Origin of the sequence: Rothia aeria (assembly GCF_016726365.1) — a bacterium.
Lineage (GTDB): Bacteria > Actinomycetota > Actinomycetes > Actinomycetales > Micrococcaceae > Rothia > Rothia aeria.
The window spans coordinates 2,076,176-2,537,548 of the sequence record NZ_CP068102.1 but is presented as its reverse complement, the minus strand read 5'-3'; the positions used below and the strand labels follow the sequence as shown (position 1 = coordinate 2,537,548).

General features: G+C 57.9%; 407 protein-coding genes, 8 tRNA genes, 1 other RNA gene and 1 pseudogene (2 of these 417 only partly in view). 150 read left to right on the top strand and 267 right to left on the bottom strand.

Annotation, left to right across the window (positions count from 1 at the left end; translation table 11 throughout):
- A protein-coding gene (smc, locus tag I6I94_RS11125; RefSeq protein ID WP_128087876.1) for a chromosome segregation protein SMC crosses the window boundary here: on the bottom strand, positions 1-2,858 show its 5' portion. 721 nt of this gene lie to the left of the window's left edge; the window shows 2,858 of its 3,579 coding nt (coding positions 1-2,858); it begins with the start codon at positions 2,856-2,858; its stop codon lies off the left edge, out of view.
- 300 nt (positions 2,859-3,158) lie between these two features.
- On the opposite strand from smc, the gene I6I94_RS11120 reads away from it, so the two are divergent.
- From I6I94_RS11120 to I6I94_RS11110, 3 genes are all read left to right on the top strand, one after another.
- Complete coding sequence (locus I6I94_RS11120; protein ID WP_128087877.1) at positions 3,159-4,220, top strand: 3-oxoacyl-ACP synthase III; 1,062 nt, start codon at positions 3,159-3,161, stop codon at positions 4,218-4,220.
- 118 nt (positions 4,221-4,338) lie between these two features.
- The gene (locus I6I94_RS11115) at positions 4,339-7,209 is read left to right on the top strand and encodes an alpha/beta fold hydrolase (RefSeq protein ID WP_201620715.1); all 2,871 of its coding nucleotides are present in this window, start codon (positions 4,339-4,341) and stop codon (positions 7,207-7,209) included.
- A gap of 131 nt (positions 7,210-7,340) precedes the next feature.
- Positions 7,341-8,477 carry an NAD-dependent epimerase/dehydratase family protein gene (locus I6I94_RS11110; protein WP_128088213.1) on the top strand — a complete coding sequence of 379 codons (1,137 nt, stop codon included), beginning with the start codon at positions 7,341-7,343 and terminating at the stop codon, positions 8,475-8,477.
- A gap of 7 nt (positions 8,478-8,484) precedes the next feature.
- Here I6I94_RS11110 and mutM read toward each other — a convergent pair whose 3' ends face one another.
- The 10 genes from mutM to I6I94_RS11060 form a co-directional block, all read right to left on the bottom strand.
- Positions 8,485-9,468, bottom strand: coding sequence for a bifunctional DNA-formamidopyrimidine glycosylase/DNA-(apurinic or apyrimidinic site) lyase (mutM, locus tag I6I94_RS11105; RefSeq protein WP_128087878.1), 984 nt, complete (start codon positions 9,466-9,468; stop codon positions 8,485-8,487).
- 54 nt (positions 9,469-9,522) lie between these two features.
- On the bottom strand, positions 9,523-10,215 hold the full coding sequence (rnc, locus tag I6I94_RS11100) for a ribonuclease III (RefSeq protein ID WP_006887990.1): 693 nt from the start codon (positions 10,213-10,215) through the stop codon (positions 9,523-9,525).
- A 17-nt stretch (positions 10,216-10,232) separates the two neighbouring features.
- Positions 10,233-10,436 (bottom strand): 50S ribosomal protein L32, encoded by a 204-nt coding sequence (gene rpmF, locus I6I94_RS11095; RefSeq protein ID WP_006887962.1) that lies wholly within the window; start codon positions 10,434-10,436, stop codon positions 10,233-10,235.
- 30 nt (positions 10,437-10,466) lie between these two features.
- Complete coding sequence (locus I6I94_RS11090) at positions 10,467-10,970, bottom strand: YceD family protein (RefSeq protein ID WP_023134707.1); 504 nt, start codon at positions 10,968-10,970, stop codon at positions 10,467-10,469.
- 259 nt (positions 10,971-11,229) lie between these two features.
- Entirely contained in the window at positions 11,230-11,709 is a 480-nt protein-coding gene (coaD, locus tag I6I94_RS11085) for a pantetheine-phosphate adenylyltransferase (protein ID WP_023134706.1), read from the bottom strand.
- A complete protein-coding gene (rsmD, locus tag I6I94_RS11080) occupies positions 11,710-12,333 on the bottom strand; it encodes a 16S rRNA (guanine(966)-N(2))-methyltransferase RsmD (protein WP_201620714.1) in 624 nt (207 codons plus the stop codon).
- Positions 12,334-12,374: 41 nt separating this feature from the next.
- Entirely contained in the window at positions 12,375-15,797 is a 3,423-nt protein-coding gene (locus I6I94_RS11075) for an ATP-dependent DNA helicase RecG (protein WP_201620713.1), read from the bottom strand.
- A 206-nt stretch (positions 15,798-16,003) separates the two neighbouring features.
- Positions 16,004-17,146, bottom strand: a complete 1,143-nt coding sequence (locus I6I94_RS11070) for a DAK2 domain-containing protein (protein WP_128087880.1) — start codon at positions 17,144-17,146, stop codon at positions 16,004-16,006.
- 97 nt (positions 17,147-17,243) lie between these two features.
- Positions 17,244-18,443, bottom strand: a complete 1,200-nt coding sequence (locus I6I94_RS11065) for a thiamine-phosphate kinase (protein ID WP_128087881.1) — start codon at positions 18,441-18,443, stop codon at positions 17,244-17,246.
- A gap of 17 nt (positions 18,444-18,460) precedes the next feature.
- A complete protein-coding gene (locus I6I94_RS11060) occupies positions 18,461-20,185 on the bottom strand; it encodes a hypothetical protein (RefSeq protein ID WP_172425628.1) in 1,725 nt (574 codons plus the stop codon).
- A 431-nt stretch (positions 20,186-20,616) separates the two neighbouring features.
- Here I6I94_RS11060 and I6I94_RS11055 point away from each other — a divergent pair, with 431 nt between their 5' ends.
- Positions 20,617-21,102, top strand: a complete 486-nt coding sequence (locus I6I94_RS11055) for a DUF3515 domain-containing protein (RefSeq protein ID WP_236588874.1) — start codon at positions 20,617-20,619, stop codon at positions 21,100-21,102.
- A 317-nt stretch (positions 21,103-21,419) separates the two neighbouring features.
- On the opposite strand, the gene I6I94_RS11495 is transcribed toward I6I94_RS11055, so the two are convergent.
- From I6I94_RS11495 to leuC, 8 genes are all read right to left on the bottom strand, one after another.
- Complete coding sequence (locus I6I94_RS11495; RefSeq protein WP_236588873.1) at positions 21,420-24,128, bottom strand: S-layer homology domain-containing protein; 2,709 nt, start codon at positions 24,126-24,128, stop codon at positions 21,420-21,422.
- Positions 24,129-24,476: 348 nt separating this feature from the next.
- Positions 24,477-25,589, bottom strand: a complete 1,113-nt coding sequence (locus I6I94_RS11045) for a D-alanine--D-alanine ligase family protein (protein ID WP_128087883.1) — start codon at positions 25,587-25,589, stop codon at positions 24,477-24,479.
- Between the two features lie 114 nt (positions 25,590-25,703).
- Positions 25,704-26,285: a hypothetical protein gene (locus I6I94_RS11040; protein WP_128087884.1), complete on the bottom strand. Its 582-nt coding sequence runs from the start codon at positions 26,283-26,285 to the stop codon at positions 25,704-25,706.
- Between the two features lie 9 nt (positions 26,286-26,294).
- The gene (locus tag I6I94_RS11035; RefSeq protein WP_037235181.1) at positions 26,295-27,380 is read right to left on the bottom strand and encodes an NAD(P)H-dependent glycerol-3-phosphate dehydrogenase; all 1,086 of its coding nucleotides are present in this window, start codon (positions 27,378-27,380) and stop codon (positions 26,295-26,297) included.
- A gap of 13 nt (positions 27,381-27,393) precedes the next feature.
- On the bottom strand, positions 27,394-28,248 hold the full coding sequence (locus tag I6I94_RS11030; RefSeq protein WP_037235180.1) for a lysophospholipid acyltransferase family protein: 855 nt from the start codon (positions 28,246-28,248) through the stop codon (positions 27,394-27,396).
- A complete protein-coding gene (gene murA, locus I6I94_RS11025) occupies positions 28,249-29,679 on the bottom strand; it encodes a UDP-N-acetylglucosamine 1-carboxyvinyltransferase (protein WP_128087885.1) in 1,431 nt (476 codons plus the stop codon).
- 368 nt (positions 29,680-30,047) lie between these two features.
- Complete coding sequence (leuD, locus tag I6I94_RS11020; protein ID WP_128087886.1) at positions 30,048-30,635, bottom strand: 3-isopropylmalate dehydratase small subunit; 588 nt, start codon at positions 30,633-30,635, stop codon at positions 30,048-30,050.
- Between the two features lie 10 nt (positions 30,636-30,645).
- On the bottom strand, positions 30,646-32,085 hold the full coding sequence (gene leuC, locus I6I94_RS11015) for a 3-isopropylmalate dehydratase large subunit (protein ID WP_201620711.1): 1,440 nt from the start codon (positions 32,083-32,085) through the stop codon (positions 30,646-30,648).
- A 103-nt stretch (positions 32,086-32,188) separates the two neighbouring features.
- On the opposite strand from leuC, the gene I6I94_RS11010 reads away from it, so the two are divergent.
- Positions 32,189-33,049: an IclR family transcriptional regulator gene (locus I6I94_RS11010; protein WP_080727453.1), complete on the top strand. Its 861-nt coding sequence runs from the start codon at positions 32,189-32,191 to the stop codon at positions 33,047-33,049.
- Positions 33,050-33,115: 66 nt separating this feature from the next.
- Here I6I94_RS11010 and I6I94_RS11005 read toward each other — a convergent pair whose 3' ends face one another.
- Both I6I94_RS11005 and I6I94_RS11000 read right to left on the bottom strand, forming a co-directional pair.
- Positions 33,116-34,945, bottom strand: a complete 1,830-nt coding sequence (locus I6I94_RS11005; protein WP_201620710.1) for a GTPase — start codon at positions 34,943-34,945, stop codon at positions 33,116-33,118.
- A gap of 1 nt (position 34,946) precedes the next feature.
- Entirely contained in the window at positions 34,947-36,722 is a 1,776-nt protein-coding gene (locus I6I94_RS11000) for a dynamin family protein (RefSeq protein ID WP_201620709.1), read from the bottom strand.
- A gap of 166 nt (positions 36,723-36,888) precedes the next feature.
- Between I6I94_RS11000 and I6I94_RS10995 the strand changes: the two genes are divergently transcribed.
- From I6I94_RS10995 to I6I94_RS10930, 14 genes are all read left to right on the top strand, one after another.
- Positions 36,889-37,668 (top strand): DUF6318 family protein, encoded by a 780-nt coding sequence (locus I6I94_RS10995; protein WP_172425681.1) that lies wholly within the window; start codon positions 36,889-36,891, stop codon positions 37,666-37,668.
- A 159-nt stretch (positions 37,669-37,827) separates the two neighbouring features.
- Positions 37,828-38,637: a DUF6318 family protein gene (locus I6I94_RS10990; RefSeq protein WP_128087889.1), complete on the top strand. Its 810-nt coding sequence runs from the start codon at positions 37,828-37,830 to the stop codon at positions 38,635-38,637.
- A 287-nt stretch (positions 38,638-38,924) separates the two neighbouring features.
- Positions 38,925-39,668, top strand: a complete 744-nt coding sequence (locus I6I94_RS10985) for a DUF6318 family protein (RefSeq protein WP_201620708.1) — start codon at positions 38,925-38,927, stop codon at positions 39,666-39,668.
- A 133-nt stretch (positions 39,669-39,801) separates the two neighbouring features.
- Positions 39,802-40,680: a DUF6318 family protein gene (locus I6I94_RS10980; protein WP_201620707.1), complete on the top strand. Its 879-nt coding sequence runs from the start codon at positions 39,802-39,804 to the stop codon at positions 40,678-40,680.
- A gap of 57 nt (positions 40,681-40,737) precedes the next feature.
- Complete coding sequence (locus tag I6I94_RS10975) at positions 40,738-41,505, top strand: DUF6318 family protein (RefSeq protein ID WP_201620706.1); 768 nt, start codon at positions 40,738-40,740, stop codon at positions 41,503-41,505.
- Between the two features lie 98 nt (positions 41,506-41,603).
- A complete protein-coding gene (locus I6I94_RS10970) occupies positions 41,604-42,206 on the top strand; it encodes a DUF6318 family protein (RefSeq protein ID WP_126500172.1) in 603 nt (200 codons plus the stop codon).
- 130 nt (positions 42,207-42,336) lie between these two features.
- Positions 42,337-43,131 (top strand): DUF6318 family protein, encoded by a 795-nt coding sequence (locus I6I94_RS10965; protein ID WP_201620705.1) that lies wholly within the window; start codon positions 42,337-42,339, stop codon positions 43,129-43,131.
- Between the two features lie 175 nt (positions 43,132-43,306).
- The gene (locus tag I6I94_RS10960) at positions 43,307-43,996 is read left to right on the top strand and encodes a DUF6318 family protein (RefSeq protein WP_201620704.1); all 690 of its coding nucleotides are present in this window, start codon (positions 43,307-43,309) and stop codon (positions 43,994-43,996) included.
- Positions 43,997-44,117: 121 nt separating this feature from the next.
- Positions 44,118-44,768, top strand: coding sequence for a DUF6318 family protein (locus tag I6I94_RS10955; RefSeq protein WP_201620703.1), 651 nt, complete (start codon positions 44,118-44,120; stop codon positions 44,766-44,768).
- Between the two features lie 105 nt (positions 44,769-44,873).
- Positions 44,874-45,512, top strand: coding sequence for a DUF6318 family protein (locus I6I94_RS10950; RefSeq protein ID WP_201620702.1), 639 nt, complete (start codon positions 44,874-44,876; stop codon positions 45,510-45,512).
- Between the two features lie 135 nt (positions 45,513-45,647).
- Entirely contained in the window at positions 45,648-46,583 is a 936-nt protein-coding gene (cysK, locus tag I6I94_RS10945; protein ID WP_126500175.1) for a cysteine synthase A, read from the top strand.
- A 217-nt stretch (positions 46,584-46,800) separates the two neighbouring features.
- Positions 46,801-47,385 carry a serine O-acetyltransferase EpsC gene (gene epsC, locus I6I94_RS10940; protein WP_006887821.1) on the top strand — a complete coding sequence of 195 codons (585 nt, stop codon included), beginning with the start codon at positions 46,801-46,803 and terminating at the stop codon, positions 47,383-47,385.
- A 252-nt stretch (positions 47,386-47,637) separates the two neighbouring features.
- Entirely contained in the window at positions 47,638-48,690 is a 1,053-nt protein-coding gene (locus I6I94_RS10935; protein WP_201620701.1) for a hypothetical protein, read from the top strand.
- A gap of 350 nt (positions 48,691-49,040) precedes the next feature.
- Positions 49,041-49,784: a DUF6318 family protein gene (locus I6I94_RS10930; protein ID WP_201620700.1), complete on the top strand. Its 744-nt coding sequence runs from the start codon at positions 49,041-49,043 to the stop codon at positions 49,782-49,784.
- Positions 49,785-49,926: 142 nt separating this feature from the next.
- Here I6I94_RS10930 and gndA read toward each other — a convergent pair whose 3' ends face one another.
- Entirely contained in the window at positions 49,927-51,408 is a 1,482-nt protein-coding gene (gene gndA / locus I6I94_RS10925; protein ID WP_201620699.1) for an NADP-dependent phosphogluconate dehydrogenase, read from the bottom strand.
- 172 nt (positions 51,409-51,580) lie between these two features.
- A tRNA-Val gene (locus tag I6I94_RS10920) sits at positions 51,581-51,653 on the bottom strand.
- 457 nt (positions 51,654-52,110) lie between these two features.
- Between I6I94_RS10920 and aceE the strand changes: the two genes are divergently transcribed.
- From aceE to I6I94_RS10905, 3 genes are all read left to right on the top strand, one after another.
- Entirely contained in the window at positions 52,111-54,849 is a 2,739-nt protein-coding gene (aceE, locus tag I6I94_RS10915) for a pyruvate dehydrogenase (acetyl-transferring), homodimeric type (protein WP_037235140.1), read from the top strand.
- A 249-nt stretch (positions 54,850-55,098) separates the two neighbouring features.
- A complete protein-coding gene (locus I6I94_RS10910) occupies positions 55,099-56,952 on the top strand; it encodes an AAA family ATPase (RefSeq protein ID WP_201620698.1) in 1,854 nt (617 codons plus the stop codon).
- Entirely contained in the window at positions 56,953-58,479 is a 1,527-nt protein-coding gene (locus I6I94_RS10905; RefSeq protein WP_201620697.1) for a 5-methylcytosine restriction system specificity protein McrC, read from the top strand.
- A gap of 161 nt (positions 58,480-58,640) precedes the next feature.
- On the opposite strand, the gene I6I94_RS10900 is transcribed toward I6I94_RS10905, so the two are convergent.
- The 25 genes from I6I94_RS10900 to I6I94_RS10780 all read right to left on the bottom strand — a co-directional run bounded on the left by I6I94_RS10900 (position 58,641) and on the right by I6I94_RS10780 (position 87,771).
- Entirely contained in the window at positions 58,641-58,814 is a 174-nt protein-coding gene (locus tag I6I94_RS10900) for a hypothetical protein (RefSeq protein ID WP_172425684.1), read from the bottom strand.
- A gap of 11 nt (positions 58,815-58,825) precedes the next feature.
- Positions 58,826-63,082, bottom strand: a complete 4,257-nt coding sequence (locus I6I94_RS10895; RefSeq protein ID WP_201620696.1) for a non-ribosomal peptide synthetase — start codon at positions 63,080-63,082, stop codon at positions 58,826-58,828.
- Positions 63,083-63,140: 58 nt separating this feature from the next.
- Positions 63,141-63,368, bottom strand: coding sequence for a phosphopantetheine-binding protein (locus I6I94_RS10890; protein WP_126500182.1), 228 nt, complete (start codon positions 63,366-63,368; stop codon positions 63,141-63,143).
- A gap of 186 nt (positions 63,369-63,554) precedes the next feature.
- A complete protein-coding gene (locus I6I94_RS10885) occupies positions 63,555-65,264 on the bottom strand; it encodes a (2,3-dihydroxybenzoyl)adenylate synthase (protein ID WP_201620695.1) in 1,710 nt (569 codons plus the stop codon).
- Positions 65,265-65,290: 26 nt separating this feature from the next.
- Positions 65,291-66,592, bottom strand: coding sequence for an enterochelin esterase domain-containing protein (locus I6I94_RS10880; RefSeq protein WP_201620694.1), 1,302 nt, complete (start codon positions 66,590-66,592; stop codon positions 65,291-65,293).
- 12 nt (positions 66,593-66,604) lie between these two features.
- Complete coding sequence (locus tag I6I94_RS10875) at positions 66,605-67,441, bottom strand: ABC transporter ATP-binding protein (protein WP_037235336.1); 837 nt, start codon at positions 67,439-67,441, stop codon at positions 66,605-66,607.
- 14 nt (positions 67,442-67,455) lie between these two features.
- On the bottom strand, positions 67,456-68,565 hold the full coding sequence (locus I6I94_RS10870) for a FecCD family ABC transporter permease (protein ID WP_006888694.1): 1,110 nt from the start codon (positions 68,563-68,565) through the stop codon (positions 67,456-67,458).
- A complete protein-coding gene (locus I6I94_RS10865; RefSeq protein ID WP_006888690.1) occupies positions 68,565-69,617 on the bottom strand; it encodes a FecCD family ABC transporter permease in 1,053 nt (350 codons plus the stop codon). The genes I6I94_RS10870 and I6I94_RS10865 overlap by 1 nt, the downstream gene beginning before the upstream one ends.
- A gap of 198 nt (positions 69,618-69,815) precedes the next feature.
- Positions 69,816-70,922 (bottom strand): hypothetical protein, encoded by a 1,107-nt coding sequence (locus I6I94_RS10860; protein ID WP_006888691.1) that lies wholly within the window; start codon positions 70,920-70,922, stop codon positions 69,816-69,818.
- Positions 70,923-71,035: 113 nt separating this feature from the next.
- Complete coding sequence (locus I6I94_RS10855) at positions 71,036-73,660, bottom strand: Cyclin D1-binding domain-containing protein (RefSeq protein ID WP_201620693.1); 2,625 nt, start codon at positions 73,658-73,660, stop codon at positions 71,036-71,038.
- A 142-nt stretch (positions 73,661-73,802) separates the two neighbouring features.
- Positions 73,803-74,846 (bottom strand): ABC transporter substrate-binding protein, encoded by a 1,044-nt coding sequence (locus I6I94_RS10850; protein ID WP_128087906.1) that lies wholly within the window; start codon positions 74,844-74,846, stop codon positions 73,803-73,805.
- A 247-nt stretch (positions 74,847-75,093) separates the two neighbouring features.
- Positions 75,094-75,783: a ribulose-phosphate 3-epimerase gene (rpe, locus tag I6I94_RS10845; RefSeq protein ID WP_128087907.1), complete on the bottom strand. Its 690-nt coding sequence runs from the start codon at positions 75,781-75,783 to the stop codon at positions 75,094-75,096.
- 35 nt (positions 75,784-75,818) lie between these two features.
- On the bottom strand, positions 75,819-77,582 hold the full coding sequence (locus I6I94_RS10840; protein ID WP_201620692.1) for an RsmB/NOP family class I SAM-dependent RNA methyltransferase: 1,764 nt from the start codon (positions 77,580-77,582) through the stop codon (positions 75,819-75,821).
- Positions 77,579-78,508 (bottom strand): methionyl-tRNA formyltransferase, encoded by a 930-nt coding sequence (gene fmt, locus I6I94_RS10835; protein WP_126500189.1) that lies wholly within the window; start codon positions 78,506-78,508, stop codon positions 77,579-77,581. The genes I6I94_RS10840 and fmt overlap by 4 nt, the downstream gene beginning before the upstream one ends.
- A gap of 7 nt (positions 78,509-78,515) precedes the next feature.
- The gene (def, locus tag I6I94_RS10830) at positions 78,516-79,094 is read right to left on the bottom strand and encodes a peptide deformylase (RefSeq protein ID WP_006887508.1); all 579 of its coding nucleotides are present in this window, start codon (positions 79,092-79,094) and stop codon (positions 78,516-78,518) included.
- Between the two features lie 74 nt (positions 79,095-79,168).
- Positions 79,169-80,044 (bottom strand): hypothetical protein, encoded by an 876-nt coding sequence (locus I6I94_RS10825; protein WP_037235120.1) that lies wholly within the window; start codon positions 80,042-80,044, stop codon positions 79,169-79,171.
- A 412-nt stretch (positions 80,045-80,456) separates the two neighbouring features.
- A tRNA-Val gene (locus I6I94_RS10820) sits at positions 80,457-80,528 on the bottom strand.
- 224 nt (positions 80,529-80,752) lie between these two features.
- A tRNA-Glu gene (locus I6I94_RS10815) sits at positions 80,753-80,825 on the bottom strand.
- 26 nt (positions 80,826-80,851) lie between these two features.
- Positions 80,852-80,923: transfer RNA gene (locus tag I6I94_RS10810), tRNA-Gln, on the bottom strand.
- 282 nt (positions 80,924-81,205) lie between these two features.
- Positions 81,206-83,593: an S-layer homology domain-containing protein gene (locus I6I94_RS11490; protein ID WP_236588872.1), complete on the bottom strand. Its 2,388-nt coding sequence runs from the start codon at positions 83,591-83,593 to the stop codon at positions 81,206-81,208.
- A 486-nt stretch (positions 83,594-84,079) separates the two neighbouring features.
- Positions 84,080-84,151 (bottom strand) — tRNA-Val (locus I6I94_RS10800).
- 21 nt (positions 84,152-84,172) lie between these two features.
- Positions 84,173-84,243 (bottom strand) — tRNA-Cys (locus I6I94_RS10795).
- A gap of 48 nt (positions 84,244-84,291) precedes the next feature.
- Positions 84,292-84,364: transfer RNA gene (locus I6I94_RS10790), tRNA-Gly, on the bottom strand.
- Between the two features lie 302 nt (positions 84,365-84,666).
- Positions 84,667-85,719 (bottom strand): cell division protein ZapE, encoded by a 1,053-nt coding sequence (gene zapE, locus I6I94_RS10785; protein WP_128087908.1) that lies wholly within the window; start codon positions 85,717-85,719, stop codon positions 84,667-84,669.
- A 240-nt stretch (positions 85,720-85,959) separates the two neighbouring features.
- Positions 85,960-87,771: a cytochrome c biogenesis protein DipZ gene (locus tag I6I94_RS10780; protein WP_201620691.1), complete on the bottom strand. Its 1,812-nt coding sequence runs from the start codon at positions 87,769-87,771 to the stop codon at positions 85,960-85,962.
- A gap of 358 nt (positions 87,772-88,129) precedes the next feature.
- Between I6I94_RS10780 and I6I94_RS10775 the strand changes: the two genes are divergently transcribed.
- The 8 genes from I6I94_RS10775 (at position 88,130) to I6I94_RS10740 (ending at position 93,786) form a co-directional block, all read left to right on the top strand.
- Positions 88,130-88,507 (top strand): hypothetical protein, encoded by a 378-nt coding sequence (locus I6I94_RS10775; RefSeq protein WP_037286166.1) that lies wholly within the window; start codon positions 88,130-88,132, stop codon positions 88,505-88,507.
- A 121-nt stretch (positions 88,508-88,628) separates the two neighbouring features.
- A complete protein-coding gene (locus I6I94_RS10770; RefSeq protein WP_231375404.1) occupies positions 88,629-89,252 on the top strand; it encodes a sigma-70 family RNA polymerase sigma factor in 624 nt (207 codons plus the stop codon).
- Entirely contained in the window at positions 89,242-90,153 is a 912-nt protein-coding gene (locus I6I94_RS10765) for an anti-sigma factor (protein ID WP_201620690.1), read from the top strand. Before I6I94_RS10770 ends, I6I94_RS10765 begins: the two co-directional genes overlap by 11 nt.
- 89 nt (positions 90,154-90,242) lie before the next feature.
- Positions 90,243-90,743 (top strand): Cys-tRNA(Pro) deacylase, encoded by a 501-nt coding sequence (ybaK, locus tag I6I94_RS10760; protein ID WP_006887562.1) that lies wholly within the window; start codon positions 90,243-90,245, stop codon positions 90,741-90,743.
- On the top strand, positions 90,724-91,278 hold the full coding sequence (locus tag I6I94_RS10755; RefSeq protein ID WP_128087910.1) for a GNAT family N-acetyltransferase: 555 nt from the start codon (positions 90,724-90,726) through the stop codon (positions 91,276-91,278). Before ybaK ends, I6I94_RS10755 begins: the two co-directional genes overlap by 20 nt.
- 38 nt (positions 91,279-91,316) lie before the next feature.
- On the top strand, positions 91,317-91,742 hold the full coding sequence (gene msrB / locus I6I94_RS10750; RefSeq protein WP_126500195.1) for a peptide-methionine (R)-S-oxide reductase MsrB: 426 nt from the start codon (positions 91,317-91,319) through the stop codon (positions 91,740-91,742).
- Positions 91,743-91,877: 135 nt separating this feature from the next.
- The gene (locus tag I6I94_RS10745) at positions 91,878-93,161 is read left to right on the top strand and encodes an HRDC domain-containing protein (protein ID WP_236588871.1); all 1,284 of its coding nucleotides are present in this window, start codon (positions 91,878-91,880) and stop codon (positions 93,159-93,161) included.
- Positions 93,162-93,276: 115 nt separating this feature from the next.
- Complete coding sequence (locus I6I94_RS10740; protein ID WP_100209253.1) at positions 93,277-93,786, top strand: Rieske (2Fe-2S) protein; 510 nt, start codon at positions 93,277-93,279, stop codon at positions 93,784-93,786.
- A 136-nt stretch (positions 93,787-93,922) separates the two neighbouring features.
- Here the strand turns inward: I6I94_RS10740 and dxs are convergent, their stop codons facing one another.
- The 3 genes from dxs to I6I94_RS10725 all read right to left on the bottom strand — a co-directional run bounded on the left by dxs (position 93,923) and on the right by I6I94_RS10725 (position 99,904).
- Positions 93,923-95,935, bottom strand: coding sequence for a 1-deoxy-D-xylulose-5-phosphate synthase (gene dxs / locus I6I94_RS10735; protein ID WP_023133969.1), 2,013 nt, complete (start codon positions 95,933-95,935; stop codon positions 93,923-93,925).
- Positions 95,936-96,102: 167 nt separating this feature from the next.
- Positions 96,103-97,722, bottom strand: coding sequence for a class I SAM-dependent RNA methyltransferase (locus I6I94_RS10730; RefSeq protein WP_201620689.1), 1,620 nt, complete (start codon positions 97,720-97,722; stop codon positions 96,103-96,105).
- A gap of 121 nt (positions 97,723-97,843) precedes the next feature.
- On the bottom strand, positions 97,844-99,904 hold the full coding sequence (locus I6I94_RS10725) for an APC family permease (protein WP_236588870.1): 2,061 nt from the start codon (positions 99,902-99,904) through the stop codon (positions 97,844-97,846).
- Between the two features lie 204 nt (positions 99,905-100,108).
- Here I6I94_RS10725 and I6I94_RS10720 point away from each other — a divergent pair, with 204 nt between their 5' ends.
- Together I6I94_RS10720 and I6I94_RS10715 are read left to right on the top strand one after the other, a co-directional pair.
- A complete protein-coding gene (locus I6I94_RS10720; protein ID WP_037288156.1) occupies positions 100,109-100,867 on the top strand; it encodes a potassium channel family protein in 759 nt (252 codons plus the stop codon).
- Positions 100,868-100,885: 18 nt separating this feature from the next.
- On the top strand, positions 100,886-101,539 hold the full coding sequence (locus tag I6I94_RS10715; RefSeq protein WP_006887553.1) for a potassium channel family protein: 654 nt from the start codon (positions 100,886-100,888) through the stop codon (positions 101,537-101,539).
- A 161-nt stretch (positions 101,540-101,700) separates the two neighbouring features.
- On the opposite strand, the gene I6I94_RS10710 is transcribed toward I6I94_RS10715, so the two are convergent.
- The 5 genes from I6I94_RS10710 to dut form a co-directional block, all read right to left on the bottom strand.
- The gene (locus I6I94_RS10710) at positions 101,701-103,716 is read right to left on the bottom strand and encodes a hypothetical protein (protein ID WP_201620688.1); all 2,016 of its coding nucleotides are present in this window, start codon (positions 103,714-103,716) and stop codon (positions 101,701-101,703) included.
- A gap of 113 nt (positions 103,717-103,829) precedes the next feature.
- Positions 103,830-104,564, bottom strand: a complete 735-nt coding sequence (locus I6I94_RS10705; protein ID WP_006887561.1) for a DUF3159 domain-containing protein — start codon at positions 104,562-104,564, stop codon at positions 103,830-103,832.
- The gene (locus I6I94_RS10700) at positions 104,545-105,078 is read right to left on the bottom strand and encodes an OB-fold nucleic acid binding domain-containing protein (RefSeq protein ID WP_201620687.1); all 534 of its coding nucleotides are present in this window, start codon (positions 105,076-105,078) and stop codon (positions 104,545-104,547) included. The genes I6I94_RS10705 and I6I94_RS10700 overlap by 20 nt, the downstream gene beginning before the upstream one ends.
- Positions 105,078-105,944, bottom strand: coding sequence for a DUF3710 domain-containing protein (locus tag I6I94_RS10695; RefSeq protein WP_037235092.1), 867 nt, complete (start codon positions 105,942-105,944; stop codon positions 105,078-105,080). Before I6I94_RS10695 ends, I6I94_RS10700 begins: the two co-directional genes overlap by 1 nt.
- A gap of 93 nt (positions 105,945-106,037) precedes the next feature.
- Positions 106,038-106,484, bottom strand: a complete 447-nt coding sequence (dut, locus tag I6I94_RS10690) for a dUTP diphosphatase (protein ID WP_006887550.1) — start codon at positions 106,482-106,484, stop codon at positions 106,038-106,040.
- 208 nt (positions 106,485-106,692) lie between these two features.
- Between dut and I6I94_RS10685 the strand changes: the two genes are divergently transcribed.
- Entirely contained in the window at positions 106,693-107,160 is a 468-nt protein-coding gene (locus I6I94_RS10685; protein ID WP_201620686.1) for a DUF3093 domain-containing protein, read from the top strand.
- A gap of 95 nt (positions 107,161-107,255) precedes the next feature.
- On the opposite strand, the gene I6I94_RS10680 is transcribed toward I6I94_RS10685, so the two are convergent.
- A complete protein-coding gene (locus tag I6I94_RS10680; protein ID WP_006887546.1) occupies positions 107,256-107,555 on the bottom strand; it encodes a DUF4193 domain-containing protein in 300 nt (99 codons plus the stop codon).
- Positions 107,556-107,890: 335 nt separating this feature from the next.
- Between I6I94_RS10680 and sepH the strand changes: the two genes are divergently transcribed.
- Positions 107,891-109,462 (top strand): septation protein SepH, encoded by a 1,572-nt coding sequence (sepH, locus tag I6I94_RS11485; protein WP_236588869.1) that lies wholly within the window; start codon positions 107,891-107,893, stop codon positions 109,460-109,462.
- Between the two features lie 206 nt (positions 109,463-109,668).
- Here sepH and I6I94_RS10670 read toward each other — a convergent pair whose 3' ends face one another.
- The gene (locus I6I94_RS10670) at positions 109,669-110,910 is read right to left on the bottom strand and encodes an alkaline phosphatase family protein (RefSeq protein ID WP_128087914.1); all 1,242 of its coding nucleotides are present in this window, start codon (positions 110,908-110,910) and stop codon (positions 109,669-109,671) included.
- Positions 110,911-110,953: 43 nt separating this feature from the next.
- On the bottom strand, positions 110,954-111,547 hold the full coding sequence (locus tag I6I94_RS10665; protein ID WP_006887552.1) for a DUF5998 family protein: 594 nt from the start codon (positions 111,545-111,547) through the stop codon (positions 110,954-110,956).
- Positions 111,548-111,862: 315 nt separating this feature from the next.
- Between I6I94_RS10665 and I6I94_RS10660 the strand changes: the two genes are divergently transcribed.
- The 7 genes from I6I94_RS10660 (at position 111,863) to I6I94_RS10630 (ending at position 120,086) form a co-directional block, all read left to right on the top strand.
- A complete protein-coding gene (locus I6I94_RS10660) occupies positions 111,863-114,391 on the top strand; it encodes a DNA gyrase/topoisomerase IV subunit A (RefSeq protein WP_201620685.1) in 2,529 nt (842 codons plus the stop codon).
- Between the two features lie 152 nt (positions 114,392-114,543).
- Positions 114,544-115,593 (top strand): tetratricopeptide repeat protein, encoded by a 1,050-nt coding sequence (locus I6I94_RS10655; RefSeq protein ID WP_037235079.1) that lies wholly within the window; start codon positions 114,544-114,546, stop codon positions 115,591-115,593.
- A 117-nt stretch (positions 115,594-115,710) separates the two neighbouring features.
- The gene (locus tag I6I94_RS10650; protein WP_080727450.1) at positions 115,711-116,436 is read left to right on the top strand and encodes a tetratricopeptide repeat protein; all 726 of its coding nucleotides are present in this window, start codon (positions 115,711-115,713) and stop codon (positions 116,434-116,436) included.
- 111 nt (positions 116,437-116,547) lie between these two features.
- Entirely contained in the window at positions 116,548-118,128 is a 1,581-nt protein-coding gene (locus I6I94_RS10645; protein WP_236588868.1) for a tetratricopeptide repeat protein, read from the top strand.
- A 205-nt stretch (positions 118,129-118,333) separates the two neighbouring features.
- Positions 118,334-118,855: a GNAT family N-acetyltransferase gene (locus tag I6I94_RS10640; protein ID WP_128087915.1), complete on the top strand. Its 522-nt coding sequence runs from the start codon at positions 118,334-118,336 to the stop codon at positions 118,853-118,855.
- A 33-nt stretch (positions 118,856-118,888) separates the two neighbouring features.
- Positions 118,889-119,248 carry an immunity 22 family protein gene (locus I6I94_RS10635; protein ID WP_128087916.1) on the top strand — a complete coding sequence of 120 codons (360 nt, stop codon included), beginning with the start codon at positions 118,889-118,891 and terminating at the stop codon, positions 119,246-119,248.
- Between the two features lie 232 nt (positions 119,249-119,480).
- Positions 119,481-120,086, top strand: a complete 606-nt coding sequence (locus I6I94_RS10630; RefSeq protein WP_006887392.1) for a tetratricopeptide repeat protein — start codon at positions 119,481-119,483, stop codon at positions 120,084-120,086.
- A 67-nt stretch (positions 120,087-120,153) separates the two neighbouring features.
- Here the strand turns inward: I6I94_RS10630 and I6I94_RS10625 are convergent, their stop codons facing one another.
- On the bottom strand, positions 120,154-120,531 hold the full coding sequence (locus I6I94_RS10625) for a nuclear transport factor 2 family protein (protein ID WP_128087917.1): 378 nt from the start codon (positions 120,529-120,531) through the stop codon (positions 120,154-120,156).
- 208 nt (positions 120,532-120,739) lie between these two features.
- Here I6I94_RS10625 and I6I94_RS10620 point away from each other — a divergent pair, with 208 nt between their 5' ends.
- Positions 120,740-121,210, top strand: coding sequence for a GNAT family N-acetyltransferase (locus tag I6I94_RS10620; protein ID WP_201620684.1), 471 nt, complete (start codon positions 120,740-120,742; stop codon positions 121,208-121,210).
- A gap of 116 nt (positions 121,211-121,326) precedes the next feature.
- Here I6I94_RS10620 and cydC read toward each other — a convergent pair whose 3' ends face one another.
- The 4 genes from cydC to I6I94_RS10600 all read right to left on the bottom strand — a co-directional run bounded on the left by cydC (position 121,327) and on the right by I6I94_RS10600 (position 130,618).
- Positions 121,327-125,106 carry a thiol reductant ABC exporter subunit CydC gene (gene cydC / locus I6I94_RS10615; protein ID WP_201620683.1) on the bottom strand — a complete coding sequence of 1,260 codons (3,780 nt, stop codon included), beginning with the start codon at positions 125,104-125,106 and terminating at the stop codon, positions 121,327-121,329.
- A 307-nt stretch (positions 125,107-125,413) separates the two neighbouring features.
- The gene (cydB, locus tag I6I94_RS10610; RefSeq protein WP_128087919.1) at positions 125,414-126,496 is read right to left on the bottom strand and encodes a cytochrome d ubiquinol oxidase subunit II; all 1,083 of its coding nucleotides are present in this window, start codon (positions 126,494-126,496) and stop codon (positions 125,414-125,416) included.
- Positions 126,497-126,523: 27 nt separating this feature from the next.
- Entirely contained in the window at positions 126,524-128,098 is a 1,575-nt protein-coding gene (locus I6I94_RS10605) for a cytochrome ubiquinol oxidase subunit I (RefSeq protein ID WP_128087920.1), read from the bottom strand.
- A gap of 417 nt (positions 128,099-128,515) precedes the next feature.
- Positions 128,516-130,618, bottom strand: a complete 2,103-nt coding sequence (locus I6I94_RS10600) for a DNA gyrase/topoisomerase IV subunit B (RefSeq protein ID WP_037286314.1) — start codon at positions 130,616-130,618, stop codon at positions 128,516-128,518.
- A 295-nt stretch (positions 130,619-130,913) separates the two neighbouring features.
- Between I6I94_RS10600 and I6I94_RS10595 the strand changes: the two genes are divergently transcribed.
- Positions 130,914-131,123: a DUF7455 domain-containing protein gene (locus I6I94_RS10595; RefSeq protein WP_037235017.1), complete on the top strand. Its 210-nt coding sequence runs from the start codon at positions 130,914-130,916 to the stop codon at positions 131,121-131,123.
- Positions 131,124-131,228: 105 nt separating this feature from the next.
- On the opposite strand, the gene I6I94_RS10590 is transcribed toward I6I94_RS10595, so the two are convergent.
- From I6I94_RS10590 to I6I94_RS10565, 6 genes are all read right to left on the bottom strand, one after another.
- Complete coding sequence (locus I6I94_RS10590; RefSeq protein ID WP_128087921.1) at positions 131,229-132,128, bottom strand: YwqG family protein; 900 nt, start codon at positions 132,126-132,128, stop codon at positions 131,229-131,231.
- 161 nt (positions 132,129-132,289) lie between these two features.
- The gene (locus tag I6I94_RS10585; RefSeq protein WP_236588867.1) at positions 132,290-133,114 is read right to left on the bottom strand and encodes a YwqG family protein; all 825 of its coding nucleotides are present in this window, start codon (positions 133,112-133,114) and stop codon (positions 132,290-132,292) included.
- Between the two features lie 110 nt (positions 133,115-133,224).
- Entirely contained in the window at positions 133,225-134,103 is an 879-nt protein-coding gene (locus tag I6I94_RS10580) for a YwqG family protein (RefSeq protein ID WP_128087923.1), read from the bottom strand.
- A 194-nt stretch (positions 134,104-134,297) separates the two neighbouring features.
- Complete coding sequence (locus I6I94_RS10575) at positions 134,298-135,161, bottom strand: YwqG family protein (RefSeq protein ID WP_128087924.1); 864 nt, start codon at positions 135,159-135,161, stop codon at positions 134,298-134,300.
- A 57-nt stretch (positions 135,162-135,218) separates the two neighbouring features.
- The gene (locus I6I94_RS10570) at positions 135,219-136,103 is read right to left on the bottom strand and encodes a YwqG family protein (RefSeq protein WP_201620682.1); all 885 of its coding nucleotides are present in this window, start codon (positions 136,101-136,103) and stop codon (positions 135,219-135,221) included.
- 12 nt (positions 136,104-136,115) lie between these two features.
- A complete protein-coding gene (locus tag I6I94_RS10565) occupies positions 136,116-136,967 on the bottom strand; it encodes a YwqG family protein (protein ID WP_128087925.1) in 852 nt (283 codons plus the stop codon).
- A 217-nt stretch (positions 136,968-137,184) separates the two neighbouring features.
- Here I6I94_RS10565 and I6I94_RS10560 point away from each other — a divergent pair, with 217 nt between their 5' ends.
- Positions 137,185-137,538 carry a hypothetical protein gene (locus tag I6I94_RS10560; protein WP_037286186.1) on the top strand — a complete coding sequence of 118 codons (354 nt, stop codon included), beginning with the start codon at positions 137,185-137,187 and terminating at the stop codon, positions 137,536-137,538.
- A 145-nt stretch (positions 137,539-137,683) separates the two neighbouring features.
- On the opposite strand, the gene I6I94_RS10555 is transcribed toward I6I94_RS10560, so the two are convergent.
- From I6I94_RS10555 to I6I94_RS10545, 3 genes are all read right to left on the bottom strand, one after another.
- Positions 137,684-139,159 (bottom strand): RNA polymerase sigma factor, encoded by a 1,476-nt coding sequence (locus I6I94_RS10555; protein WP_126500236.1) that lies wholly within the window; start codon positions 139,157-139,159, stop codon positions 137,684-137,686.
- Positions 139,160-139,450: 291 nt separating this feature from the next.
- Positions 139,451-141,028 carry a hypothetical protein gene (locus tag I6I94_RS10550; protein WP_201620681.1) on the bottom strand — a complete coding sequence of 526 codons (1,578 nt, stop codon included), beginning with the start codon at positions 141,026-141,028 and terminating at the stop codon, positions 139,451-139,453.
- A gap of 162 nt (positions 141,029-141,190) precedes the next feature.
- Positions 141,191-142,099 carry a proteasome assembly chaperone family protein gene (locus tag I6I94_RS10545; RefSeq protein WP_006887388.1) on the bottom strand — a complete coding sequence of 303 codons (909 nt, stop codon included), beginning with the start codon at positions 142,097-142,099 and terminating at the stop codon, positions 141,191-141,193.
- A 368-nt stretch (positions 142,100-142,467) separates the two neighbouring features.
- On the opposite strand from I6I94_RS10545, the gene I6I94_RS10540 reads away from it, so the two are divergent.
- From I6I94_RS10540 to I6I94_RS10525, 4 genes are all read left to right on the top strand, one after another.
- A complete protein-coding gene (locus I6I94_RS10540; RefSeq protein ID WP_126853251.1) occupies positions 142,468-143,973 on the top strand; it encodes a leucyl aminopeptidase in 1,506 nt (501 codons plus the stop codon).
- Between the two features lie 354 nt (positions 143,974-144,327).
- The gene (gene lpdA, locus I6I94_RS10535) at positions 144,328-145,710 is read left to right on the top strand and encodes a dihydrolipoyl dehydrogenase (protein ID WP_094757733.1); all 1,383 of its coding nucleotides are present in this window, start codon (positions 144,328-144,330) and stop codon (positions 145,708-145,710) included.
- Positions 145,711-145,862: 152 nt separating this feature from the next.
- On the top strand, positions 145,863-147,539 hold the full coding sequence (gene sucB / locus I6I94_RS10530) for a 2-oxoglutarate dehydrogenase, E2 component, dihydrolipoamide succinyltransferase (protein ID WP_094757732.1): 1,677 nt from the start codon (positions 145,863-145,865) through the stop codon (positions 147,537-147,539).
- Between the two features lie 213 nt (positions 147,540-147,752).
- Positions 147,753-148,100 carry a hypothetical protein gene (locus I6I94_RS10525; RefSeq protein WP_037234981.1) on the top strand — a complete coding sequence of 116 codons (348 nt, stop codon included), beginning with the start codon at positions 147,753-147,755 and terminating at the stop codon, positions 148,098-148,100.
- A gap of 103 nt (positions 148,101-148,203) precedes the next feature.
- Here I6I94_RS10525 and I6I94_RS10520 read toward each other — a convergent pair whose 3' ends face one another.
- Positions 148,204-149,568: a serine/threonine-protein kinase gene (locus tag I6I94_RS10520; protein ID WP_201620680.1), complete on the bottom strand. Its 1,365-nt coding sequence runs from the start codon at positions 149,566-149,568 to the stop codon at positions 148,204-148,206.
- A gap of 224 nt (positions 149,569-149,792) precedes the next feature.
- On the opposite strand from I6I94_RS10520, the gene lipB reads away from it, so the two are divergent.
- The 3 genes from lipB to I6I94_RS10505 all read left to right on the top strand — a co-directional run bounded on the left by lipB (position 149,793) and on the right by I6I94_RS10505 (position 152,493).
- Positions 149,793-150,479: a lipoyl(octanoyl) transferase LipB gene (lipB, locus tag I6I94_RS10515; RefSeq protein WP_201620679.1), complete on the top strand. Its 687-nt coding sequence runs from the start codon at positions 149,793-149,795 to the stop codon at positions 150,477-150,479.
- Positions 150,480-150,612: 133 nt separating this feature from the next.
- Positions 150,613-151,620, top strand: a complete 1,008-nt coding sequence (lipA, locus tag I6I94_RS10510) for a lipoyl synthase (RefSeq protein ID WP_094757729.1) — start codon at positions 150,613-150,615, stop codon at positions 151,618-151,620.
- Positions 151,621-151,782: 162 nt separating this feature from the next.
- Positions 151,783-152,493 carry a DUF4191 domain-containing protein gene (locus tag I6I94_RS10505; protein WP_006887396.1) on the top strand — a complete coding sequence of 237 codons (711 nt, stop codon included), beginning with the start codon at positions 151,783-151,785 and terminating at the stop codon, positions 152,491-152,493.
- A 73-nt stretch (positions 152,494-152,566) separates the two neighbouring features.
- On the opposite strand, the gene I6I94_RS10500 is transcribed toward I6I94_RS10505, so the two are convergent.
- Positions 152,567-153,010, bottom strand: a complete 444-nt coding sequence (locus I6I94_RS10500; RefSeq protein ID WP_232018529.1) for an RDD family protein — start codon at positions 153,008-153,010, stop codon at positions 152,567-152,569.
- 202 nt (positions 153,011-153,212) lie between these two features.
- On the opposite strand from I6I94_RS10500, the gene glnA reads away from it, so the two are divergent.
- The 3 genes from glnA to I6I94_RS10485 all read left to right on the top strand — a co-directional run bounded on the left by glnA (position 153,213) and on the right by I6I94_RS10485 (position 156,342).
- On the top strand, positions 153,213-154,637 hold the full coding sequence (gene glnA / locus I6I94_RS10495; protein WP_037234971.1) for a type I glutamate--ammonia ligase: 1,425 nt from the start codon (positions 153,213-153,215) through the stop codon (positions 154,635-154,637).
- Between the two features lie 243 nt (positions 154,638-154,880).
- The gene (locus I6I94_RS10490; RefSeq protein WP_128087931.1) at positions 154,881-155,747 is read left to right on the top strand and encodes a GRP family sugar transporter; all 867 of its coding nucleotides are present in this window, start codon (positions 154,881-154,883) and stop codon (positions 155,745-155,747) included.
- 118 nt (positions 155,748-155,865) lie between these two features.
- The gene (locus I6I94_RS10485) at positions 155,866-156,342 is read left to right on the top strand and encodes a GNAT family N-acetyltransferase (protein WP_006887394.1); all 477 of its coding nucleotides are present in this window, start codon (positions 155,866-155,868) and stop codon (positions 156,340-156,342) included.
- Positions 156,343-156,396: 54 nt separating this feature from the next.
- On the opposite strand, the gene I6I94_RS10480 is transcribed toward I6I94_RS10485, so the two are convergent.
- Positions 156,397-156,849: a PH domain-containing protein gene (locus I6I94_RS10480; RefSeq protein ID WP_306823291.1), complete on the bottom strand. Its 453-nt coding sequence runs from the start codon at positions 156,847-156,849 to the stop codon at positions 156,397-156,399.
- Positions 156,850-156,991: 142 nt separating this feature from the next.
- Here I6I94_RS10480 and budA point away from each other — a divergent pair, with 142 nt between their 5' ends.
- On the top strand, positions 156,992-157,741 hold the full coding sequence (budA, locus tag I6I94_RS10475; protein ID WP_128087932.1) for an acetolactate decarboxylase: 750 nt from the start codon (positions 156,992-156,994) through the stop codon (positions 157,739-157,741).
- 91 nt (positions 157,742-157,832) lie between these two features.
- Here the strand turns inward: budA and I6I94_RS10470 are convergent, their stop codons facing one another.
- Positions 157,833-158,261 carry an HIT family protein gene (locus I6I94_RS10470; RefSeq protein ID WP_128088218.1) on the bottom strand — a complete coding sequence of 143 codons (429 nt, stop codon included), beginning with the start codon at positions 158,259-158,261 and terminating at the stop codon, positions 157,833-157,835.
- Positions 158,262-158,313: 52 nt separating this feature from the next.
- Positions 158,314-158,973 (bottom strand): MBL fold metallo-hydrolase, encoded by a 660-nt coding sequence (locus I6I94_RS10465; RefSeq protein WP_128087933.1) that lies wholly within the window; start codon positions 158,971-158,973, stop codon positions 158,314-158,316.
- Between the two features lie 247 nt (positions 158,974-159,220).
- Between I6I94_RS10465 and I6I94_RS10460 the strand changes: the two genes are divergently transcribed.
- Positions 159,221-159,688, top strand: a complete 468-nt coding sequence (locus I6I94_RS10460; protein WP_006887361.1) for a Fur family transcriptional regulator — start codon at positions 159,221-159,223, stop codon at positions 159,686-159,688.
- Between the two features lie 71 nt (positions 159,689-159,759).
- On the opposite strand, the gene I6I94_RS10455 is transcribed toward I6I94_RS10460, so the two are convergent.
- The 5 genes from I6I94_RS10455 to I6I94_RS10435 all read right to left on the bottom strand — a co-directional run bounded on the left by I6I94_RS10455 (position 159,760) and on the right by I6I94_RS10435 (position 165,213).
- A complete protein-coding gene (locus I6I94_RS10455) occupies positions 159,760-160,695 on the bottom strand; it encodes a metal ABC transporter permease (protein WP_128087934.1) in 936 nt (311 codons plus the stop codon).
- Positions 160,692-161,627, bottom strand: a complete 936-nt coding sequence (locus I6I94_RS10450; protein WP_201620678.1) for a metal ABC transporter ATP-binding protein — start codon at positions 161,625-161,627, stop codon at positions 160,692-160,694. Before I6I94_RS10450 ends, I6I94_RS10455 begins: the two co-directional genes overlap by 4 nt.
- Positions 161,628-162,626 carry a metal ABC transporter substrate-binding protein gene (locus I6I94_RS10445; protein WP_094757723.1) on the bottom strand — a complete coding sequence of 333 codons (999 nt, stop codon included), beginning with the start codon at positions 162,624-162,626 and terminating at the stop codon, positions 161,628-161,630.
- Positions 162,627-162,763: 137 nt separating this feature from the next.
- On the bottom strand, positions 162,764-163,846 hold the full coding sequence (locus I6I94_RS10440; protein WP_037234948.1) for a hemolysin family protein: 1,083 nt from the start codon (positions 163,844-163,846) through the stop codon (positions 162,764-162,766).
- Complete coding sequence (locus tag I6I94_RS10435) at positions 163,843-165,213, bottom strand: hemolysin family protein (protein ID WP_201620677.1); 1,371 nt, start codon at positions 165,211-165,213, stop codon at positions 163,843-163,845. Before I6I94_RS10435 ends, I6I94_RS10440 begins: the two co-directional genes overlap by 4 nt.
- A gap of 477 nt (positions 165,214-165,690) precedes the next feature.
- On the opposite strand from I6I94_RS10435, the gene I6I94_RS10430 reads away from it, so the two are divergent.
- The 8 genes from I6I94_RS10430 to I6I94_RS10400 all read left to right on the top strand — a co-directional run bounded on the left by I6I94_RS10430 (position 165,691) and on the right by I6I94_RS10400 (position 175,242).
- Positions 165,691-169,407: a multifunctional oxoglutarate decarboxylase/oxoglutarate dehydrogenase thiamine pyrophosphate-binding subunit/dihydrolipoyllysine-residue succinyltransferase subunit gene (locus tag I6I94_RS10430; protein WP_201620676.1), complete on the top strand. Its 3,717-nt coding sequence runs from the start codon at positions 165,691-165,693 to the stop codon at positions 169,405-169,407.
- A gap of 261 nt (positions 169,408-169,668) precedes the next feature.
- The gene (locus I6I94_RS10425) at positions 169,669-170,268 is read left to right on the top strand and encodes a GDSL-type esterase/lipase family protein (RefSeq protein ID WP_006887587.1); all 600 of its coding nucleotides are present in this window, start codon (positions 169,669-169,671) and stop codon (positions 170,266-170,268) included.
- A 207-nt stretch (positions 170,269-170,475) separates the two neighbouring features.
- Positions 170,476-170,550, top strand: a complete 75-nt coding sequence (locus I6I94_RS11620; RefSeq protein ID WP_371518435.1) for a 50S ribosomal protein bL37 — start codon at positions 170,476-170,478, stop codon at positions 170,548-170,550.
- Positions 170,551-170,738: 188 nt separating this feature from the next.
- Complete coding sequence (locus tag I6I94_RS10420) at positions 170,739-171,368, top strand: sigma-70 family RNA polymerase sigma factor (protein ID WP_051344421.1); 630 nt, start codon at positions 170,739-170,741, stop codon at positions 171,366-171,368.
- A gap of 34 nt (positions 171,369-171,402) precedes the next feature.
- A complete protein-coding gene (gene rsrA / locus I6I94_RS10415) occupies positions 171,403-171,663 on the top strand; it encodes a mycothiol system anti-sigma-R factor (protein WP_128087935.1) in 261 nt (86 codons plus the stop codon).
- Positions 171,664-171,791: 128 nt separating this feature from the next.
- Positions 171,792-173,219, top strand: a complete 1,428-nt coding sequence (gene aroA, locus I6I94_RS10410; RefSeq protein ID WP_236588866.1) for a 3-phosphoshikimate 1-carboxyvinyltransferase — start codon at positions 171,792-171,794, stop codon at positions 173,217-173,219.
- Positions 173,219-174,346 (top strand): ribosome small subunit-dependent GTPase A, encoded by a 1,128-nt coding sequence (gene rsgA, locus I6I94_RS10405; protein WP_128087936.1) that lies wholly within the window; start codon positions 173,219-173,221, stop codon positions 174,344-174,346. Before aroA ends, rsgA begins: the two co-directional genes overlap by 1 nt.
- Before the next feature lie 74 nt (positions 174,347-174,420).
- A complete protein-coding gene (locus I6I94_RS10400) occupies positions 174,421-175,242 on the top strand; it encodes an inositol monophosphatase family protein (RefSeq protein WP_023134019.1) in 822 nt (273 codons plus the stop codon).
- An 85-nt stretch (positions 175,243-175,327) separates the two neighbouring features.
- Here the strand turns inward: I6I94_RS10400 and I6I94_RS10395 are convergent, their stop codons facing one another.
- The 6 genes from I6I94_RS10395 to prfB form a co-directional block, all read right to left on the bottom strand.
- The gene (locus I6I94_RS10395; RefSeq protein ID WP_094757719.1) at positions 175,328-175,897 is read right to left on the bottom strand and encodes a hypothetical protein; all 570 of its coding nucleotides are present in this window, start codon (positions 175,895-175,897) and stop codon (positions 175,328-175,330) included.
- A gap of 235 nt (positions 175,898-176,132) precedes the next feature.
- Positions 176,133-176,506, bottom strand: a transfer-messenger RNA (tmRNA) gene (gene ssrA, locus I6I94_RS10390).
- A gap of 210 nt (positions 176,507-176,716) precedes the next feature.
- Positions 176,717-177,334, bottom strand: coding sequence for a DUF4190 domain-containing protein (locus I6I94_RS10385; protein WP_094757718.1), 618 nt, complete (start codon positions 177,332-177,334; stop codon positions 176,717-176,719).
- Positions 177,335-177,888: 554 nt separating this feature from the next.
- Positions 177,889-178,332, bottom strand: coding sequence for a DUF4190 domain-containing protein (locus I6I94_RS10380; protein WP_094757717.1), 444 nt, complete (start codon positions 178,330-178,332; stop codon positions 177,889-177,891).
- 145 nt (positions 178,333-178,477) lie between these two features.
- Positions 178,478-178,972 (bottom strand): SsrA-binding protein SmpB, encoded by a 495-nt coding sequence (gene smpB / locus I6I94_RS10375; protein WP_037235281.1) that lies wholly within the window; start codon positions 178,970-178,972, stop codon positions 178,478-178,480.
- A 49-nt stretch (positions 178,973-179,021) separates the two neighbouring features.
- Positions 179,022-180,149, bottom strand: a complete 1,128-nt coding sequence (prfB, locus tag I6I94_RS10370; RefSeq protein WP_126500255.1) for a peptide chain release factor 2 — start codon at positions 180,147-180,149, stop codon at positions 179,022-179,024.
- Between the two features lie 357 nt (positions 180,150-180,506).
- On the opposite strand from prfB, the gene I6I94_RS10365 reads away from it, so the two are divergent.
- The 4 genes from I6I94_RS10365 (at position 180,507) to I6I94_RS10350 (ending at position 183,726) form a co-directional block, all read left to right on the top strand.
- On the top strand, positions 180,507-181,265 hold the full coding sequence (locus I6I94_RS10365; RefSeq protein WP_233129244.1) for a DUF6318 family protein: 759 nt from the start codon (positions 180,507-180,509) through the stop codon (positions 181,263-181,265).
- Between the two features lie 3 nt (positions 181,266-181,268).
- Positions 181,269-181,952: a hypothetical protein gene (locus tag I6I94_RS10360; protein WP_143536338.1), complete on the top strand. Its 684-nt coding sequence runs from the start codon at positions 181,269-181,271 to the stop codon at positions 181,950-181,952.
- Positions 181,953-182,114: 162 nt separating this feature from the next.
- Positions 182,115-182,885: a DUF6318 family protein gene (locus tag I6I94_RS10355; RefSeq protein ID WP_094757713.1), complete on the top strand. Its 771-nt coding sequence runs from the start codon at positions 182,115-182,117 to the stop codon at positions 182,883-182,885.
- A 67-nt stretch (positions 182,886-182,952) separates the two neighbouring features.
- A complete protein-coding gene (locus I6I94_RS10350) occupies positions 182,953-183,726 on the top strand; it encodes a DUF6318 family protein (RefSeq protein WP_128087940.1) in 774 nt (257 codons plus the stop codon).
- A gap of 227 nt (positions 183,727-183,953) precedes the next feature.
- Here I6I94_RS10350 and I6I94_RS10345 read toward each other — a convergent pair whose 3' ends face one another.
- The 10 genes from I6I94_RS10345 to glf form a co-directional block, all read right to left on the bottom strand.
- Positions 183,954-184,469 (bottom strand): pilus assembly protein TadE, encoded by a 516-nt coding sequence (locus I6I94_RS10345; protein ID WP_236588865.1) that lies wholly within the window; start codon positions 184,467-184,469, stop codon positions 183,954-183,956.
- Complete coding sequence (locus I6I94_RS10340) at positions 184,438-184,857, bottom strand: TadE/TadG family type IV pilus assembly protein (RefSeq protein ID WP_006889178.1); 420 nt, start codon at positions 184,855-184,857, stop codon at positions 184,438-184,440. Before I6I94_RS10340 ends, I6I94_RS10345 begins: the two co-directional genes overlap by 32 nt.
- A gap of 27 nt (positions 184,858-184,884) precedes the next feature.
- Positions 184,885-185,121, bottom strand: coding sequence for a hypothetical protein (locus I6I94_RS10335; RefSeq protein ID WP_006889161.1), 237 nt, complete (start codon positions 185,119-185,121; stop codon positions 184,885-184,887).
- A 60-nt stretch (positions 185,122-185,181) separates the two neighbouring features.
- Positions 185,182-186,117 (bottom strand): type II secretion system F family protein, encoded by a 936-nt coding sequence (locus I6I94_RS10330; RefSeq protein WP_128087943.1) that lies wholly within the window; start codon positions 186,115-186,117, stop codon positions 185,182-185,184.
- Positions 186,114-186,968, bottom strand: a complete 855-nt coding sequence (locus I6I94_RS10325; protein ID WP_128087944.1) for a type II secretion system F family protein — start codon at positions 186,966-186,968, stop codon at positions 186,114-186,116. Before I6I94_RS10325 ends, I6I94_RS10330 begins: the two co-directional genes overlap by 4 nt.
- A gap of 2 nt (positions 186,969-186,970) precedes the next feature.
- Positions 186,971-188,260 (bottom strand): CpaF family protein, encoded by a 1,290-nt coding sequence (locus I6I94_RS10320; RefSeq protein WP_236588864.1) that lies wholly within the window; start codon positions 188,258-188,260, stop codon positions 186,971-186,973.
- 203 nt (positions 188,261-188,463) lie between these two features.
- Positions 188,464-189,231: an ABC transporter ATP-binding protein gene (locus I6I94_RS10315; RefSeq protein WP_094757708.1), complete on the bottom strand. Its 768-nt coding sequence runs from the start codon at positions 189,229-189,231 to the stop codon at positions 188,464-188,466.
- 7 nt (positions 189,232-189,238) lie between these two features.
- A complete protein-coding gene (locus I6I94_RS10310; protein ID WP_037235268.1) occupies positions 189,239-190,120 on the bottom strand; it encodes an ABC transporter permease in 882 nt (293 codons plus the stop codon).
- Entirely contained in the window at positions 190,120-192,132 is a 2,013-nt protein-coding gene (locus I6I94_RS10305) for a glycosyltransferase (protein ID WP_201620674.1), read from the bottom strand. The genes I6I94_RS10310 and I6I94_RS10305 overlap by 1 nt, the downstream gene beginning before the upstream one ends.
- A complete protein-coding gene (gene glf, locus I6I94_RS10300) occupies positions 192,132-193,319 on the bottom strand; it encodes a UDP-galactopyranose mutase (RefSeq protein WP_006889160.1) in 1,188 nt (395 codons plus the stop codon). The genes I6I94_RS10305 and glf overlap by 1 nt, the downstream gene beginning before the upstream one ends.
- A 381-nt stretch (positions 193,320-193,700) precedes the next feature.
- Between glf and I6I94_RS10295 the strand changes: the two genes are divergently transcribed.
- Positions 193,701-197,846 (top strand): FtsK/SpoIIIE domain-containing protein, encoded by a 4,146-nt coding sequence (locus tag I6I94_RS10295; protein WP_201620673.1) that lies wholly within the window; start codon positions 193,701-193,703, stop codon positions 197,844-197,846.
- On the opposite strand, the gene I6I94_RS10290 is transcribed toward I6I94_RS10295, so the two are convergent.
- Positions 197,815-198,306, bottom strand: a complete 492-nt coding sequence (locus I6I94_RS10290) for a hypothetical protein (RefSeq protein WP_006889163.1) — start codon at positions 198,304-198,306, stop codon at positions 197,815-197,817. The genes I6I94_RS10295 and I6I94_RS10290 overlap by 32 nt on opposite strands.
- A gap of 356 nt (positions 198,307-198,662) precedes the next feature.
- On the opposite strand from I6I94_RS10290, the gene I6I94_RS10285 reads away from it, so the two are divergent.
- A complete protein-coding gene (locus tag I6I94_RS10285; protein ID WP_006889167.1) occupies positions 198,663-198,911 on the top strand; it encodes a WhiB family transcriptional regulator in 249 nt (82 codons plus the stop codon).
- A 121-nt stretch (positions 198,912-199,032) separates the two neighbouring features.
- Here the strand turns inward: I6I94_RS10285 and I6I94_RS10280 are convergent, their stop codons facing one another.
- From I6I94_RS10280 to I6I94_RS10270, 3 genes are all read right to left on the bottom strand, one after another.
- A complete protein-coding gene (locus I6I94_RS10280; RefSeq protein ID WP_006889139.1) occupies positions 199,033-200,598 on the bottom strand; it encodes a sensor histidine kinase in 1,566 nt (521 codons plus the stop codon).
- An 84-nt stretch (positions 200,599-200,682) separates the two neighbouring features.
- On the bottom strand, positions 200,683-203,058 hold the full coding sequence (locus I6I94_RS10275) for an AAA family ATPase (protein ID WP_128087948.1): 2,376 nt from the start codon (positions 203,056-203,058) through the stop codon (positions 200,683-200,685).
- A complete protein-coding gene (locus I6I94_RS10270) occupies positions 203,059-203,826 on the bottom strand; it encodes an SAF domain-containing protein (RefSeq protein ID WP_006889172.1) in 768 nt (255 codons plus the stop codon). It abuts the gene before it with no gap.
- Positions 203,827-204,182: 356 nt separating this feature from the next.
- On the opposite strand from I6I94_RS10270, the gene I6I94_RS10265 reads away from it, so the two are divergent.
- Complete coding sequence (locus tag I6I94_RS10265; RefSeq protein ID WP_006889133.1) at positions 204,183-204,419, top strand: helix-turn-helix domain-containing protein; 237 nt, start codon at positions 204,183-204,185, stop codon at positions 204,417-204,419.
- Between the two features lie 4 nt (positions 204,420-204,423).
- Here I6I94_RS10265 and I6I94_RS10260 read toward each other — a convergent pair whose 3' ends face one another.
- Complete coding sequence (locus I6I94_RS10260; protein WP_128087949.1) at positions 204,424-204,987, bottom strand: histidine kinase; 564 nt, start codon at positions 204,985-204,987, stop codon at positions 204,424-204,426.
- Positions 204,988-205,999: 1,012 nt separating this feature from the next.
- Here I6I94_RS10260 and I6I94_RS10255 point away from each other — a divergent pair.
- Positions 206,000-206,662, top strand: coding sequence for an Rv3235 family protein (locus I6I94_RS10255; protein ID WP_201620672.1), 663 nt, complete (start codon positions 206,000-206,002; stop codon positions 206,660-206,662).
- Between the two features lie 70 nt (positions 206,663-206,732).
- Here the strand turns inward: I6I94_RS10255 and secA are convergent, their stop codons facing one another.
- The 10 genes from secA to I6I94_RS10205 form a co-directional block, all read right to left on the bottom strand.
- Positions 206,733-209,345, bottom strand: coding sequence for a preprotein translocase subunit SecA (gene secA / locus I6I94_RS10250; RefSeq protein ID WP_128087951.1), 2,613 nt, complete (start codon positions 209,343-209,345; stop codon positions 206,733-206,735).
- A 228-nt stretch (positions 209,346-209,573) separates the two neighbouring features.
- Positions 209,574-210,212: a ribosome hibernation-promoting factor, HPF/YfiA family gene (gene hpf, locus I6I94_RS10245; protein WP_006889156.1), complete on the bottom strand. Its 639-nt coding sequence runs from the start codon at positions 210,210-210,212 to the stop codon at positions 209,574-209,576.
- Positions 210,213-210,385: 173 nt separating this feature from the next.
- A complete protein-coding gene (locus I6I94_RS10240) occupies positions 210,386-211,087 on the bottom strand; it encodes a ComF family protein (protein ID WP_201620671.1) in 702 nt (233 codons plus the stop codon).
- 192 nt (positions 211,088-211,279) lie between these two features.
- The gene (locus I6I94_RS10235) at positions 211,280-213,004 is read right to left on the bottom strand and encodes an LpqB family beta-propeller domain-containing protein (protein WP_201620670.1); all 1,725 of its coding nucleotides are present in this window, start codon (positions 213,002-213,004) and stop codon (positions 211,280-211,282) included.
- A gap of 17 nt (positions 213,005-213,021) precedes the next feature.
- The gene (gene mtrB / locus I6I94_RS10230) at positions 213,022-214,797 is read right to left on the bottom strand and encodes an MtrAB system histidine kinase MtrB (RefSeq protein WP_128087953.1); all 1,776 of its coding nucleotides are present in this window, start codon (positions 214,795-214,797) and stop codon (positions 213,022-213,024) included.
- A 2-nt stretch (positions 214,798-214,799) separates the two neighbouring features.
- The gene (mtrA, locus tag I6I94_RS10225) at positions 214,800-215,498 is read right to left on the bottom strand and encodes an MtrAB system response regulator MtrA (RefSeq protein ID WP_269471249.1); all 699 of its coding nucleotides are present in this window, start codon (positions 215,496-215,498) and stop codon (positions 214,800-214,802) included.
- A gap of 158 nt (positions 215,499-215,656) precedes the next feature.
- Complete coding sequence (locus tag I6I94_RS10220) at positions 215,657-216,925, bottom strand: uroporphyrinogen decarboxylase/cobalamine-independent methonine synthase family protein (RefSeq protein ID WP_236588863.1); 1,269 nt, start codon at positions 216,923-216,925, stop codon at positions 215,657-215,659.
- Positions 216,925-217,299, bottom strand: a complete 375-nt coding sequence (locus I6I94_RS10215) for a chorismate mutase (protein WP_006889175.1) — start codon at positions 217,297-217,299, stop codon at positions 216,925-216,927. The genes I6I94_RS10220 and I6I94_RS10215 overlap by 1 nt, the downstream gene beginning before the upstream one ends.
- Before the next feature lie 27 nt (positions 217,300-217,326).
- Complete coding sequence (gene mnmA, locus I6I94_RS10210; protein ID WP_128087954.1) at positions 217,327-218,526, bottom strand: tRNA 2-thiouridine(34) synthase MnmA; 1,200 nt, start codon at positions 218,524-218,526, stop codon at positions 217,327-217,329.
- A 159-nt stretch (positions 218,527-218,685) separates the two neighbouring features.
- Positions 218,686-219,918: a cysteine desulfurase family protein gene (locus tag I6I94_RS10205; protein ID WP_126853189.1), complete on the bottom strand. Its 1,233-nt coding sequence runs from the start codon at positions 219,916-219,918 to the stop codon at positions 218,686-218,688.
- A 118-nt stretch (positions 219,919-220,036) separates the two neighbouring features.
- Here I6I94_RS10205 and I6I94_RS10200 point away from each other — a divergent pair, with 118 nt between their 5' ends.
- On the top strand, positions 220,037-220,504 hold the full coding sequence (locus tag I6I94_RS10200; RefSeq protein WP_037286354.1) for a tRNA (cytidine(34)-2'-O)-methyltransferase: 468 nt from the start codon (positions 220,037-220,039) through the stop codon (positions 220,502-220,504).
- Positions 220,505-220,573: 69 nt separating this feature from the next.
- Here the strand turns inward: I6I94_RS10200 and I6I94_RS10195 are convergent, their stop codons facing one another.
- The 3 genes from I6I94_RS10195 to I6I94_RS10185 form a co-directional block, all read right to left on the bottom strand.
- Positions 220,574-221,578, bottom strand: coding sequence for an electron transfer flavoprotein subunit alpha/FixB family protein (locus tag I6I94_RS10195; protein WP_128087955.1), 1,005 nt, complete (start codon positions 221,576-221,578; stop codon positions 220,574-220,576).
- A gap of 18 nt (positions 221,579-221,596) precedes the next feature.
- On the bottom strand, positions 221,597-222,418 hold the full coding sequence (locus tag I6I94_RS10190) for an electron transfer flavoprotein subunit beta/FixA family protein (RefSeq protein ID WP_128087956.1): 822 nt from the start codon (positions 222,416-222,418) through the stop codon (positions 221,597-221,599).
- A 216-nt stretch (positions 222,419-222,634) separates the two neighbouring features.
- Positions 222,635-223,990, bottom strand: a complete 1,356-nt coding sequence (locus I6I94_RS10185) for a S1C family serine protease (protein WP_236588862.1) — start codon at positions 223,988-223,990, stop codon at positions 222,635-222,637.
- Between the two features lie 355 nt (positions 223,991-224,345).
- Between I6I94_RS10185 and I6I94_RS10180 the strand changes: the two genes are divergently transcribed.
- The 3 genes from I6I94_RS10180 to I6I94_RS10170 all read left to right on the top strand — a co-directional run bounded on the left by I6I94_RS10180 (position 224,346) and on the right by I6I94_RS10170 (position 228,458).
- Entirely contained in the window at positions 224,346-225,185 is an 840-nt protein-coding gene (locus I6I94_RS10180; RefSeq protein WP_128087957.1) for a hypothetical protein, read from the top strand.
- A 282-nt stretch (positions 225,186-225,467) separates the two neighbouring features.
- Positions 225,468-227,552 (top strand): TPM domain-containing protein, encoded by a 2,085-nt coding sequence (locus I6I94_RS10175; protein ID WP_236588861.1) that lies wholly within the window; start codon positions 225,468-225,470, stop codon positions 227,550-227,552.
- Between the two features lie 171 nt (positions 227,553-227,723).
- The gene (locus I6I94_RS10170) at positions 227,724-228,458 is read left to right on the top strand and encodes a PspA/IM30 family protein (protein WP_023134061.1); all 735 of its coding nucleotides are present in this window, start codon (positions 227,724-227,726) and stop codon (positions 228,456-228,458) included.
- Between the two features lie 151 nt (positions 228,459-228,609).
- Here the strand turns inward: I6I94_RS10170 and I6I94_RS10165 are convergent, their stop codons facing one another.
- From I6I94_RS10165 to I6I94_RS10140, 6 genes are all read right to left on the bottom strand, one after another.
- On the bottom strand, positions 228,610-229,965 hold the full coding sequence (locus tag I6I94_RS10165; RefSeq protein WP_006889204.1) for an S-layer homology domain-containing protein: 1,356 nt from the start codon (positions 229,963-229,965) through the stop codon (positions 228,610-228,612).
- Positions 229,966-230,217: 252 nt separating this feature from the next.
- Positions 230,218-230,586 (bottom strand): hypothetical protein, encoded by a 369-nt coding sequence (locus I6I94_RS10160; protein WP_128087958.1) that lies wholly within the window; start codon positions 230,584-230,586, stop codon positions 230,218-230,220.
- Positions 230,587-230,635: 49 nt separating this feature from the next.
- Complete coding sequence (locus I6I94_RS10155) at positions 230,636-230,875, bottom strand: hypothetical protein (protein WP_197702305.1); 240 nt, start codon at positions 230,873-230,875, stop codon at positions 230,636-230,638.
- A gap of 206 nt (positions 230,876-231,081) precedes the next feature.
- Positions 231,082-231,155, bottom strand: a tRNA-Met gene (locus tag I6I94_RS10150).
- 174 nt (positions 231,156-231,329) lie between these two features.
- Positions 231,330-234,467, bottom strand: a complete 3,138-nt coding sequence (locus I6I94_RS10145; RefSeq protein WP_201620669.1) for a UPF0182 family membrane protein — start codon at positions 234,465-234,467, stop codon at positions 231,330-231,332.
- Between the two features lie 93 nt (positions 234,468-234,560).
- A complete protein-coding gene (locus tag I6I94_RS10140; protein WP_174232401.1) occupies positions 234,561-235,661 on the bottom strand; it encodes a YlbL family protein in 1,101 nt (366 codons plus the stop codon).
- Positions 235,662-236,018: 357 nt separating this feature from the next.
- On the opposite strand from I6I94_RS10140, the gene I6I94_RS10135 reads away from it, so the two are divergent.
- Positions 236,019-237,425 carry a zinc-dependent metalloprotease gene (locus tag I6I94_RS10135; protein ID WP_037286219.1) on the top strand — a complete coding sequence of 469 codons (1,407 nt, stop codon included), beginning with the start codon at positions 236,019-236,021 and terminating at the stop codon, positions 237,423-237,425.
- Positions 237,426-237,605: 180 nt separating this feature from the next.
- Here the strand turns inward: I6I94_RS10135 and I6I94_RS10130 are convergent, their stop codons facing one another.
- Together I6I94_RS10130 and I6I94_RS10125 are read right to left on the bottom strand one after the other, a co-directional pair.
- Positions 237,606-238,208 carry a M48 metallopeptidase family protein gene (locus I6I94_RS10130; RefSeq protein WP_201620668.1) on the bottom strand — a complete coding sequence of 201 codons (603 nt, stop codon included), beginning with the start codon at positions 238,206-238,208 and terminating at the stop codon, positions 237,606-237,608.
- 37 nt (positions 238,209-238,245) lie between these two features.
- Positions 238,246-240,243, bottom strand: coding sequence for an ATP-dependent helicase (locus I6I94_RS10125; RefSeq protein WP_236588860.1), 1,998 nt, complete (start codon positions 240,241-240,243; stop codon positions 238,246-238,248).
- A gap of 251 nt (positions 240,244-240,494) precedes the next feature.
- On the opposite strand from I6I94_RS10125, the gene I6I94_RS10120 reads away from it, so the two are divergent.
- Entirely contained in the window at positions 240,495-241,475 is a 981-nt protein-coding gene (locus I6I94_RS10120) for a phosphotransferase (protein ID WP_128087959.1), read from the top strand.
- 30 nt (positions 241,476-241,505) lie between these two features.
- Here the strand turns inward: I6I94_RS10120 and I6I94_RS10115 are convergent, their stop codons facing one another.
- Together I6I94_RS10115 and I6I94_RS10110 are read right to left on the bottom strand one after the other, a co-directional pair.
- Entirely contained in the window at positions 241,506-245,879 is a 4,374-nt protein-coding gene (locus I6I94_RS10115; RefSeq protein WP_201620667.1) for an ATP-dependent helicase, read from the bottom strand.
- 31 nt (positions 245,880-245,910) lie between these two features.
- The gene (locus I6I94_RS10110) at positions 245,911-249,438 is read right to left on the bottom strand and encodes a UrvD/REP family ATP-dependent DNA helicase (RefSeq protein ID WP_201620666.1); all 3,528 of its coding nucleotides are present in this window, start codon (positions 249,436-249,438) and stop codon (positions 245,911-245,913) included.
- Positions 249,439-249,538: 100 nt separating this feature from the next.
- Here I6I94_RS10110 and I6I94_RS10105 point away from each other — a divergent pair, with 100 nt between their 5' ends.
- Together I6I94_RS10105 and I6I94_RS10100 are read left to right on the top strand one after the other, a co-directional pair.
- Positions 249,539-250,234, top strand: coding sequence for an exonuclease domain-containing protein (locus tag I6I94_RS10105; RefSeq protein WP_023134073.1), 696 nt, complete (start codon positions 249,539-249,541; stop codon positions 250,232-250,234).
- A gap of 159 nt (positions 250,235-250,393) precedes the next feature.
- Entirely contained in the window at positions 250,394-251,755 is a 1,362-nt protein-coding gene (locus I6I94_RS10100; RefSeq protein WP_126500280.1) for a threonine/serine exporter family protein, read from the top strand.
- Between the two features lie 89 nt (positions 251,756-251,844).
- On the opposite strand, the gene I6I94_RS10095 is transcribed toward I6I94_RS10100, so the two are convergent.
- From I6I94_RS10095 to I6I94_RS10085, 3 genes are all read right to left on the bottom strand, one after another.
- Complete coding sequence (locus I6I94_RS10095) at positions 251,845-252,177, bottom strand: hypothetical protein (RefSeq protein ID WP_128087961.1); 333 nt, start codon at positions 252,175-252,177, stop codon at positions 251,845-251,847.
- 105 nt (positions 252,178-252,282) lie between these two features.
- The gene (locus I6I94_RS10090; RefSeq protein WP_201620665.1) at positions 252,283-252,726 is read right to left on the bottom strand and encodes a hypothetical protein; all 444 of its coding nucleotides are present in this window, start codon (positions 252,724-252,726) and stop codon (positions 252,283-252,285) included.
- Positions 252,727-252,731: 5 nt separating this feature from the next.
- Positions 252,732-253,328 (bottom strand): SMI1/KNR4 family protein, encoded by a 597-nt coding sequence (locus I6I94_RS10085; protein WP_232018535.1) that lies wholly within the window; start codon positions 253,326-253,328, stop codon positions 252,732-252,734.
- A gap of 260 nt (positions 253,329-253,588) precedes the next feature.
- Here I6I94_RS10085 and I6I94_RS10080 point away from each other — a divergent pair, with 260 nt between their 5' ends.
- Positions 253,589-253,867, top strand: a complete 279-nt coding sequence (locus tag I6I94_RS10080; RefSeq protein WP_128087962.1) for a hypothetical protein — start codon at positions 253,589-253,591, stop codon at positions 253,865-253,867.
- Positions 253,868-254,072: 205 nt separating this feature from the next.
- Here I6I94_RS10080 and I6I94_RS10075 read toward each other — a convergent pair whose 3' ends face one another.
- The gene (locus I6I94_RS10075) at positions 254,073-254,498 is read right to left on the bottom strand and encodes a hypothetical protein (RefSeq protein ID WP_126853156.1); all 426 of its coding nucleotides are present in this window, start codon (positions 254,496-254,498) and stop codon (positions 254,073-254,075) included.
- Positions 254,499-254,646: 148 nt separating this feature from the next.
- Here I6I94_RS10075 and I6I94_RS10070 point away from each other — a divergent pair, with 148 nt between their 5' ends.
- A complete protein-coding gene (locus I6I94_RS10070; protein ID WP_201620664.1) occupies positions 254,647-255,279 on the top strand; it encodes a hypothetical protein in 633 nt (210 codons plus the stop codon).
- A 92-nt stretch (positions 255,280-255,371) separates the two neighbouring features.
- On the opposite strand, the gene I6I94_RS10065 is transcribed toward I6I94_RS10070, so the two are convergent.
- From I6I94_RS10065 to I6I94_RS10050, 4 genes are all read right to left on the bottom strand, one after another.
- A complete protein-coding gene (locus tag I6I94_RS10065; protein WP_201620663.1) occupies positions 255,372-256,088 on the bottom strand; it encodes a hypothetical protein in 717 nt (238 codons plus the stop codon).
- A 73-nt stretch (positions 256,089-256,161) separates the two neighbouring features.
- The gene (locus tag I6I94_RS10060; RefSeq protein WP_128087966.1) at positions 256,162-256,851 is read right to left on the bottom strand and encodes a hypothetical protein; all 690 of its coding nucleotides are present in this window, start codon (positions 256,849-256,851) and stop codon (positions 256,162-256,164) included.
- Positions 256,852-256,921: 70 nt separating this feature from the next.
- Positions 256,922-257,608: a hypothetical protein gene (locus tag I6I94_RS10055; RefSeq protein ID WP_128087967.1), complete on the bottom strand. Its 687-nt coding sequence runs from the start codon at positions 257,606-257,608 to the stop codon at positions 256,922-256,924.
- A 143-nt stretch (positions 257,609-257,751) separates the two neighbouring features.
- The gene (locus I6I94_RS10050) at positions 257,752-257,970 is read right to left on the bottom strand and encodes a hypothetical protein (RefSeq protein WP_236588859.1); all 219 of its coding nucleotides are present in this window, start codon (positions 257,968-257,970) and stop codon (positions 257,752-257,754) included.
- 155 nt (positions 257,971-258,125) lie between these two features.
- Here I6I94_RS10050 and I6I94_RS10045 point away from each other — a divergent pair, with 155 nt between their 5' ends.
- The 4 genes from I6I94_RS10045 (at position 258,126) to I6I94_RS11615 (ending at position 262,104) form a co-directional block, all read left to right on the top strand.
- Positions 258,126-258,674 carry a cation:proton antiporter gene (locus I6I94_RS10045; protein ID WP_128087968.1) on the top strand — a complete coding sequence of 183 codons (549 nt, stop codon included), beginning with the start codon at positions 258,126-258,128 and terminating at the stop codon, positions 258,672-258,674.
- 111 nt (positions 258,675-258,785) lie between these two features.
- On the top strand, positions 258,786-260,135 hold the full coding sequence (gene hemL, locus I6I94_RS10040; protein ID WP_128087969.1) for a glutamate-1-semialdehyde 2,1-aminomutase: 1,350 nt from the start codon (positions 258,786-258,788) through the stop codon (positions 260,133-260,135).
- A 98-nt stretch (positions 260,136-260,233) separates the two neighbouring features.
- Positions 260,234-261,235 (top strand): hypothetical protein, encoded by a 1,002-nt coding sequence (locus I6I94_RS10035; protein ID WP_201620662.1) that lies wholly within the window; start codon positions 260,234-260,236, stop codon positions 261,233-261,235.
- 506 nt (positions 261,236-261,741) lie between these two features.
- On the top strand, positions 261,742-262,104 hold the full coding sequence (locus I6I94_RS11615; RefSeq protein WP_371518383.1) for a hypothetical protein: 363 nt from the start codon (positions 261,742-261,744) through the stop codon (positions 262,102-262,104).
- A 13-nt stretch (positions 262,105-262,117) separates the two neighbouring features.
- On the opposite strand, the gene hemB is transcribed toward I6I94_RS11615, so the two are convergent.
- From hemB to hemE, 8 genes are all read right to left on the bottom strand, one after another.
- A complete protein-coding gene (hemB, locus tag I6I94_RS10025) occupies positions 262,118-263,113 on the bottom strand; it encodes a porphobilinogen synthase (protein ID WP_128087972.1) in 996 nt (331 codons plus the stop codon).
- A 47-nt stretch (positions 263,114-263,160) separates the two neighbouring features.
- Entirely contained in the window at positions 263,161-263,676 is a 516-nt protein-coding gene (locus tag I6I94_RS10020; RefSeq protein ID WP_128087973.1) for an SMI1/KNR4 family protein, read from the bottom strand.
- Entirely contained in the window at positions 263,669-264,499 is an 831-nt protein-coding gene (locus tag I6I94_RS10015; protein ID WP_128087974.1) for a uroporphyrinogen-III synthase, read from the bottom strand. The genes I6I94_RS10020 and I6I94_RS10015 overlap by 8 nt, the downstream gene beginning before the upstream one ends.
- Positions 264,499-265,602 (bottom strand): hydroxymethylbilane synthase, encoded by a 1,104-nt coding sequence (locus I6I94_RS10010; RefSeq protein WP_128087975.1) that lies wholly within the window; start codon positions 265,600-265,602, stop codon positions 264,499-264,501. The genes I6I94_RS10015 and I6I94_RS10010 overlap by 1 nt, the downstream gene beginning before the upstream one ends.
- Before the next feature lie 112 nt (positions 265,603-265,714).
- Positions 265,715-267,115, bottom strand: a complete 1,401-nt coding sequence (locus I6I94_RS10005; protein ID WP_236588857.1) for a ferrochelatase — start codon at positions 267,113-267,115, stop codon at positions 265,715-265,717.
- Entirely contained in the window at positions 267,112-267,948 is an 837-nt protein-coding gene (gene hemQ, locus I6I94_RS10000) for a hydrogen peroxide-dependent heme synthase (protein ID WP_128087976.1), read from the bottom strand. The genes I6I94_RS10005 and hemQ overlap by 4 nt, the downstream gene beginning before the upstream one ends.
- A 125-nt stretch (positions 267,949-268,073) precedes the next feature.
- On the bottom strand, positions 268,074-269,573 hold the full coding sequence (gene hemG, locus I6I94_RS09995) for a protoporphyrinogen oxidase (protein WP_128087977.1): 1,500 nt from the start codon (positions 269,571-269,573) through the stop codon (positions 268,074-268,076).
- Positions 269,574-269,622: 49 nt separating this feature from the next.
- On the bottom strand, positions 269,623-270,774 hold the full coding sequence (hemE, locus tag I6I94_RS09990; RefSeq protein ID WP_128087978.1) for a uroporphyrinogen decarboxylase: 1,152 nt from the start codon (positions 270,772-270,774) through the stop codon (positions 269,623-269,625).
- Between the two features lie 274 nt (positions 270,775-271,048).
- Here hemE and I6I94_RS09985 point away from each other — a divergent pair, with 274 nt between their 5' ends.
- The 4 genes from I6I94_RS09985 to I6I94_RS09970 all read left to right on the top strand — a co-directional run bounded on the left by I6I94_RS09985 (position 271,049) and on the right by I6I94_RS09970 (position 275,894).
- On the top strand, positions 271,049-272,296 hold the full coding sequence (locus I6I94_RS09985) for a glutamyl-tRNA reductase (RefSeq protein WP_201620661.1): 1,248 nt from the start codon (positions 271,049-271,051) through the stop codon (positions 272,294-272,296).
- A 198-nt stretch (positions 272,297-272,494) separates the two neighbouring features.
- Positions 272,495-272,722, top strand: a complete 228-nt coding sequence (locus I6I94_RS09980) for a DUF3107 domain-containing protein (RefSeq protein WP_128087979.1) — start codon at positions 272,495-272,497, stop codon at positions 272,720-272,722.
- A 345-nt stretch (positions 272,723-273,067) separates the two neighbouring features.
- Entirely contained in the window at positions 273,068-274,678 is a 1,611-nt protein-coding gene (locus I6I94_RS09975) for a DEAD/DEAH box helicase (RefSeq protein WP_128087980.1), read from the top strand.
- Positions 274,679-274,685: 7 nt separating this feature from the next.
- Positions 274,686-275,894 carry a DNA-methyltransferase gene (locus tag I6I94_RS09970; protein WP_037232318.1) on the top strand — a complete coding sequence of 403 codons (1,209 nt, stop codon included), beginning with the start codon at positions 274,686-274,688 and terminating at the stop codon, positions 275,892-275,894.
- 148 nt (positions 275,895-276,042) lie between these two features.
- Here I6I94_RS09970 and I6I94_RS09965 read toward each other — a convergent pair whose 3' ends face one another.
- Positions 276,043-276,909 carry a PHP domain-containing protein gene (locus tag I6I94_RS09965; RefSeq protein WP_128087981.1) on the bottom strand — a complete coding sequence of 289 codons (867 nt, stop codon included), beginning with the start codon at positions 276,907-276,909 and terminating at the stop codon, positions 276,043-276,045.
- Between the two features lie 108 nt (positions 276,910-277,017).
- Between I6I94_RS09965 and I6I94_RS09960 the strand changes: the two genes are divergently transcribed.
- Positions 277,018-278,547, top strand: coding sequence for an aminopeptidase P family protein (locus I6I94_RS09960; protein WP_128087982.1), 1,530 nt, complete (start codon positions 277,018-277,020; stop codon positions 278,545-278,547).
- Between the two features lie 98 nt (positions 278,548-278,645).
- On the opposite strand, the gene I6I94_RS09955 is transcribed toward I6I94_RS09960, so the two are convergent.
- On the bottom strand, positions 278,646-279,560 hold the full coding sequence (locus tag I6I94_RS09955) for a hypothetical protein (protein WP_201620660.1): 915 nt from the start codon (positions 279,558-279,560) through the stop codon (positions 278,646-278,648).
- 171 nt (positions 279,561-279,731) lie between these two features.
- On the opposite strand from I6I94_RS09955, the gene I6I94_RS09950 reads away from it, so the two are divergent.
- The 3 genes from I6I94_RS09950 (at position 279,732) to I6I94_RS09940 (ending at position 283,310) form a co-directional block, all read left to right on the top strand.
- Positions 279,732-281,063: a magnesium transporter MgtE N-terminal domain-containing protein gene (locus I6I94_RS09950; protein ID WP_006889208.1), complete on the top strand. Its 1,332-nt coding sequence runs from the start codon at positions 279,732-279,734 to the stop codon at positions 281,061-281,063.
- Positions 281,056-281,838: a DUF1003 domain-containing protein gene (locus tag I6I94_RS09945; protein WP_201620659.1), complete on the top strand. Its 783-nt coding sequence runs from the start codon at positions 281,056-281,058 to the stop codon at positions 281,836-281,838. The genes I6I94_RS09950 and I6I94_RS09945 overlap by 8 nt, the downstream gene beginning before the upstream one ends.
- A gap of 254 nt (positions 281,839-282,092) precedes the next feature.
- Positions 282,093-283,310 (top strand): P-loop NTPase, encoded by a 1,218-nt coding sequence (locus tag I6I94_RS09940; protein ID WP_201620658.1) that lies wholly within the window; start codon positions 282,093-282,095, stop codon positions 283,308-283,310.
- Positions 283,311-283,388: 78 nt separating this feature from the next.
- Here I6I94_RS09940 and I6I94_RS09935 read toward each other — a convergent pair whose 3' ends face one another.
- From I6I94_RS09935 to dapE, 4 genes are all read right to left on the bottom strand, one after another.
- Positions 283,389-283,760 (bottom strand): Sec-independent protein translocase family protein, encoded by a 372-nt coding sequence (locus I6I94_RS09935; RefSeq protein WP_037234899.1) that lies wholly within the window; start codon positions 283,758-283,760, stop codon positions 283,389-283,391.
- A gap of 147 nt (positions 283,761-283,907) precedes the next feature.
- On the bottom strand, positions 283,908-285,212 hold the full coding sequence (locus tag I6I94_RS09930) for a hypothetical protein (protein ID WP_172425692.1): 1,305 nt from the start codon (positions 285,210-285,212) through the stop codon (positions 283,908-283,910).
- Positions 285,213-285,216: 4 nt separating this feature from the next.
- Positions 285,217-285,978: a hypothetical protein gene (locus I6I94_RS09925; RefSeq protein WP_128087984.1), complete on the bottom strand. Its 762-nt coding sequence runs from the start codon at positions 285,976-285,978 to the stop codon at positions 285,217-285,219.
- Positions 285,979-286,105: 127 nt separating this feature from the next.
- Complete coding sequence (gene dapE / locus I6I94_RS09920) at positions 286,106-287,236, bottom strand: succinyl-diaminopimelate desuccinylase (protein ID WP_128088224.1); 1,131 nt, start codon at positions 287,234-287,236, stop codon at positions 286,106-286,108.
- A 285-nt stretch (positions 287,237-287,521) separates the two neighbouring features.
- Between dapE and dapD the strand changes: the two genes are divergently transcribed.
- The 6 genes from dapD to I6I94_RS09890 all read left to right on the top strand — a co-directional run bounded on the left by dapD (position 287,522) and on the right by I6I94_RS09890 (position 293,439).
- Positions 287,522-288,496 (top strand): 2,3,4,5-tetrahydropyridine-2,6-dicarboxylate N-succinyltransferase, encoded by a 975-nt coding sequence (dapD, locus tag I6I94_RS09915; RefSeq protein WP_128087985.1) that lies wholly within the window; start codon positions 287,522-287,524, stop codon positions 288,494-288,496.
- Between the two features lie 175 nt (positions 288,497-288,671).
- Positions 288,672-289,688 (top strand): UDP-glucose 4-epimerase GalE, encoded by a 1,017-nt coding sequence (gene galE, locus I6I94_RS09910; protein WP_037234826.1) that lies wholly within the window; start codon positions 288,672-288,674, stop codon positions 289,686-289,688.
- A gap of 512 nt (positions 289,689-290,200) precedes the next feature.
- On the top strand, positions 290,201-290,944 hold the full coding sequence (locus I6I94_RS09905) for an amino acid ABC transporter ATP-binding protein (protein ID WP_006887474.1): 744 nt from the start codon (positions 290,201-290,203) through the stop codon (positions 290,942-290,944).
- Positions 290,945-290,953: 9 nt separating this feature from the next.
- On the top strand, positions 290,954-291,802 hold the full coding sequence (locus I6I94_RS09900; RefSeq protein ID WP_006887469.1) for a glutamate ABC transporter substrate-binding protein: 849 nt from the start codon (positions 290,954-290,956) through the stop codon (positions 291,800-291,802).
- Between the two features lie 21 nt (positions 291,803-291,823).
- Positions 291,824-292,507, top strand: coding sequence for an amino acid ABC transporter permease (locus I6I94_RS09895; RefSeq protein ID WP_037234821.1), 684 nt, complete (start codon positions 291,824-291,826; stop codon positions 292,505-292,507).
- Positions 292,504-293,439: an amino acid ABC transporter permease gene (locus I6I94_RS09890; RefSeq protein ID WP_094757655.1), complete on the top strand. Its 936-nt coding sequence runs from the start codon at positions 292,504-292,506 to the stop codon at positions 293,437-293,439. The genes I6I94_RS09895 and I6I94_RS09890 overlap by 4 nt, the downstream gene beginning before the upstream one ends.
- A 160-nt stretch (positions 293,440-293,599) precedes the next feature.
- Here I6I94_RS09890 and dapC read toward each other — a convergent pair whose 3' ends face one another.
- From dapC to typA, 4 genes are all read right to left on the bottom strand, one after another.
- The gene (dapC, locus tag I6I94_RS09885; RefSeq protein ID WP_128087986.1) at positions 293,600-294,757 is read right to left on the bottom strand and encodes a succinyldiaminopimelate transaminase; all 1,158 of its coding nucleotides are present in this window, start codon (positions 294,755-294,757) and stop codon (positions 293,600-293,602) included.
- A gap of 223 nt (positions 294,758-294,980) precedes the next feature.
- Positions 294,981-295,301 carry a ferredoxin gene (fdxA, locus tag I6I94_RS09880; protein WP_004005129.1) on the bottom strand — a complete coding sequence of 107 codons (321 nt, stop codon included), beginning with the start codon at positions 295,299-295,301 and terminating at the stop codon, positions 294,981-294,983.
- Positions 295,302-295,642: 341 nt separating this feature from the next.
- Positions 295,643-297,010: a PIG-L family deacetylase gene (locus tag I6I94_RS09875; RefSeq protein ID WP_128087987.1), complete on the bottom strand. Its 1,368-nt coding sequence runs from the start codon at positions 297,008-297,010 to the stop codon at positions 295,643-295,645.
- Positions 297,011-297,153: 143 nt separating this feature from the next.
- A complete protein-coding gene (typA, locus tag I6I94_RS09870) occupies positions 297,154-299,064 on the bottom strand; it encodes a translational GTPase TypA (RefSeq protein ID WP_006887470.1) in 1,911 nt (636 codons plus the stop codon).
- A gap of 436 nt (positions 299,065-299,500) precedes the next feature.
- Between typA and I6I94_RS09865 the strand changes: the two genes are divergently transcribed.
- Positions 299,501-299,719: a hypothetical protein gene (locus tag I6I94_RS09865; RefSeq protein ID WP_201620657.1), complete on the top strand. Its 219-nt coding sequence runs from the start codon at positions 299,501-299,503 to the stop codon at positions 299,717-299,719.
- A 323-nt stretch (positions 299,720-300,042) separates the two neighbouring features.
- On the opposite strand, the gene I6I94_RS09860 is transcribed toward I6I94_RS09865, so the two are convergent.
- Positions 300,043-300,963, bottom strand: coding sequence for an NUDIX domain-containing protein (locus I6I94_RS09860; protein WP_128087989.1), 921 nt, complete (start codon positions 300,961-300,963; stop codon positions 300,043-300,045).
- Positions 300,964-301,169: 206 nt separating this feature from the next.
- Here I6I94_RS09860 and pgi point away from each other — a divergent pair, with 206 nt between their 5' ends.
- Positions 301,170-302,840 (top strand): glucose-6-phosphate isomerase, encoded by a 1,671-nt coding sequence (gene pgi / locus I6I94_RS09855; protein WP_201620656.1) that lies wholly within the window; start codon positions 301,170-301,172, stop codon positions 302,838-302,840.
- Positions 302,841-302,952: 112 nt separating this feature from the next.
- Here the strand turns inward: pgi and I6I94_RS09850 are convergent, their stop codons facing one another.
- Positions 302,953-303,627: a pyroglutamyl-peptidase I gene (locus I6I94_RS09850; protein ID WP_128087990.1), complete on the bottom strand. Its 675-nt coding sequence runs from the start codon at positions 303,625-303,627 to the stop codon at positions 302,953-302,955.
- A gap of 36 nt (positions 303,628-303,663) precedes the next feature.
- Here I6I94_RS09850 and I6I94_RS09845 point away from each other — a divergent pair, with 36 nt between their 5' ends.
- Complete coding sequence (locus I6I94_RS09845; RefSeq protein ID WP_128087991.1) at positions 303,664-304,083, top strand: hypothetical protein; 420 nt, start codon at positions 303,664-303,666, stop codon at positions 304,081-304,083.
- A gap of 89 nt (positions 304,084-304,172) precedes the next feature.
- On the opposite strand, the gene I6I94_RS09840 is transcribed toward I6I94_RS09845, so the two are convergent.
- Positions 304,173-304,736, bottom strand: coding sequence for an LOG family protein (locus I6I94_RS09840; RefSeq protein WP_201620655.1), 564 nt, complete (start codon positions 304,734-304,736; stop codon positions 304,173-304,175).
- 172 nt (positions 304,737-304,908) lie between these two features.
- Complete coding sequence (locus tag I6I94_RS09835) at positions 304,909-305,388, bottom strand: NUDIX hydrolase (RefSeq protein ID WP_094757645.1); 480 nt, start codon at positions 305,386-305,388, stop codon at positions 304,909-304,911.
- Between the two features lie 242 nt (positions 305,389-305,630).
- On the opposite strand from I6I94_RS09835, the gene I6I94_RS09830 reads away from it, so the two are divergent.
- Positions 305,631-306,368 carry a DUF6318 family protein gene (locus tag I6I94_RS09830; RefSeq protein ID WP_128087993.1) on the top strand — a complete coding sequence of 246 codons (738 nt, stop codon included), beginning with the start codon at positions 305,631-305,633 and terminating at the stop codon, positions 306,366-306,368.
- A 156-nt stretch (positions 306,369-306,524) separates the two neighbouring features.
- On the opposite strand, the gene I6I94_RS09825 is transcribed toward I6I94_RS09830, so the two are convergent.
- From I6I94_RS09825 to I6I94_RS09815, 3 genes are all read right to left on the bottom strand, one after another.
- Positions 306,525-306,917: a DUF488 domain-containing protein gene (locus tag I6I94_RS09825; RefSeq protein ID WP_128087994.1), complete on the bottom strand. Its 393-nt coding sequence runs from the start codon at positions 306,915-306,917 to the stop codon at positions 306,525-306,527.
- A 227-nt stretch (positions 306,918-307,144) separates the two neighbouring features.
- Positions 307,145-307,393 carry a hypothetical protein gene (locus tag I6I94_RS09820; RefSeq protein ID WP_128087995.1) on the bottom strand — a complete coding sequence of 83 codons (249 nt, stop codon included), beginning with the start codon at positions 307,391-307,393 and terminating at the stop codon, positions 307,145-307,147.
- A 301-nt stretch (positions 307,394-307,694) separates the two neighbouring features.
- On the bottom strand, positions 307,695-309,188 hold the full coding sequence (locus tag I6I94_RS09815) for an amino acid permease (RefSeq protein WP_201620654.1): 1,494 nt from the start codon (positions 309,186-309,188) through the stop codon (positions 307,695-307,697).
- Between the two features lie 263 nt (positions 309,189-309,451).
- On the opposite strand from I6I94_RS09815, the gene I6I94_RS09810 reads away from it, so the two are divergent.
- Genes I6I94_RS09810 through I6I94_RS09800 form a run of 3 tightly spaced genes read left to right on the top strand, consistent with a single transcriptional unit; the run spans position 309,452 to position 311,618 of the window.
- Positions 309,452-310,327, top strand: a complete 876-nt coding sequence (locus tag I6I94_RS09810) for an AzlC family ABC transporter permease (protein ID WP_128087997.1) — start codon at positions 309,452-309,454, stop codon at positions 310,325-310,327.
- On the top strand, positions 310,320-310,658 hold the full coding sequence (locus I6I94_RS09805; protein ID WP_004005150.1) for a branched-chain amino acid transporter permease: 339 nt from the start codon (positions 310,320-310,322) through the stop codon (positions 310,656-310,658). Before I6I94_RS09810 ends, I6I94_RS09805 begins: the two co-directional genes overlap by 8 nt.
- A 9-nt stretch (positions 310,659-310,667) precedes the next feature.
- Complete coding sequence (locus tag I6I94_RS09800; RefSeq protein ID WP_128087998.1) at positions 310,668-311,618, top strand: AzlC family ABC transporter permease; 951 nt, start codon at positions 310,668-310,670, stop codon at positions 311,616-311,618.
- Between the two features lie 78 nt (positions 311,619-311,696).
- Here the strand turns inward: I6I94_RS09800 and tpx are convergent, their stop codons facing one another.
- On the bottom strand, positions 311,697-312,197 hold the full coding sequence (gene tpx / locus I6I94_RS09795; protein ID WP_128087999.1) for a thiol peroxidase: 501 nt from the start codon (positions 312,195-312,197) through the stop codon (positions 311,697-311,699).
- Positions 312,198-312,592: 395 nt separating this feature from the next.
- Here tpx and I6I94_RS09790 point away from each other — a divergent pair, with 395 nt between their 5' ends.
- Together I6I94_RS09790 and I6I94_RS09785 are read left to right on the top strand one after the other, a co-directional pair.
- Positions 312,593-313,333: a hypothetical protein gene (locus I6I94_RS09790; RefSeq protein ID WP_128088000.1), complete on the top strand. Its 741-nt coding sequence runs from the start codon at positions 312,593-312,595 to the stop codon at positions 313,331-313,333.
- 80 nt (positions 313,334-313,413) lie between these two features.
- The gene (locus I6I94_RS09785; RefSeq protein ID WP_128088001.1) at positions 313,414-314,103 is read left to right on the top strand and encodes an LppP/LprE family lipoprotein; all 690 of its coding nucleotides are present in this window, start codon (positions 313,414-313,416) and stop codon (positions 314,101-314,103) included.
- Between the two features lie 94 nt (positions 314,104-314,197).
- Here the strand turns inward: I6I94_RS09785 and I6I94_RS11535 are convergent, their stop codons facing one another.
- Entirely contained in the window at positions 314,198-314,323 is a 126-nt protein-coding gene (locus I6I94_RS11535) for a hypothetical protein (protein WP_255406301.1), read from the bottom strand.
- 104 nt (positions 314,324-314,427) lie between these two features.
- Between I6I94_RS11535 and I6I94_RS09780 the strand changes: the two genes are divergently transcribed.
- From I6I94_RS09780 to I6I94_RS09765, 4 genes are all read left to right on the top strand, one after another.
- Positions 314,428-314,835, top strand: a complete 408-nt coding sequence (locus tag I6I94_RS09780) for a DoxX family protein (protein WP_128088002.1) — start codon at positions 314,428-314,430, stop codon at positions 314,833-314,835.
- Between the two features lie 79 nt (positions 314,836-314,914).
- Positions 314,915-315,595: a class I SAM-dependent methyltransferase gene (locus I6I94_RS09775; protein WP_128088003.1), complete on the top strand. Its 681-nt coding sequence runs from the start codon at positions 314,915-314,917 to the stop codon at positions 315,593-315,595.
- A 270-nt stretch (positions 315,596-315,865) separates the two neighbouring features.
- Positions 315,866-316,615: a class I SAM-dependent methyltransferase gene (locus I6I94_RS09770; RefSeq protein WP_128088004.1), complete on the top strand. Its 750-nt coding sequence runs from the start codon at positions 315,866-315,868 to the stop codon at positions 316,613-316,615.
- Between the two features lie 10 nt (positions 316,616-316,625).
- Positions 316,626-317,060 (top strand): hypothetical protein, encoded by a 435-nt coding sequence (locus I6I94_RS09765; RefSeq protein WP_128088005.1) that lies wholly within the window; start codon positions 316,626-316,628, stop codon positions 317,058-317,060.
- Positions 317,061-317,204: 144 nt separating this feature from the next.
- On the opposite strand, the gene I6I94_RS09760 is transcribed toward I6I94_RS09765, so the two are convergent.
- Both I6I94_RS09760 and I6I94_RS09755 read right to left on the bottom strand, forming a co-directional pair.
- Positions 317,205-318,431 carry a hypothetical protein gene (locus I6I94_RS09760; RefSeq protein ID WP_006887448.1) on the bottom strand — a complete coding sequence of 409 codons (1,227 nt, stop codon included), beginning with the start codon at positions 318,429-318,431 and terminating at the stop codon, positions 317,205-317,207.
- A 261-nt stretch (positions 318,432-318,692) separates the two neighbouring features.
- A complete protein-coding gene (locus I6I94_RS09755; protein WP_128088006.1) occupies positions 318,693-319,853 on the bottom strand; it encodes a hypothetical protein in 1,161 nt (386 codons plus the stop codon).
- Positions 319,854-320,107: 254 nt separating this feature from the next.
- On the opposite strand from I6I94_RS09755, the gene I6I94_RS09750 reads away from it, so the two are divergent.
- Both I6I94_RS09750 and I6I94_RS09745 read left to right on the top strand, forming a co-directional pair.
- Positions 320,108-320,935, top strand: a complete 828-nt coding sequence (locus I6I94_RS09750) for a class I SAM-dependent methyltransferase (RefSeq protein WP_128088007.1) — start codon at positions 320,108-320,110, stop codon at positions 320,933-320,935.
- Positions 320,932-321,564, top strand: coding sequence for a DJ-1/PfpI family protein (locus I6I94_RS09745; protein ID WP_128088008.1), 633 nt, complete (start codon positions 320,932-320,934; stop codon positions 321,562-321,564). The genes I6I94_RS09750 and I6I94_RS09745 overlap by 4 nt, the downstream gene beginning before the upstream one ends.
- Here the strand turns inward: I6I94_RS09745 and I6I94_RS09740 are convergent.
- The gene (locus I6I94_RS09740; protein ID WP_128088009.1) at positions 321,561-322,163 is read right to left on the bottom strand and encodes a TetR/AcrR family transcriptional regulator; all 603 of its coding nucleotides are present in this window, start codon (positions 322,161-322,163) and stop codon (positions 321,561-321,563) included. The two genes, I6I94_RS09745 and I6I94_RS09740, sit on opposite strands and share 4 nt — an antisense overlap.
- A 96-nt stretch (positions 322,164-322,259) precedes the next feature.
- On the opposite strand from I6I94_RS09740, the gene I6I94_RS09735 reads away from it, so the two are divergent.
- Both I6I94_RS09735 and I6I94_RS09730 read left to right on the top strand, forming a co-directional pair.
- Positions 322,260-322,625, top strand: a complete 366-nt coding sequence (locus I6I94_RS09735) for a nuclear transport factor 2 family protein (RefSeq protein ID WP_006887446.1) — start codon at positions 322,260-322,262, stop codon at positions 322,623-322,625.
- A 315-nt stretch (positions 322,626-322,940) separates the two neighbouring features.
- Positions 322,941-323,900, top strand: a complete 960-nt coding sequence (locus tag I6I94_RS09730; protein ID WP_006887442.1) for an NAD(P)-dependent alcohol dehydrogenase — start codon at positions 322,941-322,943, stop codon at positions 323,898-323,900.
- Between the two features lie 155 nt (positions 323,901-324,055).
- On the opposite strand, the gene I6I94_RS09725 is transcribed toward I6I94_RS09730, so the two are convergent.
- Positions 324,056-325,516: a homing endonuclease associated repeat-containing protein gene (locus tag I6I94_RS09725; protein WP_006887450.1), complete on the bottom strand. Its 1,461-nt coding sequence runs from the start codon at positions 325,514-325,516 to the stop codon at positions 324,056-324,058.
- A gap of 140 nt (positions 325,517-325,656) precedes the next feature.
- On the opposite strand from I6I94_RS09725, the gene I6I94_RS09720 reads away from it, so the two are divergent.
- The 6 genes from I6I94_RS09720 (at position 325,657) to I6I94_RS09695 (ending at position 328,670) form a co-directional block, all read left to right on the top strand.
- Positions 325,657-325,845 (top strand): hypothetical protein, encoded by a 189-nt coding sequence (locus tag I6I94_RS09720; RefSeq protein ID WP_006887479.1) that lies wholly within the window; start codon positions 325,657-325,659, stop codon positions 325,843-325,845.
- A gap of 64 nt (positions 325,846-325,909) precedes the next feature.
- Positions 325,910-326,203: a type II toxin-antitoxin system TacA family antitoxin gene (locus I6I94_RS09715; RefSeq protein WP_006887487.1), complete on the top strand. Its 294-nt coding sequence runs from the start codon at positions 325,910-325,912 to the stop codon at positions 326,201-326,203.
- Complete coding sequence (locus I6I94_RS09710; RefSeq protein ID WP_006887455.1) at positions 326,203-326,700, top strand: GNAT family N-acetyltransferase; 498 nt, start codon at positions 326,203-326,205, stop codon at positions 326,698-326,700. Before I6I94_RS09715 ends, I6I94_RS09710 begins: the two co-directional genes overlap by 1 nt.
- Positions 326,701-326,910: 210 nt before the next feature.
- Complete coding sequence (locus tag I6I94_RS09705; RefSeq protein ID WP_039954902.1) at positions 326,911-327,450, top strand: PadR family transcriptional regulator; 540 nt, start codon at positions 326,911-326,913, stop codon at positions 327,448-327,450.
- Between the two features lie 2 nt (positions 327,451-327,452).
- Positions 327,453-328,229, top strand: coding sequence for an alpha/beta fold hydrolase (locus I6I94_RS09700; RefSeq protein WP_006887464.1), 777 nt, complete (start codon positions 327,453-327,455; stop codon positions 328,227-328,229).
- Between the two features lie 195 nt (positions 328,230-328,424).
- Positions 328,425-328,670: a GlsB/YeaQ/YmgE family stress response membrane protein gene (locus tag I6I94_RS09695; protein WP_006887449.1), complete on the top strand. Its 246-nt coding sequence runs from the start codon at positions 328,425-328,427 to the stop codon at positions 328,668-328,670.
- Between the two features lie 135 nt (positions 328,671-328,805).
- Here I6I94_RS09695 and I6I94_RS09690 read toward each other — a convergent pair whose 3' ends face one another.
- The 6 genes from I6I94_RS09690 to I6I94_RS09665 all read right to left on the bottom strand — a co-directional run bounded on the left by I6I94_RS09690 (position 328,806) and on the right by I6I94_RS09665 (position 332,137).
- Positions 328,806-329,174 carry a type II toxin-antitoxin system VapC family toxin gene (locus I6I94_RS09690; protein WP_006887462.1) on the bottom strand — a complete coding sequence of 123 codons (369 nt, stop codon included), beginning with the start codon at positions 329,172-329,174 and terminating at the stop codon, positions 328,806-328,808.
- Entirely contained in the window at positions 329,171-329,368 is a 198-nt protein-coding gene (locus tag I6I94_RS09685; protein ID WP_006887478.1) for a type II toxin-antitoxin system VapB family antitoxin, read from the bottom strand. Before I6I94_RS09685 ends, I6I94_RS09690 begins: the two co-directional genes overlap by 4 nt.
- 66 nt (positions 329,369-329,434) lie before the next feature.
- Positions 329,435-330,169, bottom strand: a complete 735-nt coding sequence (locus tag I6I94_RS09680; RefSeq protein ID WP_006887454.1) for a class I SAM-dependent methyltransferase — start codon at positions 330,167-330,169, stop codon at positions 329,435-329,437.
- Positions 330,166-330,627: a DUF2867 domain-containing protein gene (locus I6I94_RS09675; RefSeq protein WP_051121994.1), complete on the bottom strand. Its 462-nt coding sequence runs from the start codon at positions 330,625-330,627 to the stop codon at positions 330,166-330,168. The genes I6I94_RS09680 and I6I94_RS09675 overlap by 4 nt, the downstream gene beginning before the upstream one ends.
- Positions 330,628-330,736: 109 nt before the next feature.
- On the bottom strand, positions 330,737-330,964 hold the full coding sequence (locus I6I94_RS09670; RefSeq protein ID WP_128088010.1) for a YdeI/OmpD-associated family protein: 228 nt from the start codon (positions 330,962-330,964) through the stop codon (positions 330,737-330,739).
- Positions 330,965-331,267: 303 nt separating this feature from the next.
- Positions 331,268-332,137 carry a protein RtoA (Ratio-A) gene (locus I6I94_RS09665; RefSeq protein ID WP_236588856.1) on the bottom strand — a complete coding sequence of 290 codons (870 nt, stop codon included), beginning with the start codon at positions 332,135-332,137 and terminating at the stop codon, positions 331,268-331,270.
- 314 nt (positions 332,138-332,451) lie between these two features.
- Between I6I94_RS09665 and I6I94_RS09660 the strand changes: the two genes are divergently transcribed.
- Positions 332,452-332,664 carry a TOBE domain-containing protein gene (locus tag I6I94_RS09660; protein ID WP_037234731.1) on the top strand — a complete coding sequence of 71 codons (213 nt, stop codon included), beginning with the start codon at positions 332,452-332,454 and terminating at the stop codon, positions 332,662-332,664.
- 113 nt (positions 332,665-332,777) lie between these two features.
- On the opposite strand, the gene I6I94_RS09655 is transcribed toward I6I94_RS09660, so the two are convergent.
- Entirely contained in the window at positions 332,778-333,185 is a 408-nt protein-coding gene (locus I6I94_RS09655) for a type 1 glutamine amidotransferase family protein (protein WP_197702306.1), read from the bottom strand.
- A gap of 40 nt (positions 333,186-333,225) precedes the next feature.
- Here I6I94_RS09655 and I6I94_RS09650 point away from each other — a divergent pair, with 40 nt between their 5' ends.
- Both I6I94_RS09650 and I6I94_RS09645 read left to right on the top strand, forming a co-directional pair.
- The gene (locus I6I94_RS09650; protein ID WP_172425694.1) at positions 333,226-333,966 is read left to right on the top strand and encodes a hypothetical protein; all 741 of its coding nucleotides are present in this window, start codon (positions 333,226-333,228) and stop codon (positions 333,964-333,966) included.
- A 17-nt stretch (positions 333,967-333,983) separates the two neighbouring features.
- A complete protein-coding gene (locus I6I94_RS09645; RefSeq protein WP_172425695.1) occupies positions 333,984-334,136 on the top strand; it encodes a hypothetical protein in 153 nt (50 codons plus the stop codon).
- Positions 334,137-334,218: 82 nt separating this feature from the next.
- Here I6I94_RS09645 and I6I94_RS09640 read toward each other — a convergent pair whose 3' ends face one another.
- From I6I94_RS09640 to ychF, 7 genes and pseudogenes are all read right to left on the bottom strand, one after another.
- The gene (locus I6I94_RS09640) at positions 334,219-334,434 is read right to left on the bottom strand and encodes a helix-turn-helix domain-containing protein (RefSeq protein ID WP_128088012.1); all 216 of its coding nucleotides are present in this window, start codon (positions 334,432-334,434) and stop codon (positions 334,219-334,221) included.
- Positions 334,431-335,492: a restriction endonuclease subunit S gene (locus tag I6I94_RS09635; RefSeq protein ID WP_128088013.1), complete on the bottom strand. Its 1,062-nt coding sequence runs from the start codon at positions 335,490-335,492 to the stop codon at positions 334,431-334,433. Before I6I94_RS09635 ends, I6I94_RS09640 begins: the two co-directional genes overlap by 4 nt.
- Positions 335,489-337,483 (bottom strand): HsdM family class I SAM-dependent methyltransferase, encoded by a 1,995-nt coding sequence (locus I6I94_RS09630; RefSeq protein ID WP_128088014.1) that lies wholly within the window; start codon positions 337,481-337,483, stop codon positions 335,489-335,491. The genes I6I94_RS09635 and I6I94_RS09630 overlap by 4 nt, the downstream gene beginning before the upstream one ends.
- A gap of 153 nt (positions 337,484-337,636) precedes the next feature.
- Positions 337,637-338,098 (bottom strand): annotated as a pseudogene (locus I6I94_RS11480) (antirestriction protein ArdA).
- Between the two features lie 85 nt (positions 338,099-338,183).
- Complete coding sequence (locus tag I6I94_RS09615) at positions 338,184-338,645, bottom strand: hypothetical protein (RefSeq protein WP_128088015.1); 462 nt, start codon at positions 338,643-338,645, stop codon at positions 338,184-338,186.
- 685 nt (positions 338,646-339,330) lie between these two features.
- Entirely contained in the window at positions 339,331-340,800 is a 1,470-nt protein-coding gene (locus I6I94_RS09610; RefSeq protein ID WP_128088016.1) for a recombinase family protein, read from the bottom strand.
- 111 nt (positions 340,801-340,911) lie between these two features.
- Positions 340,912-341,997, bottom strand: coding sequence for a redox-regulated ATPase YchF (gene ychF, locus I6I94_RS09605; protein WP_094757619.1), 1,086 nt, complete (start codon positions 341,995-341,997; stop codon positions 340,912-340,914).
- 377 nt (positions 341,998-342,374) lie between these two features.
- Here ychF and I6I94_RS09600 point away from each other — a divergent pair, with 377 nt between their 5' ends.
- The 4 genes from I6I94_RS09600 to I6I94_RS09585 all read left to right on the top strand — a co-directional run bounded on the left by I6I94_RS09600 (position 342,375) and on the right by I6I94_RS09585 (position 346,023).
- A complete protein-coding gene (locus I6I94_RS09600) occupies positions 342,375-343,289 on the top strand; it encodes an ABC transporter ATP-binding protein (protein ID WP_094757618.1) in 915 nt (304 codons plus the stop codon).
- A gap of 1 nt (position 343,290) precedes the next feature.
- Positions 343,291-344,052 (top strand): ABC transporter permease, encoded by a 762-nt coding sequence (locus I6I94_RS09595; RefSeq protein ID WP_023134159.1) that lies wholly within the window; start codon positions 343,291-343,293, stop codon positions 344,050-344,052.
- A 113-nt stretch (positions 344,053-344,165) separates the two neighbouring features.
- Positions 344,166-345,398 (top strand): sensor histidine kinase, encoded by a 1,233-nt coding sequence (locus I6I94_RS09590; protein ID WP_128088017.1) that lies wholly within the window; start codon positions 344,166-344,168, stop codon positions 345,396-345,398.
- Positions 345,391-346,023 carry a response regulator transcription factor gene (locus I6I94_RS09585; RefSeq protein WP_023134161.1) on the top strand — a complete coding sequence of 211 codons (633 nt, stop codon included), beginning with the start codon at positions 345,391-345,393 and terminating at the stop codon, positions 346,021-346,023. Before I6I94_RS09590 ends, I6I94_RS09585 begins: the two co-directional genes overlap by 8 nt.
- On the opposite strand, the gene I6I94_RS09580 is transcribed toward I6I94_RS09585, so the two are convergent.
- The 4 genes from I6I94_RS09580 to I6I94_RS09565 form a co-directional block, all read right to left on the bottom strand.
- Positions 346,018-346,644 (bottom strand): response regulator transcription factor, encoded by a 627-nt coding sequence (locus I6I94_RS09580; protein WP_128088018.1) that lies wholly within the window; start codon positions 346,642-346,644, stop codon positions 346,018-346,020. The two genes, I6I94_RS09585 and I6I94_RS09580, sit on opposite strands and share 6 nt — an antisense overlap.
- A gap of 2 nt (positions 346,645-346,646) precedes the next feature.
- Positions 346,647-347,963, bottom strand: a complete 1,317-nt coding sequence (locus tag I6I94_RS09575; protein WP_201620653.1) for a sensor histidine kinase — start codon at positions 347,961-347,963, stop codon at positions 346,647-346,649.
- Between the two features lie 275 nt (positions 347,964-348,238).
- Entirely contained in the window at positions 348,239-349,324 is a 1,086-nt protein-coding gene (locus I6I94_RS09570) for a 4-hydroxy-3-methylbut-2-enyl diphosphate reductase (protein WP_128088019.1), read from the bottom strand.
- Positions 349,325-349,351: 27 nt separating this feature from the next.
- A complete protein-coding gene (locus I6I94_RS09565) occupies positions 349,352-350,848 on the bottom strand; it encodes a hypothetical protein (RefSeq protein WP_201620652.1) in 1,497 nt (498 codons plus the stop codon).
- Between the two features lie 112 nt (positions 350,849-350,960).
- On the opposite strand from I6I94_RS09565, the gene xseA reads away from it, so the two are divergent.
- Positions 350,961-352,256: an exodeoxyribonuclease VII large subunit gene (gene xseA / locus I6I94_RS09560; protein WP_128088022.1), complete on the top strand. Its 1,296-nt coding sequence runs from the start codon at positions 350,961-350,963 to the stop codon at positions 352,254-352,256.
- Positions 352,257-352,380: 124 nt separating this feature from the next.
- On the top strand, positions 352,381-352,650 hold the full coding sequence (locus I6I94_RS09555; protein WP_126500356.1) for an exodeoxyribonuclease VII small subunit: 270 nt from the start codon (positions 352,381-352,383) through the stop codon (positions 352,648-352,650).
- A gap of 97 nt (positions 352,651-352,747) precedes the next feature.
- Here I6I94_RS09555 and I6I94_RS09550 read toward each other — a convergent pair whose 3' ends face one another.
- The 5 genes from I6I94_RS09550 to I6I94_RS09530 all read right to left on the bottom strand — a co-directional run bounded on the left by I6I94_RS09550 (position 352,748) and on the right by I6I94_RS09530 (position 357,218).
- Positions 352,748-353,971 (bottom strand): pyridoxal phosphate-dependent aminotransferase, encoded by a 1,224-nt coding sequence (locus tag I6I94_RS09550; RefSeq protein WP_094757610.1) that lies wholly within the window; start codon positions 353,969-353,971, stop codon positions 352,748-352,750.
- Between the two features lie 2 nt (positions 353,972-353,973).
- Positions 353,974-355,071: a glycine betaine ABC transporter substrate-binding protein gene (locus I6I94_RS09545; RefSeq protein ID WP_037234696.1), complete on the bottom strand. Its 1,098-nt coding sequence runs from the start codon at positions 355,069-355,071 to the stop codon at positions 353,974-353,976.
- Positions 355,068-355,574, bottom strand: coding sequence for an NUDIX hydrolase (locus tag I6I94_RS09540; protein ID WP_172425696.1), 507 nt, complete (start codon positions 355,572-355,574; stop codon positions 355,068-355,070). Before I6I94_RS09540 ends, I6I94_RS09545 begins: the two co-directional genes overlap by 4 nt.
- An 83-nt stretch (positions 355,575-355,657) precedes the next feature.
- Entirely contained in the window at positions 355,658-356,707 is a 1,050-nt protein-coding gene (locus I6I94_RS09535) for a LysR substrate-binding domain-containing protein (RefSeq protein ID WP_128088024.1), read from the bottom strand.
- 37 nt (positions 356,708-356,744) lie between these two features.
- Positions 356,745-357,218, bottom strand: a complete 474-nt coding sequence (locus tag I6I94_RS09530; protein ID WP_006888771.1) for a DedA family protein — start codon at positions 357,216-357,218, stop codon at positions 356,745-356,747.
- 506 nt (positions 357,219-357,724) lie between these two features.
- Between I6I94_RS09530 and I6I94_RS09525 the strand changes: the two genes are divergently transcribed.
- Positions 357,725-358,429, top strand: coding sequence for a DUF6318 family protein (locus tag I6I94_RS09525; RefSeq protein WP_201620651.1), 705 nt, complete (start codon positions 357,725-357,727; stop codon positions 358,427-358,429).
- Positions 358,430-358,671: 242 nt separating this feature from the next.
- On the opposite strand, the gene I6I94_RS09520 is transcribed toward I6I94_RS09525, so the two are convergent.
- The 3 genes from I6I94_RS09520 to galU form a co-directional block, all read right to left on the bottom strand.
- Entirely contained in the window at positions 358,672-359,385 is a 714-nt protein-coding gene (locus I6I94_RS09520; RefSeq protein WP_201620650.1) for a DUF6318 family protein, read from the bottom strand.
- 239 nt (positions 359,386-359,624) lie between these two features.
- Positions 359,625-362,099, bottom strand: coding sequence for a phage holin family protein (locus I6I94_RS09515; protein ID WP_201620649.1), 2,475 nt, complete (start codon positions 362,097-362,099; stop codon positions 359,625-359,627).
- 228 nt (positions 362,100-362,327) lie between these two features.
- On the bottom strand, positions 362,328-363,230 hold the full coding sequence (gene galU / locus I6I94_RS09510) for a UTP--glucose-1-phosphate uridylyltransferase GalU (RefSeq protein ID WP_094757603.1): 903 nt from the start codon (positions 363,228-363,230) through the stop codon (positions 362,328-362,330).
- Between the two features lie 179 nt (positions 363,231-363,409).
- Here galU and I6I94_RS09505 point away from each other — a divergent pair, with 179 nt between their 5' ends.
- On the top strand, positions 363,410-364,057 hold the full coding sequence (locus I6I94_RS09505) for a 5-formyltetrahydrofolate cyclo-ligase (RefSeq protein WP_201620648.1): 648 nt from the start codon (positions 363,410-363,412) through the stop codon (positions 364,055-364,057).
- A gap of 91 nt (positions 364,058-364,148) precedes the next feature.
- On the top strand, positions 364,149-364,379 hold the full coding sequence (locus tag I6I94_RS09500; RefSeq protein ID WP_128088026.1) for an FmdB family zinc ribbon protein: 231 nt from the start codon (positions 364,149-364,151) through the stop codon (positions 364,377-364,379).
- Between the two features lie 154 nt (positions 364,380-364,533).
- Here the strand turns inward: I6I94_RS09500 and I6I94_RS09495 are convergent, their stop codons facing one another.
- The 5 genes from I6I94_RS09495 to I6I94_RS09475 all read right to left on the bottom strand — a co-directional run bounded on the left by I6I94_RS09495 (position 364,534) and on the right by I6I94_RS09475 (position 371,921).
- Positions 364,534-364,824, bottom strand: coding sequence for an ATP-binding protein (locus I6I94_RS09495; protein ID WP_128088027.1), 291 nt, complete (start codon positions 364,822-364,824; stop codon positions 364,534-364,536).
- Positions 364,821-368,690 (bottom strand): DEAD/DEAH box helicase, encoded by a 3,870-nt coding sequence (locus I6I94_RS09490; RefSeq protein ID WP_201620647.1) that lies wholly within the window; start codon positions 368,688-368,690, stop codon positions 364,821-364,823. The genes I6I94_RS09495 and I6I94_RS09490 overlap by 4 nt, the downstream gene beginning before the upstream one ends.
- A 189-nt stretch (positions 368,691-368,879) precedes the next feature.
- Positions 368,880-369,335: a hypothetical protein gene (locus I6I94_RS09485; protein ID WP_037234671.1), complete on the bottom strand. Its 456-nt coding sequence runs from the start codon at positions 369,333-369,335 to the stop codon at positions 368,880-368,882.
- Between the two features lie 21 nt (positions 369,336-369,356).
- Positions 369,357-370,181: a MurR/RpiR family transcriptional regulator gene (locus I6I94_RS09480; protein WP_126500365.1), complete on the bottom strand. Its 825-nt coding sequence runs from the start codon at positions 370,179-370,181 to the stop codon at positions 369,357-369,359.
- A gap of 108 nt (positions 370,182-370,289) precedes the next feature.
- Complete coding sequence (locus tag I6I94_RS09475) at positions 370,290-371,921, bottom strand: alpha-glucoside-specific PTS transporter subunit IIBC (protein WP_126853020.1); 1,632 nt, start codon at positions 371,919-371,921, stop codon at positions 370,290-370,292.
- Positions 371,922-372,226: 305 nt separating this feature from the next.
- Here I6I94_RS09475 and I6I94_RS09470 point away from each other — a divergent pair, with 305 nt between their 5' ends.
- The 3 genes from I6I94_RS09470 to I6I94_RS09460 all read left to right on the top strand — a co-directional run bounded on the left by I6I94_RS09470 (position 372,227) and on the right by I6I94_RS09460 (position 376,975).
- Positions 372,227-373,120, top strand: a complete 894-nt coding sequence (locus tag I6I94_RS09470; protein ID WP_128088028.1) for an endonuclease/exonuclease/phosphatase family protein — start codon at positions 372,227-372,229, stop codon at positions 373,118-373,120.
- Between the two features lie 83 nt (positions 373,121-373,203).
- Positions 373,204-375,009, top strand: a complete 1,806-nt coding sequence (locus I6I94_RS09465) for a glycoside hydrolase family 13 protein (RefSeq protein WP_201620646.1) — start codon at positions 373,204-373,206, stop codon at positions 375,007-375,009.
- Between the two features lie 130 nt (positions 375,010-375,139).
- On the top strand, positions 375,140-376,975 hold the full coding sequence (locus I6I94_RS09460) for a glycoside hydrolase family 13 protein (protein WP_201621006.1): 1,836 nt from the start codon (positions 375,140-375,142) through the stop codon (positions 376,973-376,975).
- Between the two features lie 214 nt (positions 376,976-377,189).
- On the opposite strand, the gene I6I94_RS09455 is transcribed toward I6I94_RS09460, so the two are convergent.
- The 7 genes from I6I94_RS09455 to I6I94_RS09425 form a co-directional block, all read right to left on the bottom strand.
- Positions 377,190-378,035, bottom strand: coding sequence for an alpha/beta fold hydrolase (locus I6I94_RS09455; RefSeq protein WP_128088029.1), 846 nt, complete (start codon positions 378,033-378,035; stop codon positions 377,190-377,192).
- A 155-nt stretch (positions 378,036-378,190) separates the two neighbouring features.
- A complete protein-coding gene (locus I6I94_RS09450) occupies positions 378,191-378,661 on the bottom strand; it encodes a methyltransferase family protein (protein WP_048751895.1) in 471 nt (156 codons plus the stop codon).
- Between the two features lie 37 nt (positions 378,662-378,698).
- Positions 378,699-379,403 (bottom strand): aspartate/glutamate racemase family protein, encoded by a 705-nt coding sequence (locus I6I94_RS09445; protein WP_128088030.1) that lies wholly within the window; start codon positions 379,401-379,403, stop codon positions 378,699-378,701.
- A gap of 192 nt (positions 379,404-379,595) precedes the next feature.
- Entirely contained in the window at positions 379,596-380,117 is a 522-nt protein-coding gene (locus I6I94_RS09440) for a hypothetical protein (protein WP_037234656.1), read from the bottom strand.
- A gap of 513 nt (positions 380,118-380,630) precedes the next feature.
- The gene (locus I6I94_RS09435; protein ID WP_201620645.1) at positions 380,631-381,107 is read right to left on the bottom strand and encodes a DUF4303 domain-containing protein; all 477 of its coding nucleotides are present in this window, start codon (positions 381,105-381,107) and stop codon (positions 380,631-380,633) included.
- Positions 381,108-381,252: 145 nt separating this feature from the next.
- Positions 381,253-381,606 (bottom strand): hypothetical protein, encoded by a 354-nt coding sequence (locus I6I94_RS09430; RefSeq protein ID WP_126853001.1) that lies wholly within the window; start codon positions 381,604-381,606, stop codon positions 381,253-381,255.
- 35 nt (positions 381,607-381,641) lie between these two features.
- Entirely contained in the window at positions 381,642-382,073 is a 432-nt protein-coding gene (locus I6I94_RS09425) for a MarR family winged helix-turn-helix transcriptional regulator (protein ID WP_126852999.1), read from the bottom strand.
- 337 nt (positions 382,074-382,410) lie between these two features.
- On the opposite strand from I6I94_RS09425, the gene I6I94_RS09420 reads away from it, so the two are divergent.
- Complete coding sequence (locus tag I6I94_RS09420) at positions 382,411-383,100, top strand: hypothetical protein (protein ID WP_201620644.1); 690 nt, start codon at positions 382,411-382,413, stop codon at positions 383,098-383,100.
- Entirely contained in the window at positions 383,097-383,819 is a 723-nt protein-coding gene (locus I6I94_RS09415) for a uracil phosphoribosyltransferase (protein ID WP_128088034.1), read from the top strand. Before I6I94_RS09420 ends, I6I94_RS09415 begins: the two co-directional genes overlap by 4 nt.
- Before the next feature lie 471 nt (positions 383,820-384,290).
- On the opposite strand, the gene guaA is transcribed toward I6I94_RS09415, so the two are convergent.
- The 6 genes from guaA to I6I94_RS09385 all read right to left on the bottom strand — a co-directional run bounded on the left by guaA (position 384,291) and on the right by I6I94_RS09385 (position 389,705).
- Positions 384,291-385,883 carry a glutamine-hydrolyzing GMP synthase gene (gene guaA / locus I6I94_RS09410; RefSeq protein WP_201620643.1) on the bottom strand — a complete coding sequence of 531 codons (1,593 nt, stop codon included), beginning with the start codon at positions 385,881-385,883 and terminating at the stop codon, positions 384,291-384,293.
- A gap of 136 nt (positions 385,884-386,019) precedes the next feature.
- Entirely contained in the window at positions 386,020-386,625 is a 606-nt protein-coding gene (locus tag I6I94_RS09405; RefSeq protein ID WP_126500379.1) for a DUF3817 domain-containing protein, read from the bottom strand.
- 58 nt (positions 386,626-386,683) lie between these two features.
- Complete coding sequence (locus tag I6I94_RS09400; RefSeq protein WP_128088035.1) at positions 386,684-387,658, bottom strand: SURF1 family protein; 975 nt, start codon at positions 387,656-387,658, stop codon at positions 386,684-386,686.
- 179 nt (positions 387,659-387,837) lie between these two features.
- Positions 387,838-388,374 (bottom strand): DUF6301 family protein, encoded by a 537-nt coding sequence (locus tag I6I94_RS09395; protein ID WP_128088226.1) that lies wholly within the window; start codon positions 388,372-388,374, stop codon positions 387,838-387,840.
- A 112-nt stretch (positions 388,375-388,486) separates the two neighbouring features.
- Positions 388,487-389,128: an SMI1/KNR4 family protein gene (locus tag I6I94_RS09390; protein WP_126852990.1), complete on the bottom strand. Its 642-nt coding sequence runs from the start codon at positions 389,126-389,128 to the stop codon at positions 388,487-388,489.
- Between the two features lie 151 nt (positions 389,129-389,279).
- Positions 389,280-389,705: a hypothetical protein gene (locus I6I94_RS09385; RefSeq protein ID WP_128088036.1), complete on the bottom strand. Its 426-nt coding sequence runs from the start codon at positions 389,703-389,705 to the stop codon at positions 389,280-389,282.
- 275 nt (positions 389,706-389,980) lie between these two features.
- Between I6I94_RS09385 and I6I94_RS09380 the strand changes: the two genes are divergently transcribed.
- Positions 389,981-391,876, top strand: a complete 1,896-nt coding sequence (locus I6I94_RS09380) for a YncE family protein (protein ID WP_128088037.1) — start codon at positions 389,981-389,983, stop codon at positions 391,874-391,876.
- A 179-nt stretch (positions 391,877-392,055) separates the two neighbouring features.
- On the opposite strand, the gene I6I94_RS09375 is transcribed toward I6I94_RS09380, so the two are convergent.
- From I6I94_RS09375 to groES, 4 genes are all read right to left on the bottom strand, one after another.
- The gene (locus I6I94_RS09375; RefSeq protein WP_094757579.1) at positions 392,056-393,186 is read right to left on the bottom strand and encodes a GuaB3 family IMP dehydrogenase-related protein; all 1,131 of its coding nucleotides are present in this window, start codon (positions 393,184-393,186) and stop codon (positions 392,056-392,058) included.
- A gap of 104 nt (positions 393,187-393,290) precedes the next feature.
- Positions 393,291-394,808 carry an IMP dehydrogenase gene (gene guaB / locus I6I94_RS09370; protein WP_006888789.1) on the bottom strand — a complete coding sequence of 506 codons (1,518 nt, stop codon included), beginning with the start codon at positions 394,806-394,808 and terminating at the stop codon, positions 393,291-393,293.
- Positions 394,809-395,007: 199 nt separating this feature from the next.
- Positions 395,008-396,597: a chaperonin GroEL gene (groL, locus tag I6I94_RS09365; RefSeq protein ID WP_128088038.1), complete on the bottom strand. Its 1,590-nt coding sequence runs from the start codon at positions 396,595-396,597 to the stop codon at positions 395,008-395,010.
- Between the two features lie 119 nt (positions 396,598-396,716).
- The gene (gene groES / locus I6I94_RS09360) at positions 396,717-397,004 is read right to left on the bottom strand and encodes a co-chaperone GroES (RefSeq protein ID WP_006888719.1); all 288 of its coding nucleotides are present in this window, start codon (positions 397,002-397,004) and stop codon (positions 396,717-396,719) included.
- 249 nt (positions 397,005-397,253) lie between these two features.
- Between groES and I6I94_RS09355 the strand changes: the two genes are divergently transcribed.
- Positions 397,254-398,642: a class I SAM-dependent methyltransferase gene (locus I6I94_RS09355; RefSeq protein WP_236588855.1), complete on the top strand. Its 1,389-nt coding sequence runs from the start codon at positions 397,254-397,256 to the stop codon at positions 398,640-398,642.
- A 301-nt stretch (positions 398,643-398,943) separates the two neighbouring features.
- Positions 398,944-400,092, top strand: a complete 1,149-nt coding sequence (locus tag I6I94_RS09350; RefSeq protein ID WP_128088039.1) for a glutamate--cysteine ligase — start codon at positions 398,944-398,946, stop codon at positions 400,090-400,092.
- A 128-nt stretch (positions 400,093-400,220) separates the two neighbouring features.
- On the opposite strand, the gene I6I94_RS09345 is transcribed toward I6I94_RS09350, so the two are convergent.
- The 6 genes from I6I94_RS09345 to alr form a co-directional block, all read right to left on the bottom strand.
- Positions 400,221-401,789 (bottom strand): cutinase family protein, encoded by a 1,569-nt coding sequence (locus tag I6I94_RS09345; protein WP_201620642.1) that lies wholly within the window; start codon positions 401,787-401,789, stop codon positions 400,221-400,223.
- Positions 401,790-402,023: 234 nt separating this feature from the next.
- A complete protein-coding gene (gene tsaD, locus I6I94_RS09340) occupies positions 402,024-403,124 on the bottom strand; it encodes a tRNA (adenosine(37)-N6)-threonylcarbamoyltransferase complex transferase subunit TsaD (RefSeq protein WP_037234610.1) in 1,101 nt (366 codons plus the stop codon).
- Positions 403,121-403,714, bottom strand: a complete 594-nt coding sequence (rimI, locus tag I6I94_RS09335) for a ribosomal protein S18-alanine N-acetyltransferase (RefSeq protein WP_037234608.1) — start codon at positions 403,712-403,714, stop codon at positions 403,121-403,123. The genes tsaD and rimI overlap by 4 nt, the downstream gene beginning before the upstream one ends.
- Positions 403,714-404,574, bottom strand: coding sequence for a tRNA (adenosine(37)-N6)-threonylcarbamoyltransferase complex dimerization subunit type 1 TsaB (gene tsaB / locus I6I94_RS09330; protein WP_037234604.1), 861 nt, complete (start codon positions 404,572-404,574; stop codon positions 403,714-403,716). Before tsaB ends, rimI begins: the two co-directional genes overlap by 1 nt.
- 89 nt (positions 404,575-404,663) lie before the next feature.
- On the bottom strand, positions 404,664-405,257 hold the full coding sequence (tsaE, locus tag I6I94_RS09325; RefSeq protein ID WP_037234601.1) for a tRNA (adenosine(37)-N6)-threonylcarbamoyltransferase complex ATPase subunit type 1 TsaE: 594 nt from the start codon (positions 405,255-405,257) through the stop codon (positions 404,664-404,666).
- Positions 405,257-406,573 carry an alanine racemase gene (gene alr / locus I6I94_RS09320; RefSeq protein ID WP_037234598.1) on the bottom strand — a complete coding sequence of 439 codons (1,317 nt, stop codon included), beginning with the start codon at positions 406,571-406,573 and terminating at the stop codon, positions 405,257-405,259. Before alr ends, tsaE begins: the two co-directional genes overlap by 1 nt.
- A gap of 270 nt (positions 406,574-406,843) precedes the next feature.
- On the opposite strand from alr, the gene I6I94_RS09315 reads away from it, so the two are divergent.
- From I6I94_RS09315 to I6I94_RS09305, 3 genes are all read left to right on the top strand, one after another.
- Positions 406,844-408,124, top strand: a complete 1,281-nt coding sequence (locus I6I94_RS09315) for a glycosyltransferase (RefSeq protein WP_201620641.1) — start codon at positions 406,844-406,846, stop codon at positions 408,122-408,124.
- 54 nt (positions 408,125-408,178) lie between these two features.
- Positions 408,179-408,967, top strand: coding sequence for a phosphatase (locus tag I6I94_RS09310; RefSeq protein WP_128088043.1), 789 nt, complete (start codon positions 408,179-408,181; stop codon positions 408,965-408,967).
- Between the two features lie 486 nt (positions 408,968-409,453).
- A complete protein-coding gene (locus tag I6I94_RS09305; protein ID WP_236588854.1) occupies positions 409,454-410,914 on the top strand; it encodes a sugar transferase in 1,461 nt (486 codons plus the stop codon).
- Positions 410,915-411,018: 104 nt separating this feature from the next.
- On the opposite strand, the gene I6I94_RS09300 is transcribed toward I6I94_RS09305, so the two are convergent.
- From I6I94_RS09300 to glmS, 3 genes are all read right to left on the bottom strand, one after another.
- Positions 411,019-412,599 (bottom strand): bifunctional ADP-dependent NAD(P)H-hydrate dehydratase/NAD(P)H-hydrate epimerase, encoded by a 1,581-nt coding sequence (locus I6I94_RS09300; RefSeq protein ID WP_201620640.1) that lies wholly within the window; start codon positions 412,597-412,599, stop codon positions 411,019-411,021.
- A gap of 33 nt (positions 412,600-412,632) precedes the next feature.
- Entirely contained in the window at positions 412,633-413,076 is a 444-nt protein-coding gene (locus tag I6I94_RS09295) for a holo-ACP synthase (protein ID WP_006888734.1), read from the bottom strand.
- A gap of 235 nt (positions 413,077-413,311) precedes the next feature.
- The gene (glmS, locus tag I6I94_RS09290) at positions 413,312-415,195 is read right to left on the bottom strand and encodes a glutamine--fructose-6-phosphate transaminase (isomerizing) (RefSeq protein ID WP_126852958.1); all 1,884 of its coding nucleotides are present in this window, start codon (positions 415,193-415,195) and stop codon (positions 413,312-413,314) included.
- A 191-nt stretch (positions 415,196-415,386) separates the two neighbouring features.
- On the opposite strand from glmS, the gene coaA reads away from it, so the two are divergent.
- From coaA to mscL, 3 genes are all read left to right on the top strand, one after another.
- Entirely contained in the window at positions 415,387-416,343 is a 957-nt protein-coding gene (gene coaA, locus I6I94_RS09285) for a type I pantothenate kinase (protein WP_128088044.1), read from the top strand.
- A 43-nt stretch (positions 416,344-416,386) separates the two neighbouring features.
- Positions 416,387-417,184 (top strand): M15 family metallopeptidase, encoded by a 798-nt coding sequence (locus I6I94_RS09280; RefSeq protein WP_126852956.1) that lies wholly within the window; start codon positions 416,387-416,389, stop codon positions 417,182-417,184.
- A gap of 252 nt (positions 417,185-417,436) precedes the next feature.
- The gene (gene mscL, locus I6I94_RS09275; RefSeq protein WP_126852954.1) at positions 417,437-417,805 is read left to right on the top strand and encodes a large conductance mechanosensitive channel protein MscL; all 369 of its coding nucleotides are present in this window, start codon (positions 417,437-417,439) and stop codon (positions 417,803-417,805) included.
- Positions 417,806-417,968: 163 nt separating this feature from the next.
- Here the strand turns inward: mscL and glmM are convergent, their stop codons facing one another.
- The 37 genes from glmM to rpsJ all read right to left on the bottom strand — a co-directional run bounded on the left by glmM (position 417,969) and on the right by rpsJ (position 446,523).
- Complete coding sequence (gene glmM, locus I6I94_RS09270; protein ID WP_126926244.1) at positions 417,969-419,330, bottom strand: phosphoglucosamine mutase; 1,362 nt, start codon at positions 419,328-419,330, stop codon at positions 417,969-417,971.
- A 326-nt stretch (positions 419,331-419,656) separates the two neighbouring features.
- Positions 419,657-420,736, bottom strand: coding sequence for a polyphosphate kinase 2 (gene ppk2, locus I6I94_RS09265; protein ID WP_037234584.1), 1,080 nt, complete (start codon positions 420,734-420,736; stop codon positions 419,657-419,659).
- A gap of 358 nt (positions 420,737-421,094) precedes the next feature.
- Positions 421,095-421,592: a 30S ribosomal protein S9 gene (gene rpsI / locus I6I94_RS09260; RefSeq protein ID WP_006888782.1), complete on the bottom strand. Its 498-nt coding sequence runs from the start codon at positions 421,590-421,592 to the stop codon at positions 421,095-421,097.
- 32 nt (positions 421,593-421,624) lie between these two features.
- Positions 421,625-422,068 (bottom strand): 50S ribosomal protein L13, encoded by a 444-nt coding sequence (gene rplM, locus I6I94_RS09255; protein WP_006888736.1) that lies wholly within the window; start codon positions 422,066-422,068, stop codon positions 421,625-421,627.
- Between the two features lie 293 nt (positions 422,069-422,361).
- Positions 422,362-423,462, bottom strand: coding sequence for a tRNA pseudouridine(38-40) synthase TruA (truA, locus tag I6I94_RS09250; RefSeq protein WP_201621005.1), 1,101 nt, complete (start codon positions 423,460-423,462; stop codon positions 422,362-422,364).
- 134 nt (positions 423,463-423,596) lie between these two features.
- Positions 423,597-424,289, bottom strand: coding sequence for a 50S ribosomal protein L17, sunset domain variant (gene rplQ / locus I6I94_RS09245; RefSeq protein WP_037286295.1), 693 nt, complete (start codon positions 424,287-424,289; stop codon positions 423,597-423,599).
- Between the two features lie 115 nt (positions 424,290-424,404).
- A complete protein-coding gene (locus I6I94_RS09240) occupies positions 424,405-425,397 on the bottom strand; it encodes a DNA-directed RNA polymerase subunit alpha (protein ID WP_037234581.1) in 993 nt (330 codons plus the stop codon).
- A gap of 144 nt (positions 425,398-425,541) precedes the next feature.
- Positions 425,542-425,946: a 30S ribosomal protein S11 gene (gene rpsK, locus I6I94_RS09235; protein ID WP_006888779.1), complete on the bottom strand. Its 405-nt coding sequence runs from the start codon at positions 425,944-425,946 to the stop codon at positions 425,542-425,544.
- Between the two features lie 68 nt (positions 425,947-426,014).
- Positions 426,015-426,383, bottom strand: a complete 369-nt coding sequence (gene rpsM / locus I6I94_RS09230) for a 30S ribosomal protein S13 (RefSeq protein WP_005505026.1) — start codon at positions 426,381-426,383, stop codon at positions 426,015-426,017.
- A 167-nt stretch (positions 426,384-426,550) separates the two neighbouring features.
- Positions 426,551-426,664, bottom strand: a complete 114-nt coding sequence (rpmJ, locus tag I6I94_RS09225) for a 50S ribosomal protein L36 (protein WP_004005257.1) — start codon at positions 426,662-426,664, stop codon at positions 426,551-426,553.
- 120 nt (positions 426,665-426,784) lie between these two features.
- Positions 426,785-427,006: a translation initiation factor IF-1 gene (gene infA / locus I6I94_RS09220; RefSeq protein WP_006888715.1), complete on the bottom strand. Its 222-nt coding sequence runs from the start codon at positions 427,004-427,006 to the stop codon at positions 426,785-426,787.
- Between the two features lie 211 nt (positions 427,007-427,217).
- Positions 427,218-428,447, bottom strand: coding sequence for a 23S rRNA (adenine(2503)-C(2))-methyltransferase RlmN (gene rlmN / locus I6I94_RS09215; protein WP_126926241.1), 1,230 nt, complete (start codon positions 428,445-428,447; stop codon positions 427,218-427,220).
- 137 nt (positions 428,448-428,584) lie between these two features.
- On the bottom strand, positions 428,585-429,424 hold the full coding sequence (map, locus tag I6I94_RS09210; RefSeq protein WP_037234577.1) for a type I methionyl aminopeptidase: 840 nt from the start codon (positions 429,422-429,424) through the stop codon (positions 428,585-428,587).
- 106 nt (positions 429,425-429,530) lie between these two features.
- The gene (locus tag I6I94_RS09205; protein WP_037234574.1) at positions 429,531-430,094 is read right to left on the bottom strand and encodes an adenylate kinase; all 564 of its coding nucleotides are present in this window, start codon (positions 430,092-430,094) and stop codon (positions 429,531-429,533) included.
- Positions 430,091-431,398 carry a preprotein translocase subunit SecY gene (secY, locus tag I6I94_RS09200; RefSeq protein ID WP_006888706.1) on the bottom strand — a complete coding sequence of 436 codons (1,308 nt, stop codon included), beginning with the start codon at positions 431,396-431,398 and terminating at the stop codon, positions 430,091-430,093. Before secY ends, I6I94_RS09205 begins: the two co-directional genes overlap by 4 nt.
- A gap of 241 nt (positions 431,399-431,639) precedes the next feature.
- Positions 431,640-432,086, bottom strand: coding sequence for a 50S ribosomal protein L15 (gene rplO / locus I6I94_RS09195; RefSeq protein WP_094757558.1), 447 nt, complete (start codon positions 432,084-432,086; stop codon positions 431,640-431,642).
- Position 432,087: 1 nt separating this feature from the next.
- Positions 432,088-432,294, bottom strand: a complete 207-nt coding sequence (rpmD, locus tag I6I94_RS09190; protein WP_004005265.1) for a 50S ribosomal protein L30 — start codon at positions 432,292-432,294, stop codon at positions 432,088-432,090.
- On the bottom strand, positions 432,294-432,968 hold the full coding sequence (rpsE, locus tag I6I94_RS09185) for a 30S ribosomal protein S5 (RefSeq protein WP_006888721.1): 675 nt from the start codon (positions 432,966-432,968) through the stop codon (positions 432,294-432,296). The genes rpmD and rpsE overlap by 1 nt, the downstream gene beginning before the upstream one ends.
- Positions 432,968-433,330, bottom strand: a complete 363-nt coding sequence (gene rplR, locus I6I94_RS09180; protein WP_037234572.1) for a 50S ribosomal protein L18 — start codon at positions 433,328-433,330, stop codon at positions 432,968-432,970. Before rplR ends, rpsE begins: the two co-directional genes overlap by 1 nt.
- A gap of 2 nt (positions 433,331-433,332) precedes the next feature.
- On the bottom strand, positions 433,333-433,869 hold the full coding sequence (rplF, locus tag I6I94_RS09175; protein WP_094757557.1) for a 50S ribosomal protein L6: 537 nt from the start codon (positions 433,867-433,869) through the stop codon (positions 433,333-433,335).
- A 24-nt stretch (positions 433,870-433,893) separates the two neighbouring features.
- On the bottom strand, positions 433,894-434,292 hold the full coding sequence (gene rpsH, locus I6I94_RS09170; RefSeq protein ID WP_006888793.1) for a 30S ribosomal protein S8: 399 nt from the start codon (positions 434,290-434,292) through the stop codon (positions 433,894-433,896).
- A 72-nt stretch (positions 434,293-434,364) separates the two neighbouring features.
- A complete protein-coding gene (rplE, locus tag I6I94_RS09165) occupies positions 434,365-434,925 on the bottom strand; it encodes a 50S ribosomal protein L5 (protein ID WP_006888718.1) in 561 nt (186 codons plus the stop codon).
- Positions 434,925-435,260, bottom strand: coding sequence for a 50S ribosomal protein L24 (rplX, locus tag I6I94_RS09160; RefSeq protein ID WP_006888716.1), 336 nt, complete (start codon positions 435,258-435,260; stop codon positions 434,925-434,927). Before rplX ends, rplE begins: the two co-directional genes overlap by 1 nt.
- Before the next feature lie 3 nt (positions 435,261-435,263).
- Positions 435,264-435,635: a 50S ribosomal protein L14 gene (gene rplN / locus I6I94_RS09155; protein WP_006888745.1), complete on the bottom strand. Its 372-nt coding sequence runs from the start codon at positions 435,633-435,635 to the stop codon at positions 435,264-435,266.
- A gap of 372 nt (positions 435,636-436,007) precedes the next feature.
- Positions 436,008-437,630, bottom strand: coding sequence for a YncE family protein (locus tag I6I94_RS09150; RefSeq protein WP_128088046.1), 1,623 nt, complete (start codon positions 437,628-437,630; stop codon positions 436,008-436,010).
- Positions 437,631-437,780: 150 nt separating this feature from the next.
- Positions 437,781-440,972, bottom strand: a complete 3,192-nt coding sequence (locus I6I94_RS09145) for a proline-rich domain-containing protein (RefSeq protein ID WP_201620639.1) — start codon at positions 440,970-440,972, stop codon at positions 437,781-437,783.
- 314 nt (positions 440,973-441,286) lie between these two features.
- Positions 441,287-441,559, bottom strand: coding sequence for a 30S ribosomal protein S17 (rpsQ, locus tag I6I94_RS09140; protein WP_037234069.1), 273 nt, complete (start codon positions 441,557-441,559; stop codon positions 441,287-441,289).
- Positions 441,556-441,795 (bottom strand): 50S ribosomal protein L29, encoded by a 240-nt coding sequence (gene rpmC / locus I6I94_RS09135; protein ID WP_006887703.1) that lies wholly within the window; start codon positions 441,793-441,795, stop codon positions 441,556-441,558. Before rpmC ends, rpsQ begins: the two co-directional genes overlap by 4 nt.
- Positions 441,796-441,800: 5 nt before the next feature.
- Positions 441,801-442,217, bottom strand: a complete 417-nt coding sequence (gene rplP, locus I6I94_RS09130; RefSeq protein ID WP_006887759.1) for a 50S ribosomal protein L16 — start codon at positions 442,215-442,217, stop codon at positions 441,801-441,803.
- Positions 442,218-443,015: a 30S ribosomal protein S3 gene (gene rpsC / locus I6I94_RS09125; RefSeq protein ID WP_006887779.1), complete on the bottom strand. Its 798-nt coding sequence runs from the start codon at positions 443,013-443,015 to the stop codon at positions 442,218-442,220. It lies immediately after the preceding gene.
- On the bottom strand, positions 443,016-443,381 hold the full coding sequence (gene rplV, locus I6I94_RS09120) for a 50S ribosomal protein L22 (protein ID WP_006887795.1): 366 nt from the start codon (positions 443,379-443,381) through the stop codon (positions 443,016-443,018).
- 60 nt (positions 443,382-443,441) lie between these two features.
- Positions 443,442-443,723 (bottom strand): 30S ribosomal protein S19, encoded by a 282-nt coding sequence (gene rpsS / locus I6I94_RS09115; RefSeq protein ID WP_004005282.1) that lies wholly within the window; start codon positions 443,721-443,723, stop codon positions 443,442-443,444.
- 12 nt (positions 443,724-443,735) lie between these two features.
- Positions 443,736-444,572 carry a 50S ribosomal protein L2 gene (rplB, locus tag I6I94_RS09110; protein WP_006887702.1) on the bottom strand — a complete coding sequence of 279 codons (837 nt, stop codon included), beginning with the start codon at positions 444,570-444,572 and terminating at the stop codon, positions 443,736-443,738.
- A gap of 42 nt (positions 444,573-444,614) precedes the next feature.
- Positions 444,615-444,920, bottom strand: a complete 306-nt coding sequence (gene rplW / locus I6I94_RS09105) for a 50S ribosomal protein L23 (RefSeq protein WP_006887768.1) — start codon at positions 444,918-444,920, stop codon at positions 444,615-444,617.
- A complete protein-coding gene (gene rplD / locus I6I94_RS09100; RefSeq protein ID WP_037234081.1) occupies positions 444,920-445,537 on the bottom strand; it encodes a 50S ribosomal protein L4 in 618 nt (205 codons plus the stop codon). The genes rplW and rplD overlap by 1 nt, the downstream gene beginning before the upstream one ends.
- Positions 445,538-445,543: 6 nt before the next feature.
- Positions 445,544-446,200 (bottom strand): 50S ribosomal protein L3, encoded by a 657-nt coding sequence (gene rplC, locus I6I94_RS09095; RefSeq protein WP_006887725.1) that lies wholly within the window; start codon positions 446,198-446,200, stop codon positions 445,544-445,546.
- A 14-nt stretch (positions 446,201-446,214) separates the two neighbouring features.
- Positions 446,215-446,523 carry a 30S ribosomal protein S10 gene (rpsJ, locus tag I6I94_RS09090; RefSeq protein WP_004005287.1) on the bottom strand — a complete coding sequence of 103 codons (309 nt, stop codon included), beginning with the start codon at positions 446,521-446,523 and terminating at the stop codon, positions 446,215-446,217.
- A 655-nt stretch (positions 446,524-447,178) separates the two neighbouring features.
- On the opposite strand from rpsJ, the gene I6I94_RS09085 reads away from it, so the two are divergent.
- Positions 447,179-450,640 carry a hypothetical protein gene (locus I6I94_RS09085; protein ID WP_201620638.1) on the top strand — a complete coding sequence of 1,154 codons (3,462 nt, stop codon included), beginning with the start codon at positions 447,179-447,181 and terminating at the stop codon, positions 450,638-450,640.
- 104 nt (positions 450,641-450,744) lie between these two features.
- Here I6I94_RS09085 and I6I94_RS09080 read toward each other — a convergent pair whose 3' ends face one another.
- The 7 genes from I6I94_RS09080 to rpoB form a co-directional block, all read right to left on the bottom strand.
- Complete coding sequence (locus I6I94_RS09080) at positions 450,745-451,875, bottom strand: glycosyltransferase (RefSeq protein WP_201620637.1); 1,131 nt, start codon at positions 451,873-451,875, stop codon at positions 450,745-450,747.
- 211 nt (positions 451,876-452,086) lie between these two features.
- Positions 452,087-453,277 carry an elongation factor Tu gene (gene tuf, locus I6I94_RS09075; RefSeq protein ID WP_006887686.1) on the bottom strand — a complete coding sequence of 397 codons (1,191 nt, stop codon included), beginning with the start codon at positions 453,275-453,277 and terminating at the stop codon, positions 452,087-452,089.
- Positions 453,278-453,482: 205 nt separating this feature from the next.
- Positions 453,483-455,597, bottom strand: a complete 2,115-nt coding sequence (gene fusA / locus I6I94_RS09070; protein WP_201620636.1) for an elongation factor G — start codon at positions 455,595-455,597, stop codon at positions 453,483-453,485.
- 66 nt (positions 455,598-455,663) lie between these two features.
- A complete protein-coding gene (gene rpsG, locus I6I94_RS09065; RefSeq protein ID WP_006887788.1) occupies positions 455,664-456,134 on the bottom strand; it encodes a 30S ribosomal protein S7 in 471 nt (156 codons plus the stop codon).
- Positions 456,134-456,508, bottom strand: coding sequence for a 30S ribosomal protein S12 (gene rpsL, locus I6I94_RS09060; protein ID WP_005504939.1), 375 nt, complete (start codon positions 456,506-456,508; stop codon positions 456,134-456,136). Before rpsL ends, rpsG begins: the two co-directional genes overlap by 1 nt.
- Positions 456,509-457,110: 602 nt before the next feature.
- A complete protein-coding gene (locus I6I94_RS09055; protein WP_128088053.1) occupies positions 457,111-461,013 on the bottom strand; it encodes a DNA-directed RNA polymerase subunit beta' in 3,903 nt (1,300 codons plus the stop codon).
- A 91-nt stretch (positions 461,014-461,104) separates the two neighbouring features.
- Positions 461,105-461,373, bottom strand: the end of a protein-coding gene (gene rpoB / locus I6I94_RS09050) for a DNA-directed RNA polymerase subunit beta (RefSeq protein ID WP_006887789.1). Its footprint extends 3,238 nt past the window's final position; 269 of the gene's 3,507 nt are visible here — the last part of the coding sequence; the start codon falls outside the window, past its right edge; its stop codon occupies positions 461,105-461,107.

The window sequence follows — 461,373 nt, the reverse complement described above, 5'->3', positions numbered from 1 at the left end:
AGGCTGGTGAGCAGCTGGGCTCGTTCGGACAGGTTCTCGCGGCGGGTTTCGATGCGCGCAATGTCGGTTTCGCTTCGGGCGGCGAGGGTGAGGGCTGCGGCGCGGGCGGTTTCAAGCTCTTGCTGTTCGGCACGGTTTTTGGTGCGCTGGGCCGTTATTTTTTCGATTTCGCCGGTGGTGTCGGCAATATGTTGGCGCAGCTTTGCTATTTCGTGTTCAAGAGCGTGGGCGAGGGCGAGGGCACGGGCGTGTGTGCCCTGGGCGCGCTGTGCCAAGCGCTGGGTGTGAGCAGCCGCAGCGTGGGCGTTCTGCCGGGTGCTGATGGCGCGCTGGTGCAGGTCTTGAGCGCGGGTGAGGGCTGTTTGTGCTGCTGCGTATTCCGCTTCGATGCGCACCATAACGGAGTGGGCTTCTTGGCGGGTTTTTTCTGCTTGCGTGTGGGCATCACGCGCAGCAGCCAGCTCGGCCTCTAGGGCCTGTTGTGTGGTGGGCGGGTGCGTTTGCGCCGCCTCTGCGGGGTGCTGCTGCGCGGTTTCGTGGGCGTCAAGTTCGGCTCGGGCATGGGCGTAGGTTTCGTTCGCTAGGCGTGCTGCTGTGTGGGCGGTTTCGAGTCGTTCTTGGGCGCGGCGCAGTTCCGCATCCATGCTTTCACCACGAACAGTAATGCGTTCTTGCGCGGTTTGGGCGGCGCTCAGTGCGGCACGCGCCTGCCCCAGGGTTTTGGCGGTATCCCGTTCAGTGGTGAGTGTTTCGGCGAGCTTTTTCTCTGCGGCTGCGAGTTTCTGGGCGGCGTGCTGGGCTAGACGGGCGGTAGCCTCGGCGTGCTCTTGCGCTGTGCGGGCGGCGGCAGCCAGTTCGAGGGCGCTGGCCCCCGCATCGGGGTGCAGCTCAGCGTGGCGCGAGTACACGATACCGTGCGTATCTATTGCTAGGCGGGCCCCCGCTTTAAGTGCTGCGCGGGCGTGGTGTGCGGTGGGAGCACAGTAGACTCCCGCAAGCTGTTCGTCGAGTGCCGCTTTCAGGGCCTGGGTTTCTGCTTTCCGCAGCGGTTTGGGGCCGGTACCGGCGGGGTCTTCAGCGCGTATGGTGATGATGTTGTGTGCAGCATGGGCTTTTACGGTTGGCGGCATCACGGGTTCGGGGTGCTTTTCAGGAGCACTGTTTGGTGAGCCCGCGGGGAGGATGCGTGAGATGCTGGCTGTTCTGGGGGCGTTCAGTGCGGCGGTTGCCAGCTGCGCCAGGGCGGAGGCGGCGGCTTTTTCCCAGCCTGGTTCGATGGTGATAACGTCCAGAACACGCAGCAGGTTATCGGCTGCGGGGCTTGACGCCCCCTGTGATTCCTCCTGGTTCAGGTGGGTGCCGAGAGCTTCACGCAGGGTAGCGGCGCGCTCGCGGGCACCTGCTGCTTCTTGGGCGGTGCGGGCGGCTTCTTCCCGAGCGGCGTTGCGTTTTTCTTCTGCGCTCATGCGCTCTTGACGGATCTTCGTAAGACGCTGCTCGTGGGCGTCATGTTCGGCCTCGGCGGCAGCGTGGGCGGCCTCAGCTTCGGCGCGTTGACCGGCGATTCCGGCTGCTTCTGCGGTGAGCTGTTCTACCTCTGCCCTGCGGTTTGTTTCCTCATCGTTGGCCCGCTCGTACCCGGCGCGTGCCACGGCGGCGGCTTCGGTGAGTTCGGCACGGCGCTGGCGCTCTTGCTGGGCTGCGGCGGCGTGGGCGGTGAGCTTCCGCTCGATACTCTGCACCTGGGCGCGCGCCGACTCGGCGACCTTGGCAGCCTGTTGAAGTGCTTCGCGGGCTTGTTCGAGGGCTGCGGTGCTTTGGGTCAGCGCCTGCTCGTCGGCCTCCATGCGCTCTGCTGCCCTGTTGACTTCGGCGTCGTAACCGGTCATATCTGCGTTTTGCTGCCCGGTTTTTGCGCGTTCGGCAGCCACGGAGGCGGTGGCGTGCGTGCGGGTGAGCAGCTGGTTCAGGTGCGAAAGCTGCTCGGCGTGAGCCGCCTGGGTGGCACGTAAAGATTCAAGGTGCGTATCATGTTCCAGGCCGTCGGCGTGGGCTTGTGACCACTGCTGCTGCAGCTGCTCGGCGTGTTCGGCGGCTGCGGCGCCCCGCTCACGCTCAGTGTCTAATAAGCCATCAAGGGCGTGGGCTTGGCGGGCAATCAGCAGCGCGTTGAGCTCACGGATACGCGCCTGCAGTTCGCGTGCTGCCGCGGCAGATTCGGCCTGCTCCCCCAGCGGTTTAAGCTGGCTCTGCAGCTCGGCTGCCAGGTCGTTGAGCCGGGTGAGGTTCGCGCTCATCGCCTCAAGTTTACGTGCTGTTTTATCTTGACGGCGGCGGTATTTGAGGATTCCGGCGGCTTCTTCGATCACCTCGCGGCGTTCAGCGGCGGAGGCGTGCAGAATCTTATCCAGCTGCCCTTGGCCGATCAGCACGTGCATCTCAGGCCCCAGGCCCGCCTCAGACAGCAGGTCTTGCACATCAGTCAGCCGGGCCGGGGAACCATTAATCTCGTATTCACTGCCGCCGGCGCGGAACATGGTGCGGGAAATTTCGACCTCTGCTGAGGGGATCGTCAGCGCCCCGTCTGAGTTGTCGATGCGCAGGCTCACCTTTGCCCGCCCCAGTGCTGATTTACCGCCCTGTTCAGCCCCGGCCCCAGCGAAAATAACGTCCTGCATGGACCCGCCGCGCAGGCTTTTAGCGCCTTGTTCTCCCATGACCCAGGCGAGCGCATCCACAATATTTGATTTGCCTGAACCGTTCGGACCCACCACCGCGTTAATGCCGGGGGTGAACTCGAACGTGGTGGCGGAGGCGAAGGATTTGAAACCGCGCAGGGTGAGCGAATGCAGGTGCACGGGGAGTATCCTTCCGGTAGTGGTTTTCGGCCCAGCCGTGATTTTCAGCTACCTATAAGGTTAACGTATCAGGATTTGGCGGGCCCGGCGGCTATACTTGGGGCGTAGGGTTACAGGCCTACGCCCGCAGTGAACGGGTGGCGCTTATTACTCTTGCTGACGGGTTTTATATGCCCGCCCTAATAACTGATACGGGCCTCGGTAGGGTAAATTTTAAGTAACCAACACTGAGGCGGGGAGCGCACAAGCTCCCCTTCTTTCGTGAACGAAATAGTACTGTCCAAAACATACGAAGGCATTATGTCTGCACAAAACGCTGCTTCGCCCGGATCAGAGGCGAACTCCGATATCCGCCACCGCAACGCGGCGCTACTTTCGATTGAGAACGAGCTACCGCCCTTGGTGGTTTCGAGCGACTACTTTGATGAGCAGCTGGCAGACACCTACAAGCGGTTGCGCATGCCCAAGGGCCTGCTGGAGCGGCTGGCTGGCATTAGTGAACGGCGCGGCTGGGCGCAGGGGCAGACCTTTGAGGACGGCGCGGTTGCCGCCGCTGAGAAGGCGATCTCCTCCGCCGGTATTGACAGGAACCGCATCGGTTTAATGATTAACGCCTCGGTGACGCGCGATAATTTTGAACCCGCCGTCTCGGTGGGTGTTCACGACCGCCTTAACCTGCCGCGGCACGCTTTGAACTTCGATATTACAAACGCCTGCCTGGGGTTTGTGAACGCCATGACGGTGGCAGCGACCATGATCGACTCGGGCGCTATCGAGTACGCCCTGGTTGTGGCCGGTGAGGACCCTTCCCCCTGGCACCGTACCGCCTTGCGCATCCTAAACCAGCCCAATACTTCCCGCGATGATGTGCTCGCGCAGTTCGCCACCCTCACCCTCGGCTCGGGTGCGGCAGCAGCCGTAATAGGCCGGGCGGATGAGCACCCCAACGGGCACCGTATTGTGGGCTCTGTGTCGCGGGCAGGTACGGAGCACCGTGATTTGTGCATCGGCGGCGAAGCCGACCAGGGAATGAATACCGATGCTGCCGGGCTGCTGGAGCACGGCTTGGAGCTGGTGGCGCAGGCGTGGGAGCAGGCGCATCAGGACGGCTGGGACTGGGGCAGCATGACCTCCTATGTGACCCACCAGGTTTCGAACGCCCACACGAACGCCATTATTGAGGCGGTCGGTATTGAGCGGGAACGTATTCCGTTGACTTTCCCCCGCTGGGGTAATGTGGCGGCGGCGGCGCTGCCGATGACCCTGGCCGAGTACGCACCCACCTACGCTAAGGGTGACCGGATCCTGTGTATGGGTGTGGGTTCGGGGCTTAACACAGCGCTCATGGAAATCACCTGGTAACCATATGATGTACCGCGGGGAGCCTCGGCAGTGAGGCTCCCCGACACGCACCACCGCAACCCACCCACATAGCAAAATCACCGGTTATACAGCGTAAAGAGAGCAAGGACACGGTTCTATGCGCCACCTGAACTTCCCCAAAACCCAGCCAACGTACAACCCTCAAGAGTGGACGGGCGTTGACCCCCGCTACTCGCACAGGCTTGAGGTGCCCACCACCGCCCCCATTGAGGCCCGCGCCAACCAGGCGCAGGCACGCCGCTGGCACTACCTGGACAACCTGCCGGTGCTTCAGCAGCAGGGGCTTGAATCGATCGGTACGGTGCTGTGCGTGCACGGAAACCCCACCTGGTCGTACCTGTGGCGCACCGTGCTTGACGCCGGGGTGAACACCGAAAACCCGTGGCGCGTGGTGGCGGTGGATCAGATCGATATGGGCTACTCCGAACGCACCCACCTCGATTTGGAGGGTGAGAGGCGTTCCCTTGAAGACCGTATCGCGGATTTGGGTGATTTTACGCGCGAAACCGGGCTGGATGAGACCAAACAGCCGCTAGTAATCCTGGCGCATGACTGGGGCGGGCTGGTGTCTTTAGGCTGGGCCCTTGAGCACAAGAGCATCCTCTCAGGGGTGATGCTCACAAACACCGCTGTTTACCACGACGGTATTGAACGTATACCTGCGCCGCTGCGGCTCGCCCTGAGCGTTCATGAGCTGGGCACAAAAGACTCCACCGCGTTCCTTGACGTGACCCTGGGGCTGGCACAAAACCGGGGGCGCCTGCCGGATCCAGGCACCCCGGGCGCTGCTGAAGCCGCGTTGGCTGGCCCCACCGTGCACCAGCCGCGTGCCCTGTATCCGTATAAGCTTGACGAAGGTATCCGGCGCACCTACCGCGCCCCCTACGCGCATCCGGCATGGCGTGAGGGTATCCGCAACTTTGTGGGTGATATCCCCACAGGTGCCGACATTCCGTCCTACGAACATATGGTGCGTATCGCCGAAGGTATTCGTGAGCTGAAGGTCCCCGCGTTCTTCCAGTGGGGCACTAAAGACCCCGTATTTCAGCGCCGTTACCTTTTTGACCTGATGCGCCGCATGCCGCAGGCAAAAGTACACCGCTATGAGAAAGCCTCACATCTTCTGGCGGAAGATTACGATATTGCCACCCCCATCTTCAGCTGGCTGGGGCAGAACTTCGGGGTGCTCGCCGAGGGTACCCTCCAGGAGCCGGTTAACGCTGAGGCGGCGCACCGCAAAGCCCGGCAAGAACTTGACCATCTCCACCGTGGCGATACCCCCCATAACACCGGATTCCGGCCCATACTAGCGGCGCTCACCGAACGCGCCCGAGACACTTCCCTGGCTGTGGTCGATATGGACACCAAAGGCGACGGCACCCAGGTGGCGGTTCAGCTCACCTGGGAGCAGCTGGCTGATAGGGTAGATGCTGCAGCTGCTCAGCTTCACGAGCTGGGGGTGCGCCCCGGTGACCGCGTGAACCTCATGGTTCCGCCCGGGTCCCGCCTCACCACCCTTATCTACGCCTGTTTGAAACTGGGTGCGGTTATTGTGGTGGCTGACACCGGGCTGGGTTTGAAGGGCCTCACCCGTGCGCTCAAGGGCGCTAACCCGCAGTTCATTGTGGGTATTCCTGCTGCGCTCGCTGCTGCCCGCTCGCTGCTGTGGCCGGGTCAGCGTATCTCAGTTGAGCCGTTAAACGCTTTCCAGGAACGTCTGCTCGGTGTGAGCGGCTCTGTATTCGCAGTGGCGCAGAAGAATCAGACCGGCACCGTAGAGTTCCCTGCCCCCGCCCCGGATGCGGATGCGGCGGTGCTCTACACCTCCGGTTCGACTGGCCCAGCCAAGGGCGTGGTGTACACGCAGCGGCAGCTGGCAGGGATGCGTGATGCGATCGCTCATACGTACGGTTTCGAGGAAGGGTCAGCCCTGGTGGCGGGTTTCGCCCCGTTCGCGCTTCTTGGCCCGGCCCTGGGGGCCACCAGCGTGACCCCCAAAATGGATGTGACCAAGCCGAAAACCTTGACGGCGACCGCGTTGGCCTCAGCAGCTGAAGCCATTGACGCCTCCACGGTGTTCGCCTCACCGGCGGCACTGGTGAACGTGGTGGCTACCGCGAAGGAGCTGACCGAGCCGCAGCGTTCCGCCCTGGCGAAGGTCACCACTGTGCTCTCAGCAGGGGCGCCGATTCCCGTTCCTCTGCTGCAGGTGCTCTCCCAGCTGGTGCCTAACGCCTCCCTGCACACCCCGTATGGGATGACTGAGGGGCTGCCCGTAACCGATGTTTCGTTTGAGATGATTCAGCAGGCGATTTCTGAGGGTGCCCCGAACTCTCAGGGTGATGTCCTTGACCCGTTCGCCAAAGACGGGGTATGTGTGGGCTACCCCGTGTACGGTGCGGCAGTAGCAATCGCCGCGTTGCAGGACGACGGGACTCCCGCGACTGAGACCACCCGCAAGCCCGGTGTCACCGGCGAAATTCTTGTCTCGGCGCCGCATGTGAAAGACCGCTACGACACCCTGTGGGTTACTGAAGAAGAGTCAATCTCTACCCCCGGCTGGCACCACACCGGTGATGTTGGGCATCTGGACGCTTCCGGCCGTTTGTGGGTTGAGGGGCGGCTGGCGCATGTGCTTCTCACCGCTCAGGGTGTGCTCACCCCGGTGGCTGCTGAGCAGTCCGCAGAAACTCTAGATGAGGTGCGCCGTGCCGCGCTGGTGGCGGTGGGCCCGGACGGTGCCGCCGCCGCGGTACTGGTGATTGAGGCCACCGACCGTGCGCTCAAGCAGGGGCAGGCACCCCTTGCCCTGAGCCGTGCAGTGCGGGAACGGGTGAAGGAAGACACGGGTATTGAGCTGGCGGCTGTGCTGGTAGTACGTGAGCACCCCACGGACATTCGCCATAACTCTAAAATTGACCGAACCGCCTTGAGCACGTGGGCTCAGAAGGTACTTGCCGGAGCGTAATATAGCGCATTTATGCGCTACATTCTGGTGCCTGCATACCCCCTTCAAACCTTCTCCTATCCTGTGTCTGTGCCCTGCGTACACACCATAAATACACCACCATAGTGATACATAATCTTTCGGAGGCGATGATGACTAACCCCGCTCCCCTGGCGGCACGCTACACCGACCCATCTCCCCGTTCGCTACGGCCCGTTGAAGAATCAGATTTTGCCCCGAGCAACGCAGAGCGTGTGCTGCTGACCGGTGCCAGCGGCATGCTGGGCCGCGAGTCTGCGCTGGCCCTATTGCGTGCCGGGTACACTGTGCGGGTGTTTCAACGCTCAGATTCGGGAATAGCCGCCCTGCTGCCGGATACTATTCGTCCCAGGTTCGAGCAGGTGCGGGGTTCCCTCACCAACCGGCAAGCCATTGAGCAGGCGCTGACAGGTGTGAACGGTATTGTGCACGCAGCCGCGAAAGTATCGGTCTCCGGTGACTGGCGCGACTATGAACGGGTAAATATTGAGGGAACCAAGAGTCTGCTGGATGCTGCGGTTGAGCATGCGATCCCCAAATTTCTGTATATTTCCTCCCCGTCGGTAGCGCACGCCGGAGCAGCGCTTGTAGGTGCAGGGAACGGGGATGCCTCCCCCGAACACGCGCGCGGCAACTATGCCAGGTCAAAGGCGGTGGCGGAGAAAGCGGTGCTGCAGATGAACGGTACGGCGCTATCCACCGGGGAGCATCTGTGCACCGGTGCCCTGCGCCCACACCTGATCTGGGGCCCGGGAGACACGCAGCTGGTGGAACGCATCCTGGAGAGGGCCCGTGCGGGGCGGCTGCCGCTTCTATCCGGTGGGACTGGGCTGATCGACACCCTGTACATTGATAACGCCGCCGACGCAGTGGTGCACGGTTACGAACGGTTGGAGGCGCTTGCCGGGCGGGCTGTAGTGGTCACCAATGGGCAGCCGCGCACAGTTGCCGAGCTCATGAGCGGCTTCTGCACTGCTGTGGGCGTTCCCGCACCGCGTTTTTCGGTACCGGCACCGGTGGCTGTGGTGGCCGGGCGCCTGATTGAGAAGGTGTGGGCTTTACTGCCTCATTCGGTGACCGCCGGTGATGAGCCTCCCATGACGGGGTTCCTAGCGGAGCAGCTGTCAACGGCGCACTGGTTTGATCAGCGAAACACCCGTGAACTGCTGGGGTGGGAACCGGCCGTATCAATTGAAGAAGGATATGAGCGGCTACGCCTGTTTTACGGGGATAAGTACTCTCAGCCGTAAAGGTTCATTACGTCCGGTCAAGCCCGCGCGGGGTACGTTGGCAGTGGGGGCACCGGTATGAGGAGCGGTTCATAAACGGTTCACGCACGATAATGCTGGTGCGTCCCTCATCCAGGCAGCGGCGGCACGGCTCACCGGCGCGCCCGTAGGCGTTCAGCGACCGATCAAAATAGCCGGACTGCCCGTTGACGTTCACATACAGGGCATCGAAGCTGGTACCCCCGACGCGGAGCGCTTCAGTAAGTACCTGCTGCACAGCGGCGAATAGTTCCCGGGTCTGTGCGGCGCTAAGCGTGCGGGATGGTTTGGCGTAGTGAATCCTGGCCCGCCACAGCGCCTCATCTGCATAAATATTCCCGATACCGGATACCACGGACTGATCTAGCAGCAGGCGTTTAATGCCGCTGGCGGTGCGGAGCATCTTCGCCCGTATCAGCGACAGATCAAAATACGGGTCTACAGGGTCACGCCCAATATGCTGTACGGCCTGCGGCACCAAAAACTCTTCCGGTATTTCTTCTGCCCCGGACAGCGAAGCACTCACAGGAATGTCAGACACTACATCCGAGAGGAACATGCCGCCAAAGATACGCTGATCAACAAACCGTAATTCGGTGGTTTGACCGGTACTCTCGCCATCGGCAGGTTCAAGTTCAAGGACGATTTTGAGGTGCTTCTCGGGTGCAAAATCTGGGGTTTTTACCAGCAGCTGCCCGCTCATTCCCAGGTGTATGACCAGCGCATACGGCAGTAGCTCGCCGGAGGCGCATCCGCCCCTGCCGGTGGCTGCGAGCGTGAGCCACATGTATTTGCCGCGCCGATACACCCCGTGAATGCGGGTTCCTTCCAGGCGGGCGGCAAAATCTGCTGTGCCCGGTACATGGCGGCGAGTAGAACGTGCATCCAGAATACGCACACGCTCAATGACCCGGCCCGCGGCGTGGGTCTGAACACCCTCACGGACGGTCTCAACCTCGGGAAGTTCAGGCACTGTGCCCTCCTTACTGCCTCATATGAACCGCAAACAGGCACCGTCAGCCCGGGGTCACAGCAGCACCCGGTAGGCTGCCTCGGCCGCCAGGCGTTCCGCTTCTTTCTTGCTGGTGCCTTCACCGGTTCCGGCGACTTGCCCGGCAACCACGGCTTTGGCCGTGTAGTGGCGTGCGTGGTCTGGCCCTTCGCCGCTCACCTCATACCGGACCTCGCCCCAGGCCCTGGAAGCCACCAGCTCCTGCAGATCGGTCTTCCAGTCACGCCCGGAATTCAGCACGGCCTCATCATCCAATAGCGGCGCAATTAAGCGCAGCACAAGCTCCCGGGCGGCTTCCCTGCCAAGGGTCATGTAGGTTGCACCGAAAATAGCTTCCATCGTATCGGCAAGGATTGAGTCTTTATCGGCACCGCCGGTCAGCCGCTCCCCCTTGCCCAAACGGATATGCGGCCCCAGCCTCAGCTCACGGGCAACTTTTGCCAGCGCCACGGTGGACACCACCACGTGATGCCGTTTCACCAGTTCCCCTTCCGGCATATCCGGGTAGCGGCGAAACACCTCCTCTGCGATAGCGAGCGAAAGCACCGAATCTCCCAGAAATTCCAGGCGCTCATTATGGGCGACTCCGGGATTCTCAAAAGCATAGGAACGGTGCGTTAGGGAGCGCAGAAACGTCTCGGCGTCAATAGTGACGCCGAGACGTTTCTGCAACTCCCTAGCGTCAGATGCACTAGGAACGTTATTCATTGGTAGCCAACTGTAATTTATGCGTCGGCGACCTTGCGGCCCTTGTACTCCAGGAACAGGGCGTTACCCGCAGCATCGGTGACAACCTTAGCCCGGTGCGGCAGGCTGTAGGTCACACGACCGTTCTCGATGGTCTTTACCAGCGGGGGCACAGAGGCCTTCCACTGGGAACGGCGTGCGCGGGTGTTAGCGCGGGACATTTTGCGCTTGGGAACAGCCACAGCTATCTCACAATCTCTAGTAATAACAATTTAGTTTTCGGTACCCGTGCCAAGCAGCCCCTGCAGGGCCGACCAGCGCGGGTCTAACGCCTCGTGATGATGCCCTGGGTTCTCCTCCAGGCGCGCTCCGCACTCGGAGCACAGACCCTGGCATGTTTCCCTGCATACGGGCTGGAACGGCAGCTGAAGGATCACTGCGTCCCGCAGTGCCGGTTCGAGGTCAAGCGTTTCTCCCTCAACGGCGTACTGCTCATCCACTTCGTCTTCGGGGCCGCCCTCAGGGGCCTTCTCGAACACGAAAAGCTCTTGAATGTCGGCCGACATTTCATAATCAATCGGATCCAGACACAGGCTACACTCGCCGTGTACATCCACAACGGCGTCGCCGGTAACTAGAATACCATCTACCACAGACTCTAACCGAACGTTCATATCAATATCGGTACCCTCAGGAACGCCAATAAGCGCATTTCCTAAATCAGCTGGTGCGGGAACAACCTCGGCAAATGTTTCCGAAGTGCCCGGGCGATGCATCAGGTTAGTCACCGAGAGCACCAGCTCAGACGAGTCTTTACGTGAAATGACGTATCTCCTTATGAAATGTATAAACCAAAATCTCAGTCTATAGCGTGCGCAAGCACAATGCAAGATAACACACTGTTTATGAGACCTTAACCATACGATCTCGGGCGTGTCTAGGCGTTTAGACCATCCCGCAAGCGCACCTCAACAGAATGAACCCACCCCGGATCGCTGTCATTATGCCTCTTGCGGGTCCATTACCACAGGTATATTAATGCCGCTGCACAAGAGCGTGGGCTACTACCTGCGGAACAAACGGGCGCACATCCCCTCCTAACGAGGCAACCTCACGAATAATCGTGGATGATACCCCACCGTAGCGGTCTTCTCCCGCCAAGAAAACGGTCTCTACCTTCGATAAACGCCGGTTCATACTCGCCATCGGGGCCTCATACCCATAATCCGTGCCCGAGCGCAGACCCTTCACTAAGGCGCTGGCGCCACGTTGAGCCGCGTACTCCGCCAAGAGCACCCCGGTTGGGATAATCTCAACGCCCACCCCTTCAATACCAAGTTCCGCTAAAGAATCCGTGACCAGCCGCACGCGTTCCTGAAGGCTAAAAAGGTACTTCTTCGAATGGTTATGGGCAACACCCACCACTACCTCATCGAAAAGCGAAGCGGCACGCGCAATAATCTCAAGGTGCCCATTATGAACAGGATCAAATGACCCGGGGCAAATCACCAGCATCTAGTTCTCCTTCTCAGCTATACCCAGCACAGGCTCTGCACTCAGCTCTGCGGCATCTGGTTCAAGATAATACACTGCCGTCTCCCCGTGATTCTTGGCTGCAAACCGGCGCACGCTCTTGGGCCATACCGGCTCACTATCACGTGCGGAACGCTCCACCACCACAATGGCGCCCTCGGCGAGGTGAGGGGCGATCTGCTGCAGATCCTCCACCACCTGCTCATTCGGCAGCGCATACGGAGGGTCCACGAACACAATATCCCACACGTCTAAAGCCCCCGACAGGTAGGTGCGCGCGCTTGAATGCCGCACCTTCACCTGCGGGTTCAGCCCACTCACAGAGCACGCCCGCACCACCGCATCCACGTTGCGCTGTATGGTTCGCACCGCCTTCGGGTACTTATCGACAATCTCAACAGAGGCGGCACCCCGCGACGCGGCTTCACAGCCTAACGCCCCCGAGCCGCCATACACATCAAGCACACGCGCACCCTCAAGCACCCCGTAGCTTTCCAGCTTAGAAAATAGTGACTCTTTCACCCTGTCGGTCGTCGGGCGAGTAGTATCACCCGGCACAGAGGCAAGGCGTAAGCCGCCCGCAGCCCCCGCAATAATGCGGCTCATCTTCCCTTCAGTCCCTTCCCTCACCGGTGCGGCAGATGCATCTATCCCCTGCCTAAAAACGCCTCGCGGTCAGCATCCAAGGCGCGGTCAATAGTACGCGCCAGATTCGGGTGCTTTGCCAGCGTCGGATCATCTGCCACAATACCCCGTGCATCTTCACGGGCGCGCTCAATAATTTTCGCATCTGTAAGCGCACGCAGGAATTTTAATGTGCTTTTACGTCCCGACTGTGCGGCCCCCAGAATATCGCCTTCACGCCGCTGCTGCAGGTCGATGCGGGACAGTTCAAAACCGTCCGTAGTGCCCGCCACCGCGTCAAGGCGTTCACGAGAAATACCGTCTGCTTCCTGACGGGTCACCAGCAGGCAGGTGCCTGCCGCCCCGCCGCGCCCCACACGGCCGCGCAGCTGATGCAGCCCCGAAATACCAAAGCGGTCGGCATCCATAATAATCATGAGCGTAGCATTTGGCACGTTCACGCCCACCTCAATGACGGTGGTGCTAATAAGAAGGTCAATCTCTGCCCGCTCAAATGCAGTCATCACGCGGGTTTTCTCGGCAGCGTCCATCCGCCCGTGCAGGGTACCGATGCGCACTCCCGAAAGCGCCGGGACATCTTGCAGGTAGGCGTTCATGGCTGTGACCGATGTCAACCTGATCTTTCCATCCGAGCTTTTAGCTTCTTCACGCCCGCCATCGCCAAATAGCTGCACCCCTTCTTCGGTGTCATCACCGTCCTCACCGATTTTGGGCACCACCACATACACCTGGTGTCCAGCGTCAATCTCCTCCCGAGCTCGGCTCCACAGGCGGGAAGCCCACCCCGGTTTTTCAGCTAAGGGAACTACATGCGTAGAAATCTTCTGCCGCCCGGCAGGCAGCTGGTCCAATACCGACACATCCAAATCACCGAAAACGGTCATCGCCACGGTACGCGGTATGGGGGTGGCTGTCATCACCAGCCGATGCGGCAATTCCCCGTGGGGACCGCGCAGGCCATCACGCTGTTCCACACCGAAACGGTGCTGCTCATCCACCACCACTAAACCTAGATCGTTGAACTCGACTCCTTCAGAAAGCAGCGCATGCGTACCAATCACAATCTGGGCGGTACCGTCTGCAAGTTCGGCCAGTACCTTTTTTTTACGTTTAGCAGACATGGAGGCCGTTAAAAGCCGTACCCGAACCTGAGGCCCGTCACCGGTGTGATCCGTGGCCGTATCGGGGGTATCAATGCCGGGGATTGTTCCGGTATCAGCCATAGCCCCTAAAACATCAAGTACAGACCGCAGATGCTGTTCAGCCAGCACCTCGGTAGGGGCCAGCATGGCAGATTGTCCGCCGGTATCAGCTACCTGAAGCATGGCCCGCAGGGCCACCACGGTTTTACCGGAACCAACATCACCCTGTAATAGGCGGTTCATTGGCGAAGAACCGCCAAGATCGGCGGCGATCTGCTCCCCCACAGCCTGCTGTCCGGCGGTGAGCTGATAGGGAAGAACCTCCAGCAGGCGATCCGCCAGCCCGCCCGGTACAGCAGCACGGGCAACAGTGCTGTGAGCAGCACGGGCAGCCTGCAGCCTGGCCAACGCAACCTGAAGTACGAACGCCTCACGGTAACGCATCTGCTGCTGCGCTGCGTACTGGGTGGCTTCACTATCCGGTGTGTGCAAAGCACGGTAGGTCCACTCCAGCGAAGGAATTTTACGGGCACGCCGTAGTTTGAACGGCACGGGGTCTTCCAGTTCTTTCAACGGCACAGCTTCTAAGAGCTGGGTAATGTAGGAAGCAATCCGGTCGGTAGGCAGTTTCGCCGGGGCACGGTACACGGGAATAGGGGCACCCGCTTTCTCTTGGGCGGCATCCACCGCCTCATCACTCTCGGAAAGCACCGCATAGTGCGGGTTTGTGAGGGTGTATTCACCACGATAGGTACCGACTTTACCCGAGAACATCACGTGGTCGCCTTCGTGGATATCACGTGCGGCGGTCCATGCATTAAAGAACGAGAGTTTCATCGTTGACCCTACGGGTGAGGAACCCGCAGGAACACCAAAAAGACTTTGAGACTGCCCGTAAGAATCCGCGTACCCCGAGTATGAGGCACCGTTGGCGGCAAGCCCCGCCACACGCGGGTTGGTGCCCCCGTACGACAGGCGGCTGGGCTGATGCGCCCGTCCGTTTACGGCGGCATAACGCCCTGTGGCTCCGCCCGGCTCGCCGCCAGCGAGAGTATCGGTAATAGTGACCTCAGTAATACGCCCTCGGCGTGCCGCCATGGTACGAGTACTCACATTCAGCACCCGAGCAATAATTGTGACTTCCTGCCCCTCGACCAGCTCGGCAAACGAGCTGAGTTCACCGCGCGGTAAGTATTTACGGGGGAAATACTCCAGCAGTTCCCCCACTGTCCCCAGCCCCAAATGGGTTTTTACGGCCCGCACGGCCGAGTCAGGAAGGTAATTTTTTAAGGGTGCGTTCTCAATGCGGTCTTCGGTGTTATAGCGGTTGAGGGCACGTTTTTTCGCCTGCCCGTTTTCTGTATTTTTATTCCCCTTAATGGTTTTCTGTGCTTCTGCGGTCGGGGTACCAACGGGCGTATTCCCGGATGTCTTCCTCTTCGTTTCACTTGCGGCGGGTTTACGTTTTGCGGTGGCGGCTCCTTGCTCCGCCGCCCGAGAATCAGCCTGCTGCTCTTTTCCCCGGACCCGCCGGGCAGCGGTATCGGGGACACCTGAACTGCCGGATTGGCGGGCGGCTACGGGCTTCTCCCCGCCCTTCTGCTTATTATTCTTTTGCCTCGCCCGTGTCTTTACTGCCTTCGCTTGTGGTGCGGGGGCCACCGGGTTCCTCTCAGCATGTTGCGGGCGAGCCTCTAAAGCAATATCCACCAGTTCGTACAGTTCCGCCGGATCCATTGCCCCAGCGGCTTCTCCTAAAGATTTTGTGAGTGAGGCAAGAGCCGCTTGATACTGTGGCGAGCGGCGGCGTTCTACTGTTTCTTGGAGCGCCGCTAAAGTAGTTTCATGGCGCGCGTATGCGGCTAAATCCTGCACGGTCAACAGCGGGTTATGAGCTACTTCGGCATCTGCGAGCACACCCTCAGGTACATCCCCCGCAGCATGGTGGTTAGCGTCTGGCTCTGTGATTTGTTGGGGGCGAGTGGTTTTACTCCCCCTACGGGTGCCCTTTGTGTGGTGCGCGGCTTCCTGTTGCGTCTCGGTCTCCTGCTGAACAGATGACTTCCCCCGACTCGCATTTTTATTCGACTTGTCCCCGCGTGTTGAGGCCGCTGCGCCGTCAGCATGGGTATCTTTACGCTGAGCGGCAGCATTGCGTGGGCGCGAAGGTTTACGGGCGAACTCCCCCCAGAGCGCACCCGAATCAAGCCCGTCAAACAGGCTGGGCGCAGACGTCGAAGGTTTCGGGGAGGCACCTTCACCGGTGCCGTGCCCTGCGTTCATCGCCTGCCCTCCCCTCAGCTTGCACACACTCTCTCATACAGTCGCAGGCCAGGGCCTTCCCCACCCCACGTTTACCTGGCACGCACCGCGTCATACCGGCATCGTGCGCATTATTAGATTAATTGTACGGTAAATAACACCATATTAGTACATATATTCAGGTGCGGCGTGCCTCTGAACCGCGAACACACGTATTCTCACACCGCTCAATCTGCGGCACACGCACTATCAGCAGGCCCCTCACGCAAAGACGACACCCGCTCCTCACGCAGCATACCGTGCCGGGCAATTGCTGCGCGAGCATCATCAAGCGAAAACACGTGCACATGCAGGCTCCACATCCCCGCAGAAACATCCAACGGGGTTAACAATAGCGAATCGCCCAGCTGCTCAAGTTCCGATCGTATCTGCGCCACCGCCACAGGGTCAGCATCCACCGTACCCATCAGCTCCCACTCGGGAACTCGCGCGCTCGCAGCAGTGCTATCTCCGCGTCGTTCCTGAAGGTGACGTGAAGGCATAGCGGGCGGCACCAGCATACGCTCAATCTGGGCATCGTCCAACCTGCTGGTACGCCACCGCGAGTTCGTGTGCACCACCGTCAGGTAAAACCCAAGGGCACCCGCATCCACCGTCCCCTTCAGCTCCGGGGCGGGCGGATACTCTGCGGTTCCTTCCAACGCCCGCAGCACGCTAGTGCGCCGGTACTCTGAGCGATTCAGCATATCCTGCAGTTCACTACCGGGCCGGTAGTGGAACCGATAGTCCGCCACTGCGAGCATTACTGCCCCCATAGTGCTGCGCATGAGCGAGGCATCGGGCACGCTCTGACGCACCCGTTGCGCCGCAGCGCTGAGAGCAAACGCCTCACGATAAGAGCTCTCACGTATCTCTGCGGCAGGTGCTTCCTCATACTGTTGGTGTAACGCCGAGAACACGGGAATCTGCGCTACCTCCGACTCGTCCATATCCTCGGTGAGGTGTCCCGGTAAACCCCAGTAGCTCCGTACCGCTTCCAAAGCCCAGGTACACAGCAGGGTGCCCGAGTTGCCCCTAGCTGACCGGTAAGCCTGCATAATAGCCCGCTCATATAACTGGCCTATCCGCAGATTAAGTGCCGCCGCATCCGCTGGTTTGGGTTCTTTCTGCAGCACCTCATATTCTGCGTCGAATGCTTCTTTGAGGGCGGTGAGCGTTACGGTCAGATTTGACCCGGTGTCCTTATCCGGTACGGGGAACGCATTCAGGCTATTCAACCCGTCACGGTACTTCCGGGCTTGTGCGCACGCTGCGTCTACCCAACCGATACCGAACGTAAACTCGGTTTTAGGCGCGTTATCACCTAACACAAACACTCCTTACACGCTGAGGCACCTCACTCCATTCTAAGCCCCGGCCCCGCAGCCATGTTTAGGCCCTCCCTCGGCACGTTTAGATGCGCTCGCGTTAGAGGGGCTGATAGTGTTCCCAACCGCGTGCTTGTGCCTGCCGCTGACCCAGCAGCACCCGCGGCTGCTGCCCTTCGGGAACCAGGCACGACCCCAGAGCCACAAACCCCTCCGGTAATAGTGCCCCGGAAGGGAAACATGCCAGCAGTCCGTGGTCTTCTCCCCCACCAAGTACGCACTCCTGTGCCAAGCTCACGTAACTGTCTGCGTCCTCATTGCGCGGCTGCCCGTGCAGGATTGCCTGTGCCAGCGGTACCAGGGGCTTGGACAGGGCCTCAATAGCCTCTGCTGATAAGGAAATATCTACCGCAGAAGCACATGCTATACGCTCTGCATCTTTAAGAAGTCCATCAGAAACATCAAGCATGGCAGTAGCCCCCGCCCGTGCGGCGAGCACACCGGCGGGTACGGGCGAGGTGGGCCGCAGCTGGGCTGTTAGGGCGCGCTGTACCACCTTGTCATCGCAGCGCGGGTGCTTACCCGTTGTTTGTTTGGCCATAATGTCCGCAAGGTACGGGTTGTGGGATTGGAGCAGAAGCCGTAAACCGGCATCAGCCCACCCCACCTGTCCAGCAAAAGCAACGGTGTCTCCTGCTTGAGCGCCCGAACGCAGCACCGGTTTGGGAGTATCCGGGTGCATCCTCCCCATCGCGGTGATACTCACCGTAATATCGTTGGAGGTTCCCAGATCGCCACCGCTGACAGTACACGAATGTGCCCCACAGGCTACGATACTGTCGGTGATCCCCCGGGCGAAGTCCTCCACCCACCCGTAGGTGGTGTGGGCAGGCATGCTCAATGAGACAACAAGGGTTACCGGTTCTGCTCCCATAGCCGCAATATCTGCAAGGTTCTGGGTGGCCGCTTTATACCCCACCTCGTACCCTCCGCTAGATATCCCGGCGGGCCACGGGTCCAGAAAATCTTTGCCCTCCACCAGGGTATCGGTGGTGAGCACCGTGGGGGTGGGGCTACCGGCGAAAACCGCGCAATCATCACCGGGACCCACCAGCAAAGGATCCTCAGCGCCCTGTTGGTGCTGATGGTCTTTTACAGCAGCATTATGGTTCTCAATAATGGGCAAAAAAGCACGCAAAATACGGGATTCTCCCAGGGCGGCAGCGGTAGCATCCCGCAAAGGATGTTCCTGCCGTTGGGAAGAATCCCGTATTGTGCGCGCGTTTTTTTGAAGGCTCACGTAAGTATAATGCCCGTCTACCGTACGCGGTAGAAGTGACGGATAGCGAAACCAATAATGGCGATAGCTAACAGGCTAAAGACGACCAGCGGGATCGCACCATAGGGGCCTGAGTTATTGCTGTTATCAACAGCCGCCTGGTTATTGGAGCTTGACGAGTTCGACTTTGAGGGCTGCTGACTTGACGGCTCAGCCGAAGTGCTGCCGCTGCTGGATGAACGCGAAGTGTTCGAAGGAGTCGAACCAGTGGGCCGGGAATCAGCCGTTCCCGTCACGCTCGGAGTCAACCGCAGGCCACCGTTCTCTCCCTGAGACAGGTACCCGGCCACCCAGTCAGCCGCACCGGGGATAGCCTCCTGGGAACCACTATTAGCCCCGATGCGCCCCAAGGTGGTAACGCCGTTCGGCAGCAGCTCACCGCGAGGGTCCTCGGTCGGAGTGTTAGGCGCAGGCGCGGGGCTGGGGCTGGGCGCTGGCGCAGGAGTCGGCTCCGGCGCAGGCGCGGGTGCAGGAACAGGGACCGGCTCAGCGGTTGGTGCCGGGACAGGAACCGGTGTCGGCTCCACGACAGGAGGCGTCGGCACGGGAGTAACCGTCGGGTCCGGAACCGGAGTAGGATCCACCGGCGGAGTCGGCACAGGATCCGTCGGTGCTGGCTCTGGAGTGGGTGTCGGGTCCGGCGTAGGCGTCGGGTCAGGTGTTGGGGTGGGATCCGGAGTCGGAGTCGGCACCTCAGGGGCCGGGGTGGGTTCCGGCGTGGGCTCCTCAGGTGTAGGCGTAGGGGTAGGATCCTGAGTCGGCTCTGGAGTGGGTGTCGGGTCAGGTGTTGGGGTGGGATCCGGCGTAGGCGTAGGGGCAGGATCCTGAGTCGGCTCTGGCGCGGGAGTTTCCGGGCTAGGCGTGGGAACCTCAGGTGTGGGTGTCGGCTCCGGGGTTGGAGTGGGCTCAGGCGTTGGCGTAGGAGCCGGAGTCTGAGTGGGCTCAGGCGTTGGCGTAGGAGCCGGAGTCTGGTTCTGCTCAGGGCTCGGAGTCGGTACCTCAGGGGTAGGGGTGGGGTCCGGCGTAGGGGTAGGCGTCGGCTGCTGAGGGGCAGGTGTCGGTGTAGGAGCCGGGGTCGGGTTCTGCTGAGCAGGCGCAGGAGTCTGATCCTGTGCCGGAGCAGGGGTTACCTGCTGGTCATTACCACCCTGATTATTACCGTCCTGAGCGGGGGCAGGGGTCGGGGTAGCATTCTGGGCAGGCTGCTGCGGTGCAGGGGTTGCCTGCTGATCCGGTGTAGGAGTCGGAGTATTATTAACCGCTGCACCAGTATCGTTAGCCGCCGCACCCGTAGCGGCAGGCTGCGGGGTTGGAGTTACCTGCGGGGTGGGAGTAGGCGTTGCCTGCTGAGCTGCTTCAGGCGTGGGGGTAGCATTATTAGCCGCGGGGGTGTTCTTCGCGGGGGTTGCCTGCGCGTTCGGCGTGGCATCTGCAACGGGCTGCTCACCGGTCTGTGCAACCGCAGGTTGGGCAGGGGCAAAGGATGGCGGGGCCTGAACCTCCTCCATACCGGCATTCACATTATTAGGAGTTCCGGTGGCATTATCAGTTGGTGCTTGAGTGAGAGCGACTGCGGGGTGCACAGGCTGCGGGGTGTGCACTAGTGCAGCCCCGGGCAGAGACACAGCGGCAGGGAGTCCCCCGACCGTCAGTAAGGCGGTCGCTACACCAGCTGATACCACCTTGTGGTTTTTATTTCCCAAAAGGTCATCCTTATATGTTTTTGAGTGAACATGAATGTGCCCCAAAAGTAAGGGTGCTTCTAAATATTAGCGAATATTCCCAGGAATTTCTTCCCGTAACAAGCTTTATAACAAAATCATAACAGGTAAGTTTAACCACTCAAACATTAAGGCATAGCTTCAGGTTCATGTTCTCATAAAATATTTCCTGCAGCTTCCCTGCCCTTCAACCTTCTCCACACAGCCTAGTCAATACCCGATAATACGGTAGAATGAAGGGTGTGAAACAGCTATCTCAGCCCGCACGCACACACCGCCTCCTTCGCGCCCTCAGCAGGTCTTTTACTGCATGTGGGTGCATATTTTTTCTGAGTGGCTGTGGCGCCGGGACAGTCAGTCTAGAGCCCGCGCCGGATGCCGCGAACCCGGTGTGCGCATACGCACTAGTGGCAATGCCAGAGACCCTCACCGGATTCCCCCAGCGGGAAACCACGGCACAAGCCACCACGGCTTGGGGAGATCCCGCAACAATTGTTCTCAAGTGCGGCGTGTCGGTCTCCGAACCTGTCTCGGATCCCTGTGTTGAGGTAAACGGTATTGACTGGATTCTGCGCCCCCAAGATGCTGAATCAGACCCTGCGAAAGCTGCCAGTGCCACCGCTAGCTCACATAATACGGCGCCAGCAAACAGCGCCTCCCCCGCAGCTTCTCAAAAGGCTGGCACGAGCACCCCAGCCCCGGTAAGGACCTCCAATGTTCAGCGGTCGGGCGGAGTGTGGACAGCTACCACCTACGGCCGTACCCCGGCTATTGAGGTGACGTTCGATGCTGACAAGGTACCTTCATCTACTCTACTGACCAGCCTGAGTTCAGCGGTGAAGCAGATTCCCGCTCAAAAGAAATGCACCAACCTCAACGAAGTCCCCGGCGGCCATTAATGCATATAAATCCGTTTTTTGTCTAACAGTATGCACAACCCACCGGTATACTCGACAGCTTTAACTTTCCTTAAACCTACCGGCTATCGAATTATAGCTCCCCCGCGCTATTACGCCTTTATAGCGGAATTTATAGCATTATTTAAGCAGTCGTGATGGGGCTTATACACCCGGCTTGAGGTTCGCCATCATATTTTATTTCTCCATCGCATATAACTGAATACTTATTTATATATAGGGTATAAAAACACCCAATCTGCTGGTTTTATTCAACAGATTGGGTATTTTAGAGGCAGCCTCTTCGCTAGCTATTAGCGTTACTTCTTTACGATAGCGCTATAGCGGTGAATGAACGCGGCCATTGCATCACGGTGAATAGGCTCACCCGGACGGTAAGTGCCGTCAGACCAGCCTTTCGTAATACCCTGCTGCTTCAGCCAAGTAATCTCCTGATAGAAAGCATCACCATTCTGCACATCGTTAAACGGTGAGTTCACCGGAGCCGTATACCCCGGAGCACCAGCATAACGGTAGAAGAACGCCGCCATCGCATCACGATTCACCGGATCATGCGGACGGAACGTACCATCCCAATAACCAGTAGTAATACCCCTCTGATGCATCCACACAATCTCCTTATAGAACGGGAACGACGGATCCACATCCTTAAACGGAGACTCCTTCGGCAAAGTAACCTCGGGAGAACCAGCCATACGGTAGAAATACGCAGCCATCGCAGCACGCTCAACATTCTGACCAGGACGGAACGTACCATCCGGGTAACCGGTAGTGATGTTCTGAGAACCCAACCACTGAATCTCAGCGTAGAATGCCGTATCCTGGTTCACGTCCTTGTAGAGAGGAGTATTAGGAATCGGCTTAACGTCGGGCTTCTGATCCGCAGGCTTGACGGTCAGCGGGGTTTCCGCATGCATCCCGGCCTCAGCCGAGACGGTGGCAGCTACAGCCACGTATTTCTTGGAGGCGTCCAGTTTGCTACCGGGAATGTTCAGCGTCACTGAGAAACGACCATCGTTAACGTCAGAAGCGTTGATAAGCTTCTCATCCACAATCGACTCACCCATGGGTTTGCCCGAAGCGTCAGCCTCGTACACCCCTACACGCACACCCTTTGAGGTGATGTGACCGTAGAAGCCGCTGCCGTTTACCTGCAGCTCGTTATTGTCAGCTGCCGTATCAAGCTCGGTCTTGGACGCCTGAATCTTGGGGTCCGCCTGCTTCGTGGGAGTGGTGGGGGTGCCCTTGGGGTAGGTGACCTCGTTCGTGGACTTGGTGGGGGTTACCTGAGCGGTCTCTGCGGGGGCGCAGGTGTCCTTATCCTGGTTACCGCCAGCAGCCTCAACGTTTACGTCCAAGGTGAGCGAGCGGATAGGATCCTTACGGTTGCCTGAACCAGTCAGCAGGGTAATGCTGTGCTTGGAACCAGCGGTCCACTGCTCCGGTACTGAAATGGTGGCCGAGAAGTTGCCATCAGCATCAGCATCCACAAAGATGTGTCCCTTACCCTCAACGGGGGTAGCACCGCCATCGAACTTCACGGCAATCTTGGAAGGTCCGCCTTCCTTATCTTTGAATGCCTTACCGGTGATGGTCAGTTTGCCTTTCTCCTGTACAACCTTCTGCACAGAAGCGGTAGCACCGTCATCAGCGGCGGCGGTAACCTGTTCACCCTGGTCCGGTTTAGCGGCGGGTTTCTCGGTCACGGTGGTGTTAATCTTCACCAGTGAATTCGCGTTAATTGGGCTCTCTGCACCGTCCTTGCCCTTGGGCTCGGTTGTGGATTCGCGGTACTGCCCAGTCTTCGGGTCAATGGTGTAGTCCGTCTTAATACCCTCAGCATAGGCATCACGCGTAACAGCATAAGCGGTACCCTCGGGGGTGACCAGCACATCGTTAGCGCCGTTCTTACCGGCATTCACCTCAGCAGATACGGTACCGGTGCGGGCGTCAATGACACCCACCTTGCCGGTGGCGAAATCGGTGGCGTACACCAGGTCGTTTTTCTCATCGGCGGTAATGGACAGGGTCTGCTTACCGAACTGGATGCTCTTCTTGTACTCACCAGTGTTCAAGTCATAGACGGTTACCCCGGCGTTGCCTTTAGATACACCGCTCTGGCGATCCATCTCACCCTGGGAGGAGACATAAATCTCCTGCAGGGACTTATCAATGGTCACATCCGAGGGGCGCAGAGCTGCACTATCCACGTCCTTGTGCAGGGTGATAGTCTTCTCGTTCTCCAATGTGCCGGTGTTAATCACATTCAACGTGCCAGCGCCCATAGCCGGGACATAAAGCTTACCGCCGGATGAATCAAGTTCCATGTTCATGGCGATGTCCTCTTCACCGTTATTGGTGAACGCAATCTTCTTGATAACCTCGTGGGTCTTCAGGTCGAAGACGGTCACGCCGCCGGAACCCGAGACAAAGGCCCGGCCTGAGGCGGCATCAACCTTAACTTCGCGCGGATGCTTCACAGCACCCTCAGAAGGGTTAGCCTCGTTATAGCTGCTCCACACCAGCTGCTTGGTGTTAATGTCATACACAGAAACGGCGTCACTACGAGTCTGAGTCACCCAGATAGTGCCATTAGCCTCGTCCACTGCGATACCGTAAGGAGCTGCCACCTGCTTACCGGTGGGGGCGTTAGCGCCGCGCGGGGTGAAATCCACGGTGGAGGGCTGAAGCACCTGGGTGAGGCTGGGGCCTGCGGCGTTTTCATGCCACACACCAATACCGCCGGTCAAAATCGGGGGGCGGCCATTAGCGAACGTGGTGTACAGGTTGCCGTTCGAATACGCCAGCTGATATTCACCGGGAAGGCCCTGGTAGCTGGTTGCGGTAGCGGCAACGTGGCGGCAAGAATCGTTGTTCTCAGCTGCTGCTGCAGGAGGATTCTCAGCCGCGAACGATGCGGGAACAGCCGCGAAAGAAGCAGCGACGATAGAGACGGCGCCTGCAGATGCCAGAAGTTTATGCATAGGGCTCTTGTGAGAATAAGTCATTGTTCATCCTCAATGATATGTAATGTGAGTAATTCCCCTTTTCCAACCACGGAGAAGAGTTCAGAACCGGCTATTAGACACACATAGTGTTTAGCCTAGACTTATCAGCCGGTGTCTCCATGCTACCACTCAGGCAAGGCTAACCCAATGAAAATGAGATATTTGACACTGTGGCTCATCCCATATCTGTCATTATATGCGTTAGTGGGGCGCGGGCTTCGCCGCTACGGAAACCAGCGCCCCACAACAAAAGCAATGCAGCTGCCCCCTATTGCTTCGGTATACAACACCTTAAAGCGGGGCGTGTGCAATAAACGCTGTAGCGCATCATGTGAAGTTTTTCGCTCACTACCGCAGGCCTACTGGGCGTTCCAGCGCCAGCATCAGCAACTCATCAATAAGATCCTTGTACTCGATCCCGGTTTTCTCCCACATGGTCTTATACATCGAGATCGGCGTGAACCCAGGCATGGTGTTCACCTCGTTAACGATCAGGCGAGCATCGGGGGTGTAAAAGAAATCAGCTCGGGAGATACCTTCGCCATCCAGCGCCAAGAATGCCTTGACCGCCAGCTGACGCATACGCTCCAGATCCTCGGGGGGTAGGTTAGCGGGGCAGCGGGTCACAGCGGTAGTCTTCGACACATATTTGGCCTCAAAATCGTAGAAGCCTCCCTGCTCCCCCTGCATCTCAATCTCGCCGGGGTATGATGCGCGGGGCATATCGCCATTATGACCATCCAAAATACCGCACTCAATCTCGCGGCCCACAATACCGGCCTCAATCACCACTTTCGGATCATACACGCGCGCCTGCTCAATTGCAGGCACCAGCTGCTCAGCTGTGTCTACCTTCGTGATGCCGAACGACGAACCTGCACGAGCAGGCTTGACAAACATTGGGTAACCCAGCCGGGCCACACGTTCCAGCGCCCCGTCACGGTCATGGCGCCACTGGCGGTCTGTGACCACCTCATACGGGCCAACTTCCAGCCCGGCATCAGCAAACGCAACCTTCATAAAGTGTTTATCCATACCCACGGCAGAGGCGGTCACCCCGCACCCCACATAGGGCAGGTTCGCCATTTCAAGCAGGCCCTGAACTGTGCCGTCTTCACCAAAAGGCCCGTGCAGGAGCGGGAACACAACATTAATGGCGGGGCCAAACTCAAGGTGCCCCGCCGAGTCTACAAGATGCAGCCGGGAATCCCCCGCGCCCAACGGCAAAAACACCTGCTGTGCGCTGCCGGTGAACTCTGCCATATCCGATCCTGCGGTGAGCTTCTCCAATTCTTGAGCATCCGTCAGGTACCAGCGGCCGTCCTTGGTAATGCCCACAGGTACCACCTCGTATTTGGCGGTATCTATCGCGCCAAGCACCCCCACGGCGGTAATCAGCGAAATAGAGTGCTCCGAAGAACGCCCACCACACAATAGAGCCACGGTAATTTTATCGGTCATTGTTTCTCCCGGTTCGTTTCGGGGCGTACCCGCCCCACTTACAGCCCATTGTATCGTCTCTTACGGGCCTTTCTGACACTAGTACCCAAGCTGCGGTAACCGCAGATACCGGGGTCATGGCGCACGGTGAATACGCAGCACAGGCCCATCAAATAGGGCGGTAATCAGCTGATGCATGTGCTCATCGTCGGTGGTGAGAGTGGCGGTGCGGGGGCGCCTGGGGTGAGTTTTTACCGGTTCCATCACACCTGTACCCGCCAGATGACGAGCGGTAATAGTTAGCACCGCCACACGTTCACGCCGCGTTGGAAACTCAGTGTGCAGTATCTGCTGCAGATGCTCAGACACGTTCATGGTGTCCTCGGCAGAACCTGCGGCTGCGAGCACTATAGCGGTTTGAGGCAGCAGGTATGCCCATCGGCGGAATGCCATGACCCCCGTCATCTCCTCGGGGCACGAATCAGCCTGTTCGTCCCAGGGAACCACCACAATATCGGCGCTCTCAAGAGCCTCGTATATATCGGTGGTGTAAGTCACCGGAAGCTGGTGCGTGGTTTCTCCCGTATCGGCGGGTTCCCACAGGTATACCGGGCGATCACACTCGGTCTTGTGAGCTACCGACCCTGTAGCTGCAGCACACAGCGCCCCATACCCTGCGGAGCCCAACACGGCGATGGTTACCGAGCTCAGGTTCATTGCGCGCTCTTAATGCCCTTCATGTTTAAGGGAACGCCCCAGCAGCAGCGGCGCTAGCTGCTCCACGCTAATACGCCCGGTCAGCACCGCAACCACGGCCTCCACAATGGGCATCTCCACACCGTGGCGGCGCGCCAACTGCGCCAATACCGGAGCCGATTTAATGGACTCAGCGGTCTGGCTCATATGCTCCCCCAGCCGGTCCGGGGTAACCCCCTCAGCCAGCAGACGGCCCGCCGTGTGGTTCCGTGATAGCGGTGAGGAGCAGGTGGCAATCAGATCGCCCATACCAGCCAGGCCGCTCATTGTGGCAGGCTCACCGCCAAGAGCCACCGCCAAACGGGTGGTTTCAGCAAGGCCACGTGTCATCACAGATGCTTTTGAGTTATCGCCATAGTTGCGGCCTTCGCACATACCAACGCACAGGGCAATCACATTCTTAACCAGCCCCCCAATTTCAGTGCCTACCACATCCGTATTGGTGTAGGGCCTGAAATAGCTGCACGCACAAGATTTAGCGACAATCTCAGCGACCGGTAAAGTTCGGGCCGCAATCACCGAAGCGGTAGGTTCCTCCCCCATAATTTCGGTGGCTAAATTGGGGCCAGATAGCACGCACACGCGGTGCGGAATATGCCCGATCGCCCGGATATCAACGCCGCGCATTGCCAGCGCCTCCTCCAGTTCCTCGGTAATCACCTGCGACATGCGCATCCCAGTGCCGGTCTCCAGGCCCTTTGCCAGGGATACCAAAAACGCGTGGGGCTCAATAAAACGCGCGAAAAGTTGCAGCTGCGACCTGAGAACCTGGGCAGGGAGGGCAAGCACCACAATATCCGCCCCGGTGAGGCCCTCACGCGCATCTGCAGTGAACAGCAGGTTATCGGGCAGTTTCATGCCCGGGAAATAGCGTGCGTTCTCACGGGTCTGAGTGCACCGCTCCATCGTGCTGGCCTCTCGCCCGATGAGCACCACCTGCGCCCCGGTATTGTTCTCCCGCGCCGAATCAGCCGCGATCTTTGCGAAAGCAGTGCCCCAGCTACCGGCACCCAATATCGCGATCTTACGCACCTGCCGCTGTTCACTCTTCTGCACGCTCTACCACCTTCTAGTTTTCGTCAGGTTCCCCAAGAGTACCGGTCACGCCCGTGGTCTCCCCCGGAAGTTCACGGCGTTTCGTCTTGGGATTCCACCGTCCCTTGGGGGCCTGTTCCCCGCGGATGTGCGCCAGCAAAGCGGTGATTTCATCCATCATCGCCTCGGTGACAATATTAAGCTCGGTGCGGGTACGTTTGGCCTGCGGCGACGGGTCATCTACCAGGGCCGCTATATTCATTGGCTGCCCAATTTTAACGTGCACCGTTTTACGTGGCCACAGAGAAACTTTGCGTTTCTCCTTCTTCTTGCCGTCGGGGCCGTCTACATACTCGTAGCTGAGAATCTGCTCGTCTCCCCAGTGCGCCACCGGTATAACGGGTGCGCCGGTGGCTAAAGCCAACCGAGCTGCGCCAGTACGCGCCTGCATCGGCCAGGTATCAGGGTCATGCGTGGTGGTGCCTTCCGGGAAAATCACCACGGCACCTCCTGCTTCCACCACAGACCTGGCGGTAATGAGTGACTTTCGGGCATCAACAGACCCGCGAATCACCGGAATATGCGCCATTTTACACATGAGCCATCCGAGCACCGGGGCCCGAAACAAAGAATCTTTCGCCAGAAAACGCGGTAGAGCGCCGCTAATAAACGGCGCGTAGGCCACGGTAATGGGGTCCACCTCTGTGGTGTGGTTAGCCACCACAATGTACCCGCCCTTCTGCGGCAGGTTCTCACGCCCCTCAATCTTTATGCTGGCGATGGCGTGGTAGGTGGGGCGGACCATGGTGCCCAGCACCCTAAACAGCCGATCGCCGCTGGTGCTGGGGGCGATTGTCGGCAGCGCTTTCTTTCCCTGCTGACCGCTCATTTAGTCCTGAACCTCAACGGTCTCAGGGGTGGGCACATCAATTTTGGCATCGGGCTTGGGAGCCTCGCTGGCCTTGCGTTCAAGCACCTCAAAGGTGGCGCCTAGATCCTTGAGTTTCTGCTCGAAGTTCTCATAGCCGCGTGCAATCACCTCAACACCGCTCACTTCGGAGGTTCCTTTAGCCGCCAGTGCCGCAATGACATGGGAGAAACCGCCGCGCAAATCGGGCACCTGGAAGTTGTCGGCCATCAGAGCGGTGGGACCGTTAATAATGGCGGAATGGCCGAAGCTCTTGCCGTAGAACCGGCACGAAACGTTACCGATGCAATCACGCAGCACCACAATATCGGCACCCATCTGCTTGAGCGGGTTAATGAAACCAAAACGGTTCTCGTACACGGTCTCGTGCACAATGGAGGTACCCTTCGCCTGGGTGAGCGCCACCACGAGCGGCTGCTGCCAGTCGGTCATGAACCCGGGGTGCACGTCCGTTTCAAACACCACCGGCTTCAGCTCACCACCGGGGTGAGTGAAGCGGATCCCCTTATCTTTCCCGTGATCAATGACTTCGTAACGTCCCCCTGCCTTACGGAAAACATTAAGAAACGCCGTCATATCCTGCTGGTCAGCACCGCGCACAAAAATATCGCCGCCGGTAGCGAGCGCCGCTGACGCCCAGGACGCTGCCTCATTGCGGTCCGGCAGCGCAGTGTGGTCGTAGCCGGTGAGCTCATCCACGCCTTCAATGACGATGGTGCGGTTATCGTTAACGAAAATAATGGCACCCATCTTCTGCAGTACGGCGATGAGATCAATGATTTCGGGCTCAATCGCGGCGTTCTTCAGTACGGTTTTGCCCTGTGCGCGCACTGCGGTGAGGAGCACCTGCTCGGTGGCACCCACTGAGGGGTAAGTTAGTTCAATGTCAGTGCCTTTGAGCCCGTCTTCGGGCACCTCCAGGGTGATGCCGCTCGCATCGTCTTTGGTAACATTGGCGCCGAACTTACGGAGTGCGTTGAGGTGATAGTCGATGGGTCGGTCACCGATTTTGCAGCCGCCCAGGTTGGGGATGCGCGCGGTTTTAATGGTGTGCAGCAGCGGGCCAACCATGAGGATGGGGATACGTGAGTTACCACCGAAGAGCTGGATATCTTTCGCGTTGCGTTCGGCGGTCTGGGAGTTGTGGTCGGGGGTGAGGGTGAGCACGCCGGTTTCGCGGTCGTAATCAACTTTCGCGCCGTGCAGCTCGGCGAGGATAGTTACGACTTCTACATCGCTAAGGTCTGGGACGTTACGCAGCACTGAGGGGGTGCTGCCGAGCAGGGCAGCAACCATTGCTTTGGGCACCAGGTTTTTGGCGCCGCGAACCGTCACCTGGCCCTTGAGCGGGGTTCCGCCGTCAATGCGAAGCTTGCTGATATTAAGGGTCATGGTGATTGTCCTTATAGTAATCGGCCGCCGGTGTCAGCGGTATAACTGGGCACGTGCGTACTCGGTAAATGCACGCAACAAGACATCATTATTCTACGGCCTGTACCGGGTAGCTCCAAACATGTTCACCCTGTGCAGCGGCGGTGAGAGGCTGCGCACGGTGAGGGCCATTCTGAGGCGGTACTGCATCGCGGGGAGCATCTAAGGGTGGGAGCTTAAATACCCGAAATACGAAGTTGTGATTGAAGTTTTTTAAACTGTTGCATACAGCTTAAAAATTATCTGCATCTCGCGATTAGGGTTCCTCGCAGCAGCTACTTCACGTCCTTCGCCGCTAAATATAAGGAGGCAAGGCAACGGGTGTTGGGTTACTGGGTTCGGGGCATCCAGGCGGGCCTGCGTGCCTCGTACGCTTTGATTGCCTCAATATTTTGCAGGGTCAGGCCAATATCGTCGAGACCTTCCATGAGGCGCCAACACACATAGTCGTCTAGCTGGAAGGGAACCGTCAGCGCCCCCACTGCAACGGTTTTTTCTTTGAGGTTTACGGTGATTTCAGTTCCTGGCTCATCCTCAATAGCTTTCCAGATGAGTTCAATATCGTCTTGGGCAACTTGGGCGGTGACCAGCCCCTGTTTACCCGCGTTACCCCGGAAAATATCGCCGAATCGTGCCGAGATAACCACCCTAAACCCGTAGTCTTTGAGGGCCCACACGGCGTGCTCACGGGACGAGCCGGTCCCAAAATCAGGCCCGACCACCAGCACGGAGCCGTGACGGTAAGGCTCTGTGTTGAGGATGAATTCGGGGTCTTTACGCCAGTTGGCGAAGAGAGCATCGTCGAAGCCGGTTTTGGTGACGCGTTTGAGGTACACGGCTGGGAGGATCTGGTCGGTGTCCACGTTTGAGGTGCGCAGGGGAACGCCAATTCCGGTGTGCTCAATAATCGGTTCCACGGTGTTCTCCTTAGGCCGCTGCAGGCTGGTAGTCAGACAAATCAGATGGGGAGGAAAGGGTTCCGCGCACCGCCGTGGCGGCGGCGACTAGGGGTGAGACAAGGTGGGTACGTCCGCCTTTGCCTTGCCGCCCCTCAAAATTGCGGTTTGAGGTGGAGGCGCACCGCTCCCCCGGGGCCAGCTGGTCGGGGTTCATTCCCAGGCACATGGAGCATCCGGCAAACCGCCAGTCTGCGCCAAAATCTTTAAAAACCTTATCGAGGCCTTCTTCTTCGGCTTGTGCGCGGACTTTCTGCGAGCCGGGAACGACCATCATCCGCACCCCCGGGGCCATGGTACGGCCGCGAATAATATTGGCGGCGGCCCGCAGATCTTCAATACGTGAGTTGGTGCAGGAGCCTAAGAAAACCACGTCTACCGGGATGTCCTTCATTGGAGTTCCGGCGGTGAGGTTCATGTACTCTAAGGCACGGGCGGCGGCGGCTTTTTCGTTCTCGTCCTCAAAGTCATCGGGGGACGGCACGGCCTGGCTCAGGGGAATACCCTGTCCCGGGTTAGTGCCCCAGGTGACGAAAGGCTCCAGCTCATCCGCATTAATGTAGATTTCTTGATCGAAGACGGCCCCCTCATCGGTGGGCAGGGTCTTCCAGTAGGCCACCGCCTCATCCCAGTCCTGCCCCGTGGGTGCATGTGGTCGTCCTTTGACGTACTCAAAGGTGGTTTCGTCGGGCGCAACCATGCCGGCACGGGCACCTGCCTCAATCGACATATTGCAGATGGTCATGCGCCCTTCCATCGACAGAGAATGGATGGCCGAGCCACGGTATTCAAGTACGTAGCCTTGACCGCCCCCGGTTCCGATCTGGGCAATCACGGCCAGAATAATGTCCTTAGCAGTCACCCCCGGTTTGAGGGTGCCTTCAACGTTAATGGCCATGGTTTTAAAACGCGCCAACGGCAGGGTTTGGGTGGCCATCACGTGCTCAACCTCAGAGGTGCCAATACCAAAGGCCAGCGCTCCGAAAGCACCGTGGGTTGAGGTGTGCGAATCGCCGCACACCACGGTCAGCCCGGGCATGGTCAGCCCCAGCTGCGGGCCAACCACATGCACAATTCCCTGTTCTTTATCTCCAAGGGGGTGGATTCGCATCCCAAATTCAGCGGCGTTACGGCGCAGAGTCTCAATCTGAGTACGTGAGGTGATATCCGCAATAGTTGAAAAGATATTCTCGGTGGGGGTGTTGTGGTCCTCGGTGGCAATTGTCAGATCCAGCCTGCGCAGGGGCCTGTTCTCAATGCGCAGCCCTTCAAACGCCTGGGGTGAGGTGACTTCGTGGACGAGATGCAGGTCGATGTACAGCAAATCGGGTTTGCCGTTTTCGCCGGGTACCACCACGTGGCTGTCCCACACTTTTTCCGCGAGAGTTCGCGGACCGGGGTGAGTCACCATTTTTCCTCCTATTGGTGTTTGGGGTGTACTCATCATGATTTTGTTTTGATGGGGAGTCTACACAGTACAACGTATCTTCCACATTCTGAGATACACTGAAAGTATGACCGTATCCGCACACAATCACACATCATCTTCATCTCGTAAACCTACCGGGTCTCATCATGCCACCAGGAGTGTTCCTCCGGTCACGGCGCCGCTTAAGGCGCCGCAGACGCTCAGGGACGATCAGCGGGTGGTTGAGGTTGAGCCGGTCAGCTCCTCCGGCGTGGGTGTGCTTGACAAAGCCACCCTCATTCTAGACTGCCTTGAGGCGGGGCCGGTAACTCTTGGACAGTTGGTGAACGCCACGGGCCTTGCCCGGCCCACCGCACACCGTCTCGCTGTTGCACTCACCCACCATCGTCTTGTGGCGCGGGATGTGCAGGGGCGTTTTATGCTGGGGCCGCGTCTGTCGGAGCTTGCTTCCGCCACCGCCGAAGACCAGCTGCTGGCTGCCGCCGCACCGGTACTTGATAAGTTACGGCACGCCACCAACGAGTCGGCACAGATTTACCGCCGTCAGGGTGACTGGCGTGTCTGCGTGGCCTCTGCGGAACGCCCCGTGGGTATGCGCGAAACCATTCCCGTGGGTACCCAGCTTTCAATGAAAGCTGGCTCGGCAGCGCAGGTTCTTCTGGCTTGGGAAGACCAAGGCCGCATTATTGAGGGGCTGCGCAATGCGCATTTTAGCGCCGCAATGCTCGCCTCGGTGCGGCGTATTGGCTGGGCGCAGTCCGTGGGTGAGCGCGAGCGCGGTACCGCATCGGTATCGGCCCCGGTGTACTCCCCCACTGGGAAGGTTATCGCTGCAGTTTCGATCGCTGGCTCTATTGACCGTATGAGCCGCCAGCCCGGGCGCATGTACGCCGAGGCCGTTCTTGAGGCCGCCGCCGCGCTCACCGCAGCGTTACGAGCCAGCTAGCACGCGGCGACGCAGACCACCAACCCGGCACGCCCCGGTTCGGAGTATTCTCCGTACCGCGTGATGCTACCGCAGGTGGTTACGGTAAGTTTCCAGGCGCATTATTTCGTTCTCGACGGGGTGCACAACCTGCTCGTTGAGAGCGGCCTCAAGGCCCCGGGTGAGGGCGCGCTGTATCCTTTGACGGTATATTCGCGCGCCCATGGCGGTAAGCGCCCGCCCTGCCCCCGCAGCCACAATCCCCAATAGCACCCCTAAGAGCAGCAGCAGAGTAGGCACCGGCACGGGTGAGCCGTCCGGTGTGGGCGGTGGCGGAAGCGGCACCTGAAAGTATGCTGCTGCCGCCATGCCGGTGAGCCACAGTACCCCCGCTAGGGCGCTCAGCAACGCCACCCACTGCACACTATTCAGGAGCGCCCACCACCACTGACGCCGGTCCGTGCGGTAGTCAACACCCGCTATAGCGCGTTCAAATGCGGCAGGCAGCTGCTGTTCGTGTTCTAGGGCGGCGTTACGAATGCTGCTGTTCCAGGGCTCTTCAATACCGTGTGCGGTTTCGGCGCCAAATGCACGTACCGAGTTCGCCACGGATGCCCGCTGCGCTGGGCTCAGCGGGGGTAATGACGAGGCCACCAGGTGCGCGGGAGCCGCTGAAGGCTGCCCCGGTTCCGCATCAAACAGCTCATTAACGGCGGTGTCCTGTCGCGTATCAGAGCCGTCCGCGTACCCCAGGTGCAGGCGCTTCAGCGGGTCGGGCCGGAATTTAGCAACCCAGCGGGTCGCTATCCACCCGGTGCGCGCCCCGGCACGGCGCTTGTAGGAGCTAACCGCTGCATCCAGCACGGTACCCGCGCCGCTGGCTGTGAAACATGAGGCGGTGAGTGTATCCACCGACTCTTCGCTAATAGAGGCCTCCACCGGGCCGCCGTTACGGTCTGAAAGCTCACCGTGGATAGCATCCAGGTCGGCAGTAACCCGCTGCAAAGCGGCACTTTTCGCGGCAGCCACCTGCCCCAGTAACGATTTGAGGGAGTCCAGCCCGGCACCTGTGCGGGCTGAAACCGCGATCGGCTCAGCCAGCAGGTGGTGGCTAATACCGTCCTGAACCAGCAGCTGCCGCAGGGAGTCCAGTACCTGGGGAAGGTCGTGTGCATCCAGCAGATCTGACTGGTTAAGTACGCACAGCATCGTGCCGCCGTGTGCGGCTAGGGGCTCGATAAACTCGTGGTGCAGCACCGCATCCGCGTATTTCTGCGGATCTACCACCCATACGAGCACATCCACATACCCCACCATGCGTTCTACCAGTTCACGGTTATCGCGGCGTACCGAGTCGAAATCGGGTAGGTCCAGCAGGATTAGCCCGCCGGAGCGGGTGTGGGTCTGCCCTTTACCAACCATGGTGCGGATGCGGTTCCACAGCCCGGGGGCGGGCACCCTAGTCTCATTCAGGGCGGCGCTGGGTGTCTCAGGCACCAGCATTTCAGGTGCTATAGGTGCTTCGGCTGGGTCTTCCAGCGGGTACACCCGTTCAGAGACTCCAAGCCAGTCAAGGACCTCTTCGCTGCCTTCCCTACCCCATACGGCGGCCTGCGCGGCGACCGTGGTGGGGCGGGCATGGGCGGCACGGGCAAGTTTTTGGCCCGCCACAGCGTTAAAAAGGGAAGATTTACCGCTGCCAGTCGCCCCGAAAAACCCCACGATAGTGTGCTCGGCTGAGAGGCTAAGACGCTCACGGGCACGGCTGATGGTCGTGGCGCTACGCTCTATAAGGGTTGTTTCGATACGCCCACGGCCTGCCTCAAGCGCGGCGTTGAGCGAGTCTGCACGCTCTGTGAGTGTGCCGCCTCGCTGGCGGGCCATGGTGGTGCTCGAAGGAACGAGTTCGTCGCTCATGCTACCCCCTTATTTCTTTGCTGGCGGGGCTGCCGTCCACGGCTAGTTCATGACCAATACGGTGTGTCTGCTGTGCGGCCTCAAGAACCTGGGCTGGCTCAGGCCCCGCATTAACGGTATTGAGGGAATCGGTGAACCGCTGCCGGTGTACATCCAGCAGGTTTTGCATCCGCTCGATGAGGTCGATGCGGGCACGCTGGGCCATCCGGCGGGCAGCGTCCTCACCGAATACCGACTCCAGAAGCTTAGATCCCACCACGCCGGAGCCGCCTGCGATGCCGATTTCCAGCCCGGTCAGCCCACCGGTTGCGGAAAACACAGCGACCATCAGTAGCACGGCGGCAGCGTTAACACCCAGCGAGAGCACGCGTGCACGCTGGCGTTTACCGGCGCCTTCGGCGCGGATTGTCTCAAGGATTCCCTGCTGCCAGGCACGGATCTGCTCCGCAACCTGCGTCTCGAATGTGCTCTGCTCGGTCTGCACCTGTTCGGCAGTGACGCCCGCATCATGTTCCTCAAGAAGAAGCGCACCCGGGCGTTCTGATCCCCACGAGCGCCGCACCTGTTCGGCGGCACGGGCGGCAGCGTCCACGGCCACTGCGTGCAGCCCGTGCTCTAACGCCTGTTCCACTTTTGCGGCTTGGGCGGGGGTGCCCCGCATGATCCCGACTAGCCGGTCCCGCAGGCGCCCGATTCCAGATTCTAGTGAGCGGAAGAACTCTCCGGTGCCCACAAAATCTTGCCAGCGCATCAGCACCTCACCGCGCAGTAGCGTACCGTCGGAGGCTGCCTCACGGATGTTCTCCAATGCGGTGTCGTAGGCGTCATCCACTGCGGTGCTGAGCCGGGTGAGCGTCTCGTGCTGGGATTTTTGTTCTGCGGCAATAACCTGCAGGTCTTCGCCCAGCCCGTTAATAGCGCCGCTGAGGGTACGGCGGGCGATTGCCGCGCGTGCCGGTGCGTCTGCCCCCAGCTGCTCTAGCCAGTTCCGCACTTGGCCTATGGCAGCGGGCGGCAGCAGGCCGCGGTTATCGCGCTTCTGCTCGGGGATGCTTACCAGCAGTGCCGGGGTGATCCCAGCTTCACTGAGCATATGTTGCAGGTCTTCTTCTATTTCGTGTTCGGCGCCTTCTGGTACTCGGTTGAGCACCACCGCCACCGTAATGTTGCGTTCGGCCGCCCGGTGCAGTAATTCCCACGGCACGGCGTCCGCATATCGGTTAGCGGTGGTCACAAAAAGCCACAGGTCGGCGGCAGAGAGCAAATCTTTAGCTAACCGCCGGTTCTGCTCAGAGACGGAGTCAATATCTGGGGCATCAATAAGAGCGATGCCGGGCGGTACCGTCTGGGTCTGTAGTGTCACCAGCACATCGGCTTCAGTGTGTGCGTCAGCTCCCGGCACTGTTTCTCCCGCGGCAACGCTATGATGCCTCATGCTCGGCAGGTAGTGCTCGGATCCCAGGTAGGGTGCATCTTCGGAGCGATGCAGCAGAACAGGCTGGCGGGTGGTGGGGCGGATGGCCCCGGCACGGGTGAGGGGCTCGCCAAGGAGCGAATTCACCAGCGTGGATTTACCGGCACCAGTGGAGCCGCCCACAACCACGGTGAGTGGAGCATCCAGGCTGCCAGCACGCGGCAGAATATAGTCATCAAGTTGTTTATTGGCCGCACGAATACGTTCACGGGCTAAGTCCGCGTTGAGGGTTTCTAGGGGAACATCACAGTGGGCGAGTAGTTCGCGCACACGCATAAGGTGCGTATAATCGGTGTGTTGCACGCAAACAGTTTATCCTGATTTGTGTGTGTAATGATACTCCGACTGGTTCAGGCACCTTCCCAATATGCGTGTGCGGGGTGCCTTCTGCTACGGTAGTAAGTGCTAGCCGCGAGTGTTTATGGCCCGATTAGCTGGCCGCATCACCGATAAGGATGGGACCCCATAAATGCACCATAGTTTTGCTCGTCGCGCGCTCCTGACGCAGACTGCCATCGTAGGAGCTGGCTCCCTTTTGAGTGCGTGCGCGGGTTCTTCTATTTCTACCGCGAATAAACGTCCTGCTGCCGCTTCTTCGGCGGCGCCTTCACCAGTTGCAGCTTCTCCCCAGGTGGACTCTGCCTCAGGCTCGCAGGTGCGCGGTCCGGTGGTTCTGCCAGCCCAGTACTATGAGACAGCAAATGGGCCGTTTGAGGCTGGCACATTGGAGCACGGCCCCCAGAATGTGGCTAAGCCTAAAGAACCTGAAAATATGCGTGAGCTTTCTGAACAGGGCATTCTAAGCTTCCTGCAGTACTGGTGCGCGGCGCAGAACTACATGTACCTTACCGGTGATATTTCTCTCTTTGAGGCTTTGCCAGGCAACGATAAATACAGCACAAATATCGGTATTTATTCGAAGCTTTACTCTCGTGATGAGGGGTGGGTTGTGTGTGATACTGAACGCCCCACCGGCATTACTCTCAATACTGACAGGCCCGTACGGATCGGCTCTTCAGAGGTATTCCGCTGGGAGTCCATGTACACGGTCGATAATAAAGCTCACCTGTACCTGCTCAAGGCACAACGTAACGTGTCTTTTACTGACATGTACGGTACAACCCGCCGGGCGGATGTATTCGTCAAATACGGTGACAACGGTTGGCAGATGATGGATGATGCGGAAGTTTCGGCGGCGAAGGAGTCGCTGGCCCCCTCAGCATCCGCTGCGTCCCCGTCTTCCCGGTAGCAGCCGCATAATGAGCACCGCCGCTGACACCACCCCTTCCCGGGGCAGCTGGATGTGAGTAACAGCTCTAGAACTGGCGACGTATTCGTTTGTGGTTTTACCCTGCACCGCATAGGCTTTGTATACAAGTTGCGGTGTTCTTAGAAGGGATAGTCCACCATGATTCGATCTGCTGTTGCCTCACGCCGTATTTTTTTGGTTGGAGCAGCCTCTTCGCTGGGTGCTGCGGCGCTCTCCGCCTGCGGCTCTAGTTCTTCTTCCCGCACCGCAGGCAATGCAGGTGTACCGGCAGGCGGTTCCAGTGTTCAAGCCACCACCGCGGATACCCGGGAGAACCTCTCCGGGGAGCTGCTGTGGCAGCATTACAGATCCGCTGGCCCTCAGCCTTCAGCCGGGTCAACGGCGGCACCTACCGGCAACCCTGCATCGCTGCAGTCGAAAGCCACAGATGTTCCCGTACCCACCGAGTACGACTATATGCGTGATGAGGACACCTCGGGACTAAGATTCACGTTCGCTTACTATATTGCGGCACTCAATTATGCGCGAGCTACAGGCGATATGAAACCAGCATTGAAGGTGGTGCATCCGCAGAACCAGCCCGCTATTGCACAGTTGCAGGGGTATGAGCAGTTGTACATGAGTACGACGCAGTGGATTGTGGGTGGTTCGTGGACAGTCTCCCTCACCGAGAAACAACCGGATGAGAAGGGCTATAAGTACGCTTGGGCCTGCTCAGTGAAGCAAGAGAGCGGTGTGCTGGTTAATGCTGCCGCTAACACGAATACTGTCCTGCCCACGGAGGAAGCCCGCGCAATGCGTACACTGTACGGTATGTGGGAGGGTGAACAGTGGTGGATTATTTCAGCTGAGCAGTACGATCCGTCAGCCAGTCCCCGACGCACAGCCCTGCCCCAGGTGACTCCCACGGTTCCTGCGAAAGTTGTGACCGTTCCTGCCTCTCGCTAGACCCACAATAGTGTGCGTCTGCTCTAGGGCCGGTAGCGTATAACCCATAATGTGCCTCAGGTGCGGTGGACTATAAACTATGTGATGTTCCAGATATATTTTTGAACGTATCCCCCGGGTTTTACAATCCCGGGAACACCTTGTGTGCATCAGCGCAGGTTGGGGTAAAACAGCGTGAGACAAGCGTCTGCGTAGTCACCGGTTTGCGGCCTCAAGATGATGGGGGTGGGCACGCTAGAGTAGGTATAGAATAATGAGGATTATTCCCGTTGAAAGGAGCCGTCGCTATGTCCCGAGCTGCACTCACCCGTAGAACTGCAATAGCTGCTGCGGGGCTGACGTCGGTGGGAGTGGGAGGCGCTTTCCTGCTGGATACGATTAACTCCACCTCAGCTAACGAGCAGCGGCCGCAGGCAGGTTCGCAGTCCCTCACCCCCGCGCCCACACAGTCGCCGGGGTACCGGGGAGACGTGAAATTCACCTCATACTCTGGGGATGTGGAGGCTGTGGTTCTTGGGAATGACAATGCGAAAGCCAAGAATGTGCCCGCCCCGCAGGAGCCTCACGGCATGACCGAACCAAATGTTGAGGGGCTGTATAACTTCATTGGGTTCTGGGTTGCTGCGCATAATTACCTGTTATTAACCGGTGATGCTTCAGCGCTCAATAAGGTCACTGACGCCCAGTCGCAGGAGGACGCGAAGGAGCTGGGGGAACTGTACGCGAAGGGTGCATGGCTGCGTAGCTCCACGGCACACCCGTTTACCCTGTCGTTGGATACTGAGCAACCGACAAAAGGCGAGAGCGAGAACACCTACATCTGGAAGTGCACACCGGGGTTTGACCCGCAGGCCCGGATGGTGGGGGCCGCAAACACTATTTACGAAGATTTTAAATCTAATTTCGCGGTCGATACCGATCCGCTGTTTGTAGTGTATGACCAGGGTTCGTGGCACATGACGTACGACTTGCTGCCCGAGACACGCGGTAAGGTTCCAGAGGCTGCCGCTGGCACCACTGCCCCGGCATAACCTTCACACGAGCCTGCCTGATATTGGTTCCCAGGATTTTCGCCGTAAGCTATAAGGTGGCGCACCCCCACAGGCAGATGTGCGGGCGGTATAGTTGATGTATCTCAACCTCGCCGAGTGAAAGATTGGGTATATGACTTCCGACTTGACGCGCCGCACAGCTTTAGGTTTTTTCACCGTAGCCGGTATAGCTGCTGTCTCAGGGTGTTCCAATTCTATTTTTTCTTCTACTTCCGTTAAGACGCACACCCCTTCCTCGAGTGATTCTTCCGAGCCTGCGACAACGAGTTCCGAGGCCTCCCCCAGCTCCTCTTCGGCCTCGTCTACCTCGGCTTCTCCCTCATCATCATCTTCATCTTCGTCGAGTAGTTCTGACTATTCTTCCGAAGCCAAGATTGATAAATATGACACATCAGCGGGCAACTTTGAGGCAGCCACCAAGGAACACCCGGCAAGAAACGTGCCTAAACCGGTTAAGCCCGAGAAGATGAGCGAAAACTCAACCGAGGGTCTGAAAGCGGCGTTAGGGTACCTTTCGGCAGCTTTGAAATACTACTATTTGACCGGGGAAACCGAGTTTTTGCGTGAGGTACGTCTGCCAGAGAACACATTGTCGGAGTATGAAAGCAAAGGTGCGGTCATCCGGGAGAAACGAAGCTGGTACGGTTCTCCCGAAGTGAAGATTTACCTCAATAGCCCCGAGCCGACAAAAAGCGGCGATAAGTATATGTGGCCGTTTACCGCTAAGACGGATCAGGGGCCTTTCATTGTGAAAGATGGTGAGTACAGGTCACTATCTTCATACAGCCGGTATGGTGAATCACGCCAAATGGCTGTGGGTACATACGAGGGCGGGCACTGGACGATCATATGGCATTCGCGTAGTTCCAGCAGCTCTTCGCCAACCCGCAGCCCGTCGTCGAGCAGCAGCTCCTCGTCTTCCTCTAGCAGCCCATCACCGTCCGAAAGTTCTTCCTCTTCCTCATCATCGGGTGGCGGCAACTTCATCTAATTGTTTCTAGGTGTCCCCACACCTTCCGCCCCTCACGGTCGGTTCAGGCCGGAAAGGATGGCTGCGTTGGCCTCTTCCATTACTCGCCGCACGGTTTTGGGCATGTTTTCGGTCGCTAGTGTTCTTTTTACCAGCGGGTGCTCCGGCGCTATAGTGTCGGCGCCCGCCAAGCCAGCCCTAGCGGAGAACCCCTCGGCGGCCGAGAGCACCACACCTGAGAGTGATGAGACGGCGGCGCCAAGCGCCTCCCCCACGTCTGCTGCTAAGGACTACAGCGGGGAGGCGAAACTTGAAAAATATGATACGTCGGCGGGCACCTACGAGCCAGCAACTAAAGAGCATCCCGCCAAGAACGTACCAAAGCCGGTGGTTCCGGAGCATATGTATGAAGATTCGGTGGCGGGGATGCACGCCACAATTGCCTACTACGCCGCGTGCCTAACCTACCTCAATATCACCGGAGACCCCTCACCCATACGCGCCCTCAAATGGCCGAATGAGAGCTATAAAAGTTTCGAGAAAATGGGGGCAGAAACTAAAAACGGTACGCTCTGGTACGCAAACCCAAGTTTCAAGATTGTGCTCATTACCCCGCAGCCCACTCAGGAAGGCTCACAGTACCGCTGGCCGTTGCGCATCGTTAACGATCTGGGCTCTTTCGCGGTAAAAGACGGAAAATATACGGAGCTTTCGCCTCAAGACCAGCATTACGATAAAGAGGTTGTTGGCCTTGTCAATTACCAGCAGGGGCGCTGGGAATTCCGGTGGGAAGGCGATGAAGATGACGACCCTTCACCGTCGGCAAGCCCGCGCGCGTCCCAATAATACATAACCATTACGGTGGGCTTTGTCGCCCTCATATTTTGTGCGTAAACTATCATTGCATTTGTTTTAGGGTTCTATAAATCTGTGAAAGGACAACGATGTTTCCTGCCGTGACGCGCCGCTTTGCGTTGGGATTAGCTGGCGTAGGCGGCGTGGCTGCTGCGCTCACCTCGTGCGGCGCGGGAGCAGATTACAAAGGCGAAGCGAAACTTGATAGATACGACACCTCCGCTGGCCCCTATGAGCCAGCAACTCAGGAGCATCCCTCGAAGAACGTGCCAGTTCCTATCAAACCCGATAATATGGGCGAGAATTCCGTGGCAGGGCTTCATGCAACAATCTGTTACTTCGCGGCTTCTTTGCAGTACATGATGAACACGGGTGATTCCCAGCATCTGAAAGACATCAGATTTGACCGGGAAGATCTGAAAAGCTACACCGATGTCGCGGAGCTTTTTGACGATAAAACCTGGTTGAGTGAGGTCACGGTAACTATTGAACTCACCACTTCCGCCCCAATCAGGAACACTGATGGCTACCAGTGGCCCGCCAAGCTCACCATGAAACAGGGTGATTTTGCGCTGATCCGCGGCAAAGTCTCGCAGGTTCCGCAGAACCGTAAACTGGTGCAATCCGAGGGTGATATTACGGGCCGCTATGTTGAGGGGTCCTGGAATCTGAGCACACCAAAGAAACGCTAGGATCGGAGCTCAGCCCGAGCGTGGCGCCCTGCGTCAATCATGCTTCAGGGTATGCTATTCTCTATCACGACACGATAGCAATCACCGAAATATTCACTCGCAAACCAAAATTTTGAAAGGTATAGCTCTCATGTCATCCCCCTTGACCCGGCGCACTGCACTTAGTGTCATTGGTCTCAGCAGCGCAGCTTTTTTGGCTGCGTGCAGTTCTGAGTCGCAGCAGACCACTACCACCGCCTCTGCACCGTCTCCTTCTGAGCCTTCCTCAAGTACATTTGAGGTTCAGAGCGCATCTCCCCGCGCATCCCGTACCGCAACTGCCAGTGCCTCTGCGACGCCTTCAGCGTCTCCCTCCGAGTCTGCCACCGCCACCCCCTCAGCTTCTCCCACCGTTGAGGAGAAAAAGGACTTTAGTGGTGAAGCGAAGATTGATAAATACGACAAGCCCGGCGAATATATGGCTGCCACCGAGGAACACCCGGCGCAGAATGTCCCGGTCCCAGTTCAGCCTGAGTCCATGAAAAAAGATAATGCAGCCGGGTTTGCGGGCGCATTGGCCTGGTTTGGGGCAGCGGTGGATTATCTGCTGCAGACTGGCGATATGCAGTACGTTAATACGGTAACCCTCAATACTGAGGCAAAGAACGTACTGCAAGGCTACGCGGAGAGTACGAAGAAAAGCGAGGCCGATAAGATCTGGTATGCGAAGCCGTCCGCCTCGTTAATTATTACCGCCCCGCAGCCGGTGTATGCTGGCGGTTCGTGGAACTGGCAGGTGAAGCTGAACATTGACGTGGGCGAGAAGATTTACCGTAAGGGTACGCTGCAGGATACGCCCGCCGATAAACGCCATATCTACATGTCTGGTGAGGCTGTAGGCACCTATATGAACGGTATTTGGGATCTGAATATGGATATTAACTAGGTTCGTTCATTCTCTTCCCGGCAGGGTTTCCTGATGTGTGTGCCCCGCCGGGAAGGGTTCGCCTAATCCGCTGGGGCACTGATGTTTCAGTAGATGAAAGTGGCTTGCATATCCCCAACTTTTGAGTGGGTAAAAGCTATAATCATGCTAGCTACTTCAACTGAAAGGCGTCCCGATGTCTGCTTCCGTGTCTCGTCGTTTTTTATTTACTGGCGCAGTTGGGGGTGCCTCCATCCTGTTTTTAAGCGCTTGCAGCTCCGGGGCGTCTGTGGTGGCCGCAGAGCGCACAGATTACAGCGGTGAGGTATCGTTCGACAGTTTCCGCCGCGAAGGTGAATATACGGCACCTACCCGCACTGAGCCCGCTAAGAATGCTCCCGTACCAACACTTCCACACAACGTTAATGAGCACACAGTGGCGGGCCTATATTCCACCATTGGTTTTATAGCTGCGAGTGTTACATATGCCTACCAAACCGGTGATACGGGCCGGAATCTGCTTGATGGCGAATATCATAAACGCCTTGATACGGGTTCACAGTCTTCTAGTGACTCTAGCGATTCTAGTGATTCTAGCGATTACAAGATATGGTCTGAGGCTCCCGATATCAGGTTTACGTTGAAGGATCCTATGCCAACGCGTGAGGGCGATACGTACTCGTGGCCAGCCATAATGACGGCGAAACTGGGGAGCTTCCTGGTATCTGCCGGGCGTGCACGGGAGATACCAGCTGAAAGGCGGGAACAAAAATACGAAGGCACCATAAAAGCGAGGTACAGTGATGGCGTGTGGCGTCTCAATCTCGACGAGTTACTCAGCGACGATACAAACAGCAGGTCTTCGGGCGGGTCAAAAACTATCTAAGGTCTACGGTGCTGCAGGGTTGGTTATTGGGGCCTAGCCCCCGTCTTTTGGGGTTTCGGTGCGGCCTCTTATAATGTTTGAGGTATCTCAACTTCGTGTGTTCAAAGGATCCCTGATCACCGTGCCTACTTCCATGAATCGACGGTCTTTGTTTGCCCTAGCCGGTTGCGGCGGCGCTCTGCTCCTTGCGGGGTGCAGCACCAGCAATATGTGGCTTGATCGGCAATATGATTACAGCGGAGAACTGAAGTTCGACAGCTACCGTCAGAATGGCGACTACCGGGAAGCAACCCGATCTGAACCCGCCCAGAACGTGCCGGTTCCGGTGCTTCCTGCCCATGCGGATGAACGCTCAGTGGCTGGGCTGTACAGCACTATTGGCTATATTTTTGCTTTCACAGAGTACATTATTGAAAGCAGAAACACAGGCGAAGCGCAACCCTATATGGAACGATACAAGGGCCTTACCCAAGAGGAGCTGGATCGGATGATCGGCAGCGGCAATAGCTGGTTCTCAAAGGTTCGGTACCACTGCACCATACACACCCCGCACCCCCAAAAGAAGGAAGAGGATGTGTATGAGTGGCCAATGGAGTATTTCATTAAATTCGGTGATTTTGAGGTTATCTCCGGGAAAGTACGCGAGACCCCAGCCAGCGCTACTAATAGTGTTACCAGGTCAGGCCCGTTAAAAGCGCGGTATGAGGATCATAAATGGGTGATTGATTTTTCGGAGTTTACCGCCAACACCAACACGTCTTCGGGTGTGTAATTAACGTATTTTTCAGTATGTGTCGCACGTTTGCGCAAGAAGCTGCGGGGTATATAGTTATATCATCAGTGTCGTAAGTAGAGAGGTTCCCTCATTCCTTCTTCCGTGACTCGCCGCACTGCCTTCGGTGTATTTGGTATAGCTGGCATTAGTTTACTGAGCGCGTGTTCCGCTCAAAGCTCCTATAAAGGGAAAATTAACTTTAACTCCTACAAGGGCATAGCCGCCGCCCTGTACAAACCCGGTACAGAGCAGGATCCTCCCGCTAATATTCCGGAGCCGGTGGCCCCCGCCGGGATTCACGAACGTACAGCCGAAGGGTTGTACAAATTTATCGGCTTTCGCGCAGCCTACTATAACTACCTCGTGTTTAAAGGCTTTACGTCTCCGTGGACTGAGGCAGGGTATACGGATTCCTCCTCCCCCAGCAACAGTACGTATCGTGATATTAGTGATAGGTGGCTCATTAGCGACACTTACGCTCCGCTGACGGTATCCATCATGGACGACATGCCGTTTGAAGGGCCCAAAGACAATACCTATGTGTGGACTATAAAGTTTGAAACGGACTCTGCCGCCCGCCTGTACGACAAAACAAGCCACCAATCCGTAAACTTTAACAGTCTCAACGGTACCGACACAGAAAATAAAGGGTATTTTGAATACGCCAACGGCAAGTGGAAGATACTTAGCAGCAGCTCCCTGCCATCCAGCTGGTCTCCCGGGAAAACAGCTTCTTTCTAATCCGCGTATCTGAAGACCCACTTTATCTGTACCCCCGTGCCTCTGTTACGAACTGTGACAGCCAGCGTTACACCGGCACCTTATGGGGGTAGAGTTACTGACGAAGAAATAAAATCAAACAAAGGAATTAGATTCATGGCGCAAATCGTTAACAGCATCGTCGATGCTATCGGCCAGACTCCGCTTGTCCGTTTGAACCGACTCTCCGAGGGTCTGCCCGGCAATATTGCGGTCAAACTTGAATTCTACAACCCCGCTGGTTCTGTAAAGGATCGCATTGGCCGCGCCATTATTGACGCTGCTGAGGAAGCTGGTGCATTGAAGCCCGGCGGCACCATTGTTGAGGGCACCTCCGGTAACACTGGCATTGCCCTAGCGATGGTGGGGGCAGCACGCGGCTACAACGTTATTCTGACCATGCCCGAGACCATGTCAGCCGAACGTCGTGTCCTACTGCGTGCGTACGGTGCGAAAATTGTGCTCACCCCCGGTACCGATGGTATGAAGGGTGCCGTGGAGAAGGCTAAAGAGATTGTTGAGAGCACCGATAACGCGGTTCTCGCGTCCCAGTTCTCAAACGAGGCTAACCCCGCAATCCATTACAAGACCACCGGCCCCGAAATTTGGGACGCTACCGACGGCAAGATTGATATTTTTGTCTCTGGTATTGGTACCGGCGGCACCATCTCCGGTGCGGGTAAGTATCTGAAGGAGAAAAACCCGAACCTGAAGATCGTGGCCGTTGAGCCTCAGGATTCTCCGCTGCTTTCCGAGGGGCGCGTTGGCCCGCACAAGATTCAGGGGCTGGGGGCGAATTTCGTGCCTGATACTCTCAACCGTGATATTTATGATGCAGTTATCGCCGTTAGCGGCGAAGATGCCATCCGCACCTCTCGTGCATTGGCTACCGAAGAAGGTATCCTGGGCGGTATCTCCTCGGGTGCAGCGGTGTATGCGGCTGTTGAGGAAGCCAAGAAGTCTGAGAATAAAGACAAACTGATTGTCGCCGTTGTCCCCGATTTCGGTGAGCGTTACATTTCCACCGTCCTGTACGAGGATATTCGCGGCTAAACGTCCACTGCAAACGCCCCACTACCCCGGTGCGCGGGGTGCGGTGGGGCGTTCTTGCGTGTTAAGGTGCACGGGAATTTCCGGGCAGCTCACGATGTTTTACCACTGTGGTTCCCGCATAAGTGTTCGCTGTTCTCTCCGCTCAGGTTTCCCTAGCGTGAAAACAGTCCCTGATGTTGGTACCTTTGGATGAACGCACAGTAAAAGAAGGATGACCATGGGATTCATCGCCCGTTTGCGTGAAGACATTGCAAACGTTCGCCAACACGACCCGGCCGCGCGCGGCACGGTCGAAATTATACTCAATTATTCGGGGATGCACGCCATCTGGTCGCACCGACTGAGCCACAGACTGTGGCAGCGGGATACAACGAAGGCCCTGGCGCGTTCAATATCACAGTTCACCCGTTTTCTGACGGGCGTTGAAATTCACCCCGGAGCTACAATCGGGCGCCGGTTTTTTATTGACCATGGCATGGGCATTGTGATTGGTGAAACCACCGAAATAGGTGACGACGTGATGCTCTATCACGGGGTGACCTTAGGCGGCCGCTCCTTAGAGAAAGTGAAACGCCACCCTACGATCGGTGACCGCGTGACGATTGGGGCGGGCGCTAAAGTACTCGGTCCGGTACAGATCGGTGCTGACAGCGCTATTGGCGCGAATGCGGTGGTGGTAAACGATCACCCGCACGATTCGATTATTACAGGTATCCCGGCAAAATCGCGCCCGCGCACCCCAGAGAAGAAGAAACCGCTGGTGGATGCTGTGGAGTATATAGACCCGGCCATGTGGATCTAGCAGTATCTGTTTCCTTCACCAGCCACACGGCGCATTGAAAATACTGCCGCCTCGTTTTAAAACCAGGCGGCAGTAATTCCTAGGCGCACTGACCTTTGCCTGTTCACCACCATCTACCAGCCGGAGCTAAACGTAGAAGATCCATAATTCCGGAGAGCCTGGGGCACCGCATACAGCATTTGTTCAAAGATTCGCGGTAGCATGGGAAGGTCAGTGTTCCTCGCGTGAACCACCATCCTATGAGGAGAATCAATGTCTCAGTTCCCACCTACAGAAGGCCCTGATGGAGCGAACAATAATAGTGGCGCAGATCAGGCCGGAACACAGGGGTACCCGGATACGTCAGGGGCTACCAATCACGGGCCCCAATCGGCTCCCCTGAACGGACCGGATGGTAACCAACAGTATGGGGACGAAACGCTCCCTATGGATCCTTCAGCCGTGCGGCAGGCAGCCCAGTATAACGGTTACAACTCCGGGAACCTGAACGGGCAGGGATACAACACCGGCAATTTGAATGGCCAAGGGTATAACACTGGGAACCTTGGCGGCTACGGATACAACACCGGGAATCTGAACGGTCAAGGGTATAACACTGGGAATCTTGGCTACGGCCAAGGCCCCTATCAACAGGGGTACCCAAGCGGCCCTATTCCGCCCTATAACGGTGCTGTACCTGGCGGCCCATACGGCAGGAATTACGGCGACCTCTATGAGGAGGAAGATCGCCCCCGTCCCGTGTGGCCGTGGATGGTGGGGTTCTTGTGCGGTGCTGGCGTAATCGCCCTCGTAGTGGTACTCGTAGTGACTATCACAACGCGTAATAATGAACCGAATAATATTGCTGGTGGAGCGACTTCTTCCTCCGCCTCGCCGTCGTCGTCTTCAGCGTCTTCTTCTTCGAGTTCCCCCTCGCCGTCAGCGTCATCGTCTTCGCCGCATTCCTACACCTCCACCCCATCCGCATCACGCTCTGCTTCTGCTACGCCTTCTATTGACCGGGCTACAACAAAGGTGAAGGTTGATGTTGAGGTCAAGGCTAACGGTAAAGCCCGAGTCTCTTACGGCCCGTACAGTTCCACCAGTACCGAGAACATTTCGAGCGACTGGCGTAAGGAAGGCATCGAGACTACTCTCAAGGACAGTTATACCCTTAATGCTTCCGGCTCGTACGGTGACGGTGGGGCCACTAAGGTTAGCTGCAAAATCACTGTTAACGGGGAAACCGTCTCAGAGAACCAAGCCAGCGGTACCTACTCCACGGTTTCGTGTCACATCCCTTACAGCTACGTGCCCAAGCAATAATTAACGCAGCAGCCGACACACAAACACTCACGCTACAGGCCCCGGTATCTTTAGATGACACCGGGGCCTTGTGTGCTCTCAGTAACCCGCAGGTTCACCCTGCACAGTTTCTGATGCTTACAGAAGGGCCTTTCGCAATATTAAAACATCAAAATGTACGTCGAATAATCAAAATAACCCTGAATAAGGTTACTATAGACTTATGTACTATATTCTTCCGGGAACACCTTTGAGTACATACATATGCTTTTTAGCATTATGACACTACAGTTAGTAGTTTTTAAGAGCGAACTATGAACTTACCTGTAATATCAGAATAAACTACCAAAGACTAGCAGAAAGGTAGAAACATGTCTTTGTCCGTAACCCGCAGAGGCGCGGTTGCCCTCCTGGGCTTAGGTTCCGCATCCCTACTGGCAGCCTGCAGCCAGAGCAGTACGTCCACATCCGGCAGCTCATCATCAGCTTCAGAGACATCATCCTCGCAAACCAGTTCAGCTTCCGCTAATGCATCAACAGAAGCCACCGGGCAGAAATACGATGCGGGTTCCAAAAACTACAAAGGGGTAGTTCCTCTAGTTGACCATTATGAGAATAAAACCTACGAGCCAGGTAATGAAGAGCATCCACCCCGGAACGCGCCTAAGCCTCTCAAACCTGAGAATATGAATGAGGACTCACTTGAAGGAGCGTACGCAACGCTCCGATATCAGGCATCGGTTTTTGATTACATCACTAAAACAGGTGACCTTGAACCACTTAAAGAGATGGAAGCCGCCAAGCCTGATATTGAATACATGCAGAGCTTTGAGACTTTCTATCAGAATATGGAATCATCAAAAACGTGGTTCTTTGATCGCAAGTTTGAGATGGACATTCTTGCCGACCCCATCGTATCCTCCTCTAAGATTACGTGGCGGTGCACCGAGACTTTTCTTAACGGCACCAAAGCAATTATTCGGGGTGAGTACCACGACGATCTCCCCGAAAAATACCAGTGGACGCGGCTGACCGGGTACGTTACCACCGAATACGTTAACGGACGCTGGGCTGTAACGCCTTATGTATCCGGCGGAGGTACCGGCGGGCACTAAATACAACGTGCCCTCAGCCTCAGGGCACACCTTCTGCACACACTGATGCGGTGCGGGTATCTTCACCGTCTGGCCTAAAACCAGATACACGAAGACGCCCGCACCGCATAGTTATACAACCAGGGCAGCCCCTGGTGCAGTATTAGTGCACGTGAATGTCGGCGGCGTTCACCTCAGAACGGTCACCACTCCACATAGTGTGGAAGGCCCCTTCTTCGTCCACACGCCCGTAAGTGTGCGCGCCAAAGAAATCACGCTGCCCCTGAATTACGGCCGCAGGCAGGCGGTCACGGCGCAGGCCGTCATAATACGACAGGGCCGAAGAGAACACCGGTACCGGAACCCCAAGAGCGGTGGCTTTACCCACTACCCGGCGCCACGACGGGACCAGCTCATCCATCAAAGACTTGAACTGGGGTGCCAAAAGCATATTTGCCGGACGCTCACCGGAGTAGGCAGCCATAATATCGCCCAGCAGCTCGGCGCGGATGATGCACCCGGCACGCCACAGCGAAGCAATCACATCAAGCTTCAAATCCCAACCGTACTCGTCCCCCGCACGGGCAATCATATCCATGCCCTGCGCGTAAGCAACCAGTTTCGAGGCCAACAGGGCACGGCGCACATCCTCAACAAATTCAGGATCCCCAGCACCGACACCGGTGGTCGCGATCAGGCCCGCAGGAAGCTGCTGCTGAGCCTGCTCACGGGCAACCGGATCAGATGATGAAAGCGCGCGGGCAAACACCGACTCTGCAATGGCAGAGACCGGGGCTCCCAAATCAAGGCCAGCCTGCACCGTCCAGCGGCCGGTTCCTTTCTGACCAGCCTGATCCAGGATCACGTCCACCAGAGGCTTACCGGTTTTAGCATCCACCTGGGCCAGCACCTCAGAGGTAATCTCAATCAGGTACGAATTGAGCTCGGTTTCGTTCCACGTCTTAAAAATCTGTGCTTGCTCCGCTGGTTCCAGCCCGGCGATAGAACGCAGAATATCGTACGCTTCCCCGATCACCTGCATATCGGCGTACTCAATACCGTTGTGAACCATTTTCACGAAGTGCCCCGCGCCATCGGTGGCAATCCACGCGCAGCATGGTGAACCGTCCTGGGGCGCCTTTGCCGAAATCTTCTCCAGCATAGGGCCTACATGATGATACGACTGGGCAGATCCGCCCGGCATAATAGAGGGACCCCACAGTGCGCCCTCCTCACCACCGGAGACACCCACGCCCACAAAGTGCAGGCCCTTCTGCGCCAGCTCACGCTCGCGGCGGATCGTGTCTGGGAAATGCGAGTTACCGCCGTCAATAACAATATCGCCCTCATCCAGCAGGGGTGTTAGCTGCTCAATCACGGCATCAACCGGAGCACCAGCTTTCACCATTACCAAGATACGCCGCGGCGACTCCAATGAGTCAACCAGCTGCTGCAGTGATTCGGTACGAATAAATTCACCATCTTGCCCGTGCTCGGCAAGAAGCGCGTCGGTTTTCTCGACGGAACGGTTATGCAGCGCCACAGTGTAGCCGTTGCGGGCCAAGTTACGGGCCAGGTTCGCGCCCATCACTGCCAGGCCGGTTACACCAATTTGCGCCTTTTTACTCTCGATATTTTCAGTCATGTATATAAGGGTACGCTGATTTATACACAGATGCGGTGCGCGGATCGCCAATTATGCGCACGGGTGAGCGGCCCGCTGCTATCTCGGTAGACCACCACAGCGAATGTACCAATGTCCCCAGGGACAATAACGAAAAGGCCCCGTCCTTAGACGGGGCCGCATCGATAAATTGTGGGTCCTACCGGGATCGAACCGATGACATCCACGGTGTAAACGTGGCGCTCTACCAGCTGAGCTAAAGACCCATTGTGCTCACCAAACCGGCGAACAAGGTAATACTATACGGGGTCTTTGCAGGGAGCGCAAACCCGTTGAGGGTGTTATACATCTCAGTGCTTTGGGACGGCGCGGGTGAAGAAAATTACACGGCACAGTACAGCCCGCTGCCCTTCACCTCAAAAACCCAAAGTAATACCGCAAAACCCAACACAGAACCACCATGCAGCGTAAAATCTGCACGGTACAGGCAAAAATATCTTTGGCTTTTCTCCTGCAAATCCGCAGGTACCCAACCCACCCGCTGACAGCAGTCCCCAAAAAATCCTTCACAACAGCAAAACCAGGGTCAAATAAGGACTAAAATAGTAGAGAAAGAAGTGCGCCGACCACCACGTTCGGCCCACTTGCCTGCTAGGGGTGTCACCCGCGGAGAATCGCCGTCGTAACACCTTCACAACTGAACACAAGAGAGGTTGGATTAGTTTGGGTAACGCAAAACCGAACGAACACGCCCTGAGCACTCTTCTCGACGGACTGAAAGACGTCGATACTGAAGAAACCCAGGAGTGGGCCGAGTCCCTTGAGGACCTTATTAAAACTCACGGCACCGAACGTGCCGAATACATCCTGCGCTCGCTTCTGCAGGAAGCTGGCAAGAAGGGTGTAGAGGTACCCACCATTGTCAATACCGACTACATTAACACTATCCCCGCCGACCAGCAGCCTGCTTACCCCGGTGATGAGGAACTTGAGCGTCAATACCGCGCTTGGATCCGCTGGAACGCAGCCATTATGGTGCAGCGTGCACAGAAGAAAGGCATCGGCGTTGGCGGGCACATCTCCACCTACGCGGGTATCGCCGACCTGTACGAGATGGGCCTGAACCACTTCTTCCGCGGCCGCAACCACCCCGGCGGCGGCGACCAGGTCTTCTTCCAAGGCCACTCCTCCCCCGGCGTGTACTCCCGCGCATTTGTTGAGGGTAAGCTCACCGCTGAGCAGATGGATGGTTTCCGTCAGGAAAAAACAAAAGGCGCGAACGGAATCCCCTCATACCCGCACCCACGTTGCATGCCTGATTTCTGGCAGTTCCCGACCGTTTCGATGGGTCTGGGCCCGCTGAATGCCATCCATCAGGCATCCTTTAACCGCTACCTGCACAACCACAAGATTAAGGACACCTCCCAGCAGCACGTGTGGGCGTTCCTTGGCGACGGCGAAATGGACGAACCGGAATCGCGTGGTGCACTGCAGCTGGCAGCCAACGAAAAGCTCGACAACCTGACCTTCGTCGTGAACTGCAACCTGCAGCGCCTCGATGGCCCCGTTCGCGGTAACGGTAAAATTGTTCAGGAGCTTGAGGCATTCTTCCGCGGTGCAGGCTGGCACGTCATTAAGGTGCTGTGGGGCTCCGACTACGACGCCCTGCTTCAGAAGGATAAGAGCGGCAAGCTCATCCAGCTGATGAATGAGACTCTCGACGGTGACTACCAGACCTTCCGCGGCGAAGACGGCGGGTACATTCGCGAGCACTTCTTCGGCAAGTACCCCGAAACCAAGGAACTGGTTGCAGACCTGAGCGACGAGCAGATCTTCAACCTGCGACTTGGCGGGCACGACGACAAGAAACTCTACGCCGCCTACAAGGAGGCGCTGGAAACCAAGGGTCGCCCCACCGTCATCCTGGCTCAGTCCATTAAGGGTGCTGAGCTGGGCCCCTTCTTCGAGGCACGCAACTCAACCCACCAGATTAAGAAGTTCACCATGGAAGCCCTCAAAGGCTTCCGTGACCACCTGAACATCCCCATCTCGGATGAGGAGCTGGAGAAGGACCTCTACAACCCGCCGTACTATGTGCCTTCGGCAGACCACCCGGCCCTGCAGTATATGCACAAGCGCCGTGAGGAGCTGGGCGGGTACATTCCGCACCGCCCGAACACTCAGCCCGAAATCACCCTGCCGGATGATAAAGCATACGCCGGTGCTAAGAAGGGCTCCGGTAAGCAGGAAGCCGCCACCACCATGGCGTTCGTGCGCCTGATGAAGGACCTGATGCGCGTGAAAGGCTTCGGCCACCGCATCGTACCCATCACCCCGGACGAGGCACGCACCTTCGGTATGGACGCGTTCTTCCCCTCCGCTAAGCTGTACAACCCCAACGGCCAGAACTATGTGCCGGTGGATCACCAGCTCATGCTCTCCTACACAGAGTCGCCTGAGGGTCAGATCCTTCACGTGGGTATTAACGAGGCGGGCGCAACCGCAGCGTTCACCGCTGTTGGTTCGTCCTTCGACACCCACGGTGAGCCCATGATCCCGATCTACATCTTCTACTCGATGTTCGGGTTCCAGCGCACCGGCGACGCCTTCTGGGCTGCTGCTGACCAGATGGTACGCGGCTTCGTGATCGGCGCAACCGCAGGGCGCACCACGCTCTCCGGTGAGGGCCTGCAGCATATGGACGGCCACTCGCCCATCCTGGCAAGCACCAACCCTGCGTTCAAGATCTACGACCCGGCGTACGGCTACGAGATTGCGCACATTGTGAAGCGCGGTATTGAGCAGATGTACGGCAACCTCGACGAAGATCACGACGTCATGTACTACCTGACCGTGTACAACGAGCCGATCCACCAGCCCGCAGAACCCGAAAATGTGGACGTGGAAGGCATCGTCAAGGGCATCTACAAGGTGCAGGACTCCCCGCTGGCTTCCGGCCCGAAGGCCCAGCTGCTGGCATCCGGTGTTGCTGTACCGTGGGCTATCGAAGCGCAGAAGCTCCTGGCCGAAGACTGGGGCGTATCCGCCGATGTCTGGTCCGTAACCTCCTGGACCGAGCTGCGCCGCGATGGTGTGGCTGCCGAAGAAGAAGCCCTGCTGAACCCCGGCCAGCCCGCTCGCGTGCCCTACGTGACGCAGAAGCTCGCCGGTGCGAACGGCCCGATCATCGCATCGACCGACTACACCTCGGATGTGCCCGATCAGATCCGCCAGTTCGTGCCGAACGACTTTGCAACCCTCGGCGCTGACGGCTTCGGCTTCGCCGACACCCGCCCGGGTGCCCGCCGGTTCTTCCACATCGACGCACAGTCGATGGTGGTGCGCACCCTGCAGATGCTCGCCAAGAACGGTGAAGTACCTGCCGACGCCGCAGCCCAGGCATTCGCAAAGTACGACCTGACGAACGTCAACGCCGTTCAGAGCGCAAACAACGACGACTAGTCTAATGCGCCACACGGGCACCACCCGGTGACCGTTTCGGGGGCTTCGCTTCCTCACCCATGGTGAGGGCGCGAAGCCCCCGAATCTATGGCCGCGCACGGCATATCATGCGCCATTACCACCCACAAGAAACCGCCTATAGGGTTCATCCTCAGGGTTAGCCGTTCCCCGTGATACCCCCACAAAATGGTAAAAATGGGTGGGCATATTTGCGATAATAAGAAAGGCAGAAAAATAACTAGGAGAGCCATGTCCGACACCACCTACACTTCACAGGCGACCACAGCGCCGTCATCCGGTGCGGGGATGTCTCACGCCTACAACCTGTCAAAAGCGGTGCACCAGCTGCAGACCCAGCTTCAAGGCAAATGGCCCACAGGACACTCAGTTTTCCACCCCAGGTTCACCCCGCTCAGAGAGCTCAGGGACAAACTGCACATCACCGACCCGAACGGTGTACCCACCTACTGCGACCCCGAGAATATTAGCCTTAAATCCCTCGAAGACGGCATTATGATGCACTGCATCATCCTCGATAAAACCAAAGGGCTGCTCGCTATCACCGAAGACAACGGCGACCCCAAACCCTACCGGGGAAAATACGTCACGAACTACATTAACTATGTGTTCAGGTACCTCTCCATCGACACGAAAGTGAATATTAGCGAGATGGACGGGTACCCCAACATTAACACCAAAAACGCGAAAAACCGGTCGCTGCTGGATATCCTAGACTTCCTGTACGAACACCAAGACAGCATAGTGCACGCCCTCAGCTTTAACCCGCTGGACGATTTACAAATATGCTTCTTCCCCATCCTGCACCCCGGGTTCAATTTCCCCCGGGACACTCCCCAGCAAATCCTGGACTGGTACACCACATCCTCATACAAGATAGGGCTTTTCAGCTCGCCCCTCGAAAACAAAAACATGGGAATCATCAAAAAACTCAACGACTACTCAAACGTCATTGCCGAAGGCGTTGCCGGCTGCGGCAAGTCCCACATGCTTGAAAGTCTGAAAGACACCACCATCAACGGCGGTTACGGACCCGAAAACGTGACCACCGTGGTGTTCCACCCCTCCACCTCGTACGAAGAGTTCGTGAGCGGGTTACGGCCCAACTTCGCTTACGGCACCGAGACCCCGGACTTCATCTCCCATGAGGGGATCTTCCTGCAAGCCTGCGCCAAGGCGGTGCGACTAGCCCGCAGCTACGCCGCCCACCGTGCCCGCACCGGGGCAGACACCTCCCTGGGGCAGGACCCCACCCACCGGGAAGCCCCAGCCCACCTGCTCTTTATCGACGAGATCAACCGCGCCAACACCTCCCGTGTCTTCGGCGACCTCATGCTCGTTCTTGAAAAGTCCAAACGCCACAACTACGCCACCGACACCAACGGCGACTGGCAAAACCATATGCACGGGGCGCTCGTGGCAAACTACGACCGGGAAGATTCCTCCAGCAGCGCCCAGCCCGTCACCATCCCCCCGCATGTAACCTACGCAACCCTGCAAACCCCCGTGTTTGTGCCGCGCATTCGCGACGACGGCACCCAAGACTGGTCACGCGGGCGCAGCTACAGCCGCCTCGTAGTGCCCGACAACCTGCACATCCTCGGCACCATGAACTCCACCGACCGGTCCGTAGGAACCATCGACCTAGCACTGCGGCGCCGCTTCCACTGGCACGAGATGGAACCCATGCGCAAAGACGACCTGAAAGAAGCCCTCACCGCCGCAGGCCGGGACCTTGAGGCAGACCCCGAGCTATCGCTGCTGATCGACGCCTACGACAGGCTCAATACCTCCCTCAAAAACGAGGTGGGGCCCGACGCCCGGCTAGGCCACGCCTACTTCTTTGAGCCCAAAGCCAGCGCACCAGAAATTGCCGATGCGCTACTCACCCAGCTCGCAGAAGTCGCCGCGACCTTCAACATTAAAGAAACCCCGCACACCAACCCGGACTTCCCCCGTAAACTTGCCGGAATAAGCGACCTGTGCGGCCGGTACGTGGAATACGTGGGCCACGGACTGGGCAGGCGCCCCCACATTGGCGGCACCTGGAACCCGATCATGGCGCGACTATACGAGGCCGCATAAGTGGGCGAATACTGCTATTTCCAGGCGGGAGTCGCCGGACAACGCGCCGGGGTAACCGTCGTAACACTCGGCGATAACGGACATATCCGCACCCCCGAGACAGTGCGCACCCTCGCCGTTCACGTACTCCCCAAAATCTGGTCACCCAACGGGCGGCGCAACATTATTGAGCCGCTGCCCGCCGACCGGCCGCACCCCACGCACCTGCTCGATGAAACCGGCTGCCTGCACGTATACCTGTACGAGCGGGAAATCCTGAAGCTACCCACCGACTGGCAGCAGCCCTTCAGTGCCGTCGTAGGCTCAGGCAACGAACCCGCCGAAAGCAACCGCCGGGAAGACACTCCCTACGTTGACCTGTGGAACGCCCCCGCGTGGGAGCCGCACACCCGCGACGCAGATTTCACCATCGGACGGGTCATCCGCCCCGGCAGCGACGAAGAATTCACCCCCGTGCGGCAGTTTTGGCGCATCCTCGAACACTACCACCAGGCACCGGTTGAGGACGCCACCTCCCGCACCGTACCGCCGCAGGGCCTGGGCATTTTCTCGCGCATCGACTGGCTACAAGAGCCGACATACCGCAAATTCCTGAACCTGTGCAAAAACGCGCTGGAACACCGCCGCCCACGGTTCGAATCAGAAACCGACGAGCTGGGGTTCGTGCGGGGCCGCATGGTGCTCGATAAACTCATCGACCGGCAAGCCACCCACCGCACCGGGGTGGTGTGCGAATTCGACTCACTCACCACAGACATTCACCTGTGGCAGGTGATCCGCGCCGGGCTGCAGCGGGTAGCGATGCAGGCGAAAGACGCCCAGCTGCGCCAGCAAGCTCTCGGCTACGAAGCGACCCTGCGCGATGTGAGTGTACACAACGCCCAAACCTTGCTGAATGAGCGGCTCTCCCCCACGTTCATGGCGCGCATCCCCGATGAGCAGGCGCTCGCCTACCGGTATGCGCGGGCAATTATTGCCCAGCAGTTCGGGTTCGGGTTCGATACCGACCCGTATGAGGCCGGGGTAATCGCCAACATTAAATACGACACCTCTATTCTGTGGGAGACAATGCTGGAAAAAGCCCTCCTGCAGGCGCTCCCCGCAGGCATGTACACGCTCAATACCCTGCCGAAGTTCAGCTACATTCGCAGGCCCGCCACCAACAGTGCCGTGCTGAAACGCCCCGCCGAGATCCGCCCCGGGTTCGTGGTACGCACCGCCGACACCGGTGCGCCGGTATGTGTGCTTGAGGCGAACTATGACCCGATACCGCGCAGCTTTGAGCACGTGCGGGAACGCGATTTTAACCGGATTCTGCAATACGCGTACCGGGTGGGGTGCCACGCCCACCTGCTGTTCCCCGACACGAGGGTGCACAACGGTCCGGTTGATATTGTGTACACTGGCTCCCCCACCGGTGAGGATTTTCACCTGGGGATTTATGGGGTGCAGTTCCCCGACCCTATTGACTCCTCCATCACCCTGGATGTGAGCCATATTGTGCATGGGATTCTGCAGAATAGCTGATTAACTATTTTTCATTTGTCGGCGCCTTATTCACGGTAATTTAGCGATAAAGGCGGCGCATCATTAATAGCCGAGACGAGCTGCCCCAGACTATTGGCAGCTAAAGAGCGCAGCGGGCACTGCCAGTCACAGTTCCCAATCACATACACCATGAACCCGCCCTACCCGGCACCAGCGGAATACCAGCCCACATCCAGCAGGTACTTCCCGTCACCGTACGAAACCTGCAATAAGTCCTCAACAAGGTCCAGCTCCTCGGCGGGTATTTGCGGATCTTCCAGCGCCCACAAAAGGTTATCGTAGGTGATAACGCCGCCCCTGAAATCTACCGGCATGACTGCGCCACCTACTCTGCTGGCCCCGAACCGAACGCCTCGGCAACGATCTGCGGGATATACGCCGGGTTCACCATATCCGGGTGGGTTCCGTCAACCCGCACCACACGCAAAGAACCCGCGTGGTTTTCCCACCCGTGAGCATCCAGATACGGCTGATCCTCATGGGGCACCGAGAACATCGTCACCGCACCCGAAAAGTCCAGTTGCTGTGCCCCGCGCATGAGCGCAGCCGAGGCGCGCATCGACTCCAAGCACACGCCCAGCTTATCCTCCGGCAGGTGCCCCATCGCCGAACCAGCCTGCCGTAGCCGCCTCAAAGTACCGGGAAGATCCAGCACCTCACCGGGGGCAGCCTCCGGCAGGCCACCCATCCGCAGCAAGGCACGGAAGCTTTCCTGCTCATCCGGGGCGGGAACGCCCTGCCACTGCTCGGCGGGGTACGCATCCAGCAACACTGTGCGTTCCACGGCGATACCGGCGTCCTCCGCCAATGCGGCAACCTCTACAGCGGCCGTACCGCCCACCGACCAGCCCATGAGCTCAATACGCGCGGGTAGGTCAGCGTCCCGCAAGGTCTGGCGGATGCGCCCCAAATACTCCTGAGCAAGCTCACGTAACGTGCTGGGGAACTTTGCGTGCGGGTCAGAAAACGCGGACGCCTGCACGGCGTACACCGGCTGGTTCGCGGGCAGATGCGCCAGGTACCCGGCGTAGCACCAGCCCAGCCCGCCCGCCGGGGGCAGCACAAACAGCGGCGCGGGGGTATCGGGGGTCAGTTCTGTGTCGACGGCACGCAGCGGCAGCACAGGGGCAAATTCCAGCCCCGCATCCTGCTCCAATGCCCGGGTGAGACCCTCAACCGTGGGATTCGCAAACAGGGCACCGATGCTCACAGACAATCCCAGCTGCTCGCCAATAGCGGCAATAACCTCAAGCGCCGCCAGCGAATGGCCCCCGGCTGCGAAAAAATCTTCGGTGGTGCCGAACCGTTCCCGCCCCAGCACACGCGCGAAAATAGTGCACAATTGCTGCTCCAGCAGCCCGTGCGGGCCGCGCGCATCGGCAGCGGCCGTAGCGAACCTGAACTGAGCCAGCTGTTTACGATCCGCCTTACCGGAGGCGCTCACCGGCAGCGTCTCCATCGTGTGCCAGAGGGAAGGAACCATGTAGTCGGGCAGGTTCCGCTCGCAGGCTTGACGCGCGTCAGCAATAATCTCTTCACGCTGTTCCGTGCTGAGGGCGCCTACCTCAAGGAACGCTGCGAGCGCGGGCTCCCGCAGCCCTGTGTACAGCAGCGCCACCGCCCCGGTGACTGAGTGAAGCGAAGTGAGTACCGTCTCAATATCGCCAAGTTCGAGGCGCTGCCCGCGCAGTTTCACCTGGTTATCGGAGCGCCCGCGGTACACGATCACTCCGCGCGGCGGCTTATCGTCTGTGGCCCCCGGCAGTATCTCCCAGGCGGCAAGGTCACCGGTGCGGTACACCCTCATGCCGCTGGGGGCGTCCTGCCCGAATGCGGAGGCGGTGGCCTGCGGGTTATTCACATACCCCTGGGCTAGCTGCACACCTGAGAGGTACAGTTCGCCGGTAATGCCCGGCGGTACGGGCCGTCCCGCCCTATCTAGAATATGCGTTCCTGTGTTCCACACGGGCTCCCCGATGGGGATGATTTCCCGTTCTGGGTCTTCGGCGGTATCCCAGAACGTGACGTCAACCGCGGCCTCGGTGGGGCCGTACAGGTTCAACGGGTACGCCCCAAGCACCCGGTGCGCGCCGAGCACCTGGTCTTTCTGCAGGGCTTCACCGGAGCAGACGAGGTAGCGTAAACGCCGTTCGGTTTCTTGGGGTCCGAACCCGGCGCTTTTCAGAACACGCCGGGCGGTCGGTGACGTAATAAACGCGGCGAGCATGGTCGGCACGAAGTGCACGCACGTGATGTCCTGCTCGGCGGTCACGCGTGCTAAATATTCGGGGTCGCGGTGCCCTTCGGGGGCGGCGATAACGACCGCTGCGCCTTCCTGAAGCGGCCAGTACAGTTCCCACACGTGCACATCAAACGAGATGGGGGTTTTGTGGAGTACCCGGTCACCGGGGGCGACCGGGATTTTTGACTGCTGCCAGCGCAACCTATTGTCGATGGCGCGGTGGCTGACGGCCACGCCTTTGGGCCTGCCGGTTGAGCCTGAGGTGAAAAGAATATAGGCGGTGTCGTCAAGCTCCGTCTCGTGTCCGGGCAGAATAGCGGATGCTGGTGCGGCGTCCGCAGGGAGCGGGTGCTGCGCGGTCGGGGTGAGGGCGGTGAAGGGCAGCTGCGGCAGGTTCGTGAACCGTTCTGGGTTTTCCGGGGACAGTTCGGCGGGGGCGAGCAGGCCCAGCCCGGGGCCGTTGAGCAGGGCGGAGCATCCTGCGTCGGTGAGCATGTGACCAACCCGTTCTGCGGGCAGTTCGGGCAGGATCGGCACGTAGATGGCCCCCGCATAGAGTGCCGCGTAAAGCGCAATATACTGCTCGATACCCCGGTTGAATCGTAGGCCGACGGCGGTTCCGGGGCGTACCCCTGCTGCCACGAGGGAGGCAGCGAGCGCACGGGCGCGCGCATCAAGCTGCGCGTAGGTGAGGGTTAGGTTGAATTCGTGCGCGTGCGGGGATTCAGGGGTGAGGGTGTACCGTTCCCCCGGTGCGGTCGCGATGAGGGCGGGTTCGTTGGGGTGTGCGGCTACAGCGTCGGTGAACCGCTGCAGCAGGGTTTTGTATTCGATGTGGTGCCCGGTGCTGTTGAAAGCGTTAATGGTCTCCAGTTCTGCGGGTAGGGCTGTGGTGATCGTCTCAAGCGGCAGCTCGTTGGTGGCTGCTGTGGCCCAGTTCTCTAGCCAGGCGCCCATATGCCGCGCGTGTGCCTGCACCTGTTCCATGGTGTACAGGTTAGGGTTGGCGTCTAGCTCCAGGTAGATGGGGTTGCCGCGCCCTGGCATGCCGCGCAGGGTGACGGTCATGTCGGCGACCGGGCCCGCGCTCACATTGTGGATGCGCGCCACGGGCGCGGGGGCACCGGGCAGTTCGTCGGTGCCAGGTGTTGGTACGCCGAGGGTGAGCACCGCATCGAACGGGACAATATTAATCTGCGCCCCAAAGAGGCGGGAGTCGTTGCGTGCTGCGGCCCGTTCCAAGTCTTCTTGACGTGCCAGGGGGTGCTGGGTGTTGCGGGCGAATTGGTCTTTGACGGAGCTCAGGGCCGCTGCGATGGGCCCAAGGGAAGGCACCTGCACGGGCAGCACGTTCACGGCGGTGGTTCCGGTGTTTGCACTGGTTTTGCCGAGGGCTCGGGTTGGTTCGGGCAGGGTGGGGCCGAACATGCGGTTCATTTGGGGGATGCCGAACGCGGCCGTATCGTACCCGCCAATACGCCCCAGGTACGCGCCGATGGCTGCGGTTGCGGCGACCGGCCAGGACGCCCCATATTTTTTGGCCGCCGCCAGCATGTTCTGCTGTACCGTGCGCGGGATAGGCAGTGAGGCCCGTAACGCGCGGGGGGCGGGCGCGGCGGTGCGCGCAGCTAGGGAGGTGTCGGGCTGTTCGAGCGCGGTGGCCCCTTCCCCGGCGGTCCAGTATTCGTAGTCGCTGGCGCGGGCGGGTTCAGCCGCGTTATCGGCGGCGATAAGTTCGGCCAGCGAGGCACGGCTGACGGGTGGAACCGGGTGCCCGCTGCTGAGCGCACGGTAGATACTGGCGATGCGGGAAAGCCCGTTGAATGCCGCGAACCCGTCGGCCACTACGTGGTGGAAGCTGTGGTACACCCACAGCCTGTCGGCGTAGAAGGCGACACGGGAACGAACGGTAATACCGGCATCCGGGTTGAGGGGTTCGGCGATGAGGGATGACGCCCAGGCGCGCACCATGGCTGGTACCGGTTCGCTGTCCGGTTCTTCCTCATGAGGGTTCTCTGGTACGGGCAGCAGCTCAATGTTTTCCAGAAACTCAATGTTTTCCAGAAATTTGTCGAGACCCAGCACCTGCTGTTCGGCGCGTCCCGCGTGCAGGCGGGTGCGCACCCGGAACCCTTCGTTTTCCTCGTAGAGGTGCCGCAGGGCTTGCCGCAGCGTGTCACGGTTGGTGCCGACGGGGCATTCGAGCAGCTCTGCCGTGTTATAACAGGGGTTGGTGGGGTCAATTGCGGCGGCAAGGTAGATGCCGCGCGCGTTCACGCTCAACGGTAGCCAGGGCGTCGTATCCGGGGTGCTGGCGGGTGCAGGCTCGGTGGTGCTCATGGCGGACTGGCCTTTCGTGCAGCAGAACTACATGTGGTTTTATATTGCTTGTGGTGTATTAGGCGATGCGGCTGGTAAGGAATTCAACAGTGGGGTTTTCCACCAGTTCGGTAAATTCCACAGCAATCCCCTCAGCGGCGAGATCATCGAGCAGGGCGAAGGCCCCCATGGAATCAAACCCGAGCGAGAACAGGTCGGTGGTGGGCTCGGCGAACGCGGTGTTCAGCGAGTCTTCTTCACGAATGTACTTGGCCAGTAGCGGGCGCAGGGTTGCTTCAGCGCTCATGGCGTAACTCCTTAAATAGTGTTTATCTGATGCGTTTCTATACGGTTTTAGGTGCGGCGTCAAGGGTACAAGCCTGCCGCCACCTGGCGGGAGGGGAGGCATAGGGCGCATGATGACCCGCCCCCCATGCCAGCAGCCGCTCCTGTGCTCACGGCGGTGCCCCCGCCCGGGAACACCAACACACAACTATTCTGTGAGCATCTCTACCAGACGGGCACGCAGCTCACGGCGGGAAATTTTACCCACATTCGTGGTGGGCAGCTCTTTGAGCACCTCCACCCGCTCCGGGATTTTAAAGGCGGCCAGCTTCTTCTGCGTAAAATACTCGTGCATCGTACGGCGCGGGTTCTGCCCCAGCGATGCGCCTTCCTGGGGTACAAGCACCAGGCAGACACGCTCCCCCACCGCCTCATCCGGCAGCCCCAAAGCCACGGCGTCCAGCACATCGGGGTGGGCTAAGGCGAGCGCCTCAATCTCATCTACCGCAATTTTTTCGCCGTTACGGTTAATCTGGTCTTTTGCGCGGCCCACTACCTCAAGGTACTTCCCGTCCACCAGGCGCACCAGGTCGCCGGTGCGGTAGTAGCCTTCATCAGTAAAACTGTAGGTGTTGGCGTTTTCTTCCCTGTAGTAGCCGCGGATCGTGTACGGCCCGCGGGTCAGCAGGTGCCCAGCCTCACCGGGTGCAACGGGCTGGTCGTTATCATCAACAATCAGAATTTCGTCATCGTCGCTAATGGGCCGCCCCTGCGTATGTAACCGGATGCGCGGACTATCCCCGGCACGGGTGTAGTTCACCAGCCCCTCAGCCATGCCGAAAACCTGCTGCACCTGCACACCAAGCACAGATTCGATCTTGCCCGCTACCGTGGCGGCAAGCTTAGCGCCGCCCACCTGAAGAACGCTCAGCGACGGCAGCTGCACACCACGTTTCTCGGCCGATGCCACCCACGCCTGCGCGAGCGGAGGCACCAAAGCGGTAAACGTAACCCCCTCATTCTCAATGAGCGCGAACGCAGTCTGCGGGCTGGGGTCTGCGGCAAACACCATTTTCGCCTGAACACACATCGCCCCCAGAATACCGGGTGAACTCATGGTGAAGTTATGCGCCGCCGGAAGCGCCACCAGCATGGTGGTGTTGCAGGTGAGGTTGCAAATATCCGCCGAACCGCGCACCGAATACAGGTAGGCGGCGTGAGTACGCGGAATCAGCTTCGACACCCCGGTGGTGCCGCCGGAAAGCTGTAAAAACGCCACCTGCTCGCTTGCACGCGGACTATCAGTATTTTGGATAACCGCCGGGACGAACGGCTCGGCGAGCTGCTCGTCGCTAAGCGGCACCAACGGCTCAGCCGCATCAATACCCACGGGCGGTTTCAGCCCTTCAGCCTGCAGCTGTTCGGACACGTCCTGGTGCAGCGCAGTAAAATCTGTGCCCGGGGTGCGGGACGAATACACGTGCGCGGCCGCATCCGCACGGGCCGCAAAATGCGTCAGCTCACTGGTGCGGTGCTGCGGCAAACAAAATACCGGCAGTGCCCCAGCCCAGAAAATACCCATCAGGTAGATGAGATACTCGGCAGTATTGCCCAGCTGCAGCAGCACACGGTCGCCCGGCTGCACCCCGGCGGCGGCGATACGTGCCGCAGCGGCGCGGCCGGCAGCCTCCAGCTCAGCGTACGAGTAACGAACCTGCTGCGGCTTACCGTCCTGCAGGTGCGCGTGAGAAAGCGCCACCAGGGCCGGGAAATGCGGTTTAGCCCGGCACGCATCCAGCAAAAACTCGGGGATGGTCTGATCAATCCAGTACCCGGCCTGGCGGTATCGGGCGGCGAACTCCTCAGGGATCAGCGGGGTTACCCCCAGATCGCTACGTTCTAGAGTCTGCTTGGTCATCTGTGATACGTTCTCCTTGGTCGAGGCTACTTCGCCGTTAAAATACGCTCCAAAGCGGGCACAATCGCCCCGCGCCAGCAGGCATAATCATGCCCGCCGTTGAACACCGTGTAGTTCAGGTGCATGTCCACACCTTTTAGCTCCTGCACCAGCCGCTGATGCGGGGGCACCAGCACCCACTCCTGCTCCCCCACCTCAACCTCAAGATGCAAATGGCGCAGACGGTGCAGCTCATCGGCTGAACGCAGCTGCTCCAGCCGGTCGAAAACCTGCGGCTGCCACAGCGACGCGGACTGCGCGATTGCCGCCCCGAACGCCTCCGGCCTGGAAATAACCGCCAGCAGAGAGGACAACCCGCCCAATGACTGCCCATTAATAATAATGTTCTCGGCAGGGGTGCGAATATTGTGGAATTTGGCCAGGTGCGGCAGCGCCTCATCCACAATATAGTCGGCGATTGGGTGCTCGCCGTTTAGTTCCTGCCAGCGGCGCTCACGGCCGCCGGAATGCAGGAAAAACACGTGGAACGGCGGGATACGACCGGCACGGTACGCGCGGTTAAGCGTGTGCTCCATACCGTGGTTAAACCACACTTCACCGTCGAACAGGATGAACAGGGGGTCCTCCGGGGCCGGGTTGCCGACTTTACCCACCACATACATGTGCCCGTCAGGGGTTTTGAGCCAGCGCGGGGCTGGCAGCGTATCAAGCTCCTGCTGGCTCAGCAGAAACTCGTGTACCGGGGCGTCTTTCAGCTCCACCACGCCCATGCACCGGCCGATACGGTTACACACGGTTTTAGGGTTGAACGGGTCACCCTCGCCAGCGTCAAGAGCGGCCCGCAGCATGACCTGGTCGCTCTCGCTCAGCCACACCGGGCGTTCCCCCGGTAGTGCAGGCACGAAACTATATGAGGCGCGCCAGTTAGTGGCCATCTGAAAGCTCAGCTGCCACCAATCTGTGCCTTCGATACGTTCCATGAGCGAAAGCGGCAGGTTTTTCTCATCAGTCAGACGGTTCACGAAAATAAGCACCTGCTGCGCCTCAGCGTGCCGGTACAGGAACGTGACGATGCGCTCGCCCTCATTCACGGTACCGTCCGGGTTATGCACCTGCTCAATGAGGGGGGTTCCTTCCCCAACGACCTCCAGGATGCGCGCATTGAGCTCGGCAGCGTTGATGGCTTGGTCAATGAGTGTGCTGATGAGAGGGCTGCTGACGCGGGGGGCGGGTGTGGGGCGCGGAGTTTTCGGCGGCACCGGTCGATCCATGATCGACGGTTTCATGGTCTGAACTGTGTCACACGGCGGGTTGTCTAGGTTACCCATGAGGGAGCCTCCTCAGTTACCTTCGCGGGCGGCGGCAATGGCGTCTGCCGCAATCGAGATGTTCTGCTGCTCAGTGGGGATCACGAGAGGGGTGCCCGTGCAAGGGTCATCAATGATAACGGCCTCCAAATCAAAAACCTCCCGGATCAGCCCAGATGTGACAATTTTCTTAGGATTACCTTGCGCAATGATTTGCCCACGCTTCATTAATACCACATGTGTGGCATAACGGAAGGCAAGGTTAAGATCATGAAGCACCACCGCCACTGTGCGGCCTTGCCTGTGCAGCTTTTTCGTGAGGTTAAGCACCTCAATCTGGTGGGTAATATCAAGGTAGGTGGTCGGCTCATCCAGCAGGATCAGCGGGGTCTGCTGCGCCAACGTCATGGCGATCCACACACGCTGCCGCTGCCCACCCGAAAGCGCCTCAATGGGCCGTTCAGACAGCTCCAGCACATTCGCCGCCTCCATCGCCTCAATACAGGCTGCCTCATCTTGAGCAGACCAGGAGCGTAAAAGCGACTGGTGCGGGTAGCGTCCGCGCGCCACTACATCCGCCACGGTAACCCCTGACGGGGCTTCCGGGGTCTGCGGCAGCATTGAGAGGATCCGCGCAATAGCACGCGATTTCAGCCCTGAGAGAGGCTGCCCGTCAAGATGCACCTGCCCACCTTTAAACGGGATAACACGTGAGAGGGTTTTGAGCAGGGTGGATTTGCCGCAGGCATTCGGGCCGAGGATAACAGTCAGTTCCCCCTCAAGCACACTGAAATCAACGCCGTCGAGCACTTTATGCTCGCCGTAGCCCACCACTAAGCCGGATCCCTGCAAACGGGCGGTGCTGTTCATAGTCTGTGCGCTCACTAGCTCTTTTTCCTCTCAAGATAAATCAAGTACATCAGGTACAGCCCACCGATAGCGCCGGTGACCACACCCACCTGCATACCGCCTGGGATGGCGTACCGCCCAATCAGGTCCGAGCCAAACACCAGCAGCGCCCCCATGAGCGCAGAACTGGTGAACCCCACCCCGGTTGTTTTGGTGAGGGTCTTGGCAATATGCGGGGCGGCCAGCGCCACGAACGCGACCGGGCCGGTGGTGGCGGTCGCCAAAGAAACCAGCAGCACACCAATAAACAGGGCTGCCACACGGTAACGGTTCACGCTCACCCCAAGACCGGCAGCCACATTATCCCCAAACCGGATGGCACCCAGCGGGCGCGTCACAAGCAGCAAAGCTGGCACCACAAGCGCCATTGCGATCATGAGAGCAAAGCTGCGTTCCCACACAATATCGTTAAGAGAACCGGCCAGCCACGAGGCGGCGGTCTGCGCTTGGGTGAGGGAGGCACGCACCACCAGCAAAGAATTGAGGGCAGCCAGGGTGGAGCCCACCCCAATACCCACCAGCACCAGCCGGAAACCGCGCAGCCCCGTATGCCGGGTCATGAGCCACACCAGCAGGGAGGTCGCTAAACCACCGATGACGGCTCCGGCGGCAACCTCAACAGGGCCGGAGTTAAAAACAATAATTTGAAGAAGCGCACCCGTGGCGGCACCATTGGTGAAACCGATAATATCGGGCGAGCCGAGAGTATTACCGGAAATCACCTGAAAAATAGCGCCCGATAGACCCAGTGCGGCACCCACCAGCAGCGCCGCAACAATACGCGCAGCCCGCAGGGGGACGAAAATGCGGGACGACCGGGTTCCGCCCCCTAAGAGCGTGTCAATCACCTGGAAGGCGCTGTATTCACGATCACCCTGCATGAGTGCCCAAATACTCAGGCAGAAAATCACAGCAACAAGCACAGAGTTCAGAATCACCACACGCCACGGGATTTGCGCAGCAATAGGCCCACGCAGGGTTACCACAGCTTTCCCGCCGAGGCTGCGGCTGCGGTTGCGGCGTTTTGTTGGGGCCTGCTGCGAATCAGCGGATTTCACAATATTGATAGTGGGCGGGGTGGCCATTAGAGCGCCTCCACCTTCCGCCGGGTCATGAGGAACAGGAACACCGGTGCACCCGCGAGGGTAGCCACAATCCCCACCTGGGTTTCGTGTTCATGCTGAAGAACGCGGGCAAGCACATCAGTGCCCAAAAGCCACACCGGCCCCAGAAGTGCTGAACCTATATTCACCCAGCGCACGTCGTTTCCGAGCAGGGCGCGCACCACGAACGGCACCGCCAAGCCCACGAACGAGATGGGCCCGATGGCGGCCGTTGCGGCACCGGCGAGAACCGTCACCGCCAGCAGGGTCAGGTTCTGGGTGGTCTGTACACTCACCCCCAGAGAAATGGCAGCGTCCTCCCCCATGCTCAGGGCGTTAATAGCCGGGGCTACGAAAAACGCCAGCAGCACACCGGCGGCGATCACCGGGCCGATTGCTGCAGCGATTGCCACCCCACGCCCTTCCAGGGAGCCGGCCACCCACAGGCGGAACTCGTTGTAGGCGTCCTGGTTAATGAGAATAAGGCCCTGGGTGAAAGAGCCCAAAGCTGCAGAGATTGCCACACCGGCGAGGGCGAGTTTGACGATGGAGCCGTCTTTACCGCGCCCTAAAACATACACTGCTGCTGCCGCAATAGCAGCACCGATAACAGCGACTACCATATACTGCCAGATGCCCATCACGCCACCGATGAACACCGAAAGAACCACCGCCACCGCAGCGCCCGCATTGACACCCATGAGGCCGGGTTCGGCCAGCGGGTTACGGGTGAGAGACTGCATGAGCGAGCCTGCCACCGCTAGCGCCGCGCCGCAGGTGATCCCCACAATAGTGCGGGGAATACGCTGCTCAAAAACGATAATACTGGTCTGGGGTGATGCCGTGCCGTTGAAGGCGTCAAGAACCGCTTGAAGGGAGATAGAGTTGTTGGAACCGAAAAGGAGCGAGGCGATAATGCTCGCCCCCAGCAGAGCCGCGAAGACGATGAGCCAGGTGATCCGTTGAGCGGTTTTAGCACCGTGGCCGCTGAGCGCGGTTGTTGGGACTTCGGCTCGCTGAGTGGTAGTGCTCAACGAGACTCCTTGGGAATAGTATTGGTGTGGCTTGTGATGAGTAAAACCTGCAGCACCCGAAAATGGTTCTCACACCGCCCTTTGAGTGGCGTATGCAGTGTACGTTTCGGGCGTTGTTCGCAGGTCTTGTGAGATGAGCGCACGCGCCGCAGGGCTGGTATACCGGGGTGCCGTGCGGCGCGTGCGTGTCTTGAGGGGTTACGCCTTACGGCGTACGATCACGATAATGGCTGCCGCAATAGCTGCTGCGGCCAGTACGATCGTACCAATCCACGGGAACTCAGAACCGTAGGTGACGGTCGTGTTCGTGGTTTCGTTCTTGGCCTGCGCCTTATCGGAGGAGTTCGACTGCTTGTTCACCCCGGAAGCATTCGCCTTGGCGGTAGCCTTCTTCTGGGTGGTACCGTTCGAAGACTTCTGCTTCTTCTCACCGTTGGTGGTGGTACCGTCCTCAGTGTTTGAGGTATCGGCGTCACCTTCGGTTTCGGAGTCGCCGCCATTTTCGGAGTTCAGGCGGTCGTACTCTTCCTTGGTGATTTTGTTGCCGTCGGCATCCACGTACTCGGTTTCTCCGCTGTCAGCAGTCCCGCCGCCGTTAGCGGAGGTGCCGCCGCCGGAGGTACCCCCGCCGCTGTTATTGGATGAGCCGCCATCACCGGAAGCCCCACCACCGTTATTGGATGAGCCGCCGCCGCCATTATTATTGGAGGCACCACCGCCACCAGATTTATTGCCGCCGCTGCGGGACCCGCCGTTTGAGCGTGATCCACCGCCGTTGTTATTGGAGGAACCAGAGTCTGAGGATGAGCCGCCGGAGTTGCCTCCACCGCTCTTGTTTCCGCCGTCGCTACCGCCGGTGACAGTGAAGACCGGACTCTTATTACTAAACGGCTGGGTGCCTAGAGAATCACCTTTAGAGTTCTTCTTCGAACCAGCAGCCAAGAAACGCAGGGTGTGCTGGCCATTTTCCAGGTCGCTGGGCAGCACGAACGAGCCCGATACGTTGCCGTTACCATCGCTCTTCTGCTGGTGCACCACGCAGGCGCCCTGGGGCGCATCGGCGGGGCAGGCATCACCGTCATCAATCTTGACAGACACCATAGTGTTCTGGGGGAACCCGCTGAGGTTAAACGAGATCACACCGCCGGACTTTACCGTGGGGCTCACGGTGGAACTGGTTCCGGGGGTGTTGCCGCTGGCGCCGCCGGGGGGCAGTGCATATGCGGTACCTACGCTCAGCCCCAGGCTGAGGGTGGCAGCAGCGCATACGGTAGCGGCCTTACTAAAAGGTGTAGAGAAACGCACGGTAGTCCTCTCGTAACAATACTAAATCTTGGGGGCGCCCCTGTGGCCCTGTGGCAGCGGGGCGGGGCACCAGAAACGGTGTGTTATAGACCCCCTATGAATGGTCAGGAAATCTAGTCGCTGTTCTTTTTCTTGAAAGTCAGCGCCAAGGCAAGCAGCACAATACCGGCCAGGGACATCAACAGGTTATTGGCGTTATTGGCAAACCACTTGGCGAAACCGGTCAGTTCGGTGCCGTTCACCCGGTGCTCGACCTTAGCCTGGGGGCTGCCGCCCTGCGATGCGGTATCGTTGCCGTTGTTGTCGTTGGCGGCCTTTGCCTGCACCGTCTTCTTGGCGGCGTTCTTCACCGGGCCCGTTGACTTTGACTTCCCATTAGCTGAAGTTGCTTTGCGGGCAGAGGCTGCCTTTGACTTAGCGTTAGCAACCACCACGCTCCGGGTGCCCGAAGTAAACGGTGCAATGGAGGCGGGACTGGTGCCAATGTTGCTGGAGACATACCCAACCCCCGCGTTTTGGTAAGGTGCCGGAGCGGTGGATACGGATACCGCATTGCCGCTGCTATCCCATGCCTGCCCGTCTTCATCAATCGTTACGTCAGGCTCAGCCGAATCGTAGGAAGACTGGTCAGCAGGCGATACGCTGCCACGCCCTGATGTACCACCACCACTGGGGGTGCTCTCGGTTGCTTCGGCAACGTGCAGCGGGGCCCAGCCAAGAACCTTACCGTTCTCCCCCTGGTTACCGCTCTGCACCACTATGCGGTAGTCTGCGGCGGGCAGCTCCCCACTCATGGTGTAGCTGACGGTGCGGTTCTGATCCAGCTGCACCCACTTAGAAGCCCGAGCCAGCTGCGCTGAATCACCCAGGTAGGGGGTAACCTTCACCCAGGTGCCCGGTTCAGCTTCGGGAACCTTCACGGTCAGCTGCTTGCCGTTGTGTTCAACGCTCACGCCGTGGCGGTCGCCTTCACCCAACTGGCTGGCGGGTACCGATGCAGGGTCGGCCCCGGGCTTGTAGTCGCCAATCACGAACTTGGTATTCACACCACCATCGCCTTCGGGGCCGCCGTAGGTGCCGTGACGGTCGCCCTTACGGAGGCTGCCGGTAAGCAGGCGCAGAGTGTGTTCACCACTGGTGACCTTCGCGAGCTCTTCCCCGCTCAGGCCGGTATTTTCAGCGGTGGGCAGGTCAATGTAGGTGTCGATATTACCGGTCTTCGCATCGGGCTCTACGATCGCCCAGATGGTGCGGTTCGAGTTCACCTTAGTGGCATCATTGTGTGAGACGGAGCCGTCATCAATCTTCAAGCCGATCTTTGAGACGCGCTTATCGTCAGGGTTGCACCAGCCGCTACCGGTAATGTGCAGCTTACCGCCGGGCTCCACGGTCGGGTTCTCGATCTTCAGCTTGGGGCTGAAGTCCCCGCCTTCAGGGGAGCACACATCTGTGTTCTCGGGTTCCTTGTATTCTGCGGCAGCCTGACCGTTCACGGGAATGGTCTTGGAGGTTGCCGCGCGCTGAGTGTCGTTCGGGGCGTTACGGCCGCTCTGTGCGGTAATGCTCAGGTAGTCGCCTGTCTTACCGGTTTGCAGCTGCTCGGGAACGTCGATCTCAATATCGAAGGTGCCGTCAGGGTTCAGCGCGTAAAGCCCCTGGGCGGGGTTTGCTTTGCCGGCATCGGGAATCAGCAGAGCCCACGTGGTGGAGTCAGCGCTCTTACCATTATCCCGCAGGTACTGATCAATGGCACCATGACCACCGGCGCGCGAGTACTGGGCGGGCTTGCCATCCTTCAGGTAGTTCAGCTTCAGCGCCACGGTGGAGCCGCCCTTGCCCTCGGCGTTCGTCCAGCCGCTGCCTTTAATACGTAGCTTCGAGCCCTTACCGGTGGTGTAGGGCTTAACGTACATTACGCCCGCACTACCCTGCCCGGTTGCGGGGGCATCAAGCTTGACCCAGTTGGACGTATCATTCTCATCCGCGGGCTGCTGAGGCTGCACCTGGGCCTGGTCATTGTCCTTGGACGGCTGCCGTGTCTGGTTATCGCTCTGCGGGGTCTGTGGCCTTGCCTTAGGCTGCTGGGGCTGTCGCTGTTCCGTCGCTGCGGGCTGCTGCGGTGCGGGGGTCTGCTGGGGCTCTGCTTTGGTGTCGCCTACTGTCACCTCCAACTCAGCAGAACGCACCACATCAACCTTCTTACCCCCACCATCAACCTTCAAAGACCCCGACAAAAAGGTTACGGTATGCTTCGAACCAACACCCCAATCCGAACCCTTCACATTCGAATTATCAGCCGAAGGAAACGGAATCCGAGCCACAAAATTACCCGCATCATCCGCCTCAACAACAGCAACAACACCACGCGAACCATGCTCCTTACCACCATACGAAACCTGACCACGAGGCACCACAGCACCCCCATCAAGCTTCACAGCAGCAACAGACCCACCCCCATTCTTATCCTTCCACCCAGAACCAGACACCACAATCTCCTGCCCCACCTGAACAACCTTCACACCAGAAACCGACGCACCATCATCAGCCGTTACAGTCTGCTGGTCGGTATCGGTGTTATTGGCCTGCTGGGTGGCGGCCTGGGGGCTTTGCTGAGCAGCGGGGGTTACTTCCCCACCGGTGGCATCCGGTGCAGCAAAAGCTGCAGAGGGCGCCACTAAAGCGCTGGCGAGAGCAACAACTGCGCCGTAAGTAACAGCGTAACGAGTGTGCCGAGTCATGCGATTGTTCCGTTTCTTCATGTGGATTAGTGGTTGGTGGCGGCTGGGGACCGCCTCATATAGTTATGGTGTGCGATGCTGTTTGTGTCCGAAAGAATACCGGAAGTTGGGTGCTTCAACGGGATCTTTTCTCTCGGGAAGTCTAGCCCAGCAGGTCCTTCTTGACGTCTTCAATAATTCCCTGCATGAGAAGCGGACCACCGGTTGAGGTCCACTTGGAGCCGTCCACGAGTTTTACGTGATTCTCCTTATATGCTTTCAGCTCGGTAAAGCCGGAAGTTTCTTTCGCCTTCTTGAGCGCTTCTTCAGCGCCTTCAAGGCCCGCATTGCCCTGAGCTTCGGGGTTTTGCTGGCTTGCGCCACCCAACGTGCCTAAGAACATGTAGTCGGCGTCAATATTTGCCAGGTTCTCCAGAGACACCGGGTCGGAGTGTCCCTGCCCCTTACGGTCCTGTGCGGGCGGGCGTTTTAGGCCCAAATCTTCAAGAACCTGCCCAGCAGGCAGCTCCTTGAGGATCAGGGCGGGCCCGTTACCAGCCCAACGCACAATGGAGAAGGTCTTATCCCCGTACTTGGGGGCGAGTTCCTCCTTGGTTTTTGCGGCTAAAGCCTCATAGTTTTTAATGAACTCCTCGCCCTTATCTTTGAGATTCAGGGCATCAGCAACATTACGGAAGTTAAAATGCCAGTCACCGCCGGCATATCCGCAGTACACCACCGGGGCAATTTTTGTCAGAGTGCTGTAGGCATCAGAACGCTTATCCACACCGGTGTAATCGACAAGGATCAGATCCGGCTCCAGCGCATCGATTTTCTCGTAATTTACCTGTGCCACGGTACCAATCAGCGGAACATCTTTCGCTTTCTCTTTGAGGTAGTTCGGCACAGTTGACTGCCCACGCCCTGACACAGTACCTACGGGGTTGATTCCCAGGGCTAGGGCCGCATCCAAAGTAGGCTCAGAGAGAGTAACCACACGCTGAGGTTTAACGGGGATGTTGATCTCTTCCTCATCAACATCCTGTACTTTGCGGGTTTCCCCACTTCCTCCGGAGGTGCTTGAGGAGGTGGATTCACCGCTGCATGCAGCGAGTGTGAAGGCCGCACCAGATGCCAGTGCCAAGCCCATGAAGTTCCGGCGATTAATGATCGACTCGCCAGAAACTTCGTTTTTCTCGAAAGACATAGCTCTCCCTAATTACTACTAAACTCCACCTAACCTTACCGCTATCTTAGCTTTACTTCAAGGAAACGAAAATTACGACTCACCGCAAGAAAGATGGCTGTACTTCCCTGTTTTTACAGGGAAGTACAGCCATCTTCACATATTTTTTACGGTTATGATGACACTATGTCCCTAAAAAATATGTGTGATGTTCATATAGTCCGCAAATATTTTTAGGTAAAACATTTATTAAGCATCACAATGGTTACTACCCGCACCCACAGGCACCCCATGTTTTAGCGTATGCGCGGGTTGCCGCCTCACGAAGCGACGCGATCGCCTGCTGCGGGTCCTGCGCCCCGTACACCGAGCTGCCCGCCACAAAACATGTAGCCCCTGCCTCTGCCGCCCGCACAATGCTCTCCCGCGTCACTCCCCCGTCAACCTGCACAACCACCGGAGTCCCAGAACCGGCAACGGCTTCGGCGGCACGGCGGATCTTCGGCAGCGTCACGTCCAGAAAAGCCTGCCCGCCAAACCCGGGTTCTACCGTCATCACCAGCAGCATATCCAGCTCAGAGAGCATATCCAGGTAGGGCTCCACGGGGGTAGCAGGGCGCAACGCCATACCTGCTGCAGCGCCCAGCTCCCGCAACGTGCGGGCCAGTTTAATGGGGGCCGTTGCGGCTTCGGCGTGAAAAGTCACCGATTCGCACCCCACCTGCGCATACTGCGGAGCCCACCGGTCAGGATCCTCAATCATCAAATGCACATCGAACGGCACCGGGGAAACCTCACGCAGACGCTTCACCACAGGAAGCCCCCATGTAAGGTTGGGAACAAAATGGTTATCCATCACATCAATATGCGCCGCATCCGCGGTTGAAATGTTCTCCAGCTCAGCCTGCAAATTTGCGAAATCGGCCGACAAGATTGAGGGGTTAATATGAATCCCCACTGTGTGAACCTCCTCGTGTGGTGCCCGTCCCTTTGTTATTTTTTACGGAACAACGCCAAAAACATGGCGTCGGTGCCGTGCACATGCGGCCACAGTTGTGCCGTACTTGATGCAGCATCAGTCACGGCTGGCGCACCCCGCTTCACGTGTATCTCAGGCTGGGTTCCGGGGTCTTTCTCCCCCGCCAGCACGCTCCTAGGCGAGCCGTCATCCCCCGGTTCACCACTGCCTGATTCTTGCAGAGCCACCGCCTGCAGGGCGGTGCGCGCATCCAGCAGGTGAACTTTCCCGCTTTCCAGAGCTTCAGCCACAATATTCTGGGTTTCGGCGGCGTGCGGTGAACACGTCACATACGCAATCACACCGCCGGGGCGGGTCACCTCAATCGCCGCATCCAGCAGCTGCCCCTGCAGCGGCAGCAGATCCGCAATATCGCGCGGAGTCTTACGCCAGCGGGCCTCCGGGCGGCGCCGTAACGCACCCAAACCTGAGCAGGGCGCATCCACCATAACACGGTCAAACAGGGTGTCCGGCCCTATGCTATCCGGTAATTTAGCGGCTTCACGGGCGAGGGTTGCGGTGATGCTCCTGCCGTCGCCAGTGAGTACCGTATACGTTTCTTCGGGGAGCGGGCGCATGGACTGCTCAACCAGCTTCGCGCGGTGCGGCGCTGATTCATTCGCCACCAGGTGAGCCCCCCGTTGGGCACCAAGAGCTCCCAGAAGGGCCGCCTTACCGCCGGGACCTGCGCACATGTCAAGCCAGGCGCGGTCACTGCCTTCAATAGGTACGGCGGTCAAGGCACGGGCCACCAGTTGGGACCCCACATCTTGAGCCCGCACGGTGCCTTCTCTCACGCTTTCTAGACGCGCCAAGTCGCCAGCAGAGTACAGGGCTGAGCCCTCAACGAGTTCCCCGGGGACCGCACCGTTTTCCTCTGCCTCACGCAAGTCTCCCACCCCCGGCAGTGCCACCAGGTTCACCACGGGTGAGACATTATTAGCCTCCAGCAGTGCACGGATCTCTTGAGGGTCACGCCCGTGCGCGGCAAGCGCCTGACGCATGGCACGCACAATCCACGCCGGGTGCGAGGTTGCAAAGCCCATCCGCTCCGTCTCGTCCTTTGACTCGGCTTCAATGAGCTCAAACCACTCATCGGCGGTGCGCTCACTCACCCGGCGAAGCACGGCATTAATGAACCCGGATGGGCCCGAGCCGATTCGCTCACGCGCCAGCGAAACACTCTGATTCAGGGCTGCGTGGGCGGGCACCCGCATCTTAAGCAGTTGGTGTGCGCCCATCCGCAGAATAATGAGGGTGGTGGTGCCGATCTTATGGAGGGGCCGGTCGGCGCAGCGCGCTAAAACAGCGTCATAGGTGCCCTGGTTGCGTAAGGTACCGTAGGTAAGTTCAGTAGCGAGCCCGGCGTCGCGGTGGTCAAGCCGGTACGCGCGAATAGTTTTGGGAAGCACCAGGTTCGCGTAAGCGTCAGATTCGGCAACGGCACGTAACACCTCGAAGGCTACCAGCCGGGCGGGGTCTGCGGTACGGCTACGCTGTGATGGGGCGCTGGCGGAGAAGCTGCGCTGTGACAGGCTGCGGCGGTTACGCTCATGCCCTTTCCGGTTGCGTTCAGTGGCGCCGCCTCCGCCACGTTTCTGCCCACCACCGGTGGGTTTGGTGCGGGAGGTGCGGCGCTGTTCACTGGTGCGGCCATCAAATCGCCCGCCGCGAGCCGTTCCTTTTGCGGCGGGGCGGCGGGGCGGATGCTGGCCGTCGTTATTGTGCTGTTCGCTCATGCCAAAACCACTTTCCCTTCGGCGAGGTCGCTGCCTACCCCGCGCGCCCAGGCGGGCGCATCCATAACCTTTTTCCCGGCGGGCTGCACACGCACCAGCTGCAGCTCCCCCGCCCCGGTGCCAACATACACCTTTTTGCCCCGTAACTGTATCTGCCCGGGGGCAAGCTCAGTTTCGTGCGAGCCGCGCTGCAAGGCGGCGATTTTGAAGCGGTTGCCCGCAAGTTCGCACCAGGCACCGGGCTCTGGGGTGACGCCCCGGAACGTCGCAAGCACCCGTTCGGCGGGTTCGTTAAAGTCTAGGCGCCCGTCAGCGATACTCATCTTATGGGCGTAGCTTGCCTGACCGGTTTGGGGGGTTCCGGTCTGTCCCTCAGCAATGCGCGCGAATGTGCGCAGCAGCAGCTCCCCTCCGGTTTCTGCCAGACGGTTCAGGATGCTCCCTGCCGTGTCTTCATCGCCGACCGGGGTCGAGTCACGTTCAAAAACTGACCCGGTGTCCAGCCCCTCTTCAATGAGGAAAGTGTTCGAATAGATAGTGGTTTCCCCCGCCATCAGGGCACGCTGCACGGGGGCTGCGCCGCGGTATGCGGGCAGCGCCGAGAAATGCAGGTTCACCCACCCGTGGGGCAGCAGCTTAAGTGCTTCTTGAGGCAGTAACGCCCCGTAGGCGACAACGGCGGCGGCATCCGCCCCGAGGGACGCAATAGCGTGGGCGGTCTGCGCAGACCACTGGGAGGCTTTAATTACCGGAATTCCCAGCTGTTCGGCTCGTTGGGCTACGGCAGATGCGCTCAGGATCCGTTTACGCCCCACGGGTGCGTCTTCTCGGGTGAGCACCCCCACCACCTCTACTTCTTCGGAGGCAACTAGAGCGTTGAGGGGGGCCACTGCTATTTCTGGGGTGCCAGCGTACAAGATTTTCATGGCTCTCCTACTTCCCGAGGCTTCCGGCGGCGCCGAAACTGCCGAATGCACCGCTCACCCTGGTGGCGCGTTCGGCCGTAGTTTTACCGGCGACAGCGGCGTATTTCCCGGCGCGGATAGTGCGCATCACCCGTTTACGGTCATCTCCGGTGAGTTTGTCGATGAATAGGGTGCCGTGAAGGTGGTCTGTTTCATGCTGAAGCATGCGCGCGAACAGTCCTTCCCCCTCAAGTTCTAGGGGGTTACCGTGCCGGTCTACTCCGCGTACACGCGCCCAATTTTTGCGGGGTGTCTCGGATTTAATGCCTGGTACGGAGAGGCACCCTTCACCGCCTTCTTGGGTTTCCTCACCGGTTTCTAGCACCGGGTTAATAATGTACCCTTCACGGTCATCAATGCCGCCGTAGGTGAAGATTTGCTTGTCTATGCCAACCTGCGGCCCGGCTAAACCCACTCCTTCGACGTCGTACATGGTCTCTAGCATATTGTCGATAAGTGCTGCTAATTCTTTGTCGAATACTGTGATGGGCTGGCATTCGCTCCGTAGCACAGGGTCGCCTACGGTGCGGATACTCAGGATTGTCATGGGTGCCTCCTTTAGGCGGTGTGCCCGCGCACGATGTGTCGCTGTCTGTGGGTGTTAGAACCGGCGGGTTTATATTATGCGGCGTTGTGATGCGGTTGTGCTTTGGGTGCGGGTGGAGGGATAACGGGCATGAGGGCGGCGTCGTCGAATTCGTTGACGTCGCGGTTGTATTCCCATACTCGGCGAAGCGCACAGAATTTCCGCCAGTTTTTTTCGAGGATGCGCGGGTTTGCCTGGTGCGGCACCACCTGGGTTTCACCAAGGGCCACGCCCATGAGGATGGGGGCGTCTCCGTACTGCCAGGGTTCCCATTCTCCGGTGTCTGGGTCTATGAGGGCTTCTTCGGCTTTGAGTCCGGCAACAAGCTGCATCACGACTTTTGCGTCTAGGGGTTTTACCCTGCCTTTGCGGTCGGTGCCTTTGGTTTTGTAGTCGATAATGCAGGTGCGTCCGGCGATTTCGGCGACGAGGTCGAGGGTCCCCGCGTAGCCCACGGTATCGTTCCAGATGGTTATTTCGGCGGCGAGGGGCTTGGGGCGGAAGGCGTCCCACCATTCGTCGAACCGGTCTGCGTAGGCTTGTTCTCCGTTGCGGATGAGGTGTTCGCGGCAGGTTTCAACGTCGTGGGGTTTGCCCATGGCGCGTAAGGCAATGTTTTCGGCGTAGTTGTGTACCCTGTCGCCGCGTTCTGCTGCGGCATCCCGGTAGCGTTCAGAGGCGGCTGAGGCGTCTTTAATAATGGCGAATTTGAGGCCTTGGGAGCCTGAGGCCCGGTAGGTACGGTGATCTTCAAGGGCGGCTTTGGCGGCCATGTAACTGTGCCAGCCGCTGAGGTCTGTGGCGTGCTGCCCAATAACGGTGGTAATGGAGGGGACGAGCAGTTCACCTCCGCGGATGCGGGAGTACATGCGGCCGTGGTCGGTCGCAGTTGCCAGTTGTGGCGCTGTCACTGATGGTACCTACTATCCCCCGCCGGTGCGGGCCGAAAGATTTTCTTCGGTTTCAAGTCTACTAGATTGGGCTCAGGCACCCTAGCAGGTGGGGTACCGTGCGAGTTCTCGGGGGCTGGGTTATTCATCCTTTTGCGGTCATATTGCTGGTTATGTCCAGAGATTTAGCTAGAAAACAGCGGCTTCAGGTTCTCCGGTGACAATACAAAAAATCCCCGGATCTAACATCCGAGGATTCTATACTTGTGCGCGATACTGGGTTCGAACCAGCGAGGGGAAGAATTTTCCGAGCGCGCGAGGCACCAATAAATCTTTCCCTCGCCGAGGGCGTCAGCCCGAGGAGGTCACTGGTTCGCCCCCCGGGTACACAAAAAATCCCCGGATCTAACATCCGAGGATTCCTAAACATTTGTGCGCGATACTGGGTTCGAACCAGTGACCTCTTCGGTGTGAACGAAGCGCGCTACCACTGCGCCAATCGCGCTCACAGGTAAATACTCTACCGCCGCCGAGGGTCTTCGTCAAATTTGTTGGGCGGTTTTTGGGGTTAGTTTCCTTTCCCGGCAGGTGGGGTTGAGCATTTATCTTTCAGCGGGGGCTGCCGGAGGGGAATGCAGGGTTTGCATCAGCATTGTGGTGGCTTGCGGATATGCCGCGGCAATAGAAAATCCCCGGTTCTTTGGAACCGAGGATTCTTTGTTTCTAGCGTGACCCCAACCGGATTTGAACCGGTGTTGCCGCCGTGAGAGGGCGGAGTACTAGGCCGCTATACGATGGGGCCGAAACACCCGAAGTAGTGGGTGTTCGCTGGGGTACCAGGACTCGAACCTAGAATGACGGTACCAGAAACCGTTGTGTTGCCAATTACACCATACCCCATTACTCTATTGAGTTATTGTTGCTTGTCTGTAATGCTGTATCACCGCAACGGATAATAACTATACCGAGTTATTTTCGGGCGTGCAACTTCGCATTAGTAGACGTGCATCACAGCCACTCACGGTGCCTTACCCCTGCCGTTTCAAGGCCAAGCTCTCCCCTTCTGCATGCCGATTCCGCGCAACGGCGGGGTGGGCGCTCCCATTAATTCCGGGTTTGCGTCCACCCCGCCCGTGAGAGGGTAGAACGGTGTGAAGTTACCGTTTCACCTGTTTACGCCTCTTAATGTGCGGGCACAGTCTGCACGTGATCGAACTTCTTCATGTAGCGTGCAATGAATGCGGCCATAGCATCACGGTCGATAGCCTGTCCGGGACGGAAGGTGCCGTCGGGCCAGCCGGTGGTGATACCCTGTTCCTCAAGCCACGCAATTTCCTTGGCAAAGGGGTTATCCTGCACGTCGCTGAACTTGGCCGGGTTGGCGTTCGTGTACTCGGGCGATCCAGCAGCGCGGTAGAAGAAGGCAGCCATGGCGTCACGGTTCACGGTCTCGTTGGGGCGGAAAGTGCCGTCGCTCCAGCCGGTGGTAATGCCGGTGGACTGCAACCAAGCGATCTCCTTGTAGAAGGGATCGGTGGTCTTTACGTCCTTGAAGGGAGACTCTGCCGGTGCTTCGTAGCGGGGCGAGCCTGCCAGACGGTAGAGGTAAGCAGCCATTGCACCGCGCTCAATCTTATCGCCGGGACGGTAGGTGCCGTCGGACCAGCCGGTGGTGATCCCCTTCTCGGCGATGAAGTTAATCTCTGCCTTGAATGGGTTGGAGTCGATGTCTTTGAAGTTTACCTTAGCCAGGGACTTGTCCGGGTCGGTGGGGGTGACCGGCGGGTAGCCTTCGAACTTTGCCTGGCGGGGGGTGATCTTTGCGACCTCAGTCTTGGCGTCTGCTGCGTTATCGGCCTTCGGGGCGTCTGCTGCGGGGGCGGCAGCCGCTTCGCCTACTGTCACCTCCAACTCAGCAGAACGCACCACATCAACCTTCTTACCCCCACCATCAACCTTCAAAGACCCCGACAAAAACGTCACAGTATGCTTCGAACCAACACCCCAATCCGAACCCTTCACATTCGAATTATCAGCCGAAGGAAACGGAATCCGAGCCACAAAATTACCCGCATCATCCGCCTCAACAACAGCAACAACACCACGCGAACCATACTCCTTACCACCATACGAAACCTGACCACGAGGCACCACAGCACCCCCATCAAGCTTCACAGCAGCAACAGACCCACCCCCATTCTTATCCTTCCACCCAGAACCAGACACCACAATCTCCTGCCCCACCCGAGCAACCTTCACACCAGACAGCGACGCACCATCATCAGCCGTCACAGTCTGAGTCTCAGGAGCAGGGGTAGGTTTGGGGTCGGGCTTGGGTGCTTCGCCTTCGGTGGTGCTGACCTTCACCTTGGTGATGGAGTCAACGGACTGGGTGGAGTTAGTGTAGTCGCCGGTTGCACGGTCTACGGCGTAGGGTACGGTTGCTTCAGCTACGTAGCCGTCCTTATTAGCGACGTAAACTTCGCCCTCGGCGCCGATGGTGATGTCGTTAGCACCCTTGGCGCCGGCCTGAACCTCACCAATAACCTGGGAGGAGCGGGTGTCGATCACACCAACCTTACCGGTCTTAAAGTCGGTAACGTACACAAGGTCGCGCTCGTCGTCATTGACCATGGCCAGGGCCTGCTCACCGAAGGGGATGCTCTTCTTGTACTCGCCAGTGTTCAGGTCGTACACGGTCACACCGGAGTTGGCGCCATCCAGCCCCTGGGACGAGACGTACAGTTCGTTAGTGCTGTGGTCTACTACAGAGTCGGAGGGGCGCACTTCTTTGCCGGCAACATCGGCGTGCACCTTGTATTCTTTCTCGACACTGAAGCTCTTGAGGTCAATGATCTTCACGGTGTCAGAGGAGCGAACCGGCACGTACATCTTGTCGCCATCAATGTTCATGTTCATCGGCGAGACACGACCGGAAGCATCGGGGTCGATGCGCAGCTTTTTGACCTCGTGGGTTTTCAGATCGATGGATGAGATGTAGTAGCGGCCGGTCACATATGCCTTACCGGTCGCGTGGTCAATCTTCACATCGCGGGGGTGCTCGATTTCAGCTTCGGTGCCCTCATAACCGGGGGTGTAGTTGGTCCACAGCAGTTTGAGGGTGTTCTGGTCGTACACTGAGACGGAGTCGTTGCGGGTATTGGTTACCCACACGGTATTGTTTACGTCATCTACGGTGATACCGAATGCTGCAAGAGAGCTGTAACCTGCCTCGTAACCGGTGCCGCTACGGGTAACGGGCAGCCCTGCTACTGCCTCAACTTTCATGCTGGTTGCGTCAAGACGGGCCAGGGTTGAGGCACCCATGGTACGGTCTGAGCCTGCTACGAAGACTTTGTTGTTGTTCTTGGAGTGAGCGATCTGGTACTGACCTGCGATACCCTGGATCTGCTTTGCCAGAGTCTTTTCAGTATCGATTTTCTGCGCCGAGTTCTCGGCTGCGAATGAGGCGGGCATCGTAAAGGATGCGCCGATCATAGAGAGCGACAGTGCGCCAATGGTGATTCCCTTGAGAGTCTTTCCCTGCGTTAGGTTAAAGAGAGGAGCCATGTATATTCCTTTGTATGTGCGACGGGGTGAAAGCCCGCCGGTTCTGACTTAGGATAGATAACCCTAAGATGATACAGAGTCAATAATTACCTTTTCAGGGGCAAAAAGCAACAGACCAGGGTGGCTCAGAACGATATTTTACAGACACCCTGTCTGCATATTGTTATATTTTTTCACTCCCCTGTTTTTATTCTCGCTCAGCGCTCCCGGACTCCTAAGATTTTCCTGGGTTCTAGCAACCTGCTGGGTGGGAATCCTCGACAGATATCTATTTTTATAATTCTGTAGCATTTTAAAAAACTTTAACGACATACTGTCACTTTGTGCGCGATACTGGGATCGAACCAGCGAGGGGAAGAATTTTCCGAGCGCGCGAGGCACCAATAAATCTTTCCCTCGCCGAGGGCACCAGCCCGAGGAGGTCACTGGTTCGCCCCCTGGGACACAAAAAATCCCCGGATCTAACATCCGAGGATTCCATACTTGTGCGCGATACTGGGATCGAACCAGTGACCTCTTCCGTGTCAGGGAAGCGCGCTACCGCTGCGCCAATCGCGCTCAACATTATGATGTTGTGCGAGGTGAGGACGGGATTCGAACCCGCGTACACGGCTTTGCAGGCCGCTGCCTAACCACTCGACCACCTCACCGTATATCTCTCTGTGAGAGATGGGGTTCCGAACTCTAGGAGTCCTACGAGCGGTTGACGAGACTTGAACTCGCGACATCCACCTTGGCAAGGTGGTGCTCTACCAACTGAGCTACAACCGCGTATCAGCTACCTTTTGAGGTTTTCGCACGAGGTTTGACCCCCGGTCGTTCTGACAGATAAAAACTATACGCGGTTTTTGGGTTCTTGCCAAATCATTGGCTGTTATCCGCGCGTTCCTTGATTTTGCGGGCTAGAACTAGTTTTTCGGGCGGATGTAACACCGAATACATCAAGAATTTTGGGAGTGTACCCGCTCACATTTCACCGGTTTATGTGTTGGAAACACCCGAACATACCCCTCAGGTACCCGCCCTATTGCGGGCGGACGCTGAGGGGTGTATCGGGGAGGGCGGGAAAGGGCTTATTGTTCGGTTTCGCCAAGCAGACCTTCACGGGCGAGCGCCGTTAGACGGGAGACGGCACGGAAGTATTTCTTCTGGTACCCGCCAGCGAGCATTTCGGGGGTGAACACCTGGTCGAAGGGCACCCCTGATGAGACGATCGGCAGGTCTTTGTCGTAGAGGCGGTCAGCGAGCACCACGAAACGTAAGGCCACCGCTTGTTCGGTAATGGGCTGCACGTTGCGCCAGGCTATGCCTTCTAAACCGTCAATGAGCTGGCGGTAGCGGGAGGGGTGTACTTTCGCCAGGTGCGCTACGAGGTCGGTGAAGTTATCAACGGCAACGGATTTGCTGCCGAAGACTTCCTCCGTTTTCGCGTCAAGTTCCGCATCGGTGACGGGCTCGGGGGCGGCGGGAAGCCCGCGGTGGCGGAAGTCTTCACCGTCCACACGGTGTACCTCAAACTGCTGTGAGAGCACCTGGATTTCGCGTTTGAAGTCTTCGGCGGCGAAGCGCCCTTCACCGAGGGCACCGGGGAGGGTGTTGGAGGTTGCGACGAGTTTAACGCCCGCATCGGCGAGTTCGCGCATCAGGCGGGACATGAGCACGGTGTCACCGGGGTCGTCAAGCTCAAATTCGTCAATGCACACCAGCTTGTAGCTGCTGAGTGCCTCCACGGTTTTGCGGAAGGTGAGGGCACCAACCAGGTTGGTGTATTCGACGAAGGTGCCGAAGGCTTTGGGGCCGTCAACGTAGTGCCACAGGGAGGCTAGAAGGTGGGTTTTACCAACACCGAACCCGCCGTCGAGGTAGAGTCCGGCTTTGGTGGTGTCTTTTTTCTTACCTCCGAAGAGTTTGCCGAAGAACCCGCCGGTTCCTCCCCCTTTATTAATTTTGTCGCCGAAAGTTTTGAGTTTTTGTACTGCTTCGGCTTGGGAGGGCTGGTTGGGGTCAGGAATGTAGCTGTCGAATGACACTTCACCGAACCGCTCGGAGGGGCGGAAACCCGCGAGTAGCTCGTCGGCAGAGACGTGGGGGGTACGGTCGGTAAGGTGTTCGTAGGTGACGGGCACGATATAACTTTCTGAGTGACATCTATGTTACTTGTCTTAAGTTTAGTACGGATGCGCGGGGCCTACGGCTGCCCGGTGCTCAGAGCTCTTTCCCCTCTGGGTGCAGCGGCCGGAAAACCGCGGTAAAACCCGGGACTATGCGTTGTACGTGGTTTTAGTCATGTGCAGTCTAAAACCTTGAAAACACAGTCCCGGGTTTAGTTTTAGGGGTGAGCCCACCTAAGGTTTCGGGGTGTAGATTTATGAGAAGGTGAGCGAGTACAGCTGCACTCCCGGCGAGACTTTGAGTTCAATAATCCCGCTGCTTTGCTCATCGCCACGCACAATGTGGTGAGCATTAGGAGCGCCGTCAACGTGGATCTTTTCCGTTGTGCCGTTGCGCCGCACTTCAATGGTGCCGCTGCCACCGGCAACAACCTGCACCCCGTGGGCACGATAGTTAATCCGCAAAGTGCCGTCGCTTCCTTGAGGCTCAATACGTTCGGGGGTTATGGCCCACGTACCGTTGAGGTCGAAGTGATCAATGTCTAGACGGTCTGCCGGTTTGAAGGTTTGGGTTCCGCTGGAGTAGTTTCCATGTCCTGCGAAGTACATTGCACGTTTAGCCCCCAGGTATGTTTCTGGGGTTCGGGCATCGTGCGTGTTCTGTGTTTGTTCTTGCGCATCGTCCTTGTGAATGGGGTCTGGAAGCTGCACTTGTGGGTTTGCGGCTTTGAGAAGTTCGCGCACCTGCGCTTCAGTCACCTTGTGCCCGCCTTCACCATAGTGAACAGCACGAAGTTTGCCTTCGCTATCGATGAGGTAGTGCGCGGGCCAGTAGCGGTTGCTGTAAGCACGCCAAATGGCATAGTCGTTGTCTTGAACTACCGGGTATTTAATACCCAGGTTCTCAATACCCGCCTGGACATTCTTAGCTTCGTGCTCGAACGCATATTCCGGTGTGTGTACTCCCACTATCTCCAGACCATAATCACGGTACTTGGCGTAGAGTTCATTCAGATGCGGTGCAGTCCTCTGGCAGTTAATGCACGAGTAGGCCCAGAAATCAACGAGTGTGACTTTTCCGCGCAGGTTGGTGAGAGTTGGCTGATTCTTGGTGTTGAAGTTACCCGTGCCGCCCGTTAGTTCCGGGGCAGAGCCGCAGTCCTGCAATTTTTCTTCGTCGGGTCGGCATGTGCTGATCGCCCCACCGGCGGAGGAGGAAATAATATTGTTCTGCGTACCTTGACTAATGGCCTGCTCGATCCCTTCCGTATAGTTCGGGATTGCGCGCTGCAGCTGAGCGGGAACGTTGAATATCAGCCCGATCGACAGGGCGATTAAAAGTATGCCCGAGGCGGTGCGTACTCCGCGCTGGTGGGTGCGGAACGTCTTAACCCGTTCGGCGATGCTTCGCCCCGCAAGAGCAAAGATCAGCAGCGGGATGGCTGTTCCAAGAGCAAAAGATAGGGTGAGTGCTACGGTTTCGATGCCAATGTTTCCGGTTGCGCCCGCAAGGGTAATAGCTGCAAGAACCGGGCCCGCGCAGGGCACATAGACGAGGCCGAGCGCAAGCCCCATGAGGAAGCCGCCGCGTGTGGTGCTGCGTTTCGCTCCGAGTTGTGAGAATTTCGCGAAGGGTTTTTCGAGCAGGCGCTCCAGCGGGGGTATAAACATACTCAACCCAACAATAATGAGGAAGGTTATACCTAAAATCCTCAGCGTGTCCTGCGGCAGGTGCAGGGCAGCAAGAATAACCGAACCGAGCAGGGTAAAGAGGCTGAAGCTCAGAACAAGCCCGCCCACAACCTGGTAGGGGCGCCAGCGTGATGCGGTGCGCTGTGTGGGTGCTGAAGTTGTGTTTGTCAGGACCGCGCTTCTGCGTGAGAACAGGGCTTGCACATTGTTCGCGGAGTCTTTTACCGTGTCTGTTTGCCCATTGTCAACGGATGCGGTGCGCGCCGAATCGGCACCGCCGGTGACAAGAATAACGGGCAGGATAGGCAGGATGCAGGGTGAGATTCCGGTAATAAGACCACCGAGTATGCCAAGGATGATGAGTGATAACAGCATAGTTATTTTCCTCTTGGATTGCTCATACGGGGCGATGCTGCCCCGCGTGTTGTCATGGTTATATTCGGAACAGACTGCGGTTTCGGTTTGGTTGGAATTATTTTTATGGCGGCCCCTGCACACTTGGCAGCGTTTTCATATGCTCTCTTACTGCGCAATACTACAGCCCATGAAATTTCTCTGGGGTTGTTCACGAATGGCTGCACACGCATCGTTTAAAAAATTTTTGAGGTTTTGCAATCCGAACGGGCTGTATGCTCCGAATACTTTGTGAGTCCGGTTCAGGATTCTGAATATTTCGCAATGGCATGGGTGCACCTGTGGGCTGCCCGTGCTGGTATAAGATTTGGAGTTATGTATGTCCGCTATTCTTCGCACTGTGTCTTTCGCTGCTGCTTCTGTGGCTCTAGTTGCTGGTGTTTCTGCATGTTCTTCTAACGCATCCAATCAGAACTCATCGCCGAGCGCATCGTCGAGTTCTTCTGCGTCATCCGCTCCCTCTTCTTCTGCCATGATGAGTTCAGACGCAATGATGTCTCCCTCGGCCATGCCGAGCCAGTCTGCCATGTCTGGGGACAAGATGGATGGCGACCACGGCAAGATGGGCGGCGATAAAATGCAGGGAGATCATGACGAGAAGAAACATGATGATCATAAGATGGACGGCGATAAAGGAGGCAAGATGGAGAGCAAAGACGCCATGATGTCTCCTTCGGCCTCGGCCATGTCGAAATAGTATTTTGCCGGTATGCTGCTTTACACCCTGGAATATTTTCTGGGGTGTAAAACATACCTAAGCTTTATTTTCTATAGATAGAATAATCAAATGTCACTATTGAGGGTGATATGATATGGTTATGACTTTTTTGGATCGTCGGGTGACTTCGGCGTATCAAGAAGCTCAGAAAACCGCCCAAATCCCTCAGGAATATCAGCGCTTAGCTGCATTGATGGAGTGCGCTGCCGCAGGGAACGAGCACTGTTTTGAAGCTCTATACGATGCACTTGTGCCGCGTCTGTACGCGCTTATTAACCGCATTCTTCATAACCGAACGCATGCGGAAGAAGTCACCCAAGAAGTTTTTCTCGAAATATGGCAAAAAGCGCCTTTATACCGTGCAGAACGCGGTGCTGTATTGTCGTGGGCTGCAACTATTGCTCACCGCCGTGCGGTTGACCGGGTACGCTCCGTTGCGGCCTCCGCAGAACGTGATTTCACACGTGGCCTTGAGGAGTATCGGGAATCGTATCATCACGTTGATGACGCACTAGCTGCTTTTATGGATACCGAGGAGGTTCATCATGCCCTATCGGGTATTCCACGTGAACAAGCTCAGCTGCTCACCATGGCATATTTTGGCGGTAAATCGCAGCGTGAGATCTCCGATGAAACGGGTATTCCTCTAGGAACTGTCAAAACCCGTATGCGCGCCGGCATGCAGAAACTACGTGAACGATTGGAGGGCACCCGTGAACGCTAAAGACTATCCCGAAGATTTTCCCGATAAACTCGACTATGCTCTCCACACGCTTTCGCCAACGCAACACGCAGCATTTGAATCGTGGGCTTCCAAACAGGAACGCGAAGACGCTGAGGCTGATGCTGCGGCTCTCTCCGAGGTTTTCGGCACTTCGCTCACCCCGCTTGAGCCGTCCGTTGAGCTTAAAGCCCGTGTGATGGCGCAGGTTGCGCATACCGAGCAACTCCAGCCAGCCCACGAGATAGGCACAGATGATGAGCTTACCGAGCATACGAACGATTCTGCCGAAAACCAAAGTTCCTCTGCCTCAGATCCTGCGGACGACATTGAAACTACCGCAGGCCCAGAGGATTCCGCCTATGCACGGGCTAAACGGTGGTGGTTCGGGGCTCAGGGGGCACTCTCTCCGTCTCGCCTGACGGCTGCGGCGAGTATTATTATTGCCGCTAGCCTGGGTGTGTGGGGCTTCGCACAGCATCAGCAATTGGAGCGTACCTCTCAGGAGCTTCAAGCCGCGAGGGCGTCTTCTTCGGCAGCTGCGCATCCCGGTGACCAGTCGATCGTCGAGCAAATCAGTACGGCGCCTGACCTTTCAATGGCTCAGGGGAAAGTTAACGGCATGCCGGTATCGGTTATGTACTCCCCATCCCACAATATGGCGGGTGTTTCAACAACAAATCTGCCTGCGCTGCCTGAAGGGAAGGTCTATAAACTCTGGCTGTACGATGCTCAAGGCACTATTGTGGGGTCGGGAACCCTCAATTCTGCTGGCCGTGGTGCCGGGGTCACAACCATGACAGAGCATGACCTGAGTAGGGTCACCGACTTTGGTATATCGATTGAAGATGAATCGGCTCATTCCCCTAGTCAGAAACCCGCCATGCTGGAAAATGTTGTGTAGGAGAACGCTTGCAGGCACCCCAACCCTATGCAGGTGGAAGTAATACGTGCCTTAGAGGTCGGCCCTCTCGTTTTCGTAGAATAGTCCCTATGGCTAAGAAGAATAAAGGCGGCAAGAAAGGCGCATCCACCGCTGCGGTTGCGCTCTTGAAGGAAACTGAAACTCCTTTTGAGATCCGCGAGTACGAGCATGCGGAGGGAGAAACTTCCTTTGGGTTGGAGGCCGCACAGAAACTTGGTGCTGACCCCGAGCAGGTGTTTAAAACGCTTCTGATTGTGCACGACAAAGATTTCGCGGTGGCGGTAGTTCCGGTGAGCGGGCAGCTGAATCTGAAAGCGGCGGCGCACGCCCTTGGCTGGAAGAGCGCCTCCATGTGCGACCCGAAGATTGCCGAGCGCCGCACCGGGTATGTGGTGGGCGGTATTTCGCCATTAGGGCAGAAAACTCCTTCCCCCACGCTCTTAGATGCGAGCGCCGAACAGTATCGGACCATTATGGTCTCTGGCGGTAAACGCGGGCTAGATATTGAACTCTCCCCCGCCGACCTGCTCAAACTCACCGGCGGCAACTATGCGCCTCTTCGCGCCTGAGCCGCCGTGTCTTGAGCTGCGGGTCCCCACTGCGGAGGACGCCACCGAATGGTATGCGCTGTTCAGGGATACGCGCGTCATGGAGTATTTGGGGCGGCCCGCAGATTCACTCGCCCACTATGAGGATATGGTGGTGCGAGCTCGCGCCGACTATGAGCGGGAAGGGTTCTGCCTCTACACGGTGCTGGCTGATGGTGAGGTGGCTGGTTTCACCGGGGCGCACCGGTGGGTGAACGATTGGGGCCCGACCGGGCAGATTGAGCTGGCCTGGCGGCTTGGGTGCGCCTTCTGGGGTGAGGGCATCGCCACCCGTGCCGCCCGGCAGGTGATGGGTGAGCTTGCCGATGCTAGGCATCAGCAAGTATATGCCGTTATTCACACCCACAACCGGGCATCAGCGGCAGTGGCCCAACGTTTAGGGATGCACCAGCGCAGCAGCTATGAGGCACAGGTGAACGGCCTGGCCCTGCCCGTCACCGAATGGGTCACGAACCTGTACCGCCCGGGAACAAAACCTGAGCCGGAACCGTTATAACGACGACAGCTCATACGAGAAGATTTGAAGGAGCAGCAGTGGGAAACTCACTACCGGGCACCGGGAAGATTGAGAAAAACTGGCGTGAAATCCTCACCCCTGAGGAGTATGCGGTGCTGCGTGAAGGCGGCACCGAACGAGCCTTCACCGGCGAATACTGGGACACGAAAACCGAGGGTGTCTATTCGTGCCGAGCCTGCGGCACCGAGCTTTTCCGCTCTGCTGAGAAGTTTGAGTCGCACTGCGGCTGGCCCTCTTTCTTCGCCCCGCTTGCAGAAGAACGTGTGCGGTATCTGGAAGATACTACGTTCGGGATGCGCCGGGTAGAGGTGCGTTGTGCCGCCTGCGATTCGCATTTGGGCCACGTGTTTGAAGGTGAAGGGTACGGCACCCCCACCGACCTGCGGTACTGCATTAACTCGGTGTGCCTGAGCCTTGAACCCGCCGCCGGCAACACCCCATAGGTTATGCAGTACAACACACTCACCGCTGCCGTCAGGGGCAGCACCCGGTGGGTAGAATAAAGTGAACGCCCGTTTCGGTGCGGCCGCTACCCCTTGTGGGCATACCGCACACCCCAGCAAAGGATGCCGCATCACATGAACCCCAGTTCTACAGAGCCGTCTCACTCCCCCGTCTCAGACGATACGCTCGGGGAGCTACGGGGGTTCGTGGTGCCTGAGGTGGTTCCCCTTGACTCTCCTTCCGTGCCTATTCCGCCCGTTATTGACACCGAAAGGGCATTACACCGAGCAGCTGATGAGTTGGCGGGCGCATCGGGGCCAGTCGCAGTTGATACGGAACGTGCACAAGGCATCCGCTATGGCAGACGCGCATTTTTGGTGCAGCTCAAACGCGACAATAAGATCTACCTCATTGACCCGGAGGCATTCAAGGATTTACGCATCATTAACGATGCGCTCACCGATGCGGAATGGGTGATTCACGCCGCGATCCAGGATTTCCCCAGCCTAGATATGCTGGGGATGCGCCCTAAACACCTGTTCGATACTGAGCTGGGTGCGCGCCTTGCGGGTATGGAGCGCGTGAACCTAGGTGCCGTAGTCGAGGAGCTGCTGGGGTACCGGCTGGCGAAAAAACATTCAAAGGAAGACTGGTCTACCCGGCCCCTACCGAAAAACTGGCTGAACTACGCCAGCCTGGATGTGGATGTGCTCATTGATCTGCGGGACGCCGTGGAGGAACTCTTAGATTCGCAGGGTAAGCTCGGTATTGCCCGGGAAGAGTTTGCGCACCTGTGCCTCATGCCCGCGTTTGATGAGCAGCAGTACCGTGCCGAGAGGTGGCGCAAGACGAAGGGCCGCAACGAGCTGCGTTCGGTGCGGCAGCTCACGGCGCTGCGGAACCTGTGGTTCGAGCGGGATAAGCTGGCGCAGAAAAAAGACATTGATTCCAAACGGCTGCTGAGTGATGCGGCGCTAGTGGCGGCAGCAAAAACCATGCCGCACACGGTGCCGGGCATCCTGGAAATCCCGGGGTTTCAGACGCGCCTGCTGAAACGAGAAGCCCCGCGGTGGGTGCGTGCCATCACCGATGCTGCCCGCGATCACGACCCGGTGCCCTACTCCACCCCCTCAAGCGCCCCTCCCCCATTAAAAGCGTGGGAGACGAAACGCCCCGAATCTTTAGCAATATTCACTGAGGTGCGTGAGGTCATTAACGCACTGTCGGAGCGGCTGGATATCCCGGCGCAGAACATTATTAACACAGAGTACGCGCGGCGCCTATGTTGGGAACCTCCTGAGCCGTACTCTCAGGATGCGCTGGCTGCTGCGCTCTACGAGTGCGGCGCACGCCAATGGCAGGTGCAGCTCTTAGCACCCCAAATGCACCAGATTTTCGTGGCACACCTGGAGAAGTAACCGCTGTGGAACCCAAATTATGGGGCGCACCCGTTTTGGGGATATGGTGGTGCTAAGGGCGATTAACCTATTGACCCGCGCCCGCGCATACACACTCGAAGGAAATAACGTGACCATGAGCGACACCACAGAATCGTGCGGCTGCTCGCGCACCACCCAGCAGACCGCCGGAACCGCCCTGAACGAAGGCACTATCTCCCGCCGGAACGCACTTATTGCGGGGGTAGCCGGAGGCACCGGTGCAGTGGCACTAAGCGCATGCGGTGAAGGAGGCTCCTCCCGGGGCTCAGGAAACAACAATAGCAGTGCGGGCGGACAAGGCCCGAGCGAGCCCACAGATATGGGGGCCGCCGCCGATGTGCCCGCCGGTAAAGCAGCGAAACTAACCGCCGGTAAAGTCACAGCTATTGTGTCCCAGCCGCAAGAAGGCACGTTTAAAGCATTCAGCTCAACGTGCACACACCAAGGCTGCCAGGTGAACGTGCAGGGCGGGGCGAAAATCGTGTGCCCCTGCCACAATTCACAGTTTTCCCTCTCCGACGGGGCAGCCCAAGGCGGGCCCGCCGAAAAACCGCTGGAATCATACAAGGTAGAGGTAAAAAACGGGCGTATCTGGGTGGGATGAGCCCAGCTGGGTACAGTTTCAAGACCTATGCTGCGCCGTCATTCCGTTGTAACTATGCTCTGGATGACTCCGCAGCAACCAAGCACAGCCCTGAAAGGCGCAGCGTGCTTACACCCTGTTTCAACTGCTTCTGCCGTTAGTGGGTGTGCCGCGGCTTCTGGCCTTCTTCACGAGCGAACGGCACCTTATCACCAGCCAGTTGGGCGAGCACATCGGCTGCGATGGTTTCGGCGCTCAGGCCGGTCTCCTCAAGGATTTCTTCGCGGGAGGCGTGCGGGATGAACTCTGCCGGCAGCCCCAGCTCGCTCAGGGCCGTGTCTACCCCGGCGGCGCGCATTTCTTGGCGGATGCGGGCACCTACCCCGCCGGAACGTACCCCGTCCTCAATGGTGACCACGATGCGGTGGTCTCGGGTCAGCTCCACCACGGAGGCCGGTACGGGCATCACCCAGCGCGGATCCACCACGGTAGAATGCACCCGGTGCGTCTCAAGAATCTGGGATACTTCAAGGGCCACGCGCACCATGGCGCCCACTGCCACGAACAGCACGTCACGCTGACCGGTCTGCGGGTGTGCCGCACCGGTGCGCACCAGCACGTCCACGCCGTCTTCACGGCGTTCCAGGGCGGGGATGTCCTCCCCCACGGAGCCTTTGGGGTAGCGGATTACGGTGGGGGCATCGTCAATGGCGACCGCCTCACGCAGGGCCTCGCGCAGGGTCGCGGCATCACGCGGTGCCGCCATGTACAGCCCGGGGATGAACTGCAGGAGCGCCAGGTCCCACATGCCGTGGTGGCTTGCCCCGTCCGGGCCGGTAATACCCGAGCGGTCAAGCACCAGTGTCACCCCGGCCTTGTGCAGGGCAACGTCCATGAGCAGCTGGTCGAAGCCACGGTTCAGGAACGTCGCGTAAAGCGCCACCACCGGGTGCATCCCCCCGTAGGCGAGCCCCGCGCTCATGGCCACCGCGTGCTGCTCGGCAATACCCACATCGATCACGCGCTCGGGATGTGCCTGGGCGAACTCGCGCAGCCCCACGGGGATGAGCATCGCCCCGGTAATACCCACAATATCTTCACGCTCATCGGCGATCTGTTTAATTTCGCGTCCGAAGACGCTGGTCCACGACTCTTTGGTGCTCTTTGAGACTTCTTTGCCGGTGAGCGGGTCAATGGGGCCCACGGCATGGAACTGGTCGTCTTCGTTTGCGCGCGCCGGGGCGTAGCCGTGCCCTTTCTCGGTGATGGCGTGCACAATCACGGGCCCACCGTAGTTCTTCGCAGCGCTCAGGGCGGTCTCAACCGCTTCCTGGTCGTGCCCGTCGATAGGGCCCACATATTTCATGCCCAAATCTTCGAAGATACCGCCGGGGACCACCACATCTTTAATACCGGCCTTCATGCCGTGCAGGCCCCGGTAAATCATCTGCCCGAACGAGCCGCCGCGCTGCAGCTTCTCACGCATAGCGTTCAGAGCCCTGTCGTACCGGCGGTCCAGGCGCATCTTATCCACCTGCTGCTGCACGTTATATTTCAGTGCTGAAAGCTGGTTGGCGAACCCGCCAATAGTTGGGGCGTAAGAGCGGCCATTATCGTTCACCACAATCACAACTTTGCGGGTGCGGTCGGCGGCGATATTATTCACAGCCTCCCAAGCCATACCGCCGGTGAGTGCGCCGTCACCAATAAGCACCACCGTGTACCGGTCGTTCTGCCCGTTCAACTTATGCGCACGCGAAATACCGTCAGCCCATGAGATGGATGAAGAGGCGTGCGACGACTCGATAATGTCATGCACCGACTCGCCGCGGTCCGGGTACCCTGAAAGCCCGCCTTTCTGCCGCAGGCTCTCAAAGTTATGCCGCCCGGTCACCAGCTTATGCACATACGACTGGTGCCCGGTGTCGAACAGGATATTATCGTGCGGCGAATCAAACACGCGGTGAATGCCTAAGGTCAGCTCAACCACGCCCAGGTTCGGCCCCAAATGGCCGCCGGTGACCGCCACATGGTTCACCAGGAACTCCCGGATCTCCCCCGCCAGCTCACGTAGCTGCTCATAGGTGAGGGGTCGCAGATCTTTGGGGTCGTGAATGCCGTGTAGCATCTCGGGCTTGGCGTTCTCACCCGGTACAGTCTTTTCGGGCATACACACTCCTTTTGACTACTGCGACTGTTGCAGTTCTCTCCATCCGGTACGTTTCCGGCTTCCTTAGGCGAAAAACTCGGGTACCGGTCTCTTCGATTCTACCCGGTGCGGACCTCAAACCTCGACTCTACGCGCCCGGTGCACCCCACCGGTTACCGAATCTCGCATTAGCGGATGCGGCGCGGTTTAATACGTGCCGGAGCCCGGTAGAACAGGGCCGCCGCCTCCACATGGTGGGTGTTGGGGTACATGTCGTAGCCGCGTACCTGCACCAAATCCCAGCCGAGTTCACGCAGGATCGCGGTGTCCCGCCCCAGCGCCGCAGGGTCGCACGCCACGTAGAGGATACGCCCCGGTGACAGCTTATTCAGCCGTTCCAAAGTTTTCTTGCCCGCGCCTTCACGGGAAGGGTCAAGTACCACGGCGTCAATATGGGGCAGCTCGTCCAGTTCAAGAGCCGTTTTCAGATCCAGGAGGGTGCGCGCCACATCCCCGTGGATCACCTCAATACGGGTGCCTTTGGCCGATTCGCTGCGGGCCGCGCCGTCGGGGGCGAAATTGGCGCGCGCATCCCGGTGCGTCACCGGTGAGCCCTCAACACTGACCACGGTGCCGCGCTCGCCCACCGCATCGGCAAGAGCGGCAGTAAACAGGCCCGCGCCAGCGTACAAATCAAGAGTGCATTCGCCTTCAGCCGGCCGCAGCATCGTCAGCATAGTTCCCACCAGTGCTGACGGGGCGCAGCGGTGCACCTGCCAGAACCCGCCAGCAGAGACCTGGTAACTGAACCGGCGGGCGCCGAAAGTAACGTCCTCGGTCACGGATTTCAGGCCGCCGCCCAGAAGCACATCCCCCTGACGTACCCTGCGGTAGGGGCTGCGCAGGCTGGGGCGCACCCCGTACTCCGGTTTAGCGTTTGACCGGTTCTCGGGTGTGAAAAATAACGAAATTTTGCGTTTCGCCAAGTCCCCCCACAGCTTCTCAGCCTGCCGGTAAATGGGCTGGGACACCTCGCTGGCCGTAAAACGCGGGTCTACGGTGAGCTGAATGAGGATACGGCCCCGCGAAGAAAGCGCCGCATCTACCTGCCGGATACCGTGTAAATCTAGTTCGTGCAGGTTCAGCTGCCGCAGCTCGCGCGCCGCTAACGGGAAGTCGATCACGGGTACGGCCCGTGAACTCTGGTGCGGGTACATGCCGATACGCCAGCCGGAGGGGGTTTTCACCACGGTGTACCGCACCCGCGAGCGCCACGACAGGTCCCCTTCGGTGAGGTCTTTGGTGGGCATTGGCTCGACGGTCAGACTGGTAATGAGAGGCGAGTCGGGCGATATGCCGCCCAAGCGGATCAGCTGGGTGCGTAGCGTATCTGTTTTGTATGCGCGCTGTGTGGCGGGGTCAATATGGCCGTATTCCATGCCGCCCAGCAGCTCTTTCACACCGGTTGCAGCGGCCCGTTCTTCATCGGTGAGCAGGGAGTTGCCCTGCACCCAGGGGTGTTCTCGTCGCGCTGGTGATGGGGTGTCTATTGCCACGGCGTCCGCGAAATAGTAGCGGTTTTTAGGGCCGATGTCGGTGATGCGGGCCTGCACGGTCTCTCCCGTGAGGGCGTGCCGCACGAACACTACGCCTTTTTCGCTGCGGGCCACGAAGGCGCCGCCGTGTGCGGGTGATTCACAGGTGAGGCGCACCAAGTCTCCGATGGCATAACCGCTTACCGGCTCGGTGCCGCGGCTAGGTGCGGTGTTTGTGGGCACACGCGTCGAGGTGCTGTCGAGCTGACGCACGCATCGTCTCCTAACATACTGTAGTAATTGTGAAGTATTTTACACCCGGCGCGGGGCACTAACCGTTCAACCCTCCCACAGACGGGGTAAAAATTCAATATTTTTATCGCCAATCCCACGCTTAGGTAGCGCCTGTTTTTCCCCGGTACAGGGCGGGACGGTGCACCCGGTGGGTGGGTGGTTCTTCGCTGCTGGGAGGCTGTGCGGGTGCGTTCATTTCCCCCGGCTGGGTCTCGGCGGCGTGGAGAGCCCACGGTACGGTGGCGGTTGCCACTCCCGGTTCGTGCAGCAGCGCTTTTTTGAGCCTGCGCACGGTGCGGCGGTGCAGTATCTCTTGCCACCAGTGCGCCACCACGAACTCGGGCAGGTACACCACCACCACGTCGCGCGGGGATTTTTTGCGTTTCCGCCGCACATAGTCCAGCACCGAGGACACCGTGTCCCGGTACGGTGAGTCGATCACCGATAGCTGCACCGGGATGTGCAGCATATCCCAGCGTTCTTTCACGGTGGCCAGCAGCTGACGGTCGTTATTGACGGTCAGCGCCTCTATGGTGGAGGGGCGCGCGGCCCGGGCGTAGGCTAACGCCCTGAGGGCGGGCTGGCGTACCCGCTCAATATAGACCACGGCGTGCACGCGTGAGGGTAGGGCTGCGGCGTCGGCGGCCGCCTCCTGATCCAGCGGTATTTCGGTTAGTTTATCCACGCGGGCGTAGTGCCTGCGGGTCATGAGCATCACCTCGGACAGAAGCAGAATGAATGTGAGCGACAGCCAGGCCCCAGCCAAGAATTTGGTGCCCACCACGGTTACCAGCACCAGGGCGGTGACCACCACCCCGACTGCGCTGACAGTGATGTCGCGGGCGAGTTTGCGCCGCGCCGACGGTTTTAGGGTAATGCGTAGTTTACGCAGACGGAACCGTACCACCGCCACCTGGGTGAGCAGCATTGAGGTGCACATGCCCACCACGTACAGCTGGATGAGGGCGAACACATCGGCTGCGAACAGCACCGTGAAAAGTACCGAGATCACCCCGAGCAGGATCACGCCGTTACTGTACAGCCCGGTGGAGTCCACGCTCCGAAGCCGGTGCGGCAGATAGTGCCGGTCGGCGATTGCTGAGGCCCCAATGGGGAACCCGATAAACGCAGTCAGTGAGGCGATCACCAGCACGGACACTGTTGCTAAGGCCAGCAGTGTGGGGATGAGGTCGTTCCCGTATACGGCGAACGCCACCTGGTACAGGGCCGGTTTCTGGTGTATTGGCTGGTTGGGGCTGCTCGGGTCTGCGCTCAAGTACCGGTTGGGGTTTTGCACCAGCTGCACCCCACTCTGCCGCGCCAAATAGAGGATGCTCACCAGCAGAACCCCGGTGATGACGATCATCAGCATGAGTGTCAGTGCCGCATTGCGTTGCTTGGGTGCTTTGAAGAACCGCACCGAGTTGGAGATAGTTGAAACCCCCGAAAGTGCCACCGCCCCGGCCGAGAAGGACCGGGAGAGCAGCAGCACCAGGAACACCCCGTCAAGGCTTGCGTGCGGGGTTTCGGGGGTGAGCGTGTACCCGGCGGATTCGGCGCGTGCTAAGGTTCCGGTGAATGCCTGCAGCAGCCCGTACACCAGGGTGATCCCTAAAAGGGCCAGAAAAATGTAGAGCGGCCAGTGGGCTAACCGGCCCATCAGCTGCACCCCGCGCAGGCACACCACGCTCAGAACCACAATCAGGGTGACTGCAATACCAGCCCGGAAGCCCTGCAGCTGCGGGAAAAGCGCGGTAATAAACGTTGCCGCCGAAGACATTGACACCGCTACCGTGAGCACATAGTCCAGCAGCACGGAGGCGCCCAGCACCACGGCCGGGCGGCGGCCCAGTTTGCGGCGTACCAGGGCGAAATCGCCCTCAGCTGCGACCTGCCGGATGTTATACCGGTAGGTTCCCACGATCACGAGCCCCACCACGGCGATGGCGAACCCCACCCACGGCGAGTAGGTGAGTGCACCGGCCCCGGCCACGGCAAGGATAAGAATCACCTCATCGGCGGCGTAGGCCACCGACGAAATCCCGTCAGAACCCAGCAAGGGCAGGGCGTAGCGCTTCGGTAGCGACGTGGCCGCCAACTGCCGAGAATCCACCGGCCCACCGGTGAGCGCGCGACGCATCCTACCCCAACGATTGTTCACGGTTTAAGGCTATCCCGCCCGCCTCTAAAGCTCAATTTATGCGGTGCCCCTTGTTTTCCCGGCTGCGGTCCCGTCATAGGGCAGGGGGTCAGGCGCCGCCCCCGCGGGGAGCTGTACACTCTTAACTATGAGCGAGCCTGACGGTTTGAGGGGGTCACATCATTCCCCGCCGCGCACAGTAACCGGCTCAACCCTAGGAGAACTATGCCGCACTTTGTGATTATGGGCGCCGGGCGAGTTGGCGTCATGCTCGCCCGAACCCTCGAAGCGTCCGGGCACACCGTGGCCGTGATTGACCAGGATATCCGCGCATTCCAGCCGCTGCGGAAGAACTTTGGCGGTAAGCTCGTCACCGGCGTGGGTTTTGATAAAGAGACGCTGGAACGCGCCGGGATAGAGGGCGCCTACGCCTTTGCCGCCGTATCCTCAGGGGATAATTCCAATGTGATTGCCGCCCGTGTGGCGCGTGAGACGTTCAAGGTGAAGAACGTGGTTGCCCGCGTGTACGACCCGAACCGGGCGGAGTTCTTTCAGCGCATGGGCATCCCCACTGTTGCGGCGGTGCGCTGGTCAACCGACCAGGTGCTGCGCCGTATCCTGCCCGAGCAGGCGATCCGGGGTGACTACCGGGAGGCATCTGGGCGTCTGATTCTCACCGAATTGCCGCTTCATGAGGAGTGGGCCGGGCACGCACTGGTCGATATTGAGGCTGCTACGGGTGCGCGCATCGCCTACATCACCCGGTTCGGCGAGGGGATGCTCCCCCGGCCCGATACGAGCTACCAGCAGGGTGATACTGTGCACGCCATGGTGCGCACCGATGAGGCGACCGAGATCGCCCGTATCCTCTCCCAGGCGCCTAAGGATACTGAGGGTGAACGCCACGACCCGCGGGACGCATGGGCTGGGGCTTTCGCCGCCGAGCCAGCCGCCGTGAAAAGCGATAACCCGCACACCAACTAGCCGGATAAGGGACACCACGTGAAAGTACTAATTGTTGGGGCAGGCTCGGTGGGCGCCTCTATCGCCCGGGAGCTGCACGCCAGCGGCCACGAAATCACCATTATCGATTCAAAGCCTGAGACGAAAAAACGCGCCAACTTGCCGCAAGTGCAGTGGTTTATTGGGGATGCCTGTGAGCTGTCGGTGCTGAAGCTGGCCGTACCCGAAGAGAGCGAAGTGGTGGTGGCCGCCACCGGTGACGACAAGGCAAACCTGATGGTTTCACTCCTGTGCCGCAGCGAGTACGGGGTGCCGCGCACCGTGGCGCGCGTGAATAACCCCCGCAATGAGTGGCTTTTTGACGAGTCGTGGGGTGTGGATGTGGCGGTCTCCACCCCGCGCCTGATGACCGCCCTTGTGGAGGAGGCTGTTGAAGTGGGCGATGTGGTGCGCCTGCTGACCCTGCAGGCTGGCGGGGCCACCCTGGTGGAGTACACGGTGCCGGAGGATCACCCGGTGATCGGGTACCGGGTGGATCATGTGCAGTGGCCTACGGATACGGTACTCACCGCTATCTTGCGGGACGGTGCGCCGATCGCCCCGTCGGCTGATGTTGTTCTTGAGGGCTCAGACGAGCTGTTTTTCATTACCACTATCGCTGGTGAAGACCAGATCCGCGCGCTTTTCGCCTAGTGGATAACCGGGTCGGGTACCGTGCCGACTACCCCCGGTGAGACAAGAAACGGCGGGATGCGCCCCATCCTTCTGGGGAGCATCCCGCCGTTAGCGTGGCAAGAGGTACGGCCCGCGAATCCGGTGCCGATACTGCGGCACGGAAATACTCGAAGGGGCGTTTAGTCTCCCCCGCCGCCGCCTCCACCGTCTGAACCGCCGAAATCTCCCCCGCCGCTGCTGTCGCATCCTGAGAAGTCGGAGCCACCCATATCGCAGTTCTCCCAGCCGCCGAAGTCTCCGCTAACGTCCCAGTCGATATCCGCCCCGTAGGCGTCACCCGCGCGGGTGTTATGCGGCCAGTACCAGCAGACGGCGGGAAGCTCGCTCGACTCTGCACGGTCGGCACGCATATTTTCCAGCAGCTGTTCCCGTACCGCGTGCACCCCGTCGAATGCGTAGGCCGACCCGGCGAGGGCGGCCGCGTAGAAGGCGCTCATTGAGGGCTCCGCCGTGGCACGATTGCCTTCGGCAAGCTCGGGGAACTGCTTCAGGCAGGCTGACCGTATTTTCTCGCTGAGTGCTTTCGCTTCGGCGAGCACCCGCGGAGGCACCCCGGTTGGTTCGTCCGCGTCCGCAGGCTCGTCATTGACCACACTGAAAAGGTGCGCAAGCCGGGCGGTGTCAATATTCTGCAGCTCGGTGAGGCCGCCAGCGGCGTACACTACCGATTCTGCCAGCGCACGACGGGTGCGGGTGGCAGCGATCTGCGCGCTTAACCGGCGGATATTGTTCTCCGTGCGGCGGCTGAGGTTATCCGGGGCGGTGATTCCTGTCGTGTTCACCCACTCGTGCAGGTTCGCCAAAAACAGTGCATCGTGCCCGGTTTCGGAGCGTGCCTCAAGCACAGAGTTCAGTGCCTCTTCGCGGTGACGCGCGTATTTGGCGTAAAACCGGTTTCCGGTTGTCTCAACGTAGTCGTGCAGGTGCGGCACAATAGCCAGTGCCGCTTTCACATAAGCCACCACCTCAAGGGAAGCCTCGTACTCGCGGTGGAATTTGCTCAGCACCCGGGTCAGGTTCGTGGCCGCTACCAGCCGCTCCAACGCCTGCGGGTACAGCTCATACATTTGTTTCAGCGCCGGCTGCGCAATAACCGGGCGGGTGTTTGGGCACAGCGACAGCATATGCCCCGTATTATTGAGCCCGTCTGTCAGCAGCGCCTCCAGGGTGCGGGTAAAACCGGCAAGCGCACCCACCAGCTGCTTATTGCCTTCCCGGCGGGCGTGCAGAAGCACCGGGTTTAACGCCCGCACGGTTTCACGCGCCTGCGCCTGCGCCTGCTCAAGACTGTTGTGTAACGCCTGCACGTGCGGGTGCAGTACCGTCCCGCGTGCCGCGTCCACAAGCGGGTTGTGCCACTGCCCCATCCCCCATGCGGGAGAACCTACGCTGGTGAGCACAACATATGAGTTTGCCATTGCCTGGGCGCGCTCTTGCAGGTACGCCTGTGACCCGGGCTCGTGCCTGTCCATGCTGTCGCACCGCTGGTAGGCGCGCTCCACCAGCTGCTGCAGACGCTCCACCCGTTCGGTGGTCTCCTCCGTGATGGGTTCCCTTACCGCTTCGACTGTGAGCCGGTTCTGCACGGTACGCATCGCCCGGTCTGCGCACCACACATACGAGTACGCCCTCTCACGCCCCTGCTCAGCGTTGAGTTTGTGCAGCGGGGCGTCCAGGTACGCGACCGCGGTGCGGGGGCTTACCCCGAAGAAGTCACGGGAATGCGGTGCAACGGTGGGGGTTCGCAGCTGCCCCAGCACCCAGTACCGCACCGGGTAGTACGGCAGGAACGTAACAATGGGAGCGATGAGGAATACATACACGAGCGGGGCGCCCAGCCGCACGGCGGTGGTAGCGAACCCATCCGGCGCTTCCCAGGGGCGGAATAGTTCTAACACCAGTAGCCCGTAGACTGCTACCAGCACTGTACGCGCCGCTCTGTTGAGCGGGTGCCAGTATACGCGCCGCACAGCTTTAAACGCCCACAGGCGGTTTACGACAGGCGCCAGCAGCCCAAGAATAACCGTCAGCCACGCACCCTGGTGAAAAACGGACGAGCCAGGCAGTAAAAAGCACATGCCCAGAAGGGCTAAAGCCACAACAGCATATACATAGTAACGAATATTTTTTCTCATGGTTGGGTTTCTCGCCGCATACGACCCATCCCCTACCGGACGGTACCGCACCACTGGTATCGTCCGGCACGAGCCGGGCCGCACACGATTCTCTATTATCGGTTTTTATAAGGTTATGAGTCTTGAACGGCGCGGTTTTCCTCAGGGGCAGACACACGCCACGCCACCCACAAAGTCAGCGCGTACAGCGGAACACCCATCACCAGACGAGTAACCCCCAGCGCCTCGGTCGCACCCGCAAAGTATAGCGGCAATTGCACCACTAAGCGTAACCCCAGCAGCGCAACAAAAATCCACGTTGCAAGAATATACGACTTCAAGCGTGCTGGCTTCTCACGCCAGCGCACACCCTCGTCCCGGATAAACCCGAACAGCAGCCCAAACAACGGCCACCGCAGCGCAATTGAAATGAGCGAAGCAAGCAGATACCCGCCACTTACGAAGAACCCGGGAACATAAAAAGCATTAGCGTCCCCAGTGGAATGGGCCGACCAGGCACAAACAGCCACACCCACCACGCCCGAAAGCGCCGGAACCAGCTTAGAACGCTGCACCAAACGGGCCACCGTAAACACCCCGGAGGTCACCAGGGAGGCGATGAGGGCATAGGTGAGCTGTTTCGTCACCACAAAAACAACCAGAAACAGAGTCGCCGGAAGTAACGACTCCACCACCCCGCGCCAGCCACCCAGCGCGTGCAGCACATCCACATCACCGTTGGCGGTACGGCGCAGTTTACCGCCTATGCTCGCACTGAACGAGCTCCCCACAGATTCCCCCGTAGAACCCGTCCTCTCACGCCCGGCGGAGGTGTTGTGCGGGCCCGGTTCACGTTCCGTAGCGGGCATTTTTTGTCCTTTCCGTCAGCAGTAGTTGCGGCACGATCTCATAGCGCGGGTTATAGATACGCGGGTCCCCCGGGTACTGGCTGAGCATCCCCGAGCAGCGCAATAGTGAACCGGCCAGCACCCCCGGCACTGAGCGCTGCCCGTGCCAGATGAGGCTCACCCGGCTGCCCGGCTCAAACGGCGGGGTGCGCGCAAACGCCGCCAATTCCGATGTCTCGGTGGGCGCTTTGGCACCCAGTGGGCCGCTGACCGCTTTTGAGGCGGGCGTGTTTGAGGAGTCGTCAATGTCCTCACCGGGTGGTTCAACAACCAGCGGAATCCCCAGAACAGCCAGAGGGCTCACCCGCTGCAGCAGCCGTGATTTAGCGACCACCAGCTCAGCCCGATACACGGGTTTGGCATCCAGCGGCGGAATCCACACCTGGTCGATCCTGCCCGCTAAACGCACGCGAAAACGCTCGGGGTACCCAACCGGAGGCTGAGACCCCGAGCGGTCAGAAAGCACCCGAACCATTAGCCGATTTCAGTGATCTCAGGGCCACGGCGTGGAAGCGGACGCAGCTTGCTCTTATCGTCCTGCTCTTCTGGTTCGTCCTCGTCATCGGCGGTGGCAATATCCTGCGCGGGCACCACCAGCGGCAGCAGCTCACGCGGCGGGCGGGGCTCATCGCCGCGATCAACGATCACGGAGCGGAACACCTCATCAATAGCCTCGGCGGCTTCCTCATTATCGAGCACAGCCTCACCGGAGATCACACCGCGCAAGAACCAGCGGGGACCGTCCACGCCCACGAACCTGGCCACACGCTCACCACGTTTGCCGTCTTCGGTTACGGCGGGCAGGCGGGTGAGCATCTCCACACCAAACACGCCCTCATACATCTCGACGGTACCGCCCTGCGAAGCCACGGATTCGGCCAGCTCTTCACGAATATCGTCCCAGATACCGCTCGACCGGGGCGCCGCAAACGCCTGAATCTGAATGGTGGCACCCTTACGGATACAGGTCGCGGCAATCACAACACCGCTTGCCTCTTCCACCTCTAGGCGCAGGCGCATCCCATCAAGCAGCTTAATGTACACGGAGCCAAGGTTAGCGTAGTCTTCGGTGTCTTCCACCTCGTCCATATCGAGCGGGCCCTCGGTACGGTCATAGACGATGACTTTCAGGGATTCGTCCTCAACGTATGCGGGGACGGGATCGGCCTTATCTTCCTCTTCCGTATCGTACTCGTCTTCGTCGATACCTTCGGTGTCCTCAGCCTCGTCATAGTCATCGTAGTCGTCGTACTCGTCATACTCGTCGTAGTCATCGTACTCGTCATACTCTTCGACGTCGTATTCTTCTTCGGCACGTTTTTTCTTGCTGAAACCAAACACTTAGTTATCCCTCACTGTATACGTACTACTCAATATCTTACGCGTAGAGTGCCTGTTACGGCGTTCAAGCGCGCCGCACGCGCGTGCCGTGCGCTACTTCAGTCCGCTGGATCCAAACCCGCTGACGCCGCGTTCGGTCTCATCCAGTTCTGCAACAACCACGAAGTTCGCCTGCTCGTAGCGCTGAATAACCAGCTGGGCAATACGGTCGCCGCGTTTAATCTGGAAAGGCTTAGTAGGGTCGGTATTGAGCAGGGTCACCATAATCTCGCCGCGGTACCCGGAATCCACCGTACCGGGGGCGTTCACAATGGTGATGCCGTGTTTAACGGCCAGCCCGGAGCGCGGATGCACCAAACCCACGTACCCCTCAGGCAGGGCGAGGGCGAGGCCGGTGGGCACGAGGGCTCTCTCACCGGGGTTCAGGGTGAAGTCTACGCGCGAGCGCAGATCGGCGCCCGCATCGCCCGGTTTGGTGTAGGCGGGGGCGGGCAACTCGGGGTCGAGCATTTTGATCTGAACGTTAATGGGGTTAATCATGCTCTTCACTCTACCCAAGCGGAGGCAAAAAATCATGTGGGAACCCGGCTGCTGCCCGCCTCTAAAGCGGCGGTTGAAGGCCTCCGGGTAAGGGTCACGATGGGGTTCGTTACAATGAGTGTGGTAACTCGTTCGCCTATTGTAACTGGTTGCGGCACGCACACACTGTTCCCCTTCGCGCCCAACCGGCTTCTTGAAGGGATGTTCTGTGACTTCTTCACCCGCCGCATCGTCCAAACCGCTGTACCGTGAGCGTCTAGCTCCGGGGGTGGGCACGTGGCTTCTGGTGCTCGTGACCGGGGGCGCATCCTACCTGGTGGGGGCGCCGATCAGTATCCCTGTGGGCGTGATTGCGGGGGCTGTGGTATCTGCTGTGTTGGGTTGGCTGCTGTATGCCTCATCACCGGTGATTGAGGTTTCCGCCGAGTGGGTGCGGGTTGGCCGTGCCCGCATTGAGCGGGAGTATATTGGCCGGGTGCAGGCGTTTCGGGGTGATGATGCACGCCGCGCCGCTGGGCCGGAGCTGGACGGGCGCGCCTACATGTGTTTCCGCCCGTGGGTTACCCCTAAGGTTCGGCTGCAGATTACTGACCCGGCGGATCCTACACCGTACTGGCTGGCTTCTTCACGGCACCCGGAGAAGCTGGTGCAGCTGCTTGATACAGCTGAGGATTAGGGCTGTTCCGCTGGTACGGACGGGCGGTATTGGGTATGGATAAGGGCAGGTTCCCGTGTGGAGTCCTGCCCTTGTCGCGTAGTGTGGTTGGTGTTTTAGCCTTCGCACTCCACGCAGTACACCAGCCCGTCCTCTTCTCGTGCAATCTGAGAGCGGTGGCGCACCAAAAAGCAGGATGCGCAGGTGAACTCGTCGTCCTGTGCGGGTAGGACAACAACGTTCAGTTCCTCATTAGAGAGGTCCGCACCGGGCAGCTCGAAGCTTTCGGCAGCGGTGTTTTCGTCCTCATCGACCGCACCGGATTGCATCTCCGAGCGGCGGGCGTTCAGCTCCTCATAGGACTCCTCGTTTTGCTCGTCGTCCTGCTTGCGAGGTGCATCGTAATCAGTTGCCAAACTTTCACGCTCCGTCTTGATTGGTGGGGCAGGGTGTGTGCGCCCACGTGTGGTCTTTGAGTGTCTTAACTTCGTTGTGGGTTGTTTATTCCACAACATGCCAGGTATTTTTCACCATGTACCCCCGGTTTGTCTAATTGAGGCCCCGGAAATTACTCTCTGCGCGTCATTTTTTGTGTGCAAAGGCTGTATTTCGGGGGTATTTGGGCCTATTTTTTTGTGGGTTTCGGTGGGATATACTACATGTTTTAGGGTTGGCAAGGTAATCTGGTAGATAGTTTGCGTTCTTACGGCGCGGGTGCGGGGTGCATCTGAGCCGCATACAGGAGGTTTCCATGCTTGAATTGCGCCTAGTGGGTGTCCACGATGATGGCGAGAACCTGGTGCTTGAATCTGCCGACGGCACCCGGTTTGCGCTGCCCATCGATATGAACCTGCGCACAAGCATCACGAAGGCTCGCCGTATTCAGCCGGCGCGGGGCCTGGGGACGAAGGGCAGCTTTGGGCCTCGTGATATTCAGACGAGGTTCCGTCAGGGCGCCAGTGTTGAAGAGATCGCGGAGGAGTCCGGTTGGGAGCCGGAGCGGGTGCGCCGCTACGAGTGGCCGATTGTGGCCGAGCGGGCGCATATTATCCGCGCAGCGCAGGGCGTGAAGGTTGGGCGCCGCAGCTCAGCTTCAGGTTTGGCGCAGATTCCCGTGACTCTTGCCTCGCGTATCGCGGATGTGACGGCCGCGCACGGCTTCGCGGAGGCCGCGCAGGACTGGTCTACCCGGCAGAAGGATAACGGGCAGTGGAGCATTGAAGTTGATTTTGCGTTAACACCCCGGGACCGCGAAGAGCTTCCCGCGCGGGTTATGTTCCCGGCGCGGTGGGTGTACAACCCGGCTAATCAGAGCCTGTACGCCTCAAATGAGGCCGCCTATTTCTTAATGGGCAACGCCGAGGACGAAGTGTATGACACGAAGAAACAAGAGGAAGAACCTCAGCCGAGTTCGCAGCCTAAAGCACCGTCCAGCACCGGTTCGGGGGCCTCTTCTGTGGCGGATGTGCCGGTTGCGGTGGCTACCGGTGTCGCCCCAGTTGATGCCTCCCGCGTGAGCTCCTCCACGATCAAGGGCACCAGCCCGGATGAGCGTAAACTCAACGAGCTTCTGGAGCGCGCCCGCAGCGTGTCACGTCCCGGCCCGACCACCCAGCAGCTGCGGGTGGTGGCCCAGCCTTCTACTGTGACCGTGACTGAGGACTCCGACTCCGCCAATAACACTACCGACTCTTCGCGGCACCGTGAACAGGTGCGCGCACAGGGCGCAGCCTCGCAGGGTGCTGCACACCGGGGGGTTTCTTCACCCCAGGATTCTGCGGATGAAAGCCCGCAGGAGCCGGTTGATGACCGGGATGTGGCTAGTTTCTCGGCAGGTGACGGATCGTTCTATGGCCGCCGCGCCGGGCGGGAGACCTCCTCCCCCGAGCGGGGCACCGCAGGGACTACCCCCGAGCCGCGCGAAGAACGCCGGTTCGGTGGCCAGGAAAACCGCAGGCCCAGCATCGGAGGCACCTTCGGCGCACCCCGCCGTGAAAGCGCAGGCAGCACCGAGAACGCAGGTGCCACGGAGGGTACGGGCGTGCGTGAGCGTGCCGAGCACGGGCTGAGCCGGTCATCCCGGCCCGCAGCACCGGCCGGGGCTGAGAGGGAGTCCTTCTCGACCCAGGCGCAGCAGCGTCCCGCACAGGCCGAAACCACCCGGGCGGATACCGCCACGGTCCCCACCGAGGGCACCTCCACCGAGTCCAAGCCCGAACCCGCCGAGACGAAACGGCACGAGAAGCCGAAATCATCAGGCCGTAATAAGCAGCGGATGAGCGTACCCGCCTGGGACGAAATTATTTTTGGCGGGCGCAAGTAGCCCACCATACTGCCCGCCCCGGCCATCCCCAGCCCACGGGGCGAAGGATTTTGGACGGAACAAGCCATTACAGGGCCACATAGCGGTTAAGAAATAAGAAAATAGAGCACCAACGGGAGAAGCCCCGGGTGCTCATTTTCTTGAGTGAACCACACAACACGCTACACACCGGCACACCCATCATGTGTGCAGCTGTGTGCGTGGGGTTATGCGGTGGGCAGGTACAGCAGCGGGATGCGCCGCTCAGCATCAGTGAGCGAACCGTGCTGCCCCACCATTTTCAGTGACTGTTCCTTATAGTGCCGCATATCGTAGAGGGCTATATTGTCGCGGGCGCAGACTAGGATATCGCCGATGCGCTCGCGGGCGGCCTCGCTCACGGTGGGGCCCATGTAGCCGCGTGTGTAGAGGTCGCGTGAGTCCAGCACCCACGCCCGCTCACCCCAGGCTGTTGCCCAGCGGCGCGCGGTTTCGGTGCGGGCGGCCTCGCTCGTATCGTGCAGGTACAGCTGTACCGCGCGCGGCTCCCCGGCGGTGAGCGCCACATTGTTGAGGAGTTCGGTGTCGTGGGAGTAGTCGATGCGTTCCTGCTCGGGGATGTTCACCATGCCGTGGTCTGCGGTGAGGAATATGCCCGCCCAGGCGGGTGCCCGCTGAGCCAGCCGACGCAGCGCCAAGTTGAGCTCTTCAAGCTGCTCAAGCCACGTGTCGCTGCCAGCCCCGTGGCGGTGCCCGGCCTGGTCAAGCTCACCCCAGTACAGGTAGACGAGGGTGGGGGTGCGGGAGGCCAGCAGTTCGGTGGCGTAGGTGATGCGCGCATCGTACCCGGTGGCACCCACGAATTCGCCGCCGCGCAGCCCGGCCTCGGTGAGCCCGCTGCCCCGGTATTTATCGAGTGAGATGGTAACAACCCGTGTTTGGGTGCTGTAGCGTTCAAAGACTGTGGGCAGCGGCTGCCAGGTGTGCGGGTCCACGGTTTTATCCCACCCGGAGAGGTGGTTCATGGTGGTGCCGGTGGCGGGGTTACGCACCTCGTACCCGGCGATCCCGTGGGCGCCCGGTGCGCTGGCGGTACCGAAGCTAGTGAGGGATGCAGCGGTGGTGGTGGGGAAAGCAGCGTCCAGCGGCCCCAGGGACACGGTTTTCTTCAGGTAGGGGGCGTAGGATCCGTAGGTTTGAAGCAGCTGCTCGCCGAGCCCGTCAACCATGACCACGCAAATATTGCGGAAACCGTTCGGGTCTGCCCCGGCTTCGCGCAACCTTTTGGCCAGTGCCAGCGGGTCGCGGCTGGTGTTCCCAAGCGGGTGCGCCGGATGCTCTAGGGAGGACTGCGCCAGCAGTGAGGCTGCTGACTCAAATACGTCGGCTACGCTATTGCTCCCGTAGGCTGGCGGCGGCGGTACGGGTGTGCCAGCCGCGTCGTTGTATGCTGTACCGCTTACGCTCATAGGTTCTCCTGCTTTGGGGGCTCTGTGGCGAGTTGGGGGTGGGCTATTTGGTGTCTGAGTGCATGTGTGCCCTGTGCAGGGCGCGGGCGAAGTACCGGGCCTGTTTCACGGCGTCGGGGCCGTCTGCGGTGGCTGAGACGCGCACCGCAATATCCTCTAGAGAGGCGGATCCGGTGTACCCGTGGTCGGCGGTGCAGGTGGGGTCGGGGCAGGTGGCGGGTGCGGCGTCAATGCGCAGCGAACCGGTCCATGCCACCTGGAATGAGACTTCTGTGGGGCTCATCCCGGGCCGGTAGATTTGCGGCTGGTCGTACCCGTAGCTGATGGTTACGGCCCGCAGGGCGCTGAGTTTCACGGCTTCCACGCTCACGTGGGCGACGGTTCCTTGGGCGTCTTCTTCAAGGTGGGAGTCGTCGAGGTGGGCCAGCACCAACTGGGAGCCGCACAGCACCATGACGGTAATATGTCGGTGCAGGTCGTTGCGGCTGAAGTGGGTTTCGTGCTGCACAAAGTGCGCATCTGGTTCCAGCCCCGCGAGGGCGTCATCGACCACTTCAAGCACCAGCTCCGGGTAGAACCCGGCGTGTTTAATGTCTGCTGCCAGTTTTTCGCGTGGACTTTCGTCCATATACGCCATTCGTGCACCTCATTAGTATGGGTTGAGTGTTGCCGGGTGCCCCTGCGGTACCGGGCAGCCGGGCCGGGTCTGCCGGTCGCGAGTGAGAACACCGCTACGTAATAGCGTAGTGGGTTGGGGCGGGCATTGCTACTTAACGCGGCCGGGGTACCGGTTTTTGTGGGGCACAGTACCCTGTGGGTGTGCCGGTGAATCGCCGGTGACCGGCTGCCGTGCCCGCGCGGGGTGTGCACGGTAGAATAGAGTTCCGAATGAGTGTTGCGTCTGCTGCGCACCATCTTTTGCCCGCCTTCTACGAGCTTTACGAGGATACACATGGCACGCCGTAGCAAGTCAGCTGTTGAGGACTACCCGGTAGATATTGTTGAGAACATCGTCGATATTGATGTTTCTGCCGAGATGGAGTCCAGCTTCTTGGAGTACTCGTACTCGGTGATCTATTCGCGTGCCCTGCCGGATGCGCGGGACGGTTTAAAGCCGGTGCAGCGGCGCATCCTGTACATGATGCAGCAGATGGGGCTGCGCCCGGATAAGGGGCACGTGAAGAGCGCCCGCGTGACCGGTGAGGTGATGGGTAAGCTACACCCGCACGGTGACGCCGCGATTTACGACGCGATGGTGCGGTTGGCGCAGCCTTTTGCGATGCGCCTGCCGCTGGTGGACGGGCACGGTAACTTCGGTTCGCTCGATGACGGCCCGGCGGCGGCCCGTTACACCGAGGTACGCATGGACCCGTCGGCGACGGCACTGACCGCTGACCTGGATGAGGACGTGGTCGATTTTGTGCCGAACTACGATAACCAGTTTATGCAGCCGAGCGTGCTGCCGGCGGCTTTCCCGAACCTGCTGGTGAACGGTACGACGGGTATTGCGGTGGGTATGGCCACGAACATGGCGCCGCATAACCTGCGTGAGGTGATTGCGGGCACCCGGCACCTGATTGCTAACCCGGATGCCACGCTGAAAGACATTATGAAGCTCATCCCGGGGCCGGATCTGCCCAGCGGCGGCACGATCGTTGGTTTAGGCGGTATCCGTGACGCCTATGAAGGTGGGCGCGGCACGTTCAAGACTCGTGCGAAGGTCTCGATTGAGCAGGTGAGCGCCCGCAAGCAGGGCATTGTGGTGACGGAACTGCCGTACATGGTGGGCCCGGAGAAGGTTATTGAGAAGATTAAGGACGGCGTTAATTCTAAGAAGCTGACCGGTATCTCTGATGTGGTCGATTTGACGGACCGGCAGCAGGGTATGCGCCTGGTGATTGAGGTGAAGAACGGGTTTAACCCGCAGGCGGTGCTGGCGGCCCTGTATAAGCACACGCCGCTGGAGGATTCGTTCGGCATTAATAATGTGGCGCTAGTGGATGGCCAGCCGCAGACCCTTGGGCTGCTTGGTTTGCTGCATGTGTACATTAATCACCGGTTGTCGGTGGTGCGCCGCCGCACCGAGTTCCGGCTGGGCAAGCGCCGTGACCGGCTGCACCTGGTGGAGGGCCTGCTGATCGCCATCGTCGATATTGACGAGGTGATTCAGATTATCCGCTCTTCGGATGAGACCGCGCAGGCGCGTGAGCGGCTCATGAAAGTTTTTGACCTGACGCAGGTTCAGGCGAACCATATTCTTGAGCTGCGCCTGCGCCAGCTGACGAAGTACTCCCGTATTGAGCTTGAGGCTGAGCGGGATAAGCTGGCTGAGGAGATCGCTGAGCTGGAGCGGATTTTAGGGTCGGATATGGCGCTGCGTGAGCTGGTCTCTGATGAGCTTGCTGAGGTGGCCGAGAAGTACGGCACTGACCGCCGCACGGTGCTGAAGTCGAAGGATGATATGCAGTCGGCGATTGAGGCTGTCTCGGCGGGGGCGTCGAAGGCGAAGAAGAGCCTGGGGCTGGCGCTTGAGATTGCGGATGAGCCGTGCTGGGTGGTGCTTTCAGCTTCGGGCATGGTGGGCCGCACCCCCGGTAAGCCGATGCGTGAGGCACTGTCTGACCCGGGTAAACGCCTGAAGCATGACGTGTTCACCTCTGTTGTTCCGGCGACGGCGCGCGGTGAGATTGGCGCGGTGACCTCGACGGGGCGGATGGTGCGCCTGTCGGTGATGGATGTGGTGGTGCTTGAGGAGTCTGCGGGCGCACCGGTGCTGAACTCGGGGGTGAAGGTCTCTGAGGTGGTGTCCCTGGCGAAGGGCGAGAAGCTGGTGGGCCTGGTGCCGCTGAATGAGGTGCTGGCGTTGGCGACGGCGAACGGCGTGATTAAGCGTGTGAACCCGGAGTACCCGCTGAATCAGGCGGAGTGGGACGTTATTAAGCTGAAACCGAAGGACACGGTGGTTGCTGCGGCTGCGTGCGCCTCGGACGATAACGCCCTGACGCTGGTGACGCAGGATGCGAAGCTGCTGACCTTCGACGCGGCGAAGGTGCGCCCGCAGGGCCGCGGCGGCGGCGGTATCGCCGGTATTAAGTTGGGCGCGCAGGATGCGGTGATTGCTTTGGGTGTGACGGCGCCGGGAACCACCGCAGAGGTGGTGACGGTGACCGACGGTAAGGATGGTTTGGCTTCGGTGAAGGTCACTCCCCTGGCGGAGTACCCGCAGAAGGGCCGGGCGACCGGCGGGGTGCGGGCGCACCGGTTCCTCACGGGCGAGTCGAAGCTGGCGCTGGCGTGGGTTGGTGTTGGCCCGGCGAAGGCTGGTACGCAGGGTGGCGTGGCGCGTTCCTTGCCGACGGAGTACGGTTCACGTGACGGCTCGGGGGTGACTCTCACCCAGACGATTGGTACGGTCGGCCCTAACTATGCGGCACTGACCGCGCAGTCTGCGGTCTCCCCCGACGGGGAGAAGCTGTTCTAGCTCCCTCTGGTTGGGTTGCTGCTATTTTTCTTTCGGTGTGGCAGGTAGCAGTGTTGCCTCTGTGCAAGTTGAGGCATCACTGCTACCTTTTAATGTGAAGTTTTAGGTGAGACCTAGGATTTTTCCAGCTATTGCATCAAGGAGAAACAGGCATGACCGAACCGAATAAGCCCTTGGACCAGATGACCGCGCAAGAGCGGCTTGACCTTGGTGTAGAGTGCCTTGACGCGGGCAGGCTGAATGACGCCGTTCATATCCTTGCTACGGTTTCAGCAGGTGAAAATCCTGGGGCGTACTCTTGGGCGCAGTACTTTCTAGGTGACGTCTACGAGGATGCGGAGAATCTTCGTGAAGCGATAACCGCCTACAACAATGTCCATCGCCACGATAACCCTGTAGCCTACGCTTCGGCGCAGAACAGTATAGGTATTCTCTATAAGAACATGGGGCGGCTTGATGATGCTGTTGCCGCGTTTAGCCGTGTTGTTCGTGAAGACAACCCGGAATCCTATGCGTGGGCGCAGAACAACCTTGGCACCGTCTATCAAACCATGAGGCGGCTTGATGATGCCGCCACCGCGTTCAGGAATGTGCAGCTCAGCAACAGCCCCGAAGCGTACACTAACGCACAGTTCAACCTTGGCAACACCTATAAGCTTATGGGCAAGACAGATGATGCCCTTCAAAGCTGGGGAGGCGTGCTTCGCGAAGTAGACGCAGAAACCTACGCCCAGGCACAGTTCAACATTGGTTCTACGTGCAAGAATCAAGGGCGGATAGATGAGGCGATCGCAGCGTGGGGAAGGGTGCGCCATGACGACAACCCCTCAGTTTATGCCCGGGCGCAGCTGAGCCTGGGCCTCACCTATGCCCCGCTAGGGCAGCTTGATGAGGCGATCGCCGTGTGGCGTAATGTGCGCCGGGAGGACAACCCCGAAGCGTACGCCGCAGCACAAAACAACCTGGGCAGCGCGTACGAAGACAAAGAGCTATATGACGATTCTTTTGCCGCCCGGAACAGGGTTCTGCGCAGCGACAGCCCTTACATATATGCTGTGGCACAGCTCAACATGGGCATCGCCCACTATAACAACGGGTCTCTTGATGAGGCAGTGACCGCATGGAACCGCGTTCTCGAAGAAGATGACCCGCAATCCTACGCCGAAGCACAACGTAACCTTGCTCTGGTGAATAAACACTAGCAGCCCACAGTGTTGCTCCTGCACGGCCGGAAGCAGCACTGCTACTTTTAATGTGAAGTTTTAGGTGAGACCTAAGGCTTTGAACTTTTCTAACCACTGCGTCAAGGAGAAACAGGCGTGACCGAACCGAATAAGCCCCTAGAGCAGACGACCGCGCAAGAGCGGCTTGACCTTGGAATATCCTATTTCAAAGAGGGCAAACTTGATGAGGCTATCACTGTTCTAAAAACGATTTCAACCAGTGAAGACCCCACTATTTATGCGCTATCACAACGCCTCCTAGGTGATATTTACGGGTGCATGGGTAAGTTGAATGAAGCCACCGCCGCATGGTCAAAGGTTCGGTGTGAGGACAACCCTGAAACCTACGCATGGGCGCAGTTCAGCCTTGGCAACACCTATAAAATCATAGGCAAACTGGGCGAGGATATTGCAGCATGGTCCAATATTCGCCGTGAGCACAGCTGCGAAGCGTATGCGGTAGCGCAGTATAGTCTCGGCAATACCCATAAGACTATGGATCAGCTGGATGACGCTATCGCTGCTTGGTCGAACATCCGCCGCGACGACGACCCCGAAGCCTACGCATGGGCACAGTTAAGTCTCGGCGACGCCTATAGAACTATGGATCAGTCAGATAATGCTATCGCTGCTTGGTCGAGCATCCGCCGCGATGATGATCCTAACGCCTATGCGTGGGCGCAGTCTAGACTCGGGTTCGCTTACCAAACCCAAAACAAATTGGATGAAGCTATCACAGCCTGGTCAAATATCCGCCGCGAAGATGAGCCTGAACTTTACGCCGAAGCACAACGTAACCTTGCTCTGGTGAATAAACACTAGCTGCCCACAGTGTTGTTCCTGCGCAGACGAGGGGCAACGCTACTACCTTTTAATGTGAAGTTTTAGGTGAGACCTAGGATTTTCTAGCTATCGCATCAAGGAGAAACAGGCGTGACCGAACCGAATAAGCCCCTAGAGCAGATGACCGTTCAAGAGCGGTTTGACCTCGGAAGAAGCTACTACAATGAGGGTAAATTTGATGAAGCTATCAAAATATGGTCAAACATTAGCCACGATGACGACCCCGGAACCTATGCACAGGCACAACTCGGCCTCGGAGCTGCCTACTGCACCCAGATCGACCTGGTTCAGGCCGTCGAAGCCTGGTCAAACATTAGCCACGATGACGACCCCGAAGCCTACGCACGGGCACAGTTCAACCTCGGACTCGTCTACGCCCAGAGCAAGCTGGAACAGGCCATCAAAAACTGGTCAAGCATCACCCGAGACGATGACCCCAAAGCCTATGTCGAAGCCCAGCTCTGCCTCGGGGAGGTTTACTCACTAGATAAAGAAAAAGAGGAACAAGCACACAAAGCGTACAATAATGTGTGTGACTTCTCCTACTATAAGTCTGAACGCGGGTTCAAGATTCTTAAGTGCCCTGTGGTAGTGAGGAAGAATCTTCATAACCTAGCTAAAAATACAGACGAAGTCCTAAAATCTCTCCAGATAATCCCAGAATTTGAATCGAAGGTTGCACACTATAGTCGACCATCAACAGCTTTTTCCCTATTTGGAGACGAGAAAAACAATAGGAATCCGTCAAATTTCCGACTCAGTACCATTCGTGGAGTTAACGACCCAACGGAAGGACTGATTCTAAGGGACTATTGGGAGCAACAAGGTATCTCGGAAACTATACATACAAACGACACCGCAACCTTCATTAGCTGTTTCACCTTTAACCACGACAGCCTTAACCAGTTTCGCCTTTACGGAAAAGAGAATGGTCAGGAAGCAACAGGCGTTAGTTTAGTATTCAACAAAGAGTTTTTTAGCGACCAGTCAGATGACCTAAAGTTTATAGCTGGTCCCTCAACAGACCCATCTAGCAAATCGGAGCAGATTAAGCTCAATGACACTGGGAAACCGGAGAGTGACAATAAGAAACAATTAATAGCAAAGTCAGCACTCTACAGATGCATTTACTTGGATCCCGAAACCGGGTATTGGACTCTGGCTCAACGTAATAAATCCACTTTCTATCGCGAAAATAAGGATAAAGATACGGCTGAAAATAATTGGGAAACATATTCTGAAAAAATTTCAGAAATAGAAAAATCTTTTAAAGATTCTTTATTTGATAATAACGATTCTGTCTTATCTAAACTTAAATCCATCTTCAAATATCCTAATACATACGGCATAGAAGAAAAACAGAAAATTCTCGAAACTGTTCGGTTTATTCTTCTCCCCCTGCAATACCTCGTCAAACATATTGCCTTCCGGGAGGAACAGGAATGCCGCATTATGTATATTACTCAGTTCCGTGATGAGAAGATTCACAGCGACCGTAAAGAACAGAAAATGTACGTCGAGTATGAGGAGCCTGTACTGCCACATATCGATAAGATCTGGCTCTCCCCTGGTGCAACGAAGGACCAAGATTTCTTCCGCATCCTGCTCGATCAAGGTAGTGGTAAAAGCAAGGTTCGTATCTCCCAGAACCCGTTTAGGAATAAAGAATAAATCGTTCGCCCTCCACTCAGCAGGGCAGCTCCCCTGTTTGCTTTTCCTGCCGTCTGGGTGGGAACGTAGAATCATCTCGCCACCACATTGAAAGGGACATTATGAGCACCATTATCCGCCCGGCAGGGCGTGAGGAAAGCGCCAGTCTACGAATGTTCATACGCGAACTCGCGAAGCTGGCTGACCTACGAACGGAGTATTACCAGTGAGCGTTAGCCTCAGAGAGCTCACCGTCGCCGATGCTGCGGTGCTGCGTAATATTAGTATCGCAACGTTCACCGAAACCTTCGCAGACTCAAACAGCGCGGCTGATATGGCGCTCTATATCGCGCAGCGTTTCTCCGAGGACCAGCTCGCCCAGGAGCTCGCCAACCCAGAGTCGTTCTTCTACACCGCAGAGGTGCAGGGGCAGACGGTGGGCTACCTCAAACTCAACACGGGCGGCGCCCAAACCGAACCGCAGCAGGAGAACGCCCTAGAGATTGAGCGCATCTACGTGCTGGGCACCCACCACGGCCACGGCGTGGGGCAGGCCCTCTACCAGCACGCCCTCACCGTCGCAAACCAGCGGGCGGCAAGCTACATTTGGCTGGGGGTGTGGGAGCACAACCACCGGGCGTTACGGTTCTACCAGAAGAACGGGTTCACCGCCTTCGGGCAGCACATTTTCCATCTTGGTGATGACGAGCAAACAGACATTCTCATGAAACACGACCTCAACCGCTAGAAACACGCAGGAAAACAACAACGAAGGGACGCCGTGAACAACAGTGTCGCCATCTGGGTCGGCAGGTTCGACTCCGATCAGGAACTACAAGACTACCTCGACATTGATTACACCGCCGAGCAAGACAACAGCGAATACATGGCCTCAGAATTCGCGGAAGCCTTCAAAATATTCCACCACGACGAAGACTTCCGGGAAGCCTACCGCACCGAGGTCGAACCGGTAAGCTGGGCTGGGCTGGCCGAACCGCTCTCATACGCTGAAGGGTTCGCCCACACCGTCCCCAATATTACTGACCGCAACAACTCCATTATTGCCCTCTACAACTACACCTACCCGGGCACCGTGCACGGCACAGAAAACGTGGTGTTCGTGGGTAACTACACCTACTAGCGCCCCGCCCACTCCCCCACTGTTAAGGCGCTACGTACCGGGCGAACGGTTTCGGCTATAGTGTTATGCTGCCGTCTTTACACAACCACCAGAACCGTGCACTACGCCCAGGGTGCAGGGGTTCCTCACGGCAGGGTATGTTCACGTATAGTTAAGGAAATTAGTTCTTGCCCTGGGCGCACAGTACCGGCAAGACAGGTACCAACAGACTACTGGCTCAGGAAGGGAACTCATGGCCGAACAGCCCGATGCGGGTACGCAACGCTACGCCCAAGAACAGGTGAACCTCGGGGCGGAACACTACAGGCAGGGCCGCTTCGCAGAAGCCGCCGCCGCATGGGGCGCCGTGCCTGAGAGCGTACCCGACCAGTACGCGGTGGCGCAGGTGGACTTAGGCATCATGTACGGCAGCACCGGCGACGCCGCACAAGCCATTGCGGCGTGGCAGAAAGTGCCCCAGAGCGAAATCCAGGCGTACGCGGTGGCGCAGTACAATATCGGCTCCGTGTACGAGGGGCAAGAGAAAGACGAGGCGGCGCTGGCGGCCTACGGCAATATCCCCGAAGCCGACACGATGCACTACGCCATGGGGCAGTTTAACAGTGCGGTGCTGCTGCACATGCACGGCAATTTCCGTGCCGCCCTGGGGGTCTACCAGAACGTGCCTGAGAGCGTGCCCGACCAGTACGCCCGTGCGCAGCTGAACCTGGGTGTGCTGTACCAGCAGATGGGCCTGGACGATAAAGCCCGCGAATCGTGGAACCGGGTGCCAGCGGACTACCCCGACCTGTACGAGGTGGCCCAGTCATACCTGAACGACGAAGACGAAGACTCCTAAAACCCGTGGGTGCTACGGTGAGGCGCAGGCCCGCCGTGGCACCCGCTGTTTAAGGCGGGTGTTTTGCCTAGCCGCCCAGAACCGCCACGATTTCTTGAACGATCTGCCAGTTTTCGCTGCGCTTCTTCCAGGTGATGGTGAACAGGAAATCCTGTTCCTGCGCGCCCTGGCTCATCCTGCGTTTGAGCACAATAGTGCCGGTTTCGCCGTCAGAATCGGCAAAAAGGATAGTGTGCGCAGTGTTCAGGGGCGCGGCGCCGTTGTCTTTGAGGGCTTGAAAGAAATCGATATTGTCCTGTTTTGAGAGAATCTGCACCGTATTATCCGGCAGGATCCGCACAAATTTCAGGTCATCGGCGTACACCCGCCGCAGAAAATCAATATCGTAGCTGGTGCCGCGCGCAATCAGCTCCTCGGTGAGCGCTTTCATCGTCTCGTCAATCATGATGCCCTCCATCATCTGAGGTGGAAATACGTACAAGCTCAGCCTAGCATCTGAAAGCTCCATCCCGTCATATTCATCAGGTATACTCGTGCTATGACTGTTTAGTTATTGTCTTATGACGATCCGTTCCAGGTATCCATGTCACACCCCGTAGTGTGAACACGGCTATTTTTAGCACCCATAAAACATAATTCTTAAGGAAACAGTCATGACTATCCCCTGGCCCCCTGCAGCTCAAACCGCTCATAACCCTCAAGCGGTGGCACGTATCCTCAAGACCCTGCCTGAATGGTTTGGACGTGAAGAGTCCAATGCCGAATACATACATGCTGCTGAACGACTGGAAACGTGGACGGTAACCCATCCAGAAACCCACGAAGTTGTGGGTATCATGCTGATCGCCCAGCACTACCCGGTTGAGGCAGAAATTCATTTGCTGGCAGTAGATGCCGCCTTTCACGGATACGGAATTGGCACTTCCCTAATAAATGCATTTGAAAAGGAGGCACGTAACCGCGGTATCAGGCTGATACAGGTCAAGACGCTTGGGGAATCTTTTCTCAACGAACCGTACCAACGCACCCGCAATTTCTATCAAGCTGTAGGGTTTTTGCCCCTTGAAGAGACGAACCTGTGGGGCGAAGATACTCCCTGTCTGATAATGGTAAAAGCAATCTGACTGGCTTGACCGTATATAGAGCGCAGCCTTCATTCTGCCCAAAGCCTACGCTTCTCAAGACAGCTAGAACGGGTTCTAATATTTTCCTGCGCCCTCTCACAACGTCATGTATAGACCTATTCCAAGGTAACAACCATATCGCAGCGGGCAATGTCTTCGGGGCGGTGCGAGACCAATACCGTCGCCGTACCGCCAGCGCGGGTTGCCGTATCCAGATCAGCCATAAGCGCCGCAGCTGATTCGGCGTCCAGATGCGCGGTCGGCTCATCCAGCAGAAGCACCGGAGATTCCACAAGCAGGGCACGAGCCACCGCAAGACGCTGCCGCTGCCCGCCCGAAAGGAACCCGCCGCCAGCACCCACCCGGGTGCGTAACCCCTCAGGGAGCGTATCGTACCACTGCCCCAGCCCCACCCGACGCAGCACAGCCACCATCTGCTGCTGGGTGGGACGCTGCGAACGGTCACGGGCCAGCAGCAGGTTACCCTCAAGGGTGGACTCAAAAATATGCGCCGCCTGCGGGCACCACGCCGCATAGCCGCGCACCCGCTCAGCATCCAACGCCTGCCCGTGCGCGCGAACCTGCCCAGACTCCAGCGGCAAAAACCCCAGCAGACTCGCTAAAACAGTGCTCTTACCCGAACCCGACGGCCCGGTAACACCAGTCCACTCCCCCGCACGCGCGCTCACGGTAAGGCCCTCAAAGACGGGGGCCTCCATACCGGGCCAACGTGCGGCGGCGTTCGCAAGCTCCAGGGCGGGCCCCCGCCCAGACGCAGGGGCGAGCACCAGGGAGTGGGCACGGTTAGCGGCTTCCTCGTCGTCTGTGAGGTCAGGGATATCCGCCTCAGCCGCCACATCGGGGGCGATCCGGGCCACCAGACGCGCAAAAGCGGGCCACGAACGCACCGCCTCAAGATGCCCCACGGTGCTCTCAATCATGCCGGTGCACATGAGCACCACAATCGCCGACTCCGGCGCCCCCACCGTGCCCGACACCGCCAGCGGGTACGCAATGACCGCGCACCACAGCGCCACACCAAACCAGGCCACAACAGCCAAGGCACGCCCCGCACCCTGCGCATACGCCCCCCGGGTCAGTGCCCGCAGGTTCCGCGCGTCCACCCGTGCGGCGGCGGCAACCGCCGTCTGCGACACCCCGTTAGCGCGCGCATCCTCTGCGGCACCAAGCAGGCTGGTGCTCAACCGCATCAGCTGCGCGGTCGATGCGCGCGACGCCCCCTCAGCGCGGGCGTCCGCACGCAGCACCACCCACGGGGCCAGCACAGTTGTGATAAACGCCGCGAGCGCCACCGGCCCCAGCGCCTGCGGCAGAATCACCCAGGTGCTCACTAGTGCCACGGCCATCACCAGCATGTGCGCGGCGGGTGGCAGAATCACGCGCGGTATGCCGTCGCGCAGCTCATCGATGCCGCCAATGAGCCGCTCCAGCAGGGCGTCGCCGCGCAGCAGGGCGCGCACACTGCCGATATTGCGGTACGCCCCCGCCCATGCGCGCAGGCGCAGGGTGTTAGCGGCGGCAAGTACCCGCGAGTGGGTGAGCAGACGCTCAGCGTAGCGTGCGGTGGCGCGCCCCAGCCCGAAGAACCGCACACCCACGATGGCGACCATCAGGTACATCATGGCGGGGCCTTCGGCGGCGCGCACAATCAGCCACCCGGAGAGGGCGGTGAGGGCGACGGCCGCGAGTGAGGTTGCTGCCGCCATCATGATGGGCCCGACGGCTTTGAGCACACCTATTTTCGTGAGCCCACGCAAGGTTTTGAGGGTCGCAAAAACACCGGGGGCAGTGCCGAGCTCTGCGGGGCTGCTGGGCAGGACCGCTTTTGTTGTTGTCTTCAGTGTGTGCGCCTGCGCTGGTGGTGCGGACGCGGGGATTGGGGCGGGCGCCGGGTTTGTTTTAAGCGCCCAACGGTAACCGCCGCCGGGGTGCGCGTCTGCCCGCAGCCAGAGGGCGCAGTGCTCGGCCAGTTCCCCCTCGTGGGTGACGATGAGCACGTTCGCGCCGCGTGCCGCCAGCGCCCCTAAGGCGCGGGTCACCAGATGTGCGGCGTGTGCATCCAGGTGTGCGGTGGGTTCATCCACGAGCACGCTCAGGCGGGGCTGCTGGCGGGCGGAGGCTTCATCACGGTGGTGCTCATCGGCGGCTGCGGCCCGGTATAGGGCGTCGGCGCGGGCGAGGGTGCGGGCGATCGCTAACCGGCGGGCCTGGCCCGCACTGAGCGACTCGGGAGCCTGTTCGGCGAGGGTTTCAAGGCCCAGCTCAGCCAGATAGCCGGTAAGAAGCACCGTGTCGGAGAGGGCAAATTCGGTGTCTGCCGCGAGTAGCTGCGCGGCGTACTCCTGCTCGCTCTTAGAGGCGCTGAAGGCGTAGATGGCCATCTCCAGCAGTACCGTGGGCGCGGCGAACTGCGGTGACTGCGCGATCATCAGGGTGTGCCCCACCCCGTCAACGGCACCGCCCACATGCACGGGCTCTGATGCGCCGGTGGGTACCAGGCCCTCACGCACCGCCCCGGACAGCACGCCGAGCAGGGTTGATTTGCCGCATCCTGAGGGTCCTGTAATCCCCAGGATGGTGCCCGCTCCCCCGCGTTCTTGGCTACTGGGCAGGGTGAAGCTGAGGTTGCTGATTACTGTGCCGCGGCCGGGGTAGGCGACGGTCAGTTTCTCAACCGTCAGGCCTTTACCGTTCTGCTCGTTACTGTGCGGTGCCTCGTGGGTGGTGTCCGCTGGCTGGGGTGCATCAATAATGTTCTGGGCGGCCCGCAGCGCGGCTACCCCGTCTTCTGACTGGTGGTAGGCGGCGCCAACATCCCGCAGCGGCTGGTAGCATTCGGGGGCGAGCAGCAGCACCAGGATGGCGGTGTCTAGCCCCATCTGCCCGTTTACCAGGCGCACGCCAATGAGCACAGCCACCAGGGCCACAGAGATGGTGGTGATGAGTTCCAGCGCGAGGGATGACATGAAGGCACTGCGCAGGGTGTGCATGGTGCGGGCACGGTATTTCTCGCCGATCGCCGCTAACGCACGGGTCTGGGCGCGTTCCCGCCCTAACCCGATGAGCACCGGCAGCCCGCGCACCAGTTCAAGAATATGGTCTGAGAGGCGGTGCAGTTCGGATTGTGCGGCGGCGGTGTCTTCACGCGTGGTTTTGCCGATGAGCACCATGAAGAGCGGGATGAGCGGCAGGGTGCAGGCCACGGTGATGGCGCTTATGGGGTCTAAAAGCAGCAGAACAACCCACAGGGTGGCGGGCACTGCGGCGGAGCTGACGAATGCGGTGAGGGTTTTGGTGTAGTAGTTATCGAGTGCGTCCAGCCCGCGTGAGATGAGCACGGCGGTGGCGCCGGTGCCTTCGGGGGTGTCGGCCCCGCCGGTTGCGAGCACCCGCTGCAGCAGTTGCCGCCGGATACTTGATTTCGCCCCGGATGCGGCTTTCTGGGCGCTGAGGGTGAGCAGGTATTCGAATCCGGCGCGGGCCAGGAGGGCCAGCACCCCGCTGATAATGAGCGTAATGGTGATGCCGTCCCCGCCGCCGAGAAGCCACCCGAGCGTGCCGTCAAGTTTGGCTTGGGAGTCCCCGGCGAATTCGATGAGCGCCCGGTACTCTTCGGGGGTTGAGGTGTGTTTGCGGCGTTCGTGTTCGGCGGCGAGCGCAGCGAACCCGGCGTGTGCGGCCCGGGCTATGGCGGATGCGAGGGCTGCGCTGAAGATGACGGTGGCGAGGGTGTGCGCCATGGTGAGCACGGCGAATACGCCCAGGTTTTTGCGGGCGTTAGGCCCTAGGGGCGGGCGTTTGTTGTCGCGCTTAGTGGCTGCCCCGTTCGAGGGTGGTGCGGTGCGTGTGGTGTTTTTAGTTGAGTGTGTGCTCACCGTTGGGCTCTCTTCTTGTTCCCCGGGTTGTTGGCCCTTGCGGGCTGTCTCATACACCCCATATTTTAGGGAACATTCCGGGAGGTTTCACCCGTTGGGGTGCGTAGGTATTTATGACCCGCCGCTCACCACCTGGCTGTCTTATGCACGGGGTGTAGCTGGGTGGTGTCGGTGGTGCTGCCAGGCTGTTGCAGCAGGTGATCGGACTGTTATTGGTGCCCTTATGGCCACGCCCCCGCATCGTGGCTTTGGGCCTATGATGCGGGGGCGTGTTTGTCAGCTGCTAAGGGGCCGGTTTCGCTGGCTTCTATTCCGCCGCTACTTTATTGGGCAGTTTTGTCAGGTCGGTGGCGTCGTGTGCAGCTGGGATGTGTTCAACGCGCAGGCGTTTGCGGAACACCCAGTACGTCCAGCCCTGGTACACCAGAATAACGGGCAGGCCCATGAGCCCGACCACGCTCATCACACCCAGGGTGTATTCGGAGCTGGAGGCGTTCGCAATGGTGAGCGAGTGAGAGGCGTCCAGGGTGGAGGGCAGCACGTTCGGGTACAGTGCGGTGAAGATAGCCAGTGCACCGAACGCTATGAATAGGCTCAGCCCCGCGAATGCACGGCCTTCGCGTCCTGCTTTAGCGCTCAACCAGCCCAGGGCCACGGCCACAACCGCCAGTATCGTGCACAGCCATGACACTCCGTTGCCGGTGGTGAATTGCATGTACAGCACCCACCCGGTAATTGGCAGCAGGGCGATCGGCAGCAGGCGCACTAGGGCTGCGCGGGCACGGTGCCGGATTTCCCCGTCGGTTTTGAGTGCCACGAATGCGAGCCCCTGCATGAGGGAGAACCCTACCAGTGACAGCCCGCCCAGCAGTACGGGCCAGCTTGCCCAGGCGAAGGCGCCGCCCACGCGGTCGCCGTTGCTGTTAATAGGCAGCCCGATTGAGGTGAGCGCCAGCAGCGCCCCCATCAGCAGGGCGATGAAGAACGAGGATACTGAGATGGCGGTGTTCCACCCGTTAATCCAGCGTTCGTCGTTTTTCTTGCCGCGGTATTCGATGGCGACCGCACGGAAAATCAGTGCCAGCAGCGCCAGCGTCAGCGGAACGTACAGTGCCGAGAACAGGGACGCGTACCATAGCGGGAATGCGGCGAATGTTGCCGCGCCGCCGGTGACCACCCACACTTCGTTGCCGTCCCAGACGGGGCCGATAGTGTTCAGCAGCAGGCGGCGTTCCTGCTCGCTCTTGGCGAAGAAACGGCTCATGAGCATCCCCACGCCCAAATCGAAGCTGTCAAGGATGAGGTAGCCGATCCAGAACACGCCAACCACCACGAACCAGATGGTTGGTAGTGTCGGCTGGCCCGCGAAAATATTAAAGTCGAAGTTCATGATGTTGAGTCCTTCAATCCTTGGCGCCTAGTAGGCGAACTCCAGCACGTCCCGTTGTGCGGCGCCGTCTTTGTCGGCGTCGTCATGGTGGGATTGCACGAGTTCGGGCATTGCGGCCACCACACCGGATTTCACATATTTAACCAGTAGGTAGATTTCGACTACCATCAGGATGCCGTATACCGCCCCGAGGGAGATCAGGGAGAACAGGATCTCTTCGCCTGAAACACCGGGTGAGACGGCGGCGGCGGTGAACATCATGACGGCGGGGTCACCCTCAGGGTTGGGTGCCACCACGAACGGCTGGCGGCCCATTTCGGTGAAGATCCACCCCAGGGCGTTGCCGAAGAACGGGGCGAGAATACCCAGGATTGCGAGGTTCTTCAACCATTTAGCTTCTGGGACGGTGCCGGTTCCTTTCTTGCGGGTCACCCACAGTACGTACACGTATGAGAGGGCGCCGATACCGCCGAAGGTGATCATGCCGCGGAACCCGTAGTAGGTGACTTCCATGAGCGGCAGGTACTGGATTTCTTGGCCTGCACGCTCACCGTAGAGGGGGTTGTTGGCCAGGTGCGTGCCGTACTTTTCTTTGTATTCGGGCAGCAGGGTGTTCACGCCTTTCACCTCGGTGGTGAAATTATCGTGCGCTAGGAAGGAGAGGGCGCCGGGTATCTCAAGGACGGCGTGTACTTTGTCGCAGTCCTGCGCGCCGGGGGATGATATGGACAGTACCGAGAAGCCGGTGCCGTCGTGGCAGGCTGCCTCAGCGGCCGCCATTTTCAGGGGCTGCTGGTGGATCATCAGCTGCGCTTGCATGTGCCCGCTAAGCCCCACGCCCATAAAGCCGATGAGGCCTACTACGGCGCCTACTCGCAGGGAGCGGAACCATACCAGGTAGTCTTTCTTGTCGCGGCCTCCGACTTCGGCGTCGCCGACCACAACTTTGCTGTCCTCTACGGTGTCGATGCCGTCTTTGCGGCGGCGCCACAGCTTGTACCAGGCGATTCCGACCATGAACCCGCCAGCAACCTGGATAGCACCGAAGATCACGTGGGGGAAGGTCAGCAGCACAGTGTTATTGGTGAGCACAGCCCAGATATCAACGAGGCGGGGGCGGCCGTCGATCATTTCAACGCCGACGGGGTGCTGCATCCACGAGTTTGCGGCGAGAATGAAGTACGCCGAGATCCATGAGCCGGCTACGGCGGCGAAAAGGCAGAAGGCGTGTACCTTGGGCTTGAGTTTGTCCCAGCCAAAGATCCATAGGCCTAAGAAGGTTGATTCGACGAAGAACGCGAACAGCCCTTCCATCGCTAGGGGGGCGCCGAAGACGTCGCCCACGAATCGGGAGTACTCACTCCAGGCCATGCCGAACTGGAATTCCTGCACCAGGCCGGTGGCCACACCCATAATGAAGTTAATGAGGTACAGTTTGCCCCAGAACTTTGTCATGCGCTTGTATTCGTCTTTTTTGGTGAAGACGTAACGCAGGTACAGGTAGGTGACGACCATACCCAACCCGAGAGTTAGCGGCACCATGAAGAAGTGGTACACGGTGGTGATGCCAAACTGCCACCGCCCAACATCAAGGGGATCCATAGCGGTCCTTTTCTTAGTGTGTAGTGCTTATGTGGTTGTCGCCGGATCTGCCATAGATCCGGCGATTATATAAGTGCAATGCCTCTTACATTACAACCTTTTATTTTCGGCATAAATCATGCGAATTTTGAGGGGGGCGGGGTGAGGCTTGACTAGGGTCTAAAGGTGGATTAAACGCTATCATCTTTTTGAAAGTATTTACCCGTAAATCATTATTTATAGGCACACTCCGTCGCGGCATGAACGGCAACAAACCATGCCCCGCAGGCCCCATCCCCTGGCAGGCGGGTCGGGCAATGAACAAAAGTGGCCCGGATAGTGCTTTTGCAAGCACTAAACAGCCACTTTGTTACAGTCATAAACTATCTATGAGAAAACACACAGTGAGTATTGTCACCATTTTGTGTTCAGGGTGTGCTAAATGTCGATATTTTCCTGATCCAGCTGGTGTGCACCGGCAATAATGAACTCCTTACGCGGGGCCACCTCCGACCCCATGAGCAGGGCAAAAGCGCGCTCTGCCGCCTCCGCATCCTCCACCCGGATGCGCCGCAGCATACGGTGGCGCGGGTCCATAGTAGTCTCAGCCAGCTGGTCGGCGTCCATCTCGCCCAAGCCCTTATACCGCTGAATCGGCTCCTTATACCCCTTACCTTCAGCAGTAAGCCTATCAAGCAGCTCATGCAGTTCCCGCTCCGAGTAGGTGTACACCATCTCATTAGGTTTGCCCCGGTTAATAACCTCCACCCGGTGCAGAGGCGGCACGGCGGCGTACACACGCCCGTCCTCAATGAGCGGGCGCATATACCGGTAAAACAGGGTCAGCAGCAGGGTGCGGATGTGCGCCCCGTCCACGTCAGCATCGGTCATCATAATCACTTTGCCGTAGCGGGCTGCCTGAAGGTCGAAGGTTCGCCCGGATCCGGCCCCAATCACCTGGATCAGCGCTGCGCATTCGGCGTTGGCGAGCATATCAGAGACCGAGGCGCGCTGGGTGTTCAGGATTTTACCGCGAATCGGCAGCAGCGCTTGGTATGAGGAAGACCGCGCCAGGCGGGCTGTGCCCAGTGCGGAGTCACCCTCCACAATAAACAGTTCAGAATGTTCCACGTTCCCCGAGCGGCAGTCCACCAGCTTGGTCGGCATTGACGAGGATTCCAGGGCGGTTTTACGGCGTTGCGCCTCTTTATGCACCCGCGCCGAGATGCGGGTTTTCATCTCCGAGACGACCTTCTCGCACAGGGCATTTGCCTGCGCCTTATCGGCCCGCCCGGTCGCCTGCAGGCGCGCCTTGAGCTGGTCAGATACCACTTTCAGCACAATCTGCCGCACCGCCGGGGTTCCCAGAATCTCTTTGGTTTGCCCCTCAAATTGCGGCTCGGCCAGGCGCACCGTCAGCACCGCCGTTAACCCGGCCAGCGCATCGTCTTTCTCGATCTTGTCGTTACCGACTTTGAACCTGCGGGCATTATCGGCCAGATGTTTGCGGAAGGTGCGCAGCAGCCCCTGCTCAAACCCGGTGGTGTGGGTGCCGCCTTTGGGGGTGGCAATAATATTGACGAAACTACGGATAGTGGTCTCGTACCCTATCCCCCAGCGCAGGGCAATATCAACTTCGCATTCACGTTCCACGTCGGTGAGCTGGGAGCGGCCGTCCTCCCCCAGCACGGGCACGGTTTCGGTGAATGAGCCACGCCCGGTAAACCGCCAGATATCGGTTACCGCGCTGTCATGCGCTAAGAACTCTACGAACTCACTAATGCCGCCATCATGTTGAAAAACTTCTTCGTGGGGGCCGAACTCGCCGGGGGTTCCGGGCACTCGGCGTTCGTCCCTAATGGCGATGCGCAGCCCGGGAATCAGGAACGAGGTCTGCCGGGCGCGTGAAACCAGATCTTCGTAGCTGAACCGTGCATCAGGGGTAAAGATCTGCGGGTCAGCCCAGTAGCGCACGCGGGTTCCGGTGACGCCCCGTTTTGCTCTGCCCACAATCTGCAGCGCCTCGGCGCCTTCTGCGGCCGGGGTGAACGTGTCCTCCGGTTTGGGGGTGCGGCCGGAGTCGAACCGCCCGGGCATGCCGTGGCGGAACGACATCTGGTAGGTTTTACTGCCGCGATCCACCTGCACATCCAGGCGGGATGACAGCGCGTTTACCACGGAGGCACCCACCCCGTGCAGACCGCCGGAGGCCGTGTACGAGCCGCCGCCGAATTTGCCGCCCGCGTGCAGCTTGGTGAAGACCACCTCCAGGCCCGATAGCCCGGTGCGCGGCTCAATATCGGTGGGGATGCCTCGGCCGTCGTCCTGCACCTCTACCGAACCGTCACGGTGCAGAATAATCTGGATTGACTGACCGTACCCCGCCAATGCCTCATCAACAGAGTTGTCGATAATCTCCCACAGGCAGTGCATGAGCCCGCGCGAGTCAGTCGAGCCAATATACATGCCGGGGCGCTTGCGCACCGCTTCTAAACCTTCAAGTACTGAGAGGTGGCGGGCGGTGTAGTTCGACGCGGCCAAGTCTTTCCCTTTCACAACGGTTTTCTTCGTAGGTCTATTCTATCGTGGCTTGTGCCCAGAAACGGCTTAGCAGGTCATTGTCGGGCGCGCCCACGCCGAACCAGCATCTGGTGAAGGGGGCTGCTCCTCGGGTCTGTTCTCCCCTCTCTCCCAGTAAAAGCAATGTGGTGCTATTTGTAGTCCGGGTGCAGTTCGGACGCTCAGAGCGAAAGGCGACTAAGAGGGTAGGCTCAGCAGGTGGGTTTATGGTTGCATAGAGTTAGCACTCGTTTCTCTACATTTTGAAGGGTGAACAATGACCGTGAACTCCACTCTCGACCCCGCCAAGGTACGTCAGCTGACCTCCCGTGACCGCTGCGATGTGTGCGGCGCGCAGGCTTATGTTCGGGCTGTACTTCCTTCGGGTCATGACCTGCTGTTCTGCGGCCACCACGCTCGCGCGAACGAGGCCGGGGTGAAGGCTATTGCGGGCACTACCTGGGATGATCAGACCTCCCACCTGTAAGTTTCTTGTTGTTGCGGCGCGCACCCTGAAAAGCTCAGGGTGCGCGCCGTTTATTGTTGTTTACCGCCCCGGTTTATCGCTCGTTCCGCAGCGGGTGGGGAGTTTTTAGCTCCACCGAAGTTTAGCGGGGTGTTCGTTCCATTCATAGTAAACATCGGAGAAATCGCGTGAGGCTAACTGCTCCGGGGCGATCAGCCAGTTCGCGGCCCCAAAATACCCCCACTTCACATCAGGGTCTAGTTCGTACTCTGTTCCCATGGTGAGTAAGTTGAACGTGTAACCCTTAGCGAAGGCCGGATGCTGCCTTGGGTCATCGTTAAATGTTTCGGGGTACCCGCCCAGCTGGTTAATAATGTCGTCTGCCCCGAGCTCTTCCCCAATGTTTATCCCGTCCCCGCCTGTGGCGCGGCCCAGACTAATGGCGTCCTCATACCCATCAATGGGTTGTGCAGGGTACCTCTCGTTCCAGTACTGTGTGAAAAGCTCATCAAACGGTTCACGCAGATACTGAAGCGGGTTATGAAGCGCAGGCGCGAACTTTAACGCCAGTTCCGGGGTGCCCCGTCGTATGGGCCACACGTATTCAGGAAATTTGTCGGCCTCCCAGTCGATATGTGCCGATTGGGCGTGCGGATTGGGGTCTGTGAGTTCGGGGTAATATATCACCCGGTTGTTGAGGGGGCTGGTTGGTGCGGTAGGGTCGGCACCCCAGCCGGGGCGCGGGGCAATCCAAAACTGAAGCATCCCGGACTCGGGGTACAGAGTGTTCTCCGGCAGCTCGGCACAGTTAATCTGCGCAATCATCCCTAAGGGCTGCCCGTCGGAGCCAAGGGGCGCATCCACCCCAGCGGGCAGGTACGGCACACCCCCAAACTTCGAGGCAGTCACCGGCAACGGGGCATCCGGCACATTAGTGGTAATGCGCAGCGCGGGTTTCTGTGCGCCTGCGTTCACCAGTTGGGTCACTGCGCGTATCTGTTCAAGGATACGAACCGGTGTGTTCATAGCTTCTCCTTGTGGGTGGTTTTTTCTCTTAGTTGTTTTTAGCCTCACGGCTCAGCAATATTGCTGTCTTGCCCAATACCCCGCCTGCTGGCAAGGTGCCTCTCAGGCGTTCTTTGGCACGCCCTAAGAGGCTAGCTGTCTAATGTGCAGCTCTAGGTGTTTTAGCTCTGCCACCACCAGAAAAGAACCTTCGAGAAATCACGGGCTGCTAACTGTTCGGGGGTGATCAGCCAGTTTGCGTACCCGGCGTCTCCCCACAAGAGCTCGGTGCTTCCCAGACGGTACGACTCCGAGCCCATAGTTAGCAGGTTCACCGTATATTCTTCTAGCTCGGGGTTATTACGGCGCGGGTCGTCATCAAAGAAAACAGGGTACCCGCCCAGCTGGTGGTAGCCCGCCTCATCGGCTATTGCGCTTAGAATATCCTCGTCCTCTTCGGCCTCTTCCACGAGGTCTTCCAGCTCTTCAATTTCTTCAATTGCCTGGTCGGGGTAGAGTTCGTTCCAGATCTCAATAAACTGCTCATGGTCTCCCCAGGTGAGCATGGGGTCTGGCGTCTCCGGCGGGCCAAAAATAAGCGATATTTCGCGTGTGGGCGGGTCAATCGGCCAGTAGTGTTCTTCCCAGTTTGCCTCAACGGCGCAGGCGTGCGGGTTAGCTGCGCCCAGTTCTTTCCAGTAGATGACGCGCGCATCTGCCCCGGGCAGCCCATCGTTGATGTTCATCCCCCATTGGGGGTGCCGTGGGTTGAGCCAGAACTGAAGCATCCCAGACTCAGGATAAATAGTGTTCTTCGGCAGCTCGGCACAGTTAATCTGCGCAATCATCCCTAAGGGCTGCCCGTCGGAGCCAAGGGGCGCATCCACCCCGGCGGGCAGGTACGGCACACCCCCATACTTCGAGGCAGTCACCGGCAGCGGCGCATCTGCTGCACGTACGGTAATGGGAACTTTATCCCTTTGGTAGTTCACCATTTGCGCTACCACAGACCGAGCTCTGTCTGTTATCGTCATCGTTCTTGTTCCTTATAGGGTGTATGGCGCGCGCGCCTCATATACGGAAGCGCACGCCATTATCCTTTGAAAAACCGGTGCGGCTAACAGCAGGACCATTCGAAAATAACTTGCGAAAAGTCCCGGTTTTTCAGCTGTTCGGGGGTGATCAGCCAGTTTGCGGTACCCACATCGCCCCACATGATTGTAGGGGTGTTGGGGTCAGCCCAGTTACCGTCAGATACTGAGATCATGGTCAGCAGGTTCACCGTGTAGTCCCGCAAATCATCAGCGAAGTCGCGCGGGTCGTTTTGTGTGAAAATAGGCTCGCCACCGATCTTGTGGGTCAGCTGATCCTCGGTTTCCCGGTCAATCGTGTCTGTAACACGGTCTTCGCCCAGCTCGTCGATCTCATCAAAGAAATCCTCGATTGGTGTTTCGGGGTACAGCTCATTCCATGTATCAACAAACAAAGCTTCGGCGGTCTCGTTCATCAGCGACCATTTATCGCCCAATGCCGCCTCAAAGCTGAGCGCATATTCGACAGTTTCGGGAGAAATCGGCCACCCGTAATCGTCCCAGTTCGCCTTGGCTGCGCGCGCATCCGGGTTAGGTTCGCCCAATTCGGGGTAGTAGATCACCCGGTAGCCGTTTTGGGTACGGTCGGCAATGGTGTCGTCCATACCCCAGAGTGCTTCTTCATCACCCGGGTCAATCCAGAACTGGAGCATCCCAGACTCAGGGTAAATAGTGTTCTGAGGCAGCTCGGCACAGTTAATCTGCGCGATCATCCCCAAGGGCTGCCCCTCTTTATTGGCGGGGGCGTCCACCCCGGCGGGCAGGTACGGCACTCCCCCAAATTTGGAGGATGTCACCGGTAGCGGCTCAGCAGCCGCCGTGGCTGTGATGCGCACCGTGGGTGATTGGTCATTTTCTTCTATGCGTTTAATAACCTCACGCGCCTGGTCGAGAATTTTTCCCATATCTGCTCCTGTGCTTCTAGTGGTACTGGTGCGGAATCTGTGAACACTATTAGAGCACGTTTTTTCTCGCGGTGCGTGCACGTACGTCATGCATTCGAAGGCACAATGCAGAAGATAAAATATTCCCCGCCGTCAACGCATAGTTTTGTGTTTGCGGCGGTGCATTAGCTTTTATCTGCACCTCCGCTAAGTTTTTACCCGCAATTCCATTCAAAAAGGACTTTTGAAAAGTCCCGGTTTTTCAGCTGTTCGGGGGTGATCAGCCAGTTTGCGGTACCCATATCGCCCCACATAATGTCACCGTCACCATCATTTTTTGCTTCCTCGGAGGCGATGGTGAGCAGGTTAACCGTATATTCTTGCAGTTCTGGGTTGTTCTCGCGCGGGTCGTCCTGCACAAAGCTGGGGTACCCGCCAAGCTTATGGTACTCAGTGCTGTCGGTCAGGTCGTAGGCAATATTCTCCCCATCGTGCAGGCGGTCTATCTCGTAGACCTCGTTAATAGTCTGCTCTGGGTGTTTCTCGTTCCACCGGTGTACGAACCGGGCCTCAAATTCACGGCTTGTGTCGCTCAGGCTCTCATGTTTTTTCTTAAAGGTGAGCGCAAGCTCAGCCTCTGGCGGGTAGATAGGCCAGTCTTCGCTCCGTGCTGCGGTGACTGCGGGGTGCCCCGCAGGGGTGGCTTCACCCACCTGGGGGTAGTAAATAACCCGAATATTCGCCTGGTTGGCTATATCATTGGCGTTGAAGCCCCAGTTTTCATCGCCTTCTTCTTCGCCGGAATCAATCCAGAACTGAAGTATCCCGGTCTTGGGATAAAGCTCATTTTTGGGTAATTCAGTACAGTTAATCTGCGCGATCATCCCTAAGGGTTTCCCGCTTTCATTGGTGGGTGCCTGAGCCCCGGCAGGCAGGTACGGGGCGCCGCCAAACTTCGAGGCAGTCACCGGCAGCGGTGCTTTGGCACCGGCTGTTTTAATACGGATTACTGGCTGCCGTGTGGCGGCAGTGATTTCTGCCGCGATTTTCCGTGCCTCTTTAGCTACTGTACGGCCCATAATATTTTCCTCCCAATACCTGACTTTCGTTTTCACCAGTCTTATTGATAGTTGCAGCTAACCGCAGGACCATTCAAAAAGGACTTTCGAGAAGTCTCGGTTCTTCAGCTGTTCCGGGGTTATTAGCCAGTTTGCAGTGCCCTGATCTCCCCAAACAGTAACAAATTTTTCAGCGTCCTCAGAGAACATGGTGAGCAGGTTGATTGTGTAGTTATCGAACCCATCATGCTCTTGACGCGGGTCCTGCTGGGTAAACTCTGGGTGCCCGCCAAGTTTGTGGTAGCTTCCCTGAGCTATGTCGCGGTAGAACATTACGCTCGGGCGTTCCTCATCTGCGGGCGCGTATGCATCAATACCCGTAAAATCACCGATAAGCTGCTGGGGGTATAGTTCATTCCACAACTCTACAAACCGGCTCTGGTAGACCCACCAATTCTGTGGGGTTATTCCTTCTGAGGCTTCTTCAAAGCTGAGTCCGATTTCCCATCCCTGATCCACGTGTACCGGCCAGGCCATAAATTCCATCTCGGTTTGTTTCTCTTGATCTGGCATAACAAGAGTGTGGGCGCACGGGTTTGTGTCCCTATGATGGGGATAATAGATCACGCGAGTATTGACCTGCGACACCGGGTTCTTCAGGTCGATGCCCAGTCCCAACTCATCATACGGATCCAGCCAGAACTGAAGTATCCCGGTCTTGGGATAAAGCTCATTTTTGGGTAACTCAGCACAGTTAATCTGCGCGACCATACCCAGCAGCTTACCATCCTGGTTAGTGGGGGCCTGCGCCCCTGCAGGTAGGTACGGCACTCCCCCACATTTAGAGGCGGTCACTGACACCGTTCCCTGAACTGCGCGAGGAATGATGCGCACAGTGGGTTTACGATCCTGCTGGCTCAGCAGATGATTAAGGTGTTTGACCCGCTCAAAAATAGTGTTCATGGTGTATTTTCTTTAGCAGCTATCCCACGAATAAAAGACCTTCGAGAAATCTAAATTCTTTAGCTGCTCTGGGGTAATCAGCCAGTTTGCCACTCCGGCATCGCCCCACATGATGGTTATGGTGTCATCATCCGCAGAGACAAGAGTGAGCAGATTGATCGTGTAGTCTTTCCATTCTTCATTGTCATCTCGGGGGTCCCAGTCGATATACTCGGGAACACCGCCCAGCTGGTGGTGATCAAGATCTTCATAAAAGGTACTCGCAAGGTCATCGCCTTCAATCCCTGCAAGTTCATCAAGATCCCAAGGACTTTCAATCTGCTCCTGCGGGTAGCGTTCATTCCACAACCGCGTAAATAACTGCCCAGTACTGTATTGTTTGAGTTTTAGCCCGGGCTCTAGATTTTCAGGCTCAAAACTCAGGGCGTATTCTCCGCCCAAAAGAGGCCATATAAAGCCATTATCCTCGGTAATGACTAGTTTATGAGCCTTCCTGTTCGCTTTTCCCAGCTTGGGATAGTAGATCACGCGATCATATCGTGATGAGGTGTAATCTTCCGTATCGGTCTCGGTCGGACTAATCCAGAACTGCAGCAGCCCCTCCGCCGGGTAAATACTATTTGGTGGCAAATCGGCGCAGTTAATCTGCGCAATCATATGCAAAGGTTCACCGTTAACGTCTACGGGACCGTCCTGGCCCTTGGGTAGGTACGGCACTCCTCCGATTTTGGAGGCGGTGACCGGCAGCGTCTTGTACTTAGCGAATTGTGTATTGATACGCATCGTGGGAACTTGGTGTCCCACATTCATCTCAGCCAGTAAAGCGCGAGCCCGTTCTAGTATCTCTGCCTGTTTATTCGTCATATATTCCTCAATGCCCCAAACACGATCCTGAAATATTTCGGCGCCGTACGCCCACACCCCATTAGAGCATGTTTGTGTGCTGCATGTAACGGTTTGCGAGTTCCTCGTATATATCTCCCCGCAATTCCCACCATGCGAGATAAAACACACAAACTGTAGAAAAATTCATTGTGTCGTATATATAATATATTGAAAGATGCCTCAAGGAGTGAGCACCATGAAGAATAACACCGGCACTTTCGGCCCCTATTTCCTTTTCCTCTGCGCCTTTTTCATGATGGTTTTCAGTGTCCTCAGCGCATTAGGGTGGCTCGCCATTGGGGGCTCCCTCGCCCTGCTTATTCTCACCGCGTTTCTTAACCCGGATTTCCGCAAGTCAGAAGACCCCAATAACCCGGTGAGCACGTGGCTTATTCTTGCATTCTGCATTTTTGGAGCGTCCTGGGTTTATACCCTCACGCTGCAGAACGGGAACACTCACCCCGGTATCAATGCTGCCCTAGCACTGGTGCCGACCGCCGCAATGGGGTGGGTATTTATTAAGCATTCTGCCCATGCCCATAATTCTTAAGCCATCCCCGGGAAGAAACTAACCACTAGAGGAAACTAACCATTAAATGAATATTTATGCAAAAATGATGCGGTGTCTGAGCTATTCAAGCTCAGGCACCGCATCATTGGTTTGTGGCACGCAGCCTTATGCTAGGTCGAAGACCCTAGTCCAGGTAGTCACGCAACACCTGCGAACGCGAGGGGTGACGCAGTTTCGACATGGTCTTCGATTCGATCTGACGGATGCGCTCACGTGTCACGCCGTAGACCTTACCGATTTCGTCTAAAGTCTTCGGCTGCCCGTCGGTCATGCCGAATCGCATAGCAACCACGCCCGCTTCACGTTCGGAGAGCGTATCAAGCACCGAGTGCAGCTGCTCTTGAAGAAGAGTGAATGACACCGCATCGGCCGGGACAACAGCCTCCGAGTCCTCAATCAGGTCGCCAAACTCGGAATCGCCGTCCTCACCCAGCGGCGTGTGCAGAGAAATAGGTTCGCGCCCGTACTTCTGCACCTCAATAACCTTTTCGGGAGCCATGTCCAGCTCTTTACCGAGCTCTTCGGGGGTGGGTTCACGCCCCAAATCCTGAAGCATTTGGCGCTGCACACGGGCGAGCTTATTAATAACCTCAACCATGTGCACAGGAATACGAATAGTACGCGCCTGGTCCGCCATTGCGCGGGTAATCGCCTGACGAATCCACCAGGTGGCGTAGGTGGAGAATTTAAAGCCCTTCGAGTAGTCGAACTTCTCGACCGCACGAATCAGACCCAGGTTACCTTCCTGAATAAGGTCAAGGAATAGCATTCCGCGGCCCGTATAGCGTTTAGCGAGTGAGACCACGAGGCGCAGGTTCGCTTCCAGCAGGTGGTTCTTCGCACGCTTACCGTCGTGGATGACCCAGCGCAGTTCCTTCTTGAGCTTCGGATCCATGTCGGGGTTGTCGGCGAGTTTGTGCTCCGCATACAGGCCAGCTTCAATGCGCATTGCAAGATCGACTTCCTGCTGCGCGTTCAGGAGTGAGACTTTACCGATCTGTTTCAGGTAGTCTTTCACGGGGTCGGCCGTTGCGCCGGGGGTAACGACGCGCTGGGCGGGAGCATCGTCATCATCGCTGGCGGTCAGCACGAAGCCAGAGCCTTTAGCCGCCACCTCTTCGGCGGCTTTTTTCTCTTCCTTTTTGGCGACGGCTTCTTCATCCTCTTCGGCTTCTTCATCGGCCTCAGATTCTAGGGGTTCACCGTCAATGGCGTCCGGGTCAAGGTCAAGGTCGAACTCGTCATCGCTTTTCTTCTTGCGTCCGCGTTTGGGCGCGGCCTTAGCCTTAGTAGCGGTAGCAGTTTTACGGGTGCGTTTAGGCTTTGTCTCAGTCTCGGCGGCGTCAGAGGCTCCGTCTTCCGCGCTGCTGGAAGCCTTAGCGGCAGCAGCTTTGGTCGTGGATTTCGTCGCACGTTTCTTAGTTGTTGTCGCCTTAGCAGCGGTCTTAGTGGTTTTCGCTCCGGCACCTTCACTGTTTGTGGTCGTAGATTTGGCGCTGGCGGTTTTTTTGGTTCGCGTGGTTTTCTTCTGAGGGGTGTCGGCTACAGCCTCATCAGTAGCTTCACTGGTTGCGGCTTTCTTGCTGGTGGCAGTTGACACGAAAACCCTTTCTAGCTCAGTTACGGGGTGCTTTGTCTGCAAAACACCTAAGACCCTGTCAAGTCCTAGGCTTCTTTCAGAGACGAAATGTGACGGTTTAATGCTCACACACCGCAGAATATTCCGGGCGTATTCGTCCCCTGCTGAAGATACACCATGGGTGCATTGACTTTACGGGGTCAGTACCAAGTATTACAGAATCTTAGGTTTTTTCAACTAAGGCGCGCCTGCCAGAGCTGGTTTTAGCATTTTCTTATTCCCTGCCCTTCCCTACGGCAGGGCCGCTTGTACCTACGTGGCGACGGGGTATACGTTGAGGACGCTAAAACGTGCAGGCCCGCGCCAGCACCGGGCGGAGTCGCCTAACCACAGGGGCAGCAGCCCAAGGTGAAGGGCATCATCCAACGGAGTGTGCTCCTGCACGTGGCGGTGCGCTTCCTCGTTCAGCAGGTTCGCATATGAACTGGTTCCGCGCATCCAGTTGATCCAGGCTTGAACAATGCGCAGCCGCCCCAGCGGCTCACCGCAGGCTGCGGGAATGAGCAAAGAACAGAGTACTTCAAGAGCGTTAAGACGTTCCCAGCGGGGACTGACTGTTTGGTCTGTCCCGCACAGCAGACGTGCCATTGCTTCCGCGTAGTCTGTCTGCGTTTGGCTGACATCGGTGGCGCTGCGTTGCACTGTCAGATGTGTGCGGCGCACCCAGTCGTGCCAACCGGTGCGGACGCCCGATGGGGACCCCACCCGGTGTTGTTTACCGTGCAGTGTCTGCAGGAATGAAGAGGGCAGTGTGTTACGGCGGCGCGGAGGAGCCCCGTAACTACCCGGCTCAATGGCGGTGCCCTCCCCCGTGGTGGTGGGTGCTGGCTCCGTGAACCGTCCGCCGTATCCTTCAAGCACCCGCAGCGAATCTGTGAGGGTGGCTGCCGCACAGTACGTCACTAAGTTAATCGTGCCGTACGTGTTGAGGCTAGCAGCCAGATATCCGGCTACCTCTGCGGGTAGAAGCTGACGCATCCTATCCCCCACAGTGGTTCTTTGACCTGCTGCTAAGGTGCGCATCACCCAGCGTATTGCTTCTAGTGCGGTTTCCCAGTAGCAGAGCTCAGCCCCTTTCTGCTGACAGTAGGAGTGCGCCTGCAAGAGGTGAGGGTCTTCCCCTTCAGCGTGTCGTAGCTGATATTCCTGGGTGTATGTGCGGTACCAGAGCTCTGCTGCAGCTTCCCAGTCTTCTCGGGCGCCAGTATCTGCGGTGGCTGCGGTATCCCACGGGTTGGTGGTGCGCGCCTCGGATGCGGTTGCGGCGATACTTTCACCCCGTACAGTCTGGGCTAGATGGTAGGGGCTCATCAGAATATCTTCTACAAAACCGGCGAAGATAAGCCTGTTCTGCTCATGTGATAGCTCCCAGATAGTGGTGTCTCCCAGAACGATGCAGTCGAAGCATTCCAGCCCACCGGTGACGGTGGAGTTGGTCAGCAGCGGAAGCCACCGTTCAACGCGATGCGCTATTGCGGCATCACGCTCACGTTCTGAGGTGCTGGGCAGTGTTCGGGTTCCGCTGGCAGTTTGGCGTGCACGTAGGTTATCGCGGTCTGCTGTGCAGTAGAAAGCGATGAACCGGTCGATGGGTTGCGCTCCGTCAATAGTTGCTGGCAGCAGACTGAAAATACGGTGCAGATATGCGGCGGTATTATCTTCTGGGCCGGGCAGGTCAATGCGCACACAAGGGCCAATATTGTGCGCAGCTAGAGCGACCACCACGAAGGATTCCTGCGGCCAGTAGCCCAGCTGGTGCAGCATAATCGCTGCCATGTCTTTACAGGTGCGAATACACGTTTTTACGGTGTTGAAGTTCTGAGAAGTCATGGCTACATAATGACTCAAAGCAATCTTTAATACATCAAATGATATAAAAATGTGGATGGTAACTCTAAGCAGTGCAGAAAATAGCCCCTGTGGATAGCACTACCAGCGATATCCACAGGGGGCCCTCTCATTATGAAGTTTTGTGAACGTTACCCTCGCGACCTACTCCCGCTCATGCAGGAACTGCTCAAAGAGCGCCCCAATCTCATCACGCCCCAGCACCTTATCGGCATCCCGCTGCGAGAGCGGAATCAGCATATTGGACGACCGATAGTTCGCATCATAGTTCTCTTCATAGCTGGAAACCATTGACTGCACTTCGGGATGCTGAGCCATCTGCTCATTAATCTGCCCGTGTACGGTGCGTGCAGCCTCCCGCAGCTGATCGGTCGGTAAAGACAGCCTCGTAGCCATCGTTACATACTCCAATGCGGCGAGAGTGCCCTGGGGCAGGTCGGCATCCGAAATATACTGCGGTACATTGACCCCGAATCCGACCGTGTCGAATCCGTGCTCCGTGAAAAGAACCTCAAGCAGGTTCGTCATATTCGCATGCAGTTCCGCTTTAGGGCGCCATGCAGAAATACCGTCAATAAGGTCTTTGCGGGAGCCGTGGGCGGTCACCGGCACAGGCCGCGTATGAGGCACCGGCATAGGAAACGCCGATATAAACACCACCAGGGAGGGCTGCAGCCGCTGGGCGATACCGAGCATAGCCTGCTGAAAACGCTGCCACTGAAAGTCTGGCTCCGAGCCTGTCAGCAGCAGAAACGGTTTATCAAGGCTGTCCTCCACCACATATAATTTCAGCTTCGGAAAAACTGGGTCTTCAAAGTGGTCACGGTTAAAAACGATGTGCGGCCTACGTGCCCGGTAATCGTGCAGCTGATCGCTATCAAACTCCGCAATAGCCACATGTTTCAGGTTGTCTAATAGGAAGGTGCCGAACTGACCAGCTGTAGCCCCGGCATCCTGAGGACTGGAAAAGGCCACAACAAGCGGTAAATCGCGCAGACGTTCATCGCTGAGAATACTATTTTTTGCCAGGTAAAGGTCGTCAGGGTTTAACATCTACTACTCCTTCCTGGAATCTCGCCGCGCGCGGCCCTCGTCTACGATTGACATTCACCGCACCATACCCCAGCGCATTAGATAATTCATTTCAGTCTAAAACATACATGAGAGGAATACCGGGGTTTACACCCCCCAATTTGCGCACGGTGAACAGATTTACTAATGATATTCATCACTTTACTTACGCAAAACACTCTCACTTATGGGCAGGTTTTCCCGCGTCTATATGCTGCCTGCGGTGTACAGTAGAGGATGATACGCACCATCTGTAGATGTTGCCTCACGTGCACGCACAGTGTGTGCACACCCTAGTCAACTAGGCGCCCACCTCTGCCCGGGCCCCACCCAGCACGAAGGAGTACCCTATGTCCCTATCCCTCTCCGTGGCCCCCACCAACCTTGAATCCCTCGAATCAGATGTCCTTGTTGTAGGGGTTTACGCGGGTGAAGAAAGCCCTCGCTTAGCCCCCTGCGCCCTCTCGCAGGAAACCGTCGAAGGTATCAATGAGCTCCTAGAGGCTCTTGGCGCCACCGGGGCCGCCGATCAGCTGCTTCGACTCCCCGGCGCGGAAGACGCAGGGGCCGACACCATCGCACTCATCGGTTTGGGGCAGGAAACAACCAATGCCGCCGAACGCCTCGCAGCTTTCCGCTACGCTGCTGGTTCTGCCACCCGCCAGCTCATTGGCGCAGAAGAGATCGCCATTGATTTCGGCACAAACGCCCCCGCAGAAATTGAGGCCATAGCGTACGGCGCAACCCTTGGCTCCTTCAGCGAAAAAGGAATGCGGGGCAAATCGGCCAGTTCCGTCAAAGATGAGGCTGAAACCATCCTCATTGTCTCCGAGGTACAGCCTGCCGAAGCTGAAGAGGCGCTCACCCGCGCACTGGTGCTCGGCGAAGCCACCAAGCAGGCGCGCCATCTGGTAAATCAGCCGCCCTCGCACCTGTACCCCGAGTCTTTCGCCCAGCAGGCCCAGCAGCTCGTCTCCGAGTATGAGGATGTGAGCATTGAAGTATACAACTATGAGCGTCTACTCGCCGAAGGGTTCGGGGGTATCGCGGGCGTAGGCCAGGGCTCTCCCCGCAAACCTGTACTCGCAGTTGTAAAATACACCCCGGCCGATGCCAAGGCGTCCATCGGGCTGGTCGGCAAAGGCATTACCTTTGATACCGGCGGCAACTCCCTCAAACCGGCAGCGTCCATGATGACCATGAAATGCGATATGGCCGGCGCTGCCTCCGTCCTTCAGGCCACTCTTGCCGCTGCGGAGCTGAATATTCCGGTTCAGGTCACTGGCTACCTCTGCCTAGCGGAAAATATGCCCGGGGGCGAATCGTTACGCCCCGAAGACGTGATTACCATCCGTGACGGGCGCACCGTAGAAGTTCTGAATACTGACGCTGAAGGGCGCCTAGTCATGGCAGATGGTATCGCGCTCGCCTCAGAAAACGAGCACGACGTCATTGTCGATATCGCCACCCTCACCGGTGCTGCTATGGCGGCGCTAGGGTTGCGCACCGCCGCTCTGATGGGCGATGAGCAGGTGCGTGAGCGTGTTCTGCGTGCTGGCGAAGCAGCGGGTGAAGCATACTGGCCAATGCCGCTGGAGTCGCACCTGCGCGCCTCAATGAACTCGCCTGTGGCAGATATTAAAAACATGGGCAGCCGCTACGGCTCCATGATGATCGCCGGGTTATTCCTGCAAGAGTTCGTGGGTGAAGTGGAAGGCCAACGCATTCCCTGGGCTCACCTTGACATTGCGGGCCCTGCGTTTAATGAAGAGTCACCTTTTGGGTATACCCCGAAGGAAGGCACCGGTTTTGGCACCGCCACGCTGGTGAACTTCATTGAGTCATACGCGCAGTAGTCACAACCTAGCCGCCGCGGGGCGCACAGCCTGGTCAAGAACACCGTAAGGGTGAACGAGTTGGGTGGGAGGCGAATAGGGTTAGCTGAGCCCACCTCCCACCCACTTTTGTGTACAATTTCACACCTTGACTGTATCCGTAAGGTGGAACAGAAAAATTTTGAATGGATTGTGCGATTAATAGCGCAAAATTGCCGTTAGTGAACTTAAACCGACGGCGACAGGGGTATTGTTGTAGATAAGTGTTTTTATACACTGCACTTGGCGTGCGCCCTCCGATACGTGCGCTGGTCGCGGGTAGAAAAGCACAGAGATAAAGAACTCATTTGCACGGGGGTTGAGCCCCCACAACCTATGCAAGGGAGCAACATCGTGGCTCAAGAATTTGACATCCTCATCCTCGGCGGTGGCTCCGCTGGTTATGCAACCGCTTTGCGTGCGCGCCAGCTAGGCTTCTCCGTTGGCCTGATCGAGAAGGATAAGGTGGGCGGCACCTGCTTGCACACCGGCTGTATCCCCACCAAGGCTTACCTTCACGCCGCTGAGTTGGCTGAGGATGCTCGTGAAGCCTCCAAGGTCGGTGTAAACACCGAGCTACAGTCCATTGAGATGGGTAAGGTTCGCAACTACAAGGACGGCATCGTTGGGGGCAAGTTCAAGGGTCTCTCCGGCTTGCTGAAGATGAAGGGTGTTGAGGTTATTAACGGTGAGGGTAAGCTCACCGGCAAAGACACCATTACCGTGAACGGCACGGAGTACAAGGGTAAGAATATTGTGCTCGCTTCTGGCTCTGTTTCCAAGACCTTTGGTCTGCCCATTGAGGGGCGCGTGCTGACTTCCACTGAGGCGCTGGAGATGGATTACCTGCCGAACAGCGCTATTGTGCTTGGCGGCGGCGTGATCGGTTGCGAGTTCGCGTCCATGTGGAAGGCAATGGGCGTGGATGTAACCATTATTGAGGGCCTGCCCAACCTCGTTCCTAACGAAGACCCCTCCATCATTAAGGTGCTTGAGCGTTCCTTCAAGAAGCGCGGTATTAAGTTCAACACCGGCACCCTGTTCGAAAAGGTTGAGCAGGACGCTAACGGTGCTAAGGTCACCTTGGCTGACGGCAAGGTATTTGAGGCTGATATCGTTCTGGTCGCTGTTGGCCGTGGCCCCAACACCGCAGGTATGGGCTATGAAGAGCAGGGTATCCCCATGGATCGCGGCTTCGTGCTGGCTAACGAGCGTCTGCACACCGGTGTGGGCAATATCTACGCCGTTGGTGATATTGTTCCTGGTGTCCAGCTGGCTCACCGCGGGTACCAGCAGGGTATTTTCGTGGCAGAAGAAATTGCTGGCCTGAACCCCTCTGTGGTTGAAGACGTTAACATCCCCAAGGTCACCTTCTGCGATCCCGAGATCGCCTCGGTCGGTTACTCCGAGCCGAAGGCTAAGGAGAAGTTCGGCGCCGATAACGTTGAGGTTGCGGAGTACAACCTGGCTGGCAACGGCAAGTCCTCCATCCTGGGCACCGGCGGTATTGTTAAAGTTGTGCGCGAGAAGAACGGCCCCATTGTTGGTGTTCACGCCATTGGCAAGCGTATGGGTGAGCAGATCGGTGAGGCTCAGCTGTGGGTTGCTTGGGAAGCATTCCCTGAGGATGTCGCTAAGTTCATCCACGCGCACCCGACCCAGAATGAGTCCCTGGGTGAGGCCGCTATGGCTCTGAACGGCACCCCGCTGCACGGCTAAGCGCCCCTACCACCTAAAAGATGGTTTCGCACCCGCGAAACCGCAGGTTTGCGGATGCTCCACGCGGCATTCTCAAAGAATGGCCGCGTGGGCTGTATCCCTGCCACACAGTTTCCTAATTCAAGCATTCACAAGGAGAACGGGAAGAAAATATGTCCCACACCGTAGAACTGCCCGCATTGGGCGAGTCCGTGACCGAGGGTACCGTTACCCGCTGGCTTGTTGCCGTTGGTGACACCATTGCCGTTGATGAGCCGCTGGTTGAGGTGTCCACCGATAAGGTCGATACCGAGGTTCCCTCCCCCGTCGCTGGCGTTGTTGAGCAAATCCTAGTGGAAGAGGATGAGGACGTTGAGGTTGGCGCCCCCCTCGTAGTTATTGGTGATGGTTCTGGCGCAGCACCGGCTGCTCCTGCGGCTCCTGTTGCAGAGGCCCCCGCCGCCGCTGCAGCTCCTGCTGCCCCCGCAGCACCGGCGGCACCGGCCGCAGCTGCTCCCGCTGGTGCAGCGTCCGGTCAGGAAGTTACCTTGCCTGCGCTGGGTGAGTCCGTGACCGAGGGTACCGTTACCCGCTGGCTGAAGGAAGTCGGCGAACAGGTTGAGGTTGACGAGCCGCTGGTTGAGGTGTCCACCGATAAGGTTGATACCGAGGTTCCCTCCCCTGTGGCGGGCACCCTGCTCGAGATCCGCATTCAGGAGGACGAAGACGCCGAAGTTGGCCAGGTTCTAGCTATTATTGGCGATGCCTCTGCCGCCGCACCGGCACCGGCTGCTCCTGCTGCTCCGGCCCCTGTTGCTGAGGCTCCGGCAGCTGCTGCTCCTGCTGCACCCGCTGCGCCTGCAGCAGAGACCCCGGCACCCGCCGCTGGCGTACCGGCAACCGCTGATGGCGAAGCATACGTCACCCCGCTGGTCCGTAAGCTCGCTAAAGATAACAATATTGACCTGTCGACCGTGAAGGGTACCGGCGTAGGCGGCCGCATCCGTAAGCAGGACGTACAGGCAGCTATTGCCGCTAAGGGCTCAGCTGCGCCCGCTGCCGCATCGGCAGCACCGGCTGCTGCAGCTGGTGCGTCCAAGGCTCCTCACACCTTCGAGGTTTCACCCAAGCGCGGCACCGTTGAGAAGACTGCACGCATCCGCCAGGTTATTGCAAAGCGTATGCGCGAGTCCCTAGACACCTCCACTCAGCTGACTCAGGTCACCGAAGTGGATATGACCCGTGTGGCACAGCTGCGTGCCAAGGCTAAGGATGGCTTCCTCGCTCGTGAGGGCGCAAAGCTGACCTTCCTGCCGTTCTTCGCACAGGCTGTGACCGAGGCCCTGCAGCAGCATCCTGCCCTGAACGCTTCCATGACCGAGGATCTGAAGCAGATTACCTACCCCGATTCCGAGAACATCGCAATCGCTGTAGATACCCCCAAGGGTTTGCTTGTTCCCGTTATCAGGAACGCATCAGACCTGGGTATTGCTGGCTTGGCAAAGGCTATTGCCGATTTGGGTGGACGCGCACGCACCGGCGATATTGCTCCTGAAGAGCTGGCTGGTTCAACCTTCACCATCACCAATATCGGCTCCTTCGGCGCACTGTTCGACACCCCGATTATTAACCAGCCGAACGTGGCTATTTTGGGCACCGGTAGCATCGTGAAGCGCCCCATGGTTGTTAAGGATGTGGACGGTAACGACTCGATCGCTATCCGTTCCATGTGCTACCTGTCGCTGACCTACGATCACCGTGTGGTTGATGGTGCAGATGCAGGTCGCTTCCTGTACACCCTCAAGACCCGCCTGGAAGAGGCTAACTTTGAGGCTGAGGTCGGCCTGTAAGGCTCGCTAGGTAGCGTATATACAGCCACGATGTGGAAGGCGGCGTCGGTTCATGTAACCGGCGCCGCCTTTCGTTGAGTATTTTTGTATGTCTGGTTGTATGCGGTGGGCGGCTGAGAGGTTTTATGGCGCTGTACCTCTTGGGATGTTTCATCTGCGACATTGGTACGTCACGAATAGACATTTTAGTGACAGGGTGTCACAATATTTTCCATGCATATTCTTACCGGCGTTCTTGTGTTTTTACACATTATTGGCGCATCACTCATTATCGGTCTGTGGGTCGCTCATTTCCGCACCCCAAAAGTTCTTCCGGGGCAGTTTCACGCTTCGCTTCTCATGCTTGTAACGGGGCTGATTCTGGTGGGTATCGCAGAAATGAGCGGCGGTGTTAACCACATTAAAATTGCAGTCAAAATTCTTTTGGCACTCGGTGTTGCCATTGCCGCGTTTATTGGCCAGCGCAAACATAAAGCTGGTGAGCCAATCTCTACCGGTTTAGCACATGCTGTAGGTGGGCTCGCTGTTATTAATGTGGCGGTCGCAACCATCTGGCACTAGATAATTTCTGAAGGATACTCCCCGAGGCACCTAGCCCCGGGGAGTATCTTTATACGCGCCACTATATCGCTTATTTAACGAGCGTAAGCGTACTGCACTACATTCACTCGCTCACCGGGACTGCGCTTGCGATACGCCAGCGACCGTTATCCTGATGGAGTTCAAAGGTGACTTTTTGAACCGCCATACCATCTTGCATACGCACCCCTTTATCACGTAACTCAGCTTCTGTAGGTGTGTACCCTGGGGCCTGCACTTCTGCTGTTAGTGCCAGCGTGTCCCCTTTGTGTTCTACCTTAGTGAGGGAGCGAACCTGCAGTGTGGGAGCGCCTTTTTCTGTAAGTTCACGGTTACGTTCCTCAATAAGAGTTTCAATTATTTTGCGTTCGTCATCGTGCTCGTTTGCGGCAGTCGTCGCAGAGGCTGTCTGCACGGGGGCACTGTCGTGCGAGCCCAGCTGGTAGCTCACAACTCCAACACCCACTGCAAGAGTGAGAGCGAGTGCACCAAGCAGCATACGGTTCTTGGAGGTTTGGAGGATTTTTTTCTGTGGTTTATTGGATGATTCCTGCCGAGCTTTAGGTTCTTTCGGGCGAGCCTTAGCAGCCGGTGCGTTCTGCACAGGTTTACTCTTACTGCCTTGCTGTTGGTTACTTGCAGCAGGCATGCGTTCCCGCACATCTTCGGGTGCACTCAGGTAGGCGTTGAGCGGCACTGCCTGTACTTTACTGAAGACCTCAACGATAGTCTCTAGCGAAGGCAGGTCTGTATCCAGCACATTTTCCAGCGTGTATCCCATATTTTCGGTAATGTCCTCTGCCGCTAAGGGCAGCGGAATGCGTTCGTGGGCAGCAGCGGGAGGTTTACCGGTGAGGGCGTGCCATAGCAGCCGCGCGAGAGCACGGGTGTCTTCGGCTTGCGCTAGGGATAGTGCACTGGTGCTGAGGTTGCCGGGAGCATGGCGTGTGTCAATGAGTTTGGGAGTGCCATGGGTTGAGATCAGCACGTTTTCGGTGGAGATAGCTCCGTGAATAAACCCCTGGTGGTGTAGATGAGCTAGACCTTCGCACAGACTGCGGGCCAGGGAGGCCACCTCCGCAACGGGAATATGCTCACGGGCAGCCAGGAGGGCTGATAAAGTCCCCGCTTCCAGAGGCTCATACCACTGCAGAGTTCCGGCGCTCTCTATTTTCTGCGCAGCTTCTGCGGTGCCGGTAAGGTGCTGAACAGCGAGTAGGGTGGCTAGACCAGGGTTGGGTTCTAGGGAGCAGAGCGCTTCGGCAAGGGCGGAGTCATCGGCTGCATTAAGCCGCATAAGTGTGTATATTCCCGGTTTGAGGCCCAGCGGGTGCTCACCTGTTTGAGCAGTGGACGGCGCATTGTCAGAGGGTTTAGGGCAATATTCCACTCGCCAAATGGTTCGGCGTGCATCCTCGGTGAGAAGGTTTAGGTACTCAATATTCTCCATATATCTTTTATACCTAAAATACTCAAAATGCATCAAATATTATCCACATGTTGTAAGTGTTGGATGATTTTTCACAGTTTCCGAGGTGCACTTCAGCCTGACCTGTGTAATATTCTGTAATATTTTGCGGGTATATCACTCGCACCCTGCCTATTGTTCGCCCATTACCCGAATCAGGGGTACCTAATTTTTTATCCCTCGCCTGCGGTACTAAGGTAGTAGGCATGTCCGTGATTATTGAGCGCGTGGGTTTTGCCCCGAACTATGTGAACTACACTGAAAGTTTGGATGAGCAACGCCGTATTCACGCAGAAGTTGCTGAAAGAACCCGCAATAACACTATTCTGCTGCTTGAACATGAGGCTGTTATCACTGCGGGTAAACGCACTGAGGATCACGAGTACCCAACCGATAAGACTACTCCTGTGGTGAAGATTGACCGTGGCGGTAAGCTCACGTGGCATGGCCCCGGCCAGCTCACCGGCTACCCGATTGTTCGTTTGCCTGAACCGATTGATGTGGTGGCCTATGTGCGCCTCCTTGAAGAGATCATTATGAATGTGCTGGCCGAGTTTGGCATTAAGGGTGAGCGTGTTGAGGGGCGTTCTGGCGTGTGGGTTTTAGGGGATGAGCATACCCCGGATCAGAAAATCGCCGCCATCGGTATTCGTGTTTCAAAAAACACAGCAATGCACGGTTTCGCCATTAACTGCTGTAATGAGACTGCCCCTTTTATGCAATTTATTCCGTGCGGCATCACTGATGCAGGCGTGACCACCATGAGCGAGCAGCTGGGGCGTACGGTGACCCCTGCTGAGATTCTTGAGCCGCTGGAACGGGAGCTCACCCGGTATGCCGACCGGTTAGCTGAGTCATTTGAACCAACCCCATCCGCACAGGCGGCAGTATAAATACCCAGGTGGGATTAGCCTACTTGGCTGGCGTATCCCACGTAACACCGGTTTTCGCTTGCCACCAGCGGGCGTAAAATAAGTTTTAGCCCATACTACGCCGAGGGCACATCCACTATAAGGAGCAACATACATGAGCATTAAGCCTGAGGGTCGCAAGCTGCTGCGCGTTGAGGCTCGCAATGCTGAGGTTCCCATTGAAAAGAAGCCGCACTGGATCAAGACTAAGGCTGTTGTGGGACCCGAATATAACGAGATGAGGGAGCTGGCGCGCGGTCAGGGTTTGCACACCGTGTGTGAGGAGGCGGGCTGCCCCAATATTTACGAGTGCTGGGAAGACCGTGAGGCAACCTATCTGATTGGTGGCTCTGAGTGCACTCGCCGCTGCGATTTCTGTAATATTGCGACCGGTAAGCCCGCCTCAGTGGATTATGCCGAACCGTTTAAGGTTGCGAAGAACGTGAAGGTGATGGGCCTGCGGTATGCCACCGTGACGGGCGTGGCACGTGACGATCTTGAGGACGGTGGTGCTTGGCTCTATGCCGAGACCACGCGTCAGATTCATAAGATGTGCCCGAACACCGGTGTTGAGATGCTGATCCCCGACTTTAAGGGTAAGCCTGAGCACGTGCAGAAGGTGATTGATGCTCGTCCCGAGGTTTTCGCGCATAACCTGGAGACTGTGCCGCGCATCTTTAGGCAGATTCGTCCGGCGTTCCGTTATGAGCGTTCACTTGATGTGATTACTCAGGGTAAAGAAGCCGGTATGGTCACGAAGTCCAACCTGATTTTGGGTATGGGCGAGACAAATGAAGAGATTTATGAGGCCCTGTGCGATTTGCACGACGCCGGGTGCGATATTATCACCCTAACCCAGTACCTGCGCCCCGGTCCGCTTTTCCACCCTATCGAGCGTTGGGTAAAGCCCGCCGAATTTTTGGAGCTTTCGGCGATGGCTGAGTCGATTGGTTTCGCTGGTGTCATGGCTGGGCCGATGGTACGTTCCTCATACCGTGCCGGCCGTTTGTGGGCACGAGCAATGAAGAAGAACGGCTACACGATCCCAGATAACCTGGCTCATATTGAGGATGGCGGCGTAGCGCTTCAGGAAGCCGCTTCTCTCGTGGCTGCTGGCATGTAGTTTGGCCCCGGACACTCTTTGTAGGCAGGCCCCGCCGTTACTCCCTCTTCTTCGGGAGCGGCGGGGCTTGTCGTACCCTGTGGGCTTCAGGTTTGTAAGCTAGAATTATTCTTTGCAGTGTTTCAACTGTCTTATACCCCAGCTGTCTAAAAGGAAAGCACCGTGGCAGATAAAGAAGAGAAGAAGCAGAAGCCTAAACGTCAGGGAACGTTCTCCCAGATGAAGCAGGTCTACCAGATGACGAAGAAGTCCGACCCGAACATTGGGTGGATTCTGTTGTTCTGGTCTGCACTGACCCTGCTCGTGTTTGTGGCGGTGGGCGTGCTGTTGAATAACTGGATTACGCTCCTTATTCTTGGTGTTGCGGCCGCGGCTATTGTGGCGATGCTGATTTTGAGCAGGCGCGCGCAGAACGCAGCTTTCACCCAGATTGAGGGGCAGCCGGGCCGTTCCGGTGCGGCAATGAACTCTGTGCGTCGCGGCTGGATTGTTGAGGAGCAGCCGGTGGCGGCTAACCGTCACCAGGACCTCGTGTTCCGTGGCCTCGGTAAGCCGGGGATTGTGCTGGTGACCGAGGGGCCGTCTTCTCGCGTGCAGAACCTTGTGAGGACCGAGAAGAAACACCTTAACCGGGTAGTTCCTGGTGTTCCGGTACACGTGATTGAGACCGGTCATGACGAGAACCAAGTGGAGCTTAAAGACGTTGTCAAAACGATGAATAAGCTGCCGAAGACCCTAACCCAGAAAGAGATGCAGGATGTTTCTGGGCGTTTGAGCACCCTGAATAACATACGTAACCCTATGAATGGTATCCCTAAGGGTGTTGACCCGAACCGGGTGCGTCCGGATCGTCGCGCGATGCGTGGCCGCTAGTTTTTGTGCGTGCGCTGCTGCCCCCAACGCTGTATGGCGTTGGGGGCAGCAGTTGTTTAAAGCAGTGTCCTGTTTAGCGGATCCGTACCAGTACGGTTTTGCAGATTCGGTCGTGGATACCACGTGCGTCGGAGTCCATGATGACCGCCGGAAGTATCAGCATGGTGAGGGTGCCGCGGATTAGCCCTTTGAGCCAACCAGCCGGGCGCCCGTTGAGAGTTTGTACCTGCACTCCTACCGCCAAGTGTCCTAGTGTGTGGCCCATGAACCCGGTCAAAAGCACTGTGTACCCCCAGAATACGAGCAGAGTCAGCAACGGGTCATTATCCGCGAACAGTAGGATCGGCAGGTAGCACACGTACCAGTCGATGAGGAACCCGATCAGCCTAATACCCGGCCGAGCTATCGCCCCGGGACCCTTCTGCGGGCGCCCTAAATGCTCACCAGGGTACTTCTGGTTACTTGGGGCGCCGTTAAGCCACGAGCCTAAGTCCTCACGTTCAATCATGCTCTTCATTATCCCGTATCTTCTGTGCTGGTTGTTATTTTGAAGGTGTTGACGCTGCTCAGACCGCTGTGGCGTGGGCGTGTCGCGGCAGGAAATGTAACGTTCTTGAAACATAAAAGACACGCAAGGGTAAAAAATACCGCCTATGCTAGATAGTGGCGTGTGGCTCACAACTGCCGCCGCCCAAACCAAAACCTAAGGAGCATTCCGAATGTTTACCAGTCCCCAGGAAGTTCTCGACTTTATTAAGGACGAAGAAATCGTCTTTGTCGATATCCGATTTACCGACATGCCCGGCGTGCAGCAGCACTTTAACCTTCCGGCTAAGGCGGTGGATGAGGACTTCTTCATTCATGGTCAGCTGTTCGATGGCTCCTCTATCCGTGGTTTCCAGGGGATCGCAGAATCTGATATGCAGCTCATCCCGGACATTGACTCGGCCTATATTGATCCGTTCCGTATGGAGAAGACCCTGGTGATCGTGTGTTCTATTGTGAATCCCCGCACCGGCGAGCCGTATCATCGTGACCCGCGCGGGGTGGCCGAGCGTGCCGAAGAATACCTGAAATCTACCGGTATTGCAGATACGGCGTTTTTTGCTTCCGAAGCTGAGTTCTTCGTCTTTGAGGACGTCCGTTACCAGGTAGAGCCCAATTCTGTGTTCTATACGATTGATTCCGATGAAGCATACTGGAACACCAGCCGCAAGGAAGAAGGCGGCAACCTTGGTAATAAGACCCCTGTCAAGGGCGGTTATTTCCCGGTTTCCCCTGTCGATAAGCAAGCCGATCTGCGTGATGCTATGTGCGTGGCGATGGACCAGGTGGGGCTCGAAGTTGAGCGCAGCCACCATGAGGTGGGCTCCCCCGGACAGGCTGAGATTAACTACAAGTTCTCCACTCTCACCAATGCCGCTGACGACCTGCTGAAGTTCAAATATGTTATTAAGAACACCGCCGATGAGTGGGGCAAGTCGGTCACGTTCATGCCTAAGCCGGTGTTTGGGGATAATGGCTCGGGTATGCACTGCCACCAGTCGCTGTGGATGGGCGGTGAGCCGCTGTTCTATGATGAGCGTGGTTACGCGAACCTCTCTGATATTGCCCGCTGGTATATTGGCGGCCTGATTGAGCATTCCTCCGCCGTGTTGGCGTTTACCAACCCGACCGTGAACTCCTATAAACGTCTGGTGCCTGGCTATGAGGCCCCCGTGAACATGGTGTACTCGCAGGGTAACCGCTCAGCCGGTATTCGCATCCCGATCACCGGTGCCAACCCGAAGGCTAAGCGCCTGGAGTTCCGCGCGCCTGACCCCTCGTGCAACCCTTATTTTGCGTTCTCGGCACAGCTGATGGCCGGTCTTGACGGTATCCGCAACCGTATCGAGCCGCCAGCACCGATCGATAAGGACCTGTACGAGCTTCCCGCCGAAGAGGCTAAGGATATTAAGAAGGCTCCCGCTAACCTTGAGGAGGCGCTGGCTGCACTTGAGGCAGACCACGACTTCCTGCTCGAAGGCGGCGTGTTCACTGAGGACCTGATTCAGGCATGGATTGATTACAAGCGCACGAACGAGCTTGAACCGCTCTCGCTAATTCCTCACCCGCTGGAGTACCAGCTGTACTACGGTGTCTAATCGGTAAGAACCCAAACTTAGTGTGCCCCGTTCCTCCAAACACCAGGTAAAGGAACGGGGCATCTTTTGTTTTAAAATCTCAAACAGCACGGGTATCTGCTGGACCCGAAGTTTATAAAAACAGGATAAGCTAGAGTGAGCTTATAGTCGCTATAGACGTTTCAAAAAATGGTAGTTAACGTTCCTTCCAAGGAACAGCTGTATATTCTGTGTTCTCTCATAGTGCCTAAGGAAATATTTTCCATGAATATCCTTATCGGTCTTATACCCGCGCTATTCTGGGGCATTCTGCCGCTGTGCGTATCTAAAATCGGTGGTAAACCGACTCAGCAAATTATGGGTACCACGATGGGCGTGCTCCTCATGGGTATTGCCACGTCCCTGCTTTTCTTCCCGATGCGCATTGACGCTTGGGCATTTTTTCTGTGCTTCCTCTCAGGGGCAAGCTGGGCGTTCGGGCAAATAAACCAGTACCGCGCGTTCACCCAGATCGGTGTTTCTCAAACCATGCCTTTATCAACTGGCATGCAGCTGGTAGGCACCTCGTTAATGGGTGTGGTGGCATTCGGCGACTGGGGTACCGCGCAGGCTAAAGTGATCGGTGCCGTGGCTCTGACGCTTATTATTATCGGTATTTGGATGACCACGAAACAGGAACATCCCGAGCCACACTCGGGCGGAAATATGCGGTCCGGTGTTATCACACTCTTAATTTCTACCATCGGATATGTCGGATATTCATTCTTCCCCAATTATGTGAGTGTAGACGGGTGGTATAAATTCATGCCGCAGTCAGTAGGTATGGTGGTAGCGGCTATCACGATGTCTATGCTGACCCGCGATGGCACCCGCCCTTGGGATAAGAAGTCTTTGCAGAACATTATCTGCGGCGTGATTTTCTCGGGTGCTGCGTTAGCCTACCTAGTGTCTATTGAACCGCATCGCAATGGCGTTGCCAGTGGGTTTACGCTTTCACAGATGAACGTTATTATCTCGACTTTGGGCAGTATCCTGCTATTGGGCGAGAAGAAAACAAGGCTGGAACTGCTGTACGTCTTAGGCGGACTTGCTCTTGTAGTTATTGGCGGCGTTCTCATTGGTACGCTTTAGCCGTACACCCCGCCACGTTCTTACCGCGTGTTCTCTATATTTCGTGCGATACGCACACATCACGTTAGAATAGTGGGAACTGTCTTTTTCACCGATATACCTAAGACCAGGAGAGCCCGTGTCCGAATTCATCGCCAAGCATTTTGACGAGCTGACCGCTCACGAGTTGCAACAAATCCACATTATCCGTTCACTGGTGTTTACGGTGGGTCAGCAATCGACTGATCAAGAGCCTGACGATGCTGATTTCGAGTGCATCCATATGGTGAATGAAGACGAATCAGGAAAGGTTCTAGCGTATCTGCGTCTATTCGATCTTGAGAAGGTTCAGGATGCACGCCACCGCTATATTCCGGGCGCATGGACGTTCGGTCGCGTGGCGGTTCACCCAGATGCTCGCGGCACCGGCTTGGGACGTAAACTTTTGCACGCCGCCCTGGAGTGGATTCGGGACAACACAGACGCGAAGGAAATTGTGATCGCCGCACAGGCATACCTAAAAGACACCTACTACAGCCCCGAGGGGTTTGTGGAGCGCGGTGAGCATTATATGGAGTCCGGGATTGAGCATGTTGAGATGGTGCTCAAACTCTGATCAAAGGAAGAAGCTCCCTCACCCGGTACGGTGAGGGAGTCACCTTCTTAGTATTTAGCCGCCGTACAACAGCACCATGTCGCTGATAATACGGTCAAGCCTTCTAATATCAGCGCCGCGCGAGAGCTTAATTTTAATACGGCCCACCTTCGTCCACAGCTCGAGCTCAGAGTTTATGTCGATGGTGCCAGCGTTTTCGGAAGACCACATGAGGATATGCTTGTACGGCAGCGAGTAAATCTCGACCTTTTTACCGGTAATGCCCTGAGCGTCCCTGACAATAAGGCGTTTATTAGTGAAGATAGCGCTGTCACGGAAGGTCTTGTAGGCGAGGAACGGCTGTTCCCCTTGCACCATAAGGTCGGCAGCGTCCGGTGGGATGGGACATTCGCTGACGAAGGTCCATGATAGTGCGGCGATTCCGTTCACGTTGTTGTCTCCTTTGTTACTGCCGTCGTTTGCCATGTTGCCTGCTTTGGCGAGCATACCTATAACATCAAGATCCATTTTTCTCCTCTATGAGAGCACAGTCACTTCTTTAGGGTAGCTGTGGTTTCTGCCAGTTACCCCTAAGTACCCTGGGAGGTTGCTGGGGATGGGGCGTAGAATGGTGGTGGAGTCAAAACATAGGCGATGGAAGGTGAAAAGGATGGCATACCAGCCGACTCGGCTTAACGGTGAAACTGTGTTCCGTAACGAGGTGTTCCAGACCGGTCTGATGTCGCAGCTGCTGGATGGCGTGTACGACGGCGAGATGACCATTGGTGAACTTCTCAGTCACGGTAATTTTGGGGTGGGCACGTTCAACGGGCTAGATGGTGAGATGGTGGTGCTGGACGGGGCGTGTTACCAGGTGCGTCACGATGGTTCGGTGTCAGTCCCGGATTTGACCGGTCAGACCCCGTACGCTGTGGTTACGAATTTTGTCCCCATGATTAAACGGGAACTGCCGCAGAATATGCTCCGTAAGTCAACGGCTCAGGTGCTTGATAATTTCACGGTGTCAAAGAACTACATGTACGCCATTAAAATTTATGGCGAGTTCGAGTGGGTGCGCACCCGCACCGTGGTGAAGCAGGAGAAACCTTACCCTAAGATGGTGGCGGCTACCGAGAACGAGGACATTGTTCAATTCGATAACCTCTCAGGCACGATTGTTGGGTTCCGCACCCCCATCTACGAGCAGGGTATTTCAGTTCCCGGTTGCCACGCCCACTTCATTGACGATGACCGCACGCACGGCGGGCATGTGGTGGACTTTAAGCTGAAGTCGGCACAGGTAGAAATCTGCCCCGGCACCGGTTTACAGCTGCATTTGCCCCTTACGGCGGAGTTCTCGTCGGCGAACCTCTCCCCCGAGGATTTGGCGGACCAGATCTCGAAGGCAGAGAAACATTAGTGTCTCTTTGGCACCACAGCATATTGTCGGCCCCCGCACAGTACCTCAGGTAGGTACCGTACGGGGGCCGAACCAGTATACGCTGATGGTATTAGGCTTCGGGCACAAACTCGTTGTGCCCCAGAGAACGCAGGGCAGCACGTACCGTTGCGGCGTCTGCATCAAGCTCTTCGGTGCTCAGATTCTTTAATGCGTTCGCCGGGTCATACTCAGCCATGCTATCGGCTGGGAACAGGTGAATGTGCGTGTGCGGTACATCAAACCCTGCGATCATTAACGCCACACGGTCCTTATCGAAGGCCCGATCCAGAGCCTGAGAAATCTTATGCGCCACAGCAAATAAGTGGGCTGCAAGCTCCGGCGGTAGGTCTGGCCACCGGTCAATCTCTTCGCGAGGCACCACCAGCAGGTGCCCGTGCGAGGCGGGCATAATGTCCATAAATGCCACGCACTTCTCGTCTTTCCACACAAACCGCCCGGGAATCTCCCCTGCAATGATCTTGCTAAAAATGCTGCTCATCATATGCTCCTGTTACCTTCAGAAAATCTCAAATACCCACAACCGGTGAGGGCTACAGATCGACCGTATCACCGGGGTTTAGGTGCGTGAACTCGGTGCCGTATTTACCGCCAAGGGTAGTAATCAGCCCCTCAATAATCCCCGTGCCGTTCTCATTGATCATGCCATTATGGATTGGGTAGGCCCGCCGGGCCCCCACCGCAATCACAAAATCGATAACCTCCTGGACCTTTCCCCACGGGGCATGCACCGGCACCAGTACATTGGGAGCTTTAACCCCGTGCGGCACCACCAGAGAATCACCAGGATGGTACACAGTACCGTTCACCAAATACCCAATATTGGCGATGACCGGGATTAACGGGTGGATCAGTGCGTGCTGCCCGCCAAAAGTCTGTACCTGAAAACCGGGAACCGTAAACTCGCTGTCAGCGGTTACGGCATTCACTTTCGCGTCCGGCACTGTTTCAAGAATCGTCTCCGTGACGGCCTGCGGCGCCCAGATACGTAGTTCGGGGTGCTCAGAAAGTAGCGGCAGCAGACGGGCAGTATCGAAATGGTCAGGGTGGGCGTGTGTTATCACAAGATAATCGGCGCCGTCCAGCAGCCGGGCGTGCTCTCCCTCAGGTGCAAAATTACCGGGGTCAAAAACCAGTGCGTGCCCCTCATTCTCAAGGCGCACGCTCGAATGAGTGTACTTCGTCAGCTTCATACCATCCAGTCTACTGTCTTCAGCCCTAGCAGGCGACGCCTATCACACATTTTCTAAGCTATCCACTGCAGCACACACCATTTCAAAGAGCTCACAACAATCTCCTAGGATTTACTTTCTTTCATCGCCACCAGCTGAGAAAACCATAAAATACGCACCAGCAGGGCAAGAATTAGTGTAAAGTCGTTGAGAAAGGAATCCACTCTCAAATTATCCGAGGTGCTCCATCACACCGGAAGGCAATACATTGGATACCCACATCCCCGTTCGTAAAATCGTCAAACACGCCGAAGCCCGCAACACCCGGCAACGCCGCGTTATCAAAGCAACCATGGCTGAGTTGGGAGATTTTATCTCAGCTCAAGATCTTCACCTCATCCTCGCTAACCGCAAAGAACAAGTTTCTTTAGCTACCACCTACAGGGTGCTGCAGTCCCTCGCCAACACAGGCGAGCTCGACGTCATTAAAGGAGTCGAAGGCGAATCCCTATACCGGCATTGTCAAGCAGACACCCACCACCATCACCTGCTGTGCCGCAGGTGTGGGAAAGCCGTTGAGCTAGAAGCACCAGCCATTGAAGAATGGGCGCTTTCTATGGGTAAAAAATACGGGTTCTCAGAGCTTGAGCACGTGGTTGAAGTAACCGGCTACTGCCCCGACTGCACGATTGAACGCCGCAAAAATGAGTCCCTGGTAACCGTCGAAATACAGTAACCGAAAAGAAAAGCTTTTAAAAATGTGGGCCTCACCCCGATACGGGGTGAGGCCCACATCTTTTCTTTCTTTTATAGGTGCGCGGGATGGTGGTGCGCATCCGTGTCTTCGGCAACCAACCGGCCTGATGCGCTGTGCCTGCGCATAATAGCGCCAATCACACGGCACACAATATAGATGAAGAACGAAACACTGGTAACGTACGGGCTAATCGGCAAAGAACCAGCCAGCGCCAGCAGAATACCGCCCACGATCGCGGCCTCAGCAAACAGCACTGACAGAAGCAGCGTGCGCAGCGGAGAAGCCGTCACCTGCATTGCCGCCGCTGCCGGAGTAATCAGAAGCGCTAGCACCAAAAGAGAACCAACCACCTGCACCGACAGCGCCACTGCAATCCCCAGCACCACCATAAACACCAGCGACAGGGCACGCATCGGCACCCCTTTCGCGTGGGCGACCTCTGGGTCTAAAGAAGCGAAGCTCAACGGCCGCCATACCAGCACCAGAATAGTAATAATAACGATGGCGCCGCCAATCATGTTACCCAGCTGGTCAGCGTCTACCGAAACGATCTGCCCCGTCAAAAGCGAGAATTTATTTGCGCTGCGCCCCTGGTAAAGAGACAGAAACAGAATGCCCAGCCCCAAACCGAACGGCATAAGCGCACCAATCACCGAGTTTGAGTCATGCTTTTTCACGCCCAATATGCCAATAAGAAGCGCCGAAACAATGGAGCCCACCATTGAGCCAGTCACCACATCATAACCGAGCAGTAACGCTAAAGCAGCCCCGGCAAATGACATCTCAGAGATACCGTGCACCGCAAAAGCGTGGTCGCGCATCATCACAAATACGCCCACAAATCCGCCAATGATGCCCAGAACAGCACCAGCCAGAATAGAATTCTGCAATAGCTGAACCAGCTCGCCGTAGCGTTCAAACACAAAAATGCGGGAGAGCAAATCCCCCTGCTGGGTGGAGGATGCGGCCGCCAGTACGTGCATCATGCCTGACCTCCCGGATGGATACTCTTGGTGTTTATTGTTTGGTTGCTGCTATGGGCTGGGTTGGTGGGAGCGTTGGTAGCCTCCCCCTCATGCGTATCCCGTGCAGTTAGGCCCGCGGTTTCTTCCTCGACAAGGTGGGTTCCGCCGCTATGTCCCTGCCCTACTATGACGTACCGTCCATTAGATTTAAGGACGTTTACCGGAGTCCCGTACAGCTCGCTGAGGGTCTGTGTCTGCATTACCTCGTCAACGGCTCCCACCGTAAACCTGCCATTTGCCAGGTACAGCACTCGATCCACATGCTCAATAATCGGGTTAATCTCATGAGTGACAAACACTACCGAGAGTCCGTGGTCCCGGTTGAAACGGTGAATCAGTTCCGCAACGGCATACTGGTGGTTCAGGTCAAGGGACAGTAACGCCTCATCAGCCAACAGGATTTTAGGGTCATTCGCCAGAGCCTGCGCGACCCGCAGCCGCTGCTGCTCACCACCGGAGAGCAGCCCCACAGGAACATTAGCGTACTCGGTGGCGCCCACAGCTTCCAGCAGCTCATCAACCTTCGCACGGTATTTACGGCCTGATAACCGAATACCCCAACGATGCCCGTCCACGCCCAAGCCCACAAGGTCACGGGCACGCATGGGGGTGGAAGTAGCGATCGCTTTCTGCTGCGGAATATACCCTACACCGGGGTTACCCGCGCGGGCGGGACGGCCCAGGACCGAGACCTCACCAGCCGACATACGCATGAGGCCCAGTACCACTTTTAGGAAAGTGGATTTACCCGAACCGTTCGGGCCGAGTACCGCGAAGTATTCACCCCGGCCAATATCAAGGGTGAGATTGTCCCAGAGGGAACGGGTGCCAAACGATAGGCTACCCCCGCGAATTGAAATCGCGGGGGTGCCGGAAGTAGGTGAATTATTCACTTAGGAGAGTGCCTTTTCAAGGTTGCTGACGTTGCTCTTCATCCAGTCCACATATTTCGTGTTTTCAGGCAGAGTCTCAGTAAACGACACGTTAGCCACGCCCGAATCCTTTGCAGACTGGAGTACCTCCTTAGTCTGCGAGGTTTCGGTCTGCGAGTTATAGGCAACCAGGTTTACCTTCTTTTCAGTCACCAGGTCTTTGGTTTCCTGCAGAGTAATTGCGGGGACGTCCTTCCCCTCTTCAACGGCTTCAGCGAACTCTGCGGGGGTGGAGTTCTCAGCACCGGTTGAAGAAATCAGATAATCGGGCACAGGCTCAGTGGCGATATATTTCTTGCCCTTGCCGTTAATCTTCTTAGCAGACTCTTCAAGGGAGTCAATTTCGCCGGTGAGTTTCTTCGCGTTCTCACGGTACTGGTCGGCGTGGGAACTGTCGATCTCGGCAAGATCATCAGCGATCTTATTGGTCACCTTCTTCACCGTGTCGAAGTCGTACCACAGGTGCTCATTAAACTCGTGGGCGTGCTCGTGACCGCCGCCCTCCTCAGCCTCACTGCCGTGGTTATGGCCGTGGCCTTCTCCCCCGCTGTGATGCTCAATCAGGTGATCATAGTCGGCGTCGGAGAGCTTACCGCTGGTCTTTACGGCGTTCACAACCTTCTGGTTGTTCTGCCCCGCGTCTTTTTCCAGGAAGTAGTCGTAGCCGCCGCCGTTTACAACTGCCAGCTTAGCGTCCTTAATCTGGAGCTTATCGGAGGCGGATGCCTCGTAGGAGTGGGGGTCGGTAGCGGTAGAGCTCACGAATGCATGGACATCCACGTTATCGCCACCTACCTGCTTAACAAGGTCAGCGTACACGTCAGTGGAAGTGACAACCTTAACCTTCGCGGTGTTACTGCCGCCACCTGAACCACCCGACGAGTTATTGGAGGTAGCGCACCCGGTCAGTAGCGCGGAGGTCATCAAAAGCGCGGATGCCGCACCAAGGATCTTCTTCATATTTAGACTCTTTCATGTATGTGGCTGGTTCGGGTATACACCAGGCTACAGTTAGTGATAACTGTTTTCAATTATGGCGCGCCGAGAAAGGATTTTTAACAACACTAAAGCACGCCATTACCCGTATAAACAACTCTTTATTTGTCGTTTGATGCGCGGCTTGCTGCCTGCAGCCTCCGCACCCTATCCTGCGTGGTGTCCTTGATTTCACCCACCAGTTCCTCAAGCACATCCTCCATAAAGACCACGCCCAGCGACCGGCCATTGCTCCCCACCACATGCGCCAAATGCGAATTATTACCCTGCATTATAGCGAGCGCATCATCAATATCGGTTTCGGGAGCAACCACCGACATAGAACGCACCAGCCGCCACCCGAACGGAATATGTTCACGCGCAGGCGGCACCGCAAGAGCATCCTTCAGATGCAGGTACCCCATATATGAGCCCTCGGGGTCGGTCACAATAAACCGGGAGTACCCGGTGCGGGCCACGGCGTGCTCCAGCTCAGCCGGGGTGCACCCAAGAGTGAGGGTCTGCACCTGCTCACGCGGAACCATAATCTCGGACACGCTCTTCTCGGTAAATTCCAGGGCCCCGCCGATCACGCCCGCATCGTCTTCAACGGTTCCTTCAGCCGTGGATTGAGCCACAATAGACTGCAGCTCGCCCAAGGTAAAGGTTGAGGCAACTTCGTCTTTGGGTTCTACACGCACCCATGCAAGCACCCGGTTTGACATGCCGTTCAGCAGAGCCACCACGGGTGCAAAAATGCGGGCTACTCGCATAAGAGAGGGCACAATCCACAGGGCAATACCACGTGCTGCCAAGGTGACAGCAGCGTTTTTGGGAACCATTTCCCCAAAGATAACGTGCAGGTAGGTGACCAGTATGAGGGTGAGAGAAAAAGCCGCCACATCCACAGCCACAGGTGGGATGCCTGTGGCAGCTAGGGGGTGCTCCAACAGGTGGTGCAGGGCTGGTTCTGAGACGTTCAAAATGAGCAAGGAGCAGATAGTGATACCCAGCTGGCAGGTGGCCAGCATGAGGGAAACGTTCTCAAGGGCGTACAGTACTTTTTTGGCTCGCAGGCTACCATTCTCGGCAAGGGGTTCGATCTGGGCCCGGCGGGTAGACATAATGGCGAATTCCGCGGCCACGAAAAAAGCGTTTCCAGCAAGAAGGAAAACGAGCAGGCCAATAGCTATCCAGTCGTTCATGTGCGCTTCTCCCCTGCTGCTGTACGGTCCCTGCGGGCGGGTACTGTTCGCAGGTACATTGTTTGAGCGGTGTCGGGAATAAAACGGATGCGGTCAACTCGGCGCCCGTCAATAGCGTCTACCCGTAACGTACCGCCAGGTACCGGCACGGTATCTCCTTCATCGGGGATACGTCCTAGGCGCTCCATCATGAACCCTCCCACCGTCTCATACTCGGGGTTCTCTTCAACCGTTAGTTCGGGTATATAGTTGTTGATTTCGCCGGGTCTGCGCAGCCCGGAGAAAACCCAGTCGCCGTTCCCGTATTGCAGAGGCCGGTCGGTGCTATCACCTACGTCATGCTCGTCAGATACTTCTCCAACAATCTCTTCAACAAGGTCTTCGAGGGTGGTAATCCCGGCGGTGCCCCCGTATTCGTCGAGTACCACCGCAAGCTGCAGGGCGCCTTCTCGCAGCTGCGTCAGGAGGGCATCCACATGCAGGGTCTCAGGCACCTGAAGCACGTCTTCAGCGAGGGTTCCGGCTTCAAGGGTTTCTCGCACCTCAGCGGGCACACCCACAGCTTTTTTGACATGTACCACGCCCACAATATTGTCCCGGTCTTCCCGGTACAGAGGAAAGCGGGAATGCCCGGTGGAACGTGCCAGCTCAATAACCTCAGCCACGGGGGCGGTATCTTCTAACATGGTGACTTTCCCGCGCGGGGTCATGACTTCTGAGGCAGTCAGCTCCGAAAAGCTCAGTGTGCGATCCACAAACCGGGCGGCGGATGAATCAAGAGTGCCGCGTTCGGCGGAACGGCGCACCATAGCGGAGAGTTCTTCGGGGCTGCGGGCGGCAGACAACTCCTCCTGGGCTTCCATCCCAAAGAGGTTCAGAATTTTATTAGCTGAACCGTTCATGAAAAGCACCACGGGTTTCATGAGGCTGGTAAATGCCAGCTGCACCGGTGCTATGCGGCGTGCTACCTGGTATGGCTGGGCAATGGCGAGCCCTTTAGGCACGAGCTCCCCCAAAAGCATTGATAGCAGGGTGGCGATACCCATCGCAAGAATAAGGGTGAGCGCATGCGCCACGGCCTCGGGCAGCCCCAAGGAGGTAACGGCCCCGGAGGCGAGGGAGTTAATAGAAGCATCCAGCGTGTAACCGGTGAGTAGGGTGGTGATGGTAATCCCCACCTGGCAGCTTGAGAGCTGGGTTGAGAGGGTTTTTAGGCATTTAAGAACCGCATCTGCCTTACGGTCACCGGCGGCGCGGGCCGCCTGTACTGCGGAGCTTTCCAGCGCCACCAGAGAAAACTCGACAGCAACAAAAAAACCGGTCCCGAGTATGAGCACTAGACCGATAATAAGTAGCACGATGTTCACGCGCGCACCACCCGCACGAGAGCACCGCTGGCTGAGGTAATGGTTATCACAGGGTAACTAGAAGGGTCATCCATAGGCTATATTCTAGCGAAGTTTTCTCTCTCATCCGAGGGTAAGGGAGGATTTAGCTCTCAGTGTTCGGCTGGGCTGCTGGGGCTTTTACAGGTTTCTGATGGGGATTCTTGACGGCACCTTCTCATGAGATGATGTCCTGCCTATGCACCCGGTGCATATTTCTCAAATTTCTTTACAGAGTTAGTCGCGTCCAGGTGGAAAGTTAGGCACCCTTCTCTCTACACTATTAAGCAGAAACACCGGCGTGCCGCCGGTGGCAAAGATGCCGTGACAACGGCACCCTTAGTCTCAGCGGCGCGCGGGCTGTAGCGTGATGATTCGCCCCTCAATGATGCGGGTCTTCAGTGCCGGGGACTCCCCCGGACGCGACGGATAAATTCACAGTAAGGAAGAGGCGTCAAAGTGCCAAATCTGCCAGATCACCTGGTACCTGAGGAATTTGCCGGTAACGAATGGTTCGTAGAAGAGCAGTATGAGCGTTACCAGCAGAATAAAAATCAAGTGGCTCCCTCCTGGTGGCCTATTTTTGAGTCTATTGATAAGGCTATTTCGGGTGCCCCGGCGGGCGCGAATGCTACTGAGGCTGTAGCGAGCGCATCCACCACCGCAACCGTTGAGAAGGATACTCCCAACACGGCACCAGCCGCGGCAGAAGCCCCGAAGAAGAGCGCCGCTGCACCGGCTAAGGACGCACCCCTGACCGCCCCCAAGGCAGACACCCCCTCACCAAAGGCGAAAAACGTGGAAGAAGTAGAAGATAAGATCGTTCCCCTCCGTGGCCCTGCAAAAGCTGTGGCTACCAATATGGAGGATTCCCTTACCGTCCCCACCGCGACTACTGTGCGCGCAGTCCCGGCAAAGTTGCTGATTGAGAACCGTGCTGCGATCAATAAGTATTTGGCGCGTACCCGTGGCGGCAAGATTTCCTTCACGCATATTATTGGTTACGCCGTAATTCGTGCGCTGGCTGCTATGCCGTCTATGAACGTCACGTACGGGCATGATGAAAAGGGCAAGCCGATTGCTATTCACAACGGGCATGTGAACTTTGGTTTGGCGATTGACCTGCCCCGCCCTGACGGTACCCGTAGCCTGGTGGTGCCGAATATTAAGGGTGCCGAGACTTTGAGTTTCTTGGAGTTCTGGGAGGCGTACGACGATATTGTGAAGCGCGGGCGTGCCGGGCAGCTGGGTCTTGAAGATTTTACGGGCACCACCGTTTCGCTCACCAACCCTGGTGGTATTGGTACGGTCCATTCGGTACCGCGCCTCTCTAAAGGGCAGGCCGCGATTATTGGTGTGGGTGCTTTGGAGTACCCGGCAGAGTTCCGCGGAGTCTCTGACAAGATCATCTCTCAAAATGCTATTTCGAAAGTAATTACCCTCACCAGTACCTATGATCACCGTGTGATTCAGGGCGCCGGTTCGGGCGAGTTCCTGAAGATCGTAGAAAGCTACCTGCTGGGTGCTGAGGGCTTCTACGACGAGATTTTTGAGGCTATCCGTATTCCCTTTAAACCGCTGCGTTGGTCGCGCGATAACCAGGTTGACCCCGATATTGAGGTGTCAAAGGTTGCCCGTATCCAGCAGCTTATCCACGCTTACCGGGTGCACGGGCACCTTGTGGCGCAGACCAACCCGCTCGGCTACCATGTGCTTTCCCACCCCGATCTGGAGCTTGAGAAGTACGGGTTGAGCCTGTGGGATTTGGATCGCGTGTGGCCCACTGGCGGGTTCGGGGACAAAGACGCGCTGCCGCTACGCACCATTTTGGAACGCCTGAACGAGGCGTACGCGGGCACCCTAGCCGTGGAATACATGTACAACGAAAGCCCCGAGGTGCGCCAGTGGTTCCAGGACCAGCTGGAGCACGGTTATACCAAGCCCTGCCGTGAAGAGCTGCTGCGTGTGCTGCATAAGCTGGTTGAGGCTGAGGCGTTTGAGAACTTCCTGCAGACCAAGTACCTGGGCCAGAAACGTTTCTCCCTTGAGGGCGGTGAGTCGCTCATCCCGCTGCTTGATGCGATTATTGACAAGGCCGCCAGTAAAGACATGAACGGTGTGGCTATTGGTATGGCGCACCGTGGCCGCCTTAACGTGCTGACTAATATCGCTGGGAAGTCGTACGCACAGATTTTCCGCGAATTCAGCGGCACCGCAGAGCCTGCGCATGGGAACAGCTCCGGTGATGTCAAGTACCATCTGGGCACAGAAGGTACGTATACCTCTGACTCTGGCAAACAGACCCAAGTGTACTTGGCGGCTAACCCCTCCCACCTTGAGGCGGTCAACACTGTGCTTGAGGGTATCGTGCGAGCCAAGCAGGACGTGCTCAACGAGCAGGGTGTTGAAGGCCGCCCGATTCTGCCGATCCTTATCCACGGTGATGCTGCATTCGCCGGGCAGGGCATCGTTATGGAGACCTTGCAGATGGCGAACCTGCGTGGCTACACTACCGGCGGCACCGTGCACATTGTGGTCAACAACCAGATCGGTTTCACCACCACCCCCGAGGACGGACGCACCGCAACCCACGCCACCGACATTGCGCGTATGACCAAGGCTCCGGTGTTCCATGTGAACGCCGACGACCCCGAGGCTGTGGTGCGCGCCGGGCGTATGGCGTTCGAGTACCGTGAACGCTTTGGCCAGGACGTGGTCATTAACCTGTTGTGCTACCGCCGTCGCGGCCACAACGAGGCGGATGACCCGTCAATGACTCAGCCGAAGATGTACCAGATCATTAATGAGATGCCCTCAACCCGCACCCTGTACGCTAGGGCCCTTGTTGGCCGTGGCGATGTCACCCAGGAAGAAGCGGATGAGGCTCTGAACGCCTACCATTCGAAGCTGGATGCTATTTTCGCGGAGACTCAGACGGCTGTTCCGTTGGTTCACAGTGCGAATGTTGAAGGTATTGAGCTGCCCTCGTCGCAGCAGGGTACCGAGGTGGTTCACGGCGGTGTCACCGCGATTTCGCGTGATACTTTCGAGCTTATCGCCAACTCATTTGGTAACGTACCTGAAGGCTTTACCGTGCACAAGAAGCTGCAGAAGCTTCTGCAGCAGCGCGTCGAAATGGGTAAGAGCGGTAAGGTGAACTGGGGTATGGGTGAGCTGCTTGCGCTTGGTTCTGTCCTGCTGGAAGGCACCAATGTGCGCATGAGCGGGCAGGATGTGCAGCGCGGCACCTTCGTGCAGCGTCACGCGGTTCTGCATGATCACCTCACCGATCAGGAGTGGTCGCCACTGCAGAACCTCGCAGCCGAACAGGGCACGCTGCGTATCTATAACTCACTGCTGTCGGAGTACGGTGTGATGGGCTTTGAGTACGGGTACTCTGTTGAACGCCCGGATTCGCTCGTGGTGTGGGAGGCACAGTTCGGCGACTTCGCGAACGGTGCACAGACCATTATTGACGAATTTGTTTCCTCTTCGGAGCAGAAGTGGGGGCAGCGTTCCTCACTTGTGCTGCTGCTGCCGCACGGCTATGAGGGACAGGGCCCGGATCACTCTTCGGCCCGTATTGAACGGTACCTGCAGTTGTGCGCGGAGAACAATATGACCGTCGCGGTTCCCTCTACCCCGGCCTCGTATTTCCACCTGCTGCGCCGCCACAGCCAGCACCGTCCGTACAAGCCGCTGGTGGTTATTAGCCCCAAGCAGCTGCTGCGGCTCAAGAGCGCAACCTCATCAATTGAGGACTTCACCGAGGGCTCGTTCCAGCCGGTAATTGGTGACCGTTCGGGTGTGAACCCGGCCGAGGTTGAGCGCCTGGTGCTCGTCTCAGGCCGCCTGTACTACGATCTTGAGGCTGAGCGCGCTAAGCGCGGCGACACTAAGACCGCGATTGTCACGGCTGAGCAGCTGTATCCGCTGCCCGAGGCCGAGATTAAGGCGCAGCTGGCCCTGTACTCAAACGCCCAGGATGTGGTGTGGGCCCAAGACGAACCCGCAAACCAAGGCCAGTGGCCTTTCATGGCCCTGAACCTGCTGCCGGTTATAGACCGCCCGGTACGTCTGGCTGCCCGCCCCGCCTCGGCCTCTCCCGCTGCAGGCACCGGCAAACGCCACACCGCCGAACACGAGGTTCTGCTGCAGCAGGTCTTTGAAGGCTAAACCGGTTCAATAGGTAGTGAATCTCATGTGAGGGCCCCGTCTTCTTCACTTGTCAAGAAGGCGGGGCCTTTGCCCTTGCATTGGGCGCGTCTGAGGATATGCGCTGTGCCCTGCACTGGCGCGGATGCGCGCCCCGGTTATCTAAAACATGCCACAAAGTTAGATAAACAGCCCGTGTACCGCTTATGCTTGTAGTTAGAGAATTTTGCACATAAGGGTGAAGCGCCGGGCGCTACCACCGATAAAAGAAGAAAGATTCCCGTGGAGCAACGCAATATTCGACTCGTAGCCGTCGGCGACGACCTGCTCGCGGGTGTGGGTGACCCCCGCACCTTAGGCTGGTTCGGTCGTGTCATGGCCCGCACCCCCCACAATAATGCATCTATCACGGCCTATAACTTGGCCGCCCCCAACGAAGGCAGTGATCTGCTCAATGAACGCTGGTTTGAAGAGGCACGCCGCCGCTTCGCACCCGGTGCCGATAACCGTCTCGTGATAGCCCCCTCCACGTTCGACATTGATCTAGGGCTCACGAGCGCCCGTTCACGTCTTAACCTGGCGAACATGGTGGATATGGCCTCGCAGAATAACATTAGGGTGCTGGTGGTAGGCCCGCCTCCCACGCTCGACGCTGAGCGGAACAGGCGCATTGCCGACTTGTCAGCTGCCTACGCAGATGTGGTAACCCGCCGTAACCAGGTGTATGTTGATACCTTTAACCCGCTGCTGCACCATGAGCAGTGGCGTAACGATTTGGCGACCAATAACGGGCTGCCTGGGCAGTCCGGGTATGGCCTGATCGCTTGGCTGGTGCTGCACCGCGGCTGGTACTCTTGGCTGAGTATCCCGGAGCAGCCCTAGACCTTTTCTGCGACGCGGATTCTGCGTGTTTTTTCGCTCACTGGCGGCGGATAAGATGCATTCGCGTCATTTTTATGAAAAAATAAACGGCGTTGCCCTAGTGCTCAGCCCCGTGTCCTGTACCCGGAGCGTGTACCTGAACAGGGCGGTCAGCGGGGTGTGCCTCTTCAGTAGTGGCGCACCCACCCAAGAATGAAGGAGGCTCGCATGAGCAAGCGCGGTCGCAAGCGTAAGGATCGTCGTAAGAGCGGCGCAAACCACGGTAAGCGCCCCAACTCTTAAGGTCGCTTTGCATACGTTATGAACCCCGGTGTTTCTCAGCGCCGGGGTTTTGCTTTACCAGCAAGCCCCACAGGGAATAAAACCTACCGCAGTTTTGTTGGATCCACCAGGAACACCCGGTGCAGGTATGCTGGAGGAAGACCCTGAACGCAGATGTGCCGTCCTGGTGGCGGCAGGAAAGAGAGCAGATGAGCGAGATTAACGCCGCTGAGGCGACGAAGACTCTCGACAGCCGTGAGCTCCGCACCCGTTTCACCACAGATGCGATGCAGTACGTGGATCAGCTGTACGCTGCTGCACTGCGGATGAGCCGCAACCCCGCCGACGCTGAAGACCTCGTGCAGGAAACCTACACGAAGGCGTTCGCCTCATTCCACCAATTCAAGCAGGGCACGAACCTGAAGGCCTGGCTGTACCGCATCCTCACGAACACTTACATTAACCTGTACCGCAAACGCCAGCGTGAACCGCAGACCGCTAACGCTGAGGCCGTCAATGATTGGCAGCTGGCCCGGGCTGGTGAACATGACGCTGTGGGGTTACGTTCAGCTGAGGCCGATGCGCTTGCCGCTTTACCGGATACCGAGGTGCGTGAGGCGTTCTCGGCCTTAGCGGAGGATTTTCGGATGGTTGTTTACTATTCCGATGTTGAAGGGTTCAGCTATAAGGAGATCGCCGAGATTATGGATATCCCGCTGGGGACGGTCATGTCTCGGCTGCACCGCGGCAGGCGTATTCTGCGTGAAAAACTGGTTGATTATGCCCGTGAGAACGGTGTGCGCCCCTCAACGATTGAGAAGGCGCTGAGCAAAAAGTAGTTTTTATTCCAACTGTTAGTGATAAGGAGATCCCGTGGAAAAAACAGAGGATTGCGGGGGAAACCCCTGCTCTGAACAGCTCAAAAGCATCTACGAGTATTTGGATGGTGCCTTAAGCGCCGAGGAGATAGCTCAGTTACAGGAACATCTTGATAATTGTGCGCACTGTGCGGAGGCCAAGAACCTTGAGGAGCTGGTGCGTGCCAAGATTAAAAGCTCGTGTGCACAGCAGGCTCCGGAGGCGTTGAAGACTAAACTGATGGGGTATATTGACGAGCTTTGTGCTACTGCGTAGTACCGTGTCGTACTGTTTCGCGGTGGGACCCACAGGCGGGTGCCCGGTAGAATAGTAGGCGGGGTGGCTGCTGCCCACCCGTTATGGCTGATGCCGCGCCGCCTATTAATAAGATTGTGGGGATACATATGAGTGATACGGCACCCGTTCACCCCGGGGTAACACCGGGTGACTGGCCGGCCCCCCTATTCACTGGTGAACCTGGCGCACGGGCGACGGTACGTATCCCCGGGTCTAAATCACTCACTAACAGGTATCTTCTGCTGGCGGCCATGGCGGACTCCCCATCGGTTGTGCACGCCCCGTTACATTCGCGTGACTCTCTGCTGATGATAAAGGCGTTGGAGGCCCTTGGGGCACGTTTTGAGTCTTTAGAGACAGACTCACCTTTTGGCCCTGACCTGCGGGTCACTCCCATTGACTTCTCTTCCGCCACCCCGCGTTACAGCACCATTGATTGCGGGCTGGCGGGAACCGTTATGCGTTTTGTGCCTGCTCTGGCGGCGTTATTACCTGGCGAGTTCGGCTTCGATGGGGACGCACACGCTCGCAAACGCCCTATGGCTCCCCTGCTCGATGGCTTGCGCCAACTGGGGGTGGATGTACCCTGTGAGGGCGATCAGGCCGACGCGTTACCTTTTACGGTGCAGTCTCCGGGCTTGGCGCAGCGCCCTGTTGAGGGCTCCGCAATCCCCGAAGTGTGTATTGATGCCAGTGCATCTTCCCAATTCGTTTCGGCTTTTCTGTTGGTGGCCCCGCGTCTGCCGCAGGGGCTGGTGATTCGGCACGTTGGGGATGCGGTACCCTCAGTACCGCATATTGAGATGACTGTTGAGACTCTGCGTGAGTTGGGCGTTCGGGTGGAGAGCTCCCCTGAGCAGTACACATGGGTGGTGCGCCCCGGAGCTATTCGCGGGTTTGAGAAGACGATCGAGCCGGACCTATCAAACGCTGGCCCGTTTCTTGCGGCGGCAACGGTGACAGGTACCTCTGTGACGATTCCCGACTGGCCCGCCCCGGCGGGTGACGGTCAGCCTGGCACCACCCAGGGAGGCGATATGTGGCGCGAGCTGCTGCCGACGGTCGGTGCGACAGTCTCTTACAGTGAAAAGGGGCTGACGGTCACGGGCTCCCCCGCAGTGGGGGGCGAGAGAGAGTACGTTTTTGACTTGGCACGATGCGGGGAGCTGGCACCCACGCTAGCCGCCATTTGCGCTTTACTTCCGGCACGTACCGAGCTGCGTGGTATTGCGCATCTGCGTGGGCATGAGACAGACAGGCTGAAGGCCCTAAGGGTCGAGATTAACCGGTTGGGCGGCTCTGCCGATGAACTTGATGACGGGCTTGTTATTGATGCCCCTGTTCAGCGGGCAGCCACCAATGCGGCGGTGACGGTTCGCACCTACGAGGACCACCGTATGGCCACATTCGCGGCGGTACTGGGGCTGCGTGTGCCCGGTGTGGTGGTTGAGAATATTGCTACCACCGCCAAAACCCTCCCCGATTTTGTTGGCCTGTGGAATAACATGTTGGGCCAGCTGGAAGGGAGCCGCTAGTGGGTTCGTCGCGGCTGAATTCCCGTGATGTGCTGGACTGGGACGAGTCAGATGTGCGGGTACGCCCCAATAAGCGCGGGTCACGGCCGCGTACGAAAGACCGCCCCGCTCACAAGAGCGCGATTCGTGGCCGTGTCATTACGGTGGATCGGGGACGCTGGTCCGTTGTTGTTGCCGAAGGCACCGTGAATGAGCGCACCCTAGTCGCGACCAGGGCCCGTGAGCTCCGCCGTACCGCAATTGTCACCGGCGATTTCGTGGATGTGGTGGGTGATACCTCCGGCAAGAAAGATACTCTCGCCCGCATCGTGAGGCTAGGTGAGCGCTCCTGCGTGCTGCGGCGTAGCGCGGATGATACTGACCCAACCGAGCGTGTGGTGGTGGCGAACGCAAACCAGCTGGTGATTGTGGTGGCCGCAGCAAACCCTCAGCCCCGCACCGGTTTTATTGACCGTGCCGTAGTGGCTGCGTACGATGCGGGGATTGAGCCCATCCTGTGCGTCACCAAAACCGATATACGCCACCCTCAGGAGCTGCTGGACTATTATCAGCGCTCGGGATTACGGATTGTGCTCTCCGCGGCATCTGATGGGCGTGCCCCAAGTGAGGAGGGCGCTGAGGGCCTCACTACCGGCCCTGTGCGTGAGCTGCTGGGCGATCTGCTGGGGAACGTGTCTGTTCTGTTGGGCCATTCGGGAGTGGGAAAATCCACTCTTGTTAATGCCCTCACGGGTGCTGAGCGCGCTACCGGGCACGTGAATTCAGTGACTGGGCGGGGGCGGCACACGTCTTCGTCAGCGTTAGCGCTTCAGCCCGCCTCGGATGCGGGTGTCGAGGTTCCGCCAGGCACCTGGATTATTGACACCCCGGGCATCCGCTCTTTCGGGTTAGCCCACGTTTCGATGCAGAAGGTTGTGGAGGCATTTCCTGACCTTGCCCCCGGTGCGGTAGAGTGCCCTAGGGGGTGCGCCCACACTGATGACTCCTCCGGGTGCGGTATAACCGCCTATGTTGCTCGCGGTGAGGCTGGGCCCAGTGGCGCCGACCGGTTGGCGTCTATGCGTAAACTGCTGGCGGCCCCCAACCAAGCGGGCAACGATGAGAAGGAGTTGGGCTCACTCACCTAAAGTTTCCTTCATTATGGGCGCTAAGGGCGTACCATAAATACTATGACCACCGATACGAGAACCGAATAAGGACTATGAACACGACCCCTTACACCGATGACGTGCGCCTAGCGCACACCTTAGCTGATAGCGTTGATCGAGTTGCGATGGCGCGTTTTACCGACCACAGCATGAGCGTTCACATGAAGGATGACGGCACCCCTGTCACCGATGCGGACCGTGAGATTGAGCAGCTGATCCGCGCCCAGCTGCAGAGGGCTCGTATCCGTGATGGTGTTGCTGGTGAGGAGTCGGGAACCATGGGTACCACCTCACGGCAGTGGGTTATCGACCCGATTGATGGCACCAGCAACTTTGTGCGTGGTGTTCCGGTGTGGGCTACCCTTATTGCTCTTCTGGATGAGGGCGAGCCGGTGGTTGGTCTAGTGTCTGCACCCGCGTTACAGCGCCGCTGGTGGGCCGCCAAAGGCTCAGGGTCCTATGCTGGTAAATCTTTGGCTCGTGCCACCCGCTTAGAGGTATCAAAAGTCGCTAATATTGCGAATTCTTCACTATCGTACTCAGATTTTGCGGGGTGGGCTGAGAACGGTATGGAACAGCGGTTCTTCTCCTTAGCACAGTCCGTGAAACGTACCCGCGCTTACGGCGATTTCTGGTCGTACTGCCTGGTGGCAGAAGGCGCCGTCGATATCGCTGCTGACCCGCAGCTGAACATGCACAATGTGGCTGCTCTGGTGCCGATTGTGAGGGAAGCTGGCGGTAAAATCACCACATTTAACGGGAATAATGCGACATCAACCACGTACAGCCAGCGCACGAGCGTGCTAGCCACAAATGGTGCACTGCACTCAAAAGCGCAGGGGCTGCTGAGCGATATCGGGATTAGCGAGGACTAGCTCTCTCGCTCTTCTCTTACATAAGATGCAGGGAGGGGACGCACAGAACGTGCGTCCCCTCCCTGCATCTTATGTTTCTGTTGTATTAGAAGAAAGCAAGCACATAGAGCACCGCAGATCCTATCAGTCCCAGAATGCTCAGACCTCCCAGAACTATAGCTAGTGAGCCGAAAGTGGTTGTACGGGAGGATGCGGAGGTTTTAGTTTTAGTCTTTCCGCTGACCTTAAACGCGTAGATCCCTAGGATGAATGCCATAAGTGCCGGAAGCAGCCCACCCATGAGTACGTTAGTGACTTGCACGATCTCGTAGGGCCGGTACATTGACGCAGCGCGCGAGAGAGTAGTGAGACTCTGAACCCCGGAGTATACAAGCGAGAAAAGGGCTAGAGCAAAACCACCCACTGCGTAGAAATAACCGGGTCCGCGGATATCGCCGGGCGCTCGCCCGTAGGGGCGCCGGTACTCGTCGGGCACCTCGTACTCGGCAGGCATACGGTTGTAGTTGAAATCGTAGTCTAGAGCGCTTATACCAGCTACCGTGGGCGCGGCTTGGGGGTGCACTGTTTGGGGGCTCAGCTGGGCAAGCGGCGGCACAGGTTGCATGGGTGAGGAAGGCTGGGCGTAGGGGTGCTGTGTATTAGGTGTGGGCTCCATATGCCGTCTCCTGCAAAAAATCTTTACTGGTATCACCCCGCATATGTTCGCCTTCCTGCTGGTGAGGCGGTTTTTAGCGGGCGTGCTCTCTTTACGATACTACGGCATCTTGGGGAACGATGCACGGCATAAGCGGTCTATTAAAATAGTAAGCCGCCTGGCATCTCCACTGGTGTGGAGGCGGCCAGGCGGTACTGTAACGGGTTCGTCCCGTGGAGCGGAACCCTGGGGATTTCTGTGGAGATGCGGGGAATCGAACCCCGGTCCGTTGTGGCTTCGACGGGGCTTCTCCGTGCGCAGTTTGTGAAAACGCTACTTTTCGGCTCCGGTGCTTGCACAAACACTTACACCGACGAACCTATTCGTATAAAAAGTTCCGCTAGCCCCTACGACAAGGGCCAGCAGCAGTGGCCTTTTAAAACGATGCCGGTCCCTGAGTCAAAGGCATGCTCAGGCCGACAGACTGCAACTCGCGCTTAGGCAGCGAGTGCGAAGTCAGTGCGCTTAGATTCTGCACTTATTTTTTTGCAGAGGGCGTTAACGAGATAACCCTGCGTCCTCGGCACGCTTCACCCATCTCGACTCACATCGTCGAAACCGATCATCCCCCTATGCTTTTATCAAAAAGCGCCGTCCTGAACGTTTTCCGTATCCATACCTAGACGGCACGGCACCGCTCAGTAACGGTTAGAGAATCAGTATAGCCGCAGCGCTCATGTATTGCAAACCTTGTGTGGGGTTTCCGTGACGCTTCTGCTGGGAGAGACAGTAAAAGGGTGATGTCTTCTACTCAGAAGCATCCCCTTTGAAGGATGGTGCCTATTTGGCGGGAACAGTCATGGAGCTTCCATCGTCAAGTTCACATGTGACGTGCCCGTTGCCGTCGGGAGTGCCAGCTTCACGACAGTCATTCTCCAGCTGTATATGCAAGAAAACAGTGATTGTGATGGTAACTGCTGCTACTAGAAGGGCCAGTCCCCCTGTGACCATACCACCTATAGCGAATCCTTTACCGGTTGCAGTTTTCTTACCGATCTTATTAAGCGCAACAATCCCTACAACTATGGCAAAGATACCTAACGGTATTCCCACATAGTAGAAGATCCCCAGAAACAAACTCAATAGGCCAACAATGAGCGAGGTAATCGCAAGAACCGCATTGGGGGCGGTGTCCTGCCCAGGGTAGGCACCATAGTTGTCGTAAAGGTCATAGTAGTCGTAGTCATATCCTGGTGCGTTTATACCCTCGTACCCAGGATGTTGTTGATACTGCCCTGGGTGGGCGCCGTAGCCGGGTGCCTGCTGCCCAGCATAGTACCCCTGCTGCTGTTGCGGGTAGCCCGGTGCCGGGGCGGGGTAGGAGGCCGGGTAGTCCCCCTGTCCTTGCGGCGGAGTACCAGGGTAACCGGGGTATTGCTGGTACGGATTATGTGACATCTATACCCTTCCTTGGGGCTCGGCGATTACCGCACGATTTTAAAACATGCGTGAGTCCATTCTACGCGAATCAGATGTAAGCGCACGGTACCCTGCTGTTAGCCGCGTCTAACCGCGCAAAAGAAGGCTAAAACGCGCCATCAGCAGAGATGTGCACCCTCCCCGGTGAGCCGCCCCAAGCTTACAGAATCTCGTGAACTACTATTCCACCCCTAGTGTTTACAGAGAAGTTCTGCCCGTCAATATGACAGATCACCGTACCGTTGGAGTCCTTCTCACTGGTATCAACGCAGTGCTGTATTTTGCCGTACCAGGTAATCAGGACAATACTAGCTTGTTTTACCTCAGAGCCTGCTTTGCTCCCGCGCTGTGTCTCCGATATAAATACCACTAACTAGGGTGCCCCAACCACAGCAGCTGAGACACCCTAATTTCCCATTTTATGTACCTATAAGCTTTATATGTTAATCAACTGAAAAGCTGAGAATTCAATTCTTTTGAACAAATCTTATAAGTTTATAACCCACATGGTGGTTACTAAAGGCAGAGATTTCTTAATGGATGGTCGTGGTCTTACCATTTATCGTACAAGTAATAGACCCGTCAGAGTTCCTGACTCCGGTATTAACACAATTTTGCGTTTCGACTGCAACCCACGTGACGACAATTATCATACCAATAGTAGCAATTATTCCTAGTGCACCAAGAATAATACCGGTGATTGCCATACCTTTCCCGCTTGCGGTTCCAGCTTTTACCTTTTTCAAGGAGATGATACCAAGGATTACAGATACTAGCCCGAGAGCACCACCAATAAACAACAAACCGGTGACAAACGCAGAAATACCGAGAACCAAAGCTGTAATAGCCAGGGCGGCACTGGGTTTTGGTTGGTAGCCCTGCATGGGCGGCGGTACCGGCGCACCCTGCGGAGGCGGAGCCGGGGTAAACTTCGGCGCATCAGCAGACCCATTGTTAGGGCTAAAATTTTCAGACATACAGTCAGTCTCCTTTGGTTGATTGCTCTCTCCACTTATAGGGTGAAGGTACCCTCTATTATACGGTAGAACACACCTTTCGCACTGGTGTCCTCTGAGCTATACCGTGGACCCTTTACAGCTTCGCTCTCCCTTTACCAACAAGTTAGCCACCAAGGTTGCGGTAGCGCATGGCGCGCGCCGCTTCCAACGTATCTTGCCTCTCCCGAAGGGCCTGGCGTTTATCATACTCGCGTTTACCGGTGGCAAGGGCAATCTCAACTTTTGCCCGGCCATTACTGAAATACAGTTTAAGCGGAACCACAGTATAACCGGTCTCCTTCAGCTTCTGTCCCAACCGGTTAATCTCAGTACGATGCAGCAGCAGTTTACGGCGGCGGCGAGCAGCATGATTCGTCCATGTACCATACCCGTATTCGGCAATGTGAATACCTTCAAGCCACATTTCATTACCGTTCACTTGGCAGAAGCCATCAGTAATGGAGGCGCCACCGTCACGCAACGACTTCACCTCAGTGCCCATTAGCACAAGGCCTGCCTCATATGTCTCAACAATATTGTAGTTATGCCGTGCTTTTTTATTCTGGGCAATAATTGAATTATTTGGGTCTTTAACGCCCTTCTTTTTCTTCTGAGCCATCATATCCTCTAGCTGTATATTCCTCATGCGACGCGCCTGAGCGCCGCTACTAATCCTTACCCGCAGAACGGGATGATGCACGCCACCGGATACCCGCATCAATAAACGCGTTCAGCCCACCATCGAGCACGTTCGCGGTATTTCCCTCTTCATAACCGGTACGCAAGTCCTTCACCATCTGGTACGGATGCAGTACATAAGAACGCATCTGGTCCCCCCAGCTCGCTTTAATATCCCCGGCGAGTTCCTTCTTTTTCGCGTCCTCTTCTTCCTTACGCAATAGAAGCAGTCGTGACTGCAGCACACGTAGAGCGGCAGCGCGGTTCTGCAGCTGCGATTTCTCGTTCTGCATCGACACCACGATACCCGTAGGGAGGTGAGTCATGCGAACCGCAGAATCGGTGGTATTCACCGACTGTCCGCCAGGGCCAGACGAGCGGAACACATCCACCTTAATCTCTGTCTCAGGAATCTCAATAGCGTCAGTCTGCTCAATGAGTGGCACCACCTCCACCGCCGCGAAGGAGGTCTGGCGTCGCCCTTGATTATCGAACGGGGAGATACGAACCAGCCGGTGCGTCCCAGCTTCAACCGATAGGCGTCCAAAAGCGAACGGGGCATTCACCTCAAACGTCGCCGACTTCAGCCCGGCTTCCTCGGCGTATGAGGTGTCAAGCAATTTCGTCGGGTAACCGTTCTTTTCGGCCCAGCGCAGGTACATACGCAGAAGCATCTCAGCAAAATCAGCAGCATCTACCCCGCCAGCCCCCGAGCGGATCGTTACCACAGCCTCACGCTGATCGTATTCGCCTGATAGCAGCACGAGTACCTCTAGCTCTTCAAGCTTGCGGCGGATGCTCACACATTCAGTACGCGCCTCGCTCAGAAGCTCCTGCGCACTTTGCGGGTCCTCCGCTTCGGCGAGCTCAACCATGACTTCAACATCGTCAATACGCGATCCCAACGATGTTAGGCGGTTCAGCTCAGCTTGCTTATGCGACAGGGCGCTTGTTACCTGTTGCGCAACCTGCGGATCGTCCCATAGCTGCGGGTCGGCGGCACGTTCCGATAATTCCGCGATGGCACGTTCAATACCCTCAAGGTCGCTCACAGCGGCGATTGAGGCGTAAACAGCGCGCAGTTCCCTAATTTCAGCAGAAAAATCGAAAGATGCCATAGCCCTTAACAGTAGCGCGAAAATCCCTGAAAGTCTCACCAGAACAGTATTATCACTGCGAAACGCACAACGCGTATTGCTAGGCAAAACAATAAGATAACGCTCCCCTAGCCTCACTCTGAATAATTCGTGGGCCGTATTCCTCAAAAACTAAGGACTCATATGTACAATCTAGTTTTTGGGCGTGTTACATCCATTGAGCTTTGATTTGTTGAGTCTCAGCCCGTAGTCTAAGGGTACGTATTCACATTGAACCAATAAGATTGAGGCGCTTCCGGGCCTGACCATGTGGGTGTATTTTCTGCCGCCTGTTGTGCACAGGGCCTTCTAGTGTTGATGAAGGAGAGAACTCCCGTGATGGTAGAACCAAACACTGACCGTATTGTTCCGCGTCGTCGTGCGCTGCTGCTCGCTGGTGTGGGGTTAGGGTCATTGGGTCTTGCGGCCTGTGGCGGTGGAAATAAGGCAGCTGAGCAGGAATCCAGCAGTTCCAGTTCTGCTTCAGAGACACCTCAGGACAGCGGTAGTGCTAGTCCCTCTGTCTCCAGCGAGGCCTCTACTTCTTCTGCCAGTGAAGGAGCGACTGCTACCCCTGACCCGAATTTTTCAAAAGGGTACTCTGGTGGGGGAAAAGCTCCAGATGGTGAGTATCGTGAGGCTGATTTGCAAGGACCTGCTCAAAATGTTCCCAAGCCTGTAATGCCTGAAGATGGGTATAAGCTCGCTACGGTTGAGGGTTTAGAAAAGTCGGTGCATGCATGGGTTAACTGGAAAAACTATGGGATTCAAACGGGTGATTATACGATTGCCCGGCAATTTGTTTCTGCACAATTTACTGAAGAAACCGAATATATGGATACCATTACAAAGCTTTATGAAAGGGGAGGATGGGTTAAAGGCGGGGTAGCTTATTTTGAATTTCACGGAGAACCCATTATTAAAGACGATGGTGTCTACCAGTGGGAGTTCTACCGTCTCTGGAAAGAAATAATGCAGATTGAACCCAACGGAAGGTATCGTAAATCTAAAAACACCCCTAGTACCAATAATCTTTATTGGCTGCAAGCTAAGAATGACGGCAGTAGCTGGAAAATTTTGAGTATTAAAGGGGCATGAGATATGAAAAAATTAAAAAATAATTTATGTATTTTATCTATATTATTTTTATTAGAAATATTTTGTATTTCATATGCTCCTGCACACGCTACTAATACTGAAGATACTGAGGGGAGCATACAGCAATCTCCTCACTTGGGTGGTGGACATGTTGAGGTTCAAGATTCTCCAAGAAAACCGCAACAAGGTGGTACGGCAACAGAAACTTGGGTTGGATCAAATAACGCTCCTATTGAGATTTCTCCTGAAGAACAAGAGGCGGCGAATAAAGCATGGGAGAAATATCTCGAAGAGAACTGTGCTGAGCAGATGTCGCGTACTTTAACAGGTCATGAGTATAAAGAGAGCGGTAACTATCACGCGTATGTGACGGTTACCTATACCGGGCGATATCGGATAAATAACGGTTCGTGGCGTCCGTTACCTGGTCAACTTACTCGTACCAGTGAGGCTGCCCTGGTACGGGTCTGGGAAATAGAGACCCATAATGTTGCGAAACTGTGCACTGAAGACCCGACCGCGTGGGCGTGCCCCGGTAGTAAACATCGGCCGGATTACAATAACCCCAACCCACGTCTTGCGGTACCGGACCCGCATACCAGCCAACAGTGGCACAAGGATAATGTTGGCAGCGGTGATACCGAATGGTGGCGGAAACCCGCTAAAAAACAGACTGGTTCACACTAAACCAAACCGTAGCGCGCTACCAGCCGGTGAATAACGAACTAGCATAACAACAACAGCAAGAATGTTTTCGAGCAAAACACGGGCCCTGTATTTTGCCCGAAAACATTCTCTGGAAGATTTATTGCAGCTGGTGAGTACGCGCTCGATACTAGGAGTTCTCTAATGGGTTCTTGCACTCAAACTATACTGCTCAATCGTCGCCGTGTGTTGTGGCTGGTTGGTGTGGGGTTAGGGTCACTGGGTCTTGCGGCCTGTGGTGGTGAGAATAAGGCAGCTGAGCAGGAACCCAGCAGCTCCAGTTCTGCTTCAGAGACACCTCAGGACAGCGGTAGTGCTACTTCTTCTGCTTCGGGCGAGGCCTCTAATACCCCTGACCCGAATTTTTCAAAAGGGTATTCCGGCGGGGAGAAAGCCCCTGATGGGAAATATGTGATGGCGGATTATCGGGGCCCGGCACAGAATGTTCGAGTGCCCGCCCGTCCTGATGAGAGTTATAAGGTGAATTCTTTGGAGGGCTTGAAGAAGTCAGTCTTTGCTTGGGTGGAGTGGAGTAACTATGGGATTCAGACTGGGGATTTTGATGTTGCTCGTCAGTTTGTATCGAATGAATTCACGGAAGAAATAGAACGCTATGATTACTACACTAAGCTCTATAAAGAAGGGGGCTGGATTATAGATGGTATAGATGTTTTTGAGTTTCATGGGGATGATCCCGTGATGAAAGATGATGGTACATATCTGTGGGAATTTTATCTGAAGTGGATTAAACAGATTGAAGTTCAAGGAAACGGACAATGGGATGTTCAGGAGAATGATCGTCATGATGATGATACCTTCTATTTGCATATTCGTCACGCAGATGGTGGGTGGAAGATTCTCGGGCTGTCCCCAATAACCGGGCAGAAGGATACGAACCAAGAGAAAGAGCAATAAGGAAGAACCTGTTTCTCTAAATACTTTTCAGAATGGGTTTATATTAACCCGAGAAAGACAGATAATCATGAACTATATGCCTATGCCTGATCCGAGTATGTTGACTCGCCGCCGTGCACTGTTGCTCGCTGGTACGGGGCTAGGAGCTGTGGCTTTTACTGCTTGTGGTGGTGCTGGTAATGCTGAAGGGCAGCCAGCTTCTCCGTCTGAGACTGGTTCGTCGACACCGCAGACTTCGTCGCCTGAAGCTTCTGCCTCTGGCATCAGTGATACATCAGCAACCCCTACCCCTGTAGGGGAAACCTTTAGTAAAGGGTTCTCAGGTGGTTCGCAGGCACCGGAGGGTGAGTATCGTCCTGCTGACGATAAGGGCCCGGCGCAGAATGTTCCCAAACCTCAAGAGCCTGAGGGCATGAACCTTGAAACCCCAGAAGCGTTTTTTAAGTTTATTGAGTATTGGAATGAGCAGCGTAATTATGCTCTTCAAACGGGAGATGTGAAGGGGTATGCGCATATTACCTCGGGTGCTTTTACTAAGGAACTTCAAGCTATCGCTTATATGGAGACTTTGTATAAGAAAGGTGGCTGGGTGATTGGGGGTCTTCGAAAAATTATTTATGAGAAAGATAGTTTTGAACATGTGTCGGGGAAAGATTATCAGTACTCTCTCCTGGGCCGTACTGTTGTATCGCCCGCAATAACGTTTGATAATGAGAAGCGCACTATTCGCACGGAGGATTTCACTGAAAGTAATAAGTATAGTGTGGAGTTTAAGATTGTTTACAATGGTCGTGAATGGTTAGTGCGAGGGGTAACTAACGTTGCGAAATTCGATAAATAAAAGTGTTAAATTTGAGGGTTACTCATTAGGGGTTATCCAGTATTCAGAAACCTCAAATGAATGAATAACCTTCTCGCTATACTGGCGCTACGAGGTTTCGTTCCCTCAGATTGAGTATATCCAATCTAGAGTCACACCTGCTGCGCGCCCCAAATGCCCTGCCTCAGCTGCTGCTGGCCGATACAAAAGCGTTATACCGGCTCTAGCCTGCAGAAGCACAACGGCTTTTAACTCCCCCAGCTCATCGAATACGAACTCACCGGAACCACCCCATTACCGATAGGAACCAAAGGAAGCCGCGCGTTAACGGATACATCAACCCGGATCGTATCGTTCGACCCACACGAAGAGCTGCATGATAACGCCACCGAAATATCCGACGCAGCCACCCCATAATCCTGAGCCACAAGTGTTGCCAGCTCATTCGCCTGGGCCTGCGAGAGGCTTTGCTCCTTAGGCAGCTCCCGAACATACTGCGCCACCTGGGCGCTTGCCGAATGGGCAGCCATCACCGAGGCCTGCAGGCTAAAAACCGTCAAAACCCCGTACATAATGGGGATGAGCAAGGTAATGCCCAACCCCAGGAACTCCACGATTGCGCTTCCCTCATCGGGGCTTTGAGAAGAAGCCGCCCTCTTGCGGCGTCCCCAGCGGGTACGCGCGCATACTGTCTGAAGGGAGAGGATCTTCACGGCACCACGCACTCGCGCACTACTCTTCTGTTTGGACTGGGTATACCGCATGAGCCTTCACCGATAATGAATTAGGTAACCCGAAAGGGCCGAGCACCGGAAGCGGCGCCGAAACGTTCACCTCAAGCACTCGAGCCCCCGCAGAGTTAAAACTTTCGCTGTACGAAACATTCTGTGCATAGTTACCGGGGAGCGAACCGCGAATAATCTCAGAGGTACGGTCAACGCTCTCGGAGGGGTTACGGTCGTGCAGAGTGCCGTACCGTGCCCCAGCACTGGCCGCATCCAGGAGCAGGTTACGCACATAAAAAGCATACGAAACCTGCAAAATAGCCACAGTAATCAGTGCTAACAGGGCCGAGACCATCACAAAATCGGTGCTCGCATCCCCACGGTCTGCATCTGCTCCGGTGCCCTCTTTGCCCCTTCTACGGGTCATGCACTTGCCACAGGCACGCATGACCAGTTAGCGACCGACCTTTGCGATAGCGTCATTAAACATAGTGGTCAGAGCAGGCTGAGCGACTGCCAAGATAGCAGCAACCAGAACGGCGCTCATCATGGTGATCATCACCCAGCCGGGGACGTCGCCCCGCTCAGGATCATCAGAGCCTGAACGGGAACCGAAAACACGACCCGCCACCAGGGCGGTCATCGCTAGTGCAGTCAGCAAAGCCAACGAAGTACGAATACGGCGGAACATTGTCCTCTCCTTTACTGCTAGGGAACCCCGTGCGGGGCCAAATGGTACAGGTCATTGCCTCTAAATAGTTAGATGCAACAGCGATAGTCCGGGGAATATCGCAAAAACTACGGTCAACGGAAGGATGAAAAACACCACGGGTGCGAGCATCGCGATCTCTTTCTTACCGGCGGTTTCCATCAGTTCACGTTTAGCGTTATCGCGGGCATCCTGGGCCTGTGCGCGAAGCACATCAGCCAGCCGGGTACCGCGTTCAATAGCCACTGCCACGCCGTCCACAAAACGGTTCAGTGCAGGCACCTGGGTGCGCCTCGCAAAATCGTAGAGGGCTGGCAGTAACCCCGACCCGGTGCGGGTCTGCGCCAGAATATCCGAGAATTCACGGGACAGCTCTCCGTTAGAGGTGCGGCAGATACGTTCCAAAGCGCCCAAAGCCGACTCACCAGCTGTCACCGACAAAGCCATAAGCTCAGCCAGCGCGGGGAACTCGGTAATCAGCATCTTCTCGCGCTTTTTAATCCTCTCCCCCAGCCACCAGTCACGGGCCATAAACCCACTCACACCGCACACTGCGATGAGAACAATACCAGCGGGTACAGAAATACGTTCTTGAATGACGCCGATAACAGTCAACGCACTCATCATTCCCACACCAGCAAGAGCCCACAGAAGCTGCTCCGCCCTGAATTTACTCACGTTCTCGTCCTCGCCCGCACGGCGCAAACGCTCCCGCAATGACTCATCGGTCATCGACGAATTCCGCATCCGCGAGCTAATGCGGTCAAGCATCGGGCCAAAGAAAACCAGCAGAACCGCCCCCAAAGAGGTGGGGGTTTCCTCGGTCTCCCGCGAGAGGCTTTCGCGCACAGTCACTGACCGCATCTGCGGGGCAATACGCTCAGCAAACCCTGAACGCCGTGACCGCACGAATGTGCTAATCACAAGCCACAGGCCCGACCCGAGAAGTAACCCCAGGAGGATGTACAGGCTTCTCATACAAACACCCTCTTTTCACTCGGCAAAGTACCGATACGAAGCATCAGGCGATAAGCAATCCACGAAAGCACAACGCCGGAAAGCATAAGAATAAAGCCAGCCCACGAATTATAGACGGTACGCACAGCAGGCTGAGTAGCCATCAGCATGAGCACCACCCACGGGGCAACACACGCGAGCTTCGCGCCGTTCACCGTCCACGACTGCCGCGCCTGAAGCTCCGCCCGGGTACGGGAGCTCTCACGCAAAAAATCACTAAGAGTGCCCAGCAGACGTCCCAAATCGCTACCGCCCACTTCACGAGCAATCTTCAAGGACTCAATAATGGTGTCTGCAACAGGATCCGCTAAGTACTCTTTCAAACGGTTCAGCGACGGGATAAACTCGCCACTTGCCCGATAGTCTGAACCAAACCGAGCAAATGCATCACGCAGCTCCTCAGGGCCACGGTATGACAGCTGCACCAGCGCTTCAGGAAGAGACAGGCCCGCACGGATTGCCGAACGCAAGTGATCCACCGCATCAGGCCACTGCTCCCACACCTTAGCTTCACGCGCCTGCGCTCGGCGAGACACAACAATGCGAGGAAGATAGAAACCAGCCACCGAACTTAATAACGCCAAATTCGGCAGGGAGGTGACCGCAAAAATCACGAGTGCCGTAATAGCTGCAGAACCAACGCTAAGCCACATAAACGTCCGAAGACTCAGTGAATGCATACCAGCTTTACGCAGCATGATTACCATCTTTGGTTCACGATTCGGACGTTCCTCACCGGCAGGAACAGGCCAACACGACCACCACAGCAGAAACGAGCCAGCCCCCAACAGCAACCCTAAAAGGATGTTCACAACTACCCCGCCTTCGCCATAGCCAGTATCCGTTCCGGAGCGTGCCCGGCGCGAGCCCACCGTTCAGGGTGAGGCAGTTCAAGGGCGGTGCACACCATACGGCCTTCCTGGCGCACAAACAGCGGTGACATCTCAATCACACCGTTCTCAACGCGACCGCCAAGCATGTAAATCTCCTCAACCCGGCGGTACCCGCGTGCATCACGTTCACAGTGCACAATCAAGTCGAAGCAGCTGGCAACTGTGGGAACCACGAATGCCGAGGAAATATTCTCTCCCGCCAGCAAAGGCAGGGTACAGATCTTCGTCACGGCGTCCCGTGCCGAGTTTGCGTGGATAGTGCACATCCCCGGAAGACCAGCATTAAGAGCGATGAGCATATCTAAAGACTCCGCCTCACGAACCTCACCAATGATGATGCGGTCTGGGCGCATACGAAGTGCTTCTTTCACCAGCCGACGCAGCGAAATAGAGCCGGTTCCTTCAAGGTTGGCTTGACGGCACTGCATACCCACAACATCGCGCAGGGGAACCTGTAATTCAAAAATTTCTTCACAGGTAATAACCCGCTCACGCGGCGGGATCGATGCGGATAGGCAGTTCAACATGGTAGTTTTACCAGCCTGAGTAGCGCCAGAGACTAAAATATTCATGCCGCTTTCAACAGCCGCATGTAACAAACCCGCAGCACCAGCACTCATAGATCCAAGTTTCACGAGGTCGGGCAGCCTGCGGGCACGCACAATAAATTTACGGATGTTAATACTGGGGTGGCTACGGGTCACGTCAGGAATAACAGCATGCAAACGTGACCCATCAGGTAAGGATGCATCCACGAACGGAGACGAAAGGTCTAAGCGTCGACCGGAAGGTTTCAGCATGCGCTCCAGCAGATGGTTAATATTGTCAATATCTAGACGTAGGCCCGTCAGCTCACTCTCCCCCGACCGAGCCACAAAAATCTCATCAGGGGCGTTAATCCAGATTTCCTCAATACTGTCATCATCCAGGAAACGCTGCAGCGGGCCAAAACCACAAATATCATCCGTTAAATAGCGGATAGCATCTGCAGCATCATGAAGTACCGGTAAGGATGCGCGCAGCATCCGGCGATCATAGTCTGCAACTGACGCCTCAATAATCGACACAACTTCATCGCGCGACGTGTACGGGTCTAGTTCACGCGCGCGAATCTGCTCGCGCACATGCTGCGCGATCAGTAAGTAGCTCTCGTATGATGTGCCGGAAGCTGAGCGGTTATCACACGGAAGAGTAGCTCTGGAGCTCTCCATGGTTGGTCTCCCGCTTACGATGAGGTTGATGTACGGTGATGTGATTACTGTACATAGACTACCCCTAACGGCGAAGATTTATCAAACCAAAACCATTCATTAGCTCACAAATTTAGGGAACTGAAACATCTGAGGACATACGTAAAGGCCCGCTCCCCCATAGGAAGCAGGCCTCTACATATGGCATGAGACACGGCGTAGAGCTATCCGCGGATGATCTTCACAGCCTTATCAATAGTTCCGTCGAAACGCAGGTTACCCTGATCCAGCACCACACCGCGTTCGCAGATTTTCGATACCAGGTCCAAGTCGTGGCTCACCACAACGAGGGTCTTACCGTCAAGGCACAGTTCTTTGATCTTCTGGATGCATTTCTTCTGGAACGGTTCATCACCAACCGCAAGAATCTCATCCACCAGAAAAATATCCGGGTTCGTGTGAATAGCGACTGAGAAAGCCAGACGCAGATACATACCTGACGAATAGAATTTCACCTCGGTGTCGATAAACTCGCCGATCTCGGAGAATGCGACAATATCATCGAATGCCGCATCAATCTTGGATTTCGACATACCCAGAATGGCACCGTTGAGGTACACATTATCGCGCCCCGTGAGGTCCGGGTGAAAACCGGCGCCGACCTCAATCAACCCAGCGATATCACCACGGGTCACTACCTTACCTTTGTCGGGCTGCATCACACCAGAAATGAGCTTTAGCAGAGTGGACTTGCCCGAACCGTTAAGCCCCAGCAAGGCTACACGTTCGCCCTGCTGGATATCGATAGTCACACCGTTGAGCGCGTTAAATTTCTCCGACAGGTCGCCTTTACGGCCTTTCATCAGCCACACGAAGGCTTCCTTCATGGACCGAGTGTGCCTGAGCACGAAGCTTTTGACGAGGTTATCCACCCTAATAACCACTGGTGCGTTAGGGTCAATAGGGGGCAGCTGCATCTTCTTAATCTTCATGCGCTTATCAGAGCTCCTGGGCGAAGTTACCCTCAAACTTACGGAAGAGGAAATCGCCAATCAGAACGGTCAGAAGAGACACACCAATAGCTACCGGAGTCCAGAAGCTAAACAGGTGCGGAACAACCTGTGAGGTGGGGGCAAGCTTGTCGTGATCCGTGAGGGTAGGGTGCCAGAACGCATAGTGGAAAAGTTCCACCGCCACGGTGAGCGGGTTCATCATAAACAGATTAAAGACCCACGGATACAGGGTGTCGCGCACCAGCGCCCAGGAATACAGCACCGGAGACAGCCAGGTGGCCACCATCAGGAACATATCCACCAGGTTTTCCGAGTCACGGAAAAACACGTTAGCGACGCCAAAGATAAGCCCCAGCCCGTAAGAAAGCAGCATGACGATGAGCATCCCGGCGACAACGGACGCAATGTTCAGCACGCCGGGTTTCCAGCCGCTGAATATACAGGCGATGAGCATCACCACGATTTGAGGCAAGAAATGAATGAGAGCAACCCACACCGTCGAGAGCGAGAAAAGCTCACGCGGCAGGTAGATCTTACGAATCAGTGCGCTATTGACCACCATGGCCCGCGCGCCGTTACCAAACCCTTCCGAGAAGAAGTTAATAACGATCATGCCCGCGAACAGATAAATAGCGTAGTTGTGCATACCCCGCTCAAGGCCCAGGAAAAGGCCCATCGCAATATAGAACACTCCGAATTGGATACCCGGCTTAATGTAAGACCATAGGATACCCAGCACGGAACCGCGGTAACGCACCTGGATTTCCTTATCAACCAGCAGCCTTAACAGGTACCGGTTTCGGATAGCGTCCAGAATACCCCTACCGCGCCCGGGGGCTTTAAAGGGTTTGGTGCTCAGATCATTCATCATCGCTTCAGTTCAGACTCCGTATGTTTAGCGAACGTCTCGGCCCACGCCTCGTAGGAGGCTACGCTGGCCGATGCGTTCCGGTAGCGTTCACGCAGCGTTGGCCACTCCTTCAAGAGCCTAGCATGTAGCTTAGTTGCATCAATCAGTTTAGAGCGCACCTGCTTAGGGTCGCGGCGGTACCAGAAAAGCCCGGTTCCCTCCGCGTTAGTGGCCAATGCCGAATCAAACCTCGACAAGGTCCACCAGTTACTCTCACCATAATTGAGCTGAATCTGTGGATGCGATTTCAACTCACCCGTCATAGGTTTAGTCAGCTGACGGCGCAACGTGTTCATGGTCCACGGAACCAGCTTCTTATACCCGGGCGATTTGAAGTTACGACGGCCCCGGAACGGCGGTTTCTTGTTCTTAATGGTGGGGAAACTATCAACGTCAGTCTTCACTTGCGATTCGGGGTACTCAGCCGCCATCGCACGAATCTGCGGCAGGCGGGCAGAGAGCGACTCGTGCAGGTGCTCCGGCCCGGACAGCAGATCCTCAAGAGCCATCAAGCGGCCGGCCTCAGTATAGTACTGCATTGACAGGGTGTGCTTCACATCCAAAAAGAGGGAATCCAGCATCACACGGCCGCCTTTATCAAACGGAGAATGCAGAAGTGCCGTGATCAGGCGGTTACGTTCATGATAGTATGCCTGCCAGCCGACGGAATCGTCCTTATCAGTCCAGGACACATGCCACACACCAGCACCGGGGAATGAGACTGTGGGGAACCCGGCCTCTTTCGCGCGCAAACCGTACTCTGCATCATCCCACTTCAAGAACAGCGGAAGCGACAGACCGATCTCATGAATCACTGCGGTTGGGATAAGGCACATCCACCAGCCGTTATAGTCAACATCAACGCGGCGGTGCAGCCAGTGCGTGCTACGCAGATTGCTGCGGCCCAGATCATGACCCATGACCATATCATCGTAAGGCTTGTCGTAGAAGTTACGCCACGGATTGACAACCTCGCCGTAGGCGTGCAGCACCGAGCGGTCGAACATATCAAACATATGTGCGCCCACAATGGTGGGGGTTTTGCAGTAGTTTGCAAACGTCACCATGCGCAGGATGGACTCAGGCTCAACAATCACGTCATCATCCAGCAGCAGCACATAGTCGCTGCCGTTATTCACGGCCTCAAACATGCCACGGGAGAAACCGCCCGAACCGCCCAAGTTACCCTGATTAATAATACGGAATTTACCCGCGAGCGGCTTAACAACTTCCTCAAAATCGGGGTGGTCCTGCACCTTTTTATTTCCTTGATCAACGATCAGGAACTCGTGCACAGAATCAAAAATCTCGGGGCTTTCACCCAGTGTGCGAATATTGTTAATGCAGTACTCAACCTTGTTCATGGTAGTGATCTGCACGGTTGCCTGGCCAGCGTTTACATCAGCGCGCGGCTCAATATCACCCAGCCAGTTAGCCTCAATCAGCTCAAGGTCGGTGGTGCCCGAAAGATCAAACCAGTACCATCCGCCGTCGCCAAATGGGGCTAACGGAAGCTGGAAAGTCGTTTCTGCTGATCCGGACAGCAGCTTAGCGTCCACACGCTGAATAACGCCGCGGCCGTTAGATTTATACACCACGACCATACCTTCACCACTGGTATGTACGCTCAAAACCACCTGTTTCAGGTCGGTCCACCGGCGCCAGTATGAGGCAGGAAAAGCGTTAAAATACGTCCCGAAGGAGAGGTGTTTACCGTCGCCCACCGTAATAGAGCGGCGCCCCGTCAGGTTACGGGCGGCGTTAGCAGATGCAGCGGGCGCGGGCGCATTAAGGGTCTGTGCGTCGGTAGCCTCTTTAAGGCTTGTGGCCGCATCACTATCGAAACGGGTAGGAAGCTGCACACCGGTGGCGGCGCCAGCATCCACATACAGGGGTACCACATCGGTTTCCACAGCGCTGGGGAAGATCACGCGCTGTAAGGTTTTTAAAGTTTTTTCCTCAGTTGTCATTATGCGTCCACACCGCCGGATTCGATCGTGGCGCCCTCAGCAAAATGCGGGCGGATCTTATTGTCGAACATCGACAGCGCGGATCCGATAGCCATGTGCATATCGAGGTACTTGTAGGTGCCCAGGCGTCCGCCGAACAGCACGTCCTTCTCCCCCTTAGCAAGATCGCGGTACTTCAGCAGCTTCTCACGGTCCACGGAGGTGTTCACCGGGTAATAGGGCTCGTCTCCCTTATTGGCGAAGCGTGAGTACTCGCGCATAATCACGGTCGCGTCCTTGGTGTAGTCGCGCTCAGGATGGAAGTGGCGGAACTCATGGATACGAGTGAAAGGAACGTCAGCATCCGGGTAGTTCATGACTGAGCACCCTTGGAAGTCCTCAATAGGCAAGACTTCTTCTTCCAAATCAATGGTGCGCCATGACAAGTCACCTTCGGTGTAGTCAAAGTAACGGTCCACAGGGCCGGTGTAAACCACAGGAACCTGGCCCAGCACCTTCTCACGCGAGTATTCATGATCTCCCGAGAAGAAATCGGTATTCAGCCGTACCTCAATATTCGGGTGCGCTGCCATACGCTCCAGCCAAGCAGTGTAACCGCCCACCGGCAGCCCCTCATACTTGTCGTTAAAGTAGCGGTTGTCATAGGTGTAACGCACCGGCAGTCGGGAAATAATGGAGGCCGGCAGCTCCTCCGGCGGGGTCTGCCACTGCTTAGCGGTGTAGTGCTTAATGAATGCCTCATACAGGGGGCGCCCAATCAGCGAAATGCCCTTATCGTTGAGGTTCTGCGGATCAGTACCGGCCAGTTCCCCGGCTTGTTCAGCAATAAGTGCTTTCGCTTCAGCCGGTGAATATGCAGCGTTAAAGAACTGGTTAATAGTACCCAGGTTAATGGGCATCGGGTACACCACACCATCGTGGCGGGTGTATACGCGGTGCACGTAATTCGTAAAATCGGTAAAACGGTTCACATACTCCCAGACGCGTTCGTTGGAGGTGTGAAACAGGTGCGCCCCATAGCGGTGCACCTCAATGCCGGTCTGCTCTTCGTTCTCGCTGTATGCGTTACCACCGATATGAGAGCGGCGGTCCAACAGTGCCACCTTTAAACCAAGCTCAGTTGCGGCCTGTTCGGCAATGGTCAGGCCAAAAAGGCCCGAGCCGACAACTACGAGATCAGCAGTCAATTTCTTCTCCTGTAAGTCATGGGAAACCCGCACGCAAACTACGAATTTACCAGTTTAACGGCGCCTAGAGCCAGGCGTAACCACAGCCTTCAGCGGCGCAGCAGCACCTTCTAAAGACGGATTTAATCATATCTAAAGTTACCTGATATCCGCACCCATTGCATATTTGCATCGTATTTTTTCGGCCTCCGAAAAAGAATCCAGGACGGGCATAGTCTGCACCGCCTCCGCATTCACAGTTTGTAATATTTACGGCATTTAGACGGCATCGAACTACAAAATATGTGGATAACTATGCTTAATGGTCACAATAGGTATTTTTATCCACAATATACGATTACATCTCTTGATTTATACTTTGACATGTTTTGAGATTATTACATGAAGTATTCGTTGTTTCTTGCCGATGCACCCCGCACCCTGGGGAAACCCGATTACCCCTCCTACCCGCAGCTGCTCTCCGTTGAGTGCGCTGCGGGTTCTCAGGCACGCCAGCTTGCCCAAGCGCTGCCTCATTCGGCCCTGACCGTGGCCGGTCGTCCGCTCGAAACCCTCACCGTTGGAGCGACTCCGCTGACTCCCGGAGCATGCCTCGAGCCCGGCCGCACACAACTGACCCAACCAGCGGCAGTCAGCACGCTCTATGTGCTCCGAGGCCCTGATGCGGGGCATGCCTACCCCATACCGCGCGGGCACACACGCATCGGACGCTCGCAGAAAAACAACCAGGCGGTTGCCCTCAACGACCCCTATCTAGCACCCAATCACGGAACCCTGGTGGTGGATGGCTCAGGGGCACGTCTCATCCTTTCTCACCCACCCCGCAGTAAAAACTTGGCTGCCTTACCCCTGCCCCACGGGGTACTGCCCGGCGCGAGCAACAATAAAGAACAAGAAATACGGTGGAATGAGCCTTTCATAGTGGGTTCATCTACCTGTCTTCTCACCGCTCCCGGGCAGAGCCCGGCTTTACCCCAGAGTACGGGTTCACCCTTTGAACCGGTTACTTCTCACACCCAAGCCGCACGTAAACTCGGCACGCTCATTATCATGGTGTGCCTACCGCTAATTATTGGTGTGGCAGTGGCAACGCTCACCGGGATGTGGATGTTCCTGCTCATGTCATTAGCCTCATCAGCCTTAATGCTGTTACATATGCTCAGCGGTCGAGGCGAAAACAAACGCGCCCAGCGAGAGGTTCACAACTCCGGCGAGCGCGAGAAATTACGTGCCGAAGGGCTCACCCCGGCTGGAGCCCGCCCATTTATTCCTGCCGCCAACCAGTCTGCTGCTGCGGCGATCGTGCTCGGGGTAGGCACGCGCCTGCCATTTGTGAGCGGACGTAATCTGAATGTCTCTTCCCTTCAACCTCATAAGCGGGCTCCTCATTACGTTCCGGTTCCCACGGCCGCGTTACCGCACGAGTTGCATCTAAAACCTGAGCATCTGCACGCCTATCTGGTGCAGCTGGTAGCGGTCTACCCTGGGGAGATTATCGTATTAGCCCCCGCATCCGCAGCAACAGTTGTGCGTGATGCGTTGGTATGCCTTGGAGTTCACGAACGGGTGCGCCTGTGCGTTAGTCCTGAGCAGATCGCTGAAGCACTGGCAGTAACAGTTCCTGAGCCTCAGGAATCTTTCTTGCCAAGCTCACAGCCTGCAGCCATTCCCCCGCTGTTTATTTCAGCGGGCGTGCCGCGCGGTGGTACAGGTGTTTTCCCTACAAGGGCTGCCTTGTGTATTGTGCATCCTCACGATACAGCTCATGTTCCGGTGCTAAATGGTGCGGTACTGTCTTTGCAGACCGTTGGAGAGTACCAGCAAAGTATCTCGTATGTGCGCTCGGGGCCTGCCCCGGCCGAGCTGACCCCTGCCGAGAGCGTGGGGCAAGTACATCCGTTGGAGCTGAATGATTCTTGCTCTACAGCGGATGGGTTAAGTATTGCCCAGTATGTTCGTGCGTTGGGTGCATTAGCGGGTAGCGGGGAGTCTGATACTGTCGCTGAGGCCACGGATGCAGCTTCGGTTCATAGCAGGTCGTTGCGGCTTTCTGAGCTGGATTCTCTCAATGGGGAAAATGCTCACGCAAACGGTATTGACCCGATGGGGCTACTCTGTGAGGAAGCAGCAGCCCGCTGGGCTATGAACCGCTACTCCCCTGACTTGTACTGTCTGCTGGGTTCGGCGCCGGGCGGGTACCTTGATATGGGGCTGTCTGAGCATGGTCCCCACTGGATTGTGGGTGGCACCACCGGTGCGGGTAAGTCGCAGTTGCTGCGTTCTTTGATTCTGACCGTAGCGCTGCGTTACGGCCCGGAGAGGCTGGGGCTGATCTTGGTCGATTTTAAGGGATCTGCTGGTCTGGGTCCGCTCGCACAGCTGCCGCAGACTTTGAGTATGCTGAGCAACTTTGATGTGTCTGCAGTGCACCGTGCTCTTGAGTTTTTGCGGGCCGATGTGCGCCGCCGCGAACGTGATTTGCTGAGCTTGGGGGTGAACTCGTACCGTGATTATTTGCGTTTGTGCGCGGCCTCAGGTGAGATTCCTGCGTACCCGGAATTGGTGATTGTGGTTGATGAGTTCCGCATGTTGGTTGAGTCGATGCCGGATGCTATGAACGAGCTGATGAAAATTGCGACGATTGGCCGTTCATTGGGTCTGCACCTGATTCTGGCAACCCAGCGACCGCAAGGCAGTATTTCACAGGATATTCGAGCAAATATTGCCAGTAATATTTGTTTGCGTGTCTCTTCGGGGCAGGATTCGTTTAATCTGGTGGGTCATGAGGGCGCGGCAAGTATCCCCGCCTCTTGCCCGGGCGCAGGGTATGTGCGTCTGCCGGATGGCCAGAACCTGCCGTTTAGGGCTCCGCTGGTTGATGCTCTCCCCAGTAATACGGTTCAGGCCCCGTTCGCGGCGCAGCTGTTACAGGATGGCGCATGGGTTCCGCTCATTAGCCCGGTAGCACAGCAGGACGCGTCCGACGATTCTCAAGGTGAGGATGCTCAATTAAACCGCGCCGTGCAGCTCATTCGTGAGGCATTTGAGTCCTACGCTGTCTCTGCGGGGGATTATCAGCCGATCCCACAAGAGCTGGCGGCCCATGCGGAGCTGACCGTTTCTTCCCGTAAGTTTGAGTACACGTTGGGCGAGTTGGAGATCGCGCGTTATGGTGTGCGCCAGCCGCGTACGTGGGGGATCTCCTGTGGTGCATCTGCAGCTAGTGGGGCTGAGCAGGAGGAGGCTGCGGGTGCGCTGGCTGTGTTGGGGGCGGTGGGTGAGCGTTCAAACCTTTTGAACGCGATGCTGGCCCAAGCTGCTCAACGCGGGGAGCGCATCATAGTGTTGACTGCCGATTCTGGGTTGCACCGGCGTTTGGCGTGCGCTTACGCAGAGGGATGTGAGGTGTTTGATGCCCTGGTTGGCCCTCATGAACTGTCACATTTACAGTACTGTTTGCAGCAGCTGCGTAGCGGCTACACGGTGCCGGGCCGTGAGGGGCAGCAGGATGGTGCGCTGGTGGTTGTTGACGGGTTGGATTCGTGGCTTGAGCTTCTCATGCGCTTGCCGCAGGTTGAGGGCCAGCTGTATGATCTGCTGGCGCAGGGGCATCGTTACGGGTACCGTGTGGTGTTTACCAGTGCACTTTCGCTTCGTGGACGTTTCGCGTCGGTGGCGCATTCGACGTTGTTGTCTCGACGGTTTGTTGAGAATGACCTGATGCGCAAGACAGTGAAGAACTACCCAGTTCCGGCGCAGGGCCATTTTGCGGTGGAGGGAACGTTAAATACCGATTTAATTGGGGATGAGCCGCTGGAGGCTTCGGTATTGAGCCCGGTAACGTTGAGTTCCTCGGAGCTTACCAAGTTATTGCAGGATACAAGCGGCAGGTCGCATCGGGTACGTCCTCTGGTGCAGTTCCCTGAGGGAATCTCACTTCCTGCTCAGGATGCGGTGCTGGATATTCACCGGAAGAGTCCTGGAGCTCTATTGTGCGGGTATCAGCGTGATGGGTCAGCGGCTCTGATTCATGCGCCGCAGGGAACGTTTGTTCCGGTGCCTGGTGCGCGTTCTTCTGGCAAGAGCACGTTTTTGCAGAACCTTGGTTCACTGAACCCGCAGTATGGTGTGCTTCATATTGCGGGGGCTAATAATCCGGATGCGCAGCAGCTTCGTGAGACCTTTGAGAATGTTCCTCACCCGGAGCGGGTGATCCTGGCAGTTGATGATGTGCCGTATATTTCTGCGGCTACCCAGCAGGTGTTACTAGAGTTTGGGCGTAAGTTCCGGGCCGGGTTTATTGCTTACACCCCGTACACACGGTGGCTTTCGTCGCCGGTGTTGGCGTCTTTGTCAGGGTGTTCACGAGCGGTTGTTATTAATCCGCGGACCGCTGCCGATGGGGAGATTTGTACGCTTTCAGAGCTTCCACTTGATCTGTACACGGAGGGTACTCTACCGCCGGGTCGGGCGGTTGCGGTAGATGCTGGGCGGGCTACCGCCTGCCAGTTACCGAGTGCCGTTTAAGGTCTGCTTCGTCTGCTTCGGTTGTTTCGTGCAGGTACTGGCTGGTTGCCGGGAGGAATACGGCAACCAGTGCAGTACCGGAGAGGAGTAATAGCACTGTGGGAATGATGATAAAGGAGAAAGGTGCATGGTCTGCCCCAACCACACTGCGGTAGGAGAAGTAGCTGTATATATTTGAGGCATTGATGAAGCTGGCACAGGCGTGAATCAGGGCCATGGGGGTGCGAGCTGTTCGTTTTCCCCGATAGAACCTGAGGGCAAAGAATAAGATTATGAGGCCAAAGAAAGCCTGGATAATACCGCCGACGAGGCGTTCTTGAACGGCTCGGGCCGCATCACCAAAGAGCGGGTCTGCGACCCCCCGGAAAAGCAGATACACAGCTTCTACGGTTGAAAGCCCCGCCACGAACAGAACGCTCAGGGGCGCTTTGGGGTTCACAGTCGTCTTCGGGGTGGCCATAGTCATCCTTTGGTCGGTGCGTTGAGCGGGGTAAGGGTGCATAGATCTGCAGCCCGCGTCCCTCTATTTTAGCGACCCCTGCAGCTCTTCGGCGCAGTGCTGGGAAACACTCTATGAGTTTATGTCATAAATACCCGTTACTTCCTTTTGAGCGAGGTTACCCTATGTGATACATACCTCTAATATTTCAAAAAGTTTTTTTGGAAAACCTCTTGTCAGCATGCCCGGACCGTGGGAAAGTTGATACGTCAAGTTCCCCCTCCGTTCGGGGGATGCTTTATGTCACACACCAAAAGTCAAACGCACGAAGCGCCCCGGTGCCAGTGCACTACTAAAAGATTGAAGGAGGTCCAGCTGTGGATTGGCGTAGCCGTGCTGCTTGCTTGGATAAGGATCCCGAACTGTTTTTCCCCGTTGGAAACACCGGACCTGCCCTTTTGCAGATTGAAGAAGCAAAAACAGTATGCCGTTCCTGTGAGGTAGTTGATGTCTGCCTGAAGTGGGCTATCGATACCGGTCAGGATTCCGGTGTTTGGGGTGGCACCAGCGAGGATGAGCGCCGCGCTATGAAGCGTCGTGCTGCTCGCGCCCGCCGCGCGTCCTAATCATACGCGCTACTACACACATACAGCTGAACGCGGCTCCCGAAGGGAAGCCGCGTTTTGTTACCCCAGCATAACTACGATAAAACTACTCTAGCCATATGGCTTGCAGTCTTAGGTGTTCTTAATTAAGCCGGGCACTAATAATCACCCGGGTACCAGCAGGCTCATGCGGCTCCCACCGGATAGAACCGTTGAGCTCACTAGCCACAAGGGTGCGCACAATCTGCATCCCCAGCCCCTCATTACCTGTGCTGGGCCGGTATGCTTCAGCCCCGGACTCCTCAATGGGCTCTCCCCCCATCCCTTGACCATCGTCAGTGATAATGACGGTGAGAGTGTCCTCACCCACCTCATTCATGGAACGAATTCCTTCTAGGGTGACCGTTCCAGCACCCCCATTAAGGCCGTGCTCCACGGCGTTGGCCACAACCTCATTAATAACAAGCGCCAAAGGGGTGGCAAACTGGCTCGGCAGATAACCGAACGATCCAAGAAGCCGGGTGTTAATCTCTTGTCCCGGGGAGGCGAGCTCTGCCGCTAAGTGAAACTGCCTCTCAACGAGTTCATCAAAATTTACGTTCTGCGCGAGACCCTGCGAGAGTGCCTCATGGACGGTGGCGATCGTCGAAACGCGGCGCATCGCCTGCTCCAGTCCCTGTTTCGCCTCTCGGGTACTCATGCGACGGGCTTGTAGTCGCAGCAGTGCGGAGACCGTTTGCAGATTGTTTTTGACGCGGTGGTGAATTTCTCTAATAGTCGCGTCTTTTGTCATCAGCTCCAGTTCGCGGCGACGCAGCTCCGTCACATCCCGGCACAGCAGCAGCGCCCCGTGCCTTTCCACCCCCAATGGGGTGATTCGCTCCAGCGGGATGGCACGTAAAGTGATGCGAACTTTCCCAATGTGCAGTTCAGCTCGGGCATCTTCACGGCCAGCCAGCACAAGCTGCAGAGTTTCATCAGCTTCCTCCCCCGCCGGGAGCATATCACGGGTAACGTTCGCTAAGTTCAGATCTTCTAGGTACCCTTCTAGGCCCATGCGGGCATACATTGAATTTGCATTGGGTGAGGCGAAGGTGACGTCTCCTGCGTCATTAATCAGAATGATACCGTCAGTAACTCGCGGGTTACCGCGTGTATTGTTCTCATGCGCCAACGAATCAGGCCAAATGCCTGCATGCACCATTTCGAGCATATTATTTGCGACTTTGTAATAAATATTCTCAGTGCGAGCTGGCTTACGACTCACCAAAGGAACAGTATGAACACTTAACAGGGCGATTGTGCGGCTATTACGCACTATAGGAACAACTTTAATCATCACCTCAGCTAGGCCTTCACTCGGCTCATCGTCCGCGAACGAGATAATGTTCTGTTCAGTCCAGGAGTGCAACGCTGCTAGACGCATCGTCTCTCCCATCGTCGTGCCAATCGGGTCGTGATGGAAAAGCGTATGCACGTTTGAAGGCCTCACGTGCGCGATAGCAGAGAAATTACTGGTGATCGACGGGCCCGACACACTATCGGGTACGCTACCGTCAGCCACCACATAGTCTGTAGGGAACCATAGCACCAAATCACTATGAGCCACATCGGCAATAATCTGCCACTCACCGATGATCAGGTGTATCCATTCGGTGTCTCCAGGGCCGAAATCGCCAGCGTTAAGAATGCTCTCTGTGAAAGACATAGCTATGCTCCTTAGGCTTAGGCGGGTTCTCCTATTCTACGGCGTCCAGCGTGTACAAACGTACAAGGCAGCACCATACAGAGCCTAGTTTTTCTTCTTGCGGCCCCCGAAAAGACGGCTCAGAGTTCCCCCGCTTTTCTCCGGCTGAAGAGGCTGGCTAGCAGCATCCTGCTCAGGCTGTGCCGGTGCCCCATGATATACAGGCATAGGATTCTGCTGCTGATTTGTGTCAACAACCGGCGGGCGAATAGGAGCAGGGGCAGGCTCATGTGCAGACGGTGAGGCAGGCACAGCTACTTGAGGTTGTTTGTATCCAGAAGCGATATCTAGCTTACGATACAAGTCATTGATCCCTCGCGTCAGTGGGCTTTTAGGTGCACACTCCTGTAGGGTTTGGCCGCGCATCCACGCCTTATCGAGTGATTTACGATCATACGGCAAGAAGCCGGTTAGCCCCACGCTCGGTCCGAACCTCTCCCAGGCGCGGCGCAGCTCACCAACTGTCCCGTGTCCGCTCGCGTCGGAACGCACCTTGCACAGCCACAGATCGATACGGGTCAGCGGAGAAATATCATACGGCCCGTCTCGCAGCTGCTCATACGCCTGTATCAGTCGGGGTACACCAATGACATCAGCATTACCAAGCATCACAATACGATCGGCCTTCTCAAGAGCGGTGATAGCTGCCCCGTTTCGCAGGGGAACCGGGCCGTCATAACTGAGCTCTTCGTCAGCCTCAATACACGATGCGACGTCAATTATGAGCACATCGTACCGTGTGGCGAGCCAGTCAATGCTTGCTGCTAATGACTTAGCCCGTAACTCGGGCCAGCGGTTAGCCCGGGTAATACCGCTCAAAAAGTCAATACTGTACTTCCCTAACGCCACCGAGCACAGTGCCTCACGGGCATTCTGCTCGGTCAGAGAAGCCCGATCCGCAAAATGGCACATCTGCGATATGCCGGAGTATTCGTCCAAAAGCCCCAGCAGAGGACTCAACGAAGGATTGTAAGTATCGGCATCAATAAGGCAAACTTTCAGCCCATCAGCAGCGGCTGTGGATGCCAGGTTCAGGGCCAATGTACTACGCCCAGGAGCCCCAGCTGTGCCCCAAACAGTAAGAACAGTCCCACGGCGGGGCTGTATGGTGTTGGCAGAGGAGATCCCCGGCTGCTGCGCATTCTGCTGGTTATACATACTGTTCTGGCCGTAGCTGGGCGGCTGATAGCCTTGGCCTTCATTCCCAAGGGCGGGCATCTGCTCAGCAGGAACCGTATGCCATTCGGCAGAAGGCTGAGGCGGCATCGCATAGCCGGTTGCATCAACGGGAGCCGTATACCCAAAGCTATCCTGGGGCGCCTGTCCCGAGTATGGAGCAAACCCCTGGGAGGTTTCCTGCCCGAACTGGCCGGTATCTGAGGCAGACTCGTACCCCCACGGTTCAGGCTGATCCTGATACTCCTGCGGCTCGTAGGGAGATGGTACACCTGGCTGTTCCTGTTCCTCCCATTGACCAAGGTAACCCGTTTGTTCGTCGATATTCGCCTCGTATGGAGGCTTAGGGTATTGCTGCTGTTGCTCGGCAGATTCTGCTTTTTCCGACTGGGTGGTATCCGCCTTTTGGCGGGCAGAGTCTGTTTCGGCGCAGCTTGTATCAGGCTGGGTGGGGTCAAAACCGTTCAGGATGGCGGCTGCCTCATTAAGTACTGCCTCTTCAGGGTTGAGTTCCGCCGCCTGCTGTTGTGGCGTGAGCGTGTGTTTTTCCTCAGTATTAGTGGCTTCTGCACCACTATTATCAGCATCGTTTGCTAATAGTTCAGACGAGTCATCCGATGCAATCACTTCCGTGACCTCACGGGCTGCTTTTTCGGCTTGAGGGTCGTATCGGTAGGCGCGGTAGGTTACATATGTCTGAGGGTTCTGTGGAGCGCTCTCAGGCTCCGTGTTCCCTATAACCGTGGTGGGCTCTTCAATGGGCTCGACTGTGTAATTGTGGGGCTGAGGCGCCTCAGGGGCTTCTAAAGGAGCCTGCTGTGTTTGCGGAATGCTATATCCGTAGGCAGCGTCATACCCGTACCCATCAGGTGAGGCCGCAAGCTGTGGACGTGGCTGTTCCCCCACAGCAAGTATGGTGCCTAGAGAGGCCTGTTCTAGAGTATTGAGAACGTCAGCCAATTCAGCATTAGAATCCACCCAGTATGTCCCAAACGGCAGTTTATCTCGCGGGTCAGCGATTATAACAACCCGTACTTCGGCCTCAGCTAGGGTCGCGACCATAGAGGCAGTAAGGTCCGTGACGGGCACCGCGCATAGTAATACCCGTGCGATTCCGGTCTGTGCGAACCCCAGAGCCTCTGCTAGGTCATCAGTGGTGCGCGCAACGCTCACGGCGCCACGCTGTGATTCTATACCGTGCAGCAGAGTTCCATCGTCCCCATAGAGAATGACGGGTATGTTCATTTAATTTCCCCTTCCGAGGGCAACGGGGACAAGAGTGATCTTTGCTTCACTACCGTTCGCTTCAACAATACTGGATACGGCGTTAGGATTCACCCACAGTTGCACTGTCGCTTTGCCGTTCGCCCCAAGAACGCTTTCTTCCTTTGAGATACTGGATATTTCGGCACCGCTAACAATGGGAGAAGAGCCGTTGCTCCCCTGGCTTTCAGAGGAAGGACTTGCCGAGGCAGAGGGGTTATCCCGCGAATCGCTACTTGCTGAAGCAGATGGCTGAGGAGACGGTTGCGGCGCGGTGGCAACAACGGTGTCACGCTGCACAGCCCATACGTCTACTTGCTCTCCCGCTTTAAGCGCGGAGGCCGAGCCACGGTCAATGGTCACGGTAACTAGTCGGCGATTTTCTCGCACGTTAGTACCTGTAGAATCTTTCCCTATAATCTCACCGCTGGCAATATACCGGGTTGCCATCAAATCGCCTTTATTGATCTCTTCAGAAGTGATGTATCGCTCTGAGGATGAGCCTAAATTGGCATCGACCGGAGTCAGCATGTCGGAAGTAATCTTATCGCCTACATGGATATCACTTTTAGCAGCATAATACTGTGTGGTGTGGTTATTGAGCTGTATAACTGCGATAACACCGACTATGGAAACCAGAATAAGCAGAATACCCATCAGGAGCTTAGGATCTTTAATACCGGGACGCTGCAGACGAGCTGAGGGCTCGCGCTGTTCGGAAGTGTTACTAACCGGAAGATCTCTGTGCATTGGTAAGTTTATGCCTTTCAGGGGATTCCCAGGCGTGACTCTGGGAATATAAAGGTGGTTTTTTGCAGTTGGTGAGTCTGCATAGGCTTCTATCTCAGCATAAAGTGGTATCATAAAGCAAGTAATGGCCTATAAGGAGTGTAATATATATTCATTCACCTCTCAGACCTCGGAGGTGACGAAGGATTGCCTGCATACATAAAGCCTCTAAGAACAGGATTTTGGTGTAATACCCCGTAAAATGCTGGTGTTAGAGAATCCTTTAGCCTATACTTGAAATTGAACAGCAGAATTTTCTCTTGAAAATAATGCCCACCCCTAGAGAAGTAGGACTCACCACAGAAAGGATGCCTACGATGACTGCCCCTCGTTTTCTCACTTTGAGCGATGTTGCAGATGAATTACAGGTTTCTCTTAGCCAGGTGCGCGCGCTCGTTCGTAGTGGAGAACTACCCGCCATTCAGATTGGTGGCCGTAATCAGTGGCGCATTGAACGCACTCGTTTTGAAGAATATATTGACGAGCGCCACTCACAGACTGTGGAAGCTATCGCTTCCGGCAAGATGTCCGCAACCCGCGTTAAGGTTGATTAGTCTTCTAGCTGCGGGCAACCACAGCACCTATAAGGGGCGTAGGGATAATCCTTACGCCCTTTTGTGCGCCCCGCCAAGAGTCTGAACGTGGGTATTCCCCACCGGTCAGTACCTTCAACTCCACAAAATCGGCACCAACACGTTCAATAACACCCTCACACACAACTCCACCATGCGCCATGTAGATCTTTACGAGTTCACGCGAAGTCGCCAAAGCACGTAAAGCCAGGGGCAGAGTCAAACGGTACACCTTCTGGCGCACATCCGCACGCAATGCAAGCTCAGAACCTTCCCACCACAGCACGCCCTGCAGCGGCAATATAACGCTCTCCCCCATAGCGTTGACCTGCACCCAACCATCCCCCACAGACTCCAAAAGTCCTTCCCAAACTCTAGTGTCGGCGCCACAAATGCGTATTGACCCGCCCAAATGAGCCGAAAGTCGTTCAACCATGGTGACGGATGAGTAGGCGCTTCGCGCAGCTTGGCGGGCATCCAGCTCCAAATCGCGGACCCGCTCCGCCGCCAAACGTACCTCAAGATCCCGGAAGACTTTTTCAAATCGCATAGTACTGAGCCTAGGACACAGGGGGTCAAAGCGCAATCTAGCAACAATGGACCCCCTTCAAGGGCATTCCGAAGATATCAAACAAAAATAAACTATAAAAAATTACCTATTAGCTTTACAAACACCCTCTTTATAGTGGATAGTAGTTATAGAATCAAAAAGCATCAAACAACATGATTGGAGGATAATCGTGATACAAAAGCACACAAAGGTTGATGCAGAGGTTATTCTTAGCGTGTCCATCCCTGTACTTGCCGTATGCACCGGAGCGTCCTCTCTCTTCACCAGCACACTTTTTACCACCCAAAATATTGCCAGTGCTGCCCTGTACTGCACATTTATTGCGGCACTTGCCGTACTTGGATGGTGGCTCCTCAGTTGCGCATTCGCTATACGCTACCTGTACCGCATTCGTTCGGGACTTACCCAGATAGTTAATCGTGATGAACGCGGAACACTACTACTCCCCCGTTTTATGCGCAATGCAGTGCTTACCCTGGGCGGTATTTCCCTTGGGCTAGGAGCCGTGCTTTCCCCAGCCCAGGCCACCCAACAAACGGAGACGTCAAGCCTATCTCCCCAATCTGCACCAGTCAGCGTATCCGCCCCAGCCCTCGTCGGAACGCCAGCCACCACCACAGCCACAGTAAACACTACGGCGGAGAGAACGGAGCTCACCCCCTTCTACCCGCCCACCAAGCAGCAAACCGGCCCAACACTCAGCCCATTCTTTGGTGGCGGAACAGGAACACCACATGTACAGCCAGCATCAGCTCAGCAAGGCAGTGAATACGTGGTGGTTCGCGGAGATTGCTTGTGGAATATTGCACAACGCATCCTAGGCCCTAATGCATCAAACGCAACCATACTAGAGTACACAGTACGTATACACCAAAATAATCGCAGCACCATCGGGGATAACCCAGACTTAGTTCTTCCAGGACAGCGAATTCTATTGCCCTCATAAAACTAATAACAGAACGCATGTTTTGCACCGATAAGGAGACAACCAATGAGCACTCTCTACGCTAACTTCCACCACGACCGTCATCGGCAGGCCGCTGGGCAACCCATCCAGCCCGAGAAAAAACCACGTGCGGTACAGATGCACGCTGCCAAAAAGATCGATGCAGAACACAACCCGCTCATCCCAGCAGACCACCATGCAACGGCCAGCACGCACACAAACCTGCGTTATGCTCCCAGCGGCTTTACCCTGTTGCCTATCACCGACTATGCCCAAGAAATTATGGGTACCCCAGATGCCAACCGGCCAGCACGGGTTAAAATCCGCAAACCCCGGCGAACTGGGCGCCCACTCAAACGTTCAGATTCCGCAGCCCGCTCGGTGGAGATACTCTGTTCGGGCCTGTGCCTGGGGATTGTTGAAATGCTCGCAGGGCACCGCACCCTTGAACAATTCCGTAAATGGTTTTCCCCCAGCTGCTGCGCAGAGCTGCAGGCCCTCGGGCAGACAATACGCTCTCAGAGGTCACAGACTCGACGAACCGCAACACCCCGCGTGCTGCGCTCCCGCGCACAGAAAGTTGATAATGCCAAAGGCGGCTACGAGGTCACCCTTGTAGTGCACGACGGGGTGAAAGTGCGTGCCATGGCAATGCGCGTTATCGAACGCTATTCAACCTGGCATATCACCACTGTCGAATACCGCTAGAAAACCTCCAAAGGGCTCCCAGAAAGATATACCTTTCCGGGAGCCCTTTGGAGGTTGCGGTGCACTCAGCTTACGACTTTTTATTCACCACGCGAACGCTCGTGCCGCCATCCTCGCTAGGTGCTGAATACTGCAAGAACTTCGGGCGGCTTGGGGTCTGCAGCTGCACGGCAGAAGCCTGAGTGCGCTGCTTGGACAAGTCTAGATTGAACAAATAAGTGACGGTCTCCTCACGGATGGCCCCCAGCATATCCTCATACATACCGTACCCTTCACGCTGGTATTCAACCAGCGGGTCACGCTGGGCCATTGCGCGCAGCCCGATACCTTCCTTCAGGTAATCCATCTCGTACAGATGCTCGGGCCAACGTTCGCCGATCACCGAAAGCATCACGCGGCGCTCAATTTCACGCATCGCTTCTGCCCCAACGCTCTCCTCACGCTCCGAATAGGTCACGTGAGCATCGGATAGGATTTCTTCCACCAGCAGGTCACGGGTGATCTGGGTGCGGTCCCCCGCTTCCTCAGCGATATCATCCACAGTCAGGCTAACGGGGTAAATGGTCTTCAGTGCATCCCACAGATCCTCAAAGTCCCAGTCTTCCGCGTGCCCCTCGGCAACACGGGCATCAATGGCACTGGTAATTACCTCATCAATGAACCCGTAAATCTGATCCTTCAAATCATCCCCGTGCAGAATCTGCGCGCGGTCTTTATAAATAGCCTCACGCTGGCGGTTAAGCACATCATCATACTTGAGCACGTTCTTACGCTGCTCAGCGTTACGGCCCTCAACATTCGCCTGCGCATTAGCAATAGCGCGAGAAACCATCTTTGAATCGATTGACGAATCGTCGGGTGCCATAGACATAAGGCGCGTAGCCGCAGTCGTATTAAACAGACGCATCAGATCATCCGCCAAAGACAGGTAGAAACGGGACTCGCCCGGATCTCCCTGACGGCCCGAACGGCCGCGTAGCTGGTTGTCGATACGACGGGATTCATGCCGCTCAGTACCCAGCACATACAAGCCGCCGAGCTTCTTCACCTCATCATGTTCTTTCTTAGCCGCCCGCTCGCACTCTTCAAGCACCTGCGGCCAGCGGGCCTCATAAGCCTCAGAGTTTGTGTTCGGATCCAGCCCAAGCTGACTCATCTTCTCAACGGCCTCGAACTCGGGGTTGCCGCCAAGCATAATATCGGTACCACGCCCGGCCATATTAGTTGCCACAGTCACCGCGCCCTTACGGCCCGCCTGTGCCACGATATGCGCCTCGCGCTCATTATTTTTCGCGTTCAGCACCTCATGACGCACGCCTTCTTTCGACAGCTGGCGTGAGAGGTACTCCGACTTCTCAACACTGGTGGTACCCACCAGTACTGGCTGGCCCTTCTTATGACGCTCTTTAATGTCCCGCACCACGGCGTTGAACTTGGCGACCTCATCCTTGTACACCTTATCCGGGTTATCGATACGGTGCACACCCTTATTAGTGGGGATAGCAACCACGCCCAGTTCGTAGGTACTCATGAACTCGGCGGCCTCAGTCTCTGCGGTACCGGTCATGCCTGCGAGCTTATCGTACATGCGGAAGTAGTTCTGCAGGGTCACCGTGGCCATTGTCTGGTTCTCGGGCTTAATCTCGACGCCCTCTTTGGCCTCAATCGCCTGGTGGATACCGTCGTTATAACGGCGGCCCGGCAGGATACGGCCGGTGTGCTCATCCACGATCAGCACCTCACCGTCCACCACCACATAGTCCTTATCGTTGGTGAACAGCTCTTTTGCCTTAATTGAGTTATTCAAGAAACCAATCAGCGGGGTATTCTTCGACTCGTACAGGTTCTTCACGCCTAGGTGATCCTCAACCTTATCAATACCCGATTCAAGGATGCCGACGGTGCGTTTCTTCTCGTCCACCTCATAGTCTTCGCCCTTCTTCAGGGTAGTCTTAGCGATGCGGGCAAACTCGGCGTACCATCGGTTCGCTTCCCCCGCAGCCGGACCGGAGATAATAAGTGGGGTACGCGCCTCATCAATCAGGATCGAATCGACCTCATCAACAATCGCGAAGTTATGCCCACGCTGCACCTGCTCCTCAGCCGTCCAGGCCATATTATCGCGCAGATAGTCGAACCCGAACTCGTTGTTCGTGCCGTAGGTGATATCAGCCTCGTACTGTTTACGACGCTCCTCAGAATCCATTGAAGAAAGAATAACCCCGGACTCCATGCCCAAGAAGCGGTACACGCGGCCCATCAGGTTTGCCTGGTACTCCGCAAGATAGTCGTTCACCGTCACCACGTGCACGCCCTTACCTGAAAGAGCGTTCAGATATGCGGGAAGGGTCGCCACAAGAGTCTTCCCCTCACCGGTCTTCATCTCGGCAATATTCCCCAGGTGCAGGGCGGCGCCACCCATAATCTGAACATCGTAGTGGCGTTTACCAAGGGTACGTTTGGATGCTTCACGCACCACAGCGAAAGCCTCCGGCAGCAGAATATCGAGAGACTCACCGTCTTCTAGGCGCTCTCGGAAACTATCGGTTTCGGCGCGTAGCTCGGCATCAGTAAGTGAAGCGAAGCTATCTTCAAGTGAGTTCACCGCCTTGGTGTACTCCTCCAATTGCTTCAGAATCTTCTTGTCGCCGGTGCGGAGGATTTTCTCCAGGAAAGATGCCACTGCCCATTGCTCCTTGTAATCATCACGTACTCCCCAACGGGCACGCCAAAGCGAACCCCGGTTGAGGCTTTCCTAACTATTGTAGGGCAGAGCCACCTAAATGACGGATTCTACGTCAATATTATTCGTAGAGCGCACGAAATCCCACACTGGATGTTACCCGCACCATAGAAAAAGGCTCGGGGTGGGAAAACCCGCCCCGAGCGCAACGAACTCTAAAACCCCTGCTTACTCATCGGTCAGGGTAATAATGCCGTAGCTCCAACCCTTACGGCGGTATGCCGCTGCCGGGGCTCCGGTCTCCTTGTCAATGTAAAGGTAGAAGTCGTGACCCACCAATTCCATATGATCCACAGCCTCCGCCGGGCTCAGACGCTCGCCCGGGAAGCTCTTATGACGGATCTCAAGGGGTGAAGCTGCCTCATCACTGAGCGTCACCTCGGTTGTGTCGAAAGCCGCCTCTTCAACAGGAACATCCGGAAGCAGGATCTCGGTAATAGCGGTCTTACCCACCACCGGTATCGAGCCAGTAGCATCCGCAACGGATACAGGATGCTTGCCGCCGTGCTTACGAAGCTTACGACGATCCCGTGCACGACGCAGACGCTCCAAAAGCTTGCCGTAGGTTTCATCGAAGACCGCGAACTTATCGGGACCTTGAGACTCAGCGCGAAGCACCGGACCGCGCCCAATCACAGTAATTTCAACACGAATAACATTGCCGCCGAGATGGCCATCCTTGGTGAACTTTACGTCAATATCGCTGACATTATCACCGAGCTTTTCGAACTTTTGCACCTTGTCTTCGACATAATCGTGCAGACGTTCCGAAACTTTGATGTTGCGTCCGTAGATGTTGACTTCCACGATACTTTCCCTCCGGTTTGGGGGCTTTGTACCGCACCCGGTTGGGTTCGGCACCGGGAACCCGTCTTTGAGGTTCCTTGCCCCCATTTTAGTACAGATTTATGGTGCATGTCACCGGACACCACCGAATATTTTAGAGAAAGAAAAAACTCACACGTACCGCTCAGGTTAGGCTATGTGACTAGCTCATCACCCTGTGTTTTCAAGGGTACAGAGGCAAGCGTAGCCACCCCCAACGGGAGTATACCCGCCTGGCGTAACGCGCGTACCGCCTCGACAGCAGTGGCCCCAGTAGTCAACACATCATCACACACCAAACACAGCATTCCTGCAGGGGCCGTACCCGAGACACGCATCATTCCCCGCATTCGACGAGCACGCTCTGAAGCGCTCAGTCCCTTCTGCCCACCCGCAGAACCAGCACCAGCGAAAGAAGCCCATGAAGCGCGCACCCGCAGCACCGGGGCAACCGACACCCGCACCCCCAAACGACGCGCCAGAGGCCGATCCCGGACCCGGCGAGCCGCCTCATCCGCTAACTCCCGCGCCGGAGAATAACCGCGGCGACGCACGCTCGCAGGCGACGACGGGGCAGGAACCAAGTGCAGTGTATCCCCTGGAGCTATCAGCCCGGTACGATAAGCAGCCCAAAGGTGCGCCTCCACTACTGCCGCCAACGGTTCGCCCAACTCTGCAAGAGTATCAAGCCGACCAGCGTTCTTAAACGCCAAGATAGTGCGCGTCACCTCAGCCTCATAACTACCTGCCGTCAGGACAGGTGGGAGCCGATACTGCACCAACGGCTGATACGGCTGCGCAAGCCGCTCCTGCACACGAGACGAACAGTCAGTACACAGCCCGCTGCGCTGTGGCACAACCCCCGCTTTCTGCGGCTGCTTCAAAGCATCGCCTCTCCGCAGAAGAGCTGTGCCCCCAACACCGCAACAGGCGCAGGTCGCAGGAAAAAGCAACTCCCACAGGGCGTAGGCGCTGTTCAACGCTCCCGTTGCCGCATTCGCCCTTTTACGTTGGGGCGTCCCGCTACCACCCACACTCTGGCTCACGGTTTACCCCGCGAATGACATCTCACGTGTAGACGTATTCAGACGGTTCCAACCGCGCTCCTCCAGCACATAGCATGACCCGTCAGAGCGATGCGCCAGCATATTGCTGGTATTCCCAGCAGCCGAGACCGATTTCACCCCGTCGAGGCGATCAAATTTTGTCTCTTCACCGCTGAGAGTCGTCACCTCAGACTCCCCAGTTTTATCGTTGACCACCACAAGATTCTGCTCACCGGCCCACACGGCTGTACGCGGAGTAATTGATGAGGTCACCCGCACCGGCTCCGTAAAGCCTTTCGGGGTTCCCGAACTGTCACGGACAACACCCGACATCACCACAGCCGCCGTACCATCACGAGTACCAACCACCACCACGCGGGCACCATCGTGCGAGACCCGCAAGCTGCTAAAGGTCATCCCGCTCCGCCATGATACCGGAATCTCAATGCCCTTAGATCGCTCCTTCTCATTCGTTGACGCTGCGTTATAAGCCCGTACAGCCCCGTCACTTTCAGCCACCCACAACCAGCCAAACGAATCGAAACTGGGGGCAGTCATCTTCTTATTTTTCACCAGGTACTGCCCCTTACCGCCCGAGAAGAAATACAGGCTGCGGCCTGTATCCCCCAGACAAGCGAGCGCCGTACCATCATAGTTAATCGCAGGGTCCGAGGCATCAGTCACCGACTCAGTACCAGTTGTCTCTGGCTGCTGGCTCAGATAATCCTCACGGATTACCAGCTTCCCATCTTCAAGACCCACAACACGCTTACTGATCTCAGGGCTCATGGGGGCCTCCTGAAAACCAGTTGGGGCGTCCTCGCTCACCACCGATCCGTTATAGGTTAGCTCAAACTTATTAACAGACGAGAAATTGCTCAGTACATACCCCACCTGCTGGCGCAGCCGGGCACGGGTAACAGCATTGAGCACCGGGCCGTTAATGTGTATTTTTGCGTCCCGGTCAGAAACTTCAGCACGCTCCAAACTCATGCCCTCCACGAGGGTGGAAGCCGTTACCTCCTTCAAATACGATGCGGGCCCACCCATTACCGTCTGCAGCAGAATCCCCAACTGCCCATCACGGTGCGCGAACCAGCGGATATCGGGTACTGCATGGGTGTACATTGAATTATAAAAATACAGGCGGTAGGGGCTGAACACCCGGTCAAATTCAACGCTATCAAGCCATAACCCGTCGGGGCAGGCTTCAATACGCCACTGCCCCTCAATCTGACGGAGCTTAAAATCAAAAGTTTCTAGTGTCTCAGCAAAGCTACTGGTCAGGCCCTGTTCACTCACCAAAGTAGTCTGCTGAAAACGTGCTCGATACACCCCTGAAGACGACTCATCAGCGCTCACCTGGGCGGTATTACGGTACACCCTGGTCGTTGTAGTCGGGTTCCACTTGCCTTTAAAGTCTGAGGTCAGAAACTGCCGCGCAACCGCATAGTTATCGGCGCTATCCACCCCGGCGTGAATAAACCCTTCAATAATGGCCTCCGGGGGTGCGTCTTCCTGCGGTCCGACCGCATGAATCGCTTGGTTCTTATTTTCCCGCACCTCCAGCTTATCGCTGTACCGGTGCACGTTTTTAGAGGTTGGGATACCCGCGCAGGCGCCCAGAAGCACGGTAGCCGCCGCAGCAGCACCCACTCCCAGGAAACGACGACGGCTAGTTGAGCTGGAGACAATGCCGGTGACGGCAGAAATGTTCTGTTGATTCATTCAGGGCACTCCATCACTCACTGAACAGGCGGGTTAAAAGGTTGTTCGGATTCCTCCGCAGCAGGGCGAGAAGCAGCAGGTAACGTATTTCCTGCCATCGCGCCCCTAACAGGCATGTACTCGGGCTCACCGGTCAGAAGCACCGGGGAGGGCCCCATCTGCTGCCCGTGCACCAGCGGCAGGGTCAGCCGGAAACTCGCACCACGGCCCTTAATACCCCACGCCTCAATGGTGCCGCTGTGCAGGCGCACATCTTCGGCAGTGATCGACAGGCCCAAGCCCGTACCGCCCAGGGTACGTTTCCGGGAAGTATCGGCACGCCAGAAACGGTTAAATACCTGCGTCGCCTCTTCATCGCTCAAACCAATACCATGGTCACGGACGGTGACGCCCAACGCCGTCTCGCTGGTGGCAATATATACGTCAATGGGCTTCGACTCGCCGTGCTCAATAGCGTTAAACAGCAGGTTGCGGAGCACACGCTCAATACGCACCCGGTCCACATCCACCATAATCTGCTGTTGACTAGTGTGAATATTAAGTTTAGTGCCCGTGCGTTCAAGGTGCGGCAGGGCCTCCTCAAGCACATCCACCAGAATACGCATAAAGTCATGCGTATCGATATTCGGCAGGGCGCTACCGGCATCAAACCGGGAAATTTCGAGCAGGTCAGCCAACAAATCCTGGAACCGTCCCACCTGATTATGCAGCAGCTCCACACTTCGGCTCTGCACGGGCGTGAAATTCTCCCGCCCATCATACAGCAGCTCGGTACTTAGCTTCACGGTAGACAGTGGGGTGCGCAGCTCATGAGAAACGTCTGACACAAACCGCTGCTGCAAAGTCGATAGCCGCTCAAGCTGCACAATCTGCTGCTGCAAACTATCGGCCATCTTATTAAACGAAATACCTAATCGAGCCGCCTGGTGTTTACCGTCAACACTCACCCGCTGGTCAAGATCCCCAGCGGCAAGTTTCTCCGAGGTAATCGCGGTCTGGGTAATGGGGCGCACCACCATGCGGGTCACAACCCACACAATGCTCAGCACCACCAGCAACAACGCAATAAAGCCGATGCTCAATACGAAATTAATGTGGGTAATCGTGTTCGCCGAATCCCGCAGATCATACACGGCAAACAACCCATAATTAGGGTTCTGCGGAATGGTAATACTGGTTCCCACAATCAGTGCCGGGTAGGTCTGGTCCCCCACCGTCACATTCTCAGTCTGCCAGTAAATACCCTGATTATCCCGCACCGTGTCCCGCAGCGAGGCCGGAATTGCCGATGAAGTCAACGCGCTATCGCTACTTTGTTCCGGCACGAAACCACGTTTTGTCTGGCCGTTGAGCGGCAGCAGAATCCACTGACGTTTATCGTCGCCGCCAGCGTCCATCAGGGGCAGGTAGCGGCGCACATCGCGGTTAATCTCGCTATCGCTGCGGGCCTCTGAAGAATCCAGCACACTCTGCACATTCACAAAACCCTTATTAGACTCCTCAAGAGCCTGGGTTTTCTTATTTTCAAAAAGAGAAGTTGCGATCTGGTTCGACAGGGAGGAACCCACCAGAATAAACGCCATAATCATGAGGATGCCCGCACTGCTGAGGCTGCGAAACTGCAGGGACCGTTCCCACAGGTTACGCATGGCCCGTATCGGTGAGACTCGCCGCCGTTTCTTTTTCTTCTTCTCACCGGTATGCTGCTGCTCGTAAGGTAACGACGCAGCCTCGCCGGTGTTCCCCTGCGGTTGATGCGGGGGCGCTTCGGCGTTCGTGGTGTAGACGCTCATCTCTACTGGTTACTTCCAGCCTGGGGCGACCCCGCCGCCGGTACAGTCGGCAAAGATGAGGTGGTTGAAACCGACCCGACGCTATCGAGAGGAACCTTATACCCCACCCCGCGCACGGTCTGAATCACCTGCTGCGCTCCCAGTTCAGAGAACTTAGCGCGCAGACGCTGCACATGCACGTTCACCAAAGAGTCGCTCACATCGCTGTAGCCCCACACAATCTCCAGCAGCTCCTGGCGGGACAGCGCCTGACCGGGGCGGCGCACCAGCGCAGCCAACAGATCGAACTCAAGCGGCGTCATGGGGATCTCAGTGCCATTGTAGGTGACGGTACGCCCGTCCATGTCCATCACCGTGTCTCCGATACGAACCACCAGCTGGCGGCTCTCACGCGGACGCAAACGGGTACGGATACGTGCCAGCAGCTCAATATGTTTGAAGGGCTTGGCGATATAGTCGTCGGCGCCAGCTTCAAGGCCCTTCACCACGTCCTCGGTATCGCTCTTGGCGGTGAGCATAATAATCGGCACATTAGATGAGGCACGAATCTGTTCACACACCTCAATACCGTTCTTGCCGGGGAGCATCAAATCAAGAAGCACCAAGTCGGGGCTGTACCGCATAAACACTTCGAAGGCGCGGGCCCCGTTTTCGCAGAACTGGGCGTTATACCCTTCCTGGGCTAGTACGATGCCGATCATCTCGGCAAGCGCATCATCATCATCAACAACCAGGATGGTGGGTGTTGAAACAGTCACGGCTTCCTCCTGCGAATGTGCTTGGTGTACCAATCTATCGTAGCTTGATTGGGGGGCCTCTTCGCAATATAGGCGATTTTTACCCCCTCGCACAACTATTTTCAGCCAGAAAGCTCGGCAAGAGCCTGAGCGGCTTCGGCGGTGCGGGCCATGGCGGCGGTTGCCTCTGCCACGTCCCGTGAAAGGTTGCCCGCTGTTTCAGCCCGTTCGGTGAGAACCACATGCGCAAGCTGGGATCCGCCTAAGCCCAGCTCGCCCCAGACACGCCAGAATGCACGCACCTGATGCGGCACCGGGGTGTCGCCAATAGCAGGCAGCCACACGCGGGCGCCAGCATCAATGAGGGCAGCGACTATTTCAAAACGGCGCGGGTCGCTCAGCGGCGGCACCAGTATGGTGGTGTCAGAGACGGCATCCGGATCAATCATAAGCGCGGCAGGGGTATCTTCACCGCCGATAGTTTGCGCCAGCTCCAGCAGGTTGAGGCCCTTCTGCCCTGTCGCGGCCGGGATATGCGAACCATTAAGGGTGTTCCCCAGCAGATTAAGCACCGGTGATGCCCCACAATCCGTGATCGCCTCGGCGCAAGCCCGCAGCCCCTCCATAACCGTCGGGGCGGGTATGGAGCGGATACGCCGGAAACCGCTCACGGTGGGGATAGACCCGGCAATAATGCGGTGCAGGTCAGGCTCGTTAAGCTGCACCGCGATACGTCCATCCGGGGTATCGAGTGCCTGCCGCAGGGTTTCCAGCCGGTCGCGCAAACCGGCGAACAGGCTTTCGTGTATGTCCCGGGTGGCTCCGGGGTCGCTAATGGCGCGTTCACCGCTGGGGAGATAAATGCTTGCGGCAAGGGTATACACGCCAGTGAGCTGAATCTTAAATATGGGTTCCCCGCCGCTGGCGTTACCGTTTGAGCGCCCGCCACGGCTGTTTTCTTGGCCCACCACATCGGCGAGCGCATTAATATCCGACTCGTAGGTGGCGTAAGCGAGCGCAGATTCACGACTTGCTGTGCCGGTGTGCGTCAGTCTCCACCCGTAGGATGCCCCTTCCGCGTGGAGCCCGTCGAATGTTGCGATAGTTCGTGCCAGGGTGGTGGCACGCCAGCCGCGATGCGGCAGCTCGGGCAGGAACGGCAGGTGGGGATCTCCCAGTTCACCACGTACCCGGTGCAGGGCATCCACCATATCCGCTGTTGGGAAAGGCCCCAGGCCGCTGGCCTGTACGAAGGTGTGTTGGCCGCTGTTGGCAACGTCCCAGGCGTTTTCTTGTGTGGGTTCGGGGGCGCGGTACTCCCCGGGCAGCAGTAACCGTGCCGGTGGTTCAGCTCGTTGCGGGATACGGCAGGTGGGGCCCGGTGTCGACACTACTCTCCGCCCCCGCTGGGCAGGTCTTTGTCGTTGTGTTCAATGGCGATGCGCTCATGGTGGCGGATCACCTCGGAGATGATAAAGTTCAAGAATTTTTCGGCAAATTCGGGGTCAAGGCTGGATTCCTTGGCCATGGCACGCAGACGCCCGATCTGGGCTTCTTCACGCCCGGCGTCTCCGGCGGGCAGGTTATGTTTAGCCTTGAGGACGCCCACCCGCTGGGTGGCGCGGAACCGTTCAGCGAGAATATGCACAAGGGCAGCATCGAAGTTGTCGATGGAGCGGCGCATGGCAAATAGTTCTTCGTATACCTCTGGCGCCACTTCCTCCCCCATGGAGGTGGCGTTCGGGTCGAATTCTGCGGTGCTCATGGTCGCTCCTAACGGTGCAGCCGCGTTTTATGCGGCAGTCTGGCGGATATCTTCACGGGCTAGGGAGTAGGCGCGGGCGATGGTGGACTGCCCAAGCACGCGGGTGCCTTGGTAGAGCACCATCGTCTGCCCGGGGGCCACCCCGCTCAGCCCATCTTTAAGGCGCACCACAGTTTCTAGGCGTAGCTGGCCTTCAGTGTTCTCATCGGTATTTTCCACCCACTGCAGGTGGGCGGTACCCCGCACAGGGTCGGCGTGGGCGCGTACCTGTGCGGTCACCTCAAATGTGGCGCTGCAGGCCCCAAGCTTGGGGTCTTGCCCCATAAACTCGGCTGCTTCTGCTACGGGTACGCCCGCCCAGGTGGCTCGGATACCGCGAATCTCATCCACCGCCAGAAGCTCCCGGGAGCCGACGATTACCTCGTTCGTTTTGGGGCGGATTTCGAGGACAAAACGGGGTTTGCCGTCGGGGGCGGGTGTGCCAAGGGCGAGACCTTTGCGCTGCCCTACCGTGTATGCCTGCGCACCGGGGTGCTCCCCCAGCACAGTGCCGGAGGTGTCTTTAATGAGGCCGGGGCGCATCTGGATGTGCTCACCCAGCCAGGCGCGGGTGTCACCTTCAGGGATGAAGCAGATGTCATAGGAGTCAGGTTTCTTGGCGACGGAGAAACCGCGGCGAGCCGCTTCTTCACGCACCTCGGCCTTAGAGGGGGTGGTAGCGAGGGGGAACCAGGCGTGCTTGAGCTGCTCGTGGGTCAGCACCCCCAAAACGTAGGACTGGTCTTTTGCCCAGTCGGCGGCGCGGTGCAGTTCACGGTTGCCGTCGTCGTTGGTGATAACTCGGGCGTAGTGCCCGGTAACGACGGCGTCGAACCCTAGCGAAACCGCTTTTTCAAGGAGGGCGGCAAATTTTATTTTTTCGTTGCACCGCATGCACGGGTTGGGGGTGCGTCCAGCCTCATATTCAGCGATGAAGTCATCAACCACGTCTTCTTTGAAGCGTTCTGAGAAGTCCCACACGAAGAAGGGGATGCCCAGCTGCGCGCATACGCGACGGGCATCCATGGAATCTTCAAGGGTGCAGCACCCACGGGAGCCGGTGCGGAGCGTTCCGGGCATGCGGGAAAGCGCCAGGTGAACGCCGACCACCTCGTGGCCTGCATCGACGGCGCGCGCAGCGGCTACGGCTGAGTCTACGCCACCGCTCATAGCTGCCAAAATCTTCATGTTCAATCCTTTACGCGTTTCTGCTGATGGTATTCGGGGTAACCGGGCTGTGGTTTGGGTGTCTCAGGTGTTATGGGGGTGTACCGTGCTACGGTTGCGGCTGGCGCGTAAACTCTGATTCTACACTGGGTACCGCCCTTGGGCTCTACCAAGGGGCGCCTACCCGTACCATCGGGAGGCATCAGGCAGTTGGGAGGAGAGCCCCGCTTTAGCCGCCTGCGTGTAAGCATCAGGTAGGGCCGCCAGTAGTCGGGCGAGGTCTTCGCCAGTACTGGTGTGACCCAGGGTGAAACGTTGTGCGCCCCGGGCGGTGTCTTCGTCCATGCCCATAGCTAATAGTACGTGGGAGGGGCGGGTGACTCCCGCATTGCAGGCAGACCCGGTGGAGGCAGCAATACCCTGCATATCGAGAAGAAATAGTATGGTATCCCCTTCGGCGCCTTCGAAGGTGAAATGTGCGTTTCCGGGGAGTCGTTTCTGCCCGGGGGATGTTTCTGTCAGCGGGTCTATCCCGCTCAAATGTGCTTGCGGGATGAGCGCTCGGACGCTCTGTACCAGTTCGTTGCGTAGGGTTGCGATACGTTGGGTCTCTTCCGCCAGGTTCTCTGTGACGTGCGCGGCTGCCTCGGCAAAACCTGCAATGGCGGGGGCGTCGATGGTGCCTGAACGCACCGAACGTTCCTGACCTCCGCCGTGCAGGACGGGCGTCATATCTGCTGAGCGGGTGGCGATGAGGGCTCCCACCCCCATAGGCCCACCAATTTTATGCCCCGAAATGGCTAAGGTTGTCACCTGTGACTCTCGGAAGTTCACGGGTACCGCACCGAATGCCTGCACCGCATCAGAGTGCATGGGAATGCCGTATTCGGCGGCAAGCTGGGCAATCTCAGCAATAGGCTGGATGGTACCCACCTCATTGTTCGCCCACATGACGGTCACGAGTGCAACATCCGCGGGGTTTTTGGCGATGAGTTCACGTACAGTGTCGGGGTGCACGAGCCCTTGCGCATCAACGGGTATCCACTCAATAACCGCGCCCTGGTGTGTCTCTAACCATTCGCAGGTTTCTTCAACGGCGTGGTGCTCAATACTGGAGACGAGGATACGACGGCGCGCGGAATCGGCGCTGTGACGTTTCCAGTACATGCCTTTGACAGCGAGGTTATCGGCTTCGGTACCGCCGGAGGTGAATATCACTTCAGCCGCGTCGCAGCCGATGGCTTGGGCGATGCGTTCACGCGCGTATTCGACAGCGGCCCGAGCCTCACGCCCGATGGCATGCAGGGATGAGGGGTTGCCGCCGGTGCGCATCTGCTGCACCATCGCATCAATGGCGGCGGGCAGTATATCGGTGGTGGCAGCGTGGTCGAGGTACACGCGGTTAGCGGTCATGGTGCTCCTGTGGGTTGTGTATTTCCCTATTCTAGCCGCCGTTGCATTATTGGGCGTGGGGTACGGGGCTGGTTTGCCGTGGGCTGAGCAGCCAGGGTGCACGCGTTACACTAGGGGCGTGTTTAAGATTCTGTTTTATACGCCGGAAATCCCGGGCAATACGGGCAATGCTATACGTTTAGCTGCTATTACGGGTGCTCAGCTGCACTTGGTGGAGCCGCTGGGTTTCACGTTTGAGGATGCGCATCTGCGCCGTGCGGGACTGGATTATCACGATTTGGCGGTGGTAACGGTTCATAAAACCCTTGAGGATGCGTGGGATGCACTGGCACCGGCGAGGGTTTTCGCGTTTACGACCACGGCGGCTACCTCATATGCGGATATTGCGTACCGCCCCGGTGACGTGTTCATGTTCGGTCCCGAGTCGGTGGGTTTGCCTGAGAAAGTACAGCAGGATGAGCATATTACGGAACGTGTAAAAATCCCCATGGTTCCGGGGCGCCGCTCCCTTAACTTGGCGAATTCCGCCTCTATTGCGGTGTTTGAGGCATGGCGCCAGCACGGTTTTGCAGGCGGAAAAATTTAGCCCGTTCCGTTGTTAGCGGGCGGGGCTGACACACACCAGCTCCACCCGCTTACGCCGGGTTCACGCGCGTTATTTCTGTTTCCGTTTGTGGATTTCCTGCACCGCCTGCGGGATGACAGTGAAAAGATCCCCGACGACACCGAAGTCGGCAATCTCGAATATGGGCGCGTCCGCGTCCTTGTTAATGGCGACAATGGTCTTTGACGTATCCATGCCGACCTTCTGCTGGAGAGCCCCCGAAATACCCACGGAAACGTATAGTTCGGGAGAAACGCTCTTGCCGGTTTGCCCAATCTGAGTAGAGTGATCCAGCCAGCCTGCGTCTGTGACGGCGCGGGTCGAGCCGATCGCAGCACCGAGTGCATCCGCCAGATCCTCAATGGGGGCTAAATTTCCGCCGATACCGCGGCCAGCAGCTACAACAATAGCTGCTTCTTCAAGGTCGGGGCGGGTAGATGCAGGCTTCTCGGTTATTTCGGTGATGCGCACCGTGTCGTATCCGGGCAGAGTATAGGTGGTGAGTACGCCCTCCCCCACCGCAGTGGGTGCCGCCGCCGTATCTACCGAGTTGGGGCGTAGGGTTACCAGCGGCAGACCCTCAACCCGCACGGTGCTGTCGTACTCGCCCGCCAAAACGTTCTTATGAATATTGAGCGCATCATCCACGTCATGAGCGCCCGTCACAACGCCTACGGGACGAGATCCCGCCTCGGAATTCCCGAGGCGCACGGCCACGCGCCCCAGAAGCTCAATCGAGTCAATATCATGCGGGGCAAGAACCACATCAGGGCCAAACTCAGTAATGGCCTGTACGGCGAGTTCCACGCGGGCAGCAGGCAACGCATCTGTCAAAGACTGCGCTGGGGCAAAGACACGTGCCGCACCCTGTTCAGCGTAAAACTGGGCAATATCGGCGGAGCCTTGGGCGAATGTCAATACTCCCAACTGTGTTCCGCCCTGTCCAATACCGGCGCGCAGTCGTGCCAACGCTAAAAGTTCTCGGTCCACACCGCTGGGTTCGGTCGCAAAATTCGTTGTGCCGCTTATAACCAGCACACGGTATGCAGTCGTCATCGTTATCTCCTGTACTGGTTAAATGAGGTTTCGGGATGCCAAGAATTCGACCAGCTGTATGCCGCCGTCGCCTTCATCCACGATAGTTTCACCTGCGGTGCGTTCTTCCCGCGCCTGCGCTTCGGTCACGGTAACGGTCGATGCGCTGCCGCCGAACTTAGCAAGCTCATCCGCAATATCCGCTGCGTTCACGGTCGTAATAGGCTTCTTTTTTGCTGCCATCAGCGCCTTAAAGTTGGGGTATCGCGGAGTGTTCACTTGATCGGTCACAGAAATCAAAGCGGGCAATTCAGTTTCACAATGCTGCGAGCGAGTATCCAGATCCCGGTGTGCCCTAACAGTTCGGCCCGCAACACTCAGCGACGCTACCTGAGAGATTCCGGTGCGCCCCAAAAGTTCGCTCACCTGAACGGGCACCAACGAAGTCTCACCTTCGGTTGATGCCATACCCGTCAGAATCAGGTCGAAGGTGCCGTGTTCCTGCTCATAGGTGGAGAGTGCAGCGGCTATGATGCGTGAGGTCGCCAGAGCATCAGCCCCTGCGAAAGCATCGTCGAGAATGTGTACGCCTTCGTGTGCACCCAGCTGCAGCGCACGGCGCAGCCCCTTAGAGGCATCTGCTGCGCCTAACGTAAAGGCGATAACTGCAGAATTCGCTGCATCGGTATCTTCCGCTTCGACGATCTGCACGGCGGCTTCTACAGCGTATTCGTCAAGCTCACTCATCACTGATTCGCTGCGGTCTACCCGCAAGGTATCGTCAAGTTTTTGTTCAAATTGGGTGTCTGGCACGTACTTGGTAAGTACGGCGATGCGATATGCGTTTTCGCTCACGCTCATCCTCCTGCGCCTCATGTGTGTGCGGCGCGTTTGTGGGGTTTAGTTAGGTTTGGCTATATTCTACCGTTTAGCGGGAACGATGGCACCTCTTCCGTCCGGTAACCCGACACAACCAGTGGCGCATGTTCTTGGCGGGAGCGTACCAGAACGGGGTGGGATATCCGCAATTGTCGCGGATATCCCACCCCGTTCCGGTACATTAGTTAGGGCTTAATGCTATTTTGAGTCTGAGTCACCCAGGGTCACCTGAATTTCTTTGACTTCTGAGCCTCGTTGCACCTTAAAGGTGGCTTTTGTATTCGGGGCCATGGAACGCACAGTACCGTTGAGCTCTTCGTCAGCTTCAATACGGTGCCCGTCTACTTCAACTACCACATCCCCCTTCTTCAGCCCGGCCTTATCAGCGGGGCTTCCGCTAGAGATATCGGTGAGTTCCACACCGCCTTCGAACAGCTTTGACTTGCCGTTGTCGGTGGTGGCGCCGGTGGTTTTCACACTCGCCCCCAGGTACCCGTGGGACGCTTTTCCTTTGGCAATAATCTCGTCAGAGATACGTTTTGCATAGTTCGAGGTGACGGAGAACGACATACCGGCTGCCGCACCACCATCGGTGCTGCGGTACCCCTGTGTGTTAATACCGACCAGCTCCCCGCGGGTGTTCACAAGGGGGCCACCCGAGTTGCCGTGGTTAATCTCGGCGTCGCTTTGGATCATGGGGATATACGCGGTTTTCTTATTATCTGCGGGCGTCACGCGGGAGGCACTGGCGACCACCCCAACCGTCACACTGTCACGGTAGTCATAGGGGGAACCGAGCGCGACCACCTGGTCACCGGGAACAAGTTTGGATGAGTCGCCGAAGGTAATGGGGGTTAACTCAAGCCCCTTGGGGTCAATCTTAACGACCGCAAGGTCAGATGCCGGGTCGGTTCCCACAATCTTCGCCGTGCGAACTGTACCGTCGTGCAGCCGCACCTCCACCTGATCAGCTTTTGTGGAGTCATCAGTAACCACGTGATTGTTAGTGAGGATATGCCCGTTAGTATCTAGAATTTCGCCGCTACCGGTGCCTGAGCCACTGCCGACTTTTACGCCCACAGTCACAGTTGAGGGAAGCACCTTTTTGGCGGTTTCAGTGATTACCGTCGGGTCTGTGGAGTTCAGGTTACTGCTGCTTGTAGTGCCGGAACTTTTGGACGCGCTGGAGCTGACGGCGCCAGATCCGCCACTGTTTGAGGCAGCAATACCTCCCCCAACCCCCGCGCCTACGCCAGCGCCTACAAGAGATGCCAATAGAGCCGCTGTAAGGACCACACCAGTACTGTGTTTTTTGGGTTCACTCGGCTCAGAACCGGGGCGCTCATTCTTGGGGTACTCGTTCGCGTTATTACCCGAACCCGGTTGGTTTTGCGCGTAAGCATACTGCTGCTGGTTTTGAGAATAGCCACGGCTCTGCCCGTACTGTTGGTTACTGTATTGAGGCGGGTACTGCGCACCGTTATAGCCACTTTGCTGGCTGCCATAGCTCTGGTTCCAACCGGGCTGGGTCATGGGTGTTTCCTCTTTCGTCACGTAAGGTTTCTATCATTTATGTTTCGAGCGTGAAGCCGTTGCGGGGGTTGCCTCGCGGTAGCGTCGTTGTTCGCGAGCGCTTGTCCTTCTCAAGAGTAATAGGCCGTTCTGCACGAAAACGGAAGAATTACTATAAAGCCGCCCGGAGTTTGCTGGGAACTACCTGTGAACCATAGGGTGTTTACCTTTCATTTCTTACACCCTTGCAGCACAGGTGTATTAAGGGCATATGCCGGAAGCGCCTACCACGTTATATTTTACGTTTTTTCGCCGCGTGCCGCAGCAGATTTTCCAGCGTTCCCACATATCATATAAATACCGATAGATACTAAATAATCTTATATTGGAGCATCGTATGAGAAATCTTGCCCATAAAACTCTAGCCGCCGTAGTAATGGCAATAACACTATGTACCGGGCTTTTCGTGTCTGGTTTTGGCGTTTCTACGGCGCAGGCACAACCGGTGTTCAACGCATCTCTTGATCCGAAACGTCCCGTAATAGATAAAAGCGGGGCGCTTGATAACCTTGCGTCAGGGCTTAAAAACGAACTCACACAACAACTGGCCAGGGCTAATAACCTACACGCAAAAGGTGCCTCCAGCGGTAAGGAATACAGCATCTTTATGGTGGTTGTTAACGGCACTGATTCTCTTACTCCGCAGCAGTGGGGCAAAGAATTCCTCTCGCATAACCATGCCCCAACGCCCTCTGTTGTGCTTGTGATTGATTCTTCTCAGCAACGCGGTGGTATTGCCAGTAATGACCAAGCATTCCTCACAGACAAAGGCGCAGACTTACTATATGTGCAAAACAACACCGATATCCGTAACAGCCCTAACCCTGAACTCGCTATACGGTTCCATGTAGGCGAAGGCTACTACGGTAGCGCAGGACGTCAATTCGCAAGTTTGCTATGGAACTTTCAGGGGCTGCAAAGCGATAACGAAATCCCTGATTCGGTAACTGCAGAAGCCAATGATTTTACCAACGGCAACAATACCGTTCAGGTACTTATTATCGTACTTATAGTGATTGCGGCTGTAGTGATGATCGCCGTTGTTATTACGGTTATCTTTCTTCTCAGGCGACAGAAAAAACACGACCTTCTCCTATCACAAACCCATGCTGAGAAGATGCCCCAAGGCATTCCACCGGCTTCAGCTTCCGACCCGCATCAAAACAGTGAAACATAGAAGTCACCCGGTACGAACCGTTCATATCCTCACTACCCACATACAGGCGGTTAAGGGTCTTGCGAGGATATCTAACCGCTTTCCTATATGTTGGGGCACGCCGCTACGGATAAACGGTTAAACCGTAGCTGGGAGTTCCCTCAGAGCCGTCTTGGTGAACACCCGCAGGCAGTGACTATTTGTATTAGGCCGGTAAGATGGGAAGAAGGCGCGCACAGTGCGTGCCGTTGTTCTCGCGCTATGTTTAAACGGGAGCGTAAGGTACCAGGAAGGGGCCCTCCTTTGACGATACTGTCTGAGCAGAATACGAGTACTCGACCGGCTGCTTTCTCACCCCGTGTGTGCCTCCGCCGCGTCCTATGTGTAGGCGCCTTAGCCTTTGGTGCAACCGTGCTGCCGGTGGCTGCCCCTCTTGGCGGGTCCTCGTTCGTTCTCCCATCTGCTTGGGCGCAGGAGCCTATGAGCATCACCGGTACAACGGTGCTTGATAACACTTCGGTGCTGGGTGATACTGCCGATTTGAAGAAGAAAATCTCTGACCTTTCAAAAAACCATAAGGTCGATCTGCACGTTGTCACTATTAATAAGTTTGAGAACCCTTCATCTTCTAGTGAATGGGCAAAGGCGCTCGCGAAGAAGAATAATTGGGGATCGGCTGATGCGGTGCTGGTAATAGCTACAGAATCGCGGCAGGCGTACTTTATTGCCGGCAGTGAGAAGACTCTTTCTTCTGAGCAGCAGTCGAAGGTGTATCAGGACTATGTGAAACCCAAGCTGCAAAGTGGTGATTACAAGGGTGCAGCCGCAGCGGCTGTTGAGGGTATTGATGCGCAGAAGTCCGGTGGCTCTGGTGTGGTGGTTGGCGCCGTTGCAGTCGGTACGGCAAGTGTTGCGGCTGTTGGCGGAACATATCTGTACCGCCGCCGCAAAAAGTCTGCTGAGGCCAAAAAAAGCGGGGTCAATAAATACGGGTACCCCACGGTACCGCAAGCCACGATTGAAGAGTTGCAAACCCGAGCGGGTGCTTCCCTTGTGCAGGCCGATAATACGCTGGTGCGTTCACGCCAGGAAGTTGAGTTCGCACGCGCCCAGTACGGGGATGCGCAGGTCGCCGAGTTTGAGAAGGAAATTGTACGCGCCGATGAACTCATGAAAGCGTCATTCCACCGGCAGAAGCTTCTGGAGGATGATGTTCCTGATACCCCGGCGGAGCAGCGGGCATGGCTGGGAGAGATCATTGAGAATTCCCGCCAGGTCACTGAGATGATGCAAGCTCAGGAAGAGAAACTGTCTTCGCTTCGCAACCTTGAGCATGATGCCCCCGCTGCTATTGAAAAGCTTCAGCTGGGCCTTCCTGAACTGGATCAGCGAATTGAGGCGGTACAGCGCACCTACTCGCAGCTGCAGGAGCGTTACCTGCCGAGTGCTCTCGAACCGGTGAAGGAAAACGTGGCGCTCATAGAAGCCAACCGTACTCTGCTGCAGCAGGAGCTTGACCAGGCTAATACACTGTTGGGTACTTCCCGTTCTGAGGCTGTGGTGCATCTACGTTCCGGTGAGGAGGCTGCCCAGCAGGTGGCTAAGCTTGCGGAGGCCGTGCAGAACCGCGCTGGCGAGTTGGAGACAGCCCAGAATAATCTGTCTACTGACCTGCTGAGCGTGCAGCGTGATATTGCGGAGGCCAAGAGCCTGGCCGCTTCGCAGAATAAGGATGATCTTCAGGCGGTTGCTGCGGGGATGGAAGCGGTACTGGGAGAGGTACGTCAGCAGTCAGAGGCACGCCCGAATGACCCGCTGGCCCTTAACGAGCAGCTGCGGCAGCTCACGAGTGAGCTGGATAAATCAATGACCTCTCTCAGGGCTGATCGGGAGCGTCAGCACGCAGCAGAGCAGAGTTTAGAGCGTGCTCTGCGTTCGGCGCGGGTGCAGGTTGATAGTGCCCGTGATTTTATTGGAAACCGTCGCGGTGGGGTGGGGTCGCAGGCCCGCACCTACCTCTCAGAAGCGGAATCGCATTTGTCTGAGGCACACCGGTTACGCACCACGAACCCGGCTTCCGCCCTTGATAGCGCAAACCGCGCTATTGCGCTTGCTACAGACGCGCAGAACGCCGCGAACCGAGATATGAACAGCTACTATGATGATCGTGGCGGTCGCGGAGGGTTCGATATAGGCGATAGCTCCCTGGCGAAAGGGATGCTTCTGGGCACCATTTTGGGGTCGCTGAGTTCCGGCTCCGCACACGGGCACTCTGGTGGTGATTCCGGTGGGTTCTTTGGCGGCGGTGGCTTTGACTTCGGTGGTGGCGGCTTCGATTTCGGCGGCGGCGACTGGGGCGGTGGCGGAGGAGACGGCGGATCGTTCTAGACCTCTAGTGTTTTAGGGTTTGCTCGCTCTCGCAGTGCTTCTTATATGGAGCGCTCACGCAGGTGTTTCCCAGCGATTTTTCAGATAGGTACTCGATAATAATGTGTGTGCGCGCACGGTAAGTGAGGAGGGAAGCCCTCCCCCGGTGTGGCCGCAGGATAAGGAATACAAATGGTAAAGCAGTCCATTTTCGGTCGTATTGCTCAGCTGGCAAAAGCTAACATTAATGCGCTTCTAGATGCGGCCGAAGACCCGCAGAAGATGCTCGATCAGATGGTGCGAGACTACACGAACAACATTGCTGAAGCTGAAGCAGCTGTGGCACAGACCATCGGTAACCTGCGTATGCTTGAGCAAGATCATGCTGAGGATGTACGTGACGCCGCTGAGTGGGGTTCAAAGGCTCTAGCAGCTTCCAATAAAGCCGATGAGTTCCGTGCCGCTGGAGATGCCGCCAACGCTGACAAGTTCGATAACTTGGCGAAGATCGCTTTGGGCAAGCAGATGCAGGCCGAGAAGGAAGCTAAGACCGCCGAACCTCAGATTGCGGCTCAGACTGAGGTGGTTGAGAAGCTCAAGGACGGCCTGACGAAGATGCGCGCCAAGCTGGATGAGCTGAAGGCAAAGCGTGATGAGCTGAATGCACGTCAGAAGACCGCCGCCGCTCAGACCCAGGTGAATGATGCTCTGAAGGCATTTGACGTCATGGATCCGACCAGCGAAGTATCCCGTTTTGAGGAGAAGGTGCGCCGTGAAGAGGCGCGTGTGATCGGCCAGCAGGAGCTTGCAGCTTCCTCGCTGGATGCCCAGTTCAACGACCTTGAAGAGCTCGGCCGTCAGACTGAACTTGAAGCCCGCCTTGCGGCGCTCAAGAACAAGGGTAACGGCGGCGCTATCGACGCGTAAGTTACCTTTTTGACCCGATGGTAACGGGTGGGGTGGGGTTCCACGTAACTGTTCGTGGGCCCCACCCCTTATATGTGTCCGCATGATGCAGGCACCTGAGCTCCCAGCCGTAGTAGAACCGGCTTGGGTTACCTAAACCCGTTGAATCGTACTAGCTCAGGTTTGCGTAGCGGTATAGGAACGCCGCCATCGCGTTACGTTCGGTCGGTGCACCGGGACGGAATGTGCGATCGGGCCATCCGGTGGTGATCCCCTTAGCCGCCAGCCACTGGATTTCCTTGTAGAACGGGTTGGAGGTGTTCACATCAGCAAATCGCTGCGAGCCGGGGTTGAATGCGGGTGAGCCGTTAAACCGGTAGAAAAACGCGGCCATTGCCTCCCTGCTGACTGTTTCGTGGGGACGGAATGTGCCGTCGGCCCAGCCGGTGGTAATACCCTGCTGGTACATCCACACGATTTCCTTATACGCGGGGTGCTGCACCGGTACGTCACGGAACGGTGAAATGGCGGGCAGGTTCACTTGCGGGGATCCAGCCAGACGGTACAGGTAGGCGGCCATGGAGGCACGGTTCACCTTCGCGTGCGGGCGGAAAGTACGGTCAGCATACCCAACCATTAGACGCTTATCGGAGTTCCAGCTGATTTCATTGTAGAAAGCGGCCCCCTCAGAAATGTCATTGTATCCGGCGCTCATGCGGTACCCGCCCATATCAAGGGACTGCGCCAGGATATGCGGCAGGTCGTAGTCGTGGTGCGAAAGGTTGGGAATGTACCGCAGCCGGGTGTTAAACCCTTCCTGGGTATAACGGTTATAACCGGTTTCCACGGCGGTACGGGCGCTCCAGGTGGGCGGGTTTGTAGAACCAGAGGTGTCTTTCTCACCCACCCACCAGTACATGGGCTGAGATTTAATGTGCTGCGGGGCTTGGGTCTGCATGCCCGTGTTTGAGCCCCCAGCGACCATAATGGACCCGCCACCGGTTCGCCAGCTCCCCTGCCGGTCTGCATTCAGCTCGTATGTGATGAACTCGGCCCCGCCGGAGTAGCCCATCGTCCACACCCGAGAAGGGTCAATACCGGAATCTGCAATGAACTTCTGTGCGAAGCTGCGGAAGTAATCGCCATTAGCGTCTTGGTTTTCCCACCAGGTGATCCCATCGCCCGAGGCGTTCTTATCCGGTGAGATAACGGGCACAAACACCATATTACGGGCGTTAGCGATACGTCCCATTGCGGTAAGCATACCGTTATTAGGGCTGTGCACCTTGGAGTCTTTCGCTTCCCAGTAGTCGCCATCGACGTAGAAGACCACACCCACCGGCTGCGACCAGTCAATACCGTTAGCGTAGACATGATACTGGGAGCTCAGCCCGTTCGGGGCGGTGTAGCTGCGGTAGGTTCCCGAGGCGACAGCCGCCTGCGCGGGAACAGTCAGGGTGCTACCAATAATAGCGGGAATGGTAATGGCAGCAAGAGCCCCAGCCCGCACCTTGTTTTTAAGGTTCACGTTATTCCTTGGGTTCGTAGATATTAAGTTGTGATATGAACTTGTGTATGAGCTAACTAAAAAGTGAAATGTGCAGGTTCCGGTTCCGCCTCAAAAAGCGTCAGGCCCGGACTACAAAGATAGGGCCCAAAGGGAAACCGCACATTTCTAGTAGATAAAAGTACCAGTAGAACGCGAGTCTGCAAACAACGCTGAAAGTAGCCTCATCGAAGCAGATCTGCGTCTTCGCCAGATAGTTACCTGCATGTATTTTTATCCGTTAAACACAACTTGAGGGTTTGGTAAACCTCCCGCTGCTTTAAAGTTTTGATACCTCGATAGATTTTCTTTAAACCTCAACTGCAGAAAGATTAAGGCCTGGTAAGGAGCCGTTGGAAGAGGAACGCAGCATGTGTGAGAAACAACACCGCGCGTTGCATATTTATTACCGATGGAAGAGAAGCTTCCAAAGGCATAAAACAGCAGGTCAGGGCCGCTACTGCTGTTCCAGTGACCGCCGTAGAAGGCCCGGTAAATCATAACCAAGATGCCCCTGCCCAGGCAGGCAATCACCATCTTTCCGGGCATCAAATCCTGCGTCGGTGTACCGCTTATACCCCTGGTTGGCAGCGTCAGCAGCACTCCACCTGGGCGGATTAGTTTTATGATCAGTATCGCTGCAATTCACCCATCAGAACATAGGTATGGGCTTAATGCTGTCGGGGGCCTCAATCCTTTTCTCAGCCCCGCCGCCACCAACCATAATGGACCCGCCACCGGTACGCCAGCTATTGCGGCGACTGGCGTTCAACTCATTGGTAATGAACTCGGCCCCGCCGGAGTAGCCCATCGTCCACACTTGAGAAGAATCAATACCGGAATCCGCGATGAACTCCTGCGCGAAGCTACGGATAACATGGGCCCAGCGCAAAGACGGCCTTAAAGAGGTAGCCGGTACCCAGAGCTAAAAATATGATAATGATTCCTAGCAACAGATTTTCTATAGGTTAACGCTATCAAGAGAAATCGCTTCTGTGAACAGCCACCTGGGTTATTACATTCCAGATAACAGGCGCTGACCCAAAACCCGCGCACAAAAAAAGCTCCCGAAGTCATATGACTTCGGGAGCTTACACGTTGCGGGGGCAGGATTTGAACCTGCGACCTCCGGGTTATGAGCCCGGCGAGCTACCGAACTGCTCCACCCCGCGGCGACTTATAAGACTATACACGGCACGCCGCGTATCCTCAAATCGAAACAGCCACATGAGAGAAAGAGCACACAATCAGCCGGGCACAGGCCCATGCTAAGGCGTACAGAAAGGCCCCGGCCAGTAAACCAGCCGGGACCATCCCCATGGCGAGCCTCTCAGGGACGCCCGCCGCTACTGCCGTGAAGCCGAAGCAGTGGCGCTTGCCGAAGGGCGAGCCGCCGAAGCAGAAGCCGCTGGGGTAGCAGAAGGTGACGATGAAGCACCAGAACCACCCTGTGAAGACTGCTTCCCTTCAATCTCCACAGCCTTCTGCAGAGCATCGTTCAGGCGCTTCTGGGCCTCCCCATAGGCCGCCCAGTCACCCTTCTTCATCGCCGCATCCGAATCCTGCATAGCCTTCGATGCGTCCGACAGGGCCTGCTTCAACGAGCCGCCAGTGGTATCAGCACCCTTAGACTCCCCCGACCCAGACGAATCCGCAGGCTGGGAGGCATTCGAACCGGTCGGCTTATCAATCTTCGCCCCCGACGAGCCGCCAAACACCTGGTTCAATGCCTCCTCAAGCGAAGGCGCGAAACCCACCTTATCGCCGAAACTCACCAGCACACGCTGCAGACGCGGATACTTCGCATCCCCGCTAGACTGCACGTACACCGGCTGCACATACAAAATACCGCCAGCAACCGGCAAGGTCAGCATATTGCCGTTAATCACCTCGGACGAACCGCGCCGCAGCAGGTTCAGCTGGTTCGACACCTCAGCATCAGAGTTGAAAATATTCTGTGCCTGCCCCGGGCCGGGAACCACCGAAGAACGTGGCAGCTCCAGCAGCCGCAGCTTACCGTAGTCCGGACTGCGCTCCCCATCCTTACCGGTGCCCGCGTCGCCATTAGCAGCCAAGAACCCGTACATGACGTTCCGTGAGTTCGAATCGCTCTGCTGCGGAATAAACGAAGAGGTCAACGAGAAATGAGCCTGCTTATCGCCGGGCATCTGAAGCGACAGATAGTACGGCGGGATCGGCCTGCCGCTATCGTTCGTAGGATCATTCGGAATCGACCACACGTCATCGCCAGCGTACAGGCTGTGGGCGCTCGTCACGTGGTACTTATTCAACATGCTGCGCTGAACACTGAACATGTCATTCGGGTACCGCACATGGCTGATCAGCTCAGCACTCATGTCCTTATAGCTTTTCACCGTGCCCGGGAACACGCCACGCCACGCCTTCAGAATCGGGTCATCCTCATCCCAAGCGTACAGGTTGACCGACCCGTCATAGGCATCAACGGTAGCCTTCACCGAGTTACGGATATAGTTCATCGAATTCCCCCGGCCCTGCGAACCCGAAGAATCCTGCGTATTACCCTGCGAATACGGGAACTGGTTAGTGGTCGTATAACCATCCACAATCCACACCACACGATTATTCACAATTGCCGGGTACGCCTTCGAATCAACCTGCAAATACGGGGCAGCCTTACGCACACGATCCATCGGATTACGCTCATACAGGATCTGCGAGCCATCACGCACCGCATCCGACAGCAGAATATCGGACGACTGGAATTTAATAGCGTACGAGAGACGGTTCAGCCACGAATCCACGCGCGGCCCACCACTACCCGTAAACGTGTACTTCGCATCTGCGCTATTCGCCTCATCAGCAGACTGCGGGCGGTCAAGCTCAAGCTGATCCCCGTTGCCGCCCACAATCGAATACTGCGGTGAGCTCATCCCGAAATAAATACGCGGCTCATAGTTCTCAGAAATCACGCCGGTTGCTTTAATCCCAGACTGCATAAACTTAGGATTACCGTTAGCCGGATCCACCTGGTTACCGTACGCGGCAATCACACCATACCCGTGCGTGTACACCACATGGCGGTTATACCAGGACTCCCCCGAAGTCTGCGACGGGTTCAGCTCACGGGCGGCAATCACCGTATCCTGGGTTTTCTTATCAATCAAATACCGGTCCACCGCAAGATTCGTATCAAACCGGTAATACGGGCGGAACTGCTGCATCTGAGCAAACGCCGAAGACACCACATTCGGGTCCAATAAGCGAATATTCTCAATTGTTGGGCTCGACCCGGAAAGACCACCCGCGGCAGTATTAATCGTGGCATCATACGGGGTGGTCTCCACCTTATCCAGCCCATACGCATAGCGGGTCGCATCAATATTTCGCTGAATAAACTCAGACTGCGCCGCCTGCTCATTCGGAACCACCTGGAACCGCTGCACAATCCACGGGTACACCCCGCCAGCCACCAGCGCCACAATCACCAGCATGGCCGTACCAATCATCGGCAAACGCCACCGGTGCGTCGAAGCAGCCATGAGAAAAAACACCGCCACCAGCACCGCCGAAATAGCCAGAATGGCCTTCACCGGAATAATCGAGTTCGTATCGGTGTACATCGCCCCAGCCCAACGCCCAGACTGCTGCTGCACCGTAGTGTACCGGTCAAGCCAGAACCCCCCGGCGCGCACCAGTATGAACAGGAACAACAACACCGCAATATGACGGCGAAAAGCGGATGAAGTGCCCATACCGCCGGGCTGCACACGAATACCACCGTAAAAATAGTGCATCATGATGCCGCCCAAACCAGCGAGCACCAGCACCACCGAGAACAGCTTCACCAAAAGCTGCAGAAACGGCAAGGTAAAAACAAAAAAACCAATGTCCAGGCCAAACTCGGGGTCCTTCACCCCGAACTCTTGGTAGTTAAAGAAAAGCGCAACAGTATCCCACTGGGTGATGAACGTGGTCGCCACCAGCACCCCCAGCACAGCAGGCAACACCAGCAGCAGGGCCTTACGGATACGCTCCACGCTCCGGCGGTACTTGACCATGCTGTCCTCAAACGAGTGCTGCCCGAACATGTCCCGCAGCAGCTCCTCAGCCTCCGCCTGCAGCTCCCCCCGAGCAGACTGGGGTTTCTCAGAGGCTTTATCCTCAGACTCCGAACCCTGCCCCTCCTGCTGCTTGGCTTTTTGCGGGCTCTCAGCCGCGGGGGCAGGCTCCTCAGCATGTTTCACCGCATACGACATAGAAGCCCACAAAGGCACCGCCACCAAAAGGGCAGTCACCACGAACACCCCAGCCTTCAGAAGCGTCTCGGTCATAAAAACGCCGCCGAACCCCAGCTGGCTAAACCACAACCAGTCGGTATACACCTGAGTGGCAAACACAAAAGCAGCAATGAGCGCCGCCACAATCACCAAGGTCCAGCCCAGCGGACCGAACCGGCGTTTGCGCCCGGCGCGATTCGGGTGCGCAGAAGCAGAAGCCGTCACAATACCCTCACAATACGGTTTAAAGATTCATTGAGGCTATTATCTCAAATCACCGGTGAGGTCGCACCGTTGCCGCTACGGCGCACAACGCCCTTACCCGCAGGTGGGCAGACCGTCCGTGTGGATGCCCTTATCCCGAATACGCTCCAGCGACTGCACCGCCTGATCCAGGTTCTCAACAGCCACAATCTGCATCTGCTGCCTCTGGCCGTTAGAGTCCCTATATTTCAGCAGCTCCGGGTTGCTCTTGCGCATCTCGTTCACATCAGAGCAGTTCTCCTTGGGCACCAAGAAAACCGCCACGCCCTTATCCCCGGCGGCAATAATCTTATACTTCGCACCACCAATAGGCCCCACCTTGCCCTCAGCGTTAATAGTGCCTGTACCCGCAACATAATTCGACTCACTCAACGGGCCGGACGCCAGCAGGCTTTTCTCCCCCACCTTCTCAATAGTCCCCAAAGCAAGCATTAACCCGGCGCTGGGGCCGCCCACCCCCTCGGTGTGGTATTTAATCTTTGCGGGTATCTCATAGTCCTGCTTCAAAGCCACACCCACACGCCACCGGCCGGACTCCTCATCCTTAACCGGAGTTAACGTGTGCTCCTGCTGCGCGCCATCACGCTCAACCGTCAGCTTAATAGGTTTACCCTCCGAAGCCTGGGTGGCATCAACCATGCTCTTATACCCCTTCAGCGGCTCGTCATTCACCTTCAGAATACGATCCCCGCCCTTAAGCACACCCTCAGCCGGGCTCTTCTCAACAGTCTGCAGCACCGTAACAGTCTCCGTCACCGGAATCTTCAGATAGTGAGCCGCCGCCACCTGCGCTTGAGTCTGTGAATCAGCCATCTGGGACGTACTCGCGGAATTCGCCTGATCATTTGAAACCCGCGGGTACAGAATCTCGGTAGGCACCACCAAATACTGTTTACCGTCCAGCGACGCCCACCCATTAATCGCCTCAATACCGCTCAGCGGCGTGTACGGTCCACCCGAAACAGACACCGTCGTCATGTTCAGCTGCCCTTTAGTTGCGCGCTCGCTGCCGCCTTCAATCGAGATAATGTCCTGCCCCTCATGCTGCCCCAACACATTAAACATGGGGCCTGGGCCTTCCATAACATAGCGGCTAGGCATCACAAACGCCCCAAGAATCAGGCAGAACGTTGCCGCGCCGCTGAGGGTGCGCACAGACCCTCCTCGCCTACGAAACGGCTTCTTAGCCCCATCTTTGGCACCTTTGCCACTTGTTTTGCTCGTAGATTTATTAGATGCTTTCGAAAAAAATGTGCGCTTACTCATGAAACTATAGGGTACCCGATTCTACAGCAGCCTGTCGCGGAAACATATCACATCGGCACATTGGCTCGACCTCAAAGAACTCATCAACCGGCCCTTTAACGCTCGTACAGGCACAAGCCGACAGCAGGTGTGCTGTGGGCTTATTTCTGCTGCCTACTGAGGAAATTCACAGCTTCAAACGGTACCCTTGTGTGCGTGGGGTTTCTCTATGCCCGCGCACTGTACGATGGTACGAAGGGATACACAATGACTAATTCTCCAAACAATAACAACCCCGGCAACGGTGACTCGGGTGACGGCCGCGACCCCCTCGAAGACTTCCTCAAAAAAATGCAGGAATCAGGTTTCGACCCCAGCGATAACAACAACCCGCTGGGGGCATCGTCATTGAACCCTGAAGACCTGAAAAACATGGGTCTGCCCTTTGACCCTTCCATGATGCAAGGCATCCTGGAACAGATGAACACCATGTTCTCGATTAACGCCACCCCCGGCAGCACCCCGGAACAGGGCGTGAACTGGACAGGGGTCAAAGACCAAGCCCGCCGCATGATCGCCGCCGACTCAGACCCCTCAATCGCCGAAAACCTGAAACAGGCCGCCGCCGACGCCGCACACCTAGCCGACTTGTGGCTCGACTCAGTAACAGTTTTTGAACGGCACAATATTCCGGTGGAGGCGTGGTCAAAAGCCGAATGGCTGGATGCTTCCTTCAACTCGTGGCGTGAAATGGTTGAGCCAGTCGCCGCAGAGGTCACCCAGGCCATGGTGCTGCCCGGGACCGATAACGTACCCGAAGAGCTCTCCCAGCTGCTGGGCAACAGCGGCTTTTTGAACAACCTCGGTTCAACATTCTTCGGTATTCAGATGGCCCAGGCCCTCGCCTCCCTCGCCAAAGAGGTGTACTCCTCAACCGATATTGGGTTCCCGTTGGCCCCCGGGCGTACCGCCCTGCTGCCGAACGGGTTTAAAACCCTCGGCGACGAGATTGAGGTTCCCGCACAGGAAGTTCTGCTGTACCTGGCCGTGCGCGAATCCGCGCTGATTCGCCTGCACCGCACCAACCCGTGGCTGCGTGAAGACATTATGGCGCTGGTGAGCCGCTACGCCCGCGGCATCCGCGTGGACATGAACCGGATCCAGGATGCCGCCTCCCAGGTGAACATGCACGACCCCGAAGCCGTACAGGAGGCCTTTGAAGGCGGCATGTTCAACCCGCAGCGCACCGAAGACCAGGAGCTTGCGGTTGAACGTCTGGAAGCTTTGTTGGCCCTCATTGAAGGGTGGGTCTCATTCGTTGCAGATCAGGCCACCCAGAACCTGCCCAAGGCGCCGCAAATCGCCGAGACTTTCGCGCGCCGCCGCGTTGAGGGCGGCCCCAGCGAGCAAGTATTTGAAACCCTCGTGGGGCTTGAGATTCGCCCCCGCATGGTGCGGGAAGCCACCGCATTCTGGCGTGACTACGACGAGAAGCACGGGTATGAGGCGCGCGACAACCTGTGGCTGGCGCCCGAAACCCTCCCCACCGCCAAAGAACTGGAAAACTTCAAAAAATACGAAGACCGTGTCTCTGAACAGCTCTCGTTCGACGACGTCGATTTCGACTCGGAGCTCAAGAAACTGCTCGACGGCGGGTACGACGACAATAAATAAAAAACCTTTTCATCATCCGCACGAGGCGGCGTTCCACACGGGAGAATCATATCTGCCGACACGGACGCCGCCTCGTGCAGATCCTTAACCCAATATTGCAACCCAATATTGCGCACCGATACAAAGCACCGTTGAGACGCCCAGCGGTCAGATACCCGCATCATCCAACCGTTCAGCACCCTATGGCTGGTCTTCGGGTCGGCGCTCATGAGCCTCCTGCGTGCGGGCAAACTCAATACCAGCCAAAAACGCCTGCGCCTGCGCGAGGCGTGGGAGACGATCCTGCAGCCTGTGAAACTGCGCATTATGGTGCAGCACCACAAAATGGCACAGCTCGTGGTACAGCACAGCATCAACCACATACTCCGGGGCGCCGGTGAGCGCATCAGAAATACGGATGCGCCCCGCCCCCGGGGTGGCAGAACCCCAGCGGGTACGCTGGTTCGACACCCACCGGATCGACTCAGGCACCTTACCGGAAAGCTCCGGCAGATACTGCTCCACCAAGTACTGGGCCCGCGAAAGAAGATACTCATCCGAAGCGAAATGACGGCGTTTACCCTGCGCGCGCTGGCGGGTACGCTGCACCCGCGGCAGCAGATCCGCCAGATAGCCCCGAATCTGCTCATCCGTGCTGATATCAGGCACCAGCAGCCGAATACTGCCGTCATCGGCAGGTTGAGCCGTCACCGTGCGCCGCCGCCGGGCAGAACGCACCACCTCAACACGCGGGTGCTCCTCCGTAGCCGGAATAACCTCAGAAACAGGATGACGGGGCGTCATGGCTCCTCCCACACAACTCAGCCGCAGCGAGCGGTCACTAAGGCAAATACGGCGCCCGACGAGGACGACGTTTAGGGTCAATATCGTCCAGGAACCGGGACCGTTTACGGTTTCCCCGCCCACCCGCGGTACGCGAAAGAGACCAGCTCAAACACAGGTGCTTACGCGCACGGGTAATACCCACATACAGCAGGCGGCGCTCCTCATCCACCTCATCGCTAGTCTGCGCATACGAAATCGGCATAAGCCCCTCATTCAGCCCGCACAGGAACACCGCATCCCATTCCAGGCCCTTAGCAGAATGCAAAGACGCAAGAGTCACCCCATCCATAACGGGAGCATCCTGCGTGGCGATACGGTGCGCGAGCGCCTCCACCACCTCACGCATACTCAGCGGAGACAACCCCTGCTCAGCGGGTGCTTGTGCAGCAATCTGCTCTTGGCGCTCGGCGTGTAAAGCATCAACCATAGACACCAGCGCCGCCAACGACTCCCACTTCTGCCGCACCGCACCCCCGGAGGTCGGGGCCTTCTCGGAATACCCCAGGGAAGAGAGCACATCCCGCACTAGGGACGGCGCATGCTCGCTGCCGTCCGTGCCCTTAGCGGAGCCGCGCAACGCCAATACGGCCTGCTTCACCTCGGGGCGTTCAAAAAACTGTTCCGCACCGCGCAGCTGATACGGGACACCCGCCGCGCTCAGGGCCGACTCGATCACCGCCGACTGTGCGTTCGTGCGGAACAGCACCGCGATCTCGCTGGCGGGCAGACCGTCCTTGTTCATTAAATCCAGGATGTCCTCGGCGATACCCTGCGCTTGAGCCTCATCATCGGCGTACTCAAACCACTCGCATTCCACCCCAGCCCCACGCTGAGACACCAGACGCAGCGGCGGTGCCCACGAAAACTCCGTAGAGTCCTTACCCGGGCGGCGGGCCTCCAGAAGCCGGTTCGCCAGCTCCACCACCTGCGTATGCGAACGGTAATCCCGTACCAGGTTCACCGTCTGCGCCCCCCGGTAGCGGCGCGGGAACTCCAGCAGGTGGCGGCTCGTGGCGCCCGTGAACGAATAAATGGTCTGGGAGGCGTCCCCCACCACGCAAATATCGGTGCGTTCGCCCAGCCACGCATCCAACAGGCGCTGCTGAAGCGGTGAAACGTCCTGATACTCATCCACCACAAAGTGACGGTACTGTTGGCGGATAGTCGCCGCCAGCGCCTCATCCTCCTCAATGATGCCCACAGTCAGCAGCAGAATATCCTCAAAGTCGATCACGTTCCGTTCGTCTTTGAGCTCTTCGTAGGCGCGAAATAGCCGCACCATATTCTGTGCCGTGAGTTCAGCTGGCAGGGCCCGCTCCCCCAGTCGCGCCGCAAGCGTATCGGGGGTGAGCATCGAAACTTTCGCCCACTCAATTTCGGCGGCAATATCGCGCAGCAGCGCCCGGTCAGTGGTGATACGCAACCGGTTTGCCGCCTCGGTCAGCAGCGGAGCCTTATGACCCACAATCTGTGGGAAGGTACCCCCCACCGCCTGCGGCCAGAAATACCGCAGCTGCCGCAAAGCCGCCGAATGGAAAGTGCGGGTCTGCACACCCGCCGCCCCCAAAGACCGCAAACGCAGACGCATCTCTTCAGCGGCACGCGTGGTAAACGTCAAAGCCATCACCCGCTGCGGCACATACCGGCCAATAGCGATACCGTAGGCGATACGGTGCGTGATGGCGCGGGTCTTGCCCGTACCGGCGCCCGCCAGCACGCGCATCGGGCCGTCAAGCTCCGTCACCACACGCCGCTGATCCGCGTCCAAACCGGTGAGAATGTCCTCGGCTGAGAGCACAGCGGGAGCTGAGGGGGACCCCTGCTCGGCCGGGGCGGGGCGGGGTGCCTCACCCGCTGCAGCGCCAGCACCCCGAACGGGGCCGGGCACCCCAGCGGTACGGCGAGAGGGTGACGGCACATCAAACATGGAGGGGGTTTGCGCACCACCTGATGACGAGCCGCGTGAGCCCCCTCTGCTTTTTCCCCCGCCCATACAGGTGCCCCTTCTCCTTTATCGCCCACACCGGGTGCGCCAGCACGAAAGTAGTTACGGTGCGTGCCCCGCAGCCGAAATACCCGCCGCGCGGACACGAAACATCCACGGTTCCCCATTGTATCCCGCGCACAGTACGACCGGTTAGAAACCCGCTGCCGACTCGCTCGCGGCGAAGCGCAAACCCCAAGAACACGGGGCGCGCCCCACGCAGATACCGTATTCGTCCCGATATTAGGTAACCTTAAAGAGTGACTTTATCTCCTCTTCAGTTAGCGGCCATCGTTTCGGCGGGCGTGCCGGGTATTTACCCTGTCGCCACCGCGGCTGCCCCCGAAGAATCCGCAGAATACGATACGGCGGTCATCACAGACTCCGCCGACCGCAACTGGCGTGTGCGTGCACCCCGCAACCACGACGCCAGTATGCGCCTAGAAGCAGAGCATCAGGTGCTCCGTTCCTTCACCCACGGGCTGCGCGCCCGCCTGCCGTTTACCGTACCCACCATCGCCGGAACCGTACCGTACAACGGTATGAGCGTATTCGTGTACACCTACGTTCCCGGCACCCACCGCGACCTTGATGAACTAGCTCGTATTAACCGTGCCAACAACAGCACCCTCGCCACCGACCTGGGCAGGCTCATCGCCACACTGCACGTGATGCCTGAAGATATCATGATCGAATCAGACCTGCCCGTCTACTCCTCCCAGAACCTGCGCAGGCGTAAACTTTCCGAACTGGACAGGGCAGCCTCCACCCGCAAAGTACCGGCCGAACTGGTGGCGCACTGGCGTGCTTTCCTAGAACCCGGGCCTATTTGGGACTTCCGCACCCGCGTGGTGCACGGTAAGCTCGGCACCGAAACCATCAGCATCCACAACGGTACGGTGGCCGAAGTGAGCGGCTGGTCAGAAGTGCATGTGGGCGACCCCGCCCAAGACCTCTCCTGGCTTTTTGCCTGCTCCGACACCGCCTTCACAGATGAAGTGGTGCGGGTCTACTCCTCACAGATGCCGCAGATGCCCGACCAGCACCTGGTAGAACGCGCCGAATTCTACGCCGAGTTCGCTCTGGCCCAGTGGCTCACCCACGCTGTGGAATACGGGGACGCGCAAATGATCGCCCACGGCGAGCAGATGCTGCAGGCGGTCTGCGAGAACCTGCGTGACTCCGGGGACATGCTCGGGCAGAACCAGCCGCTGCCGGAGCGGGCCGAAGGGCTGGAATAGCCCCGGTGTCTCGCGCGGGCGCTGGGTCGGCTAAGGCTCCCAATCCCAGCGGGTAATGATGCGCTCCAGCTGCGCCTCAGACTGCAGCCCGCCCGCAATATCGGAATCCCACACCGTCTGGTCAGACCCAACATAGTAGAACGCCGCCCGCACATCCGCAGGGTCAACGCACTGAATCTTGGCAAACGCCAGCCGGTACAGCGCCAGCTGGATACGCTTATACCGCATCTGCTTGGCGGTGGGTTTACGGCCGGTCTTCCAATCCACCAGCTCCCAGCGTTCCCGCTGCCCCTGCTCGGTGCGCTCAACCGTGCGGAACACCGCATCAATACGTCCGCGCACACTCACCCCGGCCACATGCGTCTCAACCGGGTATTCGGCCCGCCAGATGGTGCGGTTCGCCCACTCACTCGCCAGGAACGTCTTACGCAGCGCATCAAGGCTGAGGGTGGTGTCAGTCTCGTCATCGGTGTAGAGCTCGTCGTCAAGATCCAGCATGGGGTCGGCACCGAAATGGTTCTCAACCCACTCGTGGAAGAACGTCCCGGCGCGCGCCGCCGCTGAAGGCTGAACCGGCACCGGGCGCACCATCCGCGCCCGCGCCTGCTGTGGGTTCTCGGCCAGTGACATCAGCTCGGAGGCCGACAGGTGCTCCGGTTTCGACGGGGCGGCGGGAGTGACCGCGCGCCGTGCCAACGCCAGCAGCAGCTCAACCTCCTGCTCCCAATCCTGAATTTCCTGCCGGGTGTGAGCATCGGCCTGTGGGGCGTTAGCACCCGGGGCAAGCTCAATACCGCCGCGGGCCACATTCAGGGCGGCACGCTCCACCCGAGCACGGCGGTCACCGGGGACGCTCACCTGCTGGGGGCGGTTCACGGCAGGGCCTTGCTGCTGTTCCGAAAGTTCCGCAGGGTGCGCATCGTCCGACTGCGCCCCGTAGCGCAGCTGTGCGCGCATCCCCTCGGTGAGAGCCTCATCAGATTCCCAGCGCCACACGGCGGGCCCGTCCAGAGGGTCGAAAGGCCACAAGGCCGTCAGCACGCTCCCCTGCTGGGGGTTCTGATCCGCCCAAGCGGCCGGGGTGAGCAGGCGCTGCACAATCTGCGGGCGCACCCCCGAACGCGCCGGACGCTGATGCGCAGAAATTTTCATCAGCTCCTCACGGGCGAACACGAACTCGGCATCGGCGGTTTTACTCTTTGACTGTGCCGGTGCCCCGCCCTCACCGCCGCCGGGGGTATCACGGTCAAACGCCGCGAACTCGGCGGTGACATCAGCATCGGGGTGCGCCGCACGGTACACCCGGTGCACCGGCGGCAGCCGCAGAATACGCGCATTCTCAATGGGATCCGCCCCATCCGCTGAGAGGGCACGGGCAACGTTCGCGCAGGTGCTGGCTATGGCCGCATCCCGCGCGGGGCCATCCTGCGGGTCAGCAACGGGGGCGACGGAAGGCACCGGGGTGCCGTTGAGCAGCACCGCCCCCTGCGGAACCGTATACCCCCAATCCCTCATTTCACGCCCGAACACCGCATCAATACTGGGGTCCGTCTCGCGGGCAGCCGACGGGACATAGTACCCCGTCCCCAAGTACCCGGGGTACAGCCACGGCGCATGCTGAATCCCCTCATAGGGGGGCTGCGCGTCCCCCTGGGAGAACTGCACCAGCTCATTCCAGTAGGTGCTTGTTTTCACCGGCTTAACATGGGCCCCCGTCCACCGGCAGGTGGTAATGTACAGCAGGGACCGGGCGCGAGTCATGGCAACATAAATCAGGCGGCGCGCCTCAGCACCCGCATAATCATGCACCATGTCTTCGCCCTCTTCGACCGCCAGGTTCAGCTCACTAAAGGTTTCCAAGGCCGTGATTTCTTCGGGGCGCTCCAACGCCGGCGGCAGATAATCCTTATCGCCACGCAGCGGCCACGGCAAAACACCCGGTTCAAGACGCTGCCACATGCGGTGACGCTCGGCGCGGGCATCGCTCAGGCGCGGCAGGTACACCTGATCCCACTCCAGCCCCTTTGAGGCGTGCATCGTAAGAATCTGAACCGCATCCTGCCGCGGCTCTTCCACGGCCGGGGCCAGGCCGTTCTCGTGCTCAGCCGCCTCCTCAAGCCACGCCAAGAACCCCGTAAGGTAGCTGATGCCGCTGGCAGATAACACAAACCGGCGGGCGGTGGGGGCGTCCTCCTCGGCGGCGGTACCATCCGCCCCGGCATAGATCATGGCGTTAATACGCGGGGAAGTCGCCGCATAGTTGGCGGCCACATCGTGAAAAGCATCAAGATGCACCCGGGATGTATAACTATCCGAGCCTTCATGGGATGCCAGCTCAATGTCGAGCATCATGACCCGCTCAATCTCGTACAGCAGAGTCCCCAAATCCTCAGTGGTGAACTGCCGCAAATACTCCAGCTCAGCCGCAAACGCCCGCAGACGCGCCAGCCCCTCAACACTCAGACGGCGGCGGTGCGGTGAATAATCCGGCGGGTAGATCGGGTGCCCCTGCTCGTTAGCCTCCGGCAGGTGCTCTATCGCCTCAATCAACGACCCGTACTCGCTGAGGTCTTCCACAGCGAACTTACGGGCCTGCTCAAAGCTCTGCTGCGCCCGGCGCAGCTGCTCATCAGAAGTGCCGGGGGTCTCCTGCCCCGGCTGCTGGGCATCGGCCCCGCTCACGTACCCGCGCTCCCGGACACGGGTGAGCTCATTCGACCACTCCCCCAACGCCAACAAGTCTGCGGTACCCAGCCGCCACCGTGCCCCGGCCAGCAGACGCACCAGCGCATCCGACCGGTTAGGGTCAGCCAGCACACGGAGCATCGCCACCATATCAATCACCTCGGGGCGTTCCAGAAGCCCGCCCAAGCCAACCACCTGTGCGGGCACCCCCAGTGCCTCACACGCCTGCCGGATCGGTTCCATCTGGCTGCGGGTGCGGGTCAGCACCGCCATGGTGGGCATGCCGGTGGGGTTATCCCGGAACCGGGCACGTTCAGCGGCTATTTTCTCGGCAATACCGCGCGCCTCATCAGCGTCGGTGGCGTACCGGGCCAGCTGCACCGAACCGCGCATCGCCGCCTCACCAGACTCATCGGGGCGGGTAATGACCGAACGCGGCCGCAAATCCGGTACCTTAGGCGGCTGAGACGCCCGCACCCACCCCGGCATAGTTTTAAGGGGCTCAGCAATGAGGTTCGCGGCATCCAGAATCGCCGTATCGTTACGCCACGCAACGGTCAAATACAGGGGCGTCTCATCGGCGGTGGGGAAATACCGGTAAAAACTGAACAGCTGACCGTCAGATGCGCCGCGAAACCCATAAATTGACTGTTTAGGGTCGCCCACCGCCATCACCGGATGCTCCCCATACCCCGGGTGTTCCCCCTCAGCAGCACGTGTGCCGAATAAATCTGAGAAAAGCTGCAGCTGGGCGTGGGAGGTATCCTGAAACTCGTCCAGAAGCACCACCTTATACCGTTCCCTCTCCAGCTGCACCGCCTGAGGAACGTCCCGGGCGATACGGGCCGCTAAAGCAATCAGATCCCCGTAATCAAGCACCTGCATGCGTGCCTTCACCCGCGCGTACCGCTGCACCATGCGCGCCAAAATAATCTTTGTCTGCAGCTGGCGCAGGGTATCGTTCGCGGTTTTTCGCGGCCCGGGGGTGCTCAACGACTCGTATGCGGCAATCTGGGCGGTGCAGAACTCGATCACTGTCTGCGGGGCCACCAGATGCTCGGCGCACTCGCCAGCTAATTTCAGCACCTGCTTCACCAGATAAGTCTTTGACGCCGCCTCGCCTTTACCCCCCTGCGGAAGCTCGCCGTCCCAATACTGCACTATCTGCGCCACCAGCTGCCACGCCTGTGCGTCCCCCAGCATCTGCGCATCCTGCTCAATACCCAGGCGCAGCCCGTAGTCTTTCACCAGCGTATTCGCGTACGAATGGTAGGTGGATACCGTGGGTTCTGATGCCCCCTCCAGCAGCTCCTGCTCGGTGAGGTCTATGAGCTTTCGCTCACGCAGAATATTCAGGCGAGTCCGCATACGCTCACGCAGCTCACCTGCGGCCTTGCGGGTGAAGGTCACACCCAGCACTTCATCGGCGCGCACAAACCCGTTGGCCACCAGCCACACCACCCGGTCCACCATGGTGGCGGTCTTACCGGATCCCGCGCCAGCAATCACCAGACGCGCCTGCAGCGGGGATTCGATAATGCGAATCTGCTCATCGGTGGGCGGGTTTAGCCCCAGTTCCCGCGCGATCTCAAGGGCGCTGAGGATGCGCCTGCCCCCGTGGGAAGGCTCCCCGGCGGTACCCTGCCCGACCCCCGGCAGGTGCTCATCACTCTGCAGCGTATCTGCGGGCGTGTGGGTTTCGGTGTGGTTATTGTTCATGCTCTGTTCTCTCACTTGGTACGCGCCCTACCTATCCCTGTGTAACCTGCCTGCCCTGCGGGCACAGCGGGCAGATTTCGGGTAGCCTGCATTTCTCGCCCGGGCGGTGCCGCGCCTGTATGAGGGCCCCGGCAATCAGCTCGGCGGCGCACCGGATCAGCTCAACAGCCCACTCATCGGAGTCAGGGTCAAGTGGGGGCTGTTCTTGCGGGCGGTTCTTGGCGGTTGGGGCGGTGCCGTCGCCCAGCTGTACGAGCGCCGCCCCAGCCGAACGGCGCCCCATAGCACGGTACACGTTATCGTCACTGCCACCGGGTGTACCGCCGGGGTGTGCGGCCGGTTCCGTTCCCAGTTCGCGGCTCATCGTGTCCCCCGCCCCGGCCTCAACCGCAACCTGGTAGGCGGCCAGCTGGGCGTGCTGGGCAATATCGGCTTTTGCGGGTTTGGTGCGCCCGGTTTTCAGGTCAACAATCATGTACCGTCCGTCCTCGGTGACCTCCAGCCGGTCTACCCGCCCCGAAATTTGGGCGTCGAGCTTCTCCCCGGGAACACGCACTTTAAAAGCACCCTCAACCCCCACCAAGGTGCGCCCGTCTCCGGGCATAATTTCCTTAAAATACACGGCCAGTTTCTGAATCATTTTCTCGGCGCGGCGGCGGGTTTCCTCCCCCTCCCACGTCTCGGGCAGCGCCAGGGTGATCAGACGCTCCTGAAGGACGGCACTGAGTGTCGCATAGTCAGCGGCGGGGTACTCCTCGGCGATAGCGTGGATGAGCGTGCCCAGCGACCGTGATGTGTCTGTTTGCGCCTCGGCCCGGGCGGCCGCCACAAACCAGTCAAGCGGCGACTTGTGGATCGTCTCAAGACGTGACGGTGAGATGGGGACCGTCAGCTTCTCGGGTTCTTGCCCTTGCCGCCGTCGCGGCGTGAACGCTGGCTCCTGAGTTGACAGCGGCAGCAGCCCCCACCACTGGCGCGGGTGGGCGCCGGGCACCTGCGCGTCGGCGAGGCGGTGCAGCTGGGCGGCGGCCGCGTGCGCAAGCGCCGGGTTATGCTCTTCAACGGTGGCGTTGCGGCGCAGCTGGGCCACGAGCGCGCGCAGGGTCATGGGGCGCCGCACCCGGGTCACCTCCCCGGCACGCACTTCGGGTACCAGGATGTCGAAGAATTCGCTGGGCGCCTCATCGGTGGATGAGACGGCGGTCAGCACGAGGCGCTTACGGGCGCGGCTAATGGCCGTGGCGAACATGCGCAGCTCGTCGTGGCGCACAGCCCGGATGCGATCCGCCATCCGCACTTTCTGCGCCGCCTCAACCCCCATTTCGCAGATGTCGCTTAGCTCGCCGGTGTTCAGGAGCGAGCCGCGCACTTTCGTATTAGGCCAGGTTCCTTCTTGGATACCGCACACGTACACGGTGTCCCACTGCCGCCCAGCGGCGAGGGCCGGGGTGAGGATTTCCACGGCGTCGTAGCGTTTCCCGCGGGCAGCGAGGGTATCCATGGGGAGGTCTTGGGCGTCAATGTAGTCAAGGAACTGTTCTGCGGATGAGCCGGGCATCTGGTCCACGAACCGGGTGGCGGCCTCGAAAAGCCCGATCATGGCGTCAAGGTTGCGGTGCGCCCGCTCGGCTTCGGGCCCGGTTGCGGCGCTGCTGTTCACCCAGGTTTTTTCTAGCCCGCTGGCCTGCCACAGGGCCCACAGCACGGTCTCGGCGTTAGCGCCCGGGGCGTTGAGCGCCTGCTGGCCCGCCGCGAGCACCCGGGAGACGCGGCGGATAGCGGTGCCCACCCCGTAGTCCGGCAGAGCTTCGGGGTTCAGCAGCGCCCCTAAGAGCAGGTCGTCGCTGGAGCGGCGCCCACCGGCACGCAGTTCGGCGGCGCGCAGCTGCTGGCGCAGGCGGCGCACATCCATACTGGAGGCGCCCCCCAGCCGGGAGGTGAGCAAGGTGATAGCGTTGTGCGCACCGGAGGCGGGGTTCGTGCGGTTTTCTTCGGCCAGCACATCTTCAAGGCTTCGCCGGGCGAGTTTGGCCTCGTCCTCTTCTGCCGTGGTGTGGGAGGCGTTGGCAATTGTTTCTGCGGTGAGCGGCTCCTCCCCGTCCGATAAGGTTTCCGTCCCGGAAGGTGACGCATAATTATCCGGCAAATGCAGTTGTTCGGCGCCGCGTTCACGGGCGTACATGAGCAGGGAAAGCGCATCCAGAAACGGCCGTACCGCCGGTTCATCACGCACCGGTGTGAGCGCCGCACCGGTGACGGTGGGAATACCCGAGGCCGCCAGTACCCGGCGGATATTGGCCACCCGGGAGCCATCACGCACCACAATCGCTGACCGCGCGTAGGCGGCACCCCGGTACAGGTAGTCCTCAAGCAGCAGCTGCGCCACCTGGTTCACCTCATCCTGCGGGGAGAGGAGCATGTACCCGAAGACCCCTTCGGGTGGTGTGCTGTAGCGGCGCGGGTCGAGCAGGTCACCTTCGTCGCTGAGCTGCAATAGCGCCTGTTCTTGTGCCTCGGCGGCGGGGGCACGCAGCTCACGCACGGTTTTAGCCCCGGTGATAACGGGCAGGCGGCGGGCCAGCTCACCCCACGCGGCGGCAATGCCGGGACCCATCCGGTACGAGGTGTTTAGGTATTCCGTCTCTAACGCGGGGAATGACTCTCCAAGTGTCCTGGCTAAATCCGGCCGTGCCCCGCGGAAACCCTGCACCACGGTCTCGGTGCAGCAGGTCATCAGTATGCGCCGCGTGAGGTTCTGCCCGGTTCCTGCGGTGAGCGCAGCAGCCACTTCCTCACGCGCCTGCCCCCGGTACGAGCTCAGGGCCGCCTGCGGGTTCTGGGCGCACAGAATATTCAGCAGCCGGTAGGTGGCGGGGCTGAGCTCCTGCACGTCATCAATAAGGATCAGGTCGAACCGTTCCCGTTCGGCGCTTAGCCAGTCGGGGTTTGCGAATAGAAAGTTGCAGGCTTCGTGGATGAGCGCCGCCGGGTCGTAGGCGTGCGGGGCGCGCAGACGGCGGATCTGCCGGTATTCGGTGTGCAGGGCTGCCACCGACTGCCAGGCGGGCCTGTTCAGCTGTTCGGCGAGCTCCTGAACCCTCTCAACGCTCACATCGTACTCAGCCATGCGGTCAAAAAAGTCGCGTATTTCGTGCCTGAAACCGCGCGTTCCTAGGGCCTCTTGCAGGTCTGCGGGCCAGCGCACCCCCGCACCTGCGCCTTCACGGTGACCGCCCAGGATCTCGCCAATCATCACATCCTGCTCGGGCCCCGACAGTAGTTTGGGGCTGTACTGCACCCCGGGCAGACTCCCCAGGGTGTGGGCACGGCGGAGCAGGTCGAAGGCGTAGGCCGCCCACGCACGGGTGGGTGCGGTAGACATGCTCGTGGTGATACGGCGCGCCAACCCGTCACGGATGCGGGTTGCGCCGGTACGGGTGGGGGCAAGCACCAGTAGCCGCGCCGGGTCTCCCCCATTGGCAATGAATTCGGCGGCGGCTGCGATAATACGCTCGGTCTTGCCGGTTCCGGGTGCCCCGGTGATGAGTTTTGCGGTCATGGTTCAAGTCTATCTGCCAGCTGGGGCGGCTGCTGCGTTATATGTCAGAGGGTGACGGTCCGGGCCGCGGCGGTGCAAAAACTCACGTATAGTCGAATTTATGAGCTGGATACACGGCCCCCGAGCCACTTTCGACCTTGAGACCACGGGCGTGGATGTTGAGACCGCGCGCATTGTGACCGCATCGTTACTGTTATTGAACCCTGACGGCTCGGTGCGCCGTGCCGGGGAGTGGCTGGCTGACCCGGGGGTTGAAATCCCTGAGGCTGCTGCGGCGGTGCACGGGGTTACTACAGAGTATGCGCGGGCGCACGGGCAGCCAGCGCAGCAGGTGGTGTGGGAGCTGGCGGGGGCTATCGGCTCGTTATTCCTTGACGGGGTTCCGGTGATCGCGTTTAATGCCGCCTACGATTTCTCGGTTCTGCACCATGAGATGAAACGGTACAGTATTGCCAACGGGGAGCTGCCCGGCGGGTGCATCCTTGACCCGTACATTATTCATAAGCACGTTATTCCGCGTAAGCGCGGCAACCGTAAGCTGGAGACGCTGGCCGTGGAGCACAAGGTGCAGCTGGATAATGCGCACACTTCCAAGGACGATGCCTTAGCCGCCGAACGGCTGCTGGTGAAACTCACCGAGAGGTTCCCTGCGGTGCTTGATGTGGATGCCGCTGCCCTGCACGAGCAGCAGGTGCAGTGGGCGGCGCAGCAGGCCGCCGATTTTCAGGCGTGGCTGCGCACAAAACCGGGTAAGGAGAACGAGGTGATTGACGGCCGGTGGCCGGTGCGCCGGTAGCCCTGGCTGCTGCGGGGCCGCCCGGTAAGTCAACGTAAGGCGTATTACGTGCGGCGGCGGGGTGTATCGCTACCTGCCGCGGCCTCTTTGGCCTATGCTAAAGAGGCCGGGTTTTATACCCGTACCCCACCCCGCAGATTCACTGGTTGAAGGCTTCAGATGGAACAGCACAACGATAAGGCGTATACCGATACCAACACGTACAGCATCTATTTAGGGTCGTCCAGGGAACAGCATAAGTTCATTGTGGCGCAGTCGCAGGTGGTGCTGCGGCTGGGTCGTATCCTCATGAAGTCGGGGGCGAGTGCCTACCGTATTAAGGCGTCAATGGCGCGCTTGGCGAAGGCGGTGGGCCTGGATGAGCACCACGCCCAGGTGACGTTCACTGAGATCGCCACCACCGCCTACGGGAACGGGAATTTTCGCACCGAGGTGGCCGAGCAGCGCACGATGGGCATTAACTCGCACAAGATTGATTTGCTGGGCAATTTCATTTCTGAACTGCCGGAGCGGATCACCCCGCAGGAGGCGAATGCCGAACTGGAACGCATTGATTCGATGCCGCACCTGTATAAACGGTGGATGCTTGCTCTGGCTTCGGCGGTGGCGTGCGCGGGGTTCGCGTTTTTGAACCGTGGCGGGCTGATTGAGTGTTCGGCGGTTTTTATTGCCGCCGGGTTGGGGCAGTTTTTGCGTTCCACCCTCATGAAGCGCGGGGTGAGCCATATGGCGATCTGGATGGCGTGCGGGTTCCTGTCGGCGGGCGCCTATATTGGGCTGATTAATCTGCTGACGGGGCTGCAGCTGATTGGTTCTGAACACATGGTGGGGTTCATTTCGTCGATACTGTTCCTGGTGCCGGGGTTCCCGATGGTCACGGGTATGCTGGATATTTCGCGGATGGATCTTCTGGCGGGTATGTCTCGGCTCATGTATGTGACGGTGCTTCTGGTGAGCGCATCGTTTGCCGTGTGGGTGTTGGCTTCCCTGTTTCATCTGCCGTTGGCGCAGAACGCCCGGCCAGACATCCCGGATGGTTTGTACCTGCTGTTGCAGGTGGTTTCTTCGGGGGTTGCTGCGGCGGGCTTTGCGATGCTGTTCGCGGCGTCCCCGGTGGCGTGCGTGTGGGGCGGGGTGATCGCAGCAGTGGCGAACCCTGCGCGTATTTGGCTGGTTGAGGCGGGCTGGACCTCCCATATGGCGGCCACCTTGGCGGTGTTCGCGGTGGGTATTATGGCGGAGCTTGTGGCGCCGCTGCACGGGCGGCAGTACTCTCGGATTTCGCTGTCGGTGCCTGCGGTGGTGACGATGGTTCCGGGTGTGCCGTTCTACCTGGCAATGTCGCATATGTCTTCCGGTGACTTGTATGCGGCGATGGGTGGTTTTGCCCAGTCGTTTCTGACGTTTTTGGCTTTGGGGCTGGGGCTGGCGTTTGTGCGGCTGCTGTTTGATAAGAACTGGCTAATCGACCACGACACGCAGGTACTAAAGAAGCTAAATATGAACCAGCACATGCGGTAGGAGGCAAAACATCTCCCAGCTCTCATAGGCGCAAGGTCGGTGGGGGCGATGAGGAGCCAATTAGCTGTATTTTACAATGCTAATTGTAACTACAGTAAATGGAGTACAGGCAGTTCAAGAATGTCTTTTACGGTTAGCTTACTAATATCTTTTTCAGCAAGAGATAATTTCCTGTTTTTCAATGACTTACTATCTTGGAAATAATACTCATATATTGCTGTATTTGTTTTATCATAAATGTACCCATAATATTCATCTTCTCCATTTTCGTCTTCAACAAAATTCATAAAGAATATTTTGTCGCTGTGAGGCAAAGATTCTTTTACAGATTTGAATAAATTAGGAACTTCCTGTGACACAAAATGAGTACATTCCAAAATACTTTCCAGCAGAACTTCATTAGTTAATTCTTGAGGCTCCATACCTAGCTCCTATCTTTTTTACTCTTCATAAATTTCCATATAATGGTTCCATATCAGGCGCAGCCGGGAAAATGGATAAGGATGCAGCATTCGTACCATTCCAGCTTATTGGTAAAGCTGCGTTCTTGTGCAGGGAATGCACGCGCTATCCTGTAAATTTAAAATAGGGTGTATCTCCTGAATTATAAATATATCATTTTTAGACAGCGATAGATTTATATGGGAATTTTCTCTCTTTGAAGTAAAATTCAAATAAGAATTTTCAATATAAATATCCAGTTTGTTATACCCTAACGCATCGGGGTTTAAAATCGAAACTTCATTAACTCTTACATTACTTGATGTTTTGACACAAAGGGCGTTAAAATCTTTTTCCCATTCCCCCCATTTTTTAACGGGAACCAATGGCTTTTGTTTTATAAAGAAATTGAATTCACTAGCACCATTTAAACTAATTAAAACTTCATTAATATAAATGGAGTTAAATACACCTTCAGGATAAAGCTTTTTTAAGAAAAAAGTATTTCCGAAATAATCTAAATTTAACATAGAAATTATTCTTCTACTAGAACCATGCGTTTAAAGCAGTCATACAAATTTTCCCCGATTAAATACATATTTTGCATTTTTACTTCTTCGGGCATGGTTTCCCCAAAATCATCACAGTAATCTTCTTCATCCCATTCGTTTCCATGGTACCAGTAATAAATTTTCCCTATTCTTTCCCCTTCTACGCACAGGCATATCCTATCTCCATAGTTATTTTCAGCGATAGGCAAAAAATTCATAGGAATCCTATTTTCCATTCTTTTTATAGCATTGCTCAATAAATAACCAGTTTGATATGAAGATCCTTCTCCGTAAAAACAACCAAATTCTCCATTTTTTATTACAACATTTTCTACTGGTGATTCACTGGGATAACAATAAATTGGCAGCCCATCGTTATACATAGTTAACTTGTAGAATATTTCATTCAGATATGTTTCTCCTCCGAAACATGTCAAATAGTCTAAATAATCAGAAAACTCTTTCTTATCTACATCTAGATATTTTGACATTATTTCTCGTGATAAAGGAGCGAAAGGTTTTGCTTCAACCCTTACGACTCCTCCCATGTTTTCTATTAAATTTTGCATTCTAGTACTCATAGTGTTTGCTCCAGTCAAAAGGCTCTTTATAGAGGGGGCGCACTTCACCCTGCACACGCACTATAAAGCAAAAGCCCCTTACTCTGCAAGCGAGTAGGATCGCGTGTCTACTAGTGAGGGCGTAGGGTGTTCTGAGTGTTTCGGGTCAAAATACTGTTGAGCGATATTAGTAAGGCGGTGAATTGTAATGGCGATGGGCCTGGTGGTACAGTGGTAAAGATATTTCAGGCCGTAATGGCATATTGGGTTACAATGGTGTAATGATGTGTCTTGTTTTTTGGGATAAAAAAATTATTGACGGCGTGCATAGAAAACTTTCTTCAAGAAATATTTTATATACACAACTCTATTTACCAGACCAAATCTGGTCTATAGTTTTGGAGTTCAGTACTCCACCAATAGAGCAAGGATACGAGTGTATCGCTAATGAAGTTTATTTTTTAGCTGATACTGCACCGCATTATTTACTGGTAGATGGTTTTAAATTTGACTTTTTGGATGGCCCAAGAAAAATAGGGGAATGTATTGTTGCTACGTAGCGGGGTGCACCAGTGCCCACCCATACGTCTCCCCCACTATTCGGAACATCCCGGAGGGCACCATGGAGGCTTTTGAGAATATTTTAGAGTGCTACACCCACAACAGCACCCTGGTGCTCAAGGGTTTCAGCGCAGAGTCTTCCGCATGGTTGGAGTATTTTTTCCGGGAACCGCGGGTCCGTGTTCTTACCGGGTAGTGTATGCTTTACCTGCTGCTGAGAGCTCGTTCCGCTTCTATTATGCGTTCCACATATGTTTCCAGCGGGAAATGAGAAAGAACCTGCGCCGGATGATTGTAAGGCTCGCACAGGGCTGTGAATGTGGTGCCGTCACGGAAGACGAGCAGAGTATCGCCGTCGAATATGTTGGTTCCTCTTGGCAGCAGGTCGTGAACTGTGCCGGTGTACTCCTCCAGGGGGTGTTTCTTCGCCTGCTCCCAGCGCAGTGTGGCGTGGGGGTCGCGGATGAGGCCGCGAATATTATGGGTGACCGTCTGCAGCCCCGCTGTTACCGTACCGCATAGGTCTTCAGCATTCTTATCGCCAAGAGTCATTCCCGCCAGATGAACGGTGAGGCTCGCAAAAACGTAACCTGCGCGCTGCTCTGTCGTGCTTTTAACCGCAATATTCATGGCCTGCCGTTTCGTTTACTTTTTATGACTATTCTCCCCTCTTCTCTCCCCCCTGCGGATGCTTTCATTCGGGGCGGCCATACCTTTAGGCAGGGTGCTTTCAGGGTTCTCCCAGTGAATCCTTCAGGTTCAGGAATACACTAAACCCATGAATTTATATTTTATTCGCGCTTTCTTACACCCCATACTGGTTCGGCATGCCGCGCAGGCACCCACTACCCCAGACGGTACGGTGCGGGTGCGCATGTACTGGATGCATGCGCTGCCGGGGTTCACCAGCATTTTTCTGGGGCTGCTGTTTATGGCGTTCGCTGTCCCTGCTTATCTTTCGTCCATCGGTCAACTGATTATAACCGTCCTGTTCGCGCTGTTGTTCTTTATTATGGGCGGCATTATCCTGCTGGCCTGGAAAAACGTGTACATTCAAACCGGTGTCGACTATGTTGAGCAGCGCCTGTGGGTGGGGGTGCCCGTGCGCATCCACTTTAATGAGATCGATTCCTTCTCATACAACCCCGGGAACACCCAGCTGACAATGAGCAGGGGGAAGCTCGGTGGGTGGCTCTCCCTCAAAACCACCGATAATAGGCGTATCGCGTTCCAGCCGAACTACTACCGGGGTGAGCGCACCATCGCAGCGATAGCGTTCCGGCTATATTATGGGCGCTGGCCCAGCCCCACTAACCCGCACGACCAGCAGATTCTCGTGAATACAATAGCTGACGGATCCAGCAAACAGTACCTGATCGAGAACTCTAAAGGAAGTGATCTGACCCTCTAAAAGCCACCGTTCAGACTGAACCTACACATATGTGCCGCGCCCCCTCAGGTGGGGGCGCGGCACATATATTTTATGGATTGATTGTGCGGGGGCTACAGGTCGGTGCGCCACCGGTGGGCGTGCAGATACCCGGCGACCCTATCCTTCGTGTAATCACTCAGCAGCCGCTCATCGTCATCGGCACCCGGCTGCGGCCACCGGCCCTGCACCCCCTGAAACATAATGCACTGCCCGGCATAGTGCGGCAGCGGTGTCCCCGCCACCCGGGTTGCAAACGCCACGTTGCCTTCCTTATCCATAACCTGCAGCTTATCCCGGTGTACAACACTGTAGCTATGCCACCGCCTCATGTGCAGATTCCTTCGGTCTTCCTCTACGCTTACCACATCACGGTACATGGGGTCGTAAATATAGCCGCCGATCTGCTCAAAAGCGATGATACGGGTACCGCCAAAGAAACCGCGAGCCGCCAAAGCATCAGGGAGCATCTCAACGTATGTGACCGTGATACCCCAAACCCCCAAAGCGTACGCAAGAAGAACCAGGCAGGTGCCGCCGCCCCACAGAATCAGCATCATTATCTGGTGTGAGCCCGCAGAAGACGATATAAGCACCGCCCCGGTAACAGCCACAGCGCAGCAGATAACCCCGCCGACCACGTCGAAGGCCACGAAAACCCACATCGGATACCGGCCCCGCCGTGGTGTCTGCGTCTTCTCTTGGGCGGCCCGCCGACGCACATAGCTCAGGTGCAGCGCCACAAAAATGGGTATTACACCCACTACCGCATAACTCAATAGAACACTCATGCTCCCTATCCCCTTCTCGTTTAACGCATGTGCACCGGCGAATCAGACTGCACCCGTTCCTGTGCGTGCCGCCTTAAAAATCGCCACGGTAGCTGTTTTCCAGCAGGTATTCGAGGGTTCCTCGGCGCGTCATATGCTTCATCAGCTGCCGGTCCATGGGGTTCTTCACGTCAAGCCAGCGCCCTTCCTCAGCACGCACCATCATCAGGGGACCCAAGTAATTCTTGGTTGGGGAACGGTAGATGCGTACCCCCATAAACCTCTTACCTTCTTTGGTTTGTATCTCAAGGCGATCCTCAAGGTGATAGCGGGTGGTGCCATTATCTGAGTGGCTGCTACGCAGAGTACGGGTGTATAGGTACCCGCCGATTTCGGAAAGTTCAAGTGATTGTTTGAACCCAAAGAAATTACGCACCACCACCGCGTTAGAGGTTATTTCGTGGTAAGGGATGGTCAGCGCCCATAGCGTGATCAGTGTAACTAACGCCACAAAGCCTATGGGGATAAAACCTATCATGGTTACCCCGGTGCCGATCCTCTTAGTGGGGTCCATTATCATCAGGCCCACCCCCACAATGAAGCTGCCGATGACCCAAAGTACCGCTTCGATAATGGCGCACAGCCACAAGGGTGTGCGTGCCCGCCACGGTGCTGTAGTCTTCTCACGCTGGTTACGGATTAGAAGGTACACAAAGTGCAGCACGATAATGGCTGTAAGAATACCTGTACCCAAATAGTTGTAGTGTCCTAATGCTTCCAGCAAAGTTCTTCCCGCCCTCTCTGAAGAAAGTTGTATAACTGTCTGCTGCCTTCACGCGGTCATAGCTTCGGGGCTATGCGCCCTTAAGTGTTAGAAAATCGTCACGCACCATGTGCTGCATCAGATATTTAACTGTTTCTCGGTGCGTCAGTTGAGCGAGAATCTGCTGATCACGCGGGTCATCCTCACGGGCCCAGCGCCCATGTTGAGCACGAAACACGATGCGGGCGCCCAGAACGTTAGGAGCGTTTTGACGCAAAACGGAAATCTTATAGAACACGCTGCCCTTAGCATCATATATTTCCAGGTAGTCGCTGCCGCCGCCATCTCTATTAGCACGGTACGGGTAATACTGGTATCCGCTAATCTGTGACAGCTCAAGTGAGCGAACACCCGATCCTGTGGTGCGCACAATAAGAGCGGAAGGGGTGAACTCATAGTAAGGGACGGTCATACGCCATATAGACACGGCAAAAGCGCTAAAAAACATCACAAGAAACACGTACGGCAGAACCGTCCAGAGAGGATCTGACTTCTTTAAGGAGCTTGAGATCGCTATGAAACCACTAGATACACCAGCTACAACAACGCCAATGAGTACCTCGAATAGCGCGACCTTACCCCAAGAGTAAAACCGTACTCTCAACGGAGCGTTTTTCTTTTCGTTCGCCCCGCGTACCAGCAGGTACGTCAAGTGCGTTACGACGATACCGCATACGCCACCGGCAATCACAAGTATCCACAAGAATACGTCGAGCATAAGACTCGAACCTCCTGTCTTCAAGCTACACTTCAACGTTAGCACCATTATGAGGGTATACACCGGATTTCTACTCTGTAGCTTTAGCGCCAAATACCGCAGACCATATTCAGCATGTTGGCAGTGCGCAGGATACGGGGTGTCTACTTTATTCCCTCAATGCAGGCGGTGAGCAAATCCCAGAGCTCTTGACGCTGCGTATCACTAAGCCCTCCCACCATCTGCTGCTCAATCTCGCGGATGCGCCCGGTTGCTTGAGCGAGCATCTGCTCCCCCTGCGGGGTGAGCATGGTAGGTAAGGCTCGGCCTTTAGTGGCGTGAGTAGCAGGATGCGCCGCATCCGTGCCCGATTGAGGTGGCACGCGAGCACCCCGAATGGCGGAGTTATGCGAAGCAGCTGCGGTACGGGCATTTTGAGGTCTCGCACGATTTCTTTGAGCATATTTACCGCTATATGATGAGGTAAAACCGCCCGCGGCGAAGCAGCACAGTGCGGGCATGCACCAGAGGATACGGCGTGGACATAGAATCACATATACAGCAGGTGGAAGACCTCCTTAAACCCCTAGATTGTGACGCGCGGCGCCGGTTTGCCTCCTGGTGTTGCTACGCCCTGGTGGCAGAACCCGCGATCCAGAAGCACCTGACCCTGCTCACCGGCTCGGCTGAAAACTACCGGGTGTGCGAGAGGATCGTTGCGCAATGCTGGTACGGCTCACCGCCCATTAACGCAAAAACCGCCCAAGAAACCCTGCACCGGATCGACTGGGATGATGAAGACACCCCGCTCAATGACGAACCGGCGACACAGGGCTGTCTTGAGATGCTCACGGCAATCAGCAGCATGTTGGGTGGGCTGCGCGCTGGCAGGAAAGATTCCGCCTACTTCGCCAACTGCGCTGAGAACGTTATTAACTGGAAAGACACCCTGGCGTGTTTCCCCGCCAGCGCCGACGGCACACCCGAACAGCAAGACCTGCTGCAGGAGTACGAACGCCAACACCTCTTTCTCCGTGAGCTCGGCGAGGGCCACATTGGCGCTGAAGACATCCATAAGTTCAGGTAGCCCAACTCTTCGATCCCCTACTATAGGCGCGCAGCAGCTGATGCCTGGTGACCAATAACCGCCTATCATGGGATAAGAGACTTTCAGGCGCCCACACACGAAAGGTTACCCATGAGCGTATCAGCCGAACACCACCTGGCACACCAGCACAGCGAAGAGCTTTTTGAACGCTCCCGTTCCGTCATTCCCGGCGGGGTGAACTCCCCCGTGCGTGCTTTCAACTCCGTGGGCGGCACGCCTGCCTTTGTGACCCGCGCATCCGGCCCCTATATTTATGATGCTGACGGCAACGAATACGTAGACCTTGTCTGTTCGTGGGGTCCGGCGATTCTTGGGCACGCGCATCCGCAGGTTGTTGCGGCGGTTCAAGAGGCTGCCTCACGCGGGTTATCGTTCGGTGCCGCATCCGCGCCCGAGGCAGAGCTCGCAGAGCTTGTGGTTGATCGCGTCAACACTGCGATCCCTGGCGCAATCGAGCAGGTACGTATGGTATCTACCGGCACCGAAGCCACCATGACCGCTATTCGCCTGGCACGCGGCATCACCGGGCGCGATAAAATCATCAAATTCTCGGGCTGCTATCACGGGCATGTGGATGCGCTGCTCTCTGAAGCAGGCTCCGGCGTGGCGACTCTCGCCCTACCCGGCTCGGCGGGCGTGACCGCGGCAACCGCATCCGAAACTATTGTGCTGCCCTACAACGATCTTGACGCCGTGCGCGAGGCTTTCGCCGCGCATCCGGGAGAAATTGCCGCCATCATTACCGAAGCCGCCCCCTGCAATATGGGCGTGGTGACTCCCGAACCAGGCTTTAACCGCGGCCTGCGCGAAATGACGCAGAGCAATAATGCCCTGTTGATTTTTGATGAGGTGCTGACCGGTTTCCGCGTCTCGTCCGCCGGGTACTGGGGTAAATTCGCCCCCGAAGATAACGGCTGGGTTCCTGATATTTTCACTTTCGGTAAAGTGATCGGCGGCGGTATGCCGATCGCCGCACTCGCCGGTAAACGTGAGGTGATGGAGCATCTGGCGCCGACCGGCCCCGTCTATCAGGCGGGCACGCTCTCGGGTAATCCACTCTCGGTGGCATCCGGCATTACGACCCTCAAACTCGCCGATGATACCCTCTACCGCACGCTGGATACACGTTCGGAACAGCTACAGGCTGCGCTGACGCAGGCACTGGCCGATGCCGGGGTGGATCATTCGATTCAGACGGCGGGCAACCTGTTCTCGGTTGCCTTTGGTACCGGCGAGCACGGCGTGCGCAACTACGCTGATATTAAGGGTTCTGCCACCGCCAAATACACGGCGTTTTTCCACGCCATGCTTGATGCTGGCGTATACCTTCCCCCGAGTGCTTTTGAGGCGTGGTTCCTCTCCGGAGCGCACGACGATACCGCGATGGAACGCATCATTGAGGCGCTGCCGGGCGCGGCACGTGCGGCGGCTAAAGCCTAACGCGCCCTCACCACCGAGAAAGGGAAATCTGTAGCCCACCCCCATAATTCCTTAATGTATACCCTTGGCTGAGCAGGAAAATCCCATAAAATGGGTATATGGATGTGAGAGATATTTGGCTGATCGCTGCGATAGTTTACCTGGGGCTGTGTCTGCTCAACGAGGTGGCCTATCCCATGTACATCAGCAAAAAGAAAGCAGTAAAGCCAGCGTACGGCGGGTTCTGGAGCGGAACTATTCACATGCTCTGGTATGTGATCGCCTGGTTTGCTCTCGCCCAAACATTCCACCTGTTCTGGGACATCTACTACTACAGTTACGGTCTTGGCGGCGGCGCATTCATACTCCCCTTCGCGCTAATCTACTTAGGTGCTTACTTCGGGCGGCGGCGCTACCGTATAGCACGCGGGCTAAATATTTGGGACCGCGACTACGGTATGCCGCCCATCTACCGGGCAACTCTGGGTAAGCTCGGCAACCTCTTCCGCGGCTCCGAGCAGATGCAGTCAGCCGGTATTATCTACGGCGTATCAGTCTTCGCCTGGGTCACCTGGGGGCTTTACCTGCTGGCGGCTTTCGGTTTCCTCGCATCGCTCTTCGATGCGGGCCCCCTCTACGTGGGCGACATGGCGGTGCTGCTCACCCTGGCCACAGTACTCGGCGCTATTGGGGTGTTCTGGCATTACCGCCACTACACCGTGTTCCTGCCGGATCAGATCCTCATCAGCAGGGTCTTCGGTTCGGCGAAAATTCTCTACTACCAGCAGCTTGAGTTCTTCCGGATCATCCCCACCGACCCCGACGCCATTCACCCCGATATGCAAGATCCTTCCAAATGGCGTATTGAGGTCAAAATACCCGGCAAAAGCGCCCCTTTCTCCACGTCACTGTCTGACCCGGGAGTCCGCTACCTTATCCGGCAGATCGCGTTCCGTATCGAGCAGGAACGCTGGGCTGATATGAACTCCCCAGCCGACCGCGAGCAGCTGCTGCAATACCACAACGATGGCCGTATTATCTGCACCACCAAAGGCCATAAACCCGCAGGTGAATTCGCGCAGGAGGCAGCATACCGCGCATCCTTCAAGCAGACACATTAGGATTTCTTCGCTCTGCCGCGCAGGCGCAAAGATGGGTTCTCTATTGTCGTGATACCATCGCAGAAATGCTGGTCTCACGTTTTATGGAGAACCCATCTTTGAATATTCTTCTGCGGGTGTGATCGGCGGTTGATGGTATCTTTACCACCGCAGGAACCGTTATTTTCCATGAGTGGGCTGTATTCCCTAATGAATAACCCTCACTGTAGGTTGATGAGATAAAGAGGAATTTGTTGGATATACCCAGATTGTCGCGCCAGGGCAGCTTAGCAGACGGTATTACCTGGAGTTCTGAGATGCTTATAGAAAAATTCCACAGGTACCGCTATAGAATCGACAACACTCATGGAACCGGTAAACCCGTTATTTTCATTGGGCTAAACCCAAGTTTAGCCGGAAGCCTTCGGGTCTCCGATCCTACGGTAAAAGCTCTAACTCAGGCTATGCTGGGAACCTGTCACTTCCTCGACCCCGTACATTCTGCACCATTACTGCACGCCCGCACAGTGCTAATTATTAATCTATTCACCTTCGTAGAACCAAATTCGCGCAATATAGAGTATTCCCTAGACCGGCACGCGGTTGCCGAATTAGAGACGGTACTTGCCGAGTTCCCATATGCGCCGATTGTTTGCGGCTGGGGCAAAGAGAATAATTCACCTGAGAGCCGGGAAGTGTGGCATCAGCAGATAAGCGAGTTTATCCGGCGGCTCGCGGATCGTTCCTGCTACCGTCTTGAGCTACCACACTCCCCTAATTCTGATGGTTCATTGGATGCGCGTTCCTGGTCGCCGCGAGGTATCAACAGTGCCCTCAGGAACTTGCCGTCTGGTACCCGCATGGTCCTTGCCCGGTTTACTCCCCAATAAAGTATCCCTAGGGTTAGTCTTCACGCAGCCAGCGGGCGGCTTCGGCTGCATAGTAGGTGAGAATCATGTCCGCGCCCGCGCGGTGAATCGAACGCAGCGCCTCCAACGCCACGGCACGGCGGTCAATCCAGCCGTTTGCCGCGGCGGCTTCAATCATGGCGTACTCCCCCGACACCTGGTACGCCGCCACCGGCACAGGTGAAAATTCGGCGACCTCACGCACAATATCGAGGTAACTTCCGGCAGGCTTGACCATCACCATATCGGCGCCCTCGTCAATATCGGCCTGCACCTCCAGGAGAGATTCGCGGCGGTTCGCCGGATCCTGCTGATACGTTTTGCGGTTCCCGGTAAAGCTAGACTCCACCGCATCGCGGAACGGACCAAAGAACGCTGAGGCATACTTCGCCGAATACGCCATAATAGAGACGTTCTGGAACCCGGCCGTATCCAGTGCGGCGCGCATGGCGGCAATCTGCCCGTCCATCATGCCCGACGGGGACACCGTGTGTGCCCCGGCGCGTGCCTGAGACACTGCCATCTTGCAGTACAGTTCCACGGTTGCGTCGTTATCGACAATCATGGTGCCGTAACCATCATCGACAAGCACGCCGCAGTGCCCGTGAGAGGTGAACTCGTCCAGGCAGGTATCGGCCATAATAACGATCTCGTCGCCAAACTCGGCACGGCAGGCAGCGATAGCGCGGTTCAAAATACCGTTCTCATCCCAGGCCGCCGAACCTACCTCGTCCTTATCATCATCCAGCGGAACCCCGAAGAGGTCGATGCATTTAATGCCCGCCTCCGCAGCCTGGCGCACAGCAGGAATTAGGGACTCTAGCGTGTGCTGGTACTGCCCGGGCATTGAGGAAATCGGCTGTGGTTCGCTCATGCCGTCGCGCACGAAAAACACCTGGATCAGCTGCTCGGGACGCAGCGCGGTCTCGGCGGTGAGGGCGCGCATCGCGGCGGTGGTGCGCAGTCGGCGGGGTCGTCGGGTCAGGTTCATGAGGTGTGTCCTTTCAGTAGCTGATTCGGTGGCGGGTGCGGCTGGGGTTACTCGGGTGGGGCGAACGGGTAATCCTCAAACAGGCCATCCCGTATAGCGTTCACGGAGCGTACAAAATCTTGCCTCTGCGTATCGGTGAGCGACCCGCGCCGATCCAGGTAATCTTCAAGTTCTCTGTACAGAAAATGCAGTTCCACAAACTCCGTAAAGCTAATGCGCATATCCTCCACATGCTGCGCATCGTACTGGCCCGCATCGTGGTCGTAGTACAGGATGGTGTTACTGTCGCGGGCGAAAAACCACTCATCGCCATTACCGGCGCTGCCCACAGGCCACACCGTGCGGCTGAACTCGGGGTGCTCCCGCTCCAGGTAACGGTGATGCTCCAGGGCCTGCTCATACCCGTAAAGACAGCAGTCGGCGGTTATCTCCCCACCACGGTACTGCGCTAAAAACCGCAGGTACGCACCGTCCAGCCCGGCGGGTAGTTTGCCGGGCAGCGTTATTTTATCCGTGCGGCGCTGACAACACTGCGCCAGCTGCTCATCCCACCCGTTAAGCACCCGCGCTCACCACCGAAAACGCGGCGGACGCCAAATCCTGCGCAGACGGGGAATCCGCCACCACATACGGCACCCCCAAAGAACGCGCAGCAGATGCGGTGCTCTGCCCAATAGCCACCACCGGCGGGAACCTGTCGGTCGGCACCCCCTCGGCGAGCGCCTGAAGCAGCGACGGGGCGGTAGCGACCACGGCATCCGTTACTGGCTGGCCAGCAGATGTCTCACGGCTGAGGGCTTCCCGGGCTGCGTCACACCCAAGCTCACCGGGGGCGAGGTCAGCCTCGGCCGCAGGCTCCATACGGTACACCACGGTGCGCATCACCCGAAAGCCCAACGCCCCCAGCCCCTCACGCAGGGTAGGCCGGGCGTTCTGGCCCTCAACCACCCACACGGTGTCAGGCTCGTCCTGCTGACGATCACTGGCGGGGAAACCGGCAAGCATCCCCATGGCGCTCTGGGTGTGCGGTATATAGTCCGGCTCTATCCCGCACCGTTCCAGTTCCGCTGCGGTCGCCTTACCCACGCACGCCAGGCGCGCATCGGCGGCATTAAGCACATGCGCGAAATGCTCTCCCCACAGCTCGGTGCAGGCACGCACCGCATTGGCGCTTGTGAACGTCACCCACGCCACCTGATCGGCGGCGGTCGCTTGAAGGGCCGCGCTCAGCTCGGGGGTGTACGCCACGGTGCGCGGCACATGCACCGGCGCATACAGCACGTTCGGGGCGGGCTCACCCCGCTGCCGGGCAAGCTCACTCAGCGCCCGCGCGAACCCGGTGCCTTTAGCTGCTGTGCGGGTGAGCAGAACGCGCGCGGCGCCCACTAGGACACCTCAAGCCCGGCAAGTGCGGCTGCACCCATCTGCAGCATATCTTCAGCCACGTGCACCCCCAGCCTTTCGGCACCGGGTATGTCCAGCTCCACGGTCGCAGCAGAGTGGCGGATGCACTCGGTGCCCCTGGGGTCTGCGACTATGGCGGTGAGTACCAAATCGCCCTCTATTACGTGCGCATAGGCGCCGATGGGGGCGGCGCATCCGGCTTCTAGGCGGCGCAGCAGAGCACGCTCCGCAGTGACCGCCAGCCGGGTCTCAAAATGGTCGGCGGCAATCAGTGCGGCCCCCAAAGAACGCACCGGCCGGGAAATTTCGGTCTCCGTCAGGGAGGCAATATCCGGGTTGGCGAATTCGCTCTCACGCACCTCAAGGGCGAGCGCGCCCTGCCCTGGGGCTGGGAGCATGCGGGTAGGGTCAAGGTACTCGGTAATAACGTCCTCTTTGTTCAGGCGTTTGAGGCCCGACACAGCCAGCACCACGGCGTCACAGTCACCGGTGGTTTCGGCCCCCACCCCGGTGTGCGCCTGCCGGTCGGTTTCAGCCGAGCCCTGCACCATCACCTGCCGGGCACCGTGCTCTTCGAGCCCTTTCACACGGGCGATGCGGGTGCCCACATTACCGCGGATATCAACGATTTCAAGGTCGGGGCGCAGCAGCCGCAGCTGCGCTGCACGGCGCGGCGACCCGGTGCCGACGCGGGCGCCGGTGGGGAGGGTATCAAGAGTCAGCTGATCACGCGCAACAAGCGCATCGCGCGGGTCTTCGCGTTCGAGGGTTGCCGCGACCACCAGCCCGGGGCATGGGGCAGAGGGCAGGTCTTTCAGGGAGTGCACCGCCATATCGACGCCTTCCCCGTTATTGCCCGCCAGCAGGCGCTGACGCAGGGCCGCAGCGAACACGCCGGTGCCGCCCAGGGTTGCGAGCGGGCCGGCGAGCGTATCCCCCTCAGTTTTGACGGTGACCAGCTCAAATTCCACACCGGTGGTGCCCTCATGAGCGTGGGAGGCGGCGGTGACGTGTTCGGCGGCGAGGGTGCTCTGGGTGAGGGCTAACGCCGACCCGCGTGTGCCCAGCAGGTAGGTCTCGCTCATGGTTCTCCTTGAGGGTATTAGTGGTGGGGTCACGGCGTGGGGTTTCGGGGTACGCGGGTGGTGCCGGTTCTATGGTTCCTATCTCCTGGGCGGCACCCGCCTGAAGCATCAGCTACGGGTTCGTGCCGCCGGAGTATTCGGCGATAACCGGTTTCGCGGCGCCCCGCGCGGGTTTGCAGCAGTCGGGGTCGCATTCGTCGAACCAGCCGCGTTCGCCGGTCACTGATTCCTCGCACACGCTCTCCCGGGTGCGGGCCGCCTCATGATCCAGCCCGGTGTGTGGGTTGGCTGCGACGCGTTCGGCAATCAGGCGGCGTAACGATTCAACGTACGCCGGGTGCGTGCCGGGGGTGGGGGTGCGTACCGCCGCGATCCCGTGCTCGGCGCAGGTATCCAGTGCCTCGGTGTCAAGGTCCCATTTGACTTCCATATGGTCAGAGACGAAACCCAGCGGCACCAGAACAATACCGTCTATATCACCGGCGGCTTTCTCAATCGCGTCGTTCACGTCGGGTTCAAGCCACGGCATGGACGGCGGGCCGGAGCGTGACTGGTACACCAGCTCCCAGTCGGTATTATCCAGCAGGCTCTCATGATGCTCCTGCACTCGCGCGAGGACGGCGCGGGCCACCTGCAGGTGCTTCTCAACATACGCGGATCCGCCCTCATAGTCGATACCGCGCGGGCCTGCCTCATTCGCGGCGGAGGTCGGCACCGAGTGGGTGCAGAACATAATGCGGATCCGCCCATTCCCTGCAGCGGCGGTACCGTCAGCACGCCGTGCAGCCACCTGCTCCTGCACCTGCTTCAGCCCGTCCTGCAGGCCGTCGGCGAAGGCCTGCACAAACCCGGGGGTGTCGAAGAATTGGCGGATCTTATCGACGCGCATCTGACCGTGAAGCCCCAGTTTTTGAAGCGCCACCCCGTAGTCTTCACGGTATTGGCGGCAGCTGGAGTAGCCGGGGTAGGCGCTGGTGGCAAGCACCAGAATATTGCGGTGCCCTTCCTCATACGCCTGCTGCAGCACGTCACTGACGTAGGGGTCCCAGTTGCGGTTCGCCCACACGATGGGGATGCGCGGGCCGCGTTCGGCCAGGGCCTGTTTCAGGGCGGCCAGCAAAGCACGGTTCTGCTCGTTAATGGGAGAGACACCGCCGTTAGCACGGTAGTGGGTGGCGACCTCTTCAAGACGCTCATCGGGAATCCCGCGGCCCGCCGTGACATTACGCAGGAAGGGAATCACATCGTCCTGCCCCTCGGGGCCGCCGAACGATGAGAGAATCACCAGATCATACGGGGCGGGGGCAGCCGCGCGGGAACGGGTGATGCCGCACTCGCCGCGGTAGCTGCCGATTGTGTCCTCGTTCAGTACCGCGGGGCCGTTGGAGGCGGTATTGTGCGGGTCGGTCACGTTCGGGCGGATATTATTGGGCACCGAGCCGCAGCAGCCGCTGCACACACCGCTGCCGCCAGCACCCGGGCGGGCTGCATGGTTCGTTACCGGTTGATTCACGCGAGCACCTCAGCAACGTCGGCAGCTGGGATACGGCGCCCGGTGTAGAAGGGAATTTCCTCACGCACATACAGACGCGCCTCAGTGTTGCGGAAGTGGCGCATCATATCGACCAGGTCCACCAGTTCGGGGGCTTCAAGGGCAAGCACCCACTCGTAGTCGTTCAAGCCGAAGGTGGCCACAGTGTTGGCGAGCACCTGCGGGAAATCGATAGCTTTCATCCCGTGGTTTTTGAGCATTTCGGCGCGGCGCTGCGGGTTCATGTAGTACCAGTCGTACGAGCGCACGAACGGGTACACGCACACCCACGCCTCGGGTGCTTTACCCCGCGAGTAGGCGGGGGCGTGGTTGCGGGTGAACTCGGCGTCGCGGTGCACACCCATGGTGGACCACACGATGGTGGTGGCCCCGAACAGGGCGGTGCGGCGGATCTTACGCACAGCCTCCTGCAGCTTTTCGGGGGCTGAGCCGTGGGTCCAGACCATCACATCGGCGTTGTTGCGCATGGCGGACACGTCGTAGAGGCCGCGCACGGTCACCCCGTCGTTGGCGAGTTCCTGGGTGAGTTCCTCGAACTCTGCGATGGCGGCGGGGCTGGAGGCCCCTTCCGGGCGCACCCCGTCACGGGCAAACACAGTGTAGAGCGTGTAGAAGAGCTTCTCGCCGTTCTCGCGGCCGCGTTTATTTTCTTCTGCGGGCGAGTGCTGCTGGCTGCCGTACCCGTGTGCAGGCCGGTCACCGTACGCCCCGTGAGGCCCGTGCCCGCCATGGGCGTGGGAGCCGCCAGCGGGCGCGCCGTGCGAATGTGCGTCGTGGTGGGATTCCTGTGACATTATTCTTCCTTTCGTGCGGCGGTTTCCCGCCCTACCTGCGTTCTTGATTGTGCGGCGTTCCCCATCCTCGCCGGGGCGCCTATGCTGTTATTGTTTGGTGGGCGGGCACGGGGCCGCCTGGGGTGCTACCCGGCTGCTTCTTCGCCGCTTTTGGCGCCGTCGGCCTGCGGGGTGTTTCGTTTGAGGAACTGTTCCACCTGCTCGCGGGTGTCACGCACCGTTGAGACCAGCCCGGACCCGGCAGCCCAGGTTCCCACCACGCACACCGTCTCCAGCTGCGCCGTGAGTTCCCGGAATGTTTTCACCTTATCCCGGTGGCCCGGGGCGGTGCGCGGTAATACGTTGCTCCAGCGCACCACGTCCGCATCCAGCAGCTCATGGGCGGTGATGGGAACGTCCAGCAGTTTCGCGGCGTCGTGAAGCGCCAGGGTGATGAGCTGCTCGTCGGCAAGCGCCACATCGCTAATGCTCGCGTTCTCTCCGCCGCGACCGTACGAAAGACGCACCACGTGCTTGTCTTTCCCGACGGCCTCGGCGACCCACGGCCATTTCGCGCTCACATGGGTAAGTGCCTTAGCGCGCACATTTGTGACCTCCTCGGAGACCAGCATGCCGGTGCCGCGCGGGTGCGCGTTCAAGGCGGGTTGCTCCACCACAAGGGTCACGAGCGCAACCTCGGGTCCAGGTTCCAGGGTGGGCAGCGAAGTTTTAATGTGTGAACCCAGCAGGCGCGCAGTGGTGGGCCCGTCGGTGGCGAGCACCAAATAGTCGGCGCGTAGGGTGGCCTGAATCTCCCCGTCGACGGTGTGCCGCTGAATCACGAACCACTCCCCCGTGACGCTGTCACGGTCAATGGCGATCACATCGAACCCCGCAATAATACGCGCACATTTGGTGTACAGGTCTTCCACCAGCTTCTCAGAGAGCTGGTTCAAGCCCCCGGATAGGCTAGCCACCTGGGAACCGGCCGGGGCCTGCGACCTCAGCGCTGCGGAGGCGGCAGCAAGGGACTTATGTTTTTTCAGCCCTTCGCGTAGCCCGGGGATGGTGGCGTCCGCATCCAGCTGGTCGGGGTGCGCCGAATACACACCCGAAACCACCGGGGCCACCAGGTTTTTCAGCACCTTATTGCCCATACGGGCGCGCACCAGCTCGCCAAGAGTTTTTGCTTTAGCACCTACAGAGGCCGGTAGGGTCTTATCAAGTTTGGCGCGGCGCAGCCCCGCCCGGCCGAGCACCCCGAGCAGGGTTTTATCATCCAGGTTGCCCGGAATACCCATAATCCCGGTGTTCGGGGTTTTACGCGCCCCGAAAGGCAGGTACAGCCACGAGCCGTGCGGGTTGGGGGTGACAATATGCTCCCCAAGGCCCAGCTCTTTAACAAGCTCCGAAACGATGGGTGAGCGGGTGGCGTAGGATTCCGCACCGGAATCCAGCAGCAGCCCCCCAACTTCGTGCGCACCGACGGCACCGCCCAGATGGTCTTTTTGTTCGAGGAGGGTCACGCGCACCCCGGCTGCGGCGAGCTCCCGGGCAGCTAACAGCCCGGAGACACCGCCGCCCACCACGATCGCGGTGGGTGCGTTCTTTCCTATGTGCGGGTGTGCTGCCCTGTGTAGACCCATATCGTACTGTTCCTCGTTATTATTGCGGTGCTTTCCTAGTGTGTAGTTTCTAGTGTAGTGAGTTGGTGGGGTGTTCGTGAATATATGCCACCAGATCGGTGAGTACCTGCGGGTCCGTTGTGGGCGGCACCCCGTGCCCCAGGTTCACAATATGGGCGGGGGCGCTCGCCCCGGCGGCGAGTACCTCATCCGCGTGAGCGTACAGGGCCTCACGCCCAGCAGACAGAAGCGCGGGATCGATATTCCCCTGAAGCGGCACCGCACCGTTGAGCCTGCGGTTTGCCTCATCAAGAGGCAGGCGGTAGTCCACCCCAATCACATCGGCACCGGCCTCATGCATGGCGGGCAGCAGCTCGGCGGTTCCGGTACCAAAGTGGATGCGCGGCACCCCAAATTCCTCAACCATACCCAGGGCGGCGGCGGAGTGTTCCTGCACGTACCGGCGGTAGTCTGCTTCGCCCAACGAGCCCGCCCAGGAGTCGAAGAGCTGCACGGCGGATGCACCCGCCTCAATCTGGGCCCGCAGAAACTGCCCGGCGGTGCGCGCGGCCCACTGCGCCAACTCGCGCCAAGCAACGGGGTCGGCGTGCATCATGGTGCGGGGGCGCAGGTGATCGCGGGAGGGGCCGCCCTCAACCATATAGGCGGCAACGGTGAACGGTGCACCCGCAAAACCAATAAGCGGGGTGGAACCGAGCATCTCGACGGTTGCCGCGACCGCCTCACGAATAGGGTCGAGTGCCGCATCGGTCAGCTCCGGCAGGGCATGCACTTCATCAAGCGTGCGCACAGGATTCTCAAGTACAGGGCCGCGGCCGGGCACAATATCGACATTCACGCCCGCAAGCTTCATGGGGATAACGATATCCGAGAAGAAAATACCGGCATCGACGTTGTGACGGCGCACCGGCTGCACGGTAATCTCGGCGGCAAGTTCGGGGGTCAAGCAGGCGTCCAGCATGGGAATTCCCTCGCGCGCCTTGCGGTACTCGGGCAACGAACGCCCCGCCTGGCGCATAAACCAGACCGGGCGATGCTCAGATGCGCGCCCGGTGAGCGCCTGCAGCATCGGCGAATCGGCGGTTTGGGCGGCACGCAGCGGGTGGGATGCACTCAGGCGCGACAGCTGCGCCTCGGTCAGCAAATCACGCTGGCGCTCCGCCGGATGCGGCGGGCAGGGTACAGGGCTGGTTTTGGTCATATATCCCAGTGTGCCAGGTTTTGGACGTGTGTTTTTACGACACATTGTCACATTCCGACATGTTTTACACCCCGTACTAGACACATAGGCATACCTTAGTATTTACAAGGGAGAAGCTACCTCAGCAAAGAACGGGCTTCGTGTTTTCTGCACCCTAATACACACCGCCGAAACCCACACCGGGCGATAAAAACCCACTCATTCTCACATTCGGCGACTAGTCACCTCACGAGTTTTACACACTCGCCCACAAAGTGTTTATGATTAGTTCCTAGTGACTATTTACGCCTTTGTGGCCTCCCACCGGATAATCGACCTGACCACCGTCGCATTACTGAGCAACGGTGCCTCCGGCGTACCCGAAACACTCAAAAGCGACACCGCCCAGCAGCTGGGGGTTGAAGGGTCCGTGGTGCTGGCAACCTGCAACCGCCTCGAAGTGTACATAAAACTGACGGTTCCCAAGCATCTGCCCCCCGTGAGCGAGCTGATATTCGCTCATATCGCCACCCAAGCCGGACTCGCCCAAGAGATCGTCAGCAGCAGCTTTGAGGTGTACAGCGACCTCGAATCCGCCGAGCACCTTTTCACCGTGGCCTCGGGCCTGGAATCGGCGGTAGTTGGTGAACGAGAAATTGCCGGGCAGGTACGGCGGGCGCTCGCCACCGCCCAGCAGGCCAGCCCCGTGCCGGGTGAGCTGGTGCAGCTCTTTGAGCACGCCGCACACACCGCCCGTCAGGTAGGCCAGCACACCACCATCGGGTCGCAGGGGCGTTCTATTGTGGCGGTCGCCCTTGATTTGGCCGATACTGTGGCTGAAAAAGACTGGGCTAACCGGCGGGCACTCATCTTCGGTACGGGCGCCTATGCGGGTGCCACCATTGCAGCCCTGCGGGAACGCGGATGCGAAGATATTTGGGTGAATTCCCGCTCAGGCCGTGCCCAGCAGTTTGCCGCCAAACGCGATGTGCACGCGGTACCGCAGGGGCACTCATGGCAGGCAATGGCCGAGGCGGATGTGATTATCGGCTGTTCCGGCGGGGCCGCCCCGCTGCCGCCCTCCGACATTCCCCCCGGTCGGCACACCATCCTTGATTTGGCGCTCTCTCGCGATTTCGACCCCGCAGTGGCGGACCTGCCCGAGGTGGAGCTTATCACCCTAGAGTCGGTGCGGATGGCCGCCCCCGAAGAAACTGAAGAGGCCGTCGAAACCGCCCAGCGCATTGTCGAATCGGAGATGCAGGCGTTTGCCGCCCGCCAGAAAACCCGCAATATTGATGCGGCTATTGTTGCTTTACGCGGGCACACCATGAGCGTGCTCGACACCGAGCTTGAAAAGGTGCGCAACCAGTTTGGGTGTGGTGCCGCCGCCGAACAGCTGGAACTGGCAATGCGCCGCATGGTCAAATCCCTGCTGCACACCCCCACCATCCGGGCCAAGCAGATGGCCGCCCAGGGGCGCACCGATGAGTACGTGGCCGGGCTGGAGGCACTCTACGGTATTGAGGTCGAAGAAGACTAAACCGGCACGCCCCCAATGCCGCCGGGCACCAACCGTTAACGCGAGGTTTGCACGGGGCCAAATGCCCGCTTGAACGTGAGGGTAAAACCCGCTAAGCCCCCGGCGAATCGGCGATACCGCCCGCCCGAAGAGCGCCCCCGGCGGGTTACACTAATCATCAAGACAAAACGCCCCGCCAAGTGTTTTACAAGGAGCATCATGGAAATCAAAATCGGTATCCGCCACATTTCTCGCGAGATCAGCATCGACACCAATGAGACCGCCGAAAAGGTGCGCTCAAAGGTGACCGACGCTATTCATAACGGCACCACGCTTGAGATTACCGATGAGAAAGGCGCCACAACCTTCATACCCGGTGCGCAGATCAGCTATGTTGAGTTGGGCACCGAGGAGAAGCGTCACATCGGCTTCGGCTTCAGCGCCTAAACTCTGCCGCAGCACGCCCGCACCCGCCGGTTTCTGTTCCGTGCGGATGCGGGCTTTTGCACGCTTGCAATGAATATTTTTCCGCGCCATCACGGCGAATAAAGATGCGATTCGTCCTCAGACGGGTTAACATTTAAGGGTTAAGTGAATGCCCGGTCGTTAGACTACACAATTTCTTGTTCCTCCCCAGGATGGGGTTACGAATTTCCCGCGATCGGCTTCTACATCATGAGCGCCACGCACCGGCACACGCGAGCGTGTGAGCCGCATACGCCCCAACCGCGCACCAAAAAACGCAAGGGCCTGGCGCCGCCGAACACCCCCACGGGTAGGAAGAATCACTCAATGGCTGATAACGCAGCACAACAGAAAACCGAGACATTCGCCGACTACGGCGTACGCCAGGACATTAGCGACGCACTGGCGGCGGTGGGCATCACCACCCCCTTCCCCATTCAGACAATGGCGCTGCCGGTGGCGCTGGCCGGGCACGATATTATCGCCCAGGCAAAAACCGGCACTGGCAAAACCCTGGGCTTTGGCCTGCCCACGATTCAGAGCGTCACCGGGCGCGACGACGAAGGCTGGGATGATTTGGAGTTCCCCGGTGCCCCACAGGCACTCATTCTGGTACCCACCCGCGAACTGGCCATCCAGGTGGGTGAGGACCTTGCCATCGCCTCAAAGCTGCGTAACGCCCGCGTGGCAACCCTGTACGGCGGTGTACCGTACGAGCCGCAGGTGAAGCTGCTCAAGAAAGGGCTGGAGGTTGTGGTCGGCACCCCGGGGCGCCTCATTGACCTGTACAACCAGGGTGCGCTGAACCTGAAACAGGTGAAGATTGTGGTACTGGATGAGGCCGACGAGATGCTGGATTTGGGGTTCCTGCCCTCGGTCGAGAAAATCCTCAGCTACCTGCCCGCTCAACGGCAGAGTATGCTGTTCTCGGCGACCATGCCCGGCCCGGTCATCTCAATGGCACGGCGCTACATGAATAAGCCAATGCGCATGAGCGCCGCCGACCCGGAAGACCAAGCCAAAACGAAGGCATCAATCCGGCAGGTGGTGTACCGGGTGCACCATATGGATAAAGACGAGATGCTGGGCCGTATCCTGCGTGCGCAGGGGCGTGGGCGCACCGTCATTTTCACTAAGACCAAGCGGGATGCGGCGCGTGTTGCCGACGAGCTGATTGCGCGCGGGTTCGCCGCCGCTCCCCTGCACGGCGATCTCAACCAGGGTGCGCGTGAGCAGGCGCTGCGTGCCTTCCGCAACGGCAAGGTCGATATTCTGGTGGCGACCGATGTTGCCGCCCGCGGTATTGACGTGGAAGACGTGACCCACGTGATTAACCACCGTGTGCCCGAGGACGAGAAAACCTACCTGCACCGCACCGGACGCACCGGGCGCGCCGGCAATGAGGGCACCGCCGTAACCTTCGTGGACTGGGAGGATGTTTCCCGGTGGAAGCTTATTAATGACGCCCTGGAGCTGGGGGTTCCTGACCCCGTAGAAACCTACTCGTCCTCGGAGCACCTGTTCTATGATTTGAACATCCCGGCCGGGACTAAGGGCCGTCTGCCGCGGTCCGAGCAGACGCTGGAGGGTCTGGACGCCGAGCGTCTGGAAGACTACGGGGACTCCCCGCGCGGGGCCCGCTCATCATCGCGCGGCTCGGGCCGGGGTTCCCGGGGCCGGGGCGGTTCCGGCTCACGCGGGGCCGGGTCACATTCACGTGCTGCACGGGATGAGAAGCCCGGGCAGGATTCCGGTAAGAAACGTCAGCGCCGCCGCACCCGCCGTATTGAGGGTGAAAGCGCACAGGACCGTGAGGGTAAACGCGCCGAACGGGAAAAGTCAGTGGAGTCTACCGGCAGCGGTAAACGCCGCCGCCGCAGGCGCCGCCAAGGCTCTAACGGGGCGGGCTCCGGTGCCCCTGCCGCAGGTGGGGAGTAAGCAGCGAGTGAGCGAAACAGTACCCACCGCAGCCACGGCTCAATCTGCGGGCGCTGCTGCACCTGCTTTCGACCCGAACGGTTCGTCGCTGGTGGTTCAGGCCGATAATCTGGCGTATCTGAGCGAGCTGCCGGATGCCTCATTCACCGTCATCTACATTGACCCGCCGTTTAACACCGGCAAAACGCAGACACGGCGCACCCTCAAAACCGCCCCCGCGCAGGAGGGCGGTGCCCGGGGTGACCGCACCGGGTTCCAAGGCAAAAGCTACACAAGCGCCCTGCAAACCCTCGCAAGCTACCATGATGCGTTCGAGGACTACTGGGCGTTTTTGGAGCCGCGCATTAGGCAGGCCCACCGTCTGCTCACCCAGGACGGCACCCTCTACCTGCACCTGGACTGGCGTGAGGTTCACTACGCCAAGGTCATGTGCGACATGATTTTTGGGCGCGACTGTTTTATGAACGAGCTGATCTGGGCCTACGATTACGGCGCAAAATCCACCAAACGCTGGCCCACGAAGCACGACAATATTCTGATGTACGTCAAAGATCCACAAAAGTACTATTTCAACGCGGACACGGTGGACCGTGAACCCTATATGGCGCCGGGACTAGTGACCGAGGAGAAAGCGGCGCGCGGTAAACTCCCCACCGACGTGTGGTGGCATACGATCGTCTCCCCCACCGGCAAGGAAAAAACCGGCTACCCCACGCAGAAACCGGTGGGGCTGCTGAAGCGGATGATCGCCGCCTCCTCACGCCCGGGCGACTGGGTGCTGGATTTCTTTGCCGGCTCCGGCACAACCGGGGCCGCAGCCGTTGAGCTGGAACGTAAGTTCGTGTGCGTGGATCAGAACCCGCCCGCGATTGAGGTCATGGCGAAACGCCTGAACGTGGAGGAGCACTCATTTGCCGCGTACCGGGGTGTGCCGCGCGGGGCGGCGGTGCTGTTCACGCCGCAGCGCAGTGTGGGCGTGCGCGGGGGAACCTCGCGGGACGCGCTCACGGCGGCCTCACGGCGCGCACTGGCGGCGCAGAGCCGTAAAGTGCAGGAAAGTGTTGAGCCTGTGCCGGGCGCATCAAGCGTGTTTGTGCGGCATCATTCCACGGACGCGGTGGATAAAGACTTGCGGATTCGCGGCCGGGACGTGCTACGCCGTGAAAGACGCCGCCAGCAGCTCGCTAAAGAACGGGCGCAGACGGCGAAAAAGTAGCCTCCCGCAGTTCCGTAACGCACAGAAAACAGCATAGTTGGCCTATTCAGAAGGGTTTTGTGCCTTCAGAAGTTAGAAAGTCTTCTGAAGGCACAAAACCCTTCTACACAGACCGCATTATTAGCCCCATCCGCAGGAGCCGGGGACACTAGCGGCTAATCTGGGCGCGGATCGCCTCCACGGTTTCGCGGGAGGTGGTGTACTCCCCCAGCTGGTTTGGTTTGCCCGCACCGTGGTAGTCGCTGGAGCCGGTCACCAGCAGCTCACGCTCACGCGCAAATTCCAGCAGACGCGCACGGTTCGGCTCGGAGTTTTCGCGGTGGTACACCTCCACCCCGGCCAGGCCCGCCTCGACCATCTTCCCCAGGTATTCCAGCGGCAGCGCTGGCCCGCGTTCCTCACTCATGGGGTGGGCCACCACCGGCACACCACCGGCGGCGCGCACCAGCCGGATAGCCTCCAGCGGGTCCATTGACTGCTGGTGCACATGGTACGGGCCGTTCACATGCAGGATATTGTCGAACGCATCGGCGCGGTTCTCGGCGGCACCCACGGCAACCAGCGCATCGGCAAGATGCGGGCGCCCAAACACGGTGTTCTCACCGTCACTCGACTGGGCGAGCACATCGTCCCAGGTCAGCGGGTAGTCAGCGGCGAGCCGGTCCGCCATCCGGCGGGCGCGGCTGAGCCTATCATCCAGCAGGCGTTTCATCTCATCCCGCAGCTGCGGGTAGTCGGGGTCGTACCCGTACCCCAGCAGGTGCACGCTCTTAGTGCGCTCATGCCCCTGCTCATCCCGGTAGCTGTAGCGGCACGAGAACTCACCGCCGGGCAGAAAATCCAGCCCGTACTCCACCGCCAGCTCGGCGGCCTGCGGCCACCCGCGTGCAGTGTCATGGTCGGTCAAGGCGAATCCGGCAAGCCCAGCATCTCTAATCAGAGGAACCAGTTCGGTCAGCGGCTGGGTACCATCAGAAATATTGGAGTGAATATGCAAGTCGTAACGTTCAGTCATACCCTAACTGTACCGCACCACAGCGCCCCACCAGTATCAGTGGCACACGGCCTTTTCGGGTTTCGCCCCACCCTAAAATACGCCCCACGCGTGGGATAGAATACAACTATGAGTGAAAATACGAAGAAGAGCACAGAAGCTCCAGAAACAGATCACCGCGATACCCCCAAAGCATCAGCTTTTCAGGAGTTCATCGCATCAAACTGGGAGCCAGCAGCCGATGACGGTTATACCCGCGAGCGCGTTGCCGATTTTGCGGCGCAGCGCCGTAAAAAGATTTCCCAGAAATTCCCGGGTGAGCGTCTGGTTCTGCCCGCGGGGCCGCTGAAGGTTCGCTCGAACGATTGCGATTACCGTTTCCGCCCGCATTCGGCGTTTGCGCACCAGACCGGGTTGGGTGTTGATCATGAGGCTGACGCCGTGCTGGTTTTTGAGCCTGTGGAGGAGGGCACCGGCGATAACGGCTCGAACCATGAGGTGACCCTGTATTTCCGCCCGCTGGCTGGCCGTGACACCACGCAGTTTTATGCGGATGCGCGCTACGGCGAGTTCTGGGTTGGCCCGCGCCCCACGCTCAAGGAGTTTTCGGAGCGTTACGGTGTGCGGACGAAGGACCTTTCGGAGCTTGAGGTTGCAATTACGAAGAACGCCGGGGCCCAGGATTTGGGTGGGGTGCGTATTCGACTGGTGCGTGAGGTTGATCCTTCCATTGATGCGCTGGTTGATACTTCCCGGTACAACACGGGCGTTGCGTTGGAGGAATCCGATAAGCTCGATTCCGAGCTGACGGTGGCGCTTTCTGAGGCCCGCCTGATTAAGGACGAGATTGAGGTTGAGAACCTGCAGCGTTCGGTTGATATGACGGTGAAGGGCTTCGAGGAGGTTGTGCGTGAGCTTCCGAAGGCGGTGGCGCATCATCGTGGTGAGCGCGTGGTGGAGACCGCGTTTTTCTCGGTGGCACGTACCGACGGCAACGACCTAGGCTATGACACGATTGCAGCCTGCGGGAATAATGCGACGATTCTGCACTGGATTCGCAATAACGGCACCGTGGATGAGGGCAAGCTGCTGCTGCTGGATGCCGGTGTTGAGGACGATACCCTGTACACCGCCGATGTAACCCGCACATTCCCGGTGAACGGCAAGTTTACCGAGATTCAGGCGAAGGTCTATAACGCGGTGCTGGATGCTGCGGATGCGGCGTTTAAGGTCGCTGTGCCGGGTCGTAAGTTCCATGAGATTCACGATGCCGCGATGGAGGTGCTGGCTCACCGTCTGGAGGAGTGGGGGCTGCTGCCCGTTTCGGCTGAGGTTTCTTTGACGGTTGAGGGTGGTCAGCATCGCCGGTGGATGCCGCACGGCACCAGCCACCATTTGGGTTTGGATGTGCACGACTGTGCGCAGGCGAAGGCGGAGCTGTACACCGGCGCAACCCTGGAGCCGGGTATGGTCTTCACGATTGAGCCCGCGCTGTATTTCAAGGATGAGGATTTGTCTGTTCCCAAGGAGTACCGCGGTATCGGTATTCGTTTGGAAGATGACGTGCTGTGCACCGAGGACGGCAATGTAAACCTCTCGGCGGCACTGCCCCGCACGGTTGAAGAGATTGAGGCGTGGATGGCGAAGCTCGCCCGGTAGTCTCTTAGTTTCGCAGACGAAAGTCCCCGCAGCCAGTACTGTCCTGGTTGCGGGGACTTTTTCGTTGTGTCAGATACCTCTTTGGCGTTAGAAAGTTATTAGTCTTCTTTAACTCCCTTAGGCTTAGGTGTCTCGCGGGCTGGGGCCTGCCGAATAGTTTTGGCGTATTCCTCCGGGTCGTCAATGCGCAGACCGAACCGCTGTGCCGCCGGCTGGGCGGGGGCCCGTTCACCGCCTTGGGGTTCGGTACCGCTCTCTGCCGCAGGGGCGGTGCTGTCGGTGGCGTCCGTTGCGGCTACCCGCCCCGCATCCGGTGAGGCGCCCCGCCCGTAGCCGCTGAGGGCGCCGGTGGTGTTTTTAGCATGCTCAGACTCGGTGCCCGCTGCGGTGCCTGCCGTACCGGCCGGGGCGGAGGGGGTACTGCCGGTACGCGGTGCGGCTGTGCCTGTTGTGCCCGGCTGCTGCGTTGCGTTCCCGCCGCCGTATGCCGCCCCGTGTACTGAGCGCATCGCTTGGGCAAAACCGGGGGTGTCGCGCAGGATCATGCGTGCCTGCCCGGCGTACTCGCTCAGCGCATACATGGTGGTGCGTTCGGGGATTGCTTCCCCGCGCATTGGGTAGCGGCTATTGCCGCCGCGGCGGATACTCACCAGGGTCCACACCATAAAAATGGCGACGCTCAGCGGCACCGTTGAGGCGGCGCGCCCCAAAAAATCAGACCCGTCACCAATGGTCAAAGCCGCACACCCCAGCCCGGCGATAATCCCCCACATGAGGGAGGAGAGCAGCATCCGCCCGTAGCTGCGCTGCAGCGGGTACTCCACCTGTTTCACGCCCTCATTCACCAGGTACAGGGCGGTCACCGGGAACCCGGCGGCGCTGAGCACGTCAAAAGCGGCGAGCGCGTCGTCACGTCGGGTGAACGCTGCGAGCGCCTCGCCGTTGGGAAGCGGCTGGCCGCTGGCTTGTGCGAGACGGGAGGCAAGGTACGAGGAGGGCGGGGTCTGAGTCATAACCCTATCTTACCGGGGCGGGTGGGCCCGCCGCAGGGTGGGTGCGCCATCGGCTGAACCGGTTTTGAGGTCGCACGGGCGGACCGGTGTGCTCACGCACCGGGTTACGCCCACAGCCAGCGGACCCTTATATAAAGTGCGCATTCTCTTTTTCGGGCGTACCCTAGAGAGGTGAGCAATACTAAGTCCAGCGCCCCCAGCAAAATCTATATTGCGCGCCTGCTCGGCCTTGACGTGTTCGACCCGTTCGGTGACCGCCTGGGCAGGTTGCGTGATGTTGTGGTGCTCAAACGCGGTTTTGGTGCCGCCATGGCGGCAGGCTCACGCCCCACGAAAGGCAACGAGCCGGTGGTGGTGGGCATCATCATTGAGGTGCTGGGCAAAAAACGTGTGTTCATGCCGATGACCCGGGTGCGCAGTATTGAGGCGTCTCAGATTATTTCGACGGGTCTGGTGAACCTGCGCCGTTTTGAGCAGCGTAATTCTGAGGTGCTGGTGGTTGGGGAGCTCTTTGACCGCCGGGTGCGGCTGCTTGACGGCAGCGGGGACGCCGTGATTGAGGATGTGGCCATTGAGCAGCGCCGTAACGGCGACTGGGGCATTACGGAGCTGTTTGTCTCGCGCACCGTAAAATCCAGCAGCGGCTGGCGGCGCCGGTCTAAAGAGACGCTGGTGGTGGACTGGGACGAGACGATCCTGTCCACCGACCTTGAGCCGCAGGAGGCGACCACGTTCGTCGCCAACCACGAGAATGCCCGCGCCGCCGACCTTGCGGATGCCATCCACGAGATGAGCGATAAGCGTATGCTTGAGATTGCGCACGAGCTGCAGGATGAGCGGCTGGCGGATGTGCTGCAGGAGCTGCCGGAAGAGGACCAGGTGCAGATCCTCTCGCATCTTGACGACGAGCGTGCCGCGCAGGTGCTTGAAGAGATGGAACCGGATGACGCCGCCGACCTGCTGATTGAGCTGCCGGATGCCCAGCGTGAGAAGCTGCTGGAGCTCATGGAGCCCGACGAAGCGGAAGATGTGCGCCGACTACTTGAGTACGATGAGGGTACCGCCGGTTCGCTCATGAACCCGGTGCCGATTATTCTCTCCCCCGAGTCGACGGTGGCGGAGGCGCTGGCGCATATTCGGGCTGAGGAGATCCCCCCGGCAATGGCCGCGGCGGTGCTGGTGGCGCGTCCCCCGCTGGAAACCCCCACGGGCAGGTACCTGGGGATGGTGCACATGCAGCAGCTGCTGCGGGTGCCGCCGAGCGAGTCGATTGGGCGCATCCTAGACACGGACACTGAGCCGGTCTCTGACCAGGCCAGCCTTGAGGAATTGGCGCGCGTGCTGGCAACCTACGATTTGACCATTATCCCCATTGTGAACGAATCACACCGGCTGGTGGGGGCGGTGACGATCGACGACGTACTCGATGCGCTGCTGCCTGAGGACTGGCGAACCTTCGACGATGGGACTCCTGTACGAAAGGTAGGACGCCGATTTGTCTGAGCAGAACCACCTGCGTACCGAAGAAAACCCGCGCATTGATAAGGCGCGCATCCTGAAGGATCGGCTGGAGAAAAAATACTCCGAAAGGTATGCCGAGAGCGGCCAAAGCGGGCGGGAGAAGACCCGTTCGCGTGCCGAGTCGCAGCTGAGCACACCTGCTGAGCGTAAGGTGCGGCGGTTCACCTACAGCCCGAACCCGGATGCGTTTGGGCGTATGACCGAGGGGTTTGCTCGGTACATGGGCACACCCCAGTTTCTGCTGTGGATGACTGTTTTCTGTGGCGTGTGGCTGGGGTGGAACACGCTCGCCCCTGAAGAGCTGCAGTTTGACCCGCGAAGCCTCAACTTTACCCTGCTGACCCTAATGCTCTCCCTGCAGGCATCGTACGCCGCTCCCCTGCTGCTGTTGGCGCAGAACCGGCAGGATGACCGTGACCGCGTGGTCGCCTCCGAGGACCGTAAACGTGACCAGCAGAACCTTGAGGAGACACAGTATCTGACGCGTGAGATCGCCTCGCTGCGTATTGCCCTGCGTGAGGTTGCCACCCGTGACTTTGTGCGCAGTGAGCTGCGGGATATTTTGGAAGAGCTGAAATCTATTCAGGAAGAGCAGGAACGCCAGGCTGAGCAGCTGCACGATATTGGCGAGGAATACGAGGACGAAGACACCCACGAGGACGGCGCGCAGCAGGGCTCCGAGAGCAGCGATAGCGCCGCGGCGGGCGATGCGGCAGCCAGCGCGGCGGATAAGAAAGAACGCAAGGACGTTAGCTAGCTCCTAGCCCGGTGCCTGCTGCCGGGCGCATGATGAGAAAGGCAGGGGTCGTTCCGGCGGGGCTGTGTTTCTTCTAGGGTGCGTATGGCTGTGAGTGCTGGTCAGCGCCCGCGTTACCGCCGCAGCCCCATGCCCCGAGCAAACTATCCCCGTATCCTGCAATCCCGCATAACCCCAAGACCCGCCCCCGTAAACCCATGACTCTATGAACGCGTATATCGCACCGTATGCTTTGTCGCGGAAAGGATGAACGAATGAGCGAGCACAACCCCAAGGGGACCAACTCGAACACTCCAGCCTCCAATAGTCCGCTGGCGGATGCGCTCTGGGCGGCCCTGGGCACCGTTGAAGACCCCGAGCTGCGCCGCCCCATCACGGAGCTGGGGATGGTTGAACGCGCCCAGGCCGTTAGCGAGGACGACGGCGGGTATGTGGCGGATGTGAAAATTCTGCTCACCATTGAGGGGTGCCCCCTGAAAACCACGATCGAGCAGGATGTGCGCAAGGCCGCCAGCACCGTTGAGGGCATCACCCGGGTTCAGGTTGAGGTGGGTGCCATGAACGCCGATCAGCGCAGCGCGCTCAAATCGCAGCTCAAACCTGAGCGCACCAACCCGTTCACTGCCCCCGGGTCGCTCACCCGCGTGTTTGCCGTGGTCTCCGGCAAGGGCGGGGTGGGTAAGTCGTCAATGACCGCTAACCTGGCGGCGGCGTTCGCCTCCCGTGGGCTGGCCGTGGGCATTATTGACGCGGATGTGCACGGTTTTTCCATCCCCGGGCTACTGGGCGTTCACGAGGCACCCACCCGCCTGGATGACCTGATTATCCCGCCCGCAGTGGATGCGCCCCGGGAGCACGGGCAGGTGCGCGGCGGCTCGCCGGGCGGGTTCGTCAAGGTGATTTCCATCGGCATGTTCCTCAAAGGTAACCAGCCGGTGGCGTGGCGCGGGCCAATGCTGCACCGGGCGTTGGAACAGTTCATCCTTGACGTGCATTTTGGGGCGCTCGATATTCTGCTGCTTGATTTGCCTCCGGGTACAGGAGATATTGCGATCTCAATGTCGCAGCTGCTGCCCAATGCCGAGCTGGTGCTGGTTTCCACCCCGCAGCACGCGGCGGTTGATGTTGCCGAGCGCGCCGGCACCCTAAGCCTGCAAACCCACCAGAAAGTCAGCGGCGTCATTGAGAATATGGCGGCGATGACCTTACCGGATGGCACGGTGCTTGAAATGTTCGGCTCCGGCGGGGGCGCCCAGCTGGCCCAGCGTCTAAGCAGTGTGCTCAACTACCCGGTGCCGCTGCTGGGGTCGGTGCCGCTGGATGTGTCTCTGCGCACCGGCGGGGATGAGGGCAACCCCATTGTGTGGGGCGACCCCAGCTCCCCCACATCCGCCGAGATTCAGGCCATTGCTGGTAAGCTGCTGCACCGCGACGAGTCGCTGGCGGGCAAGCCGCTGCGGCTGAATGTCTAGGCGGGCGCACCGGGGCCGCACACAATAAATCCCCCGGCCTGTGGGGCGGGGGATTCCAGCAGCTGCCTGCATCTGCGGCTAGGTTGCTTCAGTGTCGAACGGTGCGTAGGCTCCGCGCGGCAGCCGGGTAATATTTGATGCGACGGGCTTGTTCTTCTCTTCCCGTTCCTTCGCTTCACGGGCACGTTCGGCGTCGTCCTCAGCGAATGCTTCACGCACAATAACACGCGGGTCGTACTGGCGTGGGTCGTACTGACGCCAGTTAATGTCGTCAAGACCGGTGTCGCCCAGCGCATCTTTGAAGTCGTCTTTAGCGTCAAAGGCCATACGCCGTACGGTTTTAATGAATTCTTTGGCTTGGCGGGCGTACTCGGGCATACGTTCGGGGCCGATCACGAAGAACGTGAGAACGACCAGAACGATAAATTCGAGACCACTAATACCAAACACAACAGTTAGACTATCAGGATTTACGGTGGGGCGTAACATCCTACGCCCACAGGTTACTTATTCACTGCAAATATTTACCTGCCGGGCGGGGTGATAGCGCAGGCAGGTGCCGCACCGTCAGCCCCCGCACCTGCGGCCCTCACCGGTTTAGGGCGGGTAGTCGCCGCCACCGGGGTTCTGCTTCCAATGCCACAGCCACCCCACCCACACCAGCTGCAGGGTGGCGCCTGAGAGCACCAGCAGCCACCGGTACGCGCGGGAGGCAGAGACCGCCACCATTGGCAGAACCAGGGGGAAGAGCGGCAGCAGCAGCCGGAACGTGGAAGACTGCGGGTTCAAGAAGATCAGCAGGTACGCCGCGTAGCACGCGCACCAGAGAATCAGCGGCCCTGACAGTACCCCTCGCACCGCGGGGGAAAGCAAGACGAGGGCGAAAACCACTACCAGAAGCACCAGCAGGGGGATGGAAAACACCCCGAAGTAAATGGAACCCTGCTTCAGCCACGGCTCAAACGGGGCCAGGTGGGAGCTGCGCCAAGCGGTTTCGGTAGCCGTGTAGGCATCGACGCGCCCGGTCACAGCCCATGCGATGGCAGGCCAAATAAGAGCGCACGCGCACACCATAAGGGCGCTGCACAGCTGCACCGCGCGGGAGGCGAAAATACGCCAGAAACCGCGTGGGGTTTCCCCGTCGGCACGGCGGCGCGCATCGGCGCGCATATCGGTGATGAGGCAGATAAACCACCACAGCCCGGCGGCAGCACCCAGGGGCACACCCACAGGCCGGGACAGGCAGGCGAGGGCGGCCACGGGCAGCAGCAGCAGGTATCGTGCGCGCACCATCAGGTACAGTGTCCAGGCGAGGAAGATCAGGTTTACGGATTCGGCGTAGGGTGCCTGCAGTACGGGGGCTACGGGCAGGAACGCGAAGACCGCCACGGCCCAGCACCCCAGGGAGGTGTTCTCTGCTGCGTCGGTGCGGCCTAAAGCCTGCAGGCTGGCGATGCATAATCTGTAAACAATCCAGGCCGCGATGAACCCGGCCAGCAGTGCCACAGTCGAGGCGACCGCATAATATTCCAGGCCCGTTGTGCGGGAAATGTAGCCGCTTGTGAGCGGGAAAAGCGGGTAGAACGCCCACTGATTCTGCATGACCGTCCCGCTCATATCCTGAGGTAGTTCAACGGGGTAGCCTCTGTCGGCGATCTGCCAGTACCACCCGGAGTCCCAGGTGCTAATAAATTCGAGGTACCCTAGGCGTTCCCCCCACGGCCCCCACAGCTGCTGCCTGCCGACCATGCTGAAGACGGCCACACCCCACAGTCTGCTGAGCCCGTAGATGAGCAGCACCCGCAGGATGACCGGCAGTTCAACGAATAGGGTGCACAGGTAGTGGCCCCAGCCGTGAAGGCGCGTGTAGAGTCTGTCGAGAATGGTGCTGTCGGTACTCATTCGGTCAGGAGTCCGCCTTATCGGTGGTGTGCGCCGATTCTTTATCCGCGATTTCCTTATTAATGGCGACAATAGCCCCGCTGGTGCTGTTCTTGTGCTGCGCGGAGTCATCCTCATGCGGCTTAGCCGCTGCGGGGGTTTCAACGGTGGTTTTCGCGGAGGACGCTACCACGGCGTTGGCCGCAGTGTTGGCGGCGTGGGCGGCGCGTCCCGCTTCGGACCAGGGAAGTACCTGCTGGGAGGTGGCGGGGTGCGCCCCATCAGGTGCCGTGCCGGTGTCTGTGGCGGCTTTGGCGGATTCTTCGGAGGTGAGGGGCTCATCCGCTGGGTGCCCCTGGGGAGCCTCAGTCTCTTTGTGGTCCCGCACATCGTTATCCGGCACCTGCGCCGTGCGGCCGGTATCCGTATGAGCTGCCGCAGCTTTTTCGGGGGTTTCTTCTTCGGCGGCGGAGGTGCCAGCTGCTGCCGCTGCGGGGGCCTCATGCGCCGCATCCGCTTCGCCTGTTTCAGACTCCTGCGGGACGGCCTCGGCTGCTGCGTTATCTGCCGCTGCGGGGGTGTCTGGCAAGGGTTCAAGAACCACAACCTGTTGCCCCGCCAGCTCTGGGGCGGGCTGCGTGCGGGCACCGAAAACGTTCAGCCCGTCCCCCGCAATATGTTCGAAGAAGGCTCGCCCGGGGAACGCACGGTCGCTGCTGATGACTACAGCACTGTAGATAACAATCAGCAGGGTTGCGAGGGCAAGTAACGTTATCAATATGTTCACGGGTACCTCCGGACAAAAAGGGCGGGGTTCCAGTTTAACCTAATGAACCGGACTTGGGCGCGTATTCGGCGGCACGTTCCATCCGGTGGGTCATTGCGGTATTGGTGCTGGCAGGCAGCGTGGGCCGTTAGTCGCTCATGAGCCAGTTTCGCAGTTCGCTGTAGCACCGGTTGAGTTCGCTAAAACGCACATGCTCATTGTCGGTGTGCGCCAGTAAGGCATCACCGGGGCCGAAGTTCACCGCAGGGATGCCGATTTCGCTCAGCCGCGCCACATCCGTCCACCCGTACTTGGGTTTGGGCTCCTGCCCCACAGCGGCAATGAGGGAAGCAGCCAGCGGCGTGTCAAGGCCGGGGCGGGCCGCCGGGGAGAGGTCAACGAAGTCCAGCTCATACCCCTGGAAGAGTTCCTGCACGTGGGCCACGGCCTCGTCCAGGGTCTTATTGGGGGCGAACCGGTAGTTCACGTGAAGCGCGGCCGCATCGGGGATGACATTGCCCGCCACTCCCCCGCTCACCTGGACGGCGTTAAGCCCTTCTCGGTAATCCAGTCCCTGCACCCGGTAGGTTTGCGGCGTGTAGTGCGCCAGTGTGGTGAGCGCATCAGCCAGGTGGTGGATCGCGTTCTCCCCTTTCCAGGCCCGCCCGGAATGCGCAGCCAGCCCGGTGGTCCGAAGGTAAAAACGCATTGTGCCGTTGCAGCCGCCTTCGATGGTGCCGTCGGTGGGTTCTAGAAGCACCCCGAAATCGGCGTCGGTAATCAGCTCGCCGTGGTTGCGGATCAGCCGCGCCAAACCGGATTTTTCGCTGGCCACTTCCTCATTGTCGTAGAAGATGTAGGTGAGGTCGTAGTCCGTTTCATGAGCAGTTAATTCGGCGGCTAGCTTAAGTTGTACCGCCACACCGCCTTTCATGTCGGTGGCCCCGCGCCCGTACAGCACCCAGTCGCCGTCCTCTTCAACCACGCGGGAAGGCACCGTACCGAGCGACCCCGCCACGGTAGGCAGCGGCACGGTGTCCAGATGCCCGGCGAGCAGGATGCGGGTGCGTTGCTGCCCGTTCTGCGGCCCGAAGTCGGTGCGGGCAATAATGGCGTCCCCGTCACGCACCAGGTGCAGGTGCGGGTGGGTTTCCAGGGCCCGGTAGATGGCGTCGGCGAGGGTTTTCTCTTCCCCCGAGACAGAATAAATATCAAGCAGAACCCTGGTCAGTTCGGGCATGGAGACGTTCGTGTCGATGGCTGCGGTGGGGTGGCTCATGGGTCCCTTAGCTGTAGTGTCAGTCGCATTAGCGGCGCGGTTCTTTACCCTAATATTCAACCTTATCTGCGCCCCGGAAGCCACCTTCAGCCGCCCCCGGACGCTGGGTGCGGGGCGGGGCCTTAACCATTGCCCCTTATCAGGAACCGTTTGCGGGGCTGCACCTGGTTATCGGGGGCATCATTGAAGCCGCTGGCGGCCTTTGCACCCTGAGGTTTACCCGCAATTAACCCTCAAGAACCCCGCCCTGCGGGCGCCTACACCCAATCCCGGCGCATCCCTATAATTAAAGGCATGTCTGAAAACGCTTCAACCGAAACTCGTTACGCTTCCGGCGTGGCCCTCGTTAATGTCGTCGCCTCCGGCCCCGATGCGGGCACGGTACTGGATGCGTGGTTCCCCGCGCCTGCGCTCACCCAAACCCCCGATCTTTCCCTCGCGGATGAGCTTGAAGAGCTCACCGGCGAGCACCCCGAACGCAATGCCCGCACCGAGGTGCGCACCGTCTCCATTGATTTGGATGAGGCCCCTGAGGACGCAGTCGATGGGTACCTGCGTCTGCACCTGCTCTCGCACACCCTGGTGCGCCCGAATGACCTGAATCTTGAGGGCCTTTTCGGGCACCTGGCGAATGTGGCGTGGACGAACCACGGCCCGGTACTTGCCACCGAGCTGAACAAGCTCGCGCTGGGCCTGCGGAAGCTGGGGCATTTGAGCGTAAGCCATGTCGATAAGTTCCCGCGCCTTATTGACTATGTGGTTCCCGCCGGGGTGCGTGTGGGTGATGGTGACCGCCTGCGCCTGGGCGCGCACCTGGCTGATGGCACCACCGTCATGCACGAGGGCTTTGTGAACTTTAACGCTGGCACCCTGGGCACTTCTATGGTTGAAGGCCGCATCTCCCAGGGTGTGGTGGTTGGCGATGGCTCCGATGTGGGCGGCGGCGCCTCCACCATGGGCACCCTCTCCGGCGGCGGTACTCAGCGTGTGTCAATCGGTGAGCGTTCCCTGCTGGGTGCTGAGTCTGGTATTGGTATCGCCCTGGGCGATGACTGTGTGGTTGAGGCGGGCCTGTACGTGACCGCCGGTTCCCGCGTGATTGTGCTTATCCCGGGTGAGGATGTGCGTGTGGTGAAGGCCGCCGAACTGTCGGGTGTGTCGAACCTGCTGTTCCGCCGCAACTCGGTCACCGGCGCGGTTGAGGTGCTTCCGCGCGCTAAGAATAGTGTGGAGCTGAACGAGGCGCTGCACACGAACTAGCTCCTTTGTGCCTTCTGATGCCCCAAGGGGCGTGAGAGGCCAGTGAGTTTGGCAACCCGCCGGGTGCCCCCGCACGTCAATGCACGGCTGGGGAGCATCCGGCGGGCTACTATTTAAAGTGCTACCCCTGAACTTACCGTATCCGGTGCGCACCGGCGTGCCCGAAAGGATAAATATGAAGATTCTGGTCACCGGCGGCGCCGGCTATATCGGCTCCCATACTGTGCTTGAGCTGCTGAACGCGGGCCACGAGGTGGTGGTCATGGATAACCTCTCGAATTCCTCCGAAACTTCGCTGCAGCGCGTCGCCGAGCTTGCCGGGCGCGCCCCCGAGTTCCACAACGTCGATCTGCTGGATCTGGCGGGCATGAAGGAGCTGTTCACCAGCACCCAACCGGACGCGGTCATCCACTTTGCGGGGCTAAAGGCTGTGGGCGAATCCGCTGAGAAGCCGCTGTGGTACTACCAGACGAACGTCGCTGGCACCCTGAACCTGCTCTACGCCATGGAGGAGGCGAACTGCCGCTCCATCGTGTTCTCCTCGTCAGCGACCGTGTACGGTGAGCCTGAGTCCATGCCGTTGGTGGAGAAGCTGAATATGGACGCACAGTCCTGTTACGGGCGCACCAAGGAACATATTGAGGATATGCTCGTGGACCTGGCGGCCTCCGATGACCGCTGGAATATTGCGCTGCTGCGTTATTTCAACCCCGTGGGCGCGCACGAGTCCGGGCGTATCGGTGAGGACCCGTCAGGAATCCCGAATAACCTGGTGCCGTTTATTGCCCAGGTGGCGGTGGGCCGCCGCGAGCACCTGAACGTGTTCGGCAACGACTACCCCACTGTGGACGGCACCGGTGTACGCGACTACATTCACGTGGTTGACCTTGCCGATGGCCACCTCAAGGCGGTGGACTACATTACCGAGCACGGCGGGCTGCACACCTGGAACCTGGGCACCGGCAACGGCTATTCGGTGCTTGAGGTGCTGCACGCCTTCGAGAAAGCCTGCGGTAAGGAGCTGCCCTATAAGATTGTGGCGCGCCGCCCCGGCGATGTTGCTGTCTCTTACGCCGATCCCTCCTCGGCACTGGCTGATTTGGGGTGGAGCGCATCCCGGGATATTGACACGATGGTGCGCGATCACTGGAACTGGCAGAAGAACAACCCGAACGGGTATGAAGAACAATAGCCAATAGGGGCTTAACAGTGCCCCGCTATGCGCGCCCCAGCAGGCACCCGCCTGCTGGGGCGCGTTTCTGCGTTTACGGGGTGAAAAGCCCTGCCCACGCCTCTCTTGACTATGTGTTGCTTTGGGTGGTTTTATGTGCGATTTACCGGCAGGATTTTTGCGCAAAAAGAACCACCGCACTTGCGCTCCCCCACTGACCCGCCCCACCGCATTCACCAAATCCCCTGAAAATACGGGATTCACCGAGTACCTGACCCCGAACACCCCGCACAACCCGCTTCTGTGATATATTCAACTCAATTTTGGTTTCCTTGAGTTTTCGCGGGAATACGCCCCACCCAATACCTTAAACACCGGAATATTTACACCGATTACCGAATCTTTAACATTCCTGTTACATCCCCGGCGTAAGCTAGGTTACTACCGTGATGCGCGTGATTCTTCCGGCTCACAGCCCGCGCGCCGCGTCGTATCTGCTGGGCATAGCCCCACCGTGTGTAAAGGAGAACCCTATGAGCGAAGCCCCACTCGTGCGTATTCACGACGTCAATAAGTACTACGGGCAAAACCATGTGCTCAAAAACATTAACCTCTCCGTCAATAAGGGCGAAGTCATTATCCTGCTCGGCCCTTCCGGCTCCGGCAAATCAACCCTGTGCCGAACCATTAACCGCCTCGAAACAACCTCCAGCGGAACCATCACTATCGACGGTAAAGACCTCCCCCAAGAAGGCCGCGACCTCGCTAAACTCCGCGCCGAAGTGGGCATGGTCTTCCAATCCTTCAACCTTTTTGCCCACAAAACCATCCTCGACAACGTCACCCTTGGCCCCCGCAAAATCCGCAAACTCCCCAAGGCTGAAGCCGAGGCGGAAGCCATGAAACTGCTGGCGAAAGTCGGCGTGGAATCCCAGGCCGAAAAAATGCCGGCCCAGCTCTCAGGTGGCCAGCAGCAGCGTGTGGCCATTGCTCGCGCGCTCGCCATGAAACCCAAAGTCATGCTGTTTGATGAGCCCACCAGTGCGCTCGACCCCGAAATGGTGAATGAAGTACTCGACACCATGGTCTCCCTCGCCCGCGACGGCATGACCATGATCGTCGTAACCCACGAGATGGGATTCGCCCGCAAGGCGGCCGACCGCATCGTCTTCCTCGCGGACGGCGAGATCGTGGAAGAAGCCACCCCGGATGACTTTTTCACCAAGCCCAAGAGCGAACGCGCCCGCGACTTCCTCTCCAAGATCATCGACCATTAGGAGCGCGCCATGAAAAAATCGTTCATTAACCGCGCCGCAGCTAAGTTCTTTGCCGCCGGGACCGCCGCCGCGCTCGCCCTCGGGTTCGCCCTCACCGGCTGTTCCAGTGCCGCAGATGCTAAGCCGAAGATCCGGATTGGCATTAAATACGATCAGCCGGGCTTAGGCTACCAGGACGGCAGGGAATTCACCGGCTTCGACGTGGATATTGCGAAGTATATTGCGGGTAAGCTCGGTTACTCGGAAGAGCAGATCGAATTCGTGGAGTCCCCCAGCGCCAACCGCGAGAATATGCTCTCCAACGGCCAGGTAGATATGATTGTGGCCACCTATTCCATTAGTGATAGTCGTAAGAAGAGCATTGACTTCGCGGGCCCCTACTATGTGGCGGGGCAGGATCTGCTGGTACGCTCCGATGAGACGAATATTACTGGCCCCGACAGTCTTAACGGTAAGAATCTGTGCTCGGTGACCGGTTCAACCAGTGCCAAAAAAATCCAGGACAAGTTCGCTAAAAACGTGAACCTGGTCAATCAGAACAGCTACTCGGACTGTGTGGTCGCACTCAACGGCGGCGTGGTGGATGCGGTGACCACCGACGACATTATTCTTGCCGGGCTTGCCGCCACTAAGGCGAATAAGGGCAAGCTCAAGCTGGTGGGTCAAACGTTCACCACCGAAAAGTACGGTGTGGGCCTTCCCAAGGGTACCGATAAGTGCGAGGCCGTCAATAAGGCCATTAATGAGATGGTCGCGGACGGCACCTGGCAGCGGCTGGTGGAGAAAAATACTGAAGGCACCGGCTACACCTATAACTCCAACAATAACCCACCGCATCCTGGCGCCAGCTGCGCCTAATGCCTGACCGAGAGGTAAACGATGTCATTCTTTGACCAACTCGGCGCCCTCCTCGCCAAATACGATGTGGTGGGCGCGTTCTGGGTCAATGTGCAACTGACCTTCTGGGCCGCTATCGGGTCTTTCGTGCTCGGCTCCGTGCTGGCGCTCATGCGCATTAGTCCCGTACCGTCCTTACGTTTTGTGGGCACCGCCTACGTGAATGCGGTGCGTAATACGCCGCTGACTATTCTGATGACCCTCGCTCTGCTTGGTGTGTGGACGCAGTTTCAGCTCTCGTTTTCAACGAGTTTTGAGACGAACTTCTTTGTTTACGCGGTGATTGTGCTCTCGATCTACCACGCTTCTTTTGTGTGTGAGGCTATCCGTTCGGGTGTGAATACGGTTCCCACGGGGCAGGCGGAGGCGGCGCGTGCTATTGGCTTGGGGTTCTTCCCCACCGCCCGGCACGTGATTTTCCCGCAGGCGCTGCGCGGTTCTATTACTCCGCTGGGTAATACGCTGATCGCCCTGGCAAAAAATACGACGGTTGCTTCGGTCGCCTCGGTTGCCGAGTCCTCCGGGTTAATGAAAACCATGATTGAGTTCGACCCGAATATGGTGCTGGCCATCTTCCTCATGTTCGCTTTGGGGTTCGTGGTGATTGTTGTGCCCCTGGGCGTACTAACCACCTGGTCCTCACGTAAACTGGCGGTGAAGCGATGAAACTTCTGAATTCTAAACTCGATACCAGCACCAGCGTGCTGTTTGACACCCCCGGCCCCCGTGCGAAGGCGATGACCCGCTGGTTCAATATTGGCGCGATCGTGCTTCTGGCTGCGTTTATGGCGTATGTGCTTTCGGTGATGGGCGCTAAAGGCCAGCTGGAGGCTGAGAAGTGGACTGATCTGTTCACCGCAAAAGCGTGGGGCTCGTACTATCTGCCGGGGCTTCTGGCGACTTTGCAGGCGGCGGGTATTTCGGTAGTGACTTCCGTCGTGTTTGGTGTGCTGTTCGGCATGGCGCGCCTGGCGCAGAACCGGCCAATGCGCTGGTTCGGTACCGTGGTGGTGGAGTTTTTCCGCGCCGTTCCGGTGCTGATGATGATGATTTTCTTCTGGCTGTTCCTGAGCCGGTTCAGCTGGATTAACCCCGCGCAGCTGCCGTTCTTTGCCGTGGTTATCGGCTTGACCCTCTATAACGGTTCGGTGATTGCCGAACTGCTGCGTTCGGGCGTTAAGCAGCTGCCGCGCGGTCAGGGTGAGGCGGGCCTGGCAATCGGTTTGACCCCGGGCCAGACTTTGCGCACCATCCTCATGCCGCAGGCGTTTAACGCCATGATGCCTTCGATGCTCAGCCAGTTCGTGGTGATTCTCAAGGACACTGCGCTCGGGTACATTATTTCGTACCCCGAACTGCTGGCATCTGCTCGGCGCATCGGCTCGGGTGACGGCAATATTCTGCAGACCCTGCTGCTGGCGGCAGTACTGTTTATTGCGGTGAATTTCTCGCTGACTACGTTCGCCACGTGGCTGGGCGGGTTCCTCTCGTCACGTACCTCTGTGACGCCGAAGAAAATGCACCACCTGCCCGGCGAGGTGGATACCCCGAACCCGCCCACGCAGCAGATGTTCGTGCTCCCTGGCAAACGCAAGTAGCGTACAGCACGGTTTAGGGTACGCGACTAGAAACGCCCGGTTCCTCCCGCATTGGAGGTTCCGGGCGTTTGCTTATTTGTGCGTCCTTGGTGCCAGCGGCGGAGGCTGCTCTCCTCACGCTGCTATGGGACTGGCATTACCCCGCAGGGAAGGGCACGGGCTATGCGACGCTGCCTTTGAGGCGTTCTGCGGCAGCAGCGACCGCCGCATCCGAGGCGGTGAGGGCGATGCGCACATAGCCGTCGCAGCCCTCTCCGTAGAACACTCCGGGGCCGGCCACAATACCCAGTTTCGCCAGCCGCTCGATCGATTCCCAGGTGCTCTCACCAAACGTGGTCCACAGGTACAGGCCCGCTTCGGAGCCTTCGATTCTCCCGCCTGCGGCGGTAATCGCCTCCACGAGGATTTCACGGCGGGCACGGTATATGTCTTTCTGCGCGGCCACATGCGCATCATCGGTGAGGGCCGCGATCATGGCGGACTGCACCGGTGCGGGTACGATCATTCCCGCGTGTTTACGGGTGTTAATAATGTTCGGCATGATCTGCGCGTCTCCGGCGATAAACGCGGCACGGTATCCCGCCAGGTTCGACTGTTTCGAGAGCGAGTAAGCGGCGAATAGCCCGGTGAAGTCCCCAGCGCAGACGCGTTCATCAAGGATGGAAGGCACGGGTTTACCGCCGCGCGCCGTGTCCCATTCTCCCCAGCCAAGTTCCGCATAGCATTCGTCGCTGGCTACTACGGCACCAATGTCGCGGGCGTGACGTACAAGCTCACGCAGCTGTTCAACACCGCGCACCACGCCGTTAGGGTTAGCGGGCGAGTTCACCCACACCAGCCGTACCCGCCGTTTCACGTCTTCGGGCAGTTCAGTAAGGCTGTCGGCGGCATAATGGTCGGCCCCGGCCAGGCGCGCCCCAATCTCGTAGGTGGGGTAGGCTGCACGGGGGTACACTACCACGTCACGCTCCCCCGTTTCGGGGTGTGTGCCCAGTCCCAGCAGGAACGGCAGCCACGCCACGAGTTCTTTTGAGCCGACGGTGGGCATCACTTGGTCGGCGCTGAGCCCGTGCACGTTGCGGCGGCGGGCGAACCAGTCCACGATCGCCTGCCGCAGTTCGAGGGTGCCGTGCGTGGTCGGGTAGCCGTGGGCGTTTGCGCCTGCGGCGAGCGCGTCTTGAATGAGCTGGGGGGTGCTATCAACCGGGGTTCCGATGGAGAGGTCTACGGTTCCGCCGGGGTGTTCAGCCGCGATGGCGCGGTAGGGGGCGAGCGCCTCCCAGGGGTATTCGGGTAGGTCTATGCCGTATGTGCGCATGGTTCTCCTTCACCGGCGGGGTGGCCTGTAACTCTGTGGTGGGGGCGTAGCTATTGTATCGCGTGGGCGGGCCTTGGGGTACGGGTAAAGCCCCCGTTCCCACCGTGTAAGATGCGGGTGCGGGGGCTTCGGTGTTTTGTAGGCCACCATTGAGAAAGTTGTAGTTCAGAAAGTGCGGGCCGGTTGTTTCCCGGTGTGCGGGTGTGTGTCCGCTGTGTGGAGGCTATTCTCCTTGCGGTGGTAGTGCCGCAATGAAGGGAACGTCTTTGCCGGTGGGGCCCATTTTGGCGGCGCCGCCGGGTGAGCCGAGGTCGTCGAAGAATTCGGCGTTGGCGGTAATGTATTCGGACCATTCTTCGGGTACGTCGTCTTCGTAGTAGATGGCTTCGACGGGGCATACGGGTTCGCAGGCGCCGCAGTCCACGCATTCGTCGGGGTGGATGTACAGGGTGCGGTCGCCTTCGTAGATGCAGTCTACGGGGCATTCCTCTACGCAGGCGCGGTCCTTCACGTCTACGCAGGGCAGTGCAATTACGTAAGTCATGGGTGCCTTTCTTGAACCGGTTTCAGCGCCCACTGTCCCAATGTTGGTGGGGTGTGGGGTGTGTTGGCGCTGGGGCATGGGGTATCCGCCCGAAAGCCTGTGTATAAGTCTATCTCGCTACGGCGTTTTTACAATATTTTCGTGGCGCAGTGAACAGGTGTTTGAGAGGTAAAATACCCTATTTTTTAGGCTAGGCTGTCCTGCAAAATTCTAGCGTTCTCCCTAGTCAGAGCCTTAAATTTAGCAGAATAAGAAAATAAAGTTAAGTTCGCCACATAGTTTTTGGGTGTGTTTTTATGTTGCAGCGTCACTCACTCGGTCCATATATAGCTCACTCGGTGTCAGCGTTTGTGAGGCTGCGAAAAACTGGGTGCGCTTTTATGCTCGCGCAGCTGCTGCTTTTCATTGCGCAGGGAGCGTACCGCAACGGGGGCCGCCAGCATGACAATAATGGGTGCGCCCATCAGCCAGCAGGTGCCCACTATGCCGATTGCAGCACCGGCGGTGGGGTTCACGAGCACAAACGGCGCTTCCGGCCGGGCGTAGGCAAACGCGAAGATGGTAATAAACACGGCTGCTGCCTGGATGGGCGCGGCCACTGGGCGGCGCATCATGGTGGCGCCCCACAGGGAGGCGAAGAATACCGTCAGGTACCCTAGGCCCAGGCCCACCGGGATGGGGGTGTCACCCGCATACTGTATCCAGGCGTGGTAGATGGAACCGCCCAGGGCTGCCATAATGCCCAGCAGGATACTCGTGAAGGAGGTGCTTATTATTCCGGCGGGTTCGTGGCCGCTGGGGACTTCAATATTCGCGTCCCCCGCCAATAGTCGGTATGTTTCTACCCCCGATATTTTCTGTTCCACACCGTTTGAGTATTCAAAGGTGTCATCACCGGTCACCACAATTTGGGTGCCGTATTCGCGCATTGCTTTACGTTTAGCGGTGGTGGAGCCGTAGATCGCCGCCTGGGTGCGTTTATCTGTTTCGTCAAATTCCCCTTCTATGCCCCACACCAGCACCGGTTTCTGGCTGCTTTTGAGAAGTGAGAGTGCCTGCATGACTGCTCGGTGGGTGCGCACATGGTCGGGGTGCCCGTACCCGCCGTCGGCATCGTAGGTAATGAGGGCGTCGGGTTTAATGGAGCGGATTGCGTTCGCTATGGCCTGCGCCTGTGGCTCTATGGGTTCTGCGGTGAGCGAGTCGCTGCTGGCCTTGGGGTTGGGGGCTGGTTTGCCGTCTTCGCCCCACACCATGCCGGAGTCGCGGTAAATTTTTCGTGTGCCCGTGGCGGTGGCGGGTGCTTGGCCCAGGTAGAAACGGCTGGCAACCCCCAGGGTGCGGGATGCGGCGACGAGTTCGCCGGTGCGGTATTCTCCCAGTGCTTCCCCGTTATCGGTGCATTCGGGGTCGCCGACCTGCAGGTGTTTCAGGTCTTCGGGGATGACCTCACCCATTTCTCCGCGGGTAAGAGTGAGCAGGTGTACTTTGGCACCTTCACGGGCGTAGGCAGCCATTGTTGCGCCCGTTGAGGAGGTCTCATCATCCGGGTGGGCGTGCACGAACAGCAGCACACCGTCTTTAATGAGGCGCCCGTTCGGTAGCAGATTACGTTTAGATGCGGACACCACTCTGGTGCCCTGCTGGGGGTAACTTGGGGTAGCCTCAGACATAACCGTGCTCGCTGCCTCCTTCAACTTAGCGTTCACTATATTCTATCCCCACATGTGTTCATATGAACGGTATTTTTAAAAAGTCGGGTGGGGGCGCATCCACACCTGCAGCAGTGTGGGTGCACCCCCACCCGGTGCGCGAGCCTTACGGTGCGCGGGGTGTGTGATGCTCGTGTGCCCTAGTTGGCGCGGGCACGGCGGCGGAATTCACGCACGCGCTCGTTCGCATCCAGAATAACCTTGCGGATGCGAATAGCTTCGGGGGTGACCTCCACGCATTCGTCTTCGCGGGCGAATTCGAGGCATTCTTCCAGCGTAAGCTTCTTGGGCGGGGTCAGGTTTTCGAAGCTGTCTGCGGTGGAGGAGCGCATATTGGTCAGCTTCTTTTCCTTGGTGATATTCACTTCCATATCGTCTGCACGGGAGTTCATGCCCACAACCATGCCCTCGTATACTTCGGAGGTCGGTTCCACGAAGAAGGTGCCGCGTTCCTGCAGGTTAATCATGGCGTAGGGTGTTACCGCACCGGCACGGTCGGCGATCATCGAACCGTTGGTGCGGTACTCAATATCGCCAGCCCAGGGTTCGGGGTCGATCGAGTACGACGACGAGATACCGGCGCCGCGGGTTTCGGTGAGGAACTGGGTGCGGAAGCCGATCAGGCCGCGCGCGGGTACCGCGAATTCCATGCGCACCCAGCCGGTGCCGTGGTTCGACATGTTCTCCATGCGCCCCTTACGTGCCGCCATCAGCTGGGTTACGGCACCCAGGTGCTCTTCGGGCACATCAATAATCATGTGTTCCATCGGTTCATACAGTTTGCCGTCGATGGTTTTGGTGACTACCTGCGGTTTACCCACGGTCAGTTCGAAGCCCTCGCGGCGCATCTGCTCCACCAAAATAGCGAGGGCGAGCTCGCCACGGCCCTGAACTTCCCAAGCATCCGGGCGCTGGGTGGGCAGAACCTTAATGGAGACGTTACCGATAAGCTCGCGGTCAAGACGGTCCTTGACCTGGCGTGCGGTCACCTTCGCGCCCTTGACGCGGCCCGCCATCGGAGAGGTGTTAATGCCGATGGTCATGGAGATCGCCGGGTCGTCCACCTTAATAAGCGGCAGCGGCTTGGGGTTTTCGGCGTCGGTCAGGGTTTCACCAATGGTAATGTCTTCGATACCGGCGACCGCCACGATTTCGCCGGGGCCTGCTTCTTCGGCGGGAACACGTTCGAGCGCCTTGGTTGCCAGCAGCTCGGAGATACGCACGTTTTTAATATTGCCGTCTTGGCGTGCCCAGGCGACGGTCTGCCCTTTCTTGAGGGTGCCGTTGAAGATACGCACGAGCGCCAGACGGCCCAGGAACGGCGAAGAGTCAAGGTTGGTCACATGCGCCTGCAGCACCTCATCAGGGTTGTAGGTGGGGGCGGGCACGTGCTCGATGATGGTTTTAAACAGCGGTTCCAAATCGTCATTATCGGGCAGGGCGCCGTCGGCGGGCTGGTTCAGCGATGCGGCGCCAGCTTTACCGGAGGCGTAGACGACCGGCACATCCAGCACGCTGTCGAGGTCAAGGTCGGGTACCTCCTCGGACAGGTCCGATGCTAAGCCGAGCAGAAGGTCCATCGTTTCGCTGACGACCTCGTCGATGCGCGCATCCGGGCGGTCCACCTTGTTGACCACCAAAATGACGGGCAGCTTCGCGGCGAGTGCCTTACGCAGCACGAAGCGGGTCTGCGGCAGCGGACCTTCGGAGGCGTCCACGAGCAGCACCACACCATCGACCATAGACAGGCCGCGTTCGACTTCGCCGCCAAAGTCGGCGTGCCCGGGGGTATCAATCACGTTGATGGTGATGGTTTCACCGTTCGCGGAGGGTCCATCGTAGAACACGGTGGTGTTCTTCGCGAGGATGGTAATGCCTTTTTCCTTTTCAAGGTCGCCGGAATCCATCACGCGGTCTTCGACGTCTGCGTGCGCCGAGAACGCGTGGGTCTGCTTGAGCATCGCATCCACGATGGTGGTTTTGCCGTGGTCAACGTGAGCCACGATCGCCACGTTGCGCAAATCAGGGCGCGAAGCGGTGTTTTCAGACATGCGTAATTTTTCTCGCTTAAATCTAGGGGTACGGTACTGCCCGCCACGCCGTGTGAGTGCATCACCACGGATGCGCGGTACAGGGCCACTGTGTGGGCACGGCAAACGCGCCCTAGTGGTGGGCTTGCCTGTCCAGTGTACCACCTGCCGCAGCGAGTGGCCCGCATACCGCAAGCAGCAGGTATTGGTTCAAATATGAGGAGAAAGTATCCTCTGCCTGCGGACTATAAAGACATTTAGTGCGCAGCTTTTCAATTAGTGCACAGTTTTTCAAGGGTCAAATTTTTATCTATCAACTGTTTATCCCGCAAATCCTCAAAGAAAGCGTGGAGTTTCCTGAGTCCTGTTGTTCAGCCAAGTTTTTATGCTTTATATTTTTTATATCGAATCGGTAAAGATTCATCGAGAAGTAAGCACCTTAGACATTCTCTAAAACATGAAGGATCTTAAGATGAGCGCCCTGAAAACTATTCGCCGTGCAACAGTCGCTGTGGGACTCTCAGCAGTCCTCCTCGCCCCTCTTGCCCCAGCTCAAGCAGCATCTCGCCCCGCCCCAGAACCGCGCCCCAGCTCCAGCCCATCTTACTCCCCTCAGGGTGCGGGAAAAACGCTTGGGAAGATCATTGCAAATATCCTCAAGCAGCTTCACATTTAAAGCTAATACTCACCGTGGTGACAATACCTTCACTCTTTACATGTTTTATATGTTGAGGTAAAGATAATAACACCCGGATCCCGCATATTACACGGCATAAAAAATACCCACACTATATTGATTCCGCGGAATAGTCAACCACCTATTCCGTCATGTTCCAGGGCCGAAGAAGAATGCCCCCAACATTCTTCTTCGGCCCGCTCTACCCCCTCTCACAAGCATTCTTCTGCCTCAGTAAAAATCCGCTGTTATGTGGGGTAGATGAAGATGAACATTCACCCATAATTGGTACGCTGACATACCTGCTGCACCCTGTAAGGCGTTTACAAGCCTTTCTCTTGCAGCCACTCATCCAACATGCGGCGGGCCACCGCATTCGTTCCGGGCAGCTCAAGTTTCGGCTCACCGGTGCGCTGCTCCGCAATAGCCTGCGCCAGCTCAGGTGCAGTAAACCAGCGGGCGGAGTGAATCTCACCGTCTAAGTGCGTCACCGGCTGGGAGGCATCAACCGTCACCCGGTAGCAGACCATGAGTGAACGGGGGAAAGGCCAAATATCGCTCATTCGGTAATCCAGGCGCAGGGCGTCCAGCCCGGTCTCTTCATACACTTCGCGGGTCACCGCCTGCTCCAGGTTCTCCCCCGGATCCACAAACCCGGCAATCAGGGCGAACCGGTTGCGCGGCCACAGCCTGTTATTGGCTAATAGAACGCGGCTATTATCCTCGCTCATAATAAGTGCCATCACCGCCGGCTCAATACGCGGGAACACCATCTCCCCGGAACCGGTCAGGCGTATCCCTTTGTGGGGGTCCACCGGGGCTGACTCTCCCGTGTAGGCGGAGTATGCCATCTCAATCAGGTAGTCACGTTTCGCCAGCGCCGCACCGTACCGGGCCCGCCCCGCCGGGTCGGCGTGCACAGGGTAGAACCAGAAACCCGCCGTGGATACCTCACACCCTTCAGGCAGCGCGCCCAGCTCCTGGGTGAGCGCCGCCAAATCTGCATCTTCAACATAAACAGCGCGGTACTCAATAGCGTACCGTGCTTCAGGTTTCATGAGTTTAGGTTCCAGACTGACGTCCGTAAGACTGTCTTCAGGCGGGCTATCGAGGTAGTGCAGGGTTCCGTCGGCGCCGACCAGGGTGTCACCCGACCGGGAGACAACCAAGTAGCGGGTGCGGCGTGAGGCGGTTTCATCAGTTACGGTGGTATGCGCTGGCAGCTTCTTGTTCTGGGTGCTCATGCCCTCAACTCTACGCCCGCACCGGGGCACCCCACCAAACTGAGCCGCCTACCTGTTCCAAGACGCACCCCCTGTCTGCGATGGGCAGGGAACACGTACGGTCTTTGCAGACCGCCAGAAAACAATAATGCTGCCAACCCTCAGCTTCCCGCACAGAACCGGTATCTAGGGTGACATTACCGAGCCGAAGAGGGAAAATAGAAACCATGACTATTACGAACCCGACGACCACCGGTGCGTGGTCAGCACTAACCCAACACAAAGCATCGCTCACTCCGAATTTGCGAGCCTGGTTCGAGCAGGATCCTTCCCGCGCCCAGAAATTTAGTTTTGATGCCGCAGACCTGCACGTAGACCTCTCGAAGAACCTCATTACCGAAGAGACCGTGCAGCTTTTGCTCAAACTCGCCAAAGAGGTGAACCTCGCCGAACGCCGCGATGCTATGTTCACTGGCGAACACATTAACGTGACCGAGGACCGCGCGGTTCTGCACACCGCGCTGCGCCGCCCCAAGGGTTACTCCCCCGCCCTCGTTGTTGATGGGCAGGATGTCGATAGCGATGTTCACGCCGTTCTGAACAAGATGTACGCTTTTGCCGATCGTGTGCGTTCGGGCGAGTGGACCGGCGTGAGCGGCAAGCGCATCGAGACCGTGGTAAATATTGGTATTGGCGGTTCTGACCTTGGTCCCGTGATGGTATACGAGGCGCTTAAGCCTTACGCCGACGCCGGGATTTCCGCACGGTTCATCTCAAATATCGACCCGACCGATGTTGCCGAAAAAGTTTCTGATCTTGACCCAGAAACTACCCTGTTCATCGTTGCTTCGAAGACCTTCGGCACCCTAGAAACCCTGACCAACGCTCGTGTGGCACGCGACTGGCTGCTCACCGCGCTTGGCGAGGCGAACGCCCTGCAGGGAAAAACCGCAGAAGAAGCCGTGGCTCAGCACTTTATCGCCGTTTCAACCGCGCTCGATAAGGTTGCTGCCTTCGGCATTGACCCCGAAAATGCCTTCGGCTTCTGGGACTGGGTAGGCGGTCGCTACTCCGTAGACTCGGCAATCGGTACCTCGCTGGCCATCGTCTTCGGCCCAAAGGTTTTCGAAGAATTCCTCGCGGGCTTCCACGCCATGGACGAGCACTTCCGCACCGCGCCCTTTGAAAAGAACGTCCCCGTACTCATGGGTCTGCTTAACGTGTGGAACGTGAACTTCTTGGGCGCCGAAACCCACGCGGTCCTACCCTACGACCAGTACCTACACCGTTTCCCCGCCTATCTGCAGCAGCTCACCATGGAGTCCAACGGTAAATCCGTTCGCGCCGACGGTTCCTTCGTGGACTACTCCACGGGCGAGGTTTTCTGGGGCGAGCCCGGCACCAACGGTCAGCACGCTTTCTACCAGCTGATCCACCAGGGCACCCGCCTTATCCCTGCGGACTTCCTGGCCTTCGCCAACCCAGCTCACCCCACCAAGGATGGCGAGCAGGATGTGCACGAACTCTTCCTCGCAAACTTCTTTGCACAGACTCAGGCGCTCGCTTTCGGCAAGACCGAGGATGAGGTACGCGCCGAAGGTACCGCCGAGCATGTGGTAAACGCCCGTATCTTCAGCGGCAACCGTCCTTCGACCTCTATTATGGCTTCTCGCCTGACCCCGCGGGTGCTGGGCGAGCTGATTGCCCTCTATGAGCACATCACCTTTGTGCAGGGTATCGTGTGGGGTATCGATTCCTTCGACCAGTGGGGCGTCGAACTCGGCAAGAAGCTGGCGCTTGATTTGGTGCCCGCTATTGAAGGAGACCGCGAGGTTCTGGAACGCCAGGATTCTTCGACCGCATCTCTGATCGACTACTACCTTAAGCACCGCAAGTAGCAGTGCCCTAGGCTAATATGCGCGGTGCCCCCGATGAATCTCTCATCGGGGGCACCGCGTTTTAATAACCGCCGCTTTCACTCGTCTCCCCGGTTCAACGGTATGAATGAGACTACATCACCTTGAGGGTATCGCGCACCAGCTCCGCCACGATGCGCGCAACCACCGCCTCAGGCAGAGTCGGCACCGATTCGCTCTCTACTCCCCCGGTATCGGCATGCGCAGTGAGCGTTGTCTGTGCGTCAGAGGGCTCATGATCGACTCGCGTGGCGGGAATATGCACAAACCCCGCAGGAATCCGCCGCCCCTGGCGTTCCAGAATACGGTGTGCCTCATAAAATACGTGGTTGCACACATAAGTTCCGGCGGTGTACGAAATCTCAACCGGCAGCCCCACACCGCGCAGACGCTCATAGCTTGCCCGCACCGGCAGGGTCGAAAAATACGCGTCGCGTCCCTCCGGGGCGATCGCCTTATCCACACGCACCACACCGTCATTATCCTCAATATCGGCGGAGTCCAGGTTGATGGCAACCTTCTCAAAGCTCACCTTATCCCGCCCGACTGCCACGCCCAAGCTGAGCACCGCATCCGGGCGAATATCGGTCAGCATCTCCTCTAAAGCCTCTGAAGACCCCGCATAGCTCACCGGAATCTCACGGGTTACAACCCGTACCGCAGATTCGTCGGCGAGTACATCAGCCACCTGCCGCGCTGTCACCCCGCTCGGGTTCACGCTCACGCCGGGAAACGGGCCGAAATAGGTGATGAGAAGGGTCTTTGTCATCGTTGTCCTTTACACGTCGTCGGGTACCCTAGAGGTATGGCACGCACACACCGTCACAAAGAAGAACCCGTTTTTCTTCTCCAGGATACCCCCGATGCCCTGCGCGAAATCGGCGTTGATGATGAGCAGGAGGCGCTAGCCGCTGTTCGTGAACCCGCACAGGCGTTAGAAGGTGCCTCGTTCCTTCAGGCGGTGGGACGGTTTTACCGCTTCTACACACTCGGTCGCGGGCACGCCAGCCGCTCCGAAGTGCTGTGGGCATTACTCTATTTGACACTCACCACTGGTGCGGTACTGGGGTTGACGGTCTATCTGGGCATGCTCTCAGAAGACCCTCACATGGAGTCCCTGATTCGGGTTCTCTATATGCTTATGATGACGCTCACGCCCGTATGGATTATTGTGCATATTCTGCCGCTTTCTTCGCTTCTGAGCAGGGCGCGCGGTAAACACTAGCTCACGCAAATACCCGAGTGAGGATGCAAAAAAACGCCCGCAGCACTCAGGCTACGGGCGTGCACACACTCTAGGGGGTTTAATGCCGCCTATTTACCCAGCACTTTCATGAGCTCTTCGGGGGTTTCAACCACAATAAGCCGCTGCAGGTATTCGGGTTTTAGCAGCTCAGTGGTTGACATATACTCCATAGCCTCAATAAGTTTCGTCCAGTACCCGTTCACGTTCATCAGCGCCACAGGCTTGTCGTGAATCTTCAAAAACTGCCAGCTGAACACCTCAAAAAATTCTTCCAGGGTTCCGGGGCCGCCGGGCAACGCAACGAAGGCGTCGGCCTTATTAATCATGGCGATTTTACGCTGATGCATGGTATCGACAATGTCGAGGGTCGTCTGCCCGGGGTACACGCCCTCCCACTCCACGAGCTGGTGGGTGACCACGCCGTAGACTTTGCCGCCTGCATCCAGGGCTGCACCCGCGACGGTTCCCATCAGACCTGTACTGCCGCCGCCGTAGACCACACCGATACCTCGTTCGGCGCAGGCACGACCCATCTGCTGCGCGCGTTCCACGAATAGTGGATCGTTGCCGAAACCGGCACCACAGTAAACAGCAATATTGTATTTTTCAGGCTGACTAGTTTGTTCCGTCATTGTTCTTCTTTCTGCGCGCTCCAGTGCGCCGTCCACTCGCAGGGTATAGTGCAAACACCTATTGCACGCTACAGCCATTGGGGAGGCACACGCAAGTGGGACAGGTGGGGTGTGCGCATATTCACGGCGTGTTACCAGGTGAGGTGCCCTGCTGCTGAACCGCCCCGCCTGTTTAGCGTGGGTGGGCAGAAAGTACCGGAAAGATGCATTCAATATTGAGCGGGGCTTGGGTGGCATCCCTGTTCTGTGCGGGGTCTACCCAGCGCAGTTCGGCGATTTCGGCTTGCGGGGTGAGAGCGGCGAGCACTTCATATTCGCTGGGGTGCGGCAGGTACTCGTAGGTTTCGGCGCGTACCGTGTACCCGTTTTCATTAAGTGCGGGTGCCTGAAATGTCCCCAGGTGCACCATGCGGGCGGGGTCAGGGGCGAACCCGAGTTCTTCGGTGACTTCACGTACCGCAGCACCAAGCGGGGTTTCGCCGGGGTCGGGTTTGCCGCCGGGCATCATGTACCCGCTTGCGCCTGTTTTACGCACGGTCAGTACCAGCCCCCGTTCGTTACGGATTGCAACCGCTGAGACGTACACGATTTTCCGTTCGGTGTCTATGGCCGCATGAGTGTGGGCGGCTTGAGGGCGTGGGTTTTCAGGCATGGTTCTACCCTACCGCATCCAGGTTTATAGGCTCCGGTTTTCTCTCTACCAGGTACAGCCCTACTGTGCCTGTGACAAGCTTAACCATCCGCAAAATATACAGCATATATCGGGGTTTTTAGCATCCTAGCAGTATAAAAGTAAGAAAAACAGAAGAAACACCTTCTTTAGACAGCAAATGAGGTGTTTGCCGATACAATAGAAAGCGCTGACCTTCACCGATTCGAGAGGAAAACGCCAGCATGACTTCCGCTATGACCCGCCGTACCGCACTCACCACGCTGGGCGCAGGCTCCATCGCCGCGTTAACGGCATGTTCCGCATCCCTCACAACTGCCAATACCGCGGGCACTCATGACTCTAATGGCGCATCTTCAGCAAATAATAATTCAAAAGCCAAGGCATCTGAACGCAGTGACTATTCGGGCGCAGTGGAATTCAATAGTTATGACACTTCTGCGGGCGAGTATAAACCAGCCACACGAACCTCGCCCCCGCAGAATGTGCCCAAACCCATCAAACCCGAAAATATGGATGAACACAGCGTGGCCGGGTTATACTCCGCGATAGGTTTCTTCACTACAGCGTTAACCTACGCTTTTGTCACCGGTGATCTTGGCCCGCTTGATCATCTCCCCTTCAGTGATACATACACTAACACCTTTAAAAAGCAAATCCGAGAAACCACACAGGAGATGGACGGCGCATGGTTTGAAGAGTTGAAGATAGCATTCACTCTTAACACCGCTCAGCCAACTCAGGACGGGGACAACTACAAGTGGCCTGCTAAGTACATCTTTTCTCTGGGTAGTTTCGTGGTGTACCGAGGAGTTCCGGTAGACCTTCCCCACGACAAGCAATCATCCACAGAGGAAGCTTTGATTACCGCGCAGTATAAAGACGGGCGGTGGATTCTTTCAGAGACCAATGACAACGGCGGCGGCAGTTTCGGACCTTCCGGCGGCAACTTCAAAATCTGAGCCTTTATCCTCCATATCCAGGCTCCCCACATACCTCTGAGCCATTCAAGGCAGCCCAACGACGCTGCCGCCGGTGGGCAGGCGGTGTGCACCTGCTTGGGTGCGTCGGGCCGTGGCCCCAAAAACCTCTATAGGTGAGGTTCTCTGGACGGACGACTAAGGGACAAGCCTCGTCAAATCTGGCAGGTGCTCCGCCATGTAGCTGCATAAAATCATGGCGTGGTTACAGTGCTCGTCTTTAGCTGCGTACAGTAGGGTAATGCGCATATCACCGGTTTCTTTGGCGTTGGCAACAACGCTGCGCATGAGGCTCTGCGCATCAGGGTTTACATCAAGTTCTGCACGGTAGCGGTGCTTGAATGCCTCAAAACGTTCCGGATTATGCCCGAACTCAATGCGCGCTTGGGTGGAAGGGGCCAGCTCCTTCGCCCATTTGTTCAGGCGGGCACGGTCCTTAGTAACTCCGCGCGGCCACAGCCTGTCTACAAGCACACGGTAACCATCATCGGGTGATACTTCTTCATATATACGTTTAATCGTAATATCCATATTTCCAGCTTATGCAGGATACGCTTCACTGTGTACCCCCGCCACTTTTACCGATCGCCTTGGCGCGTGAATACAGGAAAGCGGTGCGTGCCTTATTACTGAAGGTAACGGCACGCACCGCCTGGTAGTCAGCATTGAACGGGCCTGCGCCGCCACAGCTGAACGGCGCAGGTGCACTGAGTATGATCTGGGCAACCCCAGCAGGGGCTGCCACTTTCAAAAGGACGTTAGGGCTGCTCCGTGGGGTGCACCTCAGCGTGCTCACTGGGTGTATCGGTTGCGGCAGCCTCGGGGTTATAGCTCGGAAGCGGGTCACGCGTAGGAGCATCACTCGGCACGGCCCACGTGTAGTTGGGTAAGGGTTGTTCATCCGGAGTGGAGGCGGCCAATGCCCCCGTCGCAAAGACTGCCCCCGTTAGGCTCAAAACGGCAACGGCGCCAGCTCCGATAACAAAGGGGGAGGTGTTCTTCTTCATGATGGTACTTTCCTGGGGTGTATGTAGTTATATGCGGTGAACGCACACCAGCCCGATAGCTGGTTATGCGCCTCTTCACAATACCATGAAGATATACTTTAGATTTAGATTTTGTGGCTAAGATCGTTACTTTTCTACCGAAATCGGCACACAGCACTCCCGCTGAAGGGTGAGCGCCCCAATTGTGCTTCCGCAGCGTCATAAAACACACATCTGCCGGGGTGAAATTTTCGCCGATGAGCACACCATACGATGTGTACACAGCGAAAACCTCACCCCGGCAGGTTTTCTCGTGACGCAGTTATTGCTGCGCTTTAATGGTGGCAGAATCTATACCACCCACGTCCACTTTCTCCAGCGGGATCAGGCGGTCGCGGGTTACTAGAGCGTGAATGACCCACACCGCTATGAACACCGGCAGACCAATATATGAGCTCATCACGCCCGCCCAGTTCCCTTCAAGAATCGCCTCATAGTTCTGCCCACCGATCACCAGCAGGCACATGATGAACGCGATAATCGGACCCACCGGGAAGAAAGGGGCCACGTAGGGAAGGTCGTTAAGGCTATGCCCCTGCCGCACGTAGGCGCGGCGGAACCTGTAGTGCGCCACCGCAATACCAACCCACGTGATGAACCCGGCAAGACCCGAGACGTTAACGAGCCACAGGTATGCCGCTTCCTGCGAAATAATGGAGGCAATGAACCCGATGGCTCCCACGGCGGAAGTTGCCATGAGGGCGGGCATGGGCACACCCCCCTTATTCACCTTGGTGAAAACCTTGGGAGCTTTGCCTTCCTGCGCAAGAGAGAACAGCATACGGGCCGAAACGTACAGCCCCGAGTTACCGGCGGAAAGCACGGCGGTAAGGATCACTGCGTTCATCGCTGCGGCAGCGAAGGAAATACCGGCTCGTTCGAAAATGAGGGTGAAGGGAGAAATGTTAATATCCCCTTCGGCTGCGGTGAGCAGGTTCGGGTCGGTGTAAGGAATGAGGAACCCGATAATCACCATGGCGCCAATGTAAAACAGCATGATGCGCCAGAACACGCTGGTGAGCGCGCGCGGCACATCGCGGCGGGGGTTTTTGGACTCCCCGGCGGCAACACCAATCATCTCGGTGCCTTGGAACGAGAACCCGGCAACCATGAAGATGGAGAAAATAGCGATGGGCCCACCCACAAAAGGAGCGTCACCAGCGGTCCAGTTTGAGACACCCGGCGATGCCCCTCCGAGAATCCCGAAGATCATGGCGATACCCGCGATCAAGAACACGATAACGGTGACCACTTTAATAGTGGCGAGCCAGAATTCGCCTTCACCATAGGCTTTGGCGGACAGGGCGTTCAGCCCCGTCAAGAGAACTAAGAAGGTACCTGCCCACACCCACGAGGGAGTCTCCGGCAGCCAATACTTCATCACTTCACCGACCGCCACGAGCTCGGTCGCGACGGTAATCGCCCAGTTAAACCAGTAATTCCACCCCATGGTGAACCCAAAGGATGATGAAACGTAACGGGTTGCATAGGTTTGAAACGAACCCGGGACGGGCAGATGCGCTGCCATCTCACCCAGAGACTGCATGAGGAACAGCACCATAATGCCGATCAGCCCGTAAGCAACGATAGCACCGCCCGGCCCTGTGGTAGAGATCGTTTTGCCGGAGGCCACGAACAAGCCGGTGCCAATGGCTCCGCCGATGGCGATCATCTGTAGGTGACGCGCCGAAAGACCGCGTTTTAGCTCCGTTTCTTCGGGGCTGTTCGCCGCTTTTTCTTCGGATGTGGGGGACATATTTTTCTTCCTTGTTGGTCCCGCGCATGGCAAACACCCCGATCGGTGGCGGGGTGCGGCGACGCGGCGAAAAATCATCTTTAGAAAAACTAATGCGACATAAGTTTTTCTTATTTAGTCCCCTATTCTACTCCCCCGCCGGCGCCCGCCGCCACCGGAATTTTTCGCAAACACTCCGAAGGCAGCAAAGCTCCAACTCACACTGGGCATACTCTTGCGCTAGGATATTCGAAGACTCATTTTCACTCTTGCTGAGAGGCACCATGAAAGATACCGCGAAGGAAACAAGCGACGCAGAACATTACGCCGCGATCGGTCATAACCCTACCGAGAGCGGCTTCAAACAGGCTTTACGGGCATCCAGCGTGGTGCTTGCAAGTTTCGTGGTGTTGGGGTTAGGTTTGGGCGTTATTATTAGTGCTCACCATTTACCGTGGTGGCTTGCGCCCGCAATATCCCTCATCGTTTATGCCGGTTCCGTCGAGTTCCTGGTGGTAGAAATGATCGCAACCGGGGCCAGTGTAGGTGCTATCGGCTTCACAACTCTGCTCGTGAACTCCCGCCACCTGGTGTACGGTATTTCCTTCCCGCTGCAGAATGTGAAGGGTTTCTGGGCGAAGCTCTACGCCATATACACGCTCTGCGACGAATCCTACGCGCTCAACACCGGCCCCGACCGGAATACGCTCTCTCACGCACGTATTCTATGGGTGAGTACATTCCTGCACATCAGCTGGGTGGCAGGAACAACCGCCGGATTCTTTATTGGCGCATCGTTTCTGAGCCACCTTGAGGGTATGGATTTCGCCATGACGGCGCTGTTTACGATCCTCGCGATTGATGCTTACCGCGCTCAACGGGATAATGTCACGGCTCTTCTCACGTTGTTCTCTGGCGCGGTGGGTATTATCCTGGCACCCGGTTCCATGCTTCTGGTGTCGATGGGAACCTACACTGCCCTGCTGATAGTACGGTTCTTTATCGCAAAATCACGGGGAACACTACCAGAACACCAGATACCCGCCCCAGAGAATAACACAGCAGTGACGGCTGCCGAAGACAGCACGACAGATCAGGTGAAAACCTCAAGCCTCACATTCACTCACCACAACGACCCGCAGGAGAACCCCCATGATTAACGGCCACATCGATAGCGGCTATATTATCAGCGCTGTTCTGGTGGCGGCGGCTGTAACCTTTGTTCTGCGGGTGCTCCCCTTTGGTCTCAAAAAAGCCCTCGCGGGTTCTGAGGTTTTGGATGCGCTCAGCCACTGGATTCCCCTCGGGGCCGTAGCGCTTCTGGCGATCTACGCGGTGAGCCGTATTGATTTTTCATCCACGCACACCGCGGTTCCCTATCTTGCCGGATTTGTGGTGACGGCGCTCGTGCACCTGTGGAAGAAGAATATGGTGTACAGCATGATCGCCGGTACCGCCACCTGCGTTATTCTCATTAACTGGGTTTTCTAGGGGTATAGCATGTCTGAAAGATCTTCACGCCCCAGCCGTCACCTTAGGGACACATCGCAGCAAACCAGCAACGAACAGGTTCTCGATATTATCGCCTCCGCGGGTCTGGCGACCAGCAGCATCCCGGTGGTGCAGGAACGCGAGCAGGCTTTACATGCAGGTGGTACCCACAGTGTCGAGCTCCGCCGCACTGGCGAGAGCGGATTTCGTGAGGCAATGCGTGCTGCATCCCTTGTGATGCTGGGCCTGTTTTTCGTGGGAATTGGGCTCGGTGTTGTGATACACAGCCTGGGTTTTCCCTGGTGGCTTGCACCCCTGCTTCCGGGAGTTTTATTCGCCGGGTCGGTAGAGTTCGTATTGCTGACGATGATGACGGCGGGTGCCTCGCTGGTATCCGTTGCGGTCATGACGTTGCTCATTAATTCACGCCACCTCATGTACGGGCTGTCCTACCCTATCGAACGTGTGCACGGCTCTCTCGCCAAGTTTTACACTGTCTACACACTTATTGACGAGGCTTTTGCGCTCAACAGCGGGCCGGAACGGCATGCGCTGAGAGGGTCACGCATTCTGTGGATTCATGCGGGAATGCATATGAGCGTTATCCTCAGTTCCACACTCGGGTTCTTCTTGGGGTCGAGTTTTCTGGCGCATCTTGAGGGGTTCGATTTCGTGATGACCGCGCTCTTTACGGTACTTGCCCTTGATGCCTACCGCGCTAACCCCGATAAGCTCACGGTGCTTTTCTCGGTGATTGCGGCGGTGCTGGCGTTGATTATTGCCCCGGGGTCTATGCTCCTGGTGGCGATGGCAGTGTATATGGCGCTTCTTATGGGGCGTTATGCGGCGGCGAAGAAACGCGGTTCTCTGCCTCAACATATGCTGGTTGCCGACGACCCGACGCGCAGCCGCGCGGCACGCGATCGTGTAGAAGAGAGTCCGCACGAACCAGCGCAATAGTTTCAAACGGCAGAACAAAGCAGGCACCACGGCACGGAAAAACCGGGCATGGTGCCTGCCTGATAGGCTCAGCTGCGTTTACTTAACAGCTGCGAGCGCTGCTTCGTAATTGGGTTCGTTGGTGATTTCGGGAACGAGCTCGGTGTACACTACCTCACCGGCAGGGTTCACGACTACCACGGCACGCGCCAGCAGAGCCTCAAGCGGCCCGTCGGTCATTGTCACGCCGAAGTCCTGCCCGAAGGATGAGCGGAATGCGGAGGTGGCAATAACGTTCTCAATCCCCTCAGCAGCGCAGAAGCGGCCAATGGCGAACGGAAGGTCGTTCGAGACGCACAGCACCACAGTATTGTCTAGTGCGGCAGCATCCTTATTGAAGGTGCGTACGGAGGTTGCGCACACGCCGGTATCGACGGAGGGGAAGATATTCAGAATAATGTTCTTGCCCGCAAAATCGGTGCCGGTGATCGTGTTCAGCTCAGCCCCAAGCACCTCGAACGCGGGAGCTTTGGTGCCCACTGCGGGCAGCTCGCCGATGGTGTTGACGGGGGTTTCTTCATGAAAAGTAATTTTAGCCATGCATCAATTGTCGCCCAGTGCCGGGGCCAGCGCAAGAATGCAGTCAGGACCCGTGACGGATGTGCCCCTCCGATGCGGTTAAGACCCGGGCTTTCTTGCTGTGCCGCGGCTGCACCTGCTGCACGTGGCGTCATTCACAGTCTCCCTTAGATCGCCGCCGCTGCACTGAAGGCACCCGAGGTTCCTGTCACCGTCCGGTTCTCTCACGTGAGTGTTCAGGTATCCTATGTGTATCCCGCAGGCGGCGAACCAAACGTGCAAGTGCACGCTCACGCGGCTACGGTGCACGTTTGGCAGGGGCACGAAGGTGCCCCCGTACCGGCCCCAGCCCCTGTGCCCGGGCTAGCCGAAAATTTAATAGTCTTGACCCCACGCCGAGAACAGAGAAACACCTCATGAAGCCAACCGCATATCAGACTTTTATCCTCTGTGCCCTAGCCACAGCAGCCCTCGCAGGGTGCAGTAGCGGAACGTCCGTGAACCCGCGGGCGGGGGCCAGTGCATCGGCTTCCGCAACAGCAACAGCGCCCGATACGGATAATGCCTCCCCCAGCAGCAGTACCAAGCCAAAACCCGCGAGTATTACGCCCAGCACCTTACCTCCTCCTACTGTGGTGACCATCCCGGCCGCCGATGGTGGCGGCAGCTCCTCTAACGGTAACCGTGTGGTGCAGAACGTTCCCGCTCAGGCGCACGCGAAGGCCGGCACAACAGGTGTTCCTACGGGGGTGCAAAGCTGGGCTACCGATAAGCACGGTGCGGTTTCGTTCCTCACCCCTACCGGCAATATTGGGTGCGATGTGATCTCCGGTGATTCGATGGTGGTGTGTATGCTCAAGGAATCCCAGTGGACGGAGAAGGTAGACAGCCCCGGTATCGACCCGAAGACCGGTAAACCTGTGCAACGCCGCGCGTTCCAGTTGCAGCTTAAAGCCGATGGGTCGTCACAGGTCACGGCCCCGGGCGGTGTGAATGGGGCCATGGGCAACCGCTCATCCACAAAAACCCTGCAATACGGGCAGATGCTGCACGTGGGCACATTTGTTTGCGCCTCCGAACAAAACGGGGTGACCTGCTGGAATCACACTACCGGGCACGGGGTGTTCCTCAACCGCACCGAGCACATCACCTTTTAACTTTGGGTGCGCCCCGGCCGCTGGCCCCGGCGCACCGCACAAGAGTACACCGATTTATTACCCCTGATTGGAGTTGAACCTTGCGACCAACCGTCACAAAAATCGCTATCCCTGCCGCCGTGGCGGCGCTTACTCTCACAGCCTGCGGCAACCCGTTTGGTGCCTCCACCGAGTCGAAAAGCACTAAAAGCAGCGGCTCTTCCTCCAGCAGCTCGGCTCAGGTGTCGCATTCCTCGTCGTCATCAGCAGCGTCAGCGGCCACCAGCAGTGCCTCGCCTTCGTCTTCCCCGTCGGTGGTGACGGTCACCGCAACTCCTGAGCCGACCCCCAGCACGGTGACGGTGTACGCGAGCCCGGATAAGAGCAGTTCTTCGCCGTCATCTTCGTCCTCAAGCAGCGGTAAGGCAAAAGCCGGGGCACCCACCAGCGGGCAGCAGGCGCTAGAGCAGAACAAGTCGAAGCTACGCGGCGGCTACACATGGACTATGTCCCTATCGGATACCTCAAACTATGATGCGAATGTTGAGCTGTCGTGGATTGTGGTGGGTGCCCAGGGCGGTACCGACGGCCCGTATCATATTATGCTGTTCCACTACGGCGAGTACTTGGGAACCGGAACTTACGACCCCCTGTATGGGAAGCCTAATGTTTCGCGTACCGCCGCCAACCAGATTTCGGCCACGCACAGCGCCGATAAGGCTTCGTTCACCTGGGACGATTCTCAGGGGAAGATCGTCATGAGCGGCCACCTGCCCACCGTTAATGGGTAGACCGAAGCGGGGTGCACACATCAAAAAGCCGGGCCCGCGTCCTTCCCCAACGGTGGGGTGGATGCGGGCCCGGCTTGGCATGTTCACAGCGTAATTAGTTAGCGCCGATGAAGCCCTTCTTCTTAAGGATCACGAATGCAACTGCGCCAATGAGTGCAATAACAATAAGCTTCTTCATGGTTTTCCTTTCGTCGGCACCGGGTAGCGGCCTAATCCGCAACGGGTACGGTGCCCCCTTGCACATTTTAGCGTAGAACGGCGAGCTTTACGGCGTATTTGTACGCTCATATAGCTGTGAATAGGCTGGATATGGGAGAATGCCGTATGAGTATTTTCGAGAAAACTTCTGATGATTCCACACCCGCCTCTCGCGCACCGGTGGTGACGTCCTGTTTTCTGGGGATCATGGGTGTTCTGCATTTTGTAAAACCTGAGCATTTTGATCGGATTGTGCCGCGCGCCCTGCCGGGCTCGGCACGGTTCTACACCTATGCTTCGGGGGTTGCTGAGCTTGGTGTTGCAGGGCTGCTGACCGCCCCAACAACCCGCCGGGCGGGTGCCCTCGCGGCCATTGCGCTGTATACGGCGGTGTTCCCGGCGAATGTGCAGATGGCATGGGATTGGCGGCATGAGTCAGCGTTTAAACGTGTTGTGGCTTTCGGCCGCCTACCGTTGCAGCTGCCAATGATTCGCCGTGCCTGGCGCATCTATAAAACCTCCTCTCGGCGCTAAAGCTCTCCTGGCGGTGGCACAAGCTGCGGCCGTGCTATGATAAAAAATCTTCACGCCTGGATTATTATAAAGGAGCACTATGTCTAGTACCCGCCAGAACCCGGCCGAGCAGGCGAAGGCCCTTGCTTCCCAGCTTAAGTGCCCCATGGGTGACACCGGTCAAGAGCTAGCACACTCTTTAAACCTGGGGAATCTTTTCATGATTGTGAGCGCCCTGAATGCATTAGGCATTGAGGAAGGCGACCGCATCCTGGAGGCGGGCCCGGGCAATGGTGGGCTCCTCAATTATGTTCTCTCCCTCGCAGAGAACCTGCACTATGATGGGGTGGAAATTTCGCCGCTCATGTATGAGCAGGCCCGCGCTGCCAATAACGTGTTTATCGCAGAAGGGCTGGCTGAGTACGCGCTGTATGACGGCGTGAATCTGCCGTATGAAGACGGTATTTTCACGAAGGTGTTGAGCGTGAATACGGTGTATTTCTGGGAGGAACCGGCTTGGCTGCTCGCAGAAATGTGCCGGGTGCTTACCGCCGGCGGGCGGGTGTGTTTAAGCTTCTGTGAAAAAGATTTTATGAAGACCCTGCCATTCACCAAGTACGGCTTCGCCCTGTACGATGCCGCCGATATAGTTGCGCTCACACAAGAACTGCCGCTACATACGGTAGCTGTACAGCATCTGCACGATATGGCGGTGGCGGGCGGCTCTGCCCGGCTGGTACGACGCGACTACGTAAACCTCGTGCTTGAAAAAGAACACTAAAAACACCCGGACAGTATCCACATATTTTTTGACACCGTCACTGGCGGTTTCTATCTAGAAGAGTTTTTTGCCTTCAGAAGCTTTTTACTTTTCAGTAATGCAAAAACTTTTCTGAATACGGTGCGTTCAAAAGGCTGTTTCTCGTATTCAGATATAAAAAATATTGACGCGTATATTCCAAAACAGGTATAAGTGTTTTATAAGGAGTCACATTTCTCTCTCACGACGTTCAGAAATGTGCTCACCATATTAACCTAAGGCGGAGAAGCCATGGCAAACACTAACCTCACGAACAAGCTCAAGCCCGAATTCCGCACTAACCCGCCCGCTGAAGAGAACGGCATCCTGATGTGCCTGGATGATGCGCAGGTTCAGGGCGATAACGCCAAATACATGAAATTCTACAACCGCATAGCCACCGTCTATGACCTAGGAGAACGGTGGTTTGGGCGTCTCGCTTACGGCAATGAAGTCGCGCAGATGCGCCGCCAGTTCATGAAAGAACTAGAGTGGTTTCCCGGCTGCTCGGCGCTGTACGTCTCAATCGGCACCGGCACCGACCTACGCTACCTGCCCGACGATATTGAGGTAAGCGCAATCGACTGGACGGGTGCCGATATTTCGCTCGGGATGCTCAAGAAATGCCAGAAAATCTGGGGCGGTCGCGCGAACCTGAACCTGGTGAACTGCGCCGCCGAGAACCTGCCCTTTGCCGATCAGAGCTTTGATGTGGTGCTGCACGTGGGCGGCATTAACTTCTTTAGCGATAAAAAACGCGCGATCGAAGAAATGATTCGGGTGGCCAAGCCCGGCACGAAAATTATGATCGCAGACGAAACTTCCGACTACATTGATTCGCAGTACAAAAAGAGCATCTTCACCCGCAAAGCATACAAGGACGCCACCTTCGACCTCTCAGAGATTGAGGCGCTGATTCCCAGCACCGTTGAGGATGCACGCACCGAGCTCATCTGGGACGACCAGTTCTACTACATTACGTTCCGCACCCCACGCCGTTAGGAGAAACGTCATGGTAGTACCATTTGCCATTGCTGGGGTGCTCATGGCGTTGGCGGTGGGCGCGCACGTTTTTGTGGGAACCCGTGAGACACTGGCCTTGCGTCCCACCGAGAACCGTCCCACCGCTGACGCTGCGGCCAGCACCCCTAGCACTCGTGGGGAGCTAACCCGGCACTGGGCGCAGGCCATGTGCGTGTTCCAGCTGGTAAGTGTCGATCTGCTGCTGGTCACCATCGCTGCACTGCTCTTAGCGTTCACCGATGTGCTACCCGCTAAACGAGATATTGGGCTGTTTATCGCGGCGTATTTAGGCGCATGGGGCGTGGTGTGGCTGGTGCAGCTGGCGGCGGTGAAGGTTGAGCGCCGCACCTACTATATGTTGGGGCATTGGATGCTGTTCTTCCTCTGCGCTGCCCTGATGGTGTGGGGCGCGTTTTCGTTCTAACAACATACACGCGGCGCCCCCGAAAAGAAATCTTTAGGCCAAAATAGCCTATTCTCTTCGGGGCGCCGCGTGCACTATAACACTTACGTGCTGGGTATTATGCACCTTTAATATAAGGGCGTTTTACCCTTGGCTGGTGCCACATTATTCTTTGGTGGGCACCAGGGTCTTGAGGGTAATGTCGCTTGAGACTCGGCCGTCCGCGTCTTCAAGGTATGCGCGCACCACATACTTCTTACCCGCCTGCAGCTTATTACCGGGAATAGTCAGTTCACTCTCAAAGTCACCGTTCGGCTTCGGGGTAACCGTCGTATTCACGATCTCATCATCCCTGATGATGTCATTCTCAATGTCGTATTCGGCGAAAATCAGCCGAACCTTGGACCCGTTCTGAGCCGCTACTGCAGGGTCAAACCCGCCGCCAGCAACCTTCAGGTGGTTCTCGGCGGCGCTGCGGCTAAGGGGTGCACCGTCCACAATGCCAACAGCCTCAGATTCCGTATCTCCGCGAAAGTCCTCAACTTCAGCGCGTGACCAGTCATTGGCGCCAGTTTCAACAACCACCTGGTAACGCTTACCGCTTTCGATCTTCGAGCCGGGCACCTGCACCTTAGTGGTGAAGTTACCGCCATTCAGGTCTGCTGAGGCGTCCTTCGTCACCAACGTCTCAGTGACCTTACCGTTCTCATCCAGGGCTTCAACCCGGATAATGAGGCGGGTGGCACCTTCCTGGCGGGTTCCGCGCACCGTAAGGGTGTTGGTGTTCAGGTGGCGGTAAAAAGTGTTATTCCACGCGAAGTCTGGGGTCACTGTTACCGAAGGGTGAACGTTCTTCTCATCAACCTGCTGCACGGGAAGGTCCTGCCGGGCCTCCACAGTGTGATAGCCATGACCAGAGTAAATAACAGCAAACACGGCGTAACGCTTCTGGGGGTCGAAGTTGCCTTTCACTTTCGCGGTGCCGCTGAAATGCCCATCTTCAGTCACGGTAAGCTTCGCATCATCTTGAGCTAAGTTCTTGCCCGTGCGGTCGCCGTCAGCATCAAGCTCATAGACTTCTGCCTGCAGGCTCTCGAAGGATTGGTTCGGATCAATCCCTTCACCGGTGATTGTTAGGGTATTCTCCCCGGTGATGGGGTTCAGCGGGCCGCCCTCAACAGAGGTAATTTTTGTCTGCTGAACATTATCAGGGTTGTTATTGGCGTTGTCATTATTGTTATTGTTGCCCGGAAGAGAGCTTGAACCGCCCTGGACAGTATTTGAGGTTGCCGGAGGTGCAGCGTTCACGGGCGAAAGAGTAGCCGCCGTGCCGCCAATCAATGCGAGAGTGCAGGCTCCTGCGAGCACGGAACGGGTGGGGAAAGAACGCATGGTCTACTCCATTCGTCGGTTAGTGATTACATTTCTAAGATAGCCGTACTCTTAGGTAAAGGTCTAGGTTTTTTACAATTATTTCCATAATGTTTAAGGCGGCCGGGTAGCTGCATCGCCATTAGGGGCGACTGCGTCACCTCCGCACACCATAGGACGCAGTTTCCGGGTGTTGATTAAACCGTGCCGCCGCCACGGCCACCCGAAAACTGCGTCCTCAAAAACCTGCCCGACTGGGTCCAATACGCGTGTAAAGAGGCGCTAGGGGTTCACCGTAATATACTCCGTGACTTCGGACTGCTCCTGGCCGTCAATACTCGCCTCAATCACATACTTTTTCCCGGCCTGAAGCTTATCCGCAGGAACCGCAAAGTCAGTCTCGAAGCTGCCATTGGGCGGGTTGACGGTAACCTGCTTTTCAGCCAGCGCATCCCCGGCAGGCTTCTGCGCATCAATGTTGTACTCGCGCAGCCGCAGATGCATGGCGGTGCCCTGCTGTACGTTTTTAAACCCGCCACCGGCCACCTTCACCTGATTATGCTGGCTGCTGCGGCTTACCGTTCCGTCGGTAATCACGGCAAAGGAACCGCCGTGACCATAGAGTTCTTTAATGGCTCCCTGTTCCTTGGTGCCGCCATCCATTGCCACCGCGAGCGTGTAGTAGGTTTTGTCCTTAATTTTCTCCCCGGGCACGTGCAGCTTGTAGGTGAATGTGCCGTCCTTCAGTTCGCTGGCGACAACGGTACCGGTGGCTACCTCATCCCCTGGGCCGCCGTCCTCATGCTTTTCCCGAAGGGAAATGGCGACGCTCGCATCCGAGTTAGGCGGATAGTAGTATTTGCCGCGGATGGTGACCTCGTTATCCTGCCGGTGTGTGTAGAGGGTTTCGGGTGAGGTCTCGAAGCGTGGACGTAGCTTGGTCGGGTCGGTGGGTTTTATATTCACGGGGGCCGTGGCGTGCACCCCCATATGTCCCCCACGGCCCGTATGGTCGACAATGAACACGGCGTAGTGTTTCTGCGGGTCTACGCGGGAGCCGCGTACGGTGAGCGTGGTATCAAATTGTCCCCGCTGCCCCAAGGTCAGCTGATCGGATGCTTCAGCAATGTTCTCGCCTACCGGTTGGCCCTGTGCATCGATTTCCCACATTTCGGCGTAATACCCGTCGGTGAGGGTCTTATCCAGCCCGGTGCCTTGCACCTTAATCGTATTTTTCTCTGCGAGGGGGTCGAGTGTGCCCTCGGTTTTCTGGATGCTCGGTTTCTGCTCTGATGTGGAAGGGGTGGATTGCTGACTGGATGGGGTGCTGCCAGCCTGTTGAGGTTCAGCAAATGCCTGCGACAGTGGCACGGCTGTGGCACCCACTAGGGCAAGGGCGCTGGCTCCGGCAAGGGCACCTCGGGTACGAAAGTAACGCATCATTGCTCCAATCTTCGGTGACTTTCGGATGCCTTTTAAACCTAGCACCAACTTTTAAGTTCAAATACAGTTTTTAATGAACCTTTGAGGAAGGTTTAAGGTTGTCTCTAATGCTGCCCCAGTACCGCACAGCAGTGATTAGCGCGCCCCCACGGGTGAAATACGTCTATACACATCCCCTTCTCGGGCGGCTACTATAAAACATGAGGCTCCCACCAGCTGCGGCAATATATGCTCCTTCAGAAAGTGACACTGCCATGCACCCCGAACTGACCGATATCCCCGAAACGATGCTGTGGACCCTGCACAACCGTGCCCGCGAAGCCGCCCGAGCCGACGGGTGCATTACCGACCCCAAATGCCTAGAAATCTACCGGGCCATTGACTACGATTACCAGGCTCATTTCGGCAAAGCGGACGGCTCGCACGGGGTGCGTTCCATGCTATTCGATAGGCAGATTAGCCGCTTCATGAAGGAGCACCCGGATGCGGTGATCGTGAACCTGGGTGAGGGCTTGGAAACCCAACGGTACCGCATCGACTCTCCCGGTACCCTGTGGGTGAGCGTGGATTTACCCGCAGGCATTGACATTAGGGAACGGTTCATAGCCCCCGATGAGCGGCACCTGCACGTGGCGAGAAACGCGCTAGATACCACCTGGTTCGATGCTGTCCCCGACGGGCGCCCGGTCTTCATCGCGGCGCAAGGGCTTTTCATGTACTTCACCACGGTAGAAGTCGCTGCCCTCATGCGCTCTATGGCCCGCAGGTTCCCCGGCGCAACCGTCATGTTCGACTACATTGGGCGTTTCCTCTCAAAACGTACCCTGAGCGAGAAGGGGTGGATGAAAACAGACACGTACCGCACCCCACCCATGCCCTGGGGCGTGTACCGTAACGAGCTGCAGCCGCTACTGTCGGCTTGGCTGGGACAGCAGGTGTCTGTACATAACGTTACATTTGAACTCCCCCGTGGGCCGGGGAAATGGTCCGTACTGTTCATTGAAAAGTATTTGCCGCAGCTGGCGAATAAGCTGCCGGGAGTGTGCTGGCTGCAGCTGCCTGAAGCAGATCCAGCATCATGAGTGGGGGTGAAAAACCCGCCGTGCATATTTACTGTCTGCTGTTTGACGGGTACGAAACACTTGATCTTATGGGACCGGTCGAGTTCCTGCACGGTGTACCCGGTGCGCGGCTGCACTATGTCTCGCATTTGGGCGGGGCGGTGCGCAGCACCCAGGGTTTCTCGGTGGCAACAGAGCCGCTGGGTGAGCTGAAACCAGGCAGTGTTCTGCTCATTCCCGGTGGTGCGGGCACCCGAACCCTGGTGCATGATACTGATTTTGTGGAGGCACTCACCCGGTGGGTTCAGCAGAGCGAATACTGTTTGAGTGTGTGCACCGGTTCAGCGCTTCTGGCCGCCACCGGCCTGCTAAATGGGCTAGAGGCCACCACGAATAAACGCGCTTTTGACTGGGTGAGAGGCACAAACCCGCCCGTGCTGTGGCAGGGCACGGCGCGGTGGACGCATTCGGGGAAGTTCTATACTTCCTCGGGTGTCTCAGCAGGTATGGATATGACGTTGGGGTTTATCGCTGATATTGCAGGCATTGACGAGGCACAGGTGCAAGCCCACCGGTGCGAATACCTGTGGAACCAAGACCCCAGCCACGACCCATTCTCTGCTTCTTCTGCACCCTCACCTCAGTCTTAGCCGATGCCGCTCAGCAGGGTGTGCAGAATCAGGGTGGCCAGGCGGTCAAGCTCAGCTTCGTTTGCTCTAGTGTCCGCTACCCCCTGCGGGCTGGCTGCGGGTTCAAGGTCTTTAACGGCCTCATCAACCATGGCGCGGTACATGCGTTGTGCCCAGTCAAGGTTTACGTCGGGCGCGATCAGGCCATCGTGCTGTGCGCGTTGAAACAGCACTTCAAGGCGAGCCAGCACAGTACGCCGCTTGGTGATGACGGCGGGGTCGTCCTCACTGAGAATCCCCAGTGCGTACCCCCAGTTAGATTTGGTGCGCATCACGTTCACCGTGAGCCGGTGCAGGGCCACCGGCGGCGGCGCGGTCTCCGGGCTGGCGGCCTCAAAAGCATCATAAAAGTGTTCAATCGCGCTCGCCTGCAGCGCGGCAATAAGTACCTGCCGGCTGGCGAACCGGCGGTGCACCGTGGTGCGGGTTACCCCGGCAGCGGCAGCGATTTGCTCCAATGAGGCGGTGGGGTCGTGCCGCAGCACCCGTTCGGCCGCCTGCAAAATTGCGGCAGCTGTGCGCTGCGCATCCGACCGCAACGGCTTAACTGTGTCTATCATGCACACATCCCTTCAATATCTGTTACAGCTATGTTACAGTTAATCGGGCGAGGTGCGCACCCGCACCGGAAGTACCCTACTCGCGAGGAGGCACATATGAGCACCGAGAAGACCATCCGCGACTACTTCGCCGCCATCCACCGGGGCGGTTGGCAAGATTTCCTGGCCGAAGACATGACCTACGGTTTCAACAGCGCCCTCCAAGACCTCGGTAAGGAAGACTACCTCAATGGGGCCGGTAATTTTCTGGCGATGACCATTGACGTGGACGTGAAGCACCTGGTGATAGACGGCGATCAGGCGGCGGTCATCTCCGACTACTTCGTAAAAACCCCGGCAGGAGCCACCGCAATATTCGAGGTTCCCGAGTTTTTGACCATACACAACGGCAAGCTGACGGGCATCTCCATCTTCTTCGATAGTGCGGCGTTTACGGCACTCATGAAAGGCGAAAAAGTATAGGGTTTCTCCCCATCCCATACCCGAAAGTCACCTTTTCGGCGGACCTCACCGCGTGAAGGTGACTTTTTTGGTACTAAGACGGCAGGTAGGGGCGGTGGCTACCGGCCGATAGGCCTTATCACAGACAACAGGGGAATTACGGCGGTGCCGCGCGGGCCACACCAAATACACCGGGCGGGCATGCAGACCCCGGTTTTTCGGGCACAGCACACCGGTAAATTCTGTTGTGAGCGGGTCCCGCGTCATTCAACTCTGGCGGGGCGCACATCCTTTAGAATGGAGCCATCACCAAAATAGAGAATAAATGGAGCAACCATGACCCTGCCAACCACCATGCGCGCTGTACAATACACCGAATACGGTGCGTCTAACGTGCTCACCATCAACCAGGTTCCCGTGCCCACCCCCGGCCCGGGCGAAGTGCTGGTGCGTGTTCAGGCGTTCAGCGTGAACCGCGTCGACGCGCTCGTACGTTCCGGGCAGATGCGCCTTTTTACCGGCAAGCGATTCCCCAAAGGCACCGGTGTGGATGTGCTCGGTGAAGTGGTGGGCATGGGCCACGGCGTCATGGATTTCAAAATTGGGGACACCGTGTGGGGGTTCTCAGGGTCAATTGCGCCTGCCCCCACCGGCACCGCCGCCGAATACGTGAGGCTTAAGGCCGGACGCATCTGCCACGCACCGCGTATCCCCAACGTTATTGATGCCGCAGCCCTGCCGCTGGTGAGCCTGGCGGCCCTGCAAGTACTGCGGAAAAACCTGAAGCTTCAGCGCGGGCAGCGCCTGCTGGTGGTGGGCGCTACCGGCGGTGTGGGGCACGCGGCCCTGCAGATCGGGCAGATTTTGGGGGTTGAGGTAAGCACCGTATCCGCCTCAGACAATATGGCCCTATGCCGCGACCTGGGGGCTGTTGAGGTGTACGACCACGAAGACCTGCCCGATGCCGCGAACGTGACCCCGTTCGATGCGATTATTGACTGCGGCGGCGTGGTCACCGGATACTACCGCAACTACCTCAAACCGCACGGGCGCATGATGACGCTCTCCCCCGACGGGCTTCCCGCAGTGCTGACGTCCCTTTTCACGAACCGCCGTGTGGGGTTCCTGCTGGCAACCAAGGCAACCGCTGAGGCAATGAAGTGGATTACCGCCGCCGTTGAACGCGGCAACCTTCGCCCCGTCATTGAGAAACGGTACACGCTGGAGGAGCTGGCCGAAGCGCAAGACTACGTGGATACCAAACACACGCGCGGCAAACTGCTGGTCGTAATGTAAGACCCACCCAGCCACCGCGCGCAGGCCCCGCCAAACCCCATGAAACTAGGGTTCTGGCGGGGCCTTTATGGTGCCCACCTGCGCCCAAGTGTTAAACACGTACACGTCAGTTACAGCACAAGACACCACAGCACGGGTTCTTGCCCGATGCGGCTCTAGCTGGCGGGTGTCTCCGTCTGTGTACCAGCTGATGACCTTCGGGCCTGCTGGAGGGCGTTGCGCCACCCGCCAAACCAGCTGTGAAGCGCGGTTCCTTTCGGGTACTCCTCCCCCGCCTGCTGCGCCCACGCAATGTAGCGGTCATATGTTGGGGTACCCGCCTCATGTTCCAGATACTCCCGGATACCTGCGAGCGCACGCTCATTACGGGCCTGCACCTCGTCCGGGCTCAGATTACGCGGGGCACGGGTACCGCACGTACCGCCCGCGCGCTGCACAAGCTCCGCCCACTTGAGGCCGCTCTTCTTGGTGAGCGTAACCCCCAAAGGCAGCCCCTGCCCATGCGCCCACTCATCGTAGCGGGCGTTCACAACCCGGCTGCCATGATGCGCTATGTACTGTTTAAGGGCATCAACGGCCACCTGCACGGACTCCTGCTCATTGTCTTTGCTGCGGGCGTATTCCTGCTCCCAGTTACGTTCCCGCCGGATGTTCTCAACCCCGGCAGCAATAACCTCAGGCGGTAAGCTCTCATAGTTGCCGCGCATGATTGTTTTGGCGATTTCTACCTGCGTATTCCAGTTTTTATTGAGGTATTTACGCACCAGCACCGCTGAAGGCATACCGGGGACACTGCGCGCATACTCCTCAAATTCAAGGTAGGTGTATTTCTGCCGGGGAGTGGACACGAACTGAACCAGCGCCGCCCACAGGTCAGCTTCACCGTACTTGCCGCGGCGCCTGCGGGGCCTGCTCCGCTCATCGCCCAACCCCGCCGCAGCTAAGGCATGTGACCATTTGCCGAAACGGATAATGGGTGTTTGACGGGTGGGGCCGCCGCGAGCCACCGACCAGTCGTTAAACGACATGGACCGGTGGTCTGTGCACTCATCCCACCACTGCCGCAGCAAATCGATAAGCTGCTGATCCTGCCATTCTTTCTGTTCATCTCCCTGCGCCCGTGGCTCTACTGGGTAGTGCAGCGCTGCACGGCCTTTGAGGATACGTTTAACCTGTTGACGGGTGACCCCAAATTCTTCTTCGCACTCTTGCCCGGCCCTATCCGGGTTATGCACCGACCACTCGTACACCATGTGCCGCAGGTCTTCCTGCTCCTGCTCTTTCACGGTGCGGCGCGCAACTTTAAGCTGCGGAACGGAAATATGCGTGTGTGCGGCGTTAATAATCTGCCGCACGCGCTCCCTGGTCACACCGATATCTGTGGCAATAGCGTCAAGAGTCTCACCCGCACTGTAACGGTACACGCATTCCCAGTTGCGGTTTGGCTCGGCTTGGGCATCATATACGGCGGTGACTGAGGATAAATATAGGGCGGCGTTTTTGGGCTGTTTCAGCTGTTCTTCGGTGAGGCGCAGGTTTTTCTCAATATGGTCTGCATCGGCTTCTGCGGTGAAAATGATGCGTTCGTTAGGGGCGGTTTCACGGGGGTCAGGCATCTTATATCCCAATCAGCATTGAACGGTATTGTTCTCACATCATACGACGCGCGGCAGGTCAGCGCATCCGGGGCGGGCGGCGAAAGATCAAGTGGCTATTTTTACGACAACAGACGTAGGCTATACCCATGAGAATTGGTATGCGTAAACCCAGTGTGAAACGAATGATTAAGGCCCGCACCACCGGCCGGGCAAAACGCGCCGTGAAGAAAGCCGTGATTCCTGGTTATGGCAAGCGCGGTATGGGGTTTGTGAAGAACCCAAAGCGCTCCGTGAAAGGGGCCATCTACCGCCGCACGACTTTCAGCGTGTGGGATTTGTTCAGGTAGCAAAACCTACCCCCTGTGTACTGTATGTACAATGTAAGTACAACTATGCAGGGAGGGGAACACTATGAGTACAACAGTTAAAAGTCAGCGTATTAACCTACGGGCTAGTGAACGCCAAGAGGCTCTGATTAGGCAGGCTGCCGAGGTTACGGATTCGTCTGTATCTGATTTCATTCTTAGTAGTGCCACCGAGCGTGCAGAGCATGTGCTTGCTGATCGCCGGTGGTTTGTAGCTACTGAGGAACAATACGACTTATTTGTTCAGGCGCTCGAAGCTCCCACACGAACTGAAAAACTTGAAAGGCTCTTTGCCCGAGAGTCTCCCGTTGGTAAAGAAATTGTTTTTAAAGAGGACTAATGTCGCTGCAGAAACCCAGGCGTCTTCTAAAAAGCGATAACCTGTCTGATTTTGAGAGTGGCGCTCACGATTTAGATTCCTGGCTTCACAAGTTCGCCTGGGAGAACCAGCGGGCTCACAACTCAGTCACGTATGTGGCAACTATTGGCGACCGGGTTGTTGGTTACTATGCTCTTGCCGCTGGCAGCGTCCAAAAAGCTGCGGTCAGCAAGAATTTTGCCCAACGCCGCCCGCACGAAATCCCGTGTATTTTGTTGGCACGACTAGCAGTTGATAAAAGGACACGAGGTCAAGGCATCGGCACCCTGCTGTTGAGAGATGCTTTGGAGCGTACAGTGTCCGCCAGCGAGACCCTTGGAGTGGCTGCATTACTGATCCACTGCCGTGATGAAGAAGCAAAAAAGTTCTATGAGTACCACGCAGATGTACTTGAGTCACCGCTGGACCCTTTTCAGCTGATCCTGCCCATGAAGAGCATCCGCAAACTATTGGGATAGTCATACAGGTTTTGCCTAACTGGCGTGTTTATCTACCGCCGCACGACTTTCAGTGTGTGGGATTTGTTCAGGTAAATTACCTGCTTAGAACATACAAGTTGCCGCGCGGCTTCCCTCCCCTATCCCTCACCCAGCCTGTTTCTGTTCGCGCAGAACGCGCCCCAAAATTTATACTTGTATAGTCCTATATGGGTATGAGACCATATGGCTATGGAGCTTAAACATGCGATTCTTGGACTACTGTCAATCCAGCCGATGAGCGGCTACGACCTCAACCGTGCGTTTAACAACACTGTGGCGCATTTCTGGTATGCCGACCAGTCGCAAATCTACCGCACGCTCGATAAGCTCACCGCCAACAAGGCGATCACAACGAAAGTAATACACCAAGAGGGAAAACCCAACCGCAAGGTTCACTCACTCACCGCAATCGGGCGGGCTGAGCTGGAAGACTGGCTCACCTCACCCCTTGAGCAAGAGCGGTATAAAGAGCCTTTTATGGCGCGGCTATTTTTCGCCGCAAACCTTACCCACACCGAAGTGGTACAGCTACTGGCTGAGCGTGAAAAACAGATTGAACGTAAGCTGCAGTCCCTCAAAACTATTGACGCCCCGGCGGAAGACCTAGCATCCGCCCTGCGCGCCGCCACCCTTCGCAAAGGAATTGTTGAGACAGAGGCGGAGCTTGCCTGGATTCAGCAAACCCGCGAAAGTATCACCAGGTTCAGCCCACCTAGTAAGGAGAAATGACCATGACTGCCAAGACGCGAAACAGCAAAGATTACCCTGTGGAGCACGGCCCCCGGCAGGGTGAGACGATTATATTCCTGCATGGCGGGAACATGGCGGGCTGGACGTGGGACCTTCAGGTTGAGGCCATGCCCGATCGCCACCTGCTCACCCCCGACCTGCCCGGGTACGGCAGGAATACACACGAAGTATGGCCCGGTATTGCCGAGGCCGCTGACAGGATGGCTGCACTCATTCGTTCCCACAGTATCGGCGGGCGAGCGCACATTGTGGGCCTCTCACTCGGCGGATTCGTGGCGATTGAGCTGATTCGCCGCCACCCCACCCTAGCGTACACATGCACGATCAGCGGATCGCCGCTCTTGGGGTACACCCGATGGGAGCGGATGGTTATTGGTGCCCAGGTTCCGCTCTGGCACCGGCGTTGGTACTGGATTGCGCAGTCCCGCCCGTTTAACATTCCGGCGGAAGATCGGGAACTTTTTGTGCAAACCGCCAGCAGCCCGCAACCGCTCACGAACACTTTGCTGTTCCGGGAACTTGGGGTTCGGGCGCTGCCTGCCGAGCCGTTCTCATTCACCGGGCCGGTGCTTGCGGTTGCCGCCGAGCACGATACACCCTCAGTACGCCGATCCTTCGACCCGCTGCGCAAGTGCCTGCCGCAGCTGCGCACCTGGGTTGCGCCGGGAATGCCTCACGCGTGGAGTGCCGAAAACCCGGAACTATTCGCACGTATGGTTACCACCCACGCCGATACGGGGCGGTGGCCTCAAGACTAAAGCATAAGCGTGAGCATGGCGTGTTTTAGTCTCTGCCTCCCACGCTGCGCGCGAAAATCTTCGCCTCCCACACAGTGCCCCACTAGGGCAAGATGCCATACCCTCAGTGCCCGTATACTCGATAGCAATATTTATTAACACCGGGTTTGCGGCACATCTTCCGGCTCGCGCCGCCTGGCCCCGTGAGGAGGTACCGTGGGTACCATTATCGGATCGATTATTACCGGCGCTATTATTGGTGCATTAGCGCGGGTGTTTATGCCCGGCAGGCAGAATATTTCTATTATCTGGACCATTATTTTGGGGGCCGTTGGGGCTTTTGTAGGCACGTGGGTGGCCGGGTTCTTCGGTGTCGCCCATACTGCGGGTATTGACTGGATCCGTTGGGCCGCTGCAATGCTCGCCATCTCGGTCTATTTAGGCGTGACCGGCAGGAAGTAATCCCACCTTAACCAGCGGGCAGGCCTGAGCATATACTGCGTGGGCCCGCCTGCTGTTGTATTACAAGACCGAATAACGCAGGTAAAGGCGTATCGCCTACCCCTAGAGGGCGCGTAATACACCTTAAGCTGCGTTTTAGCCGTTCTCGAACCGACACCCCAGGTCTTGTGCCACATCGCGCAAACGTTTGTCACGAGTCCACAGAGTAGTTCCTGGAACTACCACAACCGAGGCTAAAAGGTACACATCAACAGCAGATAAACCGCGTCCCCACAGCTTACGTTTTTCGATAAACCACCGCACTTCGTGATCATCGACTGCAGGAAGCCGTTTCAGCTCGCTCAGAGCAGATAGAAACTCATCTCGTTTTTTAAGGGAACCAAGGGCTAATTCTGTGAGCACTAAATCATGACAGCAGATTTCATCACGTATTAGAAGCTCCGACAGTTCGGGTTCTGCATGATGCAGATGATCTATCCACACATTAGTGTCAACGAGGATCATGACTGCACATTTCGATGCCGCGGAGCCGCTTGGGCCTGGGGATCGGAGCCACCTAAAGCGGCAAGCAAACGCCCGTTTTCGATACGTACCAGAGTTTCCATAGCTTCGCGCACTAACACTGAGCGCTCTTCGATACCGGTGAGTTTGACGGCTTTAGCAACGATTTCTTCGTCAAGGGTAACGGTTGTACGCATAATAACCTCCGCATCAATATTAGCATATAAGTGATGCGGATAATGATGCTGCTTTATTTTGCATATCTACCTCGTTGGCACCACAGCCTCAAAAACCATAATCGGTTGAGTGCCATCAAAAGGGGTGCGGCACCAGTCACCCCATACGGCGTGTATTTCAAATCCTGCATTCTGCAGCTGGTAGCCTAATGTCTTTTTATCTCGAAAAGTTAGGATACTTTCTTGGACCACAGTCTCTCCAAAGTCCATGAAGTGATAGTTAGTGCGGTACAGAACCTGCCCATTATTATCAGGTGCAACCGCTTCTGACCATTCAGATATCAGTCCGTGCCGTGTGGAGCGAGTCGTAGTAGACGTAGTCCAATTTTCCCAGGCTCGACATGCTGGATTACGGCTCTCGAACGCGAGCATTCCACCTGAGTGCATTATACGATGTAGGTCATTCAAGGTCTTTTCCCACTGTGGGCTAGGGATGTGTTGCGCCACATTACCACTCATCACTACCAAATCGAAGCCATGGTCGGGAACATTTCGGCTATCCCCCAGAATCCACCGGATTTTGGAAGCGCCAGGGCGACTGCGTGCGTACTCTAACATTGATGCTGACGGGTCTACACCGATAACAGCACGCCCCGATTGAGCTAAAGTTACGGTAAGTATGCCGGTACCGCATCCTAGGTCAAGGATTCTTTGGGCATTAAACCGATGAGCTAGAGAACGGTAATAATCATGGTCCGCCCCATCGGGGTTGTCTTCATCATAGAAATCAACTATACGAGGGTCATAATCTTTTGCACTCATGGTTTTATATCGACTTGGCGCAGCATGTAAGGTACTAGAGCCTTGTGAAAAGGCCAGATACATGTCAAGTACACCTTCCCCACAGCCGATTGAGGCTGGGCGTGTGTTTCAATCCCGCCACGCGCAGACGTGCTGCCCTCCTCAGCAGCGGTAACCACGAATTTTGAGGAGAACTCTATATGTTTATCCTTATGGCCACCAATGACATGCTCATCAGTGACCTCAGTAAAAGTAAAGGGGCCCGCTGATGAACCAACCACGACCTCCAATTGCTTGGATTTCGATGAGGGCTGTACTGTAAACCCTATTTTCTGTACAACACGGTTACGCACCTGCATTATCGTACGAACCCACGGAGGGGTTGCAGATAAAAAACGGTAGGTAAATTCCTGTGCATCCCAACTAGTGGGTATCTGCACATAGTGACCATCAGAAAAATTCATATTGTTAAATCGCATGTTCAAGACTTCCAGTGTGCTCAGCTGGCCCGAATAACGCAGGTAAAGGCGTATCACCTACCCCTAGAGGGCGCGCAATACGCCTTAAGCTGCGTTTTCAGGATGCGGACTATTTGCGTGAGGCCTTATGCTCCTTACCCATGTAGATACCGCCTTGCGCCAGTTCGGTGAGCATCTGTTCGAGGCGTTCAATGCGCGTACCCGAAGTTTTGGCGCGGTCAATCCAACCAATATAGTTATTGCGCTGGTACGCCGGGCGGGCCTTATAGTCGGCGCATAGACCAGAGCTTTTAAGGGCCGCCGCAATATCGTTCGGCATATGGTGACGTTCGCGCATAAAGCCTCCTGAGGTGGGTGTTGTACCTGTATCCACGCTACCTGTAGTACGGTGGCGGGTTCAAGATCTCAGGGCAAACGCGAACTGTTACGCTCCCTGCCCTGGTGGGCTGCGATGCTGCTGGTCTGCAAGCCAACACCTATAACGGCCGGGGAGTCAGTGCGCTCAGCCGGGCGTGCTCCACGCCGCCTGACCGCTTCTAGAGGCTACCGTGAGCGGGCAAAGAGGGGCGCGCACCTTCACGGTGGAGGGTGCGCGCCCGTTTCAAAGAATCACCTTGCGGAAATAGTGTTTCTCAAGCGGTTACATGCCCGGCTTGGTCGGCTTAACCGGGGTTACTGCCGGCACTGCCTTCGGGTCGGGGAGGCTCCCGGGGGACACTGGGACGGCGTTAATAGGTATCTCAGGGGAAAGCTTGCCGTCGTAGGTGACCCGGTAGGTTCCGTCAGCCTCTACCCGGGCTACCGTGTGTCCGTCAGTATAGTTCTTAGTCCAAGAACCATCCGCCGCGACCACACTGGTGCCGCCTTCCCCGGTGCTCTTCCAGCTGCCGTCACCGTCAACATGGTACGTTAAGCCGGTGGTATTCACGTAGTCCCAGGAGCCTTCACGGTGGATGATGTACTGCCCGGGGGTCAGATTATAGTGGCGTGCGCCGCTGTCAGCCTGACCATTAGCGCCAGCCTGTGCGTTGTTGGCACCGTTCTGCTGCGCGCCGCTTTGCTGCTGTGCGGCGGCACCGTTATCGGCGGCGTTAGCGCCAGCGCCCTGGTCTGCCTGGGCACCGCCGCCGTTGCCGTTCGCTGCTGCACCAGCGTTGGGGTTGTTAGGGTTGTTGGGGTTGTTGGGGTTAGCGGCGGCATTATCCCCCTGTGAGCCAGCGGCTGGGGCCTGTTCCGTTGCAGCACCACCGCCAGCGGTGGAATTCACAGTGCCGCCACCATTGGCGCCTGCACCGGAGCCACCGGAGGTACCGCCGCCGCTGGTACCGCCGTCATTCACGGTGCCAGAGCCACCGGAGGCGGTAGCCGAAGAATGTGTTGATGCGGAAGAAGAGGCGGACGATGAGGGCGCGTTCGACGTGCCACCGGAGTTGTTCGAGCCGCAAGCGCTCAAGGCCACCATTCCAGCAACAGCTAGGGACACGCATGCGGAAACCTTCGTGGTAGTCATGGGTCGCATCCTTTCTGCTGAATAATTATCGGTTGGTTTTTTAACCATCTCACATGACGAGGATACTTTTCAGGATTTATAAGGTTCTGACCAGTAGTTTCACAAAAATACACAAAATTTAACTGAAAGTTTATACAGAAAAGTAATAAAAGATTGAGATGGCTGCTTCAGATGCCCCTCAGCACACTGCAACTACGGTGGCCCCAAGAGCTGCAGCATGTTCGCATTCCTAATAATTGGGTACCCTCATGCGCATACAAAAGATACGGTGTGTAGTATGTAGGAGACGTTTTTTATTAGGAAAGGAACCGAGCATGAAGCTTTCTGCCCGTAACCAGCTCGCTGGCACCATTGTTGAGATTACCGAAGGCGCAACCAACGGCATTGTGAAGATTGAGATCGCTCCTGGTCTGATTGTTTCTTCCTCGATTACCAACGCCGCTATTGAGGAGCTTGGGCTGCAGGTTGGCAAGCCCGCTACCGCCATTATCAAGGCATCCAACGTCATGGTTGGTGTTGAGGACTAATCCTCTCCCCTGTGTGCCCGGGTGCTCCCGCGCCGGGCAACAACGAAAGAAGCAAAGCTCGATCCCGGTACGGTTCGCGATAACCGCACCGGGATCGAGCACGTTAAAACTAGTTACAGAGGCTCCGAGCCTTTAGCCTTCAGAGAGTCGAGCCGATCGAGTTCATCACACACAGAAGAAGCAACAAGATTACCTGATGAGGAGTTGTTATGCCCTGTAACTAGTCCATTAGTCGCTGCCGCTGAGCCCCTGTAAGGCCTCCTCCAGCGAATATAGTCTGCCCCGCGTTCTTTGGCTAGCTCTTCAGCATTGTAGGGTACCTTCTGAGACACTAAAGCGAGTTTCTCTTCCCTCCAGGAGGGGCCGGTCAGTATTTTGCCGTTCACCAGATAGCTTCCATCACTCAGGCGTACATTGAGGATGCCGCAGTACCCGTGCCCCACGGATGCGACGATCGCGCCCCGCTCATATACGCTGGCGATGATGTTGTGCAGCTCGAAGTTGTGCGTGAAGTCAAACATAGCACCGCGCCCACCAGTCAGGCATATCGCATTGTAAGTAATGGAGCGCGAGTCCTCCGAGCGCTCGCTGGAGAACCTCGCCAAGGCTGAGTATGTGGCCTCCATGCAGGCCCTGGACACCGCCGAGGAGACCCTCGCCAGGGTCGCGGCGCTTGAACCTGAGGCACGCGCCGAGGCTGAGCGTCTCCTTGCTGCCGCACGCGAGAAGTCGCGAGGGTTGGTGATCGACGCGGAGCTGGAAGGTGAGGAGATCATCACCCGCGCCGAGCTCGATGCCGAGGACCTCATGGTGGCCGCACATTCACGTGCTGAGAACGTCGCCGCGTCTGCGCGCGAACAGGGCAAGCAAGAAGGCCGTGAGGAGGGCACGAATGAGGTCGCCAACGAGCTCGACCGCGCCAGCGCCTTGGCGACTGAGGCCGAGCAGCATCTCGCAGCAGTCAAGACCTCCAAGCCGCTCTCAGGCGAGCAGGCTCGGGCGCTCTATGCCGAGGGCGTTCGTGTGGTCGCCGAGAGCGTCTCGAAGAGAGTCGAGGACGCTGCCATTAGGCGGGTCATCGACTCGGTTCAGAGCGCGCACGTGAACTTCGCCGAGCCCGACAAGTTCGCAGACTTCGCGAAGGCGGTGACGGCTGGCAGGGAGCAGCGGCGAGAGCGCACTCTCGACCGACAGCAGCGTAGTCAGCGCGTGATCGAGCAGCGGCTCAACGAGGCCAGCACGACCACCAAGAGTACGACTCATGACCGCGATAGCAGCAACGACTCATTTGAGAGGGGGTGAGAGCAATGTTGTTTCGATTGGCGAATGGAAAGACCATCGAGGTTCATCACGGACCGATTGATCCGAAGCTCGCAGCGGCGAAGAAACGTGAACGTGAAGCTAAGAGCACGAATGATCGCAAGGTGACGAGCACGCAACCAACACAGCGTGATGATGCTCAGAAGGCGTAGGAGAGAACGAGAACCCCCGAGACGACCGGTGAGGTCACCTCGCCTCGGGGGTTCTCGTGCGTTGTAGGGGCTCCTGAGGGCGTCAGGGTTGGTCTGAGATGTGCAGACGCTTTCCGAGCGCCTTGGCGACCTTTTCCAACGTCCCGGTGGAGATGTTCACGCCAGTCTCGACACGGGCGATGGTCGGTCGAGAAACATGGGCTCGGTTGGCAAGCTCTGCCTGGCTCCAGCCGAGAGCACGCCGGGCATCGCGCACATCCTGGCCGACTCCGCGAGCAGGGTTCGGTTCGCGGCTCATGACGCGCTCCCAACGACGGGTGCAATGGCACGCTCAGCACGCACACGCAGGGCGCGTCCATAGGACGCCATCCCCTTCCAGTCGACAACATCTTCACCTGAGATGTCAGTGACGACGGGAACCATGATTCGGGTCTTCTGAAGACGAACCATCGACACCCCGTAACCCCAGGAGAACTTGTTCATGGCGTCTCGCATCGTGGTAACGAGGAATAGACCACTGTTGGCATCGAGATTCCTGTGGCGGAAGATGAGGAAGTTCTGGGCCGTGTAGAAGGGTGCTGGCTGGTAGAAGGTCGACTGTGTCTTGAGGGTCACCGTGATGCAGTTCCCTGGCTCGGGTCTTGAATCTTGGTCGGCTACGACCGCAGAGACGGAGTTCCCGCCGAGAGTCTGACTGAGGTAGAGGTTCCGGCCTTGACCGCCGGCGAGGTGAACCTTGTCGTACCACGCCCTTGACGCCTTCATCGAGTCGAATACATCTGTAATGAACATCGGCTCGAACCTCAGTTCCGGGAGCGTGTCGTCGTCAGCGAGGCGAGTCTCGCGAGCGCTGTGTGTGTGTGTGACAACCTGGTCCAGCAGCTCTGCGCCGAGACGGTCCATGCCGTCCCAGTTGGCTTCGATAGTGCCGTCGCTCCCCACAGTCGTCGGAACCATAACGGTTTGACGATTCAAACGTTGCAAGTTCAGCTTCGACCCATAGGAGTACTTGTTTACACATTCTCGTTGAATGATCGCGCAACAGACAAGAAGTGCGGCTTCGGAGACATTCTTAGCGATTGGCTCAAGGGCAATCACGTCATCAGAAGCGAAGAAGGGTGCTGGTTGCAGGCGAGTTTGTCCCACTGATCCGTTGTAGACAAGAGTGATCCATCCGCCAGGAAAGAGCGGGTCAACATCGGAAAACCCTGTGATGCTGTTGTAGGACTCAGAGCCTCCAACGAACGGAGTCTTGCCAGGTTGACGATGCGCTGCCACAAGTCGCTTCCCCTTGTGGGGACGAAACATGTCGACGATGAGCATCGGCTGAAAGTCGAGGGTTTCGAGGACGCTCATTCGCCGGCCTCCTCGTCGCTGGTGACGCTCATAGATGGCGTGATGAGGTCGCCGAGCCCGTGGGCGTGCATATCCACCTGCCAGGACACGTAGTCAGCGACCGTTTTCATGAAGTCCTCGTAGGTCGGTGGCACGTCGTTGAAGTAGAAGTAGCTGTGCTGCCACTCGTCCTCGGCGGTTACTTCGGATCGGACGATGAAGCTCGTGTCGTCCTGTGCGTCACCGCGCAGAACCTCCAGGAGGTGCTTGCGGCGCGAGGCGACCGTGCCGTCGTCCACGAGGCCACGGTGCGGGGCGACGATCCAGCCGTCCTTCTCAAAGTTCACGAAGCGAACGACGTGGTCATCACGGTGTTTGCGGCCAGCCGTGAAGATCGCGATGACCGTGTGGGGCGTGTGCCCCGAGTTCGCGAAGGTCATCGGGTTCATGGTGATTACCGTGTCGAGCGTGTGGTGCTCAAGGATAAAGCGCTTGCGGGCCTTGTCTTCCTTGGTCTTGCCGACCACCGCGGACTGGGGCACGATCACGGCGAGCTTGCCGCCAGGGTTGAGGAACTCCAGCGCACGCTCGATGAAGGCGAGCTCGGAGAGGTTGCGGGTGTTCTTGCCTTTGGCCTGCGAGTATGGCGGGTTGAGGAGCACCTTGGTGAAGCCGTGTCCGAGGGCGATTGTGCCGTCGGACAGCTTCATGTCCCCGCGCATTTCTGCCATTGGAGCCTCGAAGATCGAGTCGCGACGGAAGTTCGCCTTGCCATCGCCTCGCAGGATCATGTTCGTTGTGCCGATTGCGAAGAGCTTGTCCTGGAGCTCGATGCCGTAGAGACGATTCTTTCGGATGTCTTCGCGAAGCGCGGCATTGTCTCCGGCGTCGTCGAACATCCGTTGCATGGCTGCGATAAGGAACGATGCAGTACCCGCCGTAGGGTCGAGAACGTAGTCGGTGGCGTTGACGTCGATAAGCTCAGCCATGAGCGTCGTGACATGCTCAGGAGTGAGCACAATGCCGAGGCCTGAGCCGTCGCCTCCGCCATAGGAGATGAACTCGTGGTAGAAGTTACCGAGCACGTCGAAGGCAGTCATCGAAGGGTCAGTGACGACGTGGTACACATCGTTCGCAAGGATGCGGGTCATCCACTTGAGGGGAGACTCGCCGAGGTCTCGGTGGGAGCGGTTGAGCTGCGGTGCCTGCTTGATGAAGGCGAATTGATCGAGTAGCGTGCCGATCTTTGCCTGCGGCATGAATGCCTCAGACTTCATGTACTGCTCGGCAGCGTCGTAGATGATGCGCCCATCCCACACCTGGTAGTTGTTACCGGGCGAAATGCTCTGGAGGCGGTCGAGGTCGAAATAGGGGTTCTGGAGCGCCAAGAGAATCGCCGAGACAAGCGGTGCTTTTCGGTCATTTTCGACCGATCCATAGTTGCGCATTCCTTCATGCAGGCGCTCTGCTGCGGCTCGAACATCGTCAAGTCGAACTTCGGCTCGAGGGCGTTGCCCGAGAACTTGGACTGCGTAGTACTCGCTGATTTCGCTTTCTGAGAAGACATCGAGGTTGTCGAGGTCGTCAAGGTGCTTGACGAAGCCAGGAGCGAGGTATGAGACGGCAATTTCGTGGTGAACCTCGCCTCCACCGAAACCGACAGCAAAGATGCCTTTATTGAAAGGAATTCCGTTGGCGAGCATCGTCTTCGCGTAGTGAATCGCGCCATTGAGGGCGTAATCCGCACGGTAAGGGAACTCGGTCGTCGGCTCCCCATCGACGAAGTAACGAGTGCGTTGTACCTCTCTCTTATCTTCGATCACGACGACGAAGCCGTCGGAGACGAAGACGAACTCCGGCTTACCCTCAGCGTTGGCCGACGCAGACTTGGACCCTCCCTTGAGAGCGTCTCGCTTCCATTGCGGACCACCATCCTGCTCCCAGGGACGCTTAAAACCAATTTCGCGTAGCATGTCACGGACGATCTGGTCCGTCGCCCTCTCGTTCGCCATGTTCATCCTCTCTCTGGCAGGCCGTTTCTACCTCAGATTGTATCAGATATATTGCATTGAGAACAGTCAGACACGGCAACAAAAGGCGGGTTTTGCCTGAAAAACGAACCCCCTAGAGGTCGGTGTGACCTCCAGGGGGGTTCAGATATGCGTTCAGTGGGCACGGAAGATGAAGACGCCGCCGTCAGGGGCGTTGGCGATGGTGTAGTCGTAGCGCTCATCGCGCCACCAGGCATCGAGGTCGAAGTAGCTGTGTAGGTGCTCGGGAACCTCATCCCAGATGCGCATCTCCTCGGCGAGGTGAGCAGCGTAGTCACTCTCCGAGTCCTAACAACCGCAGTAGCGATCCTCAAAGTCGGACGCACAGGGCAGGCCGTCCACATCAGCCACGTAGCAGCCAGTCTCCACCCATGCCAGCAGGGCACCCCACTGCGCCTCCCCCACCTCCTCGTAGAGCTCGCCCCACGGGGCAGCAGCAGACGGCGACATCTCGCCGGTACCCGACGGGAAGCCCATGAGGTCGAAACACCATAGTTCTTCGTGAGAGGTGGGGTGGCGATGCAGTTCCTCAGGGGTGAGGTCAGCAGCGTCTGCTGCGGCTGTCCACTCACCCACGAGATGACCGTTGTTATAGCAGGCGAGGCAGCCGACCCACACGAGCGGAGCAGTGGTGTTCAGCTGTGTTGTGCTAGTGCAGTGCTCACGCGAACGCCTCCTGTAGATGCAGGACGCTCAGCGGTGGCATCTCCGGGTAGAGCGGGGAAGAAACGCCCATCGCGAGAGCCCGCGAGACGAGCTGAAGGAGGTTGTTATCGTGGCCATCGGAGAACGCTGTTCTCAAGGCGAGAGCGGCCAGCTCATATCGGCCTGTGAGCCACTCAAGGTAGGCAGACGCAGCGATGGCGCGGCCGCTGTCGGTGGCCAGGTAGTGCTCGGCGAGTGCTCGGCGGACGCGATCAACACGATCAGCGTTCACGCGGCTCGCGTCGAGGCCCGCAAGGATGCCTGCGATCTCATTGCGGGTGGGTTCTTCGGTGATGTCCGAGATAGCCCATGCGAGAACACCGTCGCGAGCTTCGATGCATTTCAGCGGCTCGGTTGGCAGGTCGGATGAGACGCCGTTGAGGTATGAGAACCAGTCTTTGAGTTGATTTGTAGCCATTGTTGCTCCTAGGGCAGCGATCTGTTCTATTCGCGCACAGGAAGCACACCCAGCGTTGCACTCACCCGCTCGGATAGCCCTTGGGCCATCCCAGAGGAACACAGGCCAACCGGCGCGCTACGCGCGCACAGGGATGGGCCGACATGCAGGAGGAGCGGGACAACATACCTACCGGCGAGCACGTGAAGGTGGGAGATGAGATGAGGGGGCAGAAGCCCCATAGCGGGCCGATTTGTGTGATGTAGGACATGATTTCATGCCTCGACGTACAGCAAAAGTACACCAAGTACAGATGATGTACACCAAAAAATCGCGATGGTGTACTTCGTTTTGCTTAATATATCAAGGGAAACCCCCTCAAAGTACACCATGTACACCATTTTTTAGAAGGTACGGAAATCCGACACACAACCCTCACGTGCGCACGCGTATGCGAGACTCTGATTTTGCTGTACTTTCACACCGTTTTGCCTGGTAAACGAGGAGAAACCATGTACACCATTGGTGTACACGGTCGCTCACACACCCTCATGGCACTCACCTTGCGGGCTCGCTCTCCTGTGCGGATGAGCTCGCGCCCCGGAGGGGCGCTGTACAGTTGCTCCTCATCGCGTCCGCAGGGCGCGGTCTTGGATGTTTCGAGAACCCCACCCGGAGCACACACCGTCAGCACCCCGAAGCCAGGTCACTTCCACACGACCTCAACCGACTCAGGATCGAAGCCCTTCTTCCCCTGCTTCGCCCGCCTGAGCGTGACCGTCATGAGCGTGTCGATCATCGTCCGTTGCAATGCGATGGGAGCCCCAAGGAAAGCCGCTGCCGGGTCTGGTGTCCCGAGGATCGGCGCGAGCATGGTCCCGGTACCGGAGACCAATCGCTCCGCTTCAAGCCGGGTGATCTCAGCCCGAGCAGCAGCACGGATGCGGGCGAGGTCGGCACCCTCGATCACCTCGGCGTCGTAGTCTCGCTCAGCACGAGCAATGCGGGCTCGTTGCTGTGCGATCTGCTCCGAGAACACGTCCTTCACCTCGGGGTCCGCCTGCTTCTTGCGACGCTTGAGGTCCTTCTTCTGTAGGCGGGCGACGACGAGAGCCCGCACGAAGTCGTCAATCGCGTCTCGGGTGCGGTTGAGATGCCCGGCGTTGCAGCTGTAGTAGCGGGCGCGGGTCCGCACAGGCTCGCCACACACTTCACACCGGTAGAGCCCTGCCCCGAGGTGTTTGCGCATGGTGGAGCCGCTCCGGTTCGTCACGCGGGCAGGGTCGTCGAGAAGGTTCTGCACAGTCCACCATTCGTCGGCTTCGACGATGGCCTCCCACTGTCCGAGGACGAGCTCACCGTTCTCGTCCTTGACGAGGTTGTCTCGCAGGGCCTTGCGGCGCGATTCCCCGGCCTCCTGCCGACGCACGTCCTTGGAGGTGTAGACCGAGTAGCCCGCGTAGCGAGGGTTCCGAAGGATGCCGAGCACGGTCGAGGGTGACCACGGCTTATCGTCGGGCACCGGACGGGGGTTCTTCCCCTCGGCCTGCCGACGTGCGTTGCGTTCGAGAACGATCGTCCGACTGTGCAGGGATATGCGTGGAACCCCCGCCCCCTCACCGTCAGCCTGTGCGCCGCTCAGGGCACGTGCGATGCCGTGGAGCGAGTCCCCTCGAAGGAACGCAGCGTAAATGGCACGCACAGCCTCGGCCTCATGAGGGATGAGCTCGCCAGCGGTTGTGTAGCCCATTGGGCGGACGCCCTTGGGCGGTCGCCCCTGCCGGGCGCGTTGAACGTGCGCGCGCGACTGGCGAGCACCCTTGCGTTCAACCTCAGCACGGGCAACTGCCGCCTTGATCCTTGCGTACATTCTGCCGCCATCGGTGCCGAGGTCAGCGTCGCCATTGGCTGTCACGAGGAGGAGGCCACGGGACTCAGCCCGGTCGATCCAATCTTCCAGCTCCCGAGGCTGGCGTGTGAGCCGGTCGAGGCCGTAGCACACGATGGCGTCGAGGAGCCCCGCCTCGTAGTCCTGCACCATGCGGAGATAGGCAGGGTGCTTCTTCGTCTTGTCGCTTGCAGAGATGGACTGATCGACGTAAGTCTCGACAACCTCCCACCCACAGAACGCGGCTAACTTCTCATAGTCTTCACGCTGACACTCAATGGTGACCATCGTACCATCAGTCCGCAGGCCAACCGTATGCCGCCCACCTGCAGCGATTAAATGATGGATCACGCAAACAACTCTCTATTACAAAAATGCTGTAATAGTTTGCTTACGAACCTACACATTAAACCTAAACTCAACCACATCACCGTCTGCCATGATGTAGTCTTTGCCTTCCATGCGGACTTTGCCGCGGGCTTTTGCCTCGTTCATGGAGCCTGCCGCATCCAGGTCATCGAATGAGACAACCTCAGCCTTGATGAAGCCGCGCTCGAAATCGGAGTGGATCACGCCCGCCGCCTGCGGTGCAGTGTCGCCCTTATAAATCGTCCAGGCGCGCGATTCCTTCGGGCCAGCCGTCAGGTAGGTCTGCAGCCCCAGGGTCGAGAAGCCCACGCGAGCCAGCTTATCTAGGCCCGATTCGTCCTGACCGCTCATTTCCAGCATTTCGCGGGCCTCCTCCTCGGAGAGCTCCACCATGTCAGCCTCAAGTTTCGCGTCCAAGAAAACAGCCTCCGCCGGAGCCACCAGCTCACGCAGCTGAGCCTGCTTCTCCTCAGAGGCAAGCACGCCCTCATCCGCGTTAAACACGTAGATGAAAGGCTTAGCGGTCAGCAGGTTCAGCTCCTTCAAATGCGCCATCTCAAGCTTCTCAGCAGCCGCACGCGAGAAAATCGTGTTCCCGTCCTCAAGAATCTTTTGCGCCTGCTTGTAGGTTGCCAGCTGGGCGGCGTCGCCCTTTTTAATCTTCACGGCCTTCTCAAGGCGCGGAATCGCGTTCTCCAAAGTCTGCAAATCCGCCAGAATCAGCTCGGTATTAATGGTCTCCATATCGGAGGCAGGATCAACCTTGCCGTCCACATGAATCACGTCCGGGTCATCAAACGCGCGCACCACCTGCGCGATCGCGTGCGCCTCACGAATATTAGCCAGGAACTTATTCCCCAGCCCCTCACCCTCAGAGGCGCCCTTCACAATACCCGCAATATCAACGAACGAGACGGTTGCGGGCAGAATACGCTCAGACCCGAAAATCTCGGCGAGCCGGTTCAGGCGGGCATCCGGCAGGTTCACCACACCAATATTCGGCTCAATCGTAGCGAACGGGTAGTTAGCCGCCAACACCGTGTTGCGGGTGAGCGCGTTGAACAGGGTGGACTTGCCCACGTTAGGAAGACCGACAATGCCGATAGTCAGAGCCACAGAAAATCCTTCAAAAATCAGTACCTATAGTCACCCGCACCGCGGAAACAGCTAAAGTGCAGGCACAACTCCCCACCATTCTACAGTGCAGACGGAGAGTATACAGCGCACCACAAGACACGCCGCACCCACAGAGTGAGACACCCCATGTTTCTTCCTCTCCCAGTGGGGTTCTATTCAGAAGAGTTTTTTGCATTCAGAAGCGATATAACCTTCTGAATGCAAAAAACTCTTCTGAATAGGCTTTTCTCTGCCACGCCGCCTCTTGGGGGGACGGCGCCACACCGGCGCGGGAGCAGCCTTCCATGACACTTGTCATAGGCAGATAATGACAGTGCACATTCACATTTTTCTGCCCGCGGTGCTGTACTTAAATCATGAACACGTCACATGTTATTGAGGCCCAAGGCCTCACACAGATTTTTCGTACGCGCAGCGGTAACGTCACCGCCGTCGATAATCTTGACCTGACCATCGACAAAGGCGAAATCGTTGCCCTGCTAGGTCCCAACGGGGCGGGTAAAACCACCCTCATCGACATGCTCTTGGGGCTGAGCACCCCCACCCGAGGTGTTCTCACCATTGACGGTGCCTCCCCCAAAGCCGCAATACAATCCGGAAACATTGGGGCGGTACTGCAAACCGGCGGGCTGCTCAAAGACCTCACCGTGCAGCAAACCCTCGATATGCTCGCCTCGCTGTACCCCACCCGCCTCGACATGAACCAGGTGCTCGCCGATGCAGACCTGACCGAGCTGGCACACCGCAAAGTCGGCAAATGCTCCGGCGGGCAGCAGCAGCGCATCCGGTTTGCTATCGCCACCATGCACGACCCTAATATCCTCATCCTGGATGAGCCCACCACCGGCATGGACGTTACCGCCCGCCGAACCTTCTGGGAACGCATGGACAAACTCGCCGAAACCGGCAAAACCATTATTTTCGCAACCCACTACCTGGAAGAGGCGCAGAACTTCGCGCAGCGCATCGTGCTCATGGACAACGGAAAAATCATTGCCGACGGCACCTCCGAAGAGATCCGTGACCTCACCGGCGGACGCCACGTGAGCTTCCTCGCCGATAAGCCCATCACCTTCAGCGAATACCCGATGCTGAGCGTCGAAACCAGCGAAGAAAACGGGGCGTACCGGCACCGCACCACCGTGGCCAACGCCGATGAATTCGCGCGAGTGCTGCTCACCAAGTACACCGTGCGCGACCTTGAAATTGTCAAACCCTCACTGGACGAATCGTTCGTTCAGCTCACTGATCGCGCCGCACAGGAGGCCTAAAATGCTACGCTACACACTCTACGAAATCCGCCGATCGGTGCTCTCTTTCTCATCCCTGTTCTACACGATCATTATGCCCGTGGGGCTCTACCTGCTCTTCGGCGCCCTGCAAGACTACGCAAAGATCAAAGTCGCAGACGGTAACGCCGCCGCTTACGTAATGATCGGCATCGCGCTCTACGGCGCTATTAGCTGCACCGTGTCAATCAGCGGCCTGACCGTGGTCGAAAACGTGGCCGGGTGGGGCAGGCAGCTGGGGCTCACCCCCATGAACACCGGCAAATACTTGCTCTCCAAATGCTGCGTGGCGTTCATTATGGCGGCAGTACCAATTACTGCGGTGAACATTGTTGCGCGCATGACCAAAATCGATATGCCGCTGAAACAACAGATCGCCTGCGCCGCGCTGTCCATACTATGCGCTATGGTCTTCGGGTTCTTCGGGCTGGCCATTGGGTTTCTGGTACCCAGCGAAAGCGCAGTGGGAATCGCCAACGGCATTCTGGTGGTGTTCTCGTTCTTCGGCACGCTCTTCGCACCGCTCACCAAAGACCTCATGCCCTACGCACGGTTCACCCCGCTGTACGGTGCCGCCGAAATCGCCCGCTACCCCTTCAGCAAAGGGCTCACCATTATTAGCGGCAGCGGCGCCGAATGGAATATGACCGAACCGCTCTGGTACGGGATCGTAAACTTCAGCGTGTGGACGGTTATTTTCGTCGTCGCCACCGCGCTGCTCATGGGCCGCAGCACCAAGCGCTAAAACCCTCATATGGCGCGTGCCCACCACATCTTGGGCGCATCCGGCACCACCTTACCGGATGCGCCCACGACTCTATCCGAACGCGTGCTTATACTAGAGCCCAGGAGGAGCATATGACCCCATCACCCGCCGCAGCCCAGCCACGCACCCACGACGAACACAAAATCGACTGGATTAGCCTGGGGTTCTCCGCGCCCTGGCTCATATTTCTGGGGTATATCTATGACGGTGTTCTAGAGCCTAACGCTCCGGTGTGGAAGCACGTGTACGTCATTATCTGCCTGGTCATTTTCTCAATCACAGATGTTGCCGCGTATACGGTCCCCTGGGTCCTTCCAGTGTCATCATATTTCAGGCGGCTGCTTCTCTGGACGGCCCTTCTCTTCGTGCCCGTATGCGGCGTGATGCTGATAGCCGCCATTCCACCGGCAGATGTACTCATCGGGTTCACCATCTACTTTGTGGCACTGTGGACCTTCACCGAGGACATTCCCTACAGCACACGAATTCGCGGCGCCTTCACCATCGCGGCGGTTTTCTGGATAATTTACATGTTCTCTGACGGAATCCCTATCAATTTCGCGGAGAAATCCCGCCTCACCTTATCACTGGGCGCCCCCATGATCGGGATTATGGCGTTCTCCTACCTGATCCAGATGAGTAAAAACGCCGACAAAACCCAAGCCAAACTTGAAATGGTCAGCGAGCGCGAGCGCATCGCCCACGATGTGCATGATGTGCTCGGGCACTCCCTGACGGTGATCACGCTTAAAGCCGATTTGGCGCGTAAACTTCTGCACGCCGACCCTGACCGTGCCGATGCGGAGCTTGAAGCGATCGCCCAGCTGTCTCGGTCGTCACTGGCGGAGGTTCGTTCGACGGTGACGCGGCTGCGCATCCCGGACTTTTCGGGCGAAATTCAGGCGTCGGAGCGCGCCCTGCAGACGGCCTCAGTTACCGCGAAACTGCCCGATGCGGAACGTGCCCTCTCAGCAGTTGGGGTGAATTCTTCGCTTTTCTCGTGGGTGCTGCGTGAGGCTGTGACAAATATTGTGCGGCACTCACAGGCCGGTTTCTGTGAGGTGCGGGTGAGCAATACCGGGCTTGAAATTCTTGATAATGGGGTGGGCGTTCCCGCCGAGTACGCTGCCGGAAGTGGCATTAAGGGCATGAAGAGCCGAGTGGAGTCTGCGGGCGGAACCCTTATTGTTGAGGATGCTCCGGCGCGCTGGCTGCGGGCGCATCCTGCCGCTTCCGGGACGGCGGACGTTCGCGGCACACGGCTTCGGGTTAGTATGGACGGTAATACCGCCGAAATTGAGCCTTCGGGAGAGACAGATGATTAAGATTATGCTCGCCGATGACCAGCAGCTGGTGCGTGAGGCGCTGGCCGCGCTGCTGGGGCTTGAACACGATATTGAGGTGGTCGCGCAGGTTGGTGGCGGTGACGAGGTTCTTCCGGCGATCCACCGGTACCACCCGGATGTGGTGCTTCTCGATATTGAAATGCCCGGTTCTGAGCTCTCCAGCGGTATTGATGTGGCAGCCGCGATCCGGGACGCGAAACTGGTAGCGCTCACCGGCGAGCCGGTGCGTTCGCTTATCCTGACGACCTTCGGCAGACCGGGGTACCTGCGGCGTGCTCTAGATGCCGGGGCGAGCGGGTTTATGGTGAAGGATACGAGCGCGTCCCAGCTGGCGGAGGGCATTCGGCGCGTCAATATGGGGCTGACCGTGGTAGACCCGTCGCTGGCGGCGGATTCGCTGCTGCACGGCGAGTCGCCGCTGACCGAGAGGGAAACCGAGATTCTGCGGGCAACCCGTGACGGGGCAACAGCCCGCCAGATCGGCGCGACGCTGTTCCTCTCCCCCGGCACGGTGCGCAACCACTTATCTTCCGCGATGGCGAAACTCAACGCCTCGAACCGGCAAGAAGCACTCAATATTGCCGCCGACAACGGCTGGTTATAGCCACCCGTTGTCGCGGGCGATGCGCACCGCCTCATGCCGGTTAATGGCGTCGATTTTCGCCATAGCCGCCGAGAGGTGGTTGCGTACCGTTCCCGAAGACAGCCCGAGCATGCCCGCGATTTCTTTGACACTCCCGGCGGTCTCGGCGGTGCGAAGAACCTCGGTCTCACGCCCGGTCAGCGGTGAGGAGCCCTGCCATTTTGCTTCCTCAGCCAGCACCGAATCGACCACACGCAGCCCCGCCGCGGTACGGCGGACCGCCTGCGCCAGCTGCGATGCCGTGCCGTCTTTCACCACAAACCCGCTCGCCCCGGCCTCAAGGGCGCGGCGTAAATACCCGGGGCGGCGAAAAGTCGTCAGAATAAGCGAACGAACCGGCGCGCCCGTCTGCGACCTCAGGCCCGAACGGGCAAGTTCGGCGGCCGCCTCAATCCCGGTGGCACCGGGCATTTCAATATCGAGAAGCGCCACATCCGGGCGGGTTTCACGCACGGCAGGCAGCACCTCATCACCGCGGCCCACTTGCTTGACCACCTCAAGATCAATTTCAAGATCGAGAATCATGGCAAGCGCTTCACGAATCATCTGCTGATCGTCGGCAAGAAGTATTCTCAGCGGCACGGCTACCCCATAATCTCGTCGGTTTTCTCGTCCATGCTGATGCGGATTCGGCACCCATCCCCCACACCTGCCACAGGCGCCTGCTGCAGCCAGTGTTTGGGTGCGTTCCCGAGCGTGAGGGTTCCGCCTGCGTCTTCGATACGGGTACGCAGACCGATGAGCCCACTCTTACACGGGGCATCACCAATCCCTATGCCGTTATCGATAACCTCCAACCCGGTGGGGTTCAGCCGCACGGTAGCGTAGGTGGCGTGAGAGTGCCTTACGATATTGGTAACGGTCTCGCGCAACGCCCAACTGAACAGGGCAGAGTTCATACCCGCAATGTTCGCGGCAGTTGTCGCATCGGGTAGGTTCGCCTGTATTCCGGCGGTCTCCAAGGCGCGTGAGGATGCCAGAACCTCACCTTCAAGGTCGGGAACGCGCAAACGGGTGACGGTGGAATGCACCTCAGCGAGGGCTTGGCGGGAGAGCTGGGCAACCTGCCGCATCTGCTCCTGCGCGGCGGGGGCGTTGGTTTCTACGAGTTTTGCGGCCAGCTCGGCTTTGAGGTTCACGATCGTGAGGGAATGCCCCAGAACATCGTGCACGTCGCGGGCGATGCGTTCGCGTTCGGTGAGGATATCGAGTTCTTTCTCAATAGCCTTGTGTTCCCGGCTCTTGTGCATGCTGCGGCCCACGAAGTAGGCGATAATGTGGATCGTGGTAACAATATCGAAAATGAAGAACCCGTTGAGGGTTTTATCGCCGGAAACGACTGGGAACGGGGCAGTGGGTGCGTTATCGAAATACCCCTGCCCCACCACGCCAACAAAGTAGTTAGTGGTGAAGACTACGGCGATTGCAACGGCTGTTTTTACCCCCAGTTTGAAGGGTATGTGCAGGTTCATCAGCCACAGTGCCACCCACAGGGGAGATATGGTGTAGAGCATCCCGGCGATACCCTGCGGGTATAAGGCAATAACGTAACCGATAGGTACCGTCACCAGAACACACCATAAGGCTGTACGCAGTACTGTGTTTTTCACGGGTATCAGCTGCGGCATTGTGTTGGCGGCAAAGAACAGCACTATACATATTTGGTACAGCAGCGTGCACAGGAACAGGTTATTTTTGACGAACTCGGCTTCACCGGTGTTACTGATGGCGATCAGCATAAAACCGCTGGAGGAAATGTTGAGACAGCTCCCCCAGACGAGGCTCCGCACAATACCCGATTTATCGAAAAAAGAGGCTTTGCCGCGGGTGGGGGTGGCGGTACGGTGCGGGTTGGATGCGGCCGGTTTGCTGTCATGGTCCGGTGTACGCGTGATTGTCATACTCGCTCCGTGTGCTTGCCGTGCATCATCGCCTGAAGGTGTATCACCATTATAGGCGGGGTGTTTTTAGGCTACACCGGATGCGTGAGGCCACCCGTGTTAAATGTCATGGGTGGGGTGCGCACCGTGTGGTACTCCCCCGGTTATCCTCCCCTCCCCCATAGTCCGGCGGTTTCCGGGCCCGAAGGGATAGACGGCGGCGACCCCCGCCCCCCACAAGCGTTTTTGCACGCCATGAGGGAAGGGCACCGGGTGCGCGGGTGGGCAAGTATGCTCTAGCGGGTCGGTTTTGCCCCGCGGCCGCCGAGCTGACGCCCAGTGTTCTCATCATTTTTCAGGGCGGCACGCAGCTCCTTGGGCAGGGAGAAGAGAATATCTTCCTTAGCGGTTTCTACCTCTTCGATGCTCTCGTACCCGTAGTCGGCCAGCAGCGCCAGCACCTCCTGCACCAGCACCTCAGGTACCGACGCGCCGGAAGTCAGCCCCACGGTCGCCACACCCTCAAACCAGGATTCATCCACCTGGTGCGCGAAATCTACCCGTTCGGCGCGCTTGGCACCGTATTCAAGCGCCACCTCTTTAAGCCGCACAGAGTTTGAAGAGTTCGCGGACCCCACCACAATCACCAGATCAGACTGCGGGGCGATCTCCTTAATAGCGCCCTGACGGTTTGAGGTGGCGTAGCAGATATCGTCTGAGGGCGGGTCTTGCAGGGACGGGAACCGCTCACGCAGCCGCGCCACAGTTTCTAGGGTCTCATCCACCGACAGGGTGGTCTGGGAGATCCACACAACCTTCTCGGGGTCGCGCACGGTCACGGCGCCCACTTCGTCCGGGGAATTCACAATCTGAATATGGTCGGGCGCCTCACCGGCGGTACCTTCCACCTCTTCGTGCCCGGTGTGGCCAATGAGCAGAATATCGTAGTCCTGTTTTGCGAAGCGCACAGCCTCACGGTGCACCTTGTTCACCAGCGGGCAGGTCGCATCAATCGTGTTCAGCTGGCGCTGCCCCGCAGCGGACACCACGGCCGGGGACACCCCGTGCGCCGAGAACACGGTCACGGACCCCTCGGGCACCTCATCCACCTCATCCACGAAAATAGCGCCCTGCTTCTCAAGGGTTTCAACCACGTGGCGGTTGTGCACAATCTGTTTACGCACATACACGGGCGCGCCATAGTGTTCAAGGGCCTTCTCAACCGCGATCACGGCCCGGTCCACGCCAGCACAGTAGCCGCGTGGAGTGGCCAGCAGCACACGTTTTTGGCCGGTGACGGGTGCGGCGGCTTCTACGTCTTCGCGGGTGCGGCGTACCTTGGGGACGGGGGGCAGGCCAAGGGAGATGGTTTCAACGGACATGGTTACTATCCTACGTGGTTTGTTCTTCTAGTGTGTGGGCACTGTGGTGGTGCTCGCAGTGAGCCTGGTGAGTTTCACCAAAATACCCAGCAGCAGAGTAATGAGCGTTGCGATCAGGCTGTAGCTGGCGGTGGCACGGGCACTTGCGACCGCGTCGGGGCGTGCCCCATTAAACAGGCCGTCAAGGAATACTTTGCCGAGTTCGCTGCCCGGGTTCATGCCGAGGCTGGCCGGGGTTACCCCCTCCAGGTAAAAGGATGCACCCCAGGCGGCGAGGGTCGCGGCAATGAGCACGCACGCCAGGAACAGCGGCCTCCCGCGCGGCCACAGCAGCAGCGCAATGAGCATGCTCATGAGGGAGACCGTCAGGAACGTATCCGCCGAATCGGCGAACGATTTCAACTGCATGATTTTACCGTGAACGGCTGTGCTGCTGCCATCCTCTAAGGTAATGTACCGGTTACCCCAGGAGGGGATGTCCGGGTCATAAATACCGAAGGTTCCCACGGCGGTGTCAAGTTCACGGTAAAACGCGCTAATGTCGAGCGCGGCGGGGGTGTTTTCGTCACTGATCAGGTGCGCATGCGTGTCGGTGGTGACCTGCCGCCACAGTTTCTTGTACTCGCCGGTGGTGGAGATTTTTTCGGCGGCTTCGGTGAGGGTTTTTTGTACACTGTCGCGGTTGTGCACCAGCAGCCGGTTCACCCAGCTGCTGCCGTTAGGGTCTAAATATTTTTTGAGCCCCTCAGAGTTCATCAGGTCGGTGACAGCGGCCTGCGCGACGCGTTTTTGCAGGTCTTGGTCGTCGGCCAGCCGGGAGCTGAGGTCGTTAAAGCCGCGGGTACTAATCAGGTGGGTCCCGGCCCATTTTCCGCCCGCCCCGAGGACGGCGGTAATAAGCGCGAGCGCAGCCAGCAGAATAGCGAGGGTGCGGCGCAGCCCGGCCGCGAACGGCTGGGCGGGCGGGGCCAGCAGCACCGAGGGCGCGCGCATCGGGTGCTCTGCGGGGATGCCCATGCCGTCGAGGTCGTCTTCGCTCACGTACCGCCCAGCCACGGCGTGGCCGAGTGTTTTGGTGTGGCTAAAAGCGGCCTCTTCGTCAAGGGCTACGGTGGGTTCTTCCTCGTCGGGGGTGTCGAGGGCTGCGGTGGTGTCGGATGAGTCAGATTCCGGCGCTGCCGTATCCGGCAGGGGCCGGGTTGTTTCTGCCATAGCCTGGTCTGTGTCCGGTTGCAGCTGCGCTGACTGCGGCTCTTCTGAGGGTGAGTCAGCGGGCTGCGGGTCTGTGTGCTGTGGGTCTGCGGATTTCGGCGTATTATCGCGGGTTTCGGTGCCGCCGGTGTCTAGGGAGGTGCCAGTTTCTGGCGTGTTCCCATCGGGTTCGGCGGCGGAGGTGTCCGTGCCAGATGGCACCACCTCGCCCGCACCGGGTAAAGGTTTGGTGCGTTCAGGTTGTTCGGGGTTCTCTAGCGTTTCGGGGGTCTTAGGGTTCTTGGCAGTTCCGCCGGTTGAGGGTGCGCCCATACTGATTAGAGTACCCTGTGCCGCCTGCGGGGTTTAGCGAGTGTGCCCTCAGCTAAACACATTGGTGAGTTTCCGGCGCGTCCGGCGGCGTATCGGTGGTAGAAATAGATGTATGAGTAATTTTGATGCCCGCCCGCAGGTGCTCGCGGTGCCGCCCGCGCATGAGCGGCAGATTCCCGCCACCTCCAGCGAGACGAGCGCCGTGAACCCCTGGCCGCTGGCGCTTTTGGCGCGCAACCTCAAGGCGCATATTGAGAAGGTGCCGCAGCTGTGGGTTGAGGCGCAGGTGATTTCGCTCAATAACCGGCGCGGCAGCGTGTTCATTGACCTGAAAGACCTGGAGGCTGACGCCACGTTCTCTCTGGCGCTTTTTGGCCGCGCCGCCTACAGCATCGGCAAAGACGTGGTGCCGGGCGCGCGTGTGGTGGTGCTGGCGAAACCAAGTTTCTGGGTTCCTAGCGGGCGCCTGTCGCTGGTGGGTGAGCGTATCCACGCGGTGGGCACCGGCAACCTGCACGAGCGGCTGCAGCAGCTGCGTGAGGCGCTGGCCGCTGAGGGGCTGTTCGCGGATTCCCGCAAGAAGCCGCTGCCGCTGCTGCCGCAGAAGGTGGGGCTGGTGACCGGGCGTGATTCCGACGCCATGAAAGACGTGATCCGTAACGCCTCGCTCCGGTGGCCGGGGGTTGTTTTTGAGGTGCGGCAGGTGGCGGTGCAGGGCGCGAACGCGGTGCGTGAGGTGTGTGCGGCGCTCTCGGAGCTGGATGCCGACCCGCTGGTGGATGTGATTGTGCTGGCCCGCGGCGGCGGCTCATTTGAGGACCTGCTGCCGTTCTCGGACGAGTCGCTGGTGCGTGCGGTCGCGGCGGCCCACACCCCGGTGGTGTCGGCGATCGGGCATGAGGCCGACTCCCCCATCGTTGACGCGGTGGCTGATGTGCGCGCCTCCACCCCTACGGATGCCGGCAAGCGCATCGTGCCGGATGTGGCGGAGGAGTTCGCCCGGATTAGTGAGGCACGCGGGCGTATTGACAGGGCCATCGCCGGGTATTTGAGTAACCAGTGGCAGTATGTGCAGCAGTTACGGCAGCGCCCGGTGTTTACCAGCCCCGAGAATGACCTGGGGTGGCGCGCCGATGATGTGCACCGTTTACGGGAGCGGGCGCTGGTGTCGGTGCAGCACCGGCTGGCGCGTGAGCAGGATGCGGTGGCGCACACCCTGGCGCGGGTGCGGTCTCTCTCCCCTGAGCTGACGCTGCGGCGCGGGTACGCGATTGTGCAGCGGGCTGACGGGGCGCTGGTGCGGGATGCCTCCGCGCTGACCGTGGGTGAGAAACTGACGGTACGCGCCGGGGTTGGCAGCGCGGATGCGTCCGTCACCGGGGTGCACGCATCGAATGTGGACGCCTGAGCTCGGTCCCGTCAGCGCCCCTGTGTGACGCACCGGGCCGGTGCCGCACCGGCTGCAGGGGTGGCACTAGAAGTTTTTAGACCCTGCCAGATTTTATGAGAACCCCACCAGAAAGGGACAGAACATGGCCGAAAACATTAGTTTTAATACCGAGTCGCTGGGTGCGCCGGTTGATACGCTCAGCTACGAGCAGGCGCGCGCCGAACTTGAGAACGTGGTGCGGCAGCTGGAATCGGGTGCATCCGATTTGGAAACTTCCATCGCCCTGTGGGAACGCGGTGAGTCCCTGGCGAAACGGTGCGAGGCGTGGCTTGAGGGCGCCCGCGAAAAACTTAATGAGGCGCGCGCCGAGCAGCGTGAAGACGCCGAAGACGGGGAGGAAACACACGGCTAGCCCCTCCGGCTAACTCACGTGGCACGCTAAACGTCCGGGCACCTGCGGTTATTTCGCGGGTGCCCGGACGTTCGCTTCTTGTTCTCACACCTGCCGGTTAGGCACGCTGCTTGTAGTCGGAGAGGAACTCCCCCAGCCGGTTCAGCGCATCGGTGAGGGTCTGCACATCCGGCAAAAACACCAGGCGGAAGTGGTCGGGCTTATGCCAGTTAAACGCGCCACCGTGGCTGAACAGGATCTTCTGCTCCTTCAGAAGGTCAAGCATGAATTTCTCATCGTCCACAATGTTGAACTTCTCAGTATCGACCTTGGGGAACAGGTACAGCGCCCCGTCCGACTGGTTGCAGCTAATACCGTCAATCTCGTTCAGCATGCGGTACGCCACGTCACGCTGCTCATGCAGCCGCCCGCCGGGCGCCACCAGCGCATCAATGGACTGGTACCCGCCCAAGGCGGTCTGGATAGCGTGCTGGGCGGGCACATTCGAGCATAGGCGCATCGAGGCGAGCAGGGTGATGCCCTCAATATAGTTGGCGGCCTCATGTTTGGGGCCGGTAATCGCAACCCAGCCGGCACGGTAACCGCACACCCGGTACGCCTTCGACAGGCCTGAGAAGGTCAGGCACAGCACGTCGTCACCGGTGAGGGTGGCCAGGTTAATGGCTTCGGCGCCGTCGTAAATAATTTTCTCGTAGATTTCGTCGGTGAACACCACCAGCTCATGTTCGCGGGCCACATCCACTATCTGCTGCAGGATGTGGCGCGGGTACACGGAACCTGTGGGGTTATTCGGGTTAATAACCACGATCCCTTTGGTGCGTGAGGTGATCTTCGATTTAATGTCTTCAAGGTCGGGGTACCAGTTGTTTTCCTCATCGCACAGGTAGTGCACGGGCTTACCGCCTGATAGCGCCACCGAGGCGGTCCACAGCGGGTAGTCGGGCATGGGCACGAGGATCTCGTCGTCAGTTTCGCACAGTGCCTGCAAGGTCATGGGGATCAGCTCGGACACCCCGTTGCCCAGGTACACATCGTTAGGTTCCAGGTCGAGGATGCCCCGGTTCTGGTAGTGCTGCACAATGGCGGTTCGCGCCGAGTACAGCCCGCGCGAATCGGAGTACCCCTGCGTGACGGGCAGGTGGCGGATAATATCCATCATGATCGCGTCCGGCGCTTCGAACCCGAAAGGCGCGGTATTACCAATATTGAGTTTGAGGATGCGGTGTCCCATCGCCTCCATGCGGTTCGCTTCTTCGAGAATAGGTCCGCGGATATCGTAGAGGACGTTATTGAGCTTCGACGACTGACGGTACTTAGTCATATTCACTTCCTTGGGTGGTCGAGCCAGAATTTTGCTGCTTCGTCTTCGGCGACGGGGTTTGTTCCACTCGTGAGGCGAAGTAGAAAGGTCAGATTACCGGTATCTAATGTAGATGATACGCGGTTAATGGCCTCCTGTGCACTAGATGGCAGGCTTTGCCGCACAAGAGGCACCAGCTGTTGGTTCAGCTGGGTGGACTGGGGGTCTTCGAGCATGGTGAACCGGTTATCCTCAATGCTCGGGTCGATACTGTGCAGAAGCGCCACCTGCACCGCGTCTTTAGCCAGCAGCTGTTCCCGTTCGGTGCTCTCATTAGCCACCTTCGTGGCGGGAACCTGGTACTTGTACACGTTCTTGAGCAGGGCAATCCCGTAGTTTCCGGTGTTATACGCCTCGGGCACGGCAAAGGTAAGGGGCGCTTTCACTTCGGGCAGCTGGTTCAGGCTATTGAACTTATACCGGGCCCCGGTGGCGTTGGTGGTCACCAGAACGTTGCGGTTTTGGGCGCTGACGGTATCCATCAGTTTCAGGTGACCCGGGATGATTTTACCGATGGCTGAGAGCGTGTCACTAAGTGATAAGGCCCGCGGTTTAATGGGGTCGCTGGTGGGGGTCGGGCTGGGGCTTGGACTAATATCGGCGGGGATGCTGGGGGTAGCTGAGGGGGTGAGGGTCACCCCGGCGCTGGCGGCGGAGGCACTGGCGGAGGCTGTCTGATGCTCCGCCTGCAGCTGGGCGGGGCTGAGCGTACCGTTCTTCGTCAGGTGCAGCAGCAAGTCGCCGGTGAAGTCAACGGCAACATCAAGGCGCGTGTTTTCGGTGGCGCCCAGGGCCGCCAGGTACTCGTCGCGGTTATTATTGTGCCCAATAACCTCCACCGTGTACCCCACGTTCCGCAGCGCCTGGGCGTACGCGTGGGCAACAATGGTTTTAGCCCCCAACACCCCGGTGGTGACGTAGAGGGTGCCGTAGGCTGAGGCGGAGGGATCCACCTTGGGTTTATTGTCCCCGGCGGAGCAGGCAGCCAGGATGGGGGCGAGCGCGGCGGCAGTGAGCGCCGATCGGCGGCTCACAAGCGGGCGGGGGCGGGGTGTGTTCATGATAGTTTCCTGGCGTTCTCGTCGGCGAGGAATTCGCGGTATTCCAAGGCCCAGGCGGCGGCGTTGGCGTACCCCATCATGGAGGCCACTTCATCAATAATGGTGCCGTAGCGCAGCGTATCGATTTCGCTAATGGGAACCCAGCGGGCAATGTCTGAGGAGCCGTTTTCTTCGGCCCGCAGCTGGCCGGTGACGATGTGCGCCCGGTAGATAATGCGTAAGGCGCAGAACGGCAGGGAGTTGCCGTACATGCCGTTGCGTGCGGGGAAATGCCCGGCGTGCACGCCCAGGACGTCTTCAATGGCAACGCTGTACCCGGTTTCTTCAAGAGTTTCCCGCAGGGCTGTTTCGTCGGCCTGCTCCCCCGGTTCCATGCCGCCGCCGGGTAGCGTCCACAGGGGCTCGTGCGAGCGGTCTTCGGGCGCCCAGCGGGTCATGAGCAGTTTGCCCTGCTCAATAACAACCGCGTAGGCGGCGGGTCGGGTCTCCATTGCTAATGCCATAGATTCGATTCTACCGCGTCTTCTTGGGCGTTCGGCCTGTTTACTGGTGGCGCTATTCACCCGTGATGGCGGGTGTGGGCAGGCTACCGGCGTTTACCGGTTCGCCTGCCGTTTCGTCCCGGTTTGCTGCCTGCGGCGGCTTTGCGCCGGGAGGTGCCGCCAGTGCGGGAGGCGGCTGTTTTCTGGTGGCGTGCTTCTCGGCGGGCATTAGCCGCACGGGATTTCGCTGTGGTTTTGGCGCGTTCACCGGCTATGCGGGTGCGGCGGGCCTGGGCGGTTTCGCTGCCCCGGTTACTGGATGCGGTGCGCCCGCGCACGATGCCGATAAAGTCCTGGATGAGCACCTCAAACTCGTCGTCTTTCTCGCCCTGGACCGTATCGGGGGTGGGGGCTGCCGGGGTACGGGGCCACACCAGGTGCACGGGGTACGGCTCGGCGTCGGGTACCGGACGGTAGGTGAGGTCTTTGCGGTGGTGCAGACGGGCCACCGACATGGGGGTGATGTACAGACCCACCCCGGCAGCTACCAGTTCGATAGCGTCCGCATGGGTGGGAATCTGCGGCAAAAACCGGGGGTTCTGTTGGCGCCACTGCTGTGAGGCTTCACCCCAGGCGGGGAACTCCTCGGGCTCATGCAGCAGGAACTCCTCAGCCATCTCACCTAGGGGAACCTCGTCGAGCACGGTGAGCACATGGTCTTTGGGCAGCACCACCACGGGTACTTCCTCGTACAGGCGGATGCTGTGGTACCGGTCTTTGTCGGGGGTTTCCTGTGCGGCGGCACGCATTATGGCCATGTGCGCTAACGGCTCGAAACGGGCTTCGCCGCTGGTGCTGTTCGGGGTGCTGAGCGCGGTAGTGAGTGCCTCAAGACCGGCCCCTTCGCGAAGCGGTATTTCGGCCAGCGGGGCGGTTCTGCCGTAGCGTTCGTGCCAGCGGGTGAACCATTTTCCGGGCATTACCCCCGGCTCGTAGCCGATGCGTAAGCTGGCACGGCTCAGCACCGGTGCGGGTGCTGCCTGCGCCGAGTAGATGAGCCCGGCGGCGGGGGCGGCAAGCTCAATGCTGGACTCCTGCTGGGTGCTTGGCGGTACCGGTTTTGCGGGTGTAGCAGCTTCGGGGGTTTCGTTCATGCCTTTACGCTAGCACAGTGGACGGCGGCGGCCCCGGTTACGGGCGGGGTTTGCGGTCGGTGATGAGTTCACGCACTTTAGAGATTCCCAGGCTGAGGAGCACGATTACCGCTAGGGCAACCGGCAGCATCCACGGCTGCAGCCCCAGGGCGGCGAGCACTGCGAACCCCACGGTGGTGTAGATGACGGCCCAGATGAAAGTGCCCACGAGCATGGCCGGGACCCAACGGCGTAACGGCATTTTCGTGAACCCGGTGGTGATAATGACGGCGGTTTGGAAGCCTACGGTGAGGAAGCACAGCGGCACGGCTAATACGCCCCAGCGGTTCACGAACGCTGTGGCCCGCTGGTATATGGGGGTGTCCATTGCTTCCCGGATGCGGCTCAAGCGTGCCCCTCCGGCGGCAGCCAGGTAGCCGAGCAGAAACACAATGGACGTGCGGATAATGCCGATCGCCCACAGGCAGGCAACGGCCGCCTCTACAGGTAGGGAATCGAACCATTCTTTCACTCTGCCATTCTCTCACGTTTTACCCACCCATACCGCTGCATGTTACCGGCCTTACTCACAGCTGAGGGTGCGCAAAGAGGGGCGGGGAAAAAGTTTAAATATTTTTTGCGCCCTAGCCGTGCCCGGTTTTTGCCCGCAAATACACGGAACTAATTTAGGTATACCTTGCTTTGCAGACAGGTTGTCACTATTTCTTGGGATATTCGGGTTGGCACACCCCCATTAATTAGGTTATATTTTTATTACCAAATAGCGAGAGTCCTTGTGGGAAGGATTCTTCCGCGAAACGGTTTCGAAGACTTTTCTTCCTGTGTGTGATGCGAGGAGGGGGTTCCGCCCGGAACTCCCTCCTTACCTTAACTGCGACGGAAGCTGCTGCACCCAGTACATTCGCCACACAGAAGCCTACATTTAAAGTAATAGTTAAATGTACGTGCTTATGGGCCGCGTGTTCTCTAGGATAGAGATAGCTGGTATATCACGCACTTGAGAGGAAACCGGTTACCATGACTTCCGAGATAACCCGCCGCGCGGCCCTGGGCTTTGCGGGCGTAACATCCCTAACACTTCTTGCGGCCTGCGGGTCTGGCACAGCTATTAAAGGCTCCTCCAGCGAGTCTTCATCGGCCGCTAAAAAGGACTACAAAGGCGAAGTGAAACTGGAAGAGTACGATACTTCTGCTGGTACCTTTGAGCCCGCAACCCACGACACTCCGCCCAAAAACGTTCCCAAACCTATTAAGCCCAAAAACGCTGACGAAGATTCCGTAGCCGGGCTGTATTCCAGTATTGCATTTCTTGGGGCTGCCCTCACGTATGCTTTAGTGACCGGGGACGTTGGGCCGATCAACGAATCCGCTCTTAGTGAGGAAGATCAGAAAGGATTTAAGTCTGCGGTCACCCTAGATAAAATCCGTGAGGGTAAATATTGGGAGGCCGAGTCCAAAGTTGTGATTTTCTTAGAGACCTCGGAGCCCACAAAAGAAGGGGATGAGTACATCTGGTTGCATAAGATGGAATCACGGCACGGGGCGTTCCGGGTAGATGTGACAGAGACTTCTACCGAGCGCTCCGTGAAGGTGAGCACCATCCCCACAAGCCAGCAGGTGAGTAAGGGAAGTGGGAAGATTAAAGCAAAATACACTGGTGGTCGGTGGGTCATTGATATTGAGTTTGACGAGTCAAGCTCCAGCCCCTCACCGTCTTACTAAGAACCACCCCCATCCCGAACATCCGGGTGACAGCAAGGGAGGAGTCCTAAGAGGGACTCCTCCCTTACGTATACACCCAAATAGCCCTAGATATTGCACTCCGACTACGGAAAATACACGGGTACAGGGAACGGGCAGAAGCCTTCTCTAGCCCCTCTGCTGTTCAAAGAAAGCCCCCATCATTATGGTGCTGGGCCATGATTCGTCCCCGTTCACAGAAAGCACACTATAAGAAACGCGCCTTATATGCTTGATGAGCGGGAGGAGGAAGCACTGGGGCTGGCACTCTCATCGGTCTCAAAACTAATGACCCAGTGACCGCCAGTGTGTTTTGCTTTAATCCGCCCCGGTGTTATAGTCTCCTGGCTGCTCTCAGAAATGAAGTTCACGCTGGTCTTTGGGCCGTCAACCTCCACATAGTACGCCCCGTGGCGGGAAATTCCCCGGTACGGCCAGGTGTACTCATCCCCCTCTTTTGTGGGTTCTGAGGTTTCCAGAGAATAAACGAGCTTAATGTCAGCTTCCCAGTGTTTACCCTCAGCCGTTTTTCGTACGACCCTATTGTTTATTATCTCTTTCTTTGTTTCCTCGTTGAACGCCGAGTCCTGCATATATGTGGTATCCCCCGTAGTAAAGGCGTAGGTAATAGCCGCCCCAAGAAATGCAATGCTGGAATACAGTCCGGCTATGGAATCTTCGTCAGCGTTTTTGGGCTTAATGGGTTTGGGAACGTTTTTGGGCGGAGTGTCGTGGGTGGCGGGCTCAAAGGTACCAGCAGAAGTATCGTATTCCTCCAGTTTCGCCTCGCCTTTATAGTCTTTGGGAGAGGCTGACGGTGAAGAGGCATCCTCTTGAGTACCCACAAATACATTGGTTGCCGCGCAGGCAGATAAAAACACCGTTGTTCCTGCGCCCACAAGACTTAAAGCCGCGCGGCGGGTTATTTCGGAAGTCATCGTAATCGGCATCCTTTCGGATTGTATTTATTCGATAAACCCATCATAGGTTCTGTGCGCCCACTCACACGGTATATTCAAGTATTACCTTAATCATAGAGTTACTGTGCGCTATATCTATCCGCTCACTAACACCGTGCGGGCCTGTCTCACCATGGTGAGACAGGCCCGCACGAGCGCTTATAGACTGCTGCAGGAACCGCTCTGCATTTCTATATTTCGGCTTCTACCCTTGGCACCTATTCTCCGGTTTTACCTTTGCCCTTACCGTCCTTGCCTTTCTTCTGATGCAGGGTGTGCAGCGGCTTCGGTAGCTCCACCGGCTCCCAGGTGTTTGAGGTGGCCTTGAACATGGGCATCGCCCCGGGGCCCAGCCGAATGCCCTGAGTAGATGTATCCTCAAACCCGCTGCCGAGCGTACCCAGCTGCTGCTGCGGTTCGAACACCGGTGAGACATCATCATCCAAAGAGTCCAGGTCGCTCTCATCAATAGTTGACGGCACCGGAGTATGCGGAACGGGCGGCTGTACCGGCGGCACATCAGGGGCTGCACCCTGCCCCAGCGGCACCGTGGTGTGCTCCGCCGTATCACTGGAGGGCTGGTGCACCGGATCCTGCTGCGGGTACGGGTTCTGCAGATTCAGCTGCCGCGCCCTGCGGCGGGCACGCTCAGCTGCCTCACGCTGCACCTGCTGCGCCGCCTCAGCTGCGCGGGTAGCCTGCGCGCGGGCCGCAGCGGCACGCTGAGCCAGGTTCGCCGTGGATATCCCATCCGTGATCGGGGCGGTAACGTCAGCATCAAAGGAGCCACTCCGTTCGAAGGAGGATGCCCCGGAAAGGTTCTGCTGCGGCACCCTGCCAGTTTTAGCAGCAGCCTCCGGTCGGGCCGGGGCGGCAGGTGGCTGAGTTGGAACAGGCGCAGTAGGCTGCGCCGCCTCAGCAGAATCGCTTTGGGAAGGGGCGCTCTGGGTGGGGGCAGCAGGCGTGACCGGCGCAGAAGATACAGCCGAGTCTGCAGGCTGAGTGGCCTGGGCAGGAGGTTTAGCCGAGTCTGCAGGCTGAGAAGTCCGAGCAGAAGCCGCAGGTGCCTGCGGGGTCTCGGGCTGGATATCAAAAAGCATGGGCTCATCACGGTGCGCCAGGGGCCTCAGCTGCGGGGGCAGGTGCGAGCCCCGCCCACCCCGGCGAATCGCCGGAAGCTGAGAAGTACGGGCCCGAACCGGCTCCCGTTCCGCTGAACTACGGCGTGCGGCGCCCTGAGCATCAGGTTCCCGCTGAACCCCGGGCGATGCGGCGGCACGGGCCCCCTGAGCTGACGCACTGCGACGCGCAGGTGTGTGGCGGCGCACCGGTGCAGGCTCACGGCGGGGACGAGATGGCTCCTCCTGAACGCCCTCACCAGCGGGACGTTCACGCCCTGCCGTGCGTTCGCTGCGGTGCTCGGCGGCGGGGGCGCGACGCCCCTGCGTCCGGCCGCTGTCTTGACGTGCAACCGAACCCGCAGCTGCTATACGGGCGGGAGCGGGGCGTGCCTCCTTGGTGCGGCGGGTATTAGCCGCCGGGTCAGCACCGACTGTTTCAGACTCACGGCTGCCGTGTTCAGCGGAGGCTGTCGCCTCGGGCTGTTCGGCTACCGGGGCACTGGAAGACTCGCGGCGGCTCGCTGCGGGCTTTTTAGCACCCGAAATCGCCAGGTACCGCAGCAGCCCGCCGGTCGCCACGGCAACCAGCAGCGCCGCCACCGGCCACACCCACGACAGCATGCCGGAAAAAGCCATGAGGGCAAACCCCAGGGCCGCGACAAACGCCAGCAAGGCCACGCCCAAAAGTACGGCGCGGCCGGTATGAACCGTCATCCCCGGGGGTACCGGACCCCCCAGCATTGACTCCTGAACCTCCGGAACTTCTTCGGTAGAGGAAAGCTCATGCAGGGCAGGGCCGCGGACCGCAGCCGCCGAAGGCGCCTCCCCCCGAGACTCCTCCGCACGCCCGGTGCCCTGATGGTGGGTGCCGCTGGGGCGCTGAGAATCGGTGTCCGCAGCGGAGGGATCCTGCCCCGCCGTCTCAGCGTCTATATTAACCTCAGGGATACTACGACCTATCCGGGAGCCTGAAGGTTGGGAATTTGCTGTAACCTCCCAATGTGCGGGTGCATCAGCCTCGCCGTCGGCAGGCTCCGCACCGGGCGCAGAGTCCAGGTCAGGCTCCGGGGCGTAGAGGTCCTCATCGTACGGTTCGTCGTAAAGCTCAGTATCGTGTGCGCCCTGCTGCTGGGCGTTCGCGTCCTCACGCATCGTGGCCTCCTCCCACAGGTCGGCGTCTTCGGCACTCTCGGCTGCATCCGTGGTGTACAGCAGCTGCGTCTTATCGTCCGCAAACTCTTCCTGTTGCTGTTGCACGTTCACCGCAGCCGAAGCGGCGCTCTCAGCAAACTCCACTCCGCCCAGGGGTTCCAGCGAACCGGTGGAGGTTGAAGCGTACACCTCAGCCTTGCCGGAAGCAGAGGGCACGGCCGCACCTGTACCGCGTGCAGTCTCCTCGTTGTTAAACAGTACTTTTGCGGACGAGAAAATATCCTCAGCGGTGCGGCCCACACGCGCCAGCTGCCGCCGGGATCCGTTGGCGGGCGCGCGCCGAGAAGCCCTAGGCACAACCCACAAGAGCATAATGACAGCAAGGGCAACCACAATGCCCGAAGTGCTCAGCCAGATCATGCTTCTATACCGCCCCCATAAAAACGCCGGATCCCAAAAACCTATATCTATAAATACTACCGAAATTAGCGGATATCGGTGTGCCAGAATACGCCCCAGGCACAAAACATCACCAAGTTTTTGTGCCCGCCCACACAGCACCGGGTTGAAAACACCCAACCGCACAATAATGCGGTGGCCCCCGGCACGGGAAGCCACCGCATCATAACACCCTAAAACGCGTATTTTTTAGCAGTTTTCGGCAGTAAATTCCTTCAACCACTGGCACAGCTCGGGACCGAAATCGCCGCGCTCAGCAGCCAAAATAATATTCGCCTTCAAATACGAGAGCTTATCACCAGTATCAAAACGACGGCCCTTAAACACCACGCCATACACGCCTTCCCCATCGCCCTCGCCCACGGCAAGAGTCTGCAAGGCGTCAGTGAGCTGAATTTCCCCGCCACGGCCGGGGGCGGTATTCTCAAGTACCTCAAACACCTTCGGGCTCAGCACGTAACGGCCAATCACAGCATAATTTGAGGGGGCCTGCTCCGGCTCCGGCTTCTCAACCAGCCCGGTCACCTTCACAAAGTCCTCACCCTCAACGGTCTCAATCGCGGCGGCACCATACGCAGAAATCGCCTCACGCGGCACCTCCATGAGGGCCACCACAGAACCGCCGGTACGCTGCTGCACCTCAACCATGCGAGAGAGCAGATCTTCCTTCTCATCAATCAGGTCATCGCCCAGCAGCACCGCGAACGGCTCATTGCCCACATGCACCTTACCGCGCAGCACCGCATGCCCCAGGCCCTTCGGGTCGCCCTGGCGCACATAGTGGATCTCTCCCAAATAGTTGGACTCCTCCACAGCCTTCAGCAGGGCCTCTTTACCCTGCTCAGCCAGCTGCCGCTCCAACACCGGCACACGGTCAAAATGATCCTCCAAGGCGCGCTTATTGCGGCCGGTGATCATCAGCACATCTTGCAGCCCCGCGCGGATCGCTTCCTCCACCACATACTGGATGGCGGGACGGTCCACCACCGGGAGCATCTCTTTAGGGGTCGCCTTTGTTGCGGGCAAAAATCGGGTGCCCAGACCCGCCGCAGGAATAACAGCCTTAGTAATAGACCCAGATACATTAGTCATGCAAACAGCATACATGAGAAGAGAATGTCCGCAGAACAAGCACGTCTCAAGTACCGCATATTTCACAATATTTTGATTAGACATTCCCCTCAGGATTAGGCCTTCTGCAATTCTATAATTGAAATAACACGCGCCACGCTGTGTTTCAGTACTGCAGCCAACGTCGTCCCAGGAGAACCATGCAGCAGCCCGCCTCGGGGGCATCCCCCGAAGACATCGCGCTCGATAAGCAAGTATTACGCGCCCAAATCCGCCCGCGCCGCCTCATTAACCGCAGCAACCGCGCAGAGGCAGGGCAAGCAGACTATGCGCGCCGCTACCAGGAAGGCATCTACTCCCTCATACCCCGCACCGGGAAAAAACTAACCATTGCAGCGTACCTGCCAACCGCTGCGGAGCCCCCCATCACCGACGCACTGCAGCAGCTGCACCACGACGGGCACCGCATCCTGGTGCCAGTGGTGCGCCCCGGGCGGCAACTCGCCTGGGTGCAATGGGACCCGCATGTGCAGCACCCCCTCAACGGTATGGGTATTGCCGAACCCGAAGGCGACGCTGAAGGCCCCCACGCCTTCACAGCAGCCGACCTGCGCCTAGTACCCGCCCTGGCCTACGGACGCAACGGGCGACGGCTTGGCCAAGGCGGCGGGTATTACGACCGGCTGCTGCCGCGCCTGAGCGAGCAGGCCCTGCGCGAAACAACAGTGGGCGTGGTATTCGCCGACGAAGTGCTTGACAGCATCCCCTACGACACGTGGGACGGGGTACTTTACCGGGTGCTCACCGAGAACGGGGTGCACCCACTCGGCGAACACGCCACCCACTAACACACCGTACAACCAGCACGTAGGCGGACACCACACACAGGCGGTACACTTTTTAGCTGGAAGTAATCACACAGGCTCAGCGAGGAATACCATGCCGATCTACGTCTACCAGTGCAAAAACTGCGGCCACGCCTTCGAAAAACGCCAATCCTTTAGCGATAATGCGCTGCGCACCTGCCCAAGCTGCGGACAGGAAACACTGCGTAAACGCTACAACGAGGTGGGCGTCGTCTTTAAAGGATCCGGGTTTTACACAAACGACAAAAACAGCAGCACAAATAGTTCAAGCAGCTCCAGCGGCAGCTCAGCAGGCGCCGCCTAACCGCCGCGCACCCAACCCCTCATCCGGTCAGGGTGCAGGTCAAACGTGAACAACATGGCCCAGTGTGCAGTGCTGGGCTTTTACCACACCGGGTGCGGGACTACGGTAAGCAACCAGGAATGGGGTACGCGGCGCCCTGAGGGCACCGTGCGGGCTAATAGTGCGGAGGTTTCTGCTCCTTCATCTCCTGCACCCACTGCAGCCTAGCCAGCTCATCCGCGCTCAACACCTGCTGGGAACGCCCACCCGGCACGCCACGGGTAGCCCCAGTCCCCTGTTGTCCGCTGGCGGCCCTCTGCCCACCCGACGGCTTCACACGCTGCACCCGCCCCGGTTCGGGGGCATTCACCCTAGCGATACGCGGTTCAGCTTCAGCTGGCGCGCCCGCCCCACTCACCCGGCGATGACCGCGCCGTGGTTTCGGCACGGGCGAGTAGCCGCTCACGAGTTGTCCTCCCGCATCCCAACGTACCGCATAATGCGCTCCACCACAGCATCCGGGTCGGCGAATACCTCCACCGTGTTCAGGGTCAGGTAGTTCCACCCGGTAAGGCCCAGCCGCTCAGGCAACAGGCGGGTGCGCTCGCGCACGCTGGTGCTTGCAAAACGCGGTGAGGCATCCGAGCAGGCAACCAGCGGCATGGCAGGTTCCTCATCGTCGCCACCGCCTGCGGGGGCGTAGGCAATAAACGCCACCAGCCCGCCGCCTGGCTCAATACGCACCCCGCGCTGGCGCAGCCGAACCAGCAGGTCGTTCAGCAGCCAATCGCCGGTATCGGGCAGAGGGCCGTAATCCTCACCCGCTAAGAACTCGTTATCGGGCATTTTTTCGGGGATGCGTGCCGCCTGCTGCTGCTCGTCCACACGTTTCTGGTGTGCCTCATGGGCACGCATCAGACGGTAAAAGTCGAGGGCGCCGTGCTCTAGTTTCTGCGGCTCCAACGCATCCGGGCTCACACACGAAACAATGTGGGTGGCGCGGCGGGCGCGGGTCAGCGCGGTCACGAGCCCCTCCCGGCCGTGCTCCTCCGACAGCTGCCCCATCGTGTAGGGGGTACGCTGGTCGGGGCGGGGGCGGCCCACCCCCAAGGAGAAGATCATGGTGTCTCGCTCCATACCCTCAGCGCGCGTAAAATCAACCACCCTAAACGGTTCTTTTCCGGGTTTAAAGAACGGCGCCAGCTGCGGATATTTATTCAGGGCGTTGCGCACCGCACCGGCCACCCGCTGCGCGTGTTTAGGGCTCGCGGTTACCACCGCCAGGGAACGCTCCGGGCGCCGGTAAGCGTGCTCCAGCACCAGTAAGGTCACCCGCTCCACCTCAAAACTGGGCGATTCCTGGTTGGCGTTATCGCTCACCTTCCCGCGCGTATCAATGTACTCGACGCTAAGGGTCGGCTTCGGCTCGGAGGCTGCATCACTCACCGAGCGCTGCCGCAGCTGCCCCCCGTAAAACTCACGGTTCAAATAGTCAAAGGTCACCGGGTCCATGGCCCGCCCCAGCTGCGCCAGGTGCAGCGAGGGCACCACCTTCGAAAGCGCGTCAAAGGTGCTCTCAAGCCGTTTCGTTGCCGGTGCCGGTGCCCCCGTCGCCGGTGCCGAAACAATAAACGGGGCCGGGTACCCGGAGTGCGGGTCGCCGAGGGCGATCACCGCCTCAGCGCGGGTAATGGCGGGCAGGTTTGCCGCCAGCGGCGTCGATTCGGAATCTAATAAGATCGCAGCGTCAAAACGCATAGTGGGCGGAACGTGACGTGCCAACGCGAAGGGGCTGGCCGTCCAAATCGGCAGCAGGGTGCTCGCCATCGTTGGGGCGTGCTCCAATAACTGCTGAAGCACAAACTCATGCCCGCGCAGCTGGCTTTTAAGGTACGCCGCCTGCTCATGGTGGGTGTCGATCCGGTCGTTCCACAGCTGCCGGGTGCACTCCAGCAGGCGTGAGGCAGCACCCAGCATGTGGGCGTAGTCGGCGCGGCGGAACCGGGACTCAACGCCGCGAAGCGCCTGCCCGCCCAGGATTCGCCCCTCGTGGTCGTGCAGCAACTCCTCAAGGGCGGACTGCCACCAGGCCAGCTCCAGCTCGGCGGCCACCAGCCGTGCCGGCACCTGCCGGGCGTACAAATCTTCCATGAGCTCATCCAGACCCAGGCACAGCAGGCGCGCGGTGAGGGTATCCCGCTCGGGCAGACTCATCAGCAGCACCCGGTCGGCCAGTAACGCGTCCAAACGCTGTTCGAGTGCGTCCAGGGTGGTGCGGGTAAAGTCGGTGCCTTCCGGGGAGTCATCCAGCACGATCCGCAGCCCGTCGAACTCTTTAATGAGGGAATTGCAGGCGGTGACAAGCGCATCAAGGTTCTCGGGGATCTGCGGGGTGCGTGGGGCGGCGGTGTGCCGGATCCACTCTGCGCGTTCAGCCTGCACAATCCGCAGCTGCTCGTGCAGGTCGCCAATATTCACCCCCGGCAGGATGTACTCCTTAGCGGCGCGGCGCAGGCGGGAGCGCTGCATACTGCTCATTTCGATGCCGTTTTCGCGGCGCCACGCCCCGGTCGCGGTGGCCGCTATCAGGTCGGTGACGGGCCGGTCATACACGGTGGGGCGGAACTGTTTCAGGGTTTCCCGGATGCGCTGCAGAATACGCAGCTGCCCCTGCCAGTCGGCGATAGTGCGGCCCAGCCGTAACCCGGTGGTGCGGCTGAGCCGGCTCATAGCCTCCCGCAGAGACAGCAGGGAGGATTTGAGGGTGAGAACCAGTGCGTAAGCGTCAGCGGTCTCCTCGTCGTTGGCCAGGCGGGCACGGTACCAGGGGGAGGTGCGGGCTGCCGGGGTGAACGCCCCCAGCTCCGCGAGGCGGGTGAGGTCGTGAGCGAGGTTCTCGCGTTCGAGCAGCCGATCAAGCATGCGGCGGCTAAACCGTACACCGGTTGCGGGCGCCTCGTTCCGTGAGGTGAGTTCGGCGAGGGTCTGCAGCGCCTGGTAGGTGGTGATATTCCAGTACGGCTCGTGCGAGAGCAAAGCCTCGGTGTGCCTGTGCAGGCGGCGGCGGGTTTCAAGCAGCTCGGCGGTGGTCTCCTCTTCCTCGGGTATGGCAGCGGTTTCGTTGCGCACAATGGCTTGGATGAATTCGGCGCGCTGGCCTTCGGCGTCGCGGTCGGTGAGCACATCAAAACGGAGGGAATCAATACCGTTGCGTTCAAGCAGTGCGGTGAAATCGGCCAGGGTGGAGCGTTTCTCCCCCACCACAAGCACAGATTTGCCCTGCCCCGCGAGGGTCGCAGCAATATTCACGGCGGTGCGTAGCGGCTCGGTGCCGGGGGCGGCGGTGACGGTGAACGAGTTGCCGCTGGCGGCCGCATCAATAATGGTCTGTGCGGCCGGGTCGGCGTCAAGCAGCTGCGTCTCCCGCTGCGGGTTGCGGTCGTCATGAGGGGGCTGGTTCTGCACCAGCGGGCGGATGCTCGGCTGCACCCCGGGGACTTTGAGCGCGGCAATATCACGCACCAGCGGCGTGTGGGCGGTGTGCGGCAGCTCACCCATGCTTTCTTTGAGGTCGGCGAATGTTGAGATGAAGAACCGTGATTCGATGGCCATCCCGGGGATGTTCCCAGTGGTGGCGCGCATCCGCTCAATTACGGGCTCGGGGTCAAGGCGGGACATGGAATTGGCCAGCTGCGCCACGTCCATGGTGCCCAAGTCAATATCGTATTCCTGTTTGATTTGGCGCACCATGGCGGGGTTAAGCCGCGCGGCACCGGCAAGGCGCAGCTCGTAGTCGTCGCTGCTGGGGTGCGGGGTGATGCTCAGCGGCGCCATGAGGATAGGGGCAATAAACCGTTTCTCGTAGGAGACGGTGTGCTCGCGGGTGGAGCGTGAGAGCCAGGAGGCGGTACCGGCCACGAAATACCCGGAGTCTAGCCCGTGGTCGGTGGACAGCTCATAGATTTTGGTGCGCAGGGTGCGGGCGGCACGCATCCCCTCCTCCAGCAGGCTTTTTTCGCGCAGAATGGTGGACAGGCGGGTTTTCCGCCCGGCCAGCAGCTGGGCGAGTCCGGAGGGGTTTGCGGCGGTGAGGTCGATGTGCACATAGTCAACCCGGTTAAAGTTGAGCATCGCGTCCGGGCCGGTGTAGATGTCCATCTGTTCCGCCCAGCGTTCCAGCCCCGCCGCTGGGTCGAAGCTGTGGCTGGCGGGGTCAAGGTGCGGCGGCAGTGCCTCAGGGGGCCCGTCGGGGTTGGGTGCCGGTGCGGGTTCTGAGGTTGGCGAGTTTCCCGTCCTGGGCGCGCCCTGGGGGGTCTCGGGGGTTCCGTTCACGTCGTGTGCGTCCTTGGGTGTGTTGTATTCTGCACGTTCTTACATCATACGGCCGGGTGGGTGCGCCTCGTGTCTTTGCCGGGCGGATGGGTTCAGCGTTTCGCGGGCAGCCCACCGTGGCGCGTTATAGTGCCGTAGTTTCTGCGGTTCGTCCTTCCTATGCGGCCTTGCAGCAGCTAAGGTGTGTGTTTAGCTTGTCCAGAGGCGGATGTTCGCCGCAAGAACCAGCAGACTCACCATCCCCAAAAATACCATGGCGGCGATGAGTACCCAACGGTAGGTGGGCGCAAATTTTTCGGTCTCATCCCAGTCGCGGGTGGCGCGCAGCAGCAGGTAGCAGGCGAGCGCGCCGGGCAGGTTCCCCACCACTATCTGCACCGCGAGGGCGTAGAGGGTGAAGACGCGTTCGGTGCGTTCGTTTTCGCTTCCAGCGAGTTTGAAGAGTCCCGCGAGCAGGATCGTCAGGCACCCGTTGAGGAACGCGACAGCGAAGAAGGGAATGTTAAGCGCCTGCTGGAAGGTCATATTGGAGTTCGCGGCGCCAAGCAGAATCCAGGCGAAGAGCGCGAAGGGCACCAGGAGCCAGTACCAGAAGAGGAAACGGCGGAGTTTACGGTCGTCGTCAAGCGCGGCGAAGATGTTCATGTCTTGTGTGCTTTCTGGGGTTTAGTCGGCGGTGGGTTCTGCCGGGCCGGTGCCCGGGTCTGTTTCGTTCCCGCCGGGCTGCCGCTGGGGGTTTCGGGTCTCAATGTGGTCGATGTACCGGCGCACCAGGTAGTCCAGCAGCACTGAGAGCGCCACGAATGAGTTGTAGGGGCCGCGCTGGCCGGTGATCTGCGTGGGAGTGCTCTGGTAGTGCAGTGAGTATTCGGCGTGGGAGGACATGTAGTTCACTCCGAGGGCGGTGACCGCGACCATGGGGATTTTGCGCAGGGCAAGCATTTTTACGTGTTCGCGCATGTTCTCTGTCTGCCCGGAGAACGATACGAGGATCACCAAATCGTTGGTGGTCATGGAGGTCATGGTGCTCTCAAACTCGTTGCGGGCTGGGATGACGTGACAGAATTTGCCGCACACCTGCATGGATTTGGCGAACTCTTGCACGGCGTTGCGTTGGGCGTACCCGGTGCCGAAGCAGTAGATGGTGCGGGCGTCGTGCATTTTTTCGAGGAGCTTCGACAGCTCCATGTGTTCGAGGTAGTCGTAGGTTCGCAGGATGTCTTCTTTACCGCTCTCAATAAACCTGGGGTTGTAGGGTTCGGAGCGGGTGAGGGAGGATTTGATGAAGTATTTCAGCTCCGCAAAGCCTGAGAAGTTCAGTTTCTTGGTGAGGCGAATAATGGAGCTGGTTGAGGTGTAGGTTTTGTGCGCGAGGGAGCTGATGGTGGCTTCGGCAACGAACTTTTCGTTGTCGAGCATAAACGCCAGAATCTCGCGCTCTGTACCGCTGAAGCGGTGCTGGTTTGCATTCACCACATCTTGTAAATCCACTCAAGGCTCCTGAATCGCTGACAAGCAATATTAAAAATATTACAACGTCTGCGGCTCAGGAGCCTTGTGGTGTTATCGCGTGATGCGGGTTTTAGCCCAGCTCACGTTTTAGGCTTTGGTGTTCACCATGGTTTCAAAACGTTCGCGAACCTGCGGAACGTCCATGCCCACGATCACCTGGAATGCCTTACCCTTGCGTACGATACCAAGAGCACCGGCGTCCTTGAACGCGGCATCCGAGGTGTCGACCAGGGATTCATCGGCCACCGACACGCGCAGGCGGGTGGCGCAGTTGTTCACGGTGGTGATGTTGTCGGCACCGCCGAGCAGTTCAAGGAAACCAGCCGCACGCGGTGCGTACAGGTCAGTGTCGCCGTCTTCTGCGGATGCGCCGCCCTTCTTCTCGGCAGCCTTGGCGGCCTTGTACTCGGCTTTCGAGTACAGCTTCGTTTCGCCGCCTTCAGCCTCACGGCCGGGGGTCTTGAAGTCGAACTTCAGGATCAGGAAGCGGAAGAGCAGGAAGTAGATGACGGTGAAGCACAGGCCCACGCCGATCTGCATGAGGTAGGTCGGCCAGTGGTTCTGCCACAGCGGAACCCAGTTGAGGAAGATGAAGTTATCCAGCAAACCGCCGCCCATGTTGCCTGAAAGCCCGAACATGTACATGATCGACGCCATGGTTGCAGCCAGCACAGCGTGCACTGCGAACAGCGGGGGTGCCACGAACAGGAAGGTGAATTCCAGCGGCTCGGTAATGCCGATGAGCATCGCGGTGAGGCTCACGGGCAGCACCAGGGCGAGAACCTCTTTACGCTTCTCGGGCCGTGCGGTGGTGTAGAAGGCCGCCGCAATACCTGCCGGTGCGAACACCTTGGAGTTGCCGTGCAGTGCGAAGCCGCCGCCGGGGAAGAGCTCACGCAGGGGCTTGTCGCTCTGCGCGAATTCGCTCAGGTGGGTCGGCCAGTCCTTCGCAATGCCGTTGGGGGTTACGGCGTTGCCGAACATGAACGGCGAGTAGATGAAGTGGTGCAGACCGGTCGGGATGAGGAAGCGCTCCAAGAAGGTGTAGATCCACACACCGAGCGCGCCGGAGGCGATGAAGAACCCCTGCATGCTTTCAATACCGTGCTGGGCGTAGGGCCACAGCAGGGTGAAGAGGAACGCGACGGGGAACATGAGGAAGAAGCACACGGCGTACACGTACTGGGTGCCCTGGAAAATACCCAGGAAGTCGGGCAGCTTCTTGTCGAACCAGCGGTTATGTACCCACACCACGATGGCGGAGATAATAATCGCACCAAAGATACCGGTGTCAATGGTCTTAATACCGGCGATCATTTTCAGGCCGGTACCGGCGGCGGACTCGGAAATATCCACTCCGTAGTTGAGCTGGAAGATACCACCGCTGTCTTGGCCCCAGTACTTGAGCATTGTCCCGCTCAGGTAGTTGAAGGTCAGGTAGACCATGCCAGCTTCGAGCACGGCGCGGGCGTTTGCGGTCTTAGCGAGCGCAATCGGCAGGCCGAGCACGAAGAGCAGCTCCATCTGAGTGAAGACGGTCCAGGCGCCAGAGAGCCAGACATCCCAGATTTTAAACCACATCGTGTCTTCATTAGCTAGAGGACCAACGATGTTCTCTAGGGTGGCAACTTTGCCAATACCAACCGCCAAACCGGCGAAGGCAAAAAGAAGCACGGGGGCCAGCATGGCCGAACCGAACCTCTGAACTTTTTCCATCATGAGGCTTACGCCTTTCGGGTTACGAGAAAATACGCAGGCACACGCGCCCGCGCGAATGTCATCAGTATTTGAATGGCACCATCATCCCACCTTTTGGCGGGGCTACACGTCTGTTGCGGGAGATTAGACATATTTTTTCATAACATGAAACATCTCCCGGTACCGGGTAAAAATACTAACCTACTGTCACGGTTTTTTAGTGCTTTGAAACGGTGTTTCTCTTGTAGCATGTAACCGTAGCCCGCCCCACCGTGGCAGGTGGCGTGGTGTTATTGAACGCACGACCTCTCGAAAACTACATACCTATGCTTTTTCTTACCTTGAATACCCACAGCTGGTGCGAGCCTCACCAGATCGTTAAGATTCATGAGCTTGCCCGTTTTATCGCCCATCATCGGGTTGACGTTATTGCGTTGCAGGAGGTCAACCAGTACCTGCACTCCCCTATTGTGGATACTCCACTGGGGTACCAGGGCGGGGCCGGTATTCCTATCCGTGAGGATAATTATGCACTGCTGCTGGTTCGGTTCCTGGCTGATTTAGGGCTTCAGTACGAGTGGGCGCTGACCGAAACACATATTGGGTGGGATCGGTATGACGAGTGTGTGGCGGTGCTTTCTCGCGTGCCTATTGAGCGCATCGATCCTCTTGTGATGAGCCCGCAGTACAGCTACGACCGGGTTGAACGCAGGTCTTCTCTCGCGGTTCGGGTGGGTACCGATGCGGGGTCCGTATGGTGTGCAAGCGCCCATATGTCGTGGTGGGATTTTCAGGGCGAACCGCTTTTCGCACAGGAGTTTGCGCGGCTTTCGCAGGCCCTCACCGAGCGCGGTCAGGATGCGCCCGTTCTCTTAGGCGGCGATTTCAACACAGCGGCGCAGGTGCGCGGCGAAGGGTACGACCTGGCACTTTCTTCCGGCCTGGTGGACACCCGCGAGATCGCCGAGCGTACCGACGGCGAATTCACCGTACATCGTGGTATTGCCGGGTGGGAAGGGCAGGAGGATGCCAAGCGCATCGACTTCGTGTTTGCCGACCGAGCAGTGAAGGTACTTTCGCATGCGGTGGTATTCCGCGATAATTCTCCTGAGGCGATTTCCGATCACAGCGGCGTGCTGGTAGAGCTTGACGAGTCGAGTTTCGAGCCCACCGCCAGGATGCACCCCGTGCCGTTGCCGTCACAGGCTCAACCCGGATAGTGCGGTAGCTGCAGGGTGCCGCAGCTGAGCGACCGATCCCGCTTTCAGACCTTTATTTGATATATTCCGTGGAAGGACAGCTCATGAAAACCGAAATTCAGTGGTGGCAGCAGCCCGTTGTGTACCAGATTTACCCGCGTTCCTTCAACGACTCCAATGGCGACGGCATCGGCGATCTGCCCGGCATTACCGAAAAAATCCCGTACCTGGCGAAGCTGGGTATAGATGTTATCTGGCTCTCCCCGATCTATGCCTCGCCGAACGACGATAATGGCTACGACATTTCGGATTACCGGGCGATTATGACCGAGTTCGGTACGATGGCCGATTTCGACGAGCTGCTGGCGACCGCACATGAGCACGGCATTAAGCTCATGATGGATTTGGTGGTGAACCACACCTCGGATGAGCACGAATGGTTCCGCCAGGCGCGATCGGCTAAGGATAACCCGTACCGCGACTACTATGTGTGGCGTGACCCTGCCGGGTTCACAGAAGACGGCACCCCGATTCCGCCGAATAACTGGATTTCCTGTTTCTCACCATCGGTCTGGGAATGGGACGAAGGCACTCAGCAGTTCTACCTGCACTATTTTTCGGTGAAGCAGCCCGACCTCAACTGGGAAAACCCGAAAGTACGTGAAGAGGTCTACGACATTATGCGGTTCTGGCTTGATAAGAGCGTCGACGGTTTCCGCATGGATGTTATCAACCTGATTTCTAAGGATCTTTCCTTCCCAGATGACCCCGCCGTCACCGCAGGAGGGCTAGATAATTCTCTGGCGGTGGCCGCGAACGGTCCGCGCGTGCACGAGTTCCTGCGCGAGATGAACCGTGAGGTACTCAGCAAATACCCGGTGATGACCGTGGGTGAGACTCCCTGCGTGAGCGTGGAAGATGCCGCCCTGTACACAGGTTTTGACCGCCACGAACTGCAGATGGTGTTCCAGTTCGAGCATATGGATGTGGACGCCAGCGCAGGCGGCGCCACCGGCAAATGGTCGGACACTCGTTTTAACCTGGTGGATTTGAAGAATGTTCTCAGCCACTGGCAGACGGGGCTGCACGGTCGCGGATGGAATTCGCTGTACTGGAATAACCACGACCAGCCGCGCACGGTTTCACGTTTCGGCAATGACTCCCCCGAGTTCCGTGAGGTCAGCGGTAAGATGCTCGGCACGGTTCTGCATATGATGCAGGGAACCCCCTATATTTATCAGGGTGAAGAGCTGGGTATGACCAATGTTTTCTTCGACTCGGTAGATGACTACAACGACCTTGAAATCCATGATTCCTGGCGTAAATACGTGGTGGAGTCCCAGCGGGTTAGCCCCGAGGATATGCTGCGGTACATCAGTGCATCGGGTCGGGATAATGCGCGAACCCCCATGCAGTGGGATGCGAGCGACAATGCGGGCTTCACGACCGGCACCCCGTGGCTGAAGGTGAACCCGCAGTATACCGACATTAACGCCGCCGAAGAATTGGCGAACGACGATTCTATTTTCTACCACTACAGCGATCTCATTCATCTGCGCAAAGAACACCCCATCGTGCTCACCGGCGAATACCGTGTGCTCGACCCCGAGGATGAGCAGGTGTACGCCTACCTGCGCGTGAACTCTACTGAAGATGCCGCCGCATCCGGCGAGCGCGCCCTGCTGGTGGTTGCTAATTTCACCCAAGAAACACTGTCTTTACCCTATGCAGACGGTCAGCTCGCTTCTTTGGCGCTCAAGAACCCGGGCGTGCTGAAACTTGAGGAGCTTGCGGCTATGGCAGAAGCACCCGAGCTGATCAGCTCAAACTACCGGAATGAGCACGGCGAGTTCACGGACGAAGGCACCACTCTACGCCCCTATGAGGCGAAGGTGTACCTGTACCGGTAGGGCGTAGAGTGCGCGGCGAGTGGCGCGCTGGCACACCCTGACTGAAAGTTTTGCAGACATACCTGCGGCGATGCGGCTTACGGGTCTTCCCGCTGAGCCGAACGACGCAACCCTTAACGAAAGGCTTCTGATGATGAGTAGTGAAACCACGACTGAAGAGCGTGCGGTCCCTTCCTACGCCGGGCGGCAGTGGTGGAAGGAGGCGGTGGTCTACCAGGTGTACCCGCGCTCCTTCAACGACTCCAATGGCGACGGTATCGGCGATCTGCCCGGCATCACCGAAAAAATCCCGTACCTGGCGAAGCTGGGCATTAACGTTATCTGGCTCTCCCCCGTGTTTGATTCGCCGAACGTGGATAACGGCTACGATATTTCTGATTACTTCGCCATCATGAGCGATTTCGGAACAATGGAAGATTTCGATGAGCTGCTGGCCACCGCACATGAGCACGGCATCAAAATTCTGATGGATTTGGTGGCAAACCATACTTCGGATCAGCATCCGTGGTTTGTGCAGTCTCGTTCCTCAAAAGATAACCCGTACCGCGACTACTACATTTGGAAAGACCCCAACGGGTTTGACGAGAACGGCGCCCCGATTCCTCCGAATAACTGGGCTTCCGAATTTGGCGGCTCCGCCTGGCAGTGGGACGAGGGCACGCAGCAGTTCTACCTGCACATTTTCTTCAAGGAACAGCCCGATCTGAACTGGGCGAACCCGAAGGTGCGCGAAGACCTGTATGCGATGGTGCGCTGGTGGCTCGATAAGGGCGTGGATGGTTTCCGGCTGGACGCCATCAACATTATTTCTAAGCCTGAGGGCTTCCCGGACGACCCGTCCACTGATTTTGAAAAGCATACGTCGTCGATCCCGTTTGTGATTGCGAACGGTACGATGGTGCATCCGTGGATGAAAGAGCTCAACCGTGAGGCGTTCTCGAAGTACGATGTGATGACCGTGGGCGAAACAAGCGCGACCAGCCCCGAGGACGCGAAGCTGTGGGCGGGCTACGATGCGGGCGAACTGCAGATGCTCTTCCACTTCGACCACATGGGCGTCGATAACGACCCCGAAGGTTCGCTGGGCGGCAAGTGGTCGTATGCGCCGTACAAGCTAACCGAGCTTAAGCGCATTCTGAACGAGTGGCAGACGAAACTTGAGGGCAAGGCGTGGGGTTCGCTGTACTGGAATAACCACGATCAGCCGCGCGTGGTCTCACGGTTCGGCAACGATTCCCCCGAATTTCGGGTGCTTTCAGCGAAGCAGTTGGCAACCACCCTACATTTTATGCAGGGAACCCCCTATATTTATCAGGGTGAGGAACTGGGCATGACCAATGTGCGGTTCGAGTCGATCGACGACTACCGCGACGGCGATTCGATTCGTTTCTACGAGGATATGCACGTGGATCATCAGCGGCTCAGCCACGAGGATGCGATGCGCGCTATCTACATTAAGGGCCGCGATAACGCCCGCACCCCCATGCAGTGGGATGACTCGGCGAACGGTGGGTTCACGAACGCGGGAGTCGAGCCGTGGCTGAAGGTGAACCCGAACTACCCGCAGATTAATGCGCAGGCTGCTCTGGACGATCAGGATTCGGTGTTCTACCACTATCAGGAATTGGCGAAGCTGCGCCGCGGTGAGCTCAAAGATTTGATGGTATATGGTTCGTTCGCGCCCGTAGATTCGGTTGAGGTTCCGCACTCCGAGGATGAGGCAGTATACGCCTACACCCGTACCGGCGGCCCGGACGGCACCGATGCGAGCCAGTCTCTGCTCGTGGTTTCTAACTTCACGTCGGAGTCGGTGGAGCGCACTTTCTCGCTGCTGGATGATGCGCGTGCAGCCGGGGCATCCGTCGAACTGGTGCACTCCAACTACCGGGATGACACCGGCGCGCCGACCGATGCCGGCACCACCCTACGCCCCTACGAAGCGAAGGTTTACCGCATCGTGAAGTAGGTTATCCTCTGTTCCCAACCCGAATAACGCATCTTTGGGCGTATTACCCACCCTCTAGGGCCTTGTAATACGCCCAAAGCTGCATTATTCAGAGTTCAAAGACGTTTTGCGCATGTCCAGCCGAGACTGCTGTTCCCGCCGATTACCGGAAAGTATTGTTCTCAAAGCGCTTCCCGGAGTTCATTTTTATACTGTTCGTTCAGTATGACAAGAGTTACGACTCGATGAAGTCGCGCACTATATCCACAAACCGTTCGGGGCTCTCTTTCTGAACCCAATGCTTATGATGCTCAAAAATTTCGACCCGTGTATTCGGCATAGATGCGGCTGCCTGCTTCACATCACCGACTTTGACGCCGGGGTCCTTATCCCCTTGAATAAATAGGGTTGGCACCTTGATCTGTGGCAGAAGCGGTATTAGGTGCCCGACCGGAGGTTCTCCCCACAGCTCACTGATCTGAAATGATTGAAAAACTCGTGCCGCGTCTTTCGAATGGGCGGCAGTTTGCACCTCATCCAGAATTTCGGGGGTAATTTTCTCGCGATTTCCAATCAGTGACCCGGCAATAATGTTCTTTGCCAGCCACCTGTTCTGCAATGTTTTATATGTCGCCTGATTGAGTGGCAAACGCACCAGCAACCGTCCCATGAGTGAATACGGTGCTGAAGCGGACACACCCCAAGGTGCCACCAGCACCAGCTTGCCAATATAGTTCGGATACCGCAGCGCATATTGCAAAGCAATGGCGCCGCCCATTGAAAGGCCACACAAGGTAACATTTTGAGCGTTCAATGTATCCAGGAAGGCATTGAGGAAGCCTGTGTAGAAACTCAGCGAGTACTCTAATTCGGGTTTATCGCTGTTTCCATACCCCGGCAGATCCAGGGCAACTAAAGGCTGAGATCCGGTCCAGGTCTGCATGATCGTTTTCCAGGAGAGCATGGCGTGATCCACCCCGCCACCATGAAGGAGCATGATAGGCGTGCCTTCACCCTCCGTACTGTAGTACGCGGTTTTAATGCCTTCAAAATCGAGAAAATGGGTTGAGATACGATTCATGCATATCACCGTCTTTCATGAGATCCCACCGCTATTAAGTCTATCCTGTAAAAGGCACACATACGATAGTGACTCCCTGAACCATTCAGGGTTTCGGTTGGGCAGGATGTATGTCCGCATAGCCAGCCATACACAATTTTTAGCAGGTGATGGGCTTATACCCAGCGCCGCACCCGTTGGCGGTACTGCCGGTATTCTGTACCGAATTTCTGGGTGAGAACCCGCTCTTCAGGAATGATCTGAAAACGCGTTATCCAGGCGACGAAAAGCACCACCCCGAGCACAGCCTGCACCTGCCACAGCCACACTGCCCACCCGGTAAGTATGCAGGCCATGCCCAAGTACATGGGGTTGCGGCTTAAACGGTATATTCCGGAGGAGACAATGTTTACGGTGCGTTCGGGGGCGAACGGGTTCACTGTGGTGCGGGCACGTCTGAATGACAGCACCCCCACCGCGTCTACCGTTAGGCCGAGTACAACCAGTGCAAGGGCGGGAACCAGCAGCAGCGGTGGTCTGCCTGTCAGCGGCGGCATCCCGCAGATGAGCCACATCAGTGAGGCGCACAGTGCCCCAATAAGTGGCGGTGGAACTTTATATTCAAGGGCTGCAGCTAGTCTTTTCATGGGGAGCAAGTTATTTATTTCGGTCAAGAAGCGGGGTTTATGCGGGAGGCGGCGGCGTTAACATTGCCTCTACTGCCGCGAGCGCGTGAATGGTGGTGCTGTCAAAGACCGGCAGCGGGGTCTTGTCCGCTTCTACTGCCAGGCAGAGTTCGGTGCACCCCAGGATCACGCCTTGGGCGCCCTGTTCCTTCAGCCCTGTAATGACCTGCTGAAGATACTGCACGGATTCAGGCTCCACACGGCCCAGGCACAGCTGCTCAAAGATGATGCGGCTAGTCTCTGCCTGTTCCGGTTCGGTTGGTACGATCGTCTGGATTCCTTGCGCCGCCATGCGCTCGGTGTAGAACCCGTCGCTCATGGTGAAGGTTGTGCCCAGCAGCCCCACCCTCTGCAGCCCCTGCCTTTGGATGGCGGTGGCGGTGGCGTCAACTACGTGCAGTAGCGGTACGGTGGTGGCACGCTCTATTGCGGGGGCAACCTTGTGCATGGTGTTTGTGGCCACCAGCAGCAGCTGCGCACCCGCACCCTCAAGTTTTGTGGCGCTTGCCGCCAGCAGAGCCCCAGCGACTTCCCAGTCACCGCTTTTTTGCAGACGCACGACTTCCTCAAAATCTACACTGTGCATCACGATATCGGCACTGTGGTTGCCTCCGAGGCGGCGGTTGACTTCACGGTTAATGATCCGATAGTACAGGGCGGTGCTCTCAGGGCTCATGCCGCCGATAATGCCTAGGGTTTTCACGGTGCACGCTCCTTTTATTTATTGTCTTCTGGCGGGTACTTCCCCTCATTGTAGGGTGAGCTCCGTAACCCCGTCTACAGAGAAGGTTTTTGTATTCAGAAGCCATATTAATTCTCTGAGTACAAAAACTTTTCTGAATAGAAAAACCATCTGCTGGGGGTACGCCCGAAGACCTCTGGGGCGGGGTGTGCTTTAGACCCCCAGTGCGGCCCCGTCTGCCATGAGCCACGCGATCAGCGACCCCACCGCCAGGGTAAACGGCAGACCCAGCAGCAGGGTTTTGATGCGGGTTGCGACGGCGGTTTCACGCATAAAGTACAGCGAGTATGGGCCCAGCCCAAAGTTCAGCACGAGTGCCAGCGACACCAGCAGGAACGGTACGCCCAGCAGTACCCATAGTGAGAGCTGATTCGATGTTCCCAGCTGCTCCGTGATGGTCTCCCCTGTGGAGACCAGCTGCGCGGTGGCGGGGGCGGCGGGGGCGAATAGTACCGTGAACGACCACAGGAGTGTGCACGGCAGGATCACCCACCCAAGGATGCCTGCGCATCCGACGGAAAGAACATTAATGACTTTATCGACTGCTTCTTCGCGTTCGGCGCGGCGGGCACGCCGGTACGCCAGGTGCTCAGCTGAGCCCCTGTGGAACCCGCCAGTCCACGCATATTTTTTTGCGGACCGTGACGGGGTTATATTTTCGTAGTTGAGTGACATTGGTAGCTCCATCGCTGAGTGAATAGTGGAGTATGTGTTTATGGTACTCCCCATCGCAGACTACCCGACTAAAGTAAGGCTAAGAAATACCCGCGAAAAGGTGTTGCAGGTTTCTTTTAGTGTTTAGTTGAGGTGGTCTTTTTATGGCCCGGAAGTTTCTTTATTCTCAATTCTATACGCACATTCTTTACATTTTCCACTCACACATCCTGCAATCTTTAGGTGAGTTTTAGGTGTAGCAGCAGGGGAAGGTTGAAGGAAATAGTGTGTCCATTATCGCGCCGACTAGGGGTTATGTTCTGCCGTACCGGTCGTGATTGTTACGGCGCACTCCCCCGGTGCTGCGGTACCAACAGCATTTTTATACGCTGCTGAGGGGCTAAACCGTGTAGTACTCCCGGCGCTCTTGTCTCATTCACAGGAGCTTGAGCACACATGCACACAGTGCGGGAGCTGTTTTTGCGTGCTTTTATAGTTCCCAGGTTTATGCTGCATTTAGTTATGACCGGATGCCTATGGCCGGGTGAGGAAAGCGTTGAGGGTTCGGCCTGAGTTAATATCGCGTGCAGTCATATTTTCTATATTTTCGGCATTGTCGTCATCTGTTATGGTCACGAAAAAGCAGATGGTGTCGGTATCGCACCCGGTGCGCGCAACATCTTGTTGCAGGTGTTTGAGGGCTTGAACAAACACGGGCAGAACGGTGTCTTGCAGTGAATCTCCTGAACGATCCAGCAGCCGCCACAGTTTCTTGCTCACCCTCGGCAGTTTACTGTTATTGAGCTGGTCGCTAGTGTACTCCCAGCTGTATATATCCCAGTCGTAGCTTGTGGGGTCGCCCGCTTCACGTACGGTGTTCATGCTCATAAAGACCGAGCCGAAGTCGCTGTCTGTCACTAAGGCGCAGCCGTAGATGGTTTTCTCCCCTGCCAGTTTTTGCAGACCGTAAAAATCGTGAATGACAGCTTCGGTCACCATCTTTTGCAGCATATTTCTCCTTTATATTCTTGCACCAACTGTACAATAGTCTAAACGCAGCCGCAGAAAGAGAGCACTTTTCCACCTCGGCCGAGCTGTATAGGAGCAGAAATTATACGCACAGTTCCCAAAGTTCGGCGACCCCAGCGGATGGCCTCTATACGCCCGGTACTGCACAGGCAACAACTGTATGAATCACCGCGCTAAGTGAAGGGAAAAGCACCATGCCCCATTCTTTGCGGGTGCAGCCAATCAATGCGTCACCCACCTGCATGACCGCAAAAGTCACAAGAAGCAGGGAAACGGCACCGCCTCGAAAATAGAAGGGTGCAATAAGCACGGCTATTCCGGCCGGTATGGCGCGCACAGCATACATATACACATAGAAACGAGCATTAGCATCAACAGAAGAAGCGTGAACCATAAGCCCTGGACGATATATCGCCAAAAATGCGCTGGCGATTGTTACGAGTGCAGAAATAGTGTTTACGGTTAATAGAACGGGATTCATATCTAAACCTCCGCCGGTAGCTTTTCGTATGTGTTTTATTCCTTAAGCTGCTGAGATAAAACGTCTAGGGTTTTAAGAGCGGCACTCACAGATTCATGCTGATGCCCCCCGCTCCACTGTTCAACCTGCTGGCGCCAGCGTTTGCGGATTTCCGCTAGTTTCCGCTCGCCGTGTTCGGTCAAAGAGTACCGCGGGGAACGTTTATGCGCGGGGTTTTCGATGGGCATAACCAGCCCCTCATCCCGCAGGAGGTTGAGCTGCTTTTGCACACCCTGCCGGGTTATTCCCATGCGTTCAGCGATTTGAGGTGATGTACTCGGTTCTTTCGCCATTGAGATTGCGCCTAATACCTGCCAGCGCGCTGTTGTGAGGCCGCTTTCGGCGGCGAACCGGTCTCCCCATGTGGTGAGTGCCCCGTTCATACGGAAGATCTGCACCACGAGTTCGCTCAGTAATGAAGCATCCATTTTTCCTCCAGCAGCAATTATGACAACCAGTTTACAAATATGACAACTGGTTGTCAATACTCAGGACAGGTGCTGGCGGGAAACGGGATAGAGGGAAAATAAAAACGGGAGCAGACATTTGCGGTGAGAACGCAGCCTACACTCCGAAGAAAATCTGCGATCCCGATTTACTGTTATCTAGGGAGTACCCCACTAATAGATACCCCATAAAGCGTTAGAAACCCTGCTTTATTCACATAAATAACCTGTTTGATTTTAGGAAAATTGAAAACATTATTTTTGAGAATATTCAGGGAGCTTCCACTGAATACCCAGGCTATAAGCTTAGGGTGAAGCTGTGACTACTAATAAAGACCTTTCAAAACCTGAGCATGGAACAATTCAGACTCAAGATGTTCATGATGTCAAGAAAGAATTAGCGGCAGATTCGACTGAGAAGCAGAACTCGTTTCCTCCTGCTCTTATAACTGTGCAGATTATAAGGACTGCTCTTGAGCTCATATTGGTAGTGCTGTTACTGCCATTGCTCTCTAATCCTTTAGTCCTAATCCTTTTTTCGCCTTTTGGTTTGTATTTTGTTTTGCAGGCTGTGGCATGGTCACGGGCAGAGAAAGAAACTCGGCTCGCTTGGGTTAGGGGAACTAATGTTTATAGCTTGCTAATTGTTGCGCCTCTTGGCGCTTTTTATACATTGTTCGTGATTGAGACGTCGGTTCCAAATGCTGATGTGCAGCCATTGTGGTGGATGCTAGGTGCCTGCGTTCTTGAAGCGATCATGAGCATTTTTATGATCGTTACGATAACCGTGATCAAAAGGAAATATCCTCATGCTTTTCAGGATAAGAGAGTCACTGTCGCTAAACCTCGAATATATGACGATGCTCTAAACGGTTCTCAGGGAAAGGCGTACGAGTTGGGTGATGAATCAGAATCCTTGAAGAAGCATCATGAGGATCTGATAGTAGAAATTCCTTGTCAATACGTTAAAGTTAGGTCGCAGAAGAAAGATAAGGGTGAACAGCAATGAGCACCGATAAGAATTTTTCAACCGCTGATAATAATGACCCGCGACCTCCCGTGGAAAAGCAAAGTGCATCGAATAATCCGGAGAATTCCCAACAAGAGCCAAAATATACACAGCTGTATGGTTTAGAAGGTGCCGACGGTAAGATGTCCTTGGATCCCCAGGCGTCCCCGGAGTTTCAGGGCGCTGAGGTAAAGGAAGAGCCTCATAAACGCATATCACAACAGTTTGATATAGACCCCAAAACCCACAAAAGTCTTCTCATAGCACAGGCCATCAGGAATGTTTTGATTATTATTCCTGCGCTTATCGTGCTGGTTGTTTTTGTCTGTGTATTCATTAACGTTTTGGTATCTGCGCCCAGTGGATATGATGATCTTATCTTGGTGGGTATGTTTAGTATTGCCGTTATTGTACTTCCTTACATGATTCACGTTATCTTGCAGGTTGTCGCGTTTATGCGGTTTAGGAAATCAGTCAAGTTTCGGTGGATACGAGGTGTCAATATTTACGGCCTTATTGTTGCCCCGATCTCCGAGGTTATCTATGTGCCGTTTATGCTAGGGCGGCTTCTTGATCCATCTTCATCTGCCGAGAACTCTTTTACAATAGTGGTGGTTATGGTAGCCCTTTACGAAGTTATTTTGGACATCTTAATGATTGTTGTCACGACAAATAGTATTAAGAAGACCGCCCAACTTTCAGAAAAAACTGAGGGTTAAGCATTAGAGGCACCCCTAGAGGACAGTAAAAACAACGATTCCTGCCCCTAATAGTGCGTGACTCTTATCTATAACACCATCCCCATTTCTCATGATGGGAAAGCCGATATTATCAGTTATTAGTACTGCTTTTCTCATTATGCTGGTAACACTTATTGTAAGGTTTATTCACTTTGCAGGTTTGAGCCCCGGCAAAACCACAAGCAGAACAATATCGAGAACACCAGCAAGATTCTCTCGCAACCAAGCCTACACCTGTTACCGAGTACGCTTCGGACTTTCACATTCCCATCAATGGGTATCCGAAACTGTGCTCTGTTACAGAAGGAATTGAAGAAGTCTTCCAAAGTCATGCCACAAGCCTTCACGAGAAATACAAAGCCGCCCGGCGCATCCTGAAAATTCAGGCCATGCCGGGCGGCTTATCTACTCAAAACTGGGTTGAATCGTAGGGGCTACTCCCCTAGTGCGTTACTCCCACTCAATGGTTCCCGGGGGTTTGGAGGTGACATCCAGCACCACACGGTTTACGTCTTTGACTTCGTTCGTAATTCGGTTCGAGATTTTTGCCAGCAGATCGTAGGGCAGGCGCGACCAGTCGGCGGTCATCGCATCCTCTGAAGAAACCGGGCGCAGCACAATCGGATGCCCGTAGGTGCGGCCATCGCCCTGCACGCCCACCGAACGCACACCGGAGAGAAGAACCACGGGGCACTGCCAAATATGCTCGTCCTGACCGGCGGCGGTCAGCTCTTCACGCACAATCGCATCCGCCGCGCGCAGGGTCTCAAGGTTCTCGCGGGTCACCTCACCCACAATACGAATACCCAGACCCGGGCCGGGGAACGGCTGACGCGCCACGATCTTCTCGGGAACACCCAGCTGACGACCAATCGCGCGAACCTCATCCTTAAACAGGGTACGCAGCGGCTCGACCAGCTCAAACGCCAAGTCCTCAGGCAGACCACCCACATTGTGGTGCGATTTAATATTCGCTGCGCCCTCGCCACCGCCGGATTCGACCACATCCGGGTACAGGGTGCCCTGCACCAGGAACTTGATCTGCGCGCCCTCTTCGCCCGCTTCCTCAATGAGCTTGCGCTCGGCCTGCTCGAAGGAGCGGATGAACTCGCGGCCAATAATCTTACGCTTCTGCTCGGGTTCACTCACACCAGCCAGTGCGGTGAGGAAACGCTCTGACTCGTCAATGGTAATCACGCGGATACCCATTGACGCGGCGTAATCCTGCTCAACCTGTTCACGCTCGCCCGCGCGCAGCAGCCCGTGGTCGATGAAGAAGCAGGTCAGCTGATCGCCCACGGCCTTATGCACGAGAGCCGCAGCAACAGAAGAATCCACGCCGCCAGAAAGCGCACAAATCACGCGGTCTTCGCCAACCTGCTCACGAATCTTCGCAACCTGTTCCTCAATAATATTGGCGGTTGACCAGGTGGGTTTAAGCCCAGCAATGTTGTACAGGAAATTCTCAAGCGCAACTTGGCCGTAGTCGGAGTGCTTCACCTCGGGGTGCCACTGCACGCCGCCCAGCTTGCGGTGCTCATCCACGAACGCCGCCACGGACGCACCCGGGGTCTGCGCCAGAACCTCAAACCCGGCGGGGGCTTCGGTCACGGAATCGCCGTGCGACATCCACACGTTCTGCGTCTGCGGAGTACCGGTGAGGAACGAAGAATCAACTGCGCACAGGGTCGCATCGGTTGCGCCGTATTCGCGGGAACCGGTCTGCGCCACAGTACCGCCCAAGGTTTGCGCCATCACCTGAAAACCGTAGCAGATGCCGAAGACCGGCACGCCAGCCTCAAATAGTGCCCTATCGCCACGGGGGGCGCCCTCGGCATACACCGATGAAGGCCCGCCCGAAAGCACAATCGCGGCAGGGTTTTTAGCGAGCATCTTTTCGGTGCTCATAGAGTGGGGAACGATTTCAGAGTAGATACCCGCCTCACGCACGCGACGAGCAATAAGCTGCGCATACTGGGCACCGTAATCTACCACCAGAACCGGACGCTCTTCAAGCTGATCCGGGTGTACAGAGTCGGTCACGGATTTTCCTCACGTGTCAGGTCGAAATTCCGCGCGAGCGCGCGAAGTCTTGTATTTCTATTCTACGGGAGAGATAAAGGTTTTATGTGGTGCTCTCACAACAGTTCTCGCTGGCGGTGTCCACCAACGCCGGGGCCTAGTACCGCTTAGTGGCCTGCGGGTTAGCGTCAAGCTGCGCCAGGGTTTCTGCGTGGATGCGCTTCTCAACGATGAATGAGAGGAACGGCACCACGCCGCCGAGCGCCATCACAATAAACTGGGCTATACCCCAGCGCATGAGCAGCCAGATACGGAAGCATGACACTAAATAGATCACGTAGAACCAGCCGTGAATAATAAGCACCAGTGTGGAGATGTTCACCCCGCCGGTGAGATTACCGGTTTCGCGGTTCAGCACCCCCAAGGCCACAGACTTGCCGCTTGCCGCCTCCGTACCACCGGCCACCAGGTCGAAGCCCAGCACGTAACGGCTGATCATCTCAAGAACCAGCAGCAGCAGGAAGGTACCGGATATCCAGGCGCACCATTTATAGAAGGTGAGCGCCGAACGAATCTGCGCCTGCGTACCACCGAATTTTTTGCGCACCGTAAACCCGCCCTGGGGCGCATGCCCAGCCCCGTCCGCAGGTGCCTTTGAAGCGTTCGGGGACAGGGTGACTTTGCGCCCGTCGGTGCGTTCCACCGGCTGGGGTGCCCCTGGGGTAGGTGCGCTATCTGTCTCGGAACCGTGTTCTTTACTCATATTCACCTTTCGTGTGTGCAGTGGTGATGCAAAACCTAGCTATGAAGAACGGTCGTTCTTATTTTTTCGTATGGGGCTCTCCCGGAGAGGAGGCGCTGGGGGCGTCATCGAAGAAATAGTATTGCTTATCGGCAGGGTCCCAATAGTAGGGGCGTCCGGTGGCCTCATCCACAAAGTATTCGCCCTCGTACTCGAAATACTGGGTGTATTCGGCGGGTTCGGCGGCACGATGCGCCGCATCCTTAAGCATGCGGCCCCACAGGTAGAGGGCGAACGCCGCGAAAATCAACCATTCAAGTGAGTAGAAAATATTCAGCCAGTTCACGCTCGTATCATCCACCGCCTGAGTGGCACGGATCGGCCGCACATCCTGCGACTGCCCGATCACCGTAGAATTCTCGGCAATCGTATGATGCTCAGTCACGGGGATAGTCTGCCCCTCGGGGACCTCAGCGGCCAGTGCCAGCACCCCGTCGTATAGGGGCGTATCCCACAGGTTACTGAGCTGCGCCGGGGATGCGCTCTCAAGAATCCGCTGCTGTTGGCGCTTATATTCGGTGGGCCCCTGCGCGTTAACCACCCGGCCCGCCACCTCAACGGTGCCGGTCGGCTCGGCGGGGATAGCCGCAGGCGCATCCCCTTCACCTTTCACCCAGGCGCGGGCCACAACAATAGCGCGGGGCTTGGTGCTCCCCTGGGCGGTCACAGTATCAGTGCCTTCGGGGATGAATTCGCTCAGCACCCAGTAGCCGCGTTCCCCATCGTTGAGGCGGTGCGCCACCAGCATGGAAGACCCCGCAACGTAGCTGCCCTTCGCCCGCACCACGGTATCCACAGTAATATTAGTGACCGGCTCGTGAGGTTTCAGGATGTCCGTGTAGGGCCGCAGAGTATCTTTGGCAGTATCCGCGTGCACCTGGCCCGACGTGGAGGCGTTAAACTGCCAGCTGGAGAGCGCAACAAACCCCGTCACGAAGACGAGAGCCAGCAAAAGCCCGCCCAACCAGCGGGGAGTAAACGCCAATTTCCACACGTATCTAGGGTAACGCGTCTGCGTGATGTGCCCCTAACGCCGTTGGTAACCTACGCGGGGAAAAGTCCCGGTGAATAGTTTGCAGAGATGCGTCGTTTCCCAGTGTAGAACGCAGTCTAGCCGGTACGGTAAGGACCCAGAACCAAAAATAGCTGGCAGCAAACCAGCGGCGCACAGCGTTAAAGCTCCCCACCCTCCGCAAAATACTTCTCTTCAGCTTCAGTAAGATCAGTCATCGCTGGCGATTCAATTGTCGCGGACACAAGTCTTTTGCCGACTCCTAAACCGACACTCGCGCGTGACGGCAAATACCAAGACAAAGTTTCCACTTTGCTGCTAGGGCCGGGGGTTGCAGCCCCGTACAGTGATGTGAGTCCGGCGATATAGTCTGAACGTGCCGACTGTATCAATGCCCTAATTTCCGGGCCTGGTTCTGGTGGGGCGAGGCTGGTCAAGCGGAAAGAGACTCCCGATACAAATTTATTGTCGCTGACGTCTAGGCTTATGTGGCCGTCTTCCTCTCCGTTACTGACGGGGGTAACGAAAAACCTTCCATCGTCGGGAGCAGGTGTCCAGCCGAACTGATCTCGCAACGAGAATGCCTCGTCAACAGTCATAGGCCACCGATGCTCAGCTATTGCTCGGATGATGGCCACCGCTTGCTCGACCGGATACGCGCGAAAACCTGACGGTGTGGAGTTTGCTTCATTTAACATATGAGAATTCGGTCTCTCTTCTGGGATTTTTAGAGCTTGTCGATAGATTCTTAAGATGCTGAGCAGCCTCGGGCGTGAGAACGCCATAGCCCACCTAGCTATGCGAACTACGTCAGTCTTCCCCTTCATTGGGGCGGGTATCGAGGACAGCGTGAGGAACGCCGTCGGGCTTGGGGCCGAAGTCCTTTCTGAGATCGGCGGTTTCGAGCTTGTTGTACTCCATCATAGACAGGTAATAGTCCAGAAGATCGTCGTAGCGTCCTAGTACTTCACCGCGCACCCACGAGGCAGTCCCCTCTGCTGGGGTACCGGGCCGTCCCATCAGAACGATGTCAATCGACCCCTGTGCGGCGGCAACCATGAAATGGTCAGCAGCGATAACACCGTCTGAAGCCATAGCCTCAATGCATTCCTCCAGCTCCAGCTGAACCCCGCCCAGCCTACGCAGTTCGCCGCCAAGAAGGTCACTGGTGGAGAAGATCGTCATGTCCTGGTAGAAGCAGGGCCAGCCGTCGGCTACCTTGAGAAAGTCACGGTAGGACTTTGGCAAACGAAAACCCAGCTGAGCCTCAGTACGTGCCAGTGTTTCTTCAGAGGCTCCTGTATTGGGCGGTGCGTAGTCCCACAGGCCCTTCCAGTCGGCCTCCATCCGCTCTTGGTTAATCTCCTGTCCCCAGCTCAGGTAGTCCTGCCACGTCCATTCCGACATAGCCCGATTTGTCCCGCTGGGTACACCAATAGCCTCATCTGTCATGTGCCTTAGCCTCTTCCTATCTCCTATCCGGCTCTAAAAACCAGCTCTGCTGCCGCAGCAACCAATCACTACTAGCTTGCCGGTATCGCCATACTCCCAAGGTTTACCGCGCCCATATCAGCCTCGCCCCCTTTCACTATGACTACATCATTCACGAGAAGTACTGAGGGTACTCCACATAAGGGTCATGCTCACGATGATCCACCCACTGATCAAGCACCTGCTGGGGTGTAATTCCCGGAGTCAAGACAGTGTGACCATCGAAAGCACTGGATGTAAACCATAGCACCACGTCAGGGTCTGGGTTCAAAGACCGCACCCACGCGGCAATATCTACGGCCTCCTCAAAATCTGCCCCATCAACAGATATGAGCCGACCATCAGTGAAATGACTAATAATCGTCGATGCCCCATCAGGGGTAATAATGATGTCGGCATCCGTCAAGCGGTCTTCCTCAGCGGTCCACTGCGCCGTCTTACACCCGGGCCATTTTCGCTGACCCTCACGTAAGAAAGCTTCGACATCAATGAGGGTATCCTCTGAACTGAGAACGGGATATAGGTAATGAACGCCCACAATTTTTCCTCTCGCCTTACCTGCGAAATACCGTAAACCACTGCACGCTACCCGCCTGCCCTATTCATGCTACGGGGTTTAATGCGTCTGTGCCCCGCGTATGGTCATTGTGGTTCTTGCCGCCAAAGCATCATTGCATATTTATATTCAAGCCCGAAGAATGCACTCATAGACTGTGATTAGACTCTCCATTAATTAACTTTGCCTTATCTGATAGCGTATTTAGGTAAGACTAAAAAGTCTTCTTGTATTCGGTTCCGACTTGGGAGAATAATATGTCTTACCGCCTCACTAACCCTCGTATTATCTCGACCCTCGGCGCATGCTCTATGCTTATTGTTGGGCTCGGCTTCCCGGCTGCAGGCGCTACTACCCCTTCCTCAACCACCAAATCATCAGGCTCATCAGCACCCGGCGGCTCCACCCCCGGTAGCGGAAATGGATCCTCCAGCACCCCGAACCAGTGCACCTACCGTTCCGTGAACATCACCGGCGCGAAGAAAACTCAGGGCTTGCCTGGGCAGTACACGAGCGGCTACTCCAAGAAGCAGAATAAGCTCTACGTTTCCAGCGCCGAAAGCGGTGCCGCAGAGTCAACGAATATTAGCACCCTTGCCCGGGTAAACCCCGAGACCCTGCAGATCGAAGCGACCGCAAAAATCCCGGTTGTGCCCGATACCGAAAACAAGACTCCTAACCTCAAGCAGTTCCGCGCGCCCCTGGGTATCACCGTAGACGATGAACACGATCTAATCTGGGTGACCGATGGACTCACCTACTCCGTCAGCGCCTACGATATAAACACCCTGCAGCAGGTGTGGACCAGCTACGACCCTAACAAGAAACGGGACCAGCAGACTATCCAGCATCCGCGCGAAATCAAGATTGACCCAGTCACCGGTAAGTTGTTCGTTACCGGCACGGGTATGTACTCGATCGACCCCAAGACCAAGGAAATCAAGAGCCTTGACTATCCTAAAGGCGTGTACGATTCCTTCGGAATGCACACCGCGCTCAATAGCGCCGACCGTGAGCTATATGTGACCGACTGGGGTACCGACGAGGTGCTGGTCTTTGACGCCGACACGTTCACGCACAAGCGCAGCCTCAAGGTCACCGGGGCTGAGCAAACTGGCGTGCCTACGCAACCGCATGGCATCGCCTACGATAACTCCTTAGGCAAGCTATACATTTCGGCGCAGGGTAGCAACGGCATTAATTCCGGTATCTACGAGCTTGACAAGAACACCGGGCAGGTCAAAGACTACGTAAAGCACGGCTACCTCAGTGGAGCCCTAGCCCACGATGAAGAACGTGACCTGCTGTACGTTGCCGACTACGGCGAAAGTAAGCAGATTAGTAAAGACGCCGGGAACGTAGCGGTATTCGACACCCGCCAGAACAAGGTAGTCAAAGATGTGCGCGTATCCCCCAGCGAAGTAAACTTCCTCACGATTCAGGGCGACGGCTCCGTAGTGGCTGTTTCCCGTGATAAAACGTACAAAAACACAAATGTGGACTTCCGCATTGACCCCACCACCGGCGAGTACCAGAGCGCCAGCGTGGACGAATACCCCGGCAAGGAATCCGTGAATATTACTGCAAACACGCTCTCCCGGTTCAAGGCTGAAGATGCAGGTACCGCGCCCGGCGAAACCAAACGGATTATCGACCCTGCGTCCGCGTCTGAACAGACCCGCCTGGTAAGCGATAACACCAGTGAGGCGGCCACTGTTTCCGCCCCGAAGACCGTATATGCGGGGCAGAAGTTCACGATTGGAGGGTCTGACTGGACGTATGGAGAAGACTATCTTCCCTCGGATATTACCGTCACCCTGGATGACGGCAAGTCAAAGGTAAACGGGCAGGGTGAAATGACCTTCAAGCTCTCTGAGGAAGAGACGTCGTTCACCCGTGACATTGAGGTGCCCGCCGACTGGAAACCTGGTGAGGAACACAGCGTGACCATTTCTTCTGGCAAAACCAAAGGAGATAAGCAGCGCTCTCTCACCATGAAGTTCAAGGTCGAAGAGTACAACCCCAAGTACATTGACAGCTGCACCGTACCCACCCAGGATACTGTGCAATCCACCGAGATTCCGTTCGCTGGGTACCCGAAAGTCGGCGAGGTTCCCTCACTCAACCAACAGCCTGCCGTCACAAAAGACTAACGGCAGATAACCAGCCCACGCGGTGCGCACAATGCTCCAGCTTGGCACACAAAAACCGCAACGGCTGCACCTCTAACACTGCGCCCCCACCGGTAAAATACCCGGTGGGGGCGCATCACTTTAGCAAAGAGAATGTTCGTTCGGTTCTGGCGTTCTCAACGGAATGCGACTGCCCGCGGTTATCCCCGGTATTCGGGCACAATCGTCATCTCTGCCTTCTGGAATTTCTTCAAATCCAGGTAGCCGCAGTTCGCCATTGCGCGTTTGAGGGCGCCCACAATATTGCGGGTACCATCCACATGGTGCGAGGGCCCATACAGCACCTCTTCGAGAGTTCCAACCACACCCAGGGGGGTGCGCACCCCACGCGGGAAGTCCCGCGAATGCGCCTCATTGCCCCAGTACCAGCCCTGGCCCGGCGCCTCAGATGCGCGAGCCAGCGGTGCGCCGATCATGACCGCGTCCGCCCCCAGGGCCAGCGCCTTCACGAGGTCCCCGGAGCGGCTAAGCCCACCGTCGGCAATCACATGCACATACCGCCCGCCGGATTCGTCCAGGTAGTCCGAACGAGCCGCAGCAACATCGGCGATAGCGGTCGCCATTGGCGCGGAAATACCCAGCCCCTTGCGGGTGGTCATTGCCGAACCGCCACCGAACCCGACCAGCACACCGGCGGCGCCAGTACGCATCAGGTGTTTAGCCTGCGAATACCCGGCCACACCGCCAACCATCACCGGCACATCCAGCTCGTAAATGAATTTCTTCAAATTCAGCGGCTCATGCGAGGTTGAGATATGCTCCGCAGAGACCGACGCGCCGCGAATCACGAACACATCCACCCCGGCCTGCACCACCGTCTCGTAGTGCTCCTGGGTATTCTGCGGGGTGAGCGAACCCGCCACAATAACCCCGGAATCACGGATCTGCTCAAGGCGCGCGGTAATCAGCTCAGGCTTAATCGGCTCGGCGTAGATCTGCTGCATACGCCGGGTAGATGATGCCGGGTCGGCCTCAGGGAGCTCAGCGATCTCGTCCAGCAGCGGCTGCGGATCCTCATACCGGGTCCACAGGCCCTCCAGGTTCAGCACGCCCAGCCCGCCCAGCTGTCCGAGCGCTATCGCGGTCTTCGGGGACATCACCGAGTCCATGGGTGCCCCCACAATGGGGGTGTCAAACCTGAAAGCATCAATCTGCCACGAGGTGTCCACGTCGCGGCGGTCACGGGTGCGGCGGGTAGGCACCAGCGCCACATCGTCTAAGGCAAAGGTGCGGCGGGCACTCTTCGAGAGCCCAATCTGAATATCAGACATGTTTTTCCTTCCGGGTTTCTCCCTACGGAATGGCACCGCCCCGCACCCCAACCCACGATGGTGCTGCACCATCGTCAGGCTACGGCACGGGCGCGGCAAAAAGTTTAGCGGCGGTAGTTCGGTGCCTCAACGGTCATCATAATGTCGTGCGGGTGCGATTCTTTCAAACCCGCCGGGGTGATGCGCACAAACTTGCCTTTAGTCTTAAGCTCCTCAATGGTGCGTGAACCCACGTAGAACATGGTCTGGCGCAGGCCGCCCTCCAGCTGATGCAGCACCGCAGAGAGCGGGCCACGGTACGGAACCTGCCCCTCAATACCCTCAGGGATAAGCTTCTCCTCACTGGACACATCCGACTGGAAGTAACGGTCCTTCGAGTACGACTTGTGGGCGCCGCGGGTCTGCATAGCCCCCAGGGAGCCCATGCCACGGTACGACTTGAACTGCTTACCGTTCATAAAAATCAGATCGCCGGGGGCCTCAGCGGTTCCCGCCAGCAGCGAACCCAGCATGACGGAGTCGGCGCCCGCAACCAGGGCCTTACCAATCTCACCCGAATGCTGCATACCGCCGTCGGCGATGAGCGGAACACCGGCGGGGATGGCGGCCTTAGCAGACTCATTAATGGCGGTAATCTGCGGTACGCCAACACCAGCAATAATGCGGGTGGTGCAGATCGACCCGGGGCCCACACCAACTTTCACCGCGTCCGCGCCCGCATCAATAATGGCTTGCGCGCCTGCGCGTGTTGCCGCCTGACCGCCAATCACATCAACATGCGCCGCGGCGGGGTCTTTTTTCAGCCGGGCAATCATATCAAGCACACCCTGGGAGTGGCCGTTGGCGGTATCAACGAAGAGTGCGTCCACGCCCGCCTCGATGAGGGTCATGGCCCGCTCATACCCATCACCGAAGAAACCAATTGCTGCACCGGCCCGCAGGCGCCCGTCCTCATCTTTGGTGGCGCGCGGGTACTGCTCGGTTTTCACAAAATCTTTGAGGGTGATCAGCCCGGCCAGTTTACCGGCCGCATCCACCAGGGGCAGGCGCTCAATCTTATTCTTTGACAGCAGGGTAAACGCCTCATCCTTGGTCAGCCCGGGCGTACCGGTGACCAGCGGCATGGGGGTCATAATGTCGCGCACATATATGTCGGCGTAGTCGGTGCGGGAAAGGTAACGGATGTCACGGTTGGTGATAATGCCTTCCAGCACACCGTCCTCGCTCACCACCGGCAGGCCCGAAACCTTGTAGTAGCCGCATAGCTTATCGTATTCGTCAATGCTCGCATCCGCACCAATGGTCACGGGGTTAGTAATCATGCCCGATTCGGAGCGTTTCACCCGGTCCACATGCGCCGCCTGATCCTCAATGGAGAGGTTGCGGTGGATCACGCCCAGCCCGCCCAGGCGCGCAATAGCGATCGCCATCTGCGAGTCGGTGACGGTATCCATCGCCGCAGAAATAATGGGGGTGCCCAGAGTAATGCGTTTAGAGAGCCGGGTGGTGGTGTCTGCGTCAGAGGGAATAACATCAGTGTTTCCGGGAAGAAGCAGAACGTCGTCGTAGGTGAGGCCGGTGAAGCCGAAGGGGTCTTCTGACAGGGCGGTGGGGGTGGTCATTCTTTACCTTTCACAACCGTGGAACTCAAGGAGGTATAGTTCAGTCGTATATCTATAGTAAACCGCGTGCATGGTCTTTGCCGGACGGTGGTTCTGTGTCGGTGCGCCGCCTGGGGTGAGCCGGGCCCAGAGGCGTCAGCAGAGTGAATAAGCCTGTGCCCCGCGAACCGTAATCCGCGGGGCACAGGCTTTTATGAGGTTATTCGTCCTCGTCGTCCTCTTCGGGCTTGTTCACCACCAGGGTCTCGGTGGTGAGCACCAGCGCCGCAATGGAGGATGCGTTCTGCAGCGCCGAGCGAGTAACCTTCACCGGGTCGATCACGCCCGCCTGGAACAGGTCCTCATACTCACCGGTTTTAGCGTTAAAGCCGTGACCGACAGGCTGCTCAGCAACCTTCGCGGCCACCACGTAACCGTCATAACCGGCGTTTTCGGCAATCCAACGCAGCGGCTGCACCAGGGCACGGCGCACAATCTGCACACCCACGTTCGCGTCATGACTGTCGAGCTCAAAACCGTCAAGCGATTTCAGGGCGTGAACCAGCGCCGAACCGCCACCGGATACGATGCCTTCTTCAAGAGCCGCGCGGGTAGAAGACACAGCGTCTTCGATGCGGTGCTTACGTTCCTTAGCCTCAACCTCGGTTGCCGCACCCACCTTAATCACGCCCACGCCACCGGCGAGCTTCGCCAGGCGTTCCTTGAGCTTCTCGCGGTCCCATTCGGACTCTACGGCCTCGATCTCGCGGCGCAGCTGCTGCACACGATCCTCAACCGCTTCCTTGCTGCCGCCGCCGTCCACAATCGTGGTGGTGTTCTTGGTGACAGTCACCCGGCGCGCCGAACCGGTTTCTTCGAGAGTTGCCTGAGCCAGGTCGATACCCAGTTCGGGAGTAATCACAATGCTGCCAGTCAGGATGGCAAGATCCTGCATAATAGCCTTGCGGCGATCGCCGAATCCGGGAGCCTTAAGCGCCACCACGTCGAGGGTTCCGCGGAGCTTATTCACCACGAGGGTGGACAGCGCTTCACCATCAACGTCTTCGGCGATAATGGTCAGCGGTTTTTTCGCCTGTACGACCTTCTCCAGCAGGGGCATAATCTCGGCAACCGTGGAGATCTTACCCTGGTAGAGCAGAATGAGGCTATCTTCAAGAACCGCTTCGCCACGCTCAGCATCGGTCACGAACGAAGGCGAAAGGTAGCCCTTATCGAACTGCATACCCTCGGTAATATCAAGCTCAATCTCAGTGGAAGAGCCGTCCTCGATAGTAATGACGCCGTCCTGACCGACCTTCTCAAAAGCAGATGCCAAGAGCTCGCCGATCTGGTCGGACTGAGCCGAAATAGCGGCAACATGCGCAACTTCCGGGCCCTGCACTTCGCGGGCATCCTGAAGCAGACGCTCCGAGACCTTCTCAACGGCGGCCTCAATACCGCGCTTCACCTCCGCAGGTGCCGCACCGCTCGTTACGTTGCGCAGCCCCTCATTCACGAGTGCCTGCGCCAGTACGGTTGCGGTGGTCGTACCGTCACCGGCAACGTCGTTCGTCTTGGTGGCTACCTCTTTGGCGAGCTGCGCACCCAGGTTCTCGTAGGGGTCTTCCAGTTCGACTTCACGGGCGATGGAGACGCCATCGTTCGTAATAACCGGTGCGCCCCACTGCTTATCAAGCACCACGTTACGCCCGCGCGGGCCGAGGGTAACCTTCACCGTGTCGGCAAGCTTATCAACACCGGCCTGCAGGGATTTGCGGGCGGCATCATTGAATTCAAGCTGTTTAGCCATGAATTTCGTTACTCCTTATATGGCTGTTCTTCTGGTACGCCCACCGGTAAGTACCGTGCGGGCCCAGCTACGCGGATGCGCCGCCAGGGTGTGGCGGCGCATCCGGTTACTTCACGAAATTAGTCGACGATCGCCAGAACGTCACGGGCGGAAAGGATCAGGTACTCTTCACCCTGGTACTTCACCTCGGTACCGCCGTAGCGGGAGAACACCACAACGTCGCCTTCAGCAATATCAACGGGAACACGGTTGCCCTTATCGTCGATGCGGCCGGGGCCTACAGCCACCACGCGAGCCTCCTGAGGCTTTTCCTTGGCGGTTTCGGGAATAACCAGACCGGATGCGGTGGTCTGCTCAGCCTGCTCTAGTTTGACAACAACTCGGTCTTCGAGGGGCTTAATTGCCATGAGAGGTTTTCTCCTTATGCATTACATTCTTAAGGTGTTTTCGCTGGCGTGATAGCGCGTTTTTTCTGCGCCCGCCAGAGCACTAGTTCAACTTTAGAATCCCGCCGCGCACCGGTCAAGAAAGACCCGCCGCGTTCGGCGGCATTTCGCGCAAGGGGGAATGCGCACAGACCGATACGGCCACCACCCCACGTTCTGCATCACACCGGGTATGCCCCTGCGGCGTACAGGCACACTACACTTGAAGATATGGCAAATTTCACCGCATCCGGCGCGCCGCTGGGTTTCACGAACCCACCCGCGCCTCCTTTCACCCCGCAGTCGCTACAGGCAGCTGATGAGCTGTACCCCTATGATCCTTCCCGTTCCCTCACTGATGCCGCTGCCTTACGTGCACAAGGTTTTACGCCTGAGGAGTCGGCAGCCATCCTGACCCTGGTGAAAACCCGCACCCGTGCCGAGGCCAAATTCGGCGAGCGCGCCCGCCGTCTGCTGCTGACGGAGGAGGGCTTTGAGCAGTCCACCCGCTCCCCTGTTGCCCGGTACCATGCGCAGCGTTTTCTGAAAGCACAGGTGGGTTCGGTGGCCGATCTGGGGTGCGGTATTGGCGCGGATTCGGTGGCGTTCGCGTCCGCCGGTTTGGCGACTGTCTCGGTTGAGCGTGACCCCGTCACCGCCTCATTTGCGGCCCATAACCTGGCCTCATACGGGCAGTCGCGTGTGCTGGTGGGTGATGTGACGGACTATGAACACGGAGCACTGTGTACAGCCGCTGGGGAGCCGGTGCAGGGTATCTGGTGCGACCCGGCACGCCGCGAGTTGGAGGGTGCGAAAAAGACCCGCACCGAACGTATTTTTGATCCTGAGGCGTTCTCTCCACCGTTTTCGTTTGTGCTGTCGCTGGCGCGGCTGGGCGTACCGATGGGGGTTAAACTTGGGCCAGGTACCGCGCATGAGGCGATCCCCTCCCTGGAGGATATTGCTGGTGCGGCGAACCCGCAGCCGCGTGTTGAGGCGCAGTGGGTGCAGCACGCCGGGTCTGTGGTTGAGCTGGTGCTCTGGTTTAATGCGGCGGCGCGTGAGTCGGTGGCGCGGGCGGCAACAATTGTGGGGGATGCGGGCGAGGTGCTGGGCGAGATGACCTCCGCTGAGCCTCTTGGTGCGGCCGCACCGTTGGCGGCACCTGATGATGGTGCTGGGCTGCCGGTGGCGGGCGGGTACCTGTATGAGCCTTCCGGGGCTGTGATTCGGGCGCAGCTGGTGCATGATCTTGCGTGTGCGGTGGGTGCGCATCGTATTGACCCGCGTATCGCTTATCTTTCTGCCGAGCACCCGCTGCCAGCCTCATACGCGGAGTTCGCCGCCTGCTATGAGGTGCTTGAGCGGGTTCCAGTGGGTCAGAAGCAGCTAAAACGCTGGGTGCGTGAGCACGGTATTAACGCCGTGACCATCAAAAAACGCGGGGTGGATATTGTGCCTGAGAAGCTGCGGGCGGCCCTGCTGGCGGGGGTGAAAAAGAAGAAGGGCGAGTATAAGCCTGCGACCCTGGTTTTTACCCGGGTTGGCGGCTCTGGTGAGGATGCTGCGCGGACGGAGCATGTGGGCTGGTGGGTGCGGCCGCAGGGTGCGGCGGAGTGAACCAGGTGGTCTCACCGGAGCGGGCTGGTTTGCTGGCCCGTATAAGGTGCAGGTGGTGCGTGCAGTAGGCTGAGCCGGTGCCGGTTTCACCCTGTATAGGGTCCTGTGCGGGGCTGCCGCTTGGGTGCATCCGTCATCTGAGACGCGGGTCTTGCGGTACCGAAAGAGCACCCGCGCCCGTGTTACGCACTGTGACGCTGTGCCCAGCGGTGCTGTTGTTTTTAGTCATACATTACCCAAATGGCGGTGAAAGTGAGCTGCACCGCGTAAAATAATTGCAGTTGTCACCGTCAGGAGAGAAATGGTAGCTTTTGCCCACTCGCCCCAGTCCACAATCGGCGTGGAGTGGGAGCTCGCGCTGACCAATAAAACAGATGGCGAGCTCGCCCCGCGTGCCGAGCAGGTGCTGGCACGCCTGGGTGAGCGGCACCCGCATCTGCTGGCTCCTTCGACCGAGTCGGTGCATGTGACCGGCGAATTTTTGAATAATACCCTGGAGGTTATTACCGGGGTGTGCACCACCGTCGCCGAGTCATGCCGTCAGCTTGCTGAGGCCGTCGATGCGCTGCGGCCTATCTGTGATGAGCTGGGCCTGGACTTTTTCTGCGCGGGAACTCACCCGTATTCCCGGTGGGCGCAGCAGACGGTGGTTAATAAGGACCGCTACCAGCGGGTGGTGAACCGTGCCCAGTACTGGGGCCGGCACATGATCATTTTTGGGGTGCATGTGCATGTGGGTGTTGATTCGCCGCAGAAGGCCCTGTCGGTGGTGGATGCGCTCACTAACTACTGCCCGCACCTGCTGGCGCCTTCGGTGTCGTCGCCGTTCTGGGAGGGTATTGACACCGGGTACGCTTCGCACCGCACCATGCTGTACCAGCAGCTGCCCTCGAACGGGCTGCCGTTTTCTTTTCAGACGTGGGAGCAGTACTCGGCGTATCTTGATTCGCAGGTGGCGACCGGCGCTATTGAGGATGTGAGCGAGGACCGGTGGGATGTGCGGCCTGTACCGCACTACGGCACAGTCGAGATGCGTTACTGCGACGGTTTGGCGTCTTTGCCGGATGTGGCCGGTATTGTGGCGCTCACCCAGTGTTTGGTGGAGCATTTTTCACGCCGGTTTGATGCGGGTGAGCGGGTGCAGGTGTTGGACCCGTGGCATGCCCAGGAGAATAAGTGGCGTGCAGCCCGGTACGGGCTGGATGCGCAGGTGGTGGTTTCTAACGAGCCGCGAATTCGCCCGCTGCGGGATGAGCTGAAGGATCTTTTGGATATGCTGCGGCCGGTCGCTGAGGATTTGGAGTGCCTGCCCGAGCTGGAGCAGATGCGGCGTATCCTCACTGAGGGTACCGGTGCCGACAGGCAGCGGCGCGTCTTGGCGCAGACCGGGTCGTTCCGTGAGGTGATGCGTGATCTTGCGGAGCAGGCAAAGCAGCCGCCGCTACGGTAGCCCGTTTCCCTTACACTGCGCGCGGTGCACCCCGGTTCAGGCATTACCCGAGAGAATACACAGAGTACTCCGCAGGGTACGCCAGCGGGAAGCCGCCGCGCGCAGAGAGAGCCGAAAAGAGGCTGCGGCTAGGCTGCCGCCTCGGCGGAAACAGACCCACCAGGTACGGAGGAGCCGCCAGGAGCAGACCCGCCGGGAGTGCTGCCGCCCTGAGCCTTAAACGTGAAGGTTTTCACCTCACCCGCTATGCCCTGCGCCGAGACGGGAGCCACCCCGATCTGTACATCGCGGGAGGCATCCAGCCCCGTCACAACAGCCTCAGCGGTATTGGAAGTGTACACCCCAACGGGGAACCCGTTTACGGTGATCTGCCAGCCAAGTTCGGGTGCTTTCGCGGCACTCCAACGCAGGGTCGCCTCGGTGCCGTTTCGTTCCCCGCTCACTGTGGCCGCAGCCTCCGGCAGTGTCGGGATGCCGGTGGTGGTGCCCGCGTGCACCGTCACTTGCCGTTCGGTCACCGCACCGTTGTTGTCGGTGGCGCGCACCTTTACGGTGTAGTCACCCTGCACCGAGTAGGAGTGCTCCATTACGGCCGCGCCGTCGTGTGTCTCGTACACGCCGTCGCCGTCAATATCCCAGTCCCAGCGCACAATTTTTGAGCCCGCCGAGTAGGATGCTCCCGCGTCAAGGCGTACCGTGTGCCCCACGGGGGCGTAGTACTCATCCGCTGGCAGGTTCACAACCGGGCCGCTACCGGCGGGGGTCAGCCGAGCGGCGGCATCTTCCACACCCCGCCGCTGGCCCACACGTGAGAAGGCTTCCCGCAGGGCCTCATCAATCGGCCCGTTTGCCTGTGCGTACAGGATGTGCCCGTTTTCACGACTGAACCCCATGAGCACCTTCGTGGAGCCGCACACGTAGTCGTTGGCCAGGCACCATGAGCCGGTGTTCTGCTCCCCTGCGGGCAGGTAGGGGGTGCGCGCCCCTAAGGATCCTTGCGTGGTTGCGGGTGCGGGGCTCTGCCGCCGCCACGGCGAAATTCCCCGCCCGTCAAAGACGGGGTGTTCTCCCGCCACGGACCGCCCTTCGGGAAGGTTCATTTTGGGGTCACCAAAGAACGCGTTAAAAGCTACCTTGCTGCGTTGTTCATCTGTGAGCTGCCTATACACGTCCCCCATCACCTGTGCACCCTGGGAGTAGCCGCCCAGAACGTACTGGCTGTTGGGGCACTGGCTCATACGCTGCTGCAGGTACCCCACCCCTTCCCGCACGCCCTCGTTCACGCTCTGCTCGTAGGAGAAGTACCGGCTGCCCTCGGCCTTATCCCCCGCGTTCAGTAGGGAGGTGAATCCTTGAATCGGGTGGGCCGGGTAGTGGGCACCATTAATATGGCGTGTGCCCAGTTCGTAGAAGTTTTGGGTCAGACCCAGTGTCTGCGCATTGGATGCGGCAAGTTCTTTGACACGTTTCGCCTCTTTGACATGTTTCGCCTTGTCCGTTTTCTGTTCACCGACCGCCTCGGACTCCACATCCGCTAGGAGAGGCTGCCCGGAGCCGCGTGCAAAAACAACCTCAACATCTTGGCAGGGTGCCTGCTGGTTTTCATCATCCGCCACGGCGGGAGCTGTGGTGATACACGAGGCCGCCACGATACTCACTGCTGAGAGGGCTGTGCCTAGCTTCCTCATCATTTTCATGTGGTTACACTCCTTAAACACGCCAAACGCGCAGGAAAATACAATATAAACCTTAGATTTATCATTAATGAGCGTTTAAGAAGAATTGTAACCTTAAAGGCACTGACATGGGCTTTTATAACCGTTGTGGGTTAAGATGAATATTTCACTTGAAGGTTTTTTCAACTAGCGGCATGTGGTACCCACACCACCCGCACACGTGCCCATGCTGGCAACAGGCAGCAGAACACGGGTCTACAGGCAGACCGTCGTCACTGGAAGCGATGAATCCGCGGTAAACCCGACCCCTGAAGGCTCATGGCCGGCCGCCACCAGCTGCGCCCCAAGGGCCGCGACCATCGCCCCGTTATCTGTGCACAGGGTGAACTTGGGAATAATCAGGCGCACCCCCGCAGAAGCGCACCGTGCCGCCAGCAGCTGCCGCAGCCGCGAATTCGCCGCCACGCCCCCGCCCAGCAGCAAAGTATCCATCCCCTGCTCGGTGCAGGCAAGTGTTGCTTTTTTCGTAATAACATCCACCACAGCCTCTTGGAAAGACGCCGCAATATCAGCCACCGGAACCATCTCGCCGCGCGCGGTGAGCCCCTCAACTACGCGCGCAACCGCCGTTTTCAGGCCCGAAAACGAAAAATCGTAGCGGTGCTGACCCGGCTCTTCGGCGCTTCCCATGAATTTACGCGCCGAGAGCCCCCGCGGGAAAGTGAACGCCGTGCGGTCACCATCCTTCGCAGCACGATCAATAGCGGGGCCGCCCGGGTAGTCAAGCCCCAGCAGGCGCGCAACCTTATCGTATGCCTCTCCCGCAGCATCATCCAGGGTAGCCCCCAGCAGACGCACATCCGATGTAATGTCACGCACCTGCAAAATCTCGGTGTGCCCGCCCGAGACCAGCAACGCCCCCAGCCCGCCAGCTTCGGCGTTCTGCAGCAGGCGCACCCCGTCACTGGTGCCGTTATCGTCCAGAAGCCCCACCCCAACATGCGCCACCAGGTGGTTAATCCCATACAACGGTTTGCCGGTGGCTACCGCGAGCGCTTTCGCCGCCGCTACACCCACCATGAGCGCCCCGGCCAGTCCCGGGCCAGCGGTCACGGCGATCGCATCAATATCACTAAGGTTCACTCCCGCCTCGGTCAGGGCTTTCTCCAAGGCAGGGAGCATGGCCTCCAGATGCGCGCGGGAGGCGATTTCTGGGATAACACCACCGAACCGCACGTGTTCTTCCATGGAGGAGGAGATGGTGTTGGTCAGAAGTTTTGAGCCGCGAACAATACCGATGCCGGTCTCGTCGCAGGAGGATTCGATGCCCAGAACGAGTGGTTCAGTAGCTGTCATGGAGTTCTGTCCTTTGCAGTGTGCGGTGCTGTGGGGTGTTCACCGGTGGCGGGTGGGTGTACGGTCGCCACCGGCGCGGTGGGTGCCGTGAGTTCTTTGAGCATAATGAGCGCGTCAGTGCCGTCGTCGTAGTAGCGGGGCCGCACGTGAATACGCGTGTACCCGTTACGCCGGTAGAGGCGTTGGGCGCGCGGGTTGTCGGCGCGCACCTCCAGCAGGATGCGTTCGGCCCCCTGCTGGCGGGAGCGGGTGTGCATGGTCTCTAACATGGCACGGCCGTACCCGTTCCCTTCATGTTCGGGCAGTACGGCGATGGTCTGCACATCGGCGGTATCGCCCACGACCATCACCCCGCAGTAGCCGATAATGCTGGGGCCAGAGCCGGTGTCATGTTCGAGCACGTAGTAGCTGCGGGTGGGGTGCCCTACTTCGGCCAGGAACATGTCAAGAGCCCAGGCGTCTGCCGGGAAAAGCCGGGTTTCAAGGGTGTGCAGGTCGGGCACGTCCTGCAGCTGTGCGGCCCGCAGGGTAGTGTCTTCCCCCAGGCGGGTGGGCAGCTGCGGTTCCGGGTGGTCTGGGGTCGGCGGCATCACGGCTCCCGTGCGGGTGCTGCTGGGGCGGGCTGCTGCCCGCGTGTTTTCTGTGGCTCGCCTGTATTCTGCTGCCCATGCGGGGGCTGGGCGCTGGCGGTGCGGGCGAGCATGGCGGCCGGTACTTTCGCATCCGATTCGCGCAGGTACAGCGCCTGCGTATCGCGGCTGAGATTTTTTACCCCGCACCGCGCCGCAGCTTTCACCAAGTCCGCTGCGGTGGGGTGCAGGTGGGCGTAGTCTTTGAGCACATTCCAGCCGGAGGCGGTCAGTGCCTCGGCGTACAGCCCTGCCCCGTACCCTAGTGCGGGTGCGGCGGGGTCTGACGGGTCGGATGCGGGTGCATGGGTCTGGTGGGCGGGCCCAACCGACGGGCCTGCGGCGAGCGAATAGCCATTCTCGGTGACGGCAAAAAGCGCACAGTAGATTTCACGGCGTCGGGCATCCGAGGCAACTAGCGTCTCATGCGCTGCACGGTTCATACCGTTATTGGCTGCCGTCAGGGAGTCACGGAAAGCACCGTCAGCGAACGCTCGTTCTACTATGGCAGTCAGGCTCATAAGCCCATACACTGGTTTATTCCAAGCAAACCCGAGAGTGCGGGCGGTCATAATACCGGCGCGCAACCCGGTGAACGGGCCCGGCCCGGTGCCGGTGAGCACCGCATCCACGGCGGCGCCGTCCAGCCCCGTATCGGCTAAAACCTGAGCGGCGTAGGGGGCCATCACCTCGGCGTGGGAGCGGGTGTCTTCGCTCTCGTAGCTGGCGAGAATCTCTGCGCTCGCACCCGGTGCGTCACTGTCGATGCGAGCAAGCGCTACGGATGCGGTAGCTGATGAATCAAGGGCAAGTACTAGCACCCATCAATTCTAACGCGCCCGCCGCCCCAGTCAGCAGAGCGTGCACTGCCGGTCTTTGTGCACCTGCTCCCCTGACTATGGTGTGACCGTTACTCCTGCTGCAGGGCGCGGTACAGTTCATGTGCAGCGTGCCCCTCCCAGCGAGGCCCGATGGCGCGCACCCGCAGCAGGCGGGCCTCCGGGGTGTCTGTGTCTGCGTCATCTTGCGCGTCCCAGTCGAATTCGCCCTGCTCCCCGGCGGCGTATTCCAGGGCCGTGTGGGCGCCGTGCAGCCGGGTAAAGTCCAGTTCCAGGCGTGAATCGCTCAGGTGCTCGGCCTTGCCGCGCCCCCATTCGATAACGGTCACCGAGGTGTCCAGGGAAAACTCCAGGTCGAGGTCGTCAAGTTCTTCGGCGCTTGAGAGCCGGTAGGCGTCCACATGCACCAGGTCAGGCCCGCCAGCTCTGGGACCGTCCGGCAGGCTAGGGTGCACGCGTGAGAGCACGAATGTGGGCGAAATAACCCCTTCACGCACGCCAAGCCCCTCCCCTAATGAGCGGGTAAATGTGGTTTTCCCAGCCCCCAGCTCACCCGAGAGCAGCAGCACATCCCCGGCGCGCAGCATCCGGGCGAGGGCGTGGGCCAGTCGGCGCGTGTGCGCCGGGTCTGTCACCTCAAGGTCTATAGCCTCAGCGGCGTACATTACTGTGCACCTTCGGGAACGCTGGTGTCTATGTCTTTGAGCGCCTCGTCCAAGGAGTGCAGCACATCAATTTCGCGTTCAATCCAGGTGCCGCCGCTATAAATACGGATCACGCGCGGAGAGATGCGGGTAACAACCTCATAGTTAATGGTCTCGGAGGCCTCAGCCCACTCCTCCACGGGCGGGTTGGGGCTGGCACCGAACAGGACCGCCCGCGCACCCAGGTAGCCAAGTTCCGGGTTGGAAAGCCCCGGCTCACCAAGGTCTACCACCAGCTGGTCCATGGCGATGCGGCCAACCACACGGTAGGTTTTCGCCTCGGCGTCCCGCGGGTAAATACGCACCGGGGCGTTCGCGGCAATGCGCGGCACACCGTCGGCGTAGCCGAGCGGGATGAGCGCGAGGGTGGTGGGCTTGTCGGTGGTGTACCGCAGCCCGTACGAGACGCCCTGCCCGGCGGGTACCTCTTTGACGGCGCTCACATACCCGGTGAGGGTCATGACGGGGCGCAGCCCCAGCTGCTGAGCGCTCACCCCCGCCAACGGTGAAAGCCCGTAGATAGCCAGCCCGCAGCGGACAGCATTACCGAGCACAGCCTCAGGGGTGTTGTACTCTTCGGATGCTCCGGTGAGGGTGGCGGGGCTGTTCGCCAAGTGGATGAGGTCGGGGGTGAGCCCGGCGGCGCGGGCGGCGGCTACGAATTTATTAAACTTCTCGGTTTGCTGCGCGGTCTCGGCGCGTTCGGGTTCATCGGCCACGGCGAAGTGCGTAAAAATGCCCTCCACTCGGATCAGCCCGGCGGCTTCAAGCTCGGCGGCGCGGGAGATAAGGGCAGGCCATTCGGTGTCGGTGGAGCCGTTACGGCCCAGCCCGGTATCGGCCTTGAGGTGCACTATGGCACGCATGCGCAGTTTGGCTGCGGCAATGGCGATCGCTTCCAAGTCCCAGCCGGATACACCCAGGCGAACGTCTGCTTCGATGGCTTCCTCAAAGTCGGTGCGGGGTGTGTGGAGCCACGCAATAATGGGTGCCTCTATACCTTCGGAACGCAGTTCAAGAGCTTCGGAGACGTGCACCACCGCGAGCATGTCGGCGCCCGCTTCAAGAACGGAACGGGCAACCGGGTAGGCGCCGTGCCCGTAGGCGTCGGCTTTAACAACGGCAATGAGCTGCCGCTCACCAATACGATGTTTGAGGGTGCGCACATTATGTTCAACAGCACTCAGATCGATAATGGCGGCTCGTTCGGCTTCGCCGGGTTGCAGCTGGACGTTGGCGATGGGGGTTCCGGGAATGGCGCTTTCGGGGGTGTTCATTCTCTGTACCTCGGTTTAGTTGTGCCTTTAGGTGACCTGCTGGGCGGTGTACGCCGGTGTCTTTACATTTTATCGTGGACTCCCCCAGCGGTCATACGCCCTAGTCACCGCGTTTTCAGGGTTTTTCTACCGTGCGGGGTTTCTTCCATCATGCACAATGCGGCTGGGCGGAGTGTAAGTGCTGGCTGTGCGCTGGCTATGTGCCGGTATGCCGTCTTGGGTGCGGGTGTTTTTTGGGGTGGGTGCGGTGCGGCACGGTAGACTGTGCGAGTGAGTATTTCAACCCCGCCCTCCTGCGTTTCCTCTGAGACCGCCGCCCGCGTGGTGCATGTTTTTTCAATGCACACCGACCCGTTTGCTCAGCCTGGCAGCGGCGATGCCGGGGGCATGAATGTGTACATTGCGCGTTCGGTGGAGGCGATGCTCGCCGCTGACCCCGCCCTGCGTATTGAGGTTTTTACCCTGGATTTTGGGGATGGGGCGTCAGAACGCTCGCCGACCCCTGAGCATCCGCGGTGTCGCGTGCACTATGTGCCGGTTTCGGGAACGCGCGGGGCCACGAAGAATGATTTGCCGAAGTTCACCGGCGGTTTTGCGCAGGCGGCGGTGGAGGCGGCACAGTGGGCACCGCAGCTGATCCACGCGCACTATTGGCTTTCGGGTGTTGCCGCGCTAAACGCTGCGGCACACTATGCGACAGCCACCGCAGGCAGCAGAACGAACGTTCCGGTTCTTTTTACCCCGCATACTACGGCGGCGGCGAAGGATGCGCACCGTGGTGCCAACGAGCCTGCGGAGCCGGGGTACCGGCGAGCTGAAGAGGGCCGTATTATTGCCGAGGCAAACCTCATTATCGCGAACACCCCGGTTGAGGCCGACCAGCTGCAGGGGTACTACGGAGCTGACCCTTCACGGCTGCGGGTGATTACTCCAGGGGTTGATACGAGTATTTTCTGCCCCGTTGCGGGCGTACACGCCGAGAATGAGGGGTCGGATACTCGCTCCCGTATCGTTTTTGCGGGCAGGCCCCAGCCGCTTAAAGGCCCGCACCTGCTGGTCGAGGCGCTGGGGCTGCTCCCTGATGACCTGCTGGTTGAGCTCGATATTATTGGCCGTTCCGACTCCGACTATGAACAGCTGCTCCTTCAGCGCGCCGCGCAGCTGCAGGTGGCGGACCGGGTGCATTTACGGCCCCCCGTTCCGGCGAGTGAGCTGGCGCAGATCTTCCGGCGGGCCGATATTGTGGCTTCCCCGTCCTCATCCGAGTCGTTCGGGCTGGTGGCTTTAGAGGCTCAGGCCGCTGGTGCGGCGGTGCTGGCCTCCGACGTTGATGGGCTGCGGTATGCGGTCGAGAACCATGTCTCCGGTTTGCTGGTAGCCCCGCGTACCCCGCAGCATTGGGCGGGGGCCATTGAGCGTGTGGTTCGTGCCCCGCGGCTTCGGCTCACCCTAGGGGCGCAGGCGGCGGCGCGGGCGCGCTCCTTCAGCTGGGAGGCTACGGCACTGAAAACTCTGGCGGCGTATGCAGATGCGCTCTCCGCAGTGAGCTAACCGGACGCGCTCGTCTCACCGGGGAACCCCATCTCCATTAGCTACACTGTACCCATGACATTCCCTATGACCCGGCACGAGTTCGCCGCTTACCTTGATTCCGCCCGTATCACGGGTGATGTTGCCACCCCACGCGAGAATAACCTTTCGCATATTCAAGGTTTCCTTGATCATAATGAGCACCTCGAATTCGGGGTGATCTGGTCAAAGGATTGGACCTACGACGAAGTTTTTGAAGTTATGGTACGCCGTGCTGGCCTGAACCCTGACCGCTCGCATGTTCAGGGGCAAGATACGATTGGTGCCGCCCAGTGCATTGATGCTCTTGAAGAGTATGCCCGTATTTTTGGTGATGCGGTGCGTGCCCGCCAAAAGATCCTGTTCGCCACCGGTCATCCCGCCGGGCTTTTCCCCATTTATGCTGAGCTGGCGCGCGTCGCCGAACTCGCCGGGGCCACGGTGCTGCGTATTGAGCAGGGTGAGCGGTTTTTGGACGGCGATATTCGCCAGATCATGGGTGTGGTGATGTTTGAGCAGTACGGGAATCTGCAGCATACGCATTTCCCCGGGCCGATGCGCATCGCCCTCGCCCAGCTTCGTGAGCGTGGCGAACTGCCCGATCTTGTGGTTTCCGATCACGGGATGGCGGGGTATGCGGCATCGCAGCAGAAGCTGCCGACGCTCGGTATTGCCGACTGTAACGACCCGGGGCTGTTTATTGCCGCGGAGCAGGGTGATTTACCGGTTTGTGTTCCGATGGATGATAATGTTCCGCCGAATCGTTACGAACCGCTGATTGATTTTGTGCTCGACCGGGCTGAACTGACTGGTTTTCGTTCCTGACTCATGACTTATAAGCATGAGCGGATAGACTAAGAAGATGTACCAGCGCACCTCACGCACTGCTGCTTTTAGGCCCCTGCGGGCGCTGCCTGCCGCAGCGAGTACCCGCTCCTGCCTTCCGCGCCAGCAGGCGTTATGCGGCGCTGTCTCCCCACCACACGCACGTCCTGTGACCGACTTCACTCAACTTAACGGGTTTTGTGTGAATATGCGCGGGCCTTGTAGCCCTAAAATAATGAGTGGGTACGTTTTCGCTGACAGCCGATTGTTCTCTCGTTACCTGATCCTGCCCCGGCAGTGTTCGGCTTCTGAAACGCGTTTCCACTCACTCACGCAAACACAGCACTGGCAAAAACAATAGGTTCACGCCGGGCGGGTCTGCCGCCACGGCGCGGAACCAGTCTATCGGCTCCACGGTCCGGGGAAGGTTATTGAATTTTGGGGATTCAAGACAACCTTAAGAAAATATGGGATAGCGCCTATGTCATGAAGAAAACCTGGCACACGAAAGTCGTGCACGCCCTGTACCTGGTTGATCTTATAGCGATCGCATTCTCCGTGGTGAGCGCGCACATTTTCCGGTTTGGCTTCGAGCAGGTGGATCTTCCCCCCATTAACCTCTGGCCGTTTAGCGTCATGGGCCGCGAATACATCCCGTTTGACTACATCACCCTAGATATCATCATGATCATCATGTGGTGGCTTTTCCTGCAATTTAACGGCTCCCGCAGTGTGCGGGTTCTGGGGTTCGGCACAGAGGAGTACCGGCTTGTCACGCGGGGCACCACCTACTGTTTCTGCATGATCATCATTGTCGCCTTCTTCTTGAAGGTGGAATTCACCCGCCTGTACATGCTGATTTCCTACCCGCTGGGCATTATCTCCCTGGCGTTTATGCGGTGGCTGCTGCGGCAGGGACTAGTGCGGTGGCGTAAAAGAGGCCGCGCGCTCACCCGCGTCCTGATTATCTCCGACGTCATCACCGGGCGTCACCTGCACCAGGCGCTGGGGAGCGTGATCGCCTCCGGGCTGTGCCCCACCGCGTTCTACCTGCCGGGCCTTCCCGAGGGCACGGTTGTTGCTGGCGATAACCTGCCGGTGCTGGGGTACAGCACCGACCCCGCCAAGATTATGCAGGCAGTGCAGGAGAACAATATTCATATGGTGGCGGTCTCGAACGGCCACCACCTGACCCCCAACCAGATGCGGCAGCTGGGATGGAAACTGGCTGATGCCCGCATCTCACTGATTATGGCCCCAGCCACCACCGACGTGGCGGGCCCGCGCATGCACATTCAGCCGCTGAACGGTCTGCCGCTGGTGCACGTCTCAACCCCGCGTATTACGGGCGCTTCGGCCTTCGCAAAACGCAGTATTGATGTGGTCTGCTCGGGTCTGGGGCTGCTGCTGCTTTCCCCGCTGTTCGCTATTGTGGCGCTTGTGGTGAAGAGCGATAGAGGCCCCGTGTTCTTCTTCCAAGAGCGTGTGGGCATTAAAGGCCAGCCGTTTAAGATGGTGAAGTTCCGGTCGATGCGCACCGACGCCGAAGAAATCAAAAAACAGTTGGCGGCGCAAAATGAGGGGCACGGACTGCTCTTTAAGATGGCGAACGACCCGCGAGTCACCCCGGTGGGGCGGTTTATCCGCAAATACTCGATTGATGAGCTGCCGCAGCTGTGGAACGTGTTCAAGGGTGACATGTCACTGGTGGGCCCGCGTCCGCCGCTGCCTGAAGAGGTCGAAAAGTACGAGGAGATGGTGTACCGTCGCCTGCTGGTCAAACCCGGTATTACGGGGCTGTGGCAGGTTTCTGGCCGCAGCGATCTTTCTTGGGAAGAGTCGGTACGCCTCGACTTGTACTATGTGGAGAACTGGTCACTCACCACCGATTTCGTGATTTTAGCGCGCACAGTACGCGCCGTATTCGCCAAGGACGGGGCGTACTAAACATCACACACAAACGGCGTCTCTTACCGCCGCCTCAGACTAGGATACTGTGCCCGCCAGCTGATATCAGCTGGCGGGCACAGTATTATTTTTCTGTCTCACTGCTAGTACTCCAGCAGTTCTGCAATCGCCTGTGGTAGGCTCTGAGCCACCCGTGTGGGCGGTACCGGGCCCCTGCGTCCACCCAATGAGGCGAGGGCCGCCCGGCCATGCAGGTACACAGCCAAAGCGGCAACACGCGCGTAGACGTCGTCCTCCAGCGGCGTGCCGCGCTGTGCAGCGGCGGCAACTTTCTGCGCCAATAGTGCCCCTAAAATACCGGTGAGAGTGTCTCCGCTGCCGGCAGTGGCCAACCAGGCGGTAGCCCCGCGCACACTGTAAACGGTGTCTGCGGGCGAGGCGATCAGACTATACCCGCCTTTGAGCATAACGGTTGCCCCGGTAAGCGCGGCAGCGGTTTTCACCCACCGCAGCGGCTGGCGGGTAATATCGTCCCTGCTGGGGGCGGGGGTGTTCTGCATCAGCTCGGCCCACCGCCCCGTCAGCCCGTTAGCGAGCGCCGCCAGCAGCCGCTGCAGCTCACCGGCGTGGGGGGTGAGTATTTTATGGGCGGTGAGGCGTTTACCGGTGAGCAGGTACTCCGCCACGGTATCCACAGCCCCGGCGTCAAGTACCGCCGGTTCAAGGGCCTCAATGAGGTACCGGTTGGTGGGTTCGCTCGATGTGGTGCCGCTGCCCCCGGCCCAGGCGTGCACCTGCTGCTGGCGTGCAGGCCCGCTGAAACACACGGCTTCGGGGTTGTGGGCGAGCATCAGGGCGTGTAATTTCTCGTCATTCACACCGAAGCGCACCATACCCACCCCGGTGTTAATGGCCGCATGAACACTCATGAGTGCCGCGCCCGGATACTCGGGTGTTCCGGTGAGCATCCCTACCACTCCCCGCGTATATTTGTGTGATTCTACGGTGGGGGTCTCAAGCTCACGGCGGTAATCTTTGGTCTCTAGCACCCGCAGCGCCGGTTCGGTGTTATCAAGGGCGTGCGGCACCCCCAGGGTGTGCAGCCGAATGCTGCCGCAGTGTTCGGCGGTGCCGGTGCCAGTCGGCAGTTTATGCCCAATGAAGGTGACGGTACGCACCGCCGCAAGGGACGGCTCATTCAGGGTGCCGTCGTTGCTGTCTACCCCACTGGGGATGTCACAGGCGATAACGGGCGGTAGTGTGCCCAGCTGCTGCAGGGACCGCAAATACCCCAGGTACTCCCCCGCTTCCCCGCGCACAGGCCCGCGCGCACCGGTGCCGAGGATCCCATCAATGATTAATGAGTAGTCGGAGATATTACGCAGGCTCTGCTCTGTGTGCAACACCCGGGTGCCTTCCCCAGCCTCACGGGCGATAAGCTCAAGGTTACGCCCCGTGGGGTCAAACAGCACCGCGTCAATACTGTACCCAAGCCGATGCAGCCGCACCCCCGCATACACGGTGTCGGCACCGTTATTGCCGGGCCCTACCAGCAGCAGCACACGCCCGCTGTGCGGCGGCGCCCCGTGGCTAACGAGGGTATCGTATGCTTCTTCGGCGAGCGCATCGGCGGCGCGCTGCATCAGGTAGCCGTTATAATCGGGTGCCTGCACGTATGGCTTTTCGGCTTCGCGGATGCTTTCGCCGGTGTAGATGAGTTTCATGGCCTCTCCTTAGGCTGGTGCCCTCACACGTTTCTACGGTGTTTCGCCTGGGGGCTCTGGGGCGAGCACGGTAATGCGGTAGCTTTCGGGGTTGAACCGGCGCAGGTGCTCCAGTTCGCTGGTGTTGAGGTATTCTGCGGTGGCGATAGCCACGGCCACAGGTTCGTCGTGAGTGAGGCTCAGGTGCAGGCGGTTAATGCCGAGCGAGCGGGCGCGGGCCGCGATGGTTCCGCTGACCACCAGGTAGGGCTGGCCGGATTCGGTGCTGGCTACTTCGCAGTCTTGCCAGTTGAGCCCGGCGGGTGCGCCGAGAACTTTGGCGAGGGCTTCTTTCGCGGCGAACCGTACGGCTTGGGAGCGTAGGTTGCGGGTGCGCTCGCTGGCGGTGAAGACGCGTCGCACGAAGGCGGGGGTTTCGGTCACTATCCGCTCGAATCGTTCGATATTGACGGTATCTACGCCGATGCCGATAATCATCTCTCACCTTCTTCCCGATGCGGTGTTTTATGTTTAAGTCTAGCTAGGTTGTGTGGGTTTCAACAGGTTTCGCTTTGCTCTCAGCACCGCTGCAGACTATTTTTCCGGGTGTGGGGTGCCTATTAGGGCATGTAGCTGCAGCAGAGTGGGTTTCGGGCTGGTATAAGAAAACGCCCGGCAGCACCTGGGGTGCACGCCGGACGCTTGTGGCAGTTCCTGACAGAGCGGGGTTGCGCTACTCCACGGTCACCGACTTGGCGAGGTTACGGGGCTGGTCAACGTCCAGTCCCTTCGCTTCTGCCAATGCGCACGCAAAAATCTGCAGCGGCACGGTGGCCAGCAGAGGCTGCAGCAGAGAAGGCGCAGCGGGAACAGTGATCAGACGATCCGCGTAGTCCTTAACGGCTTCGTCTCCTTCTTCGGCGATCACGATGGTGAATGCCCCGCGGGCGCGCACTTCCTGAATATTGGAGACGACCTTGCCGTGCAGGGATTCACGCCCCTGCGCGGAGGGCACAATGATGATGACGGGCTGGCCCTCTTCAATCAGGGCGATAGGACCGTGCTTCAGCTCGCCGGCGGCGAAGCCTTCAGCGTGGATGTAGCTGATCTCTTTGAGTTTAAGCGCGCCTTCAAGAGCAACGGGGAACCCAACGTGACGGCCCAGGAAGATCACCGAAGAGGTGTCTTTCATCTCGGCGCCGAGTTCTTTCACGAGGGTATCGTTGTCGATCACCTTCTGGATCTTGGCGGGCATCTTCTGCAGCTCACCGAGGATCGCGGAGATTTCGTCCTTGTACTTATTGCCGCGAAGCTGCGCCAGGTACAGACCCAGCAGGTATGCTGCGGTAATCTGCGCCAGGAACGCCTTGGTTGATGCAACCGCGATCTCGGGTCCAGCATGGGTGTACAGTGCCGCATCGGATTCACGCGGCAGGGTTGAACCGTGGGTGTTGCAGATGGAGATGACCTTAGCGCCCTGCTCGCGGGCGTGACGCACCGCCATGAGGGTATCCATGGTCTCGCCGGACTGCGAGAGAGCCACAATCAGGGTCTTCTCGTTCACGATGGGGTCGCGGTAGCGGAACTCATGAGCGAGCTCGACCTCGGTGGGGATACGGCACCAGTGCTCGATAGCGTAGCGCGCAACCTGGCCCGCGTACGCTGCGGTACCGCAAGCTACCACGATGATCTTATCGATCGAGCGCAGCACGGAGTCGTCGATATTGAGTTCGTCCAGAACGAGGTTGCCTTTTTCGTCCATGCGTCCCATGAGGGTCTGCTCAACGGCGGTGGGCTGCTCGTGGATTTCCTTCTCCATAAACGAGTTGTAGCCGCCCTTTTCCGCCGCTGCGGCGTCCCATTCGATGTGGAAGGGTTTACCTTCGGCGGGGTTGCCGTCAAAGTCAATAATCGAGTAGTCGGTGCTGGTGATGGTGACAATCTGGTCCTGCCCCATCTCCACGGCTTCTTTGGTGTGATCGATAAACGCCGAAACGTCAGAGCCCAGGAAGTTCTCGTTCTCCCCCAGGCCGATCACCAGCGGGGAGTTACGGCGGGTGGCCACCACCTGGTCGGGGTGGTCTGCGTGCACCGCAAGGATCGTGAACGCACCCTCCATACGGTTTGATGCCACGCGCACGGCCTCGGTCAAGTTACCGGTGCCGAGCTTGTTATAGCTGCTTGCGATCAGTGCGGCAGCTACCTCGGTATCGGTCTGGGACTGGAACTCGGCCCCTTCAGCGAGCAGTTCGGCGCGCAGTTCAGCGAAGTTTTCAATAATACCGTTATGCACTACCGCAAGGCGGCCGTGATCGACCACGTGCGGGTGCGCATTAGTGTCGGTGGGCCCGCCGTGGGTGGCCCACCGAGTGTGACCGATACCGATCCGTGATTCGGTGAGAGGAGCTTGCGCAACCTCGTTCTCCAGGTTAATGAGCTTGCCCGCTTTCTTGCGGAATTCGATGCCGTCGGGGCATACGAGCGCAACACCGGCAGAGTCATAGCCGCGGTATTCCTGGCGGCGTAGACCTTCTAGAACCACATCATATGCATTGTGGCTAAATTTATGACCGTCTGGTGCTGAGCCCAGACCTACGTATCCAACGATTCCACACATACTCAAAAGTCTATCTTATTGCTAGCGGTTCTCTGCGCGTTTGGGGGCCGGTTGGGCCTGTGAGCACAATGGGGTTCACCACCCCCGTTTCTTTTCGTTAGGTACGCCACATACCCAGGACGTTGTTCCCTGTCGGGGGCGCTAAGGGTCCGGTTTAGCGTGCCGGTGACAAAAACCCTACACTTGAGGTCATGAGCTCAGCATCTACTTCTGCCGCTTGGTCGCGTTTTACCGAGCTGGAACGCACCCGCTGGTCGCGTCTTTCCGCCGAAATATCGGTGCCGCTGACCGGCGCAGAGATCGAAGACTTAAGGGGTTTAGGCGAGACGATAAACCTTGAAGAGGTGCAGCAGGTGTATCTTCCGGTGTCTCGTCTGCTGAACCTGTATGTGAACGCCGCCTCGTCGCTGAACCATATGACGAACGATTTTTTGGGGGTTTCGCAGCGGCGGGTACCGTTCATCATTGGTGTGGCGGGCTCGGTCGCTGTGGGCAAGTCCACAACCGCCCGCGTGTTGCAGGCGTTATTACGCCGCTGGCCTTCCACCCCGAAGGTGCAGCTCGTCACCACTGACGGCTTCCTGTACCCTAATGCCGAGCTGCAGCGTCGCGGCATTATGCACCGTAAGGGCTTCCCCGAGTCTTTCGATCGCAGAGCCCTGCTGGAGTTTGTATCCGCCGTCAAATCGGGTGTGCCGCAGGTTTCGGCACCCAAGTACTCGCATCTGTATTACGATATCCTGCCCGATGAGCGGATTGAGGTGAACACCCCGGACGTGCTGATCCTGGAGGGGCTGAACGTGCTCGCCCCCGCCGGTACGGAAGGCCCCGAAACATCGGATTTGACGCTCAGTGATTTTTTCGACTTTTCCATCTACGTGGATGCGCTCACTGAAGATATTCAACGCTGGTACGTGGAACGTTTCCTTTCCTTGCGTTCTTCGGCGTTTTCTAACCCCAATTCGTATTTTAGGCGTTATGCTGAGCTGGACGATACGCAAGCGGCAGAGGTTGCTACCGGTATCTGGAAGTCCATTAACGAGCCGAACCTGGTACATAATGTGCTTCCGACCCGTGCCCGTGCTCACCTGATACTGCAAAAGGGCGCTAACCACAGCGTGCAGCGGGTGCTTTTGCGTAAAAACTAGATGCGTTCGTGTGGCGTGCGCATCACCGACGAATGGAGATATTATGACCGTGCACCGAACAGCCGATATTTTTTCGCGCCGTGCCGCGCTTGCTCTCGCTGGCGGCGGAGCGGGCGCCTTATTATTGGCGGCCTGCGGTTCGGGTGATGGTACTTCGGGTGTATCAAACTCGGCTTCTTCTACTGGTTCCGCTTCTGAAGGGTCGGGTGGTGCGGGCTCAACGGCTGCGGCTGGCTCCAGCCCTTCGGCCGCATCGGCGAGCACCGAGACGAACCCGGGGTCGTTAAGAGTGATTGTGAACAAGATGCGCCCGTTCTCCCCTAAGGAGTGGGAGCCTGAGGACCTGGTAGATTTTGAGGGACATCAGCTGCGGGCTGAGGCGGCCGAAGCAGCGAAGAAAATGATGCGGGCCGCGAAGCAGGAGGGTGTGGAGCTGACGGTTAGCAGCGCCTACCGTTCGTACGCGGTACAGCAGCAGACCTATCAGCACTGGGTTGAGGTGAACGGCAAGCAGAAGGCAGATACACTCTCGGCCCGCCCCGGATATTCGGAGCATCAGACCGGTCTTGCCATTGATTTTGGGTCGGCGCAGGAGGGGTGCTTGCTGGAAGAGTGCTATAAGGACACGAAGGCCGGGCGGTGGCTGGCCGAGCACGCCCCCGAGTACGGCTATATCCTGCGCTTCCCTCAGCAGCAGCAGGGTATTACTGGCTACATTTTTGAGCCGTGGCACTACCGGTATTTGGGCGTTGAGCTTGCCAAGGAGTACACAGCTTCAGGAGCGGACACTTTGGAGGAGTTCTTTGGCACGGGGGCTGCCCCGAATTATGAGGAGTCTTAGAGCGGTGACTGACCGTCACTGAGGGCTCACCCTGAACGACAGGCTTAACTGTATATTTAGTGAAGTACTGAGGGGGCACATATGGAGAGTGTGTCCCCTCTTATGCTCGAATTTATGCGGTTAATAAATGCATCTCTGATAGACTGCTGAACATTTCCAGAAAGTTATTTGTGAATAAAAACACAAGGGTTTTTGTCTATATTCTGAGACACCTCTCGAAATCTGCACCTGATTATGGTTATCCTTAATCACATGCTTAAAGGTTTTAAAGATTTTATTCTCCGTGGCAATGTCCTTGATCTTGCGGTCGCTTTCATCATGGGTGCTGCGTTCAACGAGGTCGTGAAGGCTCTCGTTAATTCTATTCTGATGCCTGCCATTTCTATGGTTGTTGGCGTTCAGAATTACGATAACTTCCTGGCATTTGGCGATGTCAAGGTTGGCGTGTTCCTGACTGCTGTTGTCAACTTCTTGCTGGTTGCTGCCGCCCTGTACTTCGCGGTAGTGATGCCTATGAAGAAGCTCAACGCAAGGGTCAGCAAGAAAAAGGCTGAAGATATGGAAGACACTGAGCTGTCCCTGTTGAAGGAGATCCGCGACTCCCTCGCCACCAAGAAGTAAGCTTCCCGTTCGTACCTGTATTTAACAGGCTTAACCTATCCCGTTCTTTCCCACCGGAAAGAGCGGGATAGCTGCTTTAAAGCGTCATACCCACAACAGGGACACCAATAATGAAAGGGCACCGACGGAGCAAGCCGTCGGTGCCTTGTGCGCATTATAGGGTTTATACGAGTTTCAGCTCTTTAGTGACAACATCAGCCAGCTGCTGGGCGACCTCGTCAGCCTGTTGTTGAGCTGCGGCTTCCACCATTACCCGCACCAGCGGCTCGGTACCGGAGGCACGCAATAGCACGCGCCCGCTGTGCCCCAGTGTTTTCTCGGCATCAGTCACTGCGGCGGTGAGTGCCTTATTGGTTTTCACACCGGCCCTGTCTACGTTCTTCACGTTAATGAGGCGCTGCGGGGTGGGCTTCATGCGGGCTGCCAGCTCCGATAGTTTCTTCCCGCTCCGGGCCACTTCGGCCGCCAGGTGAAGGCCTGTCAGCACACCGTCTCCGGTGGTTGCATAGTCGCTCATAATCACGTGCCCGGATTGTTCGCCACCCAGGTTATAGCCGTTTTCGCGCATGGCCTCCAGCACGTAGCGGTCCCCTACCCCAGTGCGCACTAGGTTAATGTCGTGCTCTTTCAGATATAGTTCCAGCCCCAGGCTGCTCATGACGGTCGCCACGAGTGTATCCTGCGCCAGAGTGCCAGCGTTTTTCGCTGCTACAGCAAGAATCGCCATAATCTGGTCGCCGTCCACGAGCTTGCCGTTCTCATCCACGGCTTGGCACCGGTCAGAGTCGCCATCGTGAGCAATACCCATGTCGGCGCCGTGTTTTATGACGGCTTCTTGCAGCTTCTCGGGGTGGGTTGAGCCCACACCGTCGTTAATATTCGTGCCGTTCGGTTCCACAGCTAGAGTAACTACCTCAGCGCCCAGTGCCTCAAATGCGGCGGGCGAGACGGAGTAAGCGGCACCATTCGCGCAGTCAAGCACAATCTTTTGGCCCGCCAGCGGTTTTTCTTCCGATAGGGTGGATACCAGATGATCCACGTACACTGAGGCGCCATTACTGAGCGGACGCACAGTACCTACCGCACCGCCGGTGGGGTACCGGAATGCTTTGAGCTTATACACGTGCTCAATGGCGTCTTCGACCTTGTCCTCAAGCTTCTGACCGCCGCGTGCTAAGAACTTAATGCCGTTATCGGCAGCAGGGTTGTGTGAGGCAGAAATCATCACCCCAAAATCGGCATCGGTGTGGGCTACCAGGTAGGCCGCAGCCGGGGTGGGGACTACCCCCGCGTCAAGCACATCAACACCGGCGCTGGCGAAACCAGCCTTCATTGCCGCGCAAATGAAGTCTGCGGATGCCCGAGAGTCGTTAGCGATAACTGCCCGGGGACGTACCCCGTCAGCAACGGTATCGAATCCCAGTACAATAGCTGCTGCCTGGGCAAGTTCTAGAGCGAATTCCGGGGTGATCGCCGAATTGGCGAGGCCACGCACCCCGTCGGTTCCAAATAGTCTTTCAGTCACACTCCCATTCTACGGGGTACTGAGAGATTCTTCAGGCAGGTTTGGTCAATAGCAATGATCACATCATTAAAATTTTTATTAAATATTCATTTAAAAAATTAAGATTATATAAATTAATTGCGCCCTGCAAGGAAAAACTTGCGGGACGCAACTGCATTCTTCTATCAACCCGATAATAGATTATTCGTTAAATTTTTTTATGTATTACCCGTATTATTCGGAGTGTAATAGCAATAAAGTTTTATAGCACCGCACCCACCCGGTGTATCAGTGACTTTTTCCAGGTGGGTGCAGGCCTCAGGGTCTACCCTTGTACATGGGCTAGGCTACTGAACGACGGGGAAACCTTCCGGGTCGCTGCCGCCTTCCTCCTCAAATACATCGGTTGCCGACCGAACAATAAGGGGGTCGCAGGTGCCCACCACTTCATGGTCCTTAGAGGGGTAGTCGAACTGCGAGAGCACATAGCGCATTGCCTCCAGACGGGCACGCTTCTTATCATTCGACTTAATTACGGTCCACGGGGCATCGCCGGTGTGAGTGTAGAAGAACATTGCCTCCTTGGCGGCAGTGTAATCGTCCCACTTATCGAGTGAGGCAAGGTCGGTGGGTGAGAGCTTCCACTGTCGCACCGGGTCGGTCCGGCGCGAGTTAAAACGCGCCAGCTGCTCCTGCTTGGTGACAGAGAACCAGAACTTAATGAGCTTAATACCGGAATTCACCAGCATACGTTCCAGGTCGGGAACCTCACGCATGAACTCAAAGTACTGCGTCTGGGTGCAGTATCCCATCACCCGTTCAACACCGGCACGGTTGTACCAGGAACGGTCCATCATCACGATCTCCCCGCCTGAGGGAAGGTGTTTAATGTACCGCTGAAAGTACCACTGGGTCTGTTCAATGTCGGTGGGTTTCTCCAGCGCAACCACACGGGCGCCACGCGGGTTCAGGTGTTCGGTAAAGCGCTTAATAGATCCGCCCTTACCAGCGGCATCGCGCCCCTCAAAGATGATCAGGATTTTCTGACCCGTGGCTTTTGCCCACAGCTGGAGCTTCAAAAGCTCAATCTGCAGGGCTCGCTTTTCTTTCTCGTAGGCTTTACGCCCCAGTTTCGTATCGTACGGATAGCCGATTTTCCAGGCATCGCTCTTATTGTCGTCTTTTTTGCTGCCGTTTAGTGCGTGCGTTAAGGAAGCCATTTCGTCCAATTCCGCGGCATAGTCTTCCACTACCGAGGTACGGCGAAGCTGAGGCCTAAGAGCCTGCTTAATGGCTGCCCGCTTATCGGAGGTGGATGCGCCACTTTTTTCGGTCTCAAAGACAGCCTTCTCACTTACAGAATGGGCTGTAACGGACTGAGCTTCTACAGTGGTGGCCTGCTCCGTTGCGGGGTTTTTCTCCGTCATACTGTCTCTTCCTGTTGTGTCTACTATGACCTTTTAACTGTATCGAAATCACCCTCTAAGTGACAACCGTTACAGTTACACGTACCCTTATGGTTACTACCCAAGCCCCGCTGCTGTGCCCTTTCAGCGGCGCTATTACCGTGGGCCTACTCCCCTGTGATATATGTGTCTTTCAACGCCCATACAAACGGGGCACTCTGCACGCACCGCCGCTCTACCTCTGCTCTGTTATCCCACTACTAAACCGCAGCAGCAAGAAGAGCTCCAGACTGACCTCGATAGCTTCAGGTAAAGCAAAAGCCCTGCAGCCCCACCTGAGGAGAGCTGCAGAGCCTGCAAACTGTCGCAGAACCAGCGATTAACGCTTGGAGAACTGCGAAGCCTTACGTGCCTTCTTAAGACCGGCCTTCTTACGCTCAATGACGCGTGCGTCACGGGTGAGGTAGCCTGCCTTCTTCAGCGCGGGACGGTTGTTCTCACGGTCGATCTCGTTCAACGCGCGAGCAATACCCAAACGCAGCGCACCAGCCTGGCCGGAAGGGCCGCCACCGTTAATGCGTGCGATCACGTCGTAAGCGCCCTCAAGTTCCAGAATCTTGAACGGCTGGTTCACGTCCTGCTGGTGCAGCTTATTGGGGAAGTAGCTATCCAGGGCGCGGCCGTTAATGGTCCAGTTACCGGAGCCGGGGATAACGCGCACACGCGCCACTGCTTCTTTACGGCGGCCAACTGCAGCACCTGCAACAGTCAGTGCCGGACGGCTTGCCTGTGCAGCCGCCGCGACGGGGGCTGCGGATTCCGAGGTGTAGCTGGTCAGCTCTTCCTCGACTACGATCTGCTCTTCGTTCTGAGCCACGATTTCTCCTATTGTTTCTTCGTAGGCCCGAATTACTGGGCGACCTGGTTGAATTCGTAGGTCTTGGGCTGCTGTGCCGCGTGCGGGTGCTCGGGGCCAGCGTAGACCTTCAGCTTCTTAATCTGCTGTGCAGCCAGCTTGTTCTTGGGCAGCATGCCCTTCACAGCCTTCTCAACCGCACGAACAGGGTTGGTTTCAAGAAGCTCTGCATAGTTAACGGACTTCAGACCGCCGGGGTAACCCGAGTGGCGGTATGCACGCTTCTGTTCAAGCTTTGCACCGGTCAGGGCGACCTTCTCAGCATTCACGATGATCACGAAATCGCCGGTGTCCACGTTAGGGGTAAAAGTCGGCTTGTGCTTACCGCGCAGCAGGATAGCGGTCTGGCTTGCGAGGCGACCGAGCACCACGTCGGTGGCATCAATGATGTGCCACTGGCGCTCAATTTCGCCGGGCTTAGGAGTATAAGTGCGCAAAATATTGGCCTTTGTCTCGAAATGTACATTCGGCGCTTAGTTGGGTATCACGCCTATTACTACGTGCATGACGAATCCGGGTGAGGACCGAATGCTCGCCCGTCCTAGCCCGTACCCCGCGGCACCTTAACGTCCTGCAACTAGACAGTGCCGCAGAGCGCGCTCGGGTAGAACACGCACAACTGTCAAAACTATACAGGACTTTAAACGCTTAATCCACACGGAACCCTCATCCGTGTGGATTTAAACGTTAAAATAAACCAGCACCTTTTAGGGGCCGAGCTATGACCGGTTTACCCTGCAGTTGCGGCGGTACGCATCCGGCGGGCACGTTCCGCCTGCGCCCCGTACTCTTCAGGAGCCGGGTAATAAATCTCAGCCAATGATAGGCCCTGAGGGGGTGCCAACGTCAGAGAGGCATCGCGCGCCGGGGAATCAATCAGTCCCCGCAGCCATTCGCGGGTGCGCTTGCCGCTGGCATACAGTACCAGAGCCCCAATAATGGAGCGCACCATATGGTGGCAGAAGGCATCAGCAACAATATGGGCCTCAATCAGGCCCTCTTCGGTGCGCATAAAGTTCAGAATACGCAGTTCACGAATAGTCGTAGCACCCTCACGGGGCTTACAGAACGACAGGAAATCACGCAACCCCAACAGGTCTGCGGCGGCCTCGTTCAGAACACTCGGGGTGAGCCTCTCAGGGACGCCCCACGTGAAGGTGCGCCGCAGCGGGTCGGGGCCCGCCTGCTGCCCATCGGCGATACGGTAAATATAACGACGGCCAGTCGCTGAGAAACGTGCATCAAAGTTAGCGGGCATCTCGCACACGCGGTGAATACGTATTGCCCCCTGCATTACGCCGTGCATACTCATGGGCAGGCCCAATTTTACCTCGGCCTCCCCCAGCGTGCGGCGCAGGGCCCCTGTAAGGCGGCGGTGCAGGGTGCACGCCGGGTCCTGATTACCCTCACGTCCGGTGAGTTTCTGCCATGTCTCTTCTGTTATGTCCAGATGCACAGTCTGCGCCTCAGCGTGCACACCGGCATCGGTACGGCCTGCGACCGTCACTCGGTGGGGTGAGCGCAGAATAAGTTCCAACGCAGATTCCAGAACACCTTGGACCGTCACCCGGCTGGGCTGCCTCGCCCACCCACTAAAGAACGAGCCATCATACGCCAAGTCGATACGTACCCTACGCAGCCCCGGAGCTCGCACGCTAATAGCGGCGTCAGCGAAATCATCGCCGCAGCGCATGGCTATTAAGGCTGGATCGTATTCCTGCATCTCAAAATCCTGAACGCTGTCTTCCTGCACACCTGCTTCCCAGAGGGCCAGCATCGTATTCTCCTTGTGGTTGGTTGAGTCGGTGAGTGTGAGCCAGTGCTCTTCCACCATACCCGCCAAACAACCGGTAAAGAAACTACAACGAGAAAATAAGTAAAATTTTATCAAATTGATATAAAAGCAGGCCCGCCCCCACAGAACGTGAGGGCGGGCCTGCACAAAGCATCAGATGATCGCCACGACTACTCGGCGGACACCTTCTGAGCCGCTGCGCCACCAGCCGGTGCGTAACCTGCTGCTTCAGCTGACTCGGCCGAGTCGAACCAAATCTCAGCAATAGTGTTCGCATACCAGCGGGAACCGGGCACATGGTACTTCATTGAGTCGGCGTTACCCTTCACCTCAAAGCCCTTGGGAGCCTCACCAGACTCCAGCGGGGGGTGAGCACCCGTGGGCAGGTCAGCAGACTTCCCTGCTTCCTCAGCAGCAGGCTTTGCCTCAGCCTTCTCAGCCTTGGGAGCATCAGCAGCCTTTTCAGCAACCTTGGTAGCCTCCGCAACGGCGCCCTTGGTAGCCACCGGCTCCATCACGAGCTCAATCACAGCCATGGGGGCGTTGTCACCCTTACGGTTACCAATCTTAATGATGCGGGTGTAGCCGCCGGGACGCTCCGCCATTGCCGGGGCGATCACAGTGAACAGCTCGTGCACCACAGACTTATCGGTAATGGAACGCAGCACGCGGCGTCGAGCAGCGAGATCGCCCTTCTTACCGAAAGTAATGAAACGCTCCGCCACCGGGCGCATACGCTTCGCCTTGGTGAGGGTGGTGGTGATGCGCTTGTGCTGGAACAGCTGCGCAGAAAGGTTATTGAGCATCAGACGCTCATGGGTCGGGGAACCGCCAAGGCGAGGACCCTTAGTGGGAGTAGGCATAATTATTTCTCCATAGTTTACGTTCCGTCGCTCCAGTAGCCTCAGAGCTTAGGAACCAAGTTTGACTAACCCCGGTTTACCGGGTGAACTGTACGGTCGGAATGGTCCGTGGGGATTATTCGCCGGAACCGTCTTCGTCGTCGAACGCGCGGACTACGGGCTCAAACCCGGGAGGGGAATCCTTCAGGGCTAGGCCGAGCTCGTGAAGCTTTGCCTTGACCTCATCAATGGACTTGGCACCGAAGTTACGGATATCCATGAGGTCGGCCTCGCTACGGGTCACCAGCTCACCCACAGTGTGGATGCCCTCACGTTTGAGGCAGTTGTACGAGCGGACGGACATGTTCAGGTCCTCAATCGGCAGCGCCATATCAGCGGCGATGGACTCGTCCACCGGGGACGGACCAACCTCAATACCCTCGGCAGCAACGTTGAGTTCACGTGCTAGCCCGAAGAGCTCGACTAGGGTGCTACCAGCGGATGCGACGGCATCGCGCGGTGCGATAGCTTCCTTAGTTTCAACATCCAGGGTCAGGCTGTCGAAGTCGGTGCGCTGCTCCACACGGGTCGCATTCACATTGAAGGTGACTTTCAGAACCGGTGAGTAGATAGAGTCAACCGGGATACGGCCAATCTCTGCGTCACCAATTTTATTCTGAGCAGCAGACACGTAGCCGCGGCCACGCTCGATAGTCAGCTCAGCGTTAAAGTTCGCCTTATCGTTCAGGGTAGCGATGTGCAGATCCGGGTTGTGGATTTCCACACCGGCGGGCACCTCAATATCGCCTGCGGTGAGCTCACCCTCGCCCTGCAGCCGCAGGTAGGCGACCACGGGCTCGTCGTTCTCAGAGGAAATGGAGAGTTTCTTGATGTTCAAGATAATCTCGGTCACATCCTCGGTCACACCTGCAATGGTGCTGAACTCGTGAAGCACACCGTCGATACGGACGCTGGTCACGGCAGCACCGGGAATGGAGGACAGCAGGGTACGACGGAGCGAGTTGCCCATGGTGTAACCGAAGCCCGGCTCAAGGGGCTCAATGGTGAAGCGCGAGCGGTTCGGCGCTACGACCTCTTCAGTCAGAGTGGGGCGCTGTGCAATAAGCACTTTGTTTCCTTTCGGTGGACTCCGCTATATGAGCCCACAGGTTGGGGAAAACAGGATTCAGGAAGCAGACGGTAGTCTGTACTCTGCTCGCAAGGCATAGCCCGTAACACGGGTGGCCCTGCGAGGGACAGGGACGGAACCCTACTAGACGCGACGGCGCTTAGGCGGACGGCAGCCGTTGTGCGCAACGGGGGTGACGTCCTGGATCGAGCCGACCTCTAGGCCTGCTGCCTGCAGCGAACGAATGGCGGTTTCACGACCGGAACCGGGGCCCTTGACGAATACATCCACCTTTCGCACGCCGTGCTCCTTGGCGCGGTTAGCAGCGGCTTCGGCGGCCAGCTGTGCGGCATAGGGGGTGGACTTACGGGAGCCCTTGAAACCCATGTCACCTGCGGAAGACCACGAGATCACTGCACCGGTGGGGTCGGTAATGGAGACAATAGTGTTGTTGAAGGTCGACTTAATATGAGCCTGACCAGCAACGATGTTCTTGCTAACCTTGCGGCGGGTCTTACGAGCAGCCGCGGCGCGAGTCTTGGGAGGCATTTTTGATTCTCCTACAAAGGTTTACTAATACGTTGGCCGATAGCGATGATCCGGCTGAGCAACGTTGCTTACTTCTTCTTACCTGCGACGGTACGCTTCGGGCCCTTGCGGGTACGTGCGTTGGTCTTGGTGCGCTGACCGTGAACCGGCAGGCCGCGACGGTGACGCAGACCCTGGTAGCTGCCGATTTCAACCTTGCGGCGAATATCGGCTGCAACCTCGCGGCGAAGATCACCTTCAACCTTGTAGTTGCCTTCGATGAAGTCACGAAGAGCCACAAGCTCCTGGTCGGTGAGGTCCTTAACACGGGTGTCAGGGTTCACGCCGGTAGCAGCGAGGGTTTCGTGAGCACGGGTCTTACCCACGCCGTAAATGTAAGTGAGAGCAACTTCCACGCGCTTTTCGCGGGGAATATCAACTCCAGCGAGACGTGCCATACTGGCTTCTCCTTGTTGTTTTCCAGAGGTCTATAGCATCACTGCCCGGGCGTACCCGGTCCCCGGCCTCTGAGTCCGGAGGTATCCGCCTGCGCCCCGTATAAGGGACGATGCGGAGCGGTGCCTATGACGGTTCCACCGTTCGGTGGGTTTATGGCGACCGGGGCTTAGCCCTGGCGCTGCTTGTGGCGCGGGTTTTCGCAGATCACCATGACCACACCGTGACGGCGGATCACTTTGCATTTATCGCAGATCGGCTTAACGCTCGGCTTGACCTTCATCGCATTCCTTTTGATTGCAACTTGATAACTGGCGAGATAAGAGGTTCCGTCAAAACGCGGAACTATTTATCCCTGTGAACACGACTTAAACGCCGCCGAAGCGACGTTTAATCATCGGGTTTATTTGTAACGGTAGACAATACGACCGCGAGAGAGGTCGTAGGGGCTCAGTTCCACTATCACACGATCCTCAGGCAGGATTCGGATGTAGTGCTGACGCATCTTGCCTGAAATGTGGGCAAGGACCTTGTGGCCGTTTTCCATCTCAACGCGGAACATCGCGTTAGGTAGGGCTTCCACCACGTGGCCTTCAATTTCGATGACGCCGTCTTTCTTGGCCATATCCTCCGCTAACGTCGGTGCCCGGAGCCTAATGCGCCGGGCAATCTAATATTCTGCTGTGAGCCCTCGCCGACATACGAGAGTATCGGCGCGGGGCGTTCCACACCTAAAATGGGTGCACTTAACGCCGGCACAAACTACCAGCTATTAACTTTACGACACGCCCGGCCATAACACAACTTGGGAGGCTATGCTTCACCACACACTGCTGTTATTCTTCTTCCTTGGCGGCAAGCTGACCGCAGGCACCATCAATATCAGAACCACGAGTATCGCGGATTGTCGTTGGAATACCGTGCGCCCGCAGACGCTCCACAAAATTCTGCTCCACGCCCTTACGCGATGCTGTCCATTTTGAGCCGGGGGTCGGATTCAACGGAATAGGGTTTACATGCACCCATCCGCGGCCGCGCTGCGCTAGCTTTTTCCCCAGCAAATCGGCGCGCCATCCCTGGTCATTAATATCGCGAATCAGCGCATATTCAATTGAGATGCGCCGCCCGGTCGTGCGGTAATAGTCGTATGCGGCATCCAGAGTCTCATCAACCTTCCACCGCTGGTTAATGGGAATAAGCTCATCGCGCAGTTCATCATCCGGCGCGTGCAGCGAGAGGGCAAGCGTAATCGGCAGTTTCTCCAGCTCAAACTTGCGGATACCGGGCACCAATCCCACGGTAGACATCGTCAGTCCGCGCGCGGAGATACCCAATCCCTCGGGGGCGGGATCGATCAGGCGGTGCACCGCACCCATCGTTGATTTATAGTTTGCCAGCGCCTCACCCATGCCCATAAACACAATATTGGAGACGCGCAGCGGGCGGGTATCTTCCGACCCTCCATCGGCCTTGTCAAGACCCTTCATCTGCTTCAGATAGCGTGCCCCAGCAACCACCTGCTCCACGATTTCCGCGGTCGAAAGATTACGAGTGAGCCCCTGCTGCCCGGTGGCACAAAAGGGGCAGTTCATCCCGCACCCGGCCTGCGAAGAAATGCACATGGTCACGCGGTTGTCATACCGCATAATGACCGATTCAATAAGCGCCCCGTCGAAAAGACGATGTACGACTTTGAGGGTATCCCCGCCGTCAGCTTCTAGGGTTCGCACGGGAGTTAGCAGCTGCGGCATTGCACGGGATACTATCTCGTCACGATCCTGAGCAGGCAGGTCTGTCATCTGCGCCGGGTCGTTAACCAGTCGTTCGAAATAGTGCTTTGAGAGCTGCGATGCACGGAAGGGCTGGTATCCCAGTTCCTTGAGGAATTCACGACGCCCCGCCATATCAAAATCGGCAATATGCTTGGGCGGTTTTGTGCGCCGGGGTGCTTTGAGCGCAATTTTTCCCGGTTCGGGGCGCACGCTTGAAATCTCCACGGGTACTTTGGTGGAGCGCGACGTGGAATCGGTTGAAGCTGCGGCGCAGCCAGCGAAGGTTTCGGTCATGGTTTCTTCCTGTCGTCTGTGTGGTGTGAGGTCAGTACCTCATCAGGTGAGGAACCGGTTGCCCGGCGGTATTCTGGAAGCCGGGTGGGAGGGTACCTCAAGTGCAGCAGCCGCACGGTCCGCTGTGGGGCGGTGTCTTAGTCGGCGGGGATCTCTCGCACCTCCACGCCCAGCTCCGCAAGTTCCTTAGCTCCCCCGTCCTGCGCAGTAAGCACCCAGATCCCATCCCGGTGAACAGCAACCGAATGTTCCCATTGACAGGCGTCGGAGCCATCAGCAGTCACGACCGTCCAGTCGTCCTGGAGCACGCGTGTGGCAATACCCCCGGTGACGAGCATCGGTTCAATAGCGAATGCCATACCGGGCTTAATTTTCGGGCCTAAATCACGTGCCGCATAGTTCAGTACATCTGGGCGCATATGCATTTGGGTGCCAATACCGTGCCCCACATAGTCTTCAATAATGCCGTACTTATCCCCCGCCTGCTCACGCACGAACCCTTCAATAGCAACTCCGACCTCCCCCACTTTTTTGGCGGTAGCCAACGCCGCGATACCGTGCCACATAGCAGCGCGAGTGATGTCCGAAAGTTCACGCCGTTCCTGGGACACTTCACCCACTAAGACGGTGCGTGCTGAATCACCGTGCCACTGTTTACCGGTTGCCGGGTCAATAATATAGGCGCCACCGTCAATGGAGAGAATATCTCCCTCTTTGAGCCTGTAGTCGCCGGGAATACCGTGCACCACCTCGTGGTTTACAGAGGTGCAAATACTGGCCGGGTAGTCGTAGTAGCCGTAGAAGTTCGAGGTGCCGCCCTGCTCCTGCAGGCTCTCTTCGAAGACGCGGTTAATCTCTGCGGTGCTCACTCCTGGCTGGGCGGCGGCAACCGCTGCGTCGAGCGCTCGGGACGTAATTAACCCGGCGCGTGACATATGCGCCAGTTGGGCATTGGTTTTAATCTCGACTCGTGCCACGGTGTTTACCCTTCATTCAGTGCGGTGCGGCGGGGTGCCGTATCTATCCAAGCTTAAAACGCTGTGCCCCCGCAAGTTCTTGCGGGGGCACAAGTCACGGTTTCCGCTAGTTAAGGGCCGAGAGGATACGTTCGGTCACCTCAGCGATCTCGCCAAGACCGTTTACTTCTTTGACGATGCCGCGTTCACGATAAATCGCGATCAGCGGTGCGGTCTCCTCTTCGTACACCTTCAGGCGGTGGCGGATGACCTCTTCATTATCGTCGGTGCGGCCCTGCTCGGCAGCACGGTTCAGCAGCCGCGCCACAAGCTCATCGTTATCAGCAACCAACAAGAGCACACGGTCAATCTGCTGATGAGTTTCGGCGAGGATCGAATCCAGTTCGTGCACCTGCGCGGTGTTGCGGGGGTACCCGTCCAGCAGGAAGCCGTTGGCGGTGTCTGCCTCAGCAAGGCGCGCCCGCACCATCCTGTTGGTCACAGAATCAGGAACTAGGTTGCCGGAGTCGATATACGACTTGGCTTCTTTACCCAGGTCGGTTTCTTCCTTAATGTTTTTGCGGAAGATATCGCCTGTGGAGATTGCCGGGATGTTCAGTTTCTCGGCGATTTTTACGGCTTGGGTGCCTTTGCCGGCCCCCGGGGGGCCAACGATCAGCAGACGGTTCATCGAAGCAGTCCTTCGTAGTGTCGTTGTTGGAGCTGGGCGTTAATCTGCTTGAGGGTATCAAGCCCAACGCCCACCACGATCAGCAGCGAGGCGCCACCGAACGGGAAGTTCTGGTTTGCCTGGAATAGAATCAGCGCAACCAGCGGAATCATAGAGATGACCGCCAGGTAGAGTGAGCCAGGCAGGGTAATACGGTTCAGCACGTAGCTGAGGTAACGCTCGGTAGGTTTGCCGGCTCGAACGCCGGGGATGAACCCACCGTATTTCTTCATATTATCCGCCACTTCAACCGGGTCGAAAGTCACCGACACATAGAAGTACGTGAATCCCAGGATGAGGAAGAAGTACAGGGTAATGTACAGCGGGTGATCGCCGCGCACCAGGTAGGTGTTAATCCAGCTGACCCACTCCGGCGGAGGCGAGCCGTTATTGGGGGTGTTCAGCTGGGCGATAATGCCGGGCAGGCTCAGCAGGGAGGAAGCGAAAATCAGCGGAATCACACCGGCCATATTGACCTTGAGCGGAATATAGGTGCTGGTGCCGCCAATGGTGCGGCGCCCAATCATCCGTTTTGCGTACTGCACGGGCACACGGCGTACCGACTGTTCCACGTAGACCACGGCGAGCATCACCACAAGGCCCACACCGCACACGGCCCAGAAAACCATTGCGCCCTGCTGACGCTCAATAGCGCCAAGTGCGTTCGGGAAGGAGGAGGCGATGGAGGTGAAAATCAGCAGTGACATGCCGTTGCCCACGCCGCGTTCGGTGATCTGCTCACCCATCCACATGATCACGGTGGTACCTGCGCACAGGGTGATAATAATCAGCAGAACATGCCAGATGTCGTCAACGGGGATAATGTTCGGGCAGTTCCCGATCAGTGCGCCGCTGCGGGCCATCGACACAATGGTGGTGCCGTTCAGAAGCGCGAGGGCGATGGTGAGATAACGAGTGTACTGTGTGAGTTTAGCCTGTCCCTGAGCCCCTTCATCGTGTAGCTCTTGGAAACGCGGGATGACCACACGCAACAGCTGAATAATGATGCTTGCGGTAATGTACGGCATCACGCCCAGTGCGAAGATAGACAGCTGCAACAGGGCGCCACCGCTGAAGAGGTTAACGATGTCATAGATTCCGTGGTTACTGCCATTATTGGCGATACACTGCTGAACGGTGCCGTAGGAAATACCGGGGGCAGGGATGAAAGTGCCCATGCGGTATATCACGATCATGCCCAGGGTAAACAGCAGCTTGCGTCGCAAGTCGGCGGTCTTTAGGACGCGCCCGAATGCGCTAAGCACATGTCCTCCTGAAATTCTTGGGGTGTGCACGCCCTAAGGCTAACCTTAGCGGGTGCGTTAAACACATACCTTCCAGTCTAACCCGTTCACGGCGTTTGTCGATAACCGTACCCACGAATACCGCCTATTTCTACTCTCTGAGCATGATTTAGTGTGCAATAACACCGTGCGGTTGCTGACTGGAAAAGAACGACCCCCGCAGGGGTAAAAACCTGCGGGGGTCATACCTGTAGTGTGAAAACTACTTGACGGTCACAGAACCGCCAGCGGCTTTGATTTTCTCAATAGCGGAAGCCGATGCCTTGTCAACGGTTACGTTCACCTTCACAGTGATCTCGCCGTTGCCCAGAACCTTCACGGGCTGGTTCTTACGAACTGCACCCTTAGCCACCAGCTCGGCGATGGTTACGTCACCGCCGGAGGGGAAAAGCTCCTGGATACGGTCCAGGTTTACCACCTGGTACTCGGTGCGGAACGGGTTCTTGAAGCCGCGCAGCTTCGGCAGGCGCATGTGCAGCGGCAGCTGGCCGCCTTCGAAGCCTGCACGAACCTGGTAGCGTGCCTTGGTACCCTTGGTACCGCGACCTGCGGTCTTACCCTTGGAGCCTTCACCGCGGCCTACGCGGGTCTTTGCCTTGTGGGCACCCGGTGCCGGGCGCAGATCGTGAATCTTGATAGCGTCTGCCATCTTACTTGACCTCCTCAACCTTCACCAGGTGAGCAACGGTGTTAACCATGCCAACGGTGACGGGGTCAGCAGTGCGTACTACCTTGTTGCCCGGGCGCTTAAGGCCGAGGGAACGTAGGGTGTCGCGCATGTTCTGCTTCTGACCAACATAGGACTTGACCTGGGTGATTTCCAGCTTTGCGTCACTGGGCTGAATACGCTTAGCCATTACGCACCTGCCTTATCGGACTTGGTGTTGCGCAGGTAGCTGGGGATAACCTCGTCTGCGGGCAGGCCGCGGCGGGCTGCCACTGCCAGAGGCTCTTCCAGCTGCTTGAGTGCTGCAACGGTTGCGTGAACGATGTTGATCTGGTTAGCTGACCCCAGCGACTTGGAGAGCACATCGTGAATACCAGCGCACTCCAGCACCGCACGCACGGGGCCACCAGCGATCACACCGGTACCGGCGGTTGCCGGGCGGAGCATCACAACACCTGCGGCTGCCTCACCCTGCACACGGTGCGGGATGGTGCGGTCCTCAATGCGGGGAACACGGAAGAAGTTCTTCTTCGCTTCCTCAACACCCTTGGAAATAGCCGAGGGAACTTCCTTGGCCTTGCCGTACCCGACGCCGACCATACCGTTACCGTCACCAACAACGACCAGAGCAGTGAAGCTGAAACGACGGCCGCCCTTCACCACCTTGGCAACACGGTTAATGGCAACAACGTGCTCAATGTACTTGTCTTTTTCCTCTTCGCGTGCGCGGTTGTTCTTACGGTCACCGCGACCGCGACGCTCGCCGCGGTTGCTGCGGCGATCTTCGCGCTGCTTGGAGGTCTCAGCGGTTTCAGCTACGGTTGCTTCGCTCACCTGAGTTTCCTTTTCGTTCTGCTCGCTCATTAGAGTTCCAGACCCCCTTCGCGTGCACCTTCAGCAACTGCTGCAACACGACCGTGGTACTTGTTACCGCCGCGGTCGAACACAACGGTTTCGATACCCGCAGCCTTCGCGCGCTCTGCGATGAGTTCGCCAACACGCTTAGCCTTAGCGGTCTTTGTCAGTTCGGTTGCTGCACGCAGATCCGCTTCCATGGTCGATGCCGATGCCAGGGTTACGCCCTTCACATCGTCAATCACCTGAACGAACATGTGACGGCTCGAACGGGTGACGCACAGGCGCGGACGCGCCGCAGTACCCGAGATGTGCTTACGCAGACGAGCGTGACGACGTGCACGCTGCGCTGCTTTCGACTTAATAGCCATGTTTACTTACCAGCCTTCCCGACCTTGCGGCGGATGTGCTCACCTGCGTAGCGAACACCCTTGCCCTTGTAGGGGTCGGGCTTACGCAGACCACGAATGTTTGCTGCAACCTGACCAACCTGCTGCTTGTCGATACCCGACACGGTCAGCTTGTTGGGGCCCTCCACGGTGAAGGAGATACCTTCGGGGGCCTCAACGTTGATCGAGTGGGAGTAACCAAGAGCGAACTCAAGGTCTTTACCCTTGGCGGTCACACGGTAACCGGTGCCAACGATCTCGAGCTTCTTCTCGTAGCCCTGAGTCACGCCAATGATCAGGTTCTGGATCAGGGTGCGGGTCAAACCGTGCAGTGAACGCGACAGACGCTCATCATTGGGGCGGGAAACGGTAATTTCGTTCTCGTTCAGGGCCACAGTAATGGGGGCGGCCACAGTGTGGCTCAGCTCGCCCTTGGGGCCCTTAACGGTCACCAGGTTGCCATCAACCTTCACCTCAACGCCAGCCGGAATCGAGATGGGGAGACGTCCAATACGTGACATTATTCTCTTCCTTTCTCTAACCGACTACCAGATGTAAGCGATGACTTCGCCGCCCACGCCCTTCTTCGCAGCCTGCTTGTCAGTGAGCAGGCCCGAGGAGGTGGACAGGATTGCGGTACCGAGGCCGCCCAGAACCTTCGGCAGGTTCGTGGACTTTGCGTAGGTGCGCAGACCCGGCTTGGAAATACGGCGTACGCCAGCGATAGAACGCTCACGGGACGGACCGTACTTGAGGACGAGGGTCAGGGTCTTACCAACCTTGGCTTCCTCTTCCTTAACGTCAGCAATGTAACCCTCAGCCTTCAGGATCTCGGCGATACGAGCCTTCAGCTTGGAGTAGGGCATAGATACGGTGTCGTGGTATGCCGAGTTTGCGTTGCGCAAACGGGTCAGCATATCTGCGACCGGATCAGTCATAGTCATGTGGGCTCTTGCCCTTCCTCGTTGTGGTTTCCCCCGCCGCCTGTTGTGCGGGTGGGACCTACAACGTAGTCGTTAGTTGGTCTTGAACGGGAAGCCCAGTGCCTTCAGAATGGCACGGCCTTCATCATCGGTCTTGGCGCTGGTCACCACGGTAATGTCCATACCACGCACGCGGTCGATCGAATCCTGATCGATTTCGTGGAACATGGACTGCTCGGTCAGACCGAAGGTGTAGTTACCGTTACCGTCGAACTGGCGGTCCGAAAGTCCGCGGAAGTCGCGGATACGGGGCAGGGCCAGGGTGACGAGGCGGTCCAGGAATTCCCACATGCGGTCGCCACGCAGGGTGACGTGTGCACCAATGGGCATGCCTTCACGCAGCTTGAACTGTGCGATGGACTTCTTCGCGCGGGTAACAATCGGCTTCTGACCGGTGATGGCGGTGAGGTCGCGGATAGCGCCGTCCATGAGCTTTGCGTCGCGAGCTGCCTCGCCAACACCCATGTTCACAACAACCTTAACGACCTTCGGGATCTGCATGACGTTCTCGTACTTGAACTCTTCCTGCAGAGCGGGAACGACGACCTCAGCGTACTTGGTTTTGAAGCGGGGGGTGATCTTGGTTTCGCTCATTAGATGTCCTTACCCGAGCTCTTGGCGTAGCGCACACGAACGGTGCGGGTCTTGCCGTTACGCTCTACAGTCTCTTCACGGAAACCAACACGGGTCGGCTTCTTGGTTTCGGGGTCAACGATCGCAACGTTCGAGACGTGAATCGGTGCCTCAACCTTCTGAATGCCGCCAGCAGCGCCGGTTACGGGGTTGGCTTTGGTGTGCTTGGTGACGACCTTAACGCCCTCAACAATCACGCGGTTTTCCTTAGGGATAACCTTCAGAACCTTACCCTGCTTGCCCTTGTCTGCACCGGAAATAACCTGAACCAGGTCGCCGGACTTGATCTTAGCCATGAGTTAGAGCACCTCCGGAGCAAGCGAAACGATCTTCATGAACTTCTTATCGCGAAGTTCACGGCCCACGGGGCCGAAGATACGGGTACCGCGAGGATCACCATCGGTGTTCTTCAGGATCACTGCGGAGTTCTCGTCGAACTTAATGTAGGAGCCGTCTGCTCGACGGGTTTCCTTCTTGGTGCGGACGACTACGGCTTTCACCACGTCGCCCTTCTTTACGGTACCGCCGGGGATAGCATCCTTGACGGTTGCGACAATAACGTCGCCAATGCCTGCGTAGCGACGCGAAGAACCACCGAGCACACGGATGGTCAGGATTTCCTTCGCACCGGTGTTGTCGGCGACCTTCAGTCGCGACTCCTGCTGAATCATATTTCTCCTGTCGTCTCGCCGGTTCCGACACGCAGTAAGCGCGAGCCAGCCTTGCGGAACATTTTTACGGGATTGGGTGACGCCCCGGGCCCAACACTATGCAGTGAGGGTTAGCGGAAACGCCTGGGGTAGCCCATGCCAACAGCATCTGGACCCGCGTGAAGCGGGCGTAATCCACCCGCGTAGCGGCATTATGCTTTGGCACGAGAAACCCGTGGTTGCGCGCGCGAATCTGTATGCGCGCACGCATTCTTAAAAATATACCGGAGATTTAGCGGTAAAACAAAGAAAATGCCGCAGGTAGGATGCGCGCCACATTTGAGACACGCCTACCCGCCCTAGCTGTCCCGTCCGGATACTCATCCCACGGGGCTAGGGAAATTTGGGGTATCCTGCAAAATCAGTGTGCTGCACAGATGTATCCACGGTGGCTACCGCTGGTGCAGGCATGTGGCGTTCTGCCTCTACAATACGCACTGGGATTCCCAAGGAGCGCGCAATATCGCCCTCTGCTTCCCCAGAACGGACAGTAATAACATGCTCTTGCCCGGCCTTCCACTCGGCGGGGAATTCTACGGAGGCGGTCAGTAACGCCCCAAAATGCGCCGCCTGAACCTGAACACGCGCCAGCTCTACCCCATCCCCTTCGATAATCACCTCGGACCCAACGCGTGGGCCGTATCCGGGATGCTCTTTGAACCATCCCGAACCCGTTATCTGGATCGGGTACCCTTCAGGCAGCTCTGCAAGTATCTCAACATCAGCACCATCGTCTTCAACAAGAACCCGCAGCGATGGGGAGAATACAGGAAAAACCGTGGCATCCGGCTCACCGTGCACCTGCACCTGCACACGCGTTATAGAATCCGCGTCAATAGTGCGCGGCTTTTCACCGGTGCGCTCTTCAGTATCCGCCGCAGTAAATTTACCCGTGAACGGATCAATATGGAACGGCACCCGCACCTGCTTGTGCTCGCCCGCCTTATCGGAGACAAGCACCGCCCCATCAGGAAGCAACACCTGGTGATTGGTTTTCGTCTCACTCACGCGGATCTCCCCCAACACTTTTCGGCTGGTAACGTCAATAATGCCAACAGTTCCACCAATAGGCTCAGGCGAACGGGGCGCACCGAAATCAGTCACATACAGTAGAGCTTTGGCAGCGTCATAGAGGATATCGGTTGGCATTTTGCCGTAGGGGATAAAATCTAAGGGTTCCCCTTCAAGGCTGAGAATATGAACACCGGAGTTACGGCCCTGCACACCCTGAGTGGAGACATAGAGCTCACCGCGCGCACCGCTGACTTCAACACCGTGCACCACAGCAGGTAGGGTCTTGTAATCGGCGGCAGGCACATCATAAGTTCGTACATGTTCCGCGGTATTGAGATCTACCACTAAAATCTGGTTATTCATAATGTCGGGAATGTACAGTTCACGTTTTTCATCTAAGGCAATAGGCCCCAGAAGCATCGCTTCAGAGCCGCCGCTCTGCGTAGTGAGGTAGTGGTAGTTCACCGCAAAAGTGTCGAGGTCTACAGTGCAGTACCCTCCTGAAGTGGTGATATAGGCGCGGTTTCCGGGCGTATCAATAAATAATTCGCGCAGCTGCCATATCTGCTCCCCCACCGCCAAACTATCCCATACCAGGGACAGGTCATCTTGGTTATACACTGTGACGGACCCGGTGCTTGCGCTGCCAACCCACAAAGTTCCGCGTTCGTTATCGAGTGCTAGCCCAAAAGCACCCTGCAGCTGGTATTGCCCTTTCACCAGGTCTCGGTTATCGGAGGTCACGGGCAGCTGCGCGAGTGCTTCGATACGCAAAGTATCGGGGTCAATGCGCGCAATGGTTGAGGTGGTGCTTCCGTGGGCGCGGGCATAGTTAAAGGTTCCGGTCACGAACAGCTGCCGTGTTGTGGGGTTGTGCGCTAGCTGGTATTGCCCAGGAATACCCTGCGCTTTAAGGAGGTTAGCGGTAACAGTCTGAGCCATAATGAAAGATTCTTCTCACAAAAATATAGGAGGCGGATATTTAATGTGATGGGGCGGGTACTCCCTACTCTTGAGGAAGTACCCGCCCCTATCATAGACGCGCTATGCGCTGTTTTACTAGCCTAAAGCGGTGTAACCGACTTTATCCGTTTAGGCTGAAGTGCGGCGACGTGCCACCATGACCGAACCTGCAACGAGCGCAGCCGTGCCAGCACCCAGGGCTACCCACATCCCTGAGGCACCAGTGTTAGCAAGCGTCCGTGAGGAGGACTTGGTAGCGGCAGTGGTTGCAGAGCCGGAGCCCCGTGCCTCGCCGCTCGTAGTACCAGTAGACCCGCCACTGGTGGTCGTGGAATCGCCGGTTACAGCGGAGTCGTGGTCGTTATCCTTGGCAGCTGCAATACCATTGGCGTCGCCCTTGGCTGCGCCGTTAGCATTGGCATCTGCGCCCGCGTTAGCGTTTGCATTGCCTCCAGCGTTTGCATTAGCGTTACCGCCTGCGTTTGCGTTGGCATTGGCGTTATCGCCCGCGTTAGCGTTGCCACCAGCGTTAGCGCCGCCTTCAGTGATAGTCACCTCTGCTGCTTCGCCGCCACGAGCATTATCGCCCTTCTTCATGGAGCCGCTCAGCAGGTTAATAGCAACCTTCTCGCCAACCTTGGGCGCGTCACCCTTCACCTTGTCTGCGCTCGGGAAAGGAATCTCAGCGGTGAAGTTACCGTTAGCATCTGCCTGGATGTACAGCCACACACCAGCGCTGTTACCCTTCTTACCCTCAAAGGTAGCGTCCTGTGCAGGAGCCAGGGAACCACCATTGAGCTTAACAGCGATCACCGAACCGCTAGTACCATCCTGAGTCTTGAAACCCTCACCGCGGATCTTCAATGACTGGCCAACCTGCCAGTTCTTGGGGATGTATACCTTGGCACCGTCATCGTAAGTGTGAACGGTTTCCTCGACAGCAACCTGAGCCGGGTCGTTAGCGCCAGCATTATTGCCGGGGTCAGCCTGGTTACCGCCCTGGTTTGCACCAGCGTTTGCATTGTCAGCAGCATTGGCGTTACCGCCTGCGTTTGCATTGCCACCAGCGTTGGCGTTACCACCGGCGTTTGCATTATCAGCAGCATTGGCGTTACCGCCGGCCTTAGCATTGTCGCCAGCGTTGTTACCGCCTGCGTTATTGCCGCCAGCGTTAGCGTTGTCGCCACCGCCTGCGTTGTTACCGCCACCGGCGTTTACGTTGCCACCAGCGTTATTGCCGCCGCCCTGGTTTGCACCAGCGTTAGCGTTGTCGCCACCGCCTGCGTTGTTACCGCCACCGGCGTTTACGTTGCCACCAGCGTTATTGCCGCCGCCCTGGTTTGCACCAGCCTTGGCATTGTCGCCGCCGCCTGCGTTGTTACCGCCAGCCTTAGCGTTATCGCCAGCGTTTACATTGCCACCAGCGTTATTGCCGCCGCCCTGGTTTGCACCAGCGTTAGCGTTGTCGCCACCGCCTGCGTTGTTACCGCCACCGGCGTTTACATTGCCACCAGCGTTATTGCCGCCGCCCTGGTTTGCACCAGCCTTGGCATTGTCGCCGCCACCAGCGTTGTTACCACCAGCATTATTACCGCCACCAGCAACAATAGTCACATCGTTAGCTTCACCACCACGAGGGGTATCACCCTTCTTCATGGAGCCGGTCAGCAGGTTAACGCTGACCTCATCACCAACGTTCGGTGCAGCACCACCCTTCACCTTGTCTGCGCTCGGGAAGGGCAGCTCAGCAGTGAAGTTACCGTTAGCATCGGCCTGGATGTACAGCCACACACCAGCGCTGTTACCCTTCTTACCCTCAAAGGTAGCGTCCTGCGTAGGAGCCAGAGAACCACCATTGAGCTTAACAGCGATCACCGAACCGCTGGTACCATCCTGAGTCTTGAAACCCTCACCACGGATCTTCAGCGGCTGACCAACCTGCCACTGCTCAGGAATGTACACCTTGGCACCATCATCGTAGGTGTGAACATCTACTTCACCAACTACGTTATTGCCACCTTGGTTGGGGTTAGCCTGGTTGCCACCCTTGTTCGGGTCGGCCTGGTTGCCACCCTTGTTCGGGTCGGCCTGGTTACCGCCCTTGTTCGGGTCGGCCTGGTTGCCACCCTTGTTCGGGTCGGCCTGGTTACCGCCCTTGTTCGGGTCGGCCTGGTTACCGCCCTTGTTCGGGTCGGCCTGGTTGCCACCCTTGTTCGGGTCGGCCTGGTTGCCACCCTTGTTCGGGTCGGCCTGGTTACCGCCCTTGTTCGGGTCGGCCTGGTTGCCACCCTTGTTCGGGTCGGCCTGGTTACCGCCCTTGTTCGGGTCGGCCTGGTTGCCACCCTTGTTCGGGTCGGCCTGGTTGCCACCCTTGTTGGGGTTAGCCTGGTTGTTATTAACCGTGGGGGTGGAGGAAGCACCACCGTTAGGCTGCTGGCTTGCGCCAGAAGACTGGCTAGCGCTCTCAACCTGAAGGGTGACGGTGTTCACAATAATCAACGCACCGGAGTTCTGGCCATAAGCGAAGAGCTTACCGCCGGAGAAAGACATATTACCGACAATATCGAACTGACCGGTGGAGGTCTTCAGATCGATAGTCTTCACCACTGCACGAGTCTGCAGGTCAATAACAGTCACATAGCCGTAGCTTGAGATATATGCCTTGCCAGAGTCCTGGTCAATCTTAATCTCACGTGCCTGGAAGCTGGACTGGCCCTGCGCACCCTGAACGGCGCCATTGCTAGTCCACAGTTCCTTCATGGTGTTCTGGTCGTAAACAGTCACCGTGCTCTTCTCGGTGTTAACAACCCAGACGGTACCGTTCACGTCATCAATAGCAATGCTGTAGGAGCTGGAACCCTGGGTAGCACCGGGCAACTGAACAGTTGCCTCAACCTGCTGGGTATCAGCGTTCACGCGGGTGACGCACCCTGCGCGGTACGAATCATAGGAAGAGTAAGTCTTCCAAGCCTTGTTGTTCTTGGCAGAGTATGCGGACTGCGACGACTGGTACTGACCAGCCAAATCCTTGCTCTGCTCAGCCTGGCCCTGGCCTTGCTGCTGGTTGCCAGTCTGGCCCTGCTGCTGTTGCTGCTGAGCGGGCTGCTGCTGTTGGTTAGCCTGGCCCTGCTGCTGGGCAGGCTGCTGCTGTTGCTGCTGAGCGGGCTGCTGCGCCTCCTGACGGGCGCCTCCCCCCAACTGCTCAGTGGGTGCATTAGCAAATGCTGCGGGAATGGTTCCCAGCGAGCCTGCTACGACTGACAGTGCGCCAGCCGAAGCCAAAAGCTTGCGGGAAGTTACTTTCTTGGACGAAGAAGTCATATTCTGATCCTCGATGTCTTTGGCGATTGACCTTTAGGGTCCGTAAACCTCAAAGATTACTTGACTAACACAGTAATTAACTTAAACCTGAGATGTAGACAAGTACAGTTCGATACTAGAGATTGCATTTCCAAGAATCAACCACTAGACAGGAATTGTAATCAGATATTTATATTTTTCTTGCTTACGTTCCGTCATCAAATTTTATTTTTGTACGCAAACAAATACCCACAGCAAAGGGCCCTTCCCCGGAAAAACGGGGAAGGGCCCTTCCTCTAAATACACGCTAGACAGAGCGTTCGTTCTAGAAAAGCTTACTTAGCTTTTTCCAGAATCTCTACGACACGCCAACGCTTGGTAGCGGATAGCGGACGGGTCTCTGCCAGCAGAACGAGGTCACCGACACCGCAGCTATTCTGCTCATCGTGTGCCTTGATCTTAGAGCTACGGCGCATCACTTTGCCGTAGAGTGCGTGCTTCACGCGGTCCTCGACCTCGACGACAACGGTCTTGTCCATCTTGTCGGAGACGACGTAGCCGCGGCGGGTCTTGCGGTAGCCGCGCTCTTCGTTCTTTACTTCACTCACTTGGACTCACCTTCGGTTGCGGGACGAATACCGAGCTCACGCTCACGAAGCACGGTGTAGATACGTGCAATGTCACGCTTGATGGTGCGGCGACGACCAGCGTTAGCCTGACCGGTGACTTCCTGGAAACGGATGTTGAAGAGTTCCTTCTTCGACTCGCTCAGCTTCTCAGCCAGCTCTTCATTGGAGAGCTCTGCGAGCTTGTCGATGCTAAGATCCTTGGATCCAACTGCCATCTCTCTTATTCACCACCTTCGCGACGCACAATACGTGCCTTCATCGGGAGCTTGTGGATTGCCAGGCGCATTGCCTCACGAGCCACTTCTTCGGACACGCCATCGAGTTCAAACATGACTCGACCGGGCTTAACATTGGCAACCCACCACTCGGGTGAACCCTTACCGGAACCCATACGAGTTTCGGCAGGTTTCTTGGTCAGCGGGCGGTCCGGATAAATGTTAATCCAGACCTTACCGCCACGCTTAATGTGACGGGTCATTGCGATACGGGCAGCCTCAATCTGGCGGTTGGTCACGTACGCAGGGCTCAGGGCCTGAATGCCCCACTCACCGAAGCTAACCTCGGTGCCGCCCTTAGCCAGACCATGACGCTTGGGGTGGTGCTGCTTGCGGTACTTTACTCGACGGGGAATAAGCATTTATGCCTCACCGTTCTCTGCAGTCTTGGCTTCGGTGTTTGCCGAAGCGTTCTCGTTGCGGCGCTCACGACGGGGGCCACGGCCACCGGAGCGGCGGCGGTCACCGTCACGGCGGTTGCCGCGTCGGTTGTTGGCTGCCTGCTGAGCTGCCAGTTCCTTGTCGGTCAGATCGCCCTTGTAGATCCAAACCTTCACGCCAATACGGCCGAAGGTGGTCTTAGCCTCGAAGAAGCCGTAGTCGATATTCGCGCGAAGAGTGTGCAGGGGCACACGGCCTTCACGGTAGAACTCGGAACGGGACATTTCAGCACCGCCCAGGCGCCCGGAGCACTGGATACGAATACCCTTTGCACCTGCACGCTGTGCGGACTGGATAGCCTTCTTCATGGCGCGGCGGAAAGCAACACGGGATGCGAGCTGTTCCGCGATGCCCTGTGCAACCAGCTGAGCAGACAGGTCGGGGTTAGCGACCTCCAGAATGTTCAGCTGAATCTGCTTACCGGTGAGCTTCTCAAGCTCAGCGCGGATACGGTCTGCTTCAGCACCGCGGCGGCCGATCACGATACCGGGGCGAGCAGTGTGGATGTCCACACGTACACGGTCACGGGTACGCTCGATCTCAACCTTCGCAACGCCTGCGCGATCCAGGTTCTTCGCCAGCAGTTCGCGGATCTTTACGTCCTCACGGACAAAATCTGCGTAACGCTCGCCGGGCTTATTGGAATCAGCGAACCACTTAGAGACGTGTTCGGTGGTGATGCCCAGTCGGAAACCGTTCGGGTGAATTTTCTGGCCCATTTAGCGGTTCTCCTCCTTTTCGGGGGTAGCAACGACCACGGTAATGTGGCTGGTGCGCTTGTTGATGCGGTATGCACGACCCTGAGCGCGGGGCTGGATGCGCTTCATGGTCGGGCCCTCGTCCGCGTATACTTCGCTGATAAACAGCTCTTCTTCGCGGAAAGCCACACCTTCCTGGTTTGCTTTCTGGCGTGCGTTAGCCATCGCCGAAGCAACAATCTTGTATACCGGCTCCGAAGCTGCCTGCGGGGCGAACTTCAGAATCGCCAGAGCCTCTTCCGCTTGCTTACCACGGATCAGGTTGACGACACGGCGGGCCTTCATAGGCGTAACGCGAACATAGCGCGCTGATGCCTTGGCTTCCATTGCCTATCTCTCTTTCGTCTATTGCCGAAAGGGAAACGTTAGCTGATCGGGAAAACCCGATTAGCGACGCTTGCCCTTACGGTCGTCCTTCACATGGCTGCGGAAAGTGCGGGTCGGTGCAAACTCGCCGAGCTTGTGACCAACCATCGACTCGGTGATAAACACCGGCACGTGCTTGCGTCCGTCGTACACTGCGATGGTGTGCCCGAGCATGTCGGGAATAATCATCGAGCGGCGGGACCAAGTCTTAATAACATTCTTGGTGCCCTTCTCGTTCTGAGCTGCGACCTTCAGGTAAAGGTGCTGATCAACGAAAGGGCCCTTCTTCAAACTACGAGGCATGTGTCAGGCTCCTTAGCGCTTCTTGCCAGTACGACGGCGACGAACGATGAGCTTGTCGCTTTCCTTGTTGGGGCGGCGGGTGCGGCCCTCAGGCTTACCGTTGGGGTTAACCGGGTGACGACCACCGGAGGTTTTACCTTCACCACCACCGTGCGGGTGGTCCACCGGGTTCATGACCACACCACGAACGGTCGGGCGGATGCCCTTCCAGCGGTTACGGCCAGCCTTACCCCAGTTAATGTTGGACTGTTCGGCGTTGCCGACCTCGCCCACGGTTGCGCGGCAGCGAACATCCACGTTGCGGATTTCGCCGGAGGGCAGACGGAGCTGGCCGTACTTACCTTCCTTAGCAACCAGCTGAACCGAGGCACCAGCGGAACGTGCCAGCTTTGCACCACCGCCAGGACGCAGCTCAACGCAGTGGAGCACGGTACCTACGGGGATGTTGCGCAGCGGCAGGTTATTGCCGGGTTTAATATCGGCTGCGGGGCCGGATTCAACGATGTCGCCCTGTGCGAGCTTGTTCGGAGCGATAATGTAACGCTTGGAACCATCGAAGTAGTGCAGAAGCGCAATGCGTGCGGTGCGGTTCGGGTCGTACTCGATGTGTGCAACGCGTGCGTTCACACCGTCTTTGTCGTGACGACGGAAGTCGATCAGACGGTACTGACGCTTGTGCCCACCGCCCTTGTGGCGAGCGGTGATGCGACCGGTGTTGTTACGGCCGCCCTTCTTAGGGAGCGGACGAACCAGGGACTTTTCCGGGGTGGAGCGGGTGATTTCAGTGAAATCAGCAACGCTCGAACCGCGGCGACCCGGGGTCGTCGGATTGTACTTACGAATACCCATTGTTAGATATTTCTTCCTTCGTTAAAGTGGTCTCCGCTGGCCTTATGCCTGCGGACCGCCGAAGATGTCGATGTGGTGGCCGTCCTTGAGGGTCACAATGGCACGCTTGGTGTCTTTGCGAGAACCCCAACCGAAGCGGGTGCGCTTGCGCTTACCCTTGCGGTTAATGGTGTTCACGGACGCTACTTCAACCCCAAAGATCTTCTCGATGGCCTGCTTAATCTCCAGTTTGTTGGAGTTGGGGGCAACCTCGAAGGTAACTTTACCTTCGTCGATCTGGCTGTAGCTCTTTTCGGATACGACGGGGGCGATGATCACGTCGTACACAGACTTGGTGGAAACGCTCATTACTTAGCGCCCTCCTTCTTCTGGTTAGCAGTTACGAATGCATCGTATGCTGCCTTGGTGAAGACCACGTCGTCTGAAATCAGCACATCGTAGGTGTTGAGCTGGTCAGCGTACAGCACGTGTACATTCTGCAGGTTACGTGCGGACAGTGCCGCAATATCCTCGTCACGGCCGATCACTACGAGCACGTTCTTACGCTCGGTGATGGACGCCAAAGCCGCCTTAGCAGCCTTAGTTGAGGGGGTTTCGCCTGCAACGAGGGTCTCTACCACGTGGATACGGCCGTGACGAGCGCGATCAGAAAGAGCGCCGCGCAGTGCCGCAGCAATCATCTTCTTAGGGGTGCGCTGTGCGTAGTTACGCGGGGTGGGGCCGTGCACCACACCGCCACCGGTCATATGCGGTGCGCGGATGGAGCCCTGACGTGCGTTACCGGTGCCCTTCTGCTTAAAAGGCTTACGGCCTGCACCGGACACCTCGCCACGGTTTTTGGTCTTGTGGGTGCCCTGACGTGCGGCAGCAAGCTGTGCAACGACAACCTGGTGCAGCAGGGGCACGGATGCCTGCGCGTCAAAAATCTCTGCGGGCAGGTCTACTTTAAGGGTTTTGACAGCCATGATGTACTAGGCTCCCTTCACAGCGGTACGAACTAGAACAACGCCGCCCTTAGGACCGGGAATTGCACCCTTGATCAGCAGCACATTGTTCTCAGCGTCCACACCCTGGATAGTCAGGTTCAAAGTGGTGTGGCGTGCTGCGCCCATACGGCCAGCCATGCGCATACCCTTGAACACGCGTGCGGGGTAGGATGCACCACCAATGGAACCGGGCTTACGGTGGTTCTTGTGCTGACCGTGCGATGCGCCAACACCCTTGAAGCCGTGACGCTTCATAACACCTGCAAAGCCCTTACCCTTGGTCTTGCCTACGACGTCTACCTTCTGGCCGACCTCGAACATCTCAACAGTCAGTTCCTGACCGGGGGTGTATTCTGCGGCATCTGCGGTACGTACCTCAACGAGGTGACGACGAGGGGTAACACCGGCTTTCTCGAAGTGACCAGCCAGCGGCTTGGTGACCTTGCGAGAATCGATGGCACCGAAACCAATCTGCACGGCGGTGTAGCCGTCAGTTTCCTGGTTACGGATCTGGGTAACAACGTTAGAATCAGCCTTGACGACGGTAACGGGCACGAACTTCCCGTCCTCGTCCCAGACCTGGGTCATGCCAAGCTTGGTGCCTAGCAGGCCCTTCACCTGGCGCTCGAATTTGTTAGTCATTTAGATGCGATCCTCTACAGCTTGATCTCGATGTTCACGTCTGCCGGCAGGTCAAGACGCATGAGGGCATCAACAGCCTTAGGGGTCGGATCAACGACGTCGATCAGACGCTTGTGCGTACGCATCTCAAAGTGCTCGCGGCTGTCCTTGTACTTGTGGGGAGAACGGATAACGCAGTATACGTTCTTCTCGGTCGGAAGCGGCACGGGGCCAACTACAGTTGCGCCTGCACCCTTGACCGTTTCGACGATTTTCCGTGCCGAAGAATCAATGACCTCGTGATCATAGGACTTCAGACGGATGCGGATTTTCTGTCCCGCCATCTGTCGGACTCTCTTTCTTGATGTATTCCCTGTATCGGGGCGTGTGCCCCTTATAGCGGCGCTTAAGGAACGCGATATATTCATCACGTGCGCCTCCCGATACGGACTGAATCCGGCAATGCCGGGTTCCTCACCCCGCTCAGGCACCGACCCCCGAACTCGGGCGTGTCGCCTGTGCGCAGACAGACTCATCCCTTGTGTCTTTGAATCGGGTCATACGTGGGCCTGTTTTGAGCAACAGACACTTTTACAACGCCGTCTATTCTCTCAAATAGGAAGGTACCGCGCAAGCGGGAATACATTAAGTGTGGAAGAACACTTAAACGGCACCTGCCGTAAGCCCAGCAAACGCAGCAGCCCCTCCCATCAGACACCTGGGCACCAAGCATCCTCCAACACCCCTCACACTGGGCCGTCGGATTTTACTCAGGAAATCTGCAGAAACAATACATCTCTAAAAACACTAAAATGATATATTAGTGATTTATACATAACTAAATAGAGGTTATGAATTCTTTACACCTCTGATTCCCCCAGGAATCTTCAAAGTTTTTCTCAGTAAGCTTTTGGGCCGCTACAGCCCAAAACATAGTGACCCGGGGTATCGGTTCAACTAAGGTGGAAGTAAACCCGTTACCGTCACGAGGAGACTACGATGTCAGAACCTAATCAAGGGTTCCCCCCTCAGCTTCCCCCCGAGCCGGGGCAGCCTGCACCGCAGCAGGAGGCACCCCCCAACTATGGCTCACCCCAGTACGCCCAGCAGGTTCCCCAGGGGGTACCACCACAGCCTTACCCCGGCTACTATCCCCCAGCTCCTGCCCCTTCTAACAGCCGCAGGAAAACAGAAGATCTGCTTCTGAACGTTCTGCTCTATTTAGGGTCGCTGCTGCTTATTGGCTCAGCAGCGCTGTTTATCACCAGCGTCACTTCCGAAGAAACCATCGGTCTACGTGTTGCAGCGCTCGGTTTTGGCAGCGCCCTCTTCTACGGCGCTGGCCTGATCATCTATAAAACAGTGGCACGCCTGCGTCTGGCTTCTTATTCCTTCACAGGCACCGGTTTAGCTCTTCTACCACTGACCGGTATAGCAACCTACCATCTGGGAGTGTGGGATAACGGCCGCATGATTTGGCTCATCACCTCTTTGGTGGGTACTGTGGCCATCGTGCTGGCCTGCACCATGATGCGTAACCGTATTATGGCGTACCTGCTCGTATCCTTCTTCATTTCGGATGCTTTAGCGGCTACCCGAGTCGCAGAACTACCCTTCGTATGGTACTTCGTGCTGCTGACAGTGCTCGCCACCATCCTGGGTCTTATTCTGCGGCTCAACGCGAAGCTTGTACCTACCGGGCTCCGTGAAGGACTCGTAGAATCCTCCCGTATTTTTGTGCCCGTCACGGCAGCGGTCGTGTTCTTCTTCGTCTCGAATATGAGCTTTCTTGAGGTGGGCGTTGTATTCGCCATTATGAGTGTGTACGCCCTCGTGTTTTTCACCCTCGACAACAAACTCGACTACTATATCCAGCTGCGTATCTACCCGCTGCTGGCCGTCATCTACTTCTGCATAGAACTGCACAATCTGCCGCTGCTGTTCGCGTTCTTATTCCTAGCTGTCCTGCTCAGCAACACCCTAGCAGCCCTACTGTGCTACCCGATTATTATGCAGCGCAAAGGTTACGACCAGAATGGTGCCCCCCGCCTAGAGGTGGTTGGTCATCTTGATGCAGCCCTCAGCATCGCCGCTGCTGGTTTCACGCTCTTAGAAGCTACCATCACCATATTGTCTCACCGCTCCATTGATGGGGGAAACGTCCTAGAGCACCTACTGCCCTTCTTCGAGTCACAGAACAATGGCGGATTCCTGCCCGCGCTCTGGGTTTTGAGCGTATTCTTCCTTGTGGGTATGCTCCCCTACAAGCGTATACTGCCTGCAAACGTCATCCTCTACACGGTTTATGGCGTTGCTCTGCTTCTGTCTCTGGCCACGGCACGTTCTGATGGGGCGTTCTATGTGTGCTTCGCGGTCATCCCCATAGCCCTGCTGCTAAAGCGTGCACCGGGCGTTGAGCCATTAGCGGTCTCCATCGGCGCCAAGGTGAGCGCGTTCCTCGGTATTATGCACCTGTCGTACGTGACGTTCAGTGATTTCAGTGGGCGCGGCATTATCCTGCTCATGGCCGCTGTCATGGCAGGTTTCGGGGTGATCACCCTTTCCTTCGCACACTCCGCTCAGGGCGCTAAGAGCAACAGCCGTATTGTTGAAGCGCTCGTGTATACCATCACCTCCGCCACGTTCCTGTTTCTCCGTTCGGTGCTGAGCTTCCGTTACCCCGAAGGTTCCACCGAGATTCTCACCGCGATGCTCTACAGCGCGGCTCTTATCGCCCTCACCGCACTGTGCATTTGGATGATCCGCCTGGCTGTCGATACCGCCTCAGCCAACATTAACCTGGGGGCCCGCTGGGCGTTGGGTATCGCCCTCAGTGGAGCAGCCATAGCATCCGTCCTTATGCCCTACTACCTGCTGTCCATCATTATGCTGGTCATACTAGGTGGCACTATCGCATTCTTAGGGTTCATCATGATCCCGGCAGGCAGCCCAAGCCGTACCTTCCTGCTCAATATGGCACGCGGACCCATCTGCTGGATAGCCCCAGTACTGTGGGCCTCAGATACGGCACGTTTTGCTGACTTCCTGCTGCTGCTATCCGGCCTCTGCCTGCTGCTGGGTGCGCTCAGCGCCGTCCTATACCGCACCAGCGGCAGCCGCGGCGAGATGGTGACTTTCCAGGTGTTCTTCTATATCGCCTGCGTACCAGCAGGTATTGCCGGACTATTCATGGTCCGCTCCGAACCGCTCGCTGCTACCCTGTGCCCGCTGGCTGTAGTGCTCATGTGGGGTATCGGAGAATGGACTAACGTACTGTTCCTTCGCTTAGCAGCTGCCTCCGCTTTGGTGCTCACGTTACAGTCCATAGCTGATGTAACTTTCACACCATCATTCTTTGCGCTGCACAGCGATACCGGTGGACCGTTTACCTGGGTGGCTGATTTCCCCACCGTCTATGGCCTCAGCGCTCTCTTCGCCACACTGCTGCTGTACGTTGGCAAGGTACTGCTGCCCCTTGAAATTGGGGGTACCCAAAATGTACGCCCCAGCATCTCGGTACAGCTTCCGAGCACCCCGCCGCGTGTGGTGCTGCTGCCGATGCACGGGCCGCTTACCAGCCCCTATCCGTATCGAAAAGCACAACGCGGTTCGTTCGCCAACCGTGCATGCGGTGTACAGAATTTGCTGGTTATTATTCCTGGCATTATCGCCCTGGTTCTTTATGGGATGTTCTCCCTCGCATCAGCTAATACAACTATTAGTGCTTTCCTCTGCGCCTTCGCGGTGCTTTCTATCGCGTCGGTCTTGCCGAAGGAGAAAACGTACATAGCGTTCCTGCTCTCAGTTGTGGCTTTTGTGGGCCGGTTCCTCTTGACGATTAACAGCGGAAGCTTCTTCATTAGCTTCCTGGAACTGATATCACTTATCCTGCTAGCACTCAGCACCGCCCCAGTACTGCGCAACGTCATGTCCAACCGTCCGGCTCGGGAAGGTATTGACGCATCGGTCGCTGGCCTGTACGCCACATTTGCTCTTCAAGGAATGGTCACCTTCATTGCATGGGCTTCCCCGCACGATATTGCCCAAGGCACCGTGATTATGACCATCAGCCTGCTCATGACCATTCTTGCGGCGCTGCTGGTTGACCGCATCTGGGTCATTATTGGGGCTGTCATTGTCACCATAGACCTGGCTCTGCTGCTGAACAGCATGAACCCGCTGATGCTGATGATCATCGCGATTATCCTGATTTCCGGTGTGGTGTGGCGTTTGCTTACCCGCGATAAGAAAAACCCACCCACCGATGCTGGCCACAACGGTATGCCGCAGCCAAGTGCCCCACTACCCTATAACCCGCAGGACCACATGCCCGCCCCGGTGCAGGGTATGGGGGCCCCGCAGGGCGAACCGCAGCAGTACTACCCTCAGCAGCAGCCCCCGCTGTTCGCCGACTACGCTCAGGGTCAGCAATGGCAGGGGCGACAGTACCCGCAACAGTAGCCCGCTCACCCTAACGTGACGGTAACAAGGGGGGCCTGGAAGGAACACTAAATGTTCCTTCCAGGCCCCCATCGTTTATTGTGTTGTATTCACTATGCTGTACTTTAGCGTTCGCCCTGACCGTTCAGGTACCGCACCAGCTGTAAGAGGCGGCGAGCCCAGCTGTCCCAGTTCAGCCTCTCCCGCACATCTCGCACAGCCCACAGTGATGCATTGTCAATATCAACAGCCTTCATAAATTGCAGGCGCTTATACGAGTTCTGTTGGAACATGTCGGTTCGGTACAGCCAACCGCTACGATCGTGCCGCACCAGCGAAGCAATCCCCTCTACCTGCTCCCCCAGCACTGGCAGACCACAGTACAGCGCATCGGTAACCAGCGCATCCTTACCCGCGGCAACAGGGACAAGAAGAACATCGTGTTCAATATACACTTTCGCGGCTTCGTCATAGCTTGAGGGGGCCGGAACCCGACGGATCTCATACAGTAAATCCTCCGGGGAATCGCCTACGATACACAACTGCACCTTACGGACCTTCACCAGCCGCTCATACAAGTCGAGTATCATCGGCCCACCGTCCCGCTTCCAGTCCTCACTGACAAACAGAAGCTTAAGCACATCACGGTCTGTGATGCGTGTGGGGCGGATAATCTTTGACTCCCCCACGAAGGAGCCCATCGGCACAACCTCAACCTTGCTGCTGGGAATATTCAAATCATCAATCAGCACGTCTTTAATCCAGCGGTTCGCCACCGCGAACAGGCTCACCCCCGACGCGGATGCCTTCTCAAGAATCCGGGCCTGTACCGACATGAGTCGGCTAATGCCGCCGCCGCGCCGTTTCTCGGCGCGCAGTCGGGTTCCAAAAGACGAATCCGCCACCTGAATAACAGGGATTTTCCCGGATATCATAATCGTCTCAGTAGGTGGTGCTAAAGAGATAAGCGCAGCAACCCCCTGCAAATCAGCCACCTGGGAGCGGGCACGCAAACTGGTTTTCGCGGAACTAAATAAAGTATGAGTGGTCGTGTACTCCCGCCCCAAAAGCGAAGCGACCCTGACCACCAACCGGTCAGCCAAAGGATCCTGCCCCTCAGCCACACGCACGATTAGTACCTCAGTGAGGTTCTGCAGGGCACGTACCGCAGCTGAGTTCTCCAGACCATAGGCGGGTGCCTGGCTTTCGCGGCTTCCCAGAATCACGGCAACCGGCGGGTACTTTTGACCTGGCACTCATCTCTCCTAAAAGTACTGGTGTAAACTTTTATGCCACACCCCTAGAGTACCGTACCGGGCTGTACGCCACTACCGTTACCATCTCAGCCCCACCGTTTAAATACAAAAGGACCCCCGCAATACTGCGGGGGTCCCTGTGTAAGATTCGCTACCTTCTAGAGGCAGAATCTGCTACAAGAGCATGAGCGAATTGTCGTTGTTACGGCAATTACTTAATGATCTTGGTAACGCGGCCCGAACCAACGGTGCGGCCACCCTCACGGATAGCGAAGCCGAGGCCCTCTTCCATAGCGATGGGCTGGATCAGCTCAACAGTCATCTCGGTGTTGTCACCGGGCATAACCATCTCGGTGCCCTCGGGCAGCTTAATAACACCGGTCACGTCAGTGGTACGGAAGTAGAACTGAGGACGGTAGTTCGAGTAGAACGGGTTGTGACGGCCGCCCTCATCCTTGGAGAGGATGTAGACGTTTGCCTCGAACTCGGTGTGGGGGGTGATGGAGCCCGGCTCCACAACAACCTGACCACGCTCAACGTCGTCACGCTTGAGACCACGCAGAAGCAGGCCACAGTTCTCGCCAGCCCATGCCTCGTCGAGCTGCTTGTGGAACATCTCGATACCGGTCACGGTGGTCTTCTGGATGGGTCGGATACCAACGATCTCAACCTCGGAGTTGATCTTCAGGGTACCGCGCTCTGCACGACCGGTCACAACGGTGCCGCGACCGGTAATGGTGAAGACGTCCTCGATGGGCATGAGGAAGGGCTTGTCCTTCTCACGAACCGGGTCGGGGATGTAGCTGTCAACAGCTTCCATGAGCTCCTCAACCTTAGCAACCCACTCGGGGTCACCCTCAAGAGCCTTCAGAGCGGAAACGCGGATCACGGGAGCCTCGTCACCGTCGAACTCCTGCGAGGAGAGAAGGTCACGGACCTCCATCTCGACGAGGTCAAGAAGCTCTTCGTCGTCAACCATGTCAGCCTTGTTCAGTGCCACCAGCAGGGTGGGCACGCCAACCTGGCGAGCGAGCAGCACGTGCTCACGGGTCTGAGCCATAGGACCGTCGGTAGCAGCAACCACGAGGATTGCGCCGTCCATCTGAGCAGCACCGGTGATCATGTTCTTGACGTAGTCGGCGTGGCCGGGTGCGTCAACGTGTGCGTAGTGGCGCTTATCGGTCTGGTACTCAATGTGCGCGATGTTAATGGTAATACCGCGCTGACGCTCCTCAGGAGCGGAGTCGATCATGCCGAAGTCACGCTTCTCGTTCAGGTCCGGGTACTTGTCAGCCAGCACCTTGGAGATGGCAGCGGTCAGGGTGGTCTTACCGTGGTCAACGTGACCAATGGTACCGACGTTAACGTGAGGCTTGGAGCGCTCGAACTTAGCCTTAGCCAAGAGTGTTCCTCCTAGAACGTATCGAAAACATGCACCCGGATCTTATCTCCGGCGCAATCCGTAGAAAAACGGTCTAGCGTCTACAATAGCGGATTACGACGCAGAGATGAAACTGTCCATGCCTTCAATGATGGATTTTAATTAAAAATTTTAGAGTGTGGGCTGCGCGTTTCTCAACCCGCAGCCCACGGGATGAGAGCGGTGATTACTCGCCGCGGCTCTTCTGGATGATCTCGTCAGCGACGTTCTTGGGAACTTCACCGTAGCTGTCGAAGGCCATCGAGAACACTGCACGGCCCTGGGTCTTACCACGCAGGTCACCAATGTAGCCGAACATTTCGGTCAGCGGCACGAGAGCTTTAACGATCTTCACGCCGGATGCATCCTCCATGGAACGCACGTGACCACGACGGGAGTTCAGGTCGCCGATAACATCGCCCATGTACTCCTCGGGGGTACGTACCTCAACGTCCATGAGCGGTTCCAGCAGAACCGGGTTAGCGCGCTTAGCGCCTTCCTTGAACACCATGGAACCGGCGATCTTGAACGCCATTTCAGAGGAGTCGACATCGTGGTAAGCACCGTCGATCAGGGTTGCTTTCACACCGACCATCGGGTAGCCAGCCAGGATACCGAACTTCATAGCGTCCTGGATACCGGCGTCAACAGAAGGAATGTACTCGCGAGGCACGCGACCACCGGTCACCTTGTCCTCAAACTCGTACAGTTCCTCGCCATCCAAGGGCAGCGGCTCGAAGGAAACCTGCACCTTTGCGAACTGACCGGAACCACCGGTCTGCTTCTTGTGGGTGTAGTCGACCTTCTCGACAGCCTTCTTGATGGTTTCGCGGTATGCAACCTGAGGCTTACCAACGTTAGCCTCAACCTTGAACTCACGCTTCATACGGTCAACAATGATGTCCAAGTGAAGCTCGCCCATACCACCGATTTCGGTCTGGCCGGTCTCTTCGTTCAGCGACACGGTGAAGGTGGGGTCCTCAGCGGAGAGCTTCTGAATAGCGGTCGACATCTTCTCCTGGTCACCCTTGGTCTTAGGCTCAATTGCCACGAAGATCACGGGGGCGGGGAAGGTCATCGACTCAAGCACAATCGGGTTTGCCGGATCGCACAGGGTATCACCAGTAGTGGTGTCCTTCAGACCAATTGCGGCATAGATGTGGCCTGCAGTGACTTCCTCAACAGGGTTCTCCTTGTTGGACTGCATCTGGAAGAGCTTACCGAGGCGTTCTTTCTTACCCTTGGTCGAGTTAAGAACCTGCTGTCCCTGGGACGCGTGACCGGAGTACACACGGGTGTAGATGAGCTGACCGTAGAACGGGTGAGCTGCAACCTTGTAGGCCAGAGCCGCGAAAGGCTCATCAGCGGAAGCCTTACGGGTGAGCTTCTCTTCCTCATCCGAGGGGCTAGAGCCCTCCACAGCGGGCACATCCAGCGGGGAAGGCAGGTACTCGATCACGGCATCCAGCATGGGCTGAACACCACGGTTCTTGAAAGCAGAACCACAGAGCACGGGGAATGCCTCACCGTTAATGGTCAGCTGACGGATACCAGATTTGAGCTCGTCAACGGTCAGTTCGCCCTCTTCGAGGTACTTCTCCATGAGCTCTTCGCTGGACTCAGCAACAGCCTCAACCATCTCGGCACGGTACTCTTCAGCCTTAGCCTGCAGGTCGGCGGGGATTTCCTGAATCTCGTAGGAAGCACCCATGGTCACGTCACCCTTAGAGTCACCGGGCCATACGTATGCCTTCATTTCGAGCAGGTCAACCACACCAACGAAGTCGCTCTCAGCGCCGATGGGCAGCTGCAGAACGAGCGGCTTAGCGCCCAAGCGGTCGATAATGGTCTGAACAGTGAAGTAGAAGTCCGCGCCCATCTTGTCCATCTTATTGACGAAGCAGATGCGGGGAACATCGTACTTATCAGCCTGACGCCACACGGTCTCAGACTGAGGCTCAACACCTTCCTTGCCGTCAAACACTGCTACCGCGCCGTCAAGCACGCGCAGCGAACGCTCCACCTCAACGGTGAAGTCAACGTGACCGGGGGTGTCGATAATGTTGATCTGGTTGTTTTTCCAGAAGCAGGTGATAGCTGCGGAGGTAATGGTAATACCTCGCTCCTGCTCCTGAGCCATCCAGTCCATAGTTGACGCGCCATCGTGAGTCTCACCGATCTTGTGGTTAATACCGGTGTAGAACAGGATGCGCTCAGTTGTGGTGGTCTTACCGGCGTCAATGTGCGCCATAATACCGATGTTGCGGACCTTGTTCAGGTCAGTGTACACATCATGTGCCACGTTTTTCTCCCTAAATGAGATACTCCGAAAGCCTGACGGGAAACCCGGCAGGCTCTAAACGGAGAATTACCAGCGGTAGTGAGCGAAGGCCTTGTTGGACTCGGCCATCTTGTGAGTGTCTTCGCGACGCTTCACAGCGGCACCGAGACCATTGGACGCATCCAGGATCTCGTTCATCAGACGCTCAGTCATGGTCTTCTCGCGGCGCTGCTTTGAGAAGCCAACAAGCCAGCGAAGAGCCAGAGCGGTGGAACGGCCGGGGCGAACCTCAACCGGAACCTGGTAGGTAGCGCCACCAACACGGCGGGAACGAACCTCAAGCGAGGGCTTGATGTTGTCCATAGCCTTCTTCAGGGTAACAACCGGGTCAGAACCGGTCTTCTTCTCAACACCCTCAAGAGCACCGTATACGATGCGCTGGGCAACAGACTTCTTGCCGTCCAGCAGAACCTTGTTAATGAGCTGGGTGACCAGTGTCGAACCGTACACCGGATCGTTGACGAGGGGACGCTTGGGAGCGGGACCCTTACGAGGCATTACTTCTTCTCCTTCTTAGCGCCGTAGCGGGAGCGAGCCTGCCCGCGACCCTTAACACCCTGGGTATCCAGAGCGCCACGAACGATCTTGTAACGAACACCGGGGAGGTCTTTCACACGACCACCGCGAACGAGCACAATTGAGTGCTCCTGCAGGTTGTGGCCCTCACCGGGAATGTATGCGGTAACCTCGACGCCGCCGTTGAGCTTGACACGAGCGACCTTACGCAGTGCCGAGTTCGGCTTCTTCGGGGTGGTGGTGTACACACGGGTGCACACGCCACGCTTCATGGGGTTGCCCTTCAGTGCGGGCGCCTTGGTCTTGACGACCTTGGGAGTCCGGCCCTTACGGACCAGCTGCTGAATAGTAGGCACGTTTTCTCCGTTGCATTGATGGGCTTATCTGTCTTCAAGCCCGCTAAACTGACTAGCTCCCGGCGCTTTCACCCCGGGCGCTCTCGGTTATAGAAGCCCGCACACACTAGCACCCCGCATGAGGTGATAAAGGGCACGGGTTCTTGGCTCCCAGCGAATCACTTGCTACCTTACGACCGAGCTCGATTCGACCGGGGTTAGAAGTTTTTGGGCACACTTAAAAATGGCATTTAGGTGTCAGCACAAAAAGCAACACCAAAGGACGGTATCCATACTGCCATTGATTCGTTTGCCCGCGTGCCGGAATCTTCACGGCACCCGCGTAATAGCGGGCACCCCAGCACTGAGGCCAAGTACTTCGACATACGACTATACAGGTTAAAACCCGCTTAATCCAGCGGGTTTTACCGCCAAGAAGGCAACCACTGCTTTAAATCCTGTGTGATTACTCACCATCGTGGTGCGGGAGATGTTTTCACCCCGCAGGCGCATACCGTGCCTTAAAGCCTCAGGAGGCGGCCCCGGCACAATGCCGAAGCCGCTTCCCTCAACTGCCCCAGTGGTTAGCACCAGAAGTAGACCGGATAGAACCTCAGGTGAGGCTACTCCATACCGCGACCGTACTCATCCAAAGGAACCGCCATAAACCCGTTATTCGCATACGGGTACGGCTCGTCGCCCATCGGGCTAAAGACGCTCTGGTAACCGAACGCCTCCAGCGCGTTAAGCTGCTCCTGACGGGCCTGCGGGCTGGGCTCAACCTCAATATCGTTGTAGCGAGCCAAACCGGTACCGGCCGGAACCAGCTTACCGATAATGACGTTCTCCTTCAGACCAAGCAGTGGGTCGGTCTTAGCCTCCATTGCGGCCTGAGTGAGCACGCGGGTGGTCTCCTGGAAGGATGCGGCAGAGAGCCAGGACTCGGTTGCCAGCGACGCCTTGGTAATACCCATCATCTCGGGGCGACCGGCGGCGGGCTTCTTACCCTCCGTCAGGGCCTTACGGTTAGCGCGCTGGAAGACGATATTATCCACCAGCTCACCCGGCAGCAGCTCAGTATCGCCAGACTCAATGACGGTCACGCGGCGCAGCATCTGACGCACAATAACCTCAACGTGCTTATCGTGAATCTCCACACCCTGAGACTTGTACACGCCCTGAACTTCGCTCACCAGGTGCTTCTGTGCCTCACGCGGGCCGCGAATACGCAGCACCTCCTTCGGATCCACCGAACCGGCGGCAAGCTGCTCGCCCACCTGCACGTGATCGCCATCCTGAAGCTTCGAGGCGGCACGGCGCAGCACCGTGTACGACTGCGGATCAGAACCGTCATCCGGGGTCACCACAATCTTGTAGGAACGCTCCGTGTCCTCAATGCTCACCCGACCGGCAACCTCAGAAATAGGTGCCACACCCTTGGGGGTACGGGCCTCAAACAGCTCCTGGATACGAGGCAGACCCTGGGTAATGTCGTCAGCCGATGCCACACCACCGGTGTGGAAGGTACGCATGGTCAGCTGGGTACCGGGCTCACCAATAGACTGAGCCGCAATAATACCCACGGCCTCGCCAATATCGACCAGGGTGTTCGACGCCATCGAACGGCCATAGCACAGGGCGCACACACCAATACCGGACTCACAGGTGAGCACCGAACGCACGCGCACATCCTTCACGCCAGCCTTGAACAGCTTCTCAATCAGCACATCCGAGACATCCTCACCGGCGGCTGCAAGTACGCTGCCCTCAGCGTCCTTCACATCCACCGCAAGGGTGCGTCCGTGAATGGAGGTCTCAACATCCGGATGCAAGTTTGCCTCATCATCAATGAGCGGAAGCACCAGACCGCGGCGGGTACCACAGTCATGCTCACGCACAATCACATCCTGCGACACGTCCACCAGACGACGGGTTAGGTAACCCGAGTTAGCGGTACGCAGCGCGGTATCGGCAAGACCCTTACGGGCACCGTGGGTTGCGATGAAGTACTCCAGCACCGACAGGCCCTCACGGTAGGAGGACTTAATCGGGCGGGGCATAATCTCGCCCTTCGGGTTCGACACCAGACCACGGATACCCGCAATCTGACGAACCTGCATCCAGTTACCACGTGCACCGGAAGTCACCATACGGTAAATGGTGTTCTGACCGCCATTAGCGCTCAAATTATCGCGCATCGCCTCAGCAACCTCATCAGTTGCCTGGGTCCAAATCTCGATCAGTTCCTCACGGCGCTCATCATCGCCAATGGTGCCCATCTCAAAGTTCGCCTGGATAGCGGCGGCCTGCTGCTCATAGTTCTCCATGATCGCAGGTTTCATCGACGGGGTGGCAATATCAGAAACCGCCACGGTCACACCCGAACGTGAAGCCCAGTAGAAGCCAGCGTTCTTCAGGTTATCCAGGGTGCGTGCCACGATATCCATCGGGTACTTCTCAGCAAGATCGTTAATGAGCTTGCCCAGCCCCTTCTTATCAGCAACACCGGAGAACCACGGGTAATCCTTCGGCAGAGTCTGGTTGAACAGGATCTGACCGACGGTGCACTCCAGCAGAACCGGGCCGCCCGAGGTGTAACCCTCAGGGGCTTCCCAGCCCTCAGGTGCCACGAACTCGTCACCAGAGAGACGCACCTTCACCTTGGTGTACAGCTCAATCTCGTGACGATCCATCGCCATCAGAGCCTCGGCAATCGACGAGAATGCGTGGCCCTCATTCTTTTCACCCTCACGGGGAGTGGTCAGGTGGTACAGGCCAATAATCATATCCTGCGACGGAACAGCCACAGGGCGACCATCTGAAGGCTTCAAAATATTGTTCGAGGAGAGCATCAGGATGCGCGCCTCAGCCTGAGCCTCGGGCGAAAGCGGCAGGTGAACCGCCATCTGGTCACCGTCAAAGTCAGCGTTGAACGCGGAGCACACGAGCGGGTGCAGCTGAATAGCCTTGCCCTCAACCAGCTTCGGCTCGAACGCCTGAATACCCAGACGGTGCAGGGTAGGTGCACGGTTCAGCAGCACAGGGTGCTCGGTAATGATCTCTTCGAGAACATCCCACACCTGCGGGCGGAAACGCTCCACCATACGCTTTGCACTCTTAATGTTCTGTGCGTGCGAAAGCTCCACCAGGCGCTTCATGACGAAGGGCTTGAACAGCTCCAGCGCCATCTGCTTCGGCAGACCGCACTGATGCATTTCCAGCTGCGGACCAACCACAATCACGGAACGGCCAGAGTAGTCCACGCGCTTACCAAGCAGGTTCTGACGGAAACGCCCCTGCTTACCCTTGAGCATATCGGAGAGCGACTTCAGCGGGCGGTTACCGGGACCGGTCACGGGGCGACCGCGACGACCGTTGTCGAAGAGCGAATCCACAGCTTCCTGCAGCATGCGCTTCTCGTTATTCACGATAATCTCGGGGGCACCAAGCTCCAGCAGGCGCTTGAGGCGGTTATTACGGTTAATCACACGACGGTACAGGTCATTCAGATCGGAAGTTGCAAAACGGCCACCATCGAGCTGAACCATCGGACGCAGCTCCGGCGGGATAACCGGAACAACATCCAGCACCATACCCAGCGGGGAGTTATTGGTGGTCAAAAACGCGTTAACAACCTTCAGACGCTTCAGCGCACGGGTCTTCTTCTGGCCCTTGCCGTTCTGAATGACCTCCTTCAGCGCCTCGGCTTCGGCCTCAAGGTCGAAATCCTCCAGGCGCTTCTTAATAGCTTCAGCACCCATTGCGCCCTCAAAGTACACGCCGTACTTATCAACCATTGAGCGGTACAGCGCCTCATCGCCTTCAAGGTCAGCGACCTTCAGGTTCTTGAAGCGGTCCCACACCTTCTCCAGGTGCTCAATCTCGCGGTCAGCACGCTTACGGGCCGAAGCCATCTGACGTTCAGCGTTCTCACGCAGCTTACGCTTCTCAGCAGCCTTACCGCCGTCAGCCTCAATACGCGCCAGCTCCTGCTCAACCTCGCGGGAAATAGCGGCAATATCGGCGTCGCGCTGGGTCTCCAGGGCCTTCTTATCACGGTCATGTGCGGCCTGCAGGTTCGGCAGGTCCTCATGGCGGGAGGCCTCATCCACGCTCGTAATCATGTACGCGGCGAAGTAGATGACCTTCTCCAGGTCCTTCGGAGCCAGATCCAACAGGTACCCCAGGCGGGAGGGAACACCCTTGAAGTACCAGATGTGGGTGACGGGGGCAGCCAGCTCAATGTGGCCCATACGCTCACGGCGCACCTTTGAGCGGGTCACCTCAACACCGCAACGCTCACAAATGATGCCCTTAAAACGTACGCGCTTGTACTTGCCGCAGTAGCATTCCCAGTCCTTAGTAGGGCCAAAAATGCGCTCGTCGAACAGGCCCTCCTTCTCGGGCTTGAGGGTACGGTAGTTGATGGTCTCGGGCTTCTTAACCTCGCCGTAAGACCAGCGACGAATATCGTCGGCGGTGGCAAGGCCAATTCGCATCAAACCAAGCGAAGATTCGTTGGACATATCGGTCCTAATCTCTTTCTGTAGTTTACGAAGACTTCGGTTTAGCGGGCGGGGCAACCGCAGCGGCGCCCCACCCTAGAAGGAAGGCGGATTATGCCTCGTCCACAGAGCTGGGCTCTGCGTGGGTGAGGCTCACACCCATATCTTCTGCTGCCCGGAAGCCTTCTTCCTCCGAGTCGCTCATCTCAATGGTCTTCCCGTCGGTAGAGAGCACCTCAACGTTCAGACACAGGGACTGCATTTCCTTAATAAGAACCTTGAAGGATTCGGGGATGCCCGGTTCGGGGATGTTCTCACCCTTAACGATTGCCTCGTATACCTTCACACGACCAGCCACATCGTCAGACTTGACGGTCAAGA

Excerpts from the sequence above, each read along its gene's own strand:
- I6I94_RS10070 (WP_201620664.1), top strand. The coding sequence starts at position 254,647 with ATGAATTTATATTTTATTCGCGCTTTCTTACACCCCATACTGGTTCGG.
- ybaK (WP_006887562.1), top strand. The coding sequence starts at position 90,243 with ATGGCTAAGAAGAATAAAGGCGGCAAGAAAGGCGCATCCACCGCTGCG.
- I6I94_RS11490 (WP_236588872.1), bottom strand. The coding sequence starts at position 83,593 with ATGGCTCCTCTCTTTAACCTAACGCAGGGAAAGACTCTCAAGGGAATC.
- I6I94_RS09475 (WP_126853020.1), bottom strand. The coding sequence starts at position 371,921 with ATGATGGAAAAAGTTCAGAGGTTCGGTTCGGCCATGCTGGCCCCCGTG.
- I6I94_RS09355 (WP_236588855.1), top strand. The coding sequence starts at position 397,254 with ATGGCAAATTTCACCGCATCCGGCGCGCCGCTGGGTTTCACGAACCCA.
- I6I94_RS10090 (WP_201620665.1), bottom strand. The coding sequence starts at position 252,726 with ATGTTAAATTTAGATTATTTCGGAAATACTTTTTTCTTAAAAAAGCTT.
- I6I94_RS09430 (WP_126853001.1), bottom strand. The coding sequence starts at position 381,606 with ATGAATCCCGTTCTATTAACCGTAAACACTATTTCTGCACTCGTAACA.
- I6I94_RS09590 (WP_128088017.1), top strand. The coding sequence starts at position 344,166 with ATGACCCCATCACCCGCCGCAGCCCAGCCACGCACCCACGACGAACAC.
- I6I94_RS10445 (WP_094757723.1), bottom strand. The coding sequence starts at position 162,626 with ATGAAGAAGATCCTTGGTGCGGCATCCGCGCTTTTGATGACCTCCGCG.
- I6I94_RS10980 (WP_201620707.1), top strand. The coding sequence starts at position 39,802 with ATGACTTCCGACTTGACGCGCCGCACAGCTTTAGGTTTTTTCACCGTA.
- guaB (WP_006888789.1), bottom strand. The coding sequence starts at position 394,808 with ATGACCACCCCCACCGCCCTGTCAGAAGACCCCTTCGGCTTCACCGGC.
- I6I94_RS09960 (WP_128087982.1), top strand. The coding sequence starts at position 277,018 with ATGAGTGAAAATACGAAGAAGAGCACAGAAGCTCCAGAAACAGATCAC.
- I6I94_RS10275 (WP_128087948.1), bottom strand. The coding sequence starts at position 203,058 with ATGAACATACCCGTCATTCTCTATGGGGACGATGGAACTCTGCTGCAC.
- I6I94_RS09835 (WP_094757645.1), bottom strand. The coding sequence starts at position 305,388 with ATGCCTGAAAACCCACGCCCTCAAGCCGCCCACACTCATGCGGCCATA.
- I6I94_RS09540 (WP_172425696.1), bottom strand. The coding sequence starts at position 355,574 with ATGGCATTAGCAATGGAGACCCGACCCGCCGCCTACGCGGTTGTTATT.
- I6I94_RS09770 (WP_128088004.1), top strand. The coding sequence starts at position 315,866 with ATGGCAAACACTAACCTCACGAACAAGCTCAAGCCCGAATTCCGCACT.
- mtrA (WP_269471249.1), bottom strand. The coding sequence starts at position 215,498 with ATGATCGGCATCGTACTAGCCCAGGAAGGGTATAACGCCCAGTTCTGC.
- I6I94_RS09715 (WP_006887487.1), top strand. The coding sequence starts at position 325,910 with ATGAGTACAACAGTTAAAAGTCAGCGTATTAACCTACGGGCTAGTGAA.
- rpmC (WP_006887703.1), bottom strand. The coding sequence starts at position 441,795 with ATGGCAGTTGGATCCAAGGATCTTAGCATCGACAAGCTCGCAGAGCTC.
- I6I94_RS10705 (WP_006887561.1), bottom strand. The coding sequence starts at position 104,564 with ATGCCCGCTACGGAACGTGAACCGGGCCCGCACAACACCTCCGCCGGG.
- I6I94_RS09930 (WP_172425692.1), bottom strand. The coding sequence starts at position 285,212 with ATGAGTACCGACAGCACCATTCTCGACAGACTCTACACGCGCCTTCAC.
- I6I94_RS10280 (WP_006889139.1), bottom strand. The coding sequence starts at position 200,598 with ATGTCTTTCACAGAGAGCATTCTTAACGCTGGCGATTTCGGCCCTGGA.
- I6I94_RS10895 (WP_201620696.1), bottom strand. The coding sequence starts at position 63,082 with ATGAGCACCACCGAGCCTGCACCCGCCAGCACCCCGGATACGACGCCC.
- I6I94_RS10270 (WP_006889172.1), bottom strand. The coding sequence starts at position 203,826 with ATGCACAGAGATCTTCCGGTTAGTAACACTTCCGAACAGCGCGAGCCC.
- hemQ (WP_128087976.1), bottom strand. The coding sequence starts at position 267,948 with ATGTCACAGGAATCCCACCACGACGCACATTCGCACGGCGCGCCCGCT.
- I6I94_RS10205 (WP_126853189.1), bottom strand. The coding sequence starts at position 219,918 with ATGACCGCTAACCGCGTGTACCTCGACCACGCTGCCACCACCGATATA.
- I6I94_RS10365 (WP_233129244.1), top strand. The coding sequence starts at position 180,507 with ATGGTAGAACCAAACACTGACCGTATTGTTCCGCGTCGTCGTGCGCTG.
- I6I94_RS09280 (WP_126852956.1), top strand. The coding sequence starts at position 416,387 with ATGACCGTGCACCGAACAGCCGATATTTTTTCGCGCCGTGCCGCGCTT.
- I6I94_RS10400 (WP_023134019.1), top strand. The coding sequence starts at position 174,421 with ATGAACACGACCCCTTACACCGATGACGTGCGCCTAGCGCACACCTTA.
- I6I94_RS11090 (WP_023134707.1), bottom strand. The coding sequence starts at position 10,970 with ATGCATCGCCCGGGCACTTCGGAAACATTTGCCGAGGTTGTTCCCGCA.
- rplW (WP_006887768.1), bottom strand. The coding sequence starts at position 444,920 with ATGAGCGTTTCCACCAAGTCTGTGTACGACGTGATCATCGCCCCCGTC.
- glnA (WP_037234971.1), top strand. The coding sequence starts at position 153,213 with ATGTTTACCAGTCCCCAGGAAGTTCTCGACTTTATTAAGGACGAAGAA.
- I6I94_RS09390 (WP_126852990.1), bottom strand. The coding sequence starts at position 389,128 with ATGACAGATGAGGCTATTGGTGTACCCAGCGGGACAAATCGGGCTATG.
- I6I94_RS10170 (WP_023134061.1), top strand. The coding sequence starts at position 227,724 with ATGGTAAAGCAGTCCATTTTCGGTCGTATTGCTCAGCTGGCAAAAGCT.
- groES (WP_006888719.1), bottom strand. The coding sequence starts at position 397,004 with ATGGCAATTAAGCCCCTCGAAGACCGAGTTGTTGTCAAACTAGAGCAG.
- I6I94_RS10180 (WP_128087957.1), top strand. The coding sequence starts at position 224,346 with ATGAGAAATCTTGCCCATAAAACTCTAGCCGCCGTAGTAATGGCAATA.
- I6I94_RS10550 (WP_201620681.1), bottom strand. The coding sequence starts at position 141,028 with ATGACTTCTCAGAACTTCAACACCGTAAAAACGTGTATTCGCACCTGT.
- I6I94_RS09745 (WP_128088008.1), top strand. The coding sequence starts at position 320,932 with ATGAGTGGGGGTGAAAAACCCGCCGTGCATATTTACTGTCTGCTGTTT.
- sepH (WP_236588869.1), top strand. The coding sequence starts at position 107,891 with ATGCTTGAATTGCGCCTAGTGGGTGTCCACGATGATGGCGAGAACCTG.
- I6I94_RS09780 (WP_128088002.1), top strand. The coding sequence starts at position 314,428 with ATGAGTATTTTCGAGAAAACTTCTGATGATTCCACACCCGCCTCTCGC.
- I6I94_RS09550 (WP_094757610.1), bottom strand. The coding sequence starts at position 353,971 with ATGACTAAGTACCGTCAGTCGTCGAAGCTCAATAACGTCCTCTACGAT.
- I6I94_RS10975 (WP_201620706.1), top strand. The coding sequence starts at position 40,738 with ATGGCTGCGTTGGCCTCTTCCATTACTCGCCGCACGGTTTTGGGCATG.
- I6I94_RS10260 (WP_128087949.1), bottom strand. The coding sequence starts at position 204,987 with ATGCGATTTGAAAAAGTCTTCCGGGATCTTGAGGTACGTTTGGCGGCG.
- I6I94_RS10780 (WP_201620691.1), bottom strand. The coding sequence starts at position 87,771 with ATGCTGTTATCACTCATCATCCTTGGCATACTCGGTGGTCTTATTACC.
- I6I94_RS10700 (WP_201620687.1), bottom strand. The coding sequence starts at position 105,078 with ATGGTTCGGGTGCTTTCTGACCGCTCGGGGTCTCAGCCTCCGGTTGGG.
- I6I94_RS10350 (WP_128087940.1), top strand. The coding sequence starts at position 182,953 with ATGAACTATATGCCTATGCCTGATCCGAGTATGTTGACTCGCCGCCGT.
- I6I94_RS10295 (WP_201620673.1), top strand. The coding sequence starts at position 193,701 with ATGAAGTATTCGTTGTTTCTTGCCGATGCACCCCGCACCCTGGGGAAA.
- dapC (WP_128087986.1), bottom strand. The coding sequence starts at position 294,757 with ATGCGCACATACGGCATAGACCTACCCGAATACCCCTGGGAGGCGCTC.
- I6I94_RS09805 (WP_004005150.1), top strand. The coding sequence starts at position 310,320 with ATGATTAACGGCCACATCGATAGCGGCTATATTATCAGCGCTGTTCTG.
- I6I94_RS09595 (WP_023134159.1), top strand. The coding sequence starts at position 343,291 with ATGCTACGCTACACACTCTACGAAATCCGCCGATCGGTGCTCTCTTTC.
- I6I94_RS10095 (WP_128087961.1), bottom strand. The coding sequence starts at position 252,177 with ATGGAGCCTCAAGAATTAACTAATGAAGTTCTGCTGGAAAGTATTTTG.
- I6I94_RS10605 (WP_128087920.1), bottom strand. The coding sequence starts at position 128,098 with ATGGATCCCCTTGATGTTGGGCGGTGGCAGTTTGGCATCACCACCGTG.
- I6I94_RS10870 (WP_006888694.1), bottom strand. The coding sequence starts at position 68,565 with ATGGCCACCCCGCCCACTATCAATATTGTGAAATCCGCTGATTCGCAG.
- murA (WP_128087885.1), bottom strand. The coding sequence starts at position 29,679 with ATGACCCTTAATATCAGCAAGCTTCGCATTGACGGCGGAACCCCGCTC.
- I6I94_RS09395 (WP_128088226.1), bottom strand. The coding sequence starts at position 388,374 with ATGTTAAATGAAGCAAACTCCACACCGTCAGGTTTTCGCGCGTATCCG.
- I6I94_RS10480 (WP_306823291.1), bottom strand. The coding sequence starts at position 156,849 with ATGGATCTTGATGTTATAGGTATGCTCGCCAAAGCAGGCAACATGGCA.
- galU (WP_094757603.1), bottom strand. The coding sequence starts at position 363,230 with ATGACTAATGTATCTGGGTCTATTACTAAGGCTGTTATTCCTGCGGCG.
- I6I94_RS10855 (WP_201620693.1), bottom strand. The coding sequence starts at position 73,660 with ATGACTCGGCACACTCGTTACGCTGTTACTTACGGCGCAGTTGTTGCT.
- I6I94_RS09545 (WP_037234696.1), bottom strand. The coding sequence starts at position 355,071 with ATGAACACACCCCGCCCCCGCCCGCTTGTGAGCCGCCGATCGGCGCTC.
- lpdA (WP_094757733.1), top strand. The coding sequence starts at position 144,328 with ATGCAAGGGAGCAACATCGTGGCTCAAGAATTTGACATCCTCATCCTC.
- I6I94_RS09830 (WP_128087993.1), top strand. The coding sequence starts at position 305,631 with ATGACTTCCGCTATGACCCGCCGTACCGCACTCACCACGCTGGGCGCA.
- I6I94_RS09725 (WP_006887450.1), bottom strand. The coding sequence starts at position 325,516 with ATGCCTGACCCCCGTGAAACCGCCCCTAACGAACGCATCATTTTCACC.
- rpsH (WP_006888793.1), bottom strand. The coding sequence starts at position 434,292 with ATGACTATGACTGATCCGGTCGCAGATATGCTGACCCGTTTGCGCAAC.
- I6I94_RS09205 (WP_037234574.1), bottom strand. The coding sequence starts at position 430,094 with ATGAACCGTCTGCTGATCGTTGGCCCCCCGGGGGCCGGCAAAGGCACC.
- I6I94_RS10085 (WP_232018535.1), bottom strand. The coding sequence starts at position 253,328 with ATGAGTACTAGAATGCAAAATTTAATAGAAAACATGGGAGGAGTCGTA.
- rpsC (WP_006887779.1), bottom strand. The coding sequence starts at position 443,015 with ATGGGCCAGAAAATTCACCCGAACGGTTTCCGACTGGGCATCACCACC.
- sucB (WP_094757732.1), top strand. The coding sequence starts at position 145,863 with ATGTCCCACACCGTAGAACTGCCCGCATTGGGCGAGTCCGTGACCGAG.
- rlmN (WP_126926241.1), bottom strand. The coding sequence starts at position 428,447 with ATGACCGAAACCTTCGCTGGCTGCGCCGCAGCTTCAACCGATTCCACG.
- I6I94_RS09655 (WP_197702306.1), bottom strand. The coding sequence starts at position 333,185 with ATGTTTGACTTCACGCACAACTTCGAGCTGCACAACATCATCGCCAGC.
- I6I94_RS09615 (WP_128088015.1), bottom strand. The coding sequence starts at position 338,645 with ATGGCTACAAATCAACTCAAAGACTGGTTCTCATACCTCAACGGCGTC.
- I6I94_RS10075 (WP_126853156.1), bottom strand. The coding sequence starts at position 254,498 with ATGAATATTGCGGTTAAAAGCACGACAGAGCAGCGCGCAGGTTACGTT.
- I6I94_RS10470 (WP_128088218.1), bottom strand. The coding sequence starts at position 158,261 with ATGAGCAGCATTTTTAGCAAGATCATTGCAGGGGAGATTCCCGGGCGG.
- I6I94_RS09635 (WP_128088013.1), bottom strand. The coding sequence starts at position 335,492 with ATGAGCGTCCTCGAAACCCTCGACTTTCAGCCGATGCTCATCGTCGAC.
- I6I94_RS09820 (WP_128087995.1), bottom strand. The coding sequence starts at position 307,393 with ATGAAGAAGAACACCTCCCCCTTTGTTATCGGAGCTGGCGCCGTTGCC.
- rplN (WP_006888745.1), bottom strand. The coding sequence starts at position 435,635 with ATGATTCAGCAGGAGTCGCGACTGAAGGTCGCCGACAACACCGGTGCG.
- I6I94_RS09465 (WP_201620646.1), top strand. The coding sequence starts at position 373,204 with ATGAAAACCGAAATTCAGTGGTGGCAGCAGCCCGTTGTGTACCAGATT.
- rpmD (WP_004005265.1), bottom strand. The coding sequence starts at position 432,294 with ATGGCTAAGCGTATTCAGCCCAGTGACGCAAAGCTGGAAATCACCCAG.
- I6I94_RS11120 (WP_128087877.1), top strand. The coding sequence starts at position 3,159 with ATGTCTGCACAAAACGCTGCTTCGCCCGGATCAGAGGCGAACTCCGAT.
- I6I94_RS10665 (WP_006887552.1), bottom strand. The coding sequence starts at position 111,547 with ATGGCGTATATGGACGAAAGTCCACGCGAAAAACTGGCAGCAGACATT.
- xseA (WP_128088022.1), top strand. The coding sequence starts at position 350,961 with ATGAGTAATTTTGATGCCCGCCCGCAGGTGCTCGCGGTGCCGCCCGCG.
- infA (WP_006888715.1), bottom strand. The coding sequence starts at position 427,006 with ATGGCCAAGAAAGACGGCGTCATCGAAATTGAAGGCCACGTGGTGGAA.
- I6I94_RS10590 (WP_128087921.1), bottom strand. The coding sequence starts at position 132,128 with ATGAACACACCGGTTCGTATCCTTGAACAGATACGCGCAGTGACCCAA.
- gndA (WP_201620699.1), bottom strand. The coding sequence starts at position 51,408 with ATGACTGAAAATATCGAGAGTAAAAAGGCGCAAATTGGTGTAACCGGC.
- I6I94_RS11010 (WP_080727453.1), top strand. The coding sequence starts at position 32,189 with ATGACCGTATCCGCACACAATCACACATCATCTTCATCTCGTAAACCT.
- I6I94_RS09500 (WP_128088026.1), top strand. The coding sequence starts at position 364,149 with ATGCCGATCTACGTCTACCAGTGCAAAAACTGCGGCCACGCCTTCGAA.
- hemL (WP_128087969.1), top strand. The coding sequence starts at position 258,786 with ATGAGCGTATCAGCCGAACACCACCTGGCACACCAGCACAGCGAAGAG.
- I6I94_RS10320 (WP_236588864.1), bottom strand. The coding sequence starts at position 188,260 with ATGGAGAGCTCCAGAGCTACTCTTCCGTGTGATAACCGCTCAGCTTCC.
- I6I94_RS10560 (WP_037286186.1), top strand. The coding sequence starts at position 137,185 with ATGAAGAATAACACCGGCACTTTCGGCCCCTATTTCCTTTTCCTCTGC.
- I6I94_RS10265 (WP_006889133.1), top strand. The coding sequence starts at position 204,183 with ATGACTGCCCCTCGTTTTCTCACTTTGAGCGATGTTGCAGATGAATTA.
- I6I94_RS09980 (WP_128087979.1), top strand. The coding sequence starts at position 272,495 with ATGGAAATCAAAATCGGTATCCGCCACATTTCTCGCGAGATCAGCATC.
- I6I94_RS10360 (WP_143536338.1), top strand. The coding sequence starts at position 181,269 with ATGAAAAAATTAAAAAATAATTTATGTATTTTATCTATATTATTTTTA.
- I6I94_RS09890 (WP_094757655.1), top strand. The coding sequence starts at position 292,504 with ATGAAACTTCTGAATTCTAAACTCGATACCAGCACCAGCGTGCTGTTT.
- I6I94_RS09515 (WP_201620649.1), bottom strand. The coding sequence starts at position 362,099 with ATGATCTGGCTGAGCACTTCGGGCATTGTGGTTGCCCTTGCTGTCATT.
- I6I94_RS09610 (WP_128088016.1), bottom strand. The coding sequence starts at position 340,800 with ATGGTCACCATTGAGTGTCAGCGTGAAGACTATGAGAAGTTAGCCGCG.
- rpsE (WP_006888721.1), bottom strand. The coding sequence starts at position 432,968 with ATGAGCGAGCAGAACGAAAAGGAAACTCAGGTGAGCGAAGCAACCGTA.
- I6I94_RS10900 (WP_172425684.1), bottom strand. The coding sequence starts at position 58,814 with ATGCCGGTAGATTTCAGGGGCGGCGTTATCACCTACGATAACCTTTTG.
- I6I94_RS10420 (WP_051344421.1), top strand. The coding sequence starts at position 170,739 with ATGAGCGAGATTAACGCCGCTGAGGCGACGAAGACTCTCGACAGCCGT.
- I6I94_RS09435 (WP_201620645.1), bottom strand. The coding sequence starts at position 381,107 with ATGCTGCAAAAGATGGTGACCGAAGCTGTCATTCACGATTTTTACGGT.
- I6I94_RS11110 (WP_128088213.1), top strand. The coding sequence starts at position 7,341 with ATGACTAACCCCGCTCCCCTGGCGGCACGCTACACCGACCCATCTCCC.
- I6I94_RS10570 (WP_201620682.1), bottom strand. The coding sequence starts at position 136,103 with ATGAACACTATTTTTGAGCGGGTCAAACACCTTAATCATCTGCTGAGC.
- I6I94_RS09755 (WP_128088006.1), bottom strand. The coding sequence starts at position 319,853 with ATGATGCGTTACTTTCGTACCCGAGGTGCCCTTGCCGGAGCCAGCGCC.
- I6I94_RS09145 (WP_201620639.1), bottom strand. The coding sequence starts at position 440,972 with ATGACTTCTTCGTCCAAGAAAGTAACTTCCCGCAAGCTTTTGGCTTCG.
- I6I94_RS10710 (WP_201620688.1), bottom strand. The coding sequence starts at position 103,716 with ATGAGAAAAAATATTCGTTACTATGTATATGCTGTTGTGGCTTTAGCC.
- I6I94_RS09760 (WP_006887448.1), bottom strand. The coding sequence starts at position 318,431 with ATGCGTTCTTTCCCCACCCGTTCCGTGCTCGCAGGAGCCTGCACTCTC.
- rpsJ (WP_004005287.1), bottom strand. The coding sequence starts at position 446,523 with ATGGCGGGACAGAAAATCCGCATCCGTCTGAAGTCCTATGATCACGAG.
- rplR (WP_037234572.1), bottom strand. The coding sequence starts at position 433,330 with ATGGCTATTAAGTCGAAAGCAGCGCAGCGTGCACGTCGTCACGCTCGT.
- I6I94_RS09690 (WP_006887462.1), bottom strand. The coding sequence starts at position 329,174 with ATGATCCTCGTTGACACTAATGTGTGGATAGATCATCTGCATCATGCA.
- hemB (WP_128087972.1), bottom strand. The coding sequence starts at position 263,113 with ATGAACCTGACCCGACGACCCCGCCGACTGCGCACCACCGCCGCGATG.
- I6I94_RS09055 (WP_128088053.1), bottom strand. The coding sequence starts at position 461,013 with ATGTCCAACGAATCTTCGCTTGGTTTGATGCGAATTGGCCTTGCCACC.
- I6I94_RS09765 (WP_128088005.1), top strand. The coding sequence starts at position 316,626 with ATGGTAGTACCATTTGCCATTGCTGGGGTGCTCATGGCGTTGGCGGTG.
- I6I94_RS09845 (WP_128087991.1), top strand. The coding sequence starts at position 303,664 with ATGGCACGCACACACCGTCACAAAGAAGAACCCGTTTTTCTTCTCCAG.
- rplP (WP_006887759.1), bottom strand. The coding sequence starts at position 442,217 with ATGCTTATTCCCCGTCGAGTAAAGTACCGCAAGCAGCACCACCCCAAG.
- I6I94_RS10500 (WP_232018529.1), bottom strand. The coding sequence starts at position 153,010 with ATGAAGAGCATGATTGAACGTGAGGACTTAGGCTCGTGGCTTAACGGC.
- def (WP_006887508.1), bottom strand. The coding sequence starts at position 79,094 with ATGACAATCCTGAGTATCCGCACCGTAGGCGACCCTGTGCTACGGAGC.
- rplQ (WP_037286295.1), bottom strand. The coding sequence starts at position 424,289 with ATGCCTACTCCCACTAAGGGTCCTCGCCTTGGCGGTTCCCCGACCCAT.
- I6I94_RS11115 (WP_201620715.1), top strand. The coding sequence starts at position 4,339 with ATGCGCCACCTGAACTTCCCCAAAACCCAGCCAACGTACAACCCTCAA.
- I6I94_RS10255 (WP_201620672.1), top strand. The coding sequence starts at position 206,000 with ATGAGCACTCTCTACGCTAACTTCCACCACGACCGTCATCGGCAGGCC.
- I6I94_RS09670 (WP_128088010.1), bottom strand. The coding sequence starts at position 330,964 with ATGCGCGAACGTCACCATATGCCGAACGATATTGCGGCGGCCCTTAAA.
- budA (WP_128087932.1), top strand. The coding sequence starts at position 156,992 with ATGGCATACCAGCCGACTCGGCTTAACGGTGAAACTGTGTTCCGTAAC.
- I6I94_RS09415 (WP_128088034.1), top strand. The coding sequence starts at position 383,097 with ATGAGCACCGATAAGAATTTTTCAACCGCTGATAATAATGACCCGCGA.
- I6I94_RS09730 (WP_006887442.1), top strand. The coding sequence starts at position 322,941 with ATGACCCTGCCAACCACCATGCGCGCTGTACAATACACCGAATACGGT.
- I6I94_RS09825 (WP_128087994.1), bottom strand. The coding sequence starts at position 306,917 with ATGGATATTACGATTAAACGTATATATGAAGAAGTATCACCCGATGAT.
- I6I94_RS09685 (WP_006887478.1), bottom strand. The coding sequence starts at position 329,368 with ATGCGTACAACCGTTACCCTTGACGAAGAAATCGTTGCTAAAGCCGTC.
- I6I94_RS09965 (WP_128087981.1), bottom strand. The coding sequence starts at position 276,909 with ATGACTGAACGTTACGACTTGCATATTCACTCCAATATTTCTGATGGT.
- I6I94_RS09345 (WP_201620642.1), bottom strand. The coding sequence starts at position 401,789 with ATGAAAATGATGAGGAAGCTAGGCACAGCCCTCTCAGCAGTGAGTATC.
- I6I94_RS10125 (WP_236588860.1), bottom strand. The coding sequence starts at position 240,243 with ATGGGCGGGGGAAAAAGCAGAGGGGGCTCACGCGGCTCGTCATCAGGT.
- I6I94_RS09300 (WP_201620640.1), bottom strand. The coding sequence starts at position 412,599 with ATGAAACTCATCTACACCGGCGAAAGCATCCGCGAAGCCGAAAAGCCA.
- pgi (WP_201620656.1), top strand. The coding sequence starts at position 301,170 with ATGACTATTACGAACCCGACGACCACCGGTGCGTGGTCAGCACTAACC.
- rpsM (WP_005505026.1), bottom strand. The coding sequence starts at position 426,383 with ATGGCACGTCTCGCTGGAGTTGATATTCCCCGCGAAAAGCGCGTGGAA.
- I6I94_RS10575 (WP_128087924.1), bottom strand. The coding sequence starts at position 135,161 with ATGGGCCGTACAGTAGCTAAAGAGGCACGGAAAATCGCGGCAGAAATC.
- I6I94_RS10970 (WP_126500172.1), top strand. The coding sequence starts at position 41,604 with ATGTTTCCTGCCGTGACGCGCCGCTTTGCGTTGGGATTAGCTGGCGTA.
- I6I94_RS09775 (WP_128088003.1), top strand. The coding sequence starts at position 314,915 with ATGTCTAGTACCCGCCAGAACCCGGCCGAGCAGGCGAAGGCCCTTGCT.
- I6I94_RS09375 (WP_094757579.1), bottom strand. The coding sequence starts at position 393,186 with ATGTCTGATATTCAGATTGGGCTCTCGAAGAGTGCCCGCCGCACCTTT.
- I6I94_RS10490 (WP_128087931.1), top strand. The coding sequence starts at position 154,881 with ATGAATATCCTTATCGGTCTTATACCCGCGCTATTCTGGGGCATTCTG.
- I6I94_RS10885 (WP_201620695.1), bottom strand. The coding sequence starts at position 65,264 with ATGACCAAGCAGACTCTAGAACGTAGCGATCTGGGGGTAACCCCGCTG.
- I6I94_RS10745 (WP_236588871.1), top strand. The coding sequence starts at position 91,878 with ATGAACCCCAGTTCTACAGAGCCGTCTCACTCCCCCGTCTCAGACGAT.
- I6I94_RS09350 (WP_128088039.1), top strand. The coding sequence starts at position 398,944 with ATGGTAGCTTTTGCCCACTCGCCCCAGTCCACAATCGGCGTGGAGTGG.
- I6I94_RS10670 (WP_128087914.1), bottom strand. The coding sequence starts at position 110,910 with ATGAGCGTAAGCGGTACAGCATACAACGACGCGGCTGGCACACCCGTA.
- I6I94_RS09905 (WP_006887474.1), top strand. The coding sequence starts at position 290,201 with ATGAGCGAAGCCCCACTCGTGCGTATTCACGACGTCAATAAGTACTAC.
- I6I94_RS09640 (WP_128088012.1), bottom strand. The coding sequence starts at position 334,434 with ATGAGCCGCGAACCGAACCCTGCTCGCGGAGTCGGCCAGGATGTGCGC.
- I6I94_RS10935 (WP_201620701.1), top strand. The coding sequence starts at position 47,638 with ATGTCTCAGTTCCCACCTACAGAAGGCCCTGATGGAGCGAACAATAAT.
- ppk2 (WP_037234584.1), bottom strand. The coding sequence starts at position 420,736 with ATGACGGAGAAAAACCCCGCAACGGAGCAGGCCACCACTGTAGAAGCT.
- rplO (WP_094757558.1), bottom strand. The coding sequence starts at position 432,086 with ATGGCAGACGCTATCAAGATTCACGATCTGCGCCCGGCACCGGGTGCC.
- coaA (WP_128088044.1), top strand. The coding sequence starts at position 415,387 with ATGAGCTCAGCATCTACTTCTGCCGCTTGGTCGCGTTTTACCGAGCTG.
- rnc (WP_006887990.1), bottom strand. The coding sequence starts at position 10,215 with ATGAATAACGTTCCTAGTGCATCTGACGCTAGGGAGTTGCAGAAACGT.
- I6I94_RS10440 (WP_037234948.1), bottom strand. The coding sequence starts at position 163,846 with ATGAACGACTGGATAGCTATTGGCCTGCTCGTTTTCCTTCTTGCTGGA.
- rimI (WP_037234608.1), bottom strand. The coding sequence starts at position 403,714 with ATGCCGCCGACCCCAGACCACCCGGAACCGCAGCTGCCCACCCGCCTG.
- I6I94_RS10595 (WP_037235017.1), top strand. The coding sequence starts at position 130,914 with ATGACCGTGAACTCCACTCTCGACCCCGCCAAGGTACGTCAGCTGACC.
- I6I94_RS10105 (WP_023134073.1), top strand. The coding sequence starts at position 249,539 with ATGAGCTGGATACACGGCCCCCGAGCCACTTTCGACCTTGAGACCACG.
- I6I94_RS10770 (WP_231375404.1), top strand. The coding sequence starts at position 88,629 with ATGACTTTTTTGGATCGTCGGGTGACTTCGGCGTATCAAGAAGCTCAG.
- I6I94_RS09310 (WP_128088043.1), top strand. The coding sequence starts at position 408,179 with ATGACATTCCCTATGACCCGGCACGAGTTCGCCGCTTACCTTGATTCC.
- I6I94_RS09555 (WP_126500356.1), top strand. The coding sequence starts at position 352,381 with ATGGCCGAAAACATTAGTTTTAATACCGAGTCGCTGGGTGCGCCGGTT.
- I6I94_RS10455 (WP_128087934.1), bottom strand. The coding sequence starts at position 160,695 with ATGATGCACGTACTGGCGGCCGCATCCTCCACCCAGCAGGGGGATTTG.
- I6I94_RS11040 (WP_128087884.1), bottom strand. The coding sequence starts at position 26,285 with ATGAACCTGAGCTCGGTAACCATCGCCGTGTTGGGCTCCGCAGGGTAT.
- I6I94_RS09485 (WP_037234671.1), bottom strand. The coding sequence starts at position 369,335 with ATGAACATCTTCGCCGCGCTTGACGACGACCGTAAACTCCGCCGTTTC.
- epsC (WP_006887821.1), top strand. The coding sequence starts at position 46,801 with ATGGGATTCATCGCCCGTTTGCGTGAAGACATTGCAAACGTTCGCCAA.
- I6I94_RS09440 (WP_037234656.1), bottom strand. The coding sequence starts at position 380,117 with ATGTCACTCAACTACGAAAATATAACCCCGTCACGGTCCGCAAAAAAA.
- dxs (WP_023133969.1), bottom strand. The coding sequence starts at position 95,935 with ATGCCCGAAAAGACTGTACCGGGTGAGAACGCCAAGCCCGAGATGCTA.
- I6I94_RS09505 (WP_201620648.1), top strand. The coding sequence starts at position 363,410 with ATGCAGCAGCCCGCCTCGGGGGCATCCCCCGAAGACATCGCGCTCGAT.
- I6I94_RS09535 (WP_128088024.1), bottom strand. The coding sequence starts at position 356,707 with ATGAACGAAACCCCCGAAGCTGCTACACCCGCAAAACCGGTACCGCCA.
- I6I94_RS10395 (WP_094757719.1), bottom strand. The coding sequence starts at position 175,897 with ATGGAGCCCACACCTAATACACAGCACCCCTACGCCCAGCCTTCCTCA.
- I6I94_RS09585 (WP_023134161.1), top strand. The coding sequence starts at position 345,391 with ATGATTAAGATTATGCTCGCCGATGACCAGCAGCTGGTGCGTGAGGCG.
- I6I94_RS10345 (WP_236588865.1), bottom strand. The coding sequence starts at position 184,469 with ATGCGGTATACCCAGTCCAAACAGAAGAGTAGTGCGCGAGTGCGTGGT.
- I6I94_RS11495 (WP_236588873.1), bottom strand. The coding sequence starts at position 24,128 with ATGACTTATTCTCACAAGAGCCCTATGCATAAACTTCTGGCATCTGCA.
- I6I94_RS09565 (WP_201620652.1), bottom strand. The coding sequence starts at position 350,848 with ATGGGCGCACCCTCAACCGGCGGAACTGCCAAGAACCCTAAGACCCCC.
- I6I94_RS09630 (WP_128088014.1), bottom strand. The coding sequence starts at position 337,483 with ATGGCGAACGAGAGGGCGACGGACCAGATCGTCCGTGACATGCTACGC.
- groL (WP_128088038.1), bottom strand. The coding sequence starts at position 396,597 with ATGGCTAAACAGCTTGAATTCAATGATGCCGCCCGCAAATCCCTGCAG.
- I6I94_RS09085 (WP_201620638.1), top strand. The coding sequence starts at position 447,179 with ATGTCAGAACCTAATCAAGGGTTCCCCCCTCAGCTTCCCCCCGAGCCG.
- I6I94_RS11075 (WP_201620713.1), bottom strand. The coding sequence starts at position 15,797 with ATGAACGCAGGGCACGGCACCGGTGAAGGTGCCTCCCCGAAACCTTCG.
- I6I94_RS09575 (WP_201620653.1), bottom strand. The coding sequence starts at position 347,963 with ATGACAATCACGCGTACACCGGACCATGACAGCAAACCGGCCGCATCC.
- I6I94_RS10930 (WP_201620700.1), top strand. The coding sequence starts at position 49,041 with ATGTCTTTGTCCGTAACCCGCAGAGGCGCGGTTGCCCTCCTGGGCTTA.
- I6I94_RS10335 (WP_006889161.1), bottom strand. The coding sequence starts at position 185,121 with ATGTTCCGCCGTATTCGTACTTCGTTGGCTTTGCTGACTGCACTAGCG.
- hemE (WP_128087978.1), bottom strand. The coding sequence starts at position 270,774 with ATGACCAAAACCAGCCCTGTACCCTGCCCGCCGCATCCGGCGGAGCGC.
- I6I94_RS10110 (WP_201620666.1), bottom strand. The coding sequence starts at position 249,438 with ATGACCGCAAAACTCATCACCGGGGCACCCGGAACCGGCAAGACCGAG.
- I6I94_RS10035 (WP_201620662.1), top strand. The coding sequence starts at position 260,234 with ATGGATGTGAGAGATATTTGGCTGATCGCTGCGATAGTTTACCTGGGG.
- I6I94_RS10625 (WP_128087917.1), bottom strand. The coding sequence starts at position 120,531 with ATGATTGACGAGACGATGAAAGCGCTCACCGAGGAGCTGATTGCGCGC.
- I6I94_RS10660 (WP_201620685.1), top strand. The coding sequence starts at position 111,863 with ATGGCACGCCGTAGCAAGTCAGCTGTTGAGGACTACCCGGTAGATATT.
- I6I94_RS10100 (WP_126500280.1), top strand. The coding sequence starts at position 250,394 with ATGGAACAGCACAACGATAAGGCGTATACCGATACCAACACGTACAGC.
- I6I94_RS10890 (WP_126500182.1), bottom strand. The coding sequence starts at position 63,368 with ATGAGCGCTGAAGCAACCCTGCGCCCGCTACTGGCCAAGTACATTCGT.
- I6I94_RS10010 (WP_128087975.1), bottom strand. The coding sequence starts at position 265,602 with ATGAGCGAGACCTACCTGCTGGGCACACGCGGGTCGGCGTTAGCCCTC.
- I6I94_RS09895 (WP_037234821.1), top strand. The coding sequence starts at position 291,824 with ATGTCATTCTTTGACCAACTCGGCGCCCTCCTCGCCAAATACGATGTG.
- alr (WP_037234598.1), bottom strand. The coding sequence starts at position 406,573 with ATGAACACCCCCGAAAGCGCCATTCCCGGAACCCCCATCGCCAACGTC.
- I6I94_RS10630 (WP_006887392.1), top strand. The coding sequence starts at position 119,481 with ATGGCCGAACAGCCCGATGCGGGTACGCAACGCTACGCCCAAGAACAG.
- I6I94_RS10195 (WP_128087955.1), bottom strand. The coding sequence starts at position 221,578 with ATGACGACTGCATACCGTGTGCTGGTTATAAGCGGCACAACGAATTTT.
- I6I94_RS10135 (WP_037286219.1), top strand. The coding sequence starts at position 236,019 with ATGACTAATTCTCCAAACAATAACAACCCCGGCAACGGTGACTCGGGT.
- I6I94_RS10115 (WP_201620667.1), bottom strand. The coding sequence starts at position 245,879 with ATGAACAATAACCACACCGAAACCCACACGCCCGCAGATACGCTGCAG.
- rpmJ (WP_004005257.1), bottom strand. The coding sequence starts at position 426,664 with ATGAAGGTCAAGCCGAGCGTTAAGCCGATCTGCGATAAATGCAAAGTG.
- I6I94_RS10130 (WP_201620668.1), bottom strand. The coding sequence starts at position 238,208 with ATGACGCCCCGTCATCCTGTTTCTGAGGTTATTCCGGCTACGGAGGAG.
- I6I94_RS09865 (WP_201620657.1), top strand. The coding sequence starts at position 299,501 with ATGAAGGATCTTAAGATGAGCGCCCTGAAAACTATTCGCCGTGCAACA.
- I6I94_RS10525 (WP_037234981.1), top strand. The coding sequence starts at position 147,753 with ATGCATATTCTTACCGGCGTTCTTGTGTTTTTACACATTATTGGCGCA.
- galE (WP_037234826.1), top strand. The coding sequence starts at position 288,672 with ATGAAGATTCTGGTCACCGGCGGCGCCGGCTATATCGGCTCCCATACT.
- I6I94_RS10755 (WP_128087910.1), top strand. The coding sequence starts at position 90,724 with ATGCGCCTCTTCGCGCCTGAGCCGCCGTGTCTTGAGCTGCGGGTCCCC.
- I6I94_RS09975 (WP_128087980.1), top strand. The coding sequence starts at position 273,068 with ATGGCTGATAACGCAGCACAACAGAAAACCGAGACATTCGCCGACTAC.
- I6I94_RS10055 (WP_128087967.1), bottom strand. The coding sequence starts at position 257,608 with ATGCTCGACGTATTCTTGTGGATACTTGTGATTGCCGGTGGCGTATGC.
- I6I94_RS09800 (WP_128087998.1), top strand. The coding sequence starts at position 310,668 with ATGTCTGAAAGATCTTCACGCCCCAGCCGTCACCTTAGGGACACATCG.
- I6I94_RS10305 (WP_201620674.1), bottom strand. The coding sequence starts at position 192,132 with ATGACAACTGAGGAAAAAACTTTAAAAACCTTACAGCGCGTGATCTTC.
- I6I94_RS10215 (WP_006889175.1), bottom strand. The coding sequence starts at position 217,299 with ATGAGCACCGCAGAATTCGACCCGAACGCCACCTCCATGGGGGAGGAA.
- I6I94_RS10190 (WP_128087956.1), bottom strand. The coding sequence starts at position 222,418 with ATGAGCGTGAGCGAAAACGCATATCGCATCGCCGTACTTACCAAGTAC.
- glmS (WP_126852958.1), bottom strand. The coding sequence starts at position 415,195 with ATGTGTGGAATCGTTGGATACGTAGGTCTGGGCTCAGCACCAGACGGT.
- tsaE (WP_037234601.1), bottom strand. The coding sequence starts at position 405,257 with ATGTACGCCGCTGAGGCTATAGACCTTGAGGTGACAGACCCGGCGCAC.
- dapE (WP_128088224.1), bottom strand. The coding sequence starts at position 287,236 with ATGAGCCACCCCACCGCAGCCATCGACACGAACGTCTCCATGCCCGAA.
- coaD (WP_023134706.1), bottom strand. The coding sequence starts at position 11,709 with ATGCTGGTGATTTGCCCCGGGTCATTTGATCCTGTTCATAATGGGCAC.
- I6I94_RS10465 (WP_128087933.1), bottom strand. The coding sequence starts at position 158,973 with ATGAAGCTGACGAAGTACACTCATTCGAGCGTGCGCCTTGAGAATGAG.
- I6I94_RS09450 (WP_048751895.1), bottom strand. The coding sequence starts at position 378,661 with ATGAAAAGACTAGCTGCAGCCCTTGAATATAAAGTTCCACCGCCACTT.
- rplE (WP_006888718.1), bottom strand. The coding sequence starts at position 434,925 with ATGAGCGAAACCAAGATCACCCCCCGCTTCAAAACCAAGTACGCTGAG.
- I6I94_RS10385 (WP_094757718.1), bottom strand. The coding sequence starts at position 177,334 with ATGTCACATAATCCGTACCAGCAATACCCCGGTTACCCTGGTACTCCG.
- cysK (WP_126500175.1), top strand. The coding sequence starts at position 45,648 with ATGGCGCAAATCGTTAACAGCATCGTCGATGCTATCGGCCAGACTCCG.
- lipA (WP_094757729.1), top strand. The coding sequence starts at position 150,613 with ATGAGCATTAAGCCTGAGGGTCGCAAGCTGCTGCGCGTTGAGGCTCGC.
- fmt (WP_126500189.1), bottom strand. The coding sequence starts at position 78,508 with ATGAAAATCTTGTACGCTGGCACCCCAGAAATAGCAGTGGCCCCCCTC.
- tsaD (WP_037234610.1), bottom strand. The coding sequence starts at position 403,124 with ATGACAGCTACTGAACCACTCGTTCTGGGCATCGAATCCTCCTGCGAC.
- I6I94_RS09900 (WP_006887469.1), top strand. The coding sequence starts at position 290,954 with ATGAAAAAATCGTTCATTAACCGCGCCGCAGCTAAGTTCTTTGCCGCC.
- I6I94_RS10290 (WP_006889163.1), bottom strand. The coding sequence starts at position 198,306 with ATGGCCACCCCGAAGACGACTGTGAACCCCAAAGCGCCCCTGAGCGTT.
- I6I94_RS10540 (WP_126853251.1), top strand. The coding sequence starts at position 142,468 with ATGTCCCTATCCCTCTCCGTGGCCCCCACCAACCTTGAATCCCTCGAA.
- I6I94_RS10310 (WP_037235268.1), bottom strand. The coding sequence starts at position 190,120 with ATGAATGATCTGAGCACCAAACCCTTTAAAGCCCCCGGGCGCGGTAGG.
- aroA (WP_236588866.1), top strand. The coding sequence starts at position 171,792 with ATGAGTGATACGGCACCCGTTCACCCCGGGGTAACACCGGGTGACTGG.
- I6I94_RS09860 (WP_128087989.1), bottom strand. The coding sequence starts at position 300,963 with ATGAGCACCCAGAACAAGAAGCTGCCAGCGCATACCACCGTAACTGAT.
- I6I94_RS11055 (WP_236588874.1), top strand. The coding sequence starts at position 20,617 with ATGCCAGAGACCCTCACCGGATTCCCCCAGCGGGAAACCACGGCACAA.
- prfB (WP_126500255.1), bottom strand. The coding sequence starts at position 180,149 with ATGGCATCTTTCGATTTTTCTGCTGAAATTAGGGAACTGCGCGCTGTT.
- I6I94_RS10545 (WP_006887388.1), bottom strand. The coding sequence starts at position 142,099 with ATGTTAAACCCTGACGACCTTTACCTGGCAAAAAATAGTATTCTCAGC.
- I6I94_RS10330 (WP_128087943.1), bottom strand. The coding sequence starts at position 186,117 with ATGAGAAGCCTGTACATCCTCCTGGGGTTACTTCTCGGGTCGGGCCTG.
- I6I94_RS09840 (WP_201620655.1), bottom strand. The coding sequence starts at position 304,736 with ATGACGGAACAAACTAGTCAGCCTGAAAAATACAATATTGCTGTTTAC.
- I6I94_RS09680 (WP_006887454.1), bottom strand. The coding sequence starts at position 330,169 with ATGAGTGCAAAAGATTATGACCCTCGTATAGTTGATTTCTATGATGAA.
- I6I94_RS09525 (WP_201620651.1), top strand. The coding sequence starts at position 357,725 with ATGACTTCCGAGATAACCCGCCGCGCGGCCCTGGGCTTTGCGGGCGTA.
- tpx (WP_128087999.1), bottom strand. The coding sequence starts at position 312,197 with ATGGCTAAAATTACTTTTCATGAAGAAACCCCCGTCAACACCATCGGC.
- I6I94_RS10740 (WP_100209253.1), top strand. The coding sequence starts at position 93,277 with ATGAGCGACACCACAGAATCGTGCGGCTGCTCGCGCACCACCCAGCAG.
- I6I94_RS09700 (WP_006887464.1), top strand. The coding sequence starts at position 327,453 with ATGACTGCCAAGACGCGAAACAGCAAAGATTACCCTGTGGAGCACGGC.
- I6I94_RS11045 (WP_128087883.1), bottom strand. The coding sequence starts at position 25,589 with ATGACCGATAAAATTACCGTGGCTCTATTGTGTGGTGGGCGTTCTTCG.
- I6I94_RS10315 (WP_094757708.1), bottom strand. The coding sequence starts at position 189,231 with ATGAAGATTAAGAAGATGCAGCTGCCCCCTATTGACCCTAACGCACCA.
- rpsG (WP_006887788.1), bottom strand. The coding sequence starts at position 456,134 with ATGCCTCGTAAGGGTCCCGCTCCCAAGCGTCCCCTCGTCAACGATCCG.
- smpB (WP_037235281.1), bottom strand. The coding sequence starts at position 178,972 with ATGGCTCAGAAGAAAAAGAAGGGCGTTAAAGACCCAAATAATTCAATT.
- rpsS (WP_004005282.1), bottom strand. The coding sequence starts at position 443,723 with ATGCCTCGTAGTTTGAAGAAGGGCCCTTTCGTTGATCAGCACCTTTAC.
- mtrB (WP_128087953.1), bottom strand. The coding sequence starts at position 214,797 with ATGAGCGTCTACACCACGAACGCCGAAGCGCCCCCGCATCAACCGCAG.
- I6I94_RS09305 (WP_236588854.1), top strand. The coding sequence starts at position 409,454 with ATGAAGAAAACCTGGCACACGAAAGTCGTGCACGCCCTGTACCTGGTT.
- I6I94_RS09425 (WP_126852999.1), bottom strand. The coding sequence starts at position 382,073 with ATGGATGCTTCATTACTGAGCGAACTCGTGGTGCAGATCTTCCGTATG.
- I6I94_RS09705 (WP_039954902.1), top strand. The coding sequence starts at position 326,911 with ATGGAGCTTAAACATGCGATTCTTGGACTACTGTCAATCCAGCCGATG.
- I6I94_RS09940 (WP_201620658.1), top strand. The coding sequence starts at position 282,093 with ATGAGCGAGCACAACCCCAAGGGGACCAACTCGAACACTCCAGCCTCC.
- I6I94_RS09405 (WP_126500379.1), bottom strand. The coding sequence starts at position 386,625 with ATGAGTAAAGAACACGGTTCCGAGACAGATAGCGCACCTACCCCAGGG.
- I6I94_RS09675 (WP_051121994.1), bottom strand. The coding sequence starts at position 330,627 with ATGCGATTTAACAATATGAATTTTTCTGATGGTCACTATGTGCAGATA.
- rplD (WP_037234081.1), bottom strand. The coding sequence starts at position 445,537 with ATGGCTGTCAAAACCCTTAAAGTAGACCTGCCCGCAGAGATTTTTGAC.
- I6I94_RS10775 (WP_037286166.1), top strand. The coding sequence starts at position 88,130 with ATGTCCGCTATTCTTCGCACTGTGTCTTTCGCTGCTGCTTCTGTGGCT.
- leuC (WP_201620711.1), bottom strand. The coding sequence starts at position 32,085 with ATGGTGACTCACCCCGGTCCGCGAACTCTCGCGGAAAAAGTGTGGGAC.
- hemG (WP_128087977.1), bottom strand. The coding sequence starts at position 269,573 with ATGGGTCTACACAGGGCAGCACACCCGCACATAGGAAAGAACGCACCC.
- I6I94_RS09470 (WP_128088028.1), top strand. The coding sequence starts at position 372,227 with ATGCTTTTTCTTACCTTGAATACCCACAGCTGGTGCGAGCCTCACCAG.
- I6I94_RS10380 (WP_094757717.1), bottom strand. The coding sequence starts at position 178,332 with ATGTCTGAAAATTTTAGCCCTAACAATGGGTCTGCTGATGCGCCGAAG.
- I6I94_RS09660 (WP_037234731.1), top strand. The coding sequence starts at position 332,452 with ATGAAGCTTTCTGCCCGTAACCAGCTCGCTGGCACCATTGTTGAGATT.
- I6I94_RS09380 (WP_128088037.1), top strand. The coding sequence starts at position 389,981 with ATGTCTTACCGCCTCACTAACCCTCGTATTATCTCGACCCTCGGCGCA.
- rplB (WP_006887702.1), bottom strand. The coding sequence starts at position 444,572 with ATGGGTATTCGTAAGTACAATCCGACGACCCCGGGTCGCCGCGGTTCG.
- rplV (WP_006887795.1), bottom strand. The coding sequence starts at position 443,381 with ATGGAAGCCAAGGCATCAGCGCGCTATGTTCGCGTTACGCCTATGAAG.
- I6I94_RS09740 (WP_128088009.1), bottom strand. The coding sequence starts at position 322,163 with ATGATAGACACAGTTAAGCCGTTGCGGTCGGATGCGCAGCGCACAGCT.
- typA (WP_006887470.1), bottom strand. The coding sequence starts at position 299,064 with ATGTCTGAAAACACCGCTTCGCGCCCTGATTTGCGCAACGTGGCGATC.
- I6I94_RS10850 (WP_128087906.1), bottom strand. The coding sequence starts at position 74,846 with ATGTCTTTCGAGAAAAACGAAGTTTCTGGCGAGTCGATCATTAATCGC.
- rplC (WP_006887725.1), bottom strand. The coding sequence starts at position 446,200 with ATGACTAACAAATTCGAGCGCCAGGTGAAGGGCCTGCTAGGCACCAAG.
- rplX (WP_006888716.1), bottom strand. The coding sequence starts at position 435,260 with ATGGCTAAGATCAAGTCCGGCGACCTGGTTCAGGTTATTTCCGGTGCA.
- I6I94_RS10655 (WP_037235079.1), top strand. The coding sequence starts at position 114,544 with ATGACCGAACCGAATAAGCCCTTGGACCAGATGACCGCGCAAGAGCGG.
- I6I94_RS10580 (WP_128087923.1), bottom strand. The coding sequence starts at position 134,103 with ATGGGAAAAATTCTCGACCAGGCGCGTGAGGTTATTAAACGCATAGAA.
- I6I94_RS10960 (WP_201620704.1), top strand. The coding sequence starts at position 43,307 with ATGTCTGCTTCCGTGTCTCGTCGTTTTTTATTTACTGGCGCAGTTGGG.
- I6I94_RS10235 (WP_201620670.1), bottom strand. The coding sequence starts at position 213,004 with ATGAATCAACAGAACATTTCTGCCGTCACCGGCATTGTCTCCAGCTCA.
- I6I94_RS09810 (WP_128087997.1), top strand. The coding sequence starts at position 309,452 with ATGAAAGATACCGCGAAGGAAACAAGCGACGCAGAACATTACGCCGCG.
- mnmA (WP_128087954.1), bottom strand. The coding sequence starts at position 218,526 with ATGAAGATTTTGGCAGCTATGAGCGGTGGCGTAGACTCAGCCGTAGCC.
- I6I94_RS10990 (WP_128087889.1), top strand. The coding sequence starts at position 37,828 with ATGATTCGATCTGCTGTTGCCTCACGCCGTATTTTTTTGGTTGGAGCA.
- I6I94_RS10880 (WP_201620694.1), bottom strand. The coding sequence starts at position 66,592 with ATGGGTAACCTAGACAACCCGCCGTGTGACACAGTTCAGACCATGAAA.
- I6I94_RS09750 (WP_128088007.1), top strand. The coding sequence starts at position 320,108 with ATGCACCCCGAACTGACCGATATCCCCGAAACGATGCTGTGGACCCTG.
- lipB (WP_201620679.1), top strand. The coding sequence starts at position 149,793 with ATGTCCGTGATTATTGAGCGCGTGGGTTTTGCCCCGAACTATGTGAAC.
- I6I94_RS11005 (WP_201620710.1), bottom strand. The coding sequence starts at position 34,945 with ATGAGCGACGAACTCGTTCCTTCGAGCACCACCATGGCCCGCCAGCGA.
- I6I94_RS09850 (WP_128087990.1), bottom strand. The coding sequence starts at position 303,627 with ATGACAAAGACCCTTCTCATCACCTATTTCGGCCCGTTTCCCGGCGTG.
- I6I94_RS09955 (WP_201620660.1), bottom strand. The coding sequence starts at position 279,560 with ATGACTCAGACCCCGCCCTCCTCGTACCTTGCCTCCCGTCTCGCACAA.
- I6I94_RS10065 (WP_201620663.1), bottom strand. The coding sequence starts at position 256,088 with ATGAGTGTTCTATTGAGTTATGCGGTAGTGGGTGTAATACCCATTTTT.
- I6I94_RS10910 (WP_201620698.1), top strand. The coding sequence starts at position 55,099 with ATGTCCGACACCACCTACACTTCACAGGCGACCACAGCGCCGTCATCC.
- rplF (WP_094757557.1), bottom strand. The coding sequence starts at position 433,869 with ATGTCACGTATTGGACGTCTCCCCATCTCGATTCCGGCTGGCGTTGAG.
- rpsK (WP_006888779.1), bottom strand. The coding sequence starts at position 425,946 with ATGCCTCCCAAGACTCGCGCCGCGGCTGCTCGTAAGACCCGCCGCAAG.
- I6I94_RS10620 (WP_201620684.1), top strand. The coding sequence starts at position 120,740 with ATGACTATCCCCTGGCCCCCTGCAGCTCAAACCGCTCATAACCCTCAA.
- I6I94_RS10080 (WP_128087962.1), top strand. The coding sequence starts at position 253,589 with ATGATGTGTCTTGTTTTTTGGGATAAAAAAATTATTGACGGCGTGCAT.
- I6I94_RS09460 (WP_201621006.1), top strand. The coding sequence starts at position 375,140 with ATGATGAGTAGTGAAACCACGACTGAAGAGCGTGCGGTCCCTTCCTAC.
- I6I94_RS10965 (WP_201620705.1), top strand. The coding sequence starts at position 42,337 with ATGTCATCCCCCTTGACCCGGCGCACTGCACTTAGTGTCATTGGTCTC.
- fdxA (WP_004005129.1), bottom strand. The coding sequence starts at position 295,301 with ATGACTTACGTAATTGCACTGCCCTGCGTAGACGTGAAGGACCGCGCC.
- I6I94_RS10340 (WP_006889178.1), bottom strand. The coding sequence starts at position 184,857 with ATGACCCGTAGAAGGGGCAAAGAGGGCACCGGAGCAGATGCAGACCGT.
- I6I94_RS10875 (WP_037235336.1), bottom strand. The coding sequence starts at position 67,441 with ATGAACAGCACCGCCCGTTTGCAGGGATCCGGCTTAGTGGTGGGCTAC.
- I6I94_RS10355 (WP_094757713.1), top strand. The coding sequence starts at position 182,115 with ATGGGTTCTTGCACTCAAACTATACTGCTCAATCGTCGCCGTGTGTTG.
- I6I94_RS10720 (WP_037288156.1), top strand. The coding sequence starts at position 100,109 with ATGCCGCACTTTGTGATTATGGGCGCCGGGCGAGTTGGCGTCATGCTC.
- I6I94_RS09710 (WP_006887455.1), top strand. The coding sequence starts at position 326,203 with ATGTCGCTGCAGAAACCCAGGCGTCTTCTAAAAAGCGATAACCTGTCT.
- mscL (WP_126852954.1), top strand. The coding sequence starts at position 417,437 with ATGCTTAAAGGTTTTAAAGATTTTATTCTCCGTGGCAATGTCCTTGAT.
- cydB (WP_128087919.1), bottom strand. The coding sequence starts at position 126,496 with ATGAACTTCGACTTTAATATTTTCGCGGGCCAGCCGACACTACCAACC.
- I6I94_RS10565 (WP_128087925.1), bottom strand. The coding sequence starts at position 136,967 with ATGACGAATAAACAGGCAGAGATACTAGAACGGGCTCGCGCTTTACTG.
- I6I94_RS10840 (WP_201620692.1), bottom strand. The coding sequence starts at position 77,582 with ATGAGCGAACAGCACAATAACGACGGCCAGCATCCGCCCCGCCGCCCC.
- I6I94_RS09295 (WP_006888734.1), bottom strand. The coding sequence starts at position 413,076 with ATGATTATCGGCATCGGCGTAGATACCGTCAATATCGAACGATTCGAG.
- I6I94_RS09520 (WP_201620650.1), bottom strand. The coding sequence starts at position 359,385 with ATGACTTCCGAAATAACCCGCCGCGCGGCTTTAAGTCTTGTGGGCGCA.
- I6I94_RS10995 (WP_172425681.1), top strand. The coding sequence starts at position 36,889 with ATGCACCATAGTTTTGCTCGTCGCGCGCTCCTGACGCAGACTGCCATC.
- I6I94_RS09570 (WP_128088019.1), bottom strand. The coding sequence starts at position 349,324 with ATGTCCGTTGAAACCATCTCCCTTGGCCTGCCCCCCGTCCCCAAGGTA.
- I6I94_RS09665 (WP_236588856.1), bottom strand. The coding sequence starts at position 332,137 with ATGACTACCACGAAGGTTTCCGCATGCGTGTCCCTAGCTGTTGCTGGA.
- I6I94_RS09735 (WP_006887446.1), top strand. The coding sequence starts at position 322,260 with ATGAGCACCGAGAAGACCATCCGCGACTACTTCGCCGCCATCCACCGG.
- I6I94_RS11030 (WP_037235180.1), bottom strand. The coding sequence starts at position 28,248 with ATGAGCGGTCAGCAGGGAAAGAAAGCGCTGCCGACAATCGCCCCCAGC.
- I6I94_RS09600 (WP_094757618.1), top strand. The coding sequence starts at position 342,375 with ATGAACACGTCACATGTTATTGAGGCCCAAGGCCTCACACAGATTTTT.
- I6I94_RS10985 (WP_201620708.1), top strand. The coding sequence starts at position 38,925 with ATGTCCCGAGCTGCACTCACCCGTAGAACTGCAATAGCTGCTGCGGGG.
- I6I94_RS09815 (WP_201620654.1), bottom strand. The coding sequence starts at position 309,188 with ATGTCCCCCACATCCGAAGAAAAAGCGGCGAACAGCCCCGAAGAAACG.
- I6I94_RS10520 (WP_201620680.1), bottom strand. The coding sequence starts at position 149,568 with ATGGAGAATATTGAGTACCTAAACCTTCTCACCGAGGATGCACGCCGA.
- dut (WP_006887550.1), bottom strand. The coding sequence starts at position 106,484 with ATGATTAACCCCATTAACGTTCAGATCAAAATGCTCGACCCCGAGTTG.
- I6I94_RS09650 (WP_172425694.1), top strand. The coding sequence starts at position 333,226 with ATGGAGCGCGAGTCCTCCGAGCGCTCGCTGGAGAACCTCGCCAAGGCT.
- I6I94_RS09455 (WP_128088029.1), bottom strand. The coding sequence starts at position 378,035 with ATGAATCGTATCTCAACCCATTTTCTCGATTTTGAAGGCATTAAAACC.
- I6I94_RS09790 (WP_128088000.1), top strand. The coding sequence starts at position 312,593 with ATGAAGCCAACCGCATATCAGACTTTTATCCTCTGTGCCCTAGCCACA.
- I6I94_RS09720 (WP_006887479.1), top strand. The coding sequence starts at position 325,657 with ATGCGTAAACCCAGTGTGAAACGAATGATTAAGGCCCGCACCACCGGC.
- I6I94_RS09150 (WP_128088046.1), bottom strand. The coding sequence starts at position 437,630 with ATGGCTCAGACTGTTACCGCTAACCTCCTTAAAGCGCAGGGTATTCCT.
- rsmD (WP_201620714.1), bottom strand. The coding sequence starts at position 12,333 with ATGAGCCGCATTATTGCGGGGGCTGCGGGCGGCTTACGCCTTGCCTCT.